Here is a 461,373-nt window from a genome sequence, read left to right on the forward strand (position 1 = left end):
CGGTGGCATTCCTCGGCCTGCTGGATACCTATCCGGCAGAAGGTCAGGACTGGCGCACGCCGGATGCCGATGAAGCGGAACAGGAAGTGGCGCGTGAGCAAGCCGAGTTTATAGCTGCGACCGAAGATGAGCGCGATCCGCTACTGCGTGAAGAGAAGGCGGCGATGTTTAGCACCATCGTCGCGAACTACAAAGACGCCGTCGCACGCCTGGCTGAAGCGCGAACGCCGCGCTATGCCGGCCACGCCACGCTGTTTATGGCCGAGAAAACGCTGCCGCCGGAGATGGATGTGCGCGCCAGTTGGGCACCGTTCGTTGATGAATTGACGATCTTCCCGCTGGATTGCGAACACGCCGATATTCTTTCAGCAGATTCGTTGCAGGTGCTGGGACCGTTGATAAACCGTTTGTTAGCTCGGCGTTAATTAAGGCACATACCGTAGCGGCGCGATTCATCGCGTTTTGACAAAAAACGCGCAATAAGTTGCGCCGCTACGGGTGATGCAAATGTGATTCACCGTTGGAGATTTATGGCTAAGCCCTCGATATTCCTAGATTTCAGTTTGCTTAAAAACAATGCATCGTTCCGCGCGATATTCTGCGCGCGCATGCTCTCGGTATTCGCCCTTGGCATGCTGGCGGTTGGCGTGCCGGTGCAAATTCAGGCGATGACCGGCTCCACGTTGCAGGTTGGCGTGGCGGTAATGCTCGATGGCATCGGCATGTTCGTCGGCCTGCTGCTCGGCGGCGTGCTGGCCGATCGCTACGATCGCCGCAAACTAATCCTGTTCGCGCGCGGCACCTGCGGCATCGGCTTTGTGCTGCTCAGCCTCAACGCCTTCAGCCCAGCACCTTCGTTGCTGGCGCTCTACTTCCTCGCCTTCTGGGATGGCTTCTTTGGCGCGCTCGGCATGACTGCGCTAATGGCAGTGATCCCGCTAATCGTCGGACGTGAACATCTGGCGGAAGCCGGTGCGCTCAGTATGCTAACGGTGCGCCTCGGCGCGATTTTGTCGCCCGCGCTCGGCGGCATGATCATCGTTGCGGCGGGTGTCGGGTGGGCGTTTGCGGTCGCCGCGATTGGTACGCTAGCAACGCTGATTCCGCTGGTGCGTTTACCGTCGATGAAGCCCGAACAACAGGAGCCGGAGCATCCGCTGCGCGCGCTGGCGAGCGGCATGCAGTTTGTCTGCCAGCATAAAGTGGTGGGCGCGGTGGTGCTGGTTGGCTTGCTGCTCAGCATGGTTGGCGCGGTGCGTATTCTGTTCCCGGCGCTGGCGATCACCTATCACGCCGATGCATCCGCATTAGGATTGATGTACTCGGCGGTGCCGCTGGGTGCGATGATCGGTGCCTTTACCAGCGGCTGGGTGCGGCAGTTAACGCGCCCGGGATGGGTGCTGATGGGTTGTGCGCTACTGGCATTTGCCTGTATCGCCTCACTCGGTCTTTACAGTCATCTGATGCCCGCGCTGCTGGCGCTGGTGTGTTACGGCTACAGCAACGCCATCGCCTCGCTATTGCAGTTTATGCTGACGCAGCACCACACGCCGGATGCGCTGCTGGGACGCGTCAACAGCCTCGGCACCGCGCAGGATGTGACCGGCGATTCGGTCGGTGCATTGGGTTTAGGCGCGCTGGCACGTGTGCTGGCACCGTTGAGCAGCGTGCTGTGGTTTGGCGGATTGGCGGCGGGATTGCTGGTGCTGTTGTCGCTGGCGGCGCGCGGCCTGCGCTCGGCGCGTATCAGTGAACAACCGGACGCGCCGCAGCCCGCCACCGCAGAGGCTTAACGGGTAAACTGCCGCTCGATGCTGCTGAGCATATTGCTGGCGCTGTAGTAATCGAGACGAAAAGTATCGTTACCTACGGCAAAGATGTCGTGCTGCTGTACCGCCGGCAGATGGGCGAGGAATGGATTCTTCGCCACCTGCGGCACGGTTTTCTCATCAGCGGCGAACAGCAATAGCGTGTTGCCGGTGATGCCATCGGCCATGTTTTCGCCATTCAGCTGAATAATGTCATTGCGCTTACCCATGCTGGTGCTGCCCTGAAAACTGGCAGGCGGCGCGGCCAGCGTAAAGCCCAAATCCTGTAATAGCGCGCCCTGCGCCGATGCTGGCGTCCACAAGTTCATTCCGCGTCCATCTTCGTAATAGACCAGCGCAGAGGTCGGCTGCGGCGGCAGCGTAATCTTGTGACGCACTGCTTCGACTCGTTGGTCGAATGCTGCGATCACCTTATTGGCATCAGCTTCATGGCCGGTAATCTCGCCCAGCTGCAGGGTCAATGCCTGCCAGCTCTTATCGCCATAGTCGATCACTAACACCGGCGCGATGGTTTGCAGCTGATCGTAGAGGCGCAGCGCCGAATCGCCGCCGGTGGCGGCAATCACGATCAAATCCGGCGCTTCGGCGGCAATCGCTTCGGCATTCGGCTGTGAAATATAGAGCGGTTTAACCTGACGCGCTTTGGCCACCGCGCTCCATTGCGTAAAAAAGCCCTGCGCATCCGATACGCTGCTATTGCGACTGGTGGCGCCGGAGCCAACCAGCGGCGCGTTAATTGCCAGCAAAGTGCCACTCAGCGTAACGCTGGTCGAGACAATGCGCTGCGGCGGCTGTTGCAGCGTGAAGGGGCCTTTCGGTGTGGCGATAGTGCGCGGCCAGGTTGCGTTGGCGTGAACATGGGTGCAGATGAAAAACAGGCTAAGCAGCAGAGAAAGAGCGGGGAAACGCATCAGGTTGTCCATCACTTGATAATTGAGAATAAATATCATTATCAAAAATAAGTGCGGGTGCAAGGGAAATTGTAAACGGATGCCCTCACCCTAACCCTCTCCCGCAGGCGGGAGAGGGAATAATTAGGTGGAGAGAATGGTTAGGTGGGCGCGGCCGGCTCCTTCTCCTGCGCGCGGGAGAAGGCTGGGGTGAGGGGCAAATCGCACCAACCTACAACGAATAACGCGCCATCGGCGCTACAGCCTTAATCACACCATTACCCTTCATATACTCACCAAACGCCTGATAGCGCGCCTGATCAAACGCCGCGCTGTGCGCGGCGAAATATGGCAACGTGGCCTGCCACGCCTGGTGATTGAGCGGCGTATTCAGCTCGGGATATTTTTCGATAAACGCCTGCCACGCTTCCTGCGGATGCGCGCGTAGCCACGCCACGCCGGCATCCAGGCCACGTAAAAACGCCGGAATGCGTTTGTCCTGCGCGGCAGTTTTCTGGTTTGCCAGGATGATCAACTCATCATAAGCAGGCACGCCGTAATCTTCCGGCTTGAACACCGTGGGCTGCGCGCCTTTGTCTTTCAGATCCAGCAGCTCATAGTTGCGGAAAATGGTCATCGCGCCATCAATCTTGTGCGTCAGCAACGCGGAGGTGCCATCCATATTCAGGTTGATGAGCTTCACCGAGTCGGCATCAACGCCCTGCGAAGTCAGCATATTGCGGATCGCCACATCTTCGGTGCCCGGCACCGCGTAGCCGATGGTTTTGCCAGCGAAATCCTTCAGCGAGTGAATATCGTCTGACACCGTGGTCAGCGTATTCAGCGGCTGATTAATCAACGTGCCGACGCGGATCACTGGCACCTCTTTATCCACCAGCGTGTAGAGCTGCGGCTGGTAGCTTACGGCGAGATCGACTTTGCCCGCCGCCAGCAGCAGCGGCACGGACGCGGAATCGGCGGGCGCGATCATCTCCACATCCAGCCCCTCTTTCTTAAACGCGCCGCTGTGCTGGGCAGCAAAAATCGCCGCGTGATTGGGGTTGATAAACCAGTCAAGCAGCAGGCGAACTTTCTCCGCCGCCTGCACGTTAGCGGTCGCCAGCAGCAGCAACGCCGTCAATGCCATTCGTAGGGTTTTCACGGTATTTCCTTATGTAGATTGCCAGAGGATTTTCTTGCGCATCAACGCCACGCTGCCCGAAAGCAGCAGCGCCAGAATCAGTAACAGCAGCAGCGCCGCGAAGCTGGTGGCGGTTTCCAGTCGCGCGTTGGATTGCATCATCAGATAGCCGAGCCCTTCGCTGGCGCCGACCCATTCGCCAATCACCACGCCAATCGGGGCCAACACCACCGCCATCTGCAGGCCGGAGAAAAACTGCGGTAACGCGGCGGGCCAGCGCACGCGCCAGAAGATGCGGAAACGCGATGAAGTGGAGGTTTGCGCCAGCTCCAGCCAGCCGACCGGCGTACGGCACAGCCCATCAAACAGTGACAAGCACAGCGGGAAGAACAGGATCAAAGCCGCCACCACCACTTTTGAGGCGATGCCAAAGCCAAGCCACAGCACCAGCAGCGGCGCGAGGGCAAACACCGGAATTGCCTGGCTGGCGGTGACCAGCGGAAACAGCACGCGACGCAGCAGCGAACTGGCGGCCATCAGCACCGCCAGCGTCACGCCCGCGCCGACGCCCAACAGCAGCGCCAGCACAATTTCCGCCAGCGTATAGAGCGCGTGATGCCACAGCAGTTGACGATGCAGCCACAGCGCCTCCAGCACCGCCTGTGGCGCGGGCAGCAGGAAACTCGGCACGCCGCTGTGACGCGCCAGTAACCAGCCGCACAGCAGCACCACGATCAGGTAGATCGCGCTAAACACTGTTTTCATGGATATTCAGTCGGGAGAAGAGTTGCGCCTGCGCCTGCAGGACGTCGGGATGATCAAACGGACGCGGCGCGTCACCGCCAGCAACCGGCCAGCTTTCGATAGCCAGCGGCTGGCCTTGCAGCAGCAGAATGTCATCGGCCATGCGGCACGCTTCCAGCGGATCGTGCGTCACCAGCAGTACAGTTTTGCCCCGCAGTAATCCGGCGGTCAGCGTTTGCAAACTGAGTTTGGTCATCACATCCAGCGTGGCGAAGGGTTCATCCATCAGCACCACGTCGCGCTGCGCATAGAGCGTGCGTGCCAGCGCCACGCGTTGCCGCATGCCGCCGGAGAGTTGATGCGGGGGTGCATGCGCCACGTCGCTGAGTTTTACCTGCTCGAGCAGCGCCAGCGCACGCGGGCGATCCGGCTTGTCGCCGCTGAGCCGCGCCGACAGCATCACGTTGTCGAGCACCGTCAGCCACGGATACAGCAGATCTTGCTGGCCCATCCACGCCACGTTGCCGCTCAAGCCCCGCACCGCGCCCTGCTGCGGCTGGAGTAAACCGGCCACCAACCGCAGCAGCGTACTTTTGCCGATGCCGCTGCGTCCCAGCATTACCGTGGTTTTGCCACCGCGCAGGTGCAGATTCAGCCGCTGACATAGCGGTTTATCGCCCCAGCTAAAGCTCACATCGTTGAACAGAATGTCCTGATTCATGGGCGATTGGCCGCCAGAATCGCCAGCTGATGAAATCCGCGCTGCGCCAGCGCGTTAGCGGCCTGCGCGGCGCGGATGCCGCTGGCGCACACTAGCACAATGCGCTGTTGGGCGGGGGGCTGCCACGCGGCGATCGCCTGCGGCAAGATGCGCTCAACGCCATCCGCCACGCTGACCGGCGCTTCTTCATAGCTGCGCAGTTCGACAATGCAGTCATCGGCGGCCAACTGTTGCGGATCGATAAACGGCACCGCATGTTCCGGCTCTTCAGCATCATCAAAGCGGAACTGGCGGAAGTGCCAGTTCACAAAATCGCAGTTCACCAGACAACCGAGCGGCGATGGCGACAACTGCAGCAGCACGCTGAGCGCCATCTGCGCCTGCATCGCGCCGAGCGTTGCCACCGCCGGGCCCATCACGCCTGCGGTGTTGCAGTTCGCGGCCGATGACGGCAAGCGCGGGAACAGCGCGCGATAGCTCGGCGCGCCGCCACAGAATCCGCCGACGTAACCTTGCCGCCCCAGCACCGAGGCGCTGATCAGCGGCATGCCCGCCTGCATGCAAGCATCGGAAAGTTGGTAGGTGACGGCAAAGTTATCGGCGGCGTCGATCACCAGATCGCATCCCGCCAGCGCCTGCTGTAGATTGCTGGCGCTCAGCGACTGCTGCAGCGCCTCGATTTGCACCTGCGGATTGCGCTGCTGCAAGGCGTGCTGCGCGCGCAGCACTTTGGGCTGGTCGATATCCTGCTGCGTAAACAGCGTTTGCCGATGCAGGTTATGCAGCGCCACCACATCGTCGTCATACAGCCGAATATGGCCGACGCCCGCGCCCACCAGCTGCGGCAGGAGCGTGGCGCCTAGTCCGCCCGCGCCCGCCACCAGCACGCGCGCGTTAAGTAGCTTTTGCTGCCCAGCTTCGCCGATTTCCGCCAGCATCATCTGGCGTTGATAACGTTGCATAGTTGCCGTCCTTAACTCAGATTTGCCAGACCGAAGATCGGCGTGGACGCGGCTGCCATATCGCGCTTCTCCATCAGTCCGGCAGCGCGCGCGGCTTGTCCGGCTTCAATCGCCAGCCGGAAGGCGTTGGCCATGCCGATTGGATCGCCGGCTTTGGCGACGGCGGTGTTGAGCAAAATGCCATCGAAGCCCATTTCCATCGCCTGCGCCGCCTGCGACGGCGCGCCAATGCCCGCATCAATGATTAGCGGGATGTCGCTGAACCACGCGCGCATGGCGCGCAGGCCATCGATGTTGCGCAAACCCTGGCCGGAACCAATCGGCGCGCCCCACGGCATCAACAGTTCGCAACCCGCTGCCAGCAGCTTTTCGCCGACGATCAGATCTTCGGTGGTGTACGGAAACACCTGAAAACCCTCTGCGCTGAGGATGCGCGCGGCTTCCACCAGCGCGAAAGGATCGGGCTGCAGCGTGTCGGCATGGCCGATTACTTCCAGTTTGATCCACGCGGTGTTGAACAGTTCGCGCGCCATGTGCGCGGTGGTGACGGCCTCTTTTACCGTGTGACAACCGGCGGTATTCGGTAACACGCGGATATTGAGGCTGGTCAGCAGTTCGCGGAATGCCGCGCCTGCCGCGCCTTCGCGCCGCAAACTGACGGTGATGATGTCGGTGCCGGAGGCGGCAATCGCCTGCTGCAAAATAGCGGGTGAAGGATAACCGGCAGTGCCGAGCAGGAAGCGTGATTTCGGTTCAAAATCGTAAAACATCGCTTAACCTCCCTGCATCGGTGACAGCACTTCGAGCTGGCAACCTTCATCCAGCCGCTGCGTGTCGTACTGACTTTTTGGCACAAACGCACCGTTATAGGCGGTGGCGACGCAGGCCACATCAATTTGCTGCTCGATCAGCAATTCGCTCAGGTTTATTGCCTGCGTGCTGATGGCGCGACCGTTAAGCTGAATATTCATTGTTGAGTTCCCCAGAAATGCGTTGCATCAGCTGCTCTGCCAGCATTGGCGCCAGCAGAAAACCGTGGCGATACATGCCGTTGAGATAAAAGGTGTGATTGAGATAGTCGATTTCCGGCAGATTCGCCGGATAGGCCGGACGCAGCCCGCTGCCGCTCTCAATCACGCGCGCTTCGGCTAAGGCGGGATGGATGGCATAGGCGGCGCTGAGTAACTCCATCATGGCGCGCGCGCTGATGGCGCTGGCATCGTCGCTCTCGATCATGGTGGCGCCGAGCATAAAATGGCCGCCGCGACGCGGCACCAGATAGCAGGGAAAGCGCGGATGCAGCAGACGAATCGGGCGGGAAAACTGCACTTCATCGCTGTGCAAAATCAGCATCTCGCCACGCACCGCACGCAGGCGCGGCAGTTGCGGCGCGGCGTGGATGCCGCGACAATCGATAATTTGGCCGCTCGGCGCGTGATTGCTGAATGACACGCCGCGCGCGATCAGCGCGTCACGCATCTCCTGCAACGCCAGACGCGGATCGAGATGCGCTTCCCCGGCGAAAAACAGACCGCGCGCAAAGCGCCCTTCCAGCGCCGGTTCAATGTCGGCGGGATCGACCCATTGATGCTGCTCGGTCATGCGGGCGAAACGGTTGAGTTCCTGGCTATCGCGCGGCGGCGCAACCACCAATGTGCCCTGATGCTCGACGCTGCTGACGCGCTGTTGCCACCACGCGGCGGCGTGTTGCCCAACAGTAATAACATCGCGCGGCGCGCTTTCGGCTTCACACCAGGGCGCCAGCATGCCGCCAGCAAACCACGATGCCGGGCGGCGCGCGTCATCGCCAATCACCTCAACGTCTTCACCGCGTTCCGCCAGCAAAGTGGCTACGCATAGGCCCACCACGCCGCAGCCAAGCACGCTCCAGCGGCTCACAGCGCCGGCTCCAGGATGTTCAAACAGGGGGAATTCACATCGGCCTCTCAGTGTTAGCTGAGACCCGCAGATACAGGAGAAGGGAAATGGCGCATCCATCGAGCTGGTTTGAGCGCCAGACAGCCCAATGATAAAGACTGTCAGTCTTCCTACGCCAGTATCAACTGGGTCAGGTTCAAAGGGTCGCTAAACCGCGCAGTGCGCTATTAGCCTCTCAGTCTCTTTGGCGAGACTCCCCCGACGCGTCTATTTGTATTGCAGGCGATGGTCGCCGTCAAGCGCGGAATAACCGGATGCTTTACGTGGCATTTAGCATCACGGCATTTATCGCTACTTAGGCTTTGTGGATCACAAACGTAACATATGGTATACAAACACATTATTTTATGCGCAAGAACACATTACAGGTGATGTCGGAATAACCATGAACAATATTAAAATTGCATTTATTAAAGCCGGCTGGCACAAAGAAATTGTCCATAATGCCCTGGTGGGTTTTGAAAAAGAATTAGCCGATCAATCCGTAGAAGCGGAATTAAAAGTGCTGGAAGTGCCTGGCGCATTTGAAATGCCGCTGCTGGCTAAGCGTCTGGCCGAAACCGGCAAATACGATGCGATTGTCTGCGCTGCGCTGGTGGTTGACGGCGGTATCTATCGCCATGATTTCGTTGCCGCTGCGGTGGTTGATGGCTTGATGAATGTGCAGCTGACCACCAACGTACCGGTGTTCTCCGTTTCATTAACACCACATAATTTCCAGCCGGTTGATGTGATTGAAAACTTCTATACCGAGCATTTCATTAAGAAAGGCAAAGAAGCGGCACGTGCAGTGTTAGCGATCCATAATTTGTCGATTGATTGATGCATTAAAAAGGGAGCACCTCTTCAGGCGCTCCCTTTTTATTTATGATGACCTTCAACGGCTCATTTTCAGAATAGTGCCAGTCATCTCGTAAAATAGTCTAACGAACAAAGTACTTGCTATTCGTCATTAACGCTGTGGATGATTCACTTCCAGCGGACGCAAATCAAACACCAGCACTTCCGCATCATCACCGTTAGCAAACTGCAGCGCGCTTTCGTTGCGAACGCGTGCACCGTCGCCCTCTTTGAACTTCACGCCGTTCACTTCGATGCTGCCGCGAGCCACGTGAATATAGGCGTAACGATCGGCATCCAACGCGAAGGTTTGCTGCTCGACACCGTCGAACAGTCCGGCATAAACGCGAATATCCTGACGCACGCTGAGTGAACCGTTATCCCCTGCCGGCGAAATAATCAGGCGCAGCTGACCGCGTTTGTCACGTTCCGCCACTGAAATCTGCTGATAACCGGGAGGCGAATTACGTTCGCCAGGCACAATCCAGATCTGCAGGAAGTGCACGTTGTCCGTTTTCGAGTGGTTAAACTCGCTGTGCGTGACGCCGCTGCCGGCGCTCATTAGCTGCACATCACCCGGCACAATCACCGAACCGGTGCCCATGGAATCTTTATGCTCCAGCGCGCCTTCCAGCACGTAGGAGATGATCTCCATGTTGTTGTGCGGATGCGCACCAAAGCCGCGACCCGGTGCAACGCGGTCATCATTGATCACCAGCAAGTCTGAGAAGCCGGTTTGTTTTGGATCCCAGTAACTGGCAAAAGAGAACGTATGATGCGAATTCAACCAACCGTGGTCACCCACTCCGCGTTGTTCTGACAGGCGTTGTTCAATCATGGTCTGCTCCTCAAATTTGCTGTTGGGGGGCGATTGCCCTTCCCGTTGCAAACAAGTATACGTAAACTGATTTGCCTAACAATGCGTCAAAATGACAATGACTGTCACCGATAAGTGGACAATATGCAGATTGAAGATCTCCGTATTTATGTAGCCGTCATCAAAGCCGGCAACTTCACCGCTGCCGCCGAACAGCTGATGCTGTCGAAGCAGTATGTCAGCCGCCGCATCGCCGCGCTGGAGGAGTCGCTTGGCGCGCGGCTGCTGAATCGCAACACGCGTAAGTTGTCGGTAACCGATAACGGCCAGCTGTTTGCGCAGCACGCGCAGCGCATTCTGGATGATGTGCAGGAAGCCGAGCTAGCGGTATCGGGGCGTCGTCAGGTGCTGCAGGGCAGCTTCCGCCTGAGCGTGCCGATGTCGTTTGGTATCAGCCATTTGTCGCCGTTTATTGCCGAGTTTCTCAGCCAGCATCCGGGTTTGCAGTTTCAGGTTGAACTGGCGGATCGGCATGTCGATATGGTGGGTGAAGGATTTGATATGGCGATTCGCATCGGTACGCTGCCAGATTCGAGTTTGATCGCCAGGCGACTGGGCGAGTTTCGCCGCGTGATCTGCGGCAGCCCTTCCTACCTGCAGGGCGCAGGCGCACCGCGAACGCCGGAGGAGCTGAGCGAACATTTGTGTCTGCGCTACGGGCGCGAAAGCCAGACCGGCTGGGAACTGTTTAACGGCGACCAGCGCAAAGTGATTAGTGTGCATGGGCCGATGGTGAGTAATAACGGGGAAATGCTGCGCGACGCAGCAGTGGCCGGGTTGGGTCTGATTATGCTGCCAGAGTTTATTGTGGCACCAGCGCTGGCGAGCGGTGAGCTGGTGAAGGTGCTGGAAGAGTGGCAGCCGACCTCGCTCCATCTCAATGCGCTCTATCCGCAGCACCGTCAGCGCAGTGAGATCAATCGGGTGTTTATGACATTTTTGCAGCAGAAGTTGGCGTAAAAATTAATTACCCCTTCCGGCGCGATCTATTGCGCATATTAAGGGCGGCAATGTGCCCATCCCGGCAATACGTAATATATCGCGCCGCTTCGGTAGGTAGGGTGTTAATGACTTTCGTGTGCAAAGGTAATCGATTTACGGCGCGCATCGCGCATCGCCACCGCATGGATCAGCAGACCCAACACCGCCAGAATCGCGCCTACCCAACCGGTGGATTGCCATCCCAGACCAGCGGAAATGGTCACGCCGCCCAGCCATGCACCGAGCGCGTTAGCGAGGTTAAACGCCGAATGGTTCATTGCCGCCGCCATGGTTTGCGCATCACCGGCGACATCCATCAAACGGATCTGCAACACCGCCGCCAGCGCTACCATGGTGCCCACCAGCATGACGTTGATGGCACCTGCCAGCGCATAATGCGCGGCAAACACGAAGGCGCTGAGCACCAAAAATGACCAGATCAGCAAAATGCGGATGGTCTTTTCAATGCCGCGATCGGCCAGACGACCGCCGGCGATGTTACCGATGATCATGCCTAGACCAAACAACGCCAGCACCGCCGGGATCCAGCTCACCGGCATCTGCGCCAGTTCGGTCATGGTCGGCTTCACGTAGCTAAACACCGAAAACAAACCGCCGCTGCCCACCGCGCCAATCGCCAGCGTCAGCAGAACCTGTTTGCGCGTCAGCGCCGACAATTCGCGCAGCGGGCTGGCATTTTTATCGCCTGCCACGTTTGGCACCCACAGCCAGATCAGCAGCAAGGTCACCAGCGCCAGACCGCCGACAATGGCAAAGGCATCGCGCCAACCAAACCATTGGCCGATAGCGGTGACGGCGGGCACGCCGAGTAAGTTGGCGATTGTCAGGCCGAACAGCACCATCGAGACCGCTTGCGCGCGTTTGCGCCGTTCAACCAAACCGGCTGCGACCAGCGCCGCCACGCCGAAGAAGGTGCCATGTGGGAAACCGGCGAGGAAACGCGCCAGCAGCATCGAGTAGTATCCCGGCGCTATGGCGCTCAGCAGGTTGCCGGCGGCAAACAGGCCCATCAGCGTCATCAGGAAATTACGACGTGAGGCGCGCGCGCCCAGCACCGCCAGCAGCGGCGCACCAATTACCACGCCCAGCGCGTAGATACTGATGAGATGCCCAGCCGAGGGGATCGATACGTTGAGACCTTTGGCTGCATCGGGTAGCAGTCCCATGATGACGAATTCGCCGGTACCAATGGCAAAGCCGCCGGTGCCGAGCGCGAACAAAGCTTTTAGCACGCTCTGACGCGGCAGCGATGCCTCATCCGGCAGCTGAGTAAGTTGGGGTTGTACTGATGACATGAGTTTTCCGAACCGCAAGTGAAGAACTCAGTCAGGATCGTGATTGCCTGAAACAATCATCGTCAGGACTGAGCAGAGTGAGCGGCTTATGATAGCGCAAAATCCCGCTTCCGTAGCGGCGCAATTCATTGCGCGATAAATCGCCCCGCTACAGAGTGTGCGTATTCTGCAGCGCCAACAGCGCTGCGCCCATCATGCCGCCGTGATGCGCGAACTCACCTGGCACCACCAGACGATGTGAGGTGCGGCGTAATACGTAACCCTGCACCACCTCATCTAACGCCGCGATCAGCGGAGCCACCGATGCCAATCCGCCGCCCACCGCCACGCGCGACGCGCCGGTGATATTGATGGTGTATGCCAGCGGCTGACCGACAATTTGCAGCCATGCCTGAACGGTTTGCTGCGCCAGCGCATCCTGCTGCTGCCAGCATTCGATAATCTCAACGCTGCTCGCCGTGCGGTCATGTAACGTCTGATGCAGATTTTCCAGCCCGCGCGCACCGCCGTAGCTGTCGAGACAGCCCTTTTGCCCGCATGGACACGCCTTACGCGGCAGTCGCCGCGTGACGCCATCAATCTCCACTTCGGTTAACGTGATCGGCCCATGTCCCCATTCGCCGGTCAATCCGTTTTGCCCGGTAATGATGCGGCGATCTGCCACCAATCCGCCGCCAACGCCCGAACCCAGAATCGCGCCAAACACCACTTTGTGACCTTTTCCCGCGCCCGCCAGCGCTTCCGCCAGCGTGAAGCAGTCGGCATCGTTATGCACAATCACCCGGCGTTGCAGCAGCGCGCCCAGCTCGTTCGCCAAACTGTGCTGGTGAAACGCGGGGATATTGCTGGCAAATATCTCGCCAGTTTCGGGTGCCACAATGCCCGCGGTGGAGATCGCTACCGCACTGCTGGCGGTAAACTGCAGGTGATGCTGGGCTATCATGCGACGTACCAGCGCGGTGAAATCGTCCCAGCTGGTAGCCGGAATTTTATGCTGATCGAGCAGGATTAATTGATCCTGCGCATTCATCACGCCTAGCTTGATAAAAGAGCCGCCCAGATCGAGGCAAATCACCGCAGATTGTCTTCTCATAAACGTTTATCCATCACATCACGCAAACCGTCGCCCAACACATTGAAGCCCAGCACGGTAATCAAAATCGCCAATCCGGGGAAGAGTGACACATAAATATTCAGGCCAAGGAAGTTGCGCCCATCGCTCATCATGGTGCCCCACTCCGGCATCGGCGGCTGCACGCCTAAACCGAGGAAGGACAAACTGGCGGCGGACAGCACCACCGCGCCCGCCGTCAGCGTGGATTGTACAATCAGCGGTCCAATTGAGTTGCGCAGAATGTAGTGTGTAATGATGCGCGGATAGCGCACCCCGAGCATATGCGCCGCTTCGATGTACTCCATGTTCTTCAGGCCCAGCGTCAGGTTGCGGCTTAGACGCGCATACACCGGAATCGAAAACAGTGAAATGGCGATCAGCATATTGGTCAGTCCTTCGCCGAGCACGCTAACGATCAAAATCGCCAGCACGATGCCGGGAAAGGCGAAGATGATATCCATCACCCACATGATCAGCGCATCCATCTTGCGTCCCGCTAAGCCGGAAATGATGCCGAGCGGAATACCGATCACCATGGAGATCGCGACGCTAAGGCTCACTTCAAACAGCGTGATACGCGCGCCGTAAATCACGCGTGAAAAAATATCGCGGCCATAATCGTCGGTGCCAAACCAGTGCGCGGCCGACGGCGCTTGCAAGGTGTTGAGCAGATCCTGCTCCACCGGATCCCAATGGGTAATCAGCGGAGCCAGCGCAGCGGCGAGCACCACCAGCAGCACTAACGCACCGCCGATGGCAATGGACGGATTTGCCAGTAAAGTGCTGATCAGGTGTCGGCTGCGCGAACGCGGCGGCAGCACGGAAGTATCAATGCTGTTCATCAGTCGAACCTTATTTTTGGATTGAGCAAGCCAATCAGGATTTCGCCCACCAGATTCATCAGCACCACGCCAGTCACGGCCACCAGCGTCACGCCCTGAATCACCGGATAATCGCGGTAGCGCACCGAGTCCACCAGCAAGCGGCCAATGCCCGGCCAATTGAACACCGATTCAGTGACCACCGCGCCGCCAATCAAGCTGCCGAAGTTGAGCGCCACAATGGTGACAATCGGGATCAGTGCATTTCGCAGCGCATGCTTCCAGTTAATGCTGGTGGAGGATAATCCCTTGGCTTTGGCGGTACGGATGTAATCCTGACTCAGCACATCCAGCATGCTGGAACGCGTCATGCGGGCGATCATCGCCATCGGCAGGATTGCCAGCGTAACCGTGGGCATGATGTAGTTTTTCCACGAATCGGCGCCCAGCAGCGGTAACCAGCCCAACTCGACCGCGAAGTAATTCATCGCCAGTAGCGCCAGCCAGAAGTTGGCAATCGACGCACCGGCAATGGTCAACACCATCACGATTTGATCCGGAATCCGCTGGCGATAAATGGCGCCAGTCATGCCCGCCGGAACACCTATCGCAATCGCCAGCAGATACGCCAGCGCCGCCAGCGATAAGGTGTACGGCAAACGCTCGCTGATCTCCGTCATCACCGGACGCTGCGACTGCAACGACAAGCCAAGGTTGCCGTGCAGCGCTTCCGCCGCGAACCTGACGTATTGCAGCGGCAGCGGCTGATCGAGCCCCAGCCGCACGCGCATACTGTCCACCGCTTCCTGCGGCGCTTCCGGTCCCGCCATCAGCCGCGCCGGATCGCCCGGCAGCGCGCGGATGGCGATAAACACGATAATCGACACGCCGAAAATGATTAACGGCAGCGAAAGCACCTTTTTTGCGACATACGCTTTCATATCACATCAGCCATGAGGTTATTGCTTCACTGCGTCGCGCACGACGATTTGTCCGCCCGGCTGCATAACCACGCCGCTGATATTTTTACGTGCGGCATAGAGATCGTCCTGATAGAACAGCAGCACCTGCGGCGCTAATCCGCTGATCTGTTTTTGCGCCTGGAAATAGAGATCTTTGCGTTTGGCATCGTCGAGTGTGGATGCGGCGGTATCGATCAGATCATCGGTTTGCTTGTCGCTGAAGAAGCCCAGATTGGCCCCGCCCGGCGCAAAGCTGCTGGTGTGATACAGCGGACGGAGCTGCAGATCCGAGCCATATAAACCGGAAGACCAGGACGCCAGCACCGCATCGGTGCCCTGCGCGGCTTTCTCTTTGCCATCAGCAAATGCCGCTTTGGTCCACACGCCGCTCTCCATCTGGCGCACGTTAAGTTTCACGCCGATTTTGCTCCACATGCCCTGCAGCACTTGTGCGGTACGCGCATCCGGCGCCTGCACCGCAATCGACATCGGGAAACCGTCGGCGTAGCCCGCCGCTTTCAGCAAATCTTTGGCTTTTTGCAGATCGTACGGATAGTCATGCAAGCTTTTGTCGTAGTTGGGATCGACCGGTGCCAACGCGGAGTTTGCCGGTTGCGCATAACCAAACATGATGGCTTTCACCAGCGCCTGCTGGTCGGTGGCGAAATTCAGCGCCTGACGCACGCGCACATCGCTCAGCGCTTTGCTTTGGGTATTGAGATCGACCCAGAACACCGCCGCGCCCGGCGACTGTTTAAGATTTACGTTGGCGTTGTTTTTTAACATGCCGGCAAACTGCGGCGGCACCGGGTTAATAATATCAACCTGACCCGATTGCAGCGCCATATTCATCACTGAAGGCTCGCTGCTCCACGTCCATTTAATTTCATCCGGCCCGGAAGATTTCCCCCAATAGTCGGGATTCTTTTGTTCAAGTACATATTCACCGGATTTGTACTGCACCAGTTTATAAGGCCCGGTGCCGTCGGCTTTATTGTTAATACTGCCCGCCTTGTCCGCTTTTGGGCTCACCATTAATCCTGGGCCGGAGGCTAAAACAGTTAAAAAAGCCGGATTAATTTTTTTCAGCTGAAACGTGACGGTAAGATCGTCTTTTTTCTTCACGTCCTGAATAAAGGTGCGAATTTTCCCACTACCCGCTAAACCGCGCTGCGTATTTAAATGACGCTGGAAGTTTTCCACTACCGCATCGGCATTAAAGGGCGTGCCGTCGTGGAATTTCACATTGGGTCGCAGGGTAAAGGTCCAGTTAAGTCCGCTGTCATCGGATGTCCAGGATAATGCCAATGCCGGAATGATTTTGCCGTCATCACCGAGACGCGTCAGGCCTTCGTACATTGGGTCCAGCACCGTGCCGGTAAAGGTCGCGGTTTGGTTGCCGGGATCCATGCTGCGCGGTGGTTCGTTCTGCATGATCACCAGCTGGCTGGCAAAAACGGAGGCGCTCGCCATCGACGCCAGTAAACAGCCGGCCAGCGTCAGTACCTTGAAATGCTTATTTTTGCTTTCCATGAAGGCCCTCAATGAATCATTGAAATGATCGGTGAAATATCCACGCTATATAAGCCACACTCACTAAACAAAAGCCAATAGGTTGGTTCATATAATTTACTTATAATCAGATCTACATTCAGAAATTTAACTAAATAGCGTTGTATTTGTTTTCTGTCCTTATTATTGTCAGCGCATAGTGCTAACGCTGTGAGAACTTCAATGCTCAATGCCCACCAGCAACAAATTCTGCGCTTACTTATTGCGTCGCATGGCATGAGCCGCACCGTGCTTGCGGAAAAAATGAAATTAAGCAAAGCCGCAATTAGCACGCTGGTGAAAGAGATGCTGCAGGCCGGATTGCTGGAAGAGAGTATTCCGGAATCCAGCGGCCAGGGTCGCCCATCGGTGTTATTAAAAATGCGTGCCGACAGCGCCTATTTTCTCGGTGCCTCGCTGCTGGACGAACGCGTGGTATTGGTGCTGATTGATATGCACGGCCGCACGCTGGCCGCCACCCAGATGCCGTTGAATCTCGATCCGCCGCAGCTGGCCAAAACCATTGCGGCGGCGATCCCGGACCTGATTGCGCAGAAATCAATTACGCAGGATCAGCTGATTGGCCTAGGCGTGACGCTTTCCGGCTTTGTCGATGAACATCAGGCGATTTGCGTGCAGTCGGCGCTGCTGGGCTGGAAGAACGTGCCGCTGGCGGAACTGCTAAAACAGCAAACCGGGCTGGAAGTATCCTTAGAGAACGATGCCAAAGCGCTGGCGGTGAGCGAGAAGATTTTCGGCGTGGCAAAAAAGGCGCGCAACTTCACCCTGATTTCGCACGGTGATGGCATTGGGTCGGCGCATTTCTTTCAGGGCCAACTGCATCGGGGCGCGCACGGCGCTGCCGGTGAAATCGCCCACTGCACCATCGAGCCCGGCGGACGTCCCTGCCGCTGCGGCAAACGCGGCTGCCTCGATACGCTGGCCTCGTTAACCGCCATCCGCGAAAGCGTGCGTGATAAAGCGCTAGAGTGTGAATCGATTACCGAATTGGAAGCGCTGGCGGTGAAAGGTAACAGCGCGGCGATTGCCATTTTGCATCAGGCCGGTCATGCGCTGGGCTTATCCATCGCCAATATTATCCAGATGAACGATCCCGAGTTGATTGTGATTGCGCATCAGCCCAATGCGTTTGATGGATTGCTAAAAACCGTGGTGATGCAGGCCATCGACAGCCATGTGCTGCCGTCGATTATCGGCAAAACACCGATCGCCAGCATGGTGATCAACGAAGAGAGCTGGGCCAGAGCCGCAGCCAGTGTGGCGGCGTATCGTTTTATCATTCACTTACCCGACTAGCGGAGGCTGCTATGCGCATTGCTTTTGGTGGCATTCATACTGAGTGCAGTACTTATAATCCGGTGCTGAATTATGCCGACGACTTCCGCATCGTGCGCGGGGATGAACTGACCACCAATCCTTATTTCGCCTTTTTGCAGGATTATGATGCCGAGTTTCTGCCGACCTTCCACGCGCGCGCCATCGCCGGTGGTCCGGTGGCGCGCGTCACCTACGACGATTTTAAGCAGGATTTCCTGACGCGCCTCGCGGCACATTTGCCGGTGGATGGCGTTTATCTCGCGATGCACGGTGCGGTTTATGTTGAAGGTATGGAAGATGCCGAAGGCGACTGGATCAGCGCCACGCGCGAGCTGGTCGGCGCGAACTGCCCGATCACCGTCAGCTACGATCTGCATGGCAACGTTACGCAACGCATCATCGATGCCATTGATATGTTCTCGACCTATCGCACTGCGCCGCACATTGATGTGGAAGAGACCATGCGTCGCTCAGTATCGATGCTGGTGAAAAGCCTGCAAACCGGCGTCAAACCTGGCGTGGTGTGGGCGCCGATTCCAGTGGTGTTACCCGGCGAGCGCACCAGCACCGAAGATGAACCGGCGAAAAGTTTGTATGCCCGTTTGCCCGCGATAAACCAGCTGGAGCACGTCTGGGATGCGTCGCTGATGGTCGGTTACGTCTGGGCCGATGAACCGCGCGCCACCGCCGCCGCGATCATGACCGGCACCGATGCCGATGTGCTGGCGGAACAGGCGGCTAAACTGGCGCTGGCTTACTGGCAGGCGCGCGATGAATTTAGTTTTGGCTGCGTCACCGGCAGCATTGAAGAGTGCGTCAGCATGGCCATCGCCAGCGAAACCGCGCCGGTGATTCTGGCTGATTCTGGGGATAATCCCACCGGCGGCGGCGTCGGCGATCGCGCGGATGTGTTGGCGGAACTGATTCGCCAGGATGCGCAGCAGGTGATCGTGGCTGGTATCACCGATAAACCGGCCACTGACGCGGCCTTTGCTGCTGGCGTTGGCGCAAGCTTAACGCTGACCGTTGGCGCATCACTCGATCCGGCCGGCGGCAAAGTGCAGGCCGAATTTGTGGTGAAACATCTCAGCGATGATGCGCGTTCGCTGGCGAAACAGGCGCTGCTGCAAACCGACGGCATCACGCTGGTGGTCGCCGACCGTCGCCGTCCCTATCACAACCTGGCGGATTTCGCCCTGCTCGGCCTCAATCCTGCAGCGGCCAAAATCGTGGTAGTGAAGTCCGGTTATTTGTCGCCGGAGCTGGCCCCGCTGGCCAATCCCAACCTGATGGCGCTGTCGGAAGGCGTAGTCGATCAATATGTGGAACGCTTAACTCGCCAGCGCAAATTGCAGCCCGCCTATCCGTTCGATACCGATTTCACTTATCTGCCGGTTAGCCACTTATCGGCACGCTTTATGGCAGCGAAATGAACGCGCCCGCTTCAGCAGTCGAACCGGTGCTGCGCATCGAAAATCTGACCGTCGCCTTTCGCGTTGAGGATCACTGGCGCGAGGTGGTAAAGAACCTGTCGCTCACCGTTAATGCCGGTGAAACGCTGGCGATTGTCGGTGAATCCGGTTCGGGGAAAAGCGTCACCTCGATGGCGATCATGCGCTTACTCAACATGCGCCACGCGCGCGTCAGCGGCAAAGTGCTGCTGAACGGCGTCGATCTGCTGACGCTGAGCGAATCCGCCATGCGTGACATTCGCGGCAATGCGGTGGCGATGATTTTTCAGGAGCCGATGACCAGCCTGAATCCGTCGTTCACCATCGGCAATCAAATTGCTGAGGCGCTGATCAATCACCGCAAAATCAGTAAACGCGTCGCGCGTGAAGAGACCATTCGGCTGCTGGAGAAAGTGCGTATTCCCAACGCGGCGAAACGCTTCAATGATTATCCGCACCACTTTTCCGGCGGCATGCGCCAGCGCGTGATGATTGCGATGGCGCTGGCGCTGCGGCCAAAACTGCTGATTGCCGATGAACCGACCACCGCGCTGGACGTCACCATTCAGGGGCAGATTCTTGACCTGATCAAGACGTTGCAGGAAGAGGAAGGCACGGCGGTGCTGTTTATCACCCACGATATGGGCGTGGTGGCAGAAGTGTCGGATCGCACGCTGGTGATGTATCAAGGCGATGTGATGGAAACCGGCACCACCCCCGCGATTTTTTCCGCGCCCGCTGCCGATTACACCCGCACGCTGATTGCGACCGTGCCGCAGCTTGGTGCAATGCGCGGCATTGCTGGGCCGCGTAAGTTTTCCTTTGACCCGCGCGACGCATCTGAGACCAACCCTGTATCGACATCGCAGCAGCCGCTGCTGTCGGTGAAAAATCTCAGCACCCGCTTCAGCATCCACGAAGGCGTATTCAGCCGCAAAACCGGCGCGGTACATGCGGTGGAGAACATCTCGTTTGATCTAATGCCGGGCGAAACCTTGTCGCTGGTTGGTGAATCGGGCTGTGGAAAATCCACCACCGGACGTTCACTGACGCGCCTCGTCACACCCGACGCGGGTGAAGTGGCCTTTGATGGTTACGACGTACTGAATCTTTCTGTTCATGAGCTGCGCACTTTGCGCCGCGCCATGCAGATGATTTTTCAGGATCCATTTGCCAGCCTCAATCCGCGCATGTCGGTGCTGGAAGCGCTTACCGAGCCTTTTCTGCAACATCGTTTAGGCAGCAAAACCGAGGCGCGCACGAAAGCCGCCTCGCTGATGGAGCGCGTCGGGTTATCCGCTGACATGATGAAACGCTATCCGCACGAATTTTCCGGCGGCCAGCGCCAGCGTATCTGCATTGCTCGCGCATTGATGCTTGATCCAAAAATGATCATCGCCGATGAATCGGTGTCGGCGCTGGATGTCACGGTGAAAGCGCAAATCATCAATCTGCTGCTCGACCTGCAACAGAGCCTCGGCTTGTCGTATCTGTTTATTTCCCACGATATGGCGGTGGTTGAGCGCATCAGTCATCGCGTGGCGGTGATGCTGCTGGGTGAAATCGTCGAGATCGGCCCGCGCGCGGCAATATTTGAAAATCCGCAGCATGATTACACGCGCAAATTACTGTCGTCGGTGCCGGTGCCCGATCCGGCGCGACGTCATGTGAAGCGCCAGATTGACATCAGCGAGCTGAAAAGCCCGGTGCGTGCATTGGGATTTGTGCCCGAAGCGCGACGTTATCGTGAGGTGAGTGAGGGGCATTGGGTAATGGAGTAAGCGCTTTTTAGGGTGCGTATTAATGCGCACATGGAAGCAGGTCGCCATGAATGGCGACCCTGCGACAATCTGTGATTACCTATCGATCCGTGCAGAATGTTTCCCGCATTATTGTTTCATACACAACAGGCAAAATACCGCTCGGCAGTCGGGATAATGCGTATGGAAATATTGCCAGGCATGGTCAGGAGAATAAAATGATCCCATGAACACACGATTATCATAGGCAGGAGCCAGGCGGCAACTATCGCGGTGTAGATTGCAGCACCCTTCTGTATCTGCCTGACTAAAGACATAAAAATCCGTGATGCTTAAGTTCATCCGCTACTCCTCATGGGCAGAGATAAATACTAATTAATAAAAATCTTTAAAATCGCCCGTTGCGGATACTATTTGTACACTTTTTAGTAATCAGCCCAAAGTGAGCCATAAAATAATTATAGTCTGCGTGGAGTCGGCTGTCTTTAATTAAAAATAAACTTATTTAAGCCGAACGTAATAAAAGAGTAATTTAATAACTATTATTTAACCCTTTTTGTCGCTGCGCTTAATAGGGCCAACATTTACTGTTAACGGCGGTCATCACTTATAAATTCCCGCTAAGATTTATCTTAAAAAAATAAAATTCATTTCTGGTCAATTAAACTTAAGTAAACTTAAATTAAGCCACCGGAGATAATATCATGCTCAGTTATACTATCCGTATCGAATTGAAAGAACCCACCGCTGGCGCGCAAATTGAATTGCTCTATGCGATGCTTGAGAATGGTTTCGCGCGTAGCTTGGTGTGCGAGAAAGGCTACACTTATGTGTTACCCACCAATGAATATGTTTATGTAGGCAGCGAGAATATAAGGAGTTTAACCGACCGGGTGGTGACTTTGGTGAGCGAGTTCAGTGAGGATCCTTCGGTGATGATTACTCAATCCGCCGCAAGGTGCTGGTCAGGTTTACGCGGCGTAAACCTCGCTTAATAGCGAATATAAACGCCCTCTGCCCACTACGAAGGCGTTTATCCTTTGATTTAAATAAACTTAAAATATAATTAATTAGCCCGGATAAATACCGCGATCTTTACGTGCCAGTAAAATACGTTCGCAGGCAACGATATAAGCGGCAGTGCGCAGCGAGCAGCGCTTTTCGGCGGCCTTGTCCCAAACGTGAACCATGGCTTCGGTCATGATGCGGTCCATACGCTGGTTAATCTCATCTTCGCTCCAGAAGAAACTCGCCATATCCTGCACCCATTCGAAGTAACTCACCGTTACCCCGCCAGCGTTACAGATTACGTCTGGCACCACCTGCACGCCGCGACTCGCGAGCATATCATCTGCATCCGGATAAGTTGGGCCGTTTGCCCCTTCCAGTACCAGTTTGGCACTAATAACTTCTGCGCGCTCGCGGGTAATTTGTCCTTCCAGCGCCGCCGGGATCAGAATATCCATGGCGGTGGTCCAGAACTGCTCTCTGTCGATCTCACGCGCGCCAGGGAAACCGGCAATCTGTTTATGTTCGATCTGCCATGCAGTCAACGCGGCTAAATCAATACCGCCTTCGTTGAATAAGGTTGCGGTGTGATCCTGAATCACCACCACACGCGCACCGGCTTCGGCGAACAGACGCGCGGCTTCGCTACCGACATTGCCAAAGCCCTGCAGCGCCACGCGTGCGCCTTCAATGGTGATATTGGAGCGTTGTGCCACTTCCCGACCGGTAATAAATACGCCACGCCCCGTCGCTTTCTCACGCCCTAACGAGCCGCCAAGATGGATCGGTTTACCGGTGACCACACCGGTGATGGTGGTGCCGTGATTCATGGAGTAGGTATCCATCATCCACGCCATCACTTTGCCATTAGTGCCGACATCGGGTGCGGGAATATCTTTCTGCGGGCCAATAATCAAGCCGATTTCGCTGGTGTAACGGCGGGTTAATCGCTCCAGTTCACCTTCAGACAGCGAGTGCGGATCGACACGGATGCCGCCTTTGGCGCCGCCATAAGGCAGGTTAACCGCCGCACACTTGATGGTCATCCAGGCGGATAGCGCCATCACTTCATTCAAATCGACAGCAGGATGGTAACGCACGCCCCCTTTGCCCGGCCCGCGTGAGAGATTGTGCTGTACGCGATAGCCTTCGAAGTGGCGAATCGAGCCGTCATCCATCTGCACCGGGATGTCGACAATCAGTGCTCTTTTGGGGTGACGCAGGGTTTCTATCCAGCGAGACAATTCACCAAGATGAGGCGCAACACGGTCAATTTGGCTCAGGTAGGTAGTCCAGGGAGATGTACTGCTTTCAGAAGCGTAAGATAACTTTTCCATGAGAAGCCTGTAGGTTCAGAGTTATTTATATTGAAAAGACGTGGAAAGGTAATGCATTGCACTAGACGGAAAGTAATTTAACACCTTTTCAGACAAGCGGGTCAGGCCAAATAAGAGGGGTTTAACTTTTTCGACACAAAAATGCCTGAATAAATGAATAACTAAGCATTAAAAAAGAGCCACATATGGCGCATATCCATGCATTAATTATGCACTTAATTGCATAAATTTTGATTTTATCCCTATTTTTCAGTTCTTTGATGGTCATCAAAAAGTGAATAAACTGTTATTTTTCCGCATTGACTTTGTTAACACTCGCCACCACGATGAGTAAAACCCAGCTGGAAACCTCCATCATGAATTAGCGTTTTATTAATTTCGTTTTTCTTTCATCTATTTAAACGTGCCTCTTTAAGGTTCAACCCATATTTGCCATTGATGCTTGCGGGCAGGCATCGTCATGCGTCTTTTCGCCAGACTGAAGGAATCATTGTGTCTAACAAACCTACACAAGGGCAGATTCAGCCTGCTCGGGCTCACGACGCCCCGCAAAAACTGCAGCGAGGGCTGAGCGAACGCCATATTCAGATGATCGCGCTGGGCGGATCGATCGGTACCGGGCTGTTTATGGGCGCGGGACGCAATATTGCGGTAGCCGGAACCTCGATATTAATCATCTACCTATTGGTGGGTTTTTTTAGCTATATGGTGATGCGGGCAATGGGGGAAGTGCTGCTTAGTCGGCTCGACTATCGCTCGTTTGCCGATTTTGTCAGTGATTATCTCGGCCCCAAAGCCAGCTTCTTTCTCGGTTGGTCGTACTGGCTAAGTTGGGTGGTGACCTGCATCGCCGATGTGGTGGTATGCGGCGCGTATATGCAGTATTGGTTCCCGGAAATGTCGGCGTGGATACCCGCGTTATTTACCCTCGGTATTTTGTGTCTGTTTAACATGTTGTCGGTGAAGGCTTTTGGTGAAGCTGAATTCTGGTTTGCGCTGATCAAAGTGATCACCATCATCGCGCTGATCATCACCGGCGGATGGATGGTATTTACCGGCTGGACCTCGCCGGATGGCGTTAAAGCCTCGGTGCACAACCTCACCGATCCTGCGGTGTTCATGCCGCATGGCATCACCGGTTTTCTGGCTGGTTTTCAGATCGCGATTTTCTCTTACACCGGCATTGAGCTGCTCGGCACCATGACGGCAGAAACGCGCGATCCCGAGAAAATTTTGCCGCGCGCGATCAACTCTCTGCCGCTGCGGATTGTGATTTTCTACTTGCTCTCGATGATGGTGATCATCGCGGTGACGTCCTGGCAAGGGGTATCGCCGGATACCAGCCCGTTCGTGACGCTGTTTGCCAAAGCCGGCTTGCCTGCGGCGGCAGCGATCATTAATTTCGTCGCACTCACCTCGGCGATGTCTTCCGCCAATAGCGGCGTCTACTCCAGCACCCGCATGTTATACGGCTTATCGATCGAGAAGCATGCGCACTGGCAGTTTCGTATTCTTTCACGCACCACGCGTATCCCGCTGCGCAGCCTGCTGTTCTCCTGCTTCTGCATGCTGAGCGGCACCTTGCTGCTGTTCCTGGTGCCGAATGTGACAACACTGTTCACCATCGTTTCGACGCTGGCCGCCATTCTGGTGATCTATTGCTGGGGTATGATTCTGGTCTCTTATCTGGTGTACCGCCGGCAGCGTCCGGATCTGCATCAAAAATCCAAATTTAAGATGCCCGGCGGCAGGATGATGGCGTGGGCGACGCTGATGTTCTTCCTGTTTTCGGTAGTGATCATGATATTTGATTCCGACACGCTCGCCGCGCTAGCCGCTTCGCCGGTGTGGTTCATTGCGCTGTGGCTTTGCTGGAAGATGAAGGAGAAGCGGAAAACGGCAGTGAAGGTAGCGGCATGATTAGGCCGCTACTTCATCAACACGTTAAACTGTGGATTGAACTCGTCGAAAATCGGCAGCGCGGCGGCACCCAGCGCGGCGGTATCGCTGCCGGTCATACCGATCTTTACGCGTGTTCCGGTGAGGTAGCGACCGCGCACTGACTGATAGAGCGGCGGCAGTCGACGCATGATTTTATCCAGCAGCACCGCAGGCATCATGCCGCCGATTATCACGCTTTCGGCATCGAAGATGCATTCCAGCAGGTTAATCGCCTGACGCAGCGGCGTTAACACGCTATCGATCCATTTATCGAACAGCGCCGGATCGACTTCCAGCAAATCTTCCGGCAAAGCGGTCATCGGATCGAGCCCGCAAAACTCGTACGCCGCCTGCAGTGAAACATAGCGTTCTAAACAGCCGTGGTTGCCGCAGTAACATTCGCGTCCGCCCGGCTCCACCACCACATGCCCGACTTCGCCGGCGTTATGCGCATGGCCGCTATAGACGTGCCCATCCATGATGATGCCAGCGCCCAAACCGGTGCCGATGTAGAGATAGACAAACGAATTGAGCTGACGCGCGACGCCATGAAAGCGCTCACCAATTGCTGCCACCGTGGCATCGTTTTCCAACGTCACCGGCACGCCGCTCATCGCGGCGAGTTTGGCTTCGATATTCACCTGTTCCCAGCCGTGCAGCGTGGTCGGCCCCATTGACGAGATGCCCTCAACACCAAACGGACCGGGCATCACCACGCCAATGCCCAGCACTTTCTGCCAGCGATCGCCCAGCTGCGTTTTAATTTCGCTGAGCACGTCGGCGATGCGCGCTAATGTGGCATCCGGCTGGGGTTTTTGTACCAGAATCAGGCGGCGAAAATGAATTTCGCCGGTGAGATCCACCAGCACAATCAGCAGCGTTTGGTGATCAAGATGGATGCCGATCGAAAAGGCGCTGGCGGGATTAAGCGTCACCGGAATTGCCGGTTGCCCGCGTCCTTGTTTGCGCGGCGCACGGCTGGTGAGCAGTTCGGCCTGCTCCAGCTCTGCCACAATATTTGACACGGTTTGCGGCGTCAGCGCGGTGAGACGAGCCAGCTCGGCGCGGGTCAATTCGCCGTGCAGACGAATGGCTTCAATGATCACGCGGCGATTGTGCGCCCGTGCGTGTTCCAGATTGGTTCCCGACGTTTTCACCTTGCTCCCTTCCCTTTCGTCACCTGCGCTGCGAATAGCCGCATCAATATCTCTGATCGCACACACATTTTACAACCCTTTCGGGCAGGTGAATGGTTGAGGCGGGGATTTCGACAATTTTAATCTTTGGTGACCGTCTCAACGGTTATTTGATAAAAAGCCAACCTGCCACGGCTACCAGGCCGGTTAACAACGATGCGAAAACCGCGCCTGTTACGAATGAATGAGTTGTCGTCTGAAATAAATGATGAACGGGCATGGCTCTGTATTTGTATTTGGTTAGTCCCAGCAGTGGATGTTGCTGGTACAGCTATTTTTCCGTTTAATAGCCCACTTCATAATTTAAACATATTCATCCGGGGGGCTTGCAGGAGACAGAGTTGAAGCAAAACGCTTCTGCCGCCCCTAAGTCTTGACCGCTCCACCCTTGCAGTTCAGAGCCGTCACGCTAAATTAATGTTTTATCAGCATGTCAGTATGTTTCTATGGATAAAATCGTTGATATCTTCCTTCGCCTGCTCTACTAAGCCTCTAGATGGCAGGGTTAAAATCTGCTCACTATAACCAAACAGCATTGCATCCAACTGGCGCGCTACGCGGTGCACATCAACAATTCGGAACGACTGCTCGTCCATGCCTGTCTGTATAATGTTTGCCAGCACCTCATGCCACTCATCCAGAAAGGTTTGCATCAGACTCGCGTAAGCTTCGTCATGAGTAGAGAGTAACCATAAGGAACCATATAATTTACGGGTCGGGTCGGGGGCATCGGTAATCATCCCGTTAATAAATTCCTGCAATTTTTGCCTGGCGGATAAAGGCTGAATAATGAAACGAAATTCCTTGATTTCTGCATTGATAAAACTTGTTACTGCCGCAAGACTCAGCGACTGCCAGTCTTTAAAATAATGGTAAATATGGCTTCGTGACAGGCCCAGATACTCTGTAACATCTCGCGTTTTAACCTTATCAATACCCTTCTCTGTAAATAACTCAATAACCGCATTAAGAATTTTCTCTTTCATTAGCTCAGATTTAGCGTTCATCTCTTACCTCAGTTGACTTTGAGCAATTGCTCAAATAACATATAACATTATTGAGCACTTGCTCTATTTTAACAGAAGTACCACTCATGAACACTGAAAATATAAAGGCTATCTCCCCGACCACAAGCGCCTCCGGCACGCTGAAATCACTGGCTAACCGCTACCGCAAAAAGCTGTTCTTTACTTTTTTATTGGTCGTTGCCGAAAACGTCACTTATCTGTTGTATCCGATCCTGGCTGGCGTCTCCATAAACGCCATCATGTCCGGGCAGACGATAAATGCGATGCTCTATGGCGTATTGATCTTATTTATCTGGTGTCTGGGTGCAGCGCGCAGAAGCGTTGATACCCGCACTTTTGCCAGGATTTATGCGGCCCTGGCGGTATCCGTGATTAAGACTCAACGTAAAAATAACTTTAATCATTCAACCGTTGCAGCACGGGTTGTGTTGTCGAGAGAGTTTGTTGATTTTTTTGAACTGCACTTTCCTATGCTCATCACTTCGCTGTTTTCGATGATGGGTGCCGCAGTAATGTTGCTGATTATCGAATTCTGGGCGGGTATTGCCTGTTTGGTCATCCTGGCTTTACTGGCCTGTTTCCTGCCTGGTTTTGCCCGTAAAAATGAAGTGCTCTATAACAAACTCAATAATCGGCTGGAAAAAGAGGTTGATTTTGTTAGCAGGGCGACATCGTTATCTTTACAGCGACATTACTCCACGCTCGCCAGATTACGCATACGCCTCTCCGATCGCGAAGCAATGGGATATCTGTCAATCGGCGTGCTTGTCGCCATGCTATTTAGTCTGACCATTATCTGGATGACGCAGACAACGGGGATCAGTGCCGGGCACATTTATTCGGTCATGACCTATATGTGGATGTTCGCTACCAGCCTGGATAATGGCCCTCAACTGCTGGAGAAATACTCCCAGCTGAGTGATATCGGCCGCCGCGTCCATACGGAACAAATCTGATCCTAACGCACACTGCAAATTTTACTGCTTATTCCCGGATATTCCGATGCCGCAATTTTTTATTGAAAGGCCTGTTTTTGCATGGGTTATCGCCCTGTTTATTGTACTGGCAGGCATAATTGCCATTCCGCAGTTGCCCGTGGCGCAGTACCCCGCTGTGGCTCCTCCGAGCGTCAGCATTACGGTGACCTATCCCGGCGCCACGCCAGAAACGATGAATGAGTCGGTCATCTCGTTGATCGAGAGAGAAATCTCCAGCGTTGACGACATCCTCTACTTCGAGTCTTCAAGTGATACGTCAGGCACTGCCAGCATTACAGTGACCTTTAACCCCGGAACGGACATCAAGCTCGCTCAGGTTGATGTGCAGAACAAAATCAAGGTGGTTGAATCCCGGCTGCCTCAGACCGTACGTCAGAACGGTCTGAACGTGGAGGCGGCCAACGCGGGATTTCTGATGATCGTCGGGTTGCGCTCGCCCTCGGGTCGATTCAGCGAACAGGACCTAAGCGACTATTTTGCGCGTAACGTTTCTGAGGAACTACGTCGCGTGCCAGGCGTTGGCAAAGTACAGCTGTTCGGCGCTGAGAAAGCAATGCGCGTATGGCTGGACCCGGTCAAACTATTTAACTATAAGCTCTCGGTCAGCGACGTTACCACCGCGCTGAGCCAGCAGAACGCCCAGGTCTCGCCGGGCAGAATCGGCGATGAACCGGCGCAGCCCGGACAAGCGGTGACCTACCCGCTTAACGTACGCGGGCAGCTCAGTTCTGAGGAAGAGTTCCGCAACATTACGCTTAAGGCGCTAAGTAACGGTTCGCGCGTCCGGCTGGCTGACGTGGCGCGCGTGGAACAGGGTCTGCAGAGCTACGCGTACGCGATTCGTGAAAACGGCCATCCGGCTACTGCCGCAGCGATCCAGCTGATGCCGGGTGCCAATGCCGTCAGCACGGCAGAGGGCGTGCGTTCTCGGCTAAATGAACTCTCAACGGTGCTGCCGCAGGGCATGGCGTTCTCGGTGCCGTTTGATACCGCGCCGTTTGTGAAGCTGTCGATTGAGAAAGTCATCCACACTTTTATTGAAGCCATGGTGCTGGTATTCCTGGTGATGCTGCTATTTCTGCAGAATCTGCGCTATACCTTTATTCCGGCAATTGTCGCGCCGGTGGCGCTGCTCGGCACTTTTACTGTAATGCTGATGAGCGGGTTTTCCATTAATGTGCTGACCATGTTTGGCATGGTGCTGGCTATCGGCATCATTGTTGACGATGCGATTGTGGTAGTGGAGAGCGTTGAGCGCCTGATGGCTGAAAAAGGCCTGTCGCCAAAAGAAGCAACACGTAAGTCAATGCGCGAGATTACGCCAGCGATTATCGGTATTACGCTGGTGCTTACCGCCGTATTTATTCCCATGGGATTCGCCACCGGCTCGGTTGGCGTCATCTATCGGCAGTTCACACTTTCGATGGCTGTTTCCATTTTGGTCTCGGCTTTTCTTGCGCTGACGATGACCCCTGCACTGTGTGCTTCCCTGCTGAAGCCGATTGCGCAGCACGGCGTAGAAAAGAAAGGCTTTGCAGGCGTGTTTAACCGCCGCTTCAGTGCCCTAACGACAAGCTATGAGCGGGCATTGCACGTCACGCTGCGCCGTGGTGGCCGCGTCATGCTGATTTATGCCATGCTGAGTGCGGTGATTTTTGCTGCCTATCTGGCGCTGCCTTCATCCTTTATCCCTGAAGACGATCAGGGCTACTTTATGACGTCGATCCAGTTGCCGTCAGATGCCACACAAGAGAGAACCCGTCATGTGGTTGATCGGCTTGAAAAAGCGATCATGGAAAGGCCCGGCATTGCCAGTAATATCTCCATTTTTGGCTTTGGTTTTTCCGGATCCGGTCCGAACACCGCGATGGCCTTTACCACCCTGAAAGAATGGGGCGAACGGCAAGGCGCGACCGCTGATGGTGAAGCAAAATTTGTCCAGACGAAGATGAATGACGATCCCGCCGCCACGGTAATGAGCCTGATGCCGCCCGCGATTTCTGATATGGGGACTTCATCGGGTTTTGACCTCTACCTCGAAGATCGTGCCGGCCGCGGTTTTACAGCATTGTTGCAGACAGCCTCAGAGCTAACGGAGAAAGCCAATAACAGTGGCGTGGTCAGTGATGTCTACATTGAGGGTTTACCTGCGGGTGTAAGTGCCACTCTTGAGGTAGACAGAGAAAAAGCGCAGGCAATGGGCGTCAGCTTTGACGACATTAATCAGATGCTGTCAGTCGCGATTGGCTCAAACTACGTCAATGACTACGTAGATAACGGGCGAGTACAACAGGTTATTGTGCAGGCGGACTCCCGTTACCGTATGCAGCTGGCAGATTTACTCAAGCTTTACGTTAGGAATGCCTCGGGTGAGATGGTGCCGCTGTCGGCCTTTATCTCGACGGACTGGACCCAGTCGCCGCAGCAGCTCAGTCGTTATCAGGGCTATCCGGCGATTAAAATCACTGGCAGCGCCGCTGCTGGTTACTCCAGCGGGGCAGCGATGGCTGAAATGGACCGACTTGCCGCTTCTCTTCCAGCAGGCTATTACACTGAGTGGACTGGCACCTCGCTGCAGGAACGTAGCTCAGCGGCTCAAATGCCGCTGTTGATCGCCTTATCCGTTCTTATTGTTTTCCTGGTGCTTGCCGCGCTGTATGAGAGCTGGACAGTACCGCTTTCAGTAATACTTGTCGTTCCGCTGGGTATGGCTGGCGCTCTACTGGCGGTATTTCTCGCAGGTATGTCTAACGATGTTTTTTTCAAAGTCGGTATGATCACACTAATCGGACTTTCAACCAAAAACGCCATCCTCATTGTAGAGTTTGCGCGACAACTTTATGCGCAGGGTGAGCCGCTGCTTGAGGCAACGAAGCAAGCAGCCCGACTACGCCTGCGGCCAATTATCATGACGTCACTGGCTTTTACTCTTGGTGTGGTTCCCCTGATGATGGCAAACGGTGCCAGTAAGAGCACCCAGAATGCGATTGGCACAGGCGTGTTCGGCGGGATGCTTAGCGGTACGCTGCTGGCCATCTTCTTTGTGCCCGTATTTTTTGTGATTATCACATCGGCTGTGCAAAAGCTTAGCGGCTTGCTGAAAAGGGTAAATAAAGGCTGAATGCTAAGCCCAGGCAATCCTGAGTTGATTGCATTGCCATCCATCGACAATGTTAATAAACCCTGCTTTAAACGCGAAGACCCACTTTTCGCTCATAGGGGACGCTGTCATGCACAGCGTCCACTATGGCAGGAGCGGACATTGTTGGCATCGTGTTTATTGTTAACTGAGCAGTTCATATTGCGGTAATACCCGGCCATCGTCACTGACGAGGTATTTAGCGCCATCTCAGCGACCCATCCTTAACAGGAAGAGCCACAGAGTAAGCTTGCCTGAGGCTGTTTTCACACGGAGTCGAACGAAAAGAAATCAAACAATGCGGGGCCCAGATTAAAGAAGAGCCCCAATGTAAATGAAAATATTAAACCTGGAACGCTTCAACCATGCCTCGCAACGCATGTGCCTGAGCAGAAAGCTCTTGCGACGCAGAGGAGGACTCTTCAACCAATGCAGCATTGTTCTGCGTTACGCCATCCATTTGGCTGACGGCAATGCTGACCTGTGAAATTCCCTGCATTTGTTCAGAAGAAGCCAGAGATATCTCGTCCATCGCATCCGCAAGCTCACCTACCATGCTGACTATTTTCATGATGCTCTGCCCGGTTCCTGTCGCCACGTTCACACCACTTTCCACCTGCCCTACGGCCTGCTCAATGAGTTGTTTGATATCCCGTGCAGCAGTCGCACTTCGTTGTGCTAACGTTCTGACTTCACCGGCAACCACGGCAAATCCCCTTCCTTCTTCACCGGCGCGAGCAGCTTCAACGGCGGCATTGAGTGCAAGAATATTGGTCTGGAAGGCAATGCTTTCAATGACGGAAGTAATATCCCTCACTTTTGTCGCGCTGAGAGAAATCTCGTTCATCGTATCCGACATTTTCTGCACATCCGCCTCACCAGCTCGCGCCAGCTCTGCTGTCCCACGTGCAACTTGTGCCGTCTGCTGTGCACCTGCAGTATTACTTTTCACCGTTGCCGTGAGTTGCTCCATACTCGCGGCCGTTTCCTGAAGCGCAGCGGCCTGCTGTTCAGTACGGGATGAAAGTTCAGTGTTGCCTTTTGATATCTCATCCGCGGCTAAAGCAACGGATCCAGCCGAGTCTTTAATTTGTGATACCAGTCCACGTAGACTCTCCTGCATACGATCTAACGATGCCAGTAGGCTGTGCTTATCGTTACGGCGCAAGGTTATTGAGGTTGTCAGATTCCCCGCGGCGATGGCTGCCGCAAGTGCCTGTGCCTGGGCGGGCTCGCCGCCTAGCTGACGCATCAGTACACGTACGATTAAATAACCGGTCACCACAGAAATAATCACCGAGAGCGCCGCCATTATTAATAAAATAAACGCTGTACGTGTCGTGGATGCACTATTCTCAGCCATCGTATCCTTGCTGAGTGTCATTTCGATGTTTGTTAGCGCATCCAGCGATCCCATTAATGCCTGTTGCGCCGGTCGCGCCGTTTTCATGAGGTAAACCGTTGCTTCTTGCTGACGGTTATCGAGTCCCATCTGCCCTGCGATCATTAACGTCTCCATCGCGGCGCTCTCAGAGGCAACGACTTTTTCAAGAGCCTCCTTCCCGTGAGAGGAAACATTGAACCTCATGCTATCTACCAGCTCACGGCGCTTCTCAATATAATTTTTCTGCTGCGAGATTAATCTTTGCCATTCAGGCTGCATTTCTACGGGATCGCTCAGTAAAGCCAGGTTGCGCACGGCAATGGCCATATCTCGAGCAATTCCCCGCATATCCTGAACCAGCGTAAAGCGCTTCATCTTGTTATTGACCGTATCTTCCATCCCATCCCGCGCCTGCCATAATGCGTTCAGAGCAATCCCCGTGCACAATACGAAAAGAATAATGAGCAGACTGAAACCCGCAGCCAGACGTGTAGATATTTTCATTTATAATTCTCTTAAAGTTCAAGATGCTTTGCCGAAGAAGAGGAATTATAGACAGTGAAATTAACCCTGCCTGCGCGACAAATTAATAAGGGCTTCACTCAAATTCATCACGCACGGAAAATATAAGAACTGCTTGAGTTATCACGGATTACTTAAGTTAAATTTGGCATTTTTAAATGCTTTGGATTAATTTAACCCCGTAAATAACTCAATTTAAATTAACCTTTATTTTAGGGAAAATATTTTATATTTTTTTAGTTACATTATTTTAAAAACGAAGCGTGTTTTAAAAACACGCTTACTTCGAGAAAATTTAACTTATGTTACGCTCTTACCATTACTCAGATTGGATTGAAAAGGAAACGACAGCTTCCTGTAATACCAGAAAACGCCATAATCATACTGAAAGTCTGTCCTATTTTGTCCTCACCGTGGTAACGGCGACCGGCATGCCCTCCTCTGGCCAACTTCATCACATACTTGAAGATCATGCTAAATGGAAAAGAAGTTGAGCGCCGGAGAGAGCATGTGAAACGGGCTGGCTTAATCTCACATTGGCAGCGTATCAGGTTGGAAAAATTGATATGACCCATCACGTCGTGCTTTAGCCTGATACATCGCTGTATCGGCATTTTCAAATAACGTATTTACCGTTTTTGTCCCAAATCGTGCCAGGCTGATGCCAATCGATGCGCCGATCTTTACTTCTACGCCATTGATAGCAAAAGGACCCTTCAGGCCGTCTATGAGGCGCAGTGCAATAGCGGCTGCAGCATCATGACTACTGCACTTTGCTGCCACGACAAACTCGTCTCCTCCCTGACGTGCTAACGAGTCGCCCTGGCGCATGCAACTTTGTAGCCGTTCGCTTACCTGCTGCAGCAACATATCCCCTATTGCGTGCCCCATCGAATCGTTAACTGCTTTGAATCCATTCAGATCGATAAACAGGACAGTCGTATACGCAGGATCTTCTACGTGCGTAAGCATGGATTGCACTTTGTCGTTGATCCAGGCTCGGTTTGGCAGTCCGGTTAAGGTGTCGCGGGTCGCGAGCAGCTCAAGCATCAACATCTTTTCTTTATCACGGGTGATGTCACGCGAAACCAGCACTGCTCCGATATTTTTACCTGTAGAGGGATCGCTTACGCCGCAGGCCTTAGTGCCAAGTGTAATGTAGTGACCGTTACGATGCCTTTTACGCACCTCGACGACGTCTGGTAACTCAGCACCGTTGAAGATATTTGCCAGAACTGCCGCAGCAGGCTTTTGATCGTCGATATGCAGGAAGTCCACCACCAGCTGGCCCACTATTTCATCGGCTGACCAGCCTATCATTTCGCTATACGAAGGAGAGATCGAAACGTACCGACCATCCGCATCACAGTGGGCGATCAGATCAGTACTGTTTTCAATCAACAAACGATATTCTGTCGCCGTGCGCAGCGCGTCCTGAAGGGCTTTGCGCTGTCCGGTAACATCTAAAACGAAGCCGCTAAACTGTGTATGAGAATCACCTGGTTGGCATGCCGGCAGACCTGAAACAATCACATGGCGCATCGTTCCATCCAGACACTTGATCGGCACCTCTATATTAAATGGCGTCTTAAACTCTAATGCCGCTGTCAGCTGCATCGCGATTTTTGCATCTTCCTCTACCAGCGCAAGGCTAAGCCACTCACAAAGCGTTATGCCTTTAAGTAGGGGCAATAAGCCTTCAGGGCTTTCCTGGCTGGCAATGCAAATGCCCCGTGCATCCGTCGACCAAACGGCAGAAAGTGTGGGTTTGATCGCGATATTCATGCTGGTGATTCCGTTGTTTGCCGATGATGCTGAACACATTTATTTCTGCTGCTAAAACCCATCAGGTGCTGAAAAAGTGCCTGATTATGATAACGTCATGCTTTCCATCGCAGCACTGCCAGAGCCTGTTATGAGGCATCTTAGGGCCGCAAAAGCTGATCTCTATTTATCGGCTGATGAGTTCAGGATCTTTAGTGACCCGCATTAAACATTGCCGATCTCGACACGGCGTTTCGCTTCGTGCTTTTTATCGAGCAGGTATTATCCAGCGACATCTGATGCTCATGCCATACGCGTGGGCGCGACTGAAAATGCATAGGCAATATTCACCGCTCCGTCTTCAGTCGGGCAATTATAGGTGAGTATTGAGTCATCATACTTTGCTTTCTTCTCAACGCTCTCAGAGCTGTAAACACATGACCTGCTTCGTGGTTAAAGTGGATCGTGCAGTGTGCATGTCGGCTTCTCGCCAACAGCGGACATAACAGCATGCCGCTATTAAGTCACTTGAAGGGGCAAAATTTGATTCTGGCCTCGATTTTTACCTATCAAAAAATTAGGTTGCCTATCGATGCACCGCCATCAACATATAAGGTTTGTCCTGTTATAAAGGCCGCATCCTCCGACATCAGAAAGGCAATTGTTGCAGCGATCTCAACCGGTTGCCCAAACCGTTTCATAGGTACACCCGCAAGATAGCGCGCCTCACCCTCACTTCCTGGCGGATTGTTTGCCCTGAAAAGTTCGGTTTCAGTAGGACCGGGCGCCACGGCGTTCACGGTAATTCCGGTCTGAGCGAGTTCCAGAGCCCAGTTACGGGTGAAACTAATCAAGGCCGCTTTAGCTGCGGCATACGCGGTCCGCTCAACGCTGCCCAGCACGGTAAGACTGGAAATATTGACGATCCTTCCCCAGCCCCGATCCTTCATTCCAGCCAGAATAGCCTGAGTTCCCTGTATCGCCGGGAAGAGATTGACGCGCATCACATCGTCAAACTGGGTTAAATCGATTTCACCAAGGCGCTGTGGCTTTACCAGCCCGACGTTGTTTACTATCCCGTCAAAGACGAATTGCTGACTCAAGGATTCAAAGGTCTGGCGGGTTTGCTCAACGTCTGCCAGATCTGCGTTGATTAAGGTACCGGGAAAGTGTGGGTTAGCGCCTCGCGCCAGTCCAACCACCTGATGCCCCGCACCGGCAAGCCGATGGGACAGTGCCAGCCCGATGCCCTTACTGGCACCGGTAATCAGAAATGTTTTCTTCATCATTTACTCCAGTTATTGATCTCAGGGACAGAGCGCCGGAACAGGGTTAAAAACCATCTCTCAGATATTCTAAAGTGCAGCGCCTCAAACTGAGGCGAGCGCGTTAACGCGTTCAATCGCGCGCTTGACGGCAGGGCGTGCCGCCATCTGTTCAAACCATAGTGTAACATTCGGTGCGTTTTCAAGGCTTACGCCAGCAAACTCGCGACGCCACAACCAGCCAAAGTGCGCGATATCGGCAATCGAAAATGCCTCTCCAGCGACAAACTCATGATCGGCAAGGATGCTATCCAGCACTTTTACTGTACGGTCGGCTTCTGATGAAAAACGTTGCATTGCCAGCGGTTGCGGCCCAGCTGCCTGACGTAGAAAGAATCCGGCCTGACCAAAAGCAGGCCCCAGTCCAGAAGCATGAAAAAATAACTGCTCAAATACGCGCGCTCTTTCCAGGCCAGCGGCAGGCAAAAGTATTCCGTTCTTTTCGGCAAGATAAACCAGATTAGCGGCGGATTCGGTCAGCACCCGCTTCCCGAAACCGGCATCCGTATCGACAAGCACCGGGACTTTGCCGTGAGGATTAAGGGTGATGAATTCAGCCGATTTCTGCTCTCCTTTACGCACATTCACAGCGTGTAAAATATAATCAAGACCGAGTTCTTCCAGCGCAATCGGCACTTTGATGCTGTTAGGCGTAGCAAATGCATAGATATCTATCATGATCCTTTCCTGGTTAAAATTACCGCCGGGCCATTCCCGAGGTGCTGTGCAAGATATTGGCTGGCACGTCACGGGAATAGTAGTTATCCTGCCGGGATAACAACTATTCTTCAGGGGAATGAGATGGATCGCTTTCAGGCTATGGCCACGTTTATTCGCGTAGTGGATACAGGGTCTTTTTCAGCTGCGGCCAGACAGCTCAACATCGGTCAACCTGCCGTATCGAAAATTGTGGCTCAGCTAGAAGCCCGCTTACACACCAGTTTGTTGACCCGTTCAACCCATGGCCTGACACCAACCGAGGCAGGCCAGCGATTTTACGAGCGGGCGCGTCTCGCCTTGCAGGAAGCAGACGAGGCTGAACTGGCCGCCAGAGGCGCGGGAAAAGGGCTGTCCGGAAAATTACGCATTTCAGCAGCCACCACGTTTGCGAGGCTGCATGTCATTCCTCAGCTTCCACGTTTTCTTGAGGAACACCCCGAATTGGATGTGGACGTCATTCTTGATGACCGGGTGATTGACCTGATTGCCGAAGGTGTTGACGTGTCGTTAAGGATGGGAAACCTGCCCGACTCTACTGCCGTAGCCCGTAAACTGGCGACAAGTCCACGATCCGTTATCGCCACGCCAGACTATCTTGCCAGCAAAGGGGAGCCCAGCACGCCAGCCGAACTGGCAGAACATGATGCCGTTCTTTATAACCCTCGGCCAAGCCTGTGGTCATTTACCCGCGAGGACGCGGTTATTCCCATTTCTTTGAGAGGGCGCATTCGAGTCAGTGCCGCCGAAGGTCAGCGCGCTGCCGTGCTCAGTCATATGGGATTGTGCATTGCTTCTGACTGGATGTTTGCAGGGGAACTTAAAAGCGGCGCGGTCAGAAAAGTGCTAACGGCATGGCAGCTGCCATCCATCGATTTGTGGGCCGTGTTCCCTAATGGCCGTCTGGCAAGCGCCAAAGCACGACAGTTCGCCGGCTTTGTTGAAACCATCATGGCGGAAAAATAGCTACAGCTATTCCTTATGGGAATAGCTGTTATCTAATCATGAGGCGATCCCTTTTTAATGGGAATGGAATAGTGTTGTTTCACGGCCAGCCACTCCGGGCTGGAAACAACAAGGATCGCCTCCATGACAACGTTTGACTCTTATCGTAATGCCTTTGCCAATGCCCGCCTGACGCGCAAACCCAATGGCGTACTGGAAGTCCAGTTCCACACAGCCGGTGAAAAGCTGGTTTTTGATGGCCACACCCACGAACAGTTTGTTTCCCTTTTTCACGCCATCGGCGAAGACCGTGAAAACCGCGCTGTGATCCTAACCGGCTCAGGTGATGCCTTTATGGACGCCATCAGCCCGGAAGGGTTCGATTTCTTCAGTCCGCTCGGTTTCGACAAAATCCTGCGTGAAGGCAAAAAGGTGCTCAGCAACATTCTGGATATCGAAGTCCCGATGATCACCGCGTTAAATGGCCCGGTGCTGCTTCACAGCGAATATGCCTTGCTGACCGATATCGTACTGGCAACTCCAGAGACGGTTTTCCAGGATAAACCCCATTTCGAATTCGGTATTGTTCCCGGCGATGGCGTTCACATTTTGTGGCCAGAAGTCATCGGCTCAATCCGCGGTCGTTACTTCCTGCTTACCCGTCAGGTGCTTGATGCGCAGACGGCGAAAGAGTGGGGGGTAGTGAACGAAATTGTTCCCGCAGATAACCTCCTTGCTCGTGCACATGAAATTGCTGATGGTATTGCCGCCCTTCCGCCGCTGACCTCGCGTTATACCCGTATTGCACTGACTCAACGCCTGAAACGACTGTTAGAAGAAGGCATTGGTTATGGTCTGGCCCTTGAGGGAATAAGCGCGGCCCAGGTTGTACACACCATGGCTCAGCAACAGGCCTGATGGCTAGCCACCACCGATAAAGTAAACCACTGAACTTGATAATGACCATAACGAGGAACTCCCTGTGAACAGGAGCTCTTCCTCATTGCGAGGGGAATATTATGAAGACGTTACTGTTACCTGTTTCTGCTGGAAAATTACAGCTGAGTCACCGCGTGGTGATGGCGCCCACCACGCGCATGCGAACCGTAAAGGGCGGTATCCCGGGCGAATTAATGATTGAATACTATCGCCAGCGTGCAAGTCAGGGAGGACTACTTATCGCTGAAGCAACAGCTGTGTCTCCCTTTGCTAACGCTTATGAAGATGCTCCGGGTATTTTTACTGATGAACAACAGTCGGGCTGGCAACGATTAGTCGAGGCGGTACATGCTCGTGGCAGTCAAATCGTACTTCAGCTTTGGCATCCGGGCCGCCAGTCGCTGCCTGAATTGTCAGCAGGCCGCCAACCCATCGCCCCTTCTGCGCTGATCGCCAGAGATACCTATGGCGTGGTTAAAAATCCCCAGGGCGCGTATGAGGGCAAACTTTTTCCTGAGCCCCGTGCATTAGAAACGAGTGAGATAAAAGGTCTTATGGATGAGCTGCGACAGGCCGCCCTTCGAGCCAAAGCCGCTGGATTTGATGGTGTCGAGTTGCATGCAGCCAATGGCTATTTACCTGAACAGTTTCTGCTGGATGGCAGCAATCAGCGCACTGATAACTACGGTGGCAGCCTTGAAAACCGTGCGCGTTTTTTGCTGGAGTCAGTGGAAACACTCAATGCTGTGTGGGGGCCGGGACGCGTTGCCTTACGTATTTCTCCGAGCGGTATCTATGGCGATATGCATGACAGTAATCCCACGGCGACTTTCCGCTATCTGGTCGAGCAATTGAACCCGTTAGAGCTGGCCTATTTGCACATTATTGAACCCCGTATCGTCGGTCCAGATGACAGGGAGTCAGGACATTATTCCGAACCGGTCGCAAGCCGAGATTTGCGTGCTTTTTATCAGGGAACCATTATTGCGGCAGGCGGTTTCAAGCCGGATGATGCAGAAAGTATGCTGCAACAGGGTGACGCTGATCTAATCGCCTTTGGTCGCCTTTTCACTTCAAACCCCGACTTGCCAGAGCGTATTCGCCATGCATTCCCATTGACCGCATTTAACCGCGACACCTTCTTTGGCGGGGACGCGCGAGGTTATACCGATTTTCCTGCTTATTCCCCTTTACCGCTGTAAAGGGTGGTTTGATTGCATCGACCACATGTGCTTTAGAACCATAGAAAATTTAGTCATTATTGATGATCCGGTACGCCAAACTAATACCGGATCATTTGTAATTTAAAATCGACATCAACTTTTTAAAGCTGAGACGTCCGCTTTTCGCTCATAACGGACGTTGTGCAGGCCCATGTCCGCTATGAGCGAAAAGCAGACTTCAGTGCTTTGGACAAACCCATAATGCAACTAAGGATCATTTATGTTAAAAAAATGTTTCTTGGTAGTTATGTCTGAAACCTAATGGAACAGAAATGAGAACGCAGAAGCGATGCATGGGATATGTGGCCATAGTCGTTGATGACTATGATCGGGCAATTGAGTATTACACGGAAACGCTGGGGTTTACTCTCGTTGAAGATACACCTCAGCAGGGTAAACGTTGGGTCGTAATCACACCTAACCCGGAAAGCGATTGCAATCTTCTACTGGCACGCGCTTCAAATGAGAGGCAGGAAGATTTTATAGGCAATCAATGTGGTGGAAGGGTATTCCTTTTTCTGCAAACTGATGACTTTTGGCGCGACTACAACTCCATGAAATTAAAAGGCGTTACATTCTCCCAAGAGCCTCGCGAAGAGGAGTACGGAACAGTAGTTGTATTTGAGGACCTGTACGGCAACCGCTGGGATCTTTACCAGAACAAGCAAAATTAAAACTCCCTAACGGTTGAGTCATTACGACGTTTCCGCCCCCAAAATAATGTCCGCTTTTCGCTGTGAGTTCAATGGGTCGATGCAACGCTATCCTTAATCGAAGGGGGACGTTGCCATGAAACGAAGAACGCGTATTAACTACACGCCGGAACAGAAAGCGATTATCTGGGACAGATATAAGCAAGGTGATTCCTTGCATGATATCGCCAGAATGTTCGACAGATATCATTCTTCTATTATGCCCACTATCCACCAGACTGGTGGATACCGCCCCCCTGTCCGAAAGCGTCATCCGTTAGCGCTTTCACTTTATGAAAGAGAGGAAATATCCAGAGCGCTGGTAGCAAAAATCAGCATCAGGGCGATCGCAAACAAACTCTCGAGAGCCCCCTCAACGATTAGCCGGGAGATCAAGAGGCACGGTGGTGCAAAACAATACCGTGCATCAAAAGCGGATACTGCTGCGTGGGAAAATGCTCTGAGACCAAAACCTTGCAAGCTAATTGAAAGACCAACACTGTGTAAAATCATCGCAGAGAAGATGCATCAGGACTGGTCGCCGGAACAAATCACCGGTTGGCTGAAACGCTGTTATCCGGATAATCAGGAAATGCATGTGTCACACGAAACGATATATAAAACGCTTTTTATACAAACCCGAGGTGCATTAAAAAAAGAACTGCAGCAATGCCTCAGAAGCGGAAGAGTCGTGCGTAGATCCAGAACATCATCGCTTAAAGGGAAAGGATTAGGGTCAATCCCGAATACGATCTCTATCAGCGAAAGGCCACCTGAAGCCGCCGACAGAGCCATATCAGGTCACTGGGAAGGTGACCTGATCCAGGGCTCTAAAAACTCCTATATCGTCACCCTCGTAGAACGTCATTCCCGTTTTGTTATGCTGGCCAGGATCAGGGACAACAAGACCATAACGGTTATATCTGCACTCATCAAACAAGCCCGGGAATTACCTGCTGAGCTTTATAAAACATTAACATGGGACCGGGGTGCTGAAATGACTAACCACACCCGGTTTACTGTAGCCACAGATATCCAGGTTTACTTCTGCGATCCCCAATCCCCCTGGCAACGCGGCTCCAATGAAAATACAAACAGATTGCTTAGGCAGTATTTTCCAAAAGGAACTGACCTATCGGTTCACAGCCAAGAAAGACTAAACAGCGTTGCCAGACAGCTCAACGAAAGACCGAGAAAAACGCTAGACTATGAATCACCCGCAGAGCGTTTTAACCAATGTGTTGCATCCATCAGTTGAACTCACAGCTCATAGCGGACCTTGTCTAAGACGCACTTCTGCTTCGTGCCTGAAGCGGACTTTAAGCACCTTAGCCGCCCTGAGGGCGGCTCTCAGTCTCAACTCATTTCTCAGAGTGAAAGGCCCAGTCAGCTGCTGTCGCGAGCGACACAAACGGGCCAGCTAGTGTGACGTTGTGGTGGCTGATGATTTCATTTGCGGAAAGGTAATTGTTATCCATTGTCGTGTGCGCATCTGAAATCAGCACGGTCCTGAATCCCTGTTCCGGTGCTGCGCGGCAGGTAGTGTCCACACAGAATTCTGTTTTCATCCCGGCGATAACCAGTTCCTTAACACCTCGCTGGCTAAGCTGACGCTGCAGGTTCGTATCCCGGAAACAGTTGGGGTGCTTTTTGATAAACACGACATCGTGCTCGGCGTTCACATTCATTTCGGGTATCAGTTGTGTCAACGGACTTTGCTCAGAGAAGTGAGAATCATCAGGTCCGGTGTGGCGGGCAAAAAATACGGGCACCTTAGCCTACCTCGCTTTTTCAATCAGCAAGCAGATGTTAGACAGAACCGAGTCGGCAAAATACGGTGAGGCGGGGCCACGGAAAAGTCCCTGCTGCATATCGATAACTAAAAGCGCATTTTCAGATGAAATCATGATGTATCTCCATTCAGTGAGTCATGAACGGAGAAATTTTCTTCCCCGTCCGGTTTGGCGGGGAGTCAGAGTCTGTTTTGTCAGGAGCCAGTCACAGATACGCCCACGCCGCCGAAAGTTCCGGTGGTGGTAACGGTTGTAACTGGATGAACTGACTTAATCATTTTCTGACTTTCTCTTATGGGTTGGGTATCAGGAACAGGAAACACAACGAATCCAAAAAAATTGCTCTTTTCTTTTAGCACTGAGATTTACCGGATTCAACAAATATGTTTCCTCAATATTGCCGAGCTTTGTTGGCACCCCCTGCCCCGCAAAGGAAAGCAATTTGGCTTCCGCTTCTCGCTAATATGGGACATTGGCCTGACGTCATTACACTTTTGGCAAAAGCAGATATTATCTGAGTTATGCAGTTTCACCTGGCTTAGCTCGTCTATTTATCTCATTGCATCTTATAACAGGTTAATGCTGTTTATCAGATAGCAACGGCTTCATGAAACTGCGTTCGTGGCTAAGGATGAACTTTTTGTGGTTAGTTTCATCGAAAAGTTTGACACATTCAGCCTTACTTAAAGTGGCTACTCTGTATTCTTCATACTGCACAGGGGGCAGTAGCGGCCTGGATCAAAATGGCTCACCTGCGAAATGGCGACTATCTATTCCAGTCTCGCGTTGGCTCATAACGCCACATCTCAACCCGGCAATATAACCGTATTTTTCACGGATGGATTGAGAAGCTCGGTCTCGACGATTCGCTTTACAGCACGCATTCTATGCGCAGGACTAAACCTTATCTAATCTACAAAAAACAAAAAATCTGAGGGTAATCCAGCTTCTGTTGGGCCATAAAAAACTCGAAAGCACAGTTCGTTACCTGGGCATTAAAGTCGATGATGCCCTGGAGATATCTGAATCGATTGAAGTCTAACTAGCGAGGGTTGCAACAGCAGCCCTGTGCCAGAAGCGGACGTTGGTGATTTATTTATATGCACTGCTGAAAAAAAGTCCCCTAAGCCCAACACATTCAATCCTCACTGGCTTCATGATTAACAAGACGCGCACGGCAGACATCCAGAATTTCATCAGCCAGAGCGGAATTATCTGGGCAGGCACGAGACAACACCAGTGCACCCACAAGATGGGCGATGGTATCTATCAGGTCAGCGCGCGTGCCATTTTCAGTTCCTAAAACGGCGAGTTGGCGTTCAAGTCCGGCGGCAAATGTCGCCTTGATTGATTCAGACTGACGGGATGTATCGGTGCCCAGTGCTGACATCACGCACCCTTTTCCCATATCATCGCGATGTTGTCGGGAGAGGTAGTATGCAATAAATTTTTCCCGGTCCACACCTGCCGTGCTTTCTGCAGTACGCGTAAATCCGCAGCTCATCGCTTCCGCCATCAGGTCTGCCTTTGAACCAAAGTGCTTGTAAAACCCGCCATGGGTTAAGCCTGCCGCTGACATCAGTTCCGCCACGCCCACGCCATCGTAACCGCGTTCGCGAAAGAGTTCTGAGGCCGTTTCAACAATGCGTGTCCGGTTTTCCCGAACCTGCTCTTTCGACACTTTCATGCTTTCCTGCCCCTCTTAAAAGTTGAGTTTAAGTATACATTGATGATGACCGTAATCAAACGAGTTGACATTATAGATTATGATCATCATCATTATATTGACACCTCAACCCACCATTAACGGGCGAATAAGCATGACGAATCAGACATTATTTCAACCCTATGAACTTGGCTCACTAACGCTGACCAACCACATCGTGATGGCACCGCTGACACGTAACCGGGCCGGAACGGGGCTGGTGCCGGGCGAACTGGCGGCGACCTACTACGCCCAGCGTGCCACAGCAGGATTGCTGATCACTGAAGCCACGCAGATCTCCGCACAGGCGCAGGGCTATCAGGATACGCCGGGGATCTACACGCAGGCTCAGATCGATGGCTGGCGTAAAGTAACTGACGCGGTGCATGCCAAAGGTGGGCGCATATTTGTACAGTTATGGCACGTAGGACGAATTTCGCATGTCGATTTACAGCCGGGTGGCGCTGCACCGGTCGCGCCGTCAGCCATTCGCGCCGAGACAAAAACCTTTGTGAACAATGGCTTTGCTGATGTTTCTGAGCCACGTGCGCTGGAGTTGCAGGAAATACCGGGGATTATCGACGATTTCAGAACGGCATCGGCCAATGCCATTGCCGCCGGCTTTGACGGCGTAGAGATTCACGGCGCGAATGGTTATCTACTGGAACAGTTCCTCAAAGATGGCGCAAATCAGCGTACTGATGAATACGGCGGCTCTGTTGAGAATCGTGCGCGCCTGTTGCTGGAAGTCACGGCGGCTGTAAAAGATGAGATTGGTGCTGACCGCACCGGCGTACGTATTTCACCGGTTTCTCCTGCTAATGCGATTTCGTGCAGTGATCCGCAGCAGCAATATGATTACGTCGCTGACCAACTCAGCGCATTAGGCATCGTGTACCTCCATGTAGTTGAAGGTGCGACGGGTGGCCCGCGTGATGTATCCCCGTTCAATTACGACTCCCTGCGCCGGCGTTTTAAAAACACCTATATTGGCAACAATGGCTATGACCTGGAACTGGCGTCCGCTCAGCTTGCGCAGGGTAAAGCCGATCTGTTCGCGTTTGGTCGCCCGTTCATCTCCAACCCCGATCTGGTCGAAAGGCTGAAGACGGGCGCACCTCTGGCCTCAATCAACCCTGAAACACTTTATGGCGGTGGCGCAGCGGGATATACCGATTACCCGTCGCTGACTGAGACCAGTAAGTAAAGCACCGGTGTGACGGTTCTTCATACATCGCACATGGCGAATTCTGTTTACACTTTAATAAAGAAGATCAAATTATGACTAAAGCTTCAGTTCTCATTACAGGCGCATCCACGGGTATTGGTGCGGTTTACGCTGAACGGTTCGCCCGCCGGGGCCACGACCTGGTTTTGGTTGCGCGCGACAAAACGAAGTTAGAAATACTGGCTGATCGTCTGCGACAGGAAAATGGCATTTCTGTAGATGTTTTGCCTGCTGACCTTACGCAAACGAGCGATTTAGCTGTGGTCGAAGCTCGCCTGCGTGAAGACGCGCAGATTGGCATTCTTATCAATAACGCGGGTATTGCACAGTCCGGCAGTTTTACAGAGCAGACACCTGATTCAATAGAAAGCCTTATCGCGCTTAATGTTACTACGCTGACGAGACTTGCCAGTGCCGTGGCACCACGCTTTGTGCAAGCGGGCGAGGGATCGATCGTCAACATCAGTTCCATCGTCGGACTCGCCCCAGAATTTGCCATGACGGTTTACGGCGCCACCAAAGCCTTCGTGCTTTTCCTGTCTCAGGGAATGAATGTCGAGCTGTCATCTAAAGGCATTTATATCCAGGCGGTGCTCCCTGCCGGCACTTACACGGAAATCTGGGACCGTGCGGGTATCGACATCACTAACTCGGCAAAATTCATGGAAGTGGGCGAATTAGTGGATGCCGCACTGGTAGGTTTTGACCGCCGTGAACGGGTCACCATTCCGCCTTTACATAATGCTGCCCGCTGGGACACCCTGGATGCTTCGCGTCAGGCTCTGCTTTCAGACATCAAACAAGATGAATCCGCAGAACGATATAAATCACTGTAATCAATGAGGTGTCCTGTGCAGAACGGTCTTCCGGCTGTTCTGCACAGCGGTAAATCCGACATAAATCCATTACAGCCTGTCGTCTCATCAGCGATGAGAAACCTGAAACATCTCATGAAGGCCTTATTCAGCATGGCAAAAAAACGTGTTGCACTGATTACCGGCGCGTCCTCGGGTATCGGCGAAGCGTCTGGTCATAAACTTTTAGCCGCAGGATTTACGGTATATGGTACGAGCCGGCGTGGCGCTCAGGCGGGAAAGCATCCATTTCCTTTACTGGCGCTGGATGTGACGGACGACGCTTCTGTCGAGGCCGCCATTGAGGAGTTGCTGCGTCTGGAGGGGCGAATCGATGTTCTGATTAATAATGCGGGCTTTGGGGTTGCTCCAGCGGCGGCGGAAGAGAGTTCTATCGAACAGGCCAAACACATTTTCGACACCAACTTTTTGGGCATCGTCAGGTTGAGCCGCGCAGTGATCCCTCAAATGCGCCGTCAAGGCAGCGGGCGCATCATCAATATCGGTTCGATACTCGGCATCGTTCCGTTGCCGTATGTGGCACTTTATGCTGCCAGTAAGCATGCGGTCGAAGGGTATACCGGAGCACTGGATCATGAACTGCGCACAAAGGGCATCAGAGTGTCTGTCATCGAACCTGCCTATATGAAAACACAGTTTGAAGCCAATAATATCGAGGCGGATGCAAAGCTTCAGGAGTATGACCAGATCCGGGCTAAGCTGACGAAAGTGGTGAGCAAAGCAATGGCTGAGGCGGAAAGTCCGGAGGTGGTGGCTGACGTGGTGGTTAAAGCTGCTCAGACTTTACGCCCGAAGGTGCGCTACACGGCGGGAAGGCTGGCAGGTCAATTGAATTTTATTCTCAGATTCGCTCCTGCGTCATTCCTGGATAATGTGGTGCGCAAAAGTCTTCAGCTTGATGCGAAAAAATAAATGAAGAATAAGACGATGAAAGCACTTACGTTTAAACGCTATGGTAAATCCCCTGAGCTGGGATTCGATAATATCGATTGCCCTTCCCCCAATGATAATGAAATTCTGGTAAAAGTTTTCGCTGTGGGTCTGAACCCGATTGATAACATGATCCCAACCGGAATATTCAAACCGGTTTTGCATTTTAAACTCCCCGCCACTTTGGGAAGCGACTTAGCCGGGGTTGTCATCGCCGTGGGGAGTCGAGTGATGCGGTTCAAGCCTGGTGACGAAATTTTCGCCAGCATTTTCGACACGGGAATAGGTTCTCTTGCGGAGTTTGCAGTGGTGCCAGAGAGCGCTGCAGCCATAAAACCCACGAACCTGGATTTCGTGCAGGCGGCTTCGCTCCCGATGGTGAGCCTCACATGCTGGCAGGCGCTGACAGAGCGAGCCGGGTTGCAGCCTGGTCAGAAGGTCTTCATCCCGGCAGGTTCCGGGGGGATTGGCAGTTTTGCCATCCAACTGGCGAAGCACCTTGGCGCACAGGTGGCCACGACAACCAGCACAGACAACGCCGGGTGGGTGAGTCATCTTGGCGCAGACGAAGTGATTGATTATAAAAAGCAGGAATTTGAAAACGAGCTGAGCGGCTACGATGTGGTTCTCGGCACTATCAGAGGCGATTCAATTGAAAAATCCACCCAAATTCTCAAGCCGGGTGGAAAGATTGTTTCTCTCATCGGTCCATTAGATGCTGCGTTCGCCCGGTCGCGGAGACTAAACGTCCTGCTGCGTTTAGTTTTCGGGCTGATGAGCCGCAAGATCATACGTCTTACAAAAAATCGAGGCCTCACTTATTCATTTCTTTTTGTCCGTCCTGATGGCGATCAGCTCGCCCAAATCGGCAAACTCATTGAGGCAGAACAAATCAGGCCGGTGATCGACAAGGTATTCCCTTTTATAGAAGCAAAGGAAGCTCTTGCCTATTTGGATCAGGGGCACGCGAAGGGCAAAGTAGTCGTTAAGATGCAGGAGTCATAACAAATGAAATTTGAATCTATTTAAAGAATATCGAAAGAAAAACTCCACTAATTTGACGATATATCAAGGCCATGTTGTCAGCTAAATTGATGGCCGTGAATGTCCGCTATTCGCTCATAGCGGACCTGACGCGCGCGTCCGTTTCCTGCCATTAGCGGATGCGACGGCTCTGAATGAGAAATTAATAGTTGAAGGTATAAGATCTCTGGCTGACGGTGATTTTAAAAATGAGCGAAAAGATCATCGGCTTAGTATCTTGTACACGAATGTCAAATCGGTTGAAACAAATACTGATTTCTAAACCGGCTTTAGCTGACTTATTGCTTTTGAATGAAATCACACTAACTGAACTCTGCATCAGAAGACCATGCCACGCATGACAGGTACGGCTTTGATATGTGGCCTGCCCGACCTCTGTCGCCAGAACACTCACGGCAGAACATCGGGCAATTGCGCGCTATCCCTGCCCGTTACGTAGCATAAAGTCAGACGCAGAGCCGTCCTCAGGGTTCACAAAAATGATATCATCAGGTTCCCGACGGGGACTGTCGATGGACAGGAAAACGACAGGCTCTTCAATGAGCGTTGGCAGCGCATGAATCACGTTACGCTCAAAAAATAACAGGTGACCCGGAGCAAACTCGGCCTCGGTGCTTTCATCTTCAATCCAGAACGTCCCTCTGCCGGATACAACATATAAATACTCATCACACTGTTGATGGAAATGCGGGGGAACACCTTTGTAGGCTCGGAAGACCCTGCAACTGGCTTGAGGCCTGTCCGTCAGATATTCATCCGCCAGCATGCTTTCAGAGGTCTCAGGGAGTTTCTTAGCTATTTCAGCAGGAATGAATCGCTCGGATTTCTTTTGGCTTTTAGTTCCCATATTTAATCCCTTTTAAAGTTAACGAAATTTCAGATGCGTACTTTATGAGATAAATAAAGCAGATATTTTATGAACCCAACCATCTGATTAATACCTCACTACTCAAGCGCACCTGCCCCATAAAACTATAGGCGTACATTTTCATTTTTAATATGATGAGTTTTTTCTCATGCACTCATGAATTAAAGGCTCATTGGATAATTAGTGCTTAAAATAAATAACTGGTGTGACAAAATACTTACATCGTGATAACAATTTGCGCGCTTTATTTAGTTTAATTATTCATACAGGCAAGGTCATAATCGTGAATCAACCTTCAAACCTCAAGAACCGTCCAGGATGGGTCGGTAAACTGCTTGCAGCAATACTGTTGCTGTTGGGAATCTACATGCTTGCCGGCGGTGTCTGGCTTATCTCGCTGGGAGGTAACTGGTATTACGCCATTGCAGGCGTCCTCAGCATTTTGTCTGGGGTGGCCCTTTTCAGGGGGAAAGCTATTGCGGTTCTCTGGTTCAGCCTGCTGTTCTTCGGCACGCTGTTCTGGACGATATCTGAATCCGGTACGGATTACTGGCGCTGGGTGCCTCGTTTCGCACTGATACTGCTGCTGGCGATCGCGTTCTCCTTCCACCTGTCAACGCTGCTTCCACGCCTGCAGCGTAAGCACAGCGGGGCTGTGACGGGAGTACTGGTTCTCACCTTTATTGGCGCGGGCGGTCTGGCATTTCTTCCTCATAACACGACCGAAGCCAATGGTTTTCCGGCACCTGACGGTAAAAACTTTTCCGCTGACACCGGTACCGGAACCACTTCACAGGAGGTCAAAAATGACTGGCCTGCCTATGGTGGAAATTTGTCTGCAGCACGTTATTCTTCAACGTCACAGATTACGCCTGCAAACGTCAGTAAATTGAAGGTTGCCTGGCAGACTCATGCGGGAGATTTGCCACCAGGCGCTCGCTGGGGAACGGAGAACACACCAATCAAAGTGGGTGATTTCCTTTATGTCTGTACAGCTGCAAACAACATAGTCGCCTTAGACCCTACTACGGGAAAACAAAAATGGCGCTTTGACCCTAAAATTAACCGGGATGCGCTGCCATATACCCCCGCATGCCGCTCTCTGGCCTATTTTGACGGTACTCAGAAACCCTCTCAACAGCCTTCGCAGCCCGCTCCTGCCACCGCCAGCGTGTATCAGCACTGCGATCGCAGGATCATTCTGGGCACGCTGGATGCCCGTGTATTCGAGGTGGATGCGCAGGACGGAACCCGTTGCACTGATTTCGGCAATAACGGCGAGGTATCGATCCTTAAGGATATGGGTGAAACCTACACCGGCTACGTTTCGATTACCTCCGGAGCGGTAGTGATCAGGGATACGATTGTTGTTGGCCATCAGGTCATTGACGGCCAGCGTGTCTTTGGCCCGCCAGGCGTTACTAAAGCCTACGACGTTCGAACCGGCAAGCTAAAGTGGGCATGGGATGCTGCTAATCCTGAGGACGCCACGCCTAAGCACGGCAATGACGCTTACAAGCGCGGAAGTCCTAACGTTTGGACCTCGTTTACCGGTGATGAAAAACTGGGGCTGGTGTATCTTCCTGTCGCTAACCCTTCCGGTGACTACTGGAGCGCGCCGCGTACCCCTGCTGAGCTGAAGTATGGCGATTCGCTGGTAGCACTTGATATCAACACCGGGCTCCCGCGCTGGAACTTCCAGACGACCCATCATGACATCTGGGATTTCGATCTGGGCTCACCACCTACCCTCGTTGACTATCCTCAGGCCGATGGCAGTAAAATTCCCGCCATCATTCTGCCGACCAAAAACGCTGAGCTTTACGTTCTTAATCGTGAAACCGGTAAGCCGCTGTTTGACGTGATTGAAAAGCCGGCGCCGCAGGGAGGAACCGACCCGGATAAGCGTTCGCCGACCCAGCCATATTCCACTTTCAATAGCATGCGCAAACCGGATCTGACGCCTGCCAGCACCTGGGGGCTGACGCCATTGGACCAGCTGTACTGCCGGATTAAATTCCAGCAGGCTGACTACAGAGGCGCCTATACGCCGGGCTCAATCGGAAGACCGTTTATTTCCTATCCGGGCTACAACGGCGGAAGTGACTGGGGTGGCGTTTCAGTTGACCCTGTGAATGGTCTAGTCATTGCCAACTATAACAACACCGTAAACTATACCGAGTTTGTGGCAAGGAGCGTTGCGGATAAGCTTCACGTCCATCCTTCGGATAAAATTGGCTATAACCTTGACACCCATGCCAGTCCGCTGACACCACAGAGCGGCGCGCCGTTTGCGCTGAACATCAATCCGGGCTGGCAGAACGGCTTTACCGGCATGCTCTGCAACGAGCCCGCGTACGGTGGCATTCGTGCAATTGATTTGCGTACCGGGCACACCGTCTGGGATCGCCCGCTGGGGACGGCCAGGAAAAACGGTCCATTTGGTATTCCAACCGGTATGCCGATCAACATCGGAACGCCTAACAATGGGGGTTCTGCCGTAACCAAAGGCGGGCTGATCTTCATTGCAGCAGCGACGGATGACCTTATCCGTGCCATTGATATTAGAACCGGGAAAACGGTCTGGTCAGCGCCGCTGCCGGCAGGTGGCCAGGCAAACCCAATGGTTTATGAACAGAACGGTAAAGAGTATGTGGTGATCGAAGCAACCGGACATCATTTCATGAGAACAGGTAAAGGCGATTATGTCATCGCCTACGCGTTACCGGACACAATCTGATAGCCATCACGGCACCTGCGGGTGCCGTTTTTGCGGCTGCTACACTCAGTGCGATAATTAAATTTAAGCAGAGTGTATGAAGGATGAACACGCTAAAAAAAACCGCAGCAGGTTTACCTGCAGCACGAACTCCTGCTTCAGAGCAATAAAGCATGGAGCGGGCAGCCTTATTAGCACTATCCTTCGGGCAGGCCACAGCTTTCCGTCATGCGTATGCCCCTCCCACCCCACACGGAATTACCCCGGCATACCCACCCATGCCGATGCAGCCTAAGTACTGTCAGGCAAGTTAACCATTCAGTAAAAAGAGACGGGATAATGCTATACACTTTATGCGAGTGAGACGCTTAACGAGACTACAGACAGCACGCAACGGGGATTTACCCTCGATGACGCGGTAGGAATGGTTAAATTTTATGCAGACGTGGAGGTGCAGGCTCTATTAGTGTCATTACAAGGACAGATGTCTGAGTTTTAGTTTTTTTGCCGCCACTTTTTTTGATTAAGGGTATAAAACCCGACTCAATGCCCTATGCCCTTACACAGCACACGCGCACAGCCCATTGCCAGATCTTCCAAAGTCATTTCATCCCGGGGAACCCTGGCAGCCTGATCGATCATCCCGACGAAGCATCGCGCGACCGTCAGCGCATCGACGTCCTTGCTGAATACCCCCAGCTCCTGCTCCTGTGCAATGTTGTCCGCGATCCATATGGCGAGCGAGGCTTTAGTTTCCGTGCAGCCCGGCGGCTGGAACAGACCAATTTCTGTCAGATCCGGATCTTCTGCGAGAAAACTCAGGAAACTGATAAAGCTGAACTGGAGACTTTTGACCAAGGCTTCTCCGCCGATGGGCTTTTGGATCAGCAAATCTTTCGTGATGATCCTGAGTCTGCGGCGAAACTCATGAACGAGCTCCTCATATGCGGCTTCTTTGCTGTCAAAATAGATGTAAAACGTGGGTTGGCTCAGCCCGCTGGCTTTGACGATATTGCTCACTTTAGTGCTGTGAAATCCCAGTCTGGCGAATTCGCGGCAGGCATGCTCCAGCAGGCGCTGGCGGGTTACTTCGCCTCTGGTAGGCTGCGGACTGTTCTGAGGCTGGGTAACGCGATGTGACAAAGCAGGGCTCCGATAAATAAACTGGATCAGCAACGCATCTAGTGTAATCACTCTCTAACAGCTAAGTAAAATAAAGGATTATGTGTGGACACCAAGATTACTCACAAGTAACATTACTCAATAGTAATGTTACTTGTGAGTAATCTAAAATCTACAAGGAGGTTGCTTGATGAAATTACATATTTACGAGCATTGTCCATTCTACGTGCGGGCCCGCATGATTTTTGGGATAAAGAAAATTCCTTTTGAACTGCGCGTTATGTCTGAAGCTGATGCTGAAACGCCCACCAGCATGGTCGGTAAAAAGATTGCTCCCATTCTTGAGAAGGACGACGGCACTTTCATGGCTGGGAGTAGGGATATCGTTCACTACGTTGATGGGCAGTGTGGCGGGAGGTTCCTGAAAGGCACAGGGAATGCCAGCTCGGTGAACTCGAGACTCTCCTGGAGTACCGGGAAGAGATCAATGAATCGGACTTCAGGCTTTATCCCTTATTGCGCTCGCTCACGATTGTCAATGACATCCGATTCGGTGCAAAGACGCGCAACTATCTTGATTTCATGTCTGCCCTGAGCGGCGTGAATAACTTGTTTGATCAGGCTCAATAAGCCAATTGTTACTATTCAGGAGGCACTATGACTGTACCAGTCGTCGCATTATTTACCGTTAAGGAAGGCTTTGAAGATAAGGTTCATGAAATGTTTTGCAGCGTCATTGCGAGAACTCTGAGTGAAGAAGGCTGCATTACTTATCAGCTTAACCAGGACGCAAAGAATCCCCGTCGTTTTGTCTGGACCGAAGAATGGTCTTCTCTTGACCTACTGCAAAAGCATCTGAATTCTGACCATATCGTTAAACTCTTCAGCGAACTCCCGCCGTATATTGAGCATTCAGAAGTCGTGGCACTAAAAAAAATAGCGGGCGGAAACGCCTGAAACCATCTGACCGGCAGGTAATGGTCTGATTTCATTACCTGCGGGGAGAACAAATAACTTTTGCTCAGAATGCTGTTCTGTCCCCGCCCGGCACGCCTCTTATGTTGTCATCCCCTGATGCAGGCGTTAGGATATTCGGTAACCCACCCGCCCTCTGTAATCATCTTATGTGATAAACATGACCGGAATCCCCGAAGAAAGTCAGTCCCTGATCAAACGGATACTCGCGACTGCTGCGATTGATAAAAATGGCATATACAGACTGCCTTCTGAACGGGTCCTGGCGGAAAAAATGGGAGTTCAGCGATCCATTATCCGAAATGCCCTTTCCTCTCTGGAATTTTTTGGTTTTATTGAGCGTAATCAGGGAAGCGGAACGTTTCTCAGAATGCCTCGCCTGTCATTTGCCAACCTCTATTTTGATATTGCCTCACAGTTAGGCTACATCTCGCTCGATACCATCGAAGACGCCCGGGAAATGTTCGAGAAAATGCTGGCCGAAGAAGCGGCCACGCATGCATCTGATAAAGAAATTGCCGAACTCGAACGCCTGAGCGATCTGATGGTGACGGTTGAAGGTTTTGAAGAAAAGGTTGAGGCAGACTATCAGTTTCACCTGGTGCTGGCTGGTATGACCCATAATCCTGTCATCATGCTTTTTTATCAGAGCATCGCTTCTTTCATCGCCGATTTGCTGAGAAAACGACGCAGCATCATGAAAGGTCTGAACGAATCGGAAACCCGCATTAACAGCAATCACAAAGATATTGTTAAGGCCATTGCGGCCCGCGATCCCGATGCCGCCAGGGCAGCCATGGAGGCACATTTCGCCCACTGGGAGCGGGAAAATATGCTGATGAATCTGCTTATGCAGTGATCGTGCAACCGGCTGCGTGCAGCCGGTTGCATTGGCTGTTTATCACTCCAGTTCAGCACCTGCAGGCAGAGGTTCACGAATGGTAAAGACCACCACCAGACACAGTGCCGCGGCGATACCCAGCGTGATGAACACCGCATTCCAGCTGTAGTTATCCAGCAATACTCCGACGATCAGGGGCATACACACCGCTCCCAGCTGCCCGCCCATGTTAATAATCGCGTAAGCGACCGGATAAGTCTCTCTGGACGCCCGGGCCATGGCATACACTGAGTAAGCTGAGTACCCCAGCGCTATCAGAAAGCCCAGGCAGAACAGCAGCAGGCCCAGCAGGTAGGGGTTCTGTGGCGCTATAGTCATCAACCCTGTCATCACAATCGTGCAGACTGCACTGAACATCATTAGCGGCTTGCGGCGCTTGGCCAGCAGATTATCCGAAATCCAGCCGCCGCAAAGATTCCCTATCACGTTTCCGGCGAACGGCGTGGCAGCAAGCGCCGCGGAAGCCACGATGGACAGCTTATGTTCCTGCAGAAGATATTTGGGCAGCCAGGACATGATCACGCCGTCAACAATCCCCACCATGCACATGTAACCGATTGCTGCACCGTAAATATCCCATGACCGGAAAATAGACCGGGATGAGTCGAGTGGGGTGAGCTTTGTCGTTCTGATCATGCGGTCAATGAAGCCATAGCGGAACGCCCGGCTTTTGAAACGTCGCTTGCTCCCTTCTTCATCACGGCTGACTTCCGCGATGTAATCCGCCTCCTGTTGATTCACAAAGCGGCTTTCTGCCGGGGTATTCCTGACCAGGACATACCACACCACAGCCAGAATGACTCCCGGTATTGAAAAGAACAGAAAGATATGGCGCCAGTCATAATGAATCAGAATCCAGGCACAGATGGGAGGAACCAGCAACGGGCCGAATTTTGAACCGGCCAGAAAAATGCCCGTGGCCGTCCCCTTCTCTTTCGTTGGAAACCAGTTGTTGATGGTGGCTGTTGAGCTGATCACGACGGGAGCTTCGCTGACGCCCACCAGCGCGCGCAGAATTTTAAGGTGCCAGACAGAATCAACTTTGCCCATCATAAACGTGAAGAGGGATGTCAACAGCATACCGGCGGCATAGGAAAACCGGATCCCTTTACGTTTAACAAAAAAGCCCGCCGGGATCTGGCACAGTCCGTAGCCGGCAAAAAACAGGCTGATGATGAGACCTATCTCTGAGTTGGTCAGGTCATATTCTTTCTGGATAAAAGGAATAGCGAAGCCGATGTTTGCCCGGTCTGCCTGTGCAACCATAAAGAGTATAAAAATGAGTGCTATCACAAACCATCTGTACTGACTCTTCCTTTTTAATTTATCAATCATGATAAGCCCTTTATCTTTCGGATATTTTCAATGGCAAGGCTTTAAAACAGAGTTGCACACACCCCTACACACGCAGAGGCGTGTGGATGACATGCTTTATTGTTTAATCCAGGATGCAATGTTGGAGGCAAGTGAACGTGCGGATATCTCATAGCGGTCATGAAGTGTTGGCAGCGCGCCAGCATCCAGGAATCTATCCGGCAGCCCGACCTGCCTGAATGGCCGGAATATTCCGTTTCGCATCAGCGCGGAGGCTACGGCTTCGCCCAGTCCGCCAATCACCGTGTGGTTTTCTGCAGTTATCACCAGACAGTTACGTTTTTCCGCCTCACGGCAAATGGTTGCTTCATCCAGGGGTTTGATGGTTGGCGAGTGCAGTATCGCGACGCTGATACCCTCTTTTTCCAGCAGGTCACGGGCCTGAATGGCGCGCATGGTCATCAGGCCAGTCGAAATAATCAGCGCCTGGTGGCCGTCTGCCAGCAGCTTCGCTTTTCCGACCTCAAACCTGTAGTCAGGGAACCGATCCAGAATGACCGGCACTTTTCCTCGCAGCAGGCGCATATAGACAGGACCTTCATGTTCATATATGGCCGGAATAGCCTGCTGAATATCAATGGCATCGCATGGATCGATGATGGTCATGTTCGGCATGCCGCGAAAAATAGCAATGTCCTCTGTTGCCTGATGGCTGGGGCCATATCCCGTTGTGAGCCCCGGCAATGCACAGATGATTTTGACGTTAAGCTTTTCCTCTGCGATAGCCATACAGATGAAATCATAGGCTCGTCGTGCGGCGAACACGGCATAGGTGGTGACAAAAGGCGTAGCCCCCTCGCGGGCCAGCCCTGCAGCGGCGCTCATCAGCAGCTGCTCAGCCATACCCATCTGATAAAATCGTTCCGGGAACTCGCGCGAGAAAATGTGCAGATCGGTATAAGCCGCCAGGTCTGCCGACATGCCGACGATATCATTGTGTTTTTTTGCGAGCTCGACCAGGGCATGGCCAAAGGGAGCCGGAATGGTTGCCTGCCCCTCTTCAGCAATTGAAGCAATCATGGCAGATGTGGTCAGTTTTTTAGTGGTCATAGTGGCCTCATTGAGTCGGAAGTGATTTTCAGATATGGCGTTTCAGGACATCAAGTGCCTGCTGCCACTCGGCATCAGCTACGCGAATGAAGTGATTTTTGTCTCTCTCTTCCAGGAAAGGCACTCCCTTGCCCATCAGCGTATCGAGAATGATCACGCGTGGCTGATCGCCCGCGTGATGCCGGGCCGCATCGAATGCACTGACAAGTGCCTGCAAATCGTGCCCGTTCACGCGCTGAGCAAACCAGCCAAACGCCTCAAACTTTTTATCGACCGGCTCGGTGGCCAGAACTTCCTGACTGTCTCCGTCCGCCTGTTGGCGGTTAACATCTACCAGCGCGATCAGGTTGTTGAGCTTCCAGTGGCTGGCGGAAAGCGCGGCCTCCCACGTCGACCCTTCATTCAGCTCACCGTCCGACAGCAGGTTATACACCGCCGCATTGTTCCCTTTTCTCTTAAGGCCCAGCGCCATGCCAACAGCAATACCCAAACCATGCCCTAGCGAGCCGCCGGTAATTTCCATCCCCGGGGTATAGGCCGCCATGCCGGACATCGGCAGAATGCTGTTGTCGCTACCGTAATTCTCTATCTCATGCTCAGGAATGATTTTTGCCTCGATGAGAGCGGCGTACAGGCCAATTGCGTAATGACCGATTGAAAGCAGAAAGCGGTCACGACCTTCCCATTCAGGATCTTCCGCCCGGAAGGACATGGCATGGAAATAGGCCACCGTGAGCGCATCAGCAATGCCCAGTGCCTGCCCTATGTAGCCCTGTCCCTGCACGGCGCCCATACGCAGGGCATGCCGCCGAATCGAATAAGCATGTTCAGAAAGGCCGTGAAGGTTGTGATTCAGTTCTGTCATCAGAAGTTCCCTTGAGTGGTAGATCTTAATGGTTTACCAATAAACTACAGACCTCGTCCTTAAGTCCATTTTCGCTTGCTTTGTAAATAAAGAATTGTGAGAGTGATCTCGACAAATGGTTAACCATTTAATGATGAACAACTGTGACCACCTTTTGTAAGCTGATAAAATAGGATCAGTTTGGTGTTACAAGGTTTGGAAAATGAGAAATTATGCGGAGATCCCTTCACTGAAGTGTCTTCAGGTTTTTGAACATATTGCCCGGGCGGGCAACGTGGTTCGTGCGGCTGAAGCGTTGGGTATTTCCGCGTCAGCCGCAAGCCATCAGCTGGCCACGCTGGAAAAGAGCCTGGAGTGCCAGCTGTTCGAACGTCACGCTGCCGGCGTGAAACTGACCGCCAGGGGAGAAGCTTACCTGGAGATCATTGGCGTGCATCTACAGGGGCTGATTCAGGCAACCGCGGAGATGAAAGCGGCAGGCCGCGTGAACAAAATCCATATTCACAGCTCCCCCACCTTCGGCTACCTGTGGCTTTTACCGCGCATTCAGTCATTTCAGCAGCAGTATCCCGGCACGGAAGTCACGCTGGCCTGCTCGTATGAGGACGTGGATTTCGGACGCGGCGAAGTGGATATCGCTATCCGACATGGCTTTCCGTCATGGGAAGGTTTCGATATCAGGTCTGTGAGAAATGAACGCATTCTGCCCATGGCATCACCGGAGTACCTTGCGCACGCACCCGTCAGTGCGCCAGAGGATTTGATCTCACGCAGGCTTATCTATTCGGAAAATACATTACTACGCTGGCCTGAGTGGTTCCGGGCACATAACATCGTCCAGCCCGCCCAGCCCTGGCTTTTCAGGTTTGATCGTTCATACATGAGCCTGGAAGCCGCCGCGATGGGGCACGGTGTGGTGCTTGAAAGCGAGCTTCTGGCAGAGAAATTCCTGCGTCAGGGCACGTTGGTCAGGATCCTTCCTGAGCAGTTCAGCCATACCATCAGCGCACATCATCTCGTCATGCCGCTGGGCTACCGGACCAGGCCAAAGCTGCAGAATTTTCTGGGTTGGTTTGAAGAGAATTTAGCCTCTGCCGGGACTATAAATTCACCTGTACTTACCGGCTCGTCCGGCAGTCAGACAACATCCGTATCTCCATCATAATCCGGGTGCATAAGATGCTCTTTAGCCCTATAGCTTTAGGCTGAAGACTTCCTTTTCACTTGATGAAAGAGAGGAAATATCCAGAGGGCTGATAGCAAAAGTCAGCATCATGAACTGACGCTTCTTACTCATAGCGGGTATACGTTCCCTGCATCGAGGCTCTGGCTTCATGATAAAGACATAACAGGCGCTTCAACACATCTGGCTTTTGCTGCCAGTGAACGGGCCATAGTCGACGAATTCTGGCGTGCCGCTCTACAGGTAGGCGGTAGAGACAATGGCGAACCGGGAATTCGCAATCATTACCACTCTCATTATTACGCCGCTTATATCTTAGACCCTGACGGTAATAACATCGAAGTCGTCTGTCAGAAAGGATGAGTAAGATGGCCGGACGTCACTTTGCGAAATTGAACCCCATCTGAATTACGGCCTGTTAGTTTCGCCTGGCTGCTACCCGCGAAGTGAAATATCGTGTGGTGAGTTATTGCTTTGTTACGGCAGCAAAATTTAATGCCGCATCAAACGTGGTGATTCAGCGGGCTTTCTGCACCATCAGCGTCGTACCTTAGACTTGCAACGTCTTTCAAAGGAGAGCGGCCAAAGAAACGGGCGTACTCGCGATTAAACTGAGGCACGCTGCGATAACCCACCTCCATGGCAACAGACGTAACGCTCTGCTGGCGCGCCAGTAATTTGGTTCTGGCATGGAGAAGACGGACGCGCTTCTGATACTGGACCGGACTCATGTTTGTCACGGACTTAAAATGACGATGAAAAGCCGATACGCTCATGGCTTCCTGTGCGGCCAGTGATTCAACCACAAATTCATCAGCAAAATTATGTCTAATCCAGCGAATCGCATTACCTATCCGCGCCAGCATGGTTCCCGGTGAAGCGATATCCCTCAGCATCCAGCCATGTGGGCCTTTCAAAACATAATATAGGATTTCACGTTCATAAACCGGTGCAAGAGCCGGGATATCTTCATGGCTCTTCATCAGGCGAAGCATTCTTACCCAGGCATTCAGCAGCTCGGGCGTGACGGCAGCAACGGAAAAAGCACTCGACTGTGGATCAGCCTTCACGGGAGGTAAATCAGCCAACAACGTCGCTATCCGCTCAGGTTTCAGGGTCAGACTGATCGCGAGATAAGGAGCACCGGTGGCCTCGGGAAGGACTTCGCCTACGGCTGGCAAATCTACTGACATGACAAAGTAAGAAGCAGGGTTGTAGTGGAATATCCGGTCACCTACCGTCATGGATTTACTTCCCCGCAGTATGAGATTAACCATCGGCTCATAGACCGCAGCCAGAGCATGCGCGGGAACGTCCCCCTGCACCATTGCCACACGCGATATACCGGTTTCGGTTCGCCAGTTTCGGGCATGAGCGGCCAGAAGGCGCAGCTCGTCAAGCAGGGGTTCCAGTGCCAAGGTTAGCCTCCTCAGTATGATGATTAAAGCGAGCATAAAGCAGAAAAAGGCAAGAATCGAGCAGGAACGCAGAGGCTGAGCTGTCCCGGAGGTTTTATCCTTTTCCTATCGCAGACAGAAAGGATGAAACCTTGAAAATTGTACTGATTACCGGCGGCAGTGGCGGAATTGGCGCCAGCGTGGCGCAGCAGTGCGCGGCTAAAGGGATGGGGGTGATTGTGACTTATAACAGCCATCCTGAATCTGCCCTGAGGGTTGTGAAGGAGATTGAAGCGTCAGGCGGCCATGCCGTTGCGCTGCATCTGGATGTGGCTCGCACCGAAACCTTCGGCACTTTCCGCGATGCCTTACTTGAGATAGTCAGTATCACCTGGGAACGTGAGCACATTGACGTGCTGGTAAACAACGCCGGGTTTGGGCTCTTCAACCCGATTGAAACGGTGACGGAGAGTGAGTTCGACACTCTTTTTGCCGTGCACCTGAAGGACCCTTTTTTCCTGACCCAAAAGCTGCTGCCTCTGATTTGCGATGGAGGACACATCATCAACGTTACCAGCGCCACCACGCGCGTGGCCACGACAGGTGTTGCGCCCTACGCGGCCTTTAAAGGCGGCCTTGAAGTACTGACCCGTTATATGGCCAAAGAGTTCGGGTCGCGGCGCATCCGGGCAAACGCAGTCTCTCCGGGTGCAATCCGTACGTCGCTGGGCGGAGGACTGAACGAAGAATTTGAGAAACTGCTCGCCTCACAGACCGCGCTGGAACGCGTGGGGGAGCCGGATGATGTCGGCCGGGTAATCGCAGGCCTGGTCTCTGATGACAGCGTCTGGATCAACGCACAATCCATCGAGGTCGCCGGCGGCTACCAAATCTGAATCCTTCCGGAGGTTTTATGCTCGACCATCTGTTTTTAACGGTCAGCGATACAGACCGTTCTGTCCGTTTTTATACGGAAGCGCTTGCTCCTCTCGGCATCACGGTTCGTCATGATTATGACGGAAAAGAGGGGCCGCCAGGCCATCCGGATTTGAAAGGGTTCGGTGCTCAGGGCCGGATCTTTTTCTGGCTACGCGAAGGAACTGTTGCGCCAGCTGCTGTACATGTCGGGTTTGTCGCGCGAAATCAAACAATGGTGAATGAAGCCTATGCTTCAGCCATGCGTGCCGGCGCGTCTGACAATGGCGCACCTGGCGCCCGGCTTCACTACGATCCCCGCTACTACGCCGCCGGCGTTTTCGACCCCGATGGCTACAGCCTTGAATTTGTCTTTAAAGAATGGCAGCACCCTCAATCATGAAAACACTACTGATTTATGGCGCCACCGGATACACGGGACACATGACCGCCTCCCAGGCTAAAAGTGCCAGCCTGAATATTATCCTTGCCGGCAGAAACAGGCAGCGGCTGGGAGTATTTGCCGGTGAACTTGACGTCAGTATGCGGGTTTTCGGCCTTGAGGACGCTGGTGAAATCGCGCACGCGCAGTTGCGGAAGTTACCGGGGCTGACGGAAAGATCCACCGACTTATGGCGCTGAGTATAAAGCCGCCAAGTTTTTATGCTGCATATGTCAGTAAGGTTAGACTGTATGAACGGAGCCTGAAGCGTTATTTTTCCCTCTTCACTCATTGCAGACCTCATTTCTAAACATGTCCCCTTTGTGCCAGAAATGGGCGCTGGTAGTCCTGCATTGCATTAATAGTCTCAGAGCAGGTCAGGTATATCCTGAACAATATTGAAACCATAAGTATCTAATCATAAATAGAAAGCAAATCAGCAGGATTGAGTTGGAAGCCTTTTTTATTCATTTGAAACAATAAATTAGCATACCTGGTTAGTCACCTCAGCCACGCAAACCATCACCTCCATAAATAATTATGTGGTACTATTTATACCTGACCAAAACAGGATAGCGTGATGAATTTCAAGATACATGACAAACTCATACATGAAGTTGAATCTCCTAAAGGACTTCTTTATAGGATGGTGATCACTTATACTTGCTTTATGGCAACCTTGATTATTGTTCTCTCTTTTGCTGTTGGTGACACTTCAAAAATCAACTTTTATTTCTTCATTAATTCTTGCACTGTAGCAGTGATGGCATGGTTTATCAGGAAATCTTTTAATATCCAATCTACTGAGGTGAACTTGCTTGTTTTTAGAGTGAGTTTGTTTCTGCTTTTGAACTCATCCCTGGCTTCAATGGCAGGCGGACTGGGTTTAATAGAAAGAGATACAGCATCATTAATTGCTTCAATTATTTATATTCCAGCCATATTAATGATTATTTTTTTATTTGAAAAATTTATATCCTACGTGAACCATAATTATAAATCAGCGGTTAATCTTTCACTTACAGACGAATTAACAGGGTTGCCTAACAGAAGACATTTGAATGTTATATTGAGAGGATTGGAGAACCGGTCAGGAACTATCTGCATTGCTGATATTGACCACTTTAAAAAAATTAATGACACATATGGTCATGAGGCTGGAGACAGGGTGTTGAGAGATACCGGGCTGAGGCTAAGTAATCTTGTAAGCGAGAATGTTTTTATTGCAAGATCGGGTGGTGAAGAATTTGCCATCGTTATCTTTGATAATATCAATGCAGAGGATATCATCAGAAAAATTAAAACTTCGGTTTCAGATGCATGCAACGGAAGTTTCGGTATCACGCTAAGTATTGGTGTGGCAACCAAGCTTAAACATGACTCATCTTCTTCTGCTATCAATGCAGCTGATGATGCCCTGTACAGAGCTAAGAGAGCAGGTAGAAATTGCATTATCTACGACCAGTCGTTTAAAAATAATTAATTTTCCATAAAAGGGAGGAAGAAAGTTTAGGAGAATTTCCGCCCTCTTTTGTTTGATTAACTGAAAGCTAACGGTTTTTATGGAAAAGTCGGATGTCCGCTTCTCGCTCATAGCGGACCTGACATACCGGTCCGCTTAATGCCAGAAACCGACACAACTATTATTTTAGGGCCCACACCTAAAACTATCTTTTGGCTACAATCCGCATTTCCACAAGGGCATTTTCAGGAATGAACTCTGACACGCCTATAGCTGACCAAGCTGGATATGGCGCCTTTACATACTCATCTTTTACTCTGGAAAAAACGTCGATATGTTTTTTGAGGTCAATGTGAAAAGTGGTCATCTCAAGTATGTGTTCATAGTTTAAACCAGCGGCATTTAAATAAACGCCAAGCTTATAAAAGGCATCATGAAATTGTTCTTCAGGATGCTTACTTATAGGTTTATCTCTTCGTGCTGCGGTAACACCGGAAAGATATACTGTGTCATCTGCTTCGATAACGGGGGAAAAGTGCCAATCATCGAAATAGTGTTGAAATTCCTCAGGGACGATAGATTTTTTCATAATTTCATCACAAGTTGATGAGTTAATAAATGTCAGCATTTACAACATTAAATGCTCTCAGCGCTCAGGATGTTCAACCTATCCACCCATTGCTCATTGAGCATAGAAGATATTGCCATGCGCGCATATCCTTATTGTGCCAGTAGCGGACGACTCTTATGTCACGATTCATTCATGAATACCGAATGAATCCCTGATACGATAAAATAAATAATCTGCCTGAAGTACGTGCAAAACGAAGAATTATCGTTGTGCATATTAACTGCAGAAACTGAACAGCCTGTCAGGAAACTAAAAATAAAAAAATTTCTCAGCTTGCTGCCTAATTATATGGCGCTTACCGTCAGCTGAGAACTGTCGCGTTATCTTTGAGATAAGCCATCCGCAGTCATGGAGCGATCAAAGGAGCGCCGAATTAGCCTGATACTTAACCCTGCCCCTATAGCCAGACAGATAGCCATCGTCAGAAGCGCGACGATAAAAGCATGGGTAATGATTGCGACGCTGTTACCGTTCCCCAGCATGCTGTAAAAAATGCCGCCGATAACCGCGACACTTAGCGCTGTGCTAATTTGTAATGTCGAGCTGGTTACGCCAGCAATCATACCTGAAAACTGTGGCGCGACCCGGCCTGTCACCATCCGCACCAGAGTTGGCATCGCCAGCCCCTGCCCCAGCCCAGTCAGGAAAAGCAGCATGGCGAGCGGCAGCATCGCGGGAGAGTGACCGGGCATCGTCGTAGCGATCAATCCTGCCATACCTGCCAAACCTGCGGTTTCACATCCCATTCCGATGGCGCTAAGGTAATTCCCGGCATACTGCCTCAGGTACGGAGTCAGTAACGGACCAATGAGAAAGCCGACACCAAAGGGTAGAAAAAGCGTGCCTGAAACCAAGGCATTTAAATGTAAGGCACTCTGCAGATAGACAGAAAACAGAAGAAAGAACGCGCCGATTGAATAAAACAATAAAACAATCATAAGTCCCTGTCCCAGCCCTGGCGCACGTAATACGCTCGGGTTGAGCAGTGGCGATCCCCCTTTGCGACTGAGGTGGTGCTCATATCGCCATAACAGTGAGGCCAGCAGCGGGAAAGCAAAAAATAACAGCCACGTCCACCAGGGCCACCCCGCCTCACGCCCTTCTATTAGCGGCACAATCAGTGTACTCAGCGTTAATGTGGCCAGCAGTGTGCCAACGGGGTCAAGTCGCTGAGCTGCTCGCGGCCGTTTTTCTTGCAGCAGTGGCAGGCCAAAGAGAATCACCAGCAGCGTCACAGGCAGATTAACGAGAAAAATTGTCCGCCATCCAAGGTGGAAGAGATCGGCTGATATCAGAATGCCGCCCAGAACCTGTCCAATAACGGAGGCCAGACCAAACACGGCTCCATATATACTGAGCGCTAAGGGTCGCTCCGCTTCGGGGAAAATGGCCTGCACGGCGGCGAGCGCCTGAGGAGCCATAATGGCGGCCGTGGCGCCCTGTAATATGCGTCCAGCAATCAGTATCCAGGATGACCAGGCAAAACCACACAGCAATGATGCCGCGGTAAAACCTATCAGCCCAAGAAAGAACATTTTTCCCCGACCATAAATATCGCCCAGGCGACCTCCGGTGATTAATGTCACGGCATACACAGCGGCGTACGATGAAATGACCAGCTGTTCCGCTGAGGAAGATGTGCTCAATTCATTATGAATAGCAGGCAGTGCCACATTAACGATAAAAAAATCGAGCGGCGGCAAAAATGCACCTACCAATAAAATGACAAACATAGCCCAACGGCGTGGCTCGGCTTGCAGGATGCTATGTGCCGACATAGATCACTCCTTATGGAACGGTACGGTCCCTGTTAGGGATGTGTGGTCATCGCAGAATGCGCAGTTGACCAATCAGTGCAGGTGAGGCCGCCTCCGGGAAGCGCAACACCGCTCCGTTCAGCGCATGCCGCCGGAAGCCAAAATAATCTCCCCAGTGATCCATCTGGCCTCATCGGAGGCGAGAAATGAGACGATTGGGGCGATGTCCTCTACCTGACCTATACGGCCAAGCGGCGTTTGCTCTTCATTCCAGGTTTGGAAGTCCGAGCCTATTGCGCCTGCGCTATGGCTCCCTTCCGTTTCGATCAGGCCCGGGTTGACCGCATTCACGCGAATTCCCCGCGGACCGAGCTCAAGTGAAAGCACTCCGGTAATGGCATCAATCGCCCCCTTAGCACCGCTGTAGATGGCACTTTCAGCAATAAAGACACGGGTGACGAATGAACTGATATTGATGATGCTGCTGCCGTGGCTCAGGTGCGGTGCGGCCGCGGCGCTTACTAACAAGGGTCCAAGCACATTGATATCAAATTGCCTGCGGTACAGCGCTTCAGTGCTCTCTTCAATTTTGGCGAACTGGTAAACACCGGCGTTGTTCACCACGATGTCGAGCCGCCCGAAAAGAGCAATGCTGGTATTTATTAGTGCCTCGACCTCTTTCTGACTGGTGACATCCGCTGCGACTGCCACAGCCTCACCCTTGGTGGCTTTGATATCGACAACAACCTTTTCAGCAGCGTCTCTATCTGAGGCGTAATTGACGATAACCCTTGCACCATCAGCTGCCAGCTGACGGGCTATACCTGCTCCGATACCTTTTGAACCTCCGGTAACCAGAGCAACTTTGTCTTTTAATTTATGCATAATCTCAGCTTCCTGTTCGTGTCGCCTGAGGCGACGAATTTAAAGAAGCCATGGTGATGCCTACAAAGTTGTTTGAGAACTGACACTTTTGTATATTGGATGTTCATTTTTGAACGGCGGAATCGAAGCATGGATTGGGGGGATGTTCAGGTATTGCTTGCGGTCATGCGTAACGGCTCTTTCGGGAAAGCAGCCCTGAGTCTGGGCGTAAGTCATCCTACAGTAGGACGCCGTATCAAGGCGCTTGAGGATGAAGCGCAGCAGGCGCTGTTTCGCCGGACAACGGAGGGATTGGTGCTGACAGATGCCGGAGACGGGATCATGAAGCTGGCAGAAGCGATGGAAAATTCCGCGCTTGCCATGGAACGCCGTCTGGCAGGCAATCACGATCGCCTTGAAGGAATACTGAGAATATCATCAGCAGAATGGTTTACTAACTATGTGCTGGCCCCCGTGCTGAGTGAATTGACATGTCGTCATCCGGCGATTGTGCCGGAAATTATTGCAGGTTACCGCCTGCTCGATCTGTCGCGCCGTGATGCCGACATCGCGTTTCGCATCGTACCTTTTACCGATCCGAATATTGTTCAGCGCCGTTTGATGCGTGTGCCCTACGCACTTTATGGCACGCCACAGAATGCACAGGCACTGCTCACAGCCCCCTCTTCGGTGGGGCTGATCCTGATGAATACTGGGCAGTCACACTTTCCTGACGTCTCATGGCTTCTTGATCATTTCCCGCAGTCAAAACCTGCCTTTAAAAGCACAAGCCGTGCGGTTCAGGCGCAGATGTGTCTGCGGGGGATGGGCGTAGCCGTGCTGCCACGGCCTTTGGGTGATGCCACCACCGGGCTGCAGCGTATTGAAATGCCTGACATTCCGCCTTCAAGAGACATCTGGGTCGGCTACCATCAGGATCTTCGTCATATGGATCGCTTGCGCGCATTGCTGGATATCGCAGATAGTATGCTGGCTTCACAACAGGAATAGCCTGACGTGGCGGGGCATCCTGGTGAAACCAGCGTGCAAAAGCGCTTCAGGTATGTTTGTGCGTTTCCTCACGAACACTCATCTGAGCAAAGACATGGGCTAACTTACGACGAATTGATAATAATCAAAATGTCGACCAGATGGATTATCCTACATGCCGGGTTATCAAGTTCGCCCTAAGCCGCCCATTAAATACTAACAGTCGCACCATTTTTCTGAACACTCAGCAGGCAGCTTTGTCTTTACGCCCATTCTTAATGGTCAGCGTGATGGCTGAAATCAGGAAATAGAGAACACCAAAAGCGGCGTAGGGTGCAACCGTGGTGACATCCAGAGCAGCATTACTACTCGCCTGTTTAAACATAAACACACCCGCCAACGCAGATTGCGCTCCACTCAAGACCATAGCCCATTGTCCATTTGAATTTTTCCAGCGACGGATGGAAGCAGAAAGCTGCAGTACACCAGAAAAAATCGCCCATATTCCAAAGACTTTAATGGTTGTATTCATGCTGACAGAAAGAGCCCAGATAATAGCTGCTGCGACCACCAGACTAACAATAAAGTTGAATTTTTGGGGTGGGTTTAGTGCTAAGCCCCCTGAATGTCTTGCATCAAGATAATTGGCGAATGCGTCCCATGTAGGATACAAAACAAGCAGAATGCCACCAACTGTGGGATTATGTTTGCCAATGAATAGCGCAAGTGCAATCCAGATAATTGAACCCGCAGCACGGATGTAATAATAAGATTGAAGCCATTGATTTTGAATGTAGGTAGATGTAGCGAAATTGGATTTCATGATGATTCTCCGAAATAGGTTGGACTTCACAGAATATTCCAGACGAATGATGGCCGAATTAGAGTCGGCAATTATTCAGTCGCAGGATTAAGAAAATGTGTAAAACTTATAATAACAAACTTTTTAAGGAAAAACAGAGCGTATAAAAATGGTTGTTCGATAAAAAAGACGACGCTGTGTCAAAAAATTAATCTTAATTTTTTATACAGTCTTGGATTAACGATATAGGTTTAGGTCGCAAGCATTCTGGCGGTAACCTGTTCTGTCTAACCTACGTAGTCTGCGTAAACGCAAGGGCTGCCTTATGTAACCTGACACAGAGATCCGGATTAAGTCAGGAAAAATCCCGATAAAAAAGTAGGTTAAAGGCGCCATCACAGCAACCGGAATCGTTTGCTGACATTCATATTTAAAATCGGTATTTAGTGAATAACTGCAGGAATCCCTGCGTACTTCAGGATGTTTTTTGTTCATTATCGCACACGAACCAGAAACGGATTCAGGAACATATTCCGCCTTACTGACGTCAGCTATCTCCCTGCAAAAACCGCCAGTTACGCTATGTTGTCTAAGGTGTTCACAATACTGTTTTCCTGAAAAAGAAACTGACCTGAATGGCTGTAATAACATCTTCCTGCTAGCGAGTAGTTGAGCAACCAGCGAGTCGATGTCTGCCAGGTGAGGTGGCATACTGATCGATTGCTTTAATACGGCTGACTCATTCAATCCAGAATTTCCGGAGAGTTTGAGCTGAGTCTGTAAAAAGGGCTGAAAACCTGACGCAGTGGTAACAGAAGATCGGGAATTCATTCTTTCTATGTTTAATGCTGCCAGGTCCGGCATTGAATGCAAAGCGCGGATAGTGTTCATTAATACTTTCTCCATCAAAGTAAAGTCACATTGAAATAGCCTCAATTAAAGTCCTCGCTGGCTATATCACTTCCTCCAAATCATGCTTACGTCGGTACAGACAAACACTGCATTGCATACCTACTAGAAGATAGGCTGAGTTGCGACAATGCTACCTGCAATTATTCTTTCTATAACCCGGATATTTCATTCAACGTCACGAAATAGTCACGAAATCCAGTCAACTCAATCGCTCTAATTTTTAAATATCTAACCGGCATAAAGGCTGCTCATCAACTATTTCAGCCCGAGTAGCCGAACACGTGAAGAGTTCGGCTAGTAACGTTTTATTGTCTGAGTTACTTCAGCTGGTTTTCGTTAATCTTTTAATCACTGGCTCGACAATTTGCTGAAATACATCAGCGTTATTAAAGGCACGCGAAGATATAATTGCACCATGCACCGTAGCCATTAGCGATTTGGCCTCTGTGGCTGCACTTTCCCGCAGAATAAAAACGCCATTTTTTTCACCTCTGCTCAGTACATCAGTGAGCCAGTTAGTGAGATCGTTGAAATGCCCACTGACTTCCTTAGCCACTTCTTTAGGTAAAATCGTTAATTCAACAGCCAGCATCACGCAAATGCAGAAAGGAGAATTGTTCTCACGTATGCAGGTCGCCCAGAAATTCACGTAGCTGTTAATTTCACCTAATGCATCACCGGAGAAATGCTGGCTGGTTGCCGCCATTCCTGCTTGTGCCTGCTGTCGATAATCACTCACGACTGCCTGAACCAGATCCGCTTTGCCAGGGAAATGGTGGTGAATACTCGACTTACGAATCTGCACCCGCTCGGCTAAATCAGCATAACTGAAGCTGTTATAACCGCCCGCTGTCAGCAGAATTCTGGTGTGGTGCATAATCTCTTCGGCTTTCTGTGAACGTTCTGTACTCATGCTTGCTCCAGCAGCAACGGTAAAATAACTGCAAATCGATAAACGGCCACGAACCTACTCAGCGTCAGTCGGATTGTCAAGCGCACCGCGCGTCAAGCGTTTGCGTTTATAGGCACCCGCCATACTGCTAAATACGCCGTCGCGCAGAATCAAAGCGTGGTACAAAGCTGCGGCAAGATGCAACATAACAGTGATGAAAAGCGCCATTGCTACCAGGCTGTGAAGCGGACGTAAAATGGCATAAGCGTTGTTGCTGATCGGAACAATGGGCGGCAGCACAACATGACCCAGTGTGACGGGATACCCCGCCGCCGACAGCATCGCCCAACCGATCAGGGGCTGAGCCAGCATCATGGCATACAGTGCCCAATGAGACAGATGCGCTAAGAATTTCTGCCAGGCAGGCAGCGTGGCTGGAAGTGCTGGCTTAGCAGTGCTGAATCTCAGCCAAAGCCGCACAATGACCAGCATTAAAATCATCAAACCCAGCGGCTTATGAATCGCAACCAGCAGGCCGTGCAATGATGAAACCGTGGATACCATTGCGACACCAATAAATAACATGGCCATAATAGCCGCAGCCATCACCCAGTGAAGTACGCGCAGTGCCGGGTGAAAAGTGTTGTTATGTTTCATCAGTGGGCTCCGGCCTGTTCATGAGTGCGTGCATTATAGGATTTAGCGTAAGCGGATGAGCGGGCATTAAGAAGCGGGTCATCCGAAGCCGTAATACCCTCAGGTAAAATCAGCGGGTCATAGTTAATGTCGTTACAAACGCCCTGCTGTTGTGCCGTTGTCTTATTAATTGTCAGCGTTCCGGCATTGATCACCTGACGATCGGCAGGCCAGCCAATCGATGCGTCATTGCCTTTATCACCAGAGCCCGCCACTGTAACCATCAGATCCCATTTCTGGGGCCCGTTCGCTAGCCGCTGCTGTAAATCACGCTGCAAGAAATTGGCGTCGTTTTTCTCATTTTCATCCATCGCCTGATAATCAGCGTGCGGCACCATACTCCAGCGCACCAGGTGGGAATGGCCCTCTTTATCAATGAAATTAAAGGCATTCAAACTGTTAAATTGATCGCGGACCCAGCTGGAAGAGGGAACATATTGCTTTGCCCAGGCAAAGAAAGGTTTGATCTCTGGATGCTGTCGTACAAAAGCCTGCATTCTGGCTGGATCAGGTTTACCGGTTTTTGCATCTGGTAGCGTGGCGGTTTGCAGGTCATAGAAGCCCTGCACGCTTTGTACCGGAAAAAAAGGCATTGCATTCATGCCTGTGCGCCACTGTTCACCATTTTTCTGATAGAAAGCCAGCGCCATACTGCGTATCGGTACTGCATAATCAGGCGCATTCGGATTTCCGCCTGCGATAGCTAAACGGCCCACCACAGGCGTAACGCCTGAGGCAAACAGTGCCGCACGTGACAAGGCGCTGGCGTTACCGTTGGCAGAAAAATCCCCCAGGATACAGACGCCCTTTGCATGATTACGGCGATAACCCGGGTGATTGCCATTAGATTTTTCTAAGGCAGTAATCAGCTTATCCGATGTCAGCCTGCCAGTATCCAGCCACCCGCCCGCCCACACGAACAAGGCGATCACCAGTAATGGGATCACAATTATTATCGCCAAGCGCACTATTTTATGACCGACAGAAAGAAAAGGTTTATTCATGAAAACACTCAACATTGCAGAATTTAGTTCACTGTTCATCCGAGCGTAATCATTAAGATTTTGCTTTTGATAACAGGATGACATTCAGAAGTTATTTAAGATGCCCTGCAAATCTACTAGTAGGTAGACTAAACTGTCAAACAATTAATCCTCCTTTTATAAGTTGCTGTTCCCTGCATGTCATACCGGCTTGTTGACATTCTGGAGTGACCACGTTCCCGTAGACATTTGCTGTCCTTACGATGAGGGCTCTGCTCCTCACTCATAGCAGACCTCAAGACATTGCAAACTAGCGCCCCTTTTGCCGCGGTTGTGGCAATCAGAAGGCAGGCAAGCCTGCCTTATTTTCACTTTAATGGGATTCAACAGCCTGCGGAGTGACAACGTCGCGTGACCGCAGCGTGATACGTACCGGCGCAGATTTATACGATGGCGTACCGCTCTCCTTGTCGATGTAATCCAGCGGGATCAGGACGTTAGCCTCCGGATAATAGGCTCCAATCGATCCCTGTGAGATGGCATAGCGAATTACCGTCATGGATTCCAGACGCATACGGTAGCCCGGCACTGCTGACTCCAGATCCACAACATCCCCGTGCTCAAGCCCCAGACGTTCCAGATCAAAGTCACACATAAACAGGACATCACGGCGGCCAAATACTCCGCGGTAGCGATCATCCATGGCGTAAATCGTCGTGTTGTATTGATCGTGACTGCGAAGCGTAATCAGACGTAGCACGTCGTCGCCCGGCACCGTCAGGTCCTCATGCGTGCCTTGATAAAGCGAAAACATCGCTTTACCGCTAGGGGTCGGCCAGATGCGATCCCGCGGCGGCAGTGGCATCTGAAAACCACCGGGTTGGCGAATGCGGGCATTGTAATCATCGAATCCGGGTATGGTTCTTTCGATCAGGTCGCGGATGAGATCGTAATCGGCTATCAACTCATTCCAGTTAACCCGCGTTCTCGGCAGAGCCGCGATGGCCATCCCGGCAACAATGGCCGGTTCAGAACGCAGCAGCGGCGACGCTGGCTTCAACTTTCCGGAAGAGGCGTGCACCATCGACATGGAATCTTCAACAGTGACCGACTGGCGATTGCCAGACTGCTCATCCAGTTCGGTACGGCCAAGGCACGGCAGCAGTAGTGTCTCTTTCCCGGTCAGAAGATGAGTACGGTTCAACTTGGTCGCGATGTGAACACTGAGTTCAAGTTCACGCATCGCCGGAAAGGTCACGTCTGAATCGGGCAGCGCCACGGCAAAATTTCCTCCGAGGCAAATGAGCGCCTTCGACTGCTTATCGACTATCGCTTTCATCGCCTGCACCGCATCATGACCATGATGCGACGGTGGTGTAAATCCAAACACGTTTTCCAACTTATTGAGAAAATCGGACGACGGTTTCTCAGTGATCCCCACGGTACGGTTACCCTGCACGTTGGAGTGGCCTCGTAACGGACAAACGCCTGCGCCGGGTTTACCTATATTGCCTCGCATTAGCAGCAGATTGACCAACAGGCGCACATTATCCGTACCGCGGTTGTGCTGTGTAATGCCCATACCATACGTCAGGATAGTGGCATTCGATTTGACGTAAGCTTCAGCGACGCGCCTGAGATCTGCCTGCTTCAGGCCAGAGTCTTGCTCGATTAATGCCCAGGATGTGGCTTCGATGTCCGCCGCGAAGCGCTCAAACCCTTCTGTATGCTCGCGGATAAAGGCATGATCCAGTGCCGTACCGGTTTCAGCCTCAATCGCCAGCACCGCTTTGGCGATACCCTTAAGCGCAGCCGAATCGCCACCGGCACGGACCAAATAATACGTTGACGCGATATCGGTTGAGCTGTTGGTCGCCATCTCCATGACATTCTGCGGGTCGGCAAAACGCTCAAGCGCGCGTTCGCGCAGCGGATTAAACACGATAATCGGTACGTCACGGCGCGCCAGCTCGTGCAGCGTTCCCATCATGCGAGGATGATTGGTCCCTGGGTTATGACCCATTGAGAGAATAAGCTCTGCACTATCGAAATCGTCCAGAGATACGGTGCCCTTACCGATCCCAATCGACTGAGGCAAACCTACGCTGGTTGCCTCGTGGCACATATTTGAACAATCAGGAAAATTGTTAGTGCCATACTCCCGGGCAAAAAGCTGAAACAAATAGGCCGCCTCGTTTGATGCGCGACCGGAGGTATAGAACTCAACCTCATCTGGCGGCAGTGCAGCTAACTTATTGGCAATACGCGTAAAAGCCTCTTCCCAGCTCACTTCGATGAAGGTGTCGCTTGCTGCATCATAGCGCAGCGGCGTGGTTAACCTGCCGTATCCCTCCAGCTCATAATCGGAACGCTGTAGCAGCGACGTGATAGTGTTTTCGGCAAGAAATGCCGGCGTAACGCGCTTGGTGGTCGCTTCCCATGTGACCGCCTTAGCGCCATTTTCACAGAACTGGAAGGTTGAGCCATGATCCTTATCCGGCCAGGCACATCCGGGGCAATCAAACCCATCGGGCTGATTAGTGCGCATCAGCGTAGGCGGCGCTTTTAAGGTATCCATTTGGTTTTTAACAGCTATTGCGGTTGCCTTAAGTGCTCCCCAGCCGCCTGCCGGGCCATCATAGGGGTGTACACCTGGTACTGTGCGATGATTTTTTTTGCTCATACAAACTCGGCTCACGTGAATGTAATTTATGATGCTGCAGCCCCTGCGGAGGTTGCTTAACGTAACAGCGATATGTGCAGGTGTTACCTGAGCCTGAATATCCCTTCATCCACTGGTGTTATGGATAGTTTGAAGGTAGCAAAAAAAAACAGATCTCCCGCGCTGGTTATCAATTGGTTACTTTTTAAATTCATTCCTTTATCTGGCTAGCCAAGAGCAACGACCGGAATTTCAATTTATCTACTCAGTGGAAGTGTATTGCCGCTTAGGGAAGGCGTGCCTGAATGATTATTCTGGAACATAAAGAGTGTCCCGTCGGGAAAGCAGCCATTTGTACTTTCTTTAACGAAATAATTATCTAATGACGATACATTTATTTCATCGTGCAAACGTTTTACTTTTTCCAGCTAACTGTCACAATAAAAAAGCTACATAAATAGCGCGCTATTATAAAGCACGCAATATATATAAATGATAAAAATTCTTATTTATAGTGACAACACCGGGGAAAACCTTATGCACACACGCTTTTGTTGGGCAGGTTTACGACGCGCCGCAAGTTATAGCGGGCATGTATAAGCAGCACTTCGCTACCACAAGGTCCGCTCGCCACCCTCACGGGGGTGGTTTACGGTTGACCGGCACTAACGTTTTGGGCGAGAAGTGGGGGTTGTCTCAAGCCACGCGCGCACGCTCTCCAGATCTGGCCCGACTTCGCGCAGGGCCTGACTCAGTCGGTCTTGTGTGGTGCTTAACTTCAGAGTCCAGAACGTGATTTGCCACTGCTCGCGTATCTCTACCTGACTGAGGTCTGCGGGAATACGCCGCTGAATGTATTCACGGTTTTTCATTATTTTTATCCTTTTTGTTTTATGTAGGAACGCCCGGCGTGACGCTTGCCAGCGCAATACATTCCCTATATTGAACAATCATCCTGGATAAAATAGAGGAATATTCCTGCTGTTGAGGTGGGGATAAAAAAGGAGAGTAATCCTGGCGAGGCCAGCGATTTATTCTGACGTGTGTTAACAATATCTATTTCATTAAACTAAAAAATAATTATTTTCATTTCTTCTTATTAAGCCTCTGATAAATGAGAAAATTAAAACACTGCATCCTGGTCAAGTTAACGTGATGTTTAGAGGCGGGAGAGCGATATACCCAAATTCACTCCATCCCGTATTTAAGGAGTTTTCTTTGAGAAATCAACTTTTAGAGCGGCCCGTGGCCGTACAGCATAATATCCGTGATCTCAGGCTTGCCGCTGGCCTTTCACAACAGAGTGCCGCTGAGCGTTTCGATCTTAGCCTGCGTGTTTGGCAGTCGAAAGAGTCTGCGAAGAATCCAGGGCAGCTCAGCCAAGGCGAATATGAATTGTTATTGTTGCTGGCTGGTCAACATCCTTACTTTGCACTGGTGTCGCAACAAAAAAAGTAAGCTGCCTTGTCCGTGTCATTCGATAAAGATCAAGCACTGCATCAATGTCACAGAGTTAGCCGTATCACTGGCTAATCAAACTGAGTAGATGCATCACCGTCCTGGAGGGGTTGTTGCGCCGCCAGGCAAAGGCGATATCGGTAAACAGGGAGTTATTCTCTATTTCGCAAAACGTAACATGCGGGTTGTTCACACAGCACATGGACTCTGGTACCAACGCGATGCCACAACCTGCTCCGACCATGCCGAGAGACGAGGTGATTTGGGGAGCCTGAATAAATCGTGTTGGGGTGAACCCCGCGCGCAGACAGGTGCTGACGATGAGCTCATACAGGCTGGGAGCGACTTCACGCGGAAACATAATCAATGTTTCGTTCACCAGCTGTGCTAATGCAATGGTGCCTTGGGAGCTATATGCATGGCCCGCAGGTAACGCAATCATCATTCTTTCGGTAGCGATGACTTTCAAATTGAACGCTTTGCTGCTTTCACACGGCAAACGAATAAACGCCGCATCAAGCAACCCATCCCGCAGATCCTGCATCAGCAAAGCCATATTCTCTTCCCTGGCAATGAGTTCCATTGCCGGATAACGCGTTCTAAAACGCTGAAGAAGGTCAAACACGGGTGCCCCGAAAGCGACAGAACTGGCAAACCCGAGCGACATCTGTCCGCTTATACCCCGCGCCATACCACGGGCTTTCTCAAGCGCATGGTCGGCCAGCTGCACAATCTCAGTGGCGTCATTTAGGAATGCCCTTCCCGCCTCGGTGAGTTCAACGCCGCGCGTCAGGCGTTTCAGTAATGGTGTCCCAATCTCATGTTCCAGCCGCTGTATTTGCTGGCTCAGCGGTGGCTGAGAAATGCCGAGCATTTCTGCAGCACGAGTGAAATGTAGCGTCTCGGCGACAGCAACAAAATAACGCAGATGGCGAAGTTCCATATCAAAAACGTCTCAAAGTTAACAGGTTTCGCTATTGGATTCGTTAAGCCAAAAAGCCCACCATGATATTAACACGGCTTAACTATTGGTTTGCGAGGTGGCAAATGTGTAATTTTGTATCTGCCTGTTCATGTGAGGAACAGCTGAAAGAAACCGTCTTTAAACTCCATGATGATTCACCAGAAAAGGTTATCTATCAGACTTCACTGATGAGCGCGCTGCTGAGCGGTGTTTATGACGGTTCCACCACGGTGTCCGATCTGTTAAAGAAAGGCGATTTTGGCCTGGGTACGTTCAACCAGCTGGATGGAGAACTCATCGCCTTCGACAGCCAGGTCTATCAGTTACGCTCCGATGGCAGCGCCAATCCTGCCCAGCCCGAGCAACAAACGCCGTTTGCTGTGATGACTTTTTTCAAACCTGAAAATCGCCACCTCTTTACTGAAACCGCCACGCGAGAAGAGGTTCATCAGGTTATCGACAGCAAAATCACTTCAGATAACCAATTCTGTGCCATGCGTATCAGTGGTCGCTTTCATGCCGTACGGACTCGAACCGTTCCCTGCCAATGTCGCCCTTATCGCTCGATGCCGGAAGTGCTGGGCGATCAGCCAACCTTCGCATTTAAAGAGACGCAGGGTGAACTGATTGGCTTCCGTACGCCGCAGTACATGCAGGGAATCAACGTGGCGGGTTATCACGAGCACTTTATTACGGATGACCGGCAAGGCGGTGGGCACATCCTTGATTATGTGCTGAAGGAGGGAACGCTGACCTTTGGCTCCATTAACAAGCTGGTCATTGATCTTCCCCGGGATACCGAATTTCTTCAGGCAGAGCTCACGCCGCACAATCTTGATGAAGCCATTCGCGCCGTCGAAAGCTAACAATAGGGGGCAATATGAAAACGTTAAAAACCCACACTCACTGGAACAGCGGCGCGGATCTCGTGGTCGCGCAGCTTGAAGCACAAGGCGTAAACCACGTGTTTGGCATCCCCGGAGCCAAAATCGACAAAGTGTTTGATTCATTAGTGGATTCTCCCATTCAACTCATCCCTGTCAGGCATGAGGCAAATGCTGCCTTTATGGCCGCAGCGGTAGGCCGACTTACGGGACATGCCGGTGTTGCACTTGTGACCTCCGGACCAGGCTGCTCGAATCTGGTTACCGGCATGGCAACCGCCACCAGCGAAGGCGATCCGGTGGTGGCTATTGGCGGAGCGGTGAAACGATCGGATAGCGCCAAACAGGTTCACCAGAGCCTGGATACCGTGTCGATGTTTCGTCCGGTAACGAAATATGCTGTTGAGGTCACCGCCCCCTCCGCGCTGACCGAATGTGTCTCTAACGCATTTCGTTATGCAGAAAACGGACGCGGTGGAGGTGCCTTTATCAGCCTGCCGCAGGATATTGTTGATCAGCCGGTTTCCGGCAGCCCTTTGCAAAATAGTGGACACGTTAAGTTGGGCGCGGCCCCCGATGCCCTAATTGAGGCTGTCAGCCAGGAAATCAGCCGGGCAAAAAATCCGGTCATCCTGCTGGGCCTGATGGCCAGCCAACCAGAAAACAGCGCCGCAATCCATGAACTGCTGTCAAAAAGCCAGATCCCCGTGACCAGTACTTACCAGGCTGCAGGCGCAGTCAGACAGGAGCACTTCTCAAGGTTTGCCGGACGGGTTGGATTATTTAACAACCAGGCAGGAGACCGGTTATTACAGCAGGCGGACCTGATCATCACTATCGGTTATAGCCCGGTTGAGTATGAGCCGGCAATGTGGAACAGCGGCAAAGCCATCCTGGTACATATTGATGTGCTACCGGCTGATACGGATAACCGCTACCAGCCCGACGCTGAACTGGTAGGCGACATTGCGCAGACCGTATGCAAGATTGCCGCCCGTATCCTCTCACCATTAACGCTAAGTCACGCTGCGGCCGCTGTACTGGAAGACCGCCAGCAGCAACGCCAATTACTGGCGATGCAAGGTGCCAGTTTAAATCAATTTGCGCTGCATCCCCTGCGTATCGTGCATGCGATGCAAGACATCATTAACTCTGACATCAGCCTTACCGTTGATATGGGAAGCTTTCATATCTGGATAGCGCGCTATCTGTATAGCTTCCGTGCGCGCCAAATCATGATCTCTAATGGTCAACAGACCATGGGTGTCGCCCTACCTTGGGCTATTGGTGCCTGGCTGGTTGATCCTTCACGCAAGGTGGTATCGGTGTCCGGGGACGGCGGATTTTTGCAATCAAGCATGGAACTGGAAACTGCCGTCAGGCTGAAGGCCAATATCCTGCACATCATTTGGGTTGATAACGCCTACAACATGGTCGCCATGCAGGAAGAGAAAAAGTATCAGCGCATTTCAGGCGTCAGTTTCGGTCCGGTGGATTTTAAAGCCTATGCCGAAGCCTTTGGCGCAGCCGGCTTCTCCGTTAACAGTGCGGCAGAACTTGAGCCAACATTGCGCAAAGCAATGGATGTCAGCGGCCCCGCTGTGGTCGCAATTCCGGTCGACTACAGCGATAACCCGCTACTGATGAGTCAGTTACACCTGAGTCAAATTCTCTAATTGAAAGGATATGATTATGAAAAACAGAGTCGCATTTGTAACCGGCGCCGGACAGGGCATTGGCGCAGCCATTGCCTTACGCCTGGCAAAAGACGGCTTTTCCGTAGCCATCGCGGATTTCAATCTTGAAACGGCGCAGCATGTCGCTGATGAGATTGTCACATCAGGAGGAAAGGCCATCGCACTGCAGGTTGATGTCACCCAACGCGATAACGTTTTTCACGCCGTTGAAGAAGCGCGCCATGCGCTGGGTGATTTCAACGTCATTGTGAACAACGCCGGTATTGCGCCATCAACACCGATTACCGATATCACCGAGGAGATTGTTGATAAGGTTTATAACGTCAACGTTAAGGGTGTGATTTGGGGAATGCAGGCGGCGATTAGCGCTTTTTCCGCGGAAAATCACGGTGGCAAAATCATTAATGCCTGCTCTCAGGCAGGACATGTTGGCAATCCGGAGCTGGCAGTTTATAGCTCCAGCAAATTTGCCGTTCGCGGGCTGACGCAGACAGCGGCTAAAGATCTTGCGTCGAAAGGCATTACGGTCAATGCCTTCTGTCCGGGTATTGTCAAAACCCCCATGTGGGAATCGATCGACAGGCAAATTTCACAAGCGGCGGGTAAACCGGCTGGCTTTGGGACGCAGGAATTTGCAAAACGTATTACTTTGGGCCGGCTGTCTGAACCGGAAGATGTGGCCGCATGCGTCGCATTTCTGGCGGGACCGGATTCCGACTACATGACCGGCCAATCACTACTTATCGACGGCGGAATGGTATTCAACTGATTCGCGGATCGTGCTTACCCATACTGCCGTGTGGGTAAGCTATTAATTATGCACTGTTGCCCGCATATATCGGGTTTCGCCCACAGTGGACATATATTCGCCAAAGGCACTTCTGTGCCAAAAGCGGAAGTTAAAGCACTAATGAGTATTTGATATTGAATGCCTAAATCATGCAGGATACTTACACATTGACTATGAAAATAATTATGCCGCGCTAACAGTAACGCCTAAAACGTAAATATTCTGGAGCGCTGCTTCGTCTTGAGCATCGGTGAACCCTACCCACTGTACAAACGTGTATTTTGATAATGTTTTCTCGTGCCAGGATAAAAATGTCACCTTCTCTGCTTAAGAACATACGTCTTCAGAAAGTAAAGGCGGCCACAACAACTTTGGCCACCTTTATTCAACACCAGCACTCAATGAAAATATGGTGTAATAACAGAGACTATTAGGCCAATAGCAAAAACCATAAACACACTACCACCAGTCTTATTTAGATATGAAAAGGCTTTACCAGTGGCCAGTTTTTTCTTCACTGAACTAGCCGAAGCACCATATATGAAGTGGATAATAACCACCAACACACAAAAAATCATAGAAAGAATACAGAACTGGCTGATAAAAGGCTTTTCAGCGTTTATAAACTGAGGGAATAGCGCCATGAAAAACACGATGGGTTTTGGATTAAGCAAAGAAACAAAAAAACCCTGACGAAACCTTGATGATTTTGATGGAAGAATTAAAATACTCTCACTTCCAGATTCACTCATTTTTTTTGGAGTAGAACGAAACAGCTTAACGCCCAGATAGGCAAGATAAGCAGCACCTACAATTTTGACCACAATCAACGCAAACTGAGAAGTTGTTATAATTATTCCCAAGCTGCTAGCTGCAATAATAGAAATCACACCCATACCTGCTGCCACACCAATAATTCCAGCTAAGGCACTACGTAAACTGTAATTAAGTGTATTCGTTAACGTGAGCAATACACCCGGTCCCGGGCTCGCTATGGTTAAGCTGGCAATTAAGATGTAAAGGTAAATCTGAGACATAAACTTGCCCTGCATAAATGGGGGGCATTCCCCCCCCCCGCGGTTAATCGATTAGATTGAAAGATCTCTGTATTCCTGCCCGGCAAATAGAGCGCTGTCAACAAGGCGATCGCCCTCATTCTTAGCTACTTCCAAGTGGAATTTTGTTGGACCTGCATACTTAAAGTAATTTCTTGGGATTTCCAAATCGCTGGCTCGTTTGGCATCATATGTGCTTTCAGAGCAGAAGAAACGCATAACAAACGCTGCACGGATATCTACCTCTCCTTCGCCAAGCATTATGCTTCGATGGATAACGTATTTGTCAAAAATAAGCGCATCTCCTACTTCAAATTCATCCTCTACTCCAAAGTGATTAAGAATAGCCATCTGTGCGTTATCGTTAAGAGGACCATCACGCCACTGAACGAAATCGTCTGTAGTAGGATTCTCATTCGCGTCAATTTTTTGCTGCAGCATACTGAACACGGAGGGATCTATATGACTGTAAAGATAGTCACCGTTTACGCGATTTTTTGGTACGTAAGCCATACCCCCACGTTGCCCTTTTGGATTAATATTAACTAAAGGAGCCCAGATCGTGCATCCAAAATCTTCAGCATGATGGTAGCCAAAACTCTGTGTACCGATATGCCATGGAAAGCCTTTATTTTTGAGCTTTTCAAGCTCAAAAGATAATGCTTGTGCATAAAACATATTCCTTCCAGTCAGGTCTTTCATTGCCTTCTTAAATGCTTGATCTTTCAACAGACCAATCACTACCTCATCGCCATCGTACATGTCAAAAGCTAATCGACTGAACCCGGTCTGATACTTATCAGTAGGTTTATCAATGTACTGACCAATAGTTGACTTGATATAACTAACAAACTCTGGAGAATAAAAACCTTTTAACAAAAGGAAACCTTTCTCTTGAAAATCAGAAATTTGATCTTTCGTTAAGCTGAACTTTTTATTAATCACTTCACTACTCCATTTTTAAAGCCCATTAGGGCAAGAACAACCATTAGGTTGAGATAAAACTTTTCCCTTTGATGATTAATTTGTAATATTCAGCAGCGCATCATAATAATCAGCTCGCGCATCTAAATAAATTGAAGCTCCGAGCATAACAGCTTTCTTATTTTTTATTTTGTTACCTAATAATGGAATAAGTTCTTCTTGAATCCACCCATCTGAATAATCAATATTATTTTTTATTTTTTCATAAATCATCAGAATTTTTTTATTTTTTATTCCAAGCCGTAGCGCTCCTTGCATTACCTTTTCAATCAAAAGCGGCATTGTTAATTTTTGCGCAGCGATGATGCCGACTAATTGATAAAAATACTCTTCATAATCGGCCTCAATGAAAAGCACGTCTTGAGGACAATCACAACCAATGCCAATATCGTCACTGCTGTTTAGGTAGGATTTAACATCTCGCATTTCTAGCAAGGTAATTAATGCGTTGTGGTACATCTCTCCAGAATTGAGCCAGAGTTTTTTCAACGCGTAGTATTTTTCATGATTTCCATATATGTGCAATCCAGAATGTAAATTGAATTCATCAATACAAATCGATGCTTCAAGTAGTCTATCAAAAATCTGTAGATTTATGGATTTTTTGACTTTCAAAAACAACATATGATTAGAGGCTTTATGCCTTAGGCATAAGCTAATAAGAGTATGAGGGAAGTTATTTAAATTATTATCGCCATTCACATTCTTAATGCGCTTTAATTTTAACCAGCTTTCACCAGAGGTGGATTTGGATCTAGCCCCACCCTCACAAACATGTAATAAAAGTGAAGGGTTTAGTGCCAAGAAAGAGATAATTGATATCCATTTTTGTCGTAGATTCATTCCACAAATGCTCAATTTGCAACCAGATATTTACATTGCATTTACTTTAACTGCATTGAATTTACATGTCACTAAACTTATAACTATATGATATTTATATAAATAACATCGAATTTGACTTACAACGCTTAAAAAACACACTGTTTTTGGGGCTTTTGAATTCCGCTAACATATAAATCTCTACCTGAGGCAATCAATTCAGTTAAATTAACCAAATTGATCATAAATCAATCTAAATCAAATCCAATCATAAAATATATATATCTTTTTCCGAACATAGCTCTGTGACTAATTTACGACAATATTCCACTATGTCATTATTAATACGAAAATAGAAATGCAGTGAAACCAATCAGTATTAAAGAAGAGTTAGTTATGAAAAGAATAGAATTATTAACAATGTTTATCTTTATTTTTTTAACCACCATCAAAATACTTATGATGGATTGAATTTAAGTCTGTACAGACCATCTGGATAAAATAGAACCAAATCAATTAATCATCTAAATCCATCTAACCAGACAGCTGTGATCCTGCCGTCAGGCTAAAGTCACATCCATTAACGGTTAGTCGAGGTTTACCAGAATTGCTGATTTGTTCACTTTAGTTGCGAGGCTGAATCGATAGCACAGACAGGAGTTCTGCACATCAATATGTGCGGAAACTTATTCACAAAAGTAAAGAACTTTTTATCAACATTGCAAAGTGAACAATCAGATCTTAACCCCCTAGCCCTGCCCTAAACCTGAAGTAACATCCGCTGCTCGCTCAAAGAGGACATTGGGCTTGGCGTCGTCCACTCTTTTCACTAAGCGGGCTTTGCAAACATCACGGTTTTAATTAAAGGATAACAGCTAATAATATGTGGGTCTCATTGGCGGCGTTCCATCAATTCAAGCGTCTGACCATCAGGACTTTGTAAATATATTACTCTGGTACCCTGCATGGGTCCTGACGACACTGTTTGAGGTTTACCCGGCGTCTTCCAACCGTAGTCCGATACTTTGCCTAAGAGCGTATCAAGATCCTCAACCATAAAAGCAAGGTGAGCGTAGCCTGGGATATAGGGCGCTGAAGGTTCTTCTGGCTGCTCAATGTTATTGTATTGGAGTAATTCAATTCGGATATCAGCCAGTTCAAGCAAAGCCATCCGTACATCAGCTCCCCTTGCACCTGTAACCTCATCGATTATAGGCCCAGACATTTTTCCTTCACGTAATAATTTACCGCCAAGAATCTGAGTCCAGAATAATAATGAGTCTTCAATATTTTTAACTGAAAAACCAACGTGATTGACACTTAAGATCATGTGATTACCTACTGATTTTTGAAAGTTCATCAGCCAACTATATAAAAAGCCTGCTTTATTTCTACACCATAAATGCGCGAACGTTTTACAAGCCTGCATCTTTTATCGATAAATTGCGAATATCCTCTTTTCGCTCGAAGCTGTCTCTAATTTCCAATCGCAAAGAAGGGCTGCGGCAATTCAGTGAAGCACTATTATGTTAGAAGAGAGCATACGGTAGGATCACTTGAGGATAAGCAGAATGCTTCTGGAAAAGCTCAGGTTGCTTTAAGTTCGGAGGAAGGACAGTGAATTCTGGTTTTTCACCAGGGAACGCCAGCAGCAGATGGTGCTTAGGTTCAAGATGTGGTGTTATGTTTGATGTGACAGAACTACCTAAGCCGTCATCATTTTGACGTCCGCTTTTGGCTGTATTATCAGCCGAAAATCTCATCCTAACCAGCTACTGATAACGGCATTTCGCCGTTAAGAGATGCGCTTTCATGCAGCAAGCCCCAACGCAACTGCACCTAAACAATGCATTCGGCAAAAAGCTGATCGGCACTTTTCACAACTGTCCTCCTTTTTAAAACCACATGAATATCTATGATCGGCCACACATTTTACAATCTGTTTACCTGACAGCGGCGAAAATCTGTGCAAAGTAGTGTCCAGCGGCAAACGAGATTTATGCCCTGGCACGTCAATTGCTTTAGCTAACCGATGTCAGCCGCAGCAACCTGACAACCTGTGCGCGTTATTAAATCCATCAAATTGATTTAATAAAACACCCTCTTTTTGCATTAAGGCGGAAAACACCATGAAAATCCGATTCAACCCAGTCATAAAAGGATGTTTTGCAGCGGTGCTGTTAGCCAGCGTAGGCAGCGCGGCAGCGGCAACCACATTGAATGCATTGTTTATGACGCAGGCGGCGTATAGCGAAAATGATATCCGCGCCATGACGCAGGCGTTTCAGAAAACGCACCCAGACGTGCAGGTTAATCTTGAGTTTGTGCCGTACGAAGCGCTGCATGACAAAATTGTTGCGGCGCGTGGCGCGGGCGGTAACGGCTACGATGTGGTGCTGTTCGACGCCATCTGGCCGGCAGAATTCACTAAGTTCGATCTGTTGCAGGACGTCAGCAGCCGCATCAGCGCTGATGAAAAAGGCCAGATTTTCTCCGGCGCAATGAACACCGTTGAGTTCAAAGGCAAAACCCTCGGCATGCCGTGGATCCTCGATACCAAATATCTTTATTACAACAAAGCGATGCTGGAAAAAGCCGGTATCACCACCCCGCCGCAAACCTGGCAGCAGGTGATGGATGACGCGCGCATCATCAAGCAGAAAAACATCGTGAAATATCCGCTGGTGTGGAGCTGGTCGCAGGCGGAAGCGCTGGTGTGCGATTACACCACGCTGGTATCAGGTTTCGGTGGCAAGTTCTATAACAACGACAAACTCGATTTCTCCTCCCCGGCCTCGCTGCAAGCGGTGAAGCTGATGAAAAGCTCGCTGGATGAAGGATTGAGCAATCCGGCTTCACGCGAATATTTGGAAGAGGATGTGCGTAAAGCCTTCTCCAATGGCGATGCAGCTTTCGCGCTCAACTGGACCTACATGTACAACATGGCCAACGATCCTAAACAAAGTAAGGTCGCCGGCCAGGTGGGCATCGTTCCCGCGCCAGGCGATGCGCCGGGCAAATTCGGTGCGGTAAACGGTTCGATGGGCCTTGGCATCACTAAAGGCAGCACGCATGCGGATCAGGCATGGCAATACATCCGCTACATGACTTCACAGCCGGTACAGAACCAATACGCCACGCTGAGTCTGCCGATCTGGAAAAGCTCGTATCAGGATCCGGCGGTGCTGAAAAACCAGGAAAGCCTGATCGCGGCGGCGGATAAATCGCTTAACGTGATGCTGTCGCGTCCGGAAACGGCTGACTATTCGCGTCTCTCCAACACGCTGCAGCAGCAGTTGCAGCAGGTGCTGGTGGGCAGCGCAACGCCAGATGCCGCGCTGCAAGCGGTAGATAAGAGTGCGGCGCGTCTGCGCTAAGGGGCAACAATGCTGAGTTTGCGTCAACGCGAACAATGGCAGGCATGGGTGCTGCTGGCACCCATGTTGTTGGTGATGCTGTTGCTCACCGCATGGCCGCTGTTACGCACCATCTGGCTGAGTTTCACCGATGCCGCCCTGATCGGCAGCGGTGAAGCGCCGGGCTGGATTGGCTTTGAAAATTATCTGTTCGCCATCACCGATGCGGATTTCCGCAGTTCGCTATGGCGCACGCTCTATTTCACCGTGGTGTCGGTGGCAATTGAAGGCGTGATCGGCGTGCTGGTAGCGCTGTTGCTGAACCAGAAATTCGCCGGTCGCAACGTGCTGCGCGTGCTGGTGATTTTGCCGTGGGCGCTGCCGACCATCGTTAACGCCATGATGTGGCGTCTGAATTTCAACCCGGATTACGGCAGCATCAACGCCCTGCTGACGCAGTTAGGGATCATTGATGGCTATCGCAGCTGGCTGGGTTCGCCGGATTCGGCGCTCAACGCGGTGATGTTCGCCGATATCTGGAAAAACTATCCGCTGGTGACCTTACTGGTGCTGGCGGCGTTGCAATCGATCCCCGACGATCTGTTTGAAGCCGCACGATTGGATGGCGCATCAGCGTGGCGGCGTTTTCGTGCCATCACCTTCCCGGCGATTGTTGGCCCGCTCAGCGTGGCGCTGGTGCTGCGCACCATCGACGCCTTCAAAATTTTCGACATCATCTACGTAATGACGCGCGGCGGTCCGGTCGATAGCACCAAAACCCTGAGTTTTTACGTGTATCAGGAGTCGTTTAGCTACCTGCGTGCCGGCAGCGGCGCGGCCTACGCGATGTTGATGACCTTGCTGTGCGCGGTGCTGATCACGCTTTACATGTTGTTACTGTGGCGGCAGCGCCGCAAAGGAAGCGCTCATGAAGGTTAAATTGCGCCATGTCGGTAAATACGCCGCCGCGCTGCTGGTGGCGTTCTCGGTGTTAGCGCCGATGGGCTGGCTGTTTTTAATGAGCGTCAGCGCCGCCAGCGATCTCACCCGCGTACCGCTGGAGTGGCTGCCGCGCCAGTGGGATTTCACCCGCTATGGCAAGCTGCTGTCGCTGGAGCCGGGCCAGCCGGGCGTACTGTTTCTGCATGCACTCGGCAACAGCCTTTTAGTGGCCACCGGCGCGACAATCATCTGCTTACTGCTGGCCATTCCGGCGGCGTTCAGCTTCTCGCGCTACCGCGGGCGCGACGGCTGGCTGTTTGCCTCACTTGCCATCTATATGGTGCCGCCGGTGGCATTCGTGTTGCCGCTCTACTTCCTGTTGCAGCAGTTCGATCTGCTCAACACGCGGCCCGGATTGATCATTGTTTACTGCTCGCTGATTCTGCCGTTCCTTACCTGGATGCTGAAAAACCAGTTCGATACGCTGCCGCAGGATATTGAGCAGGCGGCGCGGCTCGACGGCCTGCGCGTCTGGCAAGTGCTGTTACGCATTACGCTGCCGCTGGCGAAGCCGGTGTTGGGGGCCGCCGCACTGTTTGGCTGGCTGCTGGCGTGGGACGAATTTTTCTATGCGCTGCTGTTTACCAGCAATATCGCCGCACAAACCTTACCGGTCACCATTGCCGGATTTACCGCCGGACGCGCCACCGATGATGGCTTAATCGCTGCCGTTGGCATTCTGGCGTCGGTGCCACCGCTGTTTATTGCCATCTGGCTGCAGAAGACGCTGGTTAGCGGCCTTGCCAGTGGCGGGAGCAAAGGATGATGGAGCAGAAACTCACCGCCACGCTGTATGTGGTGGGTAACATTAATGTCGATTTGATCATGGGCACGCTGGATAACTGGCCGCAGCGCGGCACTGAAGTGATGCTGAATCACAGCGAACTGCGTCCAGGCGGCTCGGCGGGCAACTGCGCGCTGGCGCTGGAAGCGATGCAGGTGCGCCATCGCGCGGTCGCCAATCAGGGCAATGATGGCCTGAGCGCCTGGCTGGCGAGTCATTTTCCGCACAGCGCTGCGCACTGGACGCGCTACAGCTGCGAAACCTCGCTTACCGTTGGCGTGACGCATTCGGATCACGAACGCTCTTTCCTGAGTAATCTCGGCCATATCGTGCAACTCACCGCGCAGGATGTGCTGGATCAACTGCCGGCTACCGCGTCTGACGGCGATATCGTGCTGCTGTGCGGCACCTTTTTGTGTCTGCATTTGTATGACGACTATCCGGCGCTGCTCGCCGAGCTACAGCAGCGCGGCTTTGTCACCGCCGTCGATACCGGCTGGCCGCCGCAGGGCTGGACAAACGAAGTGCGTCAGCAGGTCACGCATTGGCTGCCGCTGTGCGACTGGCTGTTGCTCAATGAAGTGGAAACGCTGGGATTGGCGGCGTCAGACGACTTGCCCGCCAGCGCGCAAATGCTGGCGCAACAGCTAAGCGGACGCGGCGGCTGCGTGGTGAAATGCGGCCCGCAGGGCGCGCGCTGCTGGCAGGCAGATAACTCAGTAAGTCAGCCTGCACGTCCGGTCACGGTGGTGGATACCATCGGCGCGGGCGACAGTTTCAACGCCGGATTTCTCACCGCCCTGCTGCATCAGCAAGATCTCACCACGGCTTTGCAATGGGGGATTTCGGTGGCGTCACTGGCTATCAGCACCTTGCCGCGTCGTTACCCCGACTGGCATCAACTGCAACTTTCCCAGGAGTTTTAAATTATGGCCAGTGTTGAACTCGTAAAAGTGGCCAAACGCTACGCAAAACAGTCGGTGCTGCACCCGCTCGATCTCACCATTCCTGACGGCAGTTTTACCGTGCTGGTTGGCCCATCCGGCTGCGGAAAATCGACGCTGTTGCGCTTGCTGGCCGGGTTGGAGAGCTTGTCGGATGGCGCGATCCTGATGGATAAAGTGCAAATCAACGACCGCGATCCAGCCGATCGCGATATCGCCATGGTCTTTCAGAGCTATGCGCTCTATCCGCACTTAACCGTGGCGGAGAATCTGGCGTTCCACATGCAGGTGAAGAGGGTGAAGCGCGAGGAGCAGCACACTAAAATTGCGCGCATCGCCGGAATTCTTGGCATCGATAAGCTGCTGCAACGCTATCCGCGTGCACTGTCAGGCGGACAGCGTCAACGCGTGGCGATGGGCCGCGCGATGGTGCGAAATCCCAAAGTGTTCCTGTTCGATGAGCCGCTGTCGAACCTCGATGCGCAGCTGCGTATGGAGCTACGCGCCGAGATCAAATCGCTGCATCAGCGTTTCAAAACCACCATGGTTTATGTGACGCACGATCAGGTTGAGGCGATGACGCTGGCCGATCAAATTGTGGTGATGAAGGATGGCCGCATCGTGCAGCAAGGCGCGCCGCTGGCGATTTACGACCGTCCGGCGGATACCTTTGTCGCACGCTTTATCGGCTCACCGCCGATGAACCTGTTACCGGCACAGCTGATCGCCCGCGATGGCGTGCCCGGCGTGCAGTGCCAGGATCTGTGGCAGCCGTTGCCCGCGCGTTGGCAAGCGGCGGCGCGCGAACGTGCTGGCGCAGCCGTGACGCTAGGGGTGCGCCCGCACGATCTGCTGGAAGCCAGCAGCAACGCCGCAGCATTGGTGAAAGTGGTGGAGATCACCGGCGAATCCACATTGTTGCATCTCGAATGGCACGGTCAGCCGTTGCATATGCAGATTGCCGGTCGCCACACGGCGGTGAGCGGCGAGAGCATTATGCTCGGCTTCAACCCCGAGAAGATTCATCTGTTTGATGCGGAGACGGGATTAAGGTTGGTTGAGTCGCTTTAAGTCGGTGCTCAGGCCAGAAAAGGCCCTTAAGATTGTCATTGCTGTTTAGGGGGCGCATGAGCATCCTATTCGCCCAATCGTTAGTTTCCGTATTGGAGTGCGTACATTGCGCTGAATAGGATGTTCTCGTGAGCTGTCAGAAAGATTTTTTTTAATCACTGAAACCGGTAACATAGGCTCCCTATGACCATTCTTGCCGCATCGTTTCCTCTTTTAAATTTTTCAATGTGGCCTTTTCATATGTACGGGTATTGTTATGCGGTTTCTGAAAACGATTAATAGAAATAAAAACAACCTGTTTAGGAAAATAAAAAAAGCAGCGTTATTGTGTCTTATCCGGACTATACGCACCCGAGATGCTTTTGCACCAGTTAATGCACGTAAGATATTGATCCTTCGCCTCGATGATAAAATTGGGGACATGGTCGTGACGACTGGGACTGCATTTAAACTCGCAGAAAAAGGTTACAGAGTCTCAGTGCTCACTGGTCCGGTATGCGGGCAACTGCTTCATAACTGCGACTATTTTGATCAGGTTATTCAATATAAAAATCGGATGTCACTTGACCTGTTACACGCTCAGAAATTTGATGTTGTCATCGATTTTGACGATGTTCAGGATTATGAACGTCTGAAGTTGGCATGGCTGATGAGACGTAGCCACCATGTTGGCTTTAATAAAAATCTTCCGGGTATTTATAATGCATCCATCCGTTATCTTGATGCCGAGAAGCATATCACTGAACGCCATAAGCGGGTGCTGGCACTGTTCAATATCCACGAAACCTCATTTCATTATCAACTCGGGCGCTGTGTTAAAGAACAAAACAGAGTCAAGAATGCCCTTCGAATTACAGATAGCGATATTGTCGTTTCTGTGAATCCTTTCTCTGGCGCCACGGATAAAGATTTCTCCGAAGAACAGGTCATCTCTCTCATCTACTTTATTCACTCGATTAATCCGGAGATAAAAGTTGTAGTGATCGGGCAGAGCAACAAAGTACGTTCATTCAGTGCGCATGGTGCTTTAATTGTGTCAGAAAGTACCATAAATACTGCAGTTGAAATTGTCCGCATCTCTGACGCGGTAGTGAGTACGGATACTTCCATCGTCCACATTGCTAACGCGCTAAATCGTCCATTAGTGGCACTTTATAATAAGAGGAAGCTCAAGGATACCGGCTTGATCGGCTATAAAACCTGGGCACCAAATTATCCTCAGGGTAATCAGATAGTGGTTGAAAATGATTACATTAGTCATTGTTCAATCAACACAATTTTTCCGGCAGTTGAGACTGCAATCCGGGCAGCAAGTATGCTTAAGCTCCCGTAAACACTTTCATCATCTCTCATGAAAAAAAGCCACCCAACACTGGGTGGCGAAATATAGTTAATCACATGCATAACAACGATATTGGCGAACACTCATTCCTTAAGCATTTCACGACTACTATTTTACCCTACTGGCTATTTTATTCTGTCTTCAGCGTTTAAAGATAATGTAAAACCTCTCTCAACCTTTAACGGATTAAATACATCTACCAGGTTTTCCCAATATTAAACTGGAATTGTTCCGACTTATCGCCCTCATATTTTTTTATCGGCAACGCATACGAAAACACCAGCGGACCCAGCGGTGACTGCCATTGCAAGGCCACGCCGCTCGACACGCGAATCTGGCTGGGATCGCCATAATCAGGAATCCCCGCCGCTTTAGTGGCAGCGGTATTCTGCCAGCCGGTATCCCACACGGTGCCTGCATCAACAAACAATGAGGTGCGCAGTGCATCGGCGTAACGCTCGCTGATAAACGGCGTAGGGACAATCAGCTCCGCACTCACCACCGCCATCGCATTGCCGCCCACCGCATCATCCGATTTCTCCACTGGGCAAGCACCGTAACTGCTTTCGCTGCCGCTGCAGCGGTAATAGGCGGCTTTTGGCCCGATGGTATTGGAGGAGAATCCGCGTACCGAACTCGAACCGCCGGCATAGAAATTATCGTAGAACGGCACTTCTTTGCCGCCTAAACCGTCAGCGTAACCGGCTTTACTACGGCCCATCAGCACCCAGCGATGATCGCTGCTCAGCGGCAAATAGCCGTTGGCGGTCAGCGTGCTTTTGTAATAACTGTTGGTGGAACCTGGAATAGTCACTTTGGTGTTGAAACCGGCGCTCACGCCCGAGGTAGGGAAGAAGCCGCGATCCAGCGAGTTGTAGCTCCAGCCAATGTTCCAGAAGAAATCGTTGGCGGTAAATTTGTCCGCCACGGTGGCATCGTCATCGTCGTCATCGCTGGTGATGACTTTTGGATGAATGCCCTGCGAACCCAGATAGCGCCACATTGCTACCTGCGGCGCCATATTGCTGACGCGGTTATAGACGTAATCCAGACCGCTGTTCACGCTGCTGTTTTCGCCGATTGGGAAGCTTAACGTGCTACTCGCGCCGAAGCTCTTCAGTGTGTATTCGGAAAGATCGTTATCTTCCGCGCTGTAATCGTTGTAGAACAGTTTGCCGCCAAGACTCACGCCATCCACGGTGAAATAGGGATCGGTGGCAGCGATTTCGACATAGGTCTGATAGCTGTTTTTCGTGCCGCTGAAACTTACGGTATTGCCGGTGCCCATCCAGTTATCCTGGCTGACGCCAAGCTGATAACTGATGCCGCTGTCGGTGCCGTAACCCAGCCCAACGTTGAAGGTGCCGGTATTGCGCTCCTTCACTTTGTACACCACGTCCACCTGATCCGGGCTACCCGGCACGCGCTGCGTATCAACATCTACGCTTTCGAAATAACCGGTGCGATTAAGGCGCGCCTTGCCCTGCTCCACCTGATTGCTCGCCAGCCATGCGCCTTCCATCTGGCGCATTTCACGACGCAGCACCGCATCTTTCGAGGTGTCATTGCCCGAGAAACGCACCTGTCGCACTGAGAAGCGCCGCCCGGCATCGACATTCACGTGTAGCTGCACGGTCTTAGCGCTGTCGTCTATTTCCGATTGCGTATTCACCTGCGGGAACGCATAGCCGTAACGACCGAGCAGGCTTTTAATCGCCTCTTCGTTTTGGCTGATTTTTGCCCCGCTGTATAAGCTGCCCGCCGGCATGTGCGCCAGTTTTTCAATTTCGGCGGAATAGCCGGCCATATTTCCGCTCAGCGTTACGCCGCTAACATGATAAACATCGCCTTCATGAATATTTATCGTGACGTAAATATGCTTTTTATCCGGCGTTAAACTGACTTGTGTGGAATCGAGGTTAAAGCGTGCGTAACCGCGATCGAGATAATAACTGCGCAGCGTCTCTAAATCGCCCGAGAGTTTCTGTTTCTGGTATTTCTGATCGGCGATCAAATTCCACCACGGCACATCGTCGCGCAATTGGAAATGCGAGATCAGTTCATCAGCGGAAAAAGCGTGGTTGCCGACAATGTTGATCTGCTGAATTTTCGCCGACACGCCTTCGGTGAAAATGAACTTCAGATCGACACGGTTGCGCGGCAACGGCGTGACGACCGCTTTGACGCTGGCAGTATATTTCCCGGCGCTGTAATAGAAATCTTCCAGCCCTTTTTCCATATCCGATAGCGTGGTGCGGTCCAGCGCTTCACCCACGCGCACGCCCGAGGCATCAAGGTTTTGCTTGAGCTGATCCTCTTTAATCGCTTTGTTACCAGAGAATGAGATGCTGGCAATCGCCGGGCGCTCTTTGACTTTGACAAGCAGCGCATCCCCGTCACGCAGCACCTGCACATCGTCAAAATTGCCGGTGGCGAACAGCGCGCGGATGCTGTTGCGAATATCATCATCATTGACGCGATCGCCAACACGCAGCGGCATATGCAGCAACGCCGCGCCGGGTGCGACGCGCTGAAGCCCAGCAAAGTGAATATCCTTTAGGGTGAAATCATCTGCACCAAAGGCAGTGGTGGTTACCATTAAAAGTAACCCGGTTAACATCTTCTTCATCTGTTGTGAGCCTGCCGTTTTTTCTGTGCATGATTCAAGCGCCTTGCTTCCGCACCACATAAAAACGGGCTGAACACGCGGTTCAGCCCGTTAACTGCGGCGATATGTTCCGGAAAAAAGACCGCTGAGCCAAAGGTAAATTCAGCGCGACTCGCGGATTTTCGGTTGTTTTACAATAAGCTGCATCGCTCCTGCCAAAATCTCCGCATAAGAATTACCCTTCTGCCGTTACCGGCTGAAACGTACGGCGATTGAGGCTGGTGAAGATCACCAGCAATGCCATCATCACCAGCTCAACGCCGAGCGTTCCGGTGATCGCCGCCAGATGATTGCCGTGCGTATAGATCTGCGTGAATACACCGCCCAGCAGCATCGGGCCTAGACCTAACGCCGATTGCTGCACCGTCGACAGCACCGCGCTGCCCGCGCCCGCCTGATGATGCGGCACGCCGCTCATGCCAATGCGGTAGAAGGTGCTGACGATAAACGACTGACCAAAGCCAATCAGCACCGTTGCGGGAATCAGGGTGAAAATACCGACCTGCGGCCAGGCGAGTTGCAGCGTGGCGATCAGGGCCACCAATCCAACCATCTGAATACAGCAGCCCATCAATAAGGCGCCGCGCTTACCTAAACGCTCGACGATGCGCGTGGATTGCATCGCCCCGATAAAATAGGCCACGCCAAGCGCGATAAACGCATTCCCGGATTGAAACGCCGTCAGCCCTAAACCGGTCTGCAGCGTCAGTGCCACAGAGAACATAAAGCCGCTCCAGCAGGAGAAGAACAGCACCGCCAGCGTCAGGCCAAAACGCACGCTCGGCAGACGCAGTAGTGAAGGCGGCAACAGCGGCGCGCCGTTGGCCGCTTCCAAACGCAGCGAACTCTGGCGCAGACGATGCAGAAACAGCGGGAACAGCACCAGCAGCAAGATGCACGGCCACGACCAATGCAGCAGCGGACCAAGCGCCAGTGCCAGCATCAGGCAACCAATCGCGCCCGCCAGCAGCAAGGTCCCGCTAACATCCACCGGTACGCGCTGTGTGTTCTGCGTCTCCGGCACAAAGCGGCGCGCGGTGATCAGCACAAACAGGCAAATTGGCAGGTTAATCAGGAAAACGCTGCGCCAGCCGTAGCCGCCGATATCCGCTTTGATGAGAAATCCGCCCAACACCTGACCGATGATAAAGGCCAGCCCGCCAATGCCGCCGTACAAACCGATGGCGCGCGCATGCGCTCTGCCCTTCAGGGTGATGTGCAGCGTGGCGAGGATTTGCGGCACGATAAAGGCCGCGCCCACGCCTTGAAGCGCGCGGGCAAACATCAACAGGCCAACGCTATTGGCGATGCCGCATAATAAAGATGCAATTCCGAATATCCCTACTCCGGCAATGAACACGCGACGGCGACCGTAGTTATCGCCGAGGCGACCGCCCATCGCCAGGCAGATGGCAAAGGCAATGCCGTAGACCGCGACGATCAGCGCCAGCTCAATCGCCGTGGCCTGCAGCGTGTGGGCCATCGCGTCTAACGCTACGTTAACGATAGAAAAATCAATCATGGGCAGCAGCTGCCCGGCAAGCAGGACCATCAATCCTGTGCGTTGAAGTTGCGATGTCTGCATCGGTTTTACCTTGTTTTTGCTGTCAGTACGGCATAGCATCACCTAACCATTAAACGGGTACCAGTTCTTGATTATCATGGTATAAATACTACCCGTCTTGTCGAAGGATCTGCTTATGAGCCTGACATCCGCGCCTGTTACCACCGAACAAAACAACCGCAAATTACTCGGCACCTTTCTGCGCACGCGCCGGGAAAACCTCGATCCTAATCGACTCGGTTTACCTCGCATGCGCCATCGCCGCACGCCGGGTTTACGCCGTGAAGAAGTCGCGCAGTTAGCGGATGTTGGCGTGACCTGGTATACGTGGCTGGAACAGGGACGCGATATCAAAGCCTCGCCGAAAACCCTGACGGCGATCGCTAGCGCGTTGCAGTGCAACGATGTGGAAACGCAGCACCTGTTTTCGCTCGCCGGGCACGCATTGCCCTCGGTGCGCGTGGTGGCCGCCTGCTGCAAAATTGCCGCGCACAATCAGCAGATGCTCGATGCGATCCAGTTACCGGCGATTATTGAGACGCCGCGCTTTGATATTATCGGTTACAACGCCGCGTGGTGTGCCTTGATGGGCGTGGATTTAGCCGAAATCGCGCCAGAAGATCGCAACTGCATCTGGCTGGCCTTCAATCACCCAACCTGGCGCAAAGCGCTGAATGACTGGGATGAAGTGATGCCGCAGATGGTGGCGATGTTTCGCGGGCAGATGGGCGAGCACCTTGGCGATCCGCACTGGGAAAGCTTTCTTGCTCGCTTGCTGAACAGTTCAGATGAGTTTGCTCACACCTGGCAGCGCTATGAATTGGGCCAGGTGGAGAATCGCATAAAACGTTTTTACCGCGACGAAGTGGGTGAAATGACGCTGCGGCAAAATAACTGGTGGTCGGCGTCACGCAACGGCGATCGCCTGCTGGTGTATGTGCCGGACGATGAAATCAGCGCCGCGGCACTCCAGCAGTTGATCAATCCGTGATGCGTTATGCCTTGCTCGTCAGTGCCGGAATCGGTGTTTGCGGGCGGGCGCCCTTCTGGCTGTTTAACAGAATCTGACCCAATAAGCTGTCTTTATTCACCACGCCATATTTCAGGTTGGTGTCGAGATATTTACGATCAAATCCCGTCAGTTTGGTCAGCGGCGGCAAGACGGCCGGCAGACGATCGACCATCAGCATGCGGCTCAGCTTCACCGGACGCCACTCCACCAGGCTTTGATACAGCAACGCGCTGGCTTCGCATTTACGCAGATAGAAGTTGTACAGATTGTTCTCACGCAGCGCCTGCTGCTGCGCGATATACACCACCAAATAATCCGGTGGCGTGATGCCCTGCACAATAGTTTCGTAATTGGGCAGCGCGAGCAAACGACGGAAAAACTCGTCGGCGCCCACTTCAACAATCGGGCGGAAAAAGTGCAGCCAGCGCGCAATAAAGGCATTATTTTTCGGCGCGGCCAGGAACCAGGATTCAATCACCGGATAGGCTTTATCCAGCGTCGAACTGTCGCGATAAAAGGCGATCAAGTCATAACCATCGTCAACATTCACCGCCAACAATTCGTCCATCGTGCGGTTGAGAATGATGGTGGCATCCATCCAGATTCCGCCATAGCGATGCAGCAGTTCCAGCCGGATTACGTCACTTTTATGTGAAGGGCGCATATCCTGATGCATGAAGTGCAGATCGGGCAGATAGTGCTGAATATTCAGGTTATTGATGACGGTTACCTGATAGCCGGGGTTTTCGCGCACGATTTTATCGACAAAAATCTGCACCTCTTCCGGTAGCGTTTCACTTTCCCAGTACATCCAAATCTGACGCGGAATGGCAGCAGGCGCGGTCTGGCGTGCAACTAAATTGATATCCTGCTCTGCGGCAGGATTGTAATCGGGCAGCGTTCTGCGTTTGGTCAGCTTTTTTTCCGCCAGTAAACCTAATGAAACCAAATGGGTTTTAAATTTATTCTTTTTCATCGTTTCTCCAGCAGCACAGCCGCCAGTTAACTACTTATTGCTGTTAAAAAAGGCACACATCAGCCCTGCACCTAATGCTGCAGAAAGCCGACAAAAGCCCGGAAAATTGGCTCAAAATTATCAAACAGCATTCAGCGCGACAATTTAATAAACCGCTAAAACCTCACTTTAAGAGAATACGTAGAGCGCAGGGTTTGCGGAATCTGGCTTTGTGAAACGTTACGCAAAGCCGAACATCTTAGGTGAACGGTTTAAAATAATACTGGATATATAAACAGTGTTGCGTATACTTATTCAACAGCCACGAGGCTGAGTAAGTCTGCAAGAGGTGATAATGATGATGATCTCAACGGAAAGTCTGTCTGCTTTGAATGCATCAATGATGATGAGCAGCCGCGAAATTGCCCATGTCACGGGCATTACGCACGGCGAAGTGAAGCGCCTGGTGAAAAGCCTGGAAACCGCACAGCGTCTTTCCCAGCCTTTGACGGTGAATCTCTATGAGCATCAGGGTGAAGTGCGTCAGGAGTTTCATCTTAACAAGCGCGATTCACTACTTGCCGTTGCCCGGCTTTCGCCTGGCTTCACTGCGGAATTACTCGATCTCTGGCAGCAGCGTGAACAGTTTACTCATCTGCCTGATTTCACCAATCCGGCGGAAGCGGCCCGCGCCTGGGCGGAGCAATTTGAGCAGCGCCGTGCGGCTGAGCAGCAACTTGCGTTGTCGGCCCCTAAGGCTGAATTTTTTGATCGCTTTGTCGAGATCGAAGATTCGCTCGGCTTTCGTCAGCTGTGCAAGATGTTGAAGGTAAAGGAAACTGAGTTTCGTGAGTTTTTGTTAGAACGCAACATCATGTATCGCGAAAAAGGCACGCTGGCACCGCAGCAGCACCATATACAGGCGGGATATTTCACCCTGCGCTCCGGACGTGGCGAGAATCAGCATGCTTTCTCCCAAGCGCGTTTCACCGCCAAAGGCGTGAAATGGGTGGCCAGTTTATGGGCGGGACATCTGTCGGCTCAGCCGAAAGGTGTGGCTGCATAAAGTGTGCGCAGGTGTCCTAGCGGCGTAATTTATTGCGCGATAAATCGCGCCGCCAGGGAATGTGCGATCATTGAATGCTTAGCGTTATATTTACCTGTTGAATTACAGTTTCATCAGCATCTCATGCCACGCCATGCCACCGTGGTCTGACTCAGACGGTTTGACGTACTGATAGCCCCATTTTTTATACAGCTCAAGGTGCTGGGTTTTGCACATCAGATGAATGGTTCGCTTATTCATTCTCTTCATCAGCTCGATAAACTGGCGCATCAGCAGCGACGCATAACCTTTGCCCTGATAAGCGGGATCAAGCACCACCGACATAATCACGGCGTTGGGTGCTGCCGGATCGTGGCCGATTAACTCTTTGAACGCTTCATCCGACATCACCACATCCCACGCACAACCGGCGTTGATAAAACCAATCACCTTGTCGTTGGTTTCCAGACATAAAAATCCCTGTGGATACTGCGCAATGCGGGTAGCAATTTTTTCACGCGTGGCGGCTTCATCCCCTTCGTAAGCCTCAATTTCAATCGCGTAACAGCGATCCACATCTGCCAGCCTGGCTTCTCTAAATACTAACGTTGACACGATTAAACCTCTTAGATTCCTCTCTGAACGACGGTCATTCTAACAGGCCGAATGTGTCTTTGCGCATAAGTACCCCCGTCAAACCATTAAAGTCGCCATCTAAAGTGATCAAAAATTAACGCCAACATTTATCCTGGTTCTAAATAAAATCTATTAAATTTTTATAAATCTCAGCGTCTTTTTTACGACATTTTTACGGGTTGGTCGGCTAGATTAATTTCATCGACAGCCCTGAAGGATTCGGAGAGGTAGCGCGAGATGAAAAGTATCGAACTCACTAATAGCGGTTCATCCGCATAACGTCAGCGGTCAACACGCACCGGTCCATTAACGCCTGTGAGCGTAAATCATGAGCGGCATGCTGCAATTTTTACTGCGCCAACCTTTTTTAAATTCTCTGCCAACGAGTCATGGGCAGATTAAGCAACGGGTCAAAACTATGTCAGGCTTGATTTTGGTATCACACAATCAAAATAATCACTCAACGCTTTCTAACATTTATGAAAGCATATTGACGCGTCGCGGTGGCATGTGGGTGAAATGGAGTGGCGAGTTTGAATCATTTACCACTGAACCTCATCGTGAGCTGAATTTTACTAGCGGCAAAGCATTCGACACGCTGACATTTCGCTTAACCAAAGCAGAATATGAAGAAGGTTATCATCAATATATTCATCAGGGATTGTGGCCGGTATTTCATCAGCGCCCCGACATGGCGCGTTTTTCCACCAGCAGCCAAATCGGTTATATGAAACTGAATGAAACCTATACGCGCGCCATCAGTGAATATGCCATGCCCGATGATGATATTTGGTTGCAGGATTATCACCTGATTCCCAGCATTAAAATGCTGCGCGATGCCGGCCTGATAAATCGTATCGGCTTCTTTTTCCATCAGCCTTTCCCAGCAGGACAATCTTTTGAATCGGTGCCGAACTGGCGCTATCTGGCCGATGCATTATTGTGCGCCGACTTAATTGGCTTTCAGACCACCCAAGACATGAACAATTTCACCGCTTGGGTTGAATCCCGCTTCCGTTGCGAGCGTCTAACGCCTTACACGCTGCGTATCCACGGCCGTCAGATTCGCGTAGGCGTATTCCCGGTAGGCATTGATACCGGGGAAACCAGCGCGCTAGCTGAAAGCAACAGCTGCCAGTATATGGAGCAGCAATGTCGCGCAACATTACCGGAGAATCTGATCCTCAGCGGCGGCCATTTTGACGACAGCACCGGCACGCCCTACCGCATCAGCGCCATAGAAGTTTTACTGCGTCAACACGAGGAGTATCACCATAAATTTTCCATGGTGCAGCTGGCTTCAGCGGCGTCAGGTTACAGCCATCGCATCAAGGCGTTGTCGCGCGATTTGGAAACCCGCTGCGGCGAAATGAACGGCGTGCATGGCGAGCTGAACTGGTATCCGGTGCGTTATTTGAGCAACCATTATTCACATGAAGAACTGTGCGGATTTTACCGTGCAGCGCGTGTGGCGTTGGTCACACCGCTGATAGCCGGAATGAGTTTAATGGCGAAAACCTATGTGGCGGTGCAAGATCATGCTAATCCCGGCGTGCTGATTCTGTCGCAGTTTGCCGGCGCCGCCGAACAGATGCAGGGCGCGCTGTTGGTTAATCCCTACGATCCCGATGCCATCGCCGATGCCATTCATACCGCGCTTATCATGCCGCTTTCGGTGCGTCGCGAACGTCACGCCAGCCTGCTAAAAAACCTGCATCTGCATGATTGCCACAAATGGGCCGATAGCTACATTAACGCGCTACAGCCGCGAGAACAGGAATGCGATTTAACCCTGAAATCGGGGGCGGTAATTTCGAATGGTTTCAGTGGCCGACTGCGTTATTAATCAAAAAGGAATGAGGCCGCCTGCGGGCGGCAATCATCCCCTGTTATTGCGCCGCCGGGAAATTACGCTTGATGGGCGCAAACGCTTCCACGCTTTTCCCCAGCAGACGCTGCGGACGGAAATCGCTCAGCAGCTCACTTGCCGCATCGCCGATCAGTTCTTCAGCCACCAGCTTGCCAATCAATGGCGAAAGCGTGATACCGCTGTGTGTCACCGCCACATACACGCGCTGATGCGCGGTGACATAGCCCAGCGCCGGTAAACCATCGGCAGGTCGTGCGCGTTGCCCCACCACAATCTGTTCAATCTGCAACTCGCCCGCATCCGCAAAAAGCGCGTGGTAACGCGCGCGGAACTGCGCGGCGATATCGCTGGTGATTGAGGGTGGCGCAGCAGAATCGGCCAGGTGATCCAACTCTAAGGCTTGCAGCAGCAAACGTCCGCCGCCGTCCGGGCGTACGTTAAGTTGCGGAGAGATGAGATTGGCATTGAGCGATAACGGCTGCGGCGCGGTGCGCACCAGGAAACTACAAGCCACCGCGTTCGGTTTGCTGGTATCCAGCAACGCCAGATTGAGTCCCAGTGAATTTAGCAGCTGATTGGCCCAGCGTCCGGTGGCTAACACAATACGATCGCCCTGCCACTGCTCGCCATTTTCCAGCTGCAGCGTAACCCGATCGGCACTTTCACTGATGCTATTGATGCGCTGATGCTGGTACAGCACCGCACCGCGCGCTTTGGCTTCTGACCATAAGCGCGCCAGATAGAGCGCCGGATGCAGCACCGATTCTGTCGGGAAATGCCACACACTGCCGCTGATGGCCTGCGCCCGCAGCTCCGGAATATCGCGCAGCACATCTGCTGGCGACACTTCACGTGCCGCATAACCCGCCGATTGCAGCGACGTGGCACGCTGCAGCAAACGTTGCTGCGCATCGCCCACGGCGGCCCACTCCCATGTACCGCCAGTTTCCAGCCAGCGCAATCCGTTCGGCTGCGCTTGCTGCAGTTTGAGGTGCTCTTCCACCGAGAGCGCATTAAGCAGGTGATAACTGCGCGGCTGTTTGCCATTGGAGTTTACCCAGGCAAACGTCGTGCTGCTGGTGCCCGCGCCAATGTGCTGTTGTTCGAAAACGGTGACTTCAACGCCCTGCAACGCTAAGGCGCGCGCCACCGCTAATCCGATAACGCCGCCGCCAATAATTGCAATTTTCTGTGCTGTCATAATGGGCTCCTGAATTAAGTGCCGATATCATAACAGCCTGGCTGAACGAAAATTGCCATCGCTAAATAGGGATTATTACGCAGGATATAAGAATTTCGTCTTAATCCGGATGCTTAAATTATTGCGATGTCAGAATCTTCCCATCGGCAAAATAGGCCCGTAAATTCTCCAGCACATTATTGGTCATTTGCGCACGCGTTTCGTGAGTTGCGCTGGCAATATGCGGCGTTAACAGCACATTCTTTAGTTCACGCAGCGCGGGGTTAATTTTTGGCTCATCCGGATAAACATCCAGCGCCGCCCCTTTAACGATTCCCTGCTGCAATGCAGCGATCAGATCGGGTTCATTGATTACTGTGCCACGCGCAATGTTGATCACCACGCCCTCTTTGCCGAGCGCCGCCAGCACCTTCGCGTTGACCAGTTGCACATTCTCTTTGCTGCCCGGCAGTGCCAGCACCAGAAAATCGCTAAAGGCGGCGAGTTGTTCGATCGTATCGCAGCGCTTATAGCTGACGTCTTTTGCCGAACGCGCGGTATACGCCACTTCCATACCAAAGGCTTCGGCACGGCGCGCGATGGCTAAGCCAATCGCGCCTAACCCGGCGATGCCAATTCTTTTTCCGCTGGCGCGGCTGGAGAGCTCAGCGCCGTTATTTTCCCATGCCCCGGATTTCGCAAACTGATGGTAAGCCACCAAATTACGCGAGAACGCCAGCGTCATTGTCATTGCCAAATCGGCAACATCGTCAGTCAGAATGTCGCGGGTGATGCTGACCTGAATATCGTTTTCGGCAGTGTATTTCAGGTCAATACGATCGGTGCCGACACCGAATACAGCAATGACTTTACACTCCGGCAGTTGCTCCAGCAGTGCCGTTTCCACCCCGACATCGCCGCGCGTAACAATGGCGTTGATCGCTTTGCCATGCTGCTGGATAAATAGCATTGCGTCATGCTGCTCATATAAACGATGGCAATGGAAATGTTGCGTGAGCTTTTCATCTAACTGCGGCATTAGCGGCTGAATAATCAGCACGACAGGTTTGATATTCGTCATTTTATGTTCCATTAGCGGTATTTATTGACCACCAGCCTAACGGAGTTATTTATGTTACGGCATTGCTGTTACTTTTTTCGCTGATAAGATCACCCGGAAATAGATGGCATGCCGTGCAGCAGCGTAATGATTTAATCGTTGCTAAATGAGAAAATGAAACTTATCTAATGCGCTTACTGTCATCGGTAAACCCTGGCGTAATAGCGAATCCAGATAAACCGTAACGCCCATTGCTGGTTGTCTAAAACTCGCGCGTTGCGCATTCACTGCCTTCAAAACCAGCGCCTGATTTAAGTCGAACAGATCCATGATGAATTCGTCAGGATGAAGAGCTTCAATCTCGAATTCAGCCAAGAGATTTCCAGGGAAATCCTTTAGATTCATTGTGACAATCACTTCAGCTTTACACCGTATAGCGGCAGCGACAACATGGCAGTCATTGGAATCGGGTAATGTAATGCCAGAAATAAGCGGTTCAAATCCCGATACCATTGCGTCTGGAAGCGCTTTATTCATCAATGTCTGCGTGCGTGCCAACTGATCCTCAGCAATGTCTGGTCTGTTAGTGCGTAAATTACGCTTCCATTCCTCCTGAATGGTGGCCGTCCATTTTGGCTGGTAGAGCCCGGTCAGACCGAGGCGAAGCAGTACATCGCGCAGTATGGATGGATACAACACACATGCATCCAGTACAACGGCATAGGGTGAATGGTTCATCAGTAGAGATTGAGATCCTGTCCCTGGTTTGCCAATTCCTGCATTGCATCATTGCTCTCTTGCGCACGCTTGTCTTTAAACTGCATAAGATCCGCAAAAAGCACGCGACGATGGCGACCTGTTTTATGGTACGGAAGCTGACCTTGCTCTAACAGTTTCACCAAATGCGGGCGTGAAACGTTTAAAATATTTGCCGCTTCCTGCGTAGTTAATTCAGCGTGTATAGGCACAACCTGAACCGCATTTCCCACCGCCAACTCGCCCAAAACAGCCATGAGTAGTGTCAGGGCAGACGTTGGCAGCTCAATCTGATGCGTTTCGTTATGCGCATCCTGAATCGATATTTTTTGCGTTTCCTGCTTGGTGGATAGATAAGTTGCGAGCTCCCTCTGCCCGCGCAAAGCGGCCTCAATCTCCTTCGGAGCCGGAAGGCTCAAGCTATCCAGAATTGAGTGTTTCATGCGTTTTCCAATTGATAGTTTGTGGTTTCAAATTGCAGTCACCGAATGATAATCGCAATAAACGAAACAATCAATATTCGAAATAAACGAAATGATCTCTCTTTAGCCGACGCTTGAGCATTACTTCTCTACGTAATTCTCATCCATTATCGGGTTTGGAATGGTTTAACCACGCTGCCCTCGCTGGCAAACTCACCTTCCGCAGTCTACGGTTAATCAAAAAGCATAATAATTTCATCAACCATGGATAGCCATTATGACCACCCATGTCGATAGCACAGCGCATCAGACAAGCGAACTGCTTCAGCTGCAGCAAATTTTACAGGCGCATCTCGAACATTTACTGCCTGCAGGACAGCAAAGCGATCGCGTGCGTGCCGCGATGCGTGCCGGTACGCTGGCGCAGGGCAAGCGCATCCGTCCTTTATTACTGATGCTGGCAGCGCGCGATATGGGTTGCGAGCTGACGCAAAATGGCATTCTCGATCTCGCCTGTGCCGTGGAAATGGTGCACGCGGCATCGCTGATTTTGGATGACATCCCGTCAATGGATAACGCGCAGATGCGCCGTGGTCGCCCAACCGTGCATCGCGAGTTTGGTGAAACCGTGGCGATTCTCGCCGCCGTCGCGCTGCTGAGCCGCGCATTTGAAGTGATTGCCATCGCACCCGGTTTGCCTGCCATGCATAAATCTGAAGCGATTGCCGAACTCTCCGCCGCCGTGGGCCTGCAGGGATTAGTGCAAGGGCAGTTTCAGGATCTGCACGACGGCACGCAGAGCCGCAGTCCGGAAGCGATCGCCTTGACCAATGAACTGAAAACCAGCGTGCTGTTTCGCGCCACGCTGCAAATGGCGGCGATTGCCGCTGACGCTTCACCGCAGGTGCGGCAACGTCTTAGCTTCTTTGCTCAGGATCTGGGCCAAGCGTTTCAGCTACTCGACGACCTCGCCGACGGCTGCAAACACACCGGCAAAGATGTGCATCAGGATCAGGGTAAATCCACGCTGGTACAGATGCTCGGGGCTGACGGCGCAGAACGTCGTCTGCGCGATCATCTGCGCAGTGCCGATGCACACCTTGCCTGCGCCTGCCATCGCGGCATCGCCACTCGCCAATACATGCACGCGCTGTTTAATCAACAGCTAGCGATGTTCAACTGAGCGCGGCTAAGCCGTTGGGCCACTTTGCGGTGATCGCACCGCCGCTTTACAGCCACTTTCACGCGTTGCAGGCGTTAGCACAAACGCTGCTGGCGCGTGGTCATCGCATCACCTTCATCCAGCAAGCCGACGCCCGCACCTTGCTCAGCGACGAACGCATTGATTTCGTTGCAGTAGGACAGCAAACGCATCCGGCCGGTTCGCTGGCGCCCGTGCTGCATCGGCTGGCTTCGCCGGGCGGCCTGTCGCTGTTTCGCGTAATCAACGATCTCGCCTCCTGCACCGATATGCTGTGCCGCGAACTGCCAGCGGTACTGAAATCGTTGAACATTGATGGTGTGATCGCTGATGAAATGGAAGCAGCAGGCGGATTGGTCGCAGAAGCGCTGCATCTGCCGTTTGTTTCGGTGGCCTGCGCCCTACCGGTCAACCGTGAAGCCGGCATTCCGCTGGCGGTGATGCCCTTCCGTTATGCTCAGGATGAAAAAGCGCTGAAACGTTTTCAGGCCAGCAGCGATATCTATGATCGCATCATGCGTCGCCACGGCGACGTCATCCTCAAACACGCGCGGGCGTTCAATTTGACGGAGCGGCGCGGATTGCATCAGTGCCTTTCGCCGCTGGCACAAATCAGCCAGATGGTGCCCGCCTTTGATTTTCCGCGTCAGCAACTGCCGGCCTGCTATCACGCCGTCGGACAACTGCGCGCGCCGCTTGCGGCAGCGCCGCTCAATGCGCCCTGGCCGGCGCTGCGCCAGCCGGTGGTTTACGCCTCGCTGGGTACGCTGCAAGGCCATCGCTTCCGCCTGTTTTTGCATCTGGCACAGGCGTGCCGCCGCCAGCAACTTTCGCTGGTGATCGCTCATTGTGGGGGATTGAACGCCGATCAGGTGCACAAGTTGCAACTGGCTGGTGCAGCGTGGGTGACGGATTTTGTCGATCAACGTGCCGCCCTGCAACACGCGCAGCTTTTTATTACTCATGCCGGATTAAACAGCGCGCTGGAAGCACTGGAATGCGGTACGCCGATGCTGGCGCTGCCCATTGCCTTTGATCAACCCGGCGTGGCAGCGCGCATTGAATGGCATGGCGTTGGACGGCGCGCATCGCGCTTTAACCGCGTTCATCAACTGGAGCAGCATCTGCTACAATTACTTACCGACGATCGCTACGCGTTACGGATGTCAGCGATACAGGCACAGTTGCAGCGCGCAGGCGGCTGCCAGCGTGCGGCCGACATCGTCGAACAAGCGCTGTGCCAGCAGCAAGTTGTGCTGGCGGAGGCCACCTGATGCGTGCGCACTACGATGTGATTCTGGTCGGTGCCGGACTTGCGAACGGTTTGATTGCGCTGCGTCTGCGCCAACTGCACCCGCAGCTCAAATGCCTGTTGCTGGAGAGCGACGCACATCCGGCAGGCAATCATACCTGGTCATTTCATCAGAGCGATCTTAGCGCCGATCAGCTGCGCTGGCTGCAACCGCTGATCACGGCGCATTGGCCTGGCTATCAGGTGCGTTTTCCCGCGTTGCGCCGCAACCTGGACGGGGATTATTGTTCCATCGCGTCAGGCGATTTTGCCCGGCATCTACTCGCGGCGATGGGTGACGATCTGTGGACAAATGCTGCCGTTAAACAGGTAAAACCCACACAAGTGACGCTGGCGGATGGGCGTGAACTTGATGCGCAGGTGGTGATTGATGGCCGCGGCCTGCAGCCAACGCCGCATCTGCAGCTGGGTTATCAGGTGTTTCTTGGACAAGAGTGGCAGCTGGCGCAGCCGCACGGCCTGCAGCAGCCGATCCTGATGGATGCCACCGTCGATCAGCAAGCGGGCTATCGTTTTGTTTACACGCTGCCGCTCAGCGCCGATCGGTTACTGATTGAAGATACGCATTACGTTAATCAACCTACGCTGGCGGAGAACTCCGCTCGTCAGCACATCGCTGACTATGCCAAACAGCAAGGTTGGCGGCCTGGCACGCTGCTGCGTGAAGAGCACGGCATATTACCGATTACCCTGAGCGGCAATATTGATCAATTCTGGCAACAGCAGCGCGGCCAGCCATGCAGCGGCCTGCGCGCCGGACTGTTTCACGCGACAACCGGTTATTCTTTGCCGTCCGCCGTGGCGCTGGCGGAGTTGGTAGCCACGCTGTTACCCACCGATGCCAGCACGCTCAGTCAACACATCGAACGCTTTGCCCGTCAGCAGTGGCGCGAGCAGCGATTTTTCCGCCTGCTGAACCGCATGCTGTTTTTGGCCGGTAAGCCGCAGCAGCGCTGGCGTGTAATGCAACGTTTTTACCGGCTCAATGCCGGGTTAATTAACCGCTTTTACGCCGGACAACTTCGTCTGCATGATAAAGCGCGGATTCTGTGCGGCAAGCCGCCGGTGCCCATCGGTGAAGCGCTGCACGCGCTGTTGAATTCTGTCGAACCAGGGAAGAAAAAATGAAACGCACTTATGTGATTGGCGCAGGCTTTGGCGGCCTGGCGCTGGCGATTCGCCTGCAAGCGGCGGGCATACCAACCACCTTACTCGAGCAGCGCGATAAACCGGGCGGACGCGCCTATGTGTTTGAAGATAGCGGTTTTACCTTTGATGCCGGGCCCACGGTGATCACCGATCCCAGCGCTATCGAAGAGTTGTTCACGCTGGCGGGAAAATCGCTCAGCGATTACGTCGAGCTGATGCCGGTCACGCCCTTCTATCGCCTGTGTTGGGAAGATGGCAAACAGCTCGACTACGACAACAATCAGCCGCTGCTGGAGCAGCAGATCGCTACCTTCAATCCACAGGACGTCGCGGGTTATCGTCAGTTCCTCGCCTATTCGCGCGAAGTATTCAAAGAGGGTTATCTGAAACTCGGCACGGTGCCGTTTCTGCAGGTGCGTGACATGCTGCGTGTTGCACCGCAGCTTGGACGTTTGCAGGCGTGGCGCAGCGTCTACAGCATGGTGGCGAAATTTATTCAGGACGATCACCTGCGGCAGGCGTTTTCCTTCCACTCATTGCTGGTGGGCGGTAATCCTTTTGCAACGTCATCAATCTATACCTTAATTCATGCGCTGGAACGTGAATGGGGCGTATGGTTTCCGCGCGGCGGCACCGGCGCGCTGGTAAAGGGCATGGCGCGACTGTTTGAGGATCTGGGTGGCGAGCTGTTACTGAATGCCGAAGTGAGCCAGCTGGAAACCAATGAAAATCGTATTAGCGGCGTCCAGTTAAAGGATGGACGACGCTTCGATGCCGCAGCCGTAGCCTCCAATGCCGACGTGGTGCATACCTACGACAAGCTACTACGCCATCATCCGCTAGCAATGAAACGTGCGACATCGCTGAAGCGTAAGCGCATGAGCAACTCGCTGTTTGTGCTCTATTTTGGCCTTAATCAACCGCATGAACAGCTCGCTCATCACACCGTCTGTTTTGGTCCGCGCTATCGCGAATTGATTGATGAGATTTTTAATAGCAGCCAACTGGCAGAGGATTTTTCACTCTACCTGCACGCGCCCTGCAGCAGCGATCCGTCGCTGGCACCACCCGGCTGCGGCAGCTTTTATGTGTTGGCGCCGGTGCCGCATCTCGGCACCGCTGACATCGACTGGCAACAGGAAGGACCGCGCTTGCGCGATCGAATTTTTGCTTATCTGGAGCAGCACTACATGCCGGGATTACGTCAGCAATTAGTGACACACAGGATGTTTACGCCGTTTGATTTTCGCGACACGCTGCATGCCCATCACGGCTCGGCATTTTCGCTGGAGCCAATTTTGACGCAAAGCGCCTGGTTCCGACCGCATAACCGCGATGCCGATATCAGCAATCTCTATCTGGTGGGTGCGGGTACGCATCCGGGCGCGGGCGTGCCCGGCGTAATTGGTTCCGCCAAGGCCACCGCTCAGCTGATGCTGGAGGATCGCGCTGAATGAATCGACAGCCTTTACTCGAGCAAGTGACACAAACCATGGCGGTGGGCTCGAAGAGTTTCGCCACCGCCGCCAGGCTGTTTGATGCACCGACACGCCGCAGCACGCTGATGCTGTATGCATGGTGTCGTCATTGTGACGATGTGATTGATGGGCAAACGCTGGGCGAAGGCGGCACGCAGCATGCGGTCGAAGATGCACAGGCACGCATGCAGCATCTGCAGATTGAAACCCGCCGCGCCTACAGCGGCGCGCACATGGATGAACCGGCGTTTAGGGCGTTTCAGGAAGTGGCGCTTATTCATCAACTGCCGCAACAGCTGGCGTTTGATCATCTGGAAGGCTTCGCCATGGATGCGCGCGACGAACACTATACGAGTTTCGACGACACGCTGCGTTACTGCTATCACGTCGCGGGCGTAGTCGGTTTGATGATGGCGCGCGTAATGGGCGTGCGCGACGAAGCGGTGCTCGATCACGCCTGCGATTTAGGGCTGGCGTTCCAGCTTACTAACATTGCGCGCGATATCGTCGAAGATGCCGAAAATGGTCGCTGCTATCTGCCGCAAGCCTGGCTCGATCAGGCGGGATTACGCGCCGATACGCTGACAGCACCGCAACATCGTGCGGCGCTGGCCACGCTGGCTGCGCGTTTAGTGACGGAAGCGGAACCCTATTATCACTCGGCGCGGTTCGGCTTGCCGGGTTTGCCGCTGCGCTCGGCGTGGGCCATCGCGACGGCACGCGGTGTTTATCGCGAAATCGGGGTGAAAGTTCAGCACGCCGGTGTTCACGCCTGGGATTCACGACAGCGCACCAGCCGCGGCGAAAAACTGGCGCTGCTGGTGAAAGGGGCCGGCCTGGCGATCACTTCGCGTGTGGCTCGTCCGACGCCACGTCCGGCTGGTCTGTGGCAGCGTCCTCGTTGATTTTTCTCCCGTGGCGCTGACGCAGCGTGGCTTGCAGCTTATTGAGCGGTGGCGCGTAGAGGAAACCAAACGACACGCAGCCTTCACGCCCGCGCACTGCATGATGCATGCGGTGCGCCATGTATAAGCGCTTGAGATAGCCTTTGCGCGGGATATAGCGAAACGGCCAGCGTTGATGCACCAGGCCATCGTGCACCATGAAGTAGAGCGCGCCGTAGGTCGTCATCCCGGCACCAATCCACTGCAGCGGCCACATGCCTTGCACGCCGACATAGATCAGCACGATCGCCAGCACCGCAAACACCACCGCATACAGATCGTTAAGTTCAAACTTGCCGCTGTGCGGTTCGTGGTGCGACAAATGCCAGCCCCAACCCCAGCCGTGCATGATGTATTTATGCGACAGCGCCGCGACGATTTCCATCACCACCACGGTTGCCAGCAAGATAAGCACGTTCCATAACCAGAGCATTGTTCGTCCATTTGTGGAAAAGGGAAATACTAAAGGTGGACGCGGATGAGCGATGGCGCAAGGTTTACCATGTTTAGAAATTTTAAAAGTCCATAGTACGTTAAGAAAGCTGCATTGCAGAGAGCGCAGATTTCACCCATACTCACCACACTGATTTATACACGTGTTAACTACACGGGGGATTTATGCCTTCTACAGCCGTAAGACAAAAAAAAACTGTCAGTGTGACACTTGAACCTGCATTACTCGAGCAGGCTAGAGAAGCAGGGCTCAATTTATCCGCCATCCTATCTAAAGCTTTGCAACATGAAATTCGCACAACCCAAGCGGAAAGATGGAAGCGTGAAAACAGTGAAGGTTTGCAGGAACTCAATCGCATAACCGAAGAACACGGTTTATTGTCGGATGAATACAGGACGTTTTAGACATGCAATATTTTATTTATCGCAATACCAATAGGAACAGCGAGTACCCTTATCTGGTAGACGTTCAAAGTGAGATTATCGGCGAACTGGCGTCACGAATCGTTATCCCGCTCTACCCTCTAAAGCAGTTTAAAAAAAAGCAAGTTGAACGACTTAATCCGGTAATCAAGGTTGAAGGCGAGGAATTTCTGGTCATGACTCACGAAATGGCCAGTGTGCGCGTGTCGCTTCTAGGCGATCAGGTGATGGATGCACGTGTGTATCGCCAGCGGATTAAAGACTCGGTTGATTTTGTCTTTGATGGGTTTTGATACTTTACATCCTAAAAGCCCCTCGTTAGTATTGCCCTCCTTTCAGCAGTTAATCGCCGCTGCGTAAGCGTTAACGTCAACCAACGCACCATAAGCAGACTCGCTCTGCCTCATTGCTATGGTGCGAAAATATGACCCACACCGTTTTATCTGCGAATCCTGCTCTGCGTCGTTCTGGTTTTTTCCTGTTCTTACTGCTGCTGACAGCGGCCAACTTGCGCACGCCTATTACCGCGGTTGGCCCGGTGCTGGAAAACATCCGTCTGACGTTTGGCTTGAGCGCCAGTGCGGCGGGCGTGATCAACTTCTTGCCGCTATTGATGTTCGCTACCTTAGCGCCACCCGCAGCATGGTTCGGCAACCGTTTTGGTCTTGAGCGCAGTTTATGGGGCGCATTGCTGCTCATCACGCTGGGATCGATTCTGCGTATCAGCGGCAGTGAAAATGCGTTGTGGGTGGGAACGATCATCCTGAGCTCGGGGATTGCGGCGGCCAACGTGCTGCTGCCGCCGCTGATTAAGCGTGATTTCACCGAACACACCGCGCGATATGTTGGCTTGTACGCGATGACCATGGCGATCACCGCCAGCATTGCATCGGGCGTGGTGGTGCCGCTGGCAGAGCTGAGTCGCGCGGGTTGGCGACTCTCATTAGCGGTGTGGCTGATGCCGGCGATTATCGCGCTGTTAGCCTGGCTGCCGTACCTGAAAAAACCAGCGTCTCAGACAAAAAACAGCGCCAACGGCACATCAACGCGCTCACCGTGGCGCGCGGCCTTAGGCTGGCAGGTTTCGCTGTTTATGGCCTGCCAGTCGCTGGTGTTCTACACCTTGATCGGCTGGTTTACGCCTTTTGCGCAAGACAGCGGCATTAGCCAGCTGGAAGCGGGTGGCATGCTGTTTGTCTATCAGATTGTGGCCATCGTTTCGAACCTGGCCTGCATGAGCGCACTGAAAAAAATGCACGACCAGCGGATGATTGGTTTTCTCGCATCGCTATCGATTTTTATCGCCGTCGCGGGACTGTTAATGGCACCGCAATACGCGCTGCCGTGGCTGATTCTGGCGGGACTGGGCGCCGGTGCATCAATGGTGATTTGCCTGTCGCTGTTTAATCTGCGCACCCATGATCATTTGCAGGCTTCGAAATTGTCGGGCATGGCACAGTGCGTCGGTTACGGATTAGCGGCGCTGGGCCCGCTCTGTTTTGGCCTGCTGCATGATGTCAGCGGCAACTGGCAGTGGCCGCTGATGCTGCTGTTGGTGATTGCGGGGTTGCAGATGATTGTGGCTACGCTGGCTGGGCGTGCGCGGGTTATTTAACCTGGAAATCATCCAGCGTGGTGCGGGTCAGAGGATCTTGCTGAGTGGCGCTTAGCAGTGAATCAAGCAGGCCCGGGAAACGGGCATCGAGATCGTCGCGCCGCAACGACAGCAGGTTTTCACGTCCAGAGGGTTTCTGCCAGATAATGCCGCCTTCGCGCAGCACGCGCCAGTGATGGGTCAACGTGGATTTGGAGACGCCTTTCAGCAGCGATCCGCAAGTATGTTCGCCGCCGTCCGCCAGAATGCTGATTACCGTCATGCGCATCGGGTTGCCCAACGCCGCCAGCACATTCTCCAGCCTGATTTCGTCGCGCTGTGGATGTTTTTCCAGCATGGCGTGCCTCTTAATAGTGGGTGAACCACGGATTATCAGGCAGGCAAGGCTCGATGTACAGAACACGGCGAGCGGTTGCCCGCCGTGAGTTTGACATTACTGGCTAAGGGTTTGCTTAAGTGCCGCAATCGAGGAGGTCACGCCCGCTTCCACCGACATGGTGAGATCTTCCATTTCCAGCGATACCCAGTCGTTGTAGCCCATCATGCGTACCACCGAGAAGAACTCTTTCCACCACTGCAGATCCTGGCCGCAACCAACGGCAACATAGTTCCAGGCGCGATTGGCGACATCTTCCACCGGTTTGGTTTCCAACAGACCGTTGATATCCACCAGCCCGCGCTCCAGACGCACATCTTTGCCGTGACAGTGATGAATTGCCGGACCGAGTGCGCGCGCTGCCGCAATCGGGTCCGCGCCCATCCACAGCAGATGGCTGGGATCGAGGTTGAGGCCCACCATCTCACCCACCGCGTCGCGCAGACGGAACAAGGTTTCCGGATTCCACACCAGCATCGAACTGAAGTTCTCCAGCGCGAATTTCTCCACGCCGCTCTCTTTAGCGCGCTGTACCAGCCCTTGCCAGTAAGGGATCGCCACTTCATTCCACTGATAATCGAGGCAGTTTTTCAGCGTCGGCGGCCAACTTACGGTGTAAGTGATCCAGTTTGGAATGGTGTCGTGCGGGCTGGCGGGCGGCAAGCCGCTCATCATGACGATTTTCTTCACCCCCAGTTCTCCGGCCAGCGCCAGCGCGTTTTCCGTATCGCGCTTATGTTTGTTGCCTAATTCGCCTGGATCGAGCGGATTACCCGACACATTCAGCGCCGCAATCGACATGCCGCGGCTCTCCAGCGCCTGCAACAACTGTTGACGCTGCGTGGCGCTGCCGAGCAACGCTTCGGTACGCAGATGCGGCGCTGGTGACCAGCCGCCGGTCGTCATCTCAACGCCGTAAACACCCAGCTCCAGCAATTTATCCAGCATCTGTTCAAACGGCAGATGACCCAGGCTATCGGTACAAAACGAAAGTTTCATGGCAATCCTTATTCGTAGTTAACCCAGCTCGCGCCGTTGTCCGCAGAACGCACGCAGTTTTCGATCCAGCGCACACCTTCAATTCCGGCGTTGATATCGGGATAGATCAGGTTATCGAGCGTGGTTTGGTCGCCCTGTTGAGTGGCGTGGATGGCGATAGCAAATTTCAGATAGATATTGGCCCAGGATTCCGCCAGGCCTTCAGTGTGCAGCGCGCCCAGGCGTTCATCGGCCAGGGCGCTTTCATGCAGGTACGGCATGCCGTGATGCATAATCTGATTCGGCTGGCCCTGCACTTCATATTTCAGCTCGCCTGGGTTGTAGTCGCTCCACTCCAGGCTGGCGCGCGAACCAATCACGCGAATACTTTGGCTGTCCATCGAACCGGCATTAATCGATGAGGCCCACATGCGCCCTACCGCGCCGTTGTCGTAATGCATCAGCACCATGGCGTTATCTTCCAACGGCGCGCGCGACGGAATGAAGCTTTGGCGATCGCATAGCAGCGATTTCACTTTCAGTTCTGGCAACACCAGCTGGGAGATGTAGAAGGTGTGCGTAGAGATATCGCCGAGCACAAAAGACGGACCGGCAATCTTAGGATCGACGCGCCATTTTTGCGCTTCGCTAAATTTGTCGGCGCTGTCATTAGCGCTGAAGCCGTGGGTGTATTGCAGCTCCACCATGCGCACATCACCAATTTCGCCGTTGGCGATCATCGCCCGCATCTGCATCAGCAGCGGATGGCCGGAGAAACCGTAGGTCACGCCAACGATCAGCCCTTTTTCCGCCGCTAATGCTTTAATTTCCAGCGCTTCGGCGGTAGTGAAGAACAGCGGCTTTTCACAAATGACGTGAATACCGGCATTCAATGCCGCTTTAGTGATCTCAAAATGAGTGCCGTTTGGCGTGGCGATGGACACCACTTCAACGCCATCTTCACGCTTTGCCTCTTCAGCCAGCAGCTGCTGATAAGTGGCGTAGCAGCGATCCGCATCGAGCCCTAAGTTGACACCGAAATCGCGGCCACGCTCGGCATCGATATCAAAGGCGCTGGCCACCATCTGATACGCTGTGTTATCACGCAGCGCACCGCAACGGTGTTTATAACCCACCTGGCTGAGACGGCCGCCACCGATCATGGCCCAGCGCAGTGGGCGTGGAATACTCTTTTCACCGATGAGCATAACAACTCCTGTTTATTTTGCACTCGGGTGCAAAATGGTTGAGGTAAGAGGTCAGAGATTAATTTTTAGCTGTTTTACTATTTTGCTACCGGGTGCAAAATAAGCTGCACACGACAGGTTAAAAATGAGATTTGCTTGGTAGTGGTGAGCAAAATGTCAGCTAAGACGACTTTTTAGTCAATCTGGCAAAGTGCAAATCAGCGAAATCGATCACAAAAAGTTAATGAAATGCACCCGATTGCAAAAAACGTTGCAATCGGGTGCAAAGATCAAACATAATCGCAACATCCTAAATATAGGGTTATTTGTCGCGCTTTACGCCAATTGCGTGCGCTTAGGTGTTTATTTTCCGTTGGGATTCACGTTCAATGCTGGGGGTCTCCGCTTTTTCCCCTATGCAGGTGCTATGAGTAAACCAACCGCAAAATCTCACAAAGCCACCGCCAGCGATGTGGCAAGACTGGCTGGCGTCTCGAAATGGACGGTATCGCGTGCCTTTACGCCCGGCGCGTCAATTTCCGAGAAAGCGCGCGAACGCGTAATCGCGATTGCCACCGAGCTGGGTTATCGCCCTAACCTGCTGGCCCGCAGCCTGTCGCAGAAGAAGACACAGATTATTGGCGTGGTGATCGACGAGCTGAAAAATCCGCACTCGATGCTGATGCTCGACACCGTCACCCGCCAGCTACAGCAGCGCGGCTACATGGCGCTGCTGCTGAATATTGGTAGCGGTGAAAACTACCGCGCGGTGCTGTCGCTGGCCGATCAGCTGCAGGTCGATGGCATGCTGTTTCTCGGCACGGTGCTGAGTGATGAGCTGGTCGCCGTGGCGCGTGAAATGCACCACATTCCGCTGGTGCAGGTGTGCCGTAACAATGACGAGCCGGATATTGAAGTGGTCAATATCGACGGCTTGCAGGCGGGCAAACAGCTGGGCGAACTGCTGCTGGCGCAAGGTTATACGCGCATCGGGTACATGATGGGCCCGGCCACCAGCAGCCATCACACGCTGCGTTTGGAAGGTCTGCAACTTGCGCTGAACCAAGCTGGCCTGGCGCTGGAAGTGCTGCTCACCGCCGGTGAATACGCCCGCGAACGCAGCTACGCGGCGCTGACTGAGTATCTCAATGCGCACGCGCCCGATCAGCGGGTTGAAGCGCTGTTTTGCGAAAACGATGTGCTGGCGCTCGGCGCGCTGGCGGCCTTGCGCGAAGGTGCAGGCAACAAATTCATGGCGGTGGTGGGTTTCGATGACATCGATGAAGCCAGCTTGCCCAACTGGCAGCTCACCACCTTCAGCCAGCGTATTGATTTGATCATCACTGAAGCCCTGAACCGGCTGATTGATGAACGTGCCACTCCGGGTGGCGTTTGGTCTCAGGGAGAATTGCGTATTCGACGCTCTCACCTGAAGCCGTGAGGTAACAAGGAGGAGAGATGAAGTTGTCGTTGCATGGCGTGTCTGTTTGGTACAGCAATGCCGTCACTCAGTTACGCATCGCCCATGAGACTGGCTTTAGCGGGCTGGAGATCCTGCCAGAACATCTGTATCGCTATCTGGATAACGGTGGCAGCTATGCTGCCTACCGCGATCTGATGGCGAAATACAGCGTCGATATTACCTGCATCAATGCGCTGAAACGTATTGGCCGCCATGAGCCGGAAGCGCGAGCTGAGCTGCTGCGCGAAGCGGAAAAAATCTGCCAGGCCGCGGTGGAACTGCGTTGTCCGGTGGTGCAAATCATGGCGCTGACCGAACTCGATCATCTTTCCGCCGCCGAGCGTGATGCCATCCTGCTGGAGAATATCTCCGCCATCGCCGATATCGGCGCACCACACGGCATTAAATTCCAGATTGAAGTCGTCGCCTTCACCGCGTTCAATTCGCTGCAACACGCGCTGGATCTGATTAAACAGAGCGGCAAAGACAATCTTGGCGTGGTGGTGGATTTCTGGCACCTGCATGCCGGCGGCGGCACCACGCCTGCTGAAGTGGCGCGCATGGATAAAGATCTGATTTACGGCGTGCATTTCTGCGATGGCCGCGCGGCCAAGCCGGGTGAAGCCTGGGATGAGTGGGTACAGCGCGACTACGCACCAGGCCAGGGCGATGTGGATATTGCCGCCTGGGTGGCGGCGGTAAAAGCTACCGGCTACGACGGCGTTTGGTCACCGGAATTATTAAGCCCGCAAAACTGGGAAGACGATTTATGGGATATTTCCCGTCACTGCTATGAAGATATGAATAAATATATTCATTAACATAAAGGGAGCCCGATAAACGGGTTTCCCGTAAATACGGTCACCATAAATGGCGACCGTATATTTACCCTACCTCTGAAAAAACAATAACGAACGCAGATTCGTCGCTAGCGCCTGCGCGCTATTTGCGCACGGTCATTGCGTCTGAAATATCTGAACGTCGTGCTCTGTCAATATTCATCTGTTGAAGTTTAAGGGATAAAAAGTATGAACCGAAGAGAAGCGCTCTTTTCGCTCAGTGGAATTGTGGCATCCCTCGCCGTCGCGCCGCAGCTGCGGGCGAAAGAGCTGCACAATGTCCCGCTGGAAACCCAACTCAGCACCGATCACCTGCCGCAACCGGCATGGCAAGACGGTTATCAGGTGCTCACCAATCCGCTGGATCGCCTGAATCTGGCAGCCATTTTTGACCGCCTAATCCCCGCCGATGACCTTGGCCCGTCCGCCAGTGAAGCGGGCGCGATTGAATTCCTCGATAACCAGTTAGCCGGTGATTATGGCTCTGGCGCGGCGCTCTATTTGCAGGCGCCGCTGCATCCGGAAAATGAAGCGGCATTGATGGGCAGCCCGCAATTTCTTACCCCGCCAAAAGCGCGCTACTTAACCGGTTTAGCCGCGCTGGAAAAGTGGGCGCAGCAACAGCATCAGGCTTCATTCCATACCTTATCAGCTGAACAGATCGATACATTCCTGACAGCAATGGAAGACGGCAAGATCGATTTAGGAAAAGACGTGAATAGCCAGGCGCTGTTTGAATTAATGCTGCAAAACGCGCGCGAAAGCTATTTAGCGGATCCGATTTATGGCGGAAATAAAAATATGGTGGGTTGGAAGATGATCGGTTTTCCCGGCGCACGCTATGACTATCGCCCTTATATCGAACGCCGCAACGAAAATCTGGCGCTTATTCCCGTCAGCCTCATTCCTAACGATTAAATAGCCGGAGCTGAGTCAATGTCATTAGTTAGAAATAAAGCTGACGTGGTCATCGTCGGCTTAGGTTGGGCCGGTTCGGTAATGGCGGAAGAGCTTACCCGCGCGGGACTTAACGTGGTCGCCATTGAACGCGGTGCCTGGCGCGATACTTCGACCGATTTCCCGGTCGCCATTGATGCCGATGAACTGCGTTTCCACACGCGCCGCAAAATCCTGCAGCCGATGAGCGTGGAAACCACCACCTTCCGCAACCGCAGCGATCAGCTAGCAGCGCCGGTGCGTAACTGGTCAGCGTTTCAGTTTGGCTGGAACGTTGGCGGTGCAGGCACGCACTGGGCCGGCATGTCATGGCGCTTTACGCCGTGGGATTTTGAAGTGGCGAAGCAAACCCGCGAACGTTACGGCGCGAAAAAGATGCAGGGTTTGCAGCTGCAGGATTGGGGCGTGACCTACGACGAAATGGCGCCGTTCTACGATCGCTTCGAGCGTATTGCGGGCACTTCCGGTATCGCGGGCAATCTCAACGGCCAGCCACAAAAAGGCGGCAATATCTTCGAAGGCCCACGTTCGCGCGACTATCCAACCCCGCCGCTGAAAGATACGCACTGGATGAGCAAGTATCGCAAAACCACCGAAAGCATGGGGTATCACCCGTTCACGGTGCCGGCCGGTAATCTGTCGCAAGCTTATGTCAATCCGCTCGGCGTCAGCATGGGTCCGTGCACCTATTGCGGCTTCTGCGACTTCCACGGCTGCGGCAACTTCTCCAAGTCATCGCCGCAAGCGTGCATTCTGCCGGTACTGATGCGACGTCCAAATTTCACGCTGCTGACCGAAACGGAAGTGTTGCACGCCGTAAAGCATGACGACGGTAAAACGGTGAAAGGTGTGAAATTTATCACCCAGGATGGCGTGGAGGGCTTCCAGCCGGCGGATATCGTCTGCATCACCGCTTATCAGATGGATAACGTGCGTCTGATGCTGCTCTCCGGCGTGGGCGAACAATACGATCCGCTGACCGGTCGCGGCACCATTGGCCGTAACTACAACTATCAAACCTGCTCCAGCGTCACCGGCTTCTTCGATAACGAATTTATGAACCCGTTCATCGGCGGCGGCGCATTGGCGGTGCAGATTGATGACTTCAACGGCGATAACTTCGACCACAGCGATCTCGATTTCATCGGCGGCGCGGGCATCATGGGCTTCTCCACCAACGGTCGTCCAATTCAGAACATGAACGGCCTGCGTCCCGGCACCAAACGCTGGGGCAGCGAGTGGAAAGCGGGCTACAAGCGCGATTACCAAACCGCCGGTACCATCTTCTGTCAGGGCACCTCGATGCCGATGCGCGAAGCCTATCTCGATCTCGATCCCAACTACAAAGATCGTCACGGCCAGCCGCTGATCCGCACCACATTCGACTGGAACCAGAACGATGTGCGCATGGCGAAATTCGTTACCGATCGCGCCATCGACATCATGAAAGAGACCGGCGGCCAGCATATCGTGGTGGATAACCAGGCGGAGAAGAGCTGGAATCCGTACCAGCAGCACAGCTCGCACACCATTGGTGGCGCGGTGATGGGCAGCGATCCCAGCACCTCCGCACTCAATCCCTATCTGCAAAGCTGGGATGCGCACAACCTGTTTGTGGTCGGCGCATCCGCCTTCCCGAACAACGGTGGTTATAACCCGACCATCACCATTGGTGCGCTGGCGGTGCGTGCTGCGCAGGCGATCCACCAGAAGTACATCCATAATCCGGCACCGCTGGTGGGGGCGTAATCATGGCGAAAGCAAAGAAAATTACCTACACGCTCGCCGCATTGGCGGTGATTGCGGGCATCGCGGCGTCGGGCCGTTTGTGGGTGGTGTTAGACAGCGCGCGCTCAAACGTTGCCGACGACAACATGCAGTTGGCCGATTTCCACAGCAATGACGATGCCGCTATTAAACGCGGTGAGTACGTGATGCGCCTCGCCGACTGTGCCGCCTGTCACAATGCGGACTTCTCCGGCGGCTACACAATCGATACGCCTTTTGGCGCGCTGCAAACCTCGAACATTTCACCAGACCGTGAAACCGGCATCGGCAACATGACCGAGCGCGATTTCTTTAACGCGGTGCGTCAGGGACGCGGCGAACACGGCTTCCTCTATCCGGCGATGCCGTACACCGCTTATACACAGATGAGCGATGATGATATGCACGATCTTTGGGCCTACTTTTCGGCACAAAAACCGGTGCACAACGCCATCGATGAAAATGCGGGCATGAATTTCCCCTACAACATTCGCCTGGCAATGGCTGGCTGGAACCTGTTGTTCTTCGATAACAGCGCGTTCAAGCAGCAAACCGCGCAGAATGATGAGTGGAATCGCGGCAAGTATATTGTTGATGGTCCGGCGCACTGCAGCGTCTGTCACACCGCGCGCAACGCGCTGGGCGGCGAAATCAGTAGCCAATATCTGCAAGGTGGCAATCTGGGAAGCTGGTACGCGCCGGATATTACGCCGAATCCTCATGCTGGCATTGGCAAATGGAGCGACGCGCAGATCGCTGACTACCTGAAAACCGGTTCGAACGGTGCAAGCGTGGCGGCGGGTCCAATGGCCGAAGCGGTCGAGCACTCGACGCAATATTTTAACGATCGTGATTTGCACGCTATCGCCACTTATCTGCGCAGCTTACCGGCTTCTTCCACGCCGCAAGCCGCCGGATTCGTGATGGATAAAACGCGTCACGATCGGGCCGCACTGCGCTATGAAGTGGATTGCTCGGCTTGTCACGGGTTGTCGGGTGAAGGTATCACCGGCATGGTGCCCGCCTTTGCGGGCAATGGCGCGATGCAGAACGATCCCACCAACATGATCCACGCATTGCTGGACGGTGCCCGCGCGCCGCACACCGCAGACCGACCAACGTCCGCGGGCATGCCGGCATTCTCCTGGAAGCTTAACGATCAGGAAATGGCCGATGTGCTGAACTACGTGAGGAATTCGTGGGGTAATCAGGCTGCCGAGGTGAAAGCCAGCCAGGTCGCCGATCTGCGCAAAGCCACCGGCGCAAGCGCTAAGCTGAAAGTACCGGTGATGAAATAGCGTTTCTTCACCGAGCTTCTGGTTACCTTTCAGAGTCGTTGCTGGTCGCTAACCAGCAACACTTTCAGGATACAAGGGTTGCCATTTATGGCGACCTTTTTATCGATGCATCAGCGCAGCAGCTGAGTAATCCCCCACAGCGCTAACGCATGATCGTCTGCAGACGGTAAACCGCTGATGGTGACTGCACCAATAATCGCGCCCTGAGCAGTGAGCAGCGGGAAAGAACCACCGTGATCGGTGTAATCTTCCTGGCGGATATTGCGCTGCTGCGCCATACGCTCGCCCTTCTGTTCATTCATAAGCCCCACATACATCGAAGAGTGGCCGGTCAACAGCACGGTATTACGCTTACGACGCATCCATTCCAGATTTTCTGGGGCGGATCCTGGCAACGCCGCCAGAAACAGCACCTGACCAAACGCATAGACTTCGATAGCCACAGGCGCATTGTCTTCACGCGCGCGCTGCTGGATGCTTTGGCCGATTTGCCACGCTAAATCGAAATCAAACTGCGGTAAACGATGCTCGGCTTCCTGCTGCTGCAAGGTTTCTAAGGACGGCAGCGATGACATGATAGAATCCTCTCAATTTGAAATAAATTTTCCATATTTTATATCATGGAATGAATTTTTCGCATGTGATGAGGTTCTCACTTCAGATTGTGCTAACCGGAATCGCACCGTAATGCACCGCGAGCCACACCGTTGGGCCCTTGCTGTCGGTCCAGTTGACGCGATGGCGGCAGCCAGCTGGGATCTCGACAAAATCACCGACCTGCAAGTGACGCTCCTGCGTTTCCCCTTCCAGCTGCAATCCTGCCGATCCTTGTAACACCAGCACCCATTCCCCTTGCGTCTGGCAGTACCAGAAATCGGGCGGACTGGCTTGTCCGGTAGAAACGATGCGTTCAATATGCAGATTGGGCTGCGTCAGCAGCGCTTCAAACGTCTCTGCGTTGCCGTTCTGTGCGGCGGCGGGGAAATCGCGAAACAGGTTAGTTATCATCGCGCGGGCTCGACATTTAATGAAATCAGCCCGCACTGTAACGCAGGCTTCACCCAGAAGGCTCACAGAATTTTGCGCCGCCGATTGACGCGCTGCGCGCAAATCACCATCATCCTGGCCAATATTGGTTACACGGAGTGTGAAGGTGTCGGAACTCAGTAATGCATTGCTTGAAGAGATTGTCAGCGAAGTTCGTCCGCTCACCCAGCAGGGAAAAGTGGCGGATTATATTCCGGCGCTGGCCGGCGTGGATGCCGATCAGCTCGGCATCGCCATTTGCACGCCCGACGGACGCTGTTTTCAGGCGGGCGATGCCGCGACGCGCTTCTCCATCCAGTCGATCTCCAAAGTGCTGTCGCTCAGCGTGGCGCTTACCTTGTATGAAGAGGGTGAAATCTGGCAACGCGTCGGCAAAGAGCCGTCCGGACAGGCATTTAACTCGCTGGTGCAGCTGGAGCTGGAACAGGGCAAACCGCGTAATCCGTTTATCAATGCCGGTGCGCTGGTGATGTGCGATCTGCTGGAAAGCCGCCTGACAGCACCACGCCAGCGCATGCTGGAAATTGTGCGTCGTCTGGCGCAGCAAAATGACATCCATTACGACCGCGTCGTTGCGCGCTCCGAATACGAACATTCGGCACGCAACGCTGCTATCGCCTGGCTGATGAAATCCTTCGGCAACTTCCATAACGATGTCAGCAAAGTGATGGAAACCTATTTTCACTACTGCTCGCTGGCAATGAGTTGCCAGGAACTGGCGCGCACCTTTCTCTATCTCGCCAATCATGGCCGCACGCAGGATGATGAATCAGCGGTGATCTCACCGCGCCAGGCACGTCAGGTCAACGCGCTGATGATGACCAGCGGCATGTACGATGGTGCCGGGGAATTCGCCTGGCGCGTGGGCATGCCAGCGAAGTCTGGCGTCGGCGGCGGCATTGTTGCGGTGATCCCCGGTGACATGAGTATCGCCGTCTGGTCGCCGGCGCTGGATCATTCGGGCAACTCTTTAGCGGGCACCGCGCTGCTGGAGAAACTTACCGAGCGATTGGGAAGATCGATTTTTTAGACAATGTGGTTAGTGTGATCCGAAGAATGCACGCAATTGGTTTGCCAGATAAGGCACTCCGGCTTCGCCAGTTGCTGCCATGACCGTCAATTCGACTAATTCAGGCCGGTCATGTACGCGTATTCCATTACGCTTTAAAAACAACATGGTTACGTTAAGCGAGGTTCTCTTATTCGCATCGGCAAAAATATGCCCGCGTGAGATTGCCACCCAATAGGTTGCTGCAAGCTCAAAAATATCCTGAATCCCTTCGTAATATTCACGATTAATAACGCGGGCAACAATAGCTTCTGCTCTTCCGGGATCGGACATTCCTGCAACACCGGCATAACGCTTTAAAAGGTAATCGTGAAGTGCGATAACCTCCTCGGCAGAAACGTGAATCATCTATCTGTTAACGCTTTATTAGATGCATCAAACTCACCCATTAACTCTGCGAATTCAGCATCCAGTACGGCTTTTCGATACGCCTCGAAACTGGCTTTGCTGATGACAACCGCTGAGTCACCGCTGCGTCGAGTAATTTCAACGGCCTCGCCTGCAATCGCCTGGTCCAAAACCTGAGATAAATTCTCTCTGGCGCTGGTATAAGTAAACTTGTTCATAATACCTCCAACATGTACAGGTGAATGGTACATCTCTTGACCTTTGTCATCAATGGTATTTCCTGACGCGATGTTATGTTTCCGCTCTGTTTTTATCAGGTTGCATTAACGTTAACAGCCGCATCTCTTTAAGTGACTATTTTCAAAAGGTGCGAATTTTTTCTTAAATAGCCTCTATTTTTTTAACCCATCAACGTCAATCGCGTTACACTTCCGCCTCATTTACGGAATCATCCACTAGCAACCATGACGTTTACACATCACTTCCGCCAGCGTTTGACTGCCTGCGTCGCCATTGTGGCGGTGCTGCTGCTGTTCGTCGCGCCGATTGTGTCGAAAACGTTGATGGAGCGTCAAAGCCAGCTGCTGGCGATGCCGCAGCACAGCATGATGGATAGCTCAATGAGCCATCATGAAATGATGATGGCGGATATGCCGATGCCCGGCATGAGCCATCACATGATGGACGACGGCGAGTTTGCCTGCGGCTATTGTGATCTGCTGGTGCATGTCCCGCTCCTGATGTGGGTGTTTATTCCGTTTATCTGGCTGATCATGGTGATCTCGCGCGCCCCGCCGCTGCCCCACGTGGTTGCGCCGATTGTGCGTCGCGTTAGCAGCATTCATCGTCCGCGCGCCCCGCCTGCACCGCTTTCCTGCTGACCTCTTTTATTGCAGCGCACGCTCAGCCTGAGCGATGTGCTAAGACAATTTCTTTTTGGAAGGAAGACGGCTTTGTCTGCTGCTCACTCTGCAGCACCGCGCGGCGCGGTGCTTAATTTGCTACGTCGCTTACATTTTTATATTGGTCTGTTTGTCGCCCCGTTCATCTTTGTTGCGGCGCTCAGCGGCACGCTTTATGTGTTGACGCCCCAGCTGGAAAACCTGATTTATGCCGATGCGCTAACCGCTGAACCTCAAGGCAACGCGCAGCCGCTGTCGGCACAAATCAGCGCGGCCCGTGCCTATGCGGGCGAAAATCAGCACATCTACGCGGTGCGTCCTGCGCCGGGCACAACGGATACCACGCGCGTGCAGTTCAGCGACGCCACGCTCGGTGCATCACTGTCTCGCGCGGTGTTTATCGATCCCTACAGCCTGAAAGTGAAAGGCGATATGCCGGTTTACGGCACCAGCGGTGTGTTGCCGCTGCGCACCACCATCGACTTACTGCACAGCAGCCTGCTGCTTGGCGATTTCGGTCGTAACTACAGCGAACTGGCGGCGTCCTGGCTGTGGGTGGCCGCTCTCGGCGGCGTGGTGCTGTGGCTGGGAACGCGTCCGAAACGTAAGCTGAAGCAACCGCGAAGCGGTTTCGCCTTCAGCCGCCACTGGCACATTACGCTCGGTCTGACGCTGGCGATCGGTTTGGTGTTCTTCTCGGTGACCGGCCTGACGTGGTCGCAGTGGGCGGGCGGTAATATCGATCGCATGCGTACCGAACTGAACTGGCTGACGCCACAGGTGAATACTTCGCTCAACAGCGATGCGCCTGCTGCACCGGCCAATCCGCACGCCGATCACATGCCGGATAGGGATATGCCGGGCATGAGTATGCCGATGTCGTCGATGACCAAACCAACGGCAGCGCCCGCCAAACCGGCGCGCAATAACGCCGCTGATGCCGACTGGGATCGCGTGCTGAATGCGGCGCGTCAGGATGGACTGAGCGCGGCGAAGCTCGAACTGCGTCAGCCGAAAAGCGCAGATAACGCGTGGGCGGTGACGGAGATCGATCGCAGCTGGCCTACGCGAGTTGATGCGGTGTCGGTGAATCCGCAGGATTTTAGCGTGGTGGATCACGTCTACTTTGCCCGTTTCCCGCTGGTGGCGAAGCTGACGCGCTGGGGCGTTGATGCGCATATGGGCGTGCTGTTTGGTTTACCCAATCAGCTGCTGCTGGCGTTCTTTGGCCTGGGTTTATGCAGCATGATCGTGTTCGGATATCGCATGTGGTGGATTCGTCGGCCAAAAGATGTCGACGCGAATCCGGCACAGACCCTAACCGAAACCTGGATGGCGTTACCGCATTACGCCAAAGTCGCCTGGTTAATGGTGGCGCTGGCGCTGGGTTATGCGCTGCCGGTGATGGGCGCGAGTTTGCTGGCGTTCCTGCTGCTGGACATTCTGCGCTGGCGCAAACAGCAACGCGCACCGCTCGATGAAGCCGCGCTGTTGGCTTCACAGCAATCTCCGCTGGGCATTATTCGCGCGCGATTTGCCGTGAAGCGTAAAGAGATGCGCTACTTCCTGCGCGGTTTGTTTATCCTGGCGCTGATTGTCGGCACGGTGATGAGCAATGCGATTATCGGCGGCGTTATCGATCAATATGGCATTCCGTTCAGCCATTGGTCGCTGACCATGTACATCACGCAGGGCTTTATGATTGCGTTGTACACCACGGTATTTACCGCGCTGACGTCGATTCCGCTGTGGTATTTCTTCCTCGGCGAAAAGGATGATCGGGGATAAGTGCGTGGAGTTTAACGGTGCGCAGGAATGCGCACCGTACGGCCTGAGATCGCCATTTATGGCGATCTGGTCATTGAGATTTAAAAATCGGCTTTCAACACTACGCGGTAATTGGCTTTGCCCGCGCGTACGTGATCCAGCGCTTCATTGATTTTAGACATCGGGAACTCTTCCACCTGCGGTGCGATATCCGCACGCGACGCCAGTTTCATCAGTGAACGCAGCTGGCCTGGCGAACCGGTAGAGGAACCGGTCACCGCGCGATCGCCCATAATCAGGCTGAACGCTGGCACTTCGAACGGCTTCATCACTGCGCCGACGGTGTGGAATTTACCGTGCGGGGCCAGCGCCTGGAAGTACGGCGCCCAGTCGAGATCCACCGCTACCGTGCTGATGATCAAATCAAACTGACCGGCCAGCGCATTCAGCGCCTGCGGGTCGCGGCTGTTCACCACGCGGTCCGCACCCATCGCTTTAATTGACTCGGTTTTGCTGGCGTTGGAGCTGAATGCCGTCACTTCCGCACCCATTGCACGCAGCAATTTAATCGCCATGTGGCCCAGGCCGCCGATGCCGATCACGCCGACGCGGCTGGTAGCGGTGACATGATGCATCAACAGCGGTTTGAACACGGTGATGCCGCCACATAGCAGCGGACCCGCCGAGGTGTAATCCATCGCTTCTGGCAGCGGGATCACCCATTGCCAGTCGGCGCGCAGATGGCTGGCAAAACCGCCTTTGTTCATGATGGTTGGCACCGAACCGTTCTCACAGTTAACGTGCTCGCCATTGATACAGGCATTACAGTGCTGGCAGCTTTTCGCCGTCCAGCCGATGCCCACGCGCTGGCCCACTTTCAAGCCTTTATTCTGCGCCGCATCCCCTAACGCGCTGATGCGACCAATCACTTCGTGGCCGGCAATCACCGGGAACGAGGAGATGCCCCACTCGTTATCAATCATCGACAAATCTGAGTGACAAACACCGCAGTAATCGACCTCAACCTGCACCTCTTCAGCAGCCAGTTCACCGGCTTCATACTCATGAGGCACCAGCGCTTCACCCGCGTTCAAGGCGGCATAACTTTTGATTTTCATTACTGTCCTCTGTATCCACGTTTTTGACAGGGCAAGTCTAGCAGAGCGTGTTTCCCGCTCTTGACCATTAATCCGTCACTTAGCCGCTTTAACGCGATTAAAACGCTGAAAAGCATCAAGGGTTAAAGCGGATCGTGATTAAGCGGCGTGCGGTACGCGACGCGCGCCTCTTCAATCAGTTGGCTGGCGGTCACCGTGGGCGGCAAGCGCGTCAGCACTTTGCTCGCTTGCCAGTAACACAACACCATAAGTTCATCGGATTCGCTTTCCGCCATCTCCAGCAGCCGCTCGCGCAAAGTGGGAACGTCCAGCGTTTGGTGTTCATCCATTAACTCGGCAATGGTTTCATTAAGAACCTGATGAATGATTTTCCAGGAGAGATTGGCAAACACATTGAACCTCGATGCTCTTAACGTTTGGCTCCAGGCAAATGAATCAAAAATGCTACAAGTAAGAAGATTGAAACAGGATTAACTATAGCCGCTTATTTTCTGTGCAAGACGGTTGCAGGCTGAGTTTCTTGTAGCTCGCGGATCTATAAAACGATTTTCCTTTCGCCACATTTGCAGCGATCGAATGGCTTTGTAACAAAAAAGCACAAGCCCATGCTGGCTGTTCGCGCCGCGCTTTGCCAAAGTAAGACAACTTTATCGCTGCAACAGGGAATGACCATGAGCCAATCCACCGCATTACACGCCGATCCGCTGGTTTGGGGCCACGGCCCGAAAGTGTTTGAGGTATTTCTGGAACCCACCTGCCCGTTCTCCGTGCGCGCATTCAACAAGCTGGACGCGTTGCTGCAACGGGTGGGCGAAGAGAAGATGACATTAAAAATTCGTTTGCAATCACAGCCGTGGCATATGTATTCCGGCGTGATTGTGCGCTACATCCTTGCCGCCTCAACCTTGCCGGAGGGCAAAGCAGCCGCCAAAAAGGTGCTGCAAGCGGTGGCGGATCATCGTGAAGAGTTCGAGTTTACCGATCATAGCCACGGCCCGAATATGGATGCCACGCCGAATCAGATTCTCGATCGTCTGGAGCAATACAGCGGCGTTAACGCGCGCGAACCTTTTCTGCGTGCCGAGCTGCAGAATGAGATCAAATGGCACAGCAAATACTCGCGGCAAAACGGTATCCACGTTTCACCAACCTTCATCACCAACGGTTTGGTGCAGCTGGATATCGGCAGCGGCGACGAGATTGAATCCTGGGCTGAACGCATCCTCGCTTAACGCCTTTGGCCCGTTGCGGCGGGCCTTTAGTATGATTTCGCAATAGATTTTCGCTAGCACTACTTGCCTCAACGCCGACAATCGCTATCTGTCTAATTATGCTGTCACAGGCACGCGGTCGGGCACGGTTGCTTGTCGAACTGCTGCTGTTAACTCGCCGATGCCGCTAGTCTGTTTTGCACTGTCGCGCCGTAACTAACCAGGTCGCCATCAATGACGACCTGGTGCGTATTACTGAATGACTTTCAACGCATCCACCGCGCAGGCTTCATCCAGATGGCCGCCCGGTGCGCCGCCGATGCCGATTGCGCCAATCACCTGATCGCCGCTTTTCACCGGCACACCGCCCGCCAGCAGCAGGAAACCTGGAATATCACGCATGTTCTGCGCACCAGCATTATTCTGTGCGGCTTCCATCACTTTACCGCTTGGGTTTTTGGTGCTCAGCGCGGTGTAGGCTTTCATCTGGCTGGCTTCAACGGTGTGCGGACCGGCGTTATCCATGCGCTGCACCGCTTTCACCAAACCAGCACGATCCACCACGGTCACCGTGACGTTGTAGTTTTTCGCCGCACACGATTGAACCGCGGCGCTCGCCAGCTTCTGTGCGTCAGTCAGGGACAGGTTGGATTCGGTTAATGCAGCGTGGCTGCCGAAGGATACCAGGGCCGCCGCAGCGGCAATCAGAGAAAGGCGGATGTTCATGTGTCACTCCTGTTTAATAGTGAGTGACACTGTAAAGCGCGGCGGGCAAAAGAAATATGCGGGCGATTACCCGTTCGGCCTGGTAGTTATACCTGGTTCAGCTGCTGCCAGGCGTGAATCAACTGCGCGAGATTATTGAGTTCCAGCTTGGCAAACACCGCCGCGCGATGCGCTTCCACGGTGCGCGGTGATAGCGATAAATCACGCGCGATCTCTTTGCTGGTTTGCCCGGCAATCATCAACTGCATCACTTCACTTTCACGCGCCGATAACAGCGCAAACCGCGCCTGCAAACCCTGCTGCGACTGCCAGCGATCGGCACGCTGCTCACTTTCGCTGAATGCCAGATGAATGGTCTCCAATAGCGGTTCTATCTCCAGCGGCTTGGTGTAAAACTCAAAAGCGCCCTGACGAAATGCGCGGCGACAGGCATCAATTGTGCCGTGACCGGTCATGATGATCACCGGAAGCAGCGGATGGCGATCGCCCTGCTCCGCCAGCCAGCTCAGGCCACTGATGCCCGGCATGCGCACATCCAACAGCAAACAGCCGCGCAGCGGTTGCTGCGCCTGCGTAGCCGCTTCAAATGTGGCCAAATCGGCGAAATCGGCCACGTCGTAATCCAGCGTCTTAAGCAGAAAACCGAGCGATTCTCGCACGGATAAATCATCATCCACTAACCAAACCTTTGCGACCATTCCGTTACTCCGCCAGTTGGAAAATTAAGGTAATCTCCGCGCCGCCTGCAGCGCGATTTGCCAGCCGCAGCTGGCCGTTCATGCGTAACATCAAACTCTCGACCAGCGTCATGCCTAATCCCATGCTGTTAGCGCGCGAGCTGTAAAACGGCATGCAAGCCTGCGCTAATCCTTCCGCCGAGAAGCCGGGACCATTATCGCTAATGATGATTTTGATGCCGTGAGGAATAGGTTCAGATGCCATGTTCACCCATGCATCGGGACGTCCTTGCTGCATGTGAATGGCGTTCTGCAACAGGTTATGGAACACCTGTTCCAGCCATTGGGGATCGCTCAATACTTTTGCCTGACCGTGCTGCCACTGCTGACGCAGCGTGACATCGCCGTCATCCAGTTCCTGTTGCAGCAGCACCGTCACGCGCCGCCAGATGGCTTCCGGATTCACGGCGGTCATCGCCACCGGACGTTCGCTCACGATGTCGCGAAAGCGTTGCAGCAACGCCGCGAGGCGCTCGGTTTGCAGGTTCATCGCGTTGAGCGCCTGCGGCAGATTCTCGTACTTGCCCTGTTTCAGCAGCAGCTCACTGCTGTGCAGCCAGGTGTTGATGGCTGTCAGCGGCTGATTAATTTCATGAATGATGCCAGCGGTAAACTCGCCCAATGCTTCACGTCGCGTCCGCTGGAAATAGTCCGCGCGCAGGCGCATCTCCACGTGCTGACGCCAGTGACGCAGCAGCCACCAGCCTAAACCGCCAATTACCAGCCATGCCAGCAGCGCCAGCATAAATGGCAACGCATGCAGCGCACGCCAGTCGGGATTCGCGCTGCCTTTCAGCAAGAATGGCTGATAGTGATTGATGAACGGCCGCTGCCATTGCCAGCGCGCGGTGTCCGAATAGTTCACCGTTTGCATGGCGGGCGGTGCGTGGATATGAAAAGCCAGCGCCAGCGCCACATCCGAGGTTTGCAGGGCAAAATGCAAATCGATCAGCATGCGAATCTGGCGGTAAGGATTGTAGAGCCAATAGCGACCACCGCTCACTTCTTCAAAACGCGGCGCGGTTAACGGACGATTTACGGTGTGTTCCAACAGGACAAGCTGGGGGAATTTGCTCTGCAAAGAGGCGAGTTCCTCATCGCCATTCAGCAGCGGCAACAGCGTTTCATTCTGCGTTTGATAGGCGGCGAGACGGTTAAACTGCTGGTTAAATCGCGCCTCGCCGACACGCTGCTGCTGCAAAATTTGATCGGTAAATAACGCTATCAAGGTAATCAGCGTTAACAGCAGCCAGACCAGCCAATACCTTTTCATCCATGGTCGGTAAGTGTGCGGCATAGAGTTCCGTGGTTATGCAGTAAAGAAGTACTCCAGTAAAGGAGGCCTGACTAAAGTCAAACGTTTTAACCCGCGCCGTAGAGGGATTCAACGACTTTTCCCGGTCGTCGCGTGTTTTCAGAAGTGTGCCTGGCGCGTGGTTGCTGCTATCCGGACCACCCGTTGCTAGAGCAATGGCTGCAATTGGGAAGAAATTTAGGTAAAACATGAGACGCAGAAGAAATGCACCAGCTCACTCTCGTTGCTGGTGCGAAGGGAAATGAAACTGTTGTTAACTATTGCGCTGTAAGTGACTACTCACAAATGCGCGACAGCGCGCGGAAAGGGGATCGCTGAACACCTGCTGCGGCGAACCGGCTTCCTCAATCTTGCCCTGATGCAGGAACACCGCTTTGTTCGAGACATCGCGTGCAAAGCCCATTTCGTGTGTGACGATGATCATGGTGCGCCCCTCTTCCGCCAGGCTACGAATCACGCGCAACACTTCGCCTACCAGCTCAGGATCAAGCGCAGAGGTCGGCTCATCAAACAGAATGGCTTTCGGCTGCTGCGCCAGCGCACGGGCAATCGCCACGCGCTGTTGCTGACCACCCGAAAGCTGCGATGGCCACGCGTTACGTTTCTCGTACAATCCCACTTTTTGCAGCAGCGCTTCGGCCTCTTCAATCGCCTCTTTACTGCTGCGCTTCTGCACATGAATTGGCGCTTCGATGATGTTCTGCAGCACGGTTTTGTGTGGCCACAGGTTGAAACCCTGGAAGACAAAACCGAGCTGCATACGCATCAGCTTGATACGGCGCTGCTGCTCGCGGCTCAGCTTCTCATCGGGATTATCGATAGTGACCACTTCGTCACCCACCGCGATTTCCCCGCCCTGCGGCACTTCCAAAAACGGAATGCAGCGCAATAAGGTACTTTTGCCCGATCCGCTGGCACCAATCAGCGAAATCACGTCGCCATCCTGGGCCGTCAGGCTGATATCGTGCAGCACTTCGTGCCCGCTATAACTTTTTCTGAGATGACTCAGGGCGATAGTGGGTTTACTCATGGACGTGCTCCAACGTGATAAGGGGACAAACGGCGCTCCAGCAGCGCCACCGCTTTACTCACCAGCACGGTCAGTAGCAGATAGATAATCGCCGCGCTGATAAACACCTCCAGCGCGCGGAAGGTCTCAGAGACGATTGAATCAGCGATGCCGGTCATTTCCATCAAACTGATGGTGCTGACCAGCGAGGTCGATTTGATCATCGAGATAATTTCATTGCTGTAAGCCGGTAATGCCTGACGCACCGCCAGCGGCAGCGTAATGCGGCGCAGCGTGGTGAAGCGCGACATACCGCTCACTTTGGCGGCTTCCAGCGACTGCACGCTCACTGCGTTTAGCCCGCCGCGTAGAATCTCCGAGGTGTAAGCCGCATCGTTAAGAATTAATGCAATCAAACCGCACCAATAAGGATCGCGCAGCAGCGGCCACAGCACGCTTTCGCGCACCGCTGGCAAGCTGCCGAGGCCGTAATAGATCATGAAGATCTGAATCAGCAGCGGCGTGCCGCGAAACACCCAGACATAAAAGCGCGTAACGTAGCTACCAAAGCGGTTCTGCCGCAGCAGATTGAGCAGCAGCGCCAATACGCCGCCGCCCAACAGTGACAGCAGCGCCAGATTCAGCGTCAGCGGCAGGCCGCGCAGCAGTGCAGCTGAGGTGTGCTGCAGGAAAGTGACATCCATCGTGGCTCCTTACAACCGCGCGCGTTGTTGCCCGCGCATGGCCACTTTTTCCACATAGCGGAAAACAAAATCGGAACAGGTGGTGATCATCAAATAGATCACCGCACCAACGCTGTAGAAGAAGAACGGCATTTGCGTCGAGTTGGAGGCAGTGGAGATCTGGTTCATGGTTTCCACCAAACCAGTGACCGAAACCAGCGCCGACTCCTTGATCACCGATTGCCACTGATTGCCCATGCCCGGCAGCGCGGTTTTCAGCGCCTGTGGCACGATCATGCGGCGGAACAGCATCAAACGGCCCATGCCCGTAACCGTTGCGGCTTCCAGCGTACCTTTCGGGATCGCGTAAAATGCACCGCGGAACACGCTACTTTGATATGCGCCGGAGATCAGGCCAATGGCAATCGCGCCGGCGACAAAGCCGTTCACGTCGAACGGACCTTGCAAGCCGAGACTTTCCCCGACAAACGACACCACCTGACGTCCACCAAAATAGAACAGGTAGATCACCAGCAGCTCCGGCACACCACGAAACAGCGTGATGTAGCCGTTGGCGAGCCGCTGCTGCCAGCGCCCGCCACCAATCTGCATCCAGCACAGCAGGCTGCCAAGGATTGCGCCCAACAGCCATGCACATAAAGAAACGGTGACGGTCACCGTGGCGGCGTTAAGCAACACGCCGCCCCAACCTTCGTCACCAAAACCTAAGATTTGCCAATCAATAGCCATAAGCGCCTGGAATTACTCTTTAGGTGCGACGTTTTCGCCGAACCATTTTTCAGACAGCTGCTTCAGCGTGCCATCTTTGATCATGGAATTTAACGCCGAATCCAGCGCCGCTTTCAGCTCCGGATTGTTTTTCTGAATCGCGATAGCGGAACCCTGGCCCAACACGCCGCCCGAGAAACCGTAACCAGTGCTGTTCACCGTATCCGCATGCTTTTTCACATAGGCATTCAGGTTAGTGCGTGATGCCATTACCGCGTCAACGCGGCCATTCAGCAGATCGGCGAAGGTTTCCGGGCCAGCCTGATACGTGCGAATGGTTGCTACATCCGCCAGATATTTGTTGAGGAAGTCCGCCTGAATGGTAGCAACCTGCACCGCAATGGTTTTGCCTTTGAATTTGGCTTTCAGCGCATCAATAGATTTGGTCATCGCGGCTTCGTCATCCGCCAGCACCACTTCGCCATTGCCTGGCAAGGTATCAACCGCGCTGCCCTTCAGGGTGACGAAACCTGAAACACTGACGGTGTACTGGCGGGAGAAATCTACCACTTCTTCACGCTTCGGCGTGACGGTCACGGCATCGATTACCGCGTCATATTTGCCGTCGACTAAACCCGGAATCATACCGGACCATTTCTGTGCCACGATTTCGTATTTGAAACCGGCTCGTTTAGCGATTTCAGCCACCATATCCGGCTCATAACCGACGATTTTGCCATTCGGCGTAGATTGGTTAAATGGCGGATAAGCGGCTTCGGTGGCGAATTTCAGCGTGCCAAAATCTTTTGCCTGCACCAGAGCGGAAGAGGCAAGCAGCAGCATGCCCACAGAAGCGGTAAACAGTCCTTTACGCATCATCATAAAACCTCGAAGTTCGTTATTTTGAGAGTAAATCAATGGCTAAACGGGCTAATGCCTGCGTGCCGGCATGGATACTGCGCTCGTCGGGTTGGTAATCCGAATTGTGCAGATGGTCGTCGCGTCCCGGTGCACCGGATCCAATGTGGATCTGGCAACCTGGCGCGCGCTCGGTAAACAGCGAGAAATCTTCGGCACCAAAGCTGGCGCTCGGTTTGGCGATGATCGCTTTACCAAACTGGTGCGACAAAATCGGTTCCAGCACATCAATCAACGCATCGTCGTTCATCAACGGCGGTACACCGCGCTGATAATTGACCTCAACGCGCACATTCAGCGACAGCGCGACGCCCGCGCAGATACGTTTGAACGCCTCTTCAATGTGCGCACGCGCCGCCGGTGATTTGGCGCGCACTGTGCCCTGAATCAGGCAGCTATCGGAAATAATATTGTGAGTGGTGCCGCCATGAATATGGCCGATGGTCAGCACCGCTGAATTGGCGGGATCGAGTTCGCGCGAAATAATGGTTTGCAGCTGGCTCACCAGATTGACTGCAGCAATGATCGGATCGGTTCCCATGTGCGGACGGGCCGCGTGCGTTGATTTACCGTGCACTACCACATCAAACTCATCGCTGGAAGCGGTGCTGGCGCCGCGCGTTAAGCCGATTTCACCAGCGGCCAGTTCCGGTTTGTTATGCAGCGTGATGGCCAGATCGACGCCATCTGCCGCGCCATCAGCGATCATCGCTTCGGCCCCGCTATCGGGCGTCTCTTCTGCTGGCTGGAAAATCAAACGTAACGTGCCATGCAGCTGCGCGCGATAGTGCGGCACTAACGCCGCCACGCCGAGCATCGTCGCGGTGTGAATATCGTGACCGCAGGCGTGCATTTTGCCGGGATATTGGCTGCTGAAAGGTAAGCCGGTTTGTTCGTGGATTGGCAACGCATCCATATCCGCGCGTAACAGCACGGTTTTACCGGGATGCGCGCCGACAATATCAACCATCACGCCACTTCTGCCAACGCCGGTTTGCGGCGTCAGACCCAGGCGCAGCAGTTCCTGCTCAACGATGTGTGCAGTGCGGACGGTGTCGAAACCCAGCTCCGGATGCGCGTGTATATCACGGCGGATGGCGATGAGATGCGCCTGCATGCTTTCACTTTTGGCGCTGATGTCCCTGGCTAAAACATCTTTATAATCGGTCATATGCAAAGATCTTTTTCAGGCGTAAACCTGGCCTTTATGGCATTTTTATTAAAATTGACTCCGTATTTATTCACACCCCCCGGCAGAATGCAACGCGCAATCCGTTGCTTTACTTGCTGAATTTTCGCGATATTTTGCTAATTCACTGCCTTGACAGGATAAAACCCCATGTCTGCATCATTAAGCAGTTATAACATTCATGATCCTGCGTGGATCATCAGTTTTACTGATTTCGTTATTGAACAAATATCAGCCGCTAACCTGCGCTAAAAGCCAATCGCGCACCGCCATCACCGGCGCCTGCTGGCGCGGACGACGCGGCCACACCAGATACCAACCGGCATCCAGGGTCATTTGCTGCGTAAACGCGGGCACCAACCGTCCGCTGGCGAGATCGTTCTGCACGAAATGCGGGCTGGTGAGCGCAATGCCCTGCCCGCTGATCGCCGCTTCCAGCGCCAGCGCGGTTTGATTGAAACGCAGGTGATGCTGATGATGCAGCGATAAATTCGGGAAGGTAAACGCGAGAAATGCTGGCCACAGATGGTGACCATCGTGCAACAAGGCGTAGCGCTGACAGTTGTCGCTTGCTGCCGGATCGCCAAGCTCAGCTAACAGCATAGGACTCACCACCGCTAATACCGTTTGGCTAAACAGCAAAGTGGCATCAAGACCTGCGCCAAACGGTGGCCTGCCATAACGCACCGCTAAATCGACGCCTTCATGATGAAACTGCACCAGCCGCTCAGAAGCCATCACGCGCAGATCGATATCCGGCCATGCGGTGGTAAAGCCCGGTAAACGCGGCAGCATCCAGCGGCTGGCAAAGGTAGGTGTAACGCTCAGCGTTAAGCGATTCGGTTCTGGCCGCAGCGTGCGCGTGGCTTCATCGATCAATTCAAATGCCTGACGAATGCTGACCGCATAGCCCGCACCCGCGCCGGTCAGCGCCAGCGTGCGCGGCAATCGATCAAACAATTTCAGTCCAAGGCTGGCTTCCAGAGCACGAATTTGCTGCGCCACCGCGCCCTGTGTGACGCCTAACTCTTCCGCCGCCAGGCGAAAGTTAAGATGGCGCGTCACCGCTTCAAACACTTTCAACGCATTGAGCGGCGGTAGTTCGCTGAATCCCTGACTCATCCTGTAGTTTTCCTATCGTCAATTGGCAAACAGACTGACTCTCTGCTGCCAAAATTACCTTTTATACTGGTTTTAATCGATTTTTAATTAACAGGATGATCAATGATGACAGTAGAAAAAGTTGCAATAATCGTCGCCGGTGGCAGCGGAATGGGAGCAGCAGCAGCTGAGAAACTGGCAAGCGATGGCTATAAAGTGGCAATCCTCTCCTCCTCCGGCAAAGGTGAAGCGCTGGCGGAGCGTCTGGGCGGTTTGGGCGTGACCGGTTCTAATCAGTCGGTAGCGGATCTGCAGAAGCTGGTGGATCAAACGCTGGCGCGCTGGGGCCGAATAGATGTGCTGGTGAACAGCGCCGGTCATGGTCCGCGCGCGCCGATTTTGGCGTTAACCGACGAGCAGTGGCAGCTTGGCATGGAAACCTATTTTTTAAATGTGGTACGCGCCACGCGTCTGGTCACGCCAATTATGCAGAAACAAGGCGGCGGCAGCATTATCAACATCTCCTCCGCGTGGACGTTTGAGCCAACCGATATGTTCCCGACCTCAGCGGTGTTCCGCGCCGGCCTGGCATCCTTCACCAAAATCTTTGCTGATGCCTACGCGGCCGATAACATCCGCATCAACAATGTGCTGCCCGGCTGGATCGACAGCTTGCCGAAAACCGATGAACGTCGGGATAGCGTGCCATTACAGCGTTACGGTACGTCTGAAGAAGTGGCGGCGACCATCGCCTTCCTGGCTTCGCCTGGCGCAGCCTATATTACCGCTCAGAATATTCGTGTTGATGGTGGCGTGACGCGCAACGTTTAGCGAGTAAATGCGTAGTGTTCAGCCGCTCAGGGATCAGCGCCCTGTGCGGCTTTTATTTTATTTATGGTTTACATTCCAGACCAAAAACAAGACCGGTCTCGTCGATTTCATTACCAGATAAAAGACAGAATAGTCTGATTCGCTGACAGGGATTTCTTACTTCAGCCAACAAACTTTCTTCTTAAATTCTGATTTGAGGTCGCTATGCAATCGATTTTACGTTCACGTTTCTCTTCTTTTCTGACAGTCGAACGCCGTGTAGTTTGGCAAATGATGTTTACCGGCTGCGCGGTATTCTGGATTTTGATGGTCGTCGCCATCATGAGCATTCGCTAAGCTAATGCGCCTGTAATCGGCCGGACAGCTGCTCCGGCGGTAACAACTCAAACGCCCGCTTCATCTCCCGCGCCTCTTCTGCCGGACTACGACCAAACAGCCTTTTGAACTCACGATTAAACTGCGAATCACTTTCATAGCCGACGCGCGCTGCGGCACCTGCGGCGGTAAGATTGTCGCGGATCATCATCAGACGCGCCTGATGCAATCGCAGCGATTTTAGATATTGAATCGGCGAGGTTTGCGTCACCGTTTTGAAATGCAGATGGAAGCGCGGCACGCTCATCCCGGCTTCATTCGCCAGATGCGGTACATCCAGCGGCTGACGCCAGTCGGCATGGATGCGCTGCAGAGCCCGCGCGATACGACCAAAATGGCCTTGATAAGTTAACGCTGAACGCACCGCGCCACCCTGCTCGCCCATTAATACGCGAAAACAGATCTCTTCGACCCGCGCGGGCCCCAACACTTTGGCTTCAAGCGGATCGCTCAACGCTTCCAGTAAACGCAGTGTGCTCTCCGCCAGGATTTTATTGATTGGTGTGGAGATGATGCCCGCCGGCGCAGCGGTTACCGCCGATTCACTGCTGGCCAGCTGCGCCACCAGCCGCGCCACCATGGCAACATCCAGACGAATCGCGATGCCCAGCAGCGGCTCTTCTGATGTGGCTTCCGTCTCGGCAGAAAACGGCAGCGGCACTGACAACACCAGATAGTGCTGCGCATCATAGCGATACATCTTGTCGGCGAGGAAAGCTCGCTTCGATCCCTGGCAAATAATAATGATGCTCGGCTCATACAGTACCGGCGTACGCGCCCACTGCCGATCGGCACGCATAAAGCGCACGCTATCAAGCAGTGATTCGGTATAGCCTTCCTGACGCGCCAGCTGGCTGAGTAAAGCGCAGGTGCGCTGTTGCACGGATTGCGACATAAATAATTTCCACTGAGATATTCAGGCAAAGCATAGCCATCAAGCTGCTGTTTGCACAATGCACGCGAGAGGATCAGGCAAAGATGCGCCACAATCCGGTCTGTTGCGCATTGCGTGATTTATCAACAATAGCCTCGTCAATTCAACGAGGAATGCATCATGAACACAGCGAAGAAAGTGATTATTTTGACAGGTGCCAGCAGCGGCATAGGCGAAGGTATTGCACGTCATCTGGCGCAGCAAGGTCATCAACTGGTGCTTGGCGCGCGCCGCACCGATCGTCTGCAAGCGTTAAGTGAAGCGCTGCGCTTTGGCGGCGCGAACGTGGATTATCTCGCTACCGACGTCACCCAACGCGCTGATATCCAGCAGCTGGCCGATTTTGCGCGGGAAAAATATGGCCGTATTGATGTGATGATCAACAATGCCGGCGTCATGCCGCTGTCACCCATGAGTTCAATGAAAGTCGATGAATGGGACTTGATGCTCGACGTCAATGTTCGCGGCGTGCTGTATGGCATTGCGGCGGTGCTGCCGACCATGCAGGCGCAGCAGTTTGGTCACATTATTAATATCGCCTCGGTTGGCGCGCTAACCGTTTCGCCGACCGCCGCCGTTTACTGCGCCACTAAATTCGCCGTACGCGCGATTTCCGATGGCCTGCGTCAGGAGTCGCAACATCTGCGGGTTACGGTGATCAATCCCGGCGTAGTCGAATCTGAACTGGCGGATAGCATCACCGATAGCACCGCGCGTGAAGCGATGAAAAGCTATCGCCAGATCGCGCTCCAGCCAGCAGCGATTGCCAACGCGGTGAGTTGGGCCATCGATCAACCTGGCGAAGTGGATACCAGTGAAATCACCGTGCGCCCTACTGCCAGCGCACATTAAGCAGTAACAACCGTGGCGATTTCAGGCTGAAATCGCCAGCTTTCACTCCTCGCGCTTGAGCCGTGCAGCGGCACTTTCTGTCGCCGCACGTCGGCGAGCAATAAAATCCTGCATCTGGCTTTTTGCCTCGGCCAAACGTTGCGGCGAGGCGCTGCGCGGTGAACCTGAATGGAATGGCGGCGCCGGATCGTACTCCATCTGCAGCTGGATATTTTCTGCGATTTCACGTCCAAGCAGCTCTTCCGCTACGGTTAACGCAAAATCAATGCCCGAGGTGACGCCCGCGCCAGTGATGCGGTTGCGATCGCGCACCACGCGTTCGGCTACCGGCGTGGCACCGAGCAAGCTCAGCTGATCAAGCGAACCCCAATGCGACGTCGCGCGATATCCCTGCAACAATCCCGCAGCACCTAACACCAGCGAACCGGTACACACTGAAGTTATCCACTTGGCGTTCTCCGCCATACGACGGACAAAATCCAGCGTTTCGTCATCGTCCATCAGCGCAATTTGTCCGGGACCGCCGGGAATGCAGATCAAGTCGAGTTGCGGGCAATCGGTAAAGGTCACGGTGGGTACGATCGCCAGACCGCGATCCGACATCACCGGCTGGCGATCTTTCCAAATCAGATAATTGTTAGCGTTGGGCATGCGGGCAAACACTTCCCACGGACCGGTGAGATCGAGTTGCGTGAGGTTGGGGAACAGCAGCAGACCAATATTAAAGGACATCTTTCGCTCCAGATCGCAGGAAGTGGTAAAAAATGCAGGCATTCAGCGGTTAAAGCCAACCGGCCTTTTTCAGCCGCCACCACATCACGCAGCAGATAACAACAGTAATGCCCACCACGGCGGGATAGCCAAAGTGCGTGTGCAACTCCGGCATATCGGGGAAGTTCATGCCGTACATACTGAAAATGATGGTGGGCACAATCAGGATCGCCCCCCAACCGGCGAGCTTTTTGTTTACTTCGCTTTGCTGCACCGACACCAGCGCCAGATTCACCTGCATCGCGCTGGTGAGCATTTCGCGCATGTCTTCCGCATCAATCATCACGTGATGCGCGTGGTCCTGTACGTCACGCAGATAGGCGCGCAGATTTTTCGGGATGATATCTTCGTGGAAGCGCACCAGCTGCTGGCAGATTTCCGTCACCGGCAGCGCCGCATTGCGTAGCGCCAGCAGTTCACGGCGCAGATGATAAACGTTTTGCAGCGCGTCGCTGTCAAAACGCGTGGTGAACATGCCCTGTTCCAGCCCGCCAATGCGATCGTTAAGTGATTCGGTGATTTTGCTGTAGTTATCGACGATGAAATCGAGGATGCAATAGAGCGCATAACCCGGACCTTCACACAGTAATGCGTGGTTCTTTTCGGCTTTGGTGCGGATGTCGGCATAACCTTCCGATGATCCGTGACGCACGGTGATCAGGAAGTTTTTGCCAAGAAAGAAGTGGGTTTCGCCGAAGGTGATGCGCTGCAAATCGTCCATGTGCGCGGTTTTTACCACAATAAATACCGAATCACCGTACTGCTCAATCTTTGGTCGCTGATGCGCTACCAGCGCATCTTCTATTGCCAGTTCGTGCAGGCTGAACTCCTGCTGCAGCGTCTGCATAAAGGCCGGTTCGGGTTGGTACAAACCCATCCAGACGAAGGATTTCTCTTCTTTTAATACTTCACTAATATCAGCGATGTCGACATGCTCTTCACGCTTACCGTGGCGATACGCCACGCAGTTAATGACCATATGCGCGTCGTCCTTGTTGTTTTCACTCTTTTTCATTTTAGCCTTAAAGCTCGCGTACCATTTCTACGCAGGGAAGATCGGCTTGCGCCAGCGCCGAGGGATAAAGCGTCTCACGCACCACACGAAAACCGTGGCGCAGATAAAAGCCGCTCGCGTTGGGCGTGGCGGCGAGCGTCAGTTTATCAAAACCCCGCTGATGCGCTTCGTCGATGATTGCCTGCATGATGGCGCTGGCATAACCTTTGCCGTTGCAGGCGGGCAGCGTGAAGATCGCTTCAACGCTGCCGTTGTGCAAGTCGAGAAATCCGGTCGCGGCCACGCCATATTCAGCATCCTCAACCACATAAAACGGATGGCTTCTGACCGCCTCGAAATAGCCGGACGGTAACGCATCGGGTGTCCATGCGCTGATAACATCAGCGGGATAAACGCCCCGGCAACCGTGGCGAATGGCAAGGTTGCGGATGCGCCACAACGTGGCCGTTTCATCACAGCGGGCTAAACGCGGTTTCATACGTTTTCCTCTATGCTAGTAATCCGTGGAGTATCACAGTAACAAAACTCATCAGGAAGATAACGCCGGTTCCGGCTACAAAAGGTTACGACAATGCAACTCACTTCATCACGTTTGTTTCTTCGTCCGGTTGAACCCACCGATGTTCAGCGCCTGTTTGCCATCTATGGCGATCCCGCTACCAATATGTTCAATCCGGCGGCTCCGTTTCCCGATTTAGCCTTTGCAGAAGAAGTGTTAAATCGCTGGCTGGCACACTGGCAATCCTTTCCCTTTGGTAACTGGGCAATTTGCCTGCGGGAACAGCCGGATGAGGTTATCGGATTTGGTGGTTTATCGGTGCGCGAGTTTGCTGGCAAGCCGGTAAACAATCTTGGCTATCGTCTGGCGAAAGAGGCGTGGGGAAAAGGTTTCGCCACCGAGTTTGCACGAAGGGTTATCGCTTATGGCTTCGATGAATGCCAGCTTCCTGTTATTGATGCGGCGGTGCGTCAGGATCATATTGCATCACAGCAGGTACTGGAAAAGGCGGGACTGCGCTGTTACGGCCAGGTTCACGATGTCCCGGGCGCGCCCGCCAGTTTGGTATATGAATTACGCGCGCAAACCTGGCGCGATCAGGGCACGCCGAAATAACGTAGCAACGCGGTCATTAGCGCGGCACCGATAATCACCAGTATTAACGGTGTGCGCCGCCAGGCCAAAAACACCGCAAACAGCACGCCGGCGATGCGCGCCACGCCGGCGAAATGCGTGCCTTCAAACAGCGCGGTGGTAACGGCCACCGCCAGCAGCAAAACGGTGGCAGCATCGGATAGCATATTGCGTGCGCGATCCGACATCTGCATGCGGCTGCCCAAGCGATAACCGGCGAAACGAATCGCATAAGTGCCTACCGCCAGCAGCGCGATGCCGCCAATGATCAGATTATTTTGCATTTTTACGCTCCCGCCAGCTCAGTAATCCCAGCAGTGAAAACAGCACCGGCATGCCCGCTGGCACAAACGGTGTCGCCAGCACAGACAGCGCGGTGCCGAGCGTAGCGGGGATCAGCGTACGACGCTGACGCAGCGCCGGGAATATCAGTGCAATCAGGATCGCTGGGAACACCGCATCCAGACCAATGGCCGAGACGTCGGGAATAAAGCGCCCGATCACCGCACCGCCAATGACCGACAGCGGCCAGATGGTGAAAATACCTAAACCGCAAATCCAGTACGCGGCACGACGTTGCGCCAGTTTTGGCTGGGAAATACCAAACACTACGCTTTCATCATTCATGATGTGGCATCCCAACAAACTGCGGCTGCCTTTACCAACCAGATCTTTCACCGCAATGCCAAACGGCAGATGACGCGCGTTGACCAGCAAACCCGCCGCCGCCGCCGTTAACGGACTGCCGCCGCCAGCCACGATGCCGATAAACAGGAATTCCGACGCGCCCGCCAGCACCAGCGTTGATAGTGCAATCGGCACCCACAGCGGAAACCCTTCCGCTGCCGCCAGCGAACCGTAAGAGAGCCCGACAATGCCGTCGGCAAGACAAACCAGGAAAATGGCTTTTATTACTCCGCGATCAAGCGGTACTGCACCCAGACGCATCACAATTTGAACTCATATCGAACAGGAAAGCCGTTATAATGAACGCGCAAGAATCGTTTTACAAGACGAACAAATCGTTCGATATAAAGAACAGGAGAGGGTTTGACCACGCCAATTGATATTATTGCTGTCGGATTACTGCGCGAACGTCAGCGCGCGGGGCTTTCACTGACAGAGGTGGCGCGTCGTGCCGGCATCGCCAAATCTACGCTGTCGCAGCTCGAAGCGGGCAATGGCAATCCCAGCCTTGAAACGTTATGGGCGCTGTGTGTGGCGCTAAACATTCCTTTCGCGCGTTTGATGGAGCCGGAAGTGAAGCGATTGCAGGTGATTCGCCGTGGCGAAGGCATGATCGTCTCAGCGGAGATGGCGGATTATCAGGCGGCATTGCTGGCAAGCTGCCCGCCCGGCGGACGCCGCGATCTTTATCTGGTTACTAGCCAACCGGGCGCGCCGCGCGATTCAAAACCGCATCCGCCGGGCTCGGTGGAGCATGTGATTATCGCGCGTGGCCGGGCGCTGGTTGGGCCGCGCGATGCGCCGGTCGAACTGCATCCCGGTGACTACATTTGCTATCCCGCAGACGAACCGCATGTTTTCGAAGCCTTAGAGGCGGATACCATGGCGGTGCAGCTGTCGGAGCAGAATTGAGCGAAGGTTGATCAGGTCGCCATAAATGGCGCCACTACGGAATTGCAGAGTGACCATCAGAATTTCCTATTGTTAAACCCGATGATTCACGTGCGGCGCGGTGGCATGCTGTGGTTTTCGCCGCTAATAATCAGGAACATATGGACATTATTCCCGCCCGACCTCATCACGCCGCTGCCATTCAGAAAATCTACGCCTGGCATGTGCTGCACGGCACCGCGACCTTTGAAACTGAACCACCTTCGGCGAGCGAAATGCAGAATCGCGTGCAGGATGTGCAGCAGCGCGGCGGTTTTTGGCTGGTGGCGCAGGAGGATGATCAGGTGCTGGGTTACTGCTATCTGGCGCCGTATCGCCCGCGTTATGCCTATCGCTTCACGCTGGAGGATTCGATTTACCTCGATCAGCAGCAAACCGGCAGAGGCATTGGTCGCGCACTGTTGCAAAAAGCCATTGCGCTGGCAGAAGCGGCGGGATTTCGCCAAATCATCGCGATTGTTGGCGATAGCGCGAATGCCGGATCGCTGGGATTACACCGGGCGCTCGGTTTTGAGCACACCGGTGTAATGAAATCGGTGGGATTCAAACATGGCCGCTGGTTAGATACCGTAGTGATGCAGCGTTCACTCGGTCACGGCGACAGCAAGCCGCCAGAACGTTAAGCGACTGCCTCCATCGCGATCATACGATGCGTGGCCTTTTCCAGCAGATCGCGATCGTGGCTCACCAGCAACACCGCGCACTGCTGCTCGCGCGCCAGCGAGGTGATGAGCTGGATGGTTTGCTGCTGCACCAGCGGATCCAGACGCGATGTAGGTTCATCGGCAAACAGAAATACCGGATCCAGCAGCATCACGCGTAACAGCGAGAAGCGCTGCAACTCGCCGCCCGACAGTGAATCGGGACGACGCGTCAGCAGTTCCGGCGTCAGCGCCAATTGCTCCATCAGCGCATCCCGCCGCGTGGAGGCGATGCGATGACGGCGCAACACATCGTCCAGGCTTTGCGCCAGCGTGCGGGGCGGCGGAAACAGGGCTGACGGATCCTGATAAATCTTCTGGTATTTCAGCGCATCGACCGCCGCATGGCGCGTCACCTTGCCTTGCTGCGGCGTTAGCAGCCCGAGCAGCACATCGCCAAAGCTACTTTTACCGCTGCCGCTGGCACCGTGTAATCCAACGATTTCCCCGGCGTGCAGCCTGAAGTTTTGCGGCACGCCGAGCGATTTACCGCCGCGCTGCAAGCGGATGCCCTCAGCGCTCACTACCGGTTTACTGCCCATAACGGTTTGTTGCCGTGCAGGCCAGGCGGTGGGATCGGCGGCGAGTAATTCACGCGTATAGCGCTGCTGGGGCGCATGTAACACCTGTTCCGCCCTGCCCTGCTCAATCACCTTGCCTTTGTGCATCACGATCACCTCACCGCTCAACTGGCGGGCCAGCGCGATGTCGTGGGTGATGGTGAGCAGTGTGCCGCCGTCGGCCACTTCCCGGCGCAGTAAGGCCGCTACCTCGTCACGACGCGCCACATCCAGCCCTTTGGTGGGTTCATCGGCAATCAGTATCTCCGCGCCACCTGCTCGTGCGGCGGCAAAGGCGGCGCGCTGCGCCATCCCGCCGGAGAGTTGCCACGAAAAACGCGGCGCCGCGTCCTGTAAACCAAGCTGCTGTAAATCGCGCTGGGCCGACAGTGCGCTGGTGGATTTCGCCTGTCCGCGTACATAACGATAGCCTTCCGCAACCTGCTGCAGCACTGACATGGTGGGATCCAGCGACAGCCACGGCTCCTGCGGCAGCGACGCTAATGTGCGGCCCCATAATTCACGCAACAATCCGGCATCCTGCGGCAGGGTAAAACGCTGTTCGTTGATGATTAGCGTACCGCTGGCCTGTAAATCGTCAGGCAAAATGCCCATGACCGCTTGTGCCAGCAGGCTTTTACCTGAACCGGTTTCACCCAGCAAGGTCAGCGGTTGTCCGGGCTGCAAGGTGAAATCAACCGGTTCCACCAGCGTGGCGTTGGCGGTTGTGACGCTGATGCCGATAACCTGTAATCCTTTCATTTACGCTCCTCTTTCATTAACAGATTCAGGCTGATCAACAGTAGAAACAGCGCGATTACCGGCTGCATTAACAGCCACGGCGCTTCCCAGGCAAACGGCAGCAGTTCGGTCATCATTAAACCCAGTTCTGGCGTCGGCGGACGTACGCCGACGCTGATAAAGCCAAGCGCAGAGACCGCCATGATGGCGCTGCTGAACGAGAACAGAGTCAACGTGGTTAATACCGGCGCTAACGCTGGCCACAGGTGTCGGCGGAAACGGTAGAACGCCGAAAAACCGAGCAACTTTGAGGCCTGCATGCCGGGTGCCTGCACAATCGGGCGCAGGGTTGCGCGCGTGACGCGGAAGAACTCCACCCACAGCACCAGCGAAATCCCCAGCCACAACATGCCGGGAGAATCCGGCGCAATCGCCGCTAACAGCAGCACCAGCAGCAATCCCGGCAGCGCCAGACACATATCGCCGAGCATGCTGAGCAGACGATCCAGCCAGCCGCCATACAGTGCGCTGAATACGCCAGCCAGCACGCCCGCAAGCAGTGCGCTCATCACACAGAGCGCCGCGAGACCCAGCGAAAGGCGCAACGCGGCACTGAGGCGCGGCAGCATGTCGCGACCAAGATGATCAAACCCGAGAAGATTGGCGCCGCTCGGCGCGTGCAGCATTTGCAGCAGATCCTGTTCCAGCGGGTCGCCGTGATGAATCAGAGGCAGCAGGAAGGCGAAACCAAGCAGCAAGCACAACAGCAGCAGGCCGATAAGACGCGAAAATGAAATTGTCATGCGCGTGCTCCTCTGGGATCAAGCAGATGACAACCCGCATCCACCAGCATATTCAGCAGCACGAACAGCAGTCCGAGCGTCATGGCGCTGGCCTGAATCACCGGCACATCGCGGGCGAAGATGGCATGCACCAGCGCGTGACCAATGCCAGGCCAGGCAAACAGCGTTTCGACCACCACTACGCCTTCCACCAGCCAGACAAACTGCATGCCGAACCAGGTCAATACCGGCGATGCGAGGTTGCGCAATCCATGACGACGCAATAACGTTGCGGGCGCTAATCCTTTCTGCGCGCCCCAGCGGTAATAGCCCGAGCTGACAACCTGATACGTGGCTTCACGCACCACGCGCACGCCCACCGCGGTTAACGACAATGCCAGCGTCAACGATGGCAATAGAAAATGACGCAGCTCGCCATGCCCGGCGCTGGGCAGCCAATCGAGCTGCAGCGCCAGCAGGACAATCAGCAGCATGCCCAGCGCAAAATGCGGTACCGATTTCAGCAGTGCGCTCAGCCAGAATAATGCGCGGTCGAGCTTGCCATTGGCATGGCATCCCGCCCATATACCCAGCGGCAAGGTGAACAGTATCGTCAGGAAAAGCGATGAACCTGCCAGCGCCAGCGTTTGACTCAGCTGCCAGCGCAGTTCATCCATCACCGGTTCGCCGGAGACCAGCGAACGACCAAAGTTGAACTGCAGCAGATCGAATAGCCAGTGCAGCAACGCGCTGCCCTGCTGCAGCGAGCCACTCAGTTCTTGCTGCACCCGCGCCACCGCGTTGGCATCCACACGATCGTAGCCATAACGACCGCTGGCAATGCGCCATGCCATATCGCCGGGCAAGGACTGCACCAAAAACCAGGTGAGTAATCCCACCGCCAACACCACAAAAGCTGCCTGCGCTACGCGCCAGCCAAGTAGTTTGAACATCATTGATCCCACTCCATCTGACGCAGACCAAAGTGGCGTTCAAACGGATCGAGCGTGACGTTTTTCAGCTTGCTGTTAATCGCGGCCGATTGCTGATACCAGGCAATCGGGATCACTGGCAAATCCTGCTGTAACGAGGCAGTGATCAGGTTACGCGCCTGCGCACGTTCTGCCGTGTCAGTGGATTGCGTTAAGGTGTGCAATGCCGCGCTAAAACCGGCCGGATGCCAGTTCATCGCGCCCCAGTCGCCGCCCTTTTCCGCATAATCCTGCAGTAACGTGCCGGTGGGATCAGGCGTGAGTGCAAAGTTGCGGGAAAACAGCGCCAGTTGTAGACGATTGCTGTGATGCTGCGCCGGAATTTCGCTGGCGTTGGTGGAGTTGATCTTCACTTCAATGCCGACTTTGCGCAGCTGCTGCTGGATAACCATCGCCATCAGCGGCAGTTCGGGACGATCGGGGAAGGTCAGCAGCGTCACACTAAAGCGCTGGCCGTTACGTGCTAACACGCCATCTGCACCCATTTTCCAACCCGCCGCCTGCAGTTGCTGTGCCGCCTGCTGCGGATTGAATTGCAACGGTTGCAGTGCGTTGTTGTGCCATTCACCCATATTCGGCGGGAATAACTGAGTGGCCGAGCCCGGATAACGCAATACCGCCATCGCCAGCGCGTTACGGTCTATCGCCATGCTGATCGCTGCACGCACCGGCTGTTCGGCTAACAGCGGATCGCCCGCATTGAGTTTCAGCATCAGCGTGCGCGGCACCGGAATGGCCGGCAGTTGTAGCGCTGGCTTGCGCGCTAAACGCTGACGGCTGGCAGCATCCAGGTTGAATACGTAATCCGCGTCGCCGCTTTCCGCCAGCAAGGCGCGTGTTTCGGCGCGCCCGGAAGAGAGATAGCTGGCAGCCGCAATCGCTGGCTTTTTGCCCCAGTAATCTTCAAAACGTTTTACTGCCAGCGATTGCGGTGGCTGGAATGACGTCAGCATAAACGGGCCGCTGCCGATGATGCGGGTGATGTTGCCCTGCGCATCCCAGCTAGCCAACGCCAGAATCTGGGAACGGCTCTCTGCTAAAACCGAAAGCAGCGGCGTAAATGGTTCGCTCAAGGTGATGGTGACGCGTTGCCCTTCCCCGCTGATAGCGGTGATCGGCGTTTTATCCAGCAGACCCGCTTTGCTGCGCGCGGTGTTGAGTGATTTCACCACCGCGGCCGCATCCAATGGCGATCCATCATGGAAGCGTACGTTGGGACGCAAATTCAATTGCCATTGCAAACCATCTGCCGATACCTGCCAGCTTTGCGCCAGCGCCGGAATGGGCTCGGCGCGTTCGTTCACTTCCACCAGCGTTTCCACCACATCCATTCGCAACAAAATGTCGCCGGAGAGTGCGGGATCGGCGCCTTTGATTTCAAACGGTGCCGCAATGCGCACCGTTTTATCCTGATGTTCAGCCGCCATTGAGGCGTAAGAAGCCAGGCCTAACGCCGAAGCGATAAGCAATTTTTTCATTGATTTCATTAAGATTTCCGACTGAAGCCGCTACATATTATGTGAGTTAATTACGTTATAACATAACAATACACATTTCAACACAGATTGCTGGCAAAGACAGGTGATTGACGCTGCGCGCAGTGCTTTTGCTGCGCTATGCTGAAAACGAACGTTTACTTTATGGAGCAGCAGAGATGCCAGAAATCGTTGTGTATGCGGCAGAAGGTCGCACGATTGAGCAGAAAAAGAAGTTGTTGAGAGCCGTCACCGCGGCGGTGGCAGATTCGTTTGAGATCGATGCTAATTCAGTGACAGTTTCCATTATCGAAACGCCAAAACATCATAAGTCGAAAGGTGGCGTGCCGTTTGATGAGCGTTGAGTCGGGTGTATGCCTAAAAGCCCCAATGGGGCTTTTATTATTCAGAGGATAAAGACGGCTGGCCCTTTATCTTCAATCGTGTTGAGAATGCGTAATGCCGCTTTGTTTGGCTTGCTTTCGTTGCGCTCCCACTTGGATACGCTTTCCACAGACATTCCGGTGGTTAACGCCAGCGCTGCTTGCGACATATTCCAGCGCAGTCGCACTGCTTTAATTTCTATACCACTCATCGTACGTACTGGAGGAATGTTACGCGCTTCTATAGCAGCGTTAATTTCGGCAACTGTTTCATCTTTCACTGCTCCAAGCTGATTATAACGTTGCGCCATGCTCTGGATTTTTTTTAAACGATCAGTCATTACAGTTTACCTCAATCAACTCTTTAACTTTAACTAACGCCTCGATTAGCTCGTCGGGCATAGCAATGAAATCTCGCGCGATGCTGCAATAGGCATCAATTTCATCGTCTTCTAACTCTTTGCCTTTCTTCTTCGAAAGCTGACTTTTTAAATACATATCAAAAAAGTAAAGATTTTTCCCATCATTGAAAAATACTATGCAGCGCGCCCCATCAGAAGCACCGATGCCAGGTAAACCGACTCGCTTCTTATAAGTAAATCGACCCAGGCAATCGCCGTGAAGCCCGGCAAAAATGGACATCGCTGCCTTACACAAAATTTTGTCGTTGATGCGTGCTTTTAAACGTTCTTCCTGAAATTCTGGCGTGAGATAAATTCCCATGGTCGCTTCCTTGCCACTCTTTAATCCGTAAGCATTACTATAGTCATGCTTACGGGTAAGATCAATTTTCATGCGCTTGCTGGCGTATCCCAATCGCCTGAAAGTCAGTATCATAGACGTTCTGCCGCTTACCAGGATAAGTGAACCCGCCCACTATGACCGACCAAACTCAACTATTTTCGCGGCTGACTTTTACCCTTGCTGATAACAGCCGCACGCCGCTGTACAAACGCTTTGCCACTGCAATTAAAGATGCGGTGCGTGATGGCGTGTTAGTGCATGAAGAGATCCTGCCGAGTGAGCGTGACTTCAGCCAGTCGCTGAACATTTCGCGCATTACCGTGCGTAAAGCCATGGATGCGCTGGAAAAAGAGGGCGTGGTATTGCGCTCTCGAGGCTACGGTACGCAAATCTGCAGCCAGTTAGAGTACTCACTGAAAGAGCCGAAAGGCTTGTCGCAGCAAGCGGTATTGCGTGGTAAAAAGCCCGACACCGTGTGGATTAACAAAAGCAAAATCCATTGCGATGCAGAAATCGCTGAGAAATTGGGGCTGGACAAAGGCAGCGAAGTGTATTTGCTGAAACGTATTCGTTATGTCGATCAGCAAGCGGTGTCGGTGGAAGAATCCTGGGTGCCGGCGCGCTATATCGCTAATGCGGATGAGATTGGCATTTCGCTTTACGACTATTTCCACCAGCAACAAATTCTGCCGGTAAAATCGCAAAGCAGAGTGAGTGCTCGCATGCCTAATGAGGCGCTGCAGCAGCAGATCGCCCTACCCGACAACGTACCTGTTTTGGTGATCAAGCAGCTGGCGTTAGATGCGCAGGGCAATCCGCTGGAGTACAGCATTAGCTACTGTCGTAGCGATATGTATGTGTTTATTGCGGAGTAAGGCGCTGTTGCCAGTAAGCTGTTAACGTGGCGCGATCGGGCGCGCAATCGCCGCCGCGTTGTGACACCACAAAAGACGCCACCGCGTTGCCCAGCGCGACGCTTTCTGCCAGCGACCAACCCGACGCTAATCCCGCCAGTAATCCACCCGCGTGGCTGTCGCCTGCGCCGATAGTATCGACCACTTTTGTCGGCAGCGCCGGCATCCAGCCCTGGGTTTCCGCGTTAACGAAACCGGCGCCTTCGCTATCAAGTCGCACCACCATCGCGCCACCGAATCGCTGCTGCCAGCACGTCATTAACTTATGCGCATCAAAGGGTTCTGTTTGATTCATACGTTCATGCCACAGCAGTTCGGCTTCCTGTCTGTTCACTGTAATCAGTGGATGGCACGCCATAACGCGTTCGAAATGCGCATCACCGATATCCGCCAGACGCGGACCGAAATCCACCAGCAACTGATACGGCTGGCTTTGCTGCTCCAGCCAGTCGATCAGCACATCACCGCTTTTGCTGGTGAGCTGATAGCCGGAAAGGTAGATCCAGCGATTGGCCAGCTGCGGCAACGTGTTCAGCAGCGCTGCATCCCACTGATTTTCCACGCCGCTCACTGACAGAAAAGTACGCTCGCCATCAGGTTCCACTAACGCTAAACACCAGCCGTTATCGCCTTTCGCCGTTTCCAGCACGCTGTGGATGCCATATTCCGTCAGCTTCTGCCGCACTATGCTGGCCCAAGTGCCGTTGCCGAGCGGCAGCGCATTGATGGACGGGATGCCAAGCCGGTGCAGCGCAATCGCCACATTTAGCGCACAGCCGCCCACGTTGACGCCCTGCTGATGGAGCTCAATATCGCTGCCACGATGGGGCAACGAGTAAGCGTCAGCAATCACATCCACTACCGCCGCACCAATCACAAGCACTGGCAGACGGCTTTCAAGTCTCTGCAGATCATCAGGCGTCAACATAAGCGGCCTCGCGCTGCTGGCGGAAACGCGTGAATGCAGCGCTGTAACGAGTGAAATCCAGCGCGTTAGCTGCATCCAGCTCGGCTTTCAAGGCAACGTCGATGCTGTCGATGCCGTGCAGCGCGCCGCAAATGGCCACCGCCATCGCGCCGATGGTATCGGTATCGCCGCCGAGGTTAGCGCAAAGGATCGCGCAGCGATTAGGATCGGTCTCGGCCAATTCCACCATCGCAATCGCCGCCGGTACCGATTCAATGGTGCCGGTTCCGGTGCCCACCAAATCGTAAATCTTCTGCATGGTGGATTCCACGCCCCTGCCCTGCGCGACCACGCTTAACGCCAGTTCGAGGCGTGCCGCCATTGATGCGCTAAAGGTGGTGACACGCTTTTCCTGCGCCGCGCGTGCGATCGCAGGCAGTTCATCGCGGATCGTTGCCCAGCTGGCACCGTCAATGGCGCGTGAAACAGCCCATGCAATCACCGTCGCGCCGGAAATCGCGACATCCGATTTATGCGTTGGGCTCGACGCCAGTGCGACGGCATCGATGAATGCCGGTAAATCGCGTGCTGGCAGCAGACAGCCGAGCGGTGACACACGCATCGCTGCGCCGTTAGTCATGCCGTTATTTTCCAGCTGCGACACCGGCGTGCCGGCTTTCATGGCGTTGAGCGCGATTTTTGAGGTCGGTCCAAGCACGTTTTTGTTGAAGGCATCAAACGACTCAGCCCACTGCAAAATATTCGCACCAATGGTTTCGGCGTTGATCTCGCCATCGTGCGATACGATCGCATCAGCCAACGCCAGCGCCATAGAAGTGTCATCGGTAAAGGCCGCCCGGCCAAAGTAGCAGGCGGCGTTGTTCTCAGCCGGACCGGGCAGGAAGCGATCGATCCAGCCAAAGTGCTGCTTCACGCGTGAGCGCGGCCATAATTCGGATGGCATGCCCATCGCATCGCCCAGCGCCTGGCCGTAAAACGCGCCTAAAATCCGTTTTTCTTGCGTTGTCATCGTCATGGTGAAATCTCTTATTTATGGCTGTCAGCGGTTGCTGAATTTTCGAAAGCGGTAAGTTCATCGCTGCGTTTTTTGCCGTCGCGGAACAGGACGATAAAGGCGATGGTGATCATTACGATCATCACGCTGCCAAACATCCACATGCCTGCCCAGTTGAAAGTCTGCCCGTCGCGGGGTTGGTCGTAGGCGAACATTTCCTGCATCAGATAGCCGCCAAGGCGGTAACCCAGCAGGCTGCCGATACCCTGACAGGCCAGCGTGATCAGCCCTTGCGCAGCATTACGCATCGCCACTGGCGCTTTCTTATCAACGTAGATGTAAGCGGTGATGAAGTAGAAATCGTAGCTGACGCCGTGCAGCAGAATGCCCATGAACAGCAAGCCGTAAGTCAGCATGTTTTGATCGCCACCGAACACGAAGAACACGTAGCGCAGTGCGGCGGTGGTTAATCCCAGCAGCAGCACTTTGCCGATGCCAAAGCGTTTGATGAAGAACGGCAGCGCCAGCAGGAAGAAGATTTCCGAAACCTGGCCGAGCGTCATCCAACCGGTGGCGTGCGGTAAGCCGACTTCCGTCAGATAGCCTTCGGCAAAAATGTAGTAAAACGCCAGCGGCATGCTGAACAGGAAGGAGCAGACGAAGAACACGAGGAAGCTACGATCCTTCAGCAGATGCAGCGCATCCAGACCAAGCGCGACGCGCAGGCTGAATTTGCCGGTGCTTTTCGGCTCGGTGGCGGGCAACGTCAGGGCAAAAATGCCCAGTAACAGCGAGCTTGCGGCGGTGATCAATAACGGCACGTTGCTGGCTGAGATATCGCCATAGCCCAGCAGCGGCGGCAGGAAACCACAAACGATGCCAGACGCGATCCAGCCAAGTGTGCCCATGACGCGAATGCGCGGGTAATCACGCTCCACATCCGCGACGTGCGAAAACGCAATGCTATTGGTTAAGGCGATGGTGGGCATGTAAGTGAGCGCATACAGTAATAGCAACGGGAAGAAACCGCCGAAATGCGTTTGCTGAGCTGCGAAGAACATCAGAATCGATCCGACGATCGTCAGCAGCGACAACACTTTTTGCGCCTGGAAGAAGCGATCGGCCAGCGATCCGACAAGGATCGGCGACAGGATGGCGGCTATCGAAGTACAGGCGTAGCACCAGGCTATCTCAACCGGCGAGAAGCCGTTTTTGCTGAGAAATGCCCAGAGCGGTACAAACCATGCGCCCCAGATAAACCATTCAAGAAACATCATGAACGACAGTTTTGGGATTGTTGTTTTCATTTAAAAGGACTCCCCGGTGTAGGTGGAGGCAAATCTAACACCGGATATAATACCTTTGTAATACCACTGGTGGATTTTTTGAACTGGTCCACAACATTTTAAATGATGTGCAACGGTATGAGATGCGAGATATTTGGGGGCGGAGGATGGGAATAAGGGCGCGCCTGACGCGCCCTGTGATGCTTAGCGGCGGTTTTTCCATACCGTCTGAATATTGCAGAATTCGTGGACGCCAAAGCTTGACAGTTCACGACCATAGCCGCTCTTCTTCACGCCTCCAATCGCAACTCGCGGATCTGACGCACCATTGCCATTGATAAATACCGCGCCGGTCTCGAGTTTTTCCGCCAGTTCGTTGGCCAGCGCTTCGTTGCCGCTCCACACTGTTGCACTCAGCCCGAATTCGCTGTCGTTTGCCAGCTCAAGGGCATGTTGTGCATCACGAGCGACACTAATTGCTGCGACCGGGCCAAAGATCTCTTGCTGGAATGCGGTCATGGCTGGTGTGACATCGGCGAGGATCGTCGGGGCGTAATAGTTGCCTGGGCCGTCGATCTTATGGCCGCCTAATACCAAACGTGCGCCTTCCTTGATGGTCTGCTGCACTTGATTATCCAGCTCGTCACGCAGATCGTAACGCGCCATTGGTCCGATGTAGGTATCTTCTGCCAAAGGATCGCCGATCTTCAATGCCTGCACCGCTGCGCTGAAACGCGCCTCAAACGCTTCTGCGACGCTTTCTTCAATGATGAACCGCTTGGCTGCCATGCAGACCTGTCCTGTGTTCTGATAGCGTCCTGTGACCGCTGAGGCCACTGCAGCATCCAGGTCTGCATCCGCCAGCACGATGAAAGGATCCGCGCCGCCCAGCTCCAGTACAGTTTTCTTGAGTACTGCACCGGCTTGCGCTGCAATTGCACCGCCTGCACGCACGCTGCCGGTTACCGCTACAGCGGCAATACGCGGATCTTTGATCGCGGCTGAAACGCCATCGTTATCGACGTTGATCACGGTAAAGCCGCCTTTAGGCAGTTCGGTGGCGTCAAAAAGTGACTTCATCAGGTTGGCGGATCCCATTACGCTTGGCGCGTGCTTGAGCACGTAGGTATTGCCCGCCAGCAAGATGCTGACTGCGCCGCGCAGAACCTGCCAGTAAGGGAAGTTCCATGGCATTACAGCAAGAATCACACCAATCGGGCGAAATGACTGCCACGCTTGCTGGTTTTCCACCAATGTTGGTTTGTCGGCCAGGATCGTCGGACCGTTCTCTGCATACCAGTCACACAGATTGGCGCATTTCAGTACTTCAGCACGTGCCTGAGCGATAGGTTTGCCCATTTCCAGCGTGGCCATGGTTGCCAGCTCATCCTGACGTTGGCGGATCTGTTCTGCCAGTTGATGCAGCACTCTCACTCGCTGTGGCATTGAGGTATAGCGCCACTCTGCATAGGCATCAGCACTTTGCTGCAATGCGGCTTCCAACTCGGCTGCGCTCTGTAGCGGATAGCTTGCGAGGATGTCGCCGGTAGTAGGGTTGCGGGAGATAACGTTGTCAGTCATGAAATATAACCTCGTCATAAGTGATGTGTTGTTCGATGAAGTTCACTTTACGCCGGGATGTAATTTCTTAAAAATGAATAATAATGAGGAAGTTGTTCATTTATGGAGAAATAGAAGGATCCATATCGCATATAACTGATGATTTGGTGGGATCAAAGGGGATGTTATTGCAATGGGGCTGTTTTAAACATTTTGCCGGTCTAAAGCCACGTCAGTCCGGGCATTATTAAGTTATACAGTGAATAGATCTTAAAGAAAGATCATATAGAGATCTTAAAGAGATCCTAAGAGATCCCCGATCGTCGTAGGCCGCACCCCACAAGGGCTCAGAAGGTGATCGCGTTCACTATAATGAGTAAAGTGTTCACTGGAGTCAGTAGTTTATTCACTATAGAGAGTAGAATGTTCACTATAAACAGTGTTAATGTTCACTGTAATCAGAAAACGACCCTTTTCATCCACAGAATGAAGATCTCAGGCTATGGCAGATAAAGAGAGTGAAAACAAGGCGTTACTTGAGCCTTTTCTGTCGGTGACAAAAAATAGCGGTGAAGTTATTCAACTCCACCCCAATAAAAATAACACCGTACAACCGGTCGCTTTAATGCGCTTGGGTCTGTTTGTTCCTACATTGAAGTCCACCGCGCGCGGTAAATCAGGCGCGATGGCATCGACCGATGCAACGAAAGAGCTGAAGAACCTTTCTTTAGTGAAATCGGAAGGCTATGAAAAAATTACCATTACCGGCGCAAGGCTGGACATGGATAATGATTTCAAAACCTGGGCCGGTATTATTCAGTCTTTCTCGCGTTATCCCTCAAAGGGCGACACCGTGACGCTGCCGTTTATCGATTTCGTTAAAATGTGCGGGATCCCTTCGGCAAACTCTTCGGCTGCGCTACGTAAGCGCTTAGATGCCTCTCTGCGACGCATTGCGACCAATACGTTGTCTTTTGAAGGTAATGGCAAAGCCTATCACACTCACCTTGTGCAATCGGCGTATTACGATCGTGAAAAGGATCTGGTGCGCATCCAGGCCGATCCAAAGTTATTCGAGCTCTATAATTTCGACCATAAAGTGTTACTGCAGCTGCGAGCCATTTCGCGTTTGAAGCGTAAAGAATCGGCTCAGGCGCTGTATACCTATCTCGAAAGTTTGCCAACGAATCCGGCGCCCATCTCTCTGGCGCGTTTGCGCATGCGTTTAAACCTGGGCTCGAAAACCACCACGCAAAACCACGTGGTGCGACGTGCGATGGAGCAGCTCAAAGAGATCGGCTATCTCGACTATTCGGAAGTGAAACGCGGCCGCTCAGTGTTCTTCATCATCCACAGCAGGACGCCAAAACTCGACGGCATCAGCAATCTTGAAAGTATCGATTCGCTGGAAGATATCGAGTTTGAAGAGTGATCTTGCCCGTTCACTGTAATAAGTAATCCCCTTCAAGCTGTGTCACTTTTTGAGCAAAAGTGACACATGCTCTTCCGCTAACATTCACTGCAATCAGCTGTCCTCGCGTCATTCACTGTAATCAGCAACGTTCACTGTAATCAGAAGCCTTCTGCTTTTGCCATGTCTTCTGCGATGTCTTCAACGGCGTTGTGCCCTTTCTAAGCTACTTTTAAAGATAGTGAGTACTTACAAGGGCGGTGATGCAGTACTCAAATTCCTTTTTTAACTGCCTTTCTACTGATCGTAGTGAACGTTTGTTCGAGCGCTCGCTTTCACTGATTACAGTGAATGCTAATCACAGCGCTGCATGCTGAATACAGTGAACGATCAAATGCAACTTTATGATTTATAAGTATCAAAAAAGCCTGTTTCAAACGGATTCACTGTAATCAGCAGTTTGACTGTGAATACAGCCAGTAAAAGTGACAGGGTTGGTCACTATGCTGATTACAGTGAACGTTTGGTCTGTCTTCTCACTAAAGTGAACTGAAACGAGAGACGTTCGTACTGACGCTCATATGCCGCTTGAATAACATGTCACGCTGTCACTGATTACAGTGAACGTTACCAATTCGTCCCCTGCCCTGCCGGGTTTGCAGCATGAAACAAACTCGCTCAGCGCAACGTTTTTTACTGAATACAGTGAACGTTGGGCGTTTTAATCAGCAGCGTGTTTCTACTGATTACAGTGAATGTTGTTGACGACATTATGGATATTTCGCTGTATCGCATATGGCGATTCCTGGCATATCAGCTTGTCGGCAAATAACACTCTACTGATTACAGTGAACGTTCGTCTTATCATGCTTGTCTGGCTGTACTGATTACAGTGAACGTTCTTTACAGCGTCATAACTTTTACTGATTACAGTGAATGTTCTCAGTCAGGCCGAATAGACTTACTGATTATAGTGAACGGTTTATCGCAGTGCGATAACGTCTACTGATTACAGTGAATCTTTGCCGATGAAGAGTACAAGGCTTTTACTGATTACAGTGAACGTTGGCGTTATGTGAAAACGTCTTCAGGATTTGCTGATTACAGTGAATATCTCAACAGCTTGGTACTTATCGTTGCTCTCTCGCCTGTTTTTACTTCCAGGCATCATCTACTGATTACAGTGAATCTTCAGCCACCGCTCGCTGATTACAGTGAACCTTTTACTGATTGCAGTGAACGTTGGTCATCGACGCATTTTTGCTAGCTGATTACAGTGAACGTTCCAGCAATTTCAGCCGCCACAACCCTTCTCCTTTCTCTACTTAAAGCATACAGGGTAGAAATCAGCTACTGACTACAGTGAATCTTTGCCCCAATCAACGATAAATCAGCGGTTCAAAATCGTACAAAAAACCAATATGGCTAAATTACCATCACTGATTACAGTGAATATTTTCGTTAACGTGCTCTTAATCAAGGTGTTTTCACATAACTTATTCTTCCTGTGCAGAAGAGATATATTTGCCTCATGTGCTGGATTTATGTATAAAGTCATAAATCCTACATGTGTGGAGCAAGTATGGCTAACGATGAGAAGCAGGTTCTGAAGGTCGCACAACGTTCAGAAAGAATGCTGATGAGCCTGACTGAACAGATTCAGGCGCAGAAAGAAGAATTGCGGGAAAACACGTTCTATCAGGTTTACGCTAAAGCGGCGTTAGCCAAACTGCCCAAATTGACGCGTGCGAGCGTGGATTACGCTGTCAACGAAATGGAAGAAAATGGTTATTCGTTCGATAAGCGTGCAGCGGGCAGCTCAACCAAGTATGCGATGTCGATCCAGAATATCATCGATATCTATCACCATCGCGGTGTGCCCAAGTACCGCGATCGCCACCATGAAGCCTTTAGCATCTTTGTTGGCAACCTCAAAGGCGGCGTTTCGAAAACGGTCTCTACCGTTTCGCTGGCACACGCATTACGTGCGCATCCGCATCTGCTGTTTGAAGATCTGCGTATTCTGGTCATCGATCTGGACCCGCAATCTTCCGCCACCATGTTCCTGAACCATCAACGTTCAGTGGGATTAGTAGAAGCGACCGCCGCACAAGCGATGCTGCAGAACGTCAGCCGCGAAGAGTTGCTCAACGAGTTTATCGTTTCCTCGATTATTCCGGGCGTCGATGTGCTGCCGGCGTCAATTGATGACGCCTTCATTGCCTCGCGTTGGGAAGAGTTGTGTGCCGCTCACCTGCCCGAGCAAAACATCCACGCGGTGCTGTATGACAATGTAGTGGCCAAGCTGAAGAAAGATTACGACTTTATCTTTATCGACAGCGGCCCGCATCTTGATGCCTTCCTGAAGAACGCCATTGCTGCTTCAGACCTGCTGATGACGCCAGTGCCGCCCGCGCAGGTGGATTTCCACTCCACGCTGAAGTACTTAACGCGTTTGCCGGAGTTGATTGGCATCATTGAAGAATCGGGCGCAGCCTGCCGTTTGCAGGGCAACATTGGCTTTATGTCTAAACTGTCGAATAAAGCGGACCACAAGCTGTGTCACAGCCTGGCGAAAGAGATTTTTGGCGGCGATATGCTTGATGCTGCATTGCCGCGTCTGGATGGCTTTGAGCGCTGCGGAGAGTCGTTTGATACGGTTATCTCAGCCAATCCATCAACCTACGTGGGCAGCACCGAAGCCTTAAAGAATGCGCGTTCAGCGGCGGAAGATTTCGCGAAAGCCGTATTTGACCGTATTGAATTCATTCGCCTGAACTGAGGTTACTATGAGCGCAAAAAGAATCACTATTGGCCGAACTTTCAGCCAGACACCATTGCAGACTGAAGAAAGCGCCGATGGCCATTCTCAGACATTTATTCTGGCGACGGGTAAACGCGCCCTGTTCACGCTGGAGCACATCCCGGCGAAGGAAATTGAAGAGAAAACCTTCGTTAAGATGGAAACCAATGGCCGCGATCAGTCTGGCCTGACGCCAGAATCGCTGCGCGACATCATTCGCACCATCAAATTGCAGCAGTTTTTCCCGGCGATTGGCGTAAAGCGTGACGATCGCATTGAGATTCTCGATGGTTCACGCCGTCGTGCAGCGGCTCTGCACTGCAAAACTGGGCTTGATGTGTTGGTTACAGACGTGGCTATCTCGGCGGAAGAAGCGCGCCGTTTAGCCCAGGATATTCAGACCGCGCGCGAGCACAATCTGCGTGAAGTGGGCATGCGTCTGCTATCGCTTAAAGAGAGTGGATTGTCGCAGAAAGAGATTGCGCAAAGCGAAGGCTTATCGCAGGCCAAGGTAACGCGTGCATTGCAAGCGGCAAGCGTGCCGCTTGAGCTGGTAACGCTGTTCCCGAATCATTCAGAGCTGACCTATCCTGACTATAAATCGCTGCTTCAGGCGTATGAGAAGCTGCAGGAAACCGGACAAACGGTTGATGCCCTGATCGATACTATCGGCATGGATGTTGATACTGTATGCGCGCGCGATGGATTGGCTGAAGACGAAGTGAAGAATGGCATTCTGCGTTTAGTGCGTAACGGTAGCCAGACGCTGATTCAGTCACCGGCAAAAGATAAAACCGTGGCGACGCCATTGTGGAGTTTCGCCGATAAAGACCGCTTTGCGCGTAAGAAAACGCGCGGACGCATGTTCAGCTACGAGTTTAATCGCCAGTCAAAAGAGTTGCAGGAAGAGTTGGATAAGGTGATTAACGAGACGCTTAACAAGTATCTTAATCAGTAAGTGAAAAGCCGCCTCCGGGCGGTTTTTTTATGCCCTTCTCAATGCCTCGCCAGCGTAATTTCATCGCTAACTGTATGAAATATAGATTATCGCCGCGGAAATTTCAGCCTGAAATCGCCACTGTTTTAACCAGCAGCTCAAAGGTATCCGTTAATAAATCACCAATTACGATTAACTAACTGCAGCCAATTTAACCAGCTGTGCGCGAAAGCGACAAAACCCAGCCACAGCATAATTGCTGTCCAGCCAGCGAGTGAAATGTCATCTGCTCGCCCAATCGATTTCATCTCTATTGATATGAAATTTAAGGAGTTTTAGATAAAATTTCAGGCTGAAATCGCCAATCAACCTTTAGTTTCAGCCATCATCAAAAGTCCCTAATCGAGATTAGCCAGATGATATTCAATGATTTATCCACAGAAAACGTGGATAACTTTCAAAACCTACCTCACTCAATCAACGTTAAAGCTGATGAAAATTGCCAGACCGCATCGCGCACGCGCACAGGTTTATTAATCAGCCCCAACGCATAAAAGCGATCGGCGATGGTCTGCTGCTCTTTGATTACTTCGAAGGCCATCGCACGCGTTTTGTGGCTGCGGCGAGTCAAGGCACGTTCTACTGATGCGATTTCCAATCCCAGCTCCTGAGCCAATAACATTGACGCTTCTTGGCGATGGCTATCAATGAACAAACCCGTTTGTTGCAAACTCTCCACCAGCTGTCTGAGGATGTCATGGTGCTGTTCAACGTAATCACGCCGCGCCAGATAGAACTGATGATTATGTACGCGCCCTTCACCATTAACCAAAACCCGCAGTTCGGGATTGCTTTCCGCAGCGCTGAGCACCGGATCCCACATCATCCAGGCATCAACCGAAAGATAATCACTGGCGGTGAGCGGATATTTCGGCGGCGTATACACCACTTTGAGTCCATCCAGACCAATGCCCGCTTCCTCCAGTAGCTGCAGCAGTAGCCAGTGAACGTTCGAGCCTTTATTAACCGATATGCGCTTACCGCGCAGATCGCTGATGATACGAATATCACTGTCATGCGGTACCACGATGCCAACGCTGCTCGGCGCCGGCGGCTCCCACGCGATATAAGTCACTGCATTGCCACTCGCCTGAGCGAAGATTGGCGGTACTTCACCGGTGGTACCAAAATCGATTTCGTTGTTTTGCAGCGCATACAGCAGCTGTGGCCCGGCGGGAAACTCACTCCACAACACGCTAATGCCTTGCTGAGCGAAACAGTGTTCGAGGCTCTGACGGGCTTTTAACACCCCGAGATTGCCAAACTTCTGGTAGCCAATGCGCAGCTCACGCTCATGCGTCCCGTGTGTATGAGATGTCGACGTAGTTACCGGCGCTTTTCGCCGTCCTTTAATCATTCCCTGATTAGCCAGATGCGTGCGCAATGTGTGGCGGCTGATACCTAATAGCGCCGCAGCCTGGGTTTGATTGTGATCTGTCATCGATAGCGCATTGCTAATAAGGCTGCTGATAACGCGATCAAACAGTTGTTGCGGCTGACTGGTTAGCTGCTGCTGAAGAAAACTGTCGAGCGTTGAATCGTTTGACTCGTTAAAGCCATGTTCACTGTAACCAGCAAGTCGCAACTGTGCGGGCGTCAGCGTCTCTTCGCGGCTCAGCAATACGGCGTTATGTAGCGTGTTCTCCAGTTCACGGATATTGCCCGGCCAGCTGTATTCGCGCAGCGCTTCAAGCGCATCAGCAGAAAGACGCCGTGCCGGGCGCCCTAAACGTCGTGCGTAGAGGGCGAGGAAGTGCTGTGCCAGCAGCGGAATGTCTTCACGGCGCTGACGCAACGGCGGTAATGGCACCACCGCAATATTCAGGCGATAGAACAGATCTTCGCGAAAGCGTCGCTCGCGAATCGCCTGTGCCAAATCCACATGTGTAGCCGCGATAACTCGCACATCTACTTTGATAGCTTTACGCGAGCCTACGCGCGTAATCTCACGCTCCTGCAGCACACGCAGCAATTTAACCTGCAGTGAAGGGCTCAGCTCGCCAATCTCATCCAGTAGCAAGGTGCCGCCTTGCGCTGATTCAAACCAGCCGGGATGTGACTGCGTCGCGCCGGTAAAAGCGCCTTTCTCATGGCCAAACAACTCGGCTTCAGCCAGGCTTTCTGTCAAAGCACCGCAGTTAACCGCGAGGAAAGGGCCATTACGCCGTTGGCTGTGATGATGCAGATAGCGCGCCACCACTTCTTTACCTGTGCCGGTTTCGCCGACAATCAGAACGGTGGCATCCGTGGGCGCGAATTTATCCAGCAGCGATTGAAACGCCAGAGAAGCGGGATCGATTAAGCTCGGTGAATCGGTGTGGTTATAGGTGGTTAACATGGTATTGAGTCCTGTAACGAGCATATCGTTAACCTAAATGCTCACGCTGGCTATTAACACCATGTAAAAAGCATAAGCAGTTGCATATGCAGCAATTGCTGTTGCGCCAGAGTCGCAAATGCAACTTTTTTGGTTGACGGCGACAAGGCTAACCGCCTGAAATACGGCGATTCGCGGCAGTTAACAACCTGGCACGCTTTCTGCTAACAGCTATATAACCAAATAAGCAGTTCAAAATGATCATTTTTTAATAAAGTTATATAGGAAAAGCATAATGGCCGATTCCGCGAACGATAAAATTAATGTTTTCTGGTTTTTACCGACGCACGGTGATGGACGCTATCTCGGCACCACGCAAGGCGGACGCCCGGTCGATTTACCCTACTTACAGCAAGTGGCGCTCGCCGCCGACAATCTTGGCTTCTACGGCGTATTAATTCCTACCGGCAAAAGCTGTGAAGATTCCTGGCTGGTGGCCTCTGCGTTAGCGCCGATCACCAAACGTCTGCGCTATTTAGTTGCGGTGCGTCCTGGCCTGCAGCCGCCAACGCTGGCAGCTCGCATGGCGGCCACGCTTGATCGTCTGTCTGAAGGGCGTTTATTGATTAACGTGGTGACCGGCGGCGATCCGATTGAGAACAAAGGCGACGGCATTTTTCTCAACCACAGTGAACGTTATGAAGTCACCAAAGAGTTCCTCGACGTCTACAGCCGCCTGATGCGCGGCGATAAAGTGGATTACGAAGGCAAACACATTCACGTTGAAGGCGCAGAAGTGCTGTTTCCGCCGGTGCAGGTAAAGGGGCCGCCGCTCTATTTTGGTGGTTCATCTGAGGCGGCGATTGATGTAGCAGCGGAACAGATCGATACCTATCTCACCTGGGGCGAGCCGCCAGCGCAGGTTGCCGAGAAGCTGGAAGTGGTGCGCGCACGTGCAGAACAGCGCGGACGTAAGCTGGAATACGGCATTCGTTTGCATGTGATTGTGCGCGAGACCGAAGAAGAAGCCAAAGCGGCGGCAGATAAGTTGATTGGTCATCTTGATGAAGAGACCATCGCACAGGCGCAGAAAATCTTTGCGCGTATGGATTCCGCCGGTCAGGCACGAATGAGCGCGTTGCACAACGGCTCGCGCGACAACCTCTATATCTCGCCAAATCTGTGGGCGGGTGTGGGTCTGGTGCGCGGTGGCGCGGGCACTGCGCTGGTCGGCAGCCCGGAGCAGGTGGCTGAGCGTATCCGCGAATATCAGGCGCTGGGTGTCACCAACTTCATTCTGTCCGGTTATCCGCATCTGGAAGAAGCGCATCGCGTGGCCGAATTACTGTTGCCGCTGCTACCGCTGGCTAACGCACAGCAGCAGCGTGAACGCACCATTAACACCGGCCCGTTTGGTGAAACCATTGGTGGCGATAAGCGTCCGTCAAAACAGACGAGCGCCAGCTAATGCAGGAGAAGGCAATGGCACGGGTAATCATTGTTGGCGGTGGCTTTAGCGGCACAGCGCTGGCGATTCATCTCGCACGAACCTCATCGAGCAGATTACTGATTACAGTGGTCGAACCGCGCGCCAACCTCGGCGGCGGCGTTGCCTATTCCACGCAGGAGCCGGCGCACCGCATCAACGTGCCCGCTTCACGCATGCAGTTAAGCGGGGAAGAACAGGGCGCGTTTGATCGCTGGTATCGCCAACAGCCGGAATGTTCACTGGATTCAGTAGCGCACTGTGAAGACGGCGCGGTCTATCCGCAGCGCAGCCTGTTTGGTCGCTATCTGGCAGAACAGTTTGCCACCGCGGCGAAGGCGTATCCGCACATCACGCTGCGCCATGTTCAGGCCAGCGCCGTGGCCTGGGAAGGCGAGCAGCTGTTGCTCAGCAACGGAGAAACGCTGCAGGGTGATGTGCTGGCGTTAGCGATCAGTCATCCGCCGCCATCATTGCCGCGTGCGCTGCAACCGTTCTCGGCGCATCCGGCGTTGATTGCCAATCCGTGGCAGCACGGCGTATTAGACGCCATCGATCCTCAATCCTCGGTGGCGATTATCGGTACCAGCCTGAGCATGGCGGACGTGGTGGCTTCATTGGGCACCCGCCAGCATCGTGGCCCGTTAATCGCCTTCTCACGCCGTGGACAGCTCTCGCGCGACAACCTGAGCGGTGAATGGCCCGAATGGATGTTAGCCCCGCAGCAAGCGTCCAGCGCACGTCTGTGGCTGCGACATATTCGTGCCGAAGTCGCGCGTGCCGCGGAACAGGATTTGCCGTGGCAGCGCGTGCTCGATCAGGTGCGCGTGCAAGGCCAGGATATCTGGCAATCGCTGCCGCTGCGCGAGCAGCAAAGTTTTGTCCGTCATTTGCGTTCGTGGTGGGATGTGCATCGCTATCGCATCGCGCCGCAGGTGTCAGCGGTAATCAGCGCACGACGTCAGCAGGGCAGTTTGAAGGTGCTGGCCGCGCGCCTTAGCGACATCTCCGATGTCGGCAACCAACTGCAAATCACGCTACGCACGCGCGAGGGCGCCAGCCAAACCCATCGCCTCGATCATCTGATTGTCACAACCGGTCCCGGCCATGAAGCCTTAACTGCCAGCCAGCCGCTGCTGCAGTCGCTCAGCCAGCAAGGGCTAATCCGCGCTGACCTGCTCGGTTTTGGTATTGATGTCGACAGCCAGTCGCACACGCTCAATGTTACCGGCCAGCCTAATGCGCGCCTGTTTGTCGTCGGTCCCGCTGCGCGTGCGCGCTTCGGTGAACTAATGGGATTGCCGCAGGTCGCCGATCACGCCGCCGCTGTGGCGAAACATATTTTACAAGAACTGCAAATCGCTCCCGCCGAGCGATGTCCCCCTTCAGCGCTTTAATCTCTCAACATCCTAAAAATTAACTGACGAACGCCGGGTCGTAACACGATCACGGCCTCGCTATGGAGATTGCTATGCCATCGCAACGTGAAATTCGCTTGAACGCATTTGATATGAACTGTGTCGGACACCAGTCGCCGGGCCTGTGGGCACATCCGCGTGACCGTTCCTGGCAATACAAAGACCTGGAGTATTGGGTCGATTTGGCGCGCCTGCTGGAGCGCGGCAAATTTGACGGCCTGTTTATCGCTGACGTGCTCGGCGTTTACGATGTACTCAACGGCAACGGCGATGCGGCGATCCGCCAGGCGACGCAGGTGCCGGTCAACGATCCGTTAGCGCTGATTACGCCAATGGCGCTGGTGACCGAACACCTCGGCTTTGGTCTTACGGCGTCGCTGTCGTTTGAGCATCCCTATCCGTTTGCGCGCCGCTTATCCACGCTCGATCACCTGACCAAAGGCCGCATCGGCTGGAACATCGTCACCTCGTATCTGGAGAGCGGGGCGCGCAACATTGGGCACAAAACCCAGATCGATCACGATAGCCGCTACGATTACGCCGACGAGTATCTGCAAGTGGTGTACAAGCTGCTGGAAGGCAGCTGGGAGCAGGATGCAGTATTGCGTGACCGCGAACGCCGTATCTTCAGCGACCCGCGTAAAATCCATCCCATCAATCATCAGGGCACCTTCTTCAACGTGCCGGGCATTCACCTGTGCGAACCGTCACCGCAGCGCACGCCGGTGCTGTATCAGGCGGGCGCATCGAGTCGTGGCAAACAGTTTGCCGCAGAACATGCCGAATGCGTATTTGTTGCCGCGCCGTCAAAAGTGCTGCTGAAGAAAACCGTCGCCGATATTCGCCGCCGCGCGGTGGAAGCGGGGCGCGATCCTTACAGCATCAAAATCTTCAATCTGCAAACCGTGATTGTTGGCGAAACCGATCTGGCGGCGCAGGCGAAATGGAAAGAGTACACCACTTGGGTCAGCTACGAAGGCGCGCTGGCGCTGGTATCAGGCTGGACCGGTATCGACTTCGGCCAGTATCAGCCGGATCAGGTGCTGAAATATATCCACACCAATGCCATTCAATCGGCGGTCGAAACTTTCTCCACCGCTGATCCCGATCGTCAGTGGACGGTAAAAGCACTGGCGGATTGGGTTGGCATCGGCGGTTTTGGTCCGCTGATTGTCGGCAGCGCGGAAACCGTCGCGGACGAGTTGCAAAGCTGGGTTGAAGAGACCGACGTAGACGGCTTCAACTTCGCCTACGCACTGACGCATGAAACTTTTGAAGATGTGGTGGAGCTGCTGATCCCGGAGCTGCAAAAGCGCGGCGTCTATAAAAAAGAGTACGCGCAGGGCACGTTGCGCGAGAAGTTATTCTCCGCCGGCCCGCAGCTGCAAGCACCGCATCCGGGCGCGGGCTATCGCGTTAAATCCTCCACGCCGCAGGAGGTCTTATGATCGAAATAGATCAGCTTAGCAAACACTATCGCGCACCCGATGGCCGCATCACCGAGGTGCTGAAATCCATCAGCCTGCAAGTACCGCAAGCCAACATCACCGCGGTAGTTGGGCCGAGCGGCGCGGGTAAATCGACGCTGGCGAAGTGCATCAGCCTGCTAGAGCAACCGAGCGCCGGCAGCATCCGCGTTAACGGCAACGATCTTTCTCGTCTGGATGGCGAAGCGCTGCGTCAGGCGCGTCGCTCAATTGGTACCGTGTTCCAGTCTTCCGCGCTGCTGCAACGCAAAACCGCGTGGGAGAATATCGCCTTGCCGCTGCACTATCTTGGCGTGGTGGATCGCGATATTGCCGCGCGCGTGGGCGAACTGCTCGATAGCGTCGGCCTCAGCCACAAAGCCAAAGCCTATCCGGGCCAGCTTTCTGGTGGTCAGCGGCAGCGTATTGGTATCGCGCGTGCGCTGGCATTGCGCCCGTCGGTGTTGCTGGCAGATGAAGCCACTTCAGGGCTCGATCCCGAAGCCACCGTCACCGTGCTCGACCTGCTGAAAAAACTGCGTGATGACTACAAGCTGGCGATTGTGCTGATCACCCATGAAATGGATGCGGTGCGTCAGGCGGCAGATGCGGTAGCGGAAATTCGCGACGGCCAAATCGTGCAGTATGGCGTGGTGAAAGAGCTACTGGCGCAACCCGATTCGCTATTGGGGCAGCGCCTGTTCCCGCTGGCGGCGCAGGCGGGCGATGCCGAACTGGTGTTGCAGCTCAGCTATCGCACCGATGTGCCGGTTGTCAGCGACTGGATTTCGCGCCTCAGCCAGCAGTTTGGTTTGCGTATTGATCTGCTCGGCGCGCACGTTGAGCAGGTGAATGGTCTGCAAGCTGGCCGCCTGAAGGTGGGCATTCACTATCAGCAGGAACGCGTGCCGCTGGCGCGTTTGCTATCGCAGCTGGAACAGTTGGGCTTAGTTGCCAGCGTTTCCGGCAGCGTGTTGCCATTGCGGGAGGCGGTATGAGCATATCAGTGATAAGTCAGGATACGCCGTGGCCAGAAATCCCGGCGCTGATGCTGCCCGCTCTGGGCGAAACCGCGTTGATGGTGGCGATCGTGATGCTGTTCGTGGTCACCTTCGGCGGCATCGTCGGCGTGGTGCTGTTCAACACCTCGGTGCGCGGTCTGTTTCCGCATCGCGGAATTAATAGAGTGTTGAGTTGGATTGTCAACATGGGCCGTTCGCTGCCGTTTATGGTGCTGATGGCGGCCATCATTCCGTTCACCTTCTGGCTTACCGGCACCACCATCGGCATTCCTGCCGCCGTTGTGCCGATGATCGCCGCGGGTATTCCGTTCTTTGGCCGTCTGGTGGACAACGCGCTGCGTGAGCTGCCCGGTGAAGTGACGGCGGTGGGCTTGGTGTGCGGCGGTTCGCGCTGGCAGATCATCCGCTCGGCACAACTTAGCGAAGCGCTGCCGGCGATTGTGGCGGCAGTGACGCTCAACCTGATCTCAATGATTGAGTACTCCGCCATTGCCGGCACCATCGGCGCGGGCGGTATCGGCTATCTGGCGGTGGTGTACGGTTATCAGCGCTTCGATAATCACATCATGATCGCCACAATCGTGGTGCTGATCGCCTTAATTCAAACCATTCAATTTCTCGGCGACCGTTTGGTCACCGCATTACGCCATCCTCAGGGGACATCGTTATGACAACACAAGATTTCGAGCTGCGTAAAACCCGCCGCTGGCCGTGGCTGCTACTGATTATAGTGGTCGTTTTACTTGCAGCAGGCGGCTGGTTCTGGCGCAGCCAACAGGCGCAGGCGGTGGTTTTTGGCACCACGCTGAAGGTGCATTTTGAACCGGCGATGGCGGGCGAGCAGAAGCTGATTGAATACGTTGGCGAGCACATCGCGCCCGATTATGGCCTGAAGCTGGAGGCGGTTGGGGTGCAGGATCCGGTGCAAGCCGACCGCGCGGTAGCGGAAGGGCAGTATGCCGCCACCGTGTATCAGCATCAGTGGTGGCTAAAGCAAGTGGTGGATGCCAACGGTTTTGCGCTCACCTCAACGCTGCCGCTGTTCCAGTGGGCGTTTGGCATCTACTCCGATCGCTACACATCGGTAGCGGATCTGCCGCAGGGCGCGACCATCGTGGTGCCGGATGATGGCGCCAATCAGGGCCAGGCATTATGGTTGCTGGCGCGTCAGGGTTTAATCACGCTCGATCCCAACGTCGAGCCGCGCACGGCCAAACTGAAGAACATTGTCGGCAATCCGCACGGTTTCGTGTTTAAAGAGCTCGATTTGCTGACCATGCCGCGTGCGCTCAACTCGGTGGATGCGGCGATTGGTTACGTTTCGCAATTTGATGCCGGTAAAGTGCCGCGCGAAAAAGGCATTCTCTTCCCGCCTGCGCCGCGCACTTTCGCCTCACAGCTGGTAATTGGCACGCCTTATCTGGACCAGGAAAACATTGAGAAGCTGAAAAAAGCCTTCTCCGATCCGCGCGTCCAGCAGTGGTTGAAGACCACCGACGATCCGCTGGTAAAAGGCGTATTGGTGCCGGTCTCAGCCGAATAAATGGTTGTTGTTTGAACACCCGGACGCGTCAGGCGTGTCCGGGTTTTTGTGTTGGCTAAAAATCATTTATCTAATTGATTTTAATGTAAATTTATATCAAGAATTGTTGTTTTGGCGCAGCCAGCAAAACGCTTATAACAATCTCACCTGCACTACAAAACAACAACGTGAGGCGTTATGAGTTCTCTTCCTTTAGAAAACACCATTCCGGTTTCCGAACCGGTACGTTCGGTCAGTGATGTGGCAAGGCTGATCAACACTCGCACCAAAAATGACAACTACGCGCGCATGATTGTGTTCCTCGCGCTCGGCGGCGTGTTCCTCGACGCCTACGATCTCACCACGCTGTCGTACGGCATCGATGATGTGGTGCGCGAGTTTCAGCTCTCGCCGCTGCTCACCGGCTTAGTCACTTCCTCAATTATGGTTGGCACCATCGTTGGCAATCTGGTGGGCGGCTGGCTGACGGATAAATATGGCCGCTATTCGGTGTTCATGGCCGACATGCTGTTCTTTGTGGTTTCAGCGATTGCGGCGGGGTTAGCGCCGAACGTCTGGGTGCTGATTGGCGCGCGCTTCCTGATGGGCGTGGGCGTCGGCATCGATTTGCCGGTGGCGATGTCATATCTGGCGGAGTTCTCCAAATTCGCTGGTAAAGGCAACAAGGCATCCCGACTCGCAGCCTGGTGCCCGATGTGGTATGCCGCGTCAACGCTGTGCTTCCTGCTAATCTTCGCGCTCTACTTCCTGCTGCCGAAAGAACATCTTGACTGGCTGTGGCGCGCGTCGCTGCTGTTCGGTGCGGTGCCGGCGCTGCTGATCATCGCGGTGCGCAGCAAATTTATGAACGAATCGCCACTGTGGGCGGCGAATCAGGGCGATCTGAAATCCGCGGTGCGCATCCTGCGTGATTCCTACGGCATTCACGCACACGAAGCGGAACACGAAGCGCCACCGGCTGCTGCGGCACCGAAAGTGAGTTTCCGCGTGCTGTTTGAGAAACCGTGGCGCGAACGCACCATCGTCGCGGGTGTGATGAACATCTGTATCTCGTTTGAATACACCGCCATTGCTTTCTTCCTGCCGTCGATTCTGGCGCAGTTCCTCGGCGCGGGCGTGTTTGAAACCATCTCGGCATCACTGGGACTCAACGCGCTGTTCGCCTTTACCGGCGGCCTGCTTGGCATGCGTCTGGCGTGGAAATATCCGTCGCGCCACGTCGCGATTGCTGGCTTTGCCCTGCAATTCTTTGCGCTGATCGCGCTGGCGTTAATTGGTCATCCGCAAGCCATCGCCGGAATCGTCTTTGCAGTTTTGATGCTCGGCCTGTGGCTGTTTGCCGAAGGCTTCGGGCCGGGCGCGCAACTGATGGTCTATCCAGCGCTTTCCTATCCAACCTCGATTCGCGCTACCGGCGTGGGCTTTAGCCGCGCACTTTCCGGCATCGGTAGCGCGTTAGCGCTGTTCATCCTGCCGATTCTGCAGGCCGCGCTCGGCACCAATATGTTTTGGGTGGTATCGCTGGCAGCGATCATCCCGATCTTCTTCCTGCTGGCGGTGCGCCACGAGCCCACGCTGCATGACATCGACGATCTTTCACCTCAGGAGTCACCATGAGCTTATTGGCAACAGGCACCGATTATGAGGCGCTGGCGGCGCACTTCCGGCCGATTTTCGCGCGCATCGCTGAAGGAACGGTGGCGCGCGAGCGGGAACGTACTTTGCCGCATCAACCGATTAGCTGGCTGAAAGAGGCGGGATTCGGCACGGTGCGCATTCCGCAAGAGAAGGGCGGTTGGGGCGCATCGCTGCCGCAGCTGTTCCAGCTGTTAACCGAGCTGGCAGAAGCCGACTCGAATCTGCCGCAGGCGCTGCGCGCGCATTTCGCTTTTGTCGAAGATCGATTGAATCAGCCGGATAGCGCGGAACGCGATCGCTGGTTTGGCCGTTTTATTGATGGCGAGCTGGTGGGCAGCGGCTGGACGGAAATTGGCACGGTAAAACTCGGCGATGTCATCACGCGCGTCACGCCAGGCGAAAGCGGCTGGACGCTGAGCGGCGAGAAGTTTTACAGCACCGGCACGCTGTTCGCCGACTGGATTGATGTCTATGCGCGCCGCAATGACAATCAGGGCGACGTTATCGCTCTGGTGAACACTCACCAACCCGGGGTGACGCGTGAGGACGACTGGGACGGCTTTGGCCAGCGCTTAACCGGCAGCGGCACCACGCGTTTCGCTAACGCCCATGTCGAGCAGGAACACGTCTACGATTTCGCCACCCGCTTCCGTTATCAAACCGCTTTCTATCAGCATGTCTTGCTGGCCACGCTGGCGGGAATCGGTCGTGCGGTGGCGCGCGATGGTGCGCAGGCGGTGGCGGCGCGAAATCGGGTTTACAGCCACGGCAACGGCGGCGCTGTGCGTCAGGATGCGCAGATTCTGCAGGTGATCGGTGAAATTACCAGCCTGGCGTTTGCGGTGGAAGCCACGGTGCTCCGCGCGACACATTCACTGCAATCAGCATATGTTGCCCACGTCAGCAACGATGAAGCGCAAATTGCCGCAGCAAATGTGCTGGCCGAAGCAGAAGCGGGGCAGGCGCAGGTGATTGCCAGCGAATGGGTGACGCGCGCCGCCACCGAGCTGTTTAACGCATTGGGCGCATCAGATACGCGCGTCAGCAAAGCGCTGGATCGTCACTGGCGCAACGCGCGCACCCTGTCGTCACATAATCCGGTGGTGTACAAAGCGCGTGATATCGGCGACTGGAAAGTGAATGGCACCGCACCCACCAGTGTGTGGCAGATTGGCAGCGGAGAAGGCTGATAAAACCCGGTGCGCATAAATGCGCACCCTACAAATGCTCGAATCGTAGGGTCACTCCATCAATGTCAGATTATGGTCCAACATTTGGGGTGCAGTTCATGAATGGCGAGCATAACTTACAAACCCATTAAATCATCACGTTACATCACTATGTGAACCACAATCCAAAATTCAAAACTGTTCAATATTAAGCCAAAATTTACATTCGTGATCGCTGATTTATTAATTATGATTGGTCCTGTTTTTTTAAATGGATATCAGTAACAGGGAGCAACAGAATGCAATCAGCTAGCTTTCAAACGGGTATTTTTGGTTCACATAGCACCTGTCCCCACGGCATACAAACCTTCATTAGTGAGATAATTCTCTACACATTCTGAAAAAACTAACTGTTTAAATGATCCGAGATTCAACGCGGATATTCGTTGAGCTATCCCCAACTTGGGGATATTGTATCTCTTGGTTGGGGACAGGTACAAACATGCACGCGACATTTATTGAGCTGTCCAGCTTTCAGAAGTACCGGGTGGAATACCTGAGCGATGATCAGTTTAGGCTTTTCCAGAATATGTTGATGGCCGACCCTGAAAAGGGCGACGTGATCCCAGATACGGGCGGCCTGCGTAAAGTCCGGTTCAGGGATGAGCGTCGAAACAAGGGCACAAGAGGCGGCATTAGGGTTATCTATTACTGGACGAACGAAAAAGGCCAGTTCATCCTGTTTACCATTTACGATAAGGATCAACGCGACGATCTGACCAAACAGCAGCGCGACGCCTTGGGTTCGGCGCTGAACGTGATTAAAAAGGGGCTGAGACATGACTGAACGCGATATTTTTAGTGAGCTGATGACGGGAATGCAGGAGCTGAAACATCATAAGGACGGAAAAATCACGCTCAAGACCTACAAGGTCAGCAAGCGCGCGCCCGTCACCATCGCGCCACAGGAGCTGCGTGATGTACGCGAAAAACTTAACCTTTCTCAGGCCGTTTTTGCGCACTACCTTCACACAGGTGAAACCACCTATCAAAACTGGGAGCAAGGCAGGTCCAGGCCTAACGCCCAGGCTGTTTTGCTTATACGCATGGTTCAGCAGAATCCTGAAACCTTGAAAACGCTCGCACAGCTTTAACACACGCGGTTGTTACTCATCGTACCGTCAAAGTTTGAACCTATTGCACGAGGCAAAAAAGCGTTTGAATAATGACTACCATTACGAATAAAAGATAAATCCGGGCCAATAGTCAGGCCCGGATTTATTTATTTTTACTTCTTATCCAGCGACCAGGTCGCGCTGCGCACATCCACTTTCACCGGCAACAGTCCCACGCGCTTAAAGGTATCCGCTAACGCCTGCTGCTCATCAAACACCTGCGGCGACATGCGTGACGCGCCGTAAGGCAGGCGTTTAATGGTGGTTTGCCAGATGGCTTTATCCAGGCCGGTTGATTTCGACAGAATCGCTGCCGCGTCATCCGGGTTCTTGTTGGCCCAATCGCTGAGCTTGCTCAACTCATCGACAACCTGTTTCGCAGTATCAGGATGACCTTCCGCGAACGGACGGCTGGCGAGATAGAAGGTGTAATGTGGCACTAATCCTTCCGCATTGCGGATTTCACGCGCACCGGCATTGGCTTCTACCTCGGCAAGGTACGGATCCCAAATCACCCATGCATCAATCGCGCCTTTCTGGAAAGCCGCGCGTGCATCGGCGGGCGGCAGATACACCGGCGTCACGTCTTTGTAGTTAAGCCCCGCATCTTCCAGCGCTTTTACCAGCAGATAATTGACGTCAGAACCCTTGTTCAGACCCACGCGTTTACCTTTCAAATCCGCTACGCTTTTAATGGCGGAATCTTTCGGCACCACGATGGCTTCGGTTTTTGGGTTAGCCGGTGAATGCCCAAGATAGATCAAATCGGCTTTCGCTGCCTGCGCGAAGGCAGGCGGCGCATCGCCGGTTGCCGCCAAATCAATGCTGCCAACGTTTAAGCCTTCCAGCATCTGCGGGCCCGCCGGGAACTCCACCCAGCGGATAGCGATGCCTTCCTTCTTAAAGGTTTCATCCAGCGTGCCGCGATATTTCAGCAGGGCAAAGATGTTGGCTTTTTGATAGCCGATGGTGACGGTTTCTGGGTTAGCGGCGAAAGTGTGCGTGGAGATCAGGCCAACGCTGAGAGCTAAAGCGCTTAGGACAGGAAGTTTTGCTTTCATGATGATTCTCACGTGGTTTTTTTGCCACCTTAGCAAAGCCCTTATATAACCAATAAATAACTAATTTCGATCGCTTATAACTATTATCTATGTGATCTGGATCATTCACTGTAATCAGCAAGCGCGTCCGCCATTTCCATAGATGCCCATATAATTAGCACGGTAATAATTTGTATAACAAATCAAAATGCCATTGCCAAAAGCTTCTGTCAGGATAAGCCATTCCGCTGCCTGCATAAGGTTTTACCCGTTCTATGAAGTGGTTTTCACGAAGCGCAATGCTGTTTTCTGCCAAAACCTGTCTTGCTGCCTTTCTGGCTTTTTACATTGCTCTGGAACTCAATCTCGATAAACCGGCCTGGTCACTGACTACAGTGTACGTTGCCTCGCAGCTCTATTCGGGATCGACGGTATCGAAATCGGTTTTCCGTTTCTTCGGCACCCTGCTGGGCGGCTTGTTTACGCTACTGATCTATCCCGCCACGGTGCAGGATCCGCTGCTGTTCAGCCTGTGCATCTCCCTTTGGGTCGCGGTTTGTCTCTATCTTTCGCTGCACGACCGCACGCCGAAAAGCTATGTGTTTATGCTGGCGGGCTACAGCGCGGCGATTATGGGTTTTCCCGATGTGGTGTCGCCATCGGCCATCACCTACACGGTGATCTCGCGTGTTGAGGAGATCACCGTCGCCATCGTCTGCAGCAGCCTGGTGCATCGCCTGCTGTGGCCGGTCTCGATGCGCAATCTGTTAGAGCAGAGCGTGAACCTGTGGTATCAGAACGCGCGCAAGCTGTGCAGTGAACTGGTCACGGCGATGCCCGCTGAGAAGTCGGTGGAGCGCGAAGATATCCTGATTCAGATGGCCAACTATCCGCTTAACGTCGAAACGCTCATCACGCACTGCGTGTATGAAGGCGATGACGCGCGGCGTCTGGTGCGCTTAGTCAGCGTGCAGTATCAGCATCTCTCCTATTTCATCCCCACGCTGACGGCAATCGAATCGCGCCTCAATCTGCTGGCGCAGCAGCAAATCCGTTTCCCCGACTTTATCGCCGAGGTGTTTCAGCAATTTTTGCTGTGGCTAAATGGTGAAGATCAGCTGCCGGTGCGCGACCAGCTCAGCCACGCGCAAGATCAGCTGAAACGGGCGTGGCAACAGGGCAGGCTCAACAGCGAAGAGAGCATTTTGCTGAGCGGATTGCTGGAGCGCCTACTCAACTTTGTGCGCATCGTTGATGCCTATCAAAGCGTGAGCGAACGCGTCAGTGAATGGACGCCCGCGGTTAAAGCCGGAAAAATGGCGCGCGCGCACAAACACGTCGATAAGGGTTTGTTGCTGTTGTCGTCGTTTACCGCGTTTATTGCCACCTTCGTTACCTGCGTATTTTGGATCGGCAGCGGCTGGGTGGATGGTGCCACCGCACCAATGATGGCGGCGGTGCTGTGCTCCTTCTTTGCCGGCATGGACAGCCCGATTGCGCCGATGAAGCTGTTCCTGAAAGGGGTGCTGATTTCTGTGGTGATCAGCCTGCTATATATCACTTTGCTGATTCCGCAGGCGGTGACCTTCGAAGCGCTGGTGATTTGCCTTGCGCCGGGCTTGCTGGCGCTGGGATTGGTTATCGCCAATCCGTCAACCAACCTGATTGGTCTGATTGTCGCCACGCAGATTCCCGGGCTGATAGGCATGAGCCACAACTTCAAGCCCGATCTACAGCTTATAGTGAACGCTATTCTTTCGACGCTGGTGGGCATTACCTTCGCGGTGGTGATCACGGCGCTGATCCGCAACAAGCGTCCGTCGTGGACCGCCAAACGCGCGGTGCGCAAAGGTATCCGCGAGCTGCTGCAGTTTATCGCCACGGTGCGGCTCAACAGCGTCACGCTGACCGCGCGTCAGCAGTTTGTTTCGCGCACGCTGGATAAGGTCAACATTATTCTGCCGCGTAAGCGTGTCGATCCGGTGCCAGAGTTGGTCTCCGGCGGCAATCTGATTGCCGAAGCCTGGCTGGGCGCAAACTGCTACGACTATTACACGCGTCATCGTGAACTGCTGCTGGCGCATCACATCGAAAGCGCGGCGATGTTCCATGAGCTGAGCCAGTTTCTTAAGCGTCGGTTAAAATCGCTGCAAACCACGCCGCAGCCGGAATTGTTAGCGGAATTGAATACGTTGTTGCTGCGGCTGGAAGCGGCAGCGTTGCAGGAGAACACGCTGTTTGCGCCGATGTTTCACCTGTTCAATATCCGCTTATCGTTGTTTCCTGCAGCGCGCTGGCCGAAAAACTATTACAGTGCTGAGCAGCATGTTTAAAACGGAGTTAAGCAGATGAAAATGATCGGTTTGATTGGCGGAATGAGCTGGGAATCCACCGCGCTCTATTACCGTATTATCAATGAGCAGGTGAAGCAGCAGCTGGGCGGTTTGCACTCCGCGCGCAGCCTGATGTACAGCGTCGATTTCCACGAAATTGAAAAGCTACAGGCCGCTGGCGAGTGGCAAAAAGCGGGCGAGATCCTGGCAGAAGCGGCGCTCAGTCTGGAAAAGGGCGGCGCGGATTTTATTGTGCTCTGTACCAATACCATGCACAAAGTCGCGCAGCAGATCACTGATGCGGTCAGCATTCCGCTGCTGCATATCGCCGATGCCACCGCACAACGCATTCGTCAGGCGGGCGTAAAAAAAGTCGGCTTGCTGGCAACGGCGTTCACCATGGAGCAGGAATTCTACAAAGGCCGACTTCATCAGTCGAAGATCGACGTTTTGGTTCCCGATGCAGCCGGTCGCAAAGTGGTGCACGACATCATTTATCAGGAACTCTGTCTTGGCGTGATCCGCGATGAATCTCGTGCGCAATACCGCAAGATTATTGCTGAGCTGGTGGAGCAGGGCGCAGAAGCGATTATTCTCGGCTGCACCGAAATCACCTTGCTGGTAAAAGCGGAAGATGCCAGCGTGCCGCTGTTCGATACCACCTTGATTCACGCAGAAGACGCCGTAAAACTCGCACTCGGGTAATTACGACCAGGTGCGCAAATTCGCGCACCTAACCTATTTATGAGGTGCGCTTTAACTTGCGCGCCAAAATCTGCAACTGTTGCGCAATCTCCGCCACATCCACCTCATCTTGCTGCGGCGTCGCGGTGGTTTCCCGCAACACTAACTCGGTTTCCAGCGTCTTCTCTGCCACATCGCCACCTTCCAGCTGCGCCAGCAAGCGATCCACGCTCACCGCGCCCAACTGCTGCAAATCCTGACGCACGGTGGTTAATGGCGGCTGATACCACGCGCTTTCCGCGGTATCGTCGTAGCCAATCAGCGAAATCTCCGCCGGGATCTTCACGCCATGCTGATGCAGCGCGCGCATCGCGCCGAGCGCCATCTGATCGTTAGCCACCAGCAGCGCCTGCGGCAGAGTGTTGGGCAACTGCGCCTGCAGCGCCTGATAACCCGATGCCGCGCTCCAGTCACCGCTCAGCACGCAGAATGGCTTGAGCTGATGCGCCGCCAGCGCCTGTTGCCACGCGGCGTAACGCGCGCGCGCCGAGGCAGAACTTGCCGGTCCATTTAGCACGCCAATCTGGCGATGGCCGAGCGCCACCAGATGATCGACCGCCTGCTGCGCACCGGATTCGCTCTGATACTGGCACTGCGCCACTTCAGCGCTGCGCTCCACATCAAGAAACAGCACCGGCTTGTTGTCGCACTGTTGCTGAATCTGCGCAGCCTGCGCCGCATCGAGCGGCAGGTTAATTAGTAGCGCATCCACGCGCTGCGCCAGCAGTTCATTCACTGTATCCTGCGGCGCATTATCGGGATTCGCCATGGCGATCACCAGATGATAACCCTGCGCCGCCGCCCGTTGCTGAATCGCCGAAGCGATCTGCGCGGGCGCCATCAAGGCTAAATCGCTGGTGGCGAGACCCAGCGTGCGGGTGTTTTTGCCCGCCAGCTGCTGCGCCACGCGATTCGGCACATAGTTGAGCTGCTGCATCGCGGCTTCGACTTTGGCGCGGGTGCGCGGCGAAACCTGCTCGGAATGGTTGAGGACGCGGGAAACGGTTTGATAAGAAACCCCAGCCAGATGAGCAACATCGTCGAGGGTTACGGAGCGCGCAGTCATGAATCTCTCCTGAAGATTAAGCTGCGAGTGTAGCAAATTTTTCCCTGCCGACACGCACTTAAGCCGCTACACTGCCAAAGGTAAAAAGAGGAGAACCGGATGCAGCTCAATAACCATCAGATTCAGGATATCAACACCCTGGCGGCCTGGCTGGCGCTGGATCAGATGCCACAAGATGGCACGCTCGACATCGATTTAGCCATTCTCGCTGGTCACGCGGTCCTGCCGAACGTGGAAGCGGTGATCGCCGTGGCGAAAAAGTATCAGCTGCCGTTATTGATCAGCGGCGGCACCGGTCACTCAACCTCGCTGCTGGTGGAGATGCTCGCCGCACATCCGCTGTATCGCCAAATTGACAGCAAAGGCAAAAGCGAAGCCGAGTTGCTGGGCGATGTCGCCCGCGTATTTGCCGCGCTGCCGGACGATTTGCTGCTGCTGGAAACCGCCTCACGCAACTGCGGGGAAAACGCCGCCTTCAGCCAAAAGCTGCTGGATGAGCACAGCTGGCAGCCGCAGCGCGTGCTGCTGGTGCAGGATCCGCTGATGCAGCGTCGCACCTGGGAAACCTTCCGCTATCAATGGCGCGATCGTGCGGATGCACCGGAATTTATCAGCTGGCCGGTATTTGTGCCGCAGGTGATGATGGACGCGGGCATGCTGCGCATCATCGGCGCGCCGCCGCAAGGATTGTGGTCGATGGAGCGTTTTCTGTCGCTGCTGATGGGTGAAATCCAGCGCCTGCGCGACGATGAAAACGGTTACGGGCCGCGCGGAAAAGGTTTCCTCGGCCACGTCGAGGTGCCAGAAGCGGTGGAAGCCGGCTGGCAACGCCTGAAGCAGTTGCCCGGCGTGCAGTCACGGTTGTGATGTTTCGGTCGCCATGAATGGCGACCAACGTTATCGGTTCCGCACATACACCTGCAAATTGACATACACCGCGTTCAGCAACGGCGTCACTACGCCGCTGCGTGCGCCGCGCACCAGCAGATCGCCAATCACCTGATCGGCCTCAATCTCAAAGCCCTGGGTTAAATCGCGGTACATCGACGAGGTCATCGCCGCTTGAGGATTGTTCAGCATCTCATAAATCTTCGCCGTCACCGCCGGACGCTGCTGATAACCCTCCGCACTCAGCACCGCCAACACTTCGCCAAAAACGCCTTGCAGCAGCGCTTCGCCACCTTGTGACGTCAGCACCTGTTGCGTATTGCCACGCGCGATACAACACACCGCACCCAGCGTGCTGAGCAGCAACCATTTTTCCCACAGCTCGCTGATGATGTTGTCGGCAAACACCGTATCAAACTGCGCCACGCGCAGCGCTTCATCCACGCGCTGCAAACGCGCATCGTTGTGGCCGTCCAGCGCGCCGTAATAGAGAATATGCAGCGGTGTCATCTGCATCACTTCGCCATTTTCTCCCAGCGTGGCGTTGATTTTGCACAAGCCGCCAATCACCTTGTCGCCAAAACGCGCGCGCAGCGTATCGATATGCCGCATGCCGTTGAGGATCGGCATGATCAGCGTGTCCGGACCGACGGCGGGCGCGATGTCATTCATCGCCTGATCCAGCGCGAAGCTTTTCACCGTCAAAATAATCAGATCGTAATGGCCATCAAGCGAACCGGCCTGCGCCAGCTGCGGCTGAATCACTTCGCTGCCGCCGGGGGTTTTCAGCACCAGACCGGTTTGCTGCAACTGTTGAAAACGGCGCTCGCGCACCAGAAAAGTCACATCACGTCCTGCTTGCGCCAGACGTGCACCAAAATAGCCGCCAGTGGCGCCAGCGCCGACTACCAGAATACGCATGGTCAATTTTCCCGTTGAGAGTGAAAGTCTTACCTTAAAGTGACCGGCGACGGCTTTCCAGCCCGTAAATGCTGAATCACCTACAAGATTTTAACGATGTTTAAAAAAGGCTCAAACTGTTCGTATTTACTCGTACAATAGGTTTAGGCTGTTGCGCAGCGGCGGGCAATGGTGCGCGCCGCAGAACGAGTCGAATGACTAAGGACGCATCATGCCCCGAACCCTCCCCATCGAACGTTATCGCAACATCGGCATCTCCGCGCACATCGATGCCGGTAAAACCACCACCACCGAGCGCATCCTGTTTTACACCGGAATGAGCCACAAGTTAGGTGAAGTGCACGATGGCGCGGCAACCACTGACTGGATGGCGCAGGAGCAGGAGCGTGGGATCACCATTACCTCGGCGGCGGTGAGCTGCTTCTGGCCGGGCATGGACGGCAGCTTTACGCCGCACCGTATCAACATCATCGATACGCCCGGACACGTTGATTTCACTATTGAAGTTGAGCGCTCAATGCGCGTACTTGATGGCGCGGTGATGGTGTATGACGCGGTTGGCGGCGTGCAGCCGCAGTCTGAAACCGTGTGGCGCCAGGCCAACAAATATCATGTGCCGCGCATCGCCTTCGTCAATAAAATGGACCGTCAAGGCGCGGACTTCTTCCGCGTGGTGCAGATGATGAAAGATCGCCTGCACGCCAATCCGGTGCCGATTGTTTTTCCCATCGGCGCGGAAGAGCATTTTAGCGGCGTGGTCGATCTCAACAAAATGCGCGCTATTTACTGGGACGACGCCAGCCAGGGCATGAGTTTCAGCTATGCGCCGATTCCTGCTGAGTTGCAGGCACTCGCTGCTGAGTGGCGCGAGAACATGGTGGCAGCGGCGGCAGAAGCCAGCGAAGCACTGATGGATCGCTATCTGGAGCAGGGCGATCTCAGTGAAGAGGAGGTGGTTGCCGGATTGCGTCAGCGCACCTTGCTCGGTGAAATCCAGCCGATGCTGTGCGGCAGCGCGTTCAAAAACAAAGGCGTGCAGCGCATGCTCGACGCGGTGATTGAACTGATGCCTTCGCCGCTCGACGTACCGGCGGTGAGCGGCGTCAACGAGCAGGGCGAACACGATGAACGTCATGCGGATGACAGCGAGCCGTTCTCGGCGCTGGCGTTCAAGCTGATGAGCGATCCCTACGTGGGTCAGCTGACTTTTGTGCGCGTCTATTCCGGCGTGCTGCGCAAAGGCGATAGCGTGTGGAACGCGGTGAAAGGGTGCAAGGAGCGCATCGGTCGCATCGTCCAGATGCAGGCCAATGACCGTATTGAGATCGAAGAGATTCGTGCCGGCGATATCGCCGCCTGCGTGGGTTTGAAAGAGGTCACCACCGGCGAAACGCTGTGCGATCCCCATGCGGTGATCACGCTGGAGCGCATGGAGTTTCCCGATCCGGTGATTTCGCTGTCGATTGAGCCGAAAACCAAGAGCGATCAGGAGAAAATGGGCCTGGCGCTGCAGCGGCTGGCGGCCGAAGATCCGTCGTTCCGTCTGCACACCGATGAGGAATCGGGCCAGACGATTATTTCCGGCATGGGCGAGCTGCATCTGGAGATTATCGTGGATCGCATGAAGCGCGAGTTTGGCGTGGAAGCCAACATCGGTCGGCCGCAGGTTACCTATCGCGAAACCATTCGCAAAACGGTGCGCGAGGTGGAAGGCAAGTTTGTGCGCCAGTCGGGCGGCAAAGGTCAGTACGGCCATGTGGTGCTGACGCTGGAACCGCAGCAGGCGGGGGCCGGATTTGCCTTTGAAGACGCCACCAAAGGCGGCGTGGTGCCGCGCGAGTTCATTCCTTCGGTGGAGAAGGGGATTCGTGAAGCGCTGAACAGCGGCGTGCTGGCTGGTTATCCGGTGGTGGACATCAAAGTCACGCTGACGTTTGGTTCGTACCACGATGTCGATTCATCGGAAATGGCATTCCGTATGGCGGCGATCTTTGGCTTTAAAGCCGCCGCGAAACTGGCCGATCCGGTGATCCTCGAACCGCTGATGCAGGTGGAAGTGGAAACGCCGGAAGAGTATGCCGGTGGCGTGATGGGGGATTTGTCGGCGCGGCGCGGTACGCTGCAAGGCATGGATGAACGCTTTGGTGCTCGCATTATTCGCGCCGAAGTGCCGCTGTCCGAGATGTTTGGCTACGCCACCACGCTGCGATCGATGTCGCAAGGCCGCGCCACTTACAGCATGGAGTTTGCGCACTATGCGGAAGCACCCCGCAACGTGGCTGAAAGCATCATTGCCGCGCGCGCCTAAGCTTTAGTATGAAATCAGACCGGGCACAGAGGTAACACTTTGTACCCGGCCTACTTTTAAATCGACCTGTCGATCGCGTGAGTCATTTAGCACCAAAAATGGACAGTTAATTTCCGCCAGGAAGCCGATAGTATTCGCAGAATCAGGGATATTTATCGGAAATTAATCATGGATGTCATTTATCTGGATCAGTCTTGCTATCACCAGCAGGGCTTAATTGCGCTGCTGGAACATTCAAATATCACGTGCTGTAATACGCTTCGAGAAATGAAGGCGCTGATGCGTGACAGGGAAAAAACCGCCACTCTTTCGCCAATCATTATTTTTGATCTGCCAGAAAACTTCCGCGCGGCGCTGGCTCAGATAGATTATCTGACCAGACTAAAAATCACCTTGAACGCGACGCTGATTTTCTTTTCAGATTCAGTGAAAAACAAGATTAACTATAGCAGCCATGCCATCGCAGCCGATTGTTTTATCGATAAAAAATCTTCAACCGGTACCATTAGTACTAAGTTGGCAATGATGCTGTGCCAGCATAAGAGCGACCAGCTAATGACGGCTCCCGGATTAAATAATCATTTAACCAGGAAAGAGTTTAACTTTCTGCGATGCTTATTCACTTACGAATCGATTGAAGATGTGGCGAAAATAACCGGGATAAATAAAAAAACGCTCTATAGCCATCAGAATAAAATCGTTAAAAAACTCAATCTGAAAAACAGCCTGCACCTCTATCAGCGTTTCACCAATAATTTTTAAATCACTAATCTAATGCATAATGTCGATAATTTGATAACTGCGTCTAATCATCGCACATTCCGTAGCGGCGCGATTTATCGCGCAATAATTTGCGCCGCTACAGTGTGTGCGCTCGGTAATTGCAGTTTTTATGACATTACCGCCCGCGCCATTATTGCGTCGTCGGGGTATAAATAATTCTCAACGTCCCCTGATAACGGCCCGCTGTTTTTGACGATAACGTGAAGGCGGGTGTAACAAGCTGCATCGGCGCAGGAACGCACAGCACTGAATTGCTCTGTCCCGGTAACACAACCCGTCGCAACACACCTCTGTTGGTGCCACTCCAGATAATCTCACTGCCGTTCTCAACCACCTGACGCGCTTTGGTCAGCGGGTTGATTACTTCAATCACATAATCGAGACGATTTTGCGCCAGAGTTTTATCCGCGCCTGTGCGATATAGCGAAAACAACCCCGTTCCCCGGCCGGGCGCGGCTGCGCCTTCATCCTGAAACAACAGGCTCACCCGGTTGCTGTCAGAGTTATTGCCGTCGTACAGGCACATATCCAACGAACGGCTGCCGCTGACGCTGGTGGTGGCGCGCGCACCGGGGAAGGTTTTTAAACCGAGATCCGCAGTGGCGGCTGCATTGCCAAACTCTGGCAGATAGATCTGCTGATTGCCGTAATCCGTTACCTTAAAGGTCATGTTGGCGATCCAGTCACCCATCTTCGTCACGTTGGTACATCCCACATTCACGTTCTGCGAATTTCCGGTACAGGAGGTCACTGGCCACTGCATCAGCGACATTTTCAGCGTCGCGCTCCAGGTGCCCGCCGATGGGAATTTACTCAGCTCTGAAGAGGGAAGATAGGCCGAATAATCGGTGCCATCGCCACGTGGCGTGACGGCCCCGCCAAAGGCATTCATCGGCACCAGATTGGTCGCCACCACCACATTATTCAGCGAGCGTCTTTTGGTGAGATAGACATTCAGTACCAACGTCTGTTTGGTGCTGCTTTCGGTAAACAACAGCGGCACGGGATAGGGTGACGGCGACGCTTCCAGCCAGACAGGTAATGTCAGGCAGGCACCATATTGATTGCTGGTGCGCGACTGGCAAACCAGCGTATTGCGGCCCCATTTTGGTGCGTCATTGGTATCGTAACCGCCATTTTCATTGGTCCAGATCGGCAATTGCGCCGGTACTGACATGCGGTCAAAGGTTACGGCAACGCTGGTATTGCGCCCTGAAGGCGTGAGCATGGCGGCCTGCACCTGCATGCCCGCGATGAGGGCCAACAGCGTCAGCGCGCTAAGAAATCTACTTTTCATCCAAAATCCCTATTGTTGTTGCTGCGAAGAAGGCGCGGTGCGTGCCAGCGGAACCTCATCCGCCTGGCGGGTGACAATCAGCATTTTTGCCCGTTGCTGCACATCCTGCGGCACTGAAGCCAGCTCGATGGGTTTGCAGTCGCTGTCGCCGACATAACGCACTACGTCATGGGTGCTTTTCACCTTCATTTCACAGCGGTACATCTGCATGCCGCGCACCATGTACAGATTTTTTATGCGGTGATCGGTCTCAGCGCTGAATCCGCCCTGGCCTAAACCGGACCAGCTGGCGACATTCAGCGGCGTGGCACCTTCCAGGGGACGCTGTTGATTGATCATCAGCCTGCCAAGCCAGGTGTAGCGCGAAACAATATTCACTTTGTTCACCAGCATGCGGCCCGGCGCGATAAACAGCGTGCGTCGTCCGGCACCTTGGGTGATTTCACTGCGCATGCCGTCGGTGGATTCGATGGAATCGTTGATGCTGATCGCGCTCTGGGTGTAAGCCGGTACGCTAAATAACGTGCGGCCGGTGCCGTGCAGGCTGGCGCTGCCCGCGCCATCAACGGAGACATCCACCCGCGTGTCGCGGCTTTCATCGCTGCTTGCCACATGTACGCCCACCGCCGCCCCGGGCAGCCCGTTGCCCCATTTGCCCCAATAGAGGCCGGAACGCGCTACCGCCAATGAGGAGTTGTAGCTGCCGCTGCTGCTGAAGCGCTGAGCGGATGAACCGGACGACGCAGAGCTGAATGCCAGGCTGCCGCTGCCGTATTCGCCCGCAGTTTTGCCGTAAACGGAAGCATTCAGAGTATTTTCCTGATTACCGTTGAGGTTCACGCCGATCTCCTGCTGATTCTGCGCATCGAAATACCAGTTTTGCGCCACGTTATAGCCAACCTGATCCTTGTTGTTGCGATCGGTTTGGTAGGTCATGCCGAGCGAACTGTAGCTCGAACGTGAATCGATGGTTGGCGTGCTGACGCGCGAGAGTGAGACGGAGAGGAAGCCACCGTTGTCGCGCTGAGTTCCGCTGCTGCTGGTGCGGGTAAAGAGATTGGCGCTGGTATTAATATTGAGTCCGTTGACGCTGAAGCCACGCCCCAGGCCAGCCTGCCAGGTGGTAGTCTGCGTTTTACTGTAGATGTTGCGGCGCGCCCACTGCGGCACGACGCCGTTATCATCCCACTGCACCGGAAGCACATTGCGGCCCTCGTTTTTGCTGGCGCTGTAACCGGCATTCAGATACCAGCTTTTCACCGGCACGCTGAACATCAGGCTGCTGCTCTGGTAGCACCCGCTAAAACCGTATTGCCCACCGTTGTTGCTGTAGCAATCCTGCGCATACAGGGCGCTGCGGTAGAAACTGAGGGAGAATCCGTCGTTATAAGCGACCTGCTGGATATTGCCGCGCGAACCTTCGCTGCCTTTCAGGTAGCTAAAGCGGGTGGTGAGGATGCCGTCGAGCAGCGGATTATCAAATCCGTGGCTCCAGTCGAGTGCGCTTTCGATAAAGCGGTTGCGGTTGGTCACGGCGACACCGCCGGTCAGCGCAGCGTCTTGCATCACAGGCACTTTGATGCCCGCCTGCATCACACGGCGATCGGCACCCGATTGCGATGCAGCGTTGTTGCCCTGCATCTCGCGATCGGGAATGGAGCCGCCTTGCACAAACCATTCAATGTTCTGGCTGGTGGCATTACCGGTGCGGCTGAAAGGAACCTGTTGGGTACGCGACAACTGATTATCTTCATAGATACGTAGCGTCACGCTATAGCTACCATTAGGAAAGGCGCTGGTATCAAGATTCTGCGTGCCGGCATTCAGGTAAAAGGTGCCAAGCAGTTGCTGCCCGCGATAAGCATCAATACGCGACGGGCGGGTAATAAAGACAGTGACCGGCGTGCCTTGCGCCGCCTGTGCGCGGTTCATCCAGGCGAGCGTCGAACCCACGCGCGCCCCTTCGATAGTGCTGAGCGGCAGCTGGCTTAAGGTAATGTTGCCGCCGGCGTTGCTGAAGATATCGCGCGAATCCATGCGTCCGGCCTGCACGTAATAGCGTTTGCCGAGATCGCGGCGCAGAAACACGTTGTTAAAACGCACTTCCTGATGACTTTGCTGACGGTATTTTTGCGCCAGATAGTCCCAGTCAATTCCGGCATAGCTGTTTTCAGTGAATCCTAGCGCGCCCGCCCCCTGCAGCGATAACGTCTGGTCATCGCGGTTGGTGACGAAGTTAATATTCTGCTGATGAATAAACGCCGCTTCTGTTTCGGCAGTTTGCTGGTAATAGGGCGATGAGTTGTCAGCCGCAAGCGGCACAAATTCCGGGCCGAGAAACAGCGCCACTTTGGCATTATTTTCGTCGTAGATCAGCGCGAGGGAGTCGGTTTCCAGATAGTCACAGCCCGCTGCGCCGCCGTTGCTGCTGCATGCCTTATTACCGTTGCGTGCCAAAGGTTCACTGATCAGATGGTCTAAGCGCTTTTCCTGCTGCGGATCCTTTTGATAATGCTGCATCACCGCCCGCGCAACCTGATGCGGTTTCAAGAACCTGACGCTATCCAGCGAAACAGAAGCTTCAAACAAGCCGAGCGATTGCCCGTAAACAGAAAGGTTGACCCACAGCGTCTGGCCGGTGACCAGCGATTCGAAACCAGGCGGAACCTGCGTGGCAGCACGAGGAGCAAGAGAAGGGATCAGGGTAATGAAAGAGGCTATTAAAGCGACGTGAATATTGACCTTCATTACAGCATCCTGCTGAAAAAGAATAATAAGGGGGCCGAGCGGCCCCCCGAAATAATTGATCAGTCAATGCCGACAAATTAGCTCTGCGTGGTGGCCTGTGTAATTAACAGGCTCACTACGCCGGTATAGGTGCCGGTTGCCAGCACGGCCGGCGTGGTCTGCGAGATTTTCAGTGGCAATACTGACGAACCGTTTGCGGTGCCCGCCGGGAACAGCGAGGCGTAAGTCAGGGCCGTGTTCGTGGTGGTGATCGGTTTTAAATCCGCACCCAGCGTGACGGTCAAAGGTACCGCTGTACCGGTAACGGTATTGTTAAGCTGAGCGGCACTCACCAGCGCAACGTTGATATTGGCAGTTTGCGAGTTCGACCAGATTTTGGTGTCCAGAGAATAGGTAGATAAACCACGGCCCGGAATATATTGCATATTAATGGTGCCGGGTAATGCGGTTCCGTCCGCCTGCGTCATATCCACCGTCGAATCAACATTCGCATTCACCGTAATATCTTTCTGCACCGCCTGTGCATTAAATACAGCCGTTAACGCAGCAGCGATGACTAGTGGTTTGATTAATTTTTGCATTTGTAGCTCCGTGAAAATCCTTGTACTGGCCGTAAATGACCGTCTCATGGGTAATGAACTGCTTTATAACAAACAGGTTGTTATTCCTTTAATACGTGTTGATCAGTGTCCGATAACGTACTCGGCGATATTCCGCGTATTGAGATCAACATGTTTTATTCTGACTTCCTGGGCAGCGGCTAATTCTGCCGAACTCCAGGCTTTAAAACGCAATGTCTCATCCGGATAAACCGTGGCGTGTTCTTTTTTCCACTGACAGCTGCTGCTATGTTGTTTTGAGCAAACCGCGACCTCACGAATCACTACGCGAACCGTGCCAGCGTTTTTGACTTCGCCTGATGCTGATTGCGTGAGCGATAATCTGGCATTACGCGGCGGAATATGTACCAGCACGCCCCAGACTAAATTGATGCCGACCTGGTTGCTGATGTTATTATTCTGCGGCGATTTATCTTTCAATTCATCCGGGGCAGCCACGGCCTCGAAGTAAACGCGCCAGGCAGTCTCTTTTTCTGGCGGTTGTAATGAAATCAGCCGAATAATGCGTTGTGAACCGGAAGCCAGCGCGAATTTATCCGGAGTGGCGATAAGCGATGGCGAAACGGCATCTTCAACCAATATTTCTTTTTCAAACGGTGTTGCAGGGCGCTCAATTCGCTTGATGCTGACGCGAATAAACTGCGCTTCACCGCTTTGCGATAATGTCTGCACCTGTGCCGCACCCTGATTATTTAGGGTGACTTCCATCGGATAGACACTCATATTCGCCCATGCCGCTGGCAGGGAAATAAAACCCATTATAATCAGTGGGTAAGCGAGTTTTTTCACCAGAGTGTTATGGCTTAAAATAGCCATTGAAAGGCCGTGACGCAGTGTCTTATGCGGTGAGTCGTCCATGATAAATCCTTATAAATTCCATCAAAAATCTGTCGGATATTCCCTGTATGAATCGGCTTAGCTATAAACCGGTCTCACTTAACCAAGTGGAATAACCGTGCGTTAAGAAAGTTCTCATATGGGCTTTGTTAAGTCACTGTCCATTTTTGTGGTTAATTTTTTTAAGCCGTGCTACAAAGGGAATACTTGAGGAAATATCGCGACCTAACTTAATGAAATAATTGTAAAAATAAAGATCAATTTTCAGGCATTAGAAACGGGCATGTCAGCTCAGAATAAATCAAGCTTTACATAAAATAGTCCATTGATGGTAAGATCGTGCCCAGAAGGGCAAAAAGACCCATGTTAATCTTAAAATATTAACCTCAGAAATAATACCTCCATAAAGCATCATCAACCGCCTCTCAACAGGATTTAAATAAATCCAGGAGCATGAGAGTGATTTTCTAAAAATTTTATAATTGATAACCAGGCACACCACACAGCAATATGAAAAGCAAACAGCAACTCACAGCATTAATTCACCAACGCGCAGCCGAGATTAAGTCAAATGACAACATCTCGTTAGTTATGCAGAAGCATTACAAACTGTTGTTCAGACTGTATCTGACTAAGCCGCTCTATTTTAAAGTCATTTTCAAAGCTAATCGCTTTATTATTGGCTCGGCCATCATGGCGTACGCCTTCACCTCAGCAAACCCAACGCTGCGTGATGTAAAAGACTTTTGTAAAAAAACCGGTCTGATTAGCGACAACACTATTGATTCCTTTCTGCTCTTTATTCGGGTCGGTGGGCGTATGGAAGTTAAAAAGGACGCGCAGGATAAACGAAAGTTAACTTACACGGTGACCCGCAAAGCGCTGGACGAAACGCGGGCTTTAATTAATACCATGATGATTCCTTACGGTATGTTGTACGACGATTTCGATGTTTCGGCTTGCCTGAAAATGGAAAACTTTCATGAGGAATACTTCAAAAATTACGCTGAAATCACGCTCAAGCATGTTTACTTGTTCGATATGGTGCCAGAGAGTAAAGCCTTCATTTTCAGGGATGCCGGGCACATGCTGTTGATGGATCTGTACATCGAGAGTCTGCAACAAAAAACCACTGTTATTGAGTACAACTACCTGAAAGCGTCAGTGAAATGTGGGGTTTCGCGTTCGCACATTAAACGCTGCCTGCAGGACGCTGAAGCAGCCGGGTTGCTGACGCTGAATAAAACCAGTAATACGCTCATTTTGCATCTCTCCTTTATGCAGATGGCGCTGGATTATTTTGCGGTCTATATGGCGATGGTCGAGTACGGGTTGCGCGGTTTAACTGGCGTGCCTCAGCTACCGGCGAGCCTGTCACGATAATCTGCTTTTTCGCTGACTGGTGAATTGCCAAATCCAACAAATCGATTGCCACTATTGTCGTTTTACATTTTTCCCTGTTCCTCAACGTGGAATATGGCCCGACGCAGGATGTGAAAGTGCGCCAGGCGTTGCTGCAAGGTCTGGATATCGATCCGCTGCTGAAGTCGGTGTATCGCGGCGAACGCACCCGCGCGTGGGGCATCACGTCGCCCATCGATCCGCTTTACAACAAAGAGCTGGAGGGCAAATACGGCAACAATCCGGATGCGGCCAATACCCTGCTGGATGAAGCAGGATGGAAAAACCGCGATGGCGAAGGCTTCCGCACCAAAGATGGCCAGCGTCTGCGCATTGAGCTGATTCAGGCACAGGCAACGGTGCGCGACCAGCGCGATGTGCTGCTGCAGGCGATTCAGGCGCAGGCGCGTCAGCGTCTTGGCGTGGATCTCAAGCTGAACTACGTTGATTCTGGTACTTATGCCGATGTGCGTAAAAGCGGTAAGTTCGGCACCATCGCCAACTCCAACACGCCAACCGATGGCGTGGATATCGAAAACCACTATCGTCCGATCGCTCAGGGCGGCGCAATTAACTATAGCCGCGTCAACGATGAGAAGATCAATGGCTTGCTGGATAAAGCCGCCAGCACGCTGGATCTTAAGAAACGCCGCGATTTCTACAGCCAACTGCAGCAGGTCGCATTACCGCAACTGGCATTGGCAGTGCCGCTCTACGAACCGGAAGATCAGTTAGCCACCGCCAGCTACGTGCACGGCTACGGTTTCCGCAGCTATAAGCAGATGCCAGAAAGCGTTTACGATGTGTGGGTAACTAAACCGTAATATCGCCCGTTCGGTCACCGTAGGGTCGCCACAAATGGCGTAATGCTTGTCAGTTAAGCCAACGACGAGTGCGCAGACCGGGACCACTTTTGGTCCGGCGGTCCTCGCGCCGCTAGCGCGGTACCTTCACTTTGCTCGTCTGCCTGACGGACCAGCGGAGACGGGACGTCCTGTCCCGGCTCCGCCTTTCGCCCGCGTCCTGCGGGCTCTCCTGGCTTCCTCGCTTCGTTCAGCGCTGCGGATTGCCTGCCCAAAAGTGGCCCCGGCCTGCTTAAACTTCTGTGCGTGTTTTTGAAAAGGGCACATTTGCTAAAGGCGCTGGCGCGTCTGCTGTGGCAAAAGGGCTATCCGCAGCGCTGAGGCTTTTACGTTGGGCCAGGAGCCTCACGCAGGGATGCGTGAGGCAGTTCGGGGCCGGCCAGGACGGCCGATCCGCGAACGGTCCGTTTGGCACAACGTTGAAGCCGAAGGTACCGCGTAAGCGGCGCGAGGACGGCCCGTGACGCAGCAGATGTGTCAGAGCCCGCTACCTGTTCAAAGCAAAATGCTTGCTTAACTGACAAGCATTACGCCATTAATGGCGACCCTACGAGGGTTTTATTTCCGTGGGCATTATTGCATCGCAATAAAATACCATTTCCCATATTCAACAAATCGATTGCCGTTATTCTCGGTTTACTTTAATCCGCCGGATTTTAATACTTTCGGCAGGATTGAATAAGGAAACGGTCACCATGAGTCAGCTAATTGAAGTTGCCAAGCCCGACGATGCGGAAGAAATATTTGCGCTGTTGCAACGCGCCTATGCTGCGCTGGTGGCGCTGGATGTGCATTTCACCATTTCACAGGGCAACGTCGAGCAGGTGCGCCGCGTCATCGAGCAGGAAACCGTGCTGGTGCTGCGCAAATGGAAACGCGCGGTGGCGACCGTCACGGTGCGTTTTCCGTGGCAGCAGGATGAACATGCGCCTTCGTCGCTGCCGTTTATCCACTGGTTCGCCGTCGACCCTGATTACAAAGGGCAGGGCTACGGCCGCGACATCATCACCTACGCCGAAGAAACCCTGCTGAAAGAGACGCTGAAAGCGCCGGGCGTCTATCTCGCCACCGCCATCAAGCATCCATGGCTGAGCGAGCTCTATCTGCGTCGCGGTTATCAACCGTTCCATCACCGCACCAATCCATTAGGCGAAGCGCTGGTGTTTCTGAAAAAGGAATTCAACCCGCCAGCCGATCAACCCATCGCTAAAATCGCCTGAATAACTAAAAAAGCACCTGCAACCACCAAGGATCTTATGAAAGCGAATTCAATCACTCTCGCGCTGGGTGTGACTTGCCTGCTGGGAAGCGCATCTCTTTTTGCCGCTGAGCAACCGCGCAGCGGCGGCAGCTTAACCTTCGGCGTCGAAACTGAACCCGTGCCGTTTAACCCGCAGCTGAATGGGCAATCCAAAGCGGAAGTGACGCTGCGTAACGTGTGGGAATCGCTGCTGGCGCGTCGAACCGACGGCAGTTTCGTACCCTGGCTGGCAGAAAGTTATGAGGTCAGTCCGGACGGCAAAGCGTATCGCTTTAGCCTGCGCCGCGACGTCACCTTTTCCAACGGCGAGAAGCTGGATGCCAATGCGGTGGCCGAGAATTTCCGCCATGTGCAGGATGCAAAGTATTGCGCCGGCAGCAGCATCTGCGCATTGGGCGCGAGAATTGCCAGCGTGGCGACGCCAGACGATCACACCGTCACCATCACGCTGAAGCAGGGCTATTCGCCGTTCCTGTCGTTCGCCGCCAAATTGCAGATTCTGGCACCGGCCAGCTGGAACTCGCCGCAGCTGAAAGCCGGTGGCAAAGAGATTGCGGGCACCGGGCCGTTTATTATCGAGAGCTACGAAAAAGGCCAACAGGTGACATTCGTACGCAACCCGCACTACAACTGGGCGCCCGCCACCGCTAAGCATCAAGGCCCGGCCTATCTGGAACGCGTGACCTATCGCTTCCTGCCGGAATCCTCGGTGCGTACCGGCGCGCTGCTGTCCGGGCAGCTGGACGCGATTGAAGGGATTTCCGGCAATGACGCCGGTGAATTCAAAGACAATCCCGATTTCACTTATCAGCACGCGCTGAACACCGGCACGCCATATTCGCTGTTCCTTAATGTGGAATACGGCCCGACGCAGGATGTGAACGTGCGTCAGGCGTTACTACAAGGGCTGGATATCGATCCGCTGCTGAAGTCGGTGTATCGCGGCGAACGCACTCGCGCGTGGGGGATTACTTCGCCGGTTGATCCGCTCTACAACAACGATCTCGAAGGTCAGTATGGTAACAATCCCGCTGCCGCCAACCAACTGCTGGATGAAGCGGGCTGGCAAACGCGCGACAGCGACGGTTTCCGCACCAAAGACGGCCAGCGTCTGAGCATTGAAGTGATTCAGGCGCAGGCAACGGTGCGCGATCAGCGCGATGTGCTGCTGCAGGCGGTTCAGGCGCAGGCGCGCCAGCGTCTCGGCGTAGAGATCAAACTGCGCTACGTCGATTCTGGCACCTACACCGAGGTGCGCAACACCGGCCACTTCGGCTCGATTGCTAACTCGAATACCGAAACCGACGGCATCGATATCGAAAACCACTATCGCCCGGTAAAAGCTGGCGGGCCGATTAACTACAGCCGCGTCAACAGCCCGCAAATCAACGGCTGGCTCGATCAGGCGGCAGCGACGCTGGATATTAATCAGCGCCGTAAATTCTACAGCCAGCTGCAGCAATACGCGCTGCTACAGCTGGCGCTGGCGATCCCCCTGTATGAACCAGAAGACCAGATCGCCACCGCCAGCTACGTGCACGGTGCCGGTTTCCGCAGTTTTAAACAGATGCCGGAGAACGCGTACGACATCTGGCTCAGCGACCACTAATCAGGAGGCGAAGATGAGTCTGGAAAGCATTGTCACCCGCACGCCACGCGCGCGTCGGCCATCGGTGTGGCGCAGCGACCTGACGCGCCGCATCGTCAGCCGCCTGCTGGGCGGCGTTCTGGTGCTGTGGGCGGCGGTTTCGCTGGCCTTTCTCGGCGTGCATCTGGCGCCGGGCGATATCGTCAGCCTGCTGATCGGTGAGCAGCTGCGTACGCCAGCCATTGAGGCGGCGATCCGCGCCGAATGGGGCCTGAACGAACCGCTGTGGTGGCAATATCTGCACTATATGTGGCGCGTGCTGCACGGCGATTTTGGCCGTTCTTACATGCTCAACACTGAAGTCAGCCATCTGCTGGCCACGCAGCTGTGGCCCACCATCAAACTGACGCTGGCGGCGCTGCTGGTCAGCATTATTTTTGCGGTGGTGATTGCCGTCGGCACCGCGCATCGTCGCATTGGTCGCCGCGTGGCTAACGGTGTCGAGCTGCTGCTGGCCTCCACGCCCTCTTTCTGGATGGGCATCGTGCTGCTGTTTATTTTCAGCTTTACGTTGCGCTGGTTCCCGGTGGCGGGCGATCGCTCGCTGTCGTCGCTGGTGCTACCGGCGCTGGCGCTCGGTCTGGCGCAGGGCGCGGTGATCGCTCAACTGCTGCGCCGCGAGCTGGAGCGCGCGCTGGATGCGCCATTCACCCTGACGCTGCGCGCGTGGGGCGTGGGGGAAATCACCCTTCGTCTGCGCCACGCGCTGCGTCATGCGGCGCTGCCCGCCGTCACGTTAACCGGCTGGCTGGTGGGCGGATTGCTGAGCGGCGCGGTGATTACCGAGCAGGTATTTGGTCGTCCCGGCCTTGGCAAACTGACCGTCGATGCCGTGCTGGCGCAGGATCTGCCGGTGGTGCTGGCGGTGGCGATTCTCTCGGCGCTGATCTACGTGGTGATGAGCACCCTGGTTGACATCCTGTCGCTGTGGATTGATCCGCGTCTGCGCGGGGAGAGCAAATCATGATTGCCGTGCTGCAACGTCTTCCGGTTGCGCTGCCCGCCGCGGTGTGGGGAGCGATTCTGTTTCTGATTGTATTGGCTATCGCGGTGATCGCGCCGCAGTGGCTGGCGCACAGCGATCCGCTGCTGGCCGATCCGGTTAACGCGCAGCTGCCGCCGTCGGCGCAGCATTGGTTAGGCACCGACCAGCTGGGACGCGATCTGCTGACGCGTGTGATCTACGGCAGCCGCTATTCGCTGCTGATCAGCGTGGCGGCGATGGCGCTGGCGGTGGTGTTTGGCACTTTGCTGGGATTGGTGGCGGCGCTGGCGCGTGGCGTGGTTGATGAGCTGTTGAGCCGCGCGGTGGATGTGATTTCCGCCTTTCCCGATCTGCTGCTAGCGCTGATGCTGATCGCCTTTACCGGGCCCGGCACTAACAACCTGATTATCGCGCTCGGCGTCGCATCGGTGCCGCGTTTTGCCCGCGTGGTGCGGGCACAAACCTACAGCGTGATGACCTCCGGGTATGTTGAACAGGCGCGCACCTTTGGCCTGTCACGCTTCACGCTGATCACGCGCCACATTTTGCCGCACGCCATTGCGCAGGTGCCGGCGCTGGCCACGCTGGGGCTCGGCACCGCGATTATCGGTACCGCCGGACTGAGTTTCCTCGGCATGGGGCCGCAGCCACCGACCGCCGAATGGGGCCTGATGCTGGCGGAAGGACGCAATTATCTGCGTAACGCGTGGTGGATCGCCGTGTGGCCGGGCGTGTTTATCACGCTGACGGTGATTGCGGTGAATACGCTGGGTCGTTACTGGCAGGCACGTTTTGAAGGACGATCCGCATGAGCCAGCCGTTTATTGATATCCAGAATCTCTCGATTCGTTTCGGGCCGCAGCAGGTGGTGAAAAACCTCAACCTGCAGGTCGCGGCGGGCGAATCGGTGGCGCTGGTCGGGGAATCCGGTTCCGGTAAAACCCTGACCGCGCGCAGCCTGCTTGGCCTGCTGCCGGAGGGCGCAGTGTTAACCGCTGACCGTTTCACCATCGACGGTCGCGATATGCGCCACGCCAGCCGCAGCGACTGGCGCGCGCTGCGCGGTCGCCGCATTGGCTATGTGTTGCAGGACGCGCTGGTGTCGCTCGATCCGCTGCGCCGCATTGGTCAGCAGCTGAGTGATGCCCTAAGCGCCGCCGGTCATCGCGACAATTTGCAGGACAAAAGCCTCGCACTGCTGAAGGCGGCGGGCATTCACGATGCCGAAAGTCGCCTCGAACGCTATCCGCATCAGCTCTCGGGCGGCCAGCGCCAGCGTGCGTTAATTGCTACCGCGCTGGCCGGTACGCCAACCTTGTTGATCGCCGATGAACCGACCACCGCGCTGGATATGACGGTGCAGCGCCAGATTCTGCAACTGCTGGCGCAGCGCCGCCGCGACGGCCACGGCCTGCTGCTGATCAGCCACGATTTGGCGGTGGTGGCGGAACTGGCGGATCGCGTGCTGGTGATGCGCGATGGCGAAGTGGTGGAGCAGGGCAACAGCGGTCCGCTGCTCCATCGTCCGCAACACGCCTGGACGCAGCGCCTGCTGCGCGCGGTGCCAACGCCCGCCACGCGCGGTCTGCGCCTGAGCGCGGCTGAACCGACGCCGCTGCCGCCGCGCCCGACACCCAGCAGCGCACCGTTGCTGGAAGGCATCGGCCTGCATAAAGCCTATGGCGATCGCCTGGTGCTCAACGACATCAACTTCACGCTGCACGCCGGAGAGACGCTTGGCGTGGTCGGCGAATCCGGCTCCGGCAAAACCTCGCTGGTGAAAGTGGTGATGGGCTTAACCGAACCGGACAGCGGCACGCTGCTGCTGGAAGGTGAGCGCTGGGATCGTCTGCCGGAGAAAGCGCGCCGCGCCCGGCGTGCGCGTTTGCAGCTGATCGCGCAGGACCCGTTCAGCTCATTCGATCCGCGCTACACGGTGGAGAAAATTATCGGCGAAAGCCTCGATAGCGCCGGAATTTACGGCGATGCGCGCCGTCAGCGCGTGCGTCAACTGCTGGATGAAGTGCAGCTCGGCGACCGCTTCCTGCAGCGCTATCCGCAACAGCTGTCCGGCGGCCAGCGTCAGCGCGTGGCGATTGCGCGCGCCTTTGCACCGAATCCGGCGCTGCTGGTGGCCGATGAACCGGTCAGCGCGCTCGATGTATCGGTGCAGGCGCAGGTGCTGGATCTGCTGGCCGATATGCAGGCCGAACACGGCACCGCGCTGCTGTTTATCTCTCACGATCTCGGCGTGATCCAGCATCTGGCGGATCGCGTGCTGGTGATGCAGAACGGGCAAGTGGTGGAGAGCGGGGCGCTGCAGCAAGTGTTCGCCGCGCCGCAGCATCCGTGGACGCAAAAACTGTTACAGGCACTGCCGGTCATTCCTGACTGGCAGCCCGCGAACGCATATTAAGGAGAGCAGAATGAGTCAGACACAACGCCAGCTGCGGCTGGGCGCGATTATTCAGGGCGTATCCGGCAACATGTCGGCATGGCGTCATCCCGATGCGGTGGCGGATGCCAGCATTAACATCGATTACGTGCTTGATCTGGCGCGTAAAGCTGAGCAGGCGAAGATCGATTTCCTGTTTGTCGCCGATGGCTTGTACATCACGCCGCAGTCGATCCCGCACTTCCTCAACCGTTTTGAGCCGATCACCTTGCTGTCGGCGCTGTCGCTGGTGACCCAAAAAATCGGTCTGGTCGCTACGCTTTCCACCTCCTACAGCGAGCCGTTTACCGTGGCGCGCCAGTTCGCCAGCCTCGATCATCTGAGCGGCGGTCGCGTCGGCTGGAACGTGGTGACGTCGCCACTGGAAGGTTCGGCGAAAAACTTCTCGCGCAGCACCCATCCAGAACACGACGAGCGTTACCGCGTTGCCAGCGAATATTTGCAGGTGGTGAAAGGGCTGTGGGATTCGTGGGAAGGCGATGCCTTTGTGCGCGACAAACAGAGCGGAGAATTCTTCGCCGCCGACAAGCTGCATACGCTAAATCATAAAGGACATTACTTCTCGGTGCAGGGACCGCTCAACGTCGGTCGCTCGCCGCAGGGCCGCCCGATTGTGTTCCAGGCGGGCGCGTCGGAAGCGGGCAAAGCCTTTGCCGCCGAAGCCGCCGATGCCATTTATACGCGCCAGGAAACGCTGGAGCAGGCGCGCGAATTTCGTGAAGACGTGCGCCGCCGGCTGGTGGCACGCGGGCGCGATGCCGATGATATCCGTGTGTTCCAGGGCATCAGCGTGATTATTGGCGAAACGGAACAGGATGCCGAGCGCCGCTATCAGCAAACCGCCGAGCTGGTGACCATCGATAAAGCGCTGGAGTATCTTGGTCGCTACTTCGAGCATCACGATTTCAGCCAGTACGCGCTGGATGAAGCTTTCCCGGACATTGGCGAGCTGGGCAGCAACAGCTTCCGCAGCACCACCGACAAGATCAAACAGAACGCGCGCGAACGTGGCTTAACGCTGCGCCAGACGGCGCTGGAAGAAGCGACGCCGCGTCCGACTTTCCTGGGTACGGCGCAGCAGGTTGCCGAAGGGCTGGCAAACTGGTTCCTGCAGGGCGCAACCGACGGTTTTATCGTACGTGGCGGTACGCCAACGGCGTTTGATGATTTTGTGGCGCAGGTAATTCCGCTGTTGCAGGCGCGGGGTATTTATCGCAAAGAGTATGAAGGCGAGACGCTGCGTGAAAATCTCGGCTTGCCCGAACCCGAGAATCAGTTTGCGGCGCAGCGGCACAGGGTCGAAGTGGCTTAAAGGTCAAATGAACGCGATGAATCGCGCCGCTACGAATATGTGCGCTTTATGTGTACGGTAATCAATCACCGCACATTCCGTAGCGGCGCAATTTATTGCGCAATGTTGAACATCACAACGCCGTCACGCCCAGCGCGGTGGCGCGATCTTTCCACTCCCGCACTTCGTCATAAAACGCCCGATCGCTCACGCTGAATCCACTAATCAAACACTCCGCTAACAGCTCCTGATAACGCTTATCGCTGGTCAGTTCGCTCAACGCACTGCGCAATTTCTCGAGGGTTGCTGCATCGGTTTTGGCTGACGTAATCAGCGGCAGCGCGGCGCACAGCGGTGTTTCGCCGATGATCTCCAGCCCCGCCAGCTCCTGCGGGAAATTGCGGCGCAGCAGCGCCCAGGTGATGCAATCAATCGCCGCGATATCCGCCTCGCCCGCGCGCAACGCCGCCAGCGACTGACGATGGCTGCCGCTGAAGCGGGTTGCGCTGAAGAATTTCCCGTCCTGCGCCAGCGGCGCAATCACGTAGCGCAGCGAGTTGAAACCGGAGTGGGAATCGTTGCTGTTGCACACCGCGCGCCGTCCGCGAAAGTCGCTCAGCGTCAGGTTCTCATCTGCGCTGCGCACTACCAGCCAGCTGCGATAGCGCTGGCCGTCGCAGCCCTGGGCGCTGGAGAGGAAGGTGCCAACCAGCTGCACATCGGGCAGCAGCTCCACCAACGGATAACCACAGGTTTGGCTCAGCAGCAGCTGGTCATCGCGCCAGTGCGGCAGTAAATCCTGCGGCCAGCTAACTTCAGCTGGCACGCCGCGTTGTTGCAGCAGCGTTGTTAGCGCTGAGGTCAGGCCGATAGTCGCCTGATGGTTGATGTCGTACATCGGTAACGAAAGAGTGGGCATCCTGTGCATCCTTTTGCGTACCCGGATGGGCATTAACCTCGACCGATTTGCGCCAGAAGCGGGTTATCCATTCGCCATAACCGGCGACGCGAAAACCGTGGTTACGCTGGTGATAACCATCGCGATACAGCAAATAGACTTTGCGTAATCCGTACCACGGCAAACCGGGTAGATCGTGATGTACAGAATGATAGTTGAGATTGAGGAACAGCAAACGCCATGGCAACGCGGCTTCGTTATTGACCGAGCGCGCCAGCGGCTCCTCGTCGGCACGATGCTCGTAGAAGGATCGCACTTTGGTCAGCATCAGCGCCGGATAACTCACCGTCAGCACCAACCACAGCGGCGAGAAGCCATGCAGCGCCATCCAGTAAAACAGCCCGCTCAGTAAGGTGAGATGAATAATCCACATCGTCATCGCCGGTTTATCGCGTTGAATAAAGGCATGCACCAGGGTTTTGAGGGTGGCGGCCATATCCAGCAGCGGGCCGAGCAGCAAACGTCCGGGAAAGGTGTTGCGCAGATGAATCACCTGCTGCTGCCACGGCTTGAGTTGCGCCCAGCGCGCCGGCGAAAGGTAGTAGGTTTCCGGATCTTCATCGGGATCGGTCAGCGTGTGGTTGCGGTGATGCGCCAGATGCGAGTCGCGGTATAAGCCATACGGATACCACACCGCCAGCGGCAGCGTGCCGAACAGCTGGTTGAAACGGGGAAAACGCGTCAGGTGGCCGTGAATCAACTCGTGCTGCAGCGACATATACCAGGTGGTAAACAGGACCAGCAGCAGCGTGCTCAGCGTTAACCCCAACGTTCGCCAATAGACAACGCTGGCGAACCAACCGCCGTACACCGCCACCATCAATAGCCACGTTGGCAATTCGCTACGCCACAGCCAGCTGCGCGCCAGTTGATGCACCACGTCACGCTGTTGCGCACTGAGATAGGCGGATGTCCCTTTACTCATGGTGAAGCCGAACCCGTAAACAGTAATTAGGCTTTTGACGATGATTGATCACCGTGATGAACACAAAGAATCTCTTTTTCTTAGTTATGCAAAAAAGTTGATGAAGCGCGCGAAATCTATTGGCTATCAGTCACCTCGTCTGTGGCGTAACCTTGCTGCATTGAAAACGTTCGAGCCGGCGCGGCTCACGAGGAGAATTTCAGCATGAAAAAGATTGGCTTCTTATCTTTTGGTCACTGGACCCCATCATCACAATCCGCCACCCGTTCGGCGCGGGACGTACTGCTGCAATCGATTGATTTAGCAGTGGCCGCCGAAGAGTTGGGTGCCGATGGCGCTTACTTCCGCGTGCACCACTTTGCGCGTCAGTTAAGCTCGCCGTTCCCGCTGTTGGCGGCGGTAGGTGCGCGCACCAAAAAGATTGAAATTGGTACCGGCGTGATCGACATGCGCTACGAAAACCCGCTGTATATGGCGGAAGATGCCGGTGCGGCGGATCTGATTTCTAACGGTCGTCTGCAGCTCGGCCTGAGCCGTGGCTCGCCGGAGCAGGTTATCGAAGGCTATCGCTACTTTGGCTTTGATCCGCAAAACGGTGAGAGCGATGCCGATATGGGCCGTCGCCATACCGAGGAACTGTTGGAAGTGCTGCGCGGTGAAGGTTTTGCTAAACCCAATCCGCAGCCGATGTTCCCCAATCCACCGGGCTTGTTACGTCTTGAGCCGTTCTCGGCCGGTTTGCGTGAGCGTATCTGGTGGGGTTCTGGCTCCAACGCGACATCTATCTGGGCGGCGCAGCAGGGCATGAACCTGCAAAGCTCCACCCTGAAAGATGATGAAACCGGCGAACCGTTCCACGTGCAGCAGGCGAAGCAGATTCGTGCTTATCGTCAGGCGTGGGAAGCGGCGGGCCATCAGCGTACGCCGCGTGTTTCGGTGAGCCGCAGCATTTTTGCGCTCACCAACGACACCGACCGCGCCTACTTTGGTCGCAGTGGACAGGATCGGGATTCGGTGGGTTTCCTCGACGAGAAAACCCGCGCCATCTTTGGTCGCAGTTATGCCGCCGAGCCGGATCAGTTGATCAAACAGCTGGCGCAGGACGAAGGGATTGCCGAAGCGGATACGCTGTTGCTGACCATCCCGAATCAGTTAGGCGTGGATTACTGTGCGCACGTGATTGAGAGCATTTTGACCCACGTTGCACCGGAGTTGGGTTGGCGTTGATGTAATAAATTGCGTCGCTACAACAGATGCACCATTCTGTAGCGGCGCGATTTATCGCGCAATAAATTGCGCCGCTACGAATACCGACTAATTACCCATCAAAACGCTGTTTCCAGTGAATCTGTGACGCAATAATCATCATCCACCAGCGGCAGATAGCGCCATTTATCAAAAGCGGTACAAGGATGCGAAATACCGCAGCCGACCCAATCGCCTACCTGCAGCGGCTCATCCTCCGGCAATAACAGATAAGCATGCTGATCGTTCACATCACTGATACGCAAATGCGTCGCCGCACGTGGCGCGCTGCCATCGGCGTTGCGGATCCACAGCGGATTGGGCAGATCCTGATCGAACGGGACATCGCGGCGGCCAAAATCGACGAATGCCAGGCCCGGCTCCGGACGCGACAATACGCGGCCCCAAATCTCCAGTGCGGCAGCAAAATGATGCGTTGCGCCCGGCTGAGCAAAGGGCGCGATGCGTGCATAGAGTCCGCTGTCGTGCGCCATATAGGCGCCGGACCTGATTAGCGGCGTCACCAGCAGCGGCAGTTTCGCCGCGGTGAAGCACGCTGTCACCACATCAAACCAGGCGCCGCCACCGGCGCTGAGGATGATGTGGTCGCTGGTAAACAGCTGCTTTTCCGCCAGCAATTCAGCGGTAGCGATCATCATCTGGCAGTAATCTTTCACACGCTGAATGCCGCTTTCATCGCGGCCTGCACCGAGCGCGCCTTCATAACCGGCCACGCCCACCAGCTTGAGCGCCGGGCAGGCGGCGATCGCTTCGGCAATCGCCAGCGCATCTTGCTGAGAACGACAACCGGTGCGGCCGCCGCTGACAGACATCTCCAGCAGCACCGAAATCTGGCTGTCGCCGAGGTTCTCCGCCAACAGCTTCACGCCTTGCAGCGAATCGACGTAGCACAGAAAGCCATGATCGGGATGCTGCTGCTGCCATTGCGCAATCCAGCGAATACCCGCCGGATCGACCAACTCGTTGGCGAGAAACACATTGCGGATACCGAACTGACGCAGCGCGCGCACCTGCGCGGGCGTGGCGGCACCCAAACCCCAGGCGCCGCCTGCGCTAATCGCGCGGCGCAGAACGGCAGGCGACATCGAGGTTTTCCCGTGCGCGGCCAGCATCACGCCGTTTTCGCGGCAGAAGTCTGCCAGCTGGCGCAGATTGTTCTCCAGCGCCGACTGTTTCATTATCATCAGCGGCGAAAACACCTGATCGCTGTTCAGCACCGCCGTGCCGAGAGCCAGCGGCGACTCGCCGGCTCCGGCAACCGATTTAAAACGTGGCGCGGTTTGCTGCGCATCCAGTAATCCATCCGCCTGCAGCGGAAAGCGAATCGACATAGATCCTCCTGTTAGTGCTCAAGTACGCGCGATAAAAACTGCTGCGTGCGCGGGTTCTGTGGATTGACGAAAATCTGCTCGGGCGAACCTTGTTCGGCAATCACGCCCTGATCCATAAACACCACGCGGTCAGCGGTTTTGCGCGCGAAGCCCATTTCGTGTGTCACCACCACCATCGTCATGCCTTCACGCGCCAGGCTGCGCATCACTTCCATGACTTCGCCTACCAGTTCTGGGTCCAGCGCCGAGGTAGCTTCATCGAAGAACATGATTTTCGGTTCTACCGCCAGCGCACGGGCAATCGCCACGCGCTGCTGCTGACCACCGGAAAGCTGCGCCGGATAGTAATGCGCGCGCTCGGCCAGTCCGACGCGCGTCAGCGCCGCCATGCCGCGTTTATTGGCTTCGGCTTCCGACAGCTTTTGCGCTTTGATCAGCGCCAGCGTGACGTTGCCGAGCGCGGTTTTGTGCGGGAACAGGTTGAACTGCTGGAACACCATGCCAACGTGACCGCAGATTTCGCTGGCGCGCTTGCGTTGGTGCAGCGGCACGTCGTTGACCCACACTTCACCGCCGTCGGCCACTTCCAGCCCGCTCATGATGCGCAGCACGGTACTTTTGCCAGAGCCGGATGCGCCAATCAGCACCAGCACTTCGCCCGGTGAAACATCCAGGCTGATCTCTTTCAGCACCTGGGTTGCGCCAAATGATTTGGTTATCCGGCTTAAGGTAATCGCGGATTTGCTCATGAGATTTGGCTCCTGGTTTGATGATGTTGAACCCAACGGGAAAGCGGGAAGCAGACGGCGAAGTAGAGCAGGGCGACCAGACCGTAAACCACCACCGGCTGACCGATGCGATCGACAATCGCCTGGCCCTGATGCATCAGTTCGGACATGCCGATCATGCTGACGATCGAGGTGTCTTTGATCAGGGAAAGATACTGGCCCGCTAGCGGCGGCAGCACGATGCCGCGCGTTTGCGGCAGGATCACGCTCATAAAGGTCTGACGCTTCGACAGGCCCAAAATCCATGACACTTCCCACTGGCCTTTTGGCACCGCTTCGATGCCGGCGCGGAACACTTCCGCGATATACGCGCCCTGATAGATGCTCAGGCCAAGAATACCGGCGGCAAACAGGTTGATGTCATAGCCGAAATAGGCGACGCCGAAGTAGATGAACATCAGCGTGATCAGTACCGGCGTGCCGCGAAACAGCTCGGTGTAGATCACCGCAATCTGCTTCAGAACGGGCAAGCGGCTGGTGCGCAACACCGCCGCCAGCAAGCCCAGCAGCGTGCTGCCAATGATCGCGGCCACCGACAGCAGCAGCGTGATACCGAGCCCTTTTATCAGAATCGGTAACGAACTAATGATTAACTCGTTCATAACGCGTTCTCCCGTTTCACTGGATTAGTCAGCCATTTTCTTGCCCACCACCAGGCGGACTTTTTTATCGGGGTCACCAGCGGCGGGTGGAACATGCGCCGTCCTGCCATCGTTCCCAGCCAGGAGAACAGGTTGCTCAGCACCAGATAGACCAGGGCTACGACGCTAAATGTCTGGATATAAAGAAGCGTGCGCGCATTAATCACTGTGGCGGTGCCGGTCAGTTCAGGCAGCGCAATCGCTGACAGCAAAGAGGTGCCGAGCAGCAGCTGAATCAGGTTGTTGATAATGGCGGGCCACACCGCGCGCGCCGCCTGCGGCAGCACCACGGTGAGAAACACCTGACGACGGGGAATGCCCAGCACCCATGCGGCTTCTAGCTGGCCTTTCGGCACCGATTGAATGCCTGCGCGGAAGGTTTCGGACAGGTAGGCACCGACGTTAATCCCCAGCGCCAGCACGCCAGCGGTAAAGGCGCTCATGGTGATGCCGAGCGACGGCAGACCAAAAAAGATGATGAAGATCTGCAGCAGCACCGGCGTGTTGCGGATGAACTCAACGTAGCAGTGACTGATCCAGCGCAGCGGGGCCAGCGGCGACGCTTTCGCCAGTGCCGAGAGCAAACCGAGCGCCACTGCCAGCGCAAACGCCAGCAATGTCACTTGCAAGGTGAGCCACGCGGCGGCAAGAAAAGTGTCGGCGTAGCGCCACAGTGTTAGCCATTGATAACTCATGGTTCTGCTCCTTCGGGCGGCGCAGCAGCAGTTGCCGCGCCGCGTGGGGATCAATATTGCGGATTCAGCGGGTAACGCGGTTTGTTGCCGAACCATTTCTGATACAGCTGGGCGTTTTCACCGGAGGCGTTAATTTCAAACAGGAATTCGTTGAGGTAGTTGGTCCAGACCTGATCGCCCTGCTTCACGCCAAAGGCGTTGTATTCCAGCGGCACCAGCGCTTCATTGGTCACGGTTAACGTTGGGTCGAGCTTGGCCTGATAGGCGAGGAAGTTGTTATCCTCGATCATCGCATCAGCCTGGCCCTGTTTCACCGCGAGGATGGCCGCCTGCGATGAGTCGTACTCCTGAATCTTCACGTCAATGCCGAGGTTGCGCACTTCGTCACCGTTGGTCGATCCTTTCACCGTGGCGATGGTTTTGCCGCCCATATCGTGTGCGGACTGGATGCCGCTGTTCTTGCGCACCAGCATCGCTTCACTCGCCACCACATACGGGTTGGTGAAGCCGATCTCTTTGGCGCGTTCCAGATTGCGGGTGAAGTTGCAGAACACCACATCCACTTTATTGGTTTGCAGATTAGGAATGCGGTTGGCGCTGGTGGTGTTGACCATTTCCAGTTTCACGCCCATCTCTTTGGCCAGCGCTTTGGCGAGATCAACATCGTAGCCGTCCGGGTTGCCGTCTTTATCGTAAAAGCCGAACGGGGCGAAACTCAGGCAGTCACCGACGCGCAGCGTGCCACGTTGCAACACGGTTTGCAGCGCTGACTGCGGCGCGGCACCCGCTGCTTTTTTCTCTTCGGTTGGCGTACAGCCCGCCAGCGTCAGTAATACCAGCGCGCCGGCTAGCGCGTTGAGGCTCACTTTTAGCGATGTTGTCTTCATTGTTATGCTCTCTTTAGAAATTTTGACGAGACGGTGTAATACCGTTATTTCACAGCAAAATAGAAAGGCATCAATTAATAACAGGCTGTCCTGGTGTGGGCGGAGAAAGTAAACATTCGCCAGCCTGTTTTAACCGTAATGTTTATTTACGATCGGTGCGGAAGCATTTCATATCGACTTCGACTTTGCAGTCGACGACTAAATCCTGCACGCTACAAATACGCGCCGGGGGATTTCCGCTAAATATCTCACTGAATACTTTATTAAATGAACTGAAATAACGCGCATCAGTTAATACCGCCGTGACATGCACCACATCCTCGACGCGATAACCGGCTTCGCGCATGATGGTGAGACAGTTTTCGAACGCCAACTGCGTCTGTTCGATGATGCCACCTTCCACCACTTCGCCGTCGCGCATCGGCGTTTGGCCAGAGATGTAGAGCCAGCCATCGGCTTCCACCGCGCGGGCAAACGGAAGTTTCTGCCCGCCGGTACCGGTTCCGCCTTCTACGCCATAACGTTTAATCGTCATCCCTTTCTGCTCCTGTAGCAGCGAATATCTGCTTACTGTGTTGTCTGATATACCAGACTGCTATCTGCAATACTGGATAGGGCAAGATTTGCACAGGAAATTTTCTTTTGCAATATGTGCACAGCGATTTAATTTTTTGTGATGTCGTCGGGATCGCAAAATAAAATTAACTTTTGTCTGCGTTTATATTGGAGTGTGATCGTTATCGTAGTTTTATAAACGTTGAGTGAACGTATTGCGCCATAATGAGGCACCAAAATTGATCGTGCTAATTAATGGCAGGTAATTAATATTTATTTAATCCGGGATGGGTAAAAGCCGATGCGCGGTGTATCATGCCCTTCTTTCATTGCCTTTACCTTTTGTACCCAAGCCACCAAGGAGTGAGTTTATGCCGGACGAAAAACCCTCGCGGGCGCGCGGAGTTGACCGGGTTATTGATATCTTTCGGCAGTTGCACAGCGCACGTCAGCCGATGTCGATGCGCGCGTTGATCGACGCCACCGGCGCACCTCGTTCCAGCATCTATGAATTAGTCAGCCTGCTAAGTGAAGCCGGTTTGGTGGAGCTGGATGCCGAAGGCGCAGTGTTCTTTGGCCGTGAGATGCACTATTACGGTGCGGATTATATGGCGCATAACGATCTGATCCGTCGGGCGCATCAGCTCATGGTGGAGATTGTGGCGCGCCACGGTGAAACCGTGCAGCTCTGCATGCTGGAGGGCAACAAATACACCGTGGTGCTCTCTGAGAGTAATGCGCATCCGTTTAAAATCACTTCGGATATCGGCGTGCGTGTGCCGATTACCTGGACCGCGACCGGGCGTTTGCTGCTGAGTAACTGGTCGGACAGCGCGATTCTGGATCTGATCCCGGAGGAGGATTATCGCCTCGCCAGCGGCCAGATCCTCGATAAGCAGGCGTTTCTTGATGAAATTCATCACGCTGGAAAACTCGGTTACTGCATGACCGAAGGCTTGTCGGAAAGCTTTACCTGCTGCATGGCGGCGCCGATCCGTTCGCGCAGCGGTCAGGCGGTGGCGGCAATCTGTTTTATGGTCAGCCGCGATACGCCGCAGGAGCGTCGCCAGATGCTGCTGCAGGAACTGATCACTTCCGGACAAAAACTCTCTGATTTCACCTAACAGCACCCGCATAAAACTCTGTTACAACTGATTGAAGTGGCGTTTATTCTCGCCACTTAAGGTTGTGTTAAGGTAATTGATAATAATAACTATTCTTTTTACCACGGAGTTTTGGCATGAAAACGCGCCTGCTTTTGGCAATGGGATTACTGGCTTCAACGGCGGCGGCTGCCTCCACGTATCCGCTGACCGTCACCGATATGGACGGCAACACGCAAACCATCAACAAAGAGCCGCAGCACATCATATTGCAGGATGGGCGCGACATTCTGACGCTGGCGCTGCTGGATCGCGACGATCCGTTTAAGCGCGTGGTGGCGTGGAATAATCTGCCGAAAAAGCAGGACACGCAAACCTGGGATGTACTTAAAGGGCGCTGGCCGGAAGCGACGAAAATCGTCGATATGGGTTTTAACGATCAGGGCCAGGTCAATCTCGAAAGCGTGCTGGCGCAGAAACCCGATTTGATGATTGCGCAACTGCGCGCCAAACCGGCGTTACAGCAATCGGGCGTGCTCAGCACCTTGCAAAATCTGCATATTCCGGTGGTGTTCCTGGATTATGAACTGCATCCCGCGCAGAACACCGCGCCGAGCGTGACGCTGCTTGGTAAAGTGCTGAACCGCGAAAGCCAGGCCAAGGCTTATACCGATTTCTATCAGCAGAAATTCGCGCGCATCACCCAAGGCGTGGCGCAAGTAAAAGATAAGCCAACGGTGTTTATCGAGCCGATAGCCGGGAATAGCGACAACTGTTGCTTTACGCACAGCCACAATGGCTGGGGCGGATTGGTGGAAGCGGTGGGCGGCAAAAATATCGGCTCTGAACTGCTGCCGGGCAATGCCGGATTTGTGGCGCTGGAAAAAATCATCGCCATGAAACCGGATGTCTACATCATGACCGGATCGAAACGTTCAAACGCCAATGTGTTGCCGTTTGGTTATGGCGTGCAGCCGGAAGAAGTGAAAGCCACCTTCCAGACGCTGCTGAAGCGCACCGGCCTGGCGCAGATCGAGCCGGTGAAACAGGGCCGCGTATATGGCGTGTACCACCACTTCTATAATCATCCGTACAACATCATTGGCATGGAAATTCTGGCGAAAGATCTCTATCCGCAACAGTTTGCCGATCTCAAACCGAACGCGGATTTCCGCACCATCGTTAAAAATTTCACCACGTTGCCGGATAACGCCATCGATTTGAGTTATCCCGACAACCAGTAATCGCAGGTTTCCCCGTCGCCGTAAGGTCGCCATTTATGGCGACCAATCCGCTCCATCAACATTCCTCAATGACAACGTTAATTGTTATGTTATAACATAACTAAAAACACCATTGCGCGTATGCCTATACGTCTTGTGAACCTTGTCATTTAGAGGAGTTGCTATGTCAGCATTAACCCAAAATCAGGATGGTTTCAAAAAACTTCCCGTCACCGTGCTTTCCGGCTTTCTTGGCGCAGGTAAAACCACGCTGCTCAATCATATTCTCAATAACCGCGAAGGGCGTCGTGTGGCGGTGATCGTCAATGATATGTCGGAAGTGAATATCGATGCCGCGCTGGTGCGCGAGGGCGGGGCAGAGCTGTCGCGCACCGACGAAAAGCTGGTGGAAATGAGTAACGGCTGCATCTGCTGCACATTGCGTGAAGATTTGCTGCTGGAGGTTAATCGTCTGGCGAAAGATGGCCGCTTCGATAATTTGGTGATCGAATCGACCGGCATTTCTGAACCGTTGCCGGTGGCGGAGACCTTCACCTTCGCCGATGAAGAGGGGCAGAGTCTGTCTGAAGTTGCCTCGCTCGACACCATGGTGACGGTGGTCGATGGCTTTAACTTCCTGCGTGACTATGAATCGAATGAGAGCATTCAGTCGCGCGGAGAATCATTGGGCGCTGAGGATGAGCGCACGGTGGTGGATTTATTGGTCGATCAAATCGAGTTCTGCGATGTACTGATCCTTAATAAAACCGACCTGATCAACGAGACGGAAAAAGCGCGGCTGATGGCAATCCTGACGTCACTCAATCCGCGCGCCAACATTATCACCTCTGAATTCGGCAAAGTGGGATTGGATCAGGTGCTCAACACCGGTTTGTTTGATTTTGATGCCGCCGCGCAGGCGCCGGGCTGGCTGCAGGAGTTGCGTGGAGAACACACGCCCGAGACCGAAGAGTACGGCATTCGTAACTTCGTGTTCCGCGCGCGTCGTCCGTTCCATCCGATGCGCTTTGCTCACTTGATTGAAAATGAGATGCACGGCGTGGTGCGTTCCAAAGGCTACTTCTGGCTCGCCAGCCGTCCGCGTCATGCCGGTTCATGGTCGCAGGCAGGCGGCGTATCGCGTCAGGGTTTAGCCGGCCTGTGGTGGGCCAGCGTGCCAAAAGATCGCTGGCCGGAAGATGCGGAAAACCTTGGCTACATCTTAGAGAACTGGGTTGACGGCAGCGGCGACGCGCGACAGGAACTGGTGTTTATCGGCATAGAAATGGATGAAAACGCGCTGCGTAGCAAACTGGAACAGGCGCTGTTAAGCGATGAGGAAATGGCGCTCGGACCCGATCACTGGGTGGAATTCCCCGACCCGTTCCAGCCATGGTTTAACTGATTAGTCAGGTCGCCATTCCTGGCGACCTTCATAATTACACATTCCCAACCCACATCGACACCTCAACCCCATCGTTAAATGGCAGCGACATAAAACCACGATTACTGTGCACCAGCTCCAGATACTCCGGGCTGAAGTCGGCATCGTCGGCAACAATCAGCGCGCCGGGACGCAAAAACGGCTGCACCAACGTTACAATCTCCGGGTAAATCGCTTTTGCACCGTCCAGCACCAGCATATCGATGGTGGCCGGTAGATCGCGGCTCAATGTCTGCAACGCATCGCCCACGCGCACCTCAATCAAATCGCTGACGCCGGCATCGGCGAAATGGTTACGGGCTAACGCGACTTTCCCCGGCTCAAACTCGCAGGTGATGATGTTACCGCCGCCGTTATCGCGCAGCGCCGCCGCCAGATGCAGCGTGGAAATGCCGAATGAGGTGCCAAATTCAACGATGGTTTTGGCATTGCTGCCGCGCGCCAGCATATACAGCAACTTGCCGGTTTCACGTGATACCGCTAACGGCACCTCTTTTAGATGTCCATAAAGTTCCAGGTAATCGGTTTTGCTGTGTAGCAGGCGATGTTGTTCGGCGTCAGTCATGGTTCTGAAGGCGTTATTGGTTGGATGCGCCATATTATCGGCCAGCTCAAACAGGTAATTCAGCAGCGGCGCCAGTGGCGCAGAGGTTAAGGTATTCATGTTGTTCTCCGTGCAGACAAATGGATTTTGCTGTGCCAACAGAATACGATGAATTATTCGCATTTCACTATTCGTGTTCAGGAGATGATGATGACTGAGCCACGTAACATTAAGATTTCACAAAGGAAAAGACCCAGGCAGGCGCGTTCCAGCGAGCTGGTTTCCGCCATTTTGCAGGCGGCTACTCAGGTTTTGGAGCTGGAAGGCGCCACGCGTTTCACCACGGCGCGGGTGGCGGAACGCGCGGGCGTCAGTATTGGATCGCTGTATCAATATTTTCCCAATAAGGCAGCTATTCTTTTCCGATTACAAAGCGAAGAGTGGCTACGCACTAGCGATTTGTTAAGTGCGATTCTGCGCAATACCGCCAACATGCCGCGTCAACGACTGCACGATCTCACACTGGCGTTTTTGCATTCGGAATGTGAAGAGGCGGCGATGCGCACCGCGCTGAATGACGCCGCACCTTTGTATCGTGATGCGCCGGAAGTGCAGGAAGCGCGCGCGGCGGGTGAAAATGTCATCAGCGATTTTCTGCGTGAAGTATTACCGCACTCGGAGGAAAGTGAACGATCGCGCGCCGCAGATTTATTGAACAGTACGCTGGGCAATGTTGGGAAACATTTTTCCGAATCGCCGCGCACGCCAGCAGAGATTCAGGCTTACGCGCAAGAGATGGCGGCGATGTTTTGTGCCTGGATCAGGGAAAAAGGCGCCGATTTACAGTAAAAGATGGACTGGAAATCTCTGAAAGCGGTTAACAAACTCATTATTCACATTCTCAATAATCCACACCGCGAGTAAGCTTAACAAAACTTTATTGAGCCGAATGAGCAAACGGGAGAGCAAAATGGCAGTGAAGATGATTGCGGTGGATATGGATGGCACTTTTCTCGATGACAACAAACAATACAACGCGCAGCGCTTTGCGCGTCAGTATGCGTTGCTGAAAGAGAAGGGCATTCGTTTCGTGGTCGCCAGCGGCAATCAGTATTATCAGTTGCTGCGCTACTTTCCTGATATCAAAGACGAGATCGCTTTTGTTGCGGAAAACGGCGCCTGGGTTTCTGACAGTAATGAAGAGATCTTCTGCGGCGAACTGGCGCAGGAGCGCGTGCATCAAATCCTCGACATCCTCGCCAAAGAGCCGGACATCAGCACCGTGGTCTGTGGCCGCAACGGCGCGTACGTGCACACCTCAATGTCCGACGAAGTGATTGCCATGTTGGCGAATCACTATCATCGTCTGGAAAAGCACGACAATCTCTACGATATCGACGACACCATCTTTAAGTTCTCGCTGAATCTGGCGCACGAAGGCGTTGATGCCTTGATGGAACGTCTGCACGCTGAGTTGGGCGCGATTGAAAACATCATGCATCCGGTTTCCAGCGGTTTTGGGTTTGTGGATTTGATCATTCCTGGCTGCCACAAAGCGCACGGAATCGCGCTGCTCCAGGAAAAATGGGGCATTGATGATTGTGAAGTGGTGGCGATAGGCGACAGCGCCAATGACATCGAAATGTTGCGTCAGGCGTGCTATAGCTTCTCAATGGCGAACGCCGCCGCGCCAGTCAACGCCGTGTCGCGTTACAGAACCGAAAGCAACAATGACGAAGGCGCGCTTAACGTGATCGCTCGCATTTTGGCGCGCGAAGTGCCGTTTGGCTGATGTTACTGATGCGGAGCGTCATTGCAGGCAATGACGCTCAAGCAGAATGCTAGTTGTTAATTCATCTCACTTACTAGTACCCGTCATATACCTCATTGAGAAAGGGTTATAACGCATAAACCCGCCTGATTTGTCAAAAGTGACCAATGTTGTCGCTCTAATCTTTCCTTTATATATAAGACAATAAAGTATTATTGGAATTGAATCCGAAATTTACTGATAAAATAAAAGCATTATAATGCAATGGTTTGAGGGCTTTTTTACCTTCAACACATCTTGCGATAACTTCACTTGTCTTATAAATGGGTAGGAAAATTCCCTCGAATTAACTTATTACTCTGTTTTTATAAGTTCATCCAGTTGAAAAAATAATGATTACAATTGAAAGGCAATTTAATACTCGATGCTGACTCGATTAACTGAGTGTTTTTTTCTTTTAATTTAAAAGTAATTAAATAATGGTTACAGCTTTAATTATGCTTTGATAAGCTGAGATTAACTTTTAGATCGCAGAGGATTGATTTTAATCTTAAGATGATATCTTTATTCAATCTTATGCATTAATATTCAACGCAGGGAGTGCTCGAGTTATGTCATCTCCATTTAACTTTCTAATAAGAATTCGTTTTTATTTGTTTTTCATCCTTCTTTGCTTTATTGGAGGCACAACATGGGCATTGCAAAAGCTTGGGCTAAATAATAGCCTTCCATTGTGGTCAGCAGGGATGCGGTTTTTGATTGCAAGTGTAATTATTATTTTTTATTTGATTTTAAGTAAAGGGATTTATATTAATTACGCCGTTTTCAGTCTTGCTGCAGCTAACGGCCTGTTTTATTTTTCGATTCCATTTGGAACAGTTTATTGGGCATCAACATATATACCTAGTGGATTGGTAGCTGTTTTAGCTTCTGGAATTAGCGTATATGCACTGCTTCTAAACCATTTCTTACGCGGAAAGCCAGCAACTGGAAGGCAATTATCAGGTGTTTTCTTTGCCATCATAGGTGTATGTGTGGTTTTTGGTGAAGGAGCATCTTTACCGGGCAATGAAAAAAGTATAATTGCTATGTTAGCAGTGTTAGGAGCCATGGGCAGTTCAGCCGCTATAACGCTCAAAGTTCAAAAGCATATTAAAACTCTTCCACTTCTTAGTTTTGTTGCATTTTCCATGCTGAGTGGTGGTTTTTTACTCTTGATTACGAGCTTAATAATTGAAAGTGGTAACCGTTTCTTTTATGGGGAGAGCTTAGGAGCGATCCTTTATTTAGCAGTAATAGGATCAGTATTAGGATTTACGCTTAATATTACTTTGCTTAAACATTGGCATATTTCTAAAGCTACATCTCATTTATTCATCTCCCCAGTTATTGCATTGTATATGGGCTTCATACTTCTTGATGAAAATATTACCACGACTGTGATTATAGGCACCGCGGTTGTTGTTCTCGGAGTAATGTTAATCGTTTTGCCAAAACGCGAAAAGGAAACTCTTAATGTCAACTCTACAAAAAAACCTGGCCATAATCTGTCAGAATAGAAAGCTACCATTTGTGTTTGAAGAAGCTAAGGCAATGGGTGTCGAAATTACATTTTTTTATAACGATAATGAGTCTCCACCGCCGGAAATTCCCGGTGTTGTGAGAAGCATTGCTTTGCCATTGTTTGAAGATGAAGATAAAGCACTAGATATAGTCATGTTAGAAAATAAAGTGCGCCGAATTGATGGTGTTTTAACACTATTTGAACCGGCGTTAGATTTCGCCGCTAAAATTGCTAACAGGTTGGGATTACCTTTCTTACCTGAATTCGTAGTAGAGCAATGTAGAAACAAAAATATGACTCGGCGCGTTCTGCATGATAACGGCCTAAACACACCCTCCTTTATTGAGATTAAAGAAGGAGAATACCCAGACATTGATCAAATAAAATTTCCGCTTGTAGTGAAGCCTACTAATGGATTTTCCAGTCAAGGTGTTACACGAGCTAACAACCCTGATGAATTGAGAAATGCTATTGATAAAGTATGGGAAATTAACCGCACGCAATTGAAAGATTTCATCTATGACAAGGGTGGTGTTTTACTTGAGTCATTTATCGATGGGCCGGAGTTCGCAATCGAAACATTTTCGCATCGTGGTGAGGTGACAGTGCTCTCAATCGGCGATAAAGGTAATGGCAAAGGTCCATACTTTGAAGAAGGTGTTTATATCGCACCTGCTGATATTGATGAGAAACTGCGAGATGAAATTGTAGATGAAGTTAGACGTGCAGTTAAGGCGCTAGGAATTAATGAGGGACCAGCACATGTGGAACTGCGTATTGACCAAAAGCAAGTGCCTTTTGTTATAGAAGTCGCACCACGCGTGGGTGGATCCGGAATATCACATTATATTGTGAAAGCAAGCACGGATATAAACTTCCTGCAGTTGGTTATTTGCCACGCTTTGGGTATGGAATTTCCCCAAAAAATGGGGGCATTAGTAAAGCCGATATCTACTGCCGGAAATTATATTATTCCTGTGCAGGGAGATGGAATCTTTGTCGAGATTGATGGATTAGCAAATGTCCGTGAGAAATCTGAGGTGGAATATGTTTTTGAATTTATGGAGCCTGGGCATAAAGTTCTTCCATACCCTCATTTTTCAGGTTACCCAGGATTTATTTTAACACGTCATACTGACCATGAAGCTTGTGAATCTTTTTATAACGATTTACAAAAAAATCTAAAAATAAAATATTTATAGATTCCATAGTTAAGGAGAATGATATGGATCGTAAAATAATAATTCACACTTTGGGGCCAGAAGGAACTAATTGTGAGAAAGCAGGTTATCTTTGGCTGGAAAGTAAGAAGGTTTATGGTGATGTTAAGCTTTATTCAACTCTTGAGGATGCTCTGATTGAAGTCAGGAAGAATACACATGATCTATTATTAGGATGTGCCGTCTATCCAGACTTACATAAAATTGTATTTGAGAACTTAGACTTTTTAGAAATTCAGGATAGTTTTGTAATGCCAACATGGAACATGGTATTAGCAAAAAATCATAGTAGTTCGTCAAATATGGAAAAAATTATAATTGCTTGCCATCCTGCGCCATCCCATCTCGCTTATACATACAGCCAGAATGTTCGTTTTGTATCAAGTAATGTACAGGCAGCGCTGGAGTGTGTTAGTGGAAAGGCTTCCGCGTGTATAACAACATTAAAAGCTGCACAAGATAATAATTTAAAGGTCATTCAAGACTTTGGTGAAGTACCAATGTGTTTCACTCTTCATGGTCATAAACGCTAAGGAGTATTTTTATGGAATGGGTTAAGGATAAGGTTATTATTGAATTATGTCCTCGTATACATGAGTTCAATAAATTGCAAAGTGCTACAGGCGCGGTAGTATGTAACATAGATAAAGCTGAGTATTTGCTGGATGAAATTATAGGTTTGGCTGGTGAGATATTGTCTGCTCTGAAGCAATCCGATTATGCCCTACAATTGAATACAGACCTTCGTGAATGGAAAAAAGCTGGATTAAATACTGTACCATGTTTTAAACGGTCATTAGATAGCTATGAACCACCTGTAGATGGCGGCAAAACTTTTTTCCTGGCTACAATCATTACGCCTAATAGTCATAAAGAAAAAGGATATTGGCTGGAGTGCTTTTTGGCTCAACGAAAACAACCCGATGTCTTGCTGCCAATTATGTCTGATTTACCACATCCACAAAATGTCAGCCAAACAATGCACCTGATTGCTTCGTCTTCTGGTTTCAGTGTTGGACACTGCTTAGTCTTCTTTCCAGAAAACGTTAAAACAAAAAATAGGGTTGTTAAACAACATTTTGCGATGTTCTTTTTTAATAAATTTCATGCTATCTATCAAAAAGACACATTGCGTAGAGTAGAATCATTATTGGAGTTTGAAGGGAAATCATCTCATTTACTAAGCGCAGAAAATTGCTATGCAGCGCGCTCGGTATGGGGATACTTGCACGACTATTATCACCACTGCGGACCCCGTCCTTTTAATACAAATATTCACGTTAAAATGAATTTTTGGGTAGGTGTTTTAGAAGAAATAAAAGTTGATTGCCAAACCATTATTAGAGTGCAACAGCAGCATTATCCTTGGTGGCGAGAAGTGACCGAGTTTATTTTATTTGAGAGGTTGGTCCGTTACCCTGCTCAACACGATGCGACGAGTAATTTTGATGCGGCAACTGGGGTTTTATTGTTCTCCTGGCTTAAACGCCGAGGGCATGGTATTAGCATTTGCGATTCTTCTGGCAAAGCTATAATGGATTTTGAAAAGTGTTTGACTGGCTTGCATGCCCTTATTAAGGAAATAGAAGGGCTTGAAGAGATCGAGGATGATGCAACTTATAAGCAAGAAGTTGAAAGTTTTGTAATGAAAGAACTTGAGCCAGGTAATCTGAATGATCGATATATTATCCCTGATGATTATCTTATTCATGATATGAATATGAAAGTTAACATACCAATTCTCTTTTTTTAACTGCGCCATATTTTTGAAATTTTTGATAATGAAAGTAGACATAAGCGCACCAATCAAGGTGCGCTACTCATTCTTTTAAACCTTATGCAAAGTACCCGCCTTCACGCATATCCTGCAATAACCCCGGCCCGCTCGGCTGCCAGTTAAACGTCTGACGCGTCCACGCGCTGGATGACGGATTATCGGTAGAGGCGAAAAATGCCATCCAGCCTAACCACGCTTTTGCTTCTTCCAGCGTCAGGCTTTTCACCGGCAGTGATAATCCGGTGCTGATGGTTTCGGCAATCTGCCGGAATGGCACCCCTTCTTCCTGTACTGCATGCAGAATCGCGCCCGGCTCAGCTTTTTCAGCCGCGAGGCAAAACAGTTCAGCGGCATCATAGCGATGCACCGCGGGCCAGCGATTCTCACCCTTGCCGACATACACCGCTGCGCCTTTTTCCTTCGCCATATTGATGATCATCGGAATAAATCCGTGATCGCCTGCGCCATGTACGGTTGGCGGTAAACGCACCAGCGCCACGCGCACACCGCTGTCGGCCAGCGCCAGCGCGGCGACGTTGGAGTTGGAACGTGGATGCGCCCCCGCTGCCGGTTGAATCTGTTCGGTGGCGAGACGTCCCGGCGATACCAGCGCGGTGCCGGTGGTGACAATCAGCGGGCGATCTGAACCTGCCAATACGTCACCCATCGCCAGAATCGCGCGTTGGTCGACCTCGGCGGCATGATCCATGCGGCTGAAATCATGAATATATCCTGCATGGATCACGCCATCGCTCTGTTCGACCGCCTTACGCAGGCCGTCGAGATCTTGCAGATCGCCGCGAATCACCTGCACACCTTGCTGCTGCAGTTTTTCTGCGGAAGCCTCGCTGCGCGCCAGACCTTGCACCTGATAACCGCGCGCCTGCAGTTTTTTTACAATGGCGGAACCGATAAAGCCGCTCGCCCCGGTCACAAAAATTCGCATATTGGTGCTCCACTTTTTCAAAGTTGAAGCACTATCATAAAAGTCTGCAACGCGACGAAAAGTCGTGAGCTTATACAGGTATACGCACTAACAGGATAAAGGCATGGCTCCCCAAGATGACAACCTGCTCGGCAACTATCTGCGTGAACGTCGCCAGCGGCTGGATGCGGCGAAACTTGGTTACACTCTACTTCGTCGCCGCACGCCGGGCCTGCGCCGGGAAGAAGTGGCGGTGCGCGCGTGTGTCAGCACTACCTGGTATACGTGGCTGGAGCAGGGCAGAGGCGGCGCGCCATCGGAAGAAGTATTGGAACGTTTAGCCCGCGCATTAGAGCTGAGCGCCGCCGAGCGCGATCATCTGTTTTTGCTGGCGCAAAATCGTCTGCCTGGCGTGACATGGCAGGCGGGCGTGGATGTTTCGCCATCGCTGCAGCGCGTGCTCGACAGCATGGAGAACACGCCAGCGCTGGTCAAAACCGCAGAGTGGCAAGTGGTGGCGTGGAACCGTGCGGCAACCAAAGTGTTTGTCGATTACGCTGAACTGCCGCCTGCGCAGCGCAATATCCTGCTGATGATGTTTCGTAACGAGGAGATGAAAAAGCGTCTGCCGGACTGGCATAAAGTGACACGCGGCATGGTGGCTAACTTCCGCGCAGATGTGGCGCGCACCGGTGCCAGCGAGCATGTGCGCGCGCTGGTGGAGGAGCTGTGCGAGATGAGCGACACCTTCCGCCAGCTGTGGCAATCACAGGAAGTGAGTCAGCATGGCGAAGGTGTTAAACAGCTGTGGCTGCCGGACGAAGGCGTGCTTGAGCTGGAATACAGCACCTTTGCGGTTGAAGGTAAACCGGGTTTAAGCCTGGTGGTGTTTAATCCGCGTCAGCAGCACGACCGGGAATGTGTGGCGCGGCTGATGGCACGTCCGTAGCGGCGCGAAAGTGGGCTTCCATCTCATCCAGCGCCGCCTGATTCTCCAGCCCCCATTGATACATCTGCTCGATCGGTGCCGCGAACGTCATGCCGAGCGGTGTTAGGCGATAATCGACTTTCGGCGGCACCACATCATAAACGTGACGCGCAATCAGCCCGCGCTGCTCCAGCTCTTTCAACGTCTGAAACAGCATCTTCTTCGAAATTCCCTGCAGGCTGCGCTGCAGCTCGCCGGTGCGCGCGCGATGGTTAGGCCAATGATAGAGCGCATGCAGAACCATGCTGCTCCATTTCACCGAAAACAGATCCATTAAGCGTCGCGGCGGCGAATCCGCATAAAAAAACAGTTTACCGTCTACCATCGCGGGCATAGTTCTCGTCTCCTGAATGGTTACCAAAAGGTAACTACTATCAATTTTGCACCATGTTAACTATAGTCTGCCGCCTTCAGCTAGCCAAAGCCAACTCATTTCGGAGGCCCTATGAAAATCAATGCATTAGTCGCGCACGACGCGGCCCAACCGCTCTCTTCAGGCCAGATTGCATTGCGACCGCTGCAACAGCAGGATGTCAAAATTGAAATTCTATATTGCGGTGTGTGCCATTCGGATCTGCACATGGCCCGTAACGAATGGGCGGTCAGCCGCTATCCGCTGGTGCCGGGACATGAAATTGTCGGACGCGTTGTTGAAACCGGCGCGGACGTAACGAATTTCAAAGCCGGTGATGTAGTTGGCGTCGGCGTAATGGTCGATTCCTGCCGCGAATGCCATTTCTGTCAGCAGCAAGAAGAGCAATATTGTGAAGCCGGCTTTGTGGCGACCTATAACGGCATCGACAAATACACCGGCGACAGCACGTGGGGCGGCTATGCGCAGAATGTGGTGGTCGATCAGCACTTTGTGGTGTCCGTACCGCAAACCTTGCCACTGGCTGGCGTTGCACCGCTGCTGTGTGCGGGCGTTACCGTGTGGTCGCCGCTGCGTCACTTTAACGTAAAAGCCGGCGATAAAGTTGGCGTAGTCGGTTTGGGCGGATTAGGGCATATGGCAGTTAAGCTGGCGAGCGCAATGGGCGCGGAAGTCACGCTTTTCACCACTTCACCCGGCAAAGGTGAAGATGCGCTGCGCTTGGGTGCGACGCGCGTGGTGGTTTCACGTGACGCCGGGCAGATGGCCGCCGCGCAGACTTCACTGGATTTCATCGTAGACTGCGTCTCGGCTCCGCACGATCTCGATCCTTACCTTGCCACGCTGAAAACCAACGGTCGCCTGGTGCTGGTGGGTATCCCGGAGCAACCGCACCAGTCTCCAAATGTGACGCCGATGGTAAATCGTCGTTTGAGCATTAGCGGCTCATCAATTGGCAGCATTCAGGAAACTCAGGAGATGCTGGATTTCTGCGGCAAGCACAATATCACTGCTGATATTGAAGTGATTGCCGGTCAAGAGATCGAAACAGCCTTCGCGCGCATGTTGAAGGGCGATGTGAAATATCGTTTCGTTATCGATATGCAAGCGACACGCTGGTAAAGCGTTATTGCCCGCACGTTGTGGCGGGCGATTTCATGCTGAAATCGCTTAAATAAACAAACTCATACTATTGATATCATTCATTTTAAGTCTCTAATTCGCAGTGTTAGCTCGCCAGAGAAAAAATGGCTCTCATAGTTACAACATACTTTTAGAAAACTGCGTAACAACTCGCGGGTTTAACTCTTTAGCGGCCTGCCGGTCGAACAGCAAAATCTGGCTTCTACATGCCCAACTGGGGCAATCCATCCGTTCACAACTCACTGCATCAATCTTTTCCGCGTACATGGAAATGTCACTTCCGCTAAAAAACGAATTTCACCTATCTTATTAAAAATAGGTCTTTATTTTTGTGGCATGTAAATTGCTAAGTTGGGTCCAACTTTTTAATCGATATCAAACCCATGAAAAAAATCATCACCTTCGGAACCTTCGATGTGTTCCATGTTGGGCACTTACATATCTTACAGCGAGCAAAAATGCTGGGTGACTGGTTAACCGTCGGGGTCTCTTCGGACGCCTTAAACTTCCATAAAAAAGGGCGCAACCCGGTTTACGATGAAAGCGACAGAATGTCGATCATCGCGGGAATCAAATATGTCGATGAAGTGTTTCTTGAAGAATCGCTGGAATTGAAGGCTGACTACATAAAAAAATACAACGCCAATACGCTGGTAATGGGTGATGACTGGAAAGGGAAGTTTGATAAGTTTTCTTCACTGGCTAAAGTCATTTATCTTGAGCGCACGCCTAGTATCTCCACCACGTCTTTAATCGAAATAATAAAGAAGCGCTAATGCCATCAGCCCGCATACAAGGCTATTTTATCGCATCAGCGATAACCTGCGCTGCACGCTCATCGGCTTTGCCGTCATTTAATGCATTGCAATACTCGGATTTTAAAGGGATTTAGTGAACGCGCGGAAATGTTATTTCCATTTGCGGAAAAGATGATGCCTAACATTAATACAGCAATCGTTACGTTCCATGTCGTCGCGGCACGTCACATCCTGCAATCACTTTTTGCACCATCCTGAATAAACATTTCCCGCAACGCTCCGATAACTCCCTTACAAACCATACAAAAATAATTAACGCAGGAGCAGGGAAGATGGGGCTGGTATCCCGATTACGTAATGTGCGCATCACGCGTAAACTGTCGGCAGGATTCGGCATCGTGCTGTTGTTAGTGGCGCTGGCAACCGGATTAAGCGTGCAGCGTTTTAACGCCATTCATGACATCTATCAGAAAACCAACCTGATTTATGACATCAACATTGAAGTGTTCCAGGCCAAAATCAACCGCCTAAAATATCTTTATGGGGACGACAAATCCGGCCAGGTGATGGCGAATTACGTCACGCATGCGCAGCAACTCACCAGCGATGCGAAGCAACTTTCATGGTCGGAAGGTGCCAGAGCGCGGGTGGATGAACTGGGAACGCACCTCGCCAGTTTCCAGAACAGCATTGGCGCGATGACGCAAGCCACGCAGCAACTCAATAGCCTGCGCTCGCAACTTGACGCTTTAAGCCGGCAAGATATGACTTCGCGCTACACCCAACTGATTCGCACACCGGTTACTGATCCTGAACTTACCAATCAAATTTACCAGCAGCTGTTCGCTATCAGCAATGTGCGCGAAGAAGCCTGGGCGCTGCGTTTTAACGTCAGCGATGCGCTGCGTAAAACGCTGGAGGATCATTCCCAGCAGACGGATCAAGGCATGAAAGCGCTGCTGGCGCAGTTGCCACCGGAACAGCAGGGCGAATTCACCGCACTGTGGCAGGACACCGAGAAATTCAAAAGCCTGAGTCTGCAAGCGGCGGATGCCTATGGCCAGCTGCGTGCGGCGGAAGACACCGTCAAAGTGGCGGGCGACAAGAGCAGTGCAGCGATCAAACAGATCATTACCATCGTCAAAGCGCGTAACGATGAACTGGCCAACGGCTCGGCGGCAATTTCGCTGCTGATTGGTGGTCTGGCGATTTTGTTCGGCGTGCTGGTGGCGTGGTACATCATTCGTCAGATCACGCGTCCGGTATTCCATAACCTCGAACTGGCGGAGCGCATTGCCAATGGCGATCTCAGCTCGCAGTTTGCCACCAATCGGCATGATGAACTCGGCAAGCTGACTTCGGCGATGGGACGCATGAACGAACGGCTGCGCAGCATGATCGGCGATGTGCTGAGCAGCGTTAGCAGTGTATCGCAGGCGGCCAGCGCCATTAATCAAGGCAACCTCGATTTGTCTTCACGCACCGAACAACAAGCGGCGGCGGTGGTGGAGACCGCTGCCAGCATGGAGCAACTCACCGCCACGGTGAAAAACAACGCCGCCAATGCGCGACAGGCGAGTCAGATTGCGGCGGAAGCTTCGTACAACGCCAACAAAGGCGGCATTGCGGTGCGTGATGTGGTGAACACCATGGGCGAAATCTCTGACAGCTCGAAGAAGATTGCCGATATCACCGCCGTGATTAACAGCATCGCGTTTCAGACCAACATCCTCGCGTTGAACGCGGCGGTAGAAGCCGCGCGTGCCGGCGAGCAGGGACGCGGTTTTGCCGTGGTCGCCAGTGAAGTGCGCAATCTGGCACAACGCAGCGCCGGTGCGGCGAAAGACATCGAACAGTTGATCAATGAATCGGTCGGACGCATCAGCAATGGCCACCAGCAGGTGGCGCGCGCCGGTGAAACCATGGATCAGATTCTCGGCAGCATTGCGCGCGTGAATCAAATCATGGAAGACATTTCCGCCGCGTCGGATGAACAGAGCCGCGGCATCGAGCAAATTGCCCGTGCGGTCGGCGAGCTGGATACCACCACGCAGCAGAACGCCACGCTGGTGAGCGCCTCTTCGCACTCGGCGAACTCCCTGGAAGAGCAGGCGCTGATGCTGGAGCGATTGGTGTCGCAGTTCCGCCTGCAAGGTGCTGCACGTTAGAAAACAGCGTGGAAGTAGCTCCAGATCTACTTCCACGGTCTTTCTTTTAGTCAGCTTGCGACACTTTTGTGCGGCCGCAGAATTGCAAGGTAAATATTCTTAAAATAAAGCGACCTGCCGCCGATATTTCCCGTTAAACTGCAATTCTTGTCGTCCTGATACTTTCCTTGCATGAACTACTACTCACCTGACGATAGCCATTTGAAGCGGCGATCCCAACGCTTCGTCCGCCGCATGTTTATCATGCGTCAGCTCGGCACGATGTTATGTTTTTTCCCGATTCTCTCAGTACTGATGGAGCGGGATCGTGGCCTGGCGTTTAGCGCCCTGTTATTTGTGAATGCGTTTCTCTGGCCGTGGCTGGCTTATCAGCGCGCGCTGCGGGCCGAAGATTCCACCGCCACCGAGCGACACAACTTAACCCTTGATGCCGCCTTTGGTGGCATTTGGGTAGCGCTAATGGCGCTGAGTCCGCTACCTTCCTTTGTCATCATGGCGGTGCTAGCCTCGGACCGCTATGCAGCGGGCGGTGCTGCCCAGTTGATTGCAGCGATGCAGGCATTTCTCTGCGCCTTTGTGCTGGTATGGCTGGTGGATGGCGCAGGCGTTGATTTGGCGTTCAGCACGCGAACTGTCTGGCTGAGCCTGCCGCTGGCAACCTGCTACATGCTGGTACTCAGCGTCACCTCGTACAATCTCACCTGGCAACTGCGTAAACGTAACCGCGAGCTGGAGCGCATTGCGCTGATGGATCCCGGTCTGGGGATTCCCAATCGTCGCTTGTTTGAACGTCGGCTGGAGAGCGAATTTCTCAGCACGCGTCGTGGCGACAGCGCTGGCTATTTACTGCTTATAGACCTCGATTATTTCAAATCGGTAAACGATACCTGGGGCCACGAAGCGGGAGATTTCCTGCTGGCGGAAATTTCATCGCTGCTGCGAAATCATGTGGGATTGCAGGATATTCCAGCGCGTTTTGGCGGCGATGAGCTAGGCGTGATTGTGCATCATGCCAGCGACGAATCGGTGGTGGCGCTGGCCCAACGTTTGCAGGAAAAGATTGCGCAGGTGCGTTTACCGGCATCGACGGAGTTTCGTTGTTCGGTGAGTATAGGTATTGCATCGGCAGCGCATGCAGAATCCATACGTCACTGGTTGCGGCATGCCGATGAAGCGCTGTATGAGGTGAAACGCGCCGGACGCAACGGCGTGCGCTTGTGGCAACCGTCGCTGGCTGGCGCGGCCTGAATTACACGAACTCGGGTTCGCAGTTCACTGGGAAGTTAAGCGAGTTAGCAATAAAGCAGGCTTCGTGAGCCTGATGATGCAGTTCACGCGCGCGGTCCGCATCCGCCGGATCGCGCAGCGCAATGCGCGGTTTCAACGTGATATTGGTAAACCGACCGCGCGTGCCCTCAATCATTGTCCCTTCCGCTGCATCTTCATAAGCTTCCACCACAATTCCGGCGTCAGAACATAAATGCAGATACCACAATTTGTGGCATGCCGAGGCCGAAGCCAGCAATAACTCTTCCGGATTCCAGCGCGTCGCATCCCCGCGAAAAGCCGGATCGGCGCTTAGCGCTATCGTCTCTTTGCCAGCGGCAATCAGCTCCGCGTTACGATCGTAAGCAGTATAAGATGCGGTGCCGTTGCCGCGGTTGCCGGTCCAGCGCACCGTGACCTGATAATGGTGTTCTTTTGCTGCCATTACTGATGCTCCTTTTAAAATGAACATGACATCAGCAGACTATCAGGAATTGCTGCTACAACGCCTGCGATCGGTGATATCGATTTTCATGAAAGGAAAGGGGCCGTGTAATTTGTTTATAGCGAAAGCTGTTAGGTAAACTTAAGGAATCGGATAACGTTTAAGGGAAAATTTACCATGTTAGAGACAAACCGCCTGATCCTCCGACAATGGCAGCAAACAGACTTACAACCCTTTGCCGAACTCAATGCCGATCCCGAAGTGATGAAGTATTTCCCGAAAACGCTGAGTCGTCAGGAAAGCGACAACGTCGTTGCAAGATTTAAGGCGATGATTGTTGCAAACCAGGGTTGGGGTTTTTGGGCCGTTGAGATGAAAGCCACCGGCGAATTTGTCGGCAGCGTGGGTTTAGCACAGCAGCCAGATCGCTTCGATTTTTCTCCCTGCACGGAAATTGGCTGGCGTATTAATAAAAAGTTCTGGGGGCAGGGAATCGCCAAACAAGCCGCCCAGGCATCGTTGGCTTACGCGTTTAATGTTTTGCATCTTCCCAAGGTCGTTTCGTTCACCAGTACTCATAACACGCCATCTGAGAAGCTAATGCAGCGATTGGGGATGCAGAAACAAACTATCTTTCTCCATCCCGCGTTACCTGCCGATCACGCGCTAGCTGAGCATGTGCTGTATAAGATTTTCCACAAGAACTTCATTGACTCGCCTCTCTAAACCCGGCATCAGTCAATGTCGCCCGCACATGAGGAAGACACTGCGGATAATTTTGCTGAATAAACTCAATCATCTTTTCCCGCACGTAACAGCGTAAATCAAAGGCGGTGGGGGAATTCTGCGCCGTCATTAATAATCTGATGGTCATGGTTTTGTCAGTGGTATCCGTAACCTGAAGCACCTGAGTTTGTTGATCCCAGAGTTTAGTTTCACTGAGAACTTTTTCAAAATGCTTACGCAGAGGATCTAATGGCATCGAATAATCGAGGTAAAGAAAAACAGAGCCTAATATTTGGGCGTTATTGCGCGTCCAGTTCTGGAAGGCATTTTCGGTAAAGTAGGTGATGGGCAAAACTAAACGACGCAGATCCCAAATACGCACCACAACATAAGTCAGGTTGATCTCTTCAATCCAGCCCCATTCATTTTCCACCACTACAGCATCATCAATTTTTATCGGTTGGGTAAAGGCGATCTGAATCCCGGCGAACAGATTAACCAGCGATTTCTGCAGGGCAAAGCCAATGATTATACCGGCAACGCCGGCACCAGCGAGAATGGTGGTGCCGAATTTTCGCACGCCAGGGAAACTGAGCAAAATTAGCGAAAGACACAATGTCACCAGTACGACAATCGCGACTTTTTTCACATACATTATCTGCGTGCGAATTTTTCGCGCACGAAGGTTATTCGAAAGATTGATGTCATAGCGAATAAATAGCATATCCTGCGCCACATTGATCAATCGAATAAGCACCGAGCAGAAGGATAAGATAATGAATATATTAACGGTGGTAGTAATAAAGCTCAGGGAGCCTGGCTGGATATTAACATAACTAAGTCCAGCACTGATTAACAATAAAGGGATAAACAGAAACAGCGATCCGCGCAGATGCTTTTCCAGTGACTTGAACAGTTTTCTGTCACGTTTTTGCCAGTAGCGAATAAATCTAAGGAGGATAAATCGCGCCAGAAATCCTATTGCGAGTGAGAGAGTGACAAGCAAAACAGCAGGCACCCATGTTGGAGCACCAGATAACTCATCAAATAATAATGGCATTACTTTCCCTTTTATTAAGCCAACAACCGTGGTTGTCAGATAAGTCAAAAAATTCAGTAACCATTCTGTTATCGGTTATCTGCAGATTATTTATTCATGCTTATCAGTATAGACGCTGTGGCAGGCTTGGTTGTCAGGGATGGGTGGCGTATGCATCGGTCGCCACCAATGGCGACCCTTAGGCAGTTTGGCAAGGTTTTTGTAGGGTGCGCATTGATGCGCACCTGTTACGAAAGTTGGTAAATCAATCACTTTCAAACTACAACTTTAGCTGGCTGCCTAAAATAGCATCGGCTTCCTGCAGTGTCACATCGAGGCCCGCAGAGGGCGTAAATGTCAATTCGCCAAAAATAACCTTACCGTTGAGAAGGTAGAAGTCAGCACGAACAAATTTAAAATCAGCGGCCAGTTTAACCGCATACTCTTTCATGTTATTGAAACCTTCCGGCATTTTGGGATAGCTGTTGGTATTGATTAATTCAACAGTATCTTCAAAGGGAAGCGGATGCCAGTTCATATCAAAATAATAGAATTTAGGTGTGCCTTTCTCCCGCTCCATGCACACCATTACCGCATAAGGTTTTCCATTGAAACAGTAAAATTTATAATCCTCTGGAAACCCACCACGTTCATTCTCAATGTATTTTTCGCATAAGATTTTGCGGTCAATTTTCTTATACTGCGGCTCAATGAAATGGGAGGAGAAATCCTGCTTCATCCACTTACTGAGTTGCTTGTTGGTTTTTTCAATGTCCAGTGATGCTTTGCTATCACAGATTATGTTGTAACCTGCGCCATGGTTACACTTAAGAGCAAATTTATTGGGTAATGCGCGGTAGTCAATATCCATTGGGTCATCATACACGCCGTAGAGTTCATTCAGGATTTCACCACACCCTTTCGCTATCACATACTCCCGAACCTTATACTTGTCCGCGCACAAGGTATAAATATCGCCATTTAACTCATTGAATTTGAGCCACTGAATTTTTTCATTGAAATTGATTGGATTGGTTAAGTTCAGCTTTTTCTTGAACTTAATATAGTAATGTGTTTTAGCGCAAAATTCTGGGTACATATATGCGCTGATTTTTAACGCTGATTTGACTGTGTGTTTTATCATTTTCATTAAAATTATCTCAGTTTGAAAATGTTAAGATGCATTTTGATGATTGTTTTATTTCTGAAGAAGTAATTGAGTAAAGTGCAAGACATAATCTCAACGATCAAAAAACAGTATGCGGCCCCATTAATGCCGAAGGAATTAATCATTAGCCATGAAAGCGGTATGGTTAAGACACAACATAAAAACATCTTTTTAGCCAGGTAACTGTATCCGGACTCTTTGATCATATAGCGATAACAAATTGTACCTAATGCAGAGAACATAGTGCCGATGATAATGATAGGAATGATACTCACGGAATCCATATACTTATCGCCATACAGCAAATGGATGAAGTATTCACCAAAAAAGTAGAATCCAGCTAGCGCTATAAGCGAACACAAGATGACAATTCGGTTGATTTTAATGAGTAGCATTTCAACGGTGATTTGATCTTTTTCACTGTATATCTTTGAGAAGAAGCTTGTTATTAATGCCAATACGATAAATGACCAGGCACCTCCTAAAGTTAACGCGACGCTATACACGCCCAGATTTGAGTAAGAAAGGATTTTTGCCAAAAAAATGCTCGATATCTGCGTATAGATGTCAGCCGATAGACTTGATAAAATCAGCGCACCGCCGGTGAATAACATATGACGGTTATACATTCCGGCGCCTTTACGATTCTCATTTACTTTTGTGGTGTAGTTAAAATAGATAAGACGCAGGAAATAAGGTATGAGCGGGATGATAATAATAGGAATGGTGAAGTAGTACACGGGCATTTTGAAGTATGAAATTGAGAATCGAATCAACAAGGCAACAGATAAGCCGATCACATTGGTGATGGTGTTTATTTTTGATTTTAATTGCGTGTTGTTGTAGATGGAAAAGAAGTCCATCACAATGTAGTAAGTGGCAATACAGTTGGCCAAACCAAATAGAAACACAATGATATCAGTGAATAAGTAGAGGTAGATCAACACCGCGCTTGATGACAGGAGGAAGAAAAATCGCCGTTGATTTTGTGTGTGTATCGCTAATGCGATCCCAGACTTACTCTTTTCACTCATGCGTTTAAAGATGATGTTCTGACCGCCAAACCACGATAGCGTTTGCACAAATATAAACAGAGAAGTTGAAATGTTTATTTTGCCATAGTCTTCAGGGCCAACGTATTTTGCCATCAGCGCATTAATATATAGTAGCCCGATGATATTGACTGACTTTTCTAACATGATCCATATTGAGTTAGAGTACATTGCATGTCTCTCATCTACAGAGCTGTGTTGATAGCGTTAAGGACTGTTTACAAGCCATCCGCAAAAATTGAAGCTTTCTTCTATATGCATTTATGTTGTGTTTTATTGCGAAATATTCATATAAAAAACACCCAATATTACTGTTTATCCTGCAGGCTAAATTAATTGGTTGACAGTGTGGCTGCTGATATCCAATTAGTGAAGGGATTTTTTATTAATCAGATTAATGACGTGCGTTTTCAAATATTGAGTCCATTATTTAATTGTGTTCGACTCTGTATATTGTGATGATGATCATGATTTTCTTTAACGGGGCTAATTAACGAGAGCACACAGTGTAGCGGCGCAATTCATTGCGCGATTATGCCCTATTTCATGGGGCTGATTTCTGACCACGTCAGTACCGCTGTGGCTTACAGCCTGCTGCAGCTGAGCTTTGTTGTGGTGCTGGCCTATGCGTTGAGGTAGCGCAGACATTCATAATGCGGTGGGTGGCTTGAGGGGTGATTCTGCGGAATCGCCTTACGAGTGAAGGTTAAAGTAATGCGTGCAAATGCCGATAAACGTTTCTGGCTTTTAAAAGCTGTTTTTGTACTCAATATTCGTATTAATCAGGAGAGCAAGATGGATGTATCACAAATTACATCACTGGCTACAGGCCTTGATAACATGGAACTGGCTAATAAAATAAGCACGTTAGTACTGAAAAAGACATTAGATAATCAGCAATCGATGGCGAGCGGCATTCTGGATTCGATTCCTCAGTTGCCTGCAAACCCTGCAATTGGGCGCAACATTAATACCACTGCCTGAAGTCAGCATTAACGGTTTTATGGAGTGATGTCGATCTGGTATCACTCCCCAAATGATTAAATAGTGTTGGCATGTTATTAGCGGAAGAAATTACAGGGTGAAGGTGTCGATCACATATCCTGTTCGCGCAGTATTTTGCCGACATTTCCACCCGGATGGACGTTGAGCAGCCGCTGCTGATCGAAGCCGTTACGCAGCATGATGTTACAGCACAGCGCATCGAACACCGCCAGTACCAGCACGATAGAAGTGGTAGCCAGCATATTAAGCGGGTCGATCTCCCGCTGGATATGCGTTTTCACCACCAGCGTAGCGGCGTCGGCAATCGCTGAGTCCAGGTTTTCCGTCACGCTGATGATAGCAACGCCTTTGATTTTAAGCGTCGGCAGCAGGCGCGTCAGTTCTTCAGAATTACCGCCTCGTGAAATCAGGATCATCAGGTCGTTGTTGCGCATAAATCCCAGGTCACCGTGGGCTGCATCGGTAGCGTTGAGGTACACTGCCGGTTGTTCGACGCACGCCAGCATATGGGCGATTTTCCGCGCGGCAATGCCCGAGGTGCCAACACCGGTCACAACAATTTTACCGTGACATCCGGTAACCAGCATCAGGAGCTGGTGCCAGGTTTCGGCATCAAGATTACGTTGTAACGCCAGTAATTCCTCGCTATAGGTCTGCCAGGCCTGACATGCCTGAGTAAATTCTTCTTCCGCATTCATTCGGTTTTCCCCTGCATCAGGTCACGATATTTCATGCTGTCGTGATACATCTCGTGGAATACGCGGTATTTACGATCGTAATACTCTTTGATTTTGTTGGTCTGTGGTGTGATGGTTTTACCAATGCGGCTCATAGCAGCCATGGCTTCTGGCAGCGAATCATAGACACCCGCTGCAACGGTGCCCATCATGGCGCTGCCGAGCAACATCGCTTCACTCTCTTCCGGCAACAGCATTGCGCAACCTGTCGCGTTGGAATGCTCCTGCACAAAAATCGGGTTTTTAGTGCCGCCACCACTCGCCATCATGGTATCAATGCAATAACCACTCTGGTTCATGGTTTCAATAATATGACGAGTGCCGAGCGCCAGCGCCTGAATGGTGGCGAGATAATGCAGCGCCATGTCTTCCGGCGTGCGAGACAATTTCAGGCCAGTCAACGTGCCCGTCAGTGTTGGATTGGCACGCGGTGAGCGGTTGCCGTGGAAATAGGGCAACATATGAATGTCTTTGGTCAGGAACGCGATATTTTCTGGCTCACCCGCCATCTTGCGCAAAATACCATTCAGAATTTCATAAATCGTTTTGCCGCTGTCTTTGCCCTGTTTGAGCAAATCCTGATAACACGGGTGTGACTGAATGACATGATCAATTAACGCGCCGGTAGTCGATTGTCCGCCTTCATTCAGCCAGTAATCCGGCAGAATCGCCGAATAATATGGCCCCCAGATCCCACCGATATAGCGCGCGCTACGCGACATTGCCATATGAGCGGTGGACGTCCCGCCAATCAGCGCGATGCGATTATCGAAATCCGCTGATTCGCCGGATACGCCGCTGGCACCCAGAATGCCAAGGCTACCCGCGTGGGCATCAATAATGGAGACGCTGACCGCCGTACCGGCAATCAACCCCATTTCTGCAGCGGCGCGCTGGGTTAATCCATGCCCCAGCGGCTCACCCATGGTTTTTACTTCACTACCGATTTTCGACGCGTTGTTTTCCATCAAATCTTCCAGACCGATCTGGCGGAAATAGCTCGAGTCCCAGCGGTCTTCGTGACCGATATACGTCCATTTGCAGACGGTGGAGCACAACGAACGCGTGGTGTCCTGCGTGGCGCGCCAGGTAAGAAAATCAGGCAGGTCGAACAGATGCCCGACGTTGCTCCAGGTCGTCGGCATGTGTTGCTTCAGCCACAGCAGTTTTGGCGTCTGCATTTCTGGTGAGATGATTCCGCCGACAAATTCCAGCACGCGGTGGCCGGTGGCATTGATGCGTTCTGCCTGCGTGATAGCACGGTGATCCATCCATACAATAATGTTCTGCTCGCTTCGCCCGGAAGGGCTGACGGTCAGCGGTTTACCTTCTTTATCCAGCACCACCAGCGAACAAGTGGCGTCAAAACCGATGCCTTTCACCTGAATAGGATTGATATCTGCCTGATTAACCGCGTCTTTTACGGCGTTACAGACAGACTGCCAAATCTCATCGGAAGACTGTTCGACGAAATCGGCTTTCGGGCGGTACAGCGTGATCTCACGGCTGGCTTGGCCGACCATGCGGCCGGTCATATCGAAGACGCCTGCGCGGGCGCTGCCGGTTCCTACGTCTATTCCAATAAAATATGTCGCCATGTTTTTTCCCTTCGTAAAAATCTTTCGCTTATGATTTTCTGTTTTGCAGAGCGATAAACAGGATCAGAACGCAACCCCACAGCGCCATGGTCAGATAACTGCTAACGCCCATCAGGTTAAGGCCGCTCTCGAGCATTTGCAGGACGATCAACGCCAGTACCAGTCCGATGACCCGGCCAAACCCGCCGTCGGGATTAATTCCACCGAGTACAGAAGCCAGAATGGTCACCAGCAAATAGGAGTCGCCATAGCCTGCTTTGGCCGAGTTGAATTTGGACATCATCAGCAGTGCCGCGCCCCATCCGAGCAGCGCGGAAAGCACATACACCGCGAGAGTAACTTTGTGGGTATTGACACCACTGAACCGCGTGGCCTGTTCGTTGGAACCCATCAGATAGAGGCTGCGTCCCAGCGTGGTATGTTCCAGTAACACCCACAACAGCAGCGCCACCAGCAGGAATAACAGCAGCGCAACCGGAATGCCGAGCAGGCTGCCGTTGCTGAGATATTGAATGGCTGCCGGGAAGCCGGAAATCACAGCACCATTGGTTAGCAGAATATTCAGCCCGCCAATCAGCGTCATGGTACCGAGGGTCGCCAGAATCGGCGAAACACCGATATAGGCGATCAGTGCGCCATTGAGCGCGCCAATGAGCACAGCGATGACCAGACCCGCGAGCATCGCCAGCGCGAAATATTCTGGCTGGTTCGGGTGCGCCACCAGAATGGCCGCCATCGCCAGCGAACAGGCATTGGCTCCGGCAATGACCGACAGATTGATACCGCCGGTGAGCATGGTGATACCCATACCCAGCGCCAGCATGCCCAGAATCGGTAATTGAGAGGAGATCGACTGGAAATTGCCGATGCTGTAAAAACTGCCGCCCAGCGTGAACGAGAACAGCACGGCAACGGCGACGATGATCAGTAACTGCAAGCGGATGATGCGATCGCCAGGAAAGAAGCGGTTTAAGGTTGTCATGTCACATTCCCTTTGCCAGTTTGCGTTTTTCATTCCATGCGGTGCTGCTGATGCTGACCAAAATGATCACGCCGCTGAAAACCTGATGCCAGTAAGATGAAATGCTCAGCAAGGTCATACCATTTTGCAGGAAGGCCAGCAGCATTACCCCCAGAATGGTGCCGGTCAGCGAACCACGGCCGCCGGTCATGCTGGTGCCGCCTAATACCACCGCCGCCAGCACCGTCAGCTCATAACCCAGCAGGGAATTAGGCGCGACAGACTGGGTGATTTGTGCCTGAACCACGGCCGCTATACCCGCCAGCAATCCCATAAATCCGTATACATAAAAATGCAGTCGCAGGATGTTCAGGCCGAGACGCGACGCAGCGTCACGGTTGCTGCCCATAGCATAAATCTGGCGCCCCACGCGTGTGCGGTTCATCAACACGCCGGTGGCGATGATCACGCCCAGCAAGCTAAGCAGCGGCAGTGTCAGGCCATAGTCGTAACCGTCGGCGGCGGTAAAGGAGAACCAATTAATACCGTTCATAAACCAGTCGGGAAACCCGTATAACCAGGTGCCATTGGTGACATACACCAGCAGACCGTAAAACAGGTTTAACGTGGCAATGGTGATAATGATGGCCGGAACGCGCAGCCAGTACACCAGAAAACCGTTGACCAGCCCGAGCAGCAACCCGCTGCCCATCGACAGGGCAAATGCCAGTGGAAAGCTACCGCCGTGATGGATGATGTAACTGGCCATCACGTACTGACCGATTGAGGTAATGGCCGGGAAAGAGATGTCGATGCCCCCGGCAATTAACACCACAAACAGACCACAGGCCAGAATGGCAAGAATGGCGTAACTGGTGGCGACGTCAGTCAGGTTACCCAGGGTCATAAATTCACTGGTGCCGACGCTTAAGCCAATCACCAGCAGCAGAACCAGTAATCCCAGCCAGAATTCGTGCTGGGAAAACAGTTTCGACAGAGATTTATTATCCATTAATCACCTCCGCAATCTGCGCTTCGCTGCTTTGGTGCGGCGCGAATTCCGCTACCAGTTCGCCTTTGCGCATCACCAGCACGCGATGACTGTTGTAATACGCTTCCGGAATTTCATCGCAAATCATCAGCACCGCCATGCCAGATTCCGCCAAATCGCGAGCGATGCGATAAATTCCCTCTTTGTTGGCAATATCTACGCCGACGGTCGGCGAATCGAGGATCAGAATATGGGGTTGTGTTGCTACCCATTTGGCGATGGCGATCCGCTGCGCGTTACCGCCGGAAAGGGTTTTAACGGGTAACTGGCTATCCGAGACTTTGATGTTCAAATCGCGGATCAGGTCCCTCACCACCGCTGCGGCTTTCTGATGGTCCATTAATCCTGCGCCGGTGTGCAGCTTGTCGAAAATGGACACCAGCGTGTTGTCATAAATCGATTGTTCCATGATCAGACCCTGCGTCAGACGGTCTTCTGACACATAAGCAATGCCGTGACGGATGGCGTCGCGGTTACTGTGGAATTGCACCACATTGCCGTTAACGCGAATTTCTCCGCTATCTGGTTGGCTCATGCCGAACAGGCTCAGACAGAGTTCCGTCCGGCCCGAACCGAGCAGGCCAATAATCGAGGTGATTTCACCCTGGCGCAGCGCCAGTGAAATATTCTGATACTGACCATTGCGGCTTAGTTGGCTGATTTCAAGGAGTGGCGTTACGTTGGCTGGCGCACGATGCGGCAGATGACTGTAGGTAAAACGTTGTCCGGTCATCAGGAACGCCAGTTCATTACTGTCGAGTTCGCTGGCCGGATAGGTGCCAACCAGTTTGCCGTCGCGCATCACGCTGATGCGATCGGCCACTTCCATCACCTCATCAAGACGGTGGCTGACAAACACCACGCAGATACCGGCGGCTTTGAGCTCATTCACCACGCGCAACAGACCATTCACTTCAGTACGAGTCAGCGATGCGGTCGGTTCATCCATAATCACTAAACTGGCGTCAGCGGCGATAGCGCGGCATATGGCGACTAATTGGCGATCGGCGATCGACAGCTTTTCGACTTTACGATCCGGATCCAGAGAGACGCCGACCCGTTGCATCGCTGCCACCGCTTTTTTGCGCATTGCCTCGCGATGTACCCAAAAATCTCCGCCGGGTAAATAACGGTGAATGGCAATGTTTTCGGCTACCGACAGGTTGGGAAATAAAGACAAATCCTGATAAATAACCTGAATGCCGTAATACGAAGAGAGCTGGGGCGTAAGAGTATGAAATAGTTTTCCGTCCAGCGTAATGGCCGCGCCTTTTTCCGGCTGATAAACACCAGAAATGACTTTAATGATGGTACTTTTGCCACAGCCATTTTGACCAGCAAGGCAATGCACTTCGCCTTTATTTAACGTCAGGCTGACATTGTCTAATGCTAGTACGCCGGGAAATTTTTTGCTGATTCTTTCAAGGCTGATAAAGGCCTCATAAGGGGCAGGGGACGTATTAAGCGTATTCATCACCGATCCTTAAGCATATCCTTTGTAATTCCAGTGGGCGTTGGCTGCACAGTTTTAATTGAATCAATGAGTTACATTTTCTCATTGGCAACTTTGCCTTGGCTGGAATTATTTTGGGTATAAATTTTCATGTCTGAGTCGAGATCTAAATACGGCACAACATACAACGCCGTATTTATTTCTCTTAGCCTGGTGTGGCGCTGGAGATAATCTGTCTCCGGAAAATACCTGAATTAAAAAGCCTGATCAGAATCCAAGTGATTTCGCATTCTCTGGTGTCACTTCCAGAATTTTATTAAAGCGAATGACTTTTTTATCCATATCTACGTCGGCTTTCCCCAGCCCTTCAATAGTCAGATCTTTGGTGACTTCTTTACCCTGCAATAGCTGATCAGCGACCGTTACTAAGGCATAGCCGGCATCTTTTGGATCCCACAGCAGCGCTTTCTTAATATCACCGCGCATTAAATACGGAGCAGCTTGAGCGGGCATAGCGATACCAACAACGGCGATTTTATTTTTAGCGCGTTTCTGTTGAACCGCCTGACCCGCACCAATCGGGCCGAGCGAACCGAAACCGATAATCCCTTTCAGGTCGGGATAGGTCTTCATTAAATCCAACGTGGTGGAGTATGACTTATCAATATTTTCCGCCACCGGCAGGCGAGACGTTACTTCATGCATATCCGGGTACTTTTCTTTCTGATATTTGATCGCAGCATCCGCCCACGCGTTATGCAGCGGCACAGTCAGGGATCCAACATAAATGGCGTACCCTCCTTTGCTACCCATATCTTTTGCCAGTTCGTCCATATTGGCTTCAGCATATTTCTGGCTGTCGATGGTTTCGATATCCCATTGACCAATTTGCTGGTCCGGCGATTCATGGGTTAATACCACGATGCCCTGGTCACGCGCTTTCTTTAATACCGGCTCCAATACTTTGGCATCGTTTGGCACCACGATGATGGCGTCGACTTTTTTAGCAATCAAATCTTCAATCACTTTGACTTGCTGGGCCGGGTCTGGAGTGGAGCCGCCGACTTGATAAGCGTTGACATCCAGTTTTTGCGCGGCTTCTTTCACGCCGACTTCCATGCGAGTAAACCATGGAATGCCGGTGACTTTGGCGACCACGGCAATATCGTAAGGCTTAGCGGCGAAAGAGGGTGTTGTGAATAACATGCATGCTGAAACCACACATGCACTGACTAATGCGAGGTTAAATTTCATTGCGATACCTTTCTTATGATGTTTTGCAGTAGGGAGCGGACGGTTGGTATTCAATTCACACTCAGAGATTAACTGAAGGAGACACCGGTTTTCGCATGATTGTGATCAAAATGTGAACAATGCCCAGCTTTGTTAAATTTAAAGATTACTTGTGTTAATAGAAAGTAAATAAACGCTCTTCCCTTTCCCGGCATCCCGAATTTCAGAGGTGATGAGCCATTTTTATTAACAATTTATCTCCAATAAATTAACAAAAGAGAAATATTTGACCGCGTCGTATCTTTCTTGCAGCGAAGAAGGCGCTGCCAGAAATTTTATTTGCACGGAATGTGAACAGCAGCGCATTCCTGGCGATTTTAAGATTCCGCAAACGACGTTTCCCGACCGCCGTCATTTTCATCCTCACCAGATATGAGCCTTGTCACAAAATACGTATGACGTTTTTAGCCCTCAAAAAGTAACGCTAAGAAGTGAGGGGCTGTTAAAGGCCCGTTGCAGCTTGTTAATGAATTTGTTAACGCAGATTAATGCATCAAACGCATCAACCCATGAGTTTATTGCGCTTATATAGTTTGTTTTGCTCATCCAGTCTGCAGAAGCAGGCGCTGTAAAAGCGCTAATGACAAACTGGAGATAAACATGCATTCCTCTAACCTACCCATGACGGCCCGAACCCGATGCAGTGCGATACTGCGGGTGACTTCTGGCAACTTTCTGGAACAATTCGATTTTTTCCTTTTCGGGTTTTATGCCACTTATATCGCCCATACTTTCTTTCCGGCCAGCAGTGAATTTGCTTCGCTGATGATGACCTTTGCGGTCTTTGGCGCAGGGTTTTTAATGCGTCCGGTCGGCGCGATTGTGCTGGGCGCGTATATTGATAAAGTCGGCAGACGTAAAGGGCTCATTGTTACCTTGTCGATCATGGCGGCGGGGACCTTCCTGATTGTTCTCATTCCGTCTTATCAAACGATTGGGCTCTGGGCACCCTTTTTAGTGCTGTGTGGTCGCTTATTGCAAGGCTTCTCAGCGGGCGCAGAGTTAGGCGGCGTATCCGTCTATCTGGCAGAAATTGCCACGCCCGGCCGTAAAGGTTTTTACACCAGTTGGCAATCTGGCAGCCAGCAAGTGGCCATTATGGTGGCAGCGGCCATGGGCTTCGCACTGAATGCGGCCATGGAAGAAAGCACCCTTCGCGAGTGGGGATGGCGTTTGCCTTTCCTGTTCGGCTGCCTGATTGTTCCGTTCATTTTTGTTCTGCGCCGTAAACTGGAAGAGACCGAAGCGTTCACTGCTCGCCGCAACCACCTGGCGATGCGTGACGTGTTTAAAACGCTGTTAGCAAACTGGCAGGTGGTTATCGCCGGAATGTTGATGGTCGCCATGACCACCACCGCGTTTTATCTGATCACCGTATATGCCCCTACCTTTGGTAAAAAAGTGCTGATGCTGAGCGCTTCTGACAGTCTGCTGGTGACTCTGCTGGTTGCGGTATCAAACTTCTTCTGGCTACCGGTTGGGGGAGCCCTGTCAGACCGCTATGGCCGTAAGCCTGTATTGGTGACCATGGCGATGCTGGCGCTGATGACTGCTTATCCGGCACTTAACCTGCTTGCTGAAGCACCCAGCTTTTCCATGATGCTGACAGTGCTGTTGTGGCTCTCCTTACTTTACGGTCTGTATAACGGCGCCATGATCCCGGCATTAACAGAGATTATGCCGGTAGAAGTGCGAGTTGCTGGCTTCTCTCTGGCCTACAGTCTGGCTACGGCTATTTTTGGCGGATTTACGCCAGTCATTTCAACTGCACTGATTGAGTACACCGGCGATAAAGCTTCACCCGGCTACTGGATGAGCTTTGCTGCGATTTGTGCATTACTGGCCACCCTCTATTTATACCGTCGCAGCGCATTATCACTTCAAACCGCTGGTTAGTTCAGGAATGACATCATGCAAAAAATACATCGTTCACTTCTCATTACGCTGTTAGTGAGTTTCGTTAGTTTTTCAGCGGCGGCCAAAGATGTCACCGTTATGATTTCGGGCGGATTTAAAGCGGCGCTGGAAAAACTGGCCCCACAATTTGAAGCAAAAAGCGGCGACAAGATCATTTTGATCTCTGGTCCCTCGATGGGGAGAACGCCTCAGGCGATTCCAGCGCGCCTGGCACGCGGGGAGAAGGCGGATGTGGTGATTATGGTCGGTGATGCGCTGAAAAACCTGGAGAAGGATAACTGGCTTCAGCCGGGTTCGCGCGTTGAGCTAGCCGACTCTTCAATTGGTATGGTCGTTAAAGAAGGTGAGCCTAAACTAAATATTAAAACGGATGCAGATCTGCGTAATGCCCTTTTGCAGGCCAAATCTATTGCTTATTCTGACAGTGCCAGCGGCCGCTATGTCAGCAGCCAACTGTTTAAAAAACTGGGAATAGAAGACAAGGTAAAAACAAAAGCGCATAGGGTAGAGCGCATTCCGGTGGCATCCGAAGTGGCTAAAGGCACTTATGCCGTCGGTTTCCAACAAGTGAGTGAATTGCTACCTGTGCCGGGCGTCACCTTTGTGGGTGAACTGCCTGAAGATGTGCAATACGTTACCCGTTTTGCCGGTGCGGTGACCGCCAAAGCAACAAACGGGCAGGAGGGCAAAGCGTTACTGAACTTCCTCTCTTCGGCTGAGGCGCAAGATACTGTGCGCGCTACCGGATTGCGATCGGTGACGGCTGAACTGCCGGTTAAACAACACGATACTGTTCAGTGATCAACCTCTCTAACTCAGCTGCAATGTAGGATTGCATACGGCCACTGCGTCTGATCAGGCCAACCGTACGCTTTACCACCGGCTCAGTGAGTGAAAGGTGTGTGAGTACTGAATGCTCTGACATCGGCATTGACATAGCGGGTACGGCAGCCATGCCGATACCCGCTTCAACCATACCTAGCATGGTGGTCACATGACGGGTTTCGCAGATACTGGGGCGCTCAGGAACGATGTGATCCAGCATCTTATCAAGTAGATGGCGGTTACCGGAGGTCTTATCCAGCTCAATGTAATCCTGCTGATAAAACTCTCGCCAGGTCAGGTTTTTTTTATTGGCTAATGGATGATCCCGCCTGCAGGCCGCCACGTAGACATCGCTCGTCAAGGGTATAAATTCGATAGTGGTTTGCAGATCCCTGGCGAAACAGATGCCGAAGTCTGCCTGACCACTGGCCACTGCTTCAATGACGTTTCCAGCGCTACTATCAATGATTTTCACACGCACTCGTGGAAAGCGTGTCTGGAAACGGCGGATAACATCGGGCATAAAATAGTAGGCTGCTGAGGGTACAGTGGCAACGGTGACCAGCCCTATACGATCCTGACTCACCTTATTAATATCTGCTAATACCAGTTCAACATTCGCCAATAGCTGGTCTGAGCGTTCAGCAAAGGTCCGTCCATACAGTGTCAACGTGACACGCCGGGTCGTTCTGTCGAACAACTTGATCCCTAACGCGGATTCCAGCTTTTCAATCCTACGACTCAATGCTGACTGAGAAAGGCAGATGGACTCAGCGGCAAGCCGAAAATTACTGTATTCAACCAGCGCACGGAAGGCATAAAGATCATTAAGGTCAAAGTTTACAGGCATAGCAGCAGACAGTCCTTTGGAGCCAGCGGGTGTTCAAAGGGGCAATGATAGCCACATTATTGATTACGGTAACCACGTCTTACCTACAAATGTTATTACTTTTCATATTGGCAAATAATTTTGTCATGGAATGGTCATTATTTCCCCACCAGCATTTCTGGCAGCGTGCTGCGTTGCCGGAACCACGCGGCAATAAAGCCGATGATAATGCAAAACTCGGCAATATCTCCGCCGTAATACATCCACTGCGCAGCCTGCTGAATTTCTTCAGCGCTGGCTAAGGTTCCACGTGGGTATCCGAAGCCGTACATCAACTTCGCGAGAATAGCGTGAGCGGCCGTAGCAAAAAAAATTGCTGCCAGACGCACAGTTCTCGATGGACGGTGAGGCGCGGGATCGGGCCCGGCAACAGACCAGGTAAACAGGTAGCCGGAGAGGACAAAATGCAGATGAAGGAAAAAAAACAGAGCAGGAATGGCCATGCTCAACGCATATAACGGAGTGAGATAAAGAAGATACATCCCGCCAATATCCAGCGAAGCAGCGGTAAATGGATGGATTAAAAAGCGTATCGGGCGGGTGCGGAGAATAGTCATCATAGCGCGCGCCCACCGTGCGGATAGAGTGCGTAATATCAGTGAGCCGGGCGCCCCAAATACCAATCCGAGAGGTCCAAACATACCAAGTAACAGATGCTGCAACATATGACCGCGTAAGTCATGATGCGCCCAGTTAGCCAAAGGCGGCAGCATGGATGCCACGATCATGACGATGCCGGCGGTGAAGCTGGCCATGCGCCAGGCGCTCCAGTGGACAACCCGGCGTAAACGTACAGCGGCGATCAAATAAAAAAAGAGAATGACAGCAGGAGCTATGACCAAAAGAATAAATAGCGCGACTGAATGGGGCATCGCCGCAGGATGCATCATGGGATCCACGGATCAAACTTCCGTTTTAGCGGATAGAGCAGACCGCGCGTGACGATAAATCAGCAAGCCTGCCACCAATAACAGCACAGCAGAAAGATTCCAGATAAGGTCATAAAGCAGCACGTTATCAACATAGCGGATCTGATGCAGCCTGAGCAGCTTGTGATCAACAATTCCATCAAACAGTTGAAACGCACCCAACCCCACAATGAATCCTCCCCATGCTGCCGTGCGGTTGAGTTTTCCACGGCTTCGCAGGTCCGCAAACATGAAAAAACCAAGCACGAAAAGAATCAGCTCGCCTGCGTGCAATAATCCATCTGAAAGCAGGCTAAACGCGGGTGTGCCCCAGTCAAAGAAGTGATGCCAGGCCAGAATCTGATGAAATACCACTTCATCAATTGCCGCCATCATACCGATTCCCAGTGGAAGGGTGGCTATGAATGAACGTTTCAGATCGGATTGAGGACTGGAATTCAAAGTTGGCACTACGCTCTCCGGGTAAAAGTTAAATTTCACTTAAGAAGCGTAGATGATAATTCCCGCAGCCCGGTCGGTTTACGCCAGCGTTATGTCGGGCAGGGCGCACGACATGACCAAAAGCGGTTTTCCAGAGATTTCGCTGAGATTGTGATGATAGCAATCAGGCCTTGAAGCGATGAGAAATTGTGACCAAAATATCCACTGGTCACTCATCGTTTACATCAGCTCACCGAGCAAAGTTGAAATATGACAGAGAAAAAAACTACCGCCGCCACGCGTGGGCCTTCCGATCACACCATCCGCGATCAGATTGTGGCTGCCGCCATGGAGTACTTTAGCCATTACGGCTTTGAGAAAACCACCGTATCCGATCTCGCGCGATCAATCGGCTTCTCCAAAGCCTACATTTACAAGTTTTTCGGTTCAAAGCAGGAAATCGGTGAAGTCATCTGCGCCAATTGCCTTACGGATATCACGGAAAGGCTGAACGCTGCGCTGGAGCAGTCACCTTCCGCCACGGAAAAAATAAAGCAGCTGTTTCAGACGCTTGCTGTGGCAGGCTGCGAGCTGTTTTTCCGCGAGCGTCGGTTGTATGACATCGCCGCCGCCTCCTCGCGTGAGCACTGGCCTGCTGCTGTGCAATATGAGGATTCCCTGCGTGAAATCGTGCTCGCCATCCTGCGCGCAGGACGCACTGCCGGGGAATTTGAGCGTAAAACGCCGCTGGATGAAACGGCCGCTGCCGTCTATCTGGTACTCAGACCTCTTGCCGATCCACTCCAATTGCAATCCTCACTTGATACGGCCGGAGAAGATGCAAGCCAATTGGCTGCATTAGTACTTAGAAGTCTCGCTCCGTAATTTGTGACCATTGACATAATTGGTCACTAGTCAGAGAATGGCGTCCTCATACTTTCTTTGAGTAAGGTAACCCATGCTCCGGCATCTCCCTTTGTTGTCCGTCATCTGCCTGCTGCCGGTCATTCTGACTGGCTGCGGCGAACCTCTATCAGCCGCTGACGATCCGCGCTCCCGGCCGCCACTCATCAGGACGGCGACCGTCGAGCCTGCGGCGGGTCAATCTCGCGTTTTTACCGGCATTGTGGCCGCACGTTTTCAGAGCGACCTGGGTTTTCGCGTGTCGGGCAAGGTGCTTGAGCGTCTGGTTGATAAGGGGCAAAGCGTCAAACGCGGTCAGCTGCTGATGAGGCTCGATCCGGCTGATCTCGCGCTGCAGGTCCGCGCTGCGGAGGGTGCGGTAAACGCCGCCCAGGCACGCGCGCGCCAGACCGGCGATGATGAGAAACGCTATCGTGGATTGGTGGGTTCTGGCGCGGTCTCTGCATCCTCTTACAGTCAAATTCGTGCAGCGGCAGATGCCGCGCGTGCCGATCTTAGCGCCGCGCAGGCGCAGGCACGCGTGGCGCTCAACGCCTCGCAATATGCCGTACTGAGTGCTGATGCCGATGGCGTGGTGGTGGATACGTTGGCCGACCCAGGCCAGGTGGTTAGCGCCGGTCAAACGGTTGTGCGCCTCGCCCGCGCTGGTCAGCGTGAGGCGATGGTCAGTCTGCCGGAGACATTGCGCCCGCAGGTGGGATCGCCGGCCACAGCCATCCTGTATGGCAGTGGGATCGAGAATGATGCCAGGCTGCGCGAGTTGTCAGACTCGGCGGATGCAGCAACCCGCACCTACGAAGCACGCTATGTGCTAAGCGGTGCCGCAGCCAGTGCTCCACTGGGTTCAACCGTAACCCTGCGTATCCCGGAGTCTGCGACGACGCCAGAATCCTGGTCAGTACCGCTCAGTGCGGTTTGGGATGCGGGACGCGGTGCTGGCGTCTGGCTGGTGGAAGGCAAACCCGCCAAAGTCACCTGGCGGGCCGTGACGCTGCTCGGTATCAGCGACGACAGTGCGCGCGTGTCGGGTCCGCTTCAGAGCGGGGAACAGGTGGCCGCGCTGGGCGCACATCTGCTGCATGAAGGTGAAGCCGTCCGCATCGGAACGCTTGGGTCGCAAGGAGCCGAGCCATGAGCCGCAATCGCTTTAACCTCTCGGCGCTCGCGGTGCGTGAACGATCGGTTACGCTGTTCCTGATCATTCTCGTTACGGTTGCCGGCATAGTGGCTTTTCTGGGTCTGGGAAGAGCGGAAGATCCCCCGTTTACCGTCAAGCAGTTGACGGTGATCACCGCCTGGCCTGGCGCCACCGCGCAGGAGATGCAGGATCAGGTGGCTGAGCCGCTGGAGAAGCGGCTGCAGGAGCTGAAGTGGTATGACCGCACCGAGACCTATACTCGTCCCGGAATGGCATACACCATGCTTTCCCTGCAGGACAGCACGCCACCTTCTGAAGTGCAGGAGCAGTTTTACCAGGCACGCAAAAAGCTCAGCGATGAGGCGCGCAACCTGCCGGCGGGTGTGATCGGGCCGATGGTTAACGATGAATTCTCGGATGTGGTTTTTGCCCTCTATGCACTGAAAGCAAAGGGTGAACCGCAGCGATTTCTGTCTCGTGATGCCGAAAAACTCCGCCAGCAGCTGCTACACGTTGCGGGCGTAAAAAAAGTCACCATTACCGGCGAGCAGGCAGAACGTATTTATGTCTCCTTTTCCAGCGATCGCCTCGCTACGCTGGGCATTACACCGGAACAGATATTTAACGCCCTGAACGGGCAAAATGCCCTGTCGCCCGCCGGTTCGATACAAACGCGCGGGCCCGAGGTGTTTATCCGCCTCGACGGAGCGCTGGATACGCTCGAAAAAATCCGCAACACGCCGGTCGTCTCCGGTAATCACACGCTACGGCTTGTCGACGTGGCCAAGGTCGAACGTGGCTATGTCGATCCGCCCGATTTTCTCATCCGTAATGAGGGTGAACCTGCACTGATGTTGAGCGTGGTGATGAGGGAAGGCTGGAACGGTCTTGAGCTGGGTAAGGCGCTGGAACAAGAGGTCCGAAATATAAATAGCGACATGCCGCTGGGCATGACGCTCACCAACGTTTCCGACCAGGCGGTTAACATCAGTTCGGCTGTCGATGAGTTCATGGTGAAGTTCTTCGTGGCTCTGCTGGTGGTGATGGTGGTGTGCTTTGTCAGCATGGGCTGGCGCGTTGGCATCGTGGTTGCTGCCGCGGTTCCGCTGACGCTTGCCGTGGTATTTGTGGTGATGGCCGCCACGGGAAAAAACTTTGACCGCATCACGCTGGGTTCACTTATCCTCGCACTGGGTTTACTGGTTGATGACGCCATCATTGCGATAGAGATGATGGTGGTGAAAATGGAAGAGGGCTATGACCGCATCAAAGCATCGGCCTACGCCTGGAGCCATACAGCCGCGCCGATGCTGGCCGGCACGCTGGTAACCGCGATCGGCTTCATGCCCAACGGCTTTGCGCAGTCCACCGCCGGTGAATACACCAGCAATATGTTCTGGATCGTGGGGATTGCCCTGATTGCCTCGTGGGTGGTGGCAGTATTGTTTACCCCTTATCTGGGCGTGAAGATGCTGCCCGACATCAAGCCGGTAGTCGGTGGCCACGCGGCAATCTATAACACCCGCCATTACAATCGCTTCAGACGACTGCTAACCAAAGTCATCGCGCATAAGTGGTGGGTGGCAGGCGCGGTGATTAGCTGCTTTGTGCTGGCCATCATGGGCATGGGGCTGGTGAAAAAACAGTTCTTCCCAACCTCCGATCGTCCTGAGGTGCTGGTTGAAGTGCAAATGCCTTACGGCACCTCAATAGAGCAGACCAGCCAGACCACGGCGCGAATTGAGCACTGGCTGAAAAAGCAAAAAGAAACCCGCACGGTAACCGCGTATATCGGGCAGGGTGCGCCGCGTTTCTATCTGGCGATGGCCCCGGAATTGCCGGATCCCTCTTTTGCCAAAATCGTGGTGCTGACCAACGGCGAGCACGATCGCGATGCGCTGAAGCAGCGTCTGCGAGAAGCGGCAGCAGATGGGCTCTCGCCTGAAGCGCAGGTGCGCGTCACGCAGCTGGTTTTCGGTCCCTATTCGCCTTATCCGGTTGCTTACCGGGTGATGGGTCCCGATCCAGACGTACTGCGCCAGCTGGCCGCGAAAGTGAAAGTACTGATGCAGGCCAGCCCGATGATGCGCACCGTCAACACCGACTGGGGTTCACGTGTGCCGGTAATGCATTTCAGGCTGGATCAGGATCGGCTGCAGGCGATGGGGCTGACGCCTGCCGGGGCGGCTCGTCAACTGCAGTTCCTGCTAAGCGGGGCATCGATCACGGCGATTCGTGAAGATATCCGATCTGTGGAAGTGGTTGGTCGTGCAGCCGGAGAGGTGCGCCTAGATCCCGCGCGCCTTGACGCTTTGACGCTAGCCGGAGCCGATGGGCAGCGCATTCCACTCTCGCAACTCGGTGAAATCGACATCCGCATGGAAGATCCGCTGCTGCGTCGCCGCGACAGAACGCCAACCATAACGGTGCGCGGCGATATTGCTGACGGATTGCAGCCACCGGATGTCTCAAGCGCGTTGAGCCGGGAACTTCAGCCATTAATCGCGTCACTGCCGCCGGGGTACCGTATTGAACAGGCGGGCTCGATTGAGGAGTCGGGTAAAGCGACTAAAGCGATGCTGCCGCTGTTCCCAATTATGATTGCCCTGACGCTGCTGATCATCATCCTGCAGGTGCGTTCCATGGCAGCGATGGTGATGGTTTTTCTGACCGCGCCGCTCGGGCTGGTTGGCGTTGTGCCCATGCTGCTGCTATTCCAGCAGCCCTTTGGCATCAATGCACTGGTTGGGCTGATCGCGCTGTCAGGGATTCTGATGCGTAATACGCTGATCCTGATCGGACAAATCCATCAGAATGAGCGGGAAGGCCACGAACCTTTCAAAGCTATCGTTGAGGCAACGGTGCAGCGCGCCCGGCCGGTTCTGCTGACAGCGCTAGCGGCGATTCTGGCATTTATTCCACTGACGCACTCCGTGTTCTGGGGCACGCTGGCTTACACGCTGATTGGCGGGACGCTGGGCGGCACCATTATGACGCTGGTGTTTTTACCGGCGATGTATGCCATCTGGTTCCGTGTCAGGTAGGCTAATGCTGAAAAAAATCCCCGCCTGGAGCGGGGAAGGAAGTATGAACAATATGCAAAGACTCTCGCACGCTGTGCGTGCTGTGTGTAACCTTCGTACCAAGTATGAAGCGATAAAAGAGTAGTAGCAGTATTTAACGCCTGCAACTCAGGTCCACAAATAAAAATGAAAAGGCTCGGGGACGAGGCCTTTATCACTTCAATCATCACAGCAATGGTTTGATGAACAGCCCTGAAAACCCTGCCTGGCTTCGTTTATCCTCGTCAGTAAAACCCGAGCGTTACTTATCAACGTGGTCTTTTGAAAATGAGAAATCGATTAATAAATGGCATTTATTTGGAATGGCCAAATAAAAATTATCAATATTCTTGATGATTGAGTTCATAAATAACCGAAGCGGTTTCATTTTGATAAAGATGCAATTTAAATGACTGTAATAGGAGCTAAAATAAAAAAATATAACCCGTGCATTTTTTTTAATCTCCTATAAATTGACCCAGCGGTACTCTCCGCACGTAACGAATGATGCTTTGCATCGCCTCTGAAAGCGTTAGAGATTTCCACTTTCAGAGGTCATTTTTTCCTGCCATAAAAGTCCAATCCTGTTTTACTTGCCCTGTCTCATATTAAATATTCATCAATTCACGCTGATAAAGCTGTACAACATTGCGATCATTGTATAAGTTTACTCCATGACGATCTGATTAAAATATGAACACGTGAGGTTTCCTTGCAGCAGAACCCGGGTAGATGCCATTCAGTAAATGATATTGCAGCGTTTTTCAGCCGCATCTCTCTCTCTTCTCAACACTAAATGTTGAACAGAGAGTGATATGAAAAATCACCATGAACAAAAGTTGAGTGATCTTCTCATCGGCGAGGCGGTAATAGCATTGCTGCACGAAAAGGCCGGCATCTCGCGACGTGCGCTCCTCTCGAAGCTTGAATGCATGCTGAAAGCCGAAAAGGATGAAGAACGCGCGCGCGCAATACTTCTCGCTATGCAGGATGTGAAGAAAGAAATCGCCGAGAGTGAATCCCTTAAAGTTGGAGACCGGGAGCACATGGCAAATTTTGATATAGATAAATTCGGTAATGACGACTCAACCCGACATTAACGCCGGCTAAGGGCTTAAGTGCGTGGGAGAGAGACAAAAATGCGCAACTCAGTAAGGATATTTTATGCAGCAGAATACTATCGAGTCAGACCTGCAGAGTTATTTACACAGCACCGGTGACCAATATGCAGAGGAAAAAGAAGTCATTGGTATCATCGTAAAGTCATTGATCGCAGAGAGAGGAAGAGTGACGAACAAGGCCATCATTATGAGTCTGATAGCGGAGCTGGAGAGTGCGACAGATATCGAGCAACTCGATGTGCTGCGCAACTGCCTTGAAATCGTTGTAGGCCGTACGCCTAATGATGAAGACTAAAGAAACCAATCTATTCTATACGCCTACCAGCGGGGAGAGTTGTGTTAATTCCCCCGCTTTTCTGACCGCTACATCCATATTAAAACACTGATCCTCATTTCCCTGAGACTTTACTCACCAGTAAAAAAATGCCCAACGTTCTTCTTCACCCGGAGTAAAGCCCACCACCATTTTCAACGCGTTAAGTAACGCGTCAAGTTGCAACGGGTCCGTGGTATTTTCAATTTCCGAGATGAAGTACAAAATAATGGCGCTATTGGAGACACTCTTACCCTGACTCTCAAGCGTCTGGATGGCGGAGTCAATCAGTGTCTTCTCCGCAGAAAGGTTGTCACCTGCGTTTTGGAGATAGTCAGTAATGTCTATTTCGCGGGACGTTTGCTGTGCGCTTTGTTGCATTTTCTCTCCTTGTGATCAGATATTTCTGCGGCAACGTTTGAAAGATATTTACGCTATTGCGTTGGGCCTCGGCTAAACAAACCCATGCTTTCTGGGCTATTTACCCAGTTAAAAGTCATTCAAAACTAAATTTAGCGCATATTTATGTTATGGCACGCCTTTCATGGATAAAAATCCATTAATGAGCGGTTTAAAGCCTGAATTCCTTCGACGGGATCGTGACTGGCGTATCTCACCAACAGATAAAAGTTAGCGATCGAACAACATGCCGATCAATGTCTGGTAGTGGCGTTCTTCTTCTTGAGTGGCAGCGACTTCAAGACGTCTTAACAGTTTAGTGCAGATAGCCTTACGATTAAGGTTCTTGCCTGCCCGCAGGATTTCGACAACAATTTGACCTAGCGTTTCTTGCTGAGTTGGCGCGCTTGCTTTGCTAAAATAATGTGCAATATCGCTGGCTGTATCGGGAAATTTAGAAACACTCTGACGCATGCGAACCTCGTAAAAGTTGGGATAGTCGATTCTGTCCGAACATAAAGTTAGACAATCTTTTAAAACTTGTACAGGATTAATTTATCTGTACAGATTTTCTTTTTAAGCAAAAGAAGCTTATCCTTTTTATTCAGCTAGTTATGTTTGGTTGTGAGATCAGCTGTCGGACTCTGGTTGTTGAAGATTAGGGTAAATTTGTACAAATAGAGAGGAGGCGATTAACTGGAGGAGGGGGTATTGACAGGTTCAGGGAATGAAGTCTGTTTAACTCACTTACTTATCGACATAATGCGGAGCGCCCTGAGGCGCATCCTCTACCTGAATCAACGTTAGTCACCCATTAACGTTCATTGTTGATAGGGCGTAAATGTCTGGATGCTGAAAGCCAACGTAGCTCTTCGCGGTTTCGTGGGGAGGTTTCGACAAAGGCTTTTAGCCAGCGTCTGGCGTCGGCTATCTGAGCAAGTCTATTGTCGCTGGCATCGCCTTCGGCCATGGTGCCCAACTCAATGATGAGGGAGTGGATGTTGATTTCCTTCTGACTCACAGCAAGATTAATCACTGCCTCGCCAATAATGATATGGCCTTGTTCTTCGTCATGAAATAACACTGCGTTTCCTCCAATATTTTCGATTACCGTAAGAATAGTGTAGTAACAAACTTCCTTAAGGTCTTTAAGATTGTTTAGAGATTTCGGTTTATCAAATTATGCATGTTAATGTTGCTGCTCAACTTGCTGATAATTATCTTAAATTATGCCTGATGTAAACGCATTGCTTGATGATAAAGAAAAGTCTCAAATTTCGAGGGAAAATAATGAAATCGTTTTCAAGACAAAACTTGCCTCAATTAATGAAGATTTTGGTACGTAATTTGGGAATGGGAAATGAATATTGCCAAATGACCGGTGGGGATTAATTAAGGAAGGGGAGAGTGTCGTCCCTGACATTTTCTCCAGCCGGTACACGTTAAACGCGACCGTTGAGGTCATCTTCGTCGTCGTCTTCCGGCCAGAACCGGACTACGTCCTTAGGCGTCAGTTCGTTTCGTCGTTCAAGCCTGCAAGCGTTTGCAGGTATGGCACGTTATGGACAGCGCGATCGGGCTCTTCGAAACTCTTCAGCCATTTTGTGGCTTCAGAAATATCAGACAACCTTGCCTTGCTGCCGCCTGCATTTGCCATATGTTTCAGTTCGTCAATCAGCGATTGTACGCTGACAACTCTCTGTCCCAAGGCAATACTCAGTGCCGCTTCGCCAATAATGACGTAGCCTTTCCCGTCGTGTTGAAAAGATATTAACCATCCTCCATTTTCACGTTTATGACAACCTCGACTTAAACTGTAGGCGCTGTTACGGATTTAGCTAAAGGTTAATTCCTAAAAGTCATGAAATCTTAGATTTATATATTTTCTAAGTGACTATTCACTGCCGTTATTAGGTGCTAATGCAGGGTGATATTATGTGCAATTTTGCATGAAAGAGGTTTAATGTTAAAGGTGTTAAGCGCTTCTCAATGATGGATATTAACTCGCTGAAATAATGGGAAGGCAATACAAAAAGGGGTGATATATTTAATTCTAAAGTAATCCGTGAACAGCTGTATAAATATGAAAGCGCAAGGATGCAATAAAACCCTTTGCAGGTAACGATATTGGTTTCGTTACATTTACGGATAGCCAGCTTATTACGCGGAAATTGGCGGACACCAGCTGCATATTATGCACCGCGCTGTTATATCTGGAGCCCCACCCAGCCATAGCGTATCCACAAGACGTGCGTATGTAGAACTTTCAGGGATTACACCGATGTACAGTTAGCCCGAGTAGCAACTGATAACCATGGACGGATGTGTTGAGGGCACAGCCAGAGTGATGAGTTTCCACTAACAGGTCTAATGGAATGCGGCAGAAAAAGTGTCCGCAGAACTAATGCCTAAGGGCATTCAGGCAATTTGTAGATCTCATTGACAACCTGCAGGGTTGCGTGTTCGATCATCCCTTCATTACGGCATAAAACCCAGCCGTGTTTAGCAACGGCTCGCTCGAACGACTGAGTACAAGCGACATGATCTTCCAGCTTATGCATCACCGTACTACTTAACCCGCGCGTTCTGGCCGCAGCCCTTGCCCATGAAATTTCAGGCGCAGTAACAACCCCGACATGCAGGTCCGGCGCTTGCACGTTTCGATCAATGTTTAACTGTAAAATCTCAGCAAATGGAACCATCCGGCGAAACGCGGCATCCGACGGGTACCAGCGATCCATCAAAATGATGCTATCCGGTGGCTGTTTAGTCAGCACATGTTGGGAAATCCATGCACGGCTATCAGCAAAGCGCGCACAAACTTCCCACTCTAAATCCATGCAGGGATTTCTGGCCAGCCTGTTCACCAGAGCCATTGTTTCTCTCCTGAAAGGATCGCTTTTTTTCTCGCAAAGCCGGATTACCTTGATGTTATTAGCCCTGAGTACTTTCGTGATGGCTTCCAACAGCGTGGTTTTACCAACGCCTTTGGGTCCATCCAGAGAAACAAATAGCGGACGGCTCATAGTCGAAATGACGGGTGATGTAGCGTTTGTGTGAAATTCAAATCGGGCAAAAGCATCCTATTTCCTTCTTATTAACCGGTGTCCACTTTCTACGTCCGGTGAAGCTGTCTGGCGCGTCAGCGTGAACTAAATGAAAGGCTCTCATAACAGACACTGATGGACATTGTGGCAATGGCTTTAAGTTACGAGTCTCATTTTCTGATGGTAAATTCATTTTAGGTCAATGCCCATATGTTGCGATCTACACGATGGAGTTTAGGGGATCCGATTAGCAAAAGGAAAACTTCTCTCAGTACGCTTGTTATTTAAGCAGAGAGGCGTTAATGGGCAGCTTTGGGCGAGCAGCGGACGTTTAAAACTAAAAAGTTAAAAAAAAGCTGATTTTTATGTTGTCGCCTGTTAGCCTGGAAAAATGCAGCAACCGGCTCAGTACAATCTCACCCACTCATTATCATCACTTCCAATTTTTAGGTGGGATTACGTTCGCCATTTCCCGCCAGTAAAGTGGGCCTTAACGAACAAACCATTGAGGTAAATATGGACTTCGATACAGTGGCAACTTCAGCAAAACCAATCCTGCATCTTTTATGCGGAAAAATTGCATCAGGCAAATCCACATTATCTGCAAAATTAGGTACTTTACCTGGCTCCGTAATTGTTAGTGAGGACAACTGGCTGGCTGCGATCTATGAAAATGAAATGCAATCATTGGCGGATTATATTCATTGTTCTTCAAAGCTCAAAAGGGCTATGAAGCCCCACCTGGTGGCACTACTCAAAGCGGGTTTATCCGTTGTTCTGGACTTTCCGGCAAACACACGGACACAGCGTGAATGGATGATGAGTATTATTGAGGAGTCAGGTGCTGATAATCGTCTGCATTATTTGAACGTATCTGATGAAGTCTGTAGAGCCCGGTTACACGCCCGTAACGCAGAAGGTACGCACGACTTTGCAGCTACAGATCAACAGTTCAATACCATTACGAGTTATTTCTCAGAACCTACAGTTGATGAAGGGTTTGAAATTATCGAATACCTCTAAATGCGTTATCCGCACTTAAGCCACCATTGAGTAGTTTTATTATTTTCCGAAAAGTGATGGCACTGATGATGCCTTAATACAGACAGCCTCCGCTTCTGGCCAAAGTGGACAGCTTTTAAAGCTGTCCGGCATGAGTGATGTGAGGTATCTCATAACTAATACCTGGTGACATCTTATAGTTTCCACGCTTCATCATCCAAAGCGACAAGGTAATTTATATCAACAATGCATGTAATGTCCCTTTTATCACCTTGTTTTTAATTACTTCTAAGCCCATCAATTGCCATAGTCGGTAGTATCAATACCGATTTTAAGCTGGTTTGAATTCGTTCGATGATTGCTTCTCGAGGGCCATTTATCCATTCATCACTCATATAAAATTTTTCCTGAGACGCTTTCATATGTTCAATATCATCAAATGCCCGAATCAGAAAGTAAGAATCCTCATCATGAATCGAGTTGCCAAATGCAATGATGTCGATACCCGCTCCACGATGGAGAGGAGCACTTATTTCAACCATGATTGTATGGAATTCTCGTCCAGTGCCTGGCTTCAGAATGTACTGCAATAACTCGACTGCTCTCATTAATTTCATTCCCTTGGTTTACGTTAGATACCTGGATTAGCGGTAACTTCCTGGCTACGCACATAATCAAATCGTACTAAATATAACCATCAAAGCTACGCTTAAAAAGATTTTTATAAACAAGCAATTCTAACATCGTTGTTTTACAGCTCTTCGCTTGTGGATAAGGCAAAAAAAACCTACCTCATTTTTTCTTAGATTCAAAACCGTAATCTTCTATGCAGAGTTGGGCTTGAGCTGTGCGCCAGATACTGGCTAATGCCACATTCGATTTGAGTAAAGTCGCACAACCACAGACGTACATTACCTGCATTGCAGCTTTAACGACTGGAAGGCGCTGCTACTACGTAAATTCCGCTGGCGAGCATTTTATTCACTACGCAAACCTTAGTCACACCAAATTTCAGGCAATAAAAAACCCGCACGAGGCGGGTTTTTTTATTATCAGCGGTGCTTATCTGCTCAGACTATTGTCTTCATCGCTATTGTAAGCGTTGCTGATAATGAGCGCAGCTTACAGCGGAGTAACGTTACCCGCTGCTGGGCCTTTGGCGCCATTTTCAATGGTGAAGGAAACTTGCTGACCTTCATCAAGAGTTTTGTAGTTGTCGCTCTGGATGGCAGAGAAATGGACGAAAACATCCTTGCTGCCATCGTTAGGAGTGATAAAGCCAAAACCTTTATCAGAGTTAAACCATTTTACTAAACCAGTCATTTTGTTAGACATAGATAATTCCTTAATTGATGAGCCACTCGTAGCGGCGAAAATTGGCCTGAAGTGAAAGATTTACTTATTGGGCACTTAGGAGGAGGCTCTCGAAGAAGGATATCTAGGGATAACACTTGAACTGAGGACTGCTTTACTAAAACTGCTTTCATAAGGTCTGTGTTCCAAACCGATGACGCATTAAGACATAGCGTTAATAATTTAGCAACGAATATGTTTATTTATTTTAACCATTTAAAGACCTGGACGGCTGAACGGCCGGTTACGCTTTATCTTTGGCTGCGCTTTGCCGCGCCGATTATCACAAGGTGGTTTGTTATCTGCGTGGTGATGCTACTTATAGCAATAACAAGCAACTATAATCTCACCGGTTAAGTGGCTTGATCTGCTTTGTGAGCACATCAGCTTTTCCACTCCTTTTCGCGGCGGTGAATTTTAGAGGCATACATGATGCGAACTCTTCAGGCGGCCTGGTTGCTTACTCTGGCCCTGTTTGTCTGTTCCGCCTCGGCGGCCAACTCGATTAGCGATGGCTGGGAATGGCTCAAGCAGGACGTTTCACAAACCTGGCAGGAACCGCAGTATTACGATCTCTATCTGCCTTTCATCAGCTGGCATGCCCGTTTTGCTTACGATAAAGATAAAACCGATAACTACAATGAAACGCCTTGGGGGGGCGGGTTGGGCGTCTCGCGCATCAATGAAGACGGTAACTGGAGCGCGCTCTACGCGATGGCGTTTAAAGATTCCCATAACGAATGGCAGCCGATCATTGGTTATGGCTGGGAGAAAGGCTGGTATCTGGATCAATCGCGAGATTTTCGTCTCGGACTTGGGCTAACCGCCGGTATCACCGCGCGCGATGACTTCGCCAATTACGTGCCGCTGCCTATCGTGCTGCCGCTGTTCTCCGCTGGTTATAAACGTTTCAACGTGCAGTTCACCTATATTCCCGGCACTTACAATGACGGTAACGTGCTGTTTGCCTGGGTTCGCTATGCCTTCTGATTCCGTCAACGCGTTGCATAAAGATCGCATCAGCAAAGTGCTCAAGCGCGTAGCGTTAGGCTTGCTGGCCTTGCTGGTAATGTTCCTGGTGATCCGTGGTTATCAATCCGAACAGGGACCGCCGCTGCATCGCTGGCATACGTGGTCGGCGGATGAAATGTCGGTGGATGAGATCGATCGCGCCAGCTTCGCGGATTATCTGACGCGCGAAGCAGCGATTTTCCACGACATGAAGCTCAACGTGACCGACCAGCTTAGTGGCGATGATAAAACGGCGCTCAACCGCTTTAACGCGCAAAGCCCGGTTTATCCGGCGCGATTCGACACCGACTGGAATCGCTCTTATATCCTCGAGCCGGAAGGAAAAGCGAAAGGTGCGGTGGTGCTGCTGCATGGATTAACCGATTCGCCGTACAGCATGCGCTATCTGGCGCAGGCGTATCAGCAGAAGGGTTTTGTGGCGGTAGTGCCGCGGCTGCCGGGACACGGCACGGCGCCCGGCTCACTCACCAGGGGTGACTGGCAAATGTGGATGGCGGCAACCCGCTTAGCGGTGCGCGAAGCGACACGCCTGGCGGGTAGCAACGTACCTTTGCATCTGGTTGGATACTCGAACGGCGGCGCGCTGGCGGTGAAATACAGCCTCGATACGTTGCAAAATAACGCGCTGCGCAAGCCGCAACAGCTGGTATTGCTGTCGCCGATGATTGGCGTCACCGCCTATGCGCGGTTTGCTGGCTTAGCCGGCTGGCCCGCCATCATCCCCGGCTTCGCCAAAGCGGCGTGGCTGAGCATCATCCCGGAATACAATCCTTTCAAGTACAACTCGTTCCCGGTGCGCGCGGCGCGGCAATCGTGGCTGCTGACGCAGGCGATGCAGGATCAGCTGCTGCATGTGATTCGCGGCGGCAGCATGCCGGCGTTTCCTCCGGTGCTGACCTTCCAGTCAGTGCTGGATTCCACCGTCAGCACCCGCGCGGTGGTCAATGCGTTCTATCGCTATCTGCCGGATAACGGCAGTGAACTGGTGATGTTCGACGTCAACCAGGCGGCGAACTTGCGCGCGCTGTTCAGGCCCGCGCTCTACTCAGCGGTCAATAATTTGTTGCCGCCTGCGCCGCGCCGCTATGCCTCAACGGTCATCACCAACGCGTCACCGACCACCTATCAAACCGTGGCGCGCATTACAGCGGCGGATCAAACGAAAGAAATCGTGCGTTCGATGCATGAAGCGTGGCCGCAGGATACCTATTCGTTGTCGCACATTGCCGTGCCGTTCCCACTCAGCGACTCGCTGTATGGCCGCGAGCCAACGGAAAAGAATCGTTATGGCATTAGCTTTGGCACCATCTCGCTGCGCGGTGAAACCGCCAGCCTGATCGTTGGGCTGGATACGCTGATGCGCAACACCTCCAATCCGTTTTTCGATTACATGATGTTGCAAATCAAGGGGCGCATTGACTGCAGCAGTCAGAGCAATCTGCCGGCCTGCATCAAAGGGTTATGACTTTTTTCAGCCAGCCGCTGGCGAGGATCACTCTGGAGAGCAGCACCGAAGCGGCAAAGGTCACGGCAATCAGCGTCAGCTTAGTCGCCAGCGAGGTGATGGGAATCAGCGCGGTGAGCAGATGGAAAACCGAGTAGTGAAGAATATAGACGCCGGTCATGGTTTTGCTGATGGTCGCCAGAATGGTCTCTTTAACCGCCACATTGCGGCGAAAGCGCACCTGACTGGCGGCAATCACCAGCACCACCACCAGCAGATAAATCTGCGAGCCGGTGAGAATAAAGGCGTTGCGATCGGCTTTGAATAGCGCGAAGAAGAAGTGCTGCTCATAAAACCAGGTAAACAGATAGATAAAGGGCAGGGCGATCACCGCACCGCGCGCCACTTTTTTGCGCTCCATCCAGTCATTAATCAGCGGATCGCACAACAGCTGGCCGGTTAAGTAAAACAGCAGCCAGGTCCAGAGCCGATACTGCGGTTCAAGCCGGAACAGCGGGTCGTCCGGATGCAGCACCGCCAGCAAATCGTAGCCATATGAGAACGCCAGCAACGCAAACACCAGCGCAACGAACGCGCGCCGGTGCTGGCTAAGCCAGATCATCAGCGGGTGAAAACTGTAGATGATAATGAATGAGAAGATGAACCACGGCTGGATCAGGTAGCCGCGCTGATACGGTTCCCACAGGTAATAGACCGTCATCCAGAACAGAAATACGATCACCAGATTGCGAATCTTGCCTATCTGCCAGTTAACATCCTGCTCGGAACGGGCATCCATAATCCCGGCGACGACAAAAAACAGCGGCGTCGCGATGGTGGAGATAAAGGTCAGAAACGCCAGAATCCAGTGATAATCGTAATCGTAGCGATCCCAGGTGTTGTACACGGTGAAAAATGTCACCGCCGTCATACATCCCAGCGTTTTAATCACGTTAAGGCCGGTCACATTCATGATGCGCTAGCCACCGTTTGGCGATGGAAGCAGGCGTAAATCACCGGCAGCACCAGCAGCGTTAGCACCGTGGCAAAGCCCAGACCAAACATGATCACCACCGCCATGCTCTGGAAGAACACATCGCGCAATAGCGGCGCCAGCCCGAGCACGGTGGTGAAGGCGGTCAGCAGAATAGGGCGCAGACGCGAGGTAGCGGCGTAAATGATCGCGTCAGCCTGCGGCTTTACTAGCTTCTGCTGTTCAATCTCTTCGACCAGCACGATGCCATTGCGAATCAACATACCGCTAAGACTCAGCAGGCCGATTAACGCCATAAAGCCAAACGGAATTCCGGTGATCAAAAAGCCCGGCGTCACGCCAATCAGCGCCAGCGGCACCGTCAGCCAAATGGCGACGGCGTTTTTCAGCGAGCTAAACATCAGCACGGTGATCACAAACATCACCAGATAACCCAGCGGCAGCGAGGTAAACACGCCTTGCTGCGCTTCACTGGAGCTCTCCGCATCGCCGCCCCACTCAATGCTGTAGCCGTGCGGCAGCGAGATTTGCTCAATCTGCGGCTTCACGCGCGCCACAATATCGCCGGACGTATCGTTGCTGAGCGGATTCGGGTCGGCCTGCACGGTGAGCACGCGGCTGCGATCGCGGCGCAGAATCAGCGGATCTTCCCATTGCAGCGTAAAACCGCTCACCACGTTGCTGAGCGGGATATAATGCTGCTGGCTCTGGCTCCACACCAGCACGTTATTGAGATGATTGGCGTCCTGCCGCTCGCTGGCCGGTGGCCGCACGATAACCGGCAGCAGGTCAGCGCCTTCACGATACAGCCCAACGCGGCTGCCGGTGAAATTCATCTCCAGCGCGTTATCCACCTCCTGCTTATCGACGCCTAGCTCACGGCCCAGCGCCAGATTAAACTGCGGGCGAATTACTTTGCTGCGGTTTTGCCAGTCGTTGCGCACGCTGTCGGTGGCGGGATCGGCGGTGAGGATGTCGCCGACCTGGCTGGCGATCAGGCGCATTCTGTCAGGATCGGGGCCTTTGATACGCACCTCAATTGCGCTACCGCCCGAAGGACCAAACATCACCCGTTTGGTGCTGGCATTGACCTGCGGATACTGACGCACGATGTAGGCATCAATACGGTGTGACAGCGCGCCGATATTACGCTGATCGTCCATGCGCACCATGATTTGCGCATAATTGCTGTACTGACGCTGCCCGTTGTAAGTGAGGATAAAGCGCATACTGCCCTGGCCAATGGTGGTGACGGTAGAAACCACGCCTTGCTGCCCGGTAATCGATTTTTCAACGTCGCTGGCCATCTGCTCGGTGGCGTTGATATCGGTGCCGTACGGCAGCCAGAGATCGACGAAGAAGATCGGCGTATTGGCTGAAGGGAAGAAGTTTTGTCGTACCGATCCAAAGCCCCAAATCGCCAGCGCCAGCAGCACCGCCATCAGCGAAAGCGTGAGGGTTTTTTGCCTGAGCAACACCAGCAACATGCGCTGATAAAAGCGATAAAAACCGCCGTCATAAGGTGAAACTTCAGCCGCAGCTTTAGTAGGTTCCTGTGTTTTAAACAGCCACCATTTGATCAGCACCGGCGTGATGGTGAGCGCCGAGAACCAACTTAGCAGCAGGGAAATCAGCAATACCTGGAACAGCGATTTGCAGTACTCGCCGGTGGAATCCTGCGAAAGACCAATCGGCGCAAACGCCAGAATGGCGATTATCGTCGCGCCCAGCAGCGGGAAGGCGGTGCGGCGAATCACAAAGTTGATGGTGGTCATCAGCGGCGAGTTTTGCTGACGCGCGATCAGCACGCCTTCGACAATCACAATCGCATTATCCACCAGCATGCTCAGCGCGATAATCAGCGCGCCCAGCGAGATGCGCTGCAACTCAATGCCGCACAGATACATGATCAGCAGCGTGCCCAGCACATTGAGCGCCAGCGACAACGCGATGATAATGCCGCTGCGCACACCCATAAAGATCAGCAGCACGCCGACGACAATCGCCAGCGCCATCAGGAAGTTGGCTATGAAGCCATTCACCGAGTGCGCCACTTCGGCGGCCTGATCGTAGAACACGTTGATCTGAATGCCAGCCGGTTTTTCTGCCGACATCTGCTGCAGTTTGGCCTCCAGCGCGCGCCCGACATCAATGACATTCACGCCGGGAACAAACGAAATTCCCATGGTGACCGCCGGACGTCCGCTGGCGTGGTAAATGCTGGAGGGCGATTCACTCAGCCCGCGCGACAGCGAGGCGATATCGCGCAATCGGGTGGTGGCGTGATCGCCAGGCGGGCTGACCAGCAAGTCGCCCAACTCCTCGATGTTCTGAAACTCGCCGGTTGGATGCAGACGGATCGATTCCGTGCCGGCTTTGATGTCGCCCGCATTGGAGACCACGTTGAGTCGACTTAGCACGCTGGCGAGCTGCGGCAGCGTAATGCCGCGCGCGGCCATCATCGTTAAGGAGACATCGATATTAATTTGCTGTGGGATCACGCCGCCCAGCGCCACCTTGCCAACGCCCGGCACCAGCACCAGCTCACGCCGCAGCTGCTCCGCGTATTGCACCAATTCCGGGTTGCTGAAGTTGTCGCCAGAAATAGCGAAGAAGAAACCAAACACATCGCCAAAATCATCGTTAACGAACGGCGCGGCCACGCCGGGAGGAAAGAAACGCGCCGCGTCGCCGACTCTGCGCCGCAGTTCATCCCAGATTTGCGGCAACGCGTTGGAGTGGTAACGCGAGTCAATGTTGACGGTAATCTGCGACAGGCCGTTGGAAGAGATGGAGCTGACATTGTCCAGATAGGGCAACTGCTGCAGCGCATTTTCCAGTGGTAAGGTGACTTCCTCTTCTACCTGCTGCGCGGACGCGCCGGGATAATGGGTGACAACCACCGCGGTCTTAATGGTAAAGGCTGGATCCTCGAGACGGCCAATATTGAGCAGAGCAAAAATGCCGCCGACGCCCAGTAACAGAATCGCCAGCCAGACGCGGACCGGATTATCGATAAACTGCCGGGAGATATCCATTACAGCCCTCGCTCACGCGTCCAGATGCGTACCGGTTGCTGAGCATGCAGCTCGTTGACGCCAGCGGCGACCACGCGTTCACCGGCGTGCAGCCCGGCGGTGATCACCACGCCGCGATCGGTCACTTCACCCACGCTGACTTTGCGATCTTCTAACGTCAGCTGATCGCCGCTGCCTTGCACCACCCAAACATGCGGCTCGTTGCGCTGGCTGTTATCGGGATTGAATACCGCCTCCACCGGCACCACTAACGATTCGCGATTCACATTGGCGGGCAGATTGGCGAGGTTAATCGTCACCGTGCCACTGACGCCGCCCACCGCCGGGAAATCGGCCGGGCGCGGCATAGTTAAAATAATCTGCCACGTCAGCGAGTTGCTGTTACTGCTGCCGGTGTGCTCTTTGTACTCGGCCTGGAATTCGCGGTCCGGCAGCGAGTTGATGCGCACCACCGGGCGATAGGTCAGGTTGCGCATATCCAGCGCGGTAAACAGGTTTTCCGGCACGCTGAACACCACGTCGAGCAGATCGTTGCGAGTCAAGGTGGCGATGGTTTGTCCGGCGGCGACTACCTGATGATTGCGCACGTTAACCACGGCGGCCACACCGCTGAACGGCGCGGTTAGCGTCATCTGGCTTAACTCCTCACGGGCAATTTGCAGCGCGGCATTGGCCGCATCGCGGTTGGCGCGCTGCACGTCCATATCTGCCTGCGAAATCGCCTGTCGGCCGGAGAGCGTCTGGAAGCGGGCAAATTGCCGCTGGGCAAGCGTGGCGGCGGTCTGGCGCTCATTAACGCGCTGCTGCGCTTCCCGCGCCGTAAGCCTGGCGATGAGCTGGCCCTGCTCGATGCGGTTGCCCTGGCGAATATCCAGCGATTCAATCTGTCCTGCACGTTTGAACGACAAATCGGTGGAGTCGCCGGATTCAATGCGCGCCGGGAAGATACGTTGTTGAGATTCGCCGGACGCCACAACTTCAACGACTTTCACCATACGTGGCGGTGGCGTAACTTCTTGTGTTTTTTGATCGCAACCCGTTGTTAAAAATATAACAATGGCAGCCAGCGTAATATAACGAGTCACTGTTTTATCCTCAGCAACAACGAATCCATTGTTGGCAATAATGTGAGTGGATAATTTAATTACCAAGCATAGAGACAACCGCGTAGGTGAATAGTCCTACGGCGGAGCAGGTAACGATCGCAATGACAACATAAAGACTCAGACGGAGCAGGCTATAACCATACATCGTTGCCTCCATTAACCATGACCACAGAAAAATTGCGCCATCGCCTTAAAAGGTGAGAAGTATTAACAGGATGTTTTTGTTACCGATGAGCATAGACGCAGATGTCAAAAAAAGTAAAGCCTGATAGCTTGTAATATTTTTAATTAAATTAACCAGATTTAAATCTAATAAAACTGATTTTCATGGATATTTAATCCGCAATATCGATATAAAATATCAGATTAAAGTAACCTGAATATTGGCTTTAAATTACCCAGCCTTATGAATTATCACACTATATTTTTATTATTATCCGCGATCGGATAAGTCTGGTGAGATAAATAGTTTTCGCCTTAGGACTTTTATTGAGAAATGAATGCGTTGAATATCCCTGTGCTACGTTTATAGCGTTCATTTTACAAAAAACTTTCAATTTCGTATAGAAAATAGGGCTGCTCCATTACCGCTGAGCAGCCATTAACGACATATTTTTCAATCTGAAACGGACCGCTTCTTCCACCGGATAAGTCAGGTCTGATCTTTTCGTTCAATGGCGACTTGTTAAATACGGGATATCACCGCCTTGATTTCCGAAACAGGATTTGAGGAGAAAGCGATGAATACTGCTAAACCGGAAAGTACCTATTATCAACTTTCTGTCGATGAAACGCTGGCCAGTACGCAAAGTTCCACCGAGGGAATCAGTAGTGCTGAAGCGGCGGCGCGCCTAACACAGTACGGGGACAATGCCCTGCCACAGAAACCCGGCAAGCCGGTTTGGCTGCGTTTTCTCGCTCACTTCAACGATGTGCTGATCTACGTTTTACTGGCCGCTGCGCTGCTGACTGCCGTCATGGGACACTGGGTTGATACGCTGGTGATTCTCGGCGTGGCGGTGGTGAATGCCCTGATTGGCCACATTCAGGAGAGCAACGCGGAAAAATCCCTGCAAAGTATCCGCAATATGCTCTCCAGCGAAACGGTGGTGATCCGTGCGGGTAATCACGAGACGCTGCCCACCACCGCGTTGGTGCCAGGTGATGTGGTGGTGATCCGCGCCGGCGACCGCATCCCGGCGGATCTGCGCGTCATTGAGGCGCACAACCTGCGCGTTGAAGAAGCGATTCTGACGGGCGAATCCACCGTGGTCGAGAAGGGCACTGACGCGCTCATCGGCGAGCTACCGCTGGGCGATCGTACCAATCTGCTGTTCTCCGGCACCACCGTCAGTTCGGGCGGCGGCAAAGGGCTGGTGGTCGCTACCGGTGGCGCCACGGAACTTGGGCACATCAACCAGATGATGTCCGATATCGAAAAGCACCGCACGCCGCTGCTGGTGCAGATGGATAAACTCGGTAAAGCCATTTTCCTGATCATCCTGGCGATGATGGCCGCGCTGTTTGTCTTTAGTTTGCTGTTCCGCGATATGCCGGTTTCAGAGCTGATGCTGTCTCTGATTAGCCTTGCGGTGGCATCGGTTCCCGAAGGATTACCGGCGATTATCTCGATCATTCTGTCGCTTGGCGTGCAAACCATGGCGAAGCAGCAGGCGATCATCCGCAAGCTGCCTACCGTGGAAACGCTGGGCGCGATGACAGTGATCTGCTCAGATAAAACCGGCACGCTGACCATGAATGAAATGACGGTGAAAGCGATTATCACCGCCGATCAGATTTACCGCGTTGATGGCGTGAGCTATGAACCGGTGGGCGCCATCCATAAAGCCGATGACGCTGTGCCGGTGAAAGTGGCGCAAGGCTCGATCCTCGAGCGCTATCTGCGCACCATCGATCTGTGTAACGACAGCCAGCTGATTAAAGACGAAAACGGGCTGTGGAAAATCACCGGCGGCCCGACGGAAGGCGCACTTAAAGTGCTAGCCGCCAAAGGACATCTGCCTTCAGTCACCACCGAACTGCGCAATAAAATCCCCTTTGATTCGCAATACAAATACATGTCGACGCACTATCTGATTGGCGATGAAGAGTGCGTGCTGCTGACCGGCGCGCCAGACGTACTGTTCAGACATTGTCAGCAGCAGCAAACAGAAGCCGGATTGCAGCCGATCGATCTGCCGTGGTGGGAAGCCAAAATTGAGGAGTATGCGCGCGAAGGATTACGCATGGTGGCGGCGGCCTGGAAACCGGCCACGCCAGGACAAACTGAGCTGACGCATCAGGATTTGCATCAGGGCATGATTTTGCTCGGCATCGCCGGGATGATGGATCCACCGCGACCGGAAGCCATCACCGCGATTGGCGACTGCCTGCAAGCCGGCATTCGCGTCAAAATGATCACCGGCGACCATCCGCAAACTGCGATGAGTATTGGGCAGATGCTGGGAATCGGTAACGCCAGCACCGCCATCACCGGACGCGAGCTGGAAGTGATGGATGACCAACAATTGAGTGAGGCGGCGCAGGCGTACGACATCTTTGCCCGTACCAGTCCGGAAGATAAATTCCGTCTGGTGCAGGCGCTGCAAAGCAAAAAAGAGGTGGTCGGGATGACCGGCGATGGCGTTAACGATGCGCCCGCGCTGAAGCAGGCGGATGTCGGTATCGCCATGGGGATTAAAGGCACCGAAGTGACTAAAGAAGCTGCCGATATGGTGCTGACGGACGATAACTTCGCCACCATCGCCAGCGCGGTGCGGGAAGGGCGCCGTGTCTATGACAACCTGAAAAAGACCATTTTGTTCATCATGCCGACCAACCTCGCGCAGGGCTTACTGATCATCATTGCCCTGCTGGCCGGTAACCTCATTCCGCTGACCCCGGTGCTGATTCTGTGGATGAACATGGCGACTTCCGCCACGCTCTCCTTCGGCCTGGCGTTTGAAGCGGGTGAGCAAAATATCATGCGTCGTCCGCCGCGCGATCCCAAGCTGCATGTGATGGATGGTTTCGCCATCTGGCGCGTGATTTTTGTCGGTTCGATGATCGCCATCAGCGCTTTCGTACTGGAAGCCTGGCTACAACCGCGCGGCTATTCACCGGAATTTATTCGTACCGTGTTATTACAAACGCTGGTAACGGCGCAGTGGTTTTATATGCTGAACTGTCGTGTTTCCGACGGCTTCTCATTGAGCAAAGGTTTGCTGATGAATAAAGGCATCTGGATCGTCAGCGGCGTGCTGTTAGTTCTGCAATTGCTGATTATCTACGCGCCCTTTATGCAGCTGCTGTTTGGTACCACCGCGCTACCGTTACGTTACTGGATTATTACCTTGATCATTGGCTTCGTGATGTTTTTAATTGTCGAAATCGAAAAGCCATTAACGCGGAGATTCAGAATCAATTAATAGCGCGTGACATTCAGGCCGTTTCTCTTACGGCCTGAATGTTTTTCGTCACTTGACCTCAAACAAGGCCCAGCGCACAGGTTTTTCTCTATAATACATTTTGTATAGGATGAAGGATCTTAATAATGGGACTGAACGATTTTCCTTTATGGTCAAGGCTTTTGCGCGTACTGATAATTCTCGCCACGTTGACCATAATTCTCACCGGTATCTATCTGGCATCGGCATTAATTAATCAGGTGATGCTGTCATTGTTTCTGGCGATTATGCTCGATCCGTTAATCAGTCGGCTCGAAAGAAAACGCGTGCCGCGTCTGCTCTCATCGCTGCTGGTGATTGTGCTGCTGTTATTGGTGATTGTGTTCACCATCATCAAACTCACCGTATTAACCCCCGATTTAATCCAGCTGAGCCGTCAGGCACCGCAGTTACTGGCCGAACGCTTCGAGCCGGTGACGCAGACATTTAGTCATTTGGGCCTGGTTTTAACGCCCAACGACATGCTGGCGTTTGTTGATGCGGGTGCGGTGGTGCGCTTTGTCACGGGTTTTCTCACGCAAATACCCAGCATTCTTTCCTGGTGGCTGATGGTATTTCTGATGCTGTTTTTCATGCTGTATGAAATGAGAAATTTAAAAATCCTGCTACGTAAACAGGCCGAAGGGAAATATCAGCGCTATTACGTGGCGCTTGAAGAGGGCGTGCAAAGCGTTATCGTTTATGCTCAGGTTAAAACCCTGACCAGTATTGTCGGCGGCATTATTGTCTGGGCGGGCGCACATCTTCTTGGCTTGAAGTTCGCCTTTTTCTGGGGTGTGTTGATGTTTGTCTTCAACTATATTCCGGTGCTGGGTTCATTTATGGCGGCCATCCCGCCAGTGCTGCAAAGTTATATGCTGTACGATATCCAAACCGCATTGGTGGTCGCGCTGTTCTTTGTGGCGTTAAATTTAATCCTGAGTTCAGTCATTGAGCCGTTATTATTGGGTAAGCGGTTGAATATGGCGCTCACCACACAGCTGCTGGCGTTTCTTATCTGGCAATCCTTGTTGGGCATCATCGGCGCGATTCTGGCAATTCCGCTGACGTTTATGTTGAAAAAAATATTATTAGCGAGCGCGGGTAACGAAAAGCAGGGAGAGCATTTTCCAAAAAGGTCGCCATAAATGCCGTTATGCTTGTTTTTTTTCAATGGCGAATACGCTGGCCGGGGCCGCCTTTGGTCCGGCGGTCCTCGCGCCGCTTACGCGGTACCTTCATTTCGCTCGTCAGCCTGACGGACCGGCGGAGACGGGACTTCCTTGTCCCGGCTCCGCCTTTCGCCCGCGTCCTGCGGGCTCTCCTGGCTTCCTCGCTACATTCAGCGCTGCGGATTGCCGGCCCAAAAGCGGCCCCGGCCTGCTTCTTAGCTTCCAAGCGTGGTTTTGAAAACGGCTCAATTTCAAGATGCGTCAGAGCCCACACGGATAATACGGACTCAAGGCAAAATTTCACGCTCAAGACTTACTACCCCGATAAAAGGTTTGATACAGCACCGGCAACACCAGCAGCGTTAGCACCGTGGCGAATCCCAAACCGAAAATGATCACCACCGCCATGCTTTGGAAAAACACATCGCGCAGCAGCGGTAGCAGGCCGAGCACGGTGGTAAAGGCGGTGAGCAGAATCGGGCGCAGACGCGACGTTGCGGCATCAAGAATCGCTTGGTGTAACGGCTGATGCCGCGCCATCTGGTGCGTTTCCTCAATCAGCACGATACCGTTACGAATCAACATGCCTGACAAACTCAGCAAACCAATCAACGCCATAAAGCCAAACGGAATGCCGGTAAGCAGGAAGCCGCAGGTGACGCCAATCAGCGCCAGCGGCACGGTAATCCAGATCGCCAGCGCATCGCGCAGCGAGTTAAACATCAGCACGGTAATCACAAACATCGCGAGGAAACCTAACGGCAGCGAGCCAAGCAGGCCGCTTTGGGCATCGCGCGAACTCTCCAACTCGCCACCCCATTCCAGATGATAGCCGGCGGGCAACTTCAGCTGATCGATGGCCGGCTGCACGCGCGCCACAATCTCTGCGGCGGTGCGGCCGCTGGCTGGATCGGGATCGGTCTGCACCGTCAAGACGCGCATGCGGTCACGACGCATAATCAGCGGATCTTCCCATTCCAGCTGGAAATCGTTCACCAGATTGGCCAGCGGCACATAGCGCTGCTGCGTCTGACTCCACACCTGAATATTGCCAAGATGGTCGATATTCTGCCGCTCCAGCTCGGAAGTCTGCAGCATGATCGGCATCAGCCGCGAGCCTTCGCGCAGCAAGCCGACGCTATCACCGCTGAAGTTGATACGCAGCGCGCGGTCGATATCGCGCTTGTCCACGCCCAGCTCCTGACCGCGCAGCGGCGAATACTGCGGACGAATCACTTTACTGCGCGCCTGCCAGTCATGACGCGGCGGAAACGCGCTGCCCTCGGCGAGGAAAATGTCGTCAATCTGGCTGGCAATCTGCCGCAGCGTAATGGGATCGGGGCCGGTAATCCGCAGCGCAATGGCGCTGTCGCTGACACTGCCAAAATTGATGCGTTTGATGCGCTCCGTCACCTGTGGGAAGTGCTCGCCGATGTGCTGCTCGGTGTGCTGCGCCAGCATTTCCAGCTGCCTGGCGTCCTGCACGCGCACCATAATCTGCGCGTAATTACTGTACTGACGCGTCGCATCGTAGGTCAGCGTAAAGCGCATCGCGCCCTGACCAATGGTGGTCACGGTACTGCTGACGCCCGGCTGCTGGTTAATCCAGCCTTCAACCTCGCGCGCGGTTTGTGCGGTGTAATGGATGTCGGTGCCATACGGCAGCCACAGATCGGTGAAGAAAATCGGCGTATTGGAGGCGGGGAAGAAGTTCTGCTTCACGTAGCCGAAGCCATAGACCGAGGCGGCCAGGCACGCGGCCATCAGCACTAAAGTAGTGATGCGGAAGCGCAGCAGCGTGGTGAGTACGCGGCGATACAGGCGAAACACCACGCCTTGATACGGCTGTGCGTCTTGCTTGCTGATCGCCTGGCGACCATCCATCCACTGCACGAACACCGGCGTCAGCGTCAGCGCGGTGATCCAGCTGAGCAGCAGAGAAATCAGCAGCACCTGGAACAGCGATTTACAGTATTCGCCGGTGGAATCCTGCGATAAACCAATTGGCGCGAAGGCGATGATGGCGATCACCGTGGCGCCGAGCAGCGGCAGCGCGCTGCGTTTTACCATCTGCCTCATCGCCTGCTGCAACGGCTTGCCGCGCTGGCGATCAACCTTGATGCCTTCCACCACCACGATGGCGTTATCCACCAGCATGCTGAGGGAGATAATCAGCGCACCCAGCGACACGCGCTGCAGCTCAAGCTTAAACAGATACATGATCAGCAGCGTGCCCAGCACATTGAGCGCCAGCGAGGCGGCGATCACCATGCCGCTGCGGACGCCCATAAACAGCAGCAGCGTGCCCACCACAATCGCCAGCGCCATCAGAAAGTTATTGATGAAACCATCCACCGACTGCTTCACTTCCTGCGCCTGGTTATAAAACACGTTCAGATCGATGCCGAGCGGTTTGGCCTGCTGATGCTGCTGAATTTTGGCGCTTAACGCATCGCCGACATCAATCACGTTGACGCCAGGCGCAAAGGAGACGCCCATCGCCAGCGCGGCGTTGCCGTTGGCGTGATAGAGATTGCCCGGCCGTTCGGTAACGCCATGGCTGAGCGTGGCGATATCGCGCAGCAACACTTGCTGGCTGCTGCCGGGCGCAGAGATTGGCAGCGCACCGATCTCATCCAGTGACTGAAACTCGCCGGTCGGATGGAAACGAATCGCTTCATTGCCGAGGCGAATCTGGCCCGCATCGGAGACGGCATTGACGCTGTTGAGCAAAGCGGCCACGCGCTGTGGCGTCACGCCCAGCGCCGCCATCTTCTGGCTGGAGAGCGTGATATTCACCTGCTCCTGCTCAATACCGGCAATCGCCACTTTCGCCACGCCGGGCACCAGATTCAGCTCACGCCGCAATTGATCGGCGTAGGTGCGCAGCTCGCTGTTGGTGAAGTTCTCGCCGGAAAGGGTAAAGAAGTAGCCGTAGACATCGCCAAAGTCGTCATTTACCAGCGGCGCGCTGACGCCGGGTGGAAACTGGCGCGTGGCATCGTCAACGCGGCGACGCAATTCATCCCACACCTGCGGCAAGTCGTCGGCGCGATAGTGGCTATGAATCGTAACGGTGATCTGCGACAAACCGTTGCTGGAGATCGAACTGACGTTGTCGAGCGATGGCAAGCGCTGCAAGGCGTTCTCCAGCGGCAGCGTGACTTCCTCTTCCACCTGCTGCGCCGACGCGCCGGGATAGTGCGTCACAATCACCGCCGATTTAATGGTGAAAAGCGGATCTTCCAGACGACCGATATTGAGCAGCGCAAAGATGCCGCCCACGCCCAGCAGCAGGATCACCAGCCAACTGCGAATCGGGTATTTGAGAAACGGTTCCAGCAGGCGCATCACAGACCTCGCTCGCGTGTCCACAGGCGCACCGCCTGACCATCACGCAGATCGCTGACGCCCGCGACCACAATGCGATCGCCCACTTGCAGGCCGGAGAGAATTTCGATGCCCTGCGCATTGAGTTTTCCCACCACCACCGGCTGCTGCTGAACGTTAACCACATCACCTTCACCGCTGATCAGCCACACGTAAGGCTGATTCGGCAGGCTGTGATCCGGGTTAAACACCGCGTTGGCCGGCACGCGCAGCAGCGGCGTGCCATCGGAAGTGGGCAGATTATGCATCTGCACTTTCACCGTGCCGCTCAGTCCGCTGACCTGCGGTAAATCCGTCGGACGCGGCATCGTCAGCACCACTTGCCAGGTTAGCGTGGCGGCATCAGCTGCTGCGCGATGCTCTTTATATGCCGCGCGAAACGTGCGGCCCGGCAGCGCATTCAGACTGATCTCTGGCTGATAACTCACGTTTTGCACGTCAAGGCTGGTGAACAGGTTTTCCGGCACGCTGAAAATCACATCCAGTACATCGTTGCGGCTGATCACCGCCACCGTTTGTCCGGCGGTAACCACCTGATGATTTTGTGAGGCCACGCTGGTGACGATGCCGTCAAACGGTGCGCGCAAGGTGTGATAATCCAGCTCCTGTTTGGCGATGTTGAGCGCCACGGCGGCGGAGTCGCGATTGGCCTTTTGCACATCCATATCTGCCTGCGAAACCGCACTGCGCGTGGCCAGCGCACTGAAGCGCTGATACTGACGATCCGCCAGCTGGAATCTGTTCTGCTGATCGTTGACGCGCAGCTGCGCATCGGTATCGATCAGTCGGCCAATCACCTCGCCAGCCTTCACATGGCTGCCTTCACGCACCTGCAACTGCGCCAGCCGCCCGGTACGCTTAAACGCCAATTCGGTGTAATCGCCCGCCGAAATACGCGCTGGAAATACCCTGACTTTCTCTGTGGTATTTTCCGTCAGTGTTAGCGCTTTAATTACGCGAGGTGCGCTGAGTTCATCACCGCTTTTATTGTCACAACCGATCAAAACCAAACAAATTACAAGTGCGCCCAGCACTGGCCAATTATTCATGCCCCTGCCTCAATAAGAAAGAAAGGGCGGAAATATGCCATTGCCTGAAAGAGGGAATAATGACCCTCCGCAAAATAAGGGTCATTAGGTGGAAACAATTATGTGCGTTTAAGGTTGGTTTAATTTAGCGATATCTGGCGAAATCAATTATGCCACCATGCGCGAAACCACATGATAAGAGAGTAAGCCGATGGCGGTAGCTGATGATACTGCAATGATAATAAAGGAAATGATTATCGGTATTGTCAGGTTGTGTAATTTATTCATAATAATTCCCCCTATGATTAATACATTTCGAGATGAAACTAAAATTAATATGCGTCATGCATCTTTCTATTTGCGTTTAAATAATAACATTGCGCAATCAGTGCTATCACTATTAGCATCACACTTCTGAATCAGTAAAAACATGACCACGGTCAGTATGCTTTGGGAAAATATAATTAAAATGTGGTTTTTATTTTCGCACGCTTTTTTATTTTCAATTCACTGTCACGGGGTTAATTATGACCGTTATTCCTATTCAGCCAAAACGTCCGGAAGCATCCGCGCGTCCCTATTATCAGCAGGATAACGCCGCCGTGTTTAAAGCCATCAACAGCTCACCCGCGGGGTTGAGCAGCACCGACGCACAGCAACGACTGGACGCCAACGGGCCGAACGTGCTGCCGCAAAAGGCGGAAAAATCACTGCTGATGCGTTTTCTGGCGCATTTCAAAGATGTACTGATTTACATCCTGCTGGCGGCGGCGGTGATCACCGCGGTGATGGGCCATTGGGTGGATACCTTTGTGATTCTCGGCGTGGCGGTGATCAACGCCCTGATCGGCTTCATTCAGGAAAGCAACGCCGAAAAGCATCCAGAACATGATGTCGAGCGATGCCATGGTGCTGCGCGATGGCCAGCAGATCACCGTCGCTACACAGCATCTGGTGGTCGGCGATGTGGTAATGCTGCGTCCTGGCGATAAGATCCCGGCGGATTTGCGGCTGTTCGAGGTACATAACTTGCGTGTCGAAGAGGCGATTCTGACCGGCGAATCCACGGTGGTATCAAAGAACACCGTGGCACTTGAAGGTGAAAAAGGGCTCGGCGATCGCCTGAATCTGGCCTATTCCGGCACCACCGTCAGTTCAGGTACCGCGCTGGGCGTGGTGATCGCCACTGGCGGCGACACCGAGCTGGGCCACATCAATGCGATGATCTCCTCGATTGAAGAGGCGAAAACCCCGCTGCTGGTGCAGATCGACAAACTCGGAAAAGCCATCTTCGGCATCATCATGTTGATGATGGCGGCGCTGTTTGTGTTTGGTTATCTGCTGCGCGACATCGCGGTGACGGAGCTGCTGCTGTCGGTGATCAGCCTCGCGGTAGCGGCAGTGCCGGAAGGTTTACCGGCGATTATTTCGATCATTCTGTCGCTTGGCGTGCAGTCGATGGCACGCAATCACGCCATCATTCGCAAGCTGCCGACGGTCGAAACGCTCGGTGCCATGACGGTGATCTGCTCGGATAAAACCGGCACGCTGACCATGAACGAGATGACGGTGAAAGCGGTGGTGCTGGCGAACAGCCAGTGGCGCATCAGCGGCAACAGCTATGAACCCAAAGGCGAATTTACCCTTGACGCGGGTCAACAGAGCGATGCGCTGATGCAGGGCTTCCTGCAGGTGGTGGATATCTGTAACGAAAGCCAGCTGCGTCAGGATGCCAATGGCAACTGGGGCATTGTGGGTGGCCCAACCGAAGGGGCGCTGAAAGTGCTGGCCGCCAAGGCGGGCATTAAGAGTGACAAGGTGCAGATCCTGAGCAAGCTGCCGTTTGACTCGGCCTACAAATACATGGCGGTGAGCTGCCTGATTGATGGCAAACCGTGCCTGCTGATGACCGGCGCGCCTGATGTGTTGCTGTCGCTGTGTCAGCAGCAGCAGGGTGCTACCGATGCGGAAGTGATTGATCGCGAATATTGGGAAGCGGCGATCACCACCTACGCCAGCGAAGGGTTGCGCACGGTTGCCGCCGCGTGGCGCTGGCTGCCGGAAGCGCAGCACCACATCGATCATGAGGATTTACGCAACGGCATGAAGATGCTGGGCCTGGCGTGCATGATGGATCCGCCGCGTCCGGAAGCCATCACCGCGATTCGCGACTGCCAGCAGGCAGGGATTCGCGTGAAGATGATCACCGGCGATCACCCGGAAACCGCGATGGCGATTGGCCAGATGCTGGGCATTGGTAACAGCGATTCTGCCATCACCGGTTACCAGCTAGAGCACATGGACGATGCCGAGTTGGGCGTGGCGGCGCGTGAATACGACATTTTTGCCCGCACCAGCCCCGAGCATAAGCTGCGTCTGGTGAAAGCGCTGGAGAGCAGCGGTGAAATCGTCGGCATGACCGGTGATGGCGTCAATGATGCGCCCGCGCTGAAGCAGGCCAACGTCGGCATCGCGATGGGCATCAAAGGCACTGAAGTGACCAAAGAGGCGGCGGATATGATCCTCGCCGACGACAACTTCGCCACCATCGCAGCTGCAGTGAAAGAGGGCCGACGCGTCTACGATAACCTGAAGAAAACCATTCTGTTTATCATGCCGACCAACCTCGCGCAGGGATTGCTGATCATCATTGCGATTCTGATGGGCAACCTGCTGCCGCTTACGCCGGTACAGATTCTGTGGATGAACATGGCGACCTCTGCAACGCTGTCGTTTGGTCTGGCATTTGAACCGGCAGAGCGCAACATCATGCGCCGCCCGCCGCGTAACGCACGCAGCCCGGTGATGGACGCTTACGCCATCTGGCGCGTCATCTTCGTCGGCCTGCTGATTTCGATTAGCGCCTTTGTGCTGGAAGCCTGGCTCCAGCCGCGCGGCTACACGCCGGAGTTCATCCGCACCGTGCTGCTGCAGATGCTGGTCACCGCGCAGTGGGTTTACATGCTGAACTGCCGTAACAGCAACGGATTCTCGCTGGATGCCGGTTTGCTGAAAAACCGTGGCATCTGGCTGGTCACCGTGGTGCTTATCGCGCTGCAGGCGATGATTATCTATGTTCCCTTGATGAATACGCTGTTTGGCACCGCGCCATTGCCGTTCAAATACTGGCTAATTTCGCTGGCGGTGAGCGCCGGGATCTTTGTGCTGGTGGAGATAGAGAAGCGCCTGACACGCGGCTGGCGCCTGGCACGTTAACGTAAGTTGGCTGGCGCCATGCCAGCCAACCCTTTTTCATTCAGCGGAAGACGCTGATTCACGCTGCATCACCAGACTGAGCGCAGCGGGCAACACCGTCAGCGTCATCAGCGTTCCCACCAGCAATCCACCAATGATGGCGTAGGCCATCGGCCCCCAAAACACCTGATGCGAGATGGGAATCATGCCTAAAATCGCGGCGCAGGCGGTGAGAAGAATCGGGCGGGCACGATGCTCAGCCGCTTGGCTTACTGCATCATTGCGCGACATGCCAGCACGCAGATCGCTATCGGCTTCCATGATCAGGATCACCGCGTTGCGGATGATCATGCCAGCCAGCGCAATCATACCGAGCAGGGCGACAAATCCCATCGGCGTGCCGCTGGGCAGCATTGCCAGAACAATGCCAGGCAGTCCAAAAGGCGCCATCGCCAATGCCAGCAACATGCGCGATACGCGTTGCAGCTGCACCATCAGCAGTATCAGCATGACAAACAACGTCACCGGCAAAACGGCAAACACTGAGCCGTTACCTTTATCCGATTCGGCAACCGTGCCCTCTTCATCAAGGGTGTAACCCGGCGCTAATCCGGCACGCAGCTGCTGGACATCTGCGCTGAGCTGCGCGGATGTGGTCTCCGCTTGCATGCCCGCCGCTACATCAGTTTGTACAACCACATAGGGAAAACCCTGGCGACGCCACATCACCGGATCCTGCAATCCCCACAGCAGTGTCGCAACCTGGCCGATGGCAATCTTCGCGCCTGACGCCGTGGTCAGTTTCAGCGCAGCGAGGCTGGTTAAATCCAGCCGATCGTCATCGTTGGCGCGCAACACCACATCAACCAGCCGGTTATGATCTCTCACGGTCGTCACGCTTTGACCGGACCACACGCGGTTCAGCAGCTGCGCGATATCCTGTGAAGAGACGCCAGCCGCGCGGGCTGCGGTTTGGTTCACCGCAAAGGTGATGACGCGTTCCGGCTCGCCTGCGGTCAGGTTTACGCTGCGCGTCGCGTGGGATTGCCCGAGGATGCTGGCCAGCTTTTCCGCATACTGTTTCACCCGCTCGTAGTGCGGCCCGCTGATGCGATAGCGGATCGGCCAGCCAACCGGCGGACCCAGTTCCAGCGGCGATACGCGCGTCACCACATCGCTGAAATCGCGTGCCAGCAGGCGATCGAGTTCAGCTTTCAACCGATCCCTCGCCGCCAGATTTTTGGCTACCACGACCAGCTGGGCGATGTTTTCATCATCGTTCAGCACGTCCATCGGCAGATAAAAACGCACGGCGCCGCTGCCGCTATAGGAGGAGAAATGGTCGATATTGGTGTTGCCGCTGAGTTTCGCTTCGAGCTGTTCTACCACGCTTAAGGTGCGCGCCTGCGAGGCGTTCGCCGGCAGCGTGAGGCTGACCAGCAGCTCCGGGCGATCGGATGCCGGGAAAAACTCGCCCTGCAGGTGGCTCATGCCCCAGATGGCGAGCAGCAGCGATGCGCCCGCCAGGCCGAGCGTCAAGCCCCGATGGCGTAACACCTGTGAAACCAGACGGCGATAGAGGCGCAGCAACCAACCGGGCTCAGCGTGCGGTTTACCTGGCCTTGATGACAGGATCCAGCTGCCGGTCAGCGGAGAGAACAGCACCGCAACGACCCAGGAACTGAGCAGCGAAATCAGCACCACCACAAACAGCGAGTAGCAATACTCCCCCGCGCCGGACGCGGCGAAGCCGACGGGAATGAAACCGGCAATCATCACCAGCGTGCCGGTGAGCATCGGAAATGCGGTGGTTTCAAAGGCTACTGTAGCGGCGCGCCAGCGGGAATCACCGGCTTCGAGTCGGGCGACCATGGTCTCCACCGCGATCATCGCATCATCCACCAACAACCCCAACGCGATGATCAGCGCGCCAAGGGAAATGCGTTGCAGCCCAATGCCCGCCAGCATCATGCCGGTAAAGGTCATCGCCAGCACCAGAGGAATCGCCGCCGCCACCACTAAACCGGCACGTAGCCCGAGCGAGACGAAAGAGACGGCCAGCACGATAAAGATGGCTTCACCGAGCACCCGCACAAATCCGCTGACCGCGTCGCTGACCACCCGCGACTGATCCGCTACTTTCGTTACCTCAATTCCGTGCGGCAGTTGGCTGGCAATCCGCGACATTTTGTCCGTTAACGCGTGGCCAAAATCCAGCATATTGCCGGTCGGCGCCATGGAGATCGCCAGCCCAATCGCTGGCTTACCGTTGACGCGATAAAGCGGCGTTGGCGGTTCCGCCGCCACACGCGTCAGTGTGACGATATCGGTCAGGGGAATGTAGCGATCGTTGATATGCAGCGTCACGGCGCGCAGGCTCTGTTCCGAGTTGAAGGCACCGCTGACGCGCAGCGCGATGTTATCGCTGTCGGTGCGAATGACGCCTGCGGGTGACAAGGCATTCTGCGCCTGCAAGGCATCGGTGACCTGTTGCAGGCTCAGGCCCATTCCCGCGAGCGTGCGCGGAGAGAAGCTCGCCACAATCTGCTCCTCCTGCACGCCGAGCAACGCAATTTTGCCGACATCCGGTACGCTCATCAGCCGATCGCGAATCGACTCAACGCGATCGCGCAGTTCACGTGTGCTGAATCCTTCAGCAGTAAAACCGTAAATCGTGCCAAAGGTATCGTCAAAATCATCATTGACCGCCGGTGCCGCAACGCCCGCAGGCAGCGCGGAGCTGACATCCTGCATTTTCTTGCGTACCTGATACCAGATGTCCTGCACTTTGCCGGGCGGCGTGCTGTCGCGCAGATTGACAAAGATAACGGTTTTACCGGGATGCGTTTCGCTCTGCACGTAATCCAGATAGGCCACTTCCTGCAGCTTTTTCTCCAGCGGTTCAGTCAGCAGTTGCACCGTATCGTCGAGATCGGCACCGGGCCACTGCGCGGAGACCACGGCGGTTTTGATGGTAAAGGCGGGATCTTCGTTGCGCGGCAGCGCCTGATAGCTGAGCACGCCAGCGCCAAGGATCATCAGCATCAGAAAAGCCATCAGCTGTTGATGAGCCAGCGCCCAGGCGGAAAGGTTGAATTTATCGCGAGCGGAAGGTTCACTCATGGCTGCTCATCTCCCCGCGCAACCGCTTCGCCATCGCGCAGTGTGCTGACGCCTGCCGTGACCACGCTTTCGCCTGCCGTGAGACCACTGGCGATATAGACTTCGCTGGCGGTGAAGCGGGAAATCACCACCGTGCGGCGTGTGACCTTGCCGCGCTGCGCATCCAGCACAAACACCGCCGGCTTGTCCGCCAGGCGCGTCAGCACGGATGCAGGAAGGATAAAGGTGCGGGGATCGCTCTCCGGTAGTGCCACGCTGACGCTGGCGCCCAACAGCATCGCTGGCGGTGGATCGTCTAGCGTTAATCGAACCCGCCAGGTCCGCGTTTGCGGATCGGCCTGCGGGCTAATATCGCGCAGATGCGCCTGCGCGGCGATCGCCGGTGAAGAGAGCAGGGACACGCGAAAGGCATCGCTGGGGAGCGAGGAAAATGCTGCCGGGAAAGGCACATCCAGAACCACATCCCGCCGCGCACCGCTTGCCAGTGACATCACCGTTTGACCGGTGCTCACGACCTGTCCGGCAGAGGCGCTGACGGCGGTGATCACGCCGCTAAAAGGAGCCGTCAGCTGCGTCCAGCGTAGATTTTCCTGCGCGCTGTTGAGTGCGGCTTCGCTGCTTTGCAGGTGCGCCGCAGCGGATTGCCAATCGGATTGCGCGCTGTCGAGCTGCGCCCGTGCAATCGCACCGGAAGGCATCAACTGTTTCATACGATGTAGATTCAGCGCCGCAACGCGTTCAGCTGCCCGCGCGCTGTCGGTGTCCGCCATCGCGCTGCGTAACGCATTGGCGGTAGTGCTGCTCTCTAACGTTGCCAGCACCTGACCGGCGTCAACACGATCGCCCACTTCGGCAGGGCGCGTCAGAATCCGCCCATCCAGCCTGAAACCCAATGATGTTTCGTCGTGGGCATGAATATCGCCGATCATCTGCACCTGTTGCCCTTGCAGGGCGGGCTTCACGGTGATGAATTTTACCGGTCGGGGAGGCGCGGGTGGTAAGGGATCGCGTGGCCCGCAGGCAGTCAGCGACAAGGCGATGGCCACCATGCAGGGCAACAATGGCAGCAACGTTATCAGGCGTTGTGCATCGATAAGATGGTCGGCGGCCTGTTTGACCAGGCCGGTGAAAGAGTCAGTCATGGCGCCACTCCGTACAAGGATTTGGCGCCATTAAAACGGCGAACTGTCGAGATTCGTTGTACGGCGAGTCAAGATCCTGTCAAGAGCGCTTAAAACGGTGCCGGACTGACGTCCGGCAGGAAAATCGCCAGGCTGAGGCCGCCCTCTTTGGGTAGTTTGGCGCTGATCCTGCCGCCATGCGCCGCGCAGATGGCGCGGGCGATCGACAAGCCCAGCCCGCTGCCGCCTGAGTGGCGCGCGCGCGAGGATTCACCGCGCGTGAAACGTTCAAACATCTCGGGCAGAAACTCAGGCGCCACGCCGGGGCCATCATCCCTGAATTCGATGCTGCAGCCTCCCGGCACCGCGCGGGCAGTAATCTGCAACTGGCCCGCAGGCTTGCCATAGCGCAACGCATTTTCAATTAACACGCTAAACACCTGACCCAGGCGGAAGGGATCGGCGCGGCAGGTGAGCGTGCTGTCTGCTGCCACGCTGATGATCATGCCGCTGGCTTCGGCTTGCGGTCGCACCCAGGCCACGCGCTCCCGCGCCAGTTCTCCGGGGTTGATCTCATGCAAATCCAACTTGAGTTGTCCGGCGTCGGCCAGCGACAGCAGGTGGAGCTCATCGATCAGTCGGCTCATGTGGCGCAGCTGTTTCATGATCATCTCCAGCTGCTGCGGTTCCGGCTGAAACACGCCATCCAGCAGACCTTGTAACCGACCAATGGCGGCCGTCAGCGGCGAACGGAGTTCGTGTGCCAGCGCCACGTGCGAGGCGCGCAGTTCACGATCGTAGAGCGCCAGCTGCTGGCTCATGCGATTAAAGTCGTGTGCGAAGTGCAACAGCTCCGCCGGCGCGCTTTTTACAATGGTGGCGGCGGAACCAAACTGCCCTTCGGATACCCGATCAGCGGTTTTTTTCAGATGGCTAAATTGCAACGCCAGCGGGCGGGCGTTGCGCAGAACGGTGAAGGCAACAAACGGCGTAATGATGAAAATCAGGATGATCACCATCAGCCAGTCAGCGGCACCCACCGAAGGATCGGAGTAGCGCACGCCCCAGCGTTCATCAACGATCTCGTGGAAGCGCGGCAGATTGGTTTGCGGATGCGCACGCAGCGTCAGAAATTCCTGGCGCATCTCCGGCGGCATATGGTGGATGATCCACAAGTTTTGCAGCGCAAAGCGCAGGAACATAATGCCAGCGACGGCAATCACCGTGACGATGGCCAGCGTCAAAATACGCACGCAGATCCAGCGCCATAGCGTTTGAGGAGGTGACTTTTTCATGGCTGTCTGAACCTGTAACCCACGCCGCGCACGTTGAGTAATATCTCGGATAGACCGGCGTTTTCGAGCTTCTTACGCAGGTTGTAAACGTGGGTGTCGATCACCCTTTCCAGCGCCTCGCTTTCAGGCATGCAGGTTTCGATCAGATAGTGACGGCTGAGTGCGCGCACCGGCGCTCGCATCAGTGTCACCAGCAGGGAAAATTCGGTTGGCGTGAGTTCAACGCGTGTTGGCTGTTGCTCTGGCTGCGCGACCATTGCAGTCATCGCGGCGGTATTGACCTCAAGCGCCTGCCAGCGCAGCACTTCATCCTCCGCAACGGCCGCCCGGCTGCGGCGCAGCACCGCCTGCACGCGCGCGACCACTTCGCCCGGATGATAGGGTTTCACGACGTAGTCATCCGCCCCTAAGCGCAGCGCGCCGATTCTGTCGGGCGTGTCGGTCATCGCGGTAATCATAATCACCGGCGTGTCCGCGCGGCGTCGCACGGCAGCCAGCACCTCGGTGCCGTTCATGCCGGGCAACATGATGTCGAGCAGAATGAGATCGGGTTTCCACTTCTCAACGCGCTCAAGTCCGCTATGCCCATCGCCGGCAATCTCCACGGCGTATCCTTCACGTAGCAGATAGGCTTCCAGCACGTCTGCCGCGTCTGCATCATCCTCAATAACCAATACTCGTCTGTTGTTCATGGCTCACCTTGACAGTTTCTTCATAAATCCCTGGCACGTTATTGACAATGCTTCGGGATACTCCAATCCGTGACGCAACGCCCGGGCAAGGGGCTAAAAACAGATGGGTAACTGAGGTGACACGATGATAACGAGAAAAAAGGCGCTGTACAGTGGCTGTTTGTTACTGGTCAGTATCAGTACCAGCAGCCGCGCTGATGACAGCGCAGCGCAGGATGGCGTGATGATTGGTGTGGGCGCGCAGACCACGCCGACATACAGCGGCGCAGATAAGCAACGCTGGCAAGCGGTGCCGATGTTGCAGGCCAGAAAAGGTGCCTTTTTCGTCGATTCGCAAAAGGGGGTCGGCTACGATCTGCAAAGCGACAGCGGCCTGTATCTGGAGCATTCGCTGGGATATGGTCTGGGCAGGGCAGACAAGGATTCCGACTGGCGCGACGGTTCTGACAAGCTGCGTGGCATGGGCACAATCAATGCCACACTCAACACCGCTATTGCGGCCGGTTGGGCGGTCTCGCCGTGGCTGGTCCTCGAAGCGAAAGCCGTGCTGCCGCTGACAGACAGTCAGGGCGTGAATTATCGCACCTCGGTAACGTTAATTCCGCTGCAAAGCCAGCAGGATAGCCTTTCCTTGCAGACGTCCGCGCTATTTGGGGATGCGCGTTACATGCAAACCTGGTACGGCGTCAGTGCGCGTCAAAGCGTGAAAAGTGGCTATGCGACTTACTCACCGGCAGCGGGATTTTATGGGGTAGAAACCGACCTGACATGGAGTCATCAGTTTACCCAGCATTGGGGCGGGGCGTTGAGCGCGGGCTACACGTGGCTCGACGATCACGCGGCGGACAGTCCCATCGTGTTCAGGCAGAATCAGCTGACCGCAACAGCGGCGGTGACCTATACGTTTTAAGATTTGAATGGTGTTTAAGCCCGCACCGCTGTAAGGAAATCCACTACAGCGGGCGGCTTGAGTGAGAAAGATTATTTATGCGGAACTTCAGAGATCTCTTTCACGTCACTTTTATTGATTTGCTGCTTCACGCCATTGGCATCGACATAACCCAGCAGGCCGGTTTCAGCATCCTGTGGTTTGCCATCGGTGACGATGGTGCGTCCATCATTGGTGTGGATGGCGTACGAGGTACGCGTACATCCGGTTAAAGCGGACAGGGCAATAAGCGCAGTAATAGAAAGCAAAATTGATTTTTTCATTAGTCTCTCCAGGCTGTTAAAAGGATATTAATTATCCAGTTCGCTCATGTTGGTAATCTTGTCGCGATTGATCTGCTCAGTTTTACCGGTTTGCGCATCCTTGTAAGAAACAAGGCCTGTGTCACTGTCGATTTGCGGCTTACCAGACGTCACAATCGTGCGTCCGTCGGTGGTCTTAATCGCCTGATTTGAAGAGCAAGCGGTCAATGTCATTGCCATAAAAGTGCCAAGAAATGCCGTTGCCAGTACTGTTTTTTTCATCGTGATGAGTTCCTTTCAGTGGAATAAGTTTTAACTACCTAAATAGCTTAGAACATTTTCCCAAAACAGCCAGAAACCCGGCGCATCTGCGCTGTTTAATCCTACTCAGATGGCGGTTCATGCCGCGCGCTTAGCGGATCTCATTCACATACATAAAGTGTTCGGTACTAAAACGGTGGTGCGCCAAAATTACCGGCAGGGCACTTTGATCAAACGACACTTCATCAATCACCATCACGGCGTGCGGCAAACTCAGCTCCAGCAGCGCCGCATCCTCTTCATTCGCCAGCGTAGCGGTAATTTGTTCACGCACGGCGGCGACGCGCAGGTCGTAGCGTTCAAACAAATAGCGATAAAGCAGCGGCGGTAACTGATCGGCTGCTGGGAAATCGGCCAAACGCGCCGAAGGCAGCACCAGTGTTTCATGCATCGCGGCGATGCCCTTCACGCGACGCAAACGCTTCAGCCTGATCACTTCATCGCCCTGACCAATTTGCAGTTTCTCTGCTTCGTCGGCGCTGGCATGACTCAGCTGATAATCCAGTAATCGGGTATCGGATTGCAGCAATCCGCCGGTTTTATCATGCAGGCGAAAATACTGAAAAAAGTGGCTGAGATTGTGCAGCGGCGCCCAGCCGGTTACCACGGTGCCGGTTTTGCGGCGTCGCATCAGCATGCCTTCCGTGGTCAGCGCCGCCAGCGCTTTGCGCACGGTGCCCACCGACACACCAAACTTCGCCGCCAGGCTATTTTCACTCGGCAAAATCGTGCCCGCGGGCAGTTCACCTTGCAGGATCGATTCGCTGATATGGCGCTTGACCACTTCATACAGCGGCGCACCTTCACCTTCGCTGAGTCTGGCGAAAGGTTGAGCGTGGTTCGCGTCATAGTTTTTTTGCATGTTTCCGATTACCGATTGACCTCAGTCGTTGAATTGCATTATCTATAAACTATATAGAAATACAACAGACGATAATCCTATGACGCAAAATCCACGTTTTAACAACGCATTAGCGATGATTGCTCATGACGGCGCGCAAATGACGGATGACCTAAAACAGATGCTGGAGGTGGATACCTGCTTCCCGCCGGGCAACGGTTATGGCGCATTTGCTGACGTGATGACGCACTTGTTAGCACCGCTGGATTTTCACTTTGCGCGCGTCTCCGTGCCGGAACATTTATGGCAGGCACCGGACGGCAGCGCGTACGGTGAACGCGTCAATTTGCTGGCATCGCTTGATGCCGGTGCCGCTGAAAACTGCAATCTCTATTTCCATACCGATACCGTTCCCGCCGGCGATGGCTGGCGTTTTCCAGCGCTCACGCTGACCGCAGCGGAAGGCAAGCTGTTTGGGCGCGGCGCAGCAGACATGAAAGGCACCATTGTTGCCGCGATGGCGGCAGTGCGCGCGGCACAGGCGGCGGCCATCCCGCTGCGTTTTAATCCGGTATTTCTGCTGTGTAGCGATGAAGAGGGCGGCTTGTATCCCGGCATTCGTTATCTGGCGGAACAACAACTTTTCTCCGGTCACCTGCTCAGCTTCAACGGCGGCGCGGTGCCGCGCATCTGGGCCGGTTGCTTTGGCAGCATCGATCTCAAAGTGATTATCACCGGACGTTCGGCGCACTCCGGCGATCCGGTTAACGGCGTTAATGCTATTGAAGCGGCGCTGCCAATGATGAACGCGCTATATCAGCTGAAGCTCAGGGTGGAACAACGCACCTCGGCGATGCCTTCTCCGCCGCACTATCACGGCAAACCGCTGACGTCACTGTTAACGCTGGCCGCTGCGCATGGCGGCAGCAAAGGATCAACCATTCCGGAACGGTTTGAGCTGCTGATTAACCGCCGCTACGCGCCGGAAGAGCGCTTTGACGCGGTGTGGCAGGAGCTGACGCACTGTGTGGAAAGTGCGATGCGCGACAGCCCCGCGCTCGACGTCACGCTGCAAATGATTGGCCATCTGGCGCCGGTCGCTAATCCAGACGGTCCGCACTGGCCGCGCTGGCAGGCGGCGCTGAGTCAGGGTTTTGGCTTCCAACCCAGCGAGTTCAAACCCTGGGGATCGTCCACCAGTTCCGATATGGGCTGGGTCCAGCAAGCCGGGATTCAGGAGATTTTACTCGGCGGCCTCGCCCGTCCTGACAACCGCATTCATGCCGCCGATGAGTACACCACGCTGGCAGATGTGATCGCACTTTCGCAGTCCATTCTGGCGTATCTCGCCGATGATTTTCAGCCAACCCAGGGTAATTAACTAATCACGAGGAAGAGAAGATGTGCGCAATGAAAGGGTTAAACCGCAGACAGTTTATCGCCAGTTCTACCGCTCTGACGGGCGCAGCGATGCTGCCCTGGTCGTTCTCGGCCCATGCCGCGCAGGTGGCGAGCGCCACGCCGGGCGGCACGGCGCGTAAAGGCGGTGTGCTGCGCATCAGCGTTGATCAAGCCGTCGGCGTGTTAAATCCACATCAGGTGCGCGTCAACCCGGAATATCTGGTAGCGGAACTGCTGTACAGCGGCTTAACGCGTCTGACGCAGGAGATGAAAGCCGAAGCCGATTTGGCGCAATCCTGGCAGGCCAGCGCCGATCTTAAACAGTGGACGTTTACCCTGCGCCCGAACCTGAAGTTCAGCGACGGTTCCGCGCTGACTTCCGCCGATGTGGTCGCCAGCCTGCAGGCGCTGCTCGATCCGAAAAATGCCTCGCCAGCGCTGCATAACATTGGGCCGATTAACGCCGTCAGCGCGCCAGATACCAACACGGTTTTGATTGAAACCGATGCGCCTTACGCCGATTTGCCGGTGATGCTGGCTTATCCGGATGCGAAAATCATCCCCGCCAGCATCGCGCAAGGCCAGTATGACAAGCTGAGCAAAGCCTCGTTCGGCGCCGGTCCTTTCCAGCTGGTCTCCTACGATCCAGAACGCAAAATTGTGGTGAAGCGCAATCCGCATTACTACGATCCGGCGCGTCCCTATCTGGATGGCGTGGAAGTGGTGGTCTATCCCGATGGCATCGCGGAGAGTTCCGCGCTGATCTCCGGTGACACCGATCTGATGCTGAGCTCGCAGTCGAGCGAGTTCGCGCGCCTGTCTAAATCTTCCGGCGTGCTGCCGCTGCGCGTGGCCTCCGGCCAGTTCCTCAATGTGAACATGGGCTGCGACCAAAAACCGTTTAATGATGTGCGGGTACGTCAGGCGCTGGCACTGTGCGTTGATCGTCAGGCGTCGGTGGATTTCGTGGCGGATGGCCTGGGTTCACCGGGCAACGACACGCCGATTAACGGCGCGTATCCGTTCTTCGCCAACCTGGCGAAAAAAGCGGTGGATTACAGCAAAGCCAAAGCGCTGCTGGCGGAGGCCGGTTATCCCAACGGTATCGATTTAACGCTTATCGCCTCCGACAAACCGGCCACCCGCACGCAGCTGGGCATTGCCCTGCGCGAGATGGCGAAACAGGGCGGTTTCCGCATCAACGTGCAGACCATGGCGCACAGCACCTATCTCGATCAGGTGTGGAAGAAGGGCAACTTCTACGTTGGCTTCTACAACATGCAGCCGACGCCAGACGCGGTGTTCTCGCTGCTCTACACCTCAACCGCATCGTGGAATGAAACGCGCTGGAACAACGCGGAGTTTGATAAAGCGGTAAGTGCGGCGCGTGAAACCCGTGATGAAGCACAGCGCACCACGCTGTATGGCAAAGCGCAGCAGCTGATGCATGACGAAGTGCCATCGGTGATCCCGACCTTCTTCGATCTGCTCGCCGCCAGCCGCGATTATGTCGGCGGATATCATCTGCATCCGCGCGGTGCGGTATTCCGTCTTGACCATATCTGGTTAACCGACAAAGCGCCGAAGCGCGCAGCGTAAGGATCGAACGTGACAGCAAGTTATCTGCTCAAACGCCTTCTGCTGATGGTTTACACCTTGTTAGTGGTGTCGCTGCTGGTTTTTGGCATCACGCAACTGTTACCGGCCGATGCGGCTGTCACCTTGCTGGGACAAAACGCCACGCCGGAAGCGCTAGCGGCGGTGCGTGAACGTCTGGGGCTGGATGCCCCAGCATGGCAGCAATATTGGCATTGGCTGACGCAGGCGCTGCAGGGCAACTTTGGCGTATCGATGCGCAATGGTCTTGAAGTGGCGCCGACGCTGCTGACGGCATTATCACGCTCGCTGCTGCTGGCGGTGTGCGCCTTAATTCTGATGCTGATTATCGCCATACCCCTCGGCATCTGGGCGGCGGTGCGCCGTGGCAAAACCGCCGATGTGCTGGTGAGTGTCATCTCCTATATCGGCATCTCCTTCCCGGAGTTCGTCACCGCCACGCTGGTGCTGCTGCTTTTTGCTGATGTCTGGCAGATTTTGCCCGCCACCGGCTATGTGCCGCTCAGTGAGAACGTCGTCAGCGGGATCCAGCACCTGATTCTACCTTCGGTGACCGTGGCGCTGATTCTGGTGGCGCACGTCTCGCGCATGGTGCGCTCAGAAATGGTCGATGTGTTGCATACCGATTACATCCGCGCCGCGTGGCTAAAGGGCTTATCGCGTCGCCGCATTCTCTGGCGACATGCGCTGCGTAACGGCTTGTTGCCGACCATCACCATTGTGGCGCTGGATGTTGGTTACCTGCTGGGCGGCATTGTGGTGGTGGAGGAGATCTTCGCCATTCCCGGCATTGGCCGCGAACTGATTGTCGCCGTGCAGGCGCGCGATCTGCCCACCATTCAGGCTGGCGTGATGATTCTCGCCGCGACCTATTCAGTGGTGAACTTCCTGGCTGATTTGGCCTATGTCACTCTCGATAAGCGGATCTCCTATGCCTGATATGTTGAAACGTTTGCTGCGTTCACCGCAGGGTGCCGCTGGCGTGCTGATTATCTTGCTGGCGCTGCTGATGGTGGTGGGCGGTGCGCACGTCGCGCCTTTTGATCCCGAATCGATCTCCATCCTGACGCGCTATAAGCCGCCCAGCGCGGAACACTGGTTTGGTACCGATCAGATGGGCCGCGACATCTTCAGCCGCGTGATGGTTGGCGCACGCTCAACCATTCTACTGTCGCTGCTGGCGACCGCGCTGGCGATGATAATCGGTTCGGTGCTTGGTACCGCCAGCGCCTATTTGGGCGGCAAATTTGATGAGTTCATGATGCGCACCATGGATGCGGTGATGGCGATTCCCAGCCTGCTGTTTGCGTTGCTGATTGTCAGCACGCTTGGGCAGAGCAGCATGAACGCGGTGCTGGCGATCACTATCGCCTTTGTGCCGGGCATGGTGCGCATCTCGCGCAGCGTGGCATTGGCCGCCCGCCAGCAGGATTACATCAACGCCGCCATCGCGCGCGGCGAAGCCGGGCACTACATCATTCTGCGAGAAATGCTGCCGAATATTCTGGCGCCGATCATCGTGGAAGCCACCATTCGCGTTGCCTTCGCCATCATGCTGTTTGCCACCCTGAGTTTTCTGGGGTTGGGCGCGCAGCCGCCAGAGCCAGAATGGGGATTGATGGTCTCTGAAGCGCGCGCTTACTTCTTTAATGCGCCGTGGATGATGATGATTCCGGGCCTCGCCATCGCATTGGTCGCCATTGGGTTTAATTTACTGGGTGACGGGCTGCGTGATGTGCTCAACCCAAGGAGCCACTGATGAGTGACAAGCTGACACCGGTGCTGTCGGTGGAAAATTACAGCCTCGATTACGCGTTAGCCAAAGGACATGCGCTACCGGTACTGCGTGACATCAACCTGCAGGTGATGCCTGGCGAAGTGTTGGGGCTGGTGGGCGAATCGGGTTCCGGCAAAACCACGCTCGGCTGGGCGATCATGCGCTGGCTGGCGGGCAATGCGCGCGAGCTGCAGGGCGATATTCGTCTCAACGGCGAGAGCCTGCTGACTTTACCCGCGGCCAAACTGACAGCGCTGCGCGGTGCCAAACTCGGCATGATTTTTCAGGATCCCAGCGCCTCGCTCAATCCCACGCTGACATTGGGTGAGCAGGTCACCGAAGTGTTACGCCGCCATCGCGGTTTATCGGCGCGTGAAGCGCAGGAGATGGCCGAATCGCTGCTGCACGACGTTGAACTTAAAAATCCGGCGCGCATGATGCGCCGCTATCCGCATCAGGTGTCAGGTGGCGAGAAGCAGCGCATCCTGATCGCCACCGCGTTTGCCTGCCAGCCGGACTGCATGATTTTTGATGAGCCAACCACCGCGCTGGATGTGATCAGTTCGGCGCAAATCCTCGATCTGTATGAGCGTTTGCGCGAAGAGACCGGCGTTGCGTCGCTCTACATCTCGCACGATCTGGCGTTGGTGGCCAAAGTGGCCAATCGCGTCTGTGTGCTGGAACAGGGACGCATTGTCGAACAGGCCGACACGCGCAGCCTGTTTAGCGCGCCGCAAAACGCCTATACGCGCAAGCTGATTAAGGCGGTACCCAATCCGCAGCACCGGCTGGTGCAGGACGCGCCCGGCAACCAACCGTTACTCGGCCTGAAACAGCTGACCATCGATTACGGCAAACACGGTCTTCTTGATCGTCTGCTGAAGCGTGAAGCCAATACTACGCGCGCCGCCAATGCGGTTGCGCTCACCGTGCATCAGGGAGAAATTCTCGGCGTGGTTGGTGAATCGGGTTCCGGCAAATCCTCGCTCGGTAAAGCCATTACCGGCCTGGTGCCGTTCAGCGGCGAGCTCGACTTTTGTGGCTACGCGCTACATGGCCGGGCGCAAATGGATAAAGAGTATCGCCGCCGCGTGCAGATGATTTTCCAGCATCCTGATGCCTCGCTGAATCCGCGCATGACCATTGGCGAAATCATCGCACGGCCACTGCGGTTGTATGGTTTACCCGCAGGTGAAACCGAGGCGCAGGCGGTCGCGCGCCTGCTGCAGGAAGTGCGTTTGCCGGCGGAGTTTGCGCAGCGTTATCCGCATGCATTGTCGGGCGGGCAGAAGCAGCGCGTTGCTATCGCCCGTGCGTTTGCCAATCCGCCGGATTTGGTGATTTGTGACGAGATCACCGCCGCGCTCGACGTCTCGGTGCAGGCCACCATTATCGAGCTGCTGCTGGAACTGCGCCGCCGCTACGGCACCGCGTATCTGTTTATTACCCACGATCTCAACCTGATTCGCCAAATCGCCCATCGTGTCGCCGTGATGTATCGCGGTGACGTGGTGGAAGTGCTGCCCGGCGACAACATGACGGCGCTGGCGCAACATCCTTATACCCGTGCACTGCTTGATGCGGTGCATATTCCCGACTTATCCAAGTCCGTTGCATGACGAGAGAAACATGAAGCCTGAACAGTTGATTCATCATATCGATCGCGATTTTTGCCTCTCATTCCTGGCAAAAATGGTGCAGCACAAAAGCTACAGCGCCACCGATGGCGAGCGTGAATTGGCGAAATACATGGCCGCGCAGATGGCGCAGCTGGGCCTGGAAACCGAACTGCAGAACGTGCCCGGCGACAGGCTGAATGCCATCGGACGATTGGCAGGCAGCGGCGGCGGCAAAAGCCTGCTGTTCAACGGACATCTGGATACTAATCCAGTCACCGAAGGCTGGACCGTCGATCCCTGGGAAGGAAAAATCGATGAACAGTTTATCTACGGTATTGGCGTTTCGAACATGAAAGCGGGTGATGCCGCCTATTTTTGCGCGTTAAAAACGCTGATTGATGCCGGTGTAAAGCTGAAAGGCGATGTGATTTTGACCTACGTGGTGGGCGAGTTGCAGGGCGGCATTGGTACGCTGGCGGCGATTGAGCAAGGTGTGCGCGCCGACTACTTCATCAATGCCGAACCCACCGATCTGCAAGCGCTGACCATGCACGCCGGTTCGCTGATGTTTACTATTGAGCTCACCGGCGATACGCGCCATCTGTCAAAACGGGAAGAAGCGGTGGACGCGATCAGCGCCGCCGTCGAGCTGATTCCGCAGATTAACGGCATGACCTTTAGCGGCGCGAAAACCGCTGAGCATCGCAAGATTAACCGTGGTCATATCGGTACCGTGCATGGCGCGTTAGGCCGCGATCTGGAAGAGTGGCGACCGCCGCAGGTGGCTGACTTTGTGCGCTTAAAAGGCTCGGCACGTTTCGCGCCAGGACAAACGGTGGAAGGTGTGCTCGCCGATCTGCAGGCGCTGCTGAATACCTTATGCCAACGCTATCCGGGCCTGAAAGCCGAGCTTTATGATGATGGCATTCGTGATAAACCCACCATGTTACCGTTCGAAGTGTCCCCGGAGTCCGCCATCGTCAAAGCGGTGAATCGCGGCTGGAAAACCGTGCGCGGCACCGAACAGCCCACCGGCGTGATCACGCCTCCGGCGTTCTTCGGCACCGATGCGGCACATCTCTATCAGCATGCGGGCATGGAAGGGATCGTCTGTGGGCCAGGCGGCAAATACAACACCATGCCGGATGAGCGCGTAGAAATCAGTGAATTCCTCGATATGGTGCGCATCTATCTGCTGGCCATTCTGGAGATTTGTCAGCCGGTTGAGGCCGCTTAATGCAGGTTTAAGCGCTGATGAGAGCTGATAGGATTTAGCCTGACGCAGGACGTTGAACTGAATGATTTATCAGTAACCGTTCCCGCATTACGTTTCGATATGAAATAGGCCACTACGGAGAACATCGTGAGCTATGCCATTTACCGCGAGGCGCATTAAATGGCGTGGTTTTGATGCTTACCAATATTCGGGTTTAACCGCAGGTTTTTTATGCGTTGCAACCCGAACAGGAAACTGGCATGCATCAAGCTCTTCATTGGTGATCGTTCTGCGTATCCAGTGACTATGATTCTGCAGTGAACCCGGAACACCACGTACGTTGCCCTGGCGGTGCGGCAAAATGATCCCGATACGAATGTCGGGAAAATCTTCGCGAATCGCCTTAAGTGCTGGCGTCATGTCGGTGTCAGCCGATACTAACACCAGCTGCGCGATCCTCTCTTCTATTGGCAACTTCTGCTGTTTAGCAAACAAACGATACATGCTGATGGCAATATTCACGTCGGTTTCTTTCTCTTCCAGCTCCCAGATATCTACCTTATCCAGACGTGATGCGGGTACTTTTTTACTAATGAAACGCGGAGCCCGAGCGTGCTCAAGTCGATGACGTCCGGAGAAGATATTTATTCCGGTCGTTTTCAGCGCGCGAATATAAGTATCCTGAGCGTGTCGGGATGCAATACCGCGTGTGGCGAGGTGGGGAATAACCGAGGAGGTATAATAATTTATTGTTTCAATTATGGCAGTCGGATCCTGTACCCGGCATATATGTGACAGCAGCAATGACAAGTTGAGCCATTTATAAGGCGTACCTGCAAGGAGTCCATAAAATACATTGTATCCATCAATGAATATTGCAGTACTCACTCTTATCCTTCCATAAGATACGAAAAAACCGGCCTGAGCCGGTTTTTTCACCCTAACGGCCAGCGAACTGAATCGCTGCGTACAGGGTTGAGTTGTGTGGCTAACTTATCAGCATTACTGGCTAAACTCAAGTTGCTCAAGGTGAAATCTAAGCCATAAAGTTTGTAAAATTAGGCTCTTCTTTCGGCTTCAGCAATAGTGCTGCAGTATTTAACTTTGAAAAATCAGGAGATATGCGAATGGTCTTGCTTCAGATTAATGGTAATTCTAATTAAAAGTAACGAGTGCAAATGAAATTTTAAAATATCCATTAACCTGAATTGCTAATTTAAATAACTATCTCAACTGACTATCCTTACTTCCACGGCGGTTATAACCGCTGATCGCCGCCTGTTTTTTATCGATCTTGCTCTGGCAATTCACGCAGTAACGCACGCCAGCCAATGCCGCGCGACGCGCTTCCGGGATCGGTTCGCCGCACTCGTCGCAAAATTCAGCACTTTCACCGTGCCCGAGATTTTCACGCGCGCGGGCCACCGCATCATCTACCGTGGCATCAATTTGTTTGTGCACCGCACCGTCTTCTGACCAACCGCCAGCCATACTTCACCTCCGTAAATACTCATGCTCTGAGTATAAGACATGACGTGATTTGTGCCGGGCAGCTCAAATTTTCACGCGTATTTAACATGGTTGACACATCATCGCGCGCCATCCTAGACTGCGGCTTGTTCCAAGGGGTGCTCTGTTAAGGGGCTGAGATTCTACCGGCTGGCGTGTATGCGCGAGCAACGTAGTGACCCTCCGAACCTGATCCGGCTAATACCGGCGTAGGGATGCGGAACCGCAGGGCGATATCGCGCCCTGATTCCCTCTTTGTGCTTTGTAGCGGACAGTTCGCGCTCTTCAGGCGTTGCCTGAGAGTCTCTGCGCAATCGCAAAGGTGGCGACGCACATGAACGAAACTCACATCATCCAGGCTCTGCTGACATTTCTGCAGCGCGAAGATAGCTCAGACGACGATTTCAACCAGCTGGCCCTCGAAATCTTCGCTTATCAGTTCGCACACAATTCCCCTTATCGCCGCTTCGCCACCCAGCGCGGACGCACGCCGCTGACGGTGAAAAAGTGGCGCAACATACCCGCCATCCCGATTAATGCCTTCAAAGATCTGACGCTCAGCTGCCGTCCCACCGAGCAAATTACCGAGATCTTTATGACTAGCGGCACCACCGGCACGGTAAAAGGGCGCAGTTACCATTCAACGCTGGAGGTATGGAAAAAATCGATGCTGCTCAATTTCCGCCGTCGCTTTATGGCGGGCCGCGATCGCATCCGCATGGGCATTTTGTTCCCGGATACCGTGGCGATGCCGAACTCCTCGCTGGCGACCTATCTTAAATTGGCGCTGCAAGAGTGTGGCACGCCGGACAGTGAAGTGATGGTGGGCGAACATGGCCTCGAAACCAGTCGTCTGTTCAGTGCGCTGGAACAGGCCGAAGCGGGTGGCGAACCCTACGCGTTGCTGGGCGCCAGTTACAGCTTTGTGCCTCTGCTGGATGACATGCAGCGCCAAAAACGCCGCTTCGCGCTGCCGGCAGGCAGCCGCATTCTTGATACCGGCGGTTTCAAAGGCCAGTCGCGCGAGATGGGCGCGGAAGAATTCTACGCTTCGCTCTCTTACGCTTTCGGTATCCCGCGTTCCCACTGCATCAATATGTACGGCATGACGGAAATCAGCACGCAGTTTTACGACCTGGGCAATGAGCGCTGCCCGCCGGTGAAATCCGGGCCGCACTGGATCCGCACGCGCGTGGTCAATCCGCTTACCGGTGATGACGTGCCGGACGGCGAGGTTGGCGTGCTCGTGCATCACGATCTGGCACATTTCAACTCGGTGTCTGCGTTGTTAACGGAAGATGCGGGCGTGAGGGTGCCCGGTGGATTCCATCTGCTGGGACGCGCGACCGGCGCTGATGCCAAAGGCTGTTCGCTGACCATGGAAGCGTTTCTCGCCAGCGCGCAGGCGGCGCTGTGAAGGAAGTTGCCGGACATCTGCCGGGCCTCTCCGCGGACGAAGTGCAGTGGCATACGCTGAGTTTCAGTCATCGTGGCGAAAGCCTCGAGGTTTGCGTTCCGCAACTTGATGACGCGCAGATAAAGGCGCTCGCAGCGCGCATCCGCACCAACGCCCGCGCTTATCTCCAGCAGCTGAGCGTGGCGCAGATCATGGGCATCATTGATGAAGCGGTGGCGCGACTGCTCGATCGTCATCATCCACTGCGCATCAAGGCCGAAAAGCTGCTGCCCATCGTCACCGGTTACGATGCCGAGATGGTGCGGCTTGGCCTTACCGGCTATCTGAAAACCTTTCGTCAACCGCAGTTAAAGCGCTTTCTGGCGGAGGATTTCGCCGATGCGCAGATGCTCGACGATTTCCAGCCGCGCCCCAAAGGCGGCTTTGCGCGCGCATTTGGCCCGCAATTGTTAATGCATATCTGGGCGGGCAACGTGCCGGGCTTGCCGCTGTGGAGTTTGATTTGCGGTCTGCTGGTTAAGGCGGGCACCATCGGTAAACTGCCAGGCAATGAGCCGCTGATGGCAAGCTGGTTCGCGCAGTTGCTGGCGGAGATCGATCCTAACCTGGGCGAATGTATCGCGGTGGTGTGGTGGAAAGGCGGCGATGCGCAAACCGAACTAACGTGGCTGCGTCAGCCCGATGCGCTGGTGGCTTATGGTGGAAATTCAACGCTGGCGGCGATCCAACAGCGTTTGCCGGTTACCACGCGCTTTCTGCCGCACGGCCATAAAATCAGCTTCGGAATGGTGGCGCGTTCGGCGCTGAATGTACGGCAAGGCGCGGAGCTGGCGCGTCGCGTGGCTTACGACGTGATGCGTTACGACCAAGCCGGTTGTTACTCGCCGCAAATGCTGTTTGTCGAGCGCGGCGGCAAGGTGTCGCCGGATGAGTTCGCCAGCTACATCGCCCATGAACTCGCCGCGCTGGCGCACAAACATCCGCGCCGTCCGCTGGCGAGCGAAGAGATCAACAGCATTGCCGCGTGGCGTAATGGCGAGGAGATTCGCGCGCTGGGCGGCGATCGTACGCTTTACGGCGAGGCGGCAGACGATTGGGCAGTGGTGAGCGTTGATCATGCGGAGCCTTTATCGCCGGCGGCATTGGGCCGTACGTTGAAAGTGGTGTGCGTGGATGCGCTGGAGGAAGTGGTCGATTTGGTGGCGCCGCAGCGGCATTTTCTGCAAACCGCAGGCGTGGCGGCCGCGCCGCAGGCGTTGTTCGGCATTTCGGCTCTGCTCGGGCAAGTGGGCGTTACGCGCATCGCGGCGTTCGGCAATATGACCTCGCCGGAAGCGGGCTGGCATCACGATGGACGTTTTAGTTTGCTCGATCTGGTGACCATCACGGAGATCGAGCAGGGCGCAGAAGCGACCGCCGAGCGTTACGCACCGTATGCGGAGTGACGCGGTAACAGATCGCACATACCGTAGCGGTGCAATTTATTGCGCATCAATCAGCTGCGCGCGATAAATCGCGCCGCTACAGATATTACGTGACCATATCAACCTGGAGCCAAAATGAAATTCTCCAACCAAACAGTTCTGGTAACCGGCGCAAGCCGCGGCATTGGTGCAGCGATCGCTAAAGCCTTCGCCGCAGAAGGCGCGTTTGTGGTGGTGAACTATCTGCGCAATGAAGCTGCCGCTGCGGGCGTGGTTGAGGAGTGCCGCGCATTGGGCGGCGACGCGCTGGCGATTGCCGCCGATGTCACCTGTGAGCAGCAGGTCAACGCCATGATGGAGCAGATCGTCAACGCCACCGGCCGCCTCGATGCGGTAATCAACAACGCTTTCGCACCCTACGTTTTCGACACTGAAAATCGTTCACGTTTCTGGGAAGCGTCGTGGTCAGGCTATCAGTCGCAGTTCGATGGCGCGGTAAAAGCCGCCTATAACGTCTGCCAGGGTGCGCTGCCTTTAATGCGCGCGCGCGTGCGCGGCAGTATCGTTAATCTCACCAGCGATCTGGTGGCGCGTCCTTCCGTGCCTTACCACGATTACATCACCGCGAAAGCGGCATTGACCGGCTTTAGCCGCACGCTGGCGACGGAGCTGGGCCCGCTAGGGATCCGCGTAAACTGCGTGGCGCCCGGCCTGGTGTATCCCACCGATGCCAGCCAGGCAACGCGCGAAGCGGTGCGTGATCTCCTCACCGCACAAACCCCGCTGCGGCGCATCGCGCGACCGGAAGATGTTACCGGCCCGGTGCTGTTTCTCGCCTCCGACTGGAGTGAATTTGTCACCGGACAAACGTTGTACGTTGATGGCGGATTAGTGATGAATTGAACCGTACGGTCGCCATTTATGGCGATCGGTTTAATCCTGCGCGAGCAAATAGCTATCCAACCTGATCAACGCGATCACATATTTCGGCAACGCCTCCAGCAGCGATGGCAGATGGATTGTCTCGTCGGCACCGTGCGGCAATCCATGGCCTTCGGGTAAAAAATCGGGCGTGTTTGCTGCGGTTTTCCGGTAACCGGGCCCAAAGGTGATGGCGTTTGGCAGCTTCTTCGAATGGGTCACGCCGCCCATCGCGTAAGGGCGATCGTCATTGCCGGTGGTGTCATTCCACACTTGCTGCAGCAGCGAAATCACCGGATGTGAGGTCGGCAGGAAAAACGGCGCCACGTCGCGCCAGCCGGGATCGAGCGTAATGGTAGTAGCGGCTAACTGCTGTTGCAGCATCTCGACGATCTGCTCGCCGCGCCACGAAACCGGATAACGGATATCGCAGTCAATGCTCAGCGTGTCGGCGTAATGGCTGTACCACACGCCCGCGTTCAGCGTCAGTTTGCCGGACTCCGCATCTTCCAGCCCCAATCCGGCGCTCTCGCCATACGGCGACGCAAACAGCTGTACCAGCGTTTCCGCCAGCTGACGTTCGTGATCGCCCAATAGCTCCAGCTCAATCAGTGCGGTGAGCAGCACCTGCGTGGCATTCAGCGTGCCGTCGGGGAAGGCGGCATGCCCGCCGTTGCCGCGCGCTTTCAGGGTGAAAGCGCCATCGTTTTCCGGCTTGATCGACACATAGGTCGCGGCAATGCCCTGCAGCAGCGCCAGCTTTTCACTAACCGCATGCTGATCGGCCTGCGCAATCCGCACGCTGGCAAAATCCGGCACGCTATTGCTGGCCGATCCGGCAACAATATCCGCCAGCACGCCCGACTCGGCGACATTCAGGGTAAAACTGAGTTGCCCTTTCTGCGCATTGTTCACCGGGAACATGCCATCGGTGACAATCGAATAATCAGGCACCGGACCGTTCTCCGCGAACCACGCCATATCGGCCATGTTGGTCTCTTCCGCCAGGCCATAAACGATGCGCAGATTGTGATGCAGCGGAATTTTCAGATCGCGCATCAGCTTTAACAGATAGAAATTGAGCACGCCGGGCCCTTTGTTATCCGCCACGCCGCGACCAATCACAAAATCACCGTGCTGCGTCAGCGCAAAGGGCGGAAAGGTCCAGTTGTCACCCGCTGGCACCACATCCAGGTGGTTAATCAGCCCGATGTCGCGCGCGTGCTCGCCATAAATCACCGAACCGGCGTAGCCCTGATGCTGTTCGGTTTTGAAACCGGCCTGCTCGGCCTGATCTAACACCTGCTGCAAGATTTGCGCGCACTCGGGGCCAAAAGGCGCGCCGGGCGCTGCGCGGTCGGCGCGGCTGATGCTGGGAATAGCAATCCATTCGGCCAAATCATTGGTTAATGCGGCGCGATGTTCCGCGATCCATTGCTGGATCTGTGGCAACAGCGCGCTTTCCTGAGGTGATAACGACGCGGACATAAGGCTTCTCCTTCAATTTATGCACAACATAAAACATTCCACCGCGTCGGCTTAGACGCATTTGCGCGAACCATTGTTACCACGCAGCTAAGCGCCACTTCATGCGCATTCCTGCAAAGCTTAGCTATTTTTGTTGCTCGTATTGCATGGCAAAGCAACGGAGATTAACGCCCTACGACGCTAAGTCACCAGTAATGCAGGAGAATTAAGGTGGATAACAGCCCCGCAGCCGGAGCGACAGTCGGCGTGGATGTCGGAGGAACCTTTACCGATTTTGTTTTATTTGATCCGCAACGCCAGCAACGCTTTTTCCATAAACAGCCCAGCACGCCCGCCGATCCCGCTCTGGCGGTGAGTGACGGGCTGCGCGCCGTGCTGCTGAAAAGCGGTTTGCCCGCCAGCGCGCTGTCGCTGGTGTTGCACGGCACCACGCTGGGCCTCAACGCCATTATCCAGCGGCGCGGCGCGGACATCGCGCTGGTGATCAGCGCCGGTTTCCGCGATGTGCTGGAGATCGCGCGTGCGCGCATGCCGTCCTCCTTTGATTTTCATGCCGACCGCGAGCCGCCTTTTTTACCGCGTCAGCGCGTGCTGGAGATCCCGGCGCGTTTTAGTCCCGCCGGTGAAGTGACGCAGTGGCCAACTGAGGCCGAACTGGCAACGGTGGCATCCGAGGTTCTGCAACTCAAGGTGAGCGCGGTGGCGCTGGTGACCATCAACGGTTATGCCAATCCCACGCGTGAAGCGGAACTGGCAAGCGCGCTGGCTGCAAAGTTAGGCGCGGTGCCGGTGCTCTCTTCGGCGCAACTGTGGCCGGAGATTCGTGAGTATGAACGCACGCTGGTGGCCGGGCTGAACGCCTATATTCAGCCGCTGATGCAGCGCTACTTTAACCGGCTAGGCGATTTACTGGCGCAGCAGGCGATTGACGTTCCCTTATTGATCACCGCGTCCAACGGCGGCGTGCTGCCGCTGGACGCCGCACATCAGCGCCCGGTGGACACGCTGCTCTCCGGACCGGCATCCGGCGTGATTGCTGCCGCGCATCTGGCGTCCGGAACGGGCTTTGTCTCATTTGATATGGGCGGCACCAGCAGCGATATCTCGCTGTCGGAGCAGGGCGAAATCGAACGCGTCAACCGCACCGAGATTGGCGGCCTGCCGCTGATTTTGCCGGTGGTGGGCGTATCGGCGATTGGTGCCGGCGGCGGCTCCATCGTGCATGTCGATGATTTCGGCATTCTCAAGGTTGGCCCAGAAAGTGCGGGCGCGGATCCGGGTCCGGTTGCCTATCAGCGCGGCGGCACGCAACCCACGCTCACCGACTGCTATCTGGTGAGCGGCATCTTATCCGCCGACGCGGCGCTGGCGGGTACCATCACGCTGGATCATGCCGCCGCGCATCGCGCACTCAGCAAATTGGGTGAAACGTTAGGTTTGGCGGCCGAACAGGTGGCAAGCGGCGCTATCGCAGTAGCCACCGCGCAGATGGCGACCGAACTGAACAAAGCGCTGGCGCAGCGCGGATTGACCGCCGATGGCTTGACGCTGATTCCCTTTGGCGGCGCGGGCCCGACCCACGCCAACTTCTTCGCCGAAGAGGCGGGCATCAATCGCATTCTGGTGCCGCTGCGTCCCGGCACGTTCTGCGCCGAGGGCGCAATCAGCGCCGATATCCGCCGCGACTTTGTGCGCAGCCTGCGCATCAACGTTACAGCGGAGAGCTACGGCAAAATCGTCGCCACCGTTGCGGAGCTGCATCAGCTGGCGCAAAAGTGGTTTGCCGAACAGGCCAGCCGCCTCAGCGAACGCGCCGATTATCGGGTGGAAGCGGATATGCGCTATGCCGGGCAGGCCTACGAACTCAGCGTCACTCTCGGCAGCCCGGCAAGCATCACGCATCAACAACTGCTGGAACATTTTCAGCAGCTGCATCAGCAGCGTTATGGCTTTAACACGCCTGACGCGGCCATTGAACTCACCACGCTGCGCCTGTCACTGAATGCCGCGTTGCCGCGCCCAACCGACAAACCTTTTAACGCAGACGTTGAGATTGATGAGCCAGTTTCGCGCCCACTTTATCTGCGCGGCGGCTGGGTGAATGCGCGCATCTGGCAACGTGTGAACATCGGTAAGCAGAGCCACATTCACGGCCCGGCGGTGATCGAACAAGACGATACCACCACGCTGATCTTGCCTGGCTGGTCGGCGTGCACCGATAGCAGCGGCAATCTGCTGATCGCGCGTGTAACGGGAGACGCAGCATGAAACTGGATGCCATCACTCTCGAAATCCTCAACCAAAAACTCACCGCGCTCACCGAAGAGATGTGCCACATCCTGCAGCGCACCGGACGCACGCTGTATGTCAAGGAAACCGCCGATTTTTGCTGCGCGGTGGCTGATCTGCAAGGCCGCTTCTTTGCCTATCCGAAAGGTATTGGCGTTTCCGGTTTTGTCGGGCTGAACGCGCTAACCGCGATTCAGGCGGTCGGCGAGGTTGCGCCCGGCGATGTGATTCTGACTAACGATCCCTGGCGCTCGCGCGGGCTGGCGACGCATCTGCCAGATTTGCAGGTGCTGGCGCCGTGGTTCGTCGATGGCGAACTGGTGGCGTGGGGCTGGGCTTTTTTACACGCCTCCGACGTTGGCGGGCGCGTGCCGAGCAGCATCTCGCCGACCAACAGCGATATTTATCAGGAAGGGCTGCAAATTCCGCCGGTCAAGCTGGTGCGTGCGGGTGAACTCAATCGTGATGTGATGAACATTCTCACCGCCAACAGCCGCACGCCGGATGCGATTGCTGGCGATATTCAGGCGATGCTGGCCGCGCTCAATGCCGGTCGCGATCGTCTGAATCGCATCGTGGCGCAGCATGGCGTTACCAACGTGGTGCAGGCGCAGCAGGATTTGCAGGCATATTCGGCGATCCGCGCGCGCCAGGTGCTGCGCCGCATTCCCGACGGCGTGTATCAGTTTGAAGATTACCTCGATGACGCCGCAGGCAGCGGCTTGCCGGTGCGGCTCGCCATCACCGCCACCTTTAACGATGGCAAGGTGCATCTCGATTTCACCGGCAGCGATGCGCAGGTGGCGGCGGCGATCAACATTCCTAGCCACGGCGATCCGCATGCGTGGCTGACGCTGCGCATTTTGGCGCTGGTGTGCACGCTGGACAAAGGCGTGCCGCTGAATGCCGGATTACTCGCGCCGGTGACGCTGTTTGCGCCCGCCGGATCGCTGGTCAATCCGCACTATCCGGCGGCAGTTGGCGTACGCCATGCGGCGGCGGTGCGCGTGAATGATCTGCTGAACGGTTTGCTGGGTCAGCCGTTGCCGGACGTAATGCCCGCCGCCAGCGGTGGCACCATCATTCCGCTGGTGATCGCCGAAGTGGCGCGCAATGGCCGCGAGCAGAATGTGCAGGTGATCGAACCGATGGTCGGTGGCGGCGGGGCGCGCTGGGGGCGCGATGGCATCGACGGACGCGACAACAGCATCTCGAATCTGGCGAACAATCCGGTGGAGATGGTGGAAGCGGAAACCCATATCGAAATCCGCCAGTACGCGCTGCGCCCCGGTTCTGCCGGCGCAGGACAATGGCGTGGCGGCATGGGCCAGCAGATCCGCGTGCGCATTCTGCAAAATGACAGCACGCTGCTGGCGCGTGGCATGGAGCGCATGCTGTTCCAGCCGTGGGGCGTGCAGGGCGGTCAGCCGGGGCAATCGACCACGCTGACGCTTAATCCTGATGTCGCGGGCGGCCAGCCACTCGGCAAGATCGATCTGCTGAGCGTCAACGCCGGTGACGAAGTGCTGCTGCAAACGCCCGGCGGCGGCGGTTGGGGCGATCCTTTCAAGCGCGATGCGCTGGCGGTGCAAAACGATGTCGATAACCATTTGCTGAGCCACACCGATGCCGCGCAGCACTATGGCGTGGTGCTTACCGATAACGGCATTGATGCCGCGGCCACCGCCGCCTTGCGCAGCCAACCGCGTGCGGCGTCATCTTCCTTCGGCGCGGCGCGCGAGAACTGGCAAACGCTGTTTGAGGGCGATGTGTTGACGCGGCTCAATCAGCTGCTTTATCCACTCAGTCCGGCCGAACGCCAGCGCCATCGCTCTGCGGTGTTTGCCGCCGCGTTAGCGCAGTTACCGGCAGATTTTCCCCGTTCAACTTCTCCAGATATCGCGACGGCGCGCCAGGCGTTTGTCGCTGCGCTGCGCGCGCTGGAGAGTGAACTTTCAGCGTCAATTACCTCAATACCAGGAGATGGCCATGCGCCAGTTAAATAACAAAAAAATCCTGCTCACCGCGCTGGTGGGCATGTTGATCAGCGGTGCGGCGAGCGCGGCTGAAACCACAGACTCGGTGATCGTTGGCGTTTACGGCGGTGACTGGGAGAAAAATATCCGCGCGTCCGGTCTGGAGCAGTTTGCCAAAGATAATCACCTGAAGCTGACCGTGGTGCCGGGCGCGGATGCCGAATGGTTTGCCAAGTTGCGTGCCGCCAAAGGCCGTCGTTCGCCGTATGACGTGGTGGTGTTCCAGCCCGATACCGTGCAGCGCGCGCAGGCGGCGGGCTTGCTGCAGCCGCTGGATGCCAAAGATATTCCCAACCTAAATAATCTGTATAAGAGCGTGCAGTCGCGCTTTGTTTATGACAATCAAACCTACGCCGCCGCCTTCAGCCTCGGCCAGCTTGGCCTCGCTTATCGCAGCGATCTGGTTAAAACCCCGCCTAAAAGCTGGCTCGACTTGTGGAATCCGGAATACAAAGGCCACGTAGCGATTTCATCGCCAACCTACGCCGCCGGTTTGCAGTTCTTCGCGGGCTTAGTTCACGCGTTGGGCGGCGAGCTTAATCAGCCTGCCGCCGTGGATAAAGCCTTCACCAAACTGGCGGAACTGCGCGGCAACGCGGTGGCGTTCCCGGATAGTCCGGGCGCGATTCAAACCCTGCTGGAGCGCGGCGATGCGTGGGTGGTGCCGTACTGGGATGGCCGCGTGTTTGCGCTTAAGCAGCAGGGCATGAAAGTTGATTTCGTCTATCCATCCGATGGCCCGGTTGTCGGTGCCGCGAACTGGGTGATTCCAAAGGGCGCGCCGAACCTCGCCAACGCCTATAAAGTGGTTAACGCCATGTCTGCGCCTGACGTGCAGAAAGCCTTCTCGGATAAATCACTGTATGGCATGACCAACAAAGACGTGCAGTACAGTGACAACCTGAAGAAGCAGGTGAAAGTGGGCGAAGAGGCCTACAGCAAACTGATCTGGATTGATTACAGCACCGCCACGCCGCAGCTGGCGGACTGGACGCGTCGCTGGAGCCAGGCGCTGGGTGGTGCCAAATGAGTTCAGTCGTCATTGAAGGCGTAGCGCGGCAGTTTGATAACCATCGCGCGCTGAATGACGTCAGCATCACCATCGAGCAGGGCGAGTTTTTCTCCCTGCTCGGGCCGAGCGGCTGCGGCAAAACCACGCTGCTGAATATCATCGCCGGATTTTTGTCGCCGAATAACGGGCGCGTGTTGATTGGTGGCAAGGATGTCACCGCGCTGCCGCCGTATCAGCGCCACATCGGCATGGTGTTCCAGAACTACGCGCTGTTTCCGCATCTGAGCGTGGGCGATAACGTCGCGTTCGGGCTGAAGGTGCGCAAAGTATCGCGCAGCGAACAGCAGCGTCGTGTCACCGAAGCGCTAAAGCAGGTGCGACTGGAAGGGCTGGCGCAGCGCATGCCGCATCAGCTTTCCGGCGGACAGCAGCAGCGCGTGGCGATTGCGCGCGCGCTGGCGATTGAACCGCAGGTGCTGCTGCTGGATGAACCGCTGTCGAACCTCGATGCGCGCCTGCGCAAGGAGATGCAGGACGAACTGCGCGCGTTGCAGCAGCGCGTCGGCATCACCACGGTGCTGGTGACGCACGATCAGGAAGAGGCGCTGACGCTGTCGGATCGCATTGGCATTCTCGGCCAGGGCGAGCTGCAGCAGATTGGCGTACCCGCCGCGCTCTACCGCCAACCGGCGAATCGCTTTGTCGCGGAGTTTGTCGGACAAGCCAATCTGTTCCATGCCTCTGCGCACAACGGACTTTACCAGGCGCGCGATCACTTTGTTGTCGCCGGATCAGCGCTGCAACTCAGCGCCGCGCAACCGGCAAGTGCCTCATCGTTGCTGATTGTGCGCCCTGAGCGCGTGCAGTTCTCCAGCGAGCCGCAGCAATTTACCAGCAACGGCAGCGCCGCCAGTGTGAAAGAAGTGAGTTTTGCCGGTGCGACCTTGCGGCTGGTGTGCCAGCTGCCGGGCGGCGGCGAGATCCGCGTGCAGCCCGCAGAAGCGCACTTTTCACAGCTGCCCGTGCTGGGCGATCGCTGCTATCTGCACTGGCAAGCGGCGGATGTCATCGTGCTGCCCGCGCAGGAGCGCGCCTGATGAAGATCGCCACGCGTAATCTGTTTCCCTGGCTGCTGCTGACGCCATCGCTACTGTTTCTGCTGCTGTTTTTGCTGGTGCCGCTGCTGCTGCTGTTCGACCAAAGCCTGACCAACGTTGATAGCCTGCTCAATCCGCTGCCCGGTTACAGCCTGGCGCAATATGTGACGGTGTTTGCCGATCCGCAATATCTGCACGCGCTCTGGACCACGCTGTGGGTGTCGCTGCTCACCGCCGCGATTACCGTGCTACTGGCGTGGCCAGCGGCGTGGCTGCTGGTAACGACGCAGCGGCGCGGCTGGCGCACGCTGCTGTATGTGATCCTGATTTCTCCGCTGCTCACCAGCGTGGTGATCCGCACCTTCGCGTGGATTGTGCTGCTGGCGCAGAACGGTTTGATCAACGGCTTCCTGCTGTTCACCGGCCTGATTCCGCAGCCGCTGAGTCTGTTGTGGAACATGAATGCGGTGATCATCGCCTATGTGCAGGTGATGCTGCCGTTTGCCGTGCTGCCGCTGATTACCTCGCTGAATGAAATCGCGCCCTCGCTGCGATTGGCGGCGATGAGTTTGGGCGCTACGCCAGCGATGACCTTCCGCCGCGTGGTGCTGCCTTTGACGCTGCCCGGCATGCTGACCGGTTTCATCATCGTCTTTTCCCTCGCGGCAGGCAGCTACATCACGCCGTTGCTGATTGGTGGGCGCTTACAGCCGCTGCTGCCGATTGCCATTTATCAGCAGGCGATGCAGATCGCCAATCTGCCGCTGGCGGCGGCGCTGTCGTTGACGTTGCTGGTGATGACCTTGATTGTCGCCGGGATTGCGGGCGCGTTCCTGAAACGCTGGGAGAAGAAAAATCATGGATAACACGCAAAGCCTGTCGCAGCGGCTGACGCCGTTCGGCGTGACGCTGGCGGGCATCGTGATTTACGCCTTTTTAGCGCTGCCGGTGCTGGTGATTGTGCTCTCGGCGTTTAGCCCGGAACCGTATCCACAGTTTCCACCGCAGGGATTCTCGCTGCGCTGGTTTAGCGCGCTTTTACAGGATGACGGTTGGATCGCGTCGCTGTGGATCAGCGCCTTGCTGCTGGTGATCGTCACGCCAATCACCGTGGTGCTGGGTACGTTTGCCGCCTGGTCGCTGGCGCGGCTGGAGTTCCGCTATCGCGAGACATTACAGGCGTTTATTCTGTCGCCGTTGATGATTCCGCAAGTGGTGCTGGGCATTGCGCTGCTTTATGTGCTGACGGCGGCGGGTATCGCCGGGATGATCAGCGGGCTGGTGATTGGCCATGTGGTGGTGGCGCTGCCGTATGTGGTGCGCACCGTTAGCGTGAGCCTGGCGGCAATGGATAAGCGGCTCGAAGCGGTATCGATGAGTTTGGGCGCGGGGCGCTGGTATACGTTTCGCCACGTCACGCTGCCGCTCATTAAGCCCGGCATTCTGGCCGGAGCGGTATTTGCGGCGGTGACCTCGTTTGGTGAAGTCTCCGTGAGCCTGTTTCTCAGCGCGCCAGACACCATCACCGTGCCGGTTCGGGTATTTAATTACGTCGACCAGACTTTCGATCCTACGGTGAATGCGATTTCGGTGATCTTTATTATCTTCGCGGTGCTGATTTTAATGGTAATTGAGAAAACAATTGGGCTGGTGAAGTTGAGTTAGATTGTTTGGTTATCGCCGCCGTGATGGGGAAATAATGGGATCGTTGCGTGATAAATAATGGATATTGCGTTTACGGGTCTTTCTCAGAAAATTCTTTAGTTAAACGAGTAAGCCGCACTGGTAAGTGCGGTTTTTTTATGAATACGGATCACAACTGGCTAAATTTTCGCTTCACTGAATTTTATTATTCCCCTATGGTTTGCATGGTTAACAGGATTAACTATAGGGATATATATGTACCACAGTGATGCGGTCATACGGCAGCTTCAGGCGCAAAGGATTCTGGCAGAAAAGCTCGACAATGCCGTTTCCGGCGTTATTGATGCAGTTTCGGATCAAGTCAGTAAGATCAATAAAGGGGCGACCCGGCTTTCATTTTATGCATCGTGCTTTACTGATGAGTATTATGATGTTTGTAAAAAACAGGCGCTGGAGGATAATCGATTCCTGATGGGAGTGGCGCAGTTAGTAAAAGAGCGAAATATTGTTTTCTCACTGCTAAAAACATACTTAGATTATCAACTGCAAAACAGAAACTTCCGGCAGCTTGAAGTAATAAAAATGCATCTTATGCGGGCTAACATCCATATCGCTGCAAGTACACTCACTTCATCTTCGTTTAGTCTGGGCGCAACTCTTGCGGTCGTAGCGGGACTTAACATTACGCTACCTATTGGAAGGAACATTGGACAAGTCGTTGGGGTTGTGGCCGGTGGCTTGGGAATATATGGTGTAGTTCAGGATGCAGCAGACAGCGCGAAGCGCCTGCAGTTAATGCATCCGCCTTATTATCACGCATTATATGTTCGTGAGCTCGAAATGATGTATTTCCTTGTTGAAACTTCACTAATACGTGCAGGCGCCCTTAAAAATGAATGGCTATCAGATTATGAGATCGCTGAAGTTTTAATGAAATTGATGGGGAGAACATGAAGAGATTTTTAAAACAGTGGTTAATAACTGAAGGAAAGTTTTTGCTATGTATCTATGGCCCGGTTATTACTACTTTAATATTTGGAGTGTTAAAGGTAATTTATTATCCAGATAGTGGAATGTTGAGTGTAGGGATATTTTATTTATGCGCTCTGACATTCTTTATTTATAAGTTTCGTTAATTTAAAGGATTAAATATGTCAACTCCAGCACATCTCTGGTTAGAAGATGAAAGCGGTTCGCCGATTGTGGGCTCGTGCATGATGCCGACCAGACTCGGTTCGATAGAGCTCAACTCCGTCATGCACAACATTACCATCCCGGTGGATCCGCACACCGGAAGGCTTACGGCCACAAGAATTCATGCTCCAATATCCGTTCAAAAGGAGTTTGATAGAACAACGCCGGTGCTGTTTCGAGCATTATGTCAGTGCCGAACGCTGAAATCTGCGACCCTCAAGATGTACCGAATTAACGAAGCGGGTATTGAGGTTGAGTATTTTAATATCCACTTGGAAAACGTAAAAATCTCCAGCATTTCACCGACTCTGCTGCCAAACGGCCAGACCAGCACGCATCTGGAAAATATTGAGCTACGATATGAAACGATCACATGGAAATACGTGGACGGTAACATTGTGTTTAAGGATGGATGGAATGAGAGGATGATTGCTTAGCTTTTGGCTAAGATTGCTGACGCTGAGGATCAGAAATACATGAACAAAATAATATTGCTTAAAGACGATATAACCAAAGTCCCAGTGGAAGCCATTGTGAATGCCGCCAACACCTCCCTGCTGGGCGGCGGCGGAGTTGATGGCGCCATCCATCGTGCGGGCGGGCCGGCGATTTTGGCTGAGTGTCAGCAAATCAGGAATCGACAAGGTGGCTGCAAAGTCGGAAATGCAGTGATCACCACGGCGGGTGATTTACCGGCAAAATACGTCATTCACACTGTTGGCCCACACTGGCATGACGGGCAACATGATGAAGAAACGCTGTTGAAAAATGCCTATCTGAGTTGTTTTAAATTGGTAGAAGAATACGGCATTCAGACCGTTTCGTTTCCAAATATCAGTACTGGCATATATAGGTTTCCTAAACAGTTGGCGGCTGAGATCGCATTAGGTGTGATTGAACAGTGTTTGCGTGAGAATTCCATTATCGAGCAAGTAAATTTGGTCTGCTTTGATGAGGAGAATTACAACCTTTATTCAAAAATGCTGGCCCCATAAAGTTATGCGTAATTTATCTTGGGAAAAGGCGGCCAAAGGCGCTAGCGGCGGCGACTTTAAGTGAGTTCTTCAGCCAGAGCAGCATTAGGCAAAACGGTATATGCCAATCTTCAGTTCAAATATTCACTGAGTCAGTTCATATACATCCGACCGAAAACAGCGAAATATTTAGGATTAGGGTAGACAAGGTTGATGGCTATTTTATCGTCGAAGTAATCATGGAATCATGGAATCATGGAATCATGGAATCAATTGACCCGCTCTGACCTCTTTAATTAACAGTAAAAATATTTTTTATTATGAAATTGAAAAGCATAAATGAAAGAAAAGACGAGATTATCAATTATAACAAATAATCTCGTGCTATAGAGTGCGAAATTTATATGTGACGGAAAACAAGAGCTCTGCTATTATTTTTATTTTATCGAACGCATTAAAATCCAGCGAGCAGGTCGTTCACACCATTTGACGCATCGAACCTGATTGAATCCAATGTTGACTGAGCGTGTGCGCTATGTATAACAGGAACCAACAGCGAATGCCTAAACTGTAAAAACACACTGATAATATCTTGAATTGCATTGTTATCACATCCCTTTACACCGCCCTTAATGCCTTCAATTACCGTATTTTCCGGTAATTTTATCAAATCGTTCTCACGGCGGTTATAATATTCAGTCTCACTAAAGAAAGATTCGGGTGATTTCCATCTAAATATTTCAAAAACAGTGGACTTTAGTGATATTGGGAATGTAATGTGTGTAATGTAATCTCTAAAGCCAATGAAATTATGCTCGAAAGAGTTTTCTGTAAATGTATCTTTATTGTGAATATCAAAGTCTCCTAAGTTTGCATTGCAATATGGAGTTAACATTAATTTCAAATCCGAGAAAAAAGTTATACATGCCCATATGCTTTTATCATTTTCTGAGAGATGACAGACCCCACTAATACTATTCATATGTATAAAGTAATCATTGAGGCATTTATTAAGAATAACTTTTCTGAAACTTGAAAAGTCTAAGTCTGAACACAGCTCTATAATATTTTTGAAATGCTCAGGGCTATTGCTCTCATACATTTTAAGTAAAATAGTATCTCTTCCATCTTTTATATCTACACAGATGAACTCAGCACAGAAGTATTCCATCAATGATTTATGAGACCACCGATACAAAGAGCCTTCTTTTACAAAAAGAGGCACCGAATAAATCAGATCCTTTATGAATTGTAATGGTTTTACTTTTATACCTGTAATTTTATCTGTAATCTCTGAGATAACGTTCTCAAGCTGACTTCGCGTAAATTCTAGGACTCCTTTATTTTTAAGACACCAAAATGCTAATCGTCTTAGTATTAGGCTAAATTCTGTAATATCTAAACCCGAGTGTTTTCTTCTGACATAACCAATCTCCTTGCTTAGATCATGGGTTTCAAACAATGCTTCAAAGACTTGGCTATAAAATAGATCTTTTCTTCTCGGGATCACAGGTTTGAATTTATATGAGCAGAATAACAATGAAACATACAAAGGCGTTGTTAGAAATTCAAGAATAGTACCATGATCTTTAACTCTCATTCCCTTTATCTCTGAAATTAATTTCTTAGATAAAGATAACCCCCCTTTATATCCTGATGAATTAGAATCATAAATTCGTAATAGACTATACGACTCTTCAATCTCAAGAGGTTTTATTTTGAATCTATTATATGTATGCAAATCCAAAAGGCTCTGATCTGGTCGAGAGGTAATGATTATTTTAGAATGAATGAATTCTTCACTGAATGCTCTAATTTTTCTAATGACATTATTTTTTATATCAAAAGGAATTTCATCAATGCCATCGAAGAAAAAAGCAAATGGCAAACTTGTTAGAATTTGCTCTTGGTTATTTCCTGATAGTCCAATAATACTTAAAAGTTGATCTTTTATTGACTCATCTTTTAATGTTCTAAGCTCCACATAGATAGGTATATAATCAGTGAAGTCAACTGTATCTGTAACCATTTTTTTTAGTAGAGTTGATTTCCCCATTCCAGCATTATCTATTATTAATATGTGATCAAATGCGTTGATAACGAAATCACCTCTATGTACTTTAATATCTTGAGAGTCAAGGCTATCTAAAGAAGATAGCGTTAAGGGCTCATAGATTTCACTAACTTTTTTCAAAACATTTGGGAAAGCTAAAGAGTTAACCAACGAACATTGAGCACGTGTTTTAGATAAGAACTCTAAAGATTGACATTTAACTTTATATAAATTTTTTTCTTTTTCGAATAAATCACTTCCTTTTCTCATAAGAAATGGGAGTATTTTTTCATTAAAGAGTTGAAGTGCCCAAGGTTTAGCCAGTTCAATTGCATTTTCAAGAGTTATCATCTAAACATCCATTGTAAAAAATTCGTAATTGCACGAAGTATACTAATAGATTGGTTCATAATGAAGAGGGAGGAAGTGATTCTGACATAAACCAAATTACAACGTTATATTTAACATAATTATGATGTAAAAACTAAAATTTCATCATTTACGATGTTTCGTTTTCTACAATGCTCGTGGATTGGGCTCTCAGAAGCCACTTAAGTTATACCATGTCCACCATCGTTCATTTTGCAGCCATTTAAAGACGTAAGGATTTCAAATAATCTTAATAATACAAAAATCCTTTGATAAGTATCCCTCTTATTAAAGATCTCTTTAATAGCAATAGCGATACGAAAAAAAGCGGCCCTAAGGCCGCCAAAACCCTCAACTGCAGTGAACATTGAGGAAGGAGGATAATAAACGGGTTATCCTTTCACGCCACCAGCCGTCAGGCCGCTGACCAGCCAGCGTTGGGCTAGCAGGAACACCAGCGTAATCGGAATTGCAGAGAGCACCGCCGCCGCGGCAAAGTCGCCCCACAGATAGTTTTGCGGGTTCAAATATTGCTGCATGCCGACTGCCAGCGTGTAGCTGTTCACATCACGCAGCAGCAGTGAGGCGACCGGCACTTCAGTAACCGCAGCAATAAACGCCAGAATAAACACCACCGCCAGAATCGGCACCGAAAGCGGCAGCAGCACCAGCCGGAATGCCTGCCACGGTGTGGCGCCATCCAGCGCGGCGGCTTCTTCCAGCGAACCGTCGATGGTTTCGAAATAGCCTTTAATGGTCCAGACGTGCAGGGCGATGCCTCCCAAATAGGCAAAGATCACGCCGCCATGCGTATTCAGGCCGATAAACGGCAGATATTGTCCCAGACGATCAAACAGCGCATAGAGCGCCACCAGCGACAGCACGGCTGGGAACATCTGGAAAATCAGCATGCCTTTAAGCAGCGTGGCGCGCCCGGCAAAACGCATGCGCGCAAAGGCATACGCGCAGGTGGTGGAAAGCGCCACAATACCAATCGCGCTGATGGCGGCGATTTTCACCGAGTTCCACAGCCACAGCAGCACCGGGAAGGGCGGCGGCGTCACGCGGCCATCGGCGTGCTCCACGCTGAAACCTAACGCCAGCTGCCAGTGTTCCCAGGAAATCTGCTCCGGGATCAGCGAGCCGGTGGCGAAGTTACCGGCGCGCAGTGAGATGGCGAACACCATCAGCAGCGGAAACAGGATTCCCGCAATAAACATCAGCAGCAGCAGATGCGTCATCAACAGACGCAGCTTTTGCGATTTGGGTTGCACCATAGCCATAACGCCTCCTTAATCGAATTTCATCCGCACGGCTTTAAGATTGATCACCGCCAGCGCGCCTACCAGCAGGAAGATCAGCGTGGCAATCGCCGCCGCCAGACCAAAGTCCTGTCCGCCGCCACCTTCAAACGCAATGCGCCAGGTGTAATTGACCAGCAAATCGGTGTAACCCGCTGGCGTGGTAGTGCCGATACGATCCGGTCCGCCGTTGGTTAGCAGCTGCACCAGCACAAAGTTATTAAAGTTAAAGGCGAAGCTGGCAATCATTAGCGGCATCAGCGGCTTCAACAGCAGCGGCAGGGTAATCAGGAAGAAGTTCTGCAGCGGCCCGGCGCCGTCCATCGCCGAAGCTTCATAAAGATCGTCCGGAATCGCTTTCAGCAGCCCCATGCAGAGAATCATCATGTAGGGATAACCCAGCCAGGTATTCACGATGACCAGCATGGTGCGCGCCAGCGTCGGATCGCTAAACCACGCGGGCTGGAAGCCAAACAAGGCTTTCAGCATCACGTTGATCTCACCGAAGCTCTGGTTGAATAAGCCTTTGAAGATCAGTATCGAGATAAACGCAGGCACGGCGTAAGGCAAAATCAGCATCACGCGATATACCGCTTTGCCTTTCAGCGCTTCCCACTGCACTAAGCAAGCCAGCACCATGCCGACCGCCACGGTGAGAATTACCGTCACAAACGAAAACAGCAGCGTCCAGCCAAAGATCGCCAGAAACGGTTTTTGAATCCCTTCATCGGTAAACACGCGAATGAAATTCTTCCAGCCGGTATTCACCGTGAAGCCCGGACTCAGCGCCTCGCCGCTGCTGTTCTGATAGAAACCGCTTTCACGATTGGCCTGATATAGTGCGCCGCTTTGCTGATTTTTCAGGTCGCCGTTGGCTTGCAGTACATACAACGGGCGCGTACCGGAGAACTGACGCAGTGAGCTCATCACCACCAGACGACCATCCGGCAGTTCGGCCTGAATCTGGTTCAGCGCCTGGCGATTGGTGGTGACGATGCGCAGCGTGGCGCGTTCACCCGGCGGTGGCGAGGCGCTGGCGAGTTTCAGCTTTTGCGCTCCGCCAAAGGCAAACGCAGGTGAAACGAAGGTTTGTCCGTTGGCCGCTTCGGTCAGCACCAGCTGCCAGCGATCGCCCGCCGGGATCAGCGAGAAGTTCAGCGCCGAACCATCCTGATACTGACGGCTCAGCAACACCTGTTGCGCACGTTCCAGCGTCAGCTGGTTGGTGCTGCTGTAGTTGGTAAAGGCAATCGCCACGGTACAGGCGAGCGGAAACAGTACGAACAGCGCCATGCCGGCGAGTCCGGGATAGACATAGCGCCAGGCGTAAGCGCGACGATTGGCATAAATCCAGATGCCGACGGCACTGATAATCAGCGTCATCAGCGCAAACAGATATTCACCTTTTGCATACATCAGCACGAGCAGATAGCCGACCAGCAGACAGCAGATACCGAGAAAAAGAGCCTTCAGCACGGCGCTGAACCGTGCTGTTTTCGGTTTTCCTGACATGATGCGGTTTTCCTTAACAGCCAGTAACGAGCCGGATTGCGCCGGCTCTGGTAGAGAGGATTACTTGTTGAGTCGTGCCTGCGCATCTTTCAGCGCCGCATCGACGCTTTGACGTCCGCTCAGCGCATTCAGCGTGGCGGTGCGCATCGCGTACCAGAAGGCAGCCATCTGCGGAATGTTTGGCATGATATCGCCGTTGCGCGCGTTGGTCATGGTGGCGGCAATGCGCTCATCTTTTTTCAGCGTCTGCTGGAACGATTTCAGCGCCACCGCGCCGAGCGGTTTGTCTTTGTTGACCGCATCAAGACCGGCGTCGGTCAGCAGGTAATTTTCCAGGAACTCTTTGGCCAGCTCTTTATTCGGGCTGGCGGCATTGATGCCGGCACTCAGCACGCCGACGAAGGTTTTGGAGTTTTTGCCATGCAGCGTGGGCAGCAGCGTGACGCCGTAGTTGATTTTGCTCTTATCGATGTTGCTCCACGCCCACGGCCCGTTAATGGTCATGGCGGTTTGCCCCTTGTTAAAGGCGGCTTCGGCGATGGAGTAATCGGTATCGGCATTCAGCGTTTTGGCCTTCACCTGATCGACCAGGAAGCTCATGCCCGCTTTGGCCCCCGCGTTATCCACGCCGGTATCTTTTACGTCGTAGCGGCCATCATTGAGCTTAAAGGCATAAGCGCCGCCCGCCGCTAGCAGCGGCCAGGTGAAGTACGGCTCCTGCAGGTTAAACATCATGGCGCTCTTGCCCTGCGCGCGCATTTTCTTATCAATGGCGGCGATCTCTTCCCAGCTTTTTGGCGGCTCAGGCAGCAGATCTTTGTTGTAGATGAGTGACAAGGATTCAACTGAAATCGGATAACCGATCAGCTTGCCGTTGAAGCGCACCGCGTCCCAGGTGAAGGGGAAGATTTTCTCCTGGAAGCGCGCGTCTGGCGAAATCTCCGCTAACAAGCCTGACTGCGCATAGCCGCCAAAGCGGTCGTGCGCCCAGAAGATGATGTCCGGGCCGTCGCCGGTGGCGGCCACCTGCGGATACTTCTCTTCCATTTTGTCCGGATGCTCCACCGTCACTTTGATGCCGGTCTCCTGCTCAAACTTTTTACCCACTTCAGCCAGGCCGTTGTAGCCCTTGTCGCCGTTGATCCAGATGACCAGCTTTCCCTCTTCAATCTTTGCAACGGCAGAGGCTGAAAACAGCACGGCCGTCAGGGCGGAAAGGGCAAGAATGCGTGCACCGGTTTTCATTGTCATAACTCCATCCTGTTAGCGAAAACGGAAATCGTTTTACCTGCCACATTGTGAGTATCTGCCGCCGCTTCTCATCCTCCCCGGCTCTACGCCTGCTTATCACCTGATGTGATCTGCGTTGCAAAACCACCCGGTTATCACGGGCTGGCGCACACAATCGTCGCTCTGCTCTGCGTCATAGCTCACAAAAATGGTTGCCTGCGGCGTTTTATCAGACGGGTCTGCGCAATCTCCTCCTCCCGTCTCCTCCCCCACGCTGACGCCGTGCGGTGGAGGATGTCGGCCTTGATGTCCTTGCCCATAGTGGTCGCCGGGGTCTGTCCGCCGACTTGCGGACAAGGAATAGCAAGCTGAGAGGAAAGCATCATGTCGAGCGTTACGTTGCGCAGTGTCTCCAAGGTGTGGGGCGAAACCGAGGTGTCGAAAAACATCAGCCTTGAGATCGCTGAAGGCGAGTTCGTGGTTTTTGTCGGACCTTCAGGCTGCGGCAAATCGACGCTGCTGCGCATGATTGCCGGTCTGGAAACCATCACCAGCGGCGATCTGTTTATTGGCGACAAACGCATGAATGAGGTACCGCCCGCCGAGCGCGGCATCGGCATGGTGTTTCAGTCCTACGCGTTGTATCCCCACCTTTCGGTGGCTGAGAACATGTCGTTCGGCCTGAAGTTGGCCGGCACGCGCAAAGCGGAGATTCAGCAGCGGGTCAATCAGGTAGCGGAAGTGCTGCAGCTGGCGCATCTGCTGGATCGCCGTCCGAAAGCGTTGTCGGGTGGTCAGCGTCAGCGCGTAGCGATTGGCCGTACGCTGGTGGCGGAACCGCGGGTGTTTTTACTCGATGAGCCGCTCTCCAACCTCGATGCCGCGTTGCGCGTGCAGATGCGCATCGAGATCTCACGCCTGCATAAGCGTTTGAAGCGCACCATGATTTACGTCACCCACGATCAGACCGAAGCGATGACGCTGGCCGATAAGATCGTGGTGCTGGATGGCGGCCACGTTGCCCAGGTCGGCAAGCCGCTCGAGCTGTATCACTATCCCGCCAATCGTTTCGTCGCCGGTTTTATTGGCTCACCGCGCATGAATTTCTTACCGGTAAAAGTCACCGCCACCGCCATCGATCAGGTTCAGGTGCGTTTACCCAATACCCAGCTGGTGTGGCTGCCGGTCGACAGCGCGGGTGTGCAGGTGGGCAGCAACATGTCGTTAGGCATTCGTCCCGAACATCTGCTCTCCAGCGATATCGCTGACGTCACCCTCGAAGGCGAGGTGACGGTGGTGGAGCAGCTGGGACACGAAACGCAAATTCACATCCAGATTCCCGCCATTCGTCAAAGCCTGGTTTATCGCCAGGAGGACGTCGTGCTGGTAGAAGAGGGCGCCCTGATGGGCATCGGCCTGCCGCCAGAGCGTTGCCATCTTTTCCGTGAAGATGGCAGCGCCTGTCGCCGGCTACATCAGGAACCCGGTGTTTAGCCCTGCAAAACAATAAAAGCAATGACCTCAGGAGATAGAAAATGTTAACTCTGCGCAAACTCCCTATCGCGGTTGCTATCGCGGCAGGCACGCTCGCTGCCCCGTCGATGGCAGTCGATTTTACCGGCTATGCTCGTTCCGGCATCGGCTGGACCGGCAGCGGCGGGGAACAGCAATGTTTTCAGGCCACCGGCGCTCAAAGTAAATACCGTCTGGGCAACGAATGTGAAACCTACGCTGAGCTGAAGCTGGGCCAGGAAGTGTGGAAAGAGGGCGATAAGAGCTTCTACTTCGATACCAACGTCGCCTATTCGGTTTCTCAGCAGAATGACTGGGAAGCGACCTCGCCCGCGTTCCGCGAAGCCAACGTCAAGGGCAAAAACCTGATCGACGCGCTGCCGGGTTCCACCATCTGGGCCGGTAAGCGTTTCTACCAGCGTCATGACGTGCATATGATCGACTTCTACTACTGGGATATTTCCGGTCCTGGTGCCGGTCTGGAAGATGTCGATCTCGGCTTCGGCAAACTCTCCTTTGCCGCCACGCGCTCCTCCGAAGCGGGCGGTTCTTACACCTTCTCTAGCGATCAGATCCGTGATTACGCCACCAGCACCGCCAACGACGTGTTTGATGTGCGCCTCGCAGGTCTTGAAACCAACCCGAACGGCGTGCTGGAGCTGGGCGTCGATTATGGCCGCGCCAACGCGCGTGACGGTTATCGCCTGGAAGATAACGCCTCCAAAGATGGCTGGATGTTCACCGCCGAACACACGCAGAGCATGCTGAAGGGCTACAACAAATTCGTGCTGCAGTACGCCACCGATGCGTTGACTTCACAGGGTAAAGGGCTGCCGCAGGGCACCAACATCAACAACAGCGGCAGCATGTATCGCGTACTCGATCACGGTGCAATTAGCCTCGCCGACCGCTGGGATCTGATGTACGTCGCCATGTACCAGAACACCGATCTCGATAACAACCGTGGCACCGAGTGGTACACCGTGGGCGTGCGCCCAATGTACAAATGGACGCCAATCATGAGCACGCTGCTTGAAGTGGGCTATGACAACGTGAAGTCGCAGCAGGTGAACGAGCGCAACGGCCAGTACAAAGTGACGCTGGCGCAACAGTGGCAGGCGGGCGAAAGCATCTGGTCGCGTCCGGCACTGCGTCTGTTCGCAACCTACGCCAAGTGGGATGAGAAATGGGGCTACAGCAAAGACAGCTCAGGTGATTTGACCTCCTTTGCTTCTAACGACAGCAGCGGCAACGGCATTCTGACCAACAGCCGTGGCAACGACGATGAGGTGACATTCGGGGCGCAGATGGAGATTTGGTGGTAATGCTCCCGCATGTGGCTTAACTGAGACGATCTCTTTTCGGCGCGGCGCGCCATTGCCTGGTTCGCGCCGCCGCCTGACAGTTTTTGAGGTTATACAATGAGAATGAAAAAAACGGTTTTTGCGCTCTGCCTGAGCGCCGCGCTGCTGGTCGGCCAAAGTTTACCGGCGCTCGCGGATGTCAATCTGGTGCCACAGGATCTCTCTGCCGCGCCCACATTCCCCGCCGCCAGCCTGCAAACGCTGAGCTGGCTGCCGGTCGATACCTCCCGCACGCAGGTCACTACGCTGAGCGAGAGCCACAGCAACCTGAATGCAGCGGGCGTGACGGGTTCGGTGGCGGCCTACAGCTTGCCAGCCAATATCGGTGAACTCACCATTACGCTGAGCAGTGAAGTGAAACAAAATCAGGTGTTCGCACCGAATGTGCTGGTGCTGGATGAGAACATGCGTCCGGCGGCCTGGTTCCCGGCGCGCTTTTTCACCTACCAGCAGCCGGGCGTGATGGCGGCGGATCGGCTGGAAGGCGTGATGAAACTGACGCCTGCGCTGGGTCAGCAAAAGATCTACTTGCTGGTGTTTACCACCGAGAAGGATTTGACCGAAACCACCACGTTATTGGATCCGGCGAAAGCCTACGCCCGCGGTACCGGCAATGCGGTGCCGGATATCCCCGATCCGATTGCGCAGCACAGCCGCGATGGCACGTTGAAACTGAAAGTGAAAACTAGCTCAGGTTCATCCATTTTGGTTGGACCGCTGTTTGGATCATCGAGTCCTGCGCCGGTAACGGTGGGCAATACGCAGCCGGTTGCGCCGGCGACTTATCGTGCTGCCCCGGTTTCGGATGCAAAACCTAAACCGATCATGACGGATACCGAAGGTTACTTTAATCAGAACATCCGCGAGGCGGTTGAGAAGGGCAATATCGATAAGGCGTTGAAGCTGCTGGACGAGGCCGAGCGTTTAGGCTCCACGTCGGCCAGACAGGTGTTTATCAGCAGTGTTAAAGGCAAGGGGTAATCCGCCCCGGCAGTGCTGATTTGTCCCATCTGGTGCGCTTCGGCGCACCTTTTTTATTGGGAGCCAAAGTTCGTAGCGGCGCAATTTATTGCGCAATGCTGTGTCGGAGCACGAAAGTCAAAACAACGCGATGAATCGCGCCGCTACGGATGTGTGCGTTTTTAAGATCGCCTTCCATGGCGACCGCTGTGAATTATTTCACTTTCCGCCGGCGTTGATCGATATCCGCCAACAACGCATTGATCTGCGGGTCGTTAAACATCGCCTCCAGCGAAGCGCTGAGTTTGCGGCGCCAGTTGGGATATTGGCGGGTGGTGCCGGGAATATTCACCGGGGAAGCCATATCCAGCCACTCTTCGGGTTGCAGGCCCAGCAGCGCGCTATTGCTGTCGGCCAGATAACGCTGCATCGCCGCACTTAACGCGCGATCCATCACCTGCGGTTCGGCCTGTTCGGGCAAGCAATTGCTGCGTTGCAGGCTCCTAATCAGGGCGCGGCGCGCGGCTAAGCGTGACTTATTCAGCCCGGCAAGAATTTGCTTATCAGGATAAAGCCCCAACTCGCTGCCCAGCCGTAAATCGTCGCTTTGCCACCAGCCGCGCAGGGTCGGCATATCGTGGGTAGTAGCGACCGCCATCGCCTGACGCGGCCAGCGGGCGGGCGCGCGAAATGCCACTTTGGACGTCTGCTCAAAATAGAGCACTTTGTAAGAGTAAACGCCCGCGTGGTAGAGCTTGCCGATGATCTTCTCCGGCACCGTACCCAAATCCTCACCAATCACCATGCAGTGATGACGCTGACTCTCCAGCGCCAGAATCGCCAGCAGATCGTCGATGGGATAATGCACATACGCGCCTTCCGCCGCGCTTTCGTCCTGCGGGATCCACCACAGTCGCAGCAGCGCCATTACGTGATCAATGCGCAGCGCGCCGCAGTCGTGCATGTTGGCGCGCAGCAGATCAATCCACGGCTGGTAGGCGCGCGCCTGCATAATCTGCGGATCCATCGGCGGCAATCCCCAGTTCTGGCCCAGCGGGCCGAGGATATCCGGCGGCGCGCCGACGCTGGCCTGCAAGCAGTAAAGCTCGCGATCGCTCCAGGTTTCCGCGCCGCCCTGCGCCACGCCCACGGCCAAATCGCGGTATAAGCCAATCGGCATCGCCTGCTGCTGGCACACCGCCCAGCAATCAGCAAACTGGCGCGCGGCCAGCCATTGCAGCCACAGATAAAAGCGCACGTCATAGGTGTGTTCGATGCGGAATGCCCGCACCGCTGCGCTCTCGGGCGACTGCAACGCCGCAGGCCAGGTTGTCCAGTTGTAGCGCTGAGGATCTTCGGCGATCTGCGCAGCGTGCAGCGCATCAAACACGCCCTGATGCAGCAGACTTTCACCGCCTTGCTGCATAAAGCTTTCAAAGGCGACAACCAGGCCATCATCCCCACCGCGCTGCCTGAACTGCTGCCAGGCGAAACGCAGCGCCTCCAGCTTGAGGTCAGTAACCGCTGAGTAATCGACCCACTCAGCGTCCCGCGCCGCCTGTAACGCCTGCTGTGTGCTGGCCGCCTGCCACCAGCGTTGCGCTTCTTCACTCAGCGTAAAATCCTCAACGGCGGCGACATCGATATACAGCATGTTGAGCCAGCGTCGCGACGAAGGGCTGTAAGGGCTGGCGCTTTCCGGCGTTGCCGGGAACAGCGCATGCAGCGGGTTCAGCCCAATACAGGCACCACCGCGCTGCGCGACCTCAACCAGCATCTGCTTTAAGTCGCTGAAATCGCCGATTCCCCAGTTGGACGCCGACCGCAACGTATACAGTTGAATGCAGGCGCCCCACAGCGATTGCCCTTGCTGGATGGCTGGCGGCTCGTAACAGCGCACGGGCGCGACAATAATCCGACAGTGAAATGCCTGCTGCTGCGCAGTGAAACTGAGCTGGTGATAACCCAAAGGCAGCGCAGGCAAAACGATCGGCTGGTTGGCGATTGCGCGACCTTGCCAGCGTTCGCCCTGTTCCGCGATCAGCTGCCATTCGCCTGTTATGCCGGGCGCAGGCAGCACAATCTCCGCGTGTTCTTCCTGCACGATCAGTACCGGCGGCAGCGGCGAAGCGTGCGGTTGCGCGGGATGCATCGCCGCCAGCAAACGCTGGCGGGTAACGGCAGAAACCGATTGCAGCTGGCCGTGCGCGTCAATGTATTCGCTGGCGATTTCGGCGGTTGGCGTCATGGTGCTGTTCATCGCGCGGCCTGCCAGATGCGTTGCTGATAGTCGCGGATGGCGCGATCGGCGCTGAACATGCCGCAGCGCGCGGTGTTGAGAATCGCGGCGCGCGTCCAGCCATGCTGATCGGCCCACAAGGTTTCTGCCTGCGCCTGCGCGTTGAGGTAGTGACGAAAATCGGCCAGCACCAGATAAGGATCGCCGCCTTTGGCGCTCAGGCTTTGCAGCAGCGGCTCGAACGCGGTGACGTCGCCGTCGCTGAAGGTGCCGTCTTCTAACGCTTTCAATACCCGATCCAGCTGCGCATCTTTTTTGCGCCACGCGTCAGGCGAGTAACCTTCTGCTTGCAGCGCGCTGACCTGATCAACGGTATGACCAAAGATAAAGATATTGTCGCGCCCAACCTGCTCAGCGATCTCCACATTGGCGCCATCCAGCGTGCCGATGGTTAAGGCGCCGTTCAGCGCCAGCTTCATGTTGCCGGTGCCGGATGCCTCTTTGCCAGCGGTAGAAATCTGCTCGGAGAGATCCGCCGCCGGGATCAGCCGCTCGGCAACCGTAACGTTGTAATCAGGCACAAACACCACTTTCAGGCGATCGCCAATGCGCGGATCGTTGTTGATGGTGGCCGCCACTTTGTTGATTGCATAGATGATGTTTTTGGCCAGCACGTAACCCGGCGCGGCCTTGGCACCAAACAGCACCACGCGCGGCGTCAGGTTGGCCTGCGGATCGCTCACCAGCGTTTGCCACAGCGCGATAATGTGCAGCAACGCCAGATGCTGACGCTTGTACTCGTGCAGGCGCTTGATCTGTACATCAAACATCGCCTCAGGATTCACCTGGATGCCGGTGCGTTCTGCGATCCATTGCGTCAGCGCAACCTTGTTCTGCTGCTTGATGGCGCGATACTGCGCCTGGAATGCGGCGTGATCGGCGTAAGTTTCTAACGCTTTCAGCTGATCGAGATCGGTGAGCCACGGCTGATCGAGGGTTTGGCTTATCAACGCCGCCAGCGCCGGATTGCACTGATTAATCCAGCGGCGCGGCGTGATGCCGTTGGTGACGTTGTGAAATTTTTCCGGCCACAGCGCGTGATATTCCGGGAACAGATCTTTTACCACAAGCTGCGAGTGCAGCGCCGCCACACCGTTCACCGCAAAGCCGCTGGTGACGCAGAGATTGGCCATGCGCAGTTGGTTATTGTGAACCAGCGCCAGTTTCGCCCAGGTCGCTTCGTCGCCCGGCCAGTGCGCTTCAACCTGCTTTTTCAATTGGGCATTGAGTTGGTTAACGATCAGCATATGGCGCGGCAGCAGGGCGCGCACCATGCGCACATCCCAGCACTCCAGCGCTTCAGGCATCAAGGTGTGATTGGTGTACGCAAAGGTGCGCTGGGTAATGTGCCACGCCTCGTCCCAGCTCAGCGCGTGTTCATCCAACAGCAGGCGCATCAGCTCGGGGATCGCCAGCGTGGGATGGGTATCGTTGAGTTGAATCACCTCATAATCTGGCAAGCTGGCAATGCTACGACCGGCGCGCTGATGACGGCGCAGAATATCCGCCAGCGAGCAAGCGCACTGGAAATACTGCTGCATCAGGCGCAGCTTTTTGCCGTTGTCGTGATTGTCGTTGGGGTAGAGCACTTTAGTGAGTTTTTCAGCTTCAATGCCCGGCTGCTCGGCGCGCAGAAAATCCCCGTTATTGAAGCGCTGCAAATTAAACGGCTGCGCATGTTTCGCCTGCCACAAGCGCAGCGGCTGAGTGACGCCATTCTGATAACCGACCACCGGCAGATCCCAGGCTTCGCCGAGAATTTGCACCGCCGGCTCCCAGCGCGCAACGCCATTGTGCGTGATGACTTTGCCGCCGAGATGCACCGGCACAGTTAACGCCGCGTTATGGTTAAACCACGGATAGCTGTCGCGCTGCCAGTCATCCGGCATCTCCTGCTGCGCGCCATCAACAAAGTGCTGGCGGAACAGGCCGTACTGATAATTGAGTCCGTAGCCGGTGGCGGGTTGTCCCACGGTTGCCATCGAATCGAGAAAACAGGCGGCGAGCCGGCCCAAACCGCCGTTGCCCAGCGCCGGATCGGTTTCACACGCTTCCACGTCGCTCAGCGTGATATTCCACTCGGCCAGCGCCTCGTTCACCTCGTCATACCAGCCAAGGTTGAGCAGATTGTTGCCGGTGAGACGACCAATCAAAAACTCCATCGAGATGTAGTTAACGTGACGCTGCGGCGTGGCCGCAGGCGGCGCAGGCATCTCCGCCAGCATGTCGGCCAGTGCGCCACTCAGCGCCTGCCACCATTGGTTTGGCGTCATCTCTTGTGCATCGTGCAGACTAAAACGTTGCCATTGTCGGGTTAGCGCGTGTTTAAAACGGGTGCGATCAAATTTCATAATCAGTCCTGTCAGGGCGGAGGTGAATGTGCTTCATTCTGCGCGTCAGCCATGACGCGCTCCTCCTCCTGCACCAAATTCAGCGGGGAGGATGAGCGGGGAGGAGAGGCTGAGGGAAATCTTAAAGTGTGATAGGAATGTGATAACCGTCGCTTTTGTTAAGACTGCTTAATGGGTTAGCTTGCATTAGGTAAACGAATATCTGAACGTATGTGACTATTAATTACGAAGCGTAAAATAATGATGCGCCACGTTTAGGGAGAAGCGTTTACCGATGTTAATACCCTCCAAACTTAGCCGACCGGTCCGCCTTGAGAACACGGTTGCGCGCGAGCGCCTGATGCAAAAACTTGGCGCGGCGGGCAATTACCGTTTGGTATTGGTGACCAGTCCGGCGGGATATGGCAAAACCACGCTGATCTCCCAATGGGCGGCGGGGAAAGCCAATCTGGGCTGGTATTCACTGGATGAGGGCGACAATCAGCCTGAACGCTTCGTCGATTACCTCATCGCAGCGCTGCAGCAGGCAACGCAGGGCGGCTGCGCCTCCAGCGAAGCGCTGGCGCAGAAACGGCAGTACATCAATCTGAACGCGCTATTCGCCCAGTTGTTCAGTGAGCTGGCGGCGTGGCAGCAACCGATTTGGCTGATCATCGATGATTACCATCACATCACTAATCCCGCGATTCACGACGCGATGCGCTTCTTTCTCCGCAATCAGCCGGAAAATGTGACGCTGATTTTGCTGTCACGTAATTTGCCGCAGCTCGGCATTGCCAACCTGCGCGTGCGCGAACAGCTGATTGAGTTAGGCAGCCAGCAGCTGGCGTTTACCCATCACGAAGCCAAACAGTTTTTTGATTGCCGCCTGAAAACGCCGCTGGAATCGGAAGAGAGCGGGCGTCTGTGCGATGACGTGGCGGGTTGGGCGACGGCGCTGCAGCTGATCGCGCTCTCGACGCGTCAGGGCGCCAGCTCCGCTCAGGATTCCGCGCGCCGTCTTTCCGGCATTAACGCCAGCCATCTGGCGGATTATCTGGTTGAGGAGGTGCTGAATAACGTGGATAGCGCCACACGACATTTCTTACTGAAAAGCGCGCTGCTGCGATCGATGAACGATACGCTAATCGCCTGCGTAACCGGCGAAGAACAAGGGCAGATGCGGCTGGAAGAGATTGAACGTCAGGGCCTGTTTTTGCAGCGCATGGATAACTCGGGCGAGTGGTTTAGCTATCATCCGCTGTTTGGCAGTTTTTTGCGTCAGCGCTGTCAGTGGGAACTGGCGGCGGAATTACCTGCGCTGCATCGCGCAGCGGCTGAAAGCTGGATGCGGCTGGGTTTCCCTGGCGAAGCAATCCATCATGCGCTGGCGGCTGGTGATGCGTTGATGCTGCGCGACGTGCTGCTGCAATACGCCTGGACGCTGTTTAATCAGAGCGAACTCACGCTACTGGAAGATTCTCTCAAGGCGCTGCCGTGGGAAATTCTGCTGGAAAATCCAAAGTTAGTGCTGTTACAGGCGTGGCTGATGCAAAGCCAGCACCGGTTTTCCGAGGTGAGCAGTTTGCTCACGCGCTTTGAGCACTCCTGCAGCGAACAGATTGATGATGTGCTGCGCGGCGAATTCAACGCGCTGCTGGCACAGGTTTCGATAAATGACGGTAACGCTGAAGAAGCCGAGCGGCTGGCGTTGCTGGCGCTCGATGCGCTGCCGGAAAGCCGTCAATACAGCTGCATCGTGGCGACGTCGGTGTTGGGCGAAGTGATGCACTGCAAAGGCGAGCTGAGCAATTCGCTGAAGCTGATGCGCCAGACCGAGCAGATGGCGCGCCGCGAGGAAGCGTGGAATTACGCGTTGTGGAGCCTGATTCAGCAGAGTGAGATTCTCTTTGCGCAGGGGTTTTTACAGTCCGCATATGAGATACAGGAGCGGGCATTTGTGCTGGTGAAAGAGCAGCATCTGACGCAGTTCCCGATGCATGAATTCCTGCTGCGAATTCGCGCGCAACTGTTGTGGGCGTGGGGCCGACTCGACGAAGCAGAACAGGCGGCGCGCGAAGGGATAAAAGTGCTGAAAGGCTATCAGCCGCAGCAGCAGATTCAGTGCCTCGGTTTGCTGGTGCAGTGTTCGCTGGCGCGCGGCAATCTCGATAATGCGCGCAGTCACTTGAGTCGGCTGGAGAATCTGCTTAACAACGGATCGCTGCATAGCGACTGGATCGCCAATGCCGATAAGGTGAGGGTGATTTTTTGGCAGATGACCAGCGACAGCCAAAGCGCCAGTAGCTGGATGCGCCAGACGGTGAAACCAGAGTTTGCCAACAATCACTTCCTGCAAGGGCAGTGGCGCAATGTCGCGCGTGCGCAGATTCTGCTGGGAAATATGAGCCAGGCCGAAGTGGTGCTGGATGAGCTGAATGACAATGCGCGCGCGCTCAACCTGATGAGCGATATGAATCGCAATCTGCTGCTGTTAAATCAAATTTACTGGCAAACCCAGCGCAAAGCGGAAGCGCAGCAGGCGCTGACCGAAGCATTAAAACTGGCGCGTAGCACCGGTTTCGTCAGCCATTTTGTGATTGAAGGTGAAGCGATGGCGCAGCAGCTGCGTCAGCTGATTCAGCTCAACACGCTGGATGAACTCGATAATCATCGCGCCAGACGCATTCTCAGCGAGATTAATAAATATCATCGCCATAAGTTTGCCCATTTTGACGAGGGCTTTGTTAGCCGCCTGATTAATCATCCCGATGTGCCGGAACTGATTCGCACCAGCCCGCTAACCCAACGCGAATGGCAGGTTTTGGGGCTGATCTATTCAGGATACAGCAACGACCAAATTGCTGGCGAGCTGGATGTCGCTGCTACTACCATCAAAACGCATATCCGCAATCTGTACCAAAAATTGGGCGTAACGCACCGCGCGGAAGCGATGAATCAAGCGCAGTCGATGCTGCGGATGATGGGGTATGTTTAAGGCGGACACCGGCTCGCGGTTCAGACATATTCCAGAAAATAATGTCCCTCTGAAGGGGAGCGGATATAGGCAAACCCAGACACGCCCAAGTGCATACCTGCAATCAATAGGTTTTCTCGTGAAGCGCGCTCAAGAATTGCTCTTCGTGTTTGCTCTGCCTGGTCAGGATCGTAATCAAAGGCGATTGAAACTTGCGGATGGGCAATTTGAATATGCGGATAATGCGTAATATCACCCCAAATCAGTAATTTTTCATCGCGGGAATCTATCAGGTAGCCGCTGTGACCAGGCGTATGTCCCGGTAGACTGACTGCGGTGATATCTTCAGCAATCGCTGTTTCTTCCGTAAATCGAACAGTTGAATAAGCTTCGAACGTGCGACGAAACAGCGAACCATTCATCAGTGCGCGTTCACTCAGGCTAGTTAATTTTTCATTATCCAGCCAGAAGTTTGCTTCTGCTTTGCTAATGTAGAGTGCTGCATTTCGGTAAGCGGGTCGCCCATTCTCACCCAGCAGACCGCCAATATGATCGGGATGCGCGTGGGTCAACAACACAGTATCAACCTCGTCAGGCATGATGCCGGATAAAAGGAGGTTTCGTCTTAATTCTCCACCGATATGATTGAGGTTTCCCATACCCGAATCGATCAATATTATTCGTCCCGCTCCACGGATGAGATAGCTATTAATTTGGATATCATCCGCTGCTTTTATTCCGGCTTGTTGCTGTATATTTACCGCTGCTTCAGGTTCTATTCCAGATAACAGACTCAGGCTGGCTTTCATCACGCCATCACTAAGCGCAGTGACCTTATAATTGCCGATATTCCTTGTGCTGAATACGTTCGTCAAAATTACCTCGTCAAATGTAGATATTAAAATAGAAGATGACTTTGTTTGCTTAATTAAACGTCGCATTACTTAAGATGTTGCGGCAATATTTATTGTGTGGCTATCATCATTCTCGACTGAGTTGTGACCGGAAAAGTTATGGACATTAAGTTATTGCGCTCTTTTGCTCTCGTCGCCGAACTCGAGCACATCGGTCAGGCAGCTGAGAAATTGCATATTTCAGCATCCCCTTTGAGCCGCCAAATTCAGCAACTGGAAGATGAGTTAGGTGTGGCACTTTTTCATCGGGAAAAGAAACGCCTCTATCTCAGCGCCGAGGGCAAGCAGTTCCTGACAGAAGTGAAGGCATTGCTTTTGCACCATGATCGTCTGAATGGACTGGGTAAAAGTTTGAAGAATGGTCAGTCGGGCAGGCTTGATATTGGCTATGTCGAAGCGGCCATTCACTCACTTCTGCTTCCTGAAAGCCTTGCCCGGTTAAATTGCTCGTCAAAAGTTGATATACAGCTCCATGCCTTACGCTCACAGGCACAAATCGATGCGCTAGCGAATCATGCGCTGGATCTGGCACTGGTTTATAACGAGCCGGAAGAGGATGACTGTTTTGCCTTTCAAAGCGTGTTAGTTGAGCCGGTGGTGCTGGCTATGCCAATAGAACAGGCAATTAGGGATCCCAAACCTGAGCAGTTACACATGAAGCGCTGGATCGCCGATAAGCAAAGTCTAAACACGGCAGTGTCCAACCGCTTGCTTGAGGTGTGTGAAGGGAGTGGGTTTACGCCTGATATTCGGCTTGAGGTTAGCGGACCACTGGCGGCGCTCTCCTGTGTTGAAGCAGGGCTGGGATTTACCTTTATTCAGCGAAGTCTTGCGCGGCTTGCTTCGTCGTCGGTCATTGTTGTTGAAGTCCCCTGGCTGGCGCTGTATGTGAATCTCTATGCGGTATGGCGGAGAAATGAGGCCAAACCGCTGGTCAGCCGCTTACTGACGGCACTGAGGGAACACGTTCCCTCTTGATGTTAATGTGATAGCCACTCTTCGCGGGTCAATTCCCACAATTCATAATCGAGAACACCCGCGACATACTCTTTTTTGCCAGTTTCAATCAGACGCATGCCGGATTTACGTGAGATCTTCACTGAGCCTGTATTCACCGCCGCTTTTGGCACACGTAATACTTCGCGACCCAGCGTTTTAAACCAGAAATCATTCACGGCGTTGCAGGCTTCACTCATATAGCCACGTTGCTGCCACTCAGGTACCAGCCAAAATCCGCGGTTATCATTTTCTGCATCGCGCAGTTCGATCAGACCAATCAATTCCTCAGGCTTCTCCTGACGTCTGATACTCCAGCACCAACCTCGACCTTCCTTAACGGCGGGCAACACCACGTTATCAACGTAATTCTGTGCGGCACCTTCAGGATAAGGCCAGGGCACGGCAGCATTGAGATAACGCACTATCTCCCAGCGCGGAAAGGCGATTTGCATCGCCTGCCCATCACCGCTTTCCAGGGGCTTCAGGATTAATCGTTGCGTTTTGATTTCTGGCGTCATAGTTCCTCCCTAAGAAACGTCACTTTACTTCTGAAGAGTAGAATGATCGCACCAGTTTCGCATTGAATTAATTCCGCCATCCGGTGAGGTAAAGCCAGCGCAGCCTAATATCGAGTCGAATAACTTCTCATGGAATACCGGCGTTTTGTCGTTCTGCAATTGCTGCAGTTTGGCAAATGACGCTTTGTTATTACTGTCACTCAAAAACTTATCGGATGCCCACACCATAATCGGCACCGTGCGCTGCGCCATCTGCGCATGATCGCGTGGCGTGCCGTGGAAATGCAGATTGTCGGAAATCGATTCTCCGTGATCGGAGGCATAAAACACGATGGCATTTTTATCTTTCAGGCTATCGAAAGTCTGCTTAAGGAAATAATCAGTGTACAAAAGACTATTATCGTAAGAGTTGATCATCTCCTGCGTGTTACAGGCATCATCAATGCCCTGACACTCCGGTGTGTAACGCGCGAATGCCCGTGGATAGCGTTCGGTATACATATAATGTGAACCTTTGGTGTGAAGAATCACAATATGTTTACCCTGAGGATGGCGCTGAATGGAGTCCTGCAATTCATTAATTAACGCCATATCATCCACCGGCTTACCGACATTACGCTTCTCCGCCTGAATAGATTCGCGCATTGAGTAACTGTCGGCCATGACTTTGTTATAGAACCAGGCTTCGCTCTGCATGGAATAGAGATCTTCCGAGAAACCTTGCTTCTTCATCACTGTGAAAACATTCATCTCTTTCAGGGTGCGCTGCGGAGCTTCTGAGGCACCGCCTTCTCTGACAAACATACAGCGCAGCGAGAGCTTGGTTGAGGTATCACAGGAATAACCCTGCAAGTGAACGAGGTTTTTCTCGTGATCGAGATAAGGTGTGTTGTCGCGATCGTAACCGTATAAACCCATATGATCGCGGCGGGCACTTTCACCAATCACAAACACGATATACAAGTTATCGGCATTTTTCGGTGGGACGTATTTAAAGTGTTCTGCGGGATCGTATAGATTACGGTTGTCTTCAGCCTGACTGAATGAACTGTATGCCAGCAAGCCAACGCCTGATAACCAGTTAGACGGTGAATAAGTGCCGGCAACAATGCCGCCGTAGCTGGCCATCATGCGGTTATTTTTCTTGTCCTGTTCATCCTGCATCTTGCCCATTAAATTCAACGGTAACCAGCAACCCAATGCGGCAATCACAATGGCGATAGTTTTATAAGACCAATAACGCTTTTTGCTGATATTTGAAACGGGTTTACTGCGCATTCCGCGCCAGATTAGCCACAGCGGAATGACGTTGATAATTACCATCCACAGCACAAAGTGCCAACCCACCGATTCCTTAGAAAGATCCAGTGAATCGGTGGCTAAAACGGCGGCGATGATTCCATAACCAATATCAATATTAAAGAAAATCATGTAATAACTGGCCGCGCTGGAGAAAATCACCAGCATGGTCATCAATACGCGCGACAGATATTTTCCGGTTAATGAGGTTAACAACGTTAACAGCATCACCAAACAAAATGCAGCGATGACCTCAGTCATTAATGAAAGGGTATTATCAAACTGCAGTTGCGTATAGCGCCGGATAAAAATCGGAATGTTAAGCAGTACGCCGATATAGAGCGAAATAAACGCCGGTAGATAAAACTGTTTAACCCAACCCTTTATAAACATGTGTTCCCCGTTCTTATAATAAACAACTCAATCACTTGCCTGAAAATTGACAACCTTAAGTGAGAGGGTGGATTTGGGGAAGGAGTTCAACTGTTGCTAAGCTTAAAGTATGTTATATTGTAACAAAATCAGGAGCTGACGCTTTTCATGAACATTAAAATCCAGCAAGCCGATCCCCACTCATCAGAATCCCAATTACTGGTAGAGAAGTTATCAGCCGAACTCGCCGTCATAACCGGCGATAACGGCAAAAGTCATTTCAACGCTCAGGAGCTCAACAATGAGCATTCTTTGTGGGTGCTGGCCAGAGATGAAGCGGGCAATGCCGTGGGCTGCGGAGCAATGAGACCACTTGCAAAACACATTGCTGAAGTAAAACGTATGTACTCCGATCGTAGCGTGCCGGGCGTTGGCGCTGCGCTGCTGGAGTATCTGGAAACACGGGCCAAAAGTATGGGATATCGCGAAATCCGGCTATCGACCCGCGTAATCAATAGCCGTGCCGTGGCTTTTTATCACCGTTGCGGCTACGCGCAAATCCAGAACTACGAACCTTACGTCGGAAGAAACGAATCGATCTGTTTTGCTAAAACGCTGTGAGTTTGACAACCTACCAATAGTAAGTTACTACTAGTAGCTTACTCATCACGGAGGTTGTCGCTATGCATGCTCTGATCGTTACTGCTCATCCGGACCAACATTCACACACGCACCACATCGTCTCGCAGGTGGCACAAGGAATCGCTGCTGGTGGCCACAGCTATGAAATTGCCGATCTGGCGGCGGAGAAGTTCGATCCGCGCTTCAATCAGGCCGATTTCGATCAGTTCAAAAGTGGCGCGCCGTCGCCTGCCGATGTTGTGGCCGAACAGCAACGTCTGGATCGCGCCGATGCATTGATTCTGGTTTATCCCATCTATTGGTGGTCGTTTCCGGCGCAGCTGAAAGGCTGGATCGATCGCGTTTTCACCCAAGGTTGGGCGTACGATGATGATGGCCAAACTGTGGTGAAAAAGCTCGGCCATTTGCAGGTGCATTTGCTGGCGCTGGGCGCGGCGAGCCAGCGCACCTATGTGCGTCGGGGCTATTTCAGCAGCATGCGCACGCAGATCGATGAGGGGATTTTTGGCTATTGCGGCGCGCCGGTGGTGACCAGCGAATTGCTGCTGCCAACCGATGAACATTATCCCGACGCGCATTACACGCTGGCAAACCAACTCGGACAGCGACTTTTTCACGTGAAGGAAATGGCATGAATCAACCCACTCGCCAGCGCATGTCACATCAGGCACGTCGTCAGCAACTAATTGGCGTGGCGTGGAATCTGGTGCGCGAGCAGGGCAGCGATGCGCTGACGTTAGGACGCGTGGCGGAAGAAGCGGGCGTCAGTAAACCGGTGGTCTACGATCATTTTGGTACGCGCCACGGTCTGCTCGCGGCGCTGTATGAAGATTTTGATCTGCGCCAGAACGCGATTATCGAGGCGGCGATGCATGCTGCCGGTGCCAGCCTTGCCGAGCGAGCAAACGTGGTGGCGTCGAGTTACGTCGATTGCGTGTTAACGCAGGGACGTGAAATTCCCGATGTGCTGTCGGCGCTTGATAGCACGCCGGAACTGGCGGAAGTGAAACGCAAATATCAGCTCGATTTCATTGAAAAATTTCGCAGCTGGTTTGCGGAGGCAACGTTGCCGCAAGCCAGCATGTGGGGAATGTTAGGCGCCGCCGATGCGATTTCCAATGCGGTGGTGTGCGGTGACATCAGCCAGCAGCAAGGATTAGCCGAACTTCAGGCGCTGATTCTGGCGCTGGTGGAACGTCACCAGTAACCTTTTATCCAGCCAACAGGAACAACAGATGTCATTACGCGAGATTGATAGCGATTGCTGGCAACAACTGGAAACCGGCGCAAGCGATCCCGATGCCGGTTTTCACTTCTTAACGCTCGCGTCGGTTGATCAACAAGGCAAGCCGCAGGCAAGGACGCTGGTGCTGCGCGCGGTTGACCGCGTCAAACGCACGCTGGAGTTGCACACCGATATGCGCAGCCCGAAATGGCAGGCGCTGGCGGTTAATCCAGACGTTACGGTTCTGGGATACAGCGCAAAAACGCAGCTGCGGTTGCAGGGAACGGTCGAGCTGCACGCCGCGCACAGCGCAGTAGCTGAAGCGGCGTGGCAACGATTATCGCGCCGGACGCAGCAAACCTATGCTGGCGCTGCGCCGGGAAGTGACATTGACCACCAATCCAATGATGTCGCTAACGCCGAGGATAATTTTGGCGTGTTGCTAATCCGAATTACCCAACTGGATTGGTGCCTGCTGGCGCGGGAAGATAATCAAAGAGCGTTGCTGAATTACACCGACGACGGCGCGCTAGTCAGCAGCAAAAGGGTGCATCCGTAACTAAGGCGTGCATTGTTGCTGCGCCTTGCGACGAACGTTAAACAGCAGAAAACTTGCCAGCGCCAATCCCCAAACGCCCGCCGCGCCATACAACAGCACGTCGGAAAAACCGTCGGTGAGCACCTGCGCGGCAATATCGTGGTTCAATGAAACCTCGCCGCCGCCGGCGATGCGCTCGGCCAGCGTATGCAAATCACTTTGTCCCGGCATAATGCGTTGCAAACTCGCCGCAATGCCCGCCACCAGCAAACTGCCCATCAGCGCGATATTGATGGCAAGTGTAATCAGGCGCGCGCTGATATCAATCCCCGACGCCATGCCAACGCGATTACCCGGCACCGATCCGGTTGTGGTGTTGGTCACTGGCGTGTTGGTCAATCCGAGCGCCATTCCAGCGAGCAGCGCGCCCGGCAGTAAACTCATCTGCTGCGCCACGGCGAACTTCATCAACATAAAGCCCGCGCCGATGGTGAATAATCCCAGCGGAATCATGCTCGCCGCGCCAAAGCGCACCACCAGTTTCTCGCCCAGCGGCGGCATTAGTAAGGTTGGTAAAGTGTAAGCCAGCAGCGCCAAACCGGTTGCCATGCTGCTGTAGCCAAGGCCGCTTTGATAATAGACCGGCAAATAAATCATCAGCGGCCAGAAGCTGAAGTTCATGCCAATCGAGCCCATCAATGCCCCGGAAAAGGCGCGGATACGGAACACGGAGAAATCAAACATCGGATGTGGATGGCGCTTCTCAATCCATACAAACAGCAGCGCGCTCAATAGTGTAACCAGCAAAATCAGTTGTGCCGCGACGCTGTTCCAGCCGAGGCTGCTGCCCTGCGTAATGAGATAGGTGGCGCCTACCACGCTGAGCGATAAGGTAATCAGGCCGCTGAGATCGAGCTTTTGGGCTTCAGCATCGCGCGATTCCACCACATTTTTCAGCGCGAGGATCAGCGTCAGCAGCGCGATAAATCCGTGTACCAGAAACACCCATTGCCAGCTAAACCAGGCGACCAGTATGCCGCCGATGATCGGCCCGAATCCCAGCCCAAAGCCAAAGGTAATGCCCCACGCGGCGAACGCACGGCTGCGCGCTTTGCCCTGCGGAAACTGGAACGACAGAATAGCAATCAGGCAGGTTAACATCGCGCCACCGCTTAATCCTTGCAGCAAACGTCCGACAATCAGCCACAGCGCATTGCCCGCCAGTCCGCACATCACCGATGTCACGCCGAAGGCGATAATGCTGATGATGAAGATGCGCTTGCGTCCATAAGTGTCGGCCAGCGTGCCGGTTGCCATTAACACCGCGGTGCAGGCCAGCGTATAGGCGTTCATGATCCACTGCAATTCGCGGAAGCTGGCGTGCATCTCCCTTTCCAGCACCGGCAAAATCACCGGTACGCTGGATATCTCCAGTCCCGACATCAATGCGGCCAGACAAACCGCCATCAGCGCCAACATGTTCTTCATACTCAATCCCTGCGATACGTTAAGAGCGTGCCAGCATGAAAGATTGGCGTGCGAGTGGAAATCTGCCTGCATGCCATATATCGTCAAGATCGTGCCAATTTCTCCGGTGACCTTTAATGCAAATGATTGCTCCGCTTCATGGCCATTCGCCTGCACCGTTCAACCGCCGACTGGTTTTGCTGGCGTATGAATGTCTGTGTACCTTTGAGTTCGGCATCGCCGTTGAGGCTTTCGGGCGTGCCGACGAAGTGTTCGGCCAGCCTTTATACGATTTGAGCGTGGCGTCGGTGGAAGAGGGCGTATTCGGCGCGCAAGGTGGCGTGCGGCTGGTGGTCGACGGCGGACTTGAGCTGCTGGAAGAGGCGGGCACTATCGTGATTCCCGGCTGGCGCAGCGTACATGAACCGGCATCGGATCAACTTATCGCCGCGTTACAAAAAGCCCATCGCAACGGCACGCGTATTGTTTCGATCTGTGCAGGCAGTTTCGTGTTGGGCGCTGCCGGATTGCTAAATGGTAAGCGCGCGACCGCACACTGGAACAGCACCGAGATTCTGGCGCAACGCTTCCCGCAGGTGCAGGTTGAGCACGGTATGATTTATGTTGATGAGGGCAGCATCATTACGTCAGCGGGTGGCGCAGCGGGCGTGGATTTGTGCCTGCATCTGATCCGCCGTGATTATGGTATTGAAGTGGCAAACCGCACCGCGCGCCGCATGGTGACGCCGCCGCTGCGCGAAGGCAATCAGGCGCAGTTGGTTCAGCAGCCGGTGCCGCAGCGTGCGGCAAAAAATCTTTCGCCGTTACTCGATGATTTGCGTAATCACCTCAATGCGCCGCTGGTGATTGATCAACTCGCCAGGCAAGCTGGCATGAGCCGCCGCACCTTTTTACGCCGTTTCCATGACGCCACCGGCACCACGCCGGGAGAGTGGATGTTGAGCGTGCGGCTGGAAAAAGCTTGCGCACTGCTGGAGAGCGGCAAGCTGAGCATTGATCAGGTTGCTGAACAGGCGGGATTTGGATCGCCAGAAACCTTACGTCATCACTTCAGACAGCGGCTCAACACTACCCCGACCAACTGGCGCAAGTCATTTAGTGAAAGAGGGGTAACACAATAGATTCCGTGGGTCGCCGTTAAAGGCGACCGTTTTACATTTAATTCCCGCGATAAGTCGAATAACCAAACGGGCTCAACAGCAGCGGAATATGGTAGTGCTCGCCGGTGCTTTCCATATTGAACTCGACCGGAATTTCCGGGAAGAAGGTTTTCTGGTTGTTCATTTTGTAATAGTCACCGGTTTTAAACACCACGCGATAGCTGCCTGCGCTGGCGGTTTTATCTTCCGGGAACAGCGCGCTAATCCTGCCGTTGCTGTCGGTTTTGCCGCTGGCTAATTTCACCCAGTTATTGTTCTGTTTCTGATCGAGTTCAACCTCAATACCCGCTGTCGGCGAGCCTGTTTGCAGGTTCAAAACATGTACGCTGAGCGGATTTTTTGGTGCTGCCGGTTGTGCTGCTCCCGCTGACAGGCTGGTCGCAATCAGGATGGCGCTGGCTGAGATAAAGAGAGTTTTCATTAAAATATCCTTTTTAAGCAGGTGAATGTGCTGCAATCCTGGATGCTTCAACAACAAAATCATAATTGATAAGACTAAATGTGAAATTTCTGAGATCTGACGAGCAATCGATCACGTGCTGACATCTTAGCGGGCATTGATGCAAACCTGGTGGCCATGAAGGGCGAGCATACGGAATGCGGGGGATTGGTGTTGTCACTCCCTCAGTACAAATGGCGGTTAATTAATTATCAGTGAGCGGCAGCTACGTTAATCCGCCTCCGATTATTCTGAGTCATCTGTCAGGATTTTTCTCTAAAAGTTGTACCAGTTTAAATAGCCTGTACAAATATAATTTTGAGTCAGGGATTTACTATTAGCTTGCAAATGTAATTTTGTGGTTAATAAGCGAAGGGTAAAGCCTGGATAAGCGAAGCGGTAAATAAATTGAAGTTGATCAAGAAATAATCGATTATACGGATTTTTAGCTGGAAATAACCCTCCTGACATGGATAAATCTGTATTTAAGCGAAGCGTAAATACAGTATCAGGAGAGTGTTGTGCAGAAGTAAAATGATGTTAGATGTTTATTCTTTTGGGAAGAATGTTATTTGCGTCGGCTGATTTTCCCTCCTTTTCTTCCTGCTTCAATGGCGCGCTCCGGGTCGTTTTTGAAGTTACCGCTGCTAGCCTGACCGCCTTTGCGCCCGGCTTCAGCCGCGCGTTCCTTGTTCTCTGCGAAGTTGCCTGCACCACCACGACGTTGCGGCTTTTTTTCTTCCTCATCGGGTAGCTTCTTAGCGTCCGTCATTGGTTCTCCTCTTTTTTAAATACCAACATAATGCAAAATAAATGTAGTGCCATTTTTTCCAGTTTCAAGCCTGGGTTTCTCGTAAGTCTTAATTCTAAGAGGCTTGCTTATGTTACTTCCAGTTAAATTTTCACTTCTCTCTAAATGTAACTACCATTAGTTACGTGCTTAAGATTTTTAACATTAAAAAGAAAGCTTCTCTAGCCAGATAATAAGCGAAGCGGTAAGCGCATTTACTTATAACCTCAATCGCAATTCTTGCGCACATTACTTGCAGCTTGACGCTTGCTTGCTACGTTTAATTAATCTTCTTGTTTAGCCTAAATTAACGCTTCGCTTATTTTGCTCAATTAGCCTAAATGAGCTGATGTCATACCCATCAGGCAGCTAACTGTCGATGTTCTTCTCACTACCGGAGCAAATTGATGACCAAGGAATTTGTATATCTGGATTGGTTGCGCGATGCGCATGCGATGGAAAAACATGCAGAGCCTTTGCTGCAGGCAGCTACGCTGCGGCTGGAGGAGTTCCCGCTGTTGCAGGCACGTATGAAGCAATATGCACAACAAACCGCTGAACAGCAGCAGTGGGTGAAAGACGTTTTGAAACGCTACGACAGTAACTGGTCAGCGCTGAAAGACGCGTTAGGACGATTGTCGATCGTTGGGCAAGCCGCGAGCGATATGTTGCGCAATGAAGAGGGCGTGCGCATTGCGGTGAGCAGCTACGTGTTCTGTAACTATAAAGTGGCAACGTACACCGCATTACTGGCCGCAGCGCAGCAGGCGGCGGACAGCAAAGGTATTAAGACTTTCCAGCTGATCCTGCAACATGAAATCCAGATGGCAGATTGGCTTCTTCATCAGCTGCCGGACGTGGCGAACGAGGCCATTTTGCATAGCGCGGTAGCCGCAGTCTGACGGATAACTATAAGTGGTCGGCAGCCTTGCTCTGCTGACCGCTCAATTTGGCTTGCAGGTTAAACGCTACAGAGAAACTAACTGTTTTCCCTTAGTCAAATTGCTGCAAATAATAAAATCAGGATCATTCTTTGCTATTTGTTAGCCTGGCGAGAACCTTTATTCTAAATTAAGTAAAAAAACCAGGCTTAGAATTTTATGTTATTCCCTATCAGTAAATGGAACTGATCAATGAAATCGATTTCAGCAAAATAACACTCCGCGTCTGATATTTGAAATGTGACCCTATCAATCATCGTCTCTAATGTTAATGAAATTGCTGACGATAACAGCAGAGATGCTGCCGATTAACGCCCGTAGCTCTTCTGTTTTTTAAAACAACATTATTGTCTTCACTACTTTTCAATCAAAATCATTGAGGTTTCTAAATGGACGTAGTTCAAAGATTTTCACGTAATGTAAAGTTGCGAACCAAACTTACAATATCCTCTATGCTCAATATCGCGATGCTACTTTTAGTGGCGTTACTCGGATTAAATTCGCTGTTCTTAGCGGAAACCGGCGTTAATGGCATGATGAAAGACGATTACCCGACTATTGCATTGGGCAACCGATTAATTGATGAGATCAACGTAACGGTGCAGCAGCAGGCGCTGCTGCTGAGCCCGATTGATGCGCAACGCCGGACAACGATTCAGAGCAATCTTCAGGATGCCTCAAAGAAAATTACCGAAACCTACAAGCAGTTAAATAAGCTGGCTACCGATGATGAATCAATCGCATTTCTCAAGCGCGTGGAAGTGAGGCGAGCAGAGTTCCTTAAAGAGCGAAATGTATTCTTCGATTTAGTGAATAGTGATGTGACAAAAGCAGTGAATTTCTATTTTTCTACGCTTGCCTCAGCGCAAAGAAATTATATCGATGAGGTTGAGGGGTTTATTACCCTGCAAGAGCAGCAAATGGATGGCTCCTATAATAATTTTATGGCGTCATACGGCAAAACTAAAATTTCCATGCTGATTATTTTTGTGGTGGCTATTTTACTTTCAGCATTTATTGGCTGGATTATTATCCGCTCGATTACGGTGCCATTGAAAAAAGTGATCGCCTTTCTTGGTCGAGTGGCGGATGGCGATCTCAGTTCTGATTTTCATGAACAACGAAAGGATGAAATGGGGCAGTTAATTAACGCCATCCAGCAGATGCAGGAAAAGATGTCGGATATTGTCAGCCATATTCGCATTAGCGCAGAACAGATTTCCGGCGGCGCCAGCGAAATCATGTCGGGCACCAACGATCTCGCGGCGCGTACGGAAGAGCAGGCCAGCTCGGTAGAGCAAACGGCGGCCTCGGTGGAGGAGTTCAGTGCCACCATTAGCAACACGCGTAATAATACCCACGTTGCCGCCGATCTCTCCGCTAAGGCGGAAACCACGGTAGGACGTAATGCCAGCATGATGGACAACGTCGCCAGCAAAATGGCCGAAATCAATGATTCTGCCAGCCGCATGGCGGAGATCATCAACCTGATCGATTCCATTGCTTTCCAGACCAATATTCTGGCGCTCAATGCTGCGGTAGAAGCCGCACGCGCGGGTGAACATGGTCGCGGTTTTGCCGTGGTGGCGCAGGAAGTCCGCGCGCTGGCGCAGAAAACCGCCACCTCATCGCATGAGATCCGTAATTTGATTGAGGAGTCGTCCACGCGTATTGCCGATGGGCGCGATATGGTGACGGATGCCAATAAATTGATGAACGGCATGATGTCGAACGTGGCTGAGATGAAAGAGTTGCTGGTGCAGATCAATCAGGCCAGCAGCGAGCAGGCCGACGGCATCAGCCAAATCAACACCGCGATTAGCCAGATTGATATCACCACGCAGCAGAATGCGTCGCTGGTGGAACAATCGCTGGCGGCGTCGGCGATGCTGAGCGAGCAGGCGGCGAATATGGTGAATAGCGTGAGCGTGTTTACGCTGCGTCAAACCGCTTAATGCGCGGGTGATCCAGAACGGCATGTGCGTTCTGGATCTTTTTTTAAATTGCCGGATATTCGCCAGTACCTTCTGGCCACGGCGTCAACAAATCAAAGCCGGTTTCGGTCACGGCGATGGTGTGTTCCCACTGCGCTGACAGCGAGCGGTCTTTGGTGACCACCGTCCAGCCATCGGACAGTACACTGGTGCCGGCTTTACCCGCATTGATCATCGGTTCGATAGTGAAAATCATGCCCGCCTGTAACGCCAATCCCGTGCCAGGCGTGCCGTAATGCAGAATCTGCGGATCGCCGTGATACACCTCGCCAACGCCGTGACCGCAATATTCGCGCACCACCGAGAAACCGGCTTTTTCCGCGACCTGCTGAATGGCGGCCCCGATATCGCCTAAGGTCGCGCCCGGTTTTACCACTTTGATACCTGCCACCATCGATTCGTAGGTGATATCCACCAAACGTTTGGCGCGCACCGACGGCTGGCCAACGTAATACATGCGGCTAGTGTCGCCGTACCAGCCATCTTTAATGATGCCGACGTCTATGTTGACGATGTCGCCATCCTTGAGCTTTTTCTCGCCCGGAATGCCGTGGCACACCACGTGATTCACTGACGTACAGGTCGTTTTGCTGTAACCGTGATAGCCAATATTTGCTGGCACCACTTTTAGCTCGTTTACCACGTAATCATGACAAATCGCGTCCAGTTGATCGGTGGTGACGCCCGGTTTAACGTACGGCGTGATGATCTCCAGCACTTTAGCGGCGGCGTGTCCGGCGGCACGCGCCAGTTCGATCTCTTCAGCGGTGTGCAGTTTGATGCTCATTACGCGATTCCCTGCGAGGTGAATAAAGGATGGTCGAGCAGTTGCGCTAAATCCGCGCCGCTGTCGCGTTCAACGCGCATCAGCAAGCGCGTCAATTCCTGATGATTGAGTGACGGATAAATTTCGGCCAGCATGCCGATCTTCATCCAGTGTTCCGCCTGCGCGTTGATGGAACGGCTCATCGCCGTGCTGGCGATGCGCAGATTCTCATGCATTAAGTCAGAGATTTTTACGATGCCCATGGTGCAACCTATATATGAATCGTATGTGATATGTATATAGGTTACCGTTTTAGGCTGGGATATGCAAAAAGGGGGTGAAGCCAATCCATGGCGGACAAAATCCTAAGGCGCCTTACTCAGACTTCGTTGGAGGACGACGACTTATTTTGCCTCCTTTCCGTCCCGCTTCAACGGCGCGTTCAGGATCGTTTCTGAAGTTGCCTCCACTGGCTTTGCCTCCCGCCTTGCCAGCTTCTTTCGCACGTTCTGGATCGTTAGCAAAATTCCCTGCGCCGCCTCTGTAGCTCTGTTTGTTCATAGGAAGACCTCTTATCAATGTTCCGTTAGATTTGAGGACTAGCTAGTCACGCTGCAATTTTAGTTCGCCGTTGCGTTAAAGCCAGGCCGTAAACGCCGATCATTGAAAATGATCATTAAGCGCGATGAAATTTGTCGAATTAATAGTGACCTTCGTCACATTTTACAATTCCTGACTATACTTCTGCCTTTTGGGTTTCAACCTTTGCGCTACAAGGCGCGTTCAATATGCAGGGAACAGGAATGGACACATCGCAGCAAAACAGTGACGACGATTCAGCGCTAAGTAATCTCACCGTTAAACAGCGCATCTTCTTTGTGGTACTCGTAGCGACAATGGGTGCGCTGGCTTTTGGTTATGACACCGGGATTATCTCAGGTGCCTTGCCGTTTATGACCTTGCCACCTGATCAGGGCGGTCTTGACCTCACACCGTTCACTGAAGGTTTAGTCACTTCATCCCTGATCTTCGGTGCCGCGCTGGGTGCTTTCCTCAGTGGTTATTTCTCCGATCGCTTTGGCCGACGCATTACGCTGCGTTCTCTGGCGCTGATTTTTGTGCTGGGCGCGATTGGTACCGCCTTAGCGCCAAACCTGCACGTAATGGTGGCGATGCGTTTTCTGCTGGGGATTGCGGTGGGTGGCGGTTCCTCAACCGTCCCGGTGTTTATTGCCGAAATTGCCGGGCCAAAACGGCGTGCGCCGCTGGTGAGCCGCAACGAGCTGATGATTGTTTCCGGTCAGCTGCTGGCTTATGTGGTCAGCGCGGTGATGAGTTTCACGCTTAACGATCCGCATCTGTGGCGTTATATGCTGGCGATGGCGATGATTCCTGGCGCGTTGCTGTTTATCGGCACCTTCTTTGTGCCAGCGTCGCCACACTGGATGGTGGCAGAAGGACGCATCAAAGAAGCGAGCCGTATCCTGCACAAACTGCGTGAAACGCCGCGCGAAGTGAAAAAGGAGATGACGGAGATGCGCCAGCACGCTAAAGCGGCGCGTCAGGGGCCGTCAGCGCGTGAACTGCTGCAAGAGAAATGGATTCTTCGCTTGTTACTGGTGGGCGCGGGGCTCGGCATTGTTATCCAGTTCACCGGCGTGAATGCCTTTATGTACTACACGCCCGTGATTCTGAAAACCACCGGCATGGGCACCAACGCCTCGATTGCGGCGACCATCGGTAACGGCATTGTTTCGGTGCTGGCGACCATGGTGGGCATCAAAGCAGTGGGACGTTTTGGTCGTCGTACCATGCTGATGACCGGTTTGTCGGTAGTGATCGCCATGCAGCTGGCACTCGGCTGCGTGCTGCTGTTGATGCCACAGGACATGACGCAAAGTATCTTCGCGCTGGCAGCGATCCTGGTGTTCCTGTTCTTTATGCAGATGTGCATTTCGCCGGTTTACTGGTTGCTGATGTCGGAGCTGTTCCCGATGAAAGTGCGTGGCGTGCTGACCGGCGCTGCCGTTTCGTTCCAGTGGATCTGTAACGCGGCGGTGGCGTTTGCCTTCCCGCCGCTGCTCTCCGCCACCGGCAATGGCGCGTTCTTTATCTTTGCTGCCATCAACGTCGGCTCGCTGATCTTCGTGATCACTATGCTGCCGGAGACCAAAGGCAAATCGCTCGAGCAGATCGAAAATGAGATGCGCGAGCGGTTCAGCGAGCAAGAGCAGGATCAGCAAACCGCGTAGCGGCGCTTGAGAATTCCTGGTCACGGGAGGAAGATACGCATCTTTCACCGGGCCAGGATTTCCCATGCTAATCACCGCCGAGAACACGCGCACCTTCAACACCGATATTCGCCTGGCCTGCACGCTGGCCGCCGTTGCGGGCGCACTTAACACCGCAGCGTTTGAAACGGTCGGCTTTTTCTCGGCGAACATGACCGGCAATGTCTCCTCACTTTCCGACCATCTGGCCAAAGCCAATCTGCACGTCGGCCTGTTTTTTCTGCTCATCGTGCTGCTGTTTATCGCCGGATCTTCTGTCTCAACGCTGATAATCAACTCCGGCAGACGGCGCCAGATTCGCGGCATCTACGCCATCAACATCCTGATTGAAGGCATCGCTTTGCTGCTGCTCGGCGTGATTGAAAGCTGGTTTCGCTTTAGCGGCTCTGGCGTGCTGCTGGTGCTGAGCCTGAGTTTTTTGATGGGATTGCAAAACGCCGTTGTGACGCGCATTTCCAACGCCCGCGTGCGCACCACGCACGTTTCTGGCACCGCGACCGATATCGGCATTGAGCTGGCGATGCTGTTTGATGTGCTGCGCCGCAAAGAATCCCCCAAAGATGCGCCGCTCTACATTGAACGGCTTAAGCTGCATTTTTACACCGTGCTGGCGTTTTTGGCCGGCGGTGTGTTGGGGATTTGGCTGCTGCAGTGGATGAGTTATCTGCTGCTGATGGTGATCGGTGCGCTGCTCAGCGTGCTGGCTTTAGCGGCACTGAAACGGATCTGATCGGTGAGCAGCTTCACAGTTTTCCGCATCGTTCGCTAAAACTGCTTGCCACTTTTTCCGCGCTGTTAGCATGATAGCGCCCGTTAAGGATTGTTACTGTTCGGCAGGCAAAACCTGAGACGCGCCCTTTTTCAGTTGAAGAGGGCGCGTCTCAGGTTTTTTTTTGCGCGAAATTCAGGGCATGAGTTTAGGGCATTGTTCAGGAGAAAGAGTGATGCAATATCAGGAACTGGCGGATGACATCTTTGCCGGTGTTGGCGGCAAAGAGAACATCATCAGCGTGATGCACTGCGCCACGCGCTTACGCTTCAAACTAAAAAACAGTCAAAAAGCGCAAACTGCGGCGTTAAAAGACAATCCTGGCGTGATTATGGTGGTGGAGAGCGGTGGCCAATATCAGGTGGTGATTGGCAATCAGGTGGCGGAAGTGTATCGCGAACTCACGTCACGTCACGGGCTGGATAATCAGAGCGAGGCAGCAGATAACGCTGCACCGCAAGGCTTATTTGCACGCTTTATCGATCTGGTTTCCGGCATCTTCACCCCCTTTATCGGCGTGATGATCGCCACCGGCATCATCAAAGGGTTGCTGGCGTTGGCGTTGGTGCTCGGCGTGATGGGTGCCGACAGCGGCAGCTACAAAGTGCTGTTTGTTGCCAGCGACGGTTTGTTCTACTTCCTGCCGATTTTGCTCGGCTACAGCGCCGGTAAAAAATTTGGCGGTAATCCGTTTGTCAGCATGGCGATTGCCGCTGCGCTGGTGCATCCAATGATTCTCGAAGTGCTGCAACAGCAGCAGCAGGGCAATGCGCTGACCTTCATCGGTATCCCACTCAAAGTGTTGAACTACAGCTCGTCGGTGATTCCGATTATTTTCGCGGCCTGGGTTTCCAGCCTGATTGAACGCTGGGTGCATCCGCGTTCGCCCAGCGCGGTGCGTAACTTCACTACGCCGTTGTGCTGCCTGCTGATCACCGTGCCGCTGACGTTTCTGGCGATTGGTCCGGCGGCGACCTGGCTGAGCCGCATGTTGGCCGAAGGTTATCTGTGGATTTACAGCCTGAGCCCCATGATTGCGGGTGCGGTGATGGGCGCGATTTGGCAAGTGTGCGTGATTTTCGGTCTGCACTGGGGTTTAGTGCCGATCATGCTGAACAACCTCGCCAACTTTGGTCACGACACGCTACTGCCCTTGCTGATGCCTGCGGTGCTGGGCCAGGCGGGCGCCACGCTTGGTATTTTCCTGCGCACCCGCGAAGCGAAACTGAAAGCGATGGCGGGATCAGCCTTTACCGCTAGCATCTTCGGCATCACCGAGCCGGCGGTATATGGCGTGACGCTACCGCGTCGTCGTCCGTTTATCTTCGGCTGCATCGGTGGCGCCTTGGGCGCGGCGATCCTTGGCTTCTGGCACACCACCATTTACTCCTTTGGTTTCCCGAGTGTCTTCACCTTTATTCAGGTGGTGCCAAACAGCGGCATTGATGCCAGCGTGCTGGCGGCATTTGCCGGTGCGGCGGTGGCGCTGATCTTCGCTTGCGTCAGCACTTATCTGTTCGGTCTGACCGAGCTCGCAACCGAAGCGGTTGCGCCGCCGGCAGAGGTTGCTCCGCCCACCAGCCTGACGCGCCGCGAAAGCGTGGTCAGTCCGATGGCGGGCGATGTCATTCCGCTCGATCAGGTTAAAGATGAAACTTTTGCCAGCGGATTGCTCGGTAAAGGCGCGGCGATTATCCCGCAGCGGGGCCGCGTGGTATCGCCGATCGATGGCGTGGTGTCGTCAATGTTCCGCACCGGCCATGCGATTGGCCTGACATCGGCGCAGGGTGCAGAAGTGTTGATCCACGTTGGCCTCGATACCGTGAAGCTCGATGGACACTATTTCTCTCCGAAAGTAGTGAACGATCAGCCGGTCAAGGTGGGCGATTTGCTGCTGGAGTTCGATCTCGATGCGATTAAAGCCGCAGGCTTTGACCTCACTACGCCAGTGCTGGTGAGTAATAGCGATGACTTTGTGGATGTGTTAACCCTGAGCCGCACGGCCGTGAGCGAAGGCGCTCCGTTGTTGGCCGTGCTGAAATAATAGAGGAGTAAACAGATGACTAAACGTTTCCCGGACGGATTTTTATGGGGCGGCGCCGTTGCCGCAAACCAGGTTGAAGGCGCGTATCAGGAAGGCGGCAAAGGTTTATCGACCTCCGACCTGCAACCCAAGGGCATATTTGGTGCACGCGTCGAGCGCAGCGATGACGATTTTGGCATCAAGGATACTGCCATCGATTTCTATAACCGCTTCCCGGAGGACATTAAACTGTTCGCCGAGATGGGCTTTACCGTACTGCGTACCTCGATTGCCTGGACGCGCATCTTCCCGCAGGGCGATGAAGCGGAACCTAATGAAGCGGGATTAGCCTATTACGATCGCCTGTTCGATGAGATGGCGAAATACAACATCACGCCGCTGGTGACACTGTCACATTACGAAATGCCGTACGGCTTGATCAAAAAGTACGGTGGCTGGGGCAATCGCATCACCATTGATTGCTTTGAACGCTATGCGCGCGCGGTGTTCACCCGCTTCCAGCACAAGGTGAAGCTATGGCTGACCTTTAATGAGATCAACATGTCGCTGCACGCGCCGTTCACCGGCGTAGGTCTGGCGGAAGAGAGCGATCAGCAGGCAATCTATCAGGCGATTCATCATCAGCTGGTGGCGAGCGGGCGCGCGGTGAAAGCCTGCCATGAAATCGTTAAGGACGGCAAAATCGGTAACATGCTGCTGGGCGCGCTGCTCTATCCGCTGAGCTGCCGTCCGGCGGACGTGCTGGAAACCTTGCAACAGAACCGCGAATGGCTGTTCTTTGGCGATGTACAGGTGCGCGGCGCGTATCCGGCCTATATGAAGCGCTTCTTCGCCGATCGTAACATCAGCATTGAGATCACCGATGCCGATAAGCATGACCTGCAAAACACCGTCGATTACATCTCCTTCAGCTACTACATGACCGGCTGCGTTACCACTAACGAAGAGGAGAACCAGAAAGCGCGCGGCAACATTCTCTCGATGGTGCCGAACCCACATCTGCCGAGTTCCGATTGGGGTTGGCAGATCGACCCTGAAGGGTTGCGCATTCTGCTTAACATCCTCTATGACCGCTATCAGAAGCCATTGTTCATCGTAGAAAACGGGCTTGGTGCCAAAGATGTGGTGGAAGCGGACGGGCAAATTAACGACGATTACCGTATTCAGTATCTCAACGATCACCTGGTGCAGGTGCGTGAAGCGATTGAAGATGGCGTCGAGGTATTGGGTTATACCTGCTGGGGGCCGATTGATTTGGTCAGCGCGTCAAAAGCCGAGTTCTCCAAGCGTTACGGCTTTATCTACGTTGATCGCGATGACGCGGGTAACGGCACGCTGGCGCGTTCACGTAAGAAGAGTTTCTTCTGGTATCAGGACGTGATTCGTAGCCATGGTGCAGCGTTGAAATAAGTGAGTTGAATGAAGGGTGCGCAATCATGCGCACCTGGTTTACGCCTCGTCCGCATCATCCTGCAACGCCAGCGTCTCTTTGCGTACCCGCTCAATATGAATGGTGAGAAACATGCGTTCCTCGCTGGAGAGCTGATACAGGTATTTCTGCTGAATATGCTGGTCAATCTTTACTGCACATTGATAGGCGAGCGGATATTTGTCGCGCACCACATCATGCAAAGATTCATCCTCGCTCCACACGCCGCGTTTGCCCAACATGCGTTGCGCAAAGAACTTCAGATGGTTGACGAAACGGTTGTAGCTCAGGCTCTCTGTGCGGTAATCCAGCTGCAGGCGATACTTCACGATATGCAGGATTTCCTGCATAAATTGCGTGATGTGCGAAACATCGGCGAAATCACTACCAAGCTGCGCATTCACCAGATGCAGCGCGATAAATCCGGCCTCATCTTCCGGCAACGCTACGCCCAGCCGCTGGTTAATCAGTTCCAACGCTTCGATACCCAATGAAAACTCTTTCGGATAGAGCGTTTTGATCTCCCACTTCAACACGTTACGAATCGGGATGCCTTGCTGATGGCGCTCAATCGCAAAATGGCAGTGATCGCACAGTGCGATGGAGAGGCTTTCATGCAGCGGCTGGCCCAGCTGCTGACGTGCGTTGGCAATGATCAGTTCGCTGGTGGTGATCACCTCGAGCGGGATATCCGACAGCAGTTCGCTGAGCCGGCCCGTTAAGGTGTCGCTTTGTAGCGCAAATACTTTTTCGATCTGCTGTGCATCCAGTTCGTCGCCCACGCGCTTCTGAAACGCCAAACCGCGTCCCATCACCACCTGTTCTTTGCCGTTGTCGCCCAGCACCACCGCGACATTATTGTTGAGGATTTTCGCGATTTTCATTTTTATCTGCCCTGAAAATAAAAAACCTGACCCACCGGGAGGACGGCGTGTCAGGTTTTGCCTGCGCTGAACGCAGTAACAATCTCGCCAGATCATAATCGGCTCTGCTTTCCCGACAAGCAGAGCGACAGTTAAATGTGAAACGCATCATATTTCCAGCGCAATTAATCAGATGCGTTGATGGCGCAATTTAATGAATGTAAGGATAGCGTAAGGAAATGATCAGATTTCTATAAAGTTTGCGTTAAGGCTGCCGATAGTACCGTAACGTTAAATTAACAGGAGTTGCGTACATGACTGGGATTTCAACATTAGGCGTCGGTTCAGGACTGGGTTTAAGCACCATTCTCGACAAACTGACCGCGGCAGAAAAACAATCGCTGGCACCGATTTCCAAACAACAATCCGCTGCGACCGCGAAGTTGTCCGCCTACGGCACCCTTAAAACCGCGATTCAGACCTTCCAGACGGCAAACAATAAATTAAACGATGCCGCGCTTTATACTTCGACGACCACAGCATCCAGTTCCAGTGCGTTTAGCGCCGATTCCAACGGCAATGCGCTGGCGGGAAAATACACCATCAGCGTGCAGAAGCTGGCGCAATCCCAGACGCTAACCAGCGAGACGAAAACCGATATCAAAGCGGCGATAGGTAGCGATGCCGCGTCCAGAACCCTGAAATTTGTTAACGCGGAAGGTAAAGAGAAAAGCATTACGCTAACCAAAGATCAGACTTCGCTTTCGGCGATTCGTGACACCATCAACAAATCCGACGTTGGCGTTACTGCAAGCCTGATCAAGGTCTCCGCCACGGAATACCGTTTGTCGCTGACATCATCGGCATCCGGCACCGCCAATGCGGTGAAATCGCTGAGCGTGACCGGCGATGATACCTTGCAGGATTTTATCGGCTTTGATGCATCAGATGCGGCCAGCAGCGGCATGGCGCAAAGCGTCGAGGCGCAGAATGCTAAGCTGACCGTAAACAATGTGGCGATTGAGAGCAGCAGCAACGTTATCACCGACGCGGTGGAAGGCATCACGCTGAAGCTTAACGATGAAACCAGCGGCAACCAAACGCTGACGGTGAGCAGCGATACCAACAAGGCGAAAACCGCCATTACCGATTGGGTGAATGCCTATAACTCGCTGCAGGATACGATGGCGAGTTTGACTAAATACACGCCAGTGGATGCGGGTAAAGATCCGGACGGGAAGAATGGAGCGCTACTCGGTGATGGCACACTGCGTAATATTCAGGTGCAACTGAAAAGTATTCTGGCCAACAGCTCGGGTTCAGGTGTTTATAAAACGCTATCTCAGGCGGGCATTACTACCGATCCCACTAACGGCCAACTTAAGCTGGATGCCACCAAACTGACCACCAGCTTGCAAGTGAAACCAGAAGCGATTCGGGACATGTTTGTCGGTGATGGCAAAAAAACCGGTGTTTCGACGGTGCTGAACACCACATTCACCGCATTTCTCAGCAGTAAAGGTGTGTTGCAGGGCGCGACGGATTCCATCAGTAAAAAACTGAATACGCTAACCGATCAGTACAATACCGCCAGCAAACGTATTGATGACACGATTGCGCGGTATAAAAAGCAGTTCACCAATCTGGATAAGATGGTCAGCGTGCTGAATAACACCAGCAACTATCTCACCGAGCAGTTTAGCAATAGTACAAAGACCAATAAGTAAGCGTAACGCGGTCGCCATAAATGGCGATCGCTATTTCTGAAACTAGCCTTACTTTTTCTTATTCAGCATGGCCTTCAAATCGGCAAAAGGATTATAGGTGGCTTCACCAACATCCTTCTGCGCATCTTCACCTGCCACAACACGTGTGCCGTACTGATCCGCTTCGGTGTATTTCGAGTGCTCGTGATCGTGACAATAGAGGCACAACAACTCCCAGTTACTGCCATCTTCTGGGTTATTGGTATGGTCGTGATCGATATGGTGAACGGTTAATTCGCGCAGGTTGGAATAAACAAATTCACGCGAGCAGCGGCCGCATACCCACGGATAGATTTTCAATGCTTCCTCACGATAGCCGCTTTCCAGCCGCGAGTAGTTTTTAGGGATCAGAGCCATTGCAGACGTTACCTGTTAGAAAGAGATAAAGCGACATGTTATCTGCACATCCCGCAGCTGCCAATGATGTTTATCATTCCTGAGCATCCGTTCTAAAAAACCGCCTACACTAGTTTGTAACTACGCGGAAATAAAAGACCGCCCGACCCCGTTCGATGGAAATTCACTCATAAAATGATGCCCGTTAATGATTCTCCGTCGGTAAGCCGGATGCAACGTATCGCTTTGACGATGATGGTGGCATTGCTGGCCACCATCCCTCTATGGACTAACAAAATTTATTATCGGGATGATCTTTACCGGATATTAGATGGGGATAGATCAACATGGCTAAGTAACGGGAGGCCGGGCACCTGGTTATTACAATCCCTGATCTCTTTTGGTGATACGGTCAGCGATATTTCTCCGCTTAATTTACTGCTCGGATTGCTGGCGCTAAGTATTGCTGCGGTATTTTTCACGGAAAGATTGAGAATTCCGCTGGCGGGTTTCTGGTCATTTCTCCCGCCGCTATTTGTCATTCTTAATCCCTTTCTGACGCAGGGAATGCTCTATACCTATGACAGTCTCACCATACTTCTGTCATTTGCAGGCGCCATGCTGGCAAGCATGGTTAATCGCGCAAAGCCTTTTCAGGAGATCGTTTACACGGCGCTGATATTATTGCTGATTCAGACACTCTATCAGCCAGGGCTCAATGTCTATATTGCCTGTGTAGCCTTGCTGGTCGTCTCTCGACTGGTAAATGATCAATCCAGCTGGAAGTGGCTGTGCGGGAAAATAGTGGCGCTGGGCATTGCCATCCTGACTTATAAACTCGCGATGAATTATTTATTGCCGGTGAAGATCGACTGGTACAGCATGAAACACAGCAAGCTGTTATCACTGAATTCCGATTCTCTGCAAGTCCTTATCAACACTATTAAGGCGTTCAGTGACCTTTTTCTCAGCGCCTATCCGCGCGGCATGATGGTATTTATAGGGCTGCCTATGCTGATAATGTTTTCAGGCCTTGTTTTGATGGTTCGAAACTTAAAACAGCAGCAGAAGTTGACGCTAAGTGCGGTCTTAATGCTGTTCAGTGCGGGATTGATCGTCATCATCGCCATCCCCGGGCTTTCATTGGCCTTAGCCACGCCGTTATTTGCACCGCGTATGCTGGGCGCATGCAGCATTACTTTCCTGTTCTGTTTCTATGTAGCCGTTTATTCATTACCTGCAATAAGAAGCTGGCTGGCGGGATTGAGTGCGATATTGCTGTTTTATCATCTGGTGGTGATGCTGGTCACTTTTAACACTGTAGTTAACGATCAACGTTATCAAATGGAGGTGATGAATCAGATCAAAATCACGCTTTCTGCTCCCGCTGCCCAATCGATTGATTCACTCGCCTTTATTGGGCAGTTGAATGATGCTCCAGAAGTACAAACCAATATTCGTAACTTCCCCATCATCGATCATATCCGCATGAAAATGTTGGGTGAGTCTGAACCGTGGATATGGCTGGCGCTGATCAAACATGTAGGTTTGAGATTGAAAGCGGTGAAAGCAACGGATGAAATGAGAGTAATTAAACCGCGTCAGGTTCTGGCGCAGGGACCCGATTATGACGCCTTTCAGGATGGGCAAACGATGGTGATTGATTTTAGAAAATCGGGTGGGCAGATTAATAAACTTTAATTCAACGGCTCAGTCCGGTTGCGGGTGGGTAATAATCCCGGACTGAGCTTTTATCTGGTGTTATTTATTCAACAGTTCTTTGCGAACAATTTCTGCACCTGCACTCAATGCATCTAGCTTGCCTCTTGCCACACCGCGTGGCAGAGGAATCATGCCGCAGTTGGTACAAGGGTAGAGTTTATCAGCATCAACAAACTGCAGGGCTTTACGCAGCGTTGCTGCAACTTCTTCTGGCGTTTCAATGGTATTGCTTGCCACGTCAATGGCACCAACCATCACTTTTTTGCCGCGAATCAGTTCCATCAACTCCATCGGCACATGCGAGTTTTGACACTCCAGTGAGATGATATCGATATTCGACTTTTGCAGTTTAGGGAATATCTCTTCATATTGACGCCATTCTGTGCCCAGCGTCTTTTTCCAGTCGGTATTCGCTTTGATGCCATAGCCGTAGCAAATATGCACTGCGGTTTCGCATTTCAGCCCTTCAATGGCTCTTTCTAAGGTTGCGATACCCCAATCATTCACTTCGTCGAAAAAGACGTTAAATGCCGGCTCATCAAACTGAATAATATCGACGCCCACCGCTTCTAACTCTTTCGCTTCTTCATTGAGAATTTTAGCGAATTCCCATGCCAGTTTTTCGCGGCTTTTATAGTGGTTGTCATAAAGCGTGTCGATCATGGTCATTGGACCCGGCAGCGCCCATTTAATGGGACGATCAGTTTGCTGACGTAAAAACTTTGCATCTTCAACAAATACTGATTTTTGACGACTCACCGGACCCACAACGGTCGGCACACTGGCATCATAACGATCGCGGATTTTAACGATCTCGCGCTTCTCAAAATCTACGCCGTTGAGATGTTCAATAAAGGTGGTGACGAAGTGCTGGCGGGTTTGCTCGCCGTCACTGACGATATCAATTCCTGCCTGCTGTTGATCGTCCAGGCACAAACGCAGCGCATCTTGTTTGCCGTCGGTTAATTCCTGATCTTGCAATTTCCACGGTGACCACAACGTTTCCGGCTGAGCCAGCCACGATGGTTTCGGTAAACTACCAGCAGTGGAAGTCGGTAATAATTTTTTCATAGCAGGTGACCTTATATTTTTATCGGTAATCAAAGAACGGGAGTAAACCATTGCTCAAGAAGAGTTTGATATGGCTTGATGAAGCGCTCTTCCGTGAACTTTCCTTGTTCAATAGCCAGATGGCTACGTTCTTCTCGATCATAAACAATTCGCGTTAAAGAATAATCCTGATGGCTCAGGCTTGGCTGATAGTGTCTACCAGCTGCAGAATTCGCATTGTAAATCTCAGGGCGGTAGATCTTCTGGAACGTCTCCATGGTGCTGATGGTGCTAATCAGCTCAAGATTGGTGTAATCACTGAGTAAATCGCCATGGAAATAGAAGGCCAGAGGCGCAGCACTGTTTGCCGGCATAAAATAGCGTGCCCGCAGGCCCATTTTGCCGAAGTATTCGTCAGTCAGAGAAAGTTCATCCTGCTGATATTCAATGCCCAATACCGGATGTTCATTACCGGTGCGGTAATAGGTATTTTTACTGGATACGCTCAGGCAAATAACCGGCGCTTTATTGAAATTCGCTTTGTAAGCTTCTGAGTTAACGAAATGCTTGAAGATGTTGCCATGCAGATCGCCAAAATTATCTGGCGTGCGGAATTCAGTATGGTTCTTGTTGTGCTCAGACAATAAAACGCTGAAATCATAATCACGCACGTAAGAAGAGAAGTTATTTCCAACAATCCCTTCAATGCGTTCGTTGGTTTTTTTATCAACGATATTGGTTTTCAATATTTCGATCACCGGGAAGGTGCTGTTGTTGCCCTCAGCACCCAGATTCAGCTCAGCAGAAATAATCTCTAGCTCAACCGCGTAACGATCGCTTTTAGGGTTGTCCCAATGCGCCAGTGAATTGAAACGGTTATCAATCATCACTAAGGCGTTGCGCAGGTTCTCCTGACGCTTTTCACCACGCGCCAAATTGGCAAAATTGGTGGTGATGCGTGTATTGCCAGAAGGATTGTAATTTTCGTCGAAACGAAGGCTCTTAACAGTAAAAGTAAAGGCGTTGTTCATTTTAGTCTGCTATCCCGGTTACCAATAAAAAGCCTTGCTGTCGCTGGATTTCAGGATTTCCCAATGCTTTTGCAGGGTACTTTCATTCAGCAGGCTTGATATTATTTTAAGTTATTAACAATGGTACTTTTATGCCTGAGTCACTGGTTGAAAAAAAGTGATTTAATTTCATCGAACATGAAGGAATTTCATGATGAGGAGAGGAGGATGAACGGCGCTCACTGTAGCCAGCCTGTTCAACCTGGCAGAGGCTCTACAATTAAAGGTATACTCTTCCACAAATTTTTAACCGGTTAAGACACGACAATGGCAAAACTCACCTTACAAGAGCAGCTGCTGAAAGCAGGCTTAGTCAGCAGCAAAAAAATGGACAAGGTCCAGAGAACCGCTAAGAAATCACGCGTTCAGGCTCGTGAGGCCAGAGAAGCGGTGGAAGAGAACAAAAAGGCTCAGCTTGAGCGTGATAAGCAGTTGAGCGAACAGCAAAAGCAAGCGGCGTTATCGAAAGAGTACAAAGCGCAGGTTAAGCAGCTGATCGAAATGAACAAAATCGATATCTCTAAAGGCAATATTGGTTTTAATTTCACCGACAATAATTTGATCAAAAAAATCGACGTCGATAAGCAAACGCAGACACAACTGATTAATGGCCGATTGGCGATTGCGCGCCTGGCCGTCGATAGCAAAGGCGAGAGCCAATACGCGATTATTCCTGCCAGCGTCGCCGATAAAATTGCGCAGCGTGATGCGAACAGCATCGTGTTGAATAGTGCATTGAGTCAGGAAGCGCAGGATGAAGACGATCCGTACGCTGATTTCAAAGTGCCTGATGATTTAATGTGGTAAGCACAATGCCGGTTGCGCTGTCAGAACGGGCAGGCACACCGGGCGTTTAGGCACTCGCCGCTGACCGGATGAACAAACTTCAACTCGCTGGCGTGTAACATCAGACGCGGGGCGTGTTCGGTCCCCGCCAGCATAAGACCGCCATACAGGTCGCAACCCAAAATCGGATGGCCCAACAGCTGGCAATGGATACGCAGCTGATGGGTGCGTCCAGTCTCTGGCGTAAGTTCCACCCGCGTTAATGGCATGAACGTCTTATCTTCCAATAGGTGATGAGTGCGCTCAATCACCTGATAGCGTGAGCGAGCTGGCTTACCATTGATTGGGCAAATTGACATCAATGGAAATAGCGTCGGATCTTTGGCAATCGGCGCGTCAATCACACCTTCGTCGTCATGCAGATGCCCGCACAACAGTGCACGATAAATCTTGGTCACGCTGCGCTGGCTAAACTGCTGGCAAATTGCGGCATTGATCGCCTTATTGCGGGCAATCACCATTAACCCTGATGTGCCGAAATCCAGACGATGCACCAGCGTGCAGCCGGGGAAAAGCTTCACTAACCGATGATGCACAGAATCGAGATTGCGCGGATTCTTCCCCGACAGGCTGAGCAGACCAGCTGGTTTATTGATCAGCAGCAGATGATCGTCCTGGTAGAGAATCTCAATCTCTTCAAGACATTGCGGGGCAATAAAGGTATCGATAATCGTAGACATCAGGCTGCCCGGCTGGCGAAGGGATGCGGATAATAGCGAATTTTGCGGCAACTGGCGAATCCGGGCATGTGTCTATTCGCTCAGGCGAAATTTATCGTCCAGACTTAAAGCAAAGACGTGGTCTGCGCAGGCAATGTGCTTTACACTGCGCGCTGAAAAAACTGAGTAGATAACGATTAGGTAGGCGGCAATGGCGATGAACGGAACGATCACAACCTGGTTTCAGGATAAAGGTTTTGGATTTATCAAAGATGAAAATGGCGATAACCGCTATTTCCATGTGATTAAGGTCGCTAACCCTGAGCTGATCAAGAAAGACGCGGCGGTGACCTTTGAACCCACCACCAATAACAAAGGTTTGTCCGCGTATGCGGTGAAGGTCTCACCTGAGAGCAAATACATCTATATTGCCGGCGAGCGCCTGAAGCTCACCTCGATCAAATCTTATGTGGTTTACAGCGAAGACGTGCCGGTTGAAACGCGCATCGATAAAGAGAATACCGTGCTGTCGGTAGGTATTCTGATGAATAGCATCAAGCCGAAAACAGACGTTAAGCCGGATGAAACGCGCTCACTGAAAAAACTGGCGGTGACCACCTTTCAGGGAACGACTTTGATTTTCACGGCGGATGAAATTGATATTGATGCCACGGTGAAAATGCTTAAGGTGTGAAGATATTGTGATTAATTCTCAGCGGAAATCCTCACGCAGGATTTCCGCATTGATTATGCCGTTGGCCTTTCGTTCCATGCGTCGGTGAATTGAATATTTCCATCAACATATTTCCACGTGATCTTCGCATAACGCAGCGCAACGCTTTCCATATGTCCGGTTCCTGGACAATTACGCGTGTCATGCATGATCGGCGATATCGAGATGACCTTTACGTCTTCCATTAATATGTTGAAGTACTCTTCTTCCTGACCAGCATCACTGATGCGGTACCATTTGATTTCAGCTTCTTTTAACGTCTGACCTGTTGCCACAGCCTTGTATAAATAAGGTGACGCAGAATCAATTTCTTTCTCAAACATAAATGGAGCATGTTGCCGTGTGCCTGTTAGCTTGCCGGTACTGTTGTCGGTGGGAATAGAGAGAAGATGCTGTACACCCCGTAATTCAATGCTGCCCTCACGGTGCATCACGTCTGAACCGCCTCTGATTACTGCGCCGCCATCATCTTTAATAAACATATGAACGGGTATAGCCATGTGAATCTCCTTAGTTAGTCATACAACCAGCGTCCAGCTTTAGCCGACTCCACAAACATACGTACAGTTAGTGGTTTAACGTCTTGTTGAATTGGATCCTTAGAAAAGTATTTTCGGAAAACTGTTTCTGTTTTCCACGGATAATAAGCATCAAAATTTATAACTGTTGTATCGACATGATATTTTTTACCAAAATCCTGAATGGCATAGGGCAACTCATCCCATCCGGCGTAGCCTTGTAATGGAGTATCAAATTCGATTGGAATGGGTTTTAAACTCCATGTGGTCATGAGAGATAACTCGCCACGAAAAAAATCTAATATTTGATGTTCGTCTACCATACTCGATCTTCTTCTCTCACGATCATGTTGTAGGTTGAAACAGTCTTATAGACTATTTGAGAAAGATCATTTGCTAGCAAGACCCATCCTACAACCGGCACAGTTCGACCAACAAAAGCCCCAAGATTGTTTGTCCACATCGGCTTGAGTAACTTAATGCTGGTGTTAGTGAACGTTGGCAAAGGTCTGGGCAATTTCACATTCAGAATTTGACGCGAATATTTAGAGGCGATCGAAGTACCAGGTGTAGCATTGCCGGGCTTACCTCTTGTACCCAGAACAGGAAGACCAAGAATGATGCTGCTCACCGCAACAATGTTATTGATGCCACCTACATGCTCATCAATATTGTCCAAAAGTATCCAAAAAAATAATTCACCAGCTGAAACATTGCTGACTCCTTTGTAAAAGTACGTCCCATTAAGCTGCTCAACCGTATCCATAATCATCCTCCCTGAATTACAGGCGGCCAGATTACAACATGATGAACGCTATTTTTTGTTCAAAAGAGAGGAGTGGAACCACTAATAGCGGGTTAACTATTGGAGAGTTTAGGGAGACTATGGCAGCGTTTGCCTGATAAAGGCAGCGTGGTCGCCATGATTGGCGACCCAGCGTTTTCGTAGGGTGCACATGTATGCGCACCGGCTAAATCAGCTTAAAAACTCTGCCAATCCGCATCATTCACCACCGCAACGCGCGAGGGTTTAACGAATAAAGCCGTACGCACCACAGCCTGCTTTTGCTGAACTTCGCCAGCCGCCGCGACATGGAATTTACCCACCAGTTGATTCAAATTCCCGGCCTGTTCCTGCAGCGATTGCGAAGCGGCAGAGGCTTCTTGCACCAGCGCGGCGTTCTGCTGCGTAACGTCGTCCATCTGATTCACCGCTTGCTGCACCTGCACGATGCCCTGACTCTGCTCGACAGCGGCAGCGGCAATCTCTTCCACCAGTTGGCTTACCTGATGAATGGCATCGTTCATCACGCTCATATTACGGCCTACGTCGCTGGCCTGCGCAGCACCGGCTTCGGTCAGACGATGTGACTCTTCGATCAGCGTTTTGATTTCGCGCGCGGCGGTGGTTGAACGTTGCGACAAGTTGCGCACTTCACCGGCGACTACGGCGAAGCCTTTGCCGTGTTCACCGGCACGTGCGGCTTCAACGGCGGCGTTCAGCGCCAGAATGTTGGTTTGGAAGGCGATGCCTTCAATGATCGAGACGATTTCCGTAACTTTGCGCGAGCTACCACGAATGTTATCCATGGTTGAAAGCATGGTGGTCAGTGATGTGCTGCTCTTCTCCGACAATCCGCTGGCGTTAGCGGCAAGCTGACTGGCCTGGCGCGTGTTATCAGCGGTTTGACGCACGGTTTCACTCAGCTCGGTCATGCTGGCCGCGGTTTGCTCCAGCGATGCCGCCTGTTGCTCGGTGCGTGATGAGAGATCTTCATTGCCCGCGGAAATCTGTACCGATGCGCTGCTCACTGATTGTGACGCCTGACGCACCGAGGAGAGCGCGCCTGATACGCGATCCATCAGGACGTTAAACGAGTGCGCCATGTTGCCCACTTCATCACGACGGCTCTCATCTGCTTTCAGCGTCAAATCGAGGTTTTCGCTGGCAGTCATCATCACTTTGCCCGCAGCAGACAAGCTGCGACGGATACGCAATACGGTGAACAGCGACAGCACGCCAAAAATCAGCACGGTGGCGATAACGCCGGTGATGGTCGTCCATAACACCGAGTGGAACGTGCTGCGGTTGGTGGCGCGCAGTTCATCGCCAATGGCGATATTCAGCTGCAGCTGTTTTTGATAATCGCTAATCAGCTGGCGAATGGCGGCTCCGATACCGGTTTGTCCATCAATCAGATTGAGGCTGATATCATTTTGATGCGCACGCGAGGCGGTGATAAATGGCGCCAGTGCGGCGGTGACGTGCTGAATATTGGCATAAGCGACTTCGGTTAAGCGCTTATCTTCATCGCTGGAGATATCGTGCGCCATGTAGTAATCGGTCTGCGCCTTCAAATCCGCCAGCTGTTTCTGGATCTCGTCCTCAATAGCCGGCATTTTGCTGTCGTCGGTCTGGCTTTTGTGTTTGTAGAGCGTTAACGCCAACTGGTTACTGCCATCAATCAGTTTCCCCAGATCTTTGATCGAGGGAATCGCATTGGCCTGTACATATTCAAAGCGATCCTGAAAACCAGAGAGTAAGGAAATGGCGAGTATCGCTTGCAGGATGATGGCGCCAAACAGTATGGAAAAGGTGGCAAACAGACGTTGAGAGATGTTCATTTTATTATCCTTAATCTTAAAGCGTCCCGGCAAAAGCCGCGTAGGGAAGAGGGCAGATTAATAACCATCGGCAGATTGAGGAAATTAGTTAATTTTTTTATTCAGGGTTTAAGTCTTCAACTGGTTATCACGCTAATTTTTAACATTTTTGCCGGATACCAGCGCTGTATTGCATCGGATAAGTAAAGGACTACAAAACTCCGCGCTCCCTCCGATATTGCCTTACAGACCCGCTCTCTATCATTTCGGAAATCGTGAAAGTTTCTGAACTTAAAGAGAGTAAAATCCCATGAATAAAATTTTCCGCGTGATTTGGCATGCTGCAACGCAGCGTTATGTGGTGGCCTCTGAGCTGGCTAAGGGCAAAGTTAAATCCCAATCTTCGAATAGTGCGATGAGCAGCGCAGCGCGGAAAACAGCGGTGCTCTCTGGCCTGGCGATGGCTGTAGCTGTCACATTACCTGTCAGCAACGTATTCGCCGCGGCGATTATCGCCAACGGTGCAATCTTAAACTACGACGGACAGGATATCGTCTCGACCGCAAACAACAGTGAAAGCGGGCGCGGCTTGAGCGCATCGAATAAGGGTTCGATCACCTTTACCAACGGTTCGCTGACCACCAGCGGCACCGCCGGTGTGGGTGCGATGGCAAATACGGGCGCAACCATCACGCTGAAGAACACTGAAATTAAGACCTCGGGGTCCTCTGCGCAGGGCATGATGTCGCAAAACAACAGCAACATTAATGCGGTTGGCGTCCATATCAACACCAGCGGCTCATCGAGCTACGGTGTACATGTTGTTGATGGCTCAGCCACGCTCAGCAATAGTTCAATTACATCATCGGCCTATGGTCTGGTTTCGCAAGGTTCTAATGGCAATATTAATCTTAGCGACACCATTGCCAGCACTTCAGGTGAACGCGGTCATTCTGCCTACGCATCAAGAGGCGGAAAAATCACCATCGATGGCAGCACACTCGCAACTTCCGGACATCTCGCATTAGGTGCCTATGCGACAGGAGCTGGAAGTCAAATAGATATTACTAACAGCAAAATAAGCACGACTGGGTCTTCTTCAGAAGCGGTAATGGCGCAGAACGGTGGCACGGTCAATTTAACCAACACAACCATTTTTACCGACCGAATTAACTCTTATGGATTACGTGCTAGCGGCAGCGGAGCGGTAGTGAATTATGATAACGGCACAATTACTACCTCCGGACCCACCACTTCCGTTCAGGCACTAAATGCGGGCAGTGAAGTAAACATTCGTAACGCGACGATAAATACCTCAGCTCTGGGTCTTGCAGCAACATCAGGCACAGTAACAGCGTTTAATACCGTTATTAATAATAATGGCCTTGAGGCGCCTGATACGATGGTGACCAACGATTTGACGAGCTTAGGAGCCGCAGTGGCAGCCCGTTATACTGGTGGATTAGCCAGCTTGAAGAATGTCCAGGTCAACAGTACACGTGGAAATTTACTCGGCGTTCGCGTTAGCGAAGGCGCCCTGGTTGAATTGGATAATGTTGAATTCAACCACGTTAGTAATGCTGATGGGTTGGCTGTTCTTAAGGGTGGAACGCTGAGGGGCGACCGTGTCAGCGTGAATATCGCGGGTCAGGATGGCGCAGCTTTGTCTTCGGGTATCTGGATGGGGATGCGTGATGGTGACAACCGCGTCGATTTAACCAATTCACAGATCACGCTCACCGGCGCGAACAGTGCGGGTATGCTGTTCCAGTCTGATGCGGTCAGCAACAACACCGTGTCGCTGAGCAACAGCGCGGTTACTGCGAGTGAAGGTAGTGCAATGGTGGTTTCCGGCACTGCCGATACCAAAGTCACCACTTCCGGCACCGCATTAACCGGCGCGACGCTGTTATCCGCAGGCATTGGCAATAGCGGCACGGTGAGCAATGTGACATTGACCGGTGATAACGGCTCAGTATTTAACGGTGATGTCATCATCGATCGCGCCAACACCGCGACTAACATCATCAACCTCGATAACAACTCCGTCTGGAACGGTGCGACCAGCTCACTGGAAAATCTGAACCTGGCGAATGGCAGCCAGTGGAATGTTACGTCGAGCTCTGCGGTGGATAATCTGACGCTGAATAACGCCACGCTGAATATGACCGCACCCGGCACCGGCTTCAGCCAGGTGACCTTGAGCAGCCTGAACAGCACCAACGGTACCATCGACTTCAAAACCCATCTGATGGATGACCACTCAGAGACCGATCACTTGCACATCACCGGTGATTACGCCGGTAACAGCAACGTGGTGGTGCAGAACGCCGGCGGCACCGGCGCGCAAACCATCGATGGTATCGAGCTGATTCGCGTCGATGGCAACGTAAACGGTACGTTCACCCAGCAGGGCCGTATTGTGGCCGGTGCTTACGATTATCATCTGGTGCAGGATGCCAATAAATGGGTACTGGAGAGCAACAGCAACAACGTGGCACCGGGCAATCCAGGCAGCAATCCGGTTAATCCTGGCGATCCTGACAACGGCTCCGGCACGCCAGGCGATGATACCGGCACGCCAGGCAGTGGCTCAGGTAATGCGGGCGATGTGGGCAAGCCGGTTAAAGGCTTCCCGATTACGCGTCCGGAAGCGGGCAGTTATGCGGCTAACCTTGCTGCGGCGAATACCTTATTTACCACCTCGCTGGATGATCGTCTGGGTGAGACCCACTACATTGGCGCAGACGGTAAGAAACACGCCACCAGCTTGTGGTTGCGTAACGCAGGTGGACACACGCGCTTCAGCGATAGTTCCGGCCAGCTGAAATCCACCGGTAACCGTTATGTGATGCAGTTAGGCGGCGATATCGCCCAGTGGAGCAGTAATGGTGCGGACCGCTTCCATCTGGGTGTCATGGGCGGCTACGCTAATGCGCAAAGTAACACACACTCCAACGTGACGGGTTACACCGCAAAAGGTCAGGTGCACGGTTACAGCACGGGCGTTTACGCGACCTGGTTGCAGGACAACGCTGACAAGACCGGAGCTTATGTAGACAGCTGGATGCTCTACAACTGGTTTGATAACAGCGTGAAAGGTGATGGCATCGCGGAAGAGAGCTACAAATCGAGAGGCATCACCGCGTCAGTGGAAGCCGGTTACAGCTTCAAAGTCGCGGAGATGAGCGAGCGTTCCAGCGTCTATCTGCAGCCGAAGGCGCAGACGACCTGGATGGGCGTGAAAGCGAAGGATCATCAAGAGCAAAACGGCACGCGCGTGGTGGGTGAAGGCGACAACAACCTGCAAACGCGTCTGGGTGTTCGCGCTTACATCAAAGGCCACAATGCCATTGATGATGGTAAAAACCGCACCTTCGAGCCGTTTATCGAAGCCAACTGGGTGCACAACACCGAAACCTTTGGCAGCAGCATGAATGGCATCAGCGTGCAGCAAGCCGGAGCGCGTAACCTCGGTGAAGTGAAAGTGGGTGTCGATGCGAAGCTGAATAAAACCGTTAATCTGTGGGGCAATATGGGTCAGCAGATGGGGGATAAGGGGTACAGCGATACCAGTGCGATGGTGGGCGTGAAGGTTAATTTCTGATGACACAAATCGCGTGAAGAATTGCGCCGCTACGAATGCGTGCATGCTGCCGTAGCGGCGCAATTTATTGCGCAAATTTATATAATTACGGCCTGCGGAACAGCGCCATACTGCGGCCTTCCAGCTCGAAATCCTTCTCCTTGGTAATCACTAACCCTTTCTCAACGCTGTCAGACGTCGAAAGCTCCAGCACCCAGCCGCCTTCACCAAACTGTGGAATACTGAACGGCACATTGCCTTCATACGGATTAAACAGCATCAACACGTCATGCCAGATGCCTTCCTCCGGCTCTAAATCCGGGCGACCGAGATACACCCCGAGCGTGGTGCCATCGTCCCATTGATCATCCTGCTGGAAGCCGCCACCGGCGTTAAACCATTTGATTTCCATACCATCGCGCCAGCTTTCACGCCGCAGCAGCGGTTGTTGAGCGCGTAACGCCAGAATATGTCGGGTAAAGTCGCGCAGCGCATCAGCAGAAGGCGGCAGGTTTTCCCAATGCAGCCAGGAAATTTCGCTGTCCTGGCAGTAGCCGTTATTGTTGCCGAGTTGACTGCGACCAAACTCATCACCCGCCAGCAACATCGGCGTGCCGTGCGAGAACAGCAGCGTGGCGAGGAAGTTGCGTTTCTGCCGCTCACGTACCGCGTTGATGCCTTCATCGTCCGTCGGGCCTTCCGCACCGTAATTGTACGAACGGTTCTCGTTATGGCCGTCATTATTATCTTCACCGTTGGCTTCGTTGTGTTTCTCGTTGTACGAAACCAAATCGTTGAGCGTGAAGCCATCATGCGCGGTAAGGAAGTTAATGCTGGACCAGGGACGGCGACCGCGCTGATCGTAGAGATCGCCAGAACCGAGCAGGCGCGCGGCGAAGTCATTAGTGACCATGTCACCTTTCCAATACTCACGCACCGTATCGCGATACTTATCGTTCCACTCCGCCCAGCCCGGCGGGAAGCCGCCAACCTGATAACCGCCCGGCCCGATATCCCACGGCTCACCGATCAGTTTCAGTTTGGACAACACTGGATCCTGCATGATGGCATCGAAGAAGCCACTACGCTGGTCAAAGCCTTCTGGTTCACGGCCCAGCACGGTGCCGAGATCGAAACGGAAGCCATCAACATGCATGGATTCGGCCCAATAACGCAGCGAATCGAGAATCATCTGCAGCACGCGCGGATGCGACGTATTCACGGTGTTACCGGTGCCGGTGTCATTGATGTAGTAGCGATGCTGATCCGGCAGCGTGCGGTAATAAGAGTAGTTATCAATGCCTTTAAACGACAACGTGGGGCCGAGTTCATTGCCTTCGGCGGTGTGGTTGTAAACCACGTCGAGGATCACTTCGAGGCCAGCATCGTGGAAGGCGCGCACCATATCGCGGAAGCCCTGAATCCCGCGCGGACCAAAATAGCGCGTGGCCGGGGCGAAGAACGCCAGCGTGTTGTAACCCCAGAAGTTTTTCAGACCGCGATCCAGCAGATGCTGATCGTCCGGGAAACCGTGCACCGGCAGCAGCTCCACGGTGGTTACGCCCAGGCTTTTGATGTAATCGATCGAAGCCTGATTGCTTAAACCGTCGTAAGTGCCGCGCATCTCTTCGGGCACCGCCGGATTAAGCTGGCTAAAACCTTTAACGTGGGCTTCATAAATGACCGTTTTCGACCACGGAATATTCGGTCGATTAGCATCCTGCCAGTCAAATTCATTGGGATCGATGACCACACATTTGGGCGTAAACGGTGCGCTGTCGCGGGTATCGAAACTCAAATCCTTATCTTCATGCAGCAGGTCATACGCGAAGTGCGACTCGTCCCACTGCAATTCGCCCGCCAGTTCGCGTGCGTAAGGGTCGAGCAACAGTTTGTTAGGGTTAAAGCGATGGCCATTTTCCGGCTCGTACGGGCCGTGTACGCGATAGCCATAGAGCGCGCCGGGCTGCAAGCCGGGAATGTAGCCGTGCCACACTTCATGGGTGTATTCCGGCAAATCGAAGCGGGCGATTTCGTTTTCGCCGCTCTCATCGTACAAACACAGTTCGACTCGCTCAGCGCAGGCCGAAAACAGCGCAAAGTTCACGCCCTGGCCATCATAGTTAGCGCCAAGCACTTGTCCCGAACCTGCTGTAATTTCTAGAGGCTTACTTGTCATCCATTATTCTCCACACAGATTAATCGGGTAATGCATCAGCTGCTCAGCAGCACTAACGGCGCACTTGAGGCCGCCTCATCCAGCGCGATGTAATCGCCAATCGTCACGGTTTCGCCACTCCATAAGTTGCGATAGTGACGATGGGCGAGTGACTCGGGCAGTACCACTTCGGTTTGCGTCCACTGCGCGTTGTCAAAACTCAGGCGCGGAAGAATCACCAGCAGCGCGTGGTTACTGTCCTGACGCGCAAAGGCGATGACTTTCTCCTGATGTTCACCGCTGACGTCCAGCGGCTGATAATCGCCCACGCGGAACAGCTGCGGATAATCGCGGCGCAGATGCAGAAGGCGTGCAATCACCTGTTGTTTCAGTTTGCCGCTCAGCCAGTTTTGCGCGTCGTTGAAGTCGGGCGAAGCGGACTCTTCCAGCTGCTGCTCCAGCAGCGCGAAGTCCGGCGTGCGGCGGTTGTCGGGATCGACCAGACTGAAATCCAGCGCTTCGCTACCCTGATAGATATCCGGTACGCCCGGCGCGGTGAGTTTAATTACCGTTTGCGTCAGGCTATTGATTAATCCGGCCTGAATAAACGGTTGCAACGCGTGGCTGAAATCGCTGAGGAACAACTGATTGGCCGGTGAAAGCAGATGACGCGCGTAATCCAGCACCGCTTTTTCGTAGGCTTCGTTGCTCTCTGCCCAGTCGGTACGCAGTTTGGCTTCGCGTAACGCTTTTTCGACAAAAGGAATAAAGCGCTCTTCGAGTTGGCTGGCATCCTGCGACTGCAAGGTGGTCGGCCACACGCCGGCTAACGCCTGATACAGCATCCATTCCACTGCCGGTTCCGGCGCGGCGCCATCGTCCAGTTCCACCACCTGCGCCTGATTAATCTGCCGCCAGCGCGCTACGTGTTCCGCCCACAGCGCGGGGGCTTCGCTTAGCGTATACAGCCGCGCACGCGCATCTTCACCACGCTTGGTGTCGTGGGTTGAGGTGGAAGAGATGCCATCGGGCTGCTGTTGCAGCCGCGTTTGCATCTCGCTGTGGAAATGCGCCAGCGAGAAGGCGTGCGGCAGCGGTTCTGCGCCCACTTCATTGATGGCTAACGCGACGTGATTGCGGAAGAACAGCGTGTCTTCCACCGATTTCGCCATCAGCGGTCCGGTCAGCTGCTGGAAGCGCATGCGGAATTCGTGCGCGTCTTTTTCGCTCTCTTCAGAAACCGCGCCCAGCAGCATCGCCTGCAGCAAACTCAACACCGTTGGCGACGCGCTGTTTTTCACCGTTTCCAGCACCTGTTGCAGCAGCTCTTCGCCCTCAAGCGGCATGCCGTCCTGCTGGCCGTAGGTGCGATACACCGGGAAGGCGATGAGGATTTCGCGCAGTGCGACGTGCAGTTCCGCTTCGCCAAGGTTGCGATGTTCGGAACCGGCAATCTGCGTCGCCAGCTTAAGCAGACGCGCAAACTCACCGGCGAAATTGCGGTCAACCATCAATTCACGCGCCACGCGCAGTCCGCCTTCAACGTCGTTGCGTTGTCCGGTGGTGGCTTCATAGGCGAGATGCAGCGTGTCGATCTGCGAATCATCCACCAGCGCGTGCGACAGCGCGGCAATAAATTCGTAGCCGGTGGTGCCGGAAATCGGCCAATCGTCAGGGATCTTTTCCCCTTCGGCGAGGATCTTTTCTACCGTGATATAGCAATCCGGGCCGGTGGCCTGGCGCAGCTGGCGCAAATAGCCTTGTGGATCGGCAAGGCCATCAACGTGATCGACGCGCAGGCCGCTGACCGCGCCCGAGCGCACCAGTTCAAGAATCAGCCGGTGGGAATCGGCAAACACCGCTTCATCTTCAACGCGCACGCCGACCAGACCGGTGATCTCAAAGAAGCGGCGATAAGAGAGCTCGCTGCGTGCATCGCGCCAGCTCATCAAACGCCACGGCTGCTGCTCATGCAGTTCAGCAATCGCTTTGGCTTCAGTCATCGCCAGCACCTCGTCGGCGCGATCCTGCCAGCTGGCGGGCGTCAGCGGGTAAAAGCTGTCGTAATACGCCAACGCGGGATGGCCAGTTTGCGGATGCGCTTTAATGCTCAGCTCACCGTTTTCCAGCACGTTCTCGAAGCTGTCGCCGAGAAACGGCAGCGTCAGGCGGCGCGTCCAGTCGATATCAAAATGATTGGCATAGCGGCTGCTCTCGCCATACTCGATCACATCACGCCACCAGGCATTCTCCAGCGAGGCCGCCATATGGTTTGGCACGATGTCGAGAATCAAGCCAATCTCCGCGTCCTGCAACGCCTCAACCAGACGATTAAAGCCGTCGCGGCCGCCAATCGCCGGTTCGATCTCATTGGCATCGATGACGTCGTAACCGTGGGTGGATTCGGCGGTGGCGCTAAATATCGGCGACGCGTAAAGATGGCTGATGCCAAGGCGTTGCAGATAGGGCACCAGCGCCGCGGCGCGATCAAACGTCATGCCGTTGCGAAACTGAATGCGATACGTCGCGGTTGGAATACTCATCTTGTTGCTCCCTGATCCAAACGCACCACGATGGCGTTTTGTGATAATGCTTCAGTTTCTTGCGGCCAGGCGAAAATCGTGCGACCTGGCGTGGCGGGTAAAGGTTGCGTCTGCTTGCCGATATTCAGCGCCAGCGACAGTTCGCCTTGTGGGAAATGCCAGCTGACGGCCACAAAGCCTTCAGCGGTGGCGAGCACCTTGCCGCTGTTGCCGCCCGCATCGGCCAGCAGCGGCACGATATATTGCTGACGCAGCGCCAGCAGCTCGCGCGTGAGCGCCAGCCAGCTCTGGCCTTCAGGCGTTTGTAACTTATCCCAGTCAAGTTTTGAGCGGGCAAAGGTCTGCTCGGCGTTGGGATCCGGCACCTCTTCGTCATGCCCGGCGTGCCCGGTGAACTCCTTCGCGCGCCCTTCACGCACCGCTTTGGCTAGATCGCCGTGGAAATCGGTGAAGAACAGGAAAGGATTCGTTTCCCCATACTCTTCGCCCATAAATAGCAGCGGAATATGCGGCGACAGCAGCAGCGTCGCCAGCAGCACTTTGGTGCGATCGCTGCCCGCCAGGCTGAGCAAACGATCGCCCTGCGCGCGGTTACCCACCTGATCATGGTTCTGGATGAAATCAACAAACGCCACCGGCGGCTGGCTGGCGCTCGGCACGCCGCGCCGCTGCCCACTCTGCGGTGAAAGTTCGCCCTGATAAGCAAAGCCTTCAGTCAGCACTCGCGCCACCAGCTTCTCCGGCACGTCGGCGAAATCTTCGTAATAGGCATGAGTTTCACCGGTTGCAAACACGTGCACCGCGTTGTGGAAATCATCGTTCCACTCACCGGTAAACAGCGGCGCGTTGCCCTGTTTGTCACGCGGATGCAGGAAGATAACGTTGCGGCAATCTTCGGTGGTGAGATGAATAGGGCGCTCGGGTATTTCCTGACGGATGCGTTCGGCAATCTCAATCAGCGCATGCTTACTGGAGCTGTCTTCAATCTGGTCAATGGCATCAAAACGCAGGCCATCAAGATTAAATTCCTGCAGCCAGTAGAGCGGTGCTTCGACAATGTAGCGCCGCACAGCATCGACATCATATGCAATGCCTGCGCCCCACGGCGTCATGCGTTCCTGGTGGAAAAACGCCGGCGCCAGCAGCGGCAGGTAGTTGCCTTCCGGGCCAAAGTGGTTTAGCACGATATCCAGCACCACCGACAAACCGTGCGCGTGCGCGGCATCGATAAAGGCTTTGAAATCATCCGGCGATCCGTAAGCCGCATGCGGAGCGTAGAGCAGCACGCCGTCGTAGCCCCAACCGCGATTGCCACCAAACTGCGACACCGGCAGCACTTCCAGCTGCGTGATGCCTAATTCGGCCAGCCACGGCAATTTAGCTATCGCCGCCTGGAAGGTGCCTTCGGGCGTGAAGGTACCGATGTGCATTTCATACACCACCGTTTCATGCCATGGACGACCTTGCCATTCGGTGTGCTGCCAGCGATAGCTTTGCGGATCGACCACCAGTGAAGGGCCGTTAACATCAGCCTTTTGCGCACGCGCGGCGGGATCCGGCACCACCGTGCCATCGTCCAGCACAAAGTTATACTCTGCACCGGGCGCCACGCCGCTGACTTGCAGCTCAAACCAACCGTCGCCTGCGTCGAGCATGGCGGTGTCGTTATCGGCAAGTCTTAAGGTGATGTGCTGCTGCCCTGGTGCCCAAACACGAAAACGGACGCTGTCATCAGCAAGAATTTCAGCGCCCCAGGATTTTTCAAATGATCTGAATTCCATTCAATTGCCTCGTTTAGCCCACGCAGGGGCAATGGACGACATCAAGCGATTCGCTACTGGCTGAAAACGATAAATAATTTGGGATAAAAGTTAGGTCGGACAACAAATCATAGTCGATATTTTGGCGTTTTCTGGCGCGCGCGAGAGGATTTCAGGCGGGTTTAAGAAATTATCGAATAAGCGGGGGATTTTTACGCTTCGGTTAGATGAGGTCGCCATGAATGGCGTACTGCTGCTCAGTTAAGCGCCGAGCGACTTTCGTTCGCCCTATGCTGAGGCAGTTGCAGTGTCTTCGTGCGGCGACCGAGCAGAGGACGCCTGGCCGCGCCCTCTGCACTCCCGGGCCTTGCGCCAGCCCAACCCGCCGCTTCGCGGTGCCTTCACTCATTCACGATTCCTGACGGACCGGCGGCGATTCGCTCCTGCTCAGCGCCACCTCTCGCCGCATCCCTGCGGCTCGCCCTGGAATCCCTCATTCGTTCAGCGGATTGGGATGTCGCCTCAACATCCGCGCTGCAGCAGTCGTGCGTATTCTTAACTCAAAATCGCTTTAAATCCCGCAGGACTGCGACCTTTGTTAATGCCGACTCGAACCTAAGCCGTTTTATGCTTAACCTTGCGTTTACGCAATTTATCGATCAAACGATGTGCTTCCGCTTCTGTTGCCACCGCAGGCGATGAACCTTTCAGCGGTTTGCGGGCCGTTTCACTCAAGGTTAAAACCGTCAGTAAACCAATAATACCGGCACCGATCATGTAATACGCCGGCATCAGATTATTGTGCGTGGTATCCACCAGCCATGCGGTAATCAGCGGCGTGGTGCCACCAAATAGCGAAACCGATAAGTTAAAACCAATTGCCAGCGCGCTATAACGAATATCGGTGACAAACAGCGCCGGTAACGTTGCCGGCATGGTGCCGCTGAAACAAGTATGCAATAAGCCCAGAATCGCCAGTCCGGCAAACACCAGCAGCATATTGCCGGAACCAATCAACATGTAGCTCGGAATTGCCAGCACGATTAAGCCCAACGCGCCTAAACCAATCACCGGACGGCGACCAATGCGGTCGGTGAGATATCCCCACATTAACGTCAGCGGCATCATGATAAACATAATCACCATCACCAACATCAGGCCGGATAATTCACTCATTCCCAGCACGCCGGTTAAATAGCTCGGCATATAGGCGGTCAGCATATAATTGGAGACGTTGAACAACAGTACCAGACCAATACATTTCAGCAGCGGTTTACGCTGATCGCGCAGCATCTGCCACACGCTCAGGCGCGGTTTGTTGTGCTCCATCTCTTCGCGCTTATCCATGTGATCTTTAAACGCGGGCGTCTCTTCCAGCTTTAAGCGGATATACAAACCGAACAGACCCAACGGCGCGGCGAGGAAGAACGGCACACGCCAGCCCCAATCCATCATGGTTTGATGCGGTAAGAAAGCGATCATTGCTGTCACCAGGCTGGCGCCCAGCAGATAGCCACCCAGCGTACCGAACTCAAGGAAGCTACCCATAAAGCCGCGACGTTTGTCGGTGGAGTATTCCGCGATAAAGGTCGCGGCACCGCCATATTCACCACCGGTGGAGAACCCTTGCAGCAAGCGCGCCAGCAGCAGCAGAATCGGCGCAGCGATACCAATGCTGGCATAGCTCGGAATCAGACCGATACAGAAAGTACCGATCGACATCATGATCATGGTTAACGCCAATACCTTCTGACGTCCAATGCGGTCGCCGAGTGGACCAAACACCATGCCGCCAATCGGACGCACTAAAAACGCCGCGGCGAAAGTACCGAACGAAGCGATCAGCTGCGCGGCAGCGCTGGCATCGGCGAAGAAGACCTGGCCAATGATCACGGCGAGATAGCTGTAAACGCCGAAGTCAAACCACTCCATCGCATTACCTAACGCGGCGGCACCGACCGCGCGTTTCAGCAATTTGTTGTCGATAACGGTGATGTCATCAACGGTTAAGCCACTGGCTGTGGCTGATTGTGTTGTATCCGTTCCTGTGCTCATAAATTCCCCAGTTGAGAAAATGGCGCGATCTTATAGCTTTCGCAGCCGTAATTTCATAAATGGAAAAGAAAGCTATAAGAGGCAGAAGAAGCGCAAACCCTAGTAAAGATTTTAACATCTCGCAAGTTGGCAGGATAAAACACGGGTAGATAGCATGCTTGAGGGTGGTCGCCATGGATGGCGACCGTGAATGTAGATGATCAGCCTGGCCCCTCACTACCGGCCGCCAGCAGCGGCACAATCACATCGCTGATTGGCGTAGGAATGCCGCGCGCCCGGCCATAACGCTGCACGACGCCGTTGCGGATATCCCACTCCAGCGGACGATCGGCCTGGCGGTCGGCAAGGATCGAGGTGCCTAAATCAGTCGGTGCGCGGTGGAAGCGTTCTACAATCTCCTGCGGCACCTCATCGTTTAACGCGGCACCTTCCGCGCGCGCTACCGTCAGGCACTCCTGCAAATAGGCCAGCGCCAGCGCGCTGATGTCGTCGCGCTGGAACATGCCCGCACGACGATTGGACAGCACCATCAAACCGGCAACCGCGTTTTGCAGCAGTTTGCGCCAGGCGATGGTCAGGAAATCGGCGGAGAGATCGACCGCGCAGCGCGTGTCGCGCAGTGCCGCAACCACCAACTCAGCGTGAGGTGTTTCCGGCAGCGTCAGGCGCGGCTTTTCACGCAGCCACACCGAGGCGTCCGGTTCGCGCTGGGCCGGGAACCACACCACCGACGGCAGCACGGTCGCGCCATTGACATAGGGCGCGAGTTGGCTTTTCTGCTCCACGCCATTCTGCAGCGCGCACACCACGGTATTTTCATTGCACAGCGCCGCCAGCCATGGCGCGGTATCCTCAACCTGGGTGGTTTTCACCGCCACAAACACCAGATCGAACGGCTGCGCGATCTCGGCGGGATTGGTGAGCACCGGGCCGGGAACAATAATTTTGCCGCTGTCGTGACGCAACTCCAGCTGCGGATGTGCGGTACGCCCGCAAATCGTGGGCGTGCGTCCAGCTTCATGCAGCGCCGCTGCGATGGTGGTGCCAATCGCGCCCGGTCCAATAAGGGCGATGGTGGGATTCTCAGACATCTTATTAAGCTCCTGATTATCTAGTGGCAGAACGTTTCTTCAGCAGCGAAGAATAGTCGTTTACAGCACAGTTATGTGCTTTTTCCGCAGCAGTTGGCACATTTCGTCATCGGGTTGAGCATCAACGATCAAGGTGCTGGCCAGTGATAATTCGCCGATGGCAAACGCCGAAGCGGAATTCAGCTTCTCATTCGACACCATTACCACCGTTTCCGCCGCGCGTGCGGAAAGCGCACGTTTCACCCCGGCCTCTTCGTAGTTGCCAGTGGTTAATCCCGCCGTTTTGTGCACGCCGGTCACGCCCATGAAGAACAGATCGGCATTAATCCGCGCAATGCCTTCCAGCACCGCCGCACCCACCGCCACCACCGAATGGCGATAGAGCAGGCCGCCAATCATGATCACGTCAACCTGCGGATAATCTACCAGCGCCACGGCAATGCTTGGGCTGTGCGTCACCACGGTAAATGCCAGATCCGGCGGCAGCAATTTCACCATCTCGGCGGTGGTAGTGCCGCCATCGATAATCACTACCTGGCCGGGCTGGATTAGCTGGACCGCTTTCTGCGCGATAAGGCGTTTAGAGCTAATCTGCACGCTTTTGCGTGTTTCAAAAGGTGCGATAGCGGCAGAAACCGGCAGCGCACCGCCGTGTACACGTTGCAGTAATCCTTCGGCGGCTAGCTCACGCAGATCGCGGCGGATTGAGTCTTCCGACACCGCGAAACGCTGGCTGAGCTCGCTCGACATCACCTGTTTTTCTTCGGCCAGAATGGCGAGGATGTGCTGTTTACGTTGGCTGGAGAGCATCATTTTCTCATTCATGTTTTTGCTTGTATCTGCACGATTATGCATGTTAGCGTAGATTTTGTCATCAAGAATCGGGCAAACGTGCAAAAAAACGCGAGCCTTAAACATCGAACCTCTGGAGAAGCCCAATGTTAATTCTTATCGCAGGACCGGTACGCAGCGGCACCAATGGCAATGAAGTGTTAATTCATGAAAACATTAAGAAATTAGACCAGATTGCCCTGCAGGTCTACCAGCGCGGACATACGCCGGTGATTGGTGAGTGGCTGGCGTTGCCGCTGGCGAGCGCCGCCGGTTCGCAGACAATTGGCGATGAAATCAGTGAATCTTTTCTCTATCCGGTGGCGCATCGTTTGATTCACTGTTGCGATGCTATTTTACGCATTCCGGGCGCGTCGCAGGGGGCTGATAACGATGTGCGGATTGGCAAGGAGCGGGGAATGGCGATCTTTACCCAACTGGATGAGATTCCGGTGATTGAGAGTTAGATTAAGCGTGGTCGCCATGAATGGCGACCCGATAAAAATATCATTTATTACTCGTGATAGATCTGGCTGCGTCCGCCATCAACCAGGATATCGGTGGCATTGATGAAGCGCGCTTCGTCCGAGGCGAGAAATAGCGCGGTATATGCCACTTCCTGCGGTTCACCAATTCGTTTGCACGGTAGCAAAGCGGCCTGCCGTTCACGCTCGGCTTGCGGATCGGGACAGCTTGCCAGCCAGGCTTCAGCGGCGGGCGTCATGATCAAACCCGGAGAAATGCTATTAATGCGAATGCCCTGGCTGGCGTACTCCACGCCCAGCGAACGCGTGAGGCCAATCAAACCGTGCTTGGCAACCGGATAGGGAAACGCGCCGGGAATGATTTTGTGCCCATGTACCGACGCGACGTTAACGATATTGCCGTACTGGCGCGCCAGCATGCCCGGCAGCACGCTGCGGATCAGGTTGTAGGGTCCTTTCAGATTGACCTCCATACAGCGCTGCCAGTCGTCATCCTCCAGTGCCAGCGGATCGCGAAACACATTCACGCCCGCGCAGTTGATCAGAATATCAATCGGGCCCAGCGCTTGCTGCGCTTCGCTCACCGCCCGCTGCACCTCCTCGGGTTGCGTGACATCTGCGCTATAGGCAATACAGTGTTGACCACTTTGCTGCTGCAACTCTGCCGCCAGCGCTTCGGTGGTTTCACCGTCAAGATCGAACAGCGCCACGCGAGCACCTTGTTGCGCAAACAGTGTAGCGATTGCGCTGCCTATGCCGCTGCCAGCCCCGGTGATAATCGCGGTTTTATTAGCTAATCGTGATGACATAATCGCCTCCTTATGAAGATGCCGGTAATGCCAGCCAGTCTGGGAAGTACAACGTGCGCTCGCCGCGCTGCACAGTAATCATTGGCCATTCGCCACTGCGCGTTAAGGCTTCGCAGCCCTCAGCGGTAAGTAAAAAGGTATCTTCGCTTTTTACGCCGCTGAGCGTGGGATTCCACGCCACGGCAATATCAGGCTGAATATCGCCGCGCGTATCTGGCGTTAGGAGCACGTCGCGGCAACCATAACCCGCCGGGCCGCCCTGATGATGATCGCGCCACGCATCGCCATGTCCGTGCCGCTGATAGGCATCTTTAATTGCCTGAAATAGCGTTGACCAGCTTTGGCCCGGCTGCGTTGCACAGAGAATATCGGCGTGGATCTGGCACAAGGTGTTGAGGTGCTGGCGTAACGCGGGACCAGGTTCGCCAATATGCACTAACCGCGTCAGGCTCACGTGCAGCCCGTGGCGCTCGGCGCCGAGCGTGATCAGCATGTGTTGTTGCAGCTTTTTCTGCGTGGGCACCGGATGTTTGAACGCGCTAATACGCTCATCAGCCGCCACTAAGGTGCACATCGGACGAATACCGCGTGCCAGACAGGCTGCGACAATCTCGGCCTCTACCTGCCATTCCGTCACGCCTGCTTGTAACTGACGCGCCACGCCTTCGACAATCTGCGCGGCTTCACGCCCCAACGCTTTAAATCGCTGCTGCTCGTTGCTGTTCAGGCCCTGTCGCAGCGCCACCATCGCTTGTTGAATATCAGACATGTCGTTTTGCGGCGTATCGCTGCCGAATTTGCCCTCAGGCAACAGGGTATTTAACGATTGAAACCACGGATAGCTCAGCGTTTCACAGGCAAACGGCAGCGATTCTTCGGCGAGGATACGCGGCATCTCATTTTCAGGGGCGAGCAGTAAAACCTTGTCCTGCGTGATGAGCAAGCTGGCCACGCCGACTTCGGCGCGTTCCACTACGTAAAAACTGGCACCTTCGGTCAGCCAGGCGATGTTATCGCGCCGGGTAAGCAGCACACCATCGAGCTGCCAGGAGGCGAGTGCACGCTGCAGGCGGGATAATTTTTCACTCATAAGCGTGCTCCTTGCTCTCGCTCTGCTGCGTATGCAATAGCAATTCAGCAGCACGGTGAGCCACCGCCATCACAATAGCATTGGTGTTGCCGCTGATAATGTTGGGCATCATTGAGGCATCGACCACGCGCAGGCGGTTAACGCCGCGCACGCGCAGGTCATCGTGTAACACCGCCAGCGGATCGTTATCGTGGCCCATGCGGCAAGTGCCGACCGGGTGATAGCCGGTTTTCACCATGCGCTTGCAGTGTTCGGCAATCTTTTCATCTGAAGTAATCTCTGCACCGGGGAAGATCTCTTGCTGCACCATCGCACCGATGGGCGTCGCGGTGATGACCTTACGCGCAAAACGGAAACCGGCGATGGTGCGCGCCAAATCGTCGGGATGACCAAAGATTTGTGTATCGATAATCGGCAAGCTGCTGGCGCTGCTATCGCGCAGCGTGACCTCGCCGGTCGCTTTGGGGCGCAGCAGCAGCGAATTGACGGTAACGCCATGGCCGGGATCGGCGCCCATCACGTCGCGGTCGAGATACACCGTAGGCACGCAAAACATCTGAATCGTTGGCGTGGCGCCGAAATCGATTGGGTCAAAGAAGGCGCAGGTTTCCACGCCGGTGGTGGTGACCGGACCGGTTTTGAACAACATATATTGCAAGCCGGCTTTGACCATCGGCCAGCCACGATCCTGACCATAATAGCCAAACGCACCGTTGGTGCTGGCCACCACCGGCACTTCATAGTGATCCTGCAAATTCTTGCCGACACCCGGCAAATGCTGACGCAGCGTGATGCCATGCTGTTTTAGCTGGGCTTGTGGACCGATGCCGGAGAGCATCAGCAGCTTCGGCGTTTGATAGGCACCGGCAGCCAGAATCACCTCTTTACGCGCGCAGGCACGTTGCGGATGGCCATCCTGTGTGTAGCGTACGCCGCTGGCATTTGCGCCCTCAAACAGGATCTCTTCTACCTGCGCGCCGGTGACGATGGTCAAGCGCGCGTCATGGCGCAGCGGCGTAATAAAGGCATCCACCACGCTGCAGCGCTGGCGCGTCTGACCGTTAATGGTGTGCTGCATAAAGCCTACGCCAAACGGATTGCCGGTATTGAAATCCGGCGTGTAAGGAATGCCCAATCCCTGCAGAGTTTTCACATAAGCGCGGCTCAGAGGGCTGAAGTGGCCGAGATGCGACACTTTCATTGGCCCGCCGACGCCGTGATGGGGCGCACCGAGATGATCGTTATCCTCGATGGCGGTAAAGTGCGGCAGCAGCGCATCCCACGACCAGTCGATGCCCTGATTGCCAAGTGCGCTGTTCCAGTCGGCGTAATCCTGGCGATGGCCGCGCATATACACCATCGCATTGACCGTCGAACCGCCGCCTAACACTTTCGCCTGCGGCACAATCACGCCGCGTCCGTTGAGCTGTGGCTGCGGCTCGGTCTGGTGCATGGTGAGGAATTTGTCGCTGGCGAGAAACTTCATGTAACCTGCGGGCATCTTTAGCACCGGGTGATACTCATCGCGCCCGGCTTCCAGCAGCAGCACGCGCGCATTGCCTTCCGTGACTAACCTGGCGGCGACAATACAACCGGCGCTGCCGCCGCCCACCACAATGTAATCAAACTCTTTCATGGTTATCTCTTTACTCTGAAGCGACAGAATCTAAACGGCGCAGGCGCTGCGCCTCGGGATTATGCTGCTCGCCGGGATCCAGCGGGCTGAGCAGGAAGCACCAGGAAACCAGAGCGCTGATCAAGTACAAAGCGGCGTAACCCCACACCACGCCCGAGGTGCCAAACAGCGCGTTGAAGGCACCATAGAGCGCTGGGCCAAAGAAAGTGGAAAGCCCGGCAGCAAAGCAGTAAATCGCCATCGCGTTACCTTTATCTTTTGGCTGGCACAGGGAAGAGAACAGCGCGGCAGCGGGAACATAGCCGCACAAGGTGATGCCATATAAACACGCGCAGATGACGCTGAGGACAAAGCTGCCGTGGCTCCACTGCGGCACAAAATACATCAGCAACATTGAGATGCCGGAGCCGAGTCCACCAAATACTGTCAGCACTTTGCGCCAGCCGATGCGATCGCTGAGCTTGCCGACAATGGGATTAAAACTCATGCCGACTAAACCCATGATGGTGATCAGGCTGAGGTATTCGGTTTGCGTAAATCCGATCTGCTCGGTGAAAAAGCCTGGCAGGAAAATAAAGAAGCCGAAGTAAGGCGTGGTGTTGATGATGCGCACTACGGCAGCGGCGGCGATGCGCGGTTCACGCCACAAAATATCGATGCCGCCCATTAGCGTACGCGCAACGCTCTGCTGACGGTGTTGCTTATCGAGCAACGACTGATAGCCGCTGCGTTCTTTCAGCGCGATCACCATGACCAGCAACCCCAACGCGACCAGCCCAAGCGAAAGCCAGAACGTGGCATATTCACCAATCAACTGTATTGAGAAGATCGCCACCAGCGATCCCAGCGTGGGCAAGCCGCCGGTAAACGCCAGCCAGAACCAACCGGTTGCTGAACCGCGCATATCGGCGGGTGCGGCGGCCTGAATCCACACCAGAAACGCATAGGCAAACATGGGGTAGGCAACGCCGCGCAAACCGTAGGTTAACGCCAGCAAGGCCACGCTATGGGAAGGCAAGGCGATGGCGAGGAACAGCACTTCAAACACAATCCAGATCACACCGCCTGCCAGCATCACTTTGCGCGGGCCAATGAGTGTGGAGAGCGAACCGGCCAGCCACGAACCGAGCGTAACGGTGACGCCGTAGAAGGCGATCACCGCCGCCGCGATATTGAGTGAGAAACCATTTTCATGCAGGTAAGGCGCGAGATAGTTCGACTCTACGCCATCGCCAATCATAAACAGCAATACAGCGACGTAGCCCCAGGCCAGCGCGGGTGGAATGCCGAGGCGTATCAGCCACGGATGGTTTGCAGGTGATGTTGTCATGTTCAATGTCTCTTGAGAGGTGAGGATATTTTTTTGTTATTGGGATGAGCACGAACTTTAAGGCAACGGTAGTAAAGAGGATGGCGAAACCATCACAAAAGACAGTAAACTCTGTTTAGTAAACGGGGCAAATTAGGTGTGATGGAGACAAAATGAAGCTGGTTGGTTTGAACAATTTGCAGGTGCGAAAACATAATAAGGCGCTGTTTATGTCGCTGATGTGGCGGCATAAACAACTCAGTAAATCTCAATTGGCACTCCTCAGCGGCTTAACCATTCCAGCCACCAGCAAAATTTTGCAGGCGCTGCTGGATGAAGGAAAACTGCAACACTCTGAGGCGCTGATGAGCGCACGCGGTAACAGCAATGGCAGTTTTCAGCTGCCATCCAACGGAGCCTGGACGCTGTGTTTATGCGTCAAGCCGAGCAGCATTGAACGGCAACTGGCCGATGCGCAGCTGGTAGCGCAGGGAGAATTTGAGCAAGTCGCTATCAAAGCGGAAACGCCGGAAACATTGCTCAGTGAGATTGAGGCGGTGTGGCGGAAGACCTGCAAACAGTGGCCGAAGCGACGCATTAATCTGGCGCTGGCAGTGCATGGTCAGGTCGATCCGGTCACCGGTGTGTCACAGCATATGCCGCAAGCCGCGTGGAAAACGCCGTTGCAGTTAAAATTTCTGCTGGAGGAGAAGCTCGGCGTGGAAGTGCGTGTGGATAACGACTGCGTGATGCTGGCGCTGGCTGAGAAGTGGTTAAATCGCAATGCGCTCAGCGAATTCTGCGTCATCAATGTGGATTACGGCATCGGCTCATCATTTGTGATCAACGGTGAGATTTTTCGCGGCAATTTGTACGGCAGCGGACAAATCGGCCACACCATCATTGAGCCGAACGGTCAGCGCTGCAGTTGCGGCCGTCAGGGTTGTCTGGAAACGGTGGCCTCACTCAGCACCTTAAAACAGGCGGCTCATCAGCGCGATCCTGAAGCGCCGCAGCCCAGCAGCACGCAGTTATTGCAAGCGTGGCAAGCGGGCGAACCCTGGATTGTAGCGTGGGCACAGCGCGCCGCCGAAGCGATTGGTATGAGCTTATATAATTTTCTCAACACGCTGAATATTAATCAGATTTGGCTATATGGTCGCAGCTGTACCTTTGGTGACAGTTGGTTGCAGACCATTGTGCGGCAGATCGATTTCAATCCGTTCGATCCGCGTGATGCGTTGAAAAGCAAAGGCACCAATGTGCATTTTGGTCAGCTGGATCGGTCGCGGCAGGTGCTGGGGATTGGTTATTTGTATGTGGAGGCGGAACCCAGTGCGGCTTGAGAGCGTGGTCGCCATAAATGGCGTAATGCTAGTCAGTTAAGAAACCATGTTGCTTTGAACATGTAGCGGGCTCTGACACATCTGCTGCGTCACGGGCCGTCCTCGCGCCGCTTACGCGGTACCTTCGGCTTCCACGTTGTGCCGACGGATCGTTCGGGGATCGGCCGTCCTGGCCGGCCCCGAACTGCCTCACGCATCCATGCGTGAGGCTCATGGCACAACGTAAAAGCCTCAGCGCTGCGGATAGCCCTTTTGCCGCAGCAGTCGCGCCAGCGCCTGAAGCGAATGAGCCCTTTTAACAATATGCACTGAAGTTGATGAGCAGGCCGGGGGCCCTTTTGGGCAGGCAATCCGCAGCGCTGAACGCAGCGAGGAAGCCAGGAGAGCCCGCAGGACGCGGGCGAAAGGCGGAGCCGGAACAAGGAGGTTCCGTCTCCGCCGGTCCGTCAGGCAGACGAGCGGAGTGAAGGTACCGCGCTAGCGGCGTGAGGACCGCCGGACCAAAAGTGTCCCCGGCCTGCGCACTCCTCGTTGGCTTAACTGACAAGCATTACGCCATAAATGGCGACCTACACAATAGCTTTCAGACCTGCGCCATACCGCCATCGACGAACAGCTCAGCGGCGTTAATAAAGCTGGACGCATCGGACGCTAAAAACGCCACCACTTTGCCAATTTCGTCAGGTTCGCCAAGACGACCTAACGGCACCTGCGCCGCCAGCGCATCAAACAATCCTTGCTGCTGATCTTCCGGCACCAAACCACCCAAACCTGGCGTGCGCACCGGGCCGGGACTCACAACGTTAACGCGAATACCGCGATCTTTCACATCCAGCGCCCATGAGCGGGCAAAGTTGCGCACCGCGGCTTTACTGGCGCTGTATACGCTGAATCCGGCAGTACCCTGAACCGATGTGGTGGACGAGGTGAGGATCACCGAGGCGTTGTCACTCAGTAGTGGCAACGCCTTCTGCACGGTAAACAGCACGCCGCGCACGTTGGTGCCAAAGATACGGTCAAAATGCTCTTCGGTGATGGCGCCAAGCGGCAGCATGTCGCCGCCACCGGCGTTGGCGAACAGGATATCGAGGCGGCCTGCTTGTTTGGCGATTTCTGCGTAAACGTTGTCGAGGTCGCTTAGCACCGCAGCATCAGCGCGAATACCGCTGGCGCTGGCACCGATGCTGGCGACTGCCGCATCAAGCTCCGCCTGACGACGACCAGTGATAAACACGCGAGCGCCTTGTGTCGCCAACTCCTGCGCGGATGCCAGACCAATGCCAGTTGTGCCGCCGGTTACCAATGCGATTTTGCCGTTGAGTGCGTTCATGTTTGCTTCTCCAATGGGTGATGAGGTTTTGATGACTGCGTTGCAGTGCATGAGAAGCAATCTATCTTCACGGCGTTTGCTGATAAATGGTGTAAAATCGAAATGACTATTTCTGTGTGTGGATAATTAAAGGCGGCGGAAAACAGCATGGATCAGTTAATGGCGATAAAGGCCTTTGCGCGCGTCGTCGAAGCGGGCAACTTTACGCGTGCGGCGGATTCGCTCGATATGCCGAATGCCACGCTGAGCAAACTGGTGCAGGAACTGGAAGCGCATCTCGGCATTCGCTTGCTGCAACGCACCACGCGGCGCGTCACGGTGACGCCAGAAGGGCGCGATTACTATGAAAAAGCGCTGCGCATCGTACGCGATTTGGAAGATATCGATCACTCGTTTAATGCGGAAAGCGCCAAACCTGGCGGCTATCTGCGTATTGATATTGGCGGCTCAACCGCGCGCGATGTGTTGATTCCGGCGCTGCCCGATTTCATTGCCCGCTATCCGGACATTCGTATCGATCTTGGCGTTGCGGATCGCGCGGTGGATTTGATCAGCGGTAACGTCGATTGCGTGATTCGCGGCGGTCCGCTTAGCGATTCGTCGCTGGTGGCGCGTCATTTGGGGGATGCGGAGATGATTACCTGCGCCGCGCCGGGCTATCTGAAAACCTATGGCGTACCGGCTTATCCGCAGGAGCTGAAAAATGGTCATCGCATGGTGAGCTATTTGTCACCGCAGAGCGGCAGGGCGTTTCCGTTTCGTTTTACCCAGGGCGAAGAGCAGCTTGAGATTAAGAGTGAGCATCGGATTGGCGTCAATGAAAGTAACGCGCATTTGGCGGCAGCGGTTGCGGGTTTAGGGATTATTCAGACCTTCCGCTATGCAGCGGCAGCAGATTTACAGGCAGGGAAATTGGTTGAGATTCTGGCGGCGTGGCGTCCGGGGAATTATCCGTTTCATGTGGTTTATCCGCAGAATCGTCATCTTACGCAGCGATTACGGGTATTTATCGGATGGCTGAGGGACGTGGTTCCTGAACGATTGAACGGGTAGAGCGGGATCGCCACGAATGGCGACCCCAAAGATGATTATAGCGTGCCGGTGCCGCCATCAGAGCACCACACCTGGCCGGAGGTGAAGCTGTTTTTCACATCGGCAAACGTGACGTACAGCGGGGCGATTTCAGCCGGTTGTCCCGGACGACCCAGCGGTGCGGATTCACCGAACTTCTCCACTTTCTCTTGCGGTTGTCCGCCGCTCACCTGGAGCGCGGTCCAGTATGGGCCAGGCGCAACCGCGTTGACGCGAATCTGCTTTTCACCCAGCTGTTTCGCAAGCGCTTTGGTAAACGCGACAATCGACGCTTTGGTCTGCGCATAATCCAGCAGGATCGCGCTTGGCTGATACGCCTGCACGGACGAGGTGTTGATGATGGACGATCCAGCTGGCAGATATTTCAGCGCCGCTTTGGTGATCCAGAACATCGCATAGACGTTGGTCTTAAAGGTGGCGTCAAAATCTTCAGTAGAGAGTGTCAGGATGGATTCATTAAACTGCTGACGTCCGGCGTTATTCACCAGAATATCCAATCCGCCTAGCTGCTCAGCCGCCTGATCCACCAGCTTCTGACAGAACTCTTCCGAACGAATATCACCCGGAATTGCCACCGCTTTGCGGCCTTCGGCTTCAATCAGTTTTACCACTTCTGCCGCATCAGCCTCTTCTTCCGGCAGGAAGTTGATGGCGACATCAGCGCCTTCGCGGGCATAAGCAATTGCCACGGCGCGGCCAATACCGGAATCACCGCCGGTGATGAGCGCTTTACGACCGGTCAATTTACCGGTACCACGATAGCTGGTTTCACCATGATCGGGACGGGGATCCATTTTGCTCGCCAAACCCGGCATCGGTTGCGTCTGCTTTTTAAATGGCGGAACCGGATACGTTTCAGTAATAAGGGTTTTATTTGTGGTTTGCGATGTCATATATATCTCCTTGTCGCATGGGGTGAATAAACTAAGCCTGGCATAAATGTGATGTTTGTCACGTTAGAAAGTGAGCAATCAGATTTATTAAGACGAAACGGTAAACGAAAGAGGTTTAGAAAGTGGCAGCAGTAACGTGAGGTAATTGACAATATTTATCTAGGTGCGACTGCAGAAGGGGATAATGCTTAGGGCGTCCGTGCCCTGGCGGATTTCCAAGGTGCTATGTGCTATTTAAAACATGGTTGGCTACTTCTTGCCGCCTTTCTTACCTGCTTCTGATGCTTTAGCGGGGTCATCTTTGAAACTACCACCGCTTTTTTCTCCGCCTTTTTTACCGGCTTCTGATGCTTTCTTTTTATCGTCAGCAAAATTACCGGAACCGCCTCTATGCTCAGCCATAAAACATCCTCTCGTGAGTTGTTGTTGCATGGCGGAAATAAGGGCTTCAACGCCATGCCCGTGCTGCAATTTAAGATTAGCGAGGTTCGGATTAATCACAAGCGGAGCGGAAGTGATTATTTATTGCTCGCTGGCGGGATGTTAATAAAATAAGTGCCGCTATAAGGAATGGGTAAGAAATCACGAAAAATCTGCTGCAGGGTCTTTTCGGGTTCCAGGTCCGCAAACAGCTGTGGATAGAGTGTTTTAGCCATAAATTCTGTCGCCGCAATGTGCCACGGACTGAGGTAGAAATTCATCCAGATCACCGCCGAGTGACCATTTTTCAATGCCGATAATTCGCGTAAACCGTTTTGCTGCGCGGTGAGCTGTTTGAAACTAGTCAGCACGGTTTCAGGTGCCACGTCTGGCCCTAATTTCAGTAAGCCCTGCGAGGCGTTATCGCCAAAGCCGGTAGCAAAATAGTACTGCGGCTGAGCGGCAATCACGCTCTCTTCACTCAGGCGACCAAACACGCCGTGCTGGGTTTTGTTGGCGATATTGTCGCCGCCCGCCGCGTTGAGTAATTCGCCGAGGCTGCCGTTGATCGCCGTCACGCAACATTCGTTACGGCGTCCAAGATGCAGTTGCAGCAGCACCGACGGTTTCGCGCCCTGATAGCTGGCTAAGCGATCATGAATCACCTGCATATGCTGCTGGTAGAAACGATTAAACGCTTCTGCCCGCGCCTGCTGATTCAGCACTTCGCCAAATATCTCCACGCTGCGGCGGGTGTTTTTCAGCAGATGCACGCGCAGATCGATCTTCACCACCGGAATGTGCGCCGCTTTCAGCATGGTGACCAGGCGCAGGTCGGCATCATCGTAGCGTGCCAGACTCGGCAAAATCACCACGTCCGGTTTCAGCGCCAGAATCTGCTCGGGATTAATGGCGTTCGGCCCGCCGGCACCCAGCGACGGGATTTTCAGCATCTGGGGAAAGTGACGGGCAAAACTGTTCCAGGTTTGGCTGTCGTACTTCTTCAGATCCTGCGGCCACGCCACAATGTGCTGAAACGGATCGCCGGGCTCCAGTAACGCCAGCGTATACAGCATGCGGCTTTCACCCAGCACGATACGCTGCGGACGATCGGGGATCTCAACGCGATTGCCGTCGATATCGGTGATGGTTTTTGCCCAGGCCACGCTGCTGAGTACCAGTAGAAAACAGGCCAGCACTACCAACATCGGGCCGGACAAGCCAGGCGCACGTCGTACAAAAATCGAATCAGAATTCAACGCTGGCCTCGAGCATCAGGTTGCGGGTTTCTCCTTCACGCACGCGCAGATTGCCGCCGCTGGAGGTGTAATAGTGTTTGTTGAACAGGTTATTCAGATTGAGCTTCAGCTGGGTTTTCTCGCCAAACAGCTGATTGTTCCAGGCGACAAAGCTGTCCGCTACCACATAATCGGGCAGGGTAAAGCTGTTTTCCGGATCGCCGGCGCGCGTTCCCACATAGCGCGCACCGCCGCCTACGCGGAAATCGCCCGGAATGCCGGAGATCGCCAGATTATGGCTCAGATAGAGCGCGCCTGCGTGGCGCGGCGCATTCTGCAGGCGATTGCCGTTATTAGCCGCGTTAACACCGTCATCCACGATCTCGGCTTTGTCATAGCTGTAGTTGGCGCTGAGATCCCAGCCCGGCAGCACTTCGCCATTTAACTCAAATTCCGCGCCGCTGGAGCGCGCTTTATTGATGGCGCGCGTGGTGCCGTTAATGCTTAGCGACATATCGCGCTCGTTGATGCGATACAGCGCGACGCTGGCGAACAGCTTCGGTGAAATCTGCCACTTGCTGCCCACTTCCCATGTGGTGCCCTGTTCCGGTTTACCGACGTTGCCATCATCATCAACATCGGTCGATGGTGTGAAGGATTTACTCACGCTGGTGTAGAGCGAAACGTCCGGCGTCACTTTGTAGATCAAACCGGCCTGCGGCAGGAATTTGTTGCCTTCGCTGTCCAGCGTTTGCACCACCGGATCAAAACCTTTCGAGGCGCGTTGCTCGTAATGCTGATAGCGTCCGCCCAGCACTGCAATCCAGTTTTCCGTCAGGCTGATGCTGTCTTTGGCATAGATTGAACGGCTGTGCGTGCGGTTGAGGTTATTGGCATTGGCGCTGTTTTCGGTGCTGCTGTTGGTAACAGGCGACAGAATATCGTACTGCGGATCGGTGAAGTTGAAACCGGTGTTGGCTTTGCCCTGATACTGATGCGCGCGATAGGTTTGGATCATCTCGTAATCGGTGCCCAGCACCAGATCGTGCGTCATCCCAAACACTTGCTGTGAGCCGATCACGTCCCACGAAACGTATTTGGTTTTATGGTTAAAACCGCGATTGGCATCGGCACGACGCGTCACCACGCCAGTGTTGGCATTGACCGCCGTGACGCGCACTTCATTATTATCGTATTGACGCTGGTTCCAGCCGAGCGTGACGCGCGTGCTCCAGTCATCATTAAACTGCCAGTCATAATGGGCGTTGAGGGTTTTGTTGTGGCCCCATGCATGGTTGGCTTTGTCATCCAGACGATCTTTGTAGCCCATATCCAGCGGCTTACCGTTGATGAATGCGGTGCCACGATCGTAAGGAATGTCGTACTGATAATCTGAATAGCTAATCAGGAAGCTGGCTTGCTCACCAAACCACTGCAGCGAGGGCGCGATCAGCGTGTGCTTTTCGCTGCCGAAATTGCGCCAGTAATCCTGATTCTGTTTTTCCGCAATCAGGCGGAAGGCGAAGCCGTTGCCAAGCGGTCCGGTGACATCCACCGTGCCCGCGCCACCGCCTTCACTGGAGGTTCGGCCGCTGACTTTGCTATGCCACTCATACTGTGGCTTTTTGCTTATCACATTGATTACGCCACCCGGATTCTGGATGCCGTACAGCAGCGATGCAGAGCCTTTCAACACTTCAACGCGCTCTGTGGTGGCATCAAAGTTCAAACCCTGGCTGCTGCGCACGCCATCGCGATAAATCGAACCATCCGAGTTGCTGCCAAAGCCGCGACGCACGAAGCCATCTTCGGTGCCAGCCAGCGTGTTGCCTTCTGTAACGCCGCTGACAAAACGCATCGCATCGGCAAGGCTCGACGCCTGATAATCCTCCAGCTGCTGCTGCGTTACCACGCTGACCGACTGTGCCTGGTTAATGCGCGGCGTGGAAGTTTTACTGCCAATCGCGCTATTAGTGACGTTGTAACCTTGTGCATTATCTTCCTGCGCCGAAACCGTGAGCGTGTTGCTCTCCTCTGCGGCAAAACTGCTGGTGGAACCCCAAATGCTGACGCCGTAAATCGCAGCCAGAATGGCGGGATGGCGTTGAGATTTAAAAGCCGACGGCTTGTTGTTATTCATTCTTTATTAACCTGGTGCAATGCAATTGAGAATCATTCAACCATGTTGTAATGTAGTAGTAAATGGAAATGATTACGAAGCTGTTACATTTTTATTATTATAAATTCATTGGCTTACATCTTAATTCTAAGTAGTAAGTGGGTAATTCACTACAAACCTTCAGTAAAACTCTCACATTTTAAAGAGCAATCAGCAGATGAGTCGAAATAGCATTAAAAGTCGTGTGGATGTGCTGGGTGAACGCTATCGGTTGCGCGCACCGACATTATCATCCGGTCTGCAAGCGGTGGCGCGGTACATCCACGACCATCGCGAGGTGGTGTTAGATGCCACGGCGCTGGAAATTGCCAGGGCCACTAACACCTCGGATGCGACGGTGGTACGCGCGGTGCAGGCATTAGGTTTTGCCGGTTTGCGCGATTTAAAAACCACGTTAAACGCCTGGTTTGGACCGGCGATGAACTCTGAAGAGAAGATGAGCGCCACCGTCAGCGAACTGTCGTGCGATATCAATTCCGGCATCGATTTTGTGTTGAGCGGCCATAAACATGCCTGCGATGCGCTGTCCGAACCGCACAATCGTGAAGCCGTCGCCAAAGCGGTAACGCACTTGATTGGCGCGCGTCAGGTGGCGCTATTTGGCATTAATGCCTCCGGAATTTTGGCGGATTACAGCGCGCGTCTGTTCACGCGCATTGGTATTCCGGCGGTAACGCTCAATCGCTCTGGGATTGCGCTGGCGGAACAGTTGATTGGGCTGCAACGCGGCGATGTGCTGATTATGATGGCGCAGAAGTCGGCGCATCGTGAAGGCATGACCGCGCTGAAAGAGGCGAAGCGTCTCGGCATGCCGGTGATTTTGCTCACTAATGCGCTTGATTCGGCTTTCGCTAAACAGGCGGATGTCATTATTAACGTGCCGCGCGGTGGCGAGAATGGTCGCATGCCGCTGCACGGAACGGTGTTGGTGTGTCTGGAGATGTTGATATTGTCGGTGGCTTCCGCGACCTCATCGCGCACGGTAAAAACCATGAAGCGTATTCAGGATCTCAATCGATCGCTGAAGCCATCCGGCAAAAAGTAACGCTATTTGCTGGCGCTGCTGTTTACAGCGGCGCGTTTGCCAAAGCCGTTGCTGGTCACCAGCCACACCGCGCAAACAATCAGCAGCGAACCGCCGATAAAGCCCTGATTGATCTGCTCGCCCAACACTAACCAGCCCCACAAAATCCCGAACGGCGGAATCATAAAAGTGACGGTCAGCGTGCGCAGCGGGCCAATATCGGCCAGCAGACGGAAATAAATAATGTAGGCCAGCGCGGTACAGATAAACCCAATCGCCAAAATAGAAGCCCACACTTCCGGGATTTGCCAGCTGCTGGCGTGCGTTTGCGGAGCACTAAAGGCAAAGACCGGCAGTAAAAACAGCGATGCACCCAGTTGGCTGCCAAAAGCCACTTTGGTGGCATCCAGTCCGCCGCGTGCACCAATCCAGCGCTTAGTCAGAAAACCGGCAAATCCATAACAGGCGGTGGCAACCAGGCAAGCCAAAATCCCCCCGATTAAAGTGCTGCTCAGATGCGCTTCGCCGGTGGTGCTGATGATAATGATGCCGCTGAATCCGGCTATCATGCCGAGAACTTTGGTGATCGTCAGTTTTTCATCGAAAAATGCCGCACCAATGATTACGCCCATTAACGGTGTGGTGGCGTTAAGAATCGCGGAATAGCCCGCCGGTAGCACGCGCGCCGCCAGACAATACATCAGGAACGGAATCGCTGAGTTGATAACGCCCAGCAGCATCGCCCAACCTAATTTGCCCTCAAAGCGGCGTGGAATGCGCATCATCGCCATGATGATCAATAAACCCAACATGCCGCAAAACACGCGTAAAAACGCGGTGTTCACCGCGCCCAGCGCCGGTACCGCAATGCGCATAAACAGAAAACTGGCACCCCAAATCCCCGCTAAAAGCAGCAGCCGCAACAAATCCGATGTTCGCATAAGTTTCACAATTGTTAAGAAAGAGTCGCGCACAGAATAGCAAATAACCCGCTCCGTCGGGCCGCTATTAACGGCGACTGATTACCGCTTTGCAGAAATATTCCCACGTAGCGCAATCATCAGGTAGTATTTAGGAATTGATCATTTCCTAAATATGCGGAGAGCGAAAATGTCAGCATCAGTTATCAAACACGCACAGGGCTGGACGCAGCCATTCAACGCGTTAGACGGATTTTCCCATCATTACGCCACGGTAGACGGCGTGCGTTTGCACTACGTCAGCGGCGGCAATGCTAATGGAGAAACGTTGCTGCTGCTGGCGGGATTTCCGCAAAGCTGGTTCGCCTGGCGCCAGGTGATGGCGCTGCTGGGCGATCGCTATTTCATTATCGCGCCGGATTTAGCCGGTCAGGGCGACTCGGATAAACCGCTCAGCGGCTACGACACTACATCGCTGGCGCAGAATGTACAGGGCTTGATGCAGCAATTGGGTCATGAAAGCTATTACCTCGCCGCGCACGACGTCGGCGCGTGGGTTGCCTGGCCGTATGCCACGCTGTTTAGCGATCAGGTGAAGAAATTGGCGCTGCTTGATGCCGGTATTCCTGGCGTGACGTTGCCAGAATCGCTGCCCGCGACGCCGGATAAAGCGTGGAAAACCTGGCACTTCGCGTTTCATCTCTTACCGGATTTGCCGGAGGCGCTGATAGAAGGGCGCGAAGCGATCTATCTCGAATGGTTCCTGAAACGCAAAGCGGCCAGTCCGATGGTGTTTGGCGATGAGGACATGGCGGAATATACCCGTTTGTTACAGCAGAAGGGCGCGATACGCGCCGGAATGGCGACTTATCGTGAAGTGACGGTTTCGGCGGCGCAAAACCGTGCGTTGCTGAAAGAACGCGGCAAATTAGCGTTGCCGTTACTGGCGATCAGCGCCGATCAGGGTTCGATTCCGGATATGGCATTGCCATTGCGTGAATTCGCTGCGGATGTGACGGGAATTAAGATCGCGCACTGCGGTCACTTCATTCCGGATGAGCAACCGCAGGCGCTGGCAGAGGCGTTGAGTGAGTTTTTTAATTAAACGTCAGGTCGCCATGTCTGGCGACTAAACACCGCTCAATCAAAACGACATCGTCACACCGGCATAATAGGCGCGGCCCGGTTCGTTATAGGTCGAAGCACCCGAATTTTCGCGGTAAAGGCGTTTATCAAACAGGTTATTGATACCGGCATTGGCGCGCAGGTTTTTGCTGATGTCGTAATTGACGTTCAAACCAAACACCGAATACGGGCTGATTTCCTGCGTCGTCATGCTCGAGGTATCGATATTGGTCTCAACATTTTGACGCGGTTTCTGGCGGCCATACTGCGTCCAGTTGATGTTGGCGCTAAGCTCCTGCGTCGCCTGCCACTCCAGCTGCGAGTTGATGGTGAATTCCGGGATCACCGACAGCGGATTGCCGGTTTTCTTGCTCTCGGAGCGGAACATGTAGGTGGCGTTGGAGCGCCATTCCAGCGTATCGGCGATCAAAGGAATAGTCAGATTTCCTTCCAGTCCTTCCACAATCGCTTTGCCGCCGTTTTCCCAGCGCAGCACGTTGTAAACCGGGCGAGTGCTGGAATAAACCGGCTCGGTGCCCGACACAATCTTGTTCTTATAGTCATTGCGGAACCAGGTGATGCCCGCAACGTAGCCCTGGTTGCTGAACTCCAGTCCAATCTCTTTGTTGACGCTGGTTTCTGCATCAAGATCGTTGTTCCCCAGCAGATAACATTGGCTGAGCCCAATCGGGCAGCCGTTGCCGCGCGTGGAGAGCAGATACCCCGGCGTTGACTGATACAGGTTTGGCGCTTTAAACACCCGTGCAATACCGGCCTTCAGGGTGAAATAGTCGCCCAGACCTTGTGAGAGGTTCAGGCTTGGGCTCCAGTTGGCGCCAAACTGATCGTGATAATCAAAGCGCAGGCCAGGAATCACTTCGGTGCTATCGGTGGCGGCAATGTTGTCTTCGAAGAACAGTGAACTGATGGTGGCGCTGTTCTTACTGCTGCGCTGCGATGGATCGCCCGAACTGCCTGGCAAATTCACGCCGGTCGCGCTGGCCGCAAGCATTGATGCTGGATCGTTCAGCTCATCGCGGTTCCACTCCGCGCCCAGCGTCACGGTTTGATCGACCAGCAGCTGCAGCGGGAAGTTGATCTCTCCGCCCGCGCGATAGCTTTCCAGGCGGCTGGTGGCGTACGTATCGCTGTTGATCATTCCTTCAGTACGCCCGGCAGTGCCTTCCTGCAGGCGAGTGTTATTGGTTTTCTCGTAGTTGAAATTGAGCTTCGAGGTTCCCCAATCCCAGATACCGTTGTGCGCGATGCCGTAGCTCTGGCGATACATGCGGTTAGTTTCATCACCGTACAGCGACTCCACTAAACCGTCGGTGCTGGCGTTGCTGTTACTGTTCTGCGTGTCACCGGCATAAATATTGCCCTGACGGCTGTAGCCCCAGGAGAAGTCGATGATTTGCAGCGGCGTGATTTTCCACGACAGCACGGTATTGATGTCTTTGTTGCGCACGCCTTCACGGCCCGCCGCGTATGAACCGTTTTCTGCGGTGTTGATATCGAACGCATCGGCATCGGTGCGGTTGAGGTTGCCGTACAGGCGCATGGTCAACGCATCACCGGCCAGCGGGCCGCTGAGATTGAAGTTAGCGCGTCGGGTATCGCCTTCTTTGCTATTTTCCGGCTGGCTGGTGTACAGCGACAGCGAGCCGTGCCAGTCGTTGGTGGGACGCTTGGTGATGATGTTCACCACGCCGCCCGCCGCGCCAGAACCGTATCGAGCAGCGGCCGGGCCTCGAATCACTTCAATGCGCTCAACCATTTCAGCTGGCACCCAGTTGGTATCGCCGCGTGAATCACGCTCGCCGCGCCAGCTGTAGCGCACCGAGTTACGAGAGGAAACCGGCACGCCATCGATCATCACCAGGGTGTTTTCCGGGCCCATGCCACGGATATCGATTTGCCGGTTATTGCCGCGGCTGCCGCTGGCGCCGTTACCGGTAAGGTTTACGCCGGGCATTTTGCGAATGATGTCGGAGAGATCGTTAACAGGGGGATTTTTTTTGATGTCTTCAGCGGTGATGGTGGACACGCCCGGTTGCTGTTTCAGCTCCTGCTCGGCGGTGACGATCATTGATTCATCGTCAGCCAGCTTTTCGGTGGTTTCAGCTGCAAAGGCAGGCGACGTTAGCATTCCCGCTAAAAAAAGCGCAATTGGACGCTTTTTGCCACGCATGGTTACATTCACTTAAGTTTTCTCCCTGTAACGTTAACAATTGTAAGTAAATGCGCATGATAATGATAACGTTTCTCATTGTCCATTCAGTGAGACGGCAACATGCCTGACAATACAAACCTTTACAAAGGTTGTTCGGTTGCGGGATATGAGTTGCGGAGAGGGGAATTTCTCATTTGCTTAGAAGAAACCGTTATGAGTAAGAAGAAATGTGTCGATGAATACTGGATAAGCAGGCTATTGATTCACTAGCAAATTCTGAATTCTGCTGAGTGTTACGTGCCAAATCTGGGGCGGAAATCCCGCCTTGCAACCGTGCCTCCGGCTATTGCCATATTTCGGCAATAGATATGTTTTTTTCGCATTTGTGATTGTTATCTATCTTCCAGAGAATGCTAATCGGGACGTAAATACCCGTCATAATTTCAGCCGCAACTGCGTTGGCTTCGCGTGTTCACCCCAGTCACTTACTTAAGTAAGCTCCCGGGGATTCACACACTTGCCGCCTTGTTGCAGCTGGAATTATTTAGGGTATATGAGGATGACAATTCCACTCACCGCACGCCGTTCGCGCGAGGTGAGTCAGGAGACAAAACCATCGCTACCTCAACGCCTTTTCCCTGTGGGGAAACTTTTTATAAATCAGGAGAAAGGTTCCAGTGAAATTCGCCAAAGGCATGACTCTTCTTGCGCTCGCGCTGAGTGCACACACCGCGTTCGCCGCCGATGAAAACGTCCCAACTGACAGCTCAATCCACGTGCAGGCCGATCCTGCGCTGAAAAGCCTGCTGCCTGCGGATGTGGTGAAACGTGGCTACATTGTTGCCGGAACCAACCCCAACACGCCGCCAACCACCTTCTATAAAGAAGACAACAAAACGCTGGCCGGCCGTGAAATCGATATCATGAATGCCGTGGGCGAGCGTCTGGGAATCCAGGTTCAGTGGCGCGACACCGGTGGTTTCGACAACATCATTCCAGGCCTGAAAACTGGTCGTTACGATGTGGCGCTCTCCAATATCAACGCCACGCCAGCGCGTGCCAAAATCATCGACTTCGTAGGTTATTACGATGCCAGCCGCCTCGGCATTATCTCGCGCAAAGATGCCAACATCGCGCCATTCAAAGAACTGGCCGATGTCTGTGGTAAAGAAGTGGGCGCCGGTTCCGGTACCACCCAGGTTACGCGCCTTGAAGACGCCAGCAAAGCCTGTGAAGCGGCAGGTAAAAAGCCAATCAAAGTCTCCGTCTTCCCGGATCGTCCAGCTGGCGTGCAGGCGGTGGTAAGCGGTCGCGTGCCAATGTTCCTCGGCCCGTATGAAGGTTTGCTGTGGCAGGTGAAGGTGATTAAACCGCTGACCATGAGCGGTGAGATCACCGTCCATGACGCACCCGTTTCCGTCGCTTTCCCGAAAGATTCCGCGCTGGAGCCCGCCGTACAGGCCGCGCTTAACTCGCTGATCAAAGATGGCAGCTACAACAAGATCCTCGACAACTGGGGCATCGGCTTTGGTGCTGTTAAACAAGCCAAACGCAATCAGGAAATCTTTCAATGAGTGACATTCACGACCACACCGGCGATTTGAAAATCGTCGGCAAACGTTACTACGGACGCTGGCTGAGTGCGCTGGTCGTGTTGTTGTGCGTGGTGGCGATGGCGAACTCGATGATTAACAATCCACGCTTCGAATGGAGCGTGATTGCGGAGAACTTTACCGGCGAATCGATCCTGCAAGGCGTATTAATGACGCTGCAGCTTACCGCGATCTCTGTGGTGCTGGGTTTTGCCTTCGGTACGGTGCTGGCGCTGATGCGCCTCTCCTCCAATCCGGTGCTGGTGGGCGTGAGCTGGTTTTACACCTGGTTCTTCCGTGGTGTACCCATGTTGGTGCAACTGTTCCTGTGGTATAACATCGCGGCGCTTTATCCCACCATCGCTCTGTCGATTCCGGGCCTCGGCGAAGTCTGGAGTACGCAATCGAACGCGCTGGTGAGCCCATTTAGTGCGGCAGTGATCGCGCTGGTGATGCACCAATCTGCCTATGCCGCCGAAATTGTGCGTGCGGGTATCCAAAGCGTCGGCAACGGCCAGCTGGAAGCCGCGCGTGCGCTCGGCTATCGCCCTTCGCAGATTTTCCGTCACACCGTGCTGCCGCAGGCGATGCGCGCCATCATGCCGCCCGCCGGCAACGAAATCATTGGTCAGCTGAAAACCACGGCGGTGGTCTCGGTGATCTCGCTGCAGGACGTGCTGTTCTCGGCGCAGATTATTTACCAGCGCACCTATGAAGTGATTCCGCTGCTGCTGGTGGCTACCTTGTGGTATCTGCTGATGACTTCGGTGCTGTCGGTGGGTCAGTTCTATGTGGAACGCTATTTTGGCCGTGGCGTTTCGCGCCGGGAAAAACGCAGCCTGTTGAAATCGCTGCCGGGCTTATCAGCGCCAAAAGCAGAAAGGAGCGTCAGCAATGGGTGAAGCGATCGCCTTACGTAAAGTCACTAAGCGCTTCTCTGGCGTCACCATTCTGGATGACGTGAATCTGGATATTCCGGCCGGTTCAGTCACGGTGATCCTTGGGCCGTCGGGTTCGGGGAAATCCACGCTGCTGCGCTGCATAAACCACCTGGAAAAACTGGATGGCGGCACCATTCGCATCGGCGGCGAGATCATCGGCTATAAGCAGAAAGGCCAGGCGCTGTACGAGCTAAGCAGCGGTGAAGTTGCACGTCAGCGTGCCGAAATCGGCATGGTGTTCCAGCAATTCAACCTGTTCCCGCACCGTACCGTGTTGCAAAATATCGTCGATGCGCCGATGCGCGTCAAGAAGCAGAGCCGCCAGCAAGCGACCAGCAAAGCGCTGTCGCTGCTGAAACAAGTAGGTTTGTCAGGCCGCGAAGATGAGTGGCCGCAGAATCTCTCCGGAGGACAGCAGCAACGTGTGGCGATTGCCCGCGCGCTGGCGATGGATCCCGGCGTAATGCTGTTTGATGAACCCACTTCAGCGCTCGATCCCGAACTGGTTGGCGAAGTGCTGCAGGTGATCAAACAGCTGGCGCACTCCGGCATCACCATGGTGGTGGTGACGCATGAGATTGGTTTTGCGCGCGAGGTTGCTGACAACATTGTGTTTATGGAAAGCGGCAAAATCGTGGCGGCGGGGCCAACCCAGCAAGTGCTCGACGACCCGGAAAACGGGCGCGTAAGAAACTTTATTGCAACGGTGCTTTAGGCACCGTTTTTCTTTTTTGATGCCAGGAACAGTGATGACGCAAAAACCGGTAATGCACAGCGCCCATTGGGGCGCTTTTCATGCCCAGCAACAGGGCGATCGGCTCACCATCGAACCGTTCAAGGGCGATCCCGATCCCAGCCCGCTGCTGCAAAATTTCCGCACTGCGTTAAACCATCCGGCGCGCGTATCCCGTCCGATGGTGCGCCGTGGCTGGCTGGAGAACGGCCCGGGCGCGGACGATCGTCGTGGCAATGATGAGTACGTCGCGGTGAGCTGGGATGAAGCTTACGCGCTGGTCACGCGCGAACTGCAACGCGTCGGCGATAAGTACGGCCCGGAAGGCATCTTCGGCGGCTCTTACGGCTGGTCAAGCGCGGGGCGCTTCCACCACGCGCAAAGTCAGGTGCATCGCTTCCTCAACACCACGCTCGGCGGCTACGTGCGTTCAGTCAACAGCTACAGTTCCGGCTCCGCGTCGGTGTTGCTGCCGCATATCGTCGGCGACATGAATGAAATTGCCCGTCGCGGCGTCAGTTGGGAAGAGATCGCCCAGCACAGCGACATCGTGTTGGCATTTGGCGGTTTGGCGCTGAAAAACTCGCAGGTCGCCAGCGGCGGTTTGAGCGAACACACCGAGCGCGGCTTTATGCAGCAGGCGGCTGAGCGCGGCACTCGCTTTATCTCGGTCAGCCCGCTGCAAAGCGATCTCCCTGAAGAAGCGCAGGGCGAATGGCTGGCGCTGCGTCCGGGCACTGACGCGGCCTTCATCCTCGGCGTGTTATCGGTATTGATCGCTGAACAGCTGACCGATGAGGCTTTCCTCGCGCGCTACACCGTGGGCTGGCCAGAAATGGCGGCCTACATTCGTGGCGAAGAAGATGGCACGCCGCGCGATGCAGCGTGGGCAGCAGAAATTTGTGGCGTGAGTGCTGCGTTCATCAGCGATTTTGCTCGCCAGCTGCACGGCAAACGCGTGCTGGTGACGGTGGCGCATGCCTTGCAGCGCGCCGAAAACGGCGAACAGCCGGTGTGGCTGGGATTGGTGCTGGCGGCCGCACTTGGTCAGCCGGGCTTGCCGGGCGGCGGCTACACCTATGCGCTGGGTGCGCTGGGCCATTACGGTAAGCATCACAATCTGGTGAGTTTTCCGGCGCTACCGCAGGGTAAAAACGGTATCGATCGTCTGATTCCGGTGGCGCGTATCTCCGATATGCTGCTCAATCCCGGCAAGCCGTTTGATTACAATGGCCGCCGTTTAACCTATCCGCACATCCGTCTGGCATATTGGGCCGGCGGCAATCCGTTCCATCATCATCAGGATCTCGCGCGCTTGCGTCAGGCTTTTTGTCAGCTGGATACGCTGATCGTGCATGAGATCGCCTGGACCGCCAGCGCGCGCCATGCCGATATCGTTTTGCCCGCCACCATGACGCTGGAGCGCGAAGACATTGGCGGCGCACCCACCGATCGCCACTTGTTTGCCATGCAACCGGTGGCGCAGCCGTTCGGTGAAGCCAAAGATGATTACGCGATTTTCACCGAGCTGGCGCGCCGTTTAGGCCGCGAAGAGGCCTTCACCGAAGGGCGCGATACGCGCGGCTGGTTGCAGCATCATTACGCCCAGCTGCAGCAGAAGCTGGCGGCGCATCAGGTTGAGATCCCCGACTTCGAGAAGTTTTGGCAACAAGGCGTGCTGGAGTTGCCGCAGCTGAAAGACGGCGGCCGTATGATCAACGCGTTCCGCGCCGACCCGGAAGCGTCGCCGCTGCCGACGCCGAGCGGGAAAATTGAAATTTTCTCTGCCACCATGGCCAGCTTTAACTACGAAAACTGTCCGGGACATCCGGTGTGGCGTGAACCGCAGCAAAAACCGAATCCCGATCATCCGTTTTGGTTGATCGCCAATCAGCCGGCGACGCGTTTGCACAGCCAGCTCGATTTTGGTGATTACAGCCTGAGCGGCAAACGCCATGGCCGCGAAGTGTGCAGTTTGCATCCGGTGGATGCGGCGGCGTCAGACATTAATGATGGCGATATTATCGAGCTCTACAACGCGCGCGGCCACGTGCTCGCCAGTGCGCGTCTCACCGAAACCATCATGCGCGGCGTGGTGCAGTTGCCGACCGGCGCCTGGTATGATCCCGTCGATCCTACCGCGCTGCGTCCGCTGTGCCGTCACGGTAATCCCAATGTGTTGACGCTGGATATCGGCACGTCTTCATTGGCACAAGGTTGCAGCGGACAAATCACCGTCGTGCAGGTGCGTAAATATCGCGGCGAAGTGACGCCGGTACAGGCGTTTATTCCGCCTGCCTAAAAGCAGACGCATCTCAATAAATCAAAGTGTGACTTTGTCTCACCGAGTGATAGACTCAGTGTGACAAAGTTACACTTTGGAGGATGTATGGCTTTAACCAAACTGCGTCAGCAAGGCGGAGCCGTTGTGCTAACGATTCCCAGTGACATCGCGACCAAAGCGGGTTGGCATGTGGGGATTGAGCTAGATGTCACTGCAACTGACGAGTCAATCAACATCAAACCTGTTAACCGGCTCGCACGCGGCAGGAAAACGATGGACCAACTGTTAGCTGGCATTGATCAGGAAGAGATTCGCCAGTTTAATGAAGCCGTCAGCGACGATTTGCAGGATAAACCGCAGGGCAAGGAGGCTATCTGATGATATCGCGCAGAGTTCCGCAGTTAGGTGAAATCTGGCACGTCAACGCTGATCCCGTTGAAGGCAGGGAGTTTAAAGGGCCGCATTATTATCTGGTGATTTCACGGCGGGAACTCGTCGCTGCTTTAGGGACAGCGGTTTGCATTCCGGTAACCAGCGGTGGCGGCGCATCACGCTCGAGGGCTGTTGCGGTGTATCTGGATGGCAGCAGCACGGATACCGGCAGCGTAACTGGCGTAGCGTTGTGCTACCAACTTCGTTCTCTTGACCTGACCGCGCGGAAGGCAAGTTTCGCCGCGAAAGTTGAATCGCACGTCATGGATGAAATCCTGTCGATGGTAGTGGATTTGATTGATCCGCGTTAAAAAGCTGAATGCGCACCCTACGAAAATCACGATGACAATCGTAGGGACGCCATTCATGAATGCCGCCCCGTTCACCCTAACTGACTAGCTTTTTCATCTCACGCCGTGGTTTTCCGGTTATGGGTCAAATCTTTCACCGTTTCCGCTGCACGTTTACCGGCGAGGAACGCGTGGTCCGAGTTGTAATATTCCCATTCGCTGTAGCGCCCGGAAAGATGGATGCCTTGCGTCGCCAGCCAGCTACGAATCAGCGTGACGTTGGCGGTACGTTGATGGTCATAAACCACATAGGCGTAAGGCATATCCACTTCGCTGGCGGTAACGATCTCATCATCGGCATTGATGATGCCGACCCGAATACAATCCGCAATGCAGCGTTCAATCAACGCATCGCCTTCGCAAGGAAGCGGCTGATCGTCGCGATAGGTCATTTCGCAGGTCAGGCCAAAACCGCCTTCTGGATTGCAGTGCGGGCTGGCGTTGCCCTGTAAAAAGATGCGGTGGAACAGCGTGTTGCCGGGATAGTAAATCCAGTGTTTGTCGCTGATATTGGCGCGGCCAATGCCCAGATTGACGCAGCGCACCGAGATATGACGCAGTTGCTTCGCTGCTTTCTGCACCGCTTCTGGTGCAAAGCTGCCCATCAATCGCACCAGTTCGGGCAGCGGCAAGGTGCTGATCATCTGGTCATAATGAAACTGTCGACCATCACTTAACAGCACGCGCCGTTGCAACGGCTGAATTTCGCTGACGCCCGCTTCCATCTCCAGCGTGCAGTCCAGATGTGGCAGAAATCCCTCCATCAGCGCCTGAAAACCGCCGCGCAGCGGATAGCCAAAGCGCGCATTGGGGCCGACCGGCTTATCCAGCGGCGCCAGCGCGCCGGAGATGATCTGCTCCAAATCCGGCAGCGGCACACGTCCGCCGAGCCATGAGGTTTCCATATTCACCAGCGGGGTTTTCCACAGTTTCTGGTTATACGGCAGGGCGAAATGTAGGGCGATGCCTTTGCCCCAGGTACGGAAAATAAAGCTTTCGAAATCTTCGCTCTCCGGCTGACAAACCAGGCTTTCACCATCCGGGATGGCGCCATCGGCGCAGCAATCACGCCGCGCCTCGGTGGCCACCGCCTGTAAAGCGGGAGGCGACGCATAGCGCGCTTCAATCGCGCCTAGCACACACTCGCCAATCACTTCGGCAGGCAAACCATGCAGCGCCGACTGGAACGGATAGCGGGTGTAAACATCATGGCTGTAAACCCAGGCTTCACGCGTTTGCCAGTGCTGATTGTCGCCCAGCAGGATATCGTACAGGCGCAACACGTAAGGATCGTTGGAGAACATAATGTGGCCGGCGTGATCGAAGGTGAATCCCTGATCCTCGACTTAACGGCACCAGCCGCCCACGGTGGCATTTTTCTCCAGCACCACTGCGCCTGCGCCGTAGTGATAACCGGCGCTCAACCCCGTTGGGCCGGCCCCCAAAATCAAGCACGCAACGGTGTTGTGCGCCAGCGCGGGCGGAGGGGCGGCGGCTATTTCGGGATGGGAAATCTGACGTTGGGTCAGCGCCACGATATGCGCCTGCATCTCATCGACAGTGCGATCCCACGAGGTTTCCGCAACGCGTGTCGCCATGTTTTTCGCTAGCTGATAGCGGGTTTCCACCGGCATGCTGAGCGCCGCTTCACAGGCCTGAACAAAGCTCTGATGCGAGTCGGCGATGCTCACCACGTCGGCATAGTGTCGCGCCACATCGGCAATCGCGGTGCTGACAATCGGCAGCTGCGCTGCCATGTACTCCAGCACTTTGGTAGGACTGATAAAGCGCGTCGAAGCATTGAGCGCGAACGGCATCAGGCAAAGATCCCAGCCGGCGAGAAAGTGCGGCAAGGCGGCGTACGGTTGCTGGCCGAACCAGTGCAGATTGCTGCGCTGGGGCAGGCTGGCGGCATCAATTTTCACCACCGGACCGACCATCACGATCTGCCAGTCGGGATGCGCATCGGCCAGCGCGGCAATCAGCGTCAAATCGAGGCGTTCATCAATTACGCCGTAATAGCCGAGGCGCGGTTTTGGCAGGTTTTCCTGCAGCGGATGACTGTTAGTGCGGTCCAGCGCCTGTTCGAAATGTCCCGCATCGACGCTGCTTGGGCAGCAGAAAACCTGCGGATGGCGATGTTTCTTCGCTTCATACAGGCTGGTGCCGCCGGTGAACACCAAATCGGCGCGGCTCAACAGCGCCGATTCACGCTGCTGAAGCTGGCGCGGCGCCTGGTTAAAGGCGGAGAGTTCATCCATGCAGTCATAGATAATCGCGCTCGGTGTAAAGCAGGCCAGCAGCGGCAGCGCCATCGGCGTATAAAACCACACCAGCGGCGTTTCATCGTCAGCAAGCAGTTCAGCCAGCAGCGGTTGCAGCACGGCGATTTGGCTATCGTGAAAGCCAGGCGCGGCCACATCGGTATGCGGTTCGATCACCGTCACGTTTGGTGCGGGCTGATATTGGCGTAACGCGGCTTCACCGGGCTGATAAATCGGCTCTTCAATAAACACAATGCGGTGGAACTGGGCGAGGCGCGATAACAGATGCTGTGGACGTTGAAAGACAAATCCCCAACGTAAATGACTGAATACCACTAATACGGATTGTTTCATGACGCTTTCCTCTGGCCTGCTGGCCGCGGTGATAAGACCCTGAAAACGGGCTAATAATCGTTGTGATTGCTGTAATGACGCGGCATAAACCGGGTTCAGCAGGCGCTTTTTGTGGGGATCGACATCCCACAATCCGCTGCGTGGCCAGTGTTCGAGATCTTCCCAAAGTGGGCGATCGATAATCGGATAAAGACAGATGCCGCGGATATCACAGCCGTTCAGCTGTGCCTGCGCGACATCTGCGGTTACTTGTGAAATCCAGGCGGCGCGTCCGCTGCCGACGTGGCTGGTTTCCGCCAGCAAAATGGGCCGCTGGTAACGCTCAGTTAACTGCGCCAGCAGCGGATGCAGCGGCACGCGGCGCGCATCGCCCAGATGCCACTCCAGCAGGCAACCCGACCCAGTGAGCCACTGATTGCTGTGGTAATAATTGGCGCCAACCACATCGAGATAGTGCGGTTTGCCGCCGAGTTCCGGCTCGCGCAAACCGGCGATCATGTCCCACGCCTGATATTGCGAAGCGTTGATCTCGCGGGTGTGCTGCCGACACGCATCGCTCTCTTCATCCGGCACCACGTGAATAATCGGGTCGCAGTGCAGGAAACGCGCACGCGGATCTGCAAGGCGAATGGCGGCGCAACCCGCCAGCGTGGCGCGAATCAATTGACGTTTAATCTCATCGGGATCGTTATGGGCATTATTACCAAACAGGCCGACAGAAATTCCCCACGCCATAAACGAGATTTCATTCATCGGCGAATAAATGGGTGCGTCTTCATAATATTCCGCGAGAAAGCGCGCCATGCGCTGACAAAAAGCGGCGAAGCGCGGCACAAATTCGCTGGAAAATAAGGTTAAGTCATCCGGCCAGCCGTAATGGCAAAAGGTCCAGTTAATTTGCACGCCAAAGGAGCGCGCCGAATTCATGCGTTTTTTTAAACTTTCGAGCGTGATTTGCGGTTCCATTTCCGCCAGTCGCCAGCCAATACTTTCGCGGGCGGAGGTAATGCCAAACTGCTGCAGCGCGGCGTAATCGTTATGGTATTGCGATAAATGGTCGGTCAACGCATTCATTGAAAGCCGCTCGCCGAAGGGATTGATATGATCCGCTCCCTCATAACCGGCTTGCCAAAAGCTGGAAAATGGCGACATGATGTTCCCCCGGAATAACATTCAGGAAATAGCAATAAATAAAAGAAGTTAATCGTGTTATAGGGGCGCCATTTAAGGCAACCAGGGAAATCGACTGTTGAACCTAATTCAAATTATAACCACGCTTTGGCTTAGCGCAAATGGCTGAGCTGAAAAGAAAATAAGCCCAGCGTGAATTTTTCTTATTTAAGTGAAGCGGTAAGAAGAAATGAAGATATTATTGTTGCGCGATTTCTTACGCTTAACTCACATAATGAAAAGAAGGGCGATGTTTAATTTATTTCATTACTACACTTTAATTAACCCAATTCGGGTTTACGGAGGTACGTATGTCAGAACGTCCAGATGATGATGTAATTCCACTGCCAGGTGATGATGAAACATTACCTGACGAAGATGATGATTTACCCCGCGATACTGAATTCCCTGAAGATCAGCAACCTAAAATCTGAAAATCGGTCGAGCCGCCGCTGGCGGCTCACTATTTAGAGTGCACTCTGCTGTAATTCCCCCATAATACCTCTCCAGGATTCATTTATTTTTTTAACACTTAAGGGAGAGATACGATGGTCAACGACTATTTCACACAGCCACCGATTGGCGTCACGGTTGAGCAGCATAAACGCACCGTTGCGGTTGCGGCGGCATTAGCGGTGGCAAAAGAGTCAGTTAGCGCCTCAACCTCTGCCAGCGGATCAAAGGCATCGTGGGATTTGCAGGCGGTTGCCAATGAGATCGCAAATCTGGCCGATGCCATTCAGGATGCGCTGGAGCCGGTCGAAACGCTTTAAGCGAGCAGCTGGGTTAACTGCGCCAGATGCGTGCTGTTAGCCAACTCGCTGCTGTTCAGCAGTTGTTGCTGACGTAGCGGAGATTCCTGCTGCAGTGCCGCGCGCAGCTTGCCTGCGACATCCACCGCATCGGCCAGCGATTGCTGACGTGTGCGGTGATGCTGCAACTGCAAGCCATCGCGTAGCGTAATCGTCACCAGATGAAAACGCAGCGCCGGGTTAATCGCATCCGGTGGCGCACCTTCATCTGGCGTACGACGCACCTTTGCTGCCAGCGGCATCACCTCTTGATTCAACTCGCCTTCGGCAAAATCCTGCAAACGCAAATCGCCATACATCAGCATCGCGGCGATCACATATTCCAGACTGAAACGCGCTTCGATGCCGTTGGTTGGAACGCGCACCGATGCCGCAATATCACCGCCCGGCGGAAACGCCACGCTAATTTCGCTAATGTTTTCCAGCAAACTTTCCAGTGATTTACCGCTCGCCAGCCATTGATTGCGCAAGATGCGCGTGGCTTCGGCGGCGCTGTGCGTACCGGCGCAGGTGGGGAAGGGTTTGAATTCCAGCCCAGGCGCGACGATGCGCCACGGCTGCGCCCAATGCTCAATCAGTTTTTCCGGCTGCGCCTGGCCATTGCTGGTGGCGGAGATGAAAGCGTCAATCACGCCGTCCTGCTTGCCATCAAAGCCTGCCAGCGTCAGCTGTGCGGCGCTCACCGCGCGTTCAGCTGCAAACCCGGCATGCAGCGGCTTTACCGCCGAACCAAACTGCGCGCGTAAGCCGCTGGCCTGCGTGGTGGCGATGCCGAGCAGCGTTGCGGTGGCAGCCACATCTAACGCCAGCAAACGCGCCAGCGCGGCGGCAGCGGCAACTGTGCCAAGCGTCGCGGTATTGTGATGACCTAAAGCGTAATGCTGCTGGCTGACGGCGAGGCCTAAACGTCCGGCAACCTCCACGCCGACCGCATAGGCATCAAGAAACTGATCCAGCTCAGAGGGCTGCAACTGCTGCCAGGCAAAGAGCGCAGGCAGAATCACAACGCTGGGATGCCCGCGAAAATCCGCATGGAAATCATCGTAATCCAGCGCGTGGCTGGCATATCCGAGCAGCAGGGCGTTGGCTCGCGCGCTGCCGTCGCCATATACGCTGCGCAGCGCCGGTAATCCGCTGTCTGGCACCTGACCTTGCAGTACCGGCCAGCTGACGGCGAGGAAATCACGCACCCCTTCGCGTGCCGCATTACGTGCGGTGGCGTCCGGTTGGCTGTGAACAATGCGCTCAGCCAGCGCGGCAGTCAGGCTCATCAGCTCACGCTCTTCAGCGCTGCGACCGCCAGATTGGCGAGATAGCGCGACGTCGGCAGCAGCACATCATCATTGATGCGAAACGCCGGGTGGTGCAGCGCATAAGGCTCGCCGGTGCCAATCATCATAAACGCGCCCGGCAGCTGTTGCTGATAGAACGCGAAGTCTTCGCCGATTGGGCTGGCTTCCACCACGCGCGCCTCAAAGCCGCTGGCGCTGGCCTGCTGCAAGGCAAAATCCGCCCAATGCGCATCATTTACCACCGATGGCGGACCCGCGTGCCAGTTGAATTTCACCTCGGCGGCGAAAGCGGCGCCGATACCTTGCACGATTTCACGGAAGCGCTGCTCCAGACGTTCGCGCGTTTCCTGCGAGAACGAGCGCACCGTGCCTTCCAGCCAGGCGCTATCAGGAATCACGTTCCAGGTGCTGCCGCTGTGAATCTGGGTAATCGAGACCACCGCGTTATCGCCGGATGGCGCATTGCGGCTAATCAGCGTTTGTGCGGCCGAGACAATTTGCGCGGCAATCACAATCGGATCGTTACCCTGATGCGGTTTGGCGGCGTGGCTACCCATGCCGGTGATGCTGATATCAAAGCGATCGACTGCGGCGGTGAGCGGACCGGCTTTGCTGCCAATCACGCCTGGCGGCAGCGACGGATCGTTGTGAATGCCGAAGATTGCCACCGCATCATCCAGCGCGCCGGTCGCGATCACATCGGGCGCGCCCTGGCCGGTCTCTTCAGCGGCCTGGAACAGAATACGCACGCGACCTGGCAGCGTATCTTCCTGCTGTTTGAGCAGAATCGCTGCCCCCAGCGCCGCCGAACTGTGAAAGTCGTGGCCGCAGGCGTGCATCACGCCGGGACGTTCAGATCGGAAGCTCACATCTGACTGCTCTTCAATCGGCAGCGCGTCAATATCGGAGCGTAACACCATCAATGGGCCTTTTTCCGCCCCGATTTCCGCCACTAAACCGGTTTTGAGCGGGAGATCCAGCACGCGAATCTGGTGTTGCTCTAATTGCTGACGAATTCGTGCGGTGGTTTCAAACTCTTGATTGGAGAGCTCGGGAAAACGGTGCAGTTCATGGCGGAAAGCGATCAGCTGTTCGCCTAAGGTGTCGAGAGATTGGCTCATGCTTTTACTCCTTGTTGTGCCGCCTGGCGTGTTAACCACGCATCGTGGGCGCTTTCATCCAGTACTTTCTTCATATATTGCGTGATATGCCCTTTGCCGAGATCGGTGGTGTGCATCAGCTGGAAACCGCGCTTTTTGTACATCTCGATCAGCCACGGATGGCTAGTGGCGGTGCCGAGCGACACCGCAGGCGCGCGTAACTGGCCCAGCAAGATCTCCTGCTCGAGACGATCCTGCACCTGACGACCAAATTGCTGGCCGGGATAATCGGGATGCGCGCCAAACCAGCCGATATGCGGCAGGCCAAACGGGCCGGGCAGCGGTCCCCACGGATAGCGTACGGTAACGGATGAGACCATCACATCATCGGCATACAGCGCATAAACACCGTGGCTCTGCAGATGACGCAGTGTCTTGGCAAGGTCGGCGGTGGCGGCATCAAATTTAATGCCGAGCGCCAGCGTGGGTGCATACGCGGCATGCATCAGCGCCTGATAGGTTTCCACCTCGTCTTCTCTAACCTGACGAAATTCAAGTGACATAGACATCCCCGGGAAAAAACCGCCATCAGGCGGAGAATCAAAAAACAGGCACCTTCCATAGCGGCGCGATTCATCGCGCAATAAATTGCGCCGCTACGCAAGGTGCTCGTCTGTTATAAGGGTTCAGATTACCAGCAAAGCCATTCCCCGCTATATGTGAAAAATAACTAAGCTAATGCGAATTTGTGAAAATGAAATCTCCCCTTTTGCATTGCTTAAATCGTTATTTACCGTAGTATGCAGAAAATACATAGCGCTATAACTATTCTGTATTAACCCTCTGAATTATCTTAATTTAATCCGTTATAGCCTTATTCTTAATCAGGGTGACGCCGTGTTAGCGATCAAATCTCCGCGTGCATATGCACATGAATCCGGTTTGCGTGCGCGCGCCGGTGAATTTATCAAACCTTACGCTTCCCATATTCGCGTCTTTACTTCCCCCCGCGCCTGGCAGGCCGTTAATCCGGAATTAACCCAGAGCCTTGAAGCCAATGATATTCGCTGGGAAATAGAGTATCTGACCGGTGAATGCACCGATGCCGCGATTGAAACCCTGAAGCACAATGTCGAGCGGCAGGGCGCTGAACTGCTGTTTGCGATCGGCGGCGGGCGCGTGCTGGATGCGGCAAAAGCGGTGGGTAGCCAGCTGCCCGATCTCAAGGTGATCAACTTCGCCACGGTTGCCGCGACTTGCGCTGCCTGGTCGCCGGTGGCGATTGTTTACAACGAGCAGGGCGGCCATGTGCGCAGCCAGCCGCTGGGCAAAATGCCGGATTTGGTACTGGTCGATAGCGAGATTATCGCGCGCAGCGACGTGCGTTACCTGAAGGCTGGCATCGTTGATGCGCTGGCAAAATATTATGAGTTCTATCCGTATCAGCGTAACAATCCCAACGATCTGGCGCTGGATCTCAAAGTGATGACCGCCAAACGCGCGCTGGATCTCTATCGCGAGCTGGGCCCGGCGGCGGTAGCCGCTAACCAGCAACAGCAGGTCACGCCGGAGCTGGTGAAAATCATCGATGCCAATATCGTGTTGGCCGGATTAGCCAACAGCGTGCGCGATGTGCTGCCGACGCCAGGTTTTGCTCACGCCATTCACAATCGTCTGACGCATCAGCCGGAACTGCATCAATGGCTGCACGGTGAAAAAGTGGGTTACAGCCTGCTGGTGCAATCGCTGATTGAGCATAACGGCGTGCCGGATGCCGATCTGCTGACGCTACTGCGTGCGTACGACATGCCGCTGACCTTAGCGCCGTTAACCGGTGACCGCGCGGCGACGATTCGCACCATCGCAGAACAGATTAAATTTCCGGCGGCCAGCGCCGAACGTCTGCCATTCCGCATCTCTGCCGATGCGCTGGAACAGGCGCTGCTGGCGACCGAGAACACGTTTTAAATCGCACCACTTTTTATTGACCAGGACAAATTAATGGCTAACTCAAAACAACAACGCCGCATCCGTTTAGGCCTTTTCGTGCAGCCGGTAGGACAACACGTCAGCGGCTGGCGTCTGACGGAAAAGCTCGGCGATCCAACTGACATCGACTGGCTGATCACCATCGCCAAAAAAGCCGAAGCCGGTAAATTCGATCTGTTCTTCGTAGGCGATGCGCTGGCCACCAGCATGTATCGTCTGCCCTCGACCATGGCGCGCCTTGAGCCGCTGACCATGCTGTCGGCGCTGGCGGTGAATACCAAACGCATCGGTCTGGCGGCAACGGCGTCCACCACCTTTAGCGATCCGTTCACCATGGCGCGCAGCTTCTCTTCGCTGGATCACATCAGCCGTGGTCGCGCGGCATGGAACGTGGTGACCTCGTTCTCTACCGATGTAGCGCGTAACTTTAGCCGCAACGATATGCCAAACCATGCCGAGCGTTATGCGCGTGCGCGCGAATTCCTCGAAGTGGCTGACAAGCTGTGGGCCGGTTGGGAAGAGGGCGCGGTGCAGCCGAACAAAGAGACCGGTGCGTACTTTGTTGATGAAAAAATCCAGCCGATTAACCATGAAGGCGAGCACTTCCAGGTGCAGGGTCCGCTGAATATCACCCGTTCGCCGCAGGGTCGTCCAGTGATCATCGAAGCCGGTTCCTCCGCCGATGGTCAGAAACTGGCGGCGGAAACCGCGGAAGTGATCTTCACCGCGGCTGCCAGCCTCGAAGAAGCACAAACTTTCTACCGTTCGCAGAAAGATCAGGTCATTGCCGCTGGTCGTAATCCGGATCATGTGGTGATTATGCCGGGCGTGATGCCGATTGTGGGCCGCACGCGTGAAGAGGCCAAAGCACTGTGGAAAGAGCTCAACACGCTGGTGGACATCGAAAACGGTCTGCGTCAGCTGTCGCTGCGTTTCAGCATGGATCTCAGCCAGTTCCCGCTGGATGGTCCGGTGCCAGAAGTGCCGCTGGGCGAGGGCAACCAGAGCCGCGTTAAACTGATGACCGATATGGCGAAACGCGAAAATCTGACGCTGCGCGAGCTGGCGGCGGTGGCTGCTGGTTCACGCGGACATCGCGTGATTGTCGGTACCGCCGAAGATATCGCTGACGATTTCGAGCTGTGGATGAACGAGGGCGGCGCGGATGGTTTCAATATCATGCCGGCGATCATGTCCGAGCAGCTGGATCTGTTTGTTGAGCTAGTGATCCCTGAACTGCGCCGTCGCGGCCTGTTCCGTGACGATTACGAGTTCGCCACGCTGCGTGAAAACCTCGGCTTGCCGGTGGTCTAACCCATTAAGGAGCTCAACATGGTCACCTTATCAAAGCGTGTGCAGTCCGTGTCGCTCTCTGCCAATGCGGCGGCGCGTCAACTGACGCGCCAGCTGAAAGAGCAGGGCGTGGATATTCTCGATCTCACCACTGGTGAGCCAGATTTTGATACGCCCGCGCATATTCGCCAGGCGGCGGTGGCGGCAATGGAAGCCGGTGAAACGCGCTACACGCCGACCAACGGCACCACGCCGCTGCGCAAAGCGGTGCTGGCTAAGCTGAAAAATGAAAATCAGCTTGATTATGAGCTGTCGCAAATATGCATCGCCAACGGCGCCAAGCAGATTATTTTCAACGCCTTTGCCGCCACGCTGAATGAAGGCGATGAGGTGATTGTGCCGGTGCCGTATTGGCCGACGTTTCCGGATAGCGTGCGTTTCAACGGCGGCGAAGCGGTGCTGCTGGCGTGTCCGCTGGAGCAGGAATACAAGTTGCAGCCGCAGCAGCTGGCGCAGGCGATCACTGCTAAAACCCGCTGGCTGGTGCTGAACAATCCCGGCAATCCTTCTGGCATGGTGTACAGCGCAGATGAGCTGACCGCGCTGGCGACGGTGCTGCGCGATCATCCTGATGTGCTGATCATGCTGGATGAACTCTACGAGCATATTCTGTTTGATGGTCGTGAACATATTAGCCTGCTGCACGTTGCGCCGGATTTAGCCGACCGTATTCTGCTGGTGGGCGGCGTGTCGAAAACCTACGCCATGACCGGCTGGCGCATCGGTTTCGGTGCCGGGCCTAAAGCGTTGATCGACGCGATGGTGGTGGTGCAGTCGCAAAACAGCTCCGGTGCCAGCGCGATCAGTCAGGCTGCAGCGGTGGCGGCGTATAACGGTGGACTCGACTTTTTGCCGCCGCAACGCACGGCTTATCAGGATCGCCGCGATGCGATTATGGCGCTGTTAAAGCCGGTGCAGGAAATTGACGTGCTTAATCCTGATGGCGCGTTCTTTATTTTCTGTCGCTGCGCCGGTTTATTAGGCAAAACGCGTCCCGATGGTCAGAAGATCGAAAGCGAGCAAGATGTGATGAATTATCTGCTGGAAAGCGGTGTCTCTGGCGTGGCGGGCAGCGCGTACGGATTATCACCTTATTTCCGTTTGTCGATTGCCACCGACATTGAAACGGTGCGTGAAGCGGGCCGCAGAATTGCGCAGGCCTGTGCGGTTCTGAAATAAGCTTATTAGTAAAAGACGTCAGATATTTCCGGGAGATTATCTGACTTAACGGCAAGTATGATGCGCAATCCGGTATCGCTTGCCAGGATTATGTTTACGACGTTTTAAAAGCGTATATCAAACAGATTAACGCGCAGAAGTAATAACGAAAAAACGCAGCACTTACGCTGCGTTTTTACTGTTCATGCGCTGTACAGCAAGTCACCGATTAAATCAGGAAATCATCCATTGAACCGCCCGCTTCCAGTGCGGCTTTAATCGGTGATGGCGTACGGCCCTGGCCGGTCCACAATTTCTCGTTACCCTGTTCGTCGATGAACTTATACTTCGCGGGGCGCGGAGCACGTTTCGACTTGGGTTTGCTTTCCTGGGTAGTTAATTGCGCCAGGTCACTAATATCAATACCGTCTTTCAACAACATCTCTTTATAAAGCGCCAGCTTTTCTTCTTTTTCGCGCTGGGCTGCAGTTTCTGCTTCCGCTTCTTCACGGCGCTCTGCGACGACCACGGCGAATTTTTCCAGCATCTCTTCTAATGCTGCGACGTCAATATTACGCGCCTCGGCACGCAGCGTACGAAGATTGTTCAATGCTTTAAGTGCATCGCTCATGTATTAATCCTTATTACTTATTTAACTGGTGTAAAGGGAAGCATTCTACGAGATTTTTTGCCAAAGTAAAATAATCAAACGTGGGCAGAATTGTCTGTAAAATATCCGGGTGATCAGAGATTCCTTTATATTCCGTGACGCTTTATCGAGCTATTTGGCTTATTCACGTGACGCGGGAGAGTAAGGAGAATAATAGTGGGTGATTGATTATGCGTGTGTATGCGGTGCGTGTGAAGGTCGCCATAAATGGTTACCGTACACATAAGAATCTGTTCAATTTCACATAGTTGCCGAAAGCCCCGCCATGAATCTTCCTGAAAATAACGTAAGTCAACTATTACTCGTTGAAGAATAAGGCTTTTCACCAAGTGTAAAAGTGTCAGTAAACTGGTAACAATTTCTTGCATTGGAAATCTTAATGCGTATATTTCTCATTTGCTTTCTTAACGGCTTCCTTACTGTCGTTCCTCTTTCCGACGTCAGCAGCGGTGCCGCAAAAAAATAACGATAAGTTGATTGAGGAATCGTATGTCTTTCAGTGATTTGCGCGTCAGGAAACCCGGCAGTGCGCCTCAGCGTGCGTTACGTCTCTCTTTACTGGCTGTGATGGTTGCGTCGGGTATCGCGCAGGCAGCAGAGACCACCAACACCGAACAGACGCTGAACGTGGATGCCAGCGCCAACGCCGATCAGCAACAGCAGGCGGCACAGGATTACAGCGTACCGGTGACGCGTGCCGGTACCAAAATGGCGCTCACCGCGCGCGATATTCCGCAATCGGTTTCAATCGTCAGCAAGCAGCGTATGCAAGACCAACAGCTGCAATCGCTGAACGATGTGCTGAAGAACACCACCGGTATCCACGGCGTCTCTTCCGATATGGACCGCACCAACTACTATTCGCGCGGTTTCCTGATCGACAACTATATGGTCGACGGTATTCCAACTGCCTTCGCCTCACGCTGGAACCTTGGCGACGCGCAGAGCGACATGGCGCTGTATGAGCGCGTCGAAGTGGTGCGCGGTGCCACCGGCTTGCTGACTGGCCCAGGTAATCCTTCCGCCTCCATCAACATGGTGCGCAAGCACGCCGATAGCAAAGAGTTCACCGGTGATGTTTCCGCCAGCTACGGCAGCTGGAACAAGCAGCGTTACGTTGCCGATCTCTCTGCACCGCTGTCGCCTGAAGGGAACGTGCGTGGTCGGCTAGTTGCGGGCTATGAAGACAAAAACAGCTTTATCGAACGCTACGGCGCAGACAAAAAGTTCGTTTATGGCGTGGTTGACGCTGATCTGACCGACTCCACCAAATTGTCGGTTGGTTACGAATTCACCCAGGTAAACACCGATTCGCCAATGTGGGGCGGCACACCGCGCTGGTATACCGACGGCTCACAAACGAAGTTGCGTCGTGGTTACAACACCGCGCCAGACTGGGCTTACAACAACAAAGAAAACAAAAAGGTCTTTGTTAACCTGCAGCAAAACTTCGATAACGGCTGGAACATCACGCTTAACGGCACGCATAACGAAATGTTCCTCGACAGCAAACAGCTGTATATCGATGGCTTCTTTGATAAAACCACCGGCGCGGGCTCTTCCTCTTACGCCGGCTATCCGGTTATCGGCGGCACCGGCTATAACACCGGCAAACGTAAAGTGGATGCGGTGGATGCCTTCGCCAGCGGCCCATACGAATTGTTGGGACGTCAGCATGAGTTGATGATTGGCGTTAACTACAGTCGTCAGGACAACAAGTACTACAGCTCGTGGGAGAACATCTCATCAGCAGAGCTGGGTAACTTCAATAACTACAACGGCGATTTCCCGGAATCCAACTGGGATCCGCGCGAACCGGCTTCAGATACACAGCTGGTACGTCAGAAATCTGCTTATCTGGCAACCCGCATCTCGCTGGCCGATCCGCTGCATGTGATTCTCGGCGCGCGTTATACCAACTGGAATCGTCAGACGCTGAGCGAAGAGATGGAGAAGAACAACATCACGCCGTACGGTGGTGTGATTTGGGACTTCTACGACAACTGGTCGGCGTATGCCAGCTACACCTCGGTATTCCAGCCGCAGGATTATCAGGATGCCTCGGGCGGATTCCTGGCGCCGGTGATTGGCAAAAACTACGAAGCGGGCGTGAAATCGGACTGGTTTAACAGCCGCCTGACTACCTCGATCTCCGTATTCCGCACCGAGCTGGATAATGTTGGCGAAGCGACCGGCGAAACTAACCCGGAAACGGGCAATGCCATCTATGTGGGTAAAAGTGGCGTAGTGAGCCGTGGCGTAGAGTTTGAAGTCAACGGCGCGGTAACCGATAACTGGCAGATGACCTTCGGCGGTACCAGTTATGTGGCGCAAGATCGCGAAGGCGAGAACTACAATTCTCAACTGCCACGCACCTCATTCAACCTCTTCACCAGCTATCGCTTGCCGATGCTGGATCAGTTGACCTTGGGTGGTGGCGTGACCTGGCAGTCGAAAACCTACGGCGACATTGGCGGTCCAGACGGCGAAGGCACCTGGCGCGCACGTCAGGGCAGCTACTCGGTGGTGGATCTGTTCGCACGCTACGACGTCACCAAAAACGTCTCGCTGCAGGCGAACATCAACAACCTGTTCGACAAAGAGTACGACACCAACGTCAGCAATGGCGGCATCGTGTACGGCGATCCGCGTAATTTCTCTGTCTCTGCGACGTATCGTTTTTAATCAAAATTTAGGGTGCGTGTCATGCGCACCCTATAATACCCCCGTGAAATCACCTTAAGCTGGCTTTTTTATGGCAGCCCGTATTTCTTCTGATTACCCTCCAGACCAATAAATTCCAGCGTCATGATGTACTCCTCTCAGCAGAAAGGGCGGATTTGCCCACGGAAGTGAAAATGGCGTCGTCCTGCGGCGTATGAATGCGGCCGCACAGCACGTTACGCAGGTGACGTTGTAACGGATGGTGGCGCGTCAGCGCATGATTACCGATGCTTTCCACCATCAGCTGCACGCTGCGAATGGCGTTTTCGGTCACCACCTGTTTGATTTGCGCGGCATGTCCGCTGGCAACGTGGCCTTGGGCAGCGCTGCTCAGCAGAGTTTGACTGGTAAACAGCAGCGTATCGATGCGGCCAACCAGCTCCTGGAAGCGTGGCAATGATGCCAGCGGTGCGCCAAGATTGGCCGGCACGCGCTGCTGCAAAAAGGCGATAAACCAGTCGCGTGCGCTATGCGCAATGGCGTCGTACAACGAACCGAGCAGCACCGCCATCCACAGCGATTCCTCTTCGTTGAGGCCGGGTCGCGGCGTGCTCCACGGCGCGACGTTGACCGCGTGATCGAGCGGGATCAGCACCTCGTCCAGCACCACTCGATGGCTACAGGTGCCGCGCATGCCGAGGTGATCCCACTCATCAATAATGTGGATGCCGGGCGCGTTGGCCGGCACCAGATAGCCGCCGACCAGCGGATCGGCATCGTCGCTGCTGGCCCACACCAGAAACCAACTCAGTCCATAGCTGCCGGTGGAGTAAATCTTCTCGCCGCTGATGCGCCAGCCTTCAGCGGTGCGGCGTGCGCGGGTGGCGGGCAATCCGCCGCGCGCGGGCGTGCCTAATTCGGGTTCGACGCGCAGCGCATTGATCAGCGCACCGTCGCGAATCACGCTCTCCGCCACCCTGCGGCGCACCGCGTCTGGCCAGTTTGAGCTGTCGTCGAGGCGACGCGTGTTGAGATACTGCATGATGAGGATCAGCGCTGCAGAAGGTTCGCCGCGCGCCACGGCCTGGATAATCGCCTGGCTTGCCAGCAGATCGCCGCCGCTGCCGCCCGACGCCGTCGGCAATACAAAATGCAGCAAGCCATGCTGCCGCAACACGCTAAAAGCGGTTTTAGGAAATTCGCCGCTGCGATCAACCTCTTCAGCGTCTTTTTCTAAGGCCTGAATAATCACCGGCAATATTTCAGCCAGAAAGGGCGGGTTATTTGCCATGCGTTATTAATCCCCTTATTAAATCAGGCTTAATTGTTTCCTGTTCTGCCACCGCTGTAAAAGCAATAAACCGGCTATATACATGCGGAATCGGCATAATTCTGCCGCCGGTGGAAGTGTTAATTTGCAATGGCTGTTTCTGCGCGAGCCATTAATTAGGGTCAACACCTTCACCTGCATTTATTTTTGGGAGTCATTTAATGCCAAATAATTATTTAGTTTCCCGTCGGCATTTTCTGGGATATTCCGCCGCAGCGGCGATGGCGGCAACGTTACCGGGCCGCGTGTTTGCCGATGATCATATGGCGGGCATGCAGATGCCCGGCGATTTACTGCAAGATGGCCCCGGAAAATGGGCGCTGGCGAAGCCAACGCATGTGCGTCTGGCGGTCAATCTCAACGCCATCTGCCTTGCGCCGGTAGTGGTGGCCGATCAGCATAACTTCTTTAAAGCGCACAACCTGGAAGTGGAGTTCGTTAACTTCGGCAACTCCACCGAACTGCTGCTGGAATCCATCGCCACCGGCAAAGCCGAAGCTGCCATCGGCATGGCGCTGCGCTGGCTGAAAGCGCTGGAGCAGGGCTTTGACGTCAAACTCACCGCCGGCACGCATGGCGGCTGTATGCGCCTGCTGGCGCGCGATGGCGGGCCGACCACGCTGGAGCAACTGAAAGGCAAAACCATTGGCGTCACCGACATGGCGGGCGCGGATAAAAACTTCTTCTCACTGATGCTGAAAAAGCACGGCGTCGATCCCAATACCGATGTCGACTGGCGCGTGTTCCCGCAGGATTTGCTGCCGATGGTGCTGGAGAAGGGCGAGATTCAGGCCGCCAGCGGTTCCGATCCGGTGATGTGGCGCTTAACCCAGAAGCCAGGCTACCGCGAGATTGGCACCAACTTAATGGACGAGTACGCCAGACTGAGTTGCTGTGTGGTGGGCACGCGCGGCAGTTTGATTCGCGAGCAGCCGGAAGTGGCGGCGGCGATCACCCACGCGATTTTGCAGGCGCATGCTTATGCGGCCAAACATCCCGAAGCGATTGGCAGCGAGTTTAACGGCCAGGCACTCAACACCACGCCGCAAGAGATCGCCAGCGTGCTGAAAACACATACGCACGGACACTATTCGGTGGGGAACGCGTTTGTGAATGAGATCGACGTGTATGCGCGCGATTTAAAGGCGATCAACGTGTTACGACCGGAAACCGATCCGCTATTGTTTGCTAAGGGGATTACCAGCAACGTGCTGGTTTAAATTGAAATCGCGCCGCTACGAAGACATGCAGGATTCTGTAGCGGCTCGATTTATCGCGCATTATTTTCAGGCGATTTTCCTGGAGGTTTGCACGGCGCTCGCCAGCTTCAGCGATTCGGCTGGTACCTGATGCGCGAACAGCTGGGTGGTTAAATAACTGCTGCCGCCATCGGCCAGCAACACCACAATGCGCTTGCCACGGTTCTCCGGTCGCGCTGTAACCTGTTGTGCCGCCCACAACACTGCCCCGGACGAATCCCCCACCAGCACGCCCTCGCTCAGCGCCAGCTGCCGTGCCGCTGTATACGCCTGCCAGGTTTCCACCGCGATCACTTCATCGTAAACGCGGTGATCGAGATTGGCAGGAATACGCTCAGGCGTCTGGTTGCTGAACGCATGCACGCCGGTGATCTCCAGTGGATCCGGACGCAGTTCGCTCGGCTGTGAACCCACGCCCGGCTCCACGGCGATAACCTGTAATCCCGGATGCTGCTGTTTGAGATAGCGTCCGGTGCCGGAGAGCGTGCCGCCGGTGCCGACGGCGGCGATAAAGATATCCAGCTCGCCGCCGCTGTCGCGCCAGATCTCCGGCCCGGTGGTGCGCTCATGCACCGCCGGATTGGCCGGATTATCCAGCTGCAGCAGGAAGTGCACTTCCGGTTCCGCTGCGGTGACCTGCTCGGCCAGCCATTTGGTGGCGGCGACGAAATCGCCGTTGCTGGCATCGTAAAACGCTTTGAAGCCTTCAATGGTGCTGAACGGCACCACTTCGGCACCGTACGCCTGAATAATCTGGCTGCGTTCGATGCTAACGAAATCATTGATATAGACGCGGAACTTATAGCCTTTCGCCGCCGCAATCGCCGCTAACCCAATGCCGGTGTTGCCGCTGGTGGTTTCAACCAGCGTATCGCCGGGCTGAATAATGCCGTTGCGTTCGGCGGCTTCAATCATGCTGAGGGCGATGCGATCTTTCACGCTGTGATTGGGATTAAACAGTTCGAGTTTGGCGACCAAATCGGCCTGAATATCGTGTTGCTGTGCGTAGCGAGACAGGCGCAGCAGCGGCGTGTTGCCAATCAGTTCAGTGATAGAAGCAGAAATTTTTGCAGCCATAATCGACCTCATAAATAGATGAGATGAGCTTGAATGATTGCGCGATTAATCGCGCCGCTACGGATGGGTGCACATACCGTAGCGGCGCAATTTATTACGCAATGTATGTCGTTACCATTTCACCGCGCTGCGCTGCCATGACAACAGGCGATCGCGCACCAGGAATAGCAGGGAGATCAGCGAAGAGAACAGCAGCGCCATCACAATTAGCGCGGCGTACATATTGGCGTAAGCCGCCCAGCCTTGCGCCCACTGCAGATACCAGCCGAGCCCGGACTTCACGCCCATCATCTCCGCTGCCACCAGCACCGAGAACGACGCGCCCAAACCCATAAACAGGCCAACAAACAAGTGCGGCAGCGCTGCCGGCACCGCCACGCGCAACACGAGGAACAGCGAATTGGCACCGAGCGTGCGCGCCACATCGTAATAACGCGTATCAACGCTGGAAACGCCCGACCAGGTTAGCACCGTCACCGGGAACCAGGTCGCCAGCGCAATCAGAAATACCGCCGCCGAGAAGCTTGACGGGAAGAAGTAGAGCGACAGCGGCAGCAGCGCGGTAGAAGGCACCGGGCCAAGGAAGCGCAGAATCGGATGCACCCAATAACCCAAGCCGCGCGACCAGCCAATCGCTACGCCGGTAATAAAGCCGACCACGCTGCCGTAGATAAAGCCGAAGGCCAGCAGACGCAGCGAATTGAGCACGCTATCCAGCAGGCGCGGCCAATCGGTGGCATAGGCTTCGACCAGCGCACGCGGCGGGGCGAAAAACGGCGCCGGCAGCAGCGCCAGTTTGCCGGTGACGGTTTCCCACAGGCCGATCAGCAGCGCCAGCACAATCAGCCACGGACCGCTGCGTTTGAGCGGCGCGAGTAAGGTCAGTCGCGGGAACAGACCCGAGGCAATCGCCAGCCCGGTGAGAAGCAGCGCGATGGCGGCAAACAGCTCGTGCGTTTCATTGACAAAGCGCGGGGCGGCAAAACCCTGCGGCTTATCCGGCACCGCCACCATCAGCGCGACCAGCGCCCACCACAGCAGGAGTGCACCCCAAACCGCCGGTTGAAGGCGGCGCGGCACATCACGGTTGCGGGCAATCGTCAGGGTTTCACTGGCCATTCTCGTCTCCTTAACTCGACATGTTGCTCATGTGCGCCATGTTGCTGGCGTGCTGATGGGCGGATTCCGCCGGCAACAGCTCCGGCACATAGTGTTCGGCGAAGCGCTGCGCATCGGTATCCGGGCGGATCACGTTGATTTTTTTCAACTCATCGATATACACCGCCACCTCTTTGCGCAGCTGCACACCGGTGGAATGATGACTATGAGTGTGCTCTTTCAGCATCGCGGCGATATCCTCCACCGCGACGGAGCCAGGCACAAACGGCTGGAAGATTTTCGCCGTCTCTTCCGGATGTTCGGCGGTCCACTGCTGCGCATCGACAATCGCCTGGGTGATAGCACGCGCGGTGGCGGGATCGTCACGTACCAGCGAGCCGCGCAGGCCCAGCACACAGCAGGTGAGGTTGGCGTATTCGCCTTTCAGGTTGTTATCGACTTCCACCAGATCGTGCTGCTTCTTCAGCAGCCAGCCCTGCGGATCGTCGGTAGCCAGCGCCTGCACTTCGCCTTTGCGCAGCGCTTCGCCAAACAGGTCGGGCGGATATTGCAGCCAGTTGACCTGCTTATCGGGATCGATGCCCTGTTTCGCCAGCTGAATGGCGAAGAAGTTGCGAATCGGGCTGGCTTGATCGCTGACCGCCACCGATTTGCCCACCAAATCTTTCACATCGCGGATGCCGCTATTTTGCGGCGCGAGTAAACGCATGCAGCCGCCGTGCGTGCCGACGGTGAGATCCACATCAAAACCCTGCTCCAGCGGTTTCAGCCAGCGCAGCGCCATGCCGATGCCGCCATCGGCCTGGCCGGTGGCAATCGCCTGTAACAGCGCATCGGTGGGGCCGCTGAAGTTCACCGGCTCAACATTCAAGCCGTACTTTTTAAAGAAGCCTTGCTTCAGCGCCACCGAAATCGGTGACTGACACACTGCGGTTTGCCCCCAGGCCAGCTTGATGGTTTTGAGGGATATTTCGTCGGCAAACACGTTGCTGCTCAGCAACGGATTCACCGCCACGCCGGCACTAAAGAGACCCAGTCCGCGTAATAACGCGCGGCGGCTCAGAGAGAATTGTTGCAATGCCATCCTGTCTTCCTTGTAGATAAAGTTCACAGGCACTATGGCAAAGGCAATTAGCGCGACCAAATAACAATCCCGCATGACATCATGCAGTTTTTCATTATGAATATTTGCGGATAGGTTTGCCGAAATGGCTATTTCGATGTGGGAAAGGCGAGGCTTATGCTTTATTTCTTAGCAAATCAAGCAGGAGCGAAAATATGGCTACCACTTCGGCGGGCGTTAATATTGCGATTGAGAAGGTGAATCATCACTTCACCCTAGAAGGCGAAGATTTACCGGTGCTGGAGAATATTAATTTGCAGGTAGAGGCCGGTGAATTTGTCGCGCTGCTGGGGCCGTCCGGCTGTGGCAAATCGACGCTGCTGCGTTTGCTGGCAGGCCTCGAACCGCCCGCCAGCGGGTTACTGGCGGAGGAGGGCAAAGCGATCACCGCGCCCGATCCGTCGCGCGTGGTGGTGTTTCAGGATCCCACGCTCTATCCGTGGCGCACCGTCTATGACAACGTCGGTCTCGGTTTGCAGATTCGTGGGGAGAGCCGGCCAGTGCGCGAACAGCGTATCAACGCGATGCTGGATCGCGTCGGCCTCAGGCAGTTTGCCCGTGCCTGGCCACATCAGCTTTCGGGCGGTATGGCGCAGCGTGCAGCGCTGGCTCGCGCGCTGGTTAACGTGCCGCGTTTGCTGATCCTCGATGAACCGCTCGGCAAGCTCGATTCCCTGACGCGATTGCGGATGCAGCAGGAGATTGTTGATCTGTGGCAGGAGCAGCAGTTCACCACGCTGATGGTGACGCACGATGTTGAAGAAGCGTTGGTGATGGCGAATCGCGTGGTGGTATTCAGCCCAAGACCGGCGAAAGTGGTGGATGTGATTGAGGTGGATCTGCCGTGGCCGCGCCGTCGCGATGATCCGCAGCTGGTGGCGCTGCGCAGCAGGATATTGGATTTGTTGGGGGCGGATCGGGTAGCTGCGTGATGTGGGTCGCCATTCATGGCGACCTTCTGGCATTTAACCCTGCACGATCCGGCAACCGGCCAAAATATCATCCGCAGGTTGATACTCGCTGGTCTGAATCCCCGTCAATCCCAGCAGGGTGGAGAACAGATTATCCTGCGAATAACCCTGATGCGCCGCTTGTTTATCGACACAGCGTTTACTCACGCCATAACGCTGCTGGTAATCTGGTGACAGCCAAATCAGCATCGGCACATGTTTCTGCACATCCGGTGCAATCGCATACGGCATACCGTGCAAATAAGCGCCATTCTCCCCCAACGACTCACCGTGATCCGATAAATACACCAGGCTGGTGGTGTATTGATCCTGATGAGCCTTCAATACATTGATCGCCTTATCGACAATGTAATCGATATACAGAATGGTGTTGTCGTAGGTATTCACCAGCTGCTGTTGCGAACAATCCTGAATTTGATTGGTATCGCAGGTCGGCGTGAATTTTTTAAACTGCGGCGGATAACGGTTGTAATAGGTTGGGCCGTGACTGCCAATGGTATGCAGTACGATCACGCCGTTGCCTTTAAGGTTTTTAATAGAGTCCTCGATACCGTGAAATAATACCTCGTCATAACACTCCCCATCGTGACACATATTCGGCAGATTCAGGCTGGTCATATCCTGATGCGGGACGCGATCGCAGGCACCTTTACAGCCGCCGTCATTATCATTCCACAAAACCTGCACGCCGGCGCGTTGGATAATATCGAGCATGCCTTCCTGATGATCAGCGAGCTGATCGTCATAATGTGCGCGCGGCATATTCGAGAACATGCATGGCAACGAGACCGCAGTAGCGGTACCGCAGGATTGCGTATTGGGGAAATAAGAGACGTCATCTTTCGCCAGCAACGGCGTGGTTTCGCGACCATAACCATTAAGCTGGAAATTCACCGCGCGCGTGGTTTCACCCACCACCAAAATCGTCAGATTGCGCTTTGCACCCGCCAGCATCTGCGGCTTTTGTTTGGCATCTAAGCCAATTTTCACCAGCGGCAAATTGGCGGTGCGGCTGTGGTGATACCAGGAAAGTGTCGCCACAATGGAGTTCGACGGGCTGAGCGACTTGATCAGCTCTTTTTGGTTACGAAACAGCGAGGCGTAATCCTTATAAAAAAATGTCGCCACCAGGGCGATGCAGATGACCGACACCACAATTGACGCGGCGCGTTTGGCGATGTTTTTCCACAGAGGTTCGTTATGTTTAATTCGAATCCAGAATACCAAAAGGGCAGCGAGCAGGCCGCTGCAACCCAGCGTGATAATTAACTTAGGCGACAATAGAGCAAAGGACTCGGACGGTGTGGTATCCAGAATATTCACGATCATCGAGCGATCAATAACAATGCCGAAGGTCCAGATGAAATATTGCGCAGCCGCCGCCACTAATACGAACAGCGCAAGAATAAACCGGTCAAGCCAAACAAAAGAGGCGAGCGTGGCGATAATATTGATCACGCTAAATGCCACCAGCGGCATTGAGACGAAGACGAATATCGTGTGCAGCGTATCAAGCGGCATCGCTGCAATCACCTGACGATAAAAGGCAATATTCAGGAACACCGCAATATAAATTGAAAATAGCGAAATAAACGTCAGCCGACTTAGCGTCGGTCTTTTGCGCAGCGAAAACGTCATTGGTCCATCCGTAACAGTGAAGATGGCGCCAGATTAAGAAATGAAGGTTAAGTCAACCTTAGGCTGAATCCTGTCAGGCAGATTTATCTTTAAACAGCATCATTGCGGCTGACCGTGGTGAACAATAATTCGCGCAACCAGCGATGCCCGGCATCGCGGTGCGTTCTTTCGTGCCACGCCACGGTTTTGGTGAAGCCCTGAATCTCCAGCGGCGGCGCGAGCTTCCCATCGCATTCAAAGCCGCATCTGTGACGCCGTGAAAATTCCCGCCGAGATAAGACACCTGCGCGTGATCCTGTTCGCAGGAGTGGTTAACGTAAGATTTCCAGGGTGGGGCAGCGATGATCGTCTGGACGTGCTGCATGCATGGTTGATCGAAGATCTTTCCGATAATCGCGTGCGCATCCTGAAGCAGAAAACGCAAAACGGCAAACCGGCGGTTGAGCCGTCAAAAGCGCAGGCGAACCCGATTATTAACGGCCATCAGGATTGGCGTTTGGTCAAACTTGCCACGCGTGTCCATATTCATCAAACACCTATTGCGCGATAAATCGCGCGGTGATTAGATAATATTACTAACGTAATTTCATCACTTCCTCCTGCGTCAATCCGTTTTAATCCTCTATCTCCTTGAATAGAAGAAATTCTCCACTGAGGTCTAAAGTCATCGGCATTGCTGCCGATACAAACCTGTGAATTTTTTTTATCAATTAGCCTCAACCATTAATCATTGTTTCCTCCGCACGACAGAGGATTTTTCAATCAAGGATTTGATGTGAATTTACCCTTTTCTAAAAAAGCTGCATCCGTGCTGATCGCCGCTTCTCTGGCTTCCAGCTGCGCCTCAATGAATGACTTTGCTCGTGATTACGGTACCGCTGCCGGTTGTATCGGCGGTGCCGCACTGGGTGGCGGCATCACTTATCTGGTGACTCACGACGCCAGGAAAGCCCTGGTGGGTGGACTGGCAGGCGGCGTAGCGGGATGCGTGGTCGGGAACGTTTGGCAGAATCGTGAACAGGCTCTGGCTAAAGTCGCCGAGGAAGAAAAAATTCGCATCAGCACTCAGGCGCTTAAGGCGCAGGAGAACAGCAAGCAGGAGCCGGTTGGGATTGTTGCACAAGTTGAGGACGGTACCATGTTCGCCATCGACAGTGCAGAACTGACCAGCAGCGGCATGCGTCAGGTGCAAAAAATTGCCACAGCGATGAAAGGCGGCCAGCAATCCTCCAACGATGTTTTGCTGGTGGTGGGACATACGGACGCCACGGGCAACGCCGAACACAATCAGCAACTTTCTGAAGCGCGTGCCCGCAACGTTGGGCTAGTACTGGAGCAAAGTGGCATTAAAGCCAGCCAACTCTATTTCCAGGGTGTGGGTTCCTCACGTCCACTGGCGGATAACGATTCCCTTTCGGGTCGGGCACAAAACCGCCGGGTTGAAATCGTGGCGTTGGCGAATGAAGCACTGTTACGCCAACGCCTGGCTCTGGAAAGCAATAACCCACTGTATTTGCGCCACAGCTCTGCTGCTGAAAATACGTTGGCGCGTACTTCAACCGCCAGGGCGGCACCACGTATAGCGAGCAAGAAGGCTGCGACTAAAAACGCTGAAGTAAAAGCGCCGGAAGTGGTGACCCAACCCACTCAAGCCATTGCTGAGAGCAATCCCGTTAACTTTGTCGATTTTGGTGGCAAGCCCACCAGCGCACAGGTTACGGGTCTCGCCAGCAACTTAAAGCCGCTGTCGCAAGGTTTCAGCCTGATTAGTCAGGCGCAGGCCAGCAGTGTCAGCGGTAGCTGTCTCACCGATCTTCCCCGCGTCAGTGGGCTGGCTAAGAATTTAGCCAGCGGTAAGGCGATCGATCAGCATGATACGCGGGAATATCTGCCCAATATGAACGGGCGCGCGTGGGCTGGATTGGTGAATGGCAACCTGGTGACATTGACGCCAGTGTTTGTTCTCAAGGAGGGTGCCGTGGTGACGCAAAACCCTCAAGTGCTCATCACGCCAAACTATGCGCAGGGCAACCGCAAGGCGCTACAAGGCATGGCAAGTGTCGCCAACAGTTGGGAAGGTGAAGACAGCATTCTTTACCGCGTCTACATCGCCGATGCCCAGCAACAACCGATCTCGTGCGTCGACCTCTTGCTGCCGAAATCGGGCAAGCCTGCGCAACAAGGACAGCTCTTTTATAGCAATCATCGTCAGCCGTGGCTGGCCAATTACGCTCCTCAGCGTGGATAAACGGATAACTCTCTTATGGAAATTTTAGATACCTTAATGCAGGCGATTGCCACCTACCGCTATATCTTCTGGCCGCTTTTCGGGCTATTGGCGCTAACACTTGGCGTGATCAAATGGTGGGATCAAGTTCGTTACTTCTTCCTCAACCTGTTTTGTTCCCTACCGCTGTTTGGCCACATCAACCGTTTGTCGCGTAGCCATGAATCTCGCCGTGCGGGCACCGGCGGACGTATCTGGCATCCGGCAGAAGAAGCGTTGTGTGGCAAGTTCTATCAGTTTCATAGCATCTCCAACCGCGATGCCGATTTTTATCTGCGCTGCGTTAACTATCTGAACAAAGTCGATGAGCGGGGCCGCAAACCGACCAGCGTGGTGTTGTGGTTATGCAGTATAGCCCTCGTCATTCTGGAAGCCTTTATCTTTGCGCTGGTACTTTCGCCATTCATTGCCAACAACATCTCTGCGAACCAGGCGGAGCTGTCGGCGATTGTGGTTTCGGTGCTGATTGGTGTGATTTTGGTGCCCGCAACGCATTTAATGGGCACGCAGTTACACAAAAATACGCTGCTGAGTAAAATCCGCTACTGGCATAAAGAAGCGCGTCTGGAAGGCCATGCGCAGGCGTTGGTTAAAGACAACCGCGTCTCACTGGAAAACAGCCGCATTGACGATGATGCGCCCAGCTATTTGCAAATGCTTAACCGAGTGAACCACGGTATTGGCGCAAAACCGCAATATGTACAAACGGTTGTGACGCTGCTGTTGATCGTCACCTTTGCGGTAGGTGCCTATTTCATTCGCGCGGCAACCATTAATGCCGCCGAAACCCAGGCCGTCAATGGCACGCCGTTCAGCCAAACCAGCGCGGCGAGCAACGCTTCACCTTTTGAGTTGCCACAGCAAGCGGTGGAAGATAATCAGCAGGCTGATAAGCAAGCGGCGCAAGAGGTCAGTGACAACCGCGTGTTCGCCTCCAAATTGACCTTCATTATTTTGTCGGTGATTTTCATTGGCGTGCAGATTATCGGTATTTTGATTGGTTATTACCGTTCTCTGGTCGGCATCGAATCGCGCCTGGCGGCGAAATATATTGGTAATTTTAGTAGCTCTGAAGAGTTTGCCGCGTGGTACGCCATGCGCCGTGAGCGCGTAGAGCGTGATGCGCAGGATAAACTGGCAAGCTTGCAGAATCGTATGGCGATGCAACGCGCCAGTAGCGCCAGCATTGCACAAACTGATGTTCGGACCTTCGACGATTACGTGCGCGGTAAGCAGCGCGATAAAGCACTGGCTGACGATCAGCATCAGCAATTTAACGCCACGCGCGCAACCGTTGCTCAAGAGCGACCGGTACATCAGCCAGAACCGGCTTTAGTATTTGAACCTACAACGCCAACACCTGCACCGGTGGCACTGCAAACGGCACCTGTTGCTAACGCCGATGAAAAGGCGCGCATCGCGGAGTTGGGCGATTTGACAGCCTTAGATGATGAAGAACTGCGTTTGGTGGCTGAGGATTTGGGTCTGCCAATGGAAGCACTGCTCAGTCGTCGTAAAGTGCAGCGCGTGCTTAATAAGGCCAGAGGGTAATCAGGTGAAGATCAGCAAATGGTGTTTGCTGCTGTTAGCCGGGGTGAGTGCCCTGGCGCAGGCTGCGGATCGCAACGATATCCCGAGCTGTTATGACTATGCCAAACTCAGTCAATATCGCCCGGCCAACAGCGGTCGTGAGCTGGTGGTGATTATTGATCAAACGGTTAAAGTGCCGCTGCAGATCAAAAATGCCAGTTGGCAGCAGATTATGCGTTTTAGCCAGCCCGGCGATCATGTGGTGCTGTATCAGTTCTCGGCGTTGTTGCAGAACAATTTCATGCAGCGCTTATTTGATGGACGTCTGGAGCCGCTACTCACGGACAAGAAGATCCGCGACAATCAAGGCATGGAGAGTTTGAAGAACCTCGACAAATGCCTGAGTGAGCAAAAGCAATATTTCGCGAGCGCAATGGGTGGGTTGATGGCAAAAAGTTTCGCTGAGAAGGGCGATAACATCGCTAAAAGCGAGATCCTCGATAGCCTGAAACGCATTAGTCACGATCTTGAGCAGGATGAAAACGCGTCACGCACTCTGTTTCTGATCTCCGATATGTTGGAAAACAGCGCTTTTGATAGCTTCTATCGCAATAACGCGCTGCGTTTGCTTTCGCCTGAGAAAGCGTTGCAGCAGGTTAAACAGCAGAATTTGTTAGCGGATTTTGCCGGCGCTAAGGTATTTGTCGCAGGTGCAGGATTGATTGATACCGACGCGAAAAATAATTATCGCTCAGGCAAAATCATTCAGCAGCTTGAGATATTCTGGCGCGACTATTTTACTGCGTCTAATGCAGAGTTAGTAAGTTTTGGTGCACCGGCGTTGAATGTAGATTTGCAATAAATTATTCAGAAACGATGTATTCACTGCCTCAACGTCTGGCCAGGGCAGTGAATATGAGTCGTGACTTCGTTACCATAATGGTTTTAGGGTGGATTACCCATGTTCATCTGCTCACCGTTGATCTGGGTAAAGCGCTTTAACATCTCCCGCATCTGGCATTGAAAGAATGTGTGCATATGGCAAGGTCCGCTATGAGTGAGGAGCGGAAGTTCATAATTTTTTCGACAATCTTCTAAGCGGTTATGCTAGAAATAAACAGCTACAAAGGGAATGGACATGACATTGTTTGAAGAATGTAAGGAATTGCTCAAGGCAGATTTTGATGTTGTGGAAGGAGATGATTTGAGCATGGTAATGGATATTTTTCATCAATATCCATGGCATAGCGGTAAAATTATGTGGCATGAAATGGAATTCAGCGATCATGAAATTACTGATGAGATGTTTAATGGGGGCGGCTTAGGTAATGAAACTGTATTTGTCATAGCGGATGATGCTAATGTGCCTGTGTTCAAAACGCATCTACAACTCATTGTCGATAATATCTACGATGTTATCTCCATATCATCTAATGTCTTTATATTTAATGATAATTTAATGATGCAACCATTATTTCCTCACGATTTTATACGGTTTAGTTTGCGAAAGTGATTCGCTGAAGTTCTGGCCAGAACCCCGCATATTAGTACATTCCGATGTTAGCAATGTCTGCTTTTAGCACGTAGCTGACCATCGGACTGAACTGAAGGTCCGCTGCGAACGAAAGCAGGCGTAGTTTTCAATTGCTGATTCTTTTATTTAATATCCTAACGCACGATTGACTTGCTCATATTGATACCCGTTACTCCAAAACCGCTGCTCTCGTATACATGGAAAGCACGAGCATTATCTCCAGCTACGCGTAGTCTAATCTCTTTAAAACCCTTATCCTGAAGATCCTCTTCAAAAGCGCGAAGAGCCTGTTTACCCAATCCCCCTCCCTGAAGTGAATTAAAAATATGAAAATCATAGATAAATACTGTGCGCATTGCCGCGTCTGGTTTGTACCAGAGATAGCCTACGTGCCTCTCAAATACATCTAATTTCGCGAAAATGGACAGTAAAATTTGCCCGTGCGTATTCACTCCTTCCGCAAGCAACTTTGATATTTCCTGCCTGGCCATCGTTAGAGAATCACTTTTAGACATTCTATAATTTGACGCTATCTCAATTGCATAATCAGGAATAAAATATTCCAGATAAGCAGAGTACTCTTCTTCTGTCATTGAGCGAAACGAGACCATCTTTTAATCCTTATTGAGGAAGTCATACAGACAGAAAGGGCCATACTAATAGCGCCAATACCAGTGTAACGTCAAATTATTCGTTTATGGAATAACAACACTTCCGATCGATTACATGAAAGTGATACTCAATGTCCGCTTCTGGCTGTGAGTTCAATGGGTCGATGCAACGCTATCCTTAATCGAAGGGGGACGTTGCCATGAAACGAAGAACGCGTATTAACTACACGCCGGAACAGAAAGCGATTATCTGGGACAGATATAAGCAAGGTGATTCCTTGCATGATATCGCCAGAATGTTCGACAGATATCATTCTTCTATTATGCCCACTATCCACCAGACTGGTGGATACCGCCCCCCTGTCCGAAAGCGTCATCCGTTAGCGCTTTCACTTTATGAAAGAGAGGAAATATCCAGAGCGCTGGTAGCAAAAATCAGCATCAGGGCGATCGCAAACAAACTCTCGAGAGCCCCCTCAACGATTAGCCGGGAGATCAAGAGGCACGGTGGTGCAAAACAATACCGTGCATCAAAAGCGGATACTGCTGCGTGGGAAAATGCTCTGAGACCAAAACCTTGCAAGCTAATTGAAAGACCAACACTGTGTAAAATCATCGCAGAGAAGATGCATCAGGACTGGTCGCCGGAACAAATCACCGGTTGGCTGAAACGCTGTTATCCGGATAATCAGGAAATGCATGTGTCACACGAAACGATATATAAAACGCTTTTTATACAAACCCGAGGTGCATTAAAAAAAGAACTGCAGCAATGCCTCAGAAGCGGAAGAGTCGTGCGTAGATCCAGAACATCATCGCTTAAAGGGAAAGGATTAGGGTCAATCCCGAATACGATCTCTATCAGCGAAAGGCCACCTGAAGCCGCCGACAGAGCCATATCAGGTCACTGGGAAGGTGACCTGATCCAGGGCTCTAAAAACTCCTATATCGTCACCCTCGTAGAACGTCATTCCCGTTTTGTTATGCTGGCCAGGATCAGGGACAACAAGACCATAACGGTTATATCTGCACTCATCAAACAAGCCCGGGAATTACCTGCTGAGCTTTATAAAACATTAACATGGGACCGGGGTGCTGAAATGACTAACCACACCCGGTTTACTGTAGCCACAGATATCCAGGTTTACTTCTGCGATCCCCAATCCCCCTGGCAACGCGGCTCCAATGAAAATACAAACAGATTGCTTAGGCAGTATTTTCCAAAAGGAACTGACCTATCGGTTCACAGCCAAGAAAGACTAAACAGCGTTGCCAGACAGCTCAACGAAAGACCGAGAAAAACGCTAGACTATGAATCACCCGCAGAGCGTTTTAACCAATGTGTTGCATCCATCAGTTGAACTCACAGCACGAAGCGGACAAGCTAACTGAGTCGAGGTCGCTATGAGCGAAGAGCGGACTTTTAGTCAAAAAGATCCCCGTTTTTGCTTAGCTGAACATTGCCTATATGCGAAACGCTTGCACTGGCAATTTCAGAGAGTGCCAATTACTATCCAGAATCTATGGATATGAACATTTTGGGCTTTATGCCAGCCTTACTCCCTGTTGCCCTGTCTCCCGGAGCGAGCTTCACTCTCGTTATGAACAGTGCTCTGACAGGAGGTAACAAAGGTTTATTTAGAACCCTCGCCGGAACCGCTCTGGGCATATATACCCATGCAATTTTTATAGGGTTTGGTATCACGGCAGTGCTCATCTCGTCGTCAGCAGCGTTTGCTGTGCTTAAAGTAACCGGAACTGTCTATCTGCTTTGGTTAGGCGCGATGCTTATCCGGAGAGGGATAGCGGTAAATTCAGGCGGGTTTACTGGTGCAAAGCATTCCGTGACTTTAAAAGAGGCTTGGCTGGCTAATGTTTTGAACCCTAAAGCCATCCTTTTTTATTTGACGGTCGTTTCACAGTTCGCAGGCGCGAAGGGTGGCGTTTACAACTACCTTATACTGGCATCAGTTCATATAGTGGTTATGAGTATCTGGCTTTTTGCAATCACTCAAACGCTCATATTCTCAGCCAAAAAAACTAACCCGCGAATGCTGAAAAAGTACGTCAACATTGTCGGCGGGATAATGCTCATTGCTTTTTCTCTGCACAACCTTATCTATTAACTCCATAGAAATACCGTTGTTCCTGATGGTCTCTACGGCCCGCAGGCCAGAGGCCGGCAAAGGCAAATTCCCGGTCAGGGGCTTCCGCGCTTGATACCATCCAAAAGACTTCAGATGTCTTCATGGTCATTTCCGGCCCATCCTCTGCATCCAGCTCTTTTCCCAGCGAGGAGGCAAGGGCAACGATGCCTTTGCGGCGGCCCACAAGTAACAGAATGTGGTTCTCATTTAGCGGCATGTCAGGCGTAACGGCGATGACTTTATCGCCGCGTTTCATGCGTTCAACGGTAACCGGGAAAGTGGGTTAGCTAACGCTCTAATCTGAGTAATGCTCCTGCTCGCGGCCGCTCCTGCCAGAAACACCCGACCTATCAGTTCAGATAAAGCAGGCATCTGTCTTGATGCCGGTATGATTACACCATGCATCAGTTCCTGTTCAGCTTTTATTGCGTCTTCACGAATAGAGCGCCCCATAATTTTGGCAAGAATGTTAACGCAGATAATGATGGCACCCAGGGAGCCGAAGATGTATGTCACCGCATATCCCACCGCGACATTCCCCTGCATCTGCTGGAGCTGTGCTGGATCAAGTTCAGTTTTGCGATGGCGACCGCAATTCTCTTGTCCAGCGCAAATATGCGCCCAGTTTGAATTTACCAATCCACGTGCCTACAGCGTGAGAAAGAAAAAGCGCCAGCTCCGGTGATAATCGAAAAACTTCATGAATCAAATCCATAGAAATATATCCTGCAGAGAAAATTCTTAGGACTCAGGCATATTTTTCTGCCTGAAGAGTGATTATTCAGTTAGAAGAAACGTCAGCGTTTGATGCTTATCTCAGGGTAGCTTTATAATTTACTTTCGCAAATTAAAAATCCTAAGAAACAGGTTTAAGGTAGTGCAAAATACTGATAAGTAGTCTAATTTTAATCGTTACATTTTGAAGGCGAACCGGCAATTTATTACATACGGTTAACTTTTTTATTCATTTTTCGACTGAGTCAAACTATTAAGCATTATAAAATGGTTAATCATTATGGAAAACTCATGCAAAGTGGCTATATTATTCCTAAGCAAATGACTTGTATCTGTCATCTAAATGCTAATATTATGTAAATAATTGATATGCAAATGCTTGCGCATTGTTTCATAACATGCTCACCGCGTAACGCTACAGTATTTAGATTACGCGGGTGCAGCAAGTAACATTCCACACTACGCCACTCTATCGGAAAATATGAGGTCGTTATGTCAAGTGAATCAGTTAATGATATATCAAAAGACTTATCCGCCTTTGTAGGGACGCATTTTGTCTATACCTATGATAATGGATGGAAATATGAATGGTATGCGCGTAATGACAATACGTGTGATTACAGGATTCATCAGGGGTTGGTAGGTGGTCGTTGGGTGACAAATCAAAAAATGAATGCCGTGCAGTTCGCACCTGGCATTTATAAAGTCGACTGGCACGAGCCGACAGGAACCTGTGTGAGCCTGTTATTTGATATTGAAAGAAAGATCATTCATGGCACCATCTTCTTTCCTCAGTGGATTGCAGGTGAAAATCAACATCCTGAAAAAACAATTTGTTATCAAAATGAGTTCATTGAGGATATGCATCGCTTCCGCGATGAAGGACCGGCATATCCCTATGTTGTGATACCCGAATTTGCCAGGGTCACGTATATGAAAAATGAAGGGCCTGATAATGATGCTGTTATTAATATGCCCCCAGGTCAACTTCCGGACAATTTCTTCGATGGGAAATAATTAATTCCGGACATTACTGCTTTATTACACTGACACCTCAAAGCCAATTCATTTGGACGCTGAGGTGCCGAACAGAGTAGTAGAGATTTTAAGTGAGCGGAAGAGCCAGGAAACCTCGCTACTTTTTTCAGGCCAGCCAAATGGTTCATCTGGCCTTTATTTAAACGTCTTTAATAAGGGAAGTGGTCAGCTCAGCGCGACCCTCACTTTTAGTGCAATCACCAGCGCGGCAAAACACATTATGCAACCCGCGGTAATGAAAACACCGGTTACGCCGCTGAGACCAAAAAGTAATCCTCCCAACGCAGCACCCGCAGCAATTGAGGATTGAACTGCTGCGACTACCATGCCGCCAGCGGTTTCAGCCTGATCGGGAACGGAACGCGCTACCCAGTTTGACCACGCAACGGGTACGCCACCAAATGCCATCCCCCACAATGCGACGAACAACATCAATCCTGCTTCCTCAAGTGGCAGCAAAATCATGCTTAATGCCGCTAAACCAACAAGTGCTGGCATCAGTATCAGGGTAAGACGCAGGCTTTTCTCCATCAGCCACCCGGCCAGCAGCGTACCGATAAAATTAGCGACGCCAAATCCAAGCAGTATCAAAGACAAACGATCCACATCAAGTTGAACGATATTTTCAAGAGCCGGACGAATATAGGTAAACAGCGCATATTGACCCGTATGGGCAATCACACACCCCGTCATTCCCACCGCAATGCCTGGGCGGCGGAGTAAATCCATGACAGATGCCGTAATCATCATTTTACGCGGAGCCATCCCAGGAAGCGTAAACAGCTGGAAAAGCAGTGTCAGCAGGCCAACTGCGGTTGCAGCGATAAAAGCACTACGCCAGCCATAAAGCCCACCTAAATAGCTTCCCAGCGGGATCGAAACCACGGTACCGACAGCAATACCGCTAAAAATAATAGAGAGAGCACGCGGGACGCTTTTTGCAGGGACCAGCCGCATAGCTACGGCAGCAGTCATACTCCAGAAGCCTCCCAGCGCGATGCCTAGCAAAATGCGCATGACCAGCAGAACAGCCAGACTGGAGGAGAGTGCGACAAGCAGGTTGGAGGCGATCATCAGCACGGTAAAACCAAGCAAAACAGCTCGGCGATCATAATTACGCGTCAGCCGGGGAACCATCAGACCCGCAAACAGGGCCACCACAGCTGTCACCGTCACAGCCTGACCAGCAAGCGCTTCGGTTACACCAAGATCCGCGGCCATGGGTGTTAACAGGCTGGCAGGAAGATATTCTGCAGTCAGCAAGCCAAACACGCCCATCGTCAGTGAAATAACGGCCATCCATGCGGATTCTTTGGGTTCCGCACTGTTCAAACTAACGGATGCAGCTTCAGTTGCTTCGTTTCTCATAACACACTCTTTTTTTGGAGAAAAAATGATAACTCCAAGTCTAGAGTTGAGCCGCTGGACGATCTATGATGCCACATCCTGATTTTTTACCCGAAACTCCGGTTATGCATGTGAATAAACACTTTGCCTTGTCATCCGAACTTATCAGTGAATTGCTGCTGGAAATGCGTCTGCGTGGCGTGCAGTATCGTCGTTTACAGACGGGCTCTGAGTTTGGCGTCGGTTTCAGCAATAGACCCGGACATGCCTATTTTCATTACATCGCAGTGGGTACTGCTGTGCTGCGCACACACGATGGTACGTTGCACGAACTGAAAGCCGGGTGCATGGTATTCATGCCGCAGGGCGAGGAGCATCAGCTTTTATCGGATGTCAGCTGTTCATTTCAACATATCGACACGTTCGGCTCTGCTCCTTTAGGCGAGGCCGTCAGCGGAATTAATACCTGCCCGAGTTCGCATCCAACACCCAGCACAGTTCTGTTTTATGGCTGTATGGAGTTCGATCTTGGTGGAATGCAGGGCCTGGGTAAACTGATGCCGCAAGCCATCGTGGTTGAGGCAAATGAACAGATTTATCCGGGGCTGGTTCCCGTTCTGGGCGCGATGAAATCTGAAATCTGTTCCGGACGCGCGGGCTTCGCGGGCATTCTGGCACGCCTCGCAGAAGTGGCGGCGGCCATGATTGTGTGTGGATGGATTGAAAACGGCAGCGAGAACGCCGCTGGTCTGATCGCTGCGTTACGTGATCCACGACTTGCCCGTGCCATTCTGGCCATTCATCGTGATACAAGCCGGGAGTGGTCTGTTGCCGAGCTTGCTGCCCAGTCGCATGTATCCCGTTCTGTTTTTGCTGAACGCTTCAAATCAATCATCGGCATACCTCCGCAGCGCTATGCAAGGGAAGTGCGAATGCGCATCGCGGGTCACTGGATTACTCACGATAAGATCTCAATTGACACCGTAGCGCTTCGCCTCGGCTATGCCTCGCAGGCAGCGTTTAGCAGAGCGTTCAAGCGCATTAATGGGTATCCGCCGGGCGCTATGCGTCAGCGAACAGCGAGAGGCGTTAATACAGTAAGTGAGTGAATGCTATTATTGTCATTTGCTGGATTGAATGTAGAAGACCGTAAAAACTGAGCGGAAACGACTTTTCATCATTCTACGGATCGCAAATTTTGCAATGTCTACTTCTGGCACAAAGTTGCTGGTTGTAAGAAGCGGCTGTCTGTAATGAGCAAAGAACTGACATCTCATTTACAGATGCTGGTAGTTTTGAAATTACGCAATCAAGCAAGATGATTAATTCTGATCTGACTGACTTTGTCACTAAACATTCTTTCCGAATATGCTTTTTCGTCCATGTAGGAAAGCACGATTTTTACGATGCGATAACGAATCTTAAAATCAGGAGCCTGGGATTCTAAATTGAAGTCAAACGAATTTGTGTTTAACGGAATAATGAATATGTCATGCTTAAAAAAAATGTATAGTGGGTCTTCCCCAGTAATGGGGATATAATCGACAGTTCTACATTTTACGTTACTTTACTCATGCTTCTAGTCGTGTCAGGAACCTGGGCTTCTAAATTGAAGTTAAACGAATTTACGTTTAAAGGAATAACGAATATGTCATGCTTAAAAAAATATGCATATGCCCCATTTATATCACTACTTTATGGTGTTTCAGCAACGGCCTCACCAGATTTGATGTATGACATTGATAAGAGGGACTATTCGGTGTCAACAGAGGTAACGCCACAATTTTCCTGGGATAAAAGTGAGTCTCAAGGTGATAAAACCCAATATTGTCTTACTCCTCGCGATCCAGGATGCAGCAAAATGTGGCATGAGGAAAAAGCGAAGGATTATTCCTGGTCCACAGAGGTAACGCCAAAACTATCTTGGGAGAAAAGTGAGTCTCAAGATGATAAAACTCACTATTGTCTTACCCCTAGCGATCCAGGATGCAGCAATATGTGGCATAAGGAAAAAGCGAAGGAGTATGACGAGCGGAGGCAGCGTTCCCAACAAAAAAGGCTTTATAATTAACATAAATGATCGTTCAAAAGCTCATATTCAGTTTTCCATAGTGGGATATTACGCCTGGCTTGTAACGTTCTTAATAGTTAGGCTGATAATATTTGACGATTCATTTCTTGAGAATTTTTTGCAGCTTATTTAGAATGCATCTAAAAATCGCACCAAACCGCCTCGTATTCATTTACTGATTCGCGAAATATTATGAATTGGACAGAATAACTTGAGCGTCCAAAGTCAGTTCCTTTTGGGAATATTGTCTGACCAGCTTGTTCGTATTTTCATTTGAGCCACGCTGTCAGGGAGATTGAGGACCACAGAAATAAATCCAAATGTCTGTCGCTACCGTAAATCGAGCGTGGCTGGTCGTTTGGCGCCTCGATCCCATGTTAGTGTTTTATAAAAGCTCAGCTGGTAATTCCGCGCTTGTTTGATGAGTGCAGATACAACAGTTATGGTTTTGTTGTCGCTGATTTTGGACAGCATAACAAAGCGGGAATGGCGTTCAACGTGGGTGACGATATAGGAGTTAGTAGACATCTCTATGTTTGGTCGGGTTAAATATGGCTAATTCGTTAAATAACCTTGATCCCGAGCTAAGTTGATCACACCTGCACTACAACCCATATTCCTCGCGCAACAACCCAAACAGCCAATCGTTATGCCACGCATTTCTCAGCCAGTAACTTTCTCGCAGTTCACCTTCTAATACAAAACCGACTTTTTCCAGCAGTCGCCGTGAGGGCGTATTGCCTGCGGTGACGGTAGCGCTTAGGCGTCGAATGCCGCCGTCGCTGAATGCATAGTCACAAATCGCGCGGAGCGACTCGTGCGCATAGCCTTTGCCTTGCGCTTCAGGTGCGAACAGAAAGCCGACTTCGGCGCAGTCATTTTCCCTACGAATATAACCGCTGACGCCGAGGCGATTGCCTGACTGTTTTTCCCGCACCACCAGACACAGCCAATGCGCGCTGAATGGCGACCAGCGCGGCAATCTTGCTGTAAAATCGGCGTGAATTTTTTCATCGGATTTTGCATCGGCGACGTAATGCATGACGTGAGGCGAGAGCTGGAGCTGACGGAAGAAGTCCCAGTCGTCTTCCGCGATCTGCGAGCAAGTGAGTCTGGGCGTGTCGAGATGCAGGTTAGCGGTCACTTTTCACCTTTAGAATTCAGATTACTCCACAACGATATTTTACAACGCTCATAACGTAGCGGCGCAATTTATTGCGCATTATCAGGGTGGGTGCGCAATCGCCATCACAGTGCGCGATAAATCGCGCCGCTACGGATACATGCAAAACGTGATTATTGCTGGAACCGCAACGCCACACCAAACGCCTGCTCGGCACCAACAATAATCGCCGACTCTTCTTCGCGGAACGGCACATCACCGAGCAGCAGGCTGGCTTTCACTTTGCGCAGATCCGAGGTGCGCAAACTCAATCCGGCCATGCGCGCGCTGCCGTCGTAATCAATCGGCAATCCGGCGAAGCGCTGCGTAACGTATTCCGCGGCGGCAAAGCGTACCGTTGCCACGCCCGCTTTGAGCACAAACGCGCCTTCCTGACAGGCGGTGAGTTTATCGGCACCGAATAAACGGCTGTAGGGCTGAGCAGCGGCGGCGGGATCCTGCGCCACCACCACGAATTCGACGATATCGCTCACGCCATTCGGATGGACGCGCCACGCGTCCTGCCACACCGAATCCGGCGTGTCGTGCTGACAAAAGAAGCTGCGGCCGTTCGCCACCAGCGACGGGCGCAACCGCACGGTGCGGAAGCGTGCTTCCTGTTCGGTGCCGTCCGGCAAAGTAACGGGACGGAAAAAGCTCGCCGGCAGATCGCCGTCGATGTCCTGGCTCTCCAGATAGCGCCACACCGCATCGGCATCCTCGGTTTTCCACACTAATCCGCTGAGGCCAATCGGCGACTGCCACAAATCCTGGCGCAGATTGCCGCGCCCAGGCTCAAACCCCAACAGCTCCAGATAGTTATCTCCAAAAATCGCCAGATGATTACTGGAGCCGAGCGAATGATGGCCGCGCTCGGTCAGCTGAAATCCCAGGCGACGAAACAGCGCGCTGGCGTCATCCAACTGGCTGGCAACGTTGATCACCACATGGTCGAGACGTGGAACAGGTACAGAAATCGCCATCGCTTTTCTCCTTGCTCTCATGGTCACGATGCCAGCGCCTGTTGTTGGCGCAGCGTCAGCAGCGCGCGCTGGGCCAGCTCGGTAAAGTAATGCACCGCCGGTTCCAGCATCGCTTCATCCGGATCGAATCCGGCGTGATGCAGGCCAAATTCACTGGCGCTGCCGATGCTGACGAACGCGCCCGGCAGCTGCTGCAGGTAGAAGGCAAAGTCTTCGCCACCCATCTGCGGCGTGCCGACTTGTGTTTGATAGCCTTGCTCTGCGGCCAGATCCAGCGCGAAATCGGCCCATTGCGGGGTGTTGACCAGCGAAGGCGGACCTTCCTGCCACACCAGCTCCACCTGTGCGCCAAATCCGGCGGCGATCCCGTTTATCAGCGCATCAATTTTCTGCGGGATTTGTGCGCGAATCGCCGCATTATGGGTGCGCACCGTGCCTTCCAGCTCCACCGTTTGTGGCAGCACGTTCCAGCTGTTGCCTGCGGTAAAGCGCGTCACGCTGACCACCACCGACTCCAGCGAACTGAACACGCGGCTCGGCAGCGTTTGCAGCGCGGTGACGATGTGGCTGCCAATCACGATGCTATCAATGCCTTCATGCGGACGCGCGGCGTGCGCACCTTTGCCGTTGATAGTGATCTGGAAACGATCGACGTTGGCATAATAGGCACCGCCGCGCGTCCGCAGCGTGCCGGTTGGCAGATCCGGCGCATTATGCAGGCCGAAAATCGCCTGCACCTCTTTCAGCGCGCCCGCCGCCAGCAGCTGTTTCGCGCCGGTAAAAATCTCTTCGGCTGGCTGGAACAGAATGCGCACGCGGCCAGGCAGCTGGGATTCGATGCGTTGCAACTGCTGTGCGACGCCCAGCATGACGCTGCTGTGCAGATCGTGGCCGCAGGCGTGCATCACGCCCGGCTGCTGGGATCGCCATGCTTGATCGGTTTGTTCGTCGATGGGCAGGGCGTCGATATCGGCACGCAGCGCAATCAGCGGTTCACCGTGCCCGATTTCTGCCACGACACCGGTTTTCAAATCCAGCGGCAGCAGCTTGACGTTGAGTTCCTGCAGCCAGCGGGTAAGGCGCTCGGTGGTGGCAAATTCCTGATCCGACAGTTCAGGATGCTGATGCAGCTCGCGTCGCCAGCGCACCAGCTGTTGATGGGAAAGATCCGTCATGGTCATCCTTGTGTGTGTTCAGGTAAGAAAGGTTCGCCAAGCGTTAGCATCAGGCGATTTGCCCAGGCAAAGAAGGCGGCGGATTGAATCAGGTCCAGCAGCTCCAGCGTGCTGAATCCCTGATCGCGCAGCGCGTGCAGCTGTTTCAGGCTGGTGGCGGCAGGCGTAATCGATAAGGTAGCAACCAAATCGATCTGTGCCGCCCAGCGCGCCGATTGTCCGTGCGACAGCTCAGCGCCCGGCGCGACATTCAGCAGCTTCTGCACCGCCGGTTCATCTTTCGACAGCTGGCTGGCTTTGCGCGCATGCACCGAGGCGCAGTAGATGCAGCCGTTGACCTTGCTCACCACCGTGGCGGCGAGTTCTCGCTCGGCGCGTGAAAGTCCGCCTGCGGTGTAGAAGATGCCTTTATCGGTTAGCGTGCGCTGCTCGAGCAGCGGCTGATTGCGGCCCAGCAGGCGGAAGTAATCAGAGTCGCTGTGGCCGAATTTCGCCAGCGTTGCCTGCTCTTCAGCGCTAAATTCCTGCAGCGGTTTTGCCGCCAGCCAGGGTTCCCAACCCAATTCCTGTTGGGTAAAGGCGGTGAGGGCGGTTTTCCCGCTGACGGTGAGCTGCGCATCATGCCATTTACCGGCCACCGCATGTGGCTGCGACGCCGTCTCTTCGCCGTTGAGCAAACGCAAACCCGCAAGCAAGCGGCTCTGGAAGCTGACAAAGGCAATCAGCTGCGCCAGCGTGACGATGCCACGTGGCGACCATCCGGCAGTTTGCAGCGTCTCGATGTGCTGCGGCGCAGCATCGACCGGATGCAGGCTCAGCAGTTCCGCAAACGCCAGACCCGAAGCGAAGCGTGCGTTGTTAGGCTGATCCGGCTGGCGGTAATGCGCTTCGAGACTCGACGCGCCATGCCAGGCCGCGACCTGCGCGGCGAGGGCGAAACGTTCTGCTAACGGCAAATCCTCATCATCCTGTGAAAACAGCACGTCGTAGCTGCCTTGCGTGTGCTGGGTGGCGGCGTGACGTTCGGCGCGGGCTTGCGCCAGTTCAGACGCGGGGTCGATATCCGCCAGCGCGGCCAGTAGATCAAACGGTTGAGACATGAAATTCTCCTGTTAAGCGTGGCTTAGCGCACGCAGCGCGGGCGCAATATGCTCGGCAATCAATTCGATAGAACGCAGAATGTCGGCGTGTGGCGGATCGATGGAGTGCACCTGGAAGCTGATATCGGTGACGCGTTGCAGCGACGTATCGGCCAGCAGCGATTGCCGCACCGTGTCGGCATCGCCGAAGTGCGCATCCAGCTGACGCGCCTGTTCGTCCAGCGTGTTGCCAATCACGTGTCCCGATTCACGGAAATGCTGCGCCTGGCGCTGTAAGCCCGGCTCGGCAAGACGGCGCGCGTAGTCGTTGGAATCGGCCACAAAAGCGGTGCGCGATGCCAGAATGCGCGGCGCAATGCCTGCTGGTAAAGCCGCCAGATAGGCATCAATCATCGGGTTTTGTATCTGGTGGAGCGGCAAATCAGGCTGGCCCGCCGGACGCGGCTGGGTGCGCGACAGCATCAAACCGTGCCCGGCTTGTCCCGCGCGCGCCGCGCCTTCCACCGAGAAGGTGGCGATCCACACGCGCTGCGCCAGCGTCGGCGCAGCGGGATAAAGATGATTCTCCGGATGGCCCAACGTATCGCCGCGCCAGGCGCTCAGCAGTTGATGCAGATGATCGGCAAACACGCTGGCGCGCTGGTCGATGGTGATACCGAACGGCAGAAACGAGGTCGCGGTGCCGCCCGAACCTAAACCGACTTCGAGGCGACCGTTGCTCAGCAAATCCAGCACCGCGGCATCTTCGGCGACGCGCAGCGCGTTCTCCATCGCCAGCGTGATGATGCCGGTGCCAAGCCGAATAGTGCGGGTGTGCGCAGCAACGTGGGCCAGAAACAGCAGCGGTGACGGCAAGCCGCCTTCTTTCTCGTGAAAGTGGTGCTGAGCAATCCACGCGCTGTCAAAACCGGTGCGCTCGGCGTGCTGAATCTGTTCAGTCGCCAGGCGATAGCGCTGCTGTGCGGAAGTGTCATCCAGCAGGCGAGTGAAAAAACCAATGCGTTTGCGCGTCATGCAGACTCCTTAATCAGCGGACGGAAAGCGGGTATCGCGTCAATCAGCGATCGGGTATACGGATGCTGCGGCGCATTAAATAGCGTGACGGTGTCACCTTGCTCCACCACTTCACCGGCGCGCAGCACGGTGACGCTGTGCGCAATGCGGCGCACGGTGGCGAGGTCGTGGGTGATAAACAGATAAGTAAGGCCGAGCTCGCGTTGCAGTTGTTGCAGCAGTTGCAGAATCTGCGCCTGCACTGTGACATCCAGCGCTGAGGTCGCTTCATCCAGCACCAGAATCGCCGGTTGCAGAATCAGGGCGCGGGCGATGGCTACGCGCTGACGCTGGCCGCCGGACAACTCGCGCGGTTTACGCGTCAGCAGCTCCAGCGGTAACGCCACGCGCTGCGCCACGGCTGCGACGCGTTCACGGCGCTGCTCGCTGCTGAGTTTCTCAAAGTTACGCAGCGGCTCTTCAATGATGGCGAACAGCGTCTGGCGCGGATCCAGCGAGGCAAACGGGTTCTGATACACAAACTGAATCTTGCGGCGCAGCTGACGTTGCGCTTCGCCGCGCAGCGCGGTGGCATCGATGCCATCGATCACCACGCGGCCGCTATCGGCCTGCTCAAAGCCTAAAAGAATGCGCGCCAGCGTAGTTTTCCCCGAGCCGGATTCGCCGACCAGCGCGTGCGTGGTGCCGCGCGCCACCGTGACACACACCTCTTTCGCTACCTGCAGCTGCAGCTGGCGACCGAGGGAAAACTGTTTGTTGATGCCGGAGAGCTGAATTGCTGGCGACGAGAAGTTGGCCTGTGTCGGCACGGACAGCGCGCTGTCGCCCGGATCGGCGTCCTGCAACAGCTGCCGCGTGTAAGCATGCTTAGGCGCGTTGATCACCTGCGCCGCCGGGCCTTGTTCCTGAACTTCGCCATGACGAAATACCAGCAGGCGATCGGCGCGTTCTGCCGCCAATGCCAAATCGTGCGTGACAAACAGCACCGCCGTACCGGATTCGCGGCGCAGCACATCCAGCAGATCAAGAATGCGTTTTTGCACCGTGACATCCAGCGCGCTGGTGGGTTCATCGGCAATGATAATCTGCGGACGCAGGGCGAGGGCGATAGCAATCAGCACGCGCTGTTTCATGCCGCCGGAAAGCTGGTGCGGGTACTGCGTCAGACGCTGTTCCGGATGGCTCAGCCCCACTTTTTGCAGCAGCTCCAGTACGCGCTGCTGACGTTCGGTTTTGCTGATTTTCAGGTGCAGCTGCAACATTTCACCGACCTGATCGCCAATGGTTTTCACCGGATTGAGCGAGTTGCCCGGATCCTGCGGCACTAAGCTGATGCTGACGCCGCGCAGGCTATCAAGACGTTTAGAAGACCAACCGGCGATATCGGTGCCGTTCAGCACAATTTTGCCGCTGTCCCGGCGGCCGTTTTCTGCCATCAAACCAATAATCGCCTGCGCGGTGGTGGTTTTGCCGGATCCGGATTCACCGACCAGCGCCACCATTTCACCGGGCTGCAATTCAAAGCTGACGTTGTGAACCACCGCGCGCCACTCGCCGCGCTGGCGATAGCTGAGGGTTAAATTTTCAATGGCTAATAAGGCGCTCATGCGTCACCTCCGGCCAGTTGACGACTGATGCGGTTGGCGGCCAGCACCACGGCGACCACCACAATGCCGGGGAAGGTGGTGAGCCACCACGCAGTCGCCAGATAGTTACGTCCTTCGGCGATCAATAATCCCCATTCGGGCGTTGGCGGCGGCGTGCCGTAGCCGAGGAAGCTGAGCGTGGATAACGCCAAAATTGCCTGGCCAAACTGCAAGGCGGCGAAGGCGATCACTGCCGTCAGCGAGTTGGGTAAAATGTGACGCCACAACACGCGCCAGAAACTGCCGCCGCTGCCGTAAGCCGCTTCGACGAACTCGCTGCGGCGTACGCGGACCACTTCGCCACGCGCCAGGCGGGCAAAGCTGGCAATCGAGGCGATGCCCACCGCCAGCGCGGCGTGCACGGTGCCGAAACCCAGCAGAATCAGAATGCTGAGCGACAGCAGCAGCGAAGGAATCGACAGCAGCACATCCACTAAGCGCATCAGCCAGTTCTCAGTGCGACCGCCCATCGCGCCCGCCAGCACGCCGAGCGTGGTGCCGCCAATCAGCCCCATCGCCACCGCTGCGACCGCCGCCGACAGCGACTGTGACGCACCATAAATAATGCGCGCGTAGAGATCGCGGCCCAACTGATCGGTGCCGAGCCAGTAAGCGGCCTGCGGCGGCAGACGTTGTGCGCCAGGCACGCCTTCCGTTGGGCTGAAATGGGTAAACAGACCCGGCGCAAATGCCGCCAGCAGCGCCAACAGCATCACGCCCCACGCCAGCCACAAACCAGGCTGGATGTTGAGCACGCGGGACGCACGTGCGTTGCCGTTGCTTTGACGCGCAGTTGAGTAATCGACCAGACTCATCGGTTGCCTCCGGCAATGGATTGCAGACGCGGATCGAACAGCGGCATCAGCGCATCGACCAGCAGGTTAATCAGCACAAACGCCAGCGCCGAGATCATCACCACCGCCTGTAACACCGCGACGTCCTGATTATTCACCGCCTGCTGCGTCAGCTGACCGACGCCGCTTAGGCCAAATACGGTTTCGGTAATCAGCGCACCGGCGATCAGTTCCCCGAGCAGCAAACCGGCAACGTTCAGCACCGGCAGCAGCGCATTGCGCATCACGTGATGCCACAGCACATGGCTTTCGCTGGCGCCTTTAGCGCGCGCGACCGCCACGAACGGCTGGGTAGAAACCTGATCGATGCTGCGTAATAGAATCTGCGCCAGCGGCGCGGAGATCGGGATCGCCACGGTAATCACCGGCAGAATCAAACCCTGCAGCGCCGAGGGATTGATCACCGGGATCCAGCGCAGCTGGAAGGAGAACAGCTGAATCAGCGCGATGCCGAGCCAGAAGGTCGGCAGCGAGATAAACAGCGCCGGTACCGATTGCAGCACCGAACGCAGGAAGCGCAGCGCTGGCAAGCGCGATAACGCCGCCAGCGCGAACGCGATAAGGGTTGCCAGCACAAAACCGAGCAGCGCCAGTTGCAGCGTGGCGGGCAGGTTGCTGATCAGCTGTTCGCTGACCGGCACGCCCGCCTGCACCGAGTAACCAAAATCGCCGCGCACCATCGCCAGCAGCGTGTGCACGTACTGCTGCCAGAGCGGATTATCCGCGCCGTAAGCCAGTCGCATTTCGGCGATTTGATCCGGGCTAAGGCCCAGATCCGGGTTCTGAAACTTGATCAGCACCGCATCGCCGGGCAGCACCTGCAGCAGAAAGAACGACAGGGTAAACGCGGCCCACAGCACCAAAACGCTTTGACCCACTCTTCGCAGCAGTGAACGTTGCATCATTAACCTGCCTTAGTGTTTTTCCAGCCACGCGCCGTAGAACGACGGACGACCCACGGCTTCAAAATTCACGCCTTTCAGCCACGGCGCACCGGCAAACACCTGCGGTTCTTCAAAGATCGGAATTACATAGGCCTGATCAAGCAGATAGCGCTGCGCCTCGCCGGTTACCGCCAGGCGTTTCGCCGGATCGACTTCCGAGGAGATCCCCAGCAACAGCGTGTTCAGCTTGTCGTCGCGGAAGTTCTGCACCTTGTCGCTGGAGCCGCCTTTTTGCAGCAGCGCATCACGGTTAGTCGGATAGAACTGGCTCTTCACCACGTCAGGATCGGCGCGTCCCACTTCGGACACCACCAGCGGGGTTTTCAGCGGATCGAGGTTATCCAGCACGCGGCTGCCTGCATCACCGGCTTTCACCGCCAGCGTGACGCCAACCTGACGCCACTGCTGCGCCACCAGCTGCAGCACCTCTTTGTTCTGCGGCTGCGGCAGCGATTCATAAATGGTCAGCGCCAGTTTCTTGCCATCCTTCTCGCGAATGCCGTCGCTGCCCGGTTTCCAGCCCGCTTCATCCAGCAGCTTTTTCGATAACGCCGGGTCGAATTTCAGCTTGTCGGCCAGATTGACGTAACCGGCCGCCGAGGTGGCGATCACCGAGGTGGCCTGCGGATAGTTCGGTGAGAACAGGGTTTGCACCACTTGCTGCGCGTTGGTGGCGTGCAGCAGCGCCTGACGCACTTTCACATCGCTGACTAGCGGGTTATCCGGGCGGAAGCTGATGCTGTCGTTGACGCCACGCGTGGGTGCAGCGTAAATCGGGAAGTTTTGCTGCTGCGCCTGCTTCTCGTCGTAGGCTTGCACCTGACGAATGAAGTCGGCCTGGCCGGCCAGCAGCGCGCCAATACGCACGCTGTCTTCCGGCGTGACGATGAATTTAATGCCGTCGAGATTGGCGGGACCTTGCTGGGCGAGGTTTTTCGGGCCCCATTGATAATCTTTGCGCGCGGTTAAATCGACCTCGCGGCCGAGTTTCTCATCGCTGACCACAAATGGCCCGGAACCAATAATATGACGCGCATCGCCGAGTTGGTCGAAGCTACGCTGCAGCGTACTGAGGGAAACCAGGCCTGAACCGATGGTAGCGGTGCCCTGTAAAAAACCGGGAGATGGCTTTTTGAAATAGAATTTCACCGTCTGAGGATCAATAACTTCACTGCGGTCGTAATTATTGATCACTTCGGAAACCGGCAGGCGCTGGGCTTTATTTCCCAGACCGTAAGTATCAAAGTTTTTGGCTACCGCATTGGCATCTAAGGGCGTGCCATCAGAGAAGGTGACGCCGGGACGAATTTTAAAGGTATATTCGGTTTTATCGGCGTTACTGCTCCAGCTTTCGGCAATCCACGGTTCCACTTTTAAGGTTTCAGGATTCTGCCACGTCAGCTTATCGGTAATTTGATTCAGAATACCGCCATTGGGATAAAAGCCACCGGCGGGTGGATAAAGGTTGGTATGTGCCTGTTGTTCGAGGTAAACCAGCGTGCCGCCTTTGACGGGCGTGTCTGCCGCGTGGGCGCTAAAAATCCCTGATAGCAGGGCCAAACTCAACGCCTGCAAGTGAAAATGCTTAGTCATAGTGTTTCCCTTTTTAATCAATAGCCCGACGGGCGGTTTTCATCATTGAATGCCGCACACGGGAGTTGAACCAAGGAATTGCACTAAGCTTTGCTAAAAAAAATAAATAGGCGTTCTGTTCATACGATGGGGCGCCATAAATGGCGTAATGCTTATTAGCTAAGCCATTGGCGATGGCGCTGACCGGTGCCACTTTTGGTCCGGCGGTCCTCGCGCCGCTTACGCGGTACCTTCACTTCGCTCGTCTGCCTGACGGACCGGCGGAGACGGGACGTCCTGTCCCGGCTCCGCCTTTCGCCCGCGTCCTGCGGGCTCTCCTGGCTTCCTCGCTTCGTTCAGCGCTGCGGATTGCCGGCCCAAAAGCGGCCCCGGCCTGCTCCAAACCTTCAGTGCGTGTTGTTGAAAAGGGCACATTTGCCAGAGGCGCTGACGCGTCTGCTGCGGCAAAAGGGCTATCCGCAGCGCTGAGGCTTTTACGTTGGGCCAGGAGCCTCACGCAGGGATGCGTGAGGCAGTTCGGGGCCGGCCAGGACGGCCGATCCCCGAATGATCCGTCGGCACGACGTGAAAGCCGAAGGTACCGCGCTAGCGGTGCGAGGACGGCCCGTGACGCAGTAGATGTGTCAGAGCCCGCAGCAGATTTAAAGCACAATGATTTGACCGGTTGTTACATCACGCCCATTAAACGCGGTAGCCATAGCGATAACGCCGGAATATAGGTAATCAACATCAGCACAATAAACAACACGCCATAGAAAGGCAGCATGGCGGTGACCACTTGCTCAATCTTTTGCTTACTCACTGCGCTGGCGACAAATAATACCGTGCCGACCGGTGGCGTAATTAATCCGATGCCTAAGTTGGTTAGCATTATCATGCCGAAATGAACCGGATCGACGCCGAGTGCGGTGGCTACCGGTAATAGTACCGGCGTCAGAATCAGGATCAGCGGTGCCATATCCATTAGCGTCCCCACCACCAGTAGCAGCAGATTAATGCACATCAAAATCACATACTTGTTACTGGAAAATTGGGTAAAGGCTTCGGTAATAATGGTGGGTAATTGCATAAAGGTCATTACCGCACCAAAACCGGCGGCGAAGGCGATCAACACCATCACAATGGTTACCGTTTTGATGGTACGAAACACCAGAATATGCAATTGCGTCCATTTGAAATCACGATAAATAAACATGGTGACAAAGAACGCCCAGATGCAGGCAATGGCTGCCGATTCCGAGGCGGTGAAAACGCCGGACAGAATTCCGCCGAGAATGATGAAAATGGTGAACAATCCCCAAAACGCATCGAAGAAGATTTTCAACGCCTGCTTGTAAGGGATGCGCTCACCTTTGGGATAGCCGCGTTTACGCGCAAATCCCAGGCACATTACCATTAAGCAAAAACCCAGTAACAGGCCAGGAATGATGCCGGCGACAAACAGCGATGAGATGGTGACAACACCGCCGGTGGCGAGCGAATAAATCACCGAATTGTGGCTGGGCGGGGTTAACACCGCTTGTACCGAGCCGCTGGCCGTTACCGCCGCTGCGAAATCACGCGGATAGCCTTTCTCCTCCATCTGCGGAATCATCACGGAACCAATCGAGGCGGTATCCGCCACCGAAGAACCCGAAATTGCACCAAAAAAGGTTGAGGCGACAATATTCACCAGCGACAAACCGCCGCGAATAAAACCAACGAAAATATAGGCAAAGTTGACCAGCCGTCGGGCAATGCCGCCTTCCGCCATAATCGCACCAGCCAAAATGAAGAACGGAATGGTTAACAGTGAAAACTTATTGATGCCGTTGGTAATCTGAATCACCACCGCTTCCAGTGGTAAATCGATCCACCATGCCCCGATAAACGCGCTCAATCCAACGGCAAATGCCACCGGGAAACCCACCAGCAGTAATACCACCAAACTGCCTATCAAAATCAGTGCGTCCATTTTCTTCTCCGCTTAGTGGGTGCCGCCAAGAGTCACGATGGCGCGTTGGCTTTGATCGCCATTAACCAATCTTTCAATGACAAACAGCAGGGTGAAAATCGCGCCGATTGGGATCGGCAGATACATTTCGCCATAGGTCACCACCGGTAGTGAGGCCAGCGTTTGCACCCACATCGCTTCGCACAGGTTGTAACTGGCGCGGAAAATCACCAGACAGGTGATGATCATCAGCGCGTCAGACAACTTGAGTAGCCAGCGCTGATTCACCGGCGAGAGCCGGTCGGTCATCATCGAGACGCAAATATGCGTACCGGCGCGGAACCCGACTGGCGCACCAATAAAGGTAAAGATGATCATGCAAATGATGGCGACCGGTTCTGGCCAGGATAACGCGTCGTTCAGCACATAGCGGGTGAAAATCCCGATGGGAATCACCGTCACCATGATCAACAAGGCAACGGCGGCGATCGCCATGCACAGCAAATAAAGCCCATCCATCAGACGAGAGTATGCAGTCATAATATTTACCTGATTAAAACGCCACGCAGGCACGTGGCGTGGGGAGGATTACTTCACATCAGCAATTTGTTTCATCAAATCCTGATATTTCCCGCCAAATTGATCGCGCACTGGCTGGGTGGCTTTCATGAAGGTTTCACGATCGGTTTCCTGGAAGGTCACGCCACCGGCTTTCATCTTCTCGATGGATTGTTGGGTGTAAGTTGCCCAGAGCTGACGCTCTTCCTCCTGCGCCTCTTTGCCTAATTTCTTCAGCAACGCCTGGTCGTCAGCCGAGAGACGATTCCACAACGGTTTAGAGTAGAGAATCATTTCAGGCTGAATGAAGTGGCCGGTGAGGGTGTAGTATTTGGCGACTGGCATATAGTTGTGGGCAACAAAGGTTGGCGGGTTGTTTTCAGTGCCATCCACCACGCCGGTTTGCATGGCGCTAAACACTTCGCTCACGCCCATTGCCACCGGGTTTGCGCCCATGGCTTTTAAGGTGGCCAACGAAATCGCACTGTTTTGCACGCGGATTTTCATACCCTTAAGATCGTCGGGTTTGGCGATTGGCTTTTTAGTGATCATGTTGCGCACACCGGCGTCGGTCCAGCCGAGGAATATCATACGGGCGTTAGGATCGTTATCGAATTTCTCGACGATATTTTTTCCGATATCACCATCAAGCACCTTGTGCATATGATCCTCATCGCGAAAAACATACGGCAAGGTTAATACGCTGGTTTCTGGCGCGATGGTGGTGACCGGTGCCAGCGAAACACGGATCATGTCAATGGCGCCCAGTTGCACCTGCTGCAGCGTCTGGTCTTCATCGCCTAGTACGCCACCGGCGTAAACCTTCATTTCTAATCGGCCATCAGTGGCTTTTTTTAACTTCTCGCCCATGTGTTCAAGCGCCACCACGGTGGGATAACCCGCCGGTTGAACTTCGGCCACTTTAATGACCTTGGCGGAAGCCACTGCCGGGCAAAACGCTGCCGCAGAGGATAACGAAACGACCAGAAGTAATTTTTTAAACGTCATGCTTTTTCTCCAGCTAAAGGGAGGCAGGAAGGTGCGGCGCATTAATTTGTCGAAGGATGCCGCGTGGTGTCAGCATAGAGAAAATAGTGGCTGGAAAAATAAGGGAATGGCGATTGGATGAATTACGTCACATTTTGAAACGATGTTTTAATAATTTTATATTGAGTGTCACATTTTCAAAACATCACCACAACAATCCATATCCTGTGGGGATAATTGTGTGTTTTCAAAGGAGTTTAAACCACATGGTCCAATCTATCTCCCTGATATGCATAAAGTAAATATAGATACGACAATATCATGTTTTACGAATCCGCCTTCTCCGCCACAAACTACTCGCCATATTCATGACGAAAAGGATAAGGCGCATGTCATACCGACTGAGTTTGCTGGATAAATCGCCGATTGCCGACGGAGAGACAGCCAGCCACGCGCTACACCGCACGTTACAGCTGGCGCAGCAGGCGGAAGCCTGGGGCTATCACCGTTTCTGGTTAGCGGAACACCACAATACCGATCGCCTGGCGAGTCCGTCGCCGGAACTGCTGATCGCCTGGATCATCGGCCAGACGCAACATATTCGCGTCGGCTCCGGCGGCGTGATGCTGCAACACTACAGCCCGTACAAAGTGGCGGAAAACTTCAACTTGCTGGCGTCCTTAGCGCCGGGCCGCATTGACGTTGGGGTCGGCAAAGCGCCGGGCGGTTTGCCACTCTCAACGCGTGCTTTGCAGCTCGGCGTGCATCTGCAGGAGAAAGGCAGCTTCGCCGAGCAATTGACGCTGCTGGATAGCTGGTTGCAAGTGCCGCCAGTGGGCGATGAAGAGATTCTGCGCGCTACGCCACAGCCGCCGCGTCCGGCCAATCGCTTCCTGCTGGGTGCCAGCGAAGAGAGCGCCAAACTGGCGGCAGAACTCGGCTGGCAGCTGGTGTTTGCCGCGCATCACAACGGCGATCCGCAACTGATGGAAAAAGTCCTCAACAGCTATCGCCAGCACAGCAACGGCCAGCGCGCGCTGGTGGCGGTGCAAGTGGTGGTGGCGGACTCGCCGGCGGAAGCCGATCTGCTGGTGGATAACCTGCGCGTTTACCACGTCAGCGTGAAAGATGGCCCCAGCGTTAACGTCGGCAGCGTCGAGCAGGCCGAACGTTATGTGCGTCAGGGCGGTTATACCGATTACGTGATTGAACCGCGCACGCCATCGCTGCTGAAAGGCACCGCCGCGCAGGTGCATGCCAAGCTGGATGCGCTGCATCAGAATTTCGGCATTGAAGAGTTCGTGATTGATACGCCGGTGGCTGAAGAGCAGGCGCGCGTGAAATCACTCGAACTGTTGGCCACTCACCGTTTAGTCACCGCATGATTCGCTGCTTCCGGAGGCAGGTATGACGCAATTTAGCGAACATCAGCTGATTGACTGGCGACGTGAGCTGCACAGCTGGCCGGAGTTATCCGGCCGCGAAGTCGAAACCACCGCGCGCCTGCGCCGCTGGTTACAGGACGCCGGTTTGCGTCTGCTGGATTATCCGCTGGAAACCGGCGTGATCGTGGAAGTGGGGCACGGCGACACGCTGATTGCGCTGCGCGCCGATATCGATGCGCTACCGATTCACGAAGCCACCGGACTCACTTACCGCTCGCGCAACAGCGGCGTAATGCACGCCTGCGGCCACGATGTTCACAGCGCGGTGATGCTGGGCGCGGCCTTGCAGCTGAAAGCCGTTGAAGATCACTTGCCGGGCCGCATCCGTATTCTGTTCCAACCGGCAGAAGAGAACGCCACCGGCGCACGCCAGTTGATCAATGCGGGCGTGCTGGACGGTGTGCAGGCGATTTTCGGCATGCACAATGAACCCGGTTTGCCGACCGGCACCTTCGCCACCCGTGGCGGCGCGTTTTACGCCAATGCGGATAAATTTATCGTGCGCGTTTCCGGCAAAGGCGCGCATGCCGCGCATCCGGAAGAGGGCGTGGACAGCATTGTGGTCGCCAGCCAGATTATTCAGGCGCTGCAATCGCTCACCAGCCGCAGCTTCAATACGCTGGATAGCTTAGTGCTCAGCGTGACGCGTATCGATGCTGGCAAAACCTGGAACGTACTGCCCGGCGAGGCCGAATTTGGCGGCACGGTGCGTACCCACGACAAACAGGTGCGCGCGGAGCTGGAGCAGCGCGCCCGCACGCTGGTGGAGAATATCGCCGCCGCCAACGGAGCCAGCGCCACCTTTAGCTGGCATCCGGGTCCGCCGGTGCTGGAGAACGATGCGCGCTGGGCGCAGTTTGCCAGCAACGTGGCGCAGCAGGCGGGCTACCATGTGCAGACCGCTGAGTTACATCTCGGCGGCGAAGATTTCGCTTACTACTTACAGCAGATCCCCGGGGCGTTTGTCAGCATTGGCAGCGCGAGCGAATTTGGTCTGCATCATGGCGGCTTCAATCCTGATGAAGCGCTGATTGCCCCCGCTGCACACTACTTTACGCAACTGGCTCAGCAAGCGTTGCAGCACCTCAACGCGCGATGTCGTGACGCCATTCTGAACTAACGCGATTCACCCTTTTAATTCCGGTTCTGCACGGCGACAGGCATGTCGCCGTCAGGCTGCGCCTTGGCAAAAGAGAGAACATTATGACTGCAAGACAACTGCGATTGGGCACCATTCTGCATGGCGCGTCCGGCAATATGTCCGCGTGGCGTCATCCGGCGGCGCTGGCCGATGCCAGCATCAATTTTGATTACGCCAAACACATTGCGCGCAAGGCGGAAGCGGGCAAGCTGGATTTCCTGTTTGTTGCCGATGGCCTGTTTATTAACGAAAAATCGATTCCCCATTTCCTCAATCGCTTCGAGCCGCTGACCTTGCTGTCGGCGCTGGCGGGCGTAACCGAGCATCTTGGTTTGGTCGGCACGGTTTCCACCTCATACAGTGAGCCGTTCACCGTGGCGCGGCAGTTTGCCAGCCTCGATCATCTGAGCGGCGGTCGTGCGGGCTGGAACGTGGTGACCTCGCCGCTGGAAGGTTCGGCGAAGAACTTCTCGCGCCAGCAGCATCCGGAACACGCGCTGCGCTACCGCATCGCTGATGAGTATCTGCAAGTGGTGAAAGGGCTGTGGGATTCGTGGGAAGGCGACGCTTTCGTGCGTAATAAAGAGAGCGGCCAGTTCTTTGATCCTGAGAAGCTGCACACGCTGAATCACCACGGCGATTTCTTCCAGGTGCAAGGGCCGCTGAATATCGAACGTACGCCGCAAGGACGTCCGGTGGTGTTCCAGGCGGGCGCATCGGAAGATGGCCGCAAGCTGGCCGCTAAACACGCCGATGCCATCTTTACCCATCAGCCGACGCGCGAAGAGGCGCAGGCGTTCTACCGCGATGTGAAAAAACAGCTGGTGGCGAATGGCCGCGAACCGGGCGATCTGCACATTTTCCAGGGCGTTGGCGTGATTGTTGGCGACAGTGCGGAAGATGTGGAGCAGCAGTATCAAACCACCGCCGCGCTGGTTTCCATCAAAGATGCGCTCAACTATCTCGGTCGCTTCTTCGATCATCACGACTTCTCACAATATCCGCTGGATGAGCCGTTCCCGGAACTCGGCGATATCGGGCAAAACAGCTTCCGCAGCACCACCGACGAAATCAAACGTAAGGCGCGCGAGCATGGCCACACGCTGCGCCAGGCGGCGCTGGAAGCCGCAACGCCGCGTCCGCTGTTCCATGGCACGCCAGAGCAGGTGGCTGACGGTTTGCAGCTGTGGTTTGAGAGCGAAGCGACCGATGGCTTCATCATTCAGGGCGGCACGCCAGATACCTTCGAACGCTTTGTCGATCGCGTGGTACCGATTCTGCAAGCGCGAGGTTTGACCCGCAGCGAATACCCCGGAACCACGCTGCGCGCCAGCTTTGGTCTGAAAGATCCGGTTAACCAATACACACAAAAATAAAACTCGAGAATAAACGCTATGCAGAAAAAATCCCTTATTGCGCTGTTGTTGCTGGGCATGAGCAGCGCCGTATTCGCCGAAGATGTGGCGGTTAACGGTCAAAACATCAGTGTTGAAGCCAACAAAACGCCGATCAATACCGCGAAAAATGACGCCGCAGTGGCGCAGATCCCGGCTGGACATCGCTTTGCCGTGCCGGGTTCGTTCACCGTAGCGGTCGCCGCGCTGAATTCGCCGCCATTAACTGTATTCAGTGATGACAACAAAACCCTGCTCGGCAGCGAAGTGGATATCGCCCGCTTAGTCGCCGACAGCCTGGGTCTGAAACTCAACGTGGTGCCAACGTCATGGGAAGACTGGCCGCTGGGCGTGGCATCGGGCAAATACGATGCGGCGATCAGTAACGTGACCGTCACTAAAGAGCGCAAAGAACGCTTCGATTTCGCCACCTATCGCAAAGATTCACTCGGTTTTTACGTCAAATCCAGCAGTCCAATTACGTCGCTGACCAAAGCCGAAGATATTGCCGGACTGCGTATTATCGTCGGCTCTGGCACCAATCAGGAATCGATCCTGCTGGCCTGGGATAAAGAGAATCAGGCTAAAGGATTGAAGCCGTTTACGCCGGTGTATACCAAAGACGATGCGGCCCAAACGCTGGCGCTGCAGTCAGGTCGCGCCGATGCCTACTTTGGTCCGAACGTAATTGGCGCCTGGAAAGCGGCGCTGACCAAGCAGACGCGTTTGGTTGGCAGCGTCGATGGCGGCTGGCCTAAAGCGGCGCACATCGCGGTGACGGTGAAGAAAGATGGCGGTTTAGTGCAGCCGATCAACACCGCGCTGAATGGCGTGATCAAGAACGGCGATTACGACAAGGTGCTGAAGCGCTGGGGTGAAGGCGTGGAGCGTATCGACAGTTCAGAGATCAATCCGGCCGGATTGGGCGATTAAGGAGGCAGCATGAGCGAGCAACTGTTCCGCGAAGTATCACCGGAAGCGCCTGAGCTGCAACCGATTTTGACCGGACTGTTTGGTGAATATACCGCGCGCTACGGCGCGTTCTTCACCAGCCAAAAAGAGGTGGAGCTGACCGAATGGTATTTGCCGCCGCGCGGGCTGTTTATCGTGCTGGAGCGTGACGGCGAGATCATCGCGATGGGCGCGTATAAACCTTACGACGAGGTGACCGCTGAGTTTAAACGCATCTGGACGCGCAGCGATCTGCGTCGTCAGGGCTTGGCGCTGCTGATCCTGCAGGAACTGGAGCGCCGTGCGCTGCGTGCGGGCTATCAGCGCGTGTTTCTCACCACCGGTTTCCGCCAGCCAGAAGCGGTGAAGTTGTATATCGGCCACGGTTATCAGCCGCAGTTTGAGCTGCTGGAGGATATGGAGGTCTACAGCCAGCCGCCACACGATGGACGCTTGCGCTTCCTGAAAGTGATTGATGTACATAGCGTGGCGCAGGCCAGCTAAGGAGTTGTAATGCGTAATGAACCACAACGTTTAACCGTGGTGCCGGCGCGATATCCGGCACGTACCGTCGGCGCGATTGTCGCGTTGTTTATTCTGGCCAGCGTGATTGATTCGGTTGCGTTCAATCCGCGCTGGGAATGGGGCGTGTTCGCCAAATGGTTTTTTGATCCGGTGATCCTCAGCGGTTTGGGGCAAACGCTGCTGCTGACGCTGTTTGGCACCATACTCAGCCTGATTTTTGGCGGTTTGCTGGCGCTGGCGCGTCTCTCGTCATCCTGGCTGCTGAGTACGCTGGCGTTTGGCTATATCTGGCTGTTCCGCTCGCTGCCGCTGATCGTGGTGCTGATCATCCTCTACAACTTCTCCTATCTGTACGACACGCTGTCGCTCGGCATTCCGTTTACCGCGCTGTCGTGGGGCCATTTCCAGACCATCAACGTGCTCGGCCAGTTCCCGGCGGCGGTGATTGGTTTGACGCTGGTGCAGAGCGCTTATAGTGCTGAGATCATTCGCGGCGGCTTTTTGGGTGTCGATCACGGCCAGTTTGAAGCGGCTTCGGCGCTGGGATTATCCTCCACGCGCCGTACCTTCCGCATCATTCTGCCGCAGGCGCTGCGCGCGATTATTCCTACCACTTTTAATGAAATCATCAGCCTCGCCAAAGGCACCTCAATGGTTTACGTGCTGGCGATGCCGGAACTGTTTTACACCATTCAGATGATCTACAACCGCACGCAGCAGGTGATTCCGCTGCTGATGGTCGGCGCGGCCTGGTATCTGATCATCACCACCGTTTTGTCACTGCTGCAGCACAGCGTTGAGCGCTGGCTGGCGCGCAGTGTCACCCGTGAACCGCAGCCGTCGCGCTGGCGTCAATGGCGTAACCGCAGCGCCAAACCTGCAACCGAGGAGCTTTCCCATGTCCGAAGCCATTGATTACCGCAATCTGCATACCGCTGGCGCCATTAGCATTACCGGCGTGAGCAAGTCGTTCGGCAAACTGAAAGCGCTGGATGATGTGTCGCTGGAGCTGGAACCGGGATCGGTGACGGTGATTCTCGGGCCGTCTGGCTCGGGCAAATCGACGCTGCTGCGCACCATTAACCATCTGGAGCGCGTTGATGAAGGCTATATCCAGATCGATGGCGATTACATCGGTTATCAGCGTCGCGGCGACAAGCTGTATGAGCTGAAAGAGCAGGCGATTCTGCGTCAGCGCATCAACGTTGGCTACGTGTTCCAGAACTTCAATCTGTTCCCGCATCTGACGGTGCTGGAGAATCTGATTGAAGCGCCGATTGCGCATCGTCAACTGTCACGCCGTGAAGCGATTGATCGTGCGGGTGAATTGCTGGATGTGGTTGGCCTGCGTCACAAAGCCGATGCATGGCCGCGCCATTTGTCGGGCGGCCAGCAGCAGCGTATCGCGATTGCGCGTGCCTTGATGCTCAATCCGCGCGTGATGCTGTTTGATGAACCGACGTCAGCGCTCGATCCCGAGTTGGTGGGTGAAGTGCTGGATGTGATCAAAAAGCTGGCGCGTTCCGGCACCACGCTGGTGATTGTCACGCACGAAGTCGGTTTTGCGCGTGAAGTGGCGGACAACGTGGTGTTTATGGTCGATGGACGCATTGTTGAGCAGGGCAGCAGTAATCAGGTGCTGAATCAGCCGCGCCACGAGCGCACCAAACGTTTTCTGGCGCGGGTACTTTAATGGAACGAGTGATTATTGCGGCGTTGCTGACAGTGATGTCAGGCGCGCCAGCCATCGCAGCAGAAACGCTGGATGCCAAAAACAACGAAACGCCGATCAATATAGCCGCGAATCCCCAGGCTATCGCGAAGATTCCGGCGGGTTTTCACTTTGTGAATCCGGGTTACTTGACCGTCGCCACTACGGCGATGAACTCGCCGCCGATCGGTTTATGGGCGTCGGATAATAAAACGCTGATCGGCAGCGATCCGGATATTGCGCGTCTGCTGGCGGACAGTTTGGGTTTAAAGCTGAAGCTGGTGCCAGCCGCCTGGGAAGATTGGCCGCTGGGTATTACCGCTGGACGGTATGACGTGGCGATGTTCAATATTGCCGTCACCGAAGAGCGCAAAAAGAAGTTCGATTTCGCCACTTATCGCGCGGATAACCACGCCTTTGCGGTGAAAACCAACAGCGCGATAACCGCGATTAAGGGCCGCGAAGATGTGGCGGGTAAGCGCATCATTGTGGGTTCGGGCACCAATCAGGAGCGGATTTTACTCAGCTGGGATGAGAAGAACCGCGCGCAGGGCTTAGCGCCGGTGCAGCCGATCTATCTCAACGATGATGCGGCGGCCACGCTGGCGCTGCTTTCGGGACGTGCGGATGCAACGTTTGGCCCTCAATCATTGGCAGCATGGAAAGTCGCTTCGCGCGGGCAGACCAAAATCGTCGGTCACGGCCCGTTCCGCGCCTGGGTGGCGGTGACCACTAAAAAAGGTAATGGATTGGATGTGGCACTGCAGCAGGCAATTAATGGCGCGATTGCCAGCGGCGAGTACAAACAAGTATTGGCACGCTGGGGCGAACAGGAAGAGGCGGTGGAAACCTCGCAGGTAAATCCGCCGGGGATTGTTTACCAGTAATTTTCTGTTCTGCTTAATTTTGCGAGAAAGCTCACGATGTGAAAGTTGTGGGCTTTTTTTATTTCATTGGGTTTTAGGTCGGCTCACATTAAATTTTCTATTGTTAGTTATGGCTTCCACTAATTAGACCAATGATCTCCCTAAAACATCATTCTGTTATTCGAAACGCTAATGTTTTAAAAATATTTTAGTGCCAGGATGCTTACGGTTTTGTGTGATGTGCATTCATTCAACGGAGGTAAGGGAATGCAGGAAAGAGGCAGCAGACTTGAAAGTCAGGTTAATGTACTTTTCACCGATGTGCCAGCGAACAAATCTAATGATGCGACTAAGCAAGATGTCGAGTCCAGAGGAGTTAAGGTGGAGTCGATAAACAGCGATTTGTATGAGGCGATAATGATACAAACTAAATGGCTGGTAGCAATGCAATTCATGACACTTGGGTTAGGACTTTTCCTCGCGAAACTGCTGTTTTAGTTAATATTTCGTGTGCCGGTCGCCATAAATGGCGACCCTGCAAAACAGCAGATTATATTTTGGCTTTTTTGATCCATACCTGCGCATCTGCGGGCGGCAGCGGGCGGGCGAAATGGTAGCCCTGAAACAGATGACAGCCTTTATCGCGCAGGTAGGTGAAATACTCCTCACTCTCGATGCCTTCAGCCAGCACATTCAGACCCATTTCACGCGATAACTCGATGGTTTTCTGCACCACAATCGCCGATGACTCATTTTTAAAAATCTGCATGATTAATGATTTATCA

The 461,373-nt window shown here is 53.7% G+C and carries 406 protein-coding genes, 10 pseudogenes and 2 riboswitches (2 of these 418 only partly in view); of the genes and pseudogenes, 204 read left to right on the plus strand and 212 right to left on the minus strand.

Annotated elements, in window-relative coordinates:
• Positions 1-425 carry the final stretch of a non-ribosomal peptide synthetase gene (locus PO881_RS20660; RefSeq protein WP_280173224.1) on the plus strand. 7,978 nt of this gene lie to the left of the window's left edge, so the window shows 425 of its 8,403 coding nt (coding positions 7,979-8,403); the start codon falls outside the window, past its left edge; the stop codon is at positions 423-425.
• Between the two features lie 105 nt (positions 426-530).
• Positions 531-1,793, plus strand: a complete 1,263-nt coding sequence (entS, locus tag PO881_RS20665) for an enterobactin transporter EntS (protein ID WP_192413238.1) — start codon at positions 531-533, stop codon at positions 1,791-1,793.
• Here entS and fepB read toward each other — a convergent pair.
• The 8 genes from fepB to PO881_RS20705 form a co-directional block, all read right to left on the minus strand.
• Positions 1,790-2,740: a Fe2+-enterobactin ABC transporter substrate-binding protein gene (gene fepB, locus PO881_RS20670; protein ID WP_192413240.1), complete on the minus strand. Its 951-nt coding sequence runs from the start codon at positions 2,738-2,740 to the stop codon at positions 1,790-1,792. The two genes, entS and fepB, sit on opposite strands and share 4 nt — an antisense overlap.
• Positions 2,741-2,951: 211 nt before the next feature.
• Complete coding sequence (locus tag PO881_RS20675; RefSeq protein WP_192413242.1) at positions 2,952-3,881, minus strand: ABC transporter substrate-binding protein; 930 nt, start codon at positions 3,879-3,881, stop codon at positions 2,952-2,954.
• A 9-nt stretch (positions 3,882-3,890) separates the two neighbouring features.
• Entirely contained in the window at positions 3,891-4,625 is a 735-nt protein-coding gene (locus PO881_RS20680) for an ABC transporter permease (RefSeq protein ID WP_192413244.1), read from the minus strand.
• Complete coding sequence (locus PO881_RS20685; protein ID WP_280173225.1) at positions 4,609-5,325, minus strand: ABC transporter ATP-binding protein; 717 nt, start codon at positions 5,323-5,325, stop codon at positions 4,609-4,611. The genes PO881_RS20680 and PO881_RS20685 overlap by 17 nt, the downstream gene beginning before the upstream one ends.
• Positions 5,322-6,287 (minus strand): HesA/MoeB/ThiF family protein, encoded by a 966-nt coding sequence (locus tag PO881_RS20690; protein WP_280173226.1) that lies wholly within the window; start codon positions 6,285-6,287, stop codon positions 5,322-5,324. The genes PO881_RS20685 and PO881_RS20690 overlap by 4 nt, the downstream gene beginning before the upstream one ends.
• Positions 6,288-6,298: 11 nt before the next feature.
• Positions 6,299-7,057, minus strand: a complete 759-nt coding sequence (locus PO881_RS20695; protein ID WP_280173227.1) for a thiazole synthase — start codon at positions 7,055-7,057, stop codon at positions 6,299-6,301.
• Positions 7,058-7,060: 3 nt separating this feature from the next.
• Positions 7,061-7,258, minus strand: coding sequence for a sulfur carrier protein ThiS (thiS, locus tag PO881_RS20700; protein WP_280173228.1), 198 nt, complete (start codon positions 7,256-7,258; stop codon positions 7,061-7,063).
• Positions 7,242-8,186 carry an FAD-dependent oxidoreductase gene (locus PO881_RS20705; RefSeq protein ID WP_280173229.1) on the minus strand — a complete coding sequence of 315 codons (945 nt, stop codon included), beginning with the start codon at positions 8,184-8,186 and terminating at the stop codon, positions 7,242-7,244. Before PO881_RS20705 ends, thiS begins: the two co-directional genes overlap by 17 nt.
• Positions 8,187-8,315: 129 nt before the next feature.
• Positions 8,316-8,435: riboswitch (TPP riboswitch) on the minus strand.
• Between the two features lie 175 nt (positions 8,436-8,610).
• Between PO881_RS20705 and PO881_RS20710 the strand changes: the two genes are divergently transcribed.
• Positions 8,611-9,048: a 6,7-dimethyl-8-ribityllumazine synthase gene (locus PO881_RS20710; RefSeq protein ID WP_101761750.1), complete on the plus strand. Its 438-nt coding sequence runs from the start codon at positions 8,611-8,613 to the stop codon at positions 9,046-9,048.
• Between the two features lie 129 nt (positions 9,049-9,177).
• Here the strand turns inward: PO881_RS20710 and PO881_RS20715 are convergent, their stop codons facing one another.
• The gene (locus PO881_RS20715; RefSeq protein ID WP_101761049.1) at positions 9,178-9,903 is read right to left on the minus strand and encodes a pirin family protein; all 726 of its coding nucleotides are present in this window, start codon (positions 9,901-9,903) and stop codon (positions 9,178-9,180) included.
• Between the two features lie 123 nt (positions 9,904-10,026).
• On the opposite strand from PO881_RS20715, the gene PO881_RS20720 reads away from it, so the two are divergent.
• Positions 10,027-10,902, plus strand: coding sequence for a LysR family transcriptional regulator (locus PO881_RS20720; RefSeq protein WP_192234573.1), 876 nt, complete (start codon positions 10,027-10,029; stop codon positions 10,900-10,902).
• A gap of 104 nt (positions 10,903-11,006) precedes the next feature.
• Here the strand turns inward: PO881_RS20720 and PO881_RS20725 are convergent, their stop codons facing one another.
• From PO881_RS20725 to PO881_RS20745, 5 genes are all read right to left on the minus strand, one after another.
• A complete protein-coding gene (locus tag PO881_RS20725) occupies positions 11,007-12,239 on the minus strand; it encodes an MFS transporter (RefSeq protein WP_101761051.1) in 1,233 nt (410 codons plus the stop codon).
• A gap of 148 nt (positions 12,240-12,387) precedes the next feature.
• A complete protein-coding gene (locus PO881_RS20730; protein WP_280173230.1) occupies positions 12,388-13,332 on the minus strand; it encodes an ROK family protein in 945 nt (314 codons plus the stop codon).
• On the minus strand, positions 13,329-14,195 hold the full coding sequence (locus tag PO881_RS20735) for an ABC transporter permease (protein ID WP_137387230.1): 867 nt from the start codon (positions 14,193-14,195) through the stop codon (positions 13,329-13,331). Before PO881_RS20735 ends, PO881_RS20730 begins: the two co-directional genes overlap by 4 nt.
• Positions 14,195-15,115 (minus strand): ABC transporter permease, encoded by a 921-nt coding sequence (locus PO881_RS20740; RefSeq protein WP_192234567.1) that lies wholly within the window; start codon positions 15,113-15,115, stop codon positions 14,195-14,197. The genes PO881_RS20735 and PO881_RS20740 overlap by 1 nt, the downstream gene beginning before the upstream one ends.
• 18 nt (positions 15,116-15,133) lie before the next feature.
• Positions 15,134-16,669, minus strand: coding sequence for an ABC transporter substrate-binding protein (locus tag PO881_RS20745; RefSeq protein WP_280173231.1), 1,536 nt, complete (start codon positions 16,667-16,669; stop codon positions 15,134-15,136).
• Between the two features lie 201 nt (positions 16,670-16,870).
• Here PO881_RS20745 and PO881_RS20750 point away from each other — a divergent pair, with 201 nt between their 5' ends.
• The 3 genes from PO881_RS20750 to PO881_RS20760 are packed head-to-tail and all read left to right on the plus strand — an operon-like array spanning position 16,871 to position 21,257.
• The gene (locus tag PO881_RS20750; protein ID WP_101761056.1) at positions 16,871-18,004 is read left to right on the plus strand and encodes an ROK family transcriptional regulator; all 1,134 of its coding nucleotides are present in this window, start codon (positions 16,871-16,873) and stop codon (positions 18,002-18,004) included.
• An 11-nt stretch (positions 18,005-18,015) separates the two neighbouring features.
• Positions 18,016-19,458 (plus strand): M81 family metallopeptidase, encoded by a 1,443-nt coding sequence (locus PO881_RS20755; RefSeq protein ID WP_280173232.1) that lies wholly within the window; start codon positions 18,016-18,018, stop codon positions 19,456-19,458.
• A complete protein-coding gene (locus PO881_RS20760; RefSeq protein WP_192413268.1) occupies positions 19,455-21,257 on the plus strand; it encodes an ABC transporter ATP-binding protein in 1,803 nt (600 codons plus the stop codon). Before PO881_RS20755 ends, PO881_RS20760 begins: the two co-directional genes overlap by 4 nt.
• Before the next feature lie 108 nt (positions 21,258-21,365).
• On the opposite strand, the gene PO881_RS20765 is transcribed toward PO881_RS20760, so the two are convergent.
• Positions 21,366-21,578 carry a hypothetical protein gene (locus PO881_RS20765; protein WP_192413270.1) on the minus strand — a complete coding sequence of 71 codons (213 nt, stop codon included), beginning with the start codon at positions 21,576-21,578 and terminating at the stop codon, positions 21,366-21,368.
• Between the two features lie 362 nt (positions 21,579-21,940).
• Here PO881_RS20765 and PO881_RS20770 point away from each other — a divergent pair, with 362 nt between their 5' ends.
• Positions 21,941-22,231: a hypothetical protein gene (locus tag PO881_RS20770; RefSeq protein WP_101761060.1), complete on the plus strand. Its 291-nt coding sequence runs from the start codon at positions 21,941-21,943 to the stop codon at positions 22,229-22,231.
• A 75-nt stretch (positions 22,232-22,306) separates the two neighbouring features.
• On the opposite strand, the gene PO881_RS20775 is transcribed toward PO881_RS20770, so the two are convergent.
• The gene (locus tag PO881_RS20775; protein ID WP_101761061.1) at positions 22,307-23,581 is read right to left on the minus strand and encodes a Glu/Leu/Phe/Val dehydrogenase; all 1,275 of its coding nucleotides are present in this window, start codon (positions 23,579-23,581) and stop codon (positions 22,307-22,309) included.
• Between the two features lie 492 nt (positions 23,582-24,073).
• Between PO881_RS20775 and PO881_RS20780 the strand changes: the two genes are divergently transcribed.
• Positions 24,074-25,501, plus strand: a complete 1,428-nt coding sequence (locus PO881_RS20780) for an amino acid permease (protein WP_277975105.1) — start codon at positions 24,074-24,076, stop codon at positions 25,499-25,501.
• A gap of 8 nt (positions 25,502-25,509) precedes the next feature.
• On the opposite strand, the gene PO881_RS20785 is transcribed toward PO881_RS20780, so the two are convergent.
• Both PO881_RS20785 and PO881_RS20790 read right to left on the minus strand, forming a co-directional pair.
• Entirely contained in the window at positions 25,510-26,679 is a 1,170-nt protein-coding gene (locus PO881_RS20785) for an ROK family transcriptional regulator (RefSeq protein WP_277975106.1), read from the minus strand.
• 464 nt (positions 26,680-27,143) lie between these two features.
• Complete coding sequence (locus PO881_RS20790; protein ID WP_280173233.1) at positions 27,144-27,725, minus strand: TetR/AcrR family transcriptional regulator; 582 nt, start codon at positions 27,723-27,725, stop codon at positions 27,144-27,146.
• Positions 27,726-27,811: 86 nt separating this feature from the next.
• Between PO881_RS20790 and PO881_RS20795 the strand changes: the two genes are divergently transcribed.
• Both PO881_RS20795 and PO881_RS20800 read left to right on the plus strand, forming a co-directional pair.
• Positions 27,812-28,702, plus strand: a complete 891-nt coding sequence (locus PO881_RS20795) for an ABC transporter six-transmembrane domain-containing protein (RefSeq protein ID WP_110866708.1) — start codon at positions 27,812-27,814, stop codon at positions 28,700-28,702.
• Between the two features lie 46 nt (positions 28,703-28,748).
• Complete coding sequence (locus PO881_RS20800; protein ID WP_280173234.1) at positions 28,749-31,865, plus strand: multidrug efflux RND transporter permease subunit; 3,117 nt, start codon at positions 28,749-28,751, stop codon at positions 31,863-31,865.
• Between the two features lie 361 nt (positions 31,866-32,226).
• On the opposite strand, the gene PO881_RS20805 is transcribed toward PO881_RS20800, so the two are convergent.
• The 4 genes from PO881_RS20805 to PO881_RS20820 all read right to left on the minus strand — a co-directional run bounded on the left by PO881_RS20805 (position 32,227) and on the right by PO881_RS20820 (position 37,556).
• On the minus strand, positions 32,227-33,771 hold the full coding sequence (locus PO881_RS20805) for a methyl-accepting chemotaxis protein (protein ID WP_280173235.1): 1,545 nt from the start codon (positions 33,769-33,771) through the stop codon (positions 32,227-32,229).
• 549 nt (positions 33,772-34,320) lie between these two features.
• On the minus strand, positions 34,321-35,574 hold the full coding sequence (locus PO881_RS20810; RefSeq protein WP_280173236.1) for a sensor domain-containing diguanylate cyclase: 1,254 nt from the start codon (positions 35,572-35,574) through the stop codon (positions 34,321-34,323).
• Positions 35,575-36,122: 548 nt separating this feature from the next.
• A complete protein-coding gene (locus PO881_RS20815) occupies positions 36,123-36,842 on the minus strand; it encodes an SDR family oxidoreductase (RefSeq protein ID WP_280173237.1) in 720 nt (239 codons plus the stop codon).
• 81 nt (positions 36,843-36,923) lie between these two features.
• On the minus strand, positions 36,924-37,556 hold the full coding sequence (locus PO881_RS20820; protein WP_280173238.1) for a glutathione S-transferase family protein: 633 nt from the start codon (positions 37,554-37,556) through the stop codon (positions 36,924-36,926).
• A 123-nt stretch (positions 37,557-37,679) separates the two neighbouring features.
• Here PO881_RS20820 and PO881_RS20825 point away from each other — a divergent pair, with 123 nt between their 5' ends.
• From PO881_RS20825 to PO881_RS20845, 5 genes are all read left to right on the plus strand, one after another.
• Positions 37,680-38,561 (plus strand): LysR family transcriptional regulator, encoded by an 882-nt coding sequence (locus tag PO881_RS20825; protein WP_280173239.1) that lies wholly within the window; start codon positions 37,680-37,682, stop codon positions 38,559-38,561.
• Between the two features lie 123 nt (positions 38,562-38,684).
• Positions 38,685-39,458 (plus strand): enoyl-CoA hydratase/isomerase family protein, encoded by a 774-nt coding sequence (locus tag PO881_RS20830; RefSeq protein WP_110866701.1) that lies wholly within the window; start codon positions 38,685-38,687, stop codon positions 39,456-39,458.
• 101 nt (positions 39,459-39,559) lie between these two features.
• Positions 39,560-40,681, plus strand: coding sequence for an alkene reductase (locus PO881_RS20835; RefSeq protein ID WP_280173240.1), 1,122 nt, complete (start codon positions 39,560-39,562; stop codon positions 40,679-40,681).
• Between the two features lie 293 nt (positions 40,682-40,974).
• Positions 40,975-41,376 carry a VOC family protein gene (locus tag PO881_RS20840; RefSeq protein WP_280173241.1) on the plus strand — a complete coding sequence of 134 codons (402 nt, stop codon included), beginning with the start codon at positions 40,975-40,977 and terminating at the stop codon, positions 41,374-41,376.
• Positions 41,377-41,491: 115 nt separating this feature from the next.
• Positions 41,492-42,652, plus strand: coding sequence for an IS30 family transposase (locus PO881_RS20845; protein ID WP_280173063.1), 1,161 nt, complete (start codon positions 41,492-41,494; stop codon positions 42,650-42,652).
• Between the two features lie 103 nt (positions 42,653-42,755).
• Here the strand turns inward: PO881_RS20845 and PO881_RS20850 are convergent.
• Positions 42,756-43,301: pseudogene (locus PO881_RS20850) on the minus strand (cysteine hydrolase family protein).
• A 611-nt stretch (positions 43,302-43,912) separates the two neighbouring features.
• On the opposite strand from PO881_RS20850, the pseudogene PO881_RS20855 reads away from it, so the two are divergent.
• Positions 43,913-44,229: pseudogene (locus PO881_RS20855) on the plus strand (tyrosine-type recombinase/integrase); the annotation flags it as partial.
• Positions 44,230-44,325: 96 nt separating this feature from the next.
• Here PO881_RS20855 and PO881_RS20860 read toward each other — a convergent pair.
• The gene (locus PO881_RS20860) at positions 44,326-44,874 is read right to left on the minus strand and encodes a TetR/AcrR family transcriptional regulator (RefSeq protein WP_280173242.1); all 549 of its coding nucleotides are present in this window, start codon (positions 44,872-44,874) and stop codon (positions 44,326-44,328) included.
• 133 nt (positions 44,875-45,007) lie between these two features.
• Between PO881_RS20860 and PO881_RS20865 the strand changes: the two genes are divergently transcribed.
• From PO881_RS20865 to PO881_RS20880, 4 genes are all read left to right on the plus strand, one after another.
• Positions 45,008-46,099 (plus strand): alkene reductase, encoded by a 1,092-nt coding sequence (locus tag PO881_RS20865; protein ID WP_280173298.1) that lies wholly within the window; start codon positions 45,008-45,010, stop codon positions 46,097-46,099.
• A gap of 74 nt (positions 46,100-46,173) precedes the next feature.
• Positions 46,174-46,956 (plus strand): SDR family oxidoreductase, encoded by a 783-nt coding sequence (locus tag PO881_RS20870; protein ID WP_280173243.1) that lies wholly within the window; start codon positions 46,174-46,176, stop codon positions 46,954-46,956.
• Positions 46,957-47,088: 132 nt separating this feature from the next.
• Positions 47,089-47,907, plus strand: a complete 819-nt coding sequence (locus PO881_RS20875; RefSeq protein ID WP_280173299.1) for an oxidoreductase — start codon at positions 47,089-47,091, stop codon at positions 47,905-47,907.
• The gene (locus tag PO881_RS20880) at positions 47,908-48,930 is read left to right on the plus strand and encodes an NADP-dependent oxidoreductase (protein ID WP_280173244.1); all 1,023 of its coding nucleotides are present in this window, start codon (positions 47,908-47,910) and stop codon (positions 48,928-48,930) included.
• Between the two features lie 457 nt (positions 48,931-49,387).
• Here PO881_RS20880 and PO881_RS20885 read toward each other — a convergent pair whose 3' ends face one another.
• A complete protein-coding gene (locus PO881_RS20885) occupies positions 49,388-49,816 on the minus strand; it encodes a cupin domain-containing protein (protein ID WP_280173245.1) in 429 nt (142 codons plus the stop codon).
• A 304-nt stretch (positions 49,817-50,120) separates the two neighbouring features.
• On the opposite strand from PO881_RS20885, the gene PO881_RS20890 reads away from it, so the two are divergent.
• The gene (locus tag PO881_RS20890; RefSeq protein WP_280173246.1) at positions 50,121-52,577 is read left to right on the plus strand and encodes a membrane-bound PQQ-dependent dehydrogenase, glucose/quinate/shikimate family; all 2,457 of its coding nucleotides are present in this window, start codon (positions 50,121-50,123) and stop codon (positions 52,575-52,577) included.
• A gap of 522 nt (positions 52,578-53,099) precedes the next feature.
• On the opposite strand, the gene PO881_RS20895 is transcribed toward PO881_RS20890, so the two are convergent.
• Positions 53,100-53,699 (minus strand): TetR/AcrR family transcriptional regulator, encoded by a 600-nt coding sequence (locus PO881_RS20895; protein ID WP_280173247.1) that lies wholly within the window; start codon positions 53,697-53,699, stop codon positions 53,100-53,102.
• A gap of 169 nt (positions 53,700-53,868) precedes the next feature.
• Between PO881_RS20895 and PO881_RS24110 the strand changes: the two are divergent.
• From PO881_RS24110 to PO881_RS20915, 4 genes and pseudogenes are all read left to right on the plus strand, one after another.
• Positions 53,869-54,078 (plus strand): annotated as a pseudogene (locus tag PO881_RS24110) (glutathione S-transferase N-terminal domain-containing protein); the annotation flags it as partial.
• A 5-nt stretch (positions 54,079-54,083) separates the two neighbouring features.
• Entirely contained in the window at positions 54,084-54,308 is a 225-nt protein-coding gene (locus PO881_RS20905; RefSeq protein ID WP_280173248.1) for a hypothetical protein, read from the plus strand.
• Between the two features lie 27 nt (positions 54,309-54,335).
• Positions 54,336-54,635: a putative quinol monooxygenase gene (locus PO881_RS20910; RefSeq protein WP_280173249.1), complete on the plus strand. Its 300-nt coding sequence runs from the start codon at positions 54,336-54,338 to the stop codon at positions 54,633-54,635.
• A 178-nt stretch (positions 54,636-54,813) separates the two neighbouring features.
• A complete protein-coding gene (locus PO881_RS20915; RefSeq protein ID WP_222183837.1) occupies positions 54,814-55,512 on the plus strand; it encodes an FCD domain-containing protein in 699 nt (232 codons plus the stop codon).
• Between the two features lie 42 nt (positions 55,513-55,554).
• On the opposite strand, the gene PO881_RS20920 is transcribed toward PO881_RS20915, so the two are convergent.
• From PO881_RS20920 to PO881_RS20930, 3 genes are all read right to left on the minus strand, one after another.
• Entirely contained in the window at positions 55,555-56,889 is a 1,335-nt protein-coding gene (locus tag PO881_RS20920) for an MFS transporter (RefSeq protein ID WP_280173250.1), read from the minus strand.
• Between the two features lie 96 nt (positions 56,890-56,985).
• Positions 56,986-57,978, minus strand: a complete 993-nt coding sequence (locus tag PO881_RS20925; protein ID WP_192413355.1) for a transketolase family protein — start codon at positions 57,976-57,978, stop codon at positions 56,986-56,988.
• Positions 57,979-58,006: 28 nt separating this feature from the next.
• Complete coding sequence (locus tag PO881_RS20930) at positions 58,007-58,843, minus strand: transketolase (protein ID WP_192235548.1); 837 nt, start codon at positions 58,841-58,843, stop codon at positions 58,007-58,009.
• A 202-nt stretch (positions 58,844-59,045) separates the two neighbouring features.
• Between PO881_RS20930 and PO881_RS20935 the strand changes: the two genes are divergently transcribed.
• Together PO881_RS20935 and PO881_RS20940 are read left to right on the plus strand one after the other, a co-directional pair.
• A complete protein-coding gene (locus tag PO881_RS20935) occupies positions 59,046-60,008 on the plus strand; it encodes a LysR substrate-binding domain-containing protein (RefSeq protein WP_280173251.1) in 963 nt (320 codons plus the stop codon).
• A 156-nt stretch (positions 60,009-60,164) separates the two neighbouring features.
• Positions 60,165-60,389, plus strand: a pseudogene (locus PO881_RS20940) (VOC family protein); the annotation flags it as partial.
• A 140-nt stretch (positions 60,390-60,529) separates the two neighbouring features.
• On the opposite strand, the gene PO881_RS20945 reads toward PO881_RS20940, so the two are convergent.
• Complete coding sequence (locus PO881_RS20945) at positions 60,530-61,480, minus strand: AraC family transcriptional regulator (RefSeq protein WP_280173252.1); 951 nt, start codon at positions 61,478-61,480, stop codon at positions 60,530-60,532.
• A 95-nt stretch (positions 61,481-61,575) separates the two neighbouring features.
• Here PO881_RS20945 and PO881_RS20950 point away from each other — a divergent pair, with 95 nt between their 5' ends.
• The 4 genes from PO881_RS20950 to PO881_RS20965 all read left to right on the plus strand — a co-directional run bounded on the left by PO881_RS20950 (position 61,576) and on the right by PO881_RS20965 (position 64,263).
• Positions 61,576-62,319: an SDR family oxidoreductase gene (locus PO881_RS20950; protein ID WP_280173253.1), complete on the plus strand. Its 744-nt coding sequence runs from the start codon at positions 61,576-61,578 to the stop codon at positions 62,317-62,319.
• A gap of 17 nt (positions 62,320-62,336) precedes the next feature.
• Positions 62,337-62,741, plus strand: coding sequence for a VOC family protein (locus PO881_RS20955; protein WP_280173254.1), 405 nt, complete (start codon positions 62,337-62,339; stop codon positions 62,739-62,741).
• Entirely contained in the window at positions 62,738-62,980 is a 243-nt protein-coding gene (locus PO881_RS20960) for a hypothetical protein (RefSeq protein ID WP_280173328.1), read from the plus strand. The genes PO881_RS20955 and PO881_RS20960 overlap by 4 nt, the downstream gene beginning before the upstream one ends.
• A gap of 380 nt (positions 62,981-63,360) precedes the next feature.
• Positions 63,361-64,263, plus strand: coding sequence for a GGDEF domain-containing protein (locus PO881_RS20965; RefSeq protein ID WP_280173255.1), 903 nt, complete (start codon positions 63,361-63,363; stop codon positions 64,261-64,263).
• Positions 64,264-64,447: 184 nt separating this feature from the next.
• Here the strand turns inward: PO881_RS20965 and PO881_RS20970 are convergent, their stop codons facing one another.
• The 3 genes from PO881_RS20970 to PO881_RS20980 all read right to left on the minus strand — a co-directional run bounded on the left by PO881_RS20970 (position 64,448) and on the right by PO881_RS20980 (position 67,515).
• Entirely contained in the window at positions 64,448-64,831 is a 384-nt protein-coding gene (locus tag PO881_RS20970; protein WP_280173256.1) for a RidA family protein, read from the minus strand.
• A gap of 362 nt (positions 64,832-65,193) precedes the next feature.
• Positions 65,194-66,651, minus strand: a complete 1,458-nt coding sequence (locus tag PO881_RS20975; protein ID WP_277975111.1) for an MFS transporter — start codon at positions 66,649-66,651, stop codon at positions 65,194-65,196.
• Between the two features lie 117 nt (positions 66,652-66,768).
• Positions 66,769-67,515, minus strand: a complete 747-nt coding sequence (locus PO881_RS20980; RefSeq protein ID WP_192413374.1) for a glucose 1-dehydrogenase — start codon at positions 67,513-67,515, stop codon at positions 66,769-66,771.
• 129 nt (positions 67,516-67,644) lie between these two features.
• Between PO881_RS20980 and PO881_RS20985 the strand changes: the two genes are divergently transcribed.
• The gene (locus PO881_RS20985; RefSeq protein WP_192413376.1) at positions 67,645-68,505 is read left to right on the plus strand and encodes a LysR family transcriptional regulator; all 861 of its coding nucleotides are present in this window, start codon (positions 67,645-67,647) and stop codon (positions 68,503-68,505) included.
• A 223-nt stretch (positions 68,506-68,728) separates the two neighbouring features.
• Here the strand turns inward: PO881_RS20985 and PO881_RS20990 are convergent, their stop codons facing one another.
• The 7 genes from PO881_RS20990 to PO881_RS21020 form a co-directional block, all read right to left on the minus strand.
• Entirely contained in the window at positions 68,729-69,307 is a 579-nt protein-coding gene (locus tag PO881_RS20990) for a DUF308 domain-containing protein (protein ID WP_280173257.1), read from the minus strand.
• Positions 69,308-69,523: 216 nt separating this feature from the next.
• Positions 69,524-70,177 (minus strand): hypothetical protein, encoded by a 654-nt coding sequence (locus PO881_RS20995; RefSeq protein WP_280173258.1) that lies wholly within the window; start codon positions 70,175-70,177, stop codon positions 69,524-69,526.
• A 343-nt stretch (positions 70,178-70,520) separates the two neighbouring features.
• Positions 70,521-71,111, minus strand: coding sequence for a TetR/AcrR family transcriptional regulator (locus PO881_RS21000; RefSeq protein WP_101761074.1), 591 nt, complete (start codon positions 71,109-71,111; stop codon positions 70,521-70,523).
• 54 nt (positions 71,112-71,165) lie between these two features.
• Complete coding sequence (locus PO881_RS21005; RefSeq protein ID WP_277975113.1) at positions 71,166-71,747, minus strand: cytochrome b; 582 nt, start codon at positions 71,745-71,747, stop codon at positions 71,166-71,168.
• Complete coding sequence (locus PO881_RS21010; RefSeq protein ID WP_280173300.1) at positions 71,747-72,790, minus strand: catalase family peroxidase; 1,044 nt, start codon at positions 72,788-72,790, stop codon at positions 71,747-71,749. The genes PO881_RS21005 and PO881_RS21010 overlap by 1 nt, the downstream gene beginning before the upstream one ends.
• 352 nt (positions 72,791-73,142) lie before the next feature.
• Positions 73,143-75,452 carry an FdhF/YdeP family oxidoreductase gene (locus tag PO881_RS21015; protein ID WP_280173259.1) on the minus strand — a complete coding sequence of 770 codons (2,310 nt, stop codon included), beginning with the start codon at positions 75,450-75,452 and terminating at the stop codon, positions 73,143-73,145.
• 644 nt (positions 75,453-76,096) lie between these two features.
• Positions 76,097-76,303: a DUF3606 domain-containing protein gene (locus PO881_RS21020; protein WP_192413387.1), complete on the minus strand. Its 207-nt coding sequence runs from the start codon at positions 76,301-76,303 to the stop codon at positions 76,097-76,099.
• Between the two features lie 346 nt (positions 76,304-76,649).
• On the opposite strand from PO881_RS21020, the gene PO881_RS21025 reads away from it, so the two are divergent.
• The gene (locus tag PO881_RS21025) at positions 76,650-76,889 is read left to right on the plus strand and encodes a transcriptional regulator (protein WP_110868383.1); all 240 of its coding nucleotides are present in this window, start codon (positions 76,650-76,652) and stop codon (positions 76,887-76,889) included.
• A 64-nt stretch (positions 76,890-76,953) separates the two neighbouring features.
• On the opposite strand, the gene PO881_RS21030 is transcribed toward PO881_RS21025, so the two are convergent.
• The gene (locus PO881_RS21030) at positions 76,954-77,832 is read right to left on the minus strand and encodes a LysR family transcriptional regulator (RefSeq protein WP_280173260.1); all 879 of its coding nucleotides are present in this window, start codon (positions 77,830-77,832) and stop codon (positions 76,954-76,956) included.
• 104 nt (positions 77,833-77,936) lie between these two features.
• Between PO881_RS21030 and budA the strand changes: the two genes are divergently transcribed.
• Genes budA through PO881_RS21045 form a run of 3 tightly spaced genes read left to right on the plus strand, consistent with a single transcriptional unit; the run spans position 77,937 to position 81,203 of the window.
• Positions 77,937-78,719, plus strand: a complete 783-nt coding sequence (budA, locus tag PO881_RS21035) for an acetolactate decarboxylase (RefSeq protein ID WP_280173301.1) — start codon at positions 77,937-77,939, stop codon at positions 78,717-78,719.
• A gap of 14 nt (positions 78,720-78,733) precedes the next feature.
• Complete coding sequence (gene alsS / locus PO881_RS21040; RefSeq protein WP_192413392.1) at positions 78,734-80,413, plus strand: acetolactate synthase AlsS; 1,680 nt, start codon at positions 78,734-78,736, stop codon at positions 80,411-80,413.
• A 16-nt stretch (positions 80,414-80,429) separates the two neighbouring features.
• Entirely contained in the window at positions 80,430-81,203 is a 774-nt protein-coding gene (locus tag PO881_RS21045; RefSeq protein ID WP_280173261.1) for a (S)-acetoin forming diacetyl reductase, read from the plus strand.
• 419 nt (positions 81,204-81,622) lie between these two features.
• Here the strand turns inward: PO881_RS21045 and PO881_RS21050 are convergent, their stop codons facing one another.
• The 4 genes from PO881_RS21050 to PO881_RS21065 all read right to left on the minus strand — a co-directional run bounded on the left by PO881_RS21050 (position 81,623) and on the right by PO881_RS21065 (position 85,415).
• A complete protein-coding gene (locus tag PO881_RS21050) occupies positions 81,623-82,261 on the minus strand; it encodes a LysE family translocator (RefSeq protein ID WP_210080058.1) in 639 nt (212 codons plus the stop codon).
• A 51-nt stretch (positions 82,262-82,312) separates the two neighbouring features.
• Complete coding sequence (locus PO881_RS21055; protein ID WP_280173262.1) at positions 82,313-83,224, minus strand: phytanoyl-CoA dioxygenase family protein; 912 nt, start codon at positions 83,222-83,224, stop codon at positions 82,313-82,315.
• Between the two features lie 75 nt (positions 83,225-83,299).
• Entirely contained in the window at positions 83,300-84,106 is an 807-nt protein-coding gene (locus PO881_RS21060; protein WP_280173263.1) for a hypothetical protein, read from the minus strand.
• Positions 84,107-84,977: 871 nt separating this feature from the next.
• Entirely contained in the window at positions 84,978-85,415 is a 438-nt protein-coding gene (locus tag PO881_RS21065) for a VOC family protein (protein WP_280173264.1), read from the minus strand.
• Positions 85,416-86,214: 799 nt separating this feature from the next.
• Here PO881_RS21065 and PO881_RS21070 point away from each other — a divergent pair.
• From PO881_RS21070 to PO881_RS21095, 6 genes are all read left to right on the plus strand, one after another.
• On the plus strand, positions 86,215-87,462 hold the full coding sequence (locus PO881_RS21070; protein WP_137387206.1) for an extracellular solute-binding protein: 1,248 nt from the start codon (positions 86,215-86,217) through the stop codon (positions 87,460-87,462).
• Between the two features lie 9 nt (positions 87,463-87,471).
• Entirely contained in the window at positions 87,472-88,380 is a 909-nt protein-coding gene (locus tag PO881_RS21075) for a sugar ABC transporter permease (protein ID WP_280173265.1), read from the plus strand.
• A complete protein-coding gene (locus PO881_RS21080) occupies positions 88,370-89,209 on the plus strand; it encodes a carbohydrate ABC transporter permease (protein ID WP_064739810.1) in 840 nt (279 codons plus the stop codon). The genes PO881_RS21075 and PO881_RS21080 overlap by 11 nt, the downstream gene beginning before the upstream one ends.
• Entirely contained in the window at positions 89,209-90,153 is a 945-nt protein-coding gene (locus PO881_RS21085) for a carbohydrate kinase family protein (protein WP_210080442.1), read from the plus strand. Before PO881_RS21080 ends, PO881_RS21085 begins: the two co-directional genes overlap by 1 nt.
• 3 nt (positions 90,154-90,156) lie before the next feature.
• Positions 90,157-91,242 (plus strand): sn-glycerol-3-phosphate ABC transporter ATP-binding protein UgpC, encoded by a 1,086-nt coding sequence (gene ugpC / locus PO881_RS21090; protein ID WP_280173266.1) that lies wholly within the window; start codon positions 90,157-90,159, stop codon positions 91,240-91,242.
• Positions 91,243-91,498: 256 nt separating this feature from the next.
• Complete coding sequence (locus tag PO881_RS21095; RefSeq protein ID WP_280173267.1) at positions 91,499-92,575, plus strand: glycosyltransferase family 9 protein; 1,077 nt, start codon at positions 91,499-91,501, stop codon at positions 92,573-92,575.
• Between the two features lie 205 nt (positions 92,576-92,780).
• Here the strand turns inward: PO881_RS21095 and bamA are convergent, their stop codons facing one another.
• A complete protein-coding gene (bamA, locus tag PO881_RS21100) occupies positions 92,781-95,213 on the minus strand; it encodes an outer membrane protein assembly factor BamA (protein ID WP_280173268.1) in 2,433 nt (810 codons plus the stop codon).
• Positions 95,214-95,427: 214 nt separating this feature from the next.
• A complete protein-coding gene (locus PO881_RS21105; RefSeq protein ID WP_280173269.1) occupies positions 95,428-96,837 on the minus strand; it encodes an MFS transporter in 1,410 nt (469 codons plus the stop codon).
• 115 nt (positions 96,838-96,952) lie between these two features.
• On the opposite strand from PO881_RS21105, the gene PO881_RS21110 reads away from it, so the two are divergent.
• On the plus strand, positions 96,953-97,807 hold the full coding sequence (locus tag PO881_RS21110; protein WP_280173270.1) for a helix-turn-helix transcriptional regulator: 855 nt from the start codon (positions 96,953-96,955) through the stop codon (positions 97,805-97,807).
• 4 nt (positions 97,808-97,811) lie between these two features.
• Here the strand turns inward: PO881_RS21110 and PO881_RS21115 are convergent, their stop codons facing one another.
• Positions 97,812-98,804 (minus strand): capsular polysaccharide synthesis protein, encoded by a 993-nt coding sequence (locus PO881_RS21115; protein ID WP_280173271.1) that lies wholly within the window; start codon positions 98,802-98,804, stop codon positions 97,812-97,814.
• Between the two features lie 337 nt (positions 98,805-99,141).
• On the opposite strand from PO881_RS21115, the gene PO881_RS21120 reads away from it, so the two are divergent.
• The gene (locus PO881_RS21120; RefSeq protein ID WP_192235489.1) at positions 99,142-99,849 is read left to right on the plus strand and encodes a phage antirepressor KilAC domain-containing protein; all 708 of its coding nucleotides are present in this window, start codon (positions 99,142-99,144) and stop codon (positions 99,847-99,849) included.
• Positions 99,850-99,951: 102 nt separating this feature from the next.
• On the opposite strand, the gene PO881_RS21125 is transcribed toward PO881_RS21120, so the two are convergent.
• Positions 99,952-100,443, minus strand: coding sequence for a GNAT family N-acetyltransferase (locus tag PO881_RS21125; RefSeq protein WP_192413413.1), 492 nt, complete (start codon positions 100,441-100,443; stop codon positions 99,952-99,954).
• A 439-nt stretch (positions 100,444-100,882) separates the two neighbouring features.
• Here PO881_RS21125 and PO881_RS21130 point away from each other — a divergent pair, with 439 nt between their 5' ends.
• Complete coding sequence (locus PO881_RS21130) at positions 100,883-102,310, plus strand: trehalose-6-phosphate synthase (protein ID WP_280173272.1); 1,428 nt, start codon at positions 100,883-100,885, stop codon at positions 102,308-102,310.
• Positions 102,311-102,353: 43 nt separating this feature from the next.
• Here PO881_RS21130 and PO881_RS21135 read toward each other — a convergent pair whose 3' ends face one another.
• The 4 genes from PO881_RS21135 to PO881_RS21150 form a co-directional block, all read right to left on the minus strand.
• On the minus strand, positions 102,354-103,535 hold the full coding sequence (locus PO881_RS21135) for an FAD-binding oxidoreductase (protein ID WP_280173273.1): 1,182 nt from the start codon (positions 103,533-103,535) through the stop codon (positions 102,354-102,356).
• A gap of 118 nt (positions 103,536-103,653) precedes the next feature.
• Entirely contained in the window at positions 103,654-104,595 is a 942-nt protein-coding gene (locus PO881_RS21140) for a 2-hydroxyacid dehydrogenase (protein WP_280173274.1), read from the minus strand.
• A gap of 141 nt (positions 104,596-104,736) precedes the next feature.
• Positions 104,737-105,312 carry a PIN domain-containing protein gene (locus PO881_RS21145; RefSeq protein WP_280173275.1) on the minus strand — a complete coding sequence of 192 codons (576 nt, stop codon included), beginning with the start codon at positions 105,310-105,312 and terminating at the stop codon, positions 104,737-104,739.
• Positions 105,312-105,773 carry a helix-turn-helix domain-containing protein gene (locus tag PO881_RS21150; RefSeq protein WP_280173276.1) on the minus strand — a complete coding sequence of 154 codons (462 nt, stop codon included), beginning with the start codon at positions 105,771-105,773 and terminating at the stop codon, positions 105,312-105,314. Before PO881_RS21150 ends, PO881_RS21145 begins: the two co-directional genes overlap by 1 nt.
• 256 nt (positions 105,774-106,029) lie before the next feature.
• Here PO881_RS21150 and PO881_RS21155 point away from each other — a divergent pair, with 256 nt between their 5' ends.
• Genes PO881_RS21155 through crtB form a run of 5 tightly spaced genes read left to right on the plus strand, consistent with a single transcriptional unit; the run spans position 106,030 to position 111,797 of the window.
• Positions 106,030-106,935 (plus strand): polyprenyl synthetase family protein, encoded by a 906-nt coding sequence (locus tag PO881_RS21155; protein ID WP_192413419.1) that lies wholly within the window; start codon positions 106,030-106,032, stop codon positions 106,933-106,935.
• 14 nt (positions 106,936-106,949) lie between these two features.
• Entirely contained in the window at positions 106,950-108,227 is a 1,278-nt protein-coding gene (locus PO881_RS21160; protein ID WP_280173277.1) for a glycosyltransferase, read from the plus strand.
• Entirely contained in the window at positions 108,227-109,393 is a 1,167-nt protein-coding gene (gene crtY / locus PO881_RS21165; RefSeq protein WP_280173278.1) for a lycopene beta-cyclase CrtY, read from the plus strand. The genes PO881_RS21160 and crtY overlap by 1 nt, the downstream gene beginning before the upstream one ends.
• Positions 109,390-110,871, plus strand: a complete 1,482-nt coding sequence (locus tag PO881_RS21170; protein WP_192413424.1) for a phytoene desaturase — start codon at positions 109,390-109,392, stop codon at positions 110,869-110,871. The genes crtY and PO881_RS21170 overlap by 4 nt, the downstream gene beginning before the upstream one ends.
• Positions 110,868-111,797: a 15-cis-phytoene synthase CrtB gene (crtB, locus tag PO881_RS21175; RefSeq protein ID WP_280173279.1), complete on the plus strand. Its 930-nt coding sequence runs from the start codon at positions 110,868-110,870 to the stop codon at positions 111,795-111,797. The genes PO881_RS21170 and crtB overlap by 4 nt, the downstream gene beginning before the upstream one ends.
• On the opposite strand, the gene PO881_RS21180 is transcribed toward crtB, so the two are convergent.
• Positions 111,736-112,269 (minus strand): sterol desaturase family protein, encoded by a 534-nt coding sequence (locus PO881_RS21180; protein ID WP_210080072.1) that lies wholly within the window; start codon positions 112,267-112,269, stop codon positions 111,736-111,738. The genes crtB and PO881_RS21180 overlap by 62 nt on opposite strands.
• Before the next feature lie 185 nt (positions 112,270-112,454).
• Between PO881_RS21180 and PO881_RS21185 the strand changes: the two genes are divergently transcribed.
• From PO881_RS21185 to PO881_RS21195, 3 genes are all read left to right on the plus strand, one after another.
• Entirely contained in the window at positions 112,455-112,694 is a 240-nt protein-coding gene (locus tag PO881_RS21185; protein ID WP_192413436.1) for a type II toxin-antitoxin system CcdA family antitoxin, read from the plus strand.
• 2 nt (positions 112,695-112,696) lie between these two features.
• On the plus strand, positions 112,697-113,005 hold the full coding sequence (locus tag PO881_RS21190) for a CcdB family protein (protein ID WP_101761119.1): 309 nt from the start codon (positions 112,697-112,699) through the stop codon (positions 113,003-113,005).
• Positions 113,006-113,136: 131 nt separating this feature from the next.
• Complete coding sequence (locus PO881_RS21195; protein WP_280173280.1) at positions 113,137-114,327, plus strand: MFS transporter; 1,191 nt, start codon at positions 113,137-113,139, stop codon at positions 114,325-114,327.
• On the opposite strand, the gene PO881_RS21200 is transcribed toward PO881_RS21195, so the two are convergent.
• From PO881_RS21200 to PO881_RS21210, 3 genes are all read right to left on the minus strand, one after another.
• A complete protein-coding gene (locus tag PO881_RS21200; protein WP_280173281.1) occupies positions 114,320-114,664 on the minus strand; it encodes a helix-turn-helix transcriptional regulator in 345 nt (114 codons plus the stop codon). The genes PO881_RS21195 and PO881_RS21200 overlap by 8 nt on opposite strands.
• Positions 114,665-114,760: 96 nt before the next feature.
• On the minus strand, positions 114,761-115,702 hold the full coding sequence (locus PO881_RS21205) for a sugar phosphate isomerase/epimerase (RefSeq protein WP_192413442.1): 942 nt from the start codon (positions 115,700-115,702) through the stop codon (positions 114,761-114,763).
• Positions 115,703-115,710: 8 nt separating this feature from the next.
• Entirely contained in the window at positions 115,711-116,889 is a 1,179-nt protein-coding gene (locus tag PO881_RS21210) for a Gfo/Idh/MocA family oxidoreductase (RefSeq protein WP_110867019.1), read from the minus strand.
• A gap of 406 nt (positions 116,890-117,295) precedes the next feature.
• Between PO881_RS21210 and PO881_RS21215 the strand changes: the two genes are divergently transcribed.
• The 5 genes from PO881_RS21215 (at position 117,296) to PO881_RS21235 (ending at position 123,191) form a co-directional block, all read left to right on the plus strand.
• Entirely contained in the window at positions 117,296-118,309 is a 1,014-nt protein-coding gene (locus PO881_RS21215; protein ID WP_101761124.1) for a LacI family DNA-binding transcriptional regulator, read from the plus strand.
• A gap of 17 nt (positions 118,310-118,326) precedes the next feature.
• Entirely contained in the window at positions 118,327-119,151 is an 825-nt protein-coding gene (locus PO881_RS21220) for a sugar phosphate isomerase/epimerase family protein (protein ID WP_101761125.1), read from the plus strand.
• Between the two features lie 207 nt (positions 119,152-119,358).
• A complete protein-coding gene (locus PO881_RS21225; protein WP_280173282.1) occupies positions 119,359-120,087 on the plus strand; it encodes a gluconate 2-dehydrogenase subunit 3 family protein in 729 nt (242 codons plus the stop codon).
• Positions 120,088-120,105: 18 nt separating this feature from the next.
• Positions 120,106-121,875, plus strand: a complete 1,770-nt coding sequence (locus PO881_RS21230) for a GMC family oxidoreductase (protein WP_101761127.1) — start codon at positions 120,106-120,108, stop codon at positions 121,873-121,875.
• A gap of 2 nt (positions 121,876-121,877) precedes the next feature.
• The gene (locus tag PO881_RS21235) at positions 121,878-123,191 is read left to right on the plus strand and encodes a cytochrome c (protein WP_280173283.1); all 1,314 of its coding nucleotides are present in this window, start codon (positions 121,878-121,880) and stop codon (positions 123,189-123,191) included.
• Between the two features lie 110 nt (positions 123,192-123,301).
• Here PO881_RS21235 and PO881_RS21240 read toward each other — a convergent pair whose 3' ends face one another.
• Both PO881_RS21240 and PO881_RS21245 read right to left on the minus strand, forming a co-directional pair.
• Positions 123,302-123,766 (minus strand): heme-degrading domain-containing protein, encoded by a 465-nt coding sequence (locus tag PO881_RS21240; protein ID WP_210080080.1) that lies wholly within the window; start codon positions 123,764-123,766, stop codon positions 123,302-123,304.
• Positions 123,767-123,848: 82 nt separating this feature from the next.
• Positions 123,849-124,199 carry a cupin domain-containing protein gene (locus PO881_RS21245; RefSeq protein WP_192414734.1) on the minus strand — a complete coding sequence of 117 codons (351 nt, stop codon included), beginning with the start codon at positions 124,197-124,199 and terminating at the stop codon, positions 123,849-123,851.
• Positions 124,200-124,344: 145 nt separating this feature from the next.
• Here PO881_RS21245 and glsB point away from each other — a divergent pair, with 145 nt between their 5' ends.
• The gene (glsB, locus tag PO881_RS21250) at positions 124,345-125,268 is read left to right on the plus strand and encodes a glutaminase B (protein WP_280173284.1); all 924 of its coding nucleotides are present in this window, start codon (positions 124,345-124,347) and stop codon (positions 125,266-125,268) included.
• Between the two features lie 9 nt (positions 125,269-125,277).
• Here the strand turns inward: glsB and PO881_RS21255 are convergent, their stop codons facing one another.
• Both PO881_RS21255 and PO881_RS21260 read right to left on the minus strand, forming a co-directional pair.
• The gene (locus tag PO881_RS21255) at positions 125,278-125,655 is read right to left on the minus strand and encodes a type II toxin-antitoxin system death-on-curing family toxin (protein WP_271460590.1); all 378 of its coding nucleotides are present in this window, start codon (positions 125,653-125,655) and stop codon (positions 125,278-125,280) included.
• Positions 125,652-125,873 carry a type II toxin-antitoxin system prevent-host-death family antitoxin gene (locus PO881_RS21260; RefSeq protein WP_110867236.1) on the minus strand — a complete coding sequence of 74 codons (222 nt, stop codon included), beginning with the start codon at positions 125,871-125,873 and terminating at the stop codon, positions 125,652-125,654. The genes PO881_RS21255 and PO881_RS21260 overlap by 4 nt, the downstream gene beginning before the upstream one ends.
• A 246-nt stretch (positions 125,874-126,119) precedes the next feature.
• Here PO881_RS21260 and PO881_RS21265 point away from each other — a divergent pair, with 246 nt between their 5' ends.
• Both PO881_RS21265 and PO881_RS21270 read left to right on the plus strand, forming a co-directional pair.
• On the plus strand, positions 126,120-126,536 hold the full coding sequence (locus PO881_RS21265; protein WP_137387179.1) for a DUF2946 domain-containing protein: 417 nt from the start codon (positions 126,120-126,122) through the stop codon (positions 126,534-126,536).
• A gap of 72 nt (positions 126,537-126,608) precedes the next feature.
• Positions 126,609-128,345: a DUF2534 family protein gene (locus PO881_RS21270; RefSeq protein WP_280173285.1), complete on the plus strand. Its 1,737-nt coding sequence runs from the start codon at positions 126,609-126,611 to the stop codon at positions 128,343-128,345.
• An 80-nt stretch (positions 128,346-128,425) separates the two neighbouring features.
• On the opposite strand, the gene PO881_RS21275 is transcribed toward PO881_RS21270, so the two are convergent.
• Together PO881_RS21275 and PO881_RS21280 are read right to left on the minus strand one after the other, a co-directional pair.
• Complete coding sequence (locus PO881_RS21275; RefSeq protein ID WP_008108001.1) at positions 128,426-129,442, minus strand: NAD(P)-dependent alcohol dehydrogenase; 1,017 nt, start codon at positions 129,440-129,442, stop codon at positions 128,426-128,428.
• Between the two features lie 122 nt (positions 129,443-129,564).
• On the minus strand, positions 129,565-129,834 hold the full coding sequence (locus tag PO881_RS21280; RefSeq protein WP_101761136.1) for a hypothetical protein: 270 nt from the start codon (positions 129,832-129,834) through the stop codon (positions 129,565-129,567).
• Positions 129,835-130,113: 279 nt separating this feature from the next.
• Here PO881_RS21280 and PO881_RS21285 point away from each other — a divergent pair, with 279 nt between their 5' ends.
• On the plus strand, positions 130,114-130,674 hold the full coding sequence (locus PO881_RS21285) for a thioredoxin (protein ID WP_217547695.1): 561 nt from the start codon (positions 130,114-130,116) through the stop codon (positions 130,672-130,674).
• A 231-nt stretch (positions 130,675-130,905) separates the two neighbouring features.
• Here the strand turns inward: PO881_RS21285 and PO881_RS21290 are convergent, their stop codons facing one another.
• From PO881_RS21290 to PO881_RS21330, 9 genes are all read right to left on the minus strand, one after another.
• The gene (locus PO881_RS21290) at positions 130,906-131,379 is read right to left on the minus strand and encodes a heme-binding protein (protein WP_280173286.1); all 474 of its coding nucleotides are present in this window, start codon (positions 131,377-131,379) and stop codon (positions 130,906-130,908) included.
• A gap of 86 nt (positions 131,380-131,465) precedes the next feature.
• Positions 131,466-132,077, minus strand: coding sequence for a LuxR C-terminal-related transcriptional regulator (locus PO881_RS21295; protein WP_210080085.1), 612 nt, complete (start codon positions 132,075-132,077; stop codon positions 131,466-131,468).
• A 4-nt stretch (positions 132,078-132,081) separates the two neighbouring features.
• Positions 132,082-133,389, minus strand: a complete 1,308-nt coding sequence (locus PO881_RS21300; RefSeq protein WP_280173287.1) for an ATP-binding protein — start codon at positions 133,387-133,389, stop codon at positions 132,082-132,084.
• 295 nt (positions 133,390-133,684) lie between these two features.
• Positions 133,685-134,461 (minus strand): ATP-binding cassette domain-containing protein, encoded by a 777-nt coding sequence (locus tag PO881_RS21305; protein WP_064741357.1) that lies wholly within the window; start codon positions 134,459-134,461, stop codon positions 133,685-133,687.
• The gene (locus PO881_RS21310; RefSeq protein WP_280173288.1) at positions 134,458-135,144 is read right to left on the minus strand and encodes an ABC transporter permease subunit; all 687 of its coding nucleotides are present in this window, start codon (positions 135,142-135,144) and stop codon (positions 134,458-134,460) included. Before PO881_RS21310 ends, PO881_RS21305 begins: the two co-directional genes overlap by 4 nt.
• A gap of 9 nt (positions 135,145-135,153) precedes the next feature.
• The gene (locus tag PO881_RS21315; RefSeq protein WP_280173289.1) at positions 135,154-135,873 is read right to left on the minus strand and encodes an ABC transporter permease subunit; all 720 of its coding nucleotides are present in this window, start codon (positions 135,871-135,873) and stop codon (positions 135,154-135,156) included.
• A gap of 12 nt (positions 135,874-135,885) precedes the next feature.
• The gene (locus PO881_RS21320) at positions 135,886-136,734 is read right to left on the minus strand and encodes a transporter substrate-binding domain-containing protein (protein WP_176970607.1); all 849 of its coding nucleotides are present in this window, start codon (positions 136,732-136,734) and stop codon (positions 135,886-135,888) included.
• Between the two features lie 16 nt (positions 136,735-136,750).
• Positions 136,751-137,941: a M20 family metallopeptidase gene (locus PO881_RS21325; RefSeq protein ID WP_280173290.1), complete on the minus strand. Its 1,191-nt coding sequence runs from the start codon at positions 137,939-137,941 to the stop codon at positions 136,751-136,753.
• Between the two features lie 249 nt (positions 137,942-138,190).
• A complete protein-coding gene (locus PO881_RS21330; RefSeq protein ID WP_280173291.1) occupies positions 138,191-139,081 on the minus strand; it encodes a LysR substrate-binding domain-containing protein in 891 nt (296 codons plus the stop codon).
• 105 nt (positions 139,082-139,186) lie between these two features.
• On the opposite strand from PO881_RS21330, the gene PO881_RS21335 reads away from it, so the two are divergent.
• Together PO881_RS21335 and PO881_RS21340 are read left to right on the plus strand one after the other, a co-directional pair.
• Positions 139,187-139,891, plus strand: a complete 705-nt coding sequence (locus tag PO881_RS21335) for an SDR family oxidoreductase (protein ID WP_110867237.1) — start codon at positions 139,187-139,189, stop codon at positions 139,889-139,891.
• A gap of 204 nt (positions 139,892-140,095) precedes the next feature.
• Entirely contained in the window at positions 140,096-140,227 is a 132-nt protein-coding gene (locus PO881_RS21340) for a hypothetical protein (RefSeq protein WP_255421535.1), read from the plus strand.
• A gap of 1 nt (position 140,228) precedes the next feature.
• Here PO881_RS21340 and PO881_RS21345 read toward each other — a convergent pair whose 3' ends face one another.
• A complete protein-coding gene (locus tag PO881_RS21345) occupies positions 140,229-141,161 on the minus strand; it encodes an AraC family transcriptional regulator (protein WP_280173292.1) in 933 nt (310 codons plus the stop codon).
• A 159-nt stretch (positions 141,162-141,320) separates the two neighbouring features.
• Here PO881_RS21345 and PO881_RS21350 point away from each other — a divergent pair, with 159 nt between their 5' ends.
• Positions 141,321-142,052, plus strand: a complete 732-nt coding sequence (locus PO881_RS21350; RefSeq protein ID WP_210080090.1) for an SDR family oxidoreductase — start codon at positions 141,321-141,323, stop codon at positions 142,050-142,052.
• Positions 142,053-142,094: 42 nt separating this feature from the next.
• On the opposite strand, the gene PO881_RS21355 is transcribed toward PO881_RS21350, so the two are convergent.
• Genes PO881_RS21355 through PO881_RS21365 form a run of 3 tightly spaced genes read right to left on the minus strand, consistent with a single transcriptional unit; the run spans position 142,095 to position 144,316 of the window.
• Positions 142,095-142,784 carry a DJ-1/PfpI family protein gene (locus tag PO881_RS21355; RefSeq protein WP_217547720.1) on the minus strand — a complete coding sequence of 230 codons (690 nt, stop codon included), beginning with the start codon at positions 142,782-142,784 and terminating at the stop codon, positions 142,095-142,097.
• Between the two features lie 49 nt (positions 142,785-142,833).
• Positions 142,834-143,802: a magnesium/cobalt transporter CorA gene (gene corA / locus PO881_RS21360; protein ID WP_101761767.1), complete on the minus strand. Its 969-nt coding sequence runs from the start codon at positions 143,800-143,802 to the stop codon at positions 142,834-142,836.
• A gap of 43 nt (positions 143,803-143,845) precedes the next feature.
• Positions 143,846-144,316, minus strand: coding sequence for a GNAT family N-acetyltransferase (locus PO881_RS21365; RefSeq protein ID WP_210080092.1), 471 nt, complete (start codon positions 144,314-144,316; stop codon positions 143,846-143,848).
• A gap of 93 nt (positions 144,317-144,409) precedes the next feature.
• Here PO881_RS21365 and PO881_RS21370 point away from each other — a divergent pair, with 93 nt between their 5' ends.
• On the plus strand, positions 144,410-144,952 hold the full coding sequence (locus PO881_RS21370; protein ID WP_280173293.1) for a GNAT family N-acetyltransferase: 543 nt from the start codon (positions 144,410-144,412) through the stop codon (positions 144,950-144,952).
• On the opposite strand, the gene PO881_RS21375 is transcribed toward PO881_RS21370, so the two are convergent.
• Positions 144,934-145,254 carry an AzlD domain-containing protein gene (locus tag PO881_RS21375; protein WP_008109204.1) on the minus strand — a complete coding sequence of 107 codons (321 nt, stop codon included), beginning with the start codon at positions 145,252-145,254 and terminating at the stop codon, positions 144,934-144,936. The genes PO881_RS21370 and PO881_RS21375 overlap by 19 nt on opposite strands.
• The gene (locus tag PO881_RS21380; RefSeq protein ID WP_008109202.1) at positions 145,244-145,918 is read right to left on the minus strand and encodes an AzlC family ABC transporter permease; all 675 of its coding nucleotides are present in this window, start codon (positions 145,916-145,918) and stop codon (positions 145,244-145,246) included. Before PO881_RS21380 ends, PO881_RS21375 begins: the two co-directional genes overlap by 11 nt.
• Positions 145,919-146,020: 102 nt before the next feature.
• On the opposite strand from PO881_RS21380, the gene PO881_RS21385 reads away from it, so the two are divergent.
• Together PO881_RS21385 and PO881_RS21390 are read left to right on the plus strand one after the other, a co-directional pair.
• Complete coding sequence (locus PO881_RS21385) at positions 146,021-146,569, plus strand: XRE family transcriptional regulator (protein ID WP_061719009.1); 549 nt, start codon at positions 146,021-146,023, stop codon at positions 146,567-146,569.
• A gap of 140 nt (positions 146,570-146,709) precedes the next feature.
• Complete coding sequence (locus PO881_RS21390; protein WP_280173294.1) at positions 146,710-147,231, plus strand: N-acetyltransferase family protein; 522 nt, start codon at positions 146,710-146,712, stop codon at positions 147,229-147,231.
• Here PO881_RS21390 and PO881_RS21395 read toward each other — a convergent pair.
• From PO881_RS21395 to PO881_RS21410, 4 genes are read right to left on the minus strand one after another with little or no spacing between them, the layout of a single operon-like run.
• Entirely contained in the window at positions 147,228-148,631 is a 1,404-nt protein-coding gene (locus PO881_RS21395) for an ATP-binding cassette domain-containing protein (RefSeq protein WP_280173295.1), read from the minus strand. The two genes, PO881_RS21390 and PO881_RS21395, sit on opposite strands and share 4 nt — an antisense overlap.
• On the minus strand, positions 148,628-149,413 hold the full coding sequence (locus tag PO881_RS21400) for an ABC transporter permease (RefSeq protein WP_101761154.1): 786 nt from the start codon (positions 149,411-149,413) through the stop codon (positions 148,628-148,630). Before PO881_RS21400 ends, PO881_RS21395 begins: the two co-directional genes overlap by 4 nt.
• On the minus strand, positions 149,410-150,345 hold the full coding sequence (locus tag PO881_RS21405; RefSeq protein ID WP_277975354.1) for an ABC transporter permease: 936 nt from the start codon (positions 150,343-150,345) through the stop codon (positions 149,410-149,412). Before PO881_RS21405 ends, PO881_RS21400 begins: the two co-directional genes overlap by 4 nt.
• Complete coding sequence (locus PO881_RS21410; RefSeq protein WP_280173296.1) at positions 150,345-151,871, minus strand: ABC transporter substrate-binding protein; 1,527 nt, start codon at positions 151,869-151,871, stop codon at positions 150,345-150,347. Before PO881_RS21410 ends, PO881_RS21405 begins: the two co-directional genes overlap by 1 nt.
• A gap of 167 nt (positions 151,872-152,038) precedes the next feature.
• Between PO881_RS21410 and PO881_RS21415 the strand changes: the two genes are divergently transcribed.
• Positions 152,039-152,224, plus strand: a complete 186-nt coding sequence (locus tag PO881_RS21415) for a tautomerase family protein (protein WP_008109189.1) — start codon at positions 152,039-152,041, stop codon at positions 152,222-152,224.
• Between the two features lie 41 nt (positions 152,225-152,265).
• On the opposite strand, the gene PO881_RS21420 is transcribed toward PO881_RS21415, so the two are convergent.
• Positions 152,266-152,583, minus strand: a complete 318-nt coding sequence (locus tag PO881_RS21420; RefSeq protein ID WP_277975150.1) for a helix-turn-helix domain-containing protein — start codon at positions 152,581-152,583, stop codon at positions 152,266-152,268.
• A complete protein-coding gene (locus PO881_RS21425; protein ID WP_277975151.1) occupies positions 152,576-153,037 on the minus strand; it encodes a type II toxin-antitoxin system RelE/ParE family toxin in 462 nt (153 codons plus the stop codon). The genes PO881_RS21420 and PO881_RS21425 overlap by 8 nt, the downstream gene beginning before the upstream one ends.
• A gap of 83 nt (positions 153,038-153,120) precedes the next feature.
• Between PO881_RS21425 and PO881_RS21430 the strand changes: the two genes are divergently transcribed.
• Entirely contained in the window at positions 153,121-153,861 is a 741-nt protein-coding gene (locus tag PO881_RS21430) for a GntR family transcriptional regulator (protein WP_277975152.1), read from the plus strand.
• On the opposite strand, the gene PO881_RS21435 is transcribed toward PO881_RS21430, so the two are convergent.
• From PO881_RS21435 to PO881_RS21450, 4 genes are all read right to left on the minus strand, one after another.
• The gene (locus PO881_RS21435; RefSeq protein ID WP_192414700.1) at positions 153,848-154,828 is read right to left on the minus strand and encodes a PfkB family carbohydrate kinase; all 981 of its coding nucleotides are present in this window, start codon (positions 154,826-154,828) and stop codon (positions 153,848-153,850) included. The two genes, PO881_RS21430 and PO881_RS21435, sit on opposite strands and share 14 nt — an antisense overlap.
• Positions 154,815-155,837: an ADP-ribosylglycohydrolase family protein gene (locus PO881_RS21440; protein ID WP_277975355.1), complete on the minus strand. Its 1,023-nt coding sequence runs from the start codon at positions 155,835-155,837 to the stop codon at positions 154,815-154,817. The genes PO881_RS21435 and PO881_RS21440 overlap by 14 nt, the downstream gene beginning before the upstream one ends.
• 17 nt (positions 155,838-155,854) lie before the next feature.
• Positions 155,855-157,129, minus strand: a complete 1,275-nt coding sequence (locus PO881_RS21445) for a nucleoside permease (protein WP_271460611.1) — start codon at positions 157,127-157,129, stop codon at positions 155,855-155,857.
• A gap of 183 nt (positions 157,130-157,312) precedes the next feature.
• The gene (locus tag PO881_RS21450; protein ID WP_280173297.1) at positions 157,313-158,689 is read right to left on the minus strand and encodes an aldehyde dehydrogenase family protein; all 1,377 of its coding nucleotides are present in this window, start codon (positions 158,687-158,689) and stop codon (positions 157,313-157,315) included.
• 481 nt (positions 158,690-159,170) lie between these two features.
• Between PO881_RS21450 and PO881_RS21455 the strand changes: the two genes are divergently transcribed.
• The 3 genes from PO881_RS21455 (at position 159,171) to PO881_RS21465 (ending at position 163,840) form a co-directional block, all read left to right on the plus strand.
• Positions 159,171-160,100 carry a RepB family plasmid replication initiator protein gene (locus PO881_RS21455; RefSeq protein ID WP_007886110.1) on the plus strand — a complete coding sequence of 310 codons (930 nt, stop codon included), beginning with the start codon at positions 159,171-159,173 and terminating at the stop codon, positions 160,098-160,100.
• A 1,561-nt stretch (positions 160,101-161,661) separates the two neighbouring features.
• The gene (locus PO881_RS21460) at positions 161,662-162,861 is read left to right on the plus strand and encodes an AAA family ATPase (RefSeq protein ID WP_280172925.1); all 1,200 of its coding nucleotides are present in this window, start codon (positions 161,662-161,664) and stop codon (positions 162,859-162,861) included.
• A 7-nt stretch (positions 162,862-162,868) separates the two neighbouring features.
• Positions 162,869-163,840, plus strand: coding sequence for a ParB family protein (locus tag PO881_RS21465; RefSeq protein ID WP_110867047.1), 972 nt, complete (start codon positions 162,869-162,871; stop codon positions 163,838-163,840).
• Positions 163,841-164,288: 448 nt separating this feature from the next.
• Here the strand turns inward: PO881_RS21465 and PO881_RS21470 are convergent, their stop codons facing one another.
• Positions 164,289-166,217: a sigma-54-dependent Fis family transcriptional regulator gene (locus PO881_RS21470; protein ID WP_280172926.1), complete on the minus strand. Its 1,929-nt coding sequence runs from the start codon at positions 166,215-166,217 to the stop codon at positions 164,289-164,291.
• 274 nt (positions 166,218-166,491) lie between these two features.
• On the opposite strand from PO881_RS21470, the gene ssuD reads away from it, so the two are divergent.
• The 10 genes from ssuD to PO881_RS21520 all read left to right on the plus strand — a co-directional run bounded on the left by ssuD (position 166,492) and on the right by PO881_RS21520 (position 177,092).
• Entirely contained in the window at positions 166,492-167,664 is a 1,173-nt protein-coding gene (gene ssuD / locus PO881_RS21475; protein WP_280172927.1) for an FMNH2-dependent alkanesulfonate monooxygenase, read from the plus strand.
• On the plus strand, positions 167,664-169,079 hold the full coding sequence (locus PO881_RS21480) for an FAD/NAD(P)-binding protein (RefSeq protein ID WP_280172928.1): 1,416 nt from the start codon (positions 167,664-167,666) through the stop codon (positions 169,077-169,079). Before ssuD ends, PO881_RS21480 begins: the two co-directional genes overlap by 1 nt.
• 74 nt (positions 169,080-169,153) lie before the next feature.
• Positions 169,154-170,548: an LLM class flavin-dependent oxidoreductase gene (locus PO881_RS21485; RefSeq protein WP_280172929.1), complete on the plus strand. Its 1,395-nt coding sequence runs from the start codon at positions 169,154-169,156 to the stop codon at positions 170,546-170,548.
• Positions 170,545-171,564: a methionine ABC transporter ATP-binding protein gene (locus PO881_RS21490; protein WP_280172930.1), complete on the plus strand. Its 1,020-nt coding sequence runs from the start codon at positions 170,545-170,547 to the stop codon at positions 171,562-171,564. The genes PO881_RS21485 and PO881_RS21490 overlap by 4 nt, the downstream gene beginning before the upstream one ends.
• Complete coding sequence (locus PO881_RS21495; protein WP_280172931.1) at positions 171,561-172,259, plus strand: methionine ABC transporter permease; 699 nt, start codon at positions 171,561-171,563, stop codon at positions 172,257-172,259. Before PO881_RS21490 ends, PO881_RS21495 begins: the two co-directional genes overlap by 4 nt.
• Positions 172,256-173,131 carry a MetQ/NlpA family ABC transporter substrate-binding protein gene (locus tag PO881_RS21500; RefSeq protein ID WP_192414680.1) on the plus strand — a complete coding sequence of 292 codons (876 nt, stop codon included), beginning with the start codon at positions 172,256-172,258 and terminating at the stop codon, positions 173,129-173,131. Before PO881_RS21495 ends, PO881_RS21500 begins: the two co-directional genes overlap by 4 nt.
• Before the next feature lie 177 nt (positions 173,132-173,308).
• The gene (locus tag PO881_RS21505; protein ID WP_110867055.1) at positions 173,309-174,748 is read left to right on the plus strand and encodes an MFS transporter; all 1,440 of its coding nucleotides are present in this window, start codon (positions 173,309-173,311) and stop codon (positions 174,746-174,748) included.
• Positions 174,745-175,959, plus strand: a complete 1,215-nt coding sequence (locus tag PO881_RS21510; RefSeq protein ID WP_280172932.1) for an acyl-CoA dehydrogenase family protein — start codon at positions 174,745-174,747, stop codon at positions 175,957-175,959. The genes PO881_RS21505 and PO881_RS21510 overlap by 4 nt, the downstream gene beginning before the upstream one ends.
• Positions 175,960-176,440: 481 nt before the next feature.
• Positions 176,441-176,785: a toxin gene (locus tag PO881_RS21515; RefSeq protein WP_137387145.1), complete on the plus strand. Its 345-nt coding sequence runs from the start codon at positions 176,441-176,443 to the stop codon at positions 176,783-176,785.
• A complete protein-coding gene (locus PO881_RS21520; RefSeq protein ID WP_280172933.1) occupies positions 176,778-177,092 on the plus strand; it encodes a type II toxin-antitoxin system MqsA family antitoxin in 315 nt (104 codons plus the stop codon). The genes PO881_RS21515 and PO881_RS21520 overlap by 8 nt, the downstream gene beginning before the upstream one ends.
• A gap of 134 nt (positions 177,093-177,226) precedes the next feature.
• Here the strand turns inward: PO881_RS21520 and PO881_RS21525 are convergent, their stop codons facing one another.
• Positions 177,227-178,174, minus strand: a complete 948-nt coding sequence (locus PO881_RS21525) for a sulfonate ABC transporter substrate-binding protein (protein WP_280172934.1) — start codon at positions 178,172-178,174, stop codon at positions 177,227-177,229.
• A gap of 254 nt (positions 178,175-178,428) precedes the next feature.
• Between PO881_RS21525 and PO881_RS21530 the strand changes: the two genes are divergently transcribed.
• Both PO881_RS21530 and PO881_RS21535 read left to right on the plus strand, forming a co-directional pair.
• Positions 178,429-180,486 carry an FUSC family protein gene (locus PO881_RS21530; RefSeq protein WP_280172935.1) on the plus strand — a complete coding sequence of 686 codons (2,058 nt, stop codon included), beginning with the start codon at positions 178,429-178,431 and terminating at the stop codon, positions 180,484-180,486.
• Between the two features lie 15 nt (positions 180,487-180,501).
• The gene (locus PO881_RS21535; RefSeq protein ID WP_222212286.1) at positions 180,502-181,191 is read left to right on the plus strand and encodes an aspartate/glutamate racemase family protein; all 690 of its coding nucleotides are present in this window, start codon (positions 180,502-180,504) and stop codon (positions 181,189-181,191) included.
• Between the two features lie 37 nt (positions 181,192-181,228).
• Here PO881_RS21535 and PO881_RS21540 read toward each other — a convergent pair whose 3' ends face one another.
• Entirely contained in the window at positions 181,229-182,296 is a 1,068-nt protein-coding gene (locus PO881_RS21540) for a LacI family DNA-binding transcriptional regulator (RefSeq protein ID WP_280172936.1), read from the minus strand.
• A gap of 99 nt (positions 182,297-182,395) precedes the next feature.
• Here PO881_RS21540 and PO881_RS21545 point away from each other — a divergent pair, with 99 nt between their 5' ends.
• Positions 182,396-183,163 carry a YdcF family protein gene (locus PO881_RS21545; protein WP_137387139.1) on the plus strand — a complete coding sequence of 256 codons (768 nt, stop codon included), beginning with the start codon at positions 182,396-182,398 and terminating at the stop codon, positions 183,161-183,163.
• Positions 183,164-183,193: 30 nt separating this feature from the next.
• On the opposite strand, the gene PO881_RS21550 is transcribed toward PO881_RS21545, so the two are convergent.
• The gene (locus tag PO881_RS21550) at positions 183,194-184,105 is read right to left on the minus strand and encodes a ketopantoate reductase family protein (RefSeq protein ID WP_280172937.1); all 912 of its coding nucleotides are present in this window, start codon (positions 184,103-184,105) and stop codon (positions 183,194-183,196) included.
• A 211-nt stretch (positions 184,106-184,316) separates the two neighbouring features.
• Here PO881_RS21550 and fusA point away from each other — a divergent pair, with 211 nt between their 5' ends.
• Positions 184,317-186,413, plus strand: coding sequence for an elongation factor G (fusA, locus tag PO881_RS21555; RefSeq protein ID WP_280172938.1), 2,097 nt, complete (start codon positions 184,317-184,319; stop codon positions 186,411-186,413).
• A gap of 168 nt (positions 186,414-186,581) precedes the next feature.
• Positions 186,582-187,175 (plus strand): LuxR C-terminal-related transcriptional regulator, encoded by a 594-nt coding sequence (locus tag PO881_RS21560; RefSeq protein WP_222184015.1) that lies wholly within the window; start codon positions 186,582-186,584, stop codon positions 187,173-187,175.
• A 151-nt stretch (positions 187,176-187,326) separates the two neighbouring features.
• Here PO881_RS21560 and PO881_RS21565 read toward each other — a convergent pair whose 3' ends face one another.
• The 4 genes from PO881_RS21565 to PO881_RS21580 form a co-directional block, all read right to left on the minus strand.
• Entirely contained in the window at positions 187,327-188,493 is a 1,167-nt protein-coding gene (locus PO881_RS21565) for a CfaE/CblD family pilus tip adhesin (RefSeq protein ID WP_280172939.1), read from the minus strand.
• A gap of 9 nt (positions 188,494-188,502) precedes the next feature.
• On the minus strand, positions 188,503-191,241 hold the full coding sequence (locus tag PO881_RS21570; protein WP_280172940.1) for a TcfC E-set like domain-containing protein: 2,739 nt from the start codon (positions 191,239-191,241) through the stop codon (positions 188,503-188,505).
• Between the two features lie 77 nt (positions 191,242-191,318).
• A complete protein-coding gene (locus PO881_RS21575) occupies positions 191,319-191,822 on the minus strand; it encodes a CS1 type fimbrial major subunit (RefSeq protein ID WP_280172941.1) in 504 nt (167 codons plus the stop codon).
• A gap of 102 nt (positions 191,823-191,924) precedes the next feature.
• Positions 191,925-192,719, minus strand: coding sequence for a fimbrial protein (locus PO881_RS21580; protein ID WP_280172942.1), 795 nt, complete (start codon positions 192,717-192,719; stop codon positions 191,925-191,927).
• Positions 192,720-193,208: 489 nt separating this feature from the next.
• Between PO881_RS21580 and PO881_RS21585 the strand changes: the two genes are divergently transcribed.
• From PO881_RS21585 to PO881_RS21620, 8 genes and pseudogenes are all read left to right on the plus strand, one after another.
• Positions 193,209-194,081 carry a hypothetical protein gene (locus PO881_RS21585; protein ID WP_280172943.1) on the plus strand — a complete coding sequence of 291 codons (873 nt, stop codon included), beginning with the start codon at positions 193,209-193,211 and terminating at the stop codon, positions 194,079-194,081.
• A 68-nt stretch (positions 194,082-194,149) separates the two neighbouring features.
• Positions 194,150-194,923: pseudogene (locus tag PO881_RS21590) on the plus strand (ABC transporter substrate-binding protein); the annotation flags it as partial.
• A 734-nt stretch (positions 194,924-195,657) separates the two neighbouring features.
• Positions 195,658-196,182 (plus strand): GNAT family N-acetyltransferase, encoded by a 525-nt coding sequence (locus PO881_RS21595; protein WP_101761768.1) that lies wholly within the window; start codon positions 195,658-195,660, stop codon positions 196,180-196,182.
• A 36-nt stretch (positions 196,183-196,218) separates the two neighbouring features.
• Positions 196,219-197,832: an ABC transporter substrate-binding protein gene (locus tag PO881_RS21600; RefSeq protein WP_280172944.1), complete on the plus strand. Its 1,614-nt coding sequence runs from the start codon at positions 196,219-196,221 to the stop codon at positions 197,830-197,832.
• A 13-nt stretch (positions 197,833-197,845) separates the two neighbouring features.
• Positions 197,846-198,838 (plus strand): ABC transporter permease, encoded by a 993-nt coding sequence (locus PO881_RS21605; protein WP_280172945.1) that lies wholly within the window; start codon positions 197,846-197,848, stop codon positions 198,836-198,838.
• Positions 198,835-199,668: an ABC transporter permease gene (locus PO881_RS21610; protein ID WP_280172946.1), complete on the plus strand. Its 834-nt coding sequence runs from the start codon at positions 198,835-198,837 to the stop codon at positions 199,666-199,668. The genes PO881_RS21605 and PO881_RS21610 overlap by 4 nt, the downstream gene beginning before the upstream one ends.
• Positions 199,665-201,272, plus strand: coding sequence for an ABC transporter ATP-binding protein (locus tag PO881_RS21615; protein ID WP_280172947.1), 1,608 nt, complete (start codon positions 199,665-199,667; stop codon positions 201,270-201,272). Before PO881_RS21610 ends, PO881_RS21615 begins: the two co-directional genes overlap by 4 nt.
• A 10-nt stretch (positions 201,273-201,282) precedes the next feature.
• The gene (locus tag PO881_RS21620) at positions 201,283-202,623 is read left to right on the plus strand and encodes an LLM class flavin-dependent oxidoreductase (protein ID WP_280172948.1); all 1,341 of its coding nucleotides are present in this window, start codon (positions 201,283-201,285) and stop codon (positions 202,621-202,623) included.
• 112 nt (positions 202,624-202,735) lie between these two features.
• On the opposite strand, the gene PO881_RS21625 is transcribed toward PO881_RS21620, so the two are convergent.
• Together PO881_RS21625 and PO881_RS21630 are read right to left on the minus strand one after the other, a co-directional pair.
• Positions 202,736-203,530, minus strand: coding sequence for a PhnD/SsuA/transferrin family substrate-binding protein (locus PO881_RS21625; RefSeq protein WP_280172949.1), 795 nt, complete (start codon positions 203,528-203,530; stop codon positions 202,736-202,738).
• Positions 203,418-204,485 carry a fatty acid desaturase gene (locus tag PO881_RS21630; RefSeq protein ID WP_280172950.1) on the minus strand — a complete coding sequence of 356 codons (1,068 nt, stop codon included), beginning with the start codon at positions 204,483-204,485 and terminating at the stop codon, positions 203,418-203,420. Before PO881_RS21630 ends, PO881_RS21625 begins: the two co-directional genes overlap by 113 nt.
• Positions 204,486-204,689: 204 nt before the next feature.
• On the opposite strand from PO881_RS21630, the gene PO881_RS21635 reads away from it, so the two are divergent.
• The gene (locus PO881_RS21635; protein ID WP_280172951.1) at positions 204,690-205,712 is read left to right on the plus strand and encodes an LLM class flavin-dependent oxidoreductase; all 1,023 of its coding nucleotides are present in this window, start codon (positions 204,690-204,692) and stop codon (positions 205,710-205,712) included.
• A gap of 98 nt (positions 205,713-205,810) precedes the next feature.
• Here the strand turns inward: PO881_RS21635 and PO881_RS21640 are convergent, their stop codons facing one another.
• The 6 genes from PO881_RS21640 to PO881_RS21665 all read right to left on the minus strand — a co-directional run bounded on the left by PO881_RS21640 (position 205,811) and on the right by PO881_RS21665 (position 210,628).
• Complete coding sequence (locus PO881_RS21640) at positions 205,811-207,082, minus strand: alanine racemase (RefSeq protein ID WP_280172952.1); 1,272 nt, start codon at positions 207,080-207,082, stop codon at positions 205,811-205,813.
• 11 nt (positions 207,083-207,093) lie between these two features.
• Positions 207,094-207,831, minus strand: a complete 738-nt coding sequence (locus PO881_RS21645) for an amino acid ABC transporter ATP-binding protein (protein ID WP_192414634.1) — start codon at positions 207,829-207,831, stop codon at positions 207,094-207,096.
• Complete coding sequence (locus tag PO881_RS21650) at positions 207,828-208,472, minus strand: amino acid ABC transporter permease (RefSeq protein ID WP_280172953.1); 645 nt, start codon at positions 208,470-208,472, stop codon at positions 207,828-207,830. Before PO881_RS21650 ends, PO881_RS21645 begins: the two co-directional genes overlap by 4 nt.
• On the minus strand, positions 208,469-209,206 hold the full coding sequence (locus PO881_RS21655) for an amino acid ABC transporter permease (protein WP_192235333.1): 738 nt from the start codon (positions 209,204-209,206) through the stop codon (positions 208,469-208,471). Before PO881_RS21655 ends, PO881_RS21650 begins: the two co-directional genes overlap by 4 nt.
• A 50-nt stretch (positions 209,207-209,256) precedes the next feature.
• Positions 209,257-210,093: a transporter substrate-binding domain-containing protein gene (locus PO881_RS21660; protein WP_137387120.1), complete on the minus strand. Its 837-nt coding sequence runs from the start codon at positions 210,091-210,093 to the stop codon at positions 209,257-209,259.
• 142 nt (positions 210,094-210,235) lie between these two features.
• Positions 210,236-210,628, minus strand: coding sequence for a RidA family protein (locus PO881_RS21665; protein ID WP_110867081.1), 393 nt, complete (start codon positions 210,626-210,628; stop codon positions 210,236-210,238).
• 391 nt (positions 210,629-211,019) lie between these two features.
• Here PO881_RS21665 and PO881_RS21670 point away from each other — a divergent pair, with 391 nt between their 5' ends.
• From PO881_RS21670 to zigA, 3 genes are all read left to right on the plus strand, one after another.
• Positions 211,020-211,772 (plus strand): IclR family transcriptional regulator, encoded by a 753-nt coding sequence (locus PO881_RS21670; RefSeq protein WP_176973282.1) that lies wholly within the window; start codon positions 211,020-211,022, stop codon positions 211,770-211,772.
• A gap of 116 nt (positions 211,773-211,888) precedes the next feature.
• Positions 211,889-212,995, plus strand: coding sequence for an ABC transporter substrate-binding protein (locus PO881_RS21675; RefSeq protein WP_280172954.1), 1,107 nt, complete (start codon positions 211,889-211,891; stop codon positions 212,993-212,995).
• Between the two features lie 163 nt (positions 212,996-213,158).
• Entirely contained in the window at positions 213,159-214,379 is a 1,221-nt protein-coding gene (gene zigA, locus PO881_RS21680) for a zinc metallochaperone GTPase ZigA (protein ID WP_280172955.1), read from the plus strand.
• Positions 214,380-214,413: 34 nt separating this feature from the next.
• On the opposite strand, the gene PO881_RS21685 is transcribed toward zigA, so the two are convergent.
• On the minus strand, positions 214,414-215,082 hold the full coding sequence (locus PO881_RS21685) for an O-methyltransferase (protein WP_280172956.1): 669 nt from the start codon (positions 215,080-215,082) through the stop codon (positions 214,414-214,416).
• Positions 215,083-215,172: 90 nt separating this feature from the next.
• On the opposite strand from PO881_RS21685, the gene PO881_RS21690 reads away from it, so the two are divergent.
• The 6 genes from PO881_RS21690 (at position 215,173) to PO881_RS21715 (ending at position 221,270) form a co-directional block, all read left to right on the plus strand.
• On the plus strand, positions 215,173-215,811 hold the full coding sequence (locus tag PO881_RS21690; protein WP_280173302.1) for a TetR family transcriptional regulator: 639 nt from the start codon (positions 215,173-215,175) through the stop codon (positions 215,809-215,811).
• 121 nt (positions 215,812-215,932) lie between these two features.
• On the plus strand, positions 215,933-216,754 hold the full coding sequence (locus PO881_RS21695; protein WP_280172957.1) for a Cof-type HAD-IIB family hydrolase: 822 nt from the start codon (positions 215,933-215,935) through the stop codon (positions 216,752-216,754).
• Between the two features lie 590 nt (positions 216,755-217,344).
• Positions 217,345-218,292: an EamA family transporter gene (locus PO881_RS21700; protein WP_280172958.1), complete on the plus strand. Its 948-nt coding sequence runs from the start codon at positions 217,345-217,347 to the stop codon at positions 218,290-218,292.
• Positions 218,249-219,499, plus strand: a complete 1,251-nt coding sequence (locus PO881_RS21705; protein ID WP_280172959.1) for an ATP-grasp domain-containing protein — start codon at positions 218,249-218,251, stop codon at positions 219,497-219,499. Before PO881_RS21700 ends, PO881_RS21705 begins: the two co-directional genes overlap by 44 nt.
• A 23-nt stretch (positions 219,500-219,522) precedes the next feature.
• Complete coding sequence (locus PO881_RS21710; protein WP_210080137.1) at positions 219,523-220,050, plus strand: hypothetical protein; 528 nt, start codon at positions 219,523-219,525, stop codon at positions 220,048-220,050.
• Between the two features lie 11 nt (positions 220,051-220,061).
• Complete coding sequence (locus tag PO881_RS21715) at positions 220,062-221,270, plus strand: DUF6421 family protein (RefSeq protein WP_280172960.1); 1,209 nt, start codon at positions 220,062-220,064, stop codon at positions 221,268-221,270.
• Positions 221,271-221,352: 82 nt separating this feature from the next.
• Here the strand turns inward: PO881_RS21715 and PO881_RS21720 are convergent, their stop codons facing one another.
• Positions 221,353-222,240 (minus strand): SDR family oxidoreductase, encoded by an 888-nt coding sequence (locus PO881_RS21720; protein ID WP_280172961.1) that lies wholly within the window; start codon positions 222,238-222,240, stop codon positions 221,353-221,355.
• A gap of 103 nt (positions 222,241-222,343) precedes the next feature.
• Between PO881_RS21720 and PO881_RS21725 the strand changes: the two genes are divergently transcribed.
• Entirely contained in the window at positions 222,344-223,168 is an 825-nt protein-coding gene (locus PO881_RS21725; RefSeq protein WP_280172962.1) for a helix-turn-helix transcriptional regulator, read from the plus strand.
• Here PO881_RS21725 and PO881_RS21730 read toward each other — a convergent pair.
• The gene (locus PO881_RS21730) at positions 223,110-223,541 is read right to left on the minus strand and encodes a helix-turn-helix domain-containing protein (RefSeq protein ID WP_280172963.1); all 432 of its coding nucleotides are present in this window, start codon (positions 223,539-223,541) and stop codon (positions 223,110-223,112) included. The genes PO881_RS21725 and PO881_RS21730 overlap by 59 nt on opposite strands.
• 111 nt (positions 223,542-223,652) lie before the next feature.
• Between PO881_RS21730 and PO881_RS21735 the strand changes: the two genes are divergently transcribed.
• From PO881_RS21735 to PO881_RS21750, 4 genes are all read left to right on the plus strand, one after another.
• A complete protein-coding gene (locus PO881_RS21735) occupies positions 223,653-224,702 on the plus strand; it encodes an NAD(P)-dependent alcohol dehydrogenase (protein WP_110867091.1) in 1,050 nt (349 codons plus the stop codon).
• 404 nt (positions 224,703-225,106) lie between these two features.
• Positions 225,107-225,499: an adenylyltransferase/cytidyltransferase family protein gene (locus PO881_RS21740; protein ID WP_280172964.1), complete on the plus strand. Its 393-nt coding sequence runs from the start codon at positions 225,107-225,109 to the stop codon at positions 225,497-225,499.
• A gap of 314 nt (positions 225,500-225,813) precedes the next feature.
• A complete protein-coding gene (locus PO881_RS21745; RefSeq protein WP_280172965.1) occupies positions 225,814-227,649 on the plus strand; it encodes a methyl-accepting chemotaxis protein in 1,836 nt (611 codons plus the stop codon).
• Positions 227,650-227,820: 171 nt separating this feature from the next.
• A complete protein-coding gene (locus PO881_RS21750; RefSeq protein WP_280172966.1) occupies positions 227,821-228,897 on the plus strand; it encodes a diguanylate cyclase in 1,077 nt (358 codons plus the stop codon).
• Position 228,898: 1 nt separating this feature from the next.
• Here PO881_RS21750 and PO881_RS21755 read toward each other — a convergent pair whose 3' ends face one another.
• Positions 228,899-229,360 (minus strand): OsmC family protein, encoded by a 462-nt coding sequence (locus PO881_RS21755; RefSeq protein WP_192235299.1) that lies wholly within the window; start codon positions 229,358-229,360, stop codon positions 228,899-228,901.
• Positions 229,361-229,537: 177 nt separating this feature from the next.
• Here PO881_RS21755 and PO881_RS21760 point away from each other — a divergent pair, with 177 nt between their 5' ends.
• Positions 229,538-230,086, plus strand: a complete 549-nt coding sequence (locus tag PO881_RS21760; protein ID WP_280172967.1) for a GNAT family N-acetyltransferase — start codon at positions 229,538-229,540, stop codon at positions 230,084-230,086.
• On the opposite strand, the gene PO881_RS21765 is transcribed toward PO881_RS21760, so the two are convergent.
• From PO881_RS21765 to PO881_RS21775, 3 genes are all read right to left on the minus strand, one after another.
• Complete coding sequence (locus PO881_RS21765) at positions 230,067-231,146, minus strand: mechanosensitive ion channel domain-containing protein (RefSeq protein WP_280172968.1); 1,080 nt, start codon at positions 231,144-231,146, stop codon at positions 230,067-230,069. The genes PO881_RS21760 and PO881_RS21765 overlap by 20 nt on opposite strands.
• A 259-nt stretch (positions 231,147-231,405) precedes the next feature.
• A complete protein-coding gene (locus tag PO881_RS21770; RefSeq protein ID WP_280172969.1) occupies positions 231,406-232,275 on the minus strand; it encodes an ATP-grasp fold amidoligase family protein in 870 nt (289 codons plus the stop codon).
• Between the two features lie 5 nt (positions 232,276-232,280).
• On the minus strand, positions 232,281-233,516 hold the full coding sequence (locus tag PO881_RS21775; protein WP_280172970.1) for an oligosaccharide flippase family protein: 1,236 nt from the start codon (positions 233,514-233,516) through the stop codon (positions 232,281-232,283).
• 624 nt (positions 233,517-234,140) lie between these two features.
• On the opposite strand from PO881_RS21775, the gene PO881_RS21780 reads away from it, so the two are divergent.
• Positions 234,141-234,329, plus strand: coding sequence for a YjfB family protein (locus tag PO881_RS21780; RefSeq protein WP_110867097.1), 189 nt, complete (start codon positions 234,141-234,143; stop codon positions 234,327-234,329).
• 110 nt (positions 234,330-234,439) lie between these two features.
• On the opposite strand, the gene PO881_RS21785 is transcribed toward PO881_RS21780, so the two are convergent.
• The 6 genes from PO881_RS21785 to PO881_RS21810 form a co-directional block, all read right to left on the minus strand.
• A complete protein-coding gene (locus tag PO881_RS21785; RefSeq protein WP_280172971.1) occupies positions 234,440-235,048 on the minus strand; it encodes an SIS domain-containing protein in 609 nt (202 codons plus the stop codon).
• Complete coding sequence (locus tag PO881_RS21790) at positions 235,045-236,685, minus strand: FGGY-family carbohydrate kinase (RefSeq protein WP_280172972.1); 1,641 nt, start codon at positions 236,683-236,685, stop codon at positions 235,045-235,047. The genes PO881_RS21785 and PO881_RS21790 overlap by 4 nt, the downstream gene beginning before the upstream one ends.
• A 28-nt stretch (positions 236,686-236,713) precedes the next feature.
• Positions 236,714-237,667 carry an ABC transporter permease gene (locus PO881_RS21795; protein WP_280172973.1) on the minus strand — a complete coding sequence of 318 codons (954 nt, stop codon included), beginning with the start codon at positions 237,665-237,667 and terminating at the stop codon, positions 236,714-236,716.
• Between the two features lies 1 nt (position 237,668).
• Positions 237,669-238,658: an ABC transporter permease gene (locus tag PO881_RS21800; RefSeq protein WP_210080148.1), complete on the minus strand. Its 990-nt coding sequence runs from the start codon at positions 238,656-238,658 to the stop codon at positions 237,669-237,671.
• Entirely contained in the window at positions 238,651-240,171 is a 1,521-nt protein-coding gene (locus PO881_RS21805; protein WP_280172974.1) for a sugar ABC transporter ATP-binding protein, read from the minus strand. Before PO881_RS21805 ends, PO881_RS21800 begins: the two co-directional genes overlap by 8 nt.
• Before the next feature lie 246 nt (positions 240,172-240,417).
• Entirely contained in the window at positions 240,418-241,404 is a 987-nt protein-coding gene (locus PO881_RS21810) for an autoinducer 2 ABC transporter substrate-binding protein (protein ID WP_192235288.1), read from the minus strand.
• 639 nt (positions 241,405-242,043) lie between these two features.
• On the opposite strand from PO881_RS21810, the gene PO881_RS21815 reads away from it, so the two are divergent.
• Positions 242,044-243,339, plus strand: coding sequence for an MFS transporter (locus PO881_RS21815; protein ID WP_280172975.1), 1,296 nt, complete (start codon positions 242,044-242,046; stop codon positions 243,337-243,339).
• A 15-nt stretch (positions 243,340-243,354) separates the two neighbouring features.
• Positions 243,355-244,161 (plus strand): substrate-binding domain-containing protein, encoded by an 807-nt coding sequence (locus PO881_RS21820; protein ID WP_280172976.1) that lies wholly within the window; start codon positions 243,355-243,357, stop codon positions 244,159-244,161.
• Here the strand turns inward: PO881_RS21820 and PO881_RS21825 are convergent.
• The 3 genes from PO881_RS21825 to PO881_RS21835 all read right to left on the minus strand — a co-directional run bounded on the left by PO881_RS21825 (position 244,136) and on the right by PO881_RS21835 (position 246,444).
• Complete coding sequence (locus PO881_RS21825; RefSeq protein WP_280172977.1) at positions 244,136-245,035, minus strand: LysR family transcriptional regulator; 900 nt, start codon at positions 245,033-245,035, stop codon at positions 244,136-244,138. The genes PO881_RS21820 and PO881_RS21825 overlap by 26 nt on opposite strands.
• Positions 245,036-245,172: 137 nt before the next feature.
• The gene (locus PO881_RS21830; RefSeq protein WP_280172978.1) at positions 245,173-245,964 is read right to left on the minus strand and encodes a cytochrome c oxidase assembly protein; all 792 of its coding nucleotides are present in this window, start codon (positions 245,962-245,964) and stop codon (positions 245,173-245,175) included.
• 12 nt (positions 245,965-245,976) lie between these two features.
• Positions 245,977-246,444 (minus strand): DUF2243 domain-containing protein, encoded by a 468-nt coding sequence (locus tag PO881_RS21835; protein ID WP_280173304.1) that lies wholly within the window; start codon positions 246,442-246,444, stop codon positions 245,977-245,979.
• 249 nt (positions 246,445-246,693) lie between these two features.
• On the opposite strand from PO881_RS21835, the gene PO881_RS21840 reads away from it, so the two are divergent.
• The 5 genes from PO881_RS21840 (at position 246,694) to PO881_RS21860 (ending at position 252,963) form a co-directional block, all read left to right on the plus strand.
• Positions 246,694-247,308: a TetR/AcrR family transcriptional regulator gene (locus PO881_RS21840; protein ID WP_101761235.1), complete on the plus strand. Its 615-nt coding sequence runs from the start codon at positions 246,694-246,696 to the stop codon at positions 247,306-247,308.
• A gap of 73 nt (positions 247,309-247,381) precedes the next feature.
• Positions 247,382-248,482, plus strand: a complete 1,101-nt coding sequence (locus PO881_RS21845) for an efflux RND transporter periplasmic adaptor subunit (protein ID WP_280172979.1) — start codon at positions 247,382-247,384, stop codon at positions 248,480-248,482.
• Positions 248,479-251,529 (plus strand): efflux RND transporter permease subunit, encoded by a 3,051-nt coding sequence (locus PO881_RS21850; RefSeq protein ID WP_280172980.1) that lies wholly within the window; start codon positions 248,479-248,481, stop codon positions 251,527-251,529. Before PO881_RS21845 ends, PO881_RS21850 begins: the two co-directional genes overlap by 4 nt.
• A gap of 833 nt (positions 251,530-252,362) precedes the next feature.
• Positions 252,363-252,647 carry a hypothetical protein gene (locus tag PO881_RS21855; RefSeq protein ID WP_280172981.1) on the plus strand — a complete coding sequence of 95 codons (285 nt, stop codon included), beginning with the start codon at positions 252,363-252,365 and terminating at the stop codon, positions 252,645-252,647.
• Between the two features lie 64 nt (positions 252,648-252,711).
• A complete protein-coding gene (locus PO881_RS21860; protein ID WP_137387092.1) occupies positions 252,712-252,963 on the plus strand; it encodes a biofilm development regulator YmgB/AriR family protein in 252 nt (83 codons plus the stop codon).
• Positions 252,964-253,077: 114 nt separating this feature from the next.
• Here the strand turns inward: PO881_RS21860 and PO881_RS21865 are convergent, their stop codons facing one another.
• The 4 genes from PO881_RS21865 to PO881_RS21885 all read right to left on the minus strand — a co-directional run bounded on the left by PO881_RS21865 (position 253,078) and on the right by PO881_RS21885 (position 256,406).
• Positions 253,078-253,362, minus strand: a complete 285-nt coding sequence (locus tag PO881_RS21865; RefSeq protein ID WP_101761240.1) for a biofilm development regulator YmgB/AriR family protein — start codon at positions 253,360-253,362, stop codon at positions 253,078-253,080.
• Positions 253,363-253,611: 249 nt separating this feature from the next.
• On the minus strand, positions 253,612-253,854 hold the full coding sequence (gene ycgZ, locus PO881_RS21870) for a regulatory protein YcgZ (protein WP_101761241.1): 243 nt from the start codon (positions 253,852-253,854) through the stop codon (positions 253,612-253,614).
• A gap of 340 nt (positions 253,855-254,194) precedes the next feature.
• Positions 254,195-254,464, minus strand: coding sequence for a hypothetical protein (locus PO881_RS21875; protein WP_280172982.1), 270 nt, complete (start codon positions 254,462-254,464; stop codon positions 254,195-254,197).
• Positions 254,465-255,788: 1,324 nt separating this feature from the next.
• Positions 255,789-256,406: a dTMP kinase gene (locus tag PO881_RS21885; protein ID WP_280172983.1), complete on the minus strand. Its 618-nt coding sequence runs from the start codon at positions 256,404-256,406 to the stop codon at positions 255,789-255,791.
• Between the two features lie 537 nt (positions 256,407-256,943).
• Between PO881_RS21885 and PO881_RS21890 the strand changes: the two genes are divergently transcribed.
• Positions 256,944-257,450 carry an ATP-binding protein gene (locus tag PO881_RS21890; protein ID WP_280172984.1) on the plus strand — a complete coding sequence of 169 codons (507 nt, stop codon included), beginning with the start codon at positions 256,944-256,946 and terminating at the stop codon, positions 257,448-257,450.
• Between the two features lie 257 nt (positions 257,451-257,707).
• On the opposite strand, the gene PO881_RS21895 is transcribed toward PO881_RS21890, so the two are convergent.
• Together PO881_RS21895 and cspA are read right to left on the minus strand one after the other, a co-directional pair.
• Positions 257,708-258,037 carry an NIPSNAP family protein gene (locus PO881_RS21895; protein WP_192414568.1) on the minus strand — a complete coding sequence of 110 codons (330 nt, stop codon included), beginning with the start codon at positions 258,035-258,037 and terminating at the stop codon, positions 257,708-257,710.
• A gap of 514 nt (positions 258,038-258,551) precedes the next feature.
• The gene (gene cspA / locus PO881_RS21900; RefSeq protein WP_007885867.1) at positions 258,552-258,764 is read right to left on the minus strand and encodes an RNA chaperone/antiterminator CspA; all 213 of its coding nucleotides are present in this window, start codon (positions 258,762-258,764) and stop codon (positions 258,552-258,554) included.
• A gap of 447 nt (positions 258,765-259,211) precedes the next feature.
• Between cspA and pagP the strand changes: the two genes are divergently transcribed.
• Complete coding sequence (gene pagP / locus PO881_RS21905) at positions 259,212-259,772, plus strand: lipid IV(A) palmitoyltransferase PagP (RefSeq protein WP_280172985.1); 561 nt, start codon at positions 259,212-259,214, stop codon at positions 259,770-259,772.
• Complete coding sequence (locus PO881_RS21910; RefSeq protein ID WP_280172986.1) at positions 259,762-261,279, plus strand: alpha/beta hydrolase; 1,518 nt, start codon at positions 259,762-259,764, stop codon at positions 261,277-261,279. The genes pagP and PO881_RS21910 overlap by 11 nt, the downstream gene beginning before the upstream one ends.
• Here the strand turns inward: PO881_RS21910 and PO881_RS21915 are convergent.
• From PO881_RS21915 to PO881_RS21925, 3 genes are read right to left on the minus strand one after another with little or no spacing between them, the layout of a single operon-like run.
• The gene (locus PO881_RS21915) at positions 261,266-262,231 is read right to left on the minus strand and encodes an acyltransferase family protein (protein WP_110867118.1); all 966 of its coding nucleotides are present in this window, start codon (positions 262,229-262,231) and stop codon (positions 261,266-261,268) included. The two genes, PO881_RS21910 and PO881_RS21915, sit on opposite strands and share 14 nt — an antisense overlap.
• Positions 262,228-265,290 (minus strand): efflux RND transporter permease subunit, encoded by a 3,063-nt coding sequence (locus tag PO881_RS21920; protein ID WP_280172987.1) that lies wholly within the window; start codon positions 265,288-265,290, stop codon positions 262,228-262,230. Before PO881_RS21920 ends, PO881_RS21915 begins: the two co-directional genes overlap by 4 nt.
• Positions 265,290-266,375, minus strand: coding sequence for an efflux RND transporter periplasmic adaptor subunit (locus tag PO881_RS21925; protein ID WP_280172988.1), 1,086 nt, complete (start codon positions 266,373-266,375; stop codon positions 265,290-265,292). Before PO881_RS21925 ends, PO881_RS21920 begins: the two co-directional genes overlap by 1 nt.
• A gap of 761 nt (positions 266,376-267,136) precedes the next feature.
• Between PO881_RS21925 and PO881_RS21930 the strand changes: the two genes are divergently transcribed.
• Together PO881_RS21930 and PO881_RS21935 are read left to right on the plus strand one after the other, a co-directional pair.
• Complete coding sequence (locus PO881_RS21930) at positions 267,137-269,824, plus strand: cation-transporting P-type ATPase (RefSeq protein WP_280172989.1); 2,688 nt, start codon at positions 267,137-267,139, stop codon at positions 269,822-269,824.
• A 125-nt stretch (positions 269,825-269,949) separates the two neighbouring features.
• A complete protein-coding gene (locus PO881_RS21935) occupies positions 269,950-270,990 on the plus strand; it encodes an AI-2E family transporter (RefSeq protein WP_280172990.1) in 1,041 nt (346 codons plus the stop codon).
• A 330-nt stretch (positions 270,991-271,320) separates the two neighbouring features.
• Here the strand turns inward: PO881_RS21935 and PO881_RS21940 are convergent, their stop codons facing one another.
• Positions 271,321-274,365 (minus strand): efflux RND transporter permease subunit, encoded by a 3,045-nt coding sequence (locus tag PO881_RS21940; protein WP_280172991.1) that lies wholly within the window; start codon positions 274,363-274,365, stop codon positions 271,321-271,323.
• Positions 274,365-275,453 (minus strand): efflux RND transporter periplasmic adaptor subunit, encoded by a 1,089-nt coding sequence (locus PO881_RS21945; RefSeq protein WP_280172992.1) that lies wholly within the window; start codon positions 275,451-275,453, stop codon positions 274,365-274,367. The genes PO881_RS21940 and PO881_RS21945 overlap by 1 nt, the downstream gene beginning before the upstream one ends.
• Positions 275,454-275,959: 506 nt before the next feature.
• Between PO881_RS21945 and PO881_RS21950 the strand changes: the two are divergent.
• Positions 275,960-278,648 (plus strand): annotated as a pseudogene (locus tag PO881_RS21950) (cation-transporting P-type ATPase).
• 36 nt (positions 278,649-278,684) lie between these two features.
• Here PO881_RS21950 and PO881_RS21955 read toward each other — a convergent pair.
• From PO881_RS21955 to PO881_RS21970, 4 genes are all read right to left on the minus strand, one after another.
• The gene (locus tag PO881_RS21955; protein ID WP_280172993.1) at positions 278,685-281,750 is read right to left on the minus strand and encodes an efflux RND transporter permease subunit; all 3,066 of its coding nucleotides are present in this window, start codon (positions 281,748-281,750) and stop codon (positions 278,685-278,687) included.
• A complete protein-coding gene (locus tag PO881_RS21960; RefSeq protein WP_280172994.1) occupies positions 281,747-282,892 on the minus strand; it encodes an efflux RND transporter periplasmic adaptor subunit in 1,146 nt (381 codons plus the stop codon). Before PO881_RS21960 ends, PO881_RS21955 begins: the two co-directional genes overlap by 4 nt.
• A gap of 89 nt (positions 282,893-282,981) precedes the next feature.
• The gene (locus tag PO881_RS21965; RefSeq protein ID WP_280172995.1) at positions 282,982-284,166 is read right to left on the minus strand and encodes an ATP-binding protein; all 1,185 of its coding nucleotides are present in this window, start codon (positions 284,164-284,166) and stop codon (positions 282,982-282,984) included.
• On the minus strand, positions 284,163-284,858 hold the full coding sequence (locus tag PO881_RS21970) for a response regulator transcription factor (protein WP_101761262.1): 696 nt from the start codon (positions 284,856-284,858) through the stop codon (positions 284,163-284,165). The genes PO881_RS21965 and PO881_RS21970 overlap by 4 nt, the downstream gene beginning before the upstream one ends.
• A gap of 124 nt (positions 284,859-284,982) precedes the next feature.
• Between PO881_RS21970 and PO881_RS21975 the strand changes: the two genes are divergently transcribed.
• A complete protein-coding gene (locus PO881_RS21975) occupies positions 284,983-285,768 on the plus strand; it encodes a MipA/OmpV family protein (RefSeq protein WP_110867129.1) in 786 nt (261 codons plus the stop codon).
• 71 nt (positions 285,769-285,839) lie between these two features.
• Here PO881_RS21975 and PO881_RS21980 read toward each other — a convergent pair whose 3' ends face one another.
• The 3 genes from PO881_RS21980 to PO881_RS21990 all read right to left on the minus strand — a co-directional run bounded on the left by PO881_RS21980 (position 285,840) and on the right by PO881_RS21990 (position 287,232).
• Positions 285,840-286,070 carry a YgdI/YgdR family lipoprotein gene (locus tag PO881_RS21980; protein ID WP_222184172.1) on the minus strand — a complete coding sequence of 77 codons (231 nt, stop codon included), beginning with the start codon at positions 286,068-286,070 and terminating at the stop codon, positions 285,840-285,842.
• 27 nt (positions 286,071-286,097) lie between these two features.
• The gene (locus PO881_RS21985; protein WP_007885913.1) at positions 286,098-286,331 is read right to left on the minus strand and encodes a YgdI/YgdR family lipoprotein; all 234 of its coding nucleotides are present in this window, start codon (positions 286,329-286,331) and stop codon (positions 286,098-286,100) included.
• Positions 286,332-286,461: 130 nt separating this feature from the next.
• Complete coding sequence (locus tag PO881_RS21990; RefSeq protein ID WP_280172996.1) at positions 286,462-287,232, minus strand: GntR family transcriptional regulator; 771 nt, start codon at positions 287,230-287,232, stop codon at positions 286,462-286,464.
• A gap of 79 nt (positions 287,233-287,311) precedes the next feature.
• On the opposite strand from PO881_RS21990, the gene PO881_RS21995 reads away from it, so the two are divergent.
• The 6 genes from PO881_RS21995 to PO881_RS22020 are packed head-to-tail and all read left to right on the plus strand — an operon-like array spanning position 287,312 to position 294,862.
• The gene (locus PO881_RS21995) at positions 287,312-288,592 is read left to right on the plus strand and encodes a M20/M25/M40 family metallo-hydrolase (RefSeq protein WP_280172997.1); all 1,281 of its coding nucleotides are present in this window, start codon (positions 287,312-287,314) and stop codon (positions 288,590-288,592) included.
• A 20-nt stretch (positions 288,593-288,612) separates the two neighbouring features.
• Positions 288,613-290,211 carry an ABC transporter substrate-binding protein gene (locus PO881_RS22000; protein ID WP_280172998.1) on the plus strand — a complete coding sequence of 533 codons (1,599 nt, stop codon included), beginning with the start codon at positions 288,613-288,615 and terminating at the stop codon, positions 290,209-290,211.
• 9 nt (positions 290,212-290,220) lie between these two features.
• Complete coding sequence (locus PO881_RS22005) at positions 290,221-291,168, plus strand: ABC transporter permease (protein WP_110867133.1); 948 nt, start codon at positions 290,221-290,223, stop codon at positions 291,166-291,168.
• Entirely contained in the window at positions 291,161-291,988 is an 828-nt protein-coding gene (locus tag PO881_RS22010) for an ABC transporter permease (RefSeq protein WP_280172999.1), read from the plus strand. The genes PO881_RS22005 and PO881_RS22010 overlap by 8 nt, the downstream gene beginning before the upstream one ends.
• Positions 291,988-293,625 carry an ABC transporter ATP-binding protein gene (locus PO881_RS22015; protein WP_280173000.1) on the plus strand — a complete coding sequence of 546 codons (1,638 nt, stop codon included), beginning with the start codon at positions 291,988-291,990 and terminating at the stop codon, positions 293,623-293,625. The genes PO881_RS22010 and PO881_RS22015 overlap by 1 nt, the downstream gene beginning before the upstream one ends.
• Before the next feature lie 10 nt (positions 293,626-293,635).
• The gene (locus PO881_RS22020) at positions 293,636-294,862 is read left to right on the plus strand and encodes a M20/M25/M40 family metallo-hydrolase (RefSeq protein WP_110867135.1); all 1,227 of its coding nucleotides are present in this window, start codon (positions 293,636-293,638) and stop codon (positions 294,860-294,862) included.
• A gap of 177 nt (positions 294,863-295,039) precedes the next feature.
• On the opposite strand, the gene PO881_RS22025 is transcribed toward PO881_RS22020, so the two are convergent.
• Both PO881_RS22025 and PO881_RS22030 read right to left on the minus strand, forming a co-directional pair.
• Positions 295,040-295,729, minus strand: a complete 690-nt coding sequence (locus PO881_RS22025; protein WP_280173001.1) for an NYN domain-containing protein — start codon at positions 295,727-295,729, stop codon at positions 295,040-295,042.
• 336 nt (positions 295,730-296,065) lie between these two features.
• Positions 296,066-296,332, minus strand: coding sequence for a DksA/TraR family C4-type zinc finger protein (locus PO881_RS22030; RefSeq protein WP_008110643.1), 267 nt, complete (start codon positions 296,330-296,332; stop codon positions 296,066-296,068).
• Positions 296,333-296,455: 123 nt separating this feature from the next.
• A riboswitch (TPP riboswitch) is annotated at positions 296,456-296,583 on the plus strand.
• Between the two features lie 101 nt (positions 296,584-296,684).
• Between PO881_RS22030 and PO881_RS22035 the strand changes: the two genes are divergently transcribed.
• The 3 genes from PO881_RS22035 to PO881_RS22045 all read left to right on the plus strand — a co-directional run bounded on the left by PO881_RS22035 (position 296,685) and on the right by PO881_RS22045 (position 300,094).
• The gene (locus PO881_RS22035) at positions 296,685-297,767 is read left to right on the plus strand and encodes a long-chain fatty acid--CoA ligase (RefSeq protein WP_280173002.1); all 1,083 of its coding nucleotides are present in this window, start codon (positions 296,685-296,687) and stop codon (positions 297,765-297,767) included.
• The gene (locus tag PO881_RS22040; protein ID WP_280173003.1) at positions 297,764-299,212 is read left to right on the plus strand and encodes an acyl-CoA reductase; all 1,449 of its coding nucleotides are present in this window, start codon (positions 297,764-297,766) and stop codon (positions 299,210-299,212) included. The genes PO881_RS22035 and PO881_RS22040 overlap by 4 nt, the downstream gene beginning before the upstream one ends.
• Positions 299,213-299,326: 114 nt before the next feature.
• On the plus strand, positions 299,327-300,094 hold the full coding sequence (locus tag PO881_RS22045) for a 3-oxoacyl-ACP reductase (protein WP_280173005.1): 768 nt from the start codon (positions 299,327-299,329) through the stop codon (positions 300,092-300,094).
• 30 nt (positions 300,095-300,124) lie between these two features.
• Here the strand turns inward: PO881_RS22045 and PO881_RS22050 are convergent, their stop codons facing one another.
• Positions 300,125-301,600, minus strand: a complete 1,476-nt coding sequence (locus PO881_RS22050) for a Sapep family Mn(2+)-dependent dipeptidase (RefSeq protein WP_280173006.1) — start codon at positions 301,598-301,600, stop codon at positions 300,125-300,127.
• Positions 301,601-301,810: 210 nt separating this feature from the next.
• Here PO881_RS22050 and PO881_RS22055 point away from each other — a divergent pair, with 210 nt between their 5' ends.
• From PO881_RS22055 to PO881_RS22095, 9 genes are all read left to right on the plus strand, one after another.
• The gene (locus PO881_RS22055; RefSeq protein WP_280173007.1) at positions 301,811-303,868 is read left to right on the plus strand and encodes a hydantoinase/oxoprolinase family protein; all 2,058 of its coding nucleotides are present in this window, start codon (positions 301,811-301,813) and stop codon (positions 303,866-303,868) included.
• Positions 303,865-305,895, plus strand: a complete 2,031-nt coding sequence (locus PO881_RS22060; RefSeq protein ID WP_280173008.1) for a hydantoinase B/oxoprolinase family protein — start codon at positions 303,865-303,867, stop codon at positions 305,893-305,895. Before PO881_RS22055 ends, PO881_RS22060 begins: the two co-directional genes overlap by 4 nt.
• Positions 305,879-306,955, plus strand: a complete 1,077-nt coding sequence (locus PO881_RS22065; protein ID WP_280173009.1) for an ABC transporter substrate-binding protein — start codon at positions 305,879-305,881, stop codon at positions 306,953-306,955. Before PO881_RS22060 ends, PO881_RS22065 begins: the two co-directional genes overlap by 17 nt.
• The gene (locus PO881_RS22070) at positions 306,952-308,034 is read left to right on the plus strand and encodes an ABC transporter ATP-binding protein (RefSeq protein ID WP_280173010.1); all 1,083 of its coding nucleotides are present in this window, start codon (positions 306,952-306,954) and stop codon (positions 308,032-308,034) included. Before PO881_RS22065 ends, PO881_RS22070 begins: the two co-directional genes overlap by 4 nt.
• Positions 308,034-308,900 (plus strand): ABC transporter permease, encoded by an 867-nt coding sequence (locus PO881_RS22075; protein ID WP_101761280.1) that lies wholly within the window; start codon positions 308,034-308,036, stop codon positions 308,898-308,900. Before PO881_RS22070 ends, PO881_RS22075 begins: the two co-directional genes overlap by 1 nt.
• Positions 308,893-309,699 (plus strand): ABC transporter permease, encoded by an 807-nt coding sequence (locus PO881_RS22080; RefSeq protein WP_280173011.1) that lies wholly within the window; start codon positions 308,893-308,895, stop codon positions 309,697-309,699. The genes PO881_RS22075 and PO881_RS22080 overlap by 8 nt, the downstream gene beginning before the upstream one ends.
• A 234-nt stretch (positions 309,700-309,933) precedes the next feature.
• Positions 309,934-310,632, plus strand: a complete 699-nt coding sequence (locus tag PO881_RS22085) for a hypothetical protein (protein ID WP_280173012.1) — start codon at positions 309,934-309,936, stop codon at positions 310,630-310,632.
• Positions 310,633-310,829: 197 nt separating this feature from the next.
• Positions 310,830-311,309, plus strand: a complete 480-nt coding sequence (gene tssD, locus PO881_RS22090) for a type VI secretion system tube protein TssD (protein ID WP_280173013.1) — start codon at positions 310,830-310,832, stop codon at positions 311,307-311,309.
• A 39-nt stretch (positions 311,310-311,348) separates the two neighbouring features.
• Entirely contained in the window at positions 311,349-311,867 is a 519-nt protein-coding gene (locus tag PO881_RS22095; protein ID WP_280173306.1) for an O-acetyl-ADP-ribose deacetylase, read from the plus strand.
• A gap of 433 nt (positions 311,868-312,300) precedes the next feature.
• On the opposite strand, the gene PO881_RS22100 is transcribed toward PO881_RS22095, so the two are convergent.
• The 4 genes from PO881_RS22100 to malE all read right to left on the minus strand — a co-directional run bounded on the left by PO881_RS22100 (position 312,301) and on the right by malE (position 318,332).
• On the minus strand, positions 312,301-314,250 hold the full coding sequence (locus PO881_RS22100) for a hypothetical protein (RefSeq protein ID WP_280173014.1): 1,950 nt from the start codon (positions 314,248-314,250) through the stop codon (positions 312,301-312,303).
• A gap of 410 nt (positions 314,251-314,660) precedes the next feature.
• On the minus strand, positions 314,661-315,551 hold the full coding sequence (gene malG, locus PO881_RS22105) for a maltose ABC transporter permease MalG (protein WP_008110659.1): 891 nt from the start codon (positions 315,549-315,551) through the stop codon (positions 314,661-314,663).
• Between the two features lie 9 nt (positions 315,552-315,560).
• Positions 315,561-317,081 carry a maltose ABC transporter permease MalF gene (gene malF / locus PO881_RS22110; protein ID WP_280173015.1) on the minus strand — a complete coding sequence of 507 codons (1,521 nt, stop codon included), beginning with the start codon at positions 317,079-317,081 and terminating at the stop codon, positions 315,561-315,563.
• A 60-nt stretch (positions 317,082-317,141) separates the two neighbouring features.
• Positions 317,142-318,332, minus strand: coding sequence for a maltose/maltodextrin ABC transporter substrate-binding protein MalE (gene malE / locus PO881_RS22115; RefSeq protein ID WP_280173016.1), 1,191 nt, complete (start codon positions 318,330-318,332; stop codon positions 317,142-317,144).
• Positions 318,333-318,695: 363 nt separating this feature from the next.
• On the opposite strand from malE, the gene malK reads away from it, so the two are divergent.
• The 3 genes from malK (at position 318,696) to malM (ending at position 322,168) form a co-directional block, all read left to right on the plus strand.
• Positions 318,696-319,805 carry a maltose/maltodextrin ABC transporter ATP-binding protein MalK gene (malK, locus tag PO881_RS22120; protein ID WP_101761287.1) on the plus strand — a complete coding sequence of 370 codons (1,110 nt, stop codon included), beginning with the start codon at positions 318,696-318,698 and terminating at the stop codon, positions 319,803-319,805.
• A gap of 41 nt (positions 319,806-319,846) precedes the next feature.
• Positions 319,847-321,148 carry a maltoporin gene (locus PO881_RS22125; protein WP_192414503.1) on the plus strand — a complete coding sequence of 434 codons (1,302 nt, stop codon included), beginning with the start codon at positions 319,847-319,849 and terminating at the stop codon, positions 321,146-321,148.
• A 96-nt stretch (positions 321,149-321,244) separates the two neighbouring features.
• The gene (gene malM, locus PO881_RS22130; RefSeq protein WP_192414501.1) at positions 321,245-322,168 is read left to right on the plus strand and encodes a maltose operon protein MalM; all 924 of its coding nucleotides are present in this window, start codon (positions 321,245-321,247) and stop codon (positions 322,166-322,168) included.
• 193 nt (positions 322,169-322,361) lie between these two features.
• Here the strand turns inward: malM and malQ are convergent, their stop codons facing one another.
• Both malQ and malP read right to left on the minus strand, forming a co-directional pair.
• On the minus strand, positions 322,362-324,407 hold the full coding sequence (malQ, locus tag PO881_RS22135; RefSeq protein WP_280173018.1) for a 4-alpha-glucanotransferase: 2,046 nt from the start codon (positions 324,405-324,407) through the stop codon (positions 322,362-322,364).
• A complete protein-coding gene (gene malP / locus PO881_RS22140; RefSeq protein WP_280173019.1) occupies positions 324,404-326,797 on the minus strand; it encodes a maltodextrin phosphorylase in 2,394 nt (797 codons plus the stop codon). Before malP ends, malQ begins: the two co-directional genes overlap by 4 nt.
• Positions 326,798-327,071: 274 nt before the next feature.
• Between malP and malT the strand changes: the two genes are divergently transcribed.
• Positions 327,072-329,774 (plus strand): HTH-type transcriptional regulator MalT, encoded by a 2,703-nt coding sequence (gene malT / locus PO881_RS22145; protein ID WP_280173020.1) that lies wholly within the window; start codon positions 327,072-327,074, stop codon positions 329,772-329,774.
• Positions 329,775-329,794: 20 nt separating this feature from the next.
• Here the strand turns inward: malT and PO881_RS22150 are convergent, their stop codons facing one another.
• On the minus strand, positions 329,795-330,631 hold the full coding sequence (locus PO881_RS22150) for an MBL fold metallo-hydrolase (RefSeq protein ID WP_280173307.1): 837 nt from the start codon (positions 330,629-330,631) through the stop codon (positions 329,795-329,797).
• 135 nt (positions 330,632-330,766) lie between these two features.
• On the opposite strand from PO881_RS22150, the gene PO881_RS22155 reads away from it, so the two are divergent.
• Positions 330,767-331,645, plus strand: coding sequence for a LysR family transcriptional regulator (locus PO881_RS22155; RefSeq protein ID WP_277975241.1), 879 nt, complete (start codon positions 330,767-330,769; stop codon positions 331,643-331,645).
• 2 nt (positions 331,646-331,647) lie between these two features.
• On the opposite strand, the gene PO881_RS22160 is transcribed toward PO881_RS22155, so the two are convergent.
• Entirely contained in the window at positions 331,648-332,184 is a 537-nt protein-coding gene (locus tag PO881_RS22160) for a GNAT family N-acetyltransferase (protein ID WP_222184242.1), read from the minus strand.
• Between the two features lie 24 nt (positions 332,185-332,208).
• A complete protein-coding gene (eptB, locus tag PO881_RS22165) occupies positions 332,209-333,876 on the minus strand; it encodes a kdo(2)-lipid A phosphoethanolamine 7''-transferase (protein WP_280173021.1) in 1,668 nt (555 codons plus the stop codon).
• Between the two features lie 147 nt (positions 333,877-334,023).
• On the opposite strand from eptB, the gene PO881_RS22170 reads away from it, so the two are divergent.
• From PO881_RS22170 to PO881_RS22185, 4 genes are all read left to right on the plus strand, one after another.
• Positions 334,024-334,476, plus strand: a complete 453-nt coding sequence (locus tag PO881_RS22170) for a GNAT family N-acetyltransferase (RefSeq protein WP_280173022.1) — start codon at positions 334,024-334,026, stop codon at positions 334,474-334,476.
• Between the two features lie 62 nt (positions 334,477-334,538).
• Positions 334,539-335,132, plus strand: a complete 594-nt coding sequence (locus PO881_RS22175) for an NAD(P)H-dependent oxidoreductase (protein WP_280173023.1) — start codon at positions 334,539-334,541, stop codon at positions 335,130-335,132.
• Positions 335,129-335,704, plus strand: a complete 576-nt coding sequence (locus PO881_RS22180) for a TetR/AcrR family transcriptional regulator (RefSeq protein WP_280173024.1) — start codon at positions 335,129-335,131, stop codon at positions 335,702-335,704. Before PO881_RS22175 ends, PO881_RS22180 begins: the two co-directional genes overlap by 4 nt.
• A gap of 28 nt (positions 335,705-335,732) precedes the next feature.
• Positions 335,733-336,281, plus strand: coding sequence for a pyridoxamine 5'-phosphate oxidase family protein (locus PO881_RS22185; protein WP_280173025.1), 549 nt, complete (start codon positions 335,733-335,735; stop codon positions 336,279-336,281).
• On the opposite strand, the gene PO881_RS22190 is transcribed toward PO881_RS22185, so the two are convergent.
• Entirely contained in the window at positions 336,282-337,748 is a 1,467-nt protein-coding gene (locus PO881_RS22190) for an MFS transporter (RefSeq protein WP_280173026.1), read from the minus strand.
• 116 nt (positions 337,749-337,864) lie between these two features.
• On the opposite strand from PO881_RS22190, the gene ftrA reads away from it, so the two are divergent.
• Entirely contained in the window at positions 337,865-338,869 is a 1,005-nt protein-coding gene (ftrA, locus tag PO881_RS22195) for a transcriptional regulator FtrA (RefSeq protein WP_280173027.1), read from the plus strand.
• A gap of 37 nt (positions 338,870-338,906) precedes the next feature.
• Here the strand turns inward: ftrA and uraH are convergent, their stop codons facing one another.
• The gene (gene uraH, locus PO881_RS22200; protein WP_280173028.1) at positions 338,907-339,329 is read right to left on the minus strand and encodes a hydroxyisourate hydrolase; all 423 of its coding nucleotides are present in this window, start codon (positions 339,327-339,329) and stop codon (positions 338,907-338,909) included.
• A gap of 586 nt (positions 339,330-339,915) precedes the next feature.
• Positions 339,916-340,119 carry a general stress protein gene (locus PO881_RS22205; protein ID WP_064740224.1) on the minus strand — a complete coding sequence of 68 codons (204 nt, stop codon included), beginning with the start codon at positions 340,117-340,119 and terminating at the stop codon, positions 339,916-339,918.
• Between the two features lie 425 nt (positions 340,120-340,544).
• Between PO881_RS22205 and PO881_RS22210 the strand changes: the two genes are divergently transcribed.
• Together PO881_RS22210 and PO881_RS22215 are read left to right on the plus strand one after the other, a co-directional pair.
• Positions 340,545-341,039 carry a DUF892 family protein gene (locus tag PO881_RS22210; RefSeq protein WP_222183016.1) on the plus strand — a complete coding sequence of 165 codons (495 nt, stop codon included), beginning with the start codon at positions 340,545-340,547 and terminating at the stop codon, positions 341,037-341,039.
• Positions 341,040-341,467: 428 nt separating this feature from the next.
• On the plus strand, positions 341,468-343,033 hold the full coding sequence (locus PO881_RS22215; RefSeq protein ID WP_280173029.1) for a methyl-accepting chemotaxis protein: 1,566 nt from the start codon (positions 341,468-341,470) through the stop codon (positions 343,031-343,033).
• A gap of 43 nt (positions 343,034-343,076) precedes the next feature.
• Here PO881_RS22215 and map read toward each other — a convergent pair whose 3' ends face one another.
• From map to PO881_RS22230, 3 genes are all read right to left on the minus strand, one after another.
• Entirely contained in the window at positions 343,077-343,859 is a 783-nt protein-coding gene (gene map / locus PO881_RS22220) for a type I methionyl aminopeptidase (RefSeq protein WP_101761304.1), read from the minus strand.
• Complete coding sequence (locus tag PO881_RS22225; RefSeq protein WP_008106304.1) at positions 343,859-344,101, minus strand: ParD-like family protein; 243 nt, start codon at positions 344,099-344,101, stop codon at positions 343,859-343,861. The genes map and PO881_RS22225 overlap by 1 nt, the downstream gene beginning before the upstream one ends.
• Positions 344,102-344,213: 112 nt before the next feature.
• Entirely contained in the window at positions 344,214-344,399 is a 186-nt protein-coding gene (locus PO881_RS22230; protein ID WP_101761305.1) for a general stress protein, read from the minus strand.
• A gap of 242 nt (positions 344,400-344,641) precedes the next feature.
• Here PO881_RS22230 and PO881_RS22235 point away from each other — a divergent pair, with 242 nt between their 5' ends.
• From PO881_RS22235 to ascB, 4 genes are all read left to right on the plus strand, one after another.
• Entirely contained in the window at positions 344,642-346,090 is a 1,449-nt protein-coding gene (locus PO881_RS22235; protein WP_137387035.1) for a sugar porter family MFS transporter, read from the plus strand.
• Between the two features lie 64 nt (positions 346,091-346,154).
• Complete coding sequence (locus PO881_RS22240) at positions 346,155-346,859, plus strand: YoaK family protein (RefSeq protein WP_192412774.1); 705 nt, start codon at positions 346,155-346,157, stop codon at positions 346,857-346,859.
• Positions 346,860-347,073: 214 nt separating this feature from the next.
• Positions 347,074-348,942: a PTS beta-glucoside transporter subunit IIABC gene (gene bglF, locus PO881_RS22245; RefSeq protein WP_280173030.1), complete on the plus strand. Its 1,869-nt coding sequence runs from the start codon at positions 347,074-347,076 to the stop codon at positions 348,940-348,942.
• Positions 348,943-348,957: 15 nt separating this feature from the next.
• Positions 348,958-350,352, plus strand: coding sequence for a 6-phospho-beta-glucosidase (gene ascB, locus PO881_RS22250; protein WP_277975259.1), 1,395 nt, complete (start codon positions 348,958-348,960; stop codon positions 350,350-350,352).
• A 39-nt stretch (positions 350,353-350,391) separates the two neighbouring features.
• Here ascB and PO881_RS22255 read toward each other — a convergent pair whose 3' ends face one another.
• Complete coding sequence (locus PO881_RS22255; protein ID WP_137387031.1) at positions 350,392-351,255, minus strand: PRD domain-containing protein; 864 nt, start codon at positions 351,253-351,255, stop codon at positions 350,392-350,394.
• A gap of 293 nt (positions 351,256-351,548) precedes the next feature.
• On the opposite strand from PO881_RS22255, the gene fliD reads away from it, so the two are divergent.
• Complete coding sequence (gene fliD, locus PO881_RS22260; protein WP_110867167.1) at positions 351,549-352,961, plus strand: flagellar filament capping protein FliD; 1,413 nt, start codon at positions 351,549-351,551, stop codon at positions 352,959-352,961.
• Positions 352,962-353,009: 48 nt separating this feature from the next.
• On the opposite strand, the gene yajD is transcribed toward fliD, so the two are convergent.
• A complete protein-coding gene (gene yajD / locus PO881_RS22265) occupies positions 353,010-353,357 on the minus strand; it encodes an HNH nuclease YajD (RefSeq protein ID WP_280173031.1) in 348 nt (115 codons plus the stop codon).
• 210 nt (positions 353,358-353,567) lie between these two features.
• Here yajD and PO881_RS22270 point away from each other — a divergent pair, with 210 nt between their 5' ends.
• The gene (locus tag PO881_RS22270; protein WP_280173032.1) at positions 353,568-355,037 is read left to right on the plus strand and encodes a glucosyltransferase domain-containing protein; all 1,470 of its coding nucleotides are present in this window, start codon (positions 353,568-353,570) and stop codon (positions 355,035-355,037) included.
• 60 nt (positions 355,038-355,097) lie between these two features.
• Here PO881_RS22270 and PO881_RS22275 read toward each other — a convergent pair whose 3' ends face one another.
• The gene (locus PO881_RS22275) at positions 355,098-356,129 is read right to left on the minus strand and encodes a methionine synthase (protein WP_101761313.1); all 1,032 of its coding nucleotides are present in this window, start codon (positions 356,127-356,129) and stop codon (positions 355,098-355,100) included.
• Positions 356,130-356,158: 29 nt separating this feature from the next.
• Positions 356,159-357,139 (minus strand): DUF1852 domain-containing protein, encoded by a 981-nt coding sequence (locus tag PO881_RS22280; protein WP_110867169.1) that lies wholly within the window; start codon positions 357,137-357,139, stop codon positions 356,159-356,161.
• Between the two features lie 306 nt (positions 357,140-357,445).
• On the opposite strand from PO881_RS22280, the gene PO881_RS22285 reads away from it, so the two are divergent.
• On the plus strand, positions 357,446-357,985 hold the full coding sequence (locus tag PO881_RS22285; protein WP_101761315.1) for a DUF2058 domain-containing protein: 540 nt from the start codon (positions 357,446-357,448) through the stop codon (positions 357,983-357,985).
• A 20-nt stretch (positions 357,986-358,005) separates the two neighbouring features.
• On the opposite strand, the gene PO881_RS22290 is transcribed toward PO881_RS22285, so the two are convergent.
• Positions 358,006-358,704 (minus strand): RluA family pseudouridine synthase, encoded by a 699-nt coding sequence (locus PO881_RS22290; protein WP_192412782.1) that lies wholly within the window; start codon positions 358,702-358,704, stop codon positions 358,006-358,008.
• Between the two features lie 190 nt (positions 358,705-358,894).
• On the opposite strand from PO881_RS22290, the gene PO881_RS22295 reads away from it, so the two are divergent.
• Positions 358,895-359,377, plus strand: a complete 483-nt coding sequence (locus PO881_RS22295; RefSeq protein ID WP_101761317.1) for a cold shock domain-containing protein — start codon at positions 358,895-358,897, stop codon at positions 359,375-359,377.
• Positions 359,378-359,430: 53 nt separating this feature from the next.
• Here the strand turns inward: PO881_RS22295 and tssD (PO881_RS22300) are convergent, their stop codons facing one another.
• From tssD (PO881_RS22300) to PO881_RS22315, 4 genes are all read right to left on the minus strand, one after another.
• On the minus strand, positions 359,431-359,916 hold the full coding sequence (gene tssD / locus PO881_RS22300; protein ID WP_192412784.1) for a type VI secretion system tube protein TssD: 486 nt from the start codon (positions 359,914-359,916) through the stop codon (positions 359,431-359,433).
• A 14-nt stretch (positions 359,917-359,930) separates the two neighbouring features.
• Entirely contained in the window at positions 359,931-360,257 is a 327-nt protein-coding gene (locus tag PO881_RS22305; protein ID WP_101761319.1) for a DUF1493 family protein, read from the minus strand.
• On the minus strand, positions 360,251-360,700 hold the full coding sequence (locus PO881_RS22310; RefSeq protein WP_192412786.1) for an STM2901 family protein: 450 nt from the start codon (positions 360,698-360,700) through the stop codon (positions 360,251-360,253). The genes PO881_RS22305 and PO881_RS22310 overlap by 7 nt, the downstream gene beginning before the upstream one ends.
• Before the next feature lie 215 nt (positions 360,701-360,915).
• Positions 360,916-362,559, minus strand: a complete 1,644-nt coding sequence (locus PO881_RS22315; protein ID WP_280173033.1) for a methyl-accepting chemotaxis protein — start codon at positions 362,557-362,559, stop codon at positions 360,916-360,918.
• Between the two features lie 289 nt (positions 362,560-362,848).
• Between PO881_RS22315 and PO881_RS22320 the strand changes: the two genes are divergently transcribed.
• Positions 362,849-366,145 (plus strand): autotransporter outer membrane beta-barrel domain-containing protein, encoded by a 3,297-nt coding sequence (locus tag PO881_RS22320; RefSeq protein ID WP_280173034.1) that lies wholly within the window; start codon positions 362,849-362,851, stop codon positions 366,143-366,145.
• An 85-nt stretch (positions 366,146-366,230) separates the two neighbouring features.
• Here the strand turns inward: PO881_RS22320 and glgX are convergent, their stop codons facing one another.
• The 6 genes from glgX to PO881_RS22350 all read right to left on the minus strand — a co-directional run bounded on the left by glgX (position 366,231) and on the right by PO881_RS22350 (position 376,541).
• A complete protein-coding gene (gene glgX, locus PO881_RS22325) occupies positions 366,231-368,303 on the minus strand; it encodes a glycogen debranching protein GlgX (protein ID WP_192412792.1) in 2,073 nt (690 codons plus the stop codon).
• A gap of 35 nt (positions 368,304-368,338) precedes the next feature.
• Entirely contained in the window at positions 368,339-370,825 is a 2,487-nt protein-coding gene (gene treY, locus PO881_RS22330; protein ID WP_280173035.1) for a malto-oligosyltrehalose synthase, read from the minus strand.
• Positions 370,822-372,606: a malto-oligosyltrehalose trehalohydrolase gene (treZ, locus tag PO881_RS22335; RefSeq protein ID WP_192412794.1), complete on the minus strand. Its 1,785-nt coding sequence runs from the start codon at positions 372,604-372,606 to the stop codon at positions 370,822-370,824. The genes treY and treZ overlap by 4 nt, the downstream gene beginning before the upstream one ends.
• 594 nt (positions 372,607-373,200) lie before the next feature.
• A complete protein-coding gene (gene proP, locus PO881_RS22340) occupies positions 373,201-374,640 on the minus strand; it encodes a glycine betaine/L-proline transporter ProP (protein WP_280173036.1) in 1,440 nt (479 codons plus the stop codon).
• Between the two features lie 200 nt (positions 374,641-374,840).
• A complete protein-coding gene (locus PO881_RS22345; RefSeq protein ID WP_280173037.1) occupies positions 374,841-375,731 on the minus strand; it encodes an oxidoreductase in 891 nt (296 codons plus the stop codon).
• 60 nt (positions 375,732-375,791) lie between these two features.
• Positions 375,792-376,541 carry a DeoR/GlpR family DNA-binding transcription regulator gene (locus PO881_RS22350; protein WP_280173308.1) on the minus strand — a complete coding sequence of 250 codons (750 nt, stop codon included), beginning with the start codon at positions 376,539-376,541 and terminating at the stop codon, positions 375,792-375,794.
• A gap of 128 nt (positions 376,542-376,669) precedes the next feature.
• On the opposite strand from PO881_RS22350, the gene PO881_RS22355 reads away from it, so the two are divergent.
• The gene (locus tag PO881_RS22355) at positions 376,670-377,029 is read left to right on the plus strand and encodes an NUDIX hydrolase (protein WP_277975270.1); all 360 of its coding nucleotides are present in this window, start codon (positions 376,670-376,672) and stop codon (positions 377,027-377,029) included.
• Between the two features lie 47 nt (positions 377,030-377,076).
• Here the strand turns inward: PO881_RS22355 and PO881_RS22360 are convergent, their stop codons facing one another.
• The 4 genes from PO881_RS22360 to PO881_RS22375 are packed head-to-tail and all read right to left on the minus strand — an operon-like array spanning position 377,077 to position 381,912.
• The gene (locus PO881_RS22360; protein WP_280173038.1) at positions 377,077-377,856 is read right to left on the minus strand and encodes an SDR family oxidoreductase; all 780 of its coding nucleotides are present in this window, start codon (positions 377,854-377,856) and stop codon (positions 377,077-377,079) included.
• A 10-nt stretch (positions 377,857-377,866) separates the two neighbouring features.
• Positions 377,867-378,946: a M24 family metallopeptidase gene (locus PO881_RS22365; RefSeq protein ID WP_280173039.1), complete on the minus strand. Its 1,080-nt coding sequence runs from the start codon at positions 378,944-378,946 to the stop codon at positions 377,867-377,869.
• A complete protein-coding gene (locus PO881_RS22370; RefSeq protein WP_280173040.1) occupies positions 378,939-380,582 on the minus strand; it encodes a GMC family oxidoreductase N-terminal domain-containing protein in 1,644 nt (547 codons plus the stop codon). Before PO881_RS22370 ends, PO881_RS22365 begins: the two co-directional genes overlap by 8 nt.
• Positions 380,583-380,592: 10 nt before the next feature.
• Positions 380,593-381,912 (minus strand): MFS transporter, encoded by a 1,320-nt coding sequence (locus PO881_RS22375; protein WP_110867180.1) that lies wholly within the window; start codon positions 381,910-381,912, stop codon positions 380,593-380,595.
• A gap of 152 nt (positions 381,913-382,064) precedes the next feature.
• Here PO881_RS22375 and PO881_RS22380 point away from each other — a divergent pair, with 152 nt between their 5' ends.
• Positions 382,065-383,237 carry an ROK family protein gene (locus tag PO881_RS22380; RefSeq protein WP_280173041.1) on the plus strand — a complete coding sequence of 391 codons (1,173 nt, stop codon included), beginning with the start codon at positions 382,065-382,067 and terminating at the stop codon, positions 383,235-383,237.
• A gap of 583 nt (positions 383,238-383,820) precedes the next feature.
• Here the strand turns inward: PO881_RS22380 and PO881_RS22385 are convergent.
• Entirely contained in the window at positions 383,821-384,567 is a 747-nt protein-coding gene (locus tag PO881_RS22385; RefSeq protein ID WP_110867182.1) for an SDR family oxidoreductase, read from the minus strand.
• Between the two features lie 147 nt (positions 384,568-384,714).
• On the opposite strand from PO881_RS22385, the gene PO881_RS22390 reads away from it, so the two are divergent.
• Positions 384,715-385,620, plus strand: coding sequence for a LysR family transcriptional regulator (locus PO881_RS22390; RefSeq protein WP_280173042.1), 906 nt, complete (start codon positions 384,715-384,717; stop codon positions 385,618-385,620).
• A gap of 35 nt (positions 385,621-385,655) precedes the next feature.
• Here PO881_RS22390 and PO881_RS22395 read toward each other — a convergent pair whose 3' ends face one another.
• The 4 genes from PO881_RS22395 to PO881_RS22410 all read right to left on the minus strand — a co-directional run bounded on the left by PO881_RS22395 (position 385,656) and on the right by PO881_RS22410 (position 390,350).
• The gene (locus tag PO881_RS22395; RefSeq protein ID WP_101761337.1) at positions 385,656-386,552 is read right to left on the minus strand and encodes an SDR family oxidoreductase; all 897 of its coding nucleotides are present in this window, start codon (positions 386,550-386,552) and stop codon (positions 385,656-385,658) included.
• 249 nt (positions 386,553-386,801) lie between these two features.
• Positions 386,802-386,954 carry a KGG domain-containing protein gene (locus tag PO881_RS22400; protein WP_101761338.1) on the minus strand — a complete coding sequence of 51 codons (153 nt, stop codon included), beginning with the start codon at positions 386,952-386,954 and terminating at the stop codon, positions 386,802-386,804.
• A 116-nt stretch (positions 386,955-387,070) separates the two neighbouring features.
• Complete coding sequence (locus PO881_RS22405; RefSeq protein ID WP_280173309.1) at positions 387,071-388,180, minus strand: ABC transporter substrate-binding protein; 1,110 nt, start codon at positions 388,178-388,180, stop codon at positions 387,071-387,073.
• 40 nt (positions 388,181-388,220) lie between these two features.
• The gene (locus PO881_RS22410; RefSeq protein ID WP_280173043.1) at positions 388,221-390,350 is read right to left on the minus strand and encodes a TonB-dependent siderophore receptor; all 2,130 of its coding nucleotides are present in this window, start codon (positions 390,348-390,350) and stop codon (positions 388,221-388,223) included.
• A 196-nt stretch (positions 390,351-390,546) separates the two neighbouring features.
• Here PO881_RS22410 and PO881_RS22415 point away from each other — a divergent pair, with 196 nt between their 5' ends.
• The gene (locus PO881_RS22415; protein ID WP_280173044.1) at positions 390,547-391,434 is read left to right on the plus strand and encodes a MurR/RpiR family transcriptional regulator; all 888 of its coding nucleotides are present in this window, start codon (positions 390,547-390,549) and stop codon (positions 391,432-391,434) included.
• Positions 391,435-391,436: 2 nt separating this feature from the next.
• On the opposite strand, the gene PO881_RS22420 is transcribed toward PO881_RS22415, so the two are convergent.
• The gene (locus PO881_RS22420) at positions 391,437-392,354 is read right to left on the minus strand and encodes a DMT family transporter (RefSeq protein WP_280173045.1); all 918 of its coding nucleotides are present in this window, start codon (positions 392,352-392,354) and stop codon (positions 391,437-391,439) included.
• A 169-nt stretch (positions 392,355-392,523) separates the two neighbouring features.
• Between PO881_RS22420 and PO881_RS22425 the strand changes: the two genes are divergently transcribed.
• Positions 392,524-393,438, plus strand: coding sequence for an alpha/beta hydrolase (locus tag PO881_RS22425; RefSeq protein ID WP_280173046.1), 915 nt, complete (start codon positions 392,524-392,526; stop codon positions 393,436-393,438).
• A gap of 39 nt (positions 393,439-393,477) precedes the next feature.
• On the opposite strand, the gene PO881_RS22430 is transcribed toward PO881_RS22425, so the two are convergent.
• Entirely contained in the window at positions 393,478-395,649 is a 2,172-nt protein-coding gene (locus PO881_RS22430) for a TonB-dependent siderophore receptor (RefSeq protein ID WP_280173310.1), read from the minus strand.
• A 659-nt stretch (positions 395,650-396,308) separates the two neighbouring features.
• Here PO881_RS22430 and PO881_RS22435 point away from each other — a divergent pair.
• From PO881_RS22435 to PO881_RS22460, 6 genes are all read left to right on the plus strand, one after another.
• Positions 396,309-397,205, plus strand: coding sequence for an ABC transporter substrate-binding protein (locus PO881_RS22435; protein WP_110867191.1), 897 nt, complete (start codon positions 396,309-396,311; stop codon positions 397,203-397,205).
• Positions 397,202-398,125 carry an amino acid ABC transporter permease gene (locus tag PO881_RS22440; protein WP_280173047.1) on the plus strand — a complete coding sequence of 308 codons (924 nt, stop codon included), beginning with the start codon at positions 397,202-397,204 and terminating at the stop codon, positions 398,123-398,125. The genes PO881_RS22435 and PO881_RS22440 overlap by 4 nt, the downstream gene beginning before the upstream one ends.
• Positions 398,118-398,879: an amino acid ABC transporter ATP-binding protein gene (locus tag PO881_RS22445; RefSeq protein ID WP_280173048.1), complete on the plus strand. Its 762-nt coding sequence runs from the start codon at positions 398,118-398,120 to the stop codon at positions 398,877-398,879. The genes PO881_RS22440 and PO881_RS22445 overlap by 8 nt, the downstream gene beginning before the upstream one ends.
• A gap of 34 nt (positions 398,880-398,913) precedes the next feature.
• Entirely contained in the window at positions 398,914-401,199 is a 2,286-nt protein-coding gene (locus PO881_RS22450) for a molybdopterin-dependent oxidoreductase (protein WP_280173049.1), read from the plus strand.
• Between the two features lie 87 nt (positions 401,200-401,286).
• Positions 401,287-401,559, plus strand: coding sequence for an antitoxin (locus PO881_RS22455; protein ID WP_110867195.1), 273 nt, complete (start codon positions 401,287-401,289; stop codon positions 401,557-401,559).
• On the plus strand, positions 401,559-401,924 hold the full coding sequence (locus tag PO881_RS22460; protein ID WP_280173050.1) for a type II toxin-antitoxin system PemK/MazF family toxin: 366 nt from the start codon (positions 401,559-401,561) through the stop codon (positions 401,922-401,924). Before PO881_RS22455 ends, PO881_RS22460 begins: the two co-directional genes overlap by 1 nt.
• Before the next feature lie 98 nt (positions 401,925-402,022).
• Here the strand turns inward: PO881_RS22460 and PO881_RS22465 are convergent.
• Positions 402,023-405,733, minus strand: a pseudogene (locus PO881_RS22465) (FAD-dependent oxidoreductase).
• 329 nt (positions 405,734-406,062) lie between these two features.
• Here PO881_RS22465 and PO881_RS22470 point away from each other — a divergent pair.
• Both PO881_RS22470 and PO881_RS22475 read left to right on the plus strand, forming a co-directional pair.
• A complete protein-coding gene (locus PO881_RS22470) occupies positions 406,063-406,185 on the plus strand; it encodes a hypothetical protein (RefSeq protein ID WP_255421536.1) in 123 nt (40 codons plus the stop codon).
• Between the two features lie 114 nt (positions 406,186-406,299).
• The gene (locus PO881_RS22475; RefSeq protein ID WP_007890034.1) at positions 406,300-406,524 is read left to right on the plus strand and encodes a hypothetical protein; all 225 of its coding nucleotides are present in this window, start codon (positions 406,300-406,302) and stop codon (positions 406,522-406,524) included.
• Here the strand turns inward: PO881_RS22475 and PO881_RS22480 are convergent.
• From PO881_RS22480 to PO881_RS22490, 3 genes are read right to left on the minus strand one after another with little or no spacing between them, the layout of a single operon-like run.
• Positions 406,521-407,834: an MmgE/PrpD family protein gene (locus PO881_RS22480; RefSeq protein ID WP_280173053.1), complete on the minus strand. Its 1,314-nt coding sequence runs from the start codon at positions 407,832-407,834 to the stop codon at positions 406,521-406,523. The two genes, PO881_RS22475 and PO881_RS22480, sit on opposite strands and share 4 nt — an antisense overlap.
• The gene (locus PO881_RS22485) at positions 407,834-408,976 is read right to left on the minus strand and encodes an amidohydrolase (RefSeq protein ID WP_101761351.1); all 1,143 of its coding nucleotides are present in this window, start codon (positions 408,974-408,976) and stop codon (positions 407,834-407,836) included. Before PO881_RS22485 ends, PO881_RS22480 begins: the two co-directional genes overlap by 1 nt.
• Positions 408,973-409,518 carry a GNAT family N-acetyltransferase gene (locus tag PO881_RS22490; RefSeq protein ID WP_101761773.1) on the minus strand — a complete coding sequence of 182 codons (546 nt, stop codon included), beginning with the start codon at positions 409,516-409,518 and terminating at the stop codon, positions 408,973-408,975. The genes PO881_RS22485 and PO881_RS22490 overlap by 4 nt, the downstream gene beginning before the upstream one ends.
• Positions 409,519-409,852: 334 nt before the next feature.
• Between PO881_RS22490 and PO881_RS22495 the strand changes: the two genes are divergently transcribed.
• Genes PO881_RS22495 through PO881_RS22505 form a run of 3 tightly spaced genes read left to right on the plus strand, consistent with a single transcriptional unit; the run spans position 409,853 to position 413,476 of the window.
• A complete protein-coding gene (locus PO881_RS22495) occupies positions 409,853-410,923 on the plus strand; it encodes an iron-containing alcohol dehydrogenase family protein (RefSeq protein WP_280173054.1) in 1,071 nt (356 codons plus the stop codon).
• A 33-nt stretch (positions 410,924-410,956) separates the two neighbouring features.
• The gene (locus tag PO881_RS22500) at positions 410,957-412,258 is read left to right on the plus strand and encodes an LLM class flavin-dependent oxidoreductase (protein WP_101761353.1); all 1,302 of its coding nucleotides are present in this window, start codon (positions 410,957-410,959) and stop codon (positions 412,256-412,258) included.
• An 18-nt stretch (positions 412,259-412,276) separates the two neighbouring features.
• Complete coding sequence (locus PO881_RS22505) at positions 412,277-413,476, plus strand: aminotransferase class I/II-fold pyridoxal phosphate-dependent enzyme (protein ID WP_280173055.1); 1,200 nt, start codon at positions 412,277-412,279, stop codon at positions 413,474-413,476.
• A 208-nt stretch (positions 413,477-413,684) separates the two neighbouring features.
• Here the strand turns inward: PO881_RS22505 and PO881_RS22510 are convergent, their stop codons facing one another.
• On the minus strand, positions 413,685-414,086 hold the full coding sequence (locus PO881_RS22510; protein WP_101761355.1) for an H-NS family nucleoid-associated regulatory protein: 402 nt from the start codon (positions 414,084-414,086) through the stop codon (positions 413,685-413,687).
• A 528-nt stretch (positions 414,087-414,614) separates the two neighbouring features.
• Between PO881_RS22510 and fhuE the strand changes: the two genes are divergently transcribed.
• Positions 414,615-416,810: a ferric-rhodotorulic acid/ferric-coprogen receptor FhuE gene (fhuE, locus tag PO881_RS22515; protein WP_280173056.1), complete on the plus strand. Its 2,196-nt coding sequence runs from the start codon at positions 414,615-414,617 to the stop codon at positions 416,808-416,810.
• 121 nt (positions 416,811-416,931) lie between these two features.
• Here the strand turns inward: fhuE and PO881_RS22520 are convergent, their stop codons facing one another.
• On the minus strand, positions 416,932-418,080 hold the full coding sequence (locus PO881_RS22520; RefSeq protein WP_280173057.1) for an acyl-CoA dehydrogenase family protein: 1,149 nt from the start codon (positions 418,078-418,080) through the stop codon (positions 416,932-416,934).
• A gap of 200 nt (positions 418,081-418,280) precedes the next feature.
• Here PO881_RS22520 and PO881_RS22525 point away from each other — a divergent pair, with 200 nt between their 5' ends.
• Positions 418,281-419,339, plus strand: a complete 1,059-nt coding sequence (locus PO881_RS22525; RefSeq protein ID WP_210080245.1) for an ABC transporter substrate-binding protein — start codon at positions 418,281-418,283, stop codon at positions 419,337-419,339.
• A gap of 66 nt (positions 419,340-419,405) precedes the next feature.
• On the opposite strand, the gene PO881_RS22530 is transcribed toward PO881_RS22525, so the two are convergent.
• The 3 genes from PO881_RS22530 to PO881_RS22540 all read right to left on the minus strand — a co-directional run bounded on the left by PO881_RS22530 (position 419,406) and on the right by PO881_RS22540 (position 422,658).
• Positions 419,406-420,455, minus strand: a complete 1,050-nt coding sequence (locus PO881_RS22530) for a pyridoxal-phosphate dependent enzyme (RefSeq protein WP_280173058.1) — start codon at positions 420,453-420,455, stop codon at positions 419,406-419,408.
• A gap of 111 nt (positions 420,456-420,566) precedes the next feature.
• Positions 420,567-421,574 carry an ABC transporter permease subunit gene (locus PO881_RS22535; protein WP_137386995.1) on the minus strand — a complete coding sequence of 336 codons (1,008 nt, stop codon included), beginning with the start codon at positions 421,572-421,574 and terminating at the stop codon, positions 420,567-420,569.
• A gap of 10 nt (positions 421,575-421,584) precedes the next feature.
• A complete protein-coding gene (locus PO881_RS22540) occupies positions 421,585-422,658 on the minus strand; it encodes an ABC transporter substrate-binding protein (protein WP_280173059.1) in 1,074 nt (357 codons plus the stop codon).
• Between the two features lie 194 nt (positions 422,659-422,852).
• On the opposite strand from PO881_RS22540, the gene PO881_RS22545 reads away from it, so the two are divergent.
• Complete coding sequence (locus tag PO881_RS22545; RefSeq protein ID WP_137386993.1) at positions 422,853-423,629, plus strand: ABC transporter ATP-binding protein; 777 nt, start codon at positions 422,853-422,855, stop codon at positions 423,627-423,629.
• A 33-nt stretch (positions 423,630-423,662) separates the two neighbouring features.
• Here the strand turns inward: PO881_RS22545 and eptA are convergent, their stop codons facing one another.
• Together eptA and PO881_RS22555 are read right to left on the minus strand one after the other, a co-directional pair.
• Positions 423,663-425,306, minus strand: a complete 1,644-nt coding sequence (gene eptA / locus PO881_RS22550) for a phosphoethanolamine transferase EptA (protein ID WP_280173060.1) — start codon at positions 425,304-425,306, stop codon at positions 423,663-423,665.
• Positions 425,307-425,395: 89 nt separating this feature from the next.
• Positions 425,396-425,601, minus strand: a pseudogene (locus PO881_RS22555) (LysR family transcriptional regulator); the annotation flags it as partial.
• A gap of 39 nt (positions 425,602-425,640) precedes the next feature.
• Between PO881_RS22555 and PO881_RS22560 the strand changes: the two are divergent.
• From PO881_RS22560 to PO881_RS22580, 5 genes and pseudogenes are all read left to right on the plus strand, one after another.
• Positions 425,641-425,856 (plus strand): annotated as a pseudogene (locus PO881_RS22560) (hypothetical protein); the annotation flags it as partial.
• Positions 425,857-426,081: 225 nt separating this feature from the next.
• Positions 426,082-427,554 (plus strand): OmpA family protein, encoded by a 1,473-nt coding sequence (locus tag PO881_RS22565; RefSeq protein WP_280173061.1) that lies wholly within the window; start codon positions 426,082-426,084, stop codon positions 427,552-427,554.
• Positions 427,555-427,569: 15 nt separating this feature from the next.
• On the plus strand, positions 427,570-429,144 hold the full coding sequence (locus tag PO881_RS22570; RefSeq protein ID WP_280173062.1) for a hypothetical protein: 1,575 nt from the start codon (positions 427,570-427,572) through the stop codon (positions 429,142-429,144).
• A gap of 4 nt (positions 429,145-429,148) precedes the next feature.
• Positions 429,149-429,985, plus strand: coding sequence for a hypothetical protein (locus PO881_RS22575; protein WP_277975296.1), 837 nt, complete (start codon positions 429,149-429,151; stop codon positions 429,983-429,985).
• Between the two features lie 276 nt (positions 429,986-430,261).
• Positions 430,262-430,636: a hypothetical protein gene (locus PO881_RS22580; RefSeq protein WP_110867228.1), complete on the plus strand. Its 375-nt coding sequence runs from the start codon at positions 430,262-430,264 to the stop codon at positions 430,634-430,636.
• 155 nt (positions 430,637-430,791) lie between these two features.
• Here PO881_RS22580 and PO881_RS22585 read toward each other — a convergent pair whose 3' ends face one another.
• Positions 430,792-431,268 (minus strand): GNAT family N-acetyltransferase, encoded by a 477-nt coding sequence (locus PO881_RS22585; RefSeq protein WP_271460330.1) that lies wholly within the window; start codon positions 431,266-431,268, stop codon positions 430,792-430,794.
• Positions 431,269-431,468: 200 nt separating this feature from the next.
• Here PO881_RS22585 and PO881_RS22590 point away from each other — a divergent pair, with 200 nt between their 5' ends.
• Entirely contained in the window at positions 431,469-432,629 is a 1,161-nt protein-coding gene (locus tag PO881_RS22590; RefSeq protein WP_280173063.1) for an IS30 family transposase, read from the plus strand.
• 162 nt (positions 432,630-432,791) lie between these two features.
• Complete coding sequence (locus PO881_RS22595) at positions 432,792-433,394, plus strand: LysE family translocator (RefSeq protein ID WP_277975297.1); 603 nt, start codon at positions 432,792-432,794, stop codon at positions 433,392-433,394.
• Here the strand turns inward: PO881_RS22595 and PO881_RS22600 are convergent.
• On the minus strand, positions 433,384-433,671 hold the full coding sequence (locus PO881_RS22600) for a hypothetical protein (protein ID WP_192412857.1): 288 nt from the start codon (positions 433,669-433,671) through the stop codon (positions 433,384-433,386). The genes PO881_RS22595 and PO881_RS22600 overlap by 11 nt on opposite strands.
• Positions 433,668-434,054 carry a hypothetical protein gene (locus tag PO881_RS22605; RefSeq protein ID WP_192412859.1) on the minus strand — a complete coding sequence of 129 codons (387 nt, stop codon included), beginning with the start codon at positions 434,052-434,054 and terminating at the stop codon, positions 433,668-433,670. The genes PO881_RS22600 and PO881_RS22605 overlap by 4 nt, the downstream gene beginning before the upstream one ends.
• A gap of 588 nt (positions 434,055-434,642) precedes the next feature.
• Between PO881_RS22605 and PO881_RS22610 the strand changes: the two genes are divergently transcribed.
• The gene (locus PO881_RS22610) at positions 434,643-435,167 is read left to right on the plus strand and encodes a phenolic acid decarboxylase (protein ID WP_110868449.1); all 525 of its coding nucleotides are present in this window, start codon (positions 434,643-434,645) and stop codon (positions 435,165-435,167) included.
• A gap of 186 nt (positions 435,168-435,353) precedes the next feature.
• On the opposite strand, the gene PO881_RS22615 is transcribed toward PO881_RS22610, so the two are convergent.
• On the minus strand, positions 435,354-436,556 hold the full coding sequence (locus PO881_RS22615) for an MFS transporter (RefSeq protein ID WP_280173064.1): 1,203 nt from the start codon (positions 436,554-436,556) through the stop codon (positions 435,354-435,356).
• Between the two features lie 65 nt (positions 436,557-436,621).
• On the opposite strand from PO881_RS22615, the gene PO881_RS22620 reads away from it, so the two are divergent.
• Both PO881_RS22620 and PO881_RS22625 read left to right on the plus strand, forming a co-directional pair.
• Positions 436,622-437,644, plus strand: a complete 1,023-nt coding sequence (locus PO881_RS22620; protein ID WP_280173065.1) for an AraC family transcriptional regulator — start codon at positions 436,622-436,624, stop codon at positions 437,642-437,644.
• A gap of 476 nt (positions 437,645-438,120) precedes the next feature.
• Positions 438,121-438,606: a hypothetical protein gene (locus PO881_RS22625; protein WP_280173066.1), complete on the plus strand. Its 486-nt coding sequence runs from the start codon at positions 438,121-438,123 to the stop codon at positions 438,604-438,606.
• Positions 438,607-438,802: 196 nt separating this feature from the next.
• Here the strand turns inward: PO881_RS22625 and PO881_RS22630 are convergent.
• From PO881_RS22630 to PO881_RS22695, 14 genes and pseudogenes are all read right to left on the minus strand, one after another.
• A pseudogene (locus PO881_RS22630) lies at positions 438,803-439,140 on the minus strand (IS30 family transposase); the annotation flags it as partial.
• 70 nt (positions 439,141-439,210) lie between these two features.
• Positions 439,211-439,750 carry a GNAT family protein gene (locus PO881_RS22635; protein WP_280173067.1) on the minus strand — a complete coding sequence of 180 codons (540 nt, stop codon included), beginning with the start codon at positions 439,748-439,750 and terminating at the stop codon, positions 439,211-439,213.
• Between the two features lie 152 nt (positions 439,751-439,902).
• On the minus strand, positions 439,903-440,751 hold the full coding sequence (locus tag PO881_RS22640; protein WP_137386981.1) for a VOC family protein: 849 nt from the start codon (positions 440,749-440,751) through the stop codon (positions 439,903-439,905).
• A 23-nt stretch (positions 440,752-440,774) separates the two neighbouring features.
• Complete coding sequence (locus PO881_RS22645; protein WP_280173068.1) at positions 440,775-441,926, minus strand: amidohydrolase; 1,152 nt, start codon at positions 441,924-441,926, stop codon at positions 440,775-440,777.
• A 2-nt stretch (positions 441,927-441,928) separates the two neighbouring features.
• A complete protein-coding gene (locus PO881_RS22650) occupies positions 441,929-443,026 on the minus strand; it encodes an alkylhydroperoxidase domain protein (RefSeq protein ID WP_280173069.1) in 1,098 nt (365 codons plus the stop codon).
• Between the two features lie 12 nt (positions 443,027-443,038).
• Positions 443,039-444,040, minus strand: coding sequence for a putative FMN-dependent luciferase-like monooxygenase (locus PO881_RS22655; RefSeq protein WP_222183117.1), 1,002 nt, complete (start codon positions 444,038-444,040; stop codon positions 443,039-443,041).
• Complete coding sequence (locus tag PO881_RS22660; RefSeq protein WP_280173070.1) at positions 444,037-445,647, minus strand: ABC transporter ATP-binding protein; 1,611 nt, start codon at positions 445,645-445,647, stop codon at positions 444,037-444,039. The genes PO881_RS22655 and PO881_RS22660 overlap by 4 nt, the downstream gene beginning before the upstream one ends.
• Positions 445,644-446,501, minus strand: a complete 858-nt coding sequence (locus PO881_RS22665) for an ABC transporter permease (RefSeq protein ID WP_101761392.1) — start codon at positions 446,499-446,501, stop codon at positions 445,644-445,646. Before PO881_RS22665 ends, PO881_RS22660 begins: the two co-directional genes overlap by 4 nt.
• Positions 446,498-447,442, minus strand: coding sequence for an ABC transporter permease (locus PO881_RS22670; protein ID WP_192413463.1), 945 nt, complete (start codon positions 447,440-447,442; stop codon positions 446,498-446,500). The genes PO881_RS22665 and PO881_RS22670 overlap by 4 nt, the downstream gene beginning before the upstream one ends.
• Positions 447,443-447,454: 12 nt before the next feature.
• Positions 447,455-449,077 (minus strand): TIGR04028 family ABC transporter substrate-binding protein, encoded by a 1,623-nt coding sequence (locus tag PO881_RS22675; protein WP_280173071.1) that lies wholly within the window; start codon positions 449,075-449,077, stop codon positions 447,455-447,457.
• A 13-nt stretch (positions 449,078-449,090) separates the two neighbouring features.
• The gene (locus tag PO881_RS22680) at positions 449,091-449,270 is read right to left on the minus strand and encodes a hypothetical protein (protein ID WP_210080278.1); all 180 of its coding nucleotides are present in this window, start codon (positions 449,268-449,270) and stop codon (positions 449,091-449,093) included.
• A gap of 474 nt (positions 449,271-449,744) precedes the next feature.
• Positions 449,745-451,031 carry a TRAP transporter large permease gene (locus PO881_RS22685; protein ID WP_101761395.1) on the minus strand — a complete coding sequence of 429 codons (1,287 nt, stop codon included), beginning with the start codon at positions 451,029-451,031 and terminating at the stop codon, positions 449,745-449,747.
• Between the two features lie 12 nt (positions 451,032-451,043).
• On the minus strand, positions 451,044-451,550 hold the full coding sequence (locus PO881_RS22690; RefSeq protein ID WP_110868462.1) for a TRAP transporter small permease: 507 nt from the start codon (positions 451,548-451,550) through the stop codon (positions 451,044-451,046).
• 48 nt (positions 451,551-451,598) lie between these two features.
• On the minus strand, positions 451,599-452,576 hold the full coding sequence (locus PO881_RS22695) for a TRAP transporter substrate-binding protein (RefSeq protein WP_137386972.1): 978 nt from the start codon (positions 452,574-452,576) through the stop codon (positions 451,599-451,601).
• Positions 452,577-452,944: 368 nt separating this feature from the next.
• Here PO881_RS22695 and PO881_RS22700 point away from each other — a divergent pair, with 368 nt between their 5' ends.
• From PO881_RS22700 to PO881_RS22735, 8 genes are all read left to right on the plus strand, one after another.
• Positions 452,945-453,940, plus strand: a complete 996-nt coding sequence (locus PO881_RS22700) for an MsnO8 family LLM class oxidoreductase (RefSeq protein WP_137386971.1) — start codon at positions 452,945-452,947, stop codon at positions 453,938-453,940.
• Positions 453,941-453,962: 22 nt separating this feature from the next.
• Positions 453,963-455,120 carry an amidohydrolase gene (locus PO881_RS22705; protein WP_137386970.1) on the plus strand — a complete coding sequence of 386 codons (1,158 nt, stop codon included), beginning with the start codon at positions 453,963-453,965 and terminating at the stop codon, positions 455,118-455,120.
• An 83-nt stretch (positions 455,121-455,203) separates the two neighbouring features.
• Entirely contained in the window at positions 455,204-456,517 is a 1,314-nt protein-coding gene (locus PO881_RS22710; protein ID WP_110868465.1) for an LLM class flavin-dependent oxidoreductase, read from the plus strand.
• A gap of 18 nt (positions 456,518-456,535) precedes the next feature.
• Positions 456,536-457,468 carry an ABC transporter substrate-binding protein gene (locus PO881_RS22715; protein WP_192235005.1) on the plus strand — a complete coding sequence of 311 codons (933 nt, stop codon included), beginning with the start codon at positions 456,536-456,538 and terminating at the stop codon, positions 457,466-457,468.
• A 9-nt stretch (positions 457,469-457,477) separates the two neighbouring features.
• Complete coding sequence (locus PO881_RS22720; protein ID WP_101761402.1) at positions 457,478-457,990, plus strand: GNAT family N-acetyltransferase; 513 nt, start codon at positions 457,478-457,480, stop codon at positions 457,988-457,990.
• A 9-nt stretch (positions 457,991-457,999) separates the two neighbouring features.
• Complete coding sequence (locus tag PO881_RS22725; protein WP_110868467.1) at positions 458,000-458,926, plus strand: amino acid ABC transporter permease; 927 nt, start codon at positions 458,000-458,002, stop codon at positions 458,924-458,926.
• The gene (locus tag PO881_RS22730; RefSeq protein WP_110868468.1) at positions 458,910-459,704 is read left to right on the plus strand and encodes an amino acid ABC transporter ATP-binding protein; all 795 of its coding nucleotides are present in this window, start codon (positions 458,910-458,912) and stop codon (positions 459,702-459,704) included. Before PO881_RS22725 ends, PO881_RS22730 begins: the two co-directional genes overlap by 17 nt.
• Positions 459,704-460,609 (plus strand): ABC transporter substrate-binding protein, encoded by a 906-nt coding sequence (locus tag PO881_RS22735; RefSeq protein WP_192235003.1) that lies wholly within the window; start codon positions 459,704-459,706, stop codon positions 460,607-460,609. The genes PO881_RS22730 and PO881_RS22735 overlap by 1 nt, the downstream gene beginning before the upstream one ends.
• A gap of 529 nt (positions 460,610-461,138) precedes the next feature.
• Here PO881_RS22735 and PO881_RS22740 read toward each other — a convergent pair.
• Positions 461,139-461,373 carry the final stretch of an EAL domain-containing protein gene (locus tag PO881_RS22740; RefSeq protein WP_225614485.1) on the minus strand. The gene runs 926 nt beyond the window's last position, so the window shows 235 of its 1,161 coding nt (coding positions 927-1,161); its start codon lies beyond the right edge, outside the window; it ends in the stop codon at positions 461,139-461,141.

The sequence above is a fragment of the Pantoea sp. SS70 genome (genome assembly GCF_029866845.1).
GTDB classification, from domain to species: Bacteria; Pseudomonadota; Gammaproteobacteria; order Enterobacterales; family Enterobacteriaceae; genus Pantoea; species Pantoea leporis.

Excerpts from the sequence above, each read along its gene's own strand:
- entS (WP_192413238.1), top strand. The coding sequence starts at position 531 with ATGGCTAAGCCCTCGATATTCCTAGATTTCAGTTTGCTTAAAAACAAT.
- fepB (WP_192413240.1), bottom strand. The coding sequence starts at position 2,740 with ATGCGTTTCCCCGCTCTTTCTCTGCTGCTTAGCCTGTTTTTCATCTGC.
- PO881_RS20680 (WP_192413244.1), bottom strand. The coding sequence starts at position 4,625 with ATGAAAACAGTGTTTAGCGCGATCTACCTGATCGTGGTGCTGCTGTGC.
- PO881_RS20685 (WP_280173225.1), bottom strand. The coding sequence starts at position 5,325 with ATGAATCAGGACATTCTGTTCAACGATGTGAGCTTTAGCTGGGGCGAT.
- PO881_RS20690 (WP_280173226.1), bottom strand. The coding sequence starts at position 6,287 with ATGCAACGTTATCAACGCCAGATGATGCTGGCGGAAATCGGCGAAGCT.
- PO881_RS20695 (WP_280173227.1), bottom strand. The coding sequence starts at position 7,057 with ATGTTTTACGATTTTGAACCGAAATCACGCTTCCTGCTCGGCACTGCC.
- thiS (WP_280173228.1), bottom strand. The coding sequence starts at position 7,258 with ATGAATATTCAGCTTAACGGTCGCGCCATCAGCACGCAGGCAATAAAC.
- PO881_RS20710 (WP_101761750.1), top strand. The coding sequence starts at position 8,611 with ATGAACAATATTAAAATTGCATTTATTAAAGCCGGCTGGCACAAAGAA.
- PO881_RS20715 (WP_101761049.1), bottom strand. The coding sequence starts at position 9,903 with ATGATTGAACAACGCCTGTCAGAACAACGCGGAGTGGGTGACCACGGT.
- PO881_RS20720 (WP_192234573.1), top strand. The coding sequence starts at position 10,027 with ATGCAGATTGAAGATCTCCGTATTTATGTAGCCGTCATCAAAGCCGGC.
- PO881_RS20725 (WP_101761051.1), bottom strand. The coding sequence starts at position 12,239 with ATGTCATCAGTACAACCCCAACTTACTCAGCTGCCGGATGAGGCATCG.
- PO881_RS20730 (WP_280173230.1), bottom strand. The coding sequence starts at position 13,332 with ATGAGAAGACAATCTGCGGTGATTTGCCTCGATCTGGGCGGCTCTTTT.
- PO881_RS20735 (WP_137387230.1), bottom strand. The coding sequence starts at position 14,195 with ATGAACAGCATTGATACTTCCGTGCTGCCGCCGCGTTCGCGCAGCCGA.
- PO881_RS20740 (WP_192234567.1), bottom strand. The coding sequence starts at position 15,115 with ATGAAAGCGTATGTCGCAAAAAAGGTGCTTTCGCTGCCGTTAATCATT.
- PO881_RS20745 (WP_280173231.1), bottom strand. The coding sequence starts at position 16,669 with ATGGAAAGCAAAAATAAGCATTTCAAGGTACTGACGCTGGCCGGCTGT.
- PO881_RS20750 (WP_101761056.1), top strand. The coding sequence starts at position 16,871 with ATGCTCAATGCCCACCAGCAACAAATTCTGCGCTTACTTATTGCGTCG.
- PO881_RS20755 (WP_280173232.1), top strand. The coding sequence starts at position 18,016 with ATGCGCATTGCTTTTGGTGGCATTCATACTGAGTGCAGTACTTATAAT.
- PO881_RS20760 (WP_192413268.1), top strand. The coding sequence starts at position 19,455 with ATGAACGCGCCCGCTTCAGCAGTCGAACCGGTGCTGCGCATCGAAAAT.
- PO881_RS20765 (WP_192413270.1), bottom strand. The coding sequence starts at position 21,578 with ATGAACTTAAGCATCACGGATTTTTATGTCTTTAGTCAGGCAGATACA.
- PO881_RS20770 (WP_101761060.1), top strand. The coding sequence starts at position 21,941 with ATGCTCAGTTATACTATCCGTATCGAATTGAAAGAACCCACCGCTGGC.
- PO881_RS20775 (WP_101761061.1), bottom strand. The coding sequence starts at position 23,581 with ATGGAAAAGTTATCTTACGCTTCTGAAAGCAGTACATCTCCCTGGACT.
- PO881_RS20790 (WP_280173233.1), bottom strand. The coding sequence starts at position 27,725 with ATGAACGCTAAATCTGAGCTAATGAAAGAGAAAATTCTTAATGCGGTT.
- PO881_RS20795 (WP_110866708.1), top strand. The coding sequence starts at position 27,812 with ATGAACACTGAAAATATAAAGGCTATCTCCCCGACCACAAGCGCCTCC.
- PO881_RS20800 (WP_280173234.1), top strand. The coding sequence starts at position 28,749 with ATGCCGCAATTTTTTATTGAAAGGCCTGTTTTTGCATGGGTTATCGCC.
- PO881_RS20805 (WP_280173235.1), bottom strand. The coding sequence starts at position 33,771 with ATGAAAATATCTACACGTCTGGCTGCGGGTTTCAGTCTGCTCATTATT.
- PO881_RS20810 (WP_280173236.1), bottom strand. The coding sequence starts at position 35,574 with ATGAATATCGCGATCAAACCCACACTTTCTGCCGTTTGGTCGACGGAT.
- PO881_RS20815 (WP_280173237.1), bottom strand. The coding sequence starts at position 36,842 with ATGATGAAGAAAACATTTCTGATTACCGGTGCCAGTAAGGGCATCGGG.
- PO881_RS20820 (WP_280173238.1), bottom strand. The coding sequence starts at position 37,556 with ATGATAGATATCTATGCATTTGCTACGCCTAACAGCATCAAAGTGCCG.
- PO881_RS20825 (WP_280173239.1), top strand. The coding sequence starts at position 37,680 with ATGGATCGCTTTCAGGCTATGGCCACGTTTATTCGCGTAGTGGATACA.
- PO881_RS20830 (WP_110866701.1), top strand. The coding sequence starts at position 38,685 with ATGACAACGTTTGACTCTTATCGTAATGCCTTTGCCAATGCCCGCCTG.
- PO881_RS20835 (WP_280173240.1), top strand. The coding sequence starts at position 39,560 with ATGAAGACGTTACTGTTACCTGTTTCTGCTGGAAAATTACAGCTGAGT.
- PO881_RS20840 (WP_280173241.1), top strand. The coding sequence starts at position 40,975 with ATGAGAACGCAGAAGCGATGCATGGGATATGTGGCCATAGTCGTTGAT.
- PO881_RS20845 (WP_280173063.1), top strand. The coding sequence starts at position 41,492 with ATGAAACGAAGAACGCGTATTAACTACACGCCGGAACAGAAAGCGATT.
- PO881_RS20860 (WP_280173242.1), bottom strand. The coding sequence starts at position 44,874 with ATGAAAGTGTCGAAAGAGCAGGTTCGGGAAAACCGGACACGCATTGTT.
- PO881_RS20865 (WP_280173298.1), top strand. The coding sequence starts at position 45,008 with ATGACGAATCAGACATTATTTCAACCCTATGAACTTGGCTCACTAACG.
- PO881_RS20870 (WP_280173243.1), top strand. The coding sequence starts at position 46,174 with ATGACTAAAGCTTCAGTTCTCATTACAGGCGCATCCACGGGTATTGGT.
- PO881_RS20875 (WP_280173299.1), top strand. The coding sequence starts at position 47,089 with ATGGCAAAAAAACGTGTTGCACTGATTACCGGCGCGTCCTCGGGTATC.
- PO881_RS20880 (WP_280173244.1), top strand. The coding sequence starts at position 47,908 with ATGAAGAATAAGACGATGAAAGCACTTACGTTTAAACGCTATGGTAAA.
- PO881_RS20885 (WP_280173245.1), bottom strand. The coding sequence starts at position 49,816 with ATGGGAACTAAAAGCCAAAAGAAATCCGAGCGATTCATTCCTGCTGAA.
- PO881_RS20910 (WP_280173249.1), top strand. The coding sequence starts at position 54,336 with ATGACTGTACCAGTCGTCGCATTATTTACCGTTAAGGAAGGCTTTGAA.
- PO881_RS20915 (WP_222183837.1), top strand. The coding sequence starts at position 54,814 with ATGACCGGAATCCCCGAAGAAAGTCAGTCCCTGATCAAACGGATACTC.
- PO881_RS20920 (WP_280173250.1), bottom strand. The coding sequence starts at position 56,889 with ATGATTGATAAATTAAAAAGGAAGAGTCAGTACAGATGGTTTGTGATA.
- PO881_RS20925 (WP_192413355.1), bottom strand. The coding sequence starts at position 57,978 with ATGACCACTAAAAAACTGACCACATCTGCCATGATTGCTTCAATTGCT.
- PO881_RS20930 (WP_192235548.1), bottom strand. The coding sequence starts at position 58,843 with ATGACAGAACTGAATCACAACCTTCACGGCCTTTCTGAACATGCTTAT.
- PO881_RS20935 (WP_280173251.1), top strand. The coding sequence starts at position 59,046 with ATGAGAAATTATGCGGAGATCCCTTCACTGAAGTGTCTTCAGGTTTTT.
- PO881_RS20945 (WP_280173252.1), bottom strand. The coding sequence starts at position 61,480 with ATGCTCGCTTTAATCATCATACTGAGGAGGCTAACCTTGGCACTGGAA.
- PO881_RS20955 (WP_280173254.1), top strand. The coding sequence starts at position 62,337 with ATGCTCGACCATCTGTTTTTAACGGTCAGCGATACAGACCGTTCTGTC.
- PO881_RS20960 (WP_280173328.1), top strand. The coding sequence starts at position 62,738 with ATGAAAACACTACTGATTTATGGCGCCACCGGATACACGGGACACATG.
- PO881_RS20965 (WP_280173255.1), top strand. The coding sequence starts at position 63,361 with ATGAATTTCAAGATACATGACAAACTCATACATGAAGTTGAATCTCCT.
- PO881_RS20970 (WP_280173256.1), bottom strand. The coding sequence starts at position 64,831 with ATGAAAAAATCTATCGTCCCTGAGGAATTTCAACACTATTTCGATGAT.
- PO881_RS20975 (WP_277975111.1), bottom strand. The coding sequence starts at position 66,651 with ATGTCGGCACATAGCATCCTGCAAGCCGAGCCACGCCGTTGGGCTATG.
- PO881_RS20980 (WP_192413374.1), bottom strand. The coding sequence starts at position 67,515 with ATGCATAAATTAAAAGACAAAGTTGCTCTGGTTACCGGAGGTTCAAAA.
- PO881_RS20985 (WP_192413376.1), top strand. The coding sequence starts at position 67,645 with ATGGATTGGGGGGATGTTCAGGTATTGCTTGCGGTCATGCGTAACGGC.
- PO881_RS20990 (WP_280173257.1), bottom strand. The coding sequence starts at position 69,307 with ATGAAATCCAATTTCGCTACATCTACCTACATTCAAAATCAATGGCTT.
- PO881_RS20995 (WP_280173258.1), bottom strand. The coding sequence starts at position 70,177 with ATGAACACTATCCGCGCTTTGCATTCAATGCCGGACCTGGCAGCATTA.
- PO881_RS21000 (WP_101761074.1), bottom strand. The coding sequence starts at position 71,111 with ATGAGTACAGAACGTTCACAGAAAGCCGAAGAGATTATGCACCACACC.
- PO881_RS21005 (WP_277975113.1), bottom strand. The coding sequence starts at position 71,747 with ATGAAACATAACAACACTTTTCACCCGGCACTGCGCGTACTTCACTGG.
- PO881_RS21010 (WP_280173300.1), bottom strand. The coding sequence starts at position 72,790 with ATGAATAAACCTTTTCTTTCTGTCGGTCATAAAATAGTGCGCTTGGCG.
- PO881_RS21015 (WP_280173259.1), bottom strand. The coding sequence starts at position 75,452 with ATGAGCAAAAAAAATCATCGCACAGTACCAGGTGTACACCCCTATGAT.
- PO881_RS21020 (WP_192413387.1), bottom strand. The coding sequence starts at position 76,303 with ATGAAAAACCGTGAATACATTCAGCGGCGTATTCCCGCAGACCTCAGT.
- PO881_RS21030 (WP_280173260.1), bottom strand. The coding sequence starts at position 77,832 with ATGGAACTTCGCCATCTGCGTTATTTTGTTGCTGTCGCCGAGACGCTA.
- budA (WP_280173301.1), top strand. The coding sequence starts at position 77,937 with ATGTGTAATTTTGTATCTGCCTGTTCATGTGAGGAACAGCTGAAAGAA.
- alsS (WP_192413392.1), top strand. The coding sequence starts at position 78,734 with ATGAAAACGTTAAAAACCCACACTCACTGGAACAGCGGCGCGGATCTC.
- PO881_RS21045 (WP_280173261.1), top strand. The coding sequence starts at position 80,430 with ATGAAAAACAGAGTCGCATTTGTAACCGGCGCCGGACAGGGCATTGGC.
- PO881_RS21050 (WP_210080058.1), bottom strand. The coding sequence starts at position 82,261 with ATGTCTCAGATTTACCTTTACATCTTAATTGCCAGCTTAACCATAGCG.
- PO881_RS21060 (WP_280173263.1), bottom strand. The coding sequence starts at position 84,106 with ATGAATCTACGACAAAAATGGATATCAATTATCTCTTTCTTGGCACTA.
- PO881_RS21065 (WP_280173264.1), bottom strand. The coding sequence starts at position 85,415 with ATGATCTTAAGTGTCAATCACGTTGGTTTTTCAGTTAAAAATATTGAA.
- PO881_RS21070 (WP_137387206.1), top strand. The coding sequence starts at position 86,215 with ATGAAAATCCGATTCAACCCAGTCATAAAAGGATGTTTTGCAGCGGTG.
- PO881_RS21075 (WP_280173265.1), top strand. The coding sequence starts at position 87,472 with ATGCTGAGTTTGCGTCAACGCGAACAATGGCAGGCATGGGTGCTGCTG.
- PO881_RS21080 (WP_064739810.1), top strand. The coding sequence starts at position 88,370 with ATGAAGGTTAAATTGCGCCATGTCGGTAAATACGCCGCCGCGCTGCTG.
- PO881_RS21085 (WP_210080442.1), top strand. The coding sequence starts at position 89,209 with ATGGAGCAGAAACTCACCGCCACGCTGTATGTGGTGGGTAACATTAAT.
- ugpC (WP_280173266.1), top strand. The coding sequence starts at position 90,157 with ATGGCCAGTGTTGAACTCGTAAAAGTGGCCAAACGCTACGCAAAACAG.
- PO881_RS21095 (WP_280173267.1), top strand. The coding sequence starts at position 91,499 with ATGCGGTTTCTGAAAACGATTAATAGAAATAAAAACAACCTGTTTAGG.
- bamA (WP_280173268.1), bottom strand. The coding sequence starts at position 95,213 with ATGAAGAAGATGTTAACCGGGTTACTTTTAATGGTAACCACCACTGCC.
- PO881_RS21105 (WP_280173269.1), bottom strand. The coding sequence starts at position 96,837 with ATGCAGACATCGCAACTTCAACGCACAGGATTGATGGTCCTGCTTGCC.
- PO881_RS21110 (WP_280173270.1), top strand. The coding sequence starts at position 96,953 with ATGAGCCTGACATCCGCGCCTGTTACCACCGAACAAAACAACCGCAAA.
- PO881_RS21115 (WP_280173271.1), bottom strand. The coding sequence starts at position 98,804 with ATGAAAAAGAATAAATTTAAAACCCATTTGGTTTCATTAGGTTTACTG.
- PO881_RS21120 (WP_192235489.1), top strand. The coding sequence starts at position 99,142 with ATGATGATCTCAACGGAAAGTCTGTCTGCTTTGAATGCATCAATGATG.
- PO881_RS21130 (WP_280173272.1), top strand. The coding sequence starts at position 100,883 with ATGTCAGGCTTGATTTTGGTATCACACAATCAAAATAATCACTCAACG.
- PO881_RS21135 (WP_280173273.1), bottom strand. The coding sequence starts at position 103,535 with ATGACAGCACAGAAAATTGCAATTATTGGCGGCGGCGTTATCGGATTA.
- PO881_RS21140 (WP_280173274.1), bottom strand. The coding sequence starts at position 104,595 with ATGACGAATATCAAACCTGTCGTGCTGATTATTCAGCCGCTAATGCCG.
- PO881_RS21145 (WP_280173275.1), bottom strand. The coding sequence starts at position 105,312 with ATGAACCATTCACCCTATGCCGTTGTACTGGATGCATGTGTGTTGTAT.
- PO881_RS21150 (WP_280173276.1), bottom strand. The coding sequence starts at position 105,773 with ATGAAACACTCAATTCTGGATAGCTTGAGCCTTCCGGCTCCGAAGGAG.
- PO881_RS21155 (WP_192413419.1), top strand. The coding sequence starts at position 106,030 with ATGACCACCCATGTCGATAGCACAGCGCATCAGACAAGCGAACTGCTT.
- crtY (WP_280173278.1), top strand. The coding sequence starts at position 108,227 with ATGCGTGCGCACTACGATGTGATTCTGGTCGGTGCCGGACTTGCGAAC.
- PO881_RS21170 (WP_192413424.1), top strand. The coding sequence starts at position 109,390 with ATGAAACGCACTTATGTGATTGGCGCAGGCTTTGGCGGCCTGGCGCTG.
- crtB (WP_280173279.1), top strand. The coding sequence starts at position 110,868 with ATGAATCGACAGCCTTTACTCGAGCAAGTGACACAAACCATGGCGGTG.
- PO881_RS21180 (WP_210080072.1), bottom strand. The coding sequence starts at position 112,269 with ATGCTCTGGTTATGGAACGTGCTTATCTTGCTGGCAACCGTGGTGGTG.
- PO881_RS21185 (WP_192413436.1), top strand. The coding sequence starts at position 112,455 with ATGCCTTCTACAGCCGTAAGACAAAAAAAAACTGTCAGTGTGACACTT.
- PO881_RS21190 (WP_101761119.1), top strand. The coding sequence starts at position 112,697 with ATGCAATATTTTATTTATCGCAATACCAATAGGAACAGCGAGTACCCT.
- PO881_RS21195 (WP_280173280.1), top strand. The coding sequence starts at position 113,137 with ATGACCCACACCGTTTTATCTGCGAATCCTGCTCTGCGTCGTTCTGGT.
- PO881_RS21200 (WP_280173281.1), bottom strand. The coding sequence starts at position 114,664 with ATGCTGGAAAAACATCCACAGCGCGACGAAATCAGGCTGGAGAATGTG.
- PO881_RS21205 (WP_192413442.1), bottom strand. The coding sequence starts at position 115,702 with ATGAAACTTTCGTTTTGTACCGATAGCCTGGGTCATCTGCCGTTTGAA.
- PO881_RS21210 (WP_110867019.1), bottom strand. The coding sequence starts at position 116,889 with ATGCTCATCGGTGAAAAGAGTATTCCACGCCCACTGCGCTGGGCCATG.
- PO881_RS21215 (WP_101761124.1), top strand. The coding sequence starts at position 117,296 with ATGAGTAAACCAACCGCAAAATCTCACAAAGCCACCGCCAGCGATGTG.
- PO881_RS21220 (WP_101761125.1), top strand. The coding sequence starts at position 118,327 with ATGAAGTTGTCGTTGCATGGCGTGTCTGTTTGGTACAGCAATGCCGTC.
- PO881_RS21225 (WP_280173282.1), top strand. The coding sequence starts at position 119,359 with ATGAACCGAAGAGAAGCGCTCTTTTCGCTCAGTGGAATTGTGGCATCC.
- PO881_RS21230 (WP_101761127.1), top strand. The coding sequence starts at position 120,106 with ATGTCATTAGTTAGAAATAAAGCTGACGTGGTCATCGTCGGCTTAGGT.
- PO881_RS21235 (WP_280173283.1), top strand. The coding sequence starts at position 121,878 with ATGGCGAAAGCAAAGAAAATTACCTACACGCTCGCCGCATTGGCGGTG.
- PO881_RS21240 (WP_210080080.1), bottom strand. The coding sequence starts at position 123,766 with ATGTCATCGCTGCCGTCCTTAGAAACCTTGCAGCAGCAGGAAGCCGAG.
- PO881_RS21245 (WP_192414734.1), bottom strand. The coding sequence starts at position 124,199 with ATGATAACTAACCTGTTTCGCGATTTCCCCGCCGCCGCACAGAACGGC.
- PO881_RS21255 (WP_271460590.1), bottom strand. The coding sequence starts at position 125,655 with ATGATTCACGTTTCTGCCGAGGAGGTTATCGCACTTCACGATTACCTT.
- PO881_RS21260 (WP_110867236.1), bottom strand. The coding sequence starts at position 125,873 with ATGAACAAGTTTACTTATACCAGCGCCAGAGAGAATTTATCTCAGGTT.
- PO881_RS21265 (WP_137387179.1), top strand. The coding sequence starts at position 126,120 with ATGACGTTTACACATCACTTCCGCCAGCGTTTGACTGCCTGCGTCGCC.
- PO881_RS21275 (WP_008108001.1), bottom strand. The coding sequence starts at position 129,442 with ATGAAAATCAAAAGTTATGCCGCCTTGAACGCGGGTGAAGCGCTGGTG.
- PO881_RS21285 (WP_217547695.1), top strand. The coding sequence starts at position 130,114 with ATGAGCCAATCCACCGCATTACACGCCGATCCGCTGGTTTGGGGCCAC.
- PO881_RS21290 (WP_280173286.1), bottom strand. The coding sequence starts at position 131,379 with ATGAACATCCGCCTTTCTCTGATTGCCGCTGCGGCGGCCCTGGTATCC.
- PO881_RS21295 (WP_210080085.1), bottom strand. The coding sequence starts at position 132,077 with ATGGTCGCAAAGGTTTGGTTAGTGGATGATGATTTATCCGTGCGAGAA.
- PO881_RS21300 (WP_280173287.1), bottom strand. The coding sequence starts at position 133,389 with ATGAAAAGGTATTGGCTGGTCTGGCTGCTGTTAACGCTGATTACCTTG.
- PO881_RS21305 (WP_064741357.1), bottom strand. The coding sequence starts at position 134,461 with ATGAGTAAACCCACTATCGCCCTGAGTCATCTCAGAAAAAGTTATAGC.
- PO881_RS21310 (WP_280173288.1), bottom strand. The coding sequence starts at position 135,144 with ATGGATGTCACTTTCCTGCAGCACACCTCAGCTGCACTGCTGCGCGGC.
- PO881_RS21315 (WP_280173289.1), bottom strand. The coding sequence starts at position 135,873 with ATGGCTATTGATTGGCAAATCTTAGGTTTTGGTGACGAAGGTTGGGGC.
- PO881_RS21320 (WP_176970607.1), bottom strand. The coding sequence starts at position 136,734 with ATGATGATGCGTAAAGGACTGTTTACCGCTTCTGTGGGCATGCTGCTG.
- PO881_RS21325 (WP_280173290.1), bottom strand. The coding sequence starts at position 137,941 with ATGACCGATTATAAAGATGTTTTAGCCAGGGACATCAGCGCCAAAAGT.
- PO881_RS21330 (WP_280173291.1), bottom strand. The coding sequence starts at position 139,081 with ATGAGTCAGGGATTCAGCGAACTACCGCCGCTCAATGCGTTGAAAGTG.
- PO881_RS21335 (WP_110867237.1), top strand. The coding sequence starts at position 139,187 with ATGACAGTAGAAAAAGTTGCAATAATCGTCGCCGGTGGCAGCGGAATG.
- PO881_RS21340 (WP_255421535.1), top strand. The coding sequence starts at position 140,096 with ATGCAATCGATTTTACGTTCACGTTTCTCTTCTTTTCTGACAGTCGAA.
- PO881_RS21345 (WP_280173292.1), bottom strand. The coding sequence starts at position 141,161 with ATGTCGCAATCCGTGCAACAGCGCACCTGCGCTTTACTCAGCCAGCTG.
- PO881_RS21350 (WP_210080090.1), top strand. The coding sequence starts at position 141,321 with ATGAACACAGCGAAGAAAGTGATTATTTTGACAGGTGCCAGCAGCGGC.
- PO881_RS21355 (WP_217547720.1), bottom strand. The coding sequence starts at position 142,784 with ATGTCCTTTAATATTGGTCTGCTGCTGTTCCCCAACCTCACGCAACTC.
- corA (WP_101761767.1), bottom strand. The coding sequence starts at position 143,802 with ATGGTCATTAACTGCGTGGCGTATCGCCACGGTAAGCGTGAAGAGCAT.
- PO881_RS21365 (WP_210080092.1), bottom strand. The coding sequence starts at position 144,316 with ATGAAACCGCGTTTAGCCCGCTGTGATGAAACGGCCACGTTGTGGCGC.
- PO881_RS21370 (WP_280173293.1), top strand. The coding sequence starts at position 144,410 with ATGCAACTCACTTCATCACGTTTGTTTCTTCGTCCGGTTGAACCCACC.
- PO881_RS21375 (WP_008109204.1), bottom strand. The coding sequence starts at position 145,254 with ATGCAAAATAATCTGATCATTGGCGGCATCGCGCTGCTGGCGGTAGGC.
- PO881_RS21380 (WP_008109202.1), bottom strand. The coding sequence starts at position 145,918 with ATGCGTCTGGGTGCAGTACCGCTTGATCGCGGAGTAATAAAAGCCATT.
- PO881_RS21390 (WP_280173294.1), top strand. The coding sequence starts at position 146,710 with ATGGACATTATTCCCGCCCGACCTCATCACGCCGCTGCCATTCAGAAA.
- PO881_RS21395 (WP_280173295.1), bottom strand. The coding sequence starts at position 148,631 with ATGAAAGGATTACAGGTTATCGGCATCAGCGTCACAACCGCCAACGCC.
- PO881_RS21400 (WP_101761154.1), bottom strand. The coding sequence starts at position 149,413 with ATGACAATTTCATTTTCGCGTCTTATCGGCCTGCTGCTGTTGTGCTTG.
- PO881_RS21405 (WP_277975354.1), bottom strand. The coding sequence starts at position 150,345 with ATGTTCAAACTACTTGGCTGGCGCGTAGCGCAGGCAGCTTTTGTGGTG.
- PO881_RS21410 (WP_280173296.1), bottom strand. The coding sequence starts at position 151,871 with ATGAAATCAATGAAAAAATTGCTTATCGCTTCGGCGTTAGGCCTGGCT.
- PO881_RS21415 (WP_008109189.1), top strand. The coding sequence starts at position 152,039 with ATGCCAGAAATCGTTGTGTATGCGGCAGAAGGTCGCACGATTGAGCAG.
- PO881_RS21420 (WP_277975150.1), bottom strand. The coding sequence starts at position 152,583 with ATGACTGATCGTTTAAAAAAAATCCAGAGCATGGCGCAACGTTATAAT.
- PO881_RS21425 (WP_277975151.1), bottom strand. The coding sequence starts at position 153,037 with ATGAAAATTGATCTTACCCGTAAGCATGACTATAGTAATGCTTACGGA.
- PO881_RS21430 (WP_277975152.1), top strand. The coding sequence starts at position 153,121 with ATGACCGACCAAACTCAACTATTTTCGCGGCTGACTTTTACCCTTGCT.
- PO881_RS21435 (WP_192414700.1), bottom strand. The coding sequence starts at position 154,828 with ATGTTGACGCCTGATGATCTGCAGAGACTTGAAAGCCGTCTGCCAGTG.
- PO881_RS21440 (WP_277975355.1), bottom strand. The coding sequence starts at position 155,837 with ATGACAACGCAAGAAAAACGGATTTTAGGCGCGTTTTACGGCCAGGCG.
- PO881_RS21445 (WP_271460611.1), bottom strand. The coding sequence starts at position 157,129 with ATGAAAACAACAATCCCAAAACTGTCGTTCATGATGTTTCTTGAATGG.
- PO881_RS21450 (WP_280173297.1), bottom strand. The coding sequence starts at position 158,689 with ATGACTGACAACGTTATCTCCCGCAACCCTACTACCGGCGACATCCTC.
- PO881_RS21455 (WP_007886110.1), top strand. The coding sequence starts at position 159,171 with ATGGCAGATAAAGAGAGTGAAAACAAGGCGTTACTTGAGCCTTTTCTG.
- PO881_RS21460 (WP_280172925.1), top strand. The coding sequence starts at position 161,662 with ATGGCTAACGATGAGAAGCAGGTTCTGAAGGTCGCACAACGTTCAGAA.
- PO881_RS21465 (WP_110867047.1), top strand. The coding sequence starts at position 162,869 with ATGAGCGCAAAAAGAATCACTATTGGCCGAACTTTCAGCCAGACACCA.
- PO881_RS21470 (WP_280172926.1), bottom strand. The coding sequence starts at position 166,217 with ATGTTAACCACCTATAACCACACCGATTCACCGAGCTTAATCGATCCC.
- ssuD (WP_280172927.1), top strand. The coding sequence starts at position 166,492 with ATGGCCGATTCCGCGAACGATAAAATTAATGTTTTCTGGTTTTTACCG.
- PO881_RS21480 (WP_280172928.1), top strand. The coding sequence starts at position 167,664 with ATGCAGGAGAAGGCAATGGCACGGGTAATCATTGTTGGCGGTGGCTTT.
- PO881_RS21485 (WP_280172929.1), top strand. The coding sequence starts at position 169,154 with ATGCCATCGCAACGTGAAATTCGCTTGAACGCATTTGATATGAACTGT.
- PO881_RS21490 (WP_280172930.1), top strand. The coding sequence starts at position 170,545 with ATGATCGAAATAGATCAGCTTAGCAAACACTATCGCGCACCCGATGGC.
- PO881_RS21495 (WP_280172931.1), top strand. The coding sequence starts at position 171,561 with ATGAGCATATCAGTGATAAGTCAGGATACGCCGTGGCCAGAAATCCCG.
- PO881_RS21500 (WP_192414680.1), top strand. The coding sequence starts at position 172,256 with ATGACAACACAAGATTTCGAGCTGCGTAAAACCCGCCGCTGGCCGTGG.
- PO881_RS21505 (WP_110867055.1), top strand. The coding sequence starts at position 173,309 with ATGAGTTCTCTTCCTTTAGAAAACACCATTCCGGTTTCCGAACCGGTA.
- PO881_RS21510 (WP_280172932.1), top strand. The coding sequence starts at position 174,745 with ATGAGCTTATTGGCAACAGGCACCGATTATGAGGCGCTGGCGGCGCAC.
- PO881_RS21515 (WP_137387145.1), top strand. The coding sequence starts at position 176,441 with ATGCACGCGACATTTATTGAGCTGTCCAGCTTTCAGAAGTACCGGGTG.
- PO881_RS21520 (WP_280172933.1), top strand. The coding sequence starts at position 176,778 with ATGACTGAACGCGATATTTTTAGTGAGCTGATGACGGGAATGCAGGAG.
- PO881_RS21525 (WP_280172934.1), bottom strand. The coding sequence starts at position 178,174 with ATGAAAGCAAAACTTCCTGTCCTAAGCGCTTTAGCTCTCAGCGTTGGC.
- PO881_RS21530 (WP_280172935.1), top strand. The coding sequence starts at position 178,429 with ATGAAGTGGTTTTCACGAAGCGCAATGCTGTTTTCTGCCAAAACCTGT.
- PO881_RS21535 (WP_222212286.1), top strand. The coding sequence starts at position 180,502 with ATGAAAATGATCGGTTTGATTGGCGGAATGAGCTGGGAATCCACCGCG.
- PO881_RS21540 (WP_280172936.1), bottom strand. The coding sequence starts at position 182,296 with ATGACTGCGCGCTCCGTAACCCTCGACGATGTTGCTCATCTGGCTGGG.
- PO881_RS21545 (WP_137387139.1), top strand. The coding sequence starts at position 182,396 with ATGCAGCTCAATAACCATCAGATTCAGGATATCAACACCCTGGCGGCC.
- PO881_RS21550 (WP_280172937.1), bottom strand. The coding sequence starts at position 184,105 with ATGCGTATTCTGGTAGTCGGCGCTGGCGCCACTGGCGGCTATTTTGGT.
- fusA (WP_280172938.1), top strand. The coding sequence starts at position 184,317 with ATGCCCCGAACCCTCCCCATCGAACGTTATCGCAACATCGGCATCTCC.
- PO881_RS21560 (WP_222184015.1), top strand. The coding sequence starts at position 186,582 with ATGGATGTCATTTATCTGGATCAGTCTTGCTATCACCAGCAGGGCTTA.
- PO881_RS21565 (WP_280172939.1), bottom strand. The coding sequence starts at position 188,493 with ATGAAAAGTAGATTTCTTAGCGCGCTGACGCTGTTGGCCCTCATCGCG.
- PO881_RS21570 (WP_280172940.1), bottom strand. The coding sequence starts at position 191,241 with ATGAAGGTCAATATTCACGTCGCTTTAATAGCCTCTTTCATTACCCTG.
- PO881_RS21575 (WP_280172941.1), bottom strand. The coding sequence starts at position 191,822 with ATGCAAAAATTAATCAAACCACTAGTCATCGCTGCTGCGTTAACGGCT.
- PO881_RS21580 (WP_280172942.1), bottom strand. The coding sequence starts at position 192,719 with ATGGACGACTCACCGCATAAGACACTGCGTCACGGCCTTTCAATGGCT.
- PO881_RS21585 (WP_280172943.1), top strand. The coding sequence starts at position 193,209 with ATGAAAAGCAAACAGCAACTCACAGCATTAATTCACCAACGCGCAGCC.
- PO881_RS21595 (WP_101761768.1), top strand. The coding sequence starts at position 195,658 with ATGAGTCAGCTAATTGAAGTTGCCAAGCCCGACGATGCGGAAGAAATA.
- PO881_RS21600 (WP_280172944.1), top strand. The coding sequence starts at position 196,219 with ATGAAAGCGAATTCAATCACTCTCGCGCTGGGTGTGACTTGCCTGCTG.
- PO881_RS21605 (WP_280172945.1), top strand. The coding sequence starts at position 197,846 with ATGAGTCTGGAAAGCATTGTCACCCGCACGCCACGCGCGCGTCGGCCA.
- PO881_RS21610 (WP_280172946.1), top strand. The coding sequence starts at position 198,835 with ATGATTGCCGTGCTGCAACGTCTTCCGGTTGCGCTGCCCGCCGCGGTG.
- PO881_RS21615 (WP_280172947.1), top strand. The coding sequence starts at position 199,665 with ATGAGCCAGCCGTTTATTGATATCCAGAATCTCTCGATTCGTTTCGGG.
- PO881_RS21620 (WP_280172948.1), top strand. The coding sequence starts at position 201,283 with ATGAGTCAGACACAACGCCAGCTGCGGCTGGGCGCGATTATTCAGGGC.
- PO881_RS21625 (WP_280172949.1), bottom strand. The coding sequence starts at position 203,530 with ATGCACAGGATGCCCACTCTTTCGTTACCGATGTACGACATCAACCAT.
- PO881_RS21630 (WP_280172950.1), bottom strand. The coding sequence starts at position 204,485 with ATGAGTAAAGGGACATCCGCCTATCTCAGTGCGCAACAGCGTGACGTG.
- PO881_RS21635 (WP_280172951.1), top strand. The coding sequence starts at position 204,690 with ATGAAAAAGATTGGCTTCTTATCTTTTGGTCACTGGACCCCATCATCA.
- PO881_RS21640 (WP_280172952.1), bottom strand. The coding sequence starts at position 207,082 with ATGTCGATTCGCTTTCCGCTGCAGGCGGATGGATTACTGGATGCGCAG.
- PO881_RS21645 (WP_192414634.1), bottom strand. The coding sequence starts at position 207,831 with ATGAGCAAATCCGCGATTACCTTAAGCCGGATAACCAAATCATTTGGC.
- PO881_RS21650 (WP_280172953.1), bottom strand. The coding sequence starts at position 208,472 with ATGAACGAGTTAATCATTAGTTCGTTACCGATTCTGATAAAAGGGCTC.
- PO881_RS21655 (WP_192235333.1), bottom strand. The coding sequence starts at position 209,206 with ATGAGTTATCAATGGCTAACACTGTGGCGCTACGCCGACACTTTTCTT.
- PO881_RS21660 (WP_137387120.1), bottom strand. The coding sequence starts at position 210,093 with ATGAAGACAACATCGCTAAAAGTGAGCCTCAACGCGCTAGCCGGCGCG.
- PO881_RS21665 (WP_110867081.1), bottom strand. The coding sequence starts at position 210,628 with ATGACGATTAAACGTTATGGCGTAGAAGGCGGAACCGGTACCGGCGGG.
- PO881_RS21670 (WP_176973282.1), top strand. The coding sequence starts at position 211,020 with ATGCCGGACGAAAAACCCTCGCGGGCGCGCGGAGTTGACCGGGTTATT.
- PO881_RS21675 (WP_280172954.1), top strand. The coding sequence starts at position 211,889 with ATGAAAACGCGCCTGCTTTTGGCAATGGGATTACTGGCTTCAACGGCG.
- zigA (WP_280172955.1), top strand. The coding sequence starts at position 213,159 with ATGTCAGCATTAACCCAAAATCAGGATGGTTTCAAAAAACTTCCCGTC.
- PO881_RS21685 (WP_280172956.1), bottom strand. The coding sequence starts at position 215,082 with ATGAATACCTTAACCTCTGCGCCACTGGCGCCGCTGCTGAATTACCTG.
- PO881_RS21690 (WP_280173302.1), top strand. The coding sequence starts at position 215,173 with ATGACTGAGCCACGTAACATTAAGATTTCACAAAGGAAAAGACCCAGG.
- PO881_RS21695 (WP_280172957.1), top strand. The coding sequence starts at position 215,933 with ATGGCAGTGAAGATGATTGCGGTGGATATGGATGGCACTTTTCTCGAT.
- PO881_RS21700 (WP_280172958.1), top strand. The coding sequence starts at position 217,345 with ATGTCATCTCCATTTAACTTTCTAATAAGAATTCGTTTTTATTTGTTT.
- PO881_RS21705 (WP_280172959.1), top strand. The coding sequence starts at position 218,249 with ATGTCAACTCTACAAAAAAACCTGGCCATAATCTGTCAGAATAGAAAG.
- PO881_RS21710 (WP_210080137.1), top strand. The coding sequence starts at position 219,523 with ATGGATCGTAAAATAATAATTCACACTTTGGGGCCAGAAGGAACTAAT.
- PO881_RS21715 (WP_280172960.1), top strand. The coding sequence starts at position 220,062 with ATGGAATGGGTTAAGGATAAGGTTATTATTGAATTATGTCCTCGTATA.
- PO881_RS21720 (WP_280172961.1), bottom strand. The coding sequence starts at position 222,240 with ATGCGAATTTTTGTGACCGGGGCGAGCGGCTTTATCGGTTCCGCCATT.
- PO881_RS21725 (WP_280172962.1), top strand. The coding sequence starts at position 222,344 with ATGGCTCCCCAAGATGACAACCTGCTCGGCAACTATCTGCGTGAACGT.
- PO881_RS21730 (WP_280172963.1), bottom strand. The coding sequence starts at position 223,541 with ATGCCCGCGATGGTAGACGGTAAACTGTTTTTTTATGCGGATTCGCCG.
- PO881_RS21735 (WP_110867091.1), top strand. The coding sequence starts at position 223,653 with ATGAAAATCAATGCATTAGTCGCGCACGACGCGGCCCAACCGCTCTCT.
- PO881_RS21740 (WP_280172964.1), top strand. The coding sequence starts at position 225,107 with ATGAAAAAAATCATCACCTTCGGAACCTTCGATGTGTTCCATGTTGGG.
- PO881_RS21745 (WP_280172965.1), top strand. The coding sequence starts at position 225,814 with ATGGGGCTGGTATCCCGATTACGTAATGTGCGCATCACGCGTAAACTG.
- PO881_RS21750 (WP_280172966.1), top strand. The coding sequence starts at position 227,821 with ATGAACTACTACTCACCTGACGATAGCCATTTGAAGCGGCGATCCCAA.
- PO881_RS21755 (WP_192235299.1), bottom strand. The coding sequence starts at position 229,360 with ATGGCAGCAAAAGAACACCATTATCAGGTCACGGTGCGCTGGACCGGC.
- PO881_RS21760 (WP_280172967.1), top strand. The coding sequence starts at position 229,538 with ATGTTAGAGACAAACCGCCTGATCCTCCGACAATGGCAGCAAACAGAC.
- PO881_RS21765 (WP_280172968.1), bottom strand. The coding sequence starts at position 231,146 with ATGCCATTATTATTTGATGAGTTATCTGGTGCTCCAACATGGGTGCCT.
- PO881_RS21770 (WP_280172969.1), bottom strand. The coding sequence starts at position 232,275 with ATGAAAATGATAAAACACACAGTCAAATCAGCGTTAAAAATCAGCGCA.
- PO881_RS21775 (WP_280172970.1), bottom strand. The coding sequence starts at position 233,516 with ATGTACTCTAACTCAATATGGATCATGTTAGAAAAGTCAGTCAATATC.
- PO881_RS21780 (WP_110867097.1), top strand. The coding sequence starts at position 234,141 with ATGGATGTATCACAAATTACATCACTGGCTACAGGCCTTGATAACATG.
- PO881_RS21785 (WP_280172971.1), bottom strand. The coding sequence starts at position 235,048 with ATGAATGCGGAAGAAGAATTTACTCAGGCATGTCAGGCCTGGCAGACC.
- PO881_RS21790 (WP_280172972.1), bottom strand. The coding sequence starts at position 236,685 with ATGGCGACATATTTTATTGGAATAGACGTAGGAACCGGCAGCGCCCGC.
- PO881_RS21795 (WP_280172973.1), bottom strand. The coding sequence starts at position 237,667 with ATGACAACCTTAAACCGCTTCTTTCCTGGCGATCGCATCATCCGCTTG.
- PO881_RS21800 (WP_210080148.1), bottom strand. The coding sequence starts at position 238,658 with ATGGATAATAAATCTCTGTCGAAACTGTTTTCCCAGCACGAATTCTGG.
- PO881_RS21805 (WP_280172974.1), bottom strand. The coding sequence starts at position 240,171 with ATGAATACGCTTAATACGTCCCCTGCCCCTTATGAGGCCTTTATCAGC.
- PO881_RS21810 (WP_192235288.1), bottom strand. The coding sequence starts at position 241,404 with ATGAAATTTAACCTCGCATTAGTCAGTGCATGTGTGGTTTCAGCATGC.
- PO881_RS21815 (WP_280172975.1), top strand. The coding sequence starts at position 242,044 with ATGCATTCCTCTAACCTACCCATGACGGCCCGAACCCGATGCAGTGCG.
- PO881_RS21820 (WP_280172976.1), top strand. The coding sequence starts at position 243,355 with ATGCAAAAAATACATCGTTCACTTCTCATTACGCTGTTAGTGAGTTTC.
- PO881_RS21825 (WP_280172977.1), bottom strand. The coding sequence starts at position 245,035 with ATGCCTGTAAACTTTGACCTTAATGATCTTTATGCCTTCCGTGCGCTG.
- PO881_RS21830 (WP_280172978.1), bottom strand. The coding sequence starts at position 245,964 with ATGATGCATCCTGCGGCGATGCCCCATTCAGTCGCGCTATTTATTCTT.
- PO881_RS21840 (WP_101761235.1), top strand. The coding sequence starts at position 246,694 with ATGACAGAGAAAAAAACTACCGCCGCCACGCGTGGGCCTTCCGATCAC.
- PO881_RS21845 (WP_280172979.1), top strand. The coding sequence starts at position 247,382 with ATGCTCCGGCATCTCCCTTTGTTGTCCGTCATCTGCCTGCTGCCGGTC.
- PO881_RS21850 (WP_280172980.1), top strand. The coding sequence starts at position 248,479 with ATGAGCCGCAATCGCTTTAACCTCTCGGCGCTCGCGGTGCGTGAACGA.
- PO881_RS21855 (WP_280172981.1), top strand. The coding sequence starts at position 252,363 with ATGAAAAATCACCATGAACAAAAGTTGAGTGATCTTCTCATCGGCGAG.
- PO881_RS21860 (WP_137387092.1), top strand. The coding sequence starts at position 252,712 with ATGCAGCAGAATACTATCGAGTCAGACCTGCAGAGTTATTTACACAGC.
- PO881_RS21865 (WP_101761240.1), bottom strand. The coding sequence starts at position 253,362 with ATGCAACAAAGCGCACAGCAAACGTCCCGCGAAATAGACATTACTGAC.
- ycgZ (WP_101761241.1), bottom strand. The coding sequence starts at position 253,854 with ATGCGTCAGAGTGTTTCTAAATTTCCCGATACAGCCAGCGATATTGCA.
- PO881_RS21885 (WP_280172983.1), bottom strand. The coding sequence starts at position 256,406 with ATGAGCCGTCCGCTATTTGTTTCTCTGGATGGACCCAAAGGCGTTGGT.
- PO881_RS21890 (WP_280172984.1), top strand. The coding sequence starts at position 256,944 with ATGGACTTCGATACAGTGGCAACTTCAGCAAAACCAATCCTGCATCTT.
- PO881_RS21895 (WP_192414568.1), bottom strand. The coding sequence starts at position 258,037 with ATGAGAGCAGTCGAGTTATTGCAGTACATTCTGAAGCCAGGCACTGGA.
- cspA (WP_007885867.1), bottom strand. The coding sequence starts at position 258,764 with ATGTCTAACAAAATGACTGGTTTAGTAAAATGGTTTAACTCTGATAAA.
- pagP (WP_280172985.1), top strand. The coding sequence starts at position 259,212 with ATGATGCGAACTCTTCAGGCGGCCTGGTTGCTTACTCTGGCCCTGTTT.
- PO881_RS21910 (WP_280172986.1), top strand. The coding sequence starts at position 259,762 with ATGCCTTCTGATTCCGTCAACGCGTTGCATAAAGATCGCATCAGCAAA.
- PO881_RS21915 (WP_110867118.1), bottom strand. The coding sequence starts at position 262,231 with ATGAATGTGACCGGCCTTAACGTGATTAAAACGCTGGGATGTATGACG.
- PO881_RS21920 (WP_280172987.1), bottom strand. The coding sequence starts at position 265,290 with ATGGATATCTCCCGGCAGTTTATCGATAATCCGGTCCGCGTCTGGCTG.
- PO881_RS21930 (WP_280172989.1), top strand. The coding sequence starts at position 267,137 with ATGAATACTGCTAAACCGGAAAGTACCTATTATCAACTTTCTGTCGAT.
- PO881_RS21935 (WP_280172990.1), top strand. The coding sequence starts at position 269,950 with ATGGGACTGAACGATTTTCCTTTATGGTCAAGGCTTTTGCGCGTACTG.
- PO881_RS21940 (WP_280172991.1), bottom strand. The coding sequence starts at position 274,365 with ATGCGCCTGCTGGAACCGTTTCTCAAATACCCGATTCGCAGTTGGCTG.
- PO881_RS21945 (WP_280172992.1), bottom strand. The coding sequence starts at position 275,453 with ATGAATAATTGGCCAGTGCTGGGCGCACTTGTAATTTGTTTGGTTTTG.
- PO881_RS21955 (WP_280172993.1), bottom strand. The coding sequence starts at position 281,750 with ATGAGTGAACCTTCCGCTCGCGATAAATTCAACCTTTCCGCCTGGGCG.
- PO881_RS21960 (WP_280172994.1), bottom strand. The coding sequence starts at position 282,892 with ATGACTGACTCTTTCACCGGCCTGGTCAAACAGGCCGCCGACCATCTT.
- PO881_RS21965 (WP_280172995.1), bottom strand. The coding sequence starts at position 284,166 with ATGAAAAAGTCACCTCCTCAAACGCTATGGCGCTGGATCTGCGTGCGT.
- PO881_RS21970 (WP_101761262.1), bottom strand. The coding sequence starts at position 284,858 with ATGAACAACAGACGAGTATTGGTTATTGAGGATGATGCAGACGCGGCA.
- PO881_RS21975 (WP_110867129.1), top strand. The coding sequence starts at position 284,983 with ATGATAACGAGAAAAAAGGCGCTGTACAGTGGCTGTTTGTTACTGGTC.
- PO881_RS21980 (WP_222184172.1), bottom strand. The coding sequence starts at position 286,070 with ATGAAAAAATCAATTTTGCTTTCTATTACTGCGCTTATTGCCCTGTCC.
- PO881_RS21985 (WP_007885913.1), bottom strand. The coding sequence starts at position 286,331 with ATGAAAAAAACAGTACTGGCAACGGCATTTCTTGGCACTTTTATGGCA.
- PO881_RS21990 (WP_280172996.1), bottom strand. The coding sequence starts at position 287,232 with ATGCAAAAAAACTATGACGCGAACCACGCTCAACCTTTCGCCAGACTC.
- PO881_RS21995 (WP_280172997.1), top strand. The coding sequence starts at position 287,312 with ATGACGCAAAATCCACGTTTTAACAACGCATTAGCGATGATTGCTCAT.
- PO881_RS22000 (WP_280172998.1), top strand. The coding sequence starts at position 288,613 with ATGTGCGCAATGAAAGGGTTAAACCGCAGACAGTTTATCGCCAGTTCT.
- PO881_RS22010 (WP_280172999.1), top strand. The coding sequence starts at position 291,161 with ATGCCTGATATGTTGAAACGTTTGCTGCGTTCACCGCAGGGTGCCGCT.
- PO881_RS22015 (WP_280173000.1), top strand. The coding sequence starts at position 291,988 with ATGAGTGACAAGCTGACACCGGTGCTGTCGGTGGAAAATTACAGCCTC.
- PO881_RS22020 (WP_110867135.1), top strand. The coding sequence starts at position 293,636 with ATGAAGCCTGAACAGTTGATTCATCATATCGATCGCGATTTTTGCCTC.
- PO881_RS22030 (WP_008110643.1), bottom strand. The coding sequence starts at position 296,332 with ATGGCTGGCGGTTGGTCAGAAGACGGTGCGGTGCACAAACAAATTGAT.
- PO881_RS22035 (WP_280173002.1), top strand. The coding sequence starts at position 296,685 with ATGAACGAAACTCACATCATCCAGGCTCTGCTGACATTTCTGCAGCGC.
- PO881_RS22045 (WP_280173005.1), top strand. The coding sequence starts at position 299,327 with ATGAAATTCTCCAACCAAACAGTTCTGGTAACCGGCGCAAGCCGCGGC.
- PO881_RS22050 (WP_280173006.1), bottom strand. The coding sequence starts at position 301,600 with ATGTCCGCGTCGTTATCACCTCAGGAAAGCGCGCTGTTGCCACAGATC.
- PO881_RS22060 (WP_280173008.1), top strand. The coding sequence starts at position 303,865 with ATGAAACTGGATGCCATCACTCTCGAAATCCTCAACCAAAAACTCACC.
- PO881_RS22065 (WP_280173009.1), top strand. The coding sequence starts at position 305,879 with ATGCGCCAGTTAAATAACAAAAAAATCCTGCTCACCGCGCTGGTGGGC.
- PO881_RS22070 (WP_280173010.1), top strand. The coding sequence starts at position 306,952 with ATGAGTTCAGTCGTCATTGAAGGCGTAGCGCGGCAGTTTGATAACCAT.
- PO881_RS22075 (WP_101761280.1), top strand. The coding sequence starts at position 308,034 with ATGAAGATCGCCACGCGTAATCTGTTTCCCTGGCTGCTGCTGACGCCA.
- PO881_RS22080 (WP_280173011.1), top strand. The coding sequence starts at position 308,893 with ATGGATAACACGCAAAGCCTGTCGCAGCGGCTGACGCCGTTCGGCGTG.
- PO881_RS22085 (WP_280173012.1), top strand. The coding sequence starts at position 309,934 with ATGTACCACAGTGATGCGGTCATACGGCAGCTTCAGGCGCAAAGGATT.
- tssD (WP_280173013.1), top strand. The coding sequence starts at position 310,830 with ATGTCAACTCCAGCACATCTCTGGTTAGAAGATGAAAGCGGTTCGCCG.
- PO881_RS22095 (WP_280173306.1), top strand. The coding sequence starts at position 311,349 with ATGAACAAAATAATATTGCTTAAAGACGATATAACCAAAGTCCCAGTG.
- PO881_RS22100 (WP_280173014.1), bottom strand. The coding sequence starts at position 314,250 with ATGATAACTCTTGAAAATGCAATTGAACTGGCTAAACCTTGGGCACTT.
- malG (WP_008110659.1), bottom strand. The coding sequence starts at position 315,551 with ATGGCTATGGTGCAACCCAAATCGCAAAAGCTGCGTCTGTTGATGACG.
- malF (WP_280173015.1), bottom strand. The coding sequence starts at position 317,081 with ATGTCAGGAAAACCGAAAACAGCACGGTTCAGCGCCGTGCTGAAGGCT.
- malE (WP_280173016.1), bottom strand. The coding sequence starts at position 318,332 with ATGACAATGAAAACCGGTGCACGCATTCTTGCCCTTTCCGCCCTGACG.
- malK (WP_101761287.1), top strand. The coding sequence starts at position 318,696 with ATGTCGAGCGTTACGTTGCGCAGTGTCTCCAAGGTGTGGGGCGAAACC.
- PO881_RS22125 (WP_192414503.1), top strand. The coding sequence starts at position 319,847 with ATGTTAACTCTGCGCAAACTCCCTATCGCGGTTGCTATCGCGGCAGGC.
- malM (WP_192414501.1), top strand. The coding sequence starts at position 321,245 with ATGAGAATGAAAAAAACGGTTTTTGCGCTCTGCCTGAGCGCCGCGCTG.
- malQ (WP_280173018.1), bottom strand. The coding sequence starts at position 324,407 with ATGAACAGCACCATGACGCCAACCGCCGAAATCGCCAGCGAATACATT.
- malP (WP_280173019.1), bottom strand. The coding sequence starts at position 326,797 with ATGAAATTTGATCGCACCCGTTTTAAACACGCGCTAACCCGACAATGG.
- malT (WP_280173020.1), top strand. The coding sequence starts at position 327,072 with ATGTTAATACCCTCCAAACTTAGCCGACCGGTCCGCCTTGAGAACACG.
- PO881_RS22155 (WP_277975241.1), top strand. The coding sequence starts at position 330,767 with ATGGACATTAAGTTATTGCGCTCTTTTGCTCTCGTCGCCGAACTCGAG.
- PO881_RS22160 (WP_222184242.1), bottom strand. The coding sequence starts at position 332,184 with ATGACGCCAGAAATCAAAACGCAACGATTAATCCTGAAGCCCCTGGAA.
- eptB (WP_280173021.1), bottom strand. The coding sequence starts at position 333,876 with ATGTTTATAAAGGGTTGGGTTAAACAGTTTTATCTACCGGCGTTTATT.
- PO881_RS22170 (WP_280173022.1), top strand. The coding sequence starts at position 334,024 with ATGAACATTAAAATCCAGCAAGCCGATCCCCACTCATCAGAATCCCAA.
- PO881_RS22175 (WP_280173023.1), top strand. The coding sequence starts at position 334,539 with ATGCATGCTCTGATCGTTACTGCTCATCCGGACCAACATTCACACACG.
- PO881_RS22180 (WP_280173024.1), top strand. The coding sequence starts at position 335,129 with ATGAATCAACCCACTCGCCAGCGCATGTCACATCAGGCACGTCGTCAG.
- PO881_RS22185 (WP_280173025.1), top strand. The coding sequence starts at position 335,733 with ATGTCATTACGCGAGATTGATAGCGATTGCTGGCAACAACTGGAAACC.
- PO881_RS22190 (WP_280173026.1), bottom strand. The coding sequence starts at position 337,748 with ATGAAGAACATGTTGGCGCTGATGGCGGTTTGTCTGGCCGCATTGATG.
- ftrA (WP_280173027.1), top strand. The coding sequence starts at position 337,865 with ATGCAAATGATTGCTCCGCTTCATGGCCATTCGCCTGCACCGTTCAAC.
- uraH (WP_280173028.1), bottom strand. The coding sequence starts at position 339,329 with ATGAAAACTCTCTTTATCTCAGCCAGCGCCATCCTGATTGCGACCAGC.
- PO881_RS22205 (WP_064740224.1), bottom strand. The coding sequence starts at position 340,119 with ATGACGGACGCTAAGAAGCTACCCGATGAGGAAGAAAAAAAGCCGCAA.
- PO881_RS22210 (WP_222183016.1), top strand. The coding sequence starts at position 340,545 with ATGACCAAGGAATTTGTATATCTGGATTGGTTGCGCGATGCGCATGCG.
- PO881_RS22215 (WP_280173029.1), top strand. The coding sequence starts at position 341,468 with ATGGACGTAGTTCAAAGATTTTCACGTAATGTAAAGTTGCGAACCAAA.
- map (WP_101761304.1), bottom strand. The coding sequence starts at position 343,859 with ATGAGCATCAAACTGCACACCGCTGAAGAGATCGAACTGGCGCGTGCC.
- PO881_RS22225 (WP_008106304.1), bottom strand. The coding sequence starts at position 344,101 with ATGGGCATCGTAAAAATCTCTGACTTAATGCATGAGAATCTGCGCATC.
- PO881_RS22230 (WP_101761305.1), bottom strand. The coding sequence starts at position 344,399 with ATGAACAAACAGAGCTACAGAGGCGGCGCAGGGAATTTTGCTAACGAT.
- PO881_RS22235 (WP_137387035.1), top strand. The coding sequence starts at position 344,642 with ATGGACACATCGCAGCAAAACAGTGACGACGATTCAGCGCTAAGTAAT.
- PO881_RS22240 (WP_192412774.1), top strand. The coding sequence starts at position 346,155 with ATGCTAATCACCGCCGAGAACACGCGCACCTTCAACACCGATATTCGC.
- bglF (WP_280173030.1), top strand. The coding sequence starts at position 347,074 with ATGCAATATCAGGAACTGGCGGATGACATCTTTGCCGGTGTTGGCGGC.
- ascB (WP_277975259.1), top strand. The coding sequence starts at position 348,958 with ATGACTAAACGTTTCCCGGACGGATTTTTATGGGGCGGCGCCGTTGCC.
- PO881_RS22255 (WP_137387031.1), bottom strand. The coding sequence starts at position 351,255 with ATGAAAATCGCGAAAATCCTCAACAATAATGTCGCGGTGGTGCTGGGC.
- fliD (WP_110867167.1), top strand. The coding sequence starts at position 351,549 with ATGACTGGGATTTCAACATTAGGCGTCGGTTCAGGACTGGGTTTAAGC.
- yajD (WP_280173031.1), bottom strand. The coding sequence starts at position 353,357 with ATGGCTCTGATCCCTAAAAACTACTCGCGGCTGGAAAGCGGCTATCGT.
- PO881_RS22270 (WP_280173032.1), top strand. The coding sequence starts at position 353,568 with ATGCAACGTATCGCTTTGACGATGATGGTGGCATTGCTGGCCACCATC.
- PO881_RS22275 (WP_101761313.1), bottom strand. The coding sequence starts at position 356,129 with ATGAAAAAATTATTACCGACTTCCACTGCTGGTAGTTTACCGAAACCA.
- PO881_RS22280 (WP_110867169.1), bottom strand. The coding sequence starts at position 357,139 with ATGAACAACGCCTTTACTTTTACTGTTAAGAGCCTTCGTTTCGACGAA.
- PO881_RS22285 (WP_101761315.1), top strand. The coding sequence starts at position 357,446 with ATGGCAAAACTCACCTTACAAGAGCAGCTGCTGAAAGCAGGCTTAGTC.
- PO881_RS22290 (WP_192412782.1), bottom strand. The coding sequence starts at position 358,704 with ATGTCTACGATTATCGATACCTTTATTGCCCCGCAATGTCTTGAAGAG.
- PO881_RS22295 (WP_101761317.1), top strand. The coding sequence starts at position 358,895 with ATGGCGATGAACGGAACGATCACAACCTGGTTTCAGGATAAAGGTTTT.
- tssD (WP_192412784.1), bottom strand. The coding sequence starts at position 359,916 with ATGGCTATACCCGTTCATATGTTTATTAAAGATGATGGCGGCGCAGTA.
- PO881_RS22305 (WP_101761319.1), bottom strand. The coding sequence starts at position 360,257 with ATGGTAGACGAACATCAAATATTAGATTTTTTTCGTGGCGAGTTATCT.
- PO881_RS22310 (WP_192412786.1), bottom strand. The coding sequence starts at position 360,700 with ATGGATACGGTTGAGCAGCTTAATGGGACGTACTTTTACAAAGGAGTC.
- PO881_RS22315 (WP_280173033.1), bottom strand. The coding sequence starts at position 362,559 with ATGAACATCTCTCAACGTCTGTTTGCCACCTTTTCCATACTGTTTGGC.
- PO881_RS22320 (WP_280173034.1), top strand. The coding sequence starts at position 362,849 with ATGAATAAAATTTTCCGCGTGATTTGGCATGCTGCAACGCAGCGTTAT.
- glgX (WP_192412792.1), bottom strand. The coding sequence starts at position 368,303 with ATGACAAGTAAGCCTCTAGAAATTACAGCAGGTTCGGGACAAGTGCTT.
- treY (WP_280173035.1), bottom strand. The coding sequence starts at position 370,825 with ATGAGTATTCCAACCGCGACGTATCGCATTCAGTTTCGCAACGGCATG.
- treZ (WP_192412794.1), bottom strand. The coding sequence starts at position 372,606 with ATGGAATTCAGATCATTTGAAAAATCCTGGGGCGCTGAAATTCTTGCT.
- proP (WP_280173036.1), bottom strand. The coding sequence starts at position 374,640 with ATGAGCACAGGAACGGATACAACACAATCAGCCACAGCCAGTGGCTTA.
- PO881_RS22345 (WP_280173037.1), bottom strand. The coding sequence starts at position 375,731 with ATGTCTGAGAATCCCACCATCGCCCTTATTGGACCGGGCGCGATTGGC.
- PO881_RS22350 (WP_280173308.1), bottom strand. The coding sequence starts at position 376,541 with ATGCTCTCCAGCCAACGTAAACAGCACATCCTCGCCATTCTGGCCGAA.
- PO881_RS22355 (WP_277975270.1), top strand. The coding sequence starts at position 376,670 with ATGTTAATTCTTATCGCAGGACCGGTACGCAGCGGCACCAATGGCAAT.
- PO881_RS22360 (WP_280173038.1), bottom strand. The coding sequence starts at position 377,856 with ATGTCATCACGATTAGCTAATAAAACCGCGATTATCACCGGGGCTGGC.
- PO881_RS22365 (WP_280173039.1), bottom strand. The coding sequence starts at position 378,946 with ATGAGTGAAAAATTATCCCGCCTGCAGCGTGCACTCGCCTCCTGGCAG.
- PO881_RS22370 (WP_280173040.1), bottom strand. The coding sequence starts at position 380,582 with ATGAAAGAGTTTGATTACATTGTGGTGGGCGGCGGCAGCGCCGGTTGT.
- PO881_RS22375 (WP_110867180.1), bottom strand. The coding sequence starts at position 381,912 with ATGACAACATCACCTGCAAACCATCCGTGGCTGATACGCCTCGGCATT.
- PO881_RS22380 (WP_280173041.1), top strand. The coding sequence starts at position 382,065 with ATGAAGCTGGTTGGTTTGAACAATTTGCAGGTGCGAAAACATAATAAG.
- PO881_RS22385 (WP_110867182.1), bottom strand. The coding sequence starts at position 384,567 with ATGAACGCACTCAACGGCAAAATCGCATTGGTAACCGGCGGCACAACT.
- PO881_RS22390 (WP_280173042.1), top strand. The coding sequence starts at position 384,715 with ATGGATCAGTTAATGGCGATAAAGGCCTTTGCGCGCGTCGTCGAAGCG.
- PO881_RS22395 (WP_101761337.1), bottom strand. The coding sequence starts at position 386,552 with ATGACATCGCAAACCACAAATAAAACCCTTATTACTGAAACGTATCCG.
- PO881_RS22400 (WP_101761338.1), bottom strand. The coding sequence starts at position 386,954 with ATGGCTGAGCATAGAGGCGGTTCCGGTAATTTTGCTGACGATAAAAAG.
- PO881_RS22405 (WP_280173309.1), bottom strand. The coding sequence starts at position 388,180 with ATGTTGGTAGTGCTGGCCTGTTTTCTACTGGTACTCAGCAGCGTGGCC.
- PO881_RS22410 (WP_280173043.1), bottom strand. The coding sequence starts at position 390,350 with ATGAATAACAACAAGCCGTCGGCTTTTAAATCTCAACGCCATCCCGCC.
- PO881_RS22415 (WP_280173044.1), top strand. The coding sequence starts at position 390,547 with ATGAGTCGAAATAGCATTAAAAGTCGTGTGGATGTGCTGGGTGAACGC.
- PO881_RS22420 (WP_280173045.1), bottom strand. The coding sequence starts at position 392,354 with ATGCGAACATCGGATTTGTTGCGGCTGCTGCTTTTAGCGGGGATTTGG.
- PO881_RS22425 (WP_280173046.1), top strand. The coding sequence starts at position 392,524 with ATGTCAGCATCAGTTATCAAACACGCACAGGGCTGGACGCAGCCATTC.
- PO881_RS22430 (WP_280173310.1), bottom strand. The coding sequence starts at position 395,649 with ATGCGTGGCAAAAAGCGTCCAATTGCGCTTTTTTTAGCGGGAATGCTA.
- PO881_RS22440 (WP_280173047.1), top strand. The coding sequence starts at position 397,202 with ATGAGTGACATTCACGACCACACCGGCGATTTGAAAATCGTCGGCAAA.
- PO881_RS22445 (WP_280173048.1), top strand. The coding sequence starts at position 398,118 with ATGGGTGAAGCGATCGCCTTACGTAAAGTCACTAAGCGCTTCTCTGGC.
- PO881_RS22450 (WP_280173049.1), top strand. The coding sequence starts at position 398,914 with ATGACGCAAAAACCGGTAATGCACAGCGCCCATTGGGGCGCTTTTCAT.
- PO881_RS22455 (WP_110867195.1), top strand. The coding sequence starts at position 401,287 with ATGGCTTTAACCAAACTGCGTCAGCAAGGCGGAGCCGTTGTGCTAACG.
- PO881_RS22460 (WP_280173050.1), top strand. The coding sequence starts at position 401,559 with ATGATATCGCGCAGAGTTCCGCAGTTAGGTGAAATCTGGCACGTCAAC.
- PO881_RS22470 (WP_255421536.1), top strand. The coding sequence starts at position 406,063 with ATGTCAGAACGTCCAGATGATGATGTAATTCCACTGCCAGGTGATGAT.
- PO881_RS22475 (WP_007890034.1), top strand. The coding sequence starts at position 406,300 with ATGGTCAACGACTATTTCACACAGCCACCGATTGGCGTCACGGTTGAG.
- PO881_RS22480 (WP_280173053.1), bottom strand. The coding sequence starts at position 407,834 with ATGAGCCTGACTGCCGCGCTGGCTGAGCGCATTGTTCACAGCCAACCG.
- PO881_RS22485 (WP_101761351.1), bottom strand. The coding sequence starts at position 408,976 with ATGAGCCAATCTCTCGACACCTTAGGCGAACAGCTGATCGCTTTCCGC.
- PO881_RS22490 (WP_101761773.1), bottom strand. The coding sequence starts at position 409,518 with ATGTCACTTGAATTTCGTCAGGTTAGAGAAGACGAGGTGGAAACCTAT.
- PO881_RS22500 (WP_101761353.1), top strand. The coding sequence starts at position 410,957 with ATGGCTAACTCAAAACAACAACGCCGCATCCGTTTAGGCCTTTTCGTG.
- PO881_RS22505 (WP_280173055.1), top strand. The coding sequence starts at position 412,277 with ATGGTCACCTTATCAAAGCGTGTGCAGTCCGTGTCGCTCTCTGCCAAT.
- PO881_RS22510 (WP_101761355.1), bottom strand. The coding sequence starts at position 414,086 with ATGAGCGATGCACTTAAAGCATTGAACAATCTTCGTACGCTGCGTGCC.
- fhuE (WP_280173056.1), top strand. The coding sequence starts at position 414,615 with ATGTCTTTCAGTGATTTGCGCGTCAGGAAACCCGGCAGTGCGCCTCAG.
- PO881_RS22520 (WP_280173057.1), bottom strand. The coding sequence starts at position 418,080 with ATGGCAAATAACCCGCCCTTTCTGGCTGAAATATTGCCGGTGATTATT.
- PO881_RS22525 (WP_210080245.1), top strand. The coding sequence starts at position 418,281 with ATGCCAAATAATTATTTAGTTTCCCGTCGGCATTTTCTGGGATATTCC.
- PO881_RS22530 (WP_280173058.1), bottom strand. The coding sequence starts at position 420,455 with ATGGCTGCAAAAATTTCTGCTTCTATCACTGAACTGATTGGCAACACG.
- PO881_RS22535 (WP_137386995.1), bottom strand. The coding sequence starts at position 421,574 with ATGGCCAGTGAAACCCTGACGATTGCCCGCAACCGTGATGTGCCGCGC.
- PO881_RS22540 (WP_280173059.1), bottom strand. The coding sequence starts at position 422,658 with ATGGCATTGCAACAATTCTCTCTGAGCCGCCGCGCGTTATTACGCGGA.
- PO881_RS22545 (WP_137386993.1), top strand. The coding sequence starts at position 422,853 with ATGGCTACCACTTCGGCGGGCGTTAATATTGCGATTGAGAAGGTGAAT.
- eptA (WP_280173060.1), bottom strand. The coding sequence starts at position 425,306 with ATGACGTTTTCGCTGCGCAAAAGACCGACGCTAAGTCGGCTGACGTTT.
- PO881_RS22570 (WP_280173062.1), top strand. The coding sequence starts at position 427,570 with ATGGAAATTTTAGATACCTTAATGCAGGCGATTGCCACCTACCGCTAT.
- PO881_RS22580 (WP_110867228.1), top strand. The coding sequence starts at position 430,262 with ATGACATTGTTTGAAGAATGTAAGGAATTGCTCAAGGCAGATTTTGAT.
- PO881_RS22585 (WP_271460330.1), bottom strand. The coding sequence starts at position 431,268 with ATGGTCTCGTTTCGCTCAATGACAGAAGAAGAGTACTCTGCTTATCTG.
- PO881_RS22590 (WP_280173063.1), top strand. The coding sequence starts at position 431,469 with ATGAAACGAAGAACGCGTATTAACTACACGCCGGAACAGAAAGCGATT.
- PO881_RS22595 (WP_277975297.1), top strand. The coding sequence starts at position 432,792 with ATGGATATGAACATTTTGGGCTTTATGCCAGCCTTACTCCCTGTTGCC.
- PO881_RS22600 (WP_192412857.1), bottom strand. The coding sequence starts at position 433,671 with ATGAAACGCGGCGATAAAGTCATCGCCGTTACGCCTGACATGCCGCTA.
- PO881_RS22610 (WP_110868449.1), top strand. The coding sequence starts at position 434,643 with ATGTCAAGTGAATCAGTTAATGATATATCAAAAGACTTATCCGCCTTT.
- PO881_RS22615 (WP_280173064.1), bottom strand. The coding sequence starts at position 436,556 with ATGAGAAACGAAGCAACTGAAGCTGCATCCGTTAGTTTGAACAGTGCG.
- PO881_RS22620 (WP_280173065.1), top strand. The coding sequence starts at position 436,622 with ATGATGCCACATCCTGATTTTTTACCCGAAACTCCGGTTATGCATGTG.
- PO881_RS22640 (WP_137386981.1), bottom strand. The coding sequence starts at position 440,751 with ATGGCGATTTCTGTACCTGTTCCACGTCTCGACCATGTGGTGATCAAC.
- PO881_RS22645 (WP_280173068.1), bottom strand. The coding sequence starts at position 441,926 with ATGACGGATCTTTCCCATCAACAGCTGGTGCGCTGGCGACGCGAGCTG.
- PO881_RS22650 (WP_280173069.1), bottom strand. The coding sequence starts at position 443,026 with ATGTCTCAACCGTTTGATCTACTGGCCGCGCTGGCGGATATCGACCCC.
- PO881_RS22655 (WP_222183117.1), bottom strand. The coding sequence starts at position 444,040 with ATGACGCGCAAACGCATTGGTTTTTTCACTCGCCTGCTGGATGACACT.
- PO881_RS22660 (WP_280173070.1), bottom strand. The coding sequence starts at position 445,647 with ATGAGCGCCTTATTAGCCATTGAAAATTTAACCCTCAGCTATCGCCAG.
- PO881_RS22665 (WP_101761392.1), bottom strand. The coding sequence starts at position 446,501 with ATGAGTCTGGTCGATTACTCAACTGCGCGTCAAAGCAACGGCAACGCA.
- PO881_RS22670 (WP_192413463.1), bottom strand. The coding sequence starts at position 447,442 with ATGCAACGTTCACTGCTGCGAAGAGTGGGTCAAAGCGTTTTGGTGCTG.
- PO881_RS22675 (WP_280173071.1), bottom strand. The coding sequence starts at position 449,077 with ATGACTAAGCATTTTCACTTGCAGGCGTTGAGTTTGGCCCTGCTATCA.
- PO881_RS22685 (WP_101761395.1), bottom strand. The coding sequence starts at position 451,031 with ATGGACGCACTGATTTTGATAGGCAGTTTGGTGGTATTACTGCTGGTG.
- PO881_RS22690 (WP_110868462.1), bottom strand. The coding sequence starts at position 451,550 with ATGACTGCATACTCTCGTCTGATGGATGGGCTTTATTTGCTGTGCATG.
- PO881_RS22695 (WP_137386972.1), bottom strand. The coding sequence starts at position 452,576 with ATGACGTTTAAAAAATTACTTCTGGTCGTTTCGTTATCCTCTGCGGCA.
- PO881_RS22700 (WP_137386971.1), top strand. The coding sequence starts at position 452,945 with ATGTCATACCGACTGAGTTTGCTGGATAAATCGCCGATTGCCGACGGA.
- PO881_RS22705 (WP_137386970.1), top strand. The coding sequence starts at position 453,963 with ATGACGCAATTTAGCGAACATCAGCTGATTGACTGGCGACGTGAGCTG.
- PO881_RS22710 (WP_110868465.1), top strand. The coding sequence starts at position 455,204 with ATGACTGCAAGACAACTGCGATTGGGCACCATTCTGCATGGCGCGTCC.
- PO881_RS22715 (WP_192235005.1), top strand. The coding sequence starts at position 456,536 with ATGCAGAAAAAATCCCTTATTGCGCTGTTGTTGCTGGGCATGAGCAGC.
- PO881_RS22720 (WP_101761402.1), top strand. The coding sequence starts at position 457,478 with ATGAGCGAGCAACTGTTCCGCGAAGTATCACCGGAAGCGCCTGAGCTG.
- PO881_RS22725 (WP_110868467.1), top strand. The coding sequence starts at position 458,000 with ATGCGTAATGAACCACAACGTTTAACCGTGGTGCCGGCGCGATATCCG.
- PO881_RS22730 (WP_110868468.1), top strand. The coding sequence starts at position 458,910 with ATGTCCGAAGCCATTGATTACCGCAATCTGCATACCGCTGGCGCCATT.
- PO881_RS22735 (WP_192235003.1), top strand. The coding sequence starts at position 459,704 with ATGGAACGAGTGATTATTGCGGCGTTGCTGACAGTGATGTCAGGCGCG.